This is a genomic window from Pseudomonas sp. E141 (assembly GCF_052659885.1).
Genome location: NZ_CP084024.1, coordinates 4,467,279 through 4,928,651, shown reverse-complemented (window position 1 = coordinate 4,928,651; position 461,373 = coordinate 4,467,279). Strand labels below are relative to the sequence as shown.

385 protein-coding genes, 3 tRNA genes, 1 other RNA gene and 4 pseudogenes (2 of these 393 running past the window's edge) are annotated in these 461,373 nt (G+C 60.6%); 218 read left to right on the top strand and 175 right to left on the bottom strand.

Translation table 11 applies throughout. The features are described 5' to 3' along the window. The 6 genes from GKKCFE_RS22030 to GKKCFE_RS22005 form a co-directional block, all read right to left on the bottom strand. Window positions 1–151, bottom strand: partial view of a hypothetical protein gene (locus tag GKKCFE_RS22030; RefSeq protein WP_339489307.1) — the 5' portion only. The gene continues 137 nt to the left of window position 1, outside the view; the window shows 151 of its 288 coding nt (coding positions 1–151); its start codon is at window positions 149–151; the stop codon falls past the left edge of the window. A gap of 97 nt (window positions 152–248) precedes the next feature. Then, a complete protein-coding gene (locus tag GKKCFE_RS22025; RefSeq protein ID WP_445577080.1) occupies window positions 249–3,116 on the bottom strand; it encodes an FAD-binding and (Fe-S)-binding domain-containing protein in 2,868 nt (955 codons plus the stop codon). Continuing rightward, the gene (locus tag GKKCFE_RS22020) at window positions 3,113–3,784 is read right to left on the bottom strand and encodes a LutC/YkgG family protein (protein ID WP_076383522.1); all 672 of its coding nucleotides are present in this window, start codon (window positions 3,782–3,784) and stop codon (window positions 3,113–3,115) included. The genes GKKCFE_RS22025 and GKKCFE_RS22020 overlap by 4 nt, the downstream gene beginning before the upstream one ends. Further along, window positions 3,781–5,238, bottom strand: a complete 1,458-nt coding sequence (locus tag GKKCFE_RS22015) for a LutB/LldF family L-lactate oxidation iron-sulfur protein (RefSeq protein WP_047229077.1) — start codon at window positions 5,236–5,238, stop codon at window positions 3,781–3,783. The genes GKKCFE_RS22020 and GKKCFE_RS22015 overlap by 4 nt, the downstream gene beginning before the upstream one ends. Beyond that, on the bottom strand, window positions 5,235–6,059 hold the full coding sequence (locus tag GKKCFE_RS22010) for a (Fe-S)-binding protein (RefSeq protein ID WP_188251002.1): 825 nt from the start codon (window positions 6,057–6,059) through the stop codon (window positions 5,235–5,237). The genes GKKCFE_RS22015 and GKKCFE_RS22010 overlap by 4 nt, the downstream gene beginning before the upstream one ends. Before the next feature lie 151 nt (window positions 6,060–6,210). After that, window positions 6,211–7,905, bottom strand: coding sequence for a lactate permease LctP family transporter (locus GKKCFE_RS22005; RefSeq protein ID WP_076383524.1), 1,695 nt, complete (start codon window positions 7,903–7,905; stop codon window positions 6,211–6,213). A gap of 264 nt (window positions 7,906–8,169) precedes the next feature. On the opposite strand from GKKCFE_RS22005, the gene GKKCFE_RS22000 reads away from it, so the two are divergent. Then, entirely contained in the window at window positions 8,170–8,937 is a 768-nt protein-coding gene (locus GKKCFE_RS22000; RefSeq protein ID WP_047229074.1) for an FCD domain-containing protein, read from the top strand. Between the two features lie 154 nt (window positions 8,938–9,091). Here GKKCFE_RS22000 and smpB read toward each other — a convergent pair whose 3' ends face one another. Beyond that, window positions 9,092–9,574, bottom strand: coding sequence for an SsrA-binding protein SmpB (gene smpB, locus GKKCFE_RS21995; RefSeq protein ID WP_047229073.1), 483 nt, complete (start codon window positions 9,572–9,574; stop codon window positions 9,092–9,094). A 118-nt stretch (window positions 9,575–9,692) separates the two neighbouring features. On the opposite strand from smpB, the gene GKKCFE_RS21990 reads away from it, so the two are divergent. The 3 genes from GKKCFE_RS21990 to GKKCFE_RS21980 are packed head-to-tail and all read left to right on the top strand — an operon-like array spanning window position 9,693 to window position 11,846. Next, on the top strand, window positions 9,693–11,096 hold the full coding sequence (locus GKKCFE_RS21990) for a sodium-dependent transporter (protein ID WP_047229088.1): 1,404 nt from the start codon (window positions 9,693–9,695) through the stop codon (window positions 11,094–11,096). Between the two features lie 7 nt (window positions 11,097–11,103). Next, window positions 11,104–11,547 carry a type II toxin-antitoxin system RatA family toxin gene (locus tag GKKCFE_RS21985; RefSeq protein ID WP_047229072.1) on the top strand — a complete coding sequence of 148 codons (444 nt, stop codon included), beginning with the start codon at window positions 11,104–11,106 and terminating at the stop codon, window positions 11,545–11,547. After that, on the top strand, window positions 11,544–11,846 hold the full coding sequence (locus GKKCFE_RS21980; protein ID WP_107321859.1) for an RnfH family protein: 303 nt from the start codon (window positions 11,544–11,546) through the stop codon (window positions 11,844–11,846). Before GKKCFE_RS21985 ends, GKKCFE_RS21980 begins: the two co-directional genes overlap by 4 nt. A gap of 58 nt (window positions 11,847–11,904) precedes the next feature. Here the strand turns inward: GKKCFE_RS21980 and GKKCFE_RS21975 are convergent, their stop codons facing one another. Next, entirely contained in the window at window positions 11,905–12,432 is a 528-nt protein-coding gene (locus GKKCFE_RS21975) for an outer membrane protein assembly factor BamE (RefSeq protein ID WP_047229070.1), read from the bottom strand. A 97-nt stretch (window positions 12,433–12,529) separates the two neighbouring features. On the opposite strand from GKKCFE_RS21975, the gene fur reads away from it, so the two are divergent. Next, a complete protein-coding gene (fur, locus tag GKKCFE_RS21970; protein WP_076383526.1) occupies window positions 12,530–12,940 on the top strand; it encodes a ferric iron uptake transcriptional regulator in 411 nt (136 codons plus the stop codon). 55 nt (window positions 12,941–12,995) lie between these two features. On the opposite strand, the gene recN is transcribed toward fur, so the two are convergent. Next, a complete protein-coding gene (gene recN / locus GKKCFE_RS21965) occupies window positions 12,996–14,669 on the bottom strand; it encodes a DNA repair protein RecN (protein ID WP_047229068.1) in 1,674 nt (557 codons plus the stop codon). Window positions 14,670–14,910: 241 nt separating this feature from the next. Here recN and grpE point away from each other — a divergent pair, with 241 nt between their 5' ends. The 8 genes from grpE (at window position 14,911) to GKKCFE_RS21925 (ending at window position 25,472) form a co-directional block, all read left to right on the top strand. Continuing rightward, window positions 14,911–15,477, top strand: a complete 567-nt coding sequence (gene grpE, locus GKKCFE_RS21960) for a nucleotide exchange factor GrpE (RefSeq protein WP_445577079.1) — start codon at window positions 14,911–14,913, stop codon at window positions 15,475–15,477. 101 nt (window positions 15,478–15,578) lie between these two features. Beyond that, window positions 15,579–17,495, top strand: coding sequence for a molecular chaperone DnaK (gene dnaK, locus GKKCFE_RS21955; RefSeq protein WP_047229066.1), 1,917 nt, complete (start codon window positions 15,579–15,581; stop codon window positions 17,493–17,495). A 366-nt stretch (window positions 17,496–17,861) separates the two neighbouring features. Next, window positions 17,862–18,986, top strand: coding sequence for a molecular chaperone DnaJ (dnaJ, locus tag GKKCFE_RS21950; protein WP_047229065.1), 1,125 nt, complete (start codon window positions 17,862–17,864; stop codon window positions 18,984–18,986). A gap of 9 nt (window positions 18,987–18,995) precedes the next feature. Continuing rightward, window positions 18,996–19,802 carry a 4-hydroxy-tetrahydrodipicolinate reductase gene (gene dapB, locus GKKCFE_RS21945; protein ID WP_107321860.1) on the top strand — a complete coding sequence of 269 codons (807 nt, stop codon included), beginning with the start codon at window positions 18,996–18,998 and terminating at the stop codon, window positions 19,800–19,802. 294 nt (window positions 19,803–20,096) lie between these two features. Further along, entirely contained in the window at window positions 20,097–21,233 is a 1,137-nt protein-coding gene (gene carA, locus GKKCFE_RS21940; RefSeq protein WP_047229063.1) for a glutamine-hydrolyzing carbamoyl-phosphate synthase small subunit, read from the top strand. A gap of 105 nt (window positions 21,234–21,338) precedes the next feature. Beyond that, the gene (carB, locus tag GKKCFE_RS21935) at window positions 21,339–24,560 is read left to right on the top strand and encodes a carbamoyl-phosphate synthase large subunit (protein WP_047229062.1); all 3,222 of its coding nucleotides are present in this window, start codon (window positions 21,339–21,341) and stop codon (window positions 24,558–24,560) included. A 2-nt stretch (window positions 24,561–24,562) separates the two neighbouring features. Then, a complete protein-coding gene (gene greA, locus GKKCFE_RS21930) occupies window positions 24,563–25,039 on the top strand; it encodes a transcription elongation factor GreA (protein WP_027911987.1) in 477 nt (158 codons plus the stop codon). Window positions 25,040–25,067: 28 nt separating this feature from the next. Then, window positions 25,068–25,472: a hypothetical protein gene (locus tag GKKCFE_RS21925; protein WP_047229061.1), complete on the top strand. Its 405-nt coding sequence runs from the start codon at window positions 25,068–25,070 to the stop codon at window positions 25,470–25,472. A gap of 10 nt (window positions 25,473–25,482) precedes the next feature. Here GKKCFE_RS21925 and GKKCFE_RS21920 read toward each other — a convergent pair whose 3' ends face one another. Next, window positions 25,483–25,791 carry a YhbY family RNA-binding protein gene (locus GKKCFE_RS21920; RefSeq protein ID WP_003177852.1) on the bottom strand — a complete coding sequence of 103 codons (309 nt, stop codon included), beginning with the start codon at window positions 25,789–25,791 and terminating at the stop codon, window positions 25,483–25,485. Window positions 25,792–25,898: 107 nt separating this feature from the next. Here GKKCFE_RS21920 and rlmE point away from each other — a divergent pair, with 107 nt between their 5' ends. The 17 genes from rlmE (at window position 25,899) to GKKCFE_RS21835 (ending at window position 41,933) form a co-directional block, all read left to right on the top strand. After that, window positions 25,899–26,549: a 23S rRNA (uridine(2552)-2'-O)-methyltransferase RlmE gene (gene rlmE, locus GKKCFE_RS21915; protein ID WP_047229060.1), complete on the top strand. Its 651-nt coding sequence runs from the start codon at window positions 25,899–25,901 to the stop codon at window positions 26,547–26,549. 192 nt (window positions 26,550–26,741) lie between these two features. Further along, window positions 26,742–28,655 (top strand): ATP-dependent zinc metalloprotease FtsH, encoded by a 1,914-nt coding sequence (gene ftsH / locus GKKCFE_RS21910; protein WP_047229059.1) that lies wholly within the window; start codon window positions 26,742–26,744, stop codon window positions 28,653–28,655. An 8-nt stretch (window positions 28,656–28,663) separates the two neighbouring features. Next, the gene (folP, locus tag GKKCFE_RS21905; RefSeq protein WP_445577078.1) at window positions 28,664–29,515 is read left to right on the top strand and encodes a dihydropteroate synthase; all 852 of its coding nucleotides are present in this window, start codon (window positions 28,664–28,666) and stop codon (window positions 29,513–29,515) included. Between the two features lie 16 nt (window positions 29,516–29,531). Further along, the gene (gene glmM, locus GKKCFE_RS21900) at window positions 29,532–30,869 is read left to right on the top strand and encodes a phosphoglucosamine mutase (protein ID WP_139049106.1); all 1,338 of its coding nucleotides are present in this window, start codon (window positions 29,532–29,534) and stop codon (window positions 30,867–30,869) included. Between the two features lie 66 nt (window positions 30,870–30,935). After that, on the top strand, window positions 30,936–31,691 hold the full coding sequence (gene tpiA, locus GKKCFE_RS21895) for a triose-phosphate isomerase (RefSeq protein WP_107321863.1): 756 nt from the start codon (window positions 30,936–30,938) through the stop codon (window positions 31,689–31,691). Window positions 31,692–31,695: 4 nt separating this feature from the next. Beyond that, window positions 31,696–32,079: a preprotein translocase subunit SecG gene (gene secG / locus GKKCFE_RS21890; protein ID WP_047229055.1), complete on the top strand. Its 384-nt coding sequence runs from the start codon at window positions 31,696–31,698 to the stop codon at window positions 32,077–32,079. A 21-nt stretch (window positions 32,080–32,100) separates the two neighbouring features. Then, window positions 32,101–32,186 (top strand) — tRNA-Leu (locus GKKCFE_RS21885). Window positions 32,187–32,283: 97 nt separating this feature from the next. Further along, a tRNA-Met gene (locus GKKCFE_RS21880) sits at window positions 32,284–32,360 on the top strand. A gap of 140 nt (window positions 32,361–32,500) precedes the next feature. After that, window positions 32,501–32,959: a ribosome maturation factor RimP gene (rimP, locus tag GKKCFE_RS21875; RefSeq protein WP_025211790.1), complete on the top strand. Its 459-nt coding sequence runs from the start codon at window positions 32,501–32,503 to the stop codon at window positions 32,957–32,959. Window positions 32,960–33,018: 59 nt separating this feature from the next. Then, on the top strand, window positions 33,019–34,500 hold the full coding sequence (gene nusA, locus GKKCFE_RS21870; RefSeq protein WP_047229054.1) for a transcription termination factor NusA: 1,482 nt from the start codon (window positions 33,019–33,021) through the stop codon (window positions 34,498–34,500). 27 nt (window positions 34,501–34,527) lie between these two features. Continuing rightward, window positions 34,528–37,050: a translation initiation factor IF-2 gene (gene infB / locus GKKCFE_RS21865; RefSeq protein WP_139049107.1), complete on the top strand. Its 2,523-nt coding sequence runs from the start codon at window positions 34,528–34,530 to the stop codon at window positions 37,048–37,050. A 159-nt stretch (window positions 37,051–37,209) separates the two neighbouring features. After that, a complete protein-coding gene (gene rbfA, locus GKKCFE_RS21860; RefSeq protein ID WP_003177871.1) occupies window positions 37,210–37,611 on the top strand; it encodes a 30S ribosome-binding factor RbfA in 402 nt (133 codons plus the stop codon). A gap of 3 nt (window positions 37,612–37,614) precedes the next feature. Then, window positions 37,615–38,532: a tRNA pseudouridine(55) synthase TruB gene (truB, locus tag GKKCFE_RS21855; RefSeq protein WP_092394915.1), complete on the top strand. Its 918-nt coding sequence runs from the start codon at window positions 37,615–37,617 to the stop codon at window positions 38,530–38,532. Window positions 38,533–38,674: 142 nt separating this feature from the next. Then, the gene (rpsO, locus tag GKKCFE_RS21850) at window positions 38,675–38,944 is read left to right on the top strand and encodes a 30S ribosomal protein S15 (protein ID WP_024684882.1); all 270 of its coding nucleotides are present in this window, start codon (window positions 38,675–38,677) and stop codon (window positions 38,942–38,944) included. Window positions 38,945–39,119: 175 nt separating this feature from the next. Further along, the gene (pnp, locus tag GKKCFE_RS21845) at window positions 39,120–41,225 is read left to right on the top strand and encodes a polyribonucleotide nucleotidyltransferase (protein WP_047229052.1); all 2,106 of its coding nucleotides are present in this window, start codon (window positions 39,120–39,122) and stop codon (window positions 41,223–41,225) included. A gap of 125 nt (window positions 41,226–41,350) precedes the next feature. Beyond that, window positions 41,351–41,426, top strand: a tRNA-Thr gene (locus GKKCFE_RS21840). 201 nt (window positions 41,427–41,627) lie between these two features. Beyond that, window positions 41,628–41,933, top strand: coding sequence for a DUF6388 family protein (locus GKKCFE_RS21835; RefSeq protein WP_047229051.1), 306 nt, complete (start codon window positions 41,628–41,630; stop codon window positions 41,931–41,933). A gap of 38 nt (window positions 41,934–41,971) precedes the next feature. On the opposite strand, the gene nadC is transcribed toward GKKCFE_RS21835, so the two are convergent. After that, window positions 41,972–42,820: a carboxylating nicotinate-nucleotide diphosphorylase gene (gene nadC, locus GKKCFE_RS21830; protein WP_047229050.1), complete on the bottom strand. Its 849-nt coding sequence runs from the start codon at window positions 42,818–42,820 to the stop codon at window positions 41,972–41,974. Window positions 42,821–43,108: 288 nt separating this feature from the next. On the opposite strand from nadC, the gene GKKCFE_RS21825 reads away from it, so the two are divergent. The 5 genes and pseudogenes from GKKCFE_RS21825 to GKKCFE_RS21805 all read left to right on the top strand — a co-directional run. Next, window positions 43,109–45,319: a DUF1631 domain-containing protein gene (locus GKKCFE_RS21825; protein WP_076383531.1), complete on the top strand. Its 2,211-nt coding sequence runs from the start codon at window positions 43,109–43,111 to the stop codon at window positions 45,317–45,319. A gap of 64 nt (window positions 45,320–45,383) precedes the next feature. After that, a complete protein-coding gene (ampD, locus tag GKKCFE_RS21820; RefSeq protein ID WP_188250994.1) occupies window positions 45,384–45,944 on the top strand; it encodes a 1,6-anhydro-N-acetylmuramyl-L-alanine amidase AmpD in 561 nt (186 codons plus the stop codon). Further along, window positions 45,941–46,777, top strand: coding sequence for a regulatory signaling modulator protein AmpE (gene ampE, locus GKKCFE_RS21815; RefSeq protein WP_188250993.1), 837 nt, complete (start codon window positions 45,941–45,943; stop codon window positions 46,775–46,777). Before ampD ends, ampE begins: the two co-directional genes overlap by 4 nt. A gap of 306 nt (window positions 46,778–47,083) precedes the next feature. Next, window positions 47,084–48,175, top strand: a pseudogene (locus GKKCFE_RS21810) (methyl-accepting chemotaxis protein); the annotation flags it as partial. Window positions 48,176–48,544: 369 nt separating this feature from the next. Beyond that, window positions 48,545–49,081 (top strand): annotated as a pseudogene (locus tag GKKCFE_RS21805) (methyl-accepting chemotaxis protein); the annotation flags it as partial. Between the two features lie 58 nt (window positions 49,082–49,139). On the opposite strand, the gene GKKCFE_RS21800 reads toward GKKCFE_RS21805, so the two are convergent. Next, on the bottom strand, window positions 49,140–49,916 hold the full coding sequence (locus GKKCFE_RS21800) for a TatD family hydrolase (protein ID WP_445577077.1): 777 nt from the start codon (window positions 49,914–49,916) through the stop codon (window positions 49,140–49,142). 20 nt (window positions 49,917–49,936) lie between these two features. Next, entirely contained in the window at window positions 49,937–50,932 is a 996-nt protein-coding gene (cra, locus tag GKKCFE_RS21795) for a catabolite repressor/activator (protein WP_047229044.1), read from the bottom strand. Between the two features lie 289 nt (window positions 50,933–51,221). On the opposite strand from cra, the gene ptsP reads away from it, so the two are divergent. The 4 genes from ptsP (at window position 51,222) to GKKCFE_RS21775 (ending at window position 58,526) form a co-directional block, all read left to right on the top strand. After that, window positions 51,222–54,086 (top strand): phosphoenolpyruvate--protein phosphotransferase, encoded by a 2,865-nt coding sequence (ptsP, locus tag GKKCFE_RS21790; RefSeq protein WP_445577076.1) that lies wholly within the window; start codon window positions 51,222–51,224, stop codon window positions 54,084–54,086. Continuing rightward, window positions 54,086–55,027 carry a 1-phosphofructokinase gene (gene pfkB, locus GKKCFE_RS21785; RefSeq protein WP_047229042.1) on the top strand — a complete coding sequence of 314 codons (942 nt, stop codon included), beginning with the start codon at window positions 54,086–54,088 and terminating at the stop codon, window positions 55,025–55,027. Before ptsP ends, pfkB begins: the two co-directional genes overlap by 1 nt. Window positions 55,028–55,041: 14 nt before the next feature. Then, window positions 55,042–56,784, top strand: coding sequence for a PTS fructose-like transporter subunit IIB (locus GKKCFE_RS21780; protein WP_445577075.1), 1,743 nt, complete (start codon window positions 55,042–55,044; stop codon window positions 56,782–56,784). 200 nt (window positions 56,785–56,984) lie between these two features. Beyond that, window positions 56,985–58,526 (top strand): alkaline phosphatase D family protein, encoded by a 1,542-nt coding sequence (locus GKKCFE_RS21775; protein ID WP_445577074.1) that lies wholly within the window; start codon window positions 56,985–56,987, stop codon window positions 58,524–58,526. 139 nt (window positions 58,527–58,665) lie between these two features. Here the strand turns inward: GKKCFE_RS21775 and GKKCFE_RS21770 are convergent, their stop codons facing one another. Further along, on the bottom strand, window positions 58,666–61,191 hold the full coding sequence (locus tag GKKCFE_RS21770) for a PepSY domain-containing protein (protein WP_445577073.1): 2,526 nt from the start codon (window positions 61,189–61,191) through the stop codon (window positions 58,666–58,668). 191 nt (window positions 61,192–61,382) lie between these two features. Then, window positions 61,383–62,546, bottom strand: a complete 1,164-nt coding sequence (locus GKKCFE_RS21765) for a type III PLP-dependent enzyme (RefSeq protein WP_047229038.1) — start codon at window positions 62,544–62,546, stop codon at window positions 61,383–61,385. 629 nt (window positions 62,547–63,175) lie between these two features. On the opposite strand from GKKCFE_RS21765, the gene GKKCFE_RS21760 reads away from it, so the two are divergent. Together GKKCFE_RS21760 and GKKCFE_RS21755 are read left to right on the top strand one after the other, a co-directional pair. Continuing rightward, the gene (locus GKKCFE_RS21760; RefSeq protein WP_445577072.1) at window positions 63,176–64,621 is read left to right on the top strand and encodes a DUF2599 domain-containing protein; all 1,446 of its coding nucleotides are present in this window, start codon (window positions 63,176–63,178) and stop codon (window positions 64,619–64,621) included. 50 nt (window positions 64,622–64,671) lie between these two features. After that, on the top strand, window positions 64,672–66,243 hold the full coding sequence (locus GKKCFE_RS21755) for a hypothetical protein (protein WP_445577071.1): 1,572 nt from the start codon (window positions 64,672–64,674) through the stop codon (window positions 66,241–66,243). Between the two features lie 3 nt (window positions 66,244–66,246). On the opposite strand, the gene GKKCFE_RS21750 is transcribed toward GKKCFE_RS21755, so the two are convergent. From GKKCFE_RS21750 to GKKCFE_RS21735, 4 genes are read right to left on the bottom strand one after another with little or no spacing between them, the layout of a single operon-like run. Next, window positions 66,247–67,404 carry an osmoprotectant ABC transporter ATP-binding protein OsmV gene (locus GKKCFE_RS21750; RefSeq protein ID WP_445577070.1) on the bottom strand — a complete coding sequence of 386 codons (1,158 nt, stop codon included), beginning with the start codon at window positions 67,402–67,404 and terminating at the stop codon, window positions 66,247–66,249. Next, window positions 67,401–68,054 (bottom strand): ABC transporter permease, encoded by a 654-nt coding sequence (locus tag GKKCFE_RS21745; protein ID WP_139049130.1) that lies wholly within the window; start codon window positions 68,052–68,054, stop codon window positions 67,401–67,403. Before GKKCFE_RS21745 ends, GKKCFE_RS21750 begins: the two co-directional genes overlap by 4 nt. A gap of 15 nt (window positions 68,055–68,069) precedes the next feature. Further along, on the bottom strand, window positions 68,070–68,972 hold the full coding sequence (locus GKKCFE_RS21740) for a glycine betaine ABC transporter substrate-binding protein (RefSeq protein ID WP_339489254.1): 903 nt from the start codon (window positions 68,970–68,972) through the stop codon (window positions 68,070–68,072). A gap of 25 nt (window positions 68,973–68,997) precedes the next feature. Then, entirely contained in the window at window positions 68,998–69,756 is a 759-nt protein-coding gene (locus GKKCFE_RS21735) for an ABC transporter permease (RefSeq protein ID WP_445577069.1), read from the bottom strand. A gap of 289 nt (window positions 69,757–70,045) precedes the next feature. Here GKKCFE_RS21735 and GKKCFE_RS21730 point away from each other — a divergent pair, with 289 nt between their 5' ends. Together GKKCFE_RS21730 and GKKCFE_RS21725 are read left to right on the top strand one after the other, a co-directional pair. Beyond that, window positions 70,046–71,629: a peptide chain release factor 3 gene (locus GKKCFE_RS21730; RefSeq protein WP_047229034.1), complete on the top strand. Its 1,584-nt coding sequence runs from the start codon at window positions 70,046–70,048 to the stop codon at window positions 71,627–71,629. Between the two features lie 503 nt (window positions 71,630–72,132). Next, the gene (locus GKKCFE_RS21725; RefSeq protein WP_305466808.1) at window positions 72,133–72,375 is read left to right on the top strand and encodes a hypothetical protein; all 243 of its coding nucleotides are present in this window, start codon (window positions 72,133–72,135) and stop codon (window positions 72,373–72,375) included. A gap of 197 nt (window positions 72,376–72,572) precedes the next feature. Here the strand turns inward: GKKCFE_RS21725 and GKKCFE_RS21720 are convergent, their stop codons facing one another. The 8 genes from GKKCFE_RS21720 to GKKCFE_RS21685 form a co-directional block, all read right to left on the bottom strand. Then, a complete protein-coding gene (locus GKKCFE_RS21720; protein WP_047229032.1) occupies window positions 72,573–73,553 on the bottom strand; it encodes a peptide ABC transporter ATP-binding protein in 981 nt (326 codons plus the stop codon). Next, complete coding sequence (locus tag GKKCFE_RS21715) at window positions 73,553–74,521, bottom strand: ABC transporter ATP-binding protein (RefSeq protein ID WP_139049136.1); 969 nt, start codon at window positions 74,519–74,521, stop codon at window positions 73,553–73,555. The genes GKKCFE_RS21720 and GKKCFE_RS21715 overlap by 1 nt, the downstream gene beginning before the upstream one ends. A gap of 10 nt (window positions 74,522–74,531) precedes the next feature. Next, on the bottom strand, window positions 74,532–75,443 hold the full coding sequence (locus GKKCFE_RS21710; RefSeq protein ID WP_047229030.1) for an ABC transporter permease subunit: 912 nt from the start codon (window positions 75,441–75,443) through the stop codon (window positions 74,532–74,534). A 10-nt stretch (window positions 75,444–75,453) separates the two neighbouring features. Continuing rightward, complete coding sequence (locus GKKCFE_RS21705; RefSeq protein WP_047229029.1) at window positions 75,454–76,464, bottom strand: ABC transporter permease subunit; 1,011 nt, start codon at window positions 76,462–76,464, stop codon at window positions 75,454–75,456. 74 nt (window positions 76,465–76,538) lie between these two features. Continuing rightward, complete coding sequence (locus tag GKKCFE_RS21700) at window positions 76,539–78,134, bottom strand: ABC transporter substrate-binding protein (RefSeq protein ID WP_188250982.1); 1,596 nt, start codon at window positions 78,132–78,134, stop codon at window positions 76,539–76,541. A gap of 75 nt (window positions 78,135–78,209) precedes the next feature. Next, complete coding sequence (locus GKKCFE_RS21695) at window positions 78,210–79,589, bottom strand: OprD family porin (protein WP_339489245.1); 1,380 nt, start codon at window positions 79,587–79,589, stop codon at window positions 78,210–78,212. A gap of 170 nt (window positions 79,590–79,759) precedes the next feature. After that, window positions 79,760–81,361, bottom strand: coding sequence for an ABC transporter substrate-binding protein (locus GKKCFE_RS21690; RefSeq protein WP_445577068.1), 1,602 nt, complete (start codon window positions 81,359–81,361; stop codon window positions 79,760–79,762). A 380-nt stretch (window positions 81,362–81,741) separates the two neighbouring features. Continuing rightward, window positions 81,742–83,367, bottom strand: coding sequence for an ABC transporter substrate-binding protein (locus tag GKKCFE_RS21685; RefSeq protein WP_076383545.1), 1,626 nt, complete (start codon window positions 83,365–83,367; stop codon window positions 81,742–81,744). A 994-nt stretch (window positions 83,368–84,361) separates the two neighbouring features. On the opposite strand from GKKCFE_RS21685, the gene GKKCFE_RS21680 reads away from it, so the two are divergent. Continuing rightward, window positions 84,362–84,745 carry a DUF6124 family protein gene (locus GKKCFE_RS21680; RefSeq protein WP_173406561.1) on the top strand — a complete coding sequence of 128 codons (384 nt, stop codon included), beginning with the start codon at window positions 84,362–84,364 and terminating at the stop codon, window positions 84,743–84,745. A gap of 146 nt (window positions 84,746–84,891) precedes the next feature. Here the strand turns inward: GKKCFE_RS21680 and GKKCFE_RS21675 are convergent, their stop codons facing one another. After that, window positions 84,892–85,608, bottom strand: coding sequence for an SIMPL domain-containing protein (locus GKKCFE_RS21675; protein WP_047229019.1), 717 nt, complete (start codon window positions 85,606–85,608; stop codon window positions 84,892–84,894). Between the two features lie 365 nt (window positions 85,609–85,973). Here GKKCFE_RS21675 and GKKCFE_RS21670 point away from each other — a divergent pair, with 365 nt between their 5' ends. The 4 genes from GKKCFE_RS21670 to GKKCFE_RS21655 all read left to right on the top strand — a co-directional run bounded on the left by GKKCFE_RS21670 (window position 85,974) and on the right by GKKCFE_RS21655 (window position 90,613). Next, entirely contained in the window at window positions 85,974–87,236 is a 1,263-nt protein-coding gene (locus GKKCFE_RS21670) for an ATP-binding protein (RefSeq protein ID WP_047229018.1), read from the top strand. Further along, window positions 87,229–87,789 (top strand): response regulator transcription factor, encoded by a 561-nt coding sequence (locus GKKCFE_RS21665; protein ID WP_047229017.1) that lies wholly within the window; start codon window positions 87,229–87,231, stop codon window positions 87,787–87,789. The genes GKKCFE_RS21670 and GKKCFE_RS21665 overlap by 8 nt, the downstream gene beginning before the upstream one ends. A gap of 93 nt (window positions 87,790–87,882) precedes the next feature. Further along, window positions 87,883–89,610, top strand: a complete 1,728-nt coding sequence (locus GKKCFE_RS21660) for an ABC transporter ATP-binding protein/permease (protein WP_445577067.1) — start codon at window positions 87,883–87,885, stop codon at window positions 89,608–89,610. Between the two features lie 256 nt (window positions 89,611–89,866). Further along, on the top strand, window positions 89,867–90,613 hold the full coding sequence (locus tag GKKCFE_RS21655) for a FadR/GntR family transcriptional regulator (protein ID WP_047229015.1): 747 nt from the start codon (window positions 89,867–89,869) through the stop codon (window positions 90,611–90,613). A gap of 33 nt (window positions 90,614–90,646) precedes the next feature. Here GKKCFE_RS21655 and GKKCFE_RS21650 read toward each other — a convergent pair whose 3' ends face one another. After that, window positions 90,647–90,856: a hypothetical protein gene (locus GKKCFE_RS21650; RefSeq protein WP_107321876.1), complete on the bottom strand. Its 210-nt coding sequence runs from the start codon at window positions 90,854–90,856 to the stop codon at window positions 90,647–90,649. A gap of 305 nt (window positions 90,857–91,161) precedes the next feature. On the opposite strand from GKKCFE_RS21650, the gene kdgD reads away from it, so the two are divergent. From kdgD to GKKCFE_RS21625, 5 genes are all read left to right on the top strand, one after another. Beyond that, on the top strand, window positions 91,162–92,073 hold the full coding sequence (gene kdgD, locus GKKCFE_RS21645; protein WP_107321877.1) for a 5-dehydro-4-deoxyglucarate dehydratase: 912 nt from the start codon (window positions 91,162–91,164) through the stop codon (window positions 92,071–92,073). A 129-nt stretch (window positions 92,074–92,202) separates the two neighbouring features. After that, window positions 92,203–93,648 (top strand): aldehyde dehydrogenase family protein, encoded by a 1,446-nt coding sequence (locus tag GKKCFE_RS21640; RefSeq protein ID WP_047228689.1) that lies wholly within the window; start codon window positions 92,203–92,205, stop codon window positions 93,646–93,648. Between the two features lie 85 nt (window positions 93,649–93,733). Further along, a complete protein-coding gene (locus GKKCFE_RS21635) occupies window positions 93,734–95,098 on the top strand; it encodes an MFS transporter (RefSeq protein WP_047228688.1) in 1,365 nt (454 codons plus the stop codon). Window positions 95,099–95,111: 13 nt separating this feature from the next. Beyond that, the gene (gene garD, locus GKKCFE_RS21630) at window positions 95,112–96,665 is read left to right on the top strand and encodes a galactarate dehydratase (protein ID WP_188250977.1); all 1,554 of its coding nucleotides are present in this window, start codon (window positions 95,112–95,114) and stop codon (window positions 96,663–96,665) included. A 259-nt stretch (window positions 96,666–96,924) separates the two neighbouring features. Continuing rightward, window positions 96,925–97,866 carry an AEC family transporter gene (locus tag GKKCFE_RS21625; RefSeq protein ID WP_047228686.1) on the top strand — a complete coding sequence of 314 codons (942 nt, stop codon included), beginning with the start codon at window positions 96,925–96,927 and terminating at the stop codon, window positions 97,864–97,866. 135 nt (window positions 97,867–98,001) lie between these two features. On the opposite strand, the gene GKKCFE_RS21620 is transcribed toward GKKCFE_RS21625, so the two are convergent. The 6 genes from GKKCFE_RS21620 to gatC form a co-directional block, all read right to left on the bottom strand. Continuing rightward, a complete protein-coding gene (locus tag GKKCFE_RS21620; RefSeq protein WP_076383558.1) occupies window positions 98,002–98,382 on the bottom strand; it encodes a carboxymuconolactone decarboxylase family protein in 381 nt (126 codons plus the stop codon). Continuing rightward, window positions 98,379–99,440 carry a calcium/sodium antiporter gene (locus tag GKKCFE_RS21615; protein WP_047228693.1) on the bottom strand — a complete coding sequence of 354 codons (1,062 nt, stop codon included), beginning with the start codon at window positions 99,438–99,440 and terminating at the stop codon, window positions 98,379–98,381. Before GKKCFE_RS21615 ends, GKKCFE_RS21620 begins: the two co-directional genes overlap by 4 nt. Window positions 99,441–99,489: 49 nt before the next feature. Next, the gene (locus GKKCFE_RS21610; protein WP_076383559.1) at window positions 99,490–99,867 is read right to left on the bottom strand and encodes a septal ring lytic transglycosylase RlpA family protein; all 378 of its coding nucleotides are present in this window, start codon (window positions 99,865–99,867) and stop codon (window positions 99,490–99,492) included. Between the two features lie 182 nt (window positions 99,868–100,049). Further along, on the bottom strand, window positions 100,050–101,495 hold the full coding sequence (gene gatB, locus GKKCFE_RS21605) for an Asp-tRNA(Asn)/Glu-tRNA(Gln) amidotransferase subunit GatB (RefSeq protein WP_047228683.1): 1,446 nt from the start codon (window positions 101,493–101,495) through the stop codon (window positions 100,050–100,052). Window positions 101,496–101,505: 10 nt separating this feature from the next. Beyond that, window positions 101,506–102,957 (bottom strand): Asp-tRNA(Asn)/Glu-tRNA(Gln) amidotransferase subunit GatA, encoded by a 1,452-nt coding sequence (gene gatA, locus GKKCFE_RS21600; protein ID WP_107321878.1) that lies wholly within the window; start codon window positions 102,955–102,957, stop codon window positions 101,506–101,508. 16 nt (window positions 102,958–102,973) lie between these two features. Further along, the gene (gatC, locus tag GKKCFE_RS21595) at window positions 102,974–103,261 is read right to left on the bottom strand and encodes an Asp-tRNA(Asn)/Glu-tRNA(Gln) amidotransferase subunit GatC (RefSeq protein WP_047228681.1); all 288 of its coding nucleotides are present in this window, start codon (window positions 103,259–103,261) and stop codon (window positions 102,974–102,976) included. 294 nt (window positions 103,262–103,555) lie between these two features. On the opposite strand from gatC, the gene mreB reads away from it, so the two are divergent. The 8 genes from mreB (at window position 103,556) to tldD (ending at window position 114,812) form a co-directional block, all read left to right on the top strand. Beyond that, window positions 103,556–104,593: a rod shape-determining protein MreB gene (mreB, locus tag GKKCFE_RS21590; protein ID WP_002555108.1), complete on the top strand. Its 1,038-nt coding sequence runs from the start codon at window positions 103,556–103,558 to the stop codon at window positions 104,591–104,593. Between the two features lie 172 nt (window positions 104,594–104,765). Beyond that, window positions 104,766–105,833, top strand: a complete 1,068-nt coding sequence (mreC, locus tag GKKCFE_RS21585; RefSeq protein WP_445577066.1) for a rod shape-determining protein MreC — start codon at window positions 104,766–104,768, stop codon at window positions 105,831–105,833. Then, complete coding sequence (gene mreD, locus GKKCFE_RS21580) at window positions 105,833–106,321, top strand: rod shape-determining protein MreD (protein ID WP_047228679.1); 489 nt, start codon at window positions 105,833–105,835, stop codon at window positions 106,319–106,321. Before mreC ends, mreD begins: the two co-directional genes overlap by 1 nt. A 43-nt stretch (window positions 106,322–106,364) precedes the next feature. Continuing rightward, window positions 106,365–106,961 (top strand): Maf family protein, encoded by a 597-nt coding sequence (locus GKKCFE_RS21575; protein ID WP_188250976.1) that lies wholly within the window; start codon window positions 106,365–106,367, stop codon window positions 106,959–106,961. A gap of 56 nt (window positions 106,962–107,017) precedes the next feature. Beyond that, entirely contained in the window at window positions 107,018–108,475 is a 1,458-nt protein-coding gene (gene rng / locus GKKCFE_RS21570; protein WP_047228677.1) for a ribonuclease G, read from the top strand. A 61-nt stretch (window positions 108,476–108,536) separates the two neighbouring features. Beyond that, entirely contained in the window at window positions 108,537–112,340 is a 3,804-nt protein-coding gene (locus tag GKKCFE_RS21565; protein WP_445577065.1) for a YhdP family protein, read from the top strand. A gap of 160 nt (window positions 112,341–112,500) precedes the next feature. Next, the gene (locus GKKCFE_RS21560; protein ID WP_417693193.1) at window positions 112,501–113,364 is read left to right on the top strand and encodes a carbon-nitrogen hydrolase family protein; all 864 of its coding nucleotides are present in this window, start codon (window positions 112,501–112,503) and stop codon (window positions 113,362–113,364) included. Window positions 113,365–113,369: 5 nt separating this feature from the next. Further along, a complete protein-coding gene (gene tldD, locus GKKCFE_RS21555) occupies window positions 113,370–114,812 on the top strand; it encodes a metalloprotease TldD (protein ID WP_047228674.1) in 1,443 nt (480 codons plus the stop codon). A gap of 45 nt (window positions 114,813–114,857) precedes the next feature. Here the strand turns inward: tldD and yjgA are convergent, their stop codons facing one another. Continuing rightward, window positions 114,858–115,382 carry a ribosome biogenesis factor YjgA gene (gene yjgA / locus GKKCFE_RS21550; protein WP_003197830.1) on the bottom strand — a complete coding sequence of 175 codons (525 nt, stop codon included), beginning with the start codon at window positions 115,380–115,382 and terminating at the stop codon, window positions 114,858–114,860. A gap of 153 nt (window positions 115,383–115,535) precedes the next feature. On the opposite strand from yjgA, the gene pmbA reads away from it, so the two are divergent. Then, entirely contained in the window at window positions 115,536–116,882 is a 1,347-nt protein-coding gene (gene pmbA, locus GKKCFE_RS21545) for a metalloprotease PmbA (protein WP_445577064.1), read from the top strand. 93 nt (window positions 116,883–116,975) lie between these two features. On the opposite strand, the gene GKKCFE_RS21540 is transcribed toward pmbA, so the two are convergent. From GKKCFE_RS21540 to GKKCFE_RS21495, 10 genes are all read right to left on the bottom strand, one after another. Then, the gene (locus tag GKKCFE_RS21540) at window positions 116,976–117,248 is read right to left on the bottom strand and encodes an HPr family phosphocarrier protein (protein WP_047228672.1); all 273 of its coding nucleotides are present in this window, start codon (window positions 117,246–117,248) and stop codon (window positions 116,976–116,978) included. 15 nt (window positions 117,249–117,263) lie between these two features. After that, window positions 117,264–118,121 (bottom strand): RNase adapter RapZ, encoded by an 858-nt coding sequence (gene rapZ, locus GKKCFE_RS21535; protein ID WP_047228671.1) that lies wholly within the window; start codon window positions 118,119–118,121, stop codon window positions 117,264–117,266. A 2-nt stretch (window positions 118,122–118,123) separates the two neighbouring features. Further along, the gene (gene ptsN / locus GKKCFE_RS21530; protein ID WP_047228670.1) at window positions 118,124–118,588 is read right to left on the bottom strand and encodes a PTS IIA-like nitrogen regulatory protein PtsN; all 465 of its coding nucleotides are present in this window, start codon (window positions 118,586–118,588) and stop codon (window positions 118,124–118,126) included. Window positions 118,589–118,600: 12 nt separating this feature from the next. Beyond that, window positions 118,601–118,909 carry a ribosome hibernation-promoting factor, HPF/YfiA family gene (gene hpf / locus GKKCFE_RS21525; protein ID WP_047228669.1) on the bottom strand — a complete coding sequence of 103 codons (309 nt, stop codon included), beginning with the start codon at window positions 118,907–118,909 and terminating at the stop codon, window positions 118,601–118,603. Between the two features lie 76 nt (window positions 118,910–118,985). Further along, window positions 118,986–120,479, bottom strand: coding sequence for an RNA polymerase factor sigma-54 (locus GKKCFE_RS21520; protein WP_047228668.1), 1,494 nt, complete (start codon window positions 120,477–120,479; stop codon window positions 118,986–118,988). Window positions 120,480–120,642: 163 nt separating this feature from the next. Then, complete coding sequence (gene lptB / locus GKKCFE_RS21515; RefSeq protein WP_047228667.1) at window positions 120,643–121,368, bottom strand: LPS export ABC transporter ATP-binding protein; 726 nt, start codon at window positions 121,366–121,368, stop codon at window positions 120,643–120,645. Further along, window positions 121,368–121,916 (bottom strand): lipopolysaccharide transport periplasmic protein LptA, encoded by a 549-nt coding sequence (gene lptA, locus GKKCFE_RS21510; RefSeq protein ID WP_047228666.1) that lies wholly within the window; start codon window positions 121,914–121,916, stop codon window positions 121,368–121,370. The genes lptB and lptA overlap by 1 nt, the downstream gene beginning before the upstream one ends. Then, complete coding sequence (gene lptC, locus GKKCFE_RS21505; protein ID WP_047228665.1) at window positions 121,903–122,475, bottom strand: LPS export ABC transporter periplasmic protein LptC; 573 nt, start codon at window positions 122,473–122,475, stop codon at window positions 121,903–121,905. Before lptC ends, lptA begins: the two co-directional genes overlap by 14 nt. A 7-nt stretch (window positions 122,476–122,482) precedes the next feature. Beyond that, window positions 122,483–123,007: a KdsC family phosphatase gene (locus tag GKKCFE_RS21500; RefSeq protein ID WP_047228664.1), complete on the bottom strand. Its 525-nt coding sequence runs from the start codon at window positions 123,005–123,007 to the stop codon at window positions 122,483–122,485. After that, a complete protein-coding gene (locus GKKCFE_RS21495; RefSeq protein WP_047228663.1) occupies window positions 123,008–123,982 on the bottom strand; it encodes a KpsF/GutQ family sugar-phosphate isomerase in 975 nt (324 codons plus the stop codon). 275 nt (window positions 123,983–124,257) lie between these two features. Between GKKCFE_RS21495 and GKKCFE_RS21490 the strand changes: the two genes are divergently transcribed. The 10 genes from GKKCFE_RS21490 (at window position 124,258) to hisC (ending at window position 132,233) form a co-directional block, all read left to right on the top strand. Then, complete coding sequence (locus tag GKKCFE_RS21490; RefSeq protein WP_047228662.1) at window positions 124,258–125,067, top strand: ATP-binding cassette domain-containing protein; 810 nt, start codon at window positions 124,258–124,260, stop codon at window positions 125,065–125,067. Then, on the top strand, window positions 125,067–125,864 hold the full coding sequence (gene mlaE / locus GKKCFE_RS21485; protein WP_047228661.1) for a lipid asymmetry maintenance ABC transporter permease subunit MlaE: 798 nt from the start codon (window positions 125,067–125,069) through the stop codon (window positions 125,862–125,864). The genes GKKCFE_RS21490 and mlaE overlap by 1 nt, the downstream gene beginning before the upstream one ends. Further along, window positions 125,864–126,331, top strand: coding sequence for an outer membrane lipid asymmetry maintenance protein MlaD (gene mlaD / locus GKKCFE_RS21480; RefSeq protein ID WP_047228660.1), 468 nt, complete (start codon window positions 125,864–125,866; stop codon window positions 126,329–126,331). The genes mlaE and mlaD overlap by 1 nt, the downstream gene beginning before the upstream one ends. Before the next feature lie 11 nt (window positions 126,332–126,342). Further along, entirely contained in the window at window positions 126,343–126,996 is a 654-nt protein-coding gene (locus GKKCFE_RS21475; protein WP_047228659.1) for an MlaC/ttg2D family ABC transporter substrate-binding protein, read from the top strand. Next, complete coding sequence (locus GKKCFE_RS21470) at window positions 126,993–127,310, top strand: STAS domain-containing protein (protein ID WP_047228658.1); 318 nt, start codon at window positions 126,993–126,995, stop codon at window positions 127,308–127,310. Before GKKCFE_RS21475 ends, GKKCFE_RS21470 begins: the two co-directional genes overlap by 4 nt. A gap of 114 nt (window positions 127,311–127,424) precedes the next feature. After that, on the top strand, window positions 127,425–127,664 hold the full coding sequence (locus tag GKKCFE_RS21465; RefSeq protein ID WP_047228657.1) for a BolA family protein: 240 nt from the start codon (window positions 127,425–127,427) through the stop codon (window positions 127,662–127,664). A 22-nt stretch (window positions 127,665–127,686) separates the two neighbouring features. Then, the gene (murA, locus tag GKKCFE_RS21460; RefSeq protein ID WP_092394064.1) at window positions 127,687–128,952 is read left to right on the top strand and encodes a UDP-N-acetylglucosamine 1-carboxyvinyltransferase; all 1,266 of its coding nucleotides are present in this window, start codon (window positions 127,687–127,689) and stop codon (window positions 128,950–128,952) included. Window positions 128,953–129,081: 129 nt separating this feature from the next. Continuing rightward, complete coding sequence (gene hisG / locus GKKCFE_RS21455) at window positions 129,082–129,717, top strand: ATP phosphoribosyltransferase (RefSeq protein WP_047228656.1); 636 nt, start codon at window positions 129,082–129,084, stop codon at window positions 129,715–129,717. A 123-nt stretch (window positions 129,718–129,840) separates the two neighbouring features. Next, on the top strand, window positions 129,841–131,184 hold the full coding sequence (gene hisD, locus GKKCFE_RS21450) for a histidinol dehydrogenase (protein WP_047228655.1): 1,344 nt from the start codon (window positions 129,841–129,843) through the stop codon (window positions 131,182–131,184). Then, window positions 131,181–132,233, top strand: coding sequence for a histidinol-phosphate transaminase (hisC, locus tag GKKCFE_RS21445; RefSeq protein WP_316912215.1), 1,053 nt, complete (start codon window positions 131,181–131,183; stop codon window positions 132,231–132,233). Before hisD ends, hisC begins: the two co-directional genes overlap by 4 nt. 195 nt (window positions 132,234–132,428) lie before the next feature. On the opposite strand, the gene GKKCFE_RS21440 is transcribed toward hisC, so the two are convergent. The 3 genes from GKKCFE_RS21440 to algW form a co-directional block, all read right to left on the bottom strand. Next, window positions 132,429–133,148, bottom strand: coding sequence for a DUF4198 domain-containing protein (locus GKKCFE_RS21440; RefSeq protein ID WP_047228653.1), 720 nt, complete (start codon window positions 133,146–133,148; stop codon window positions 132,429–132,431). 12 nt (window positions 133,149–133,160) lie between these two features. Beyond that, a complete protein-coding gene (locus tag GKKCFE_RS21435; RefSeq protein WP_188250970.1) occupies window positions 133,161–135,266 on the bottom strand; it encodes a TonB-dependent siderophore receptor in 2,106 nt (701 codons plus the stop codon). 169 nt (window positions 135,267–135,435) lie between these two features. Continuing rightward, window positions 135,436–136,596, bottom strand: a complete 1,161-nt coding sequence (gene algW / locus GKKCFE_RS21430) for a Do family serine endopeptidase AlgW (protein ID WP_047228651.1) — start codon at window positions 136,594–136,596, stop codon at window positions 135,436–135,438. Between the two features lie 104 nt (window positions 136,597–136,700). On the opposite strand from algW, the gene GKKCFE_RS21425 reads away from it, so the two are divergent. The 3 genes from GKKCFE_RS21425 to cysN all read left to right on the top strand — a co-directional run bounded on the left by GKKCFE_RS21425 (window position 136,701) and on the right by cysN (window position 140,538). Then, complete coding sequence (locus GKKCFE_RS21425; RefSeq protein WP_047228650.1) at window positions 136,701–137,459, top strand: Nif3-like dinuclear metal center hexameric protein; 759 nt, start codon at window positions 136,701–136,703, stop codon at window positions 137,457–137,459. A gap of 253 nt (window positions 137,460–137,712) precedes the next feature. Next, the gene (cysD, locus tag GKKCFE_RS21420; protein ID WP_003178041.1) at window positions 137,713–138,630 is read left to right on the top strand and encodes a sulfate adenylyltransferase subunit CysD; all 918 of its coding nucleotides are present in this window, start codon (window positions 137,713–137,715) and stop codon (window positions 138,628–138,630) included. Window positions 138,631–138,639: 9 nt separating this feature from the next. After that, entirely contained in the window at window positions 138,640–140,538 is a 1,899-nt protein-coding gene (cysN, locus tag GKKCFE_RS21415; RefSeq protein WP_139049152.1) for a sulfate adenylyltransferase subunit CysN, read from the top strand. A 179-nt stretch (window positions 140,539–140,717) separates the two neighbouring features. Here the strand turns inward: cysN and GKKCFE_RS21410 are convergent, their stop codons facing one another. Genes GKKCFE_RS21410 through GKKCFE_RS21400 form a run of 3 tightly spaced genes read right to left on the bottom strand, consistent with a single transcriptional unit; the run spans window position 140,718 to window position 144,123 of the window. Then, on the bottom strand, window positions 140,718–141,626 hold the full coding sequence (locus GKKCFE_RS21410; RefSeq protein WP_139049154.1) for an acyltransferase: 909 nt from the start codon (window positions 141,624–141,626) through the stop codon (window positions 140,718–140,720). Next, a complete protein-coding gene (gene pta, locus GKKCFE_RS21405) occupies window positions 141,627–143,726 on the bottom strand; it encodes a phosphate acetyltransferase (RefSeq protein WP_047228647.1) in 2,100 nt (699 codons plus the stop codon). It lies immediately after the preceding gene. Between the two features lie 58 nt (window positions 143,727–143,784). Next, the gene (locus tag GKKCFE_RS21400; RefSeq protein WP_076383569.1) at window positions 143,785–144,123 is read right to left on the bottom strand and encodes a DUF3565 domain-containing protein; all 339 of its coding nucleotides are present in this window, start codon (window positions 144,121–144,123) and stop codon (window positions 143,785–143,787) included. On the opposite strand from GKKCFE_RS21400, the gene GKKCFE_RS21395 reads away from it, so the two are divergent. From GKKCFE_RS21395 to GKKCFE_RS21385, 3 genes are all read left to right on the top strand, one after another. After that, on the top strand, window positions 144,092–144,577 hold the full coding sequence (locus GKKCFE_RS21395) for an FKBP-type peptidyl-prolyl cis-trans isomerase (protein ID WP_047228645.1): 486 nt from the start codon (window positions 144,092–144,094) through the stop codon (window positions 144,575–144,577). The two genes, GKKCFE_RS21400 and GKKCFE_RS21395, sit on opposite strands and share 32 nt — an antisense overlap. 113 nt (window positions 144,578–144,690) lie before the next feature. Further along, window positions 144,691–145,173: a glutathione peroxidase gene (locus tag GKKCFE_RS21390; RefSeq protein WP_047228644.1), complete on the top strand. Its 483-nt coding sequence runs from the start codon at window positions 144,691–144,693 to the stop codon at window positions 145,171–145,173. A 159-nt stretch (window positions 145,174–145,332) separates the two neighbouring features. Then, window positions 145,333–146,436: an NADH:flavin oxidoreductase gene (locus GKKCFE_RS21385; protein ID WP_445577063.1), complete on the top strand. Its 1,104-nt coding sequence runs from the start codon at window positions 145,333–145,335 to the stop codon at window positions 146,434–146,436. A 129-nt stretch (window positions 146,437–146,565) separates the two neighbouring features. Here GKKCFE_RS21385 and GKKCFE_RS21380 read toward each other — a convergent pair whose 3' ends face one another. Together GKKCFE_RS21380 and cysZ are read right to left on the bottom strand one after the other, a co-directional pair. Next, window positions 146,566–147,765, bottom strand: a complete 1,200-nt coding sequence (locus GKKCFE_RS21380) for a glycosyltransferase family 4 protein (RefSeq protein WP_139049156.1) — start codon at window positions 147,763–147,765, stop codon at window positions 146,566–146,568. 39 nt (window positions 147,766–147,804) lie between these two features. After that, complete coding sequence (cysZ, locus tag GKKCFE_RS21375; RefSeq protein WP_339489164.1) at window positions 147,805–148,560, bottom strand: sulfate transporter CysZ; 756 nt, start codon at window positions 148,558–148,560, stop codon at window positions 147,805–147,807. Window positions 148,561–148,860: 300 nt separating this feature from the next. Between cysZ and trxB the strand changes: the two genes are divergently transcribed. Beyond that, on the top strand, window positions 148,861–149,823 hold the full coding sequence (gene trxB / locus GKKCFE_RS21370) for a thioredoxin-disulfide reductase (RefSeq protein ID WP_047228640.1): 963 nt from the start codon (window positions 148,861–148,863) through the stop codon (window positions 149,821–149,823). 187 nt (window positions 149,824–150,010) lie between these two features. Here the strand turns inward: trxB and GKKCFE_RS21365 are convergent, their stop codons facing one another. The 7 genes from GKKCFE_RS21365 to GKKCFE_RS21335 form a co-directional block, all read right to left on the bottom strand. Beyond that, window positions 150,011–151,261 carry a 2-aminoadipate transaminase gene (locus GKKCFE_RS21365; protein WP_445577062.1) on the bottom strand — a complete coding sequence of 417 codons (1,251 nt, stop codon included), beginning with the start codon at window positions 151,259–151,261 and terminating at the stop codon, window positions 150,011–150,013. Between the two features lie 203 nt (window positions 151,262–151,464). After that, the gene (locus tag GKKCFE_RS21360; protein WP_274090002.1) at window positions 151,465–151,803 is read right to left on the bottom strand and encodes a HopJ type III effector protein; all 339 of its coding nucleotides are present in this window, start codon (window positions 151,801–151,803) and stop codon (window positions 151,465–151,467) included. After that, window positions 151,796–152,092 carry a DUF1244 domain-containing protein gene (locus tag GKKCFE_RS21355; RefSeq protein ID WP_188250967.1) on the bottom strand — a complete coding sequence of 99 codons (297 nt, stop codon included), beginning with the start codon at window positions 152,090–152,092 and terminating at the stop codon, window positions 151,796–151,798. Before GKKCFE_RS21355 ends, GKKCFE_RS21360 begins: the two co-directional genes overlap by 8 nt. Before the next feature lie 94 nt (window positions 152,093–152,186). Further along, window positions 152,187–152,558, bottom strand: a complete 372-nt coding sequence (folX, locus tag GKKCFE_RS21350) for a dihydroneopterin triphosphate 2'-epimerase (protein ID WP_188250966.1) — start codon at window positions 152,556–152,558, stop codon at window positions 152,187–152,189. Beyond that, window positions 152,559–153,116, bottom strand: a complete 558-nt coding sequence (folE, locus tag GKKCFE_RS21345; RefSeq protein WP_047228635.1) for a GTP cyclohydrolase I FolE — start codon at window positions 153,114–153,116, stop codon at window positions 152,559–152,561. Window positions 153,117–153,136: 20 nt separating this feature from the next. After that, window positions 153,137–153,847: a dihydromonapterin reductase gene (folM, locus tag GKKCFE_RS21340; RefSeq protein ID WP_188250965.1), complete on the bottom strand. Its 711-nt coding sequence runs from the start codon at window positions 153,845–153,847 to the stop codon at window positions 153,137–153,139. A gap of 134 nt (window positions 153,848–153,981) precedes the next feature. Beyond that, entirely contained in the window at window positions 153,982–154,551 is a 570-nt protein-coding gene (locus tag GKKCFE_RS21335; RefSeq protein ID WP_047228633.1) for an antibiotic biosynthesis monooxygenase, read from the bottom strand. 219 nt (window positions 154,552–154,770) lie between these two features. On the opposite strand from GKKCFE_RS21335, the gene GKKCFE_RS21330 reads away from it, so the two are divergent. Next, window positions 154,771–155,730, top strand: coding sequence for a MerR family transcriptional regulator (locus GKKCFE_RS21330; RefSeq protein ID WP_445577061.1), 960 nt, complete (start codon window positions 154,771–154,773; stop codon window positions 155,728–155,730). A gap of 23 nt (window positions 155,731–155,753) precedes the next feature. On the opposite strand, the gene GKKCFE_RS21325 is transcribed toward GKKCFE_RS21330, so the two are convergent. After that, complete coding sequence (locus GKKCFE_RS21325; RefSeq protein ID WP_047228631.1) at window positions 155,754–156,359, bottom strand: hypothetical protein; 606 nt, start codon at window positions 156,357–156,359, stop codon at window positions 155,754–155,756. Window positions 156,360–156,413: 54 nt separating this feature from the next. Beyond that, window positions 156,414–156,890: a PAS domain-containing protein gene (locus GKKCFE_RS21320; protein ID WP_047228630.1), complete on the bottom strand. Its 477-nt coding sequence runs from the start codon at window positions 156,888–156,890 to the stop codon at window positions 156,414–156,416. A gap of 156 nt (window positions 156,891–157,046) precedes the next feature. Here GKKCFE_RS21320 and GKKCFE_RS21315 point away from each other — a divergent pair, with 156 nt between their 5' ends. The 4 genes from GKKCFE_RS21315 to GKKCFE_RS21300 all read left to right on the top strand — a co-directional run bounded on the left by GKKCFE_RS21315 (window position 157,047) and on the right by GKKCFE_RS21300 (window position 160,521). Then, window positions 157,047–157,502 (top strand): flavodoxin, encoded by a 456-nt coding sequence (locus GKKCFE_RS21315; RefSeq protein ID WP_188250962.1) that lies wholly within the window; start codon window positions 157,047–157,049, stop codon window positions 157,500–157,502. 158 nt (window positions 157,503–157,660) lie between these two features. Beyond that, complete coding sequence (locus GKKCFE_RS21310; protein WP_047228628.1) at window positions 157,661–158,443, top strand: class II aldolase/adducin family protein; 783 nt, start codon at window positions 157,661–157,663, stop codon at window positions 158,441–158,443. Next, window positions 158,443–159,345, top strand: a complete 903-nt coding sequence (locus GKKCFE_RS21305) for an alpha/beta fold hydrolase (RefSeq protein ID WP_445578061.1) — start codon at window positions 158,443–158,445, stop codon at window positions 159,343–159,345. Before GKKCFE_RS21310 ends, GKKCFE_RS21305 begins: the two co-directional genes overlap by 1 nt. Window positions 159,346–159,609: 264 nt before the next feature. Continuing rightward, window positions 159,610–160,521, top strand: coding sequence for an SDR family oxidoreductase (locus GKKCFE_RS21300; protein ID WP_076383577.1), 912 nt, complete (start codon window positions 159,610–159,612; stop codon window positions 160,519–160,521). A 43-nt stretch (window positions 160,522–160,564) separates the two neighbouring features. On the opposite strand, the gene GKKCFE_RS21295 is transcribed toward GKKCFE_RS21300, so the two are convergent. Together GKKCFE_RS21295 and GKKCFE_RS21290 are read right to left on the bottom strand one after the other, a co-directional pair. Beyond that, complete coding sequence (locus tag GKKCFE_RS21295; RefSeq protein ID WP_188250961.1) at window positions 160,565–161,332, bottom strand: N-acetylmuramoyl-L-alanine amidase; 768 nt, start codon at window positions 161,330–161,332, stop codon at window positions 160,565–160,567. Between the two features lie 287 nt (window positions 161,333–161,619). Beyond that, window positions 161,620–162,402: an ATP-grasp domain-containing protein gene (locus tag GKKCFE_RS21290; RefSeq protein WP_445577060.1), complete on the bottom strand. Its 783-nt coding sequence runs from the start codon at window positions 162,400–162,402 to the stop codon at window positions 161,620–161,622. Between the two features lie 760 nt (window positions 162,403–163,162). Here GKKCFE_RS21290 and GKKCFE_RS21285 point away from each other — a divergent pair. The 3 genes from GKKCFE_RS21285 to GKKCFE_RS21275 all read left to right on the top strand — a co-directional run bounded on the left by GKKCFE_RS21285 (window position 163,163) and on the right by GKKCFE_RS21275 (window position 169,066). Continuing rightward, a complete protein-coding gene (locus GKKCFE_RS21285) occupies window positions 163,163–164,956 on the top strand; it encodes a DUF1302 domain-containing protein (protein WP_107321887.1) in 1,794 nt (597 codons plus the stop codon). Window positions 164,957–164,978: 22 nt separating this feature from the next. Further along, on the top strand, window positions 164,979–166,346 hold the full coding sequence (locus GKKCFE_RS21280; protein WP_139049161.1) for a DUF1329 domain-containing protein: 1,368 nt from the start codon (window positions 164,979–164,981) through the stop codon (window positions 166,344–166,346). 167 nt (window positions 166,347–166,513) lie between these two features. Next, window positions 166,514–169,066 (top strand): helix-turn-helix transcriptional regulator, encoded by a 2,553-nt coding sequence (locus GKKCFE_RS21275; protein WP_107321888.1) that lies wholly within the window; start codon window positions 166,514–166,516, stop codon window positions 169,064–169,066. A gap of 66 nt (window positions 169,067–169,132) precedes the next feature. Here GKKCFE_RS21275 and GKKCFE_RS21270 read toward each other — a convergent pair whose 3' ends face one another. Continuing rightward, the gene (locus GKKCFE_RS21270) at window positions 169,133–169,945 is read right to left on the bottom strand and encodes an IclR family transcriptional regulator (RefSeq protein WP_047228622.1); all 813 of its coding nucleotides are present in this window, start codon (window positions 169,943–169,945) and stop codon (window positions 169,133–169,135) included. A gap of 163 nt (window positions 169,946–170,108) precedes the next feature. Between GKKCFE_RS21270 and hmgA the strand changes: the two genes are divergently transcribed. Genes hmgA through maiA form a run of 3 tightly spaced genes read left to right on the top strand, consistent with a single transcriptional unit; the run spans window position 170,109 to window position 173,367 of the window. Next, window positions 170,109–171,413: a homogentisate 1,2-dioxygenase gene (gene hmgA / locus GKKCFE_RS21265; RefSeq protein WP_107321889.1), complete on the top strand. Its 1,305-nt coding sequence runs from the start codon at window positions 170,109–170,111 to the stop codon at window positions 171,411–171,413. 3 nt (window positions 171,414–171,416) lie between these two features. After that, window positions 171,417–172,721, top strand: a complete 1,305-nt coding sequence (gene fahA, locus GKKCFE_RS21260) for a fumarylacetoacetase (protein ID WP_445577059.1) — start codon at window positions 171,417–171,419, stop codon at window positions 172,719–172,721. A gap of 10 nt (window positions 172,722–172,731) precedes the next feature. Next, the gene (gene maiA, locus GKKCFE_RS21255) at window positions 172,732–173,367 is read left to right on the top strand and encodes a maleylacetoacetate isomerase (RefSeq protein WP_047228619.1); all 636 of its coding nucleotides are present in this window, start codon (window positions 172,732–172,734) and stop codon (window positions 173,365–173,367) included. Between the two features lie 154 nt (window positions 173,368–173,521). Here maiA and GKKCFE_RS21250 read toward each other — a convergent pair whose 3' ends face one another. Next, window positions 173,522–174,325 carry a SirB1 family protein gene (locus GKKCFE_RS21250; protein ID WP_076383584.1) on the bottom strand — a complete coding sequence of 268 codons (804 nt, stop codon included), beginning with the start codon at window positions 174,323–174,325 and terminating at the stop codon, window positions 173,522–173,524. A 186-nt stretch (window positions 174,326–174,511) separates the two neighbouring features. Here GKKCFE_RS21250 and GKKCFE_RS21245 point away from each other — a divergent pair, with 186 nt between their 5' ends. Continuing rightward, window positions 174,512–175,531, top strand: a complete 1,020-nt coding sequence (locus GKKCFE_RS21245; RefSeq protein ID WP_047228617.1) for a Glu/Leu/Phe/Val dehydrogenase family protein — start codon at window positions 174,512–174,514, stop codon at window positions 175,529–175,531. A gap of 72 nt (window positions 175,532–175,603) precedes the next feature. On the opposite strand, the gene GKKCFE_RS21240 is transcribed toward GKKCFE_RS21245, so the two are convergent. Next, the gene (locus tag GKKCFE_RS21240; protein ID WP_047228616.1) at window positions 175,604–175,864 is read right to left on the bottom strand and encodes a YebG family protein; all 261 of its coding nucleotides are present in this window, start codon (window positions 175,862–175,864) and stop codon (window positions 175,604–175,606) included. A gap of 305 nt (window positions 175,865–176,169) precedes the next feature. Between GKKCFE_RS21240 and GKKCFE_RS21235 the strand changes: the two genes are divergently transcribed. After that, window positions 176,170–176,670: a phosphate-starvation-inducible protein PsiE gene (locus GKKCFE_RS21235; protein ID WP_076383585.1), complete on the top strand. Its 501-nt coding sequence runs from the start codon at window positions 176,170–176,172 to the stop codon at window positions 176,668–176,670. On the opposite strand, the gene GKKCFE_RS21230 is transcribed toward GKKCFE_RS21235, so the two are convergent. Beyond that, a complete protein-coding gene (locus tag GKKCFE_RS21230; RefSeq protein ID WP_047228614.1) occupies window positions 176,667–176,984 on the bottom strand; it encodes a DUF3509 domain-containing protein in 318 nt (105 codons plus the stop codon). The two genes, GKKCFE_RS21235 and GKKCFE_RS21230, sit on opposite strands and share 4 nt — an antisense overlap. A 499-nt stretch (window positions 176,985–177,483) precedes the next feature. Between GKKCFE_RS21230 and GKKCFE_RS21225 the strand changes: the two genes are divergently transcribed. Continuing rightward, entirely contained in the window at window positions 177,484–177,894 is a 411-nt protein-coding gene (locus tag GKKCFE_RS21225; protein ID WP_047228613.1) for an HPF/RaiA family ribosome-associated protein, read from the top strand. Window positions 177,895–178,099: 205 nt separating this feature from the next. Here the strand turns inward: GKKCFE_RS21225 and GKKCFE_RS21220 are convergent, their stop codons facing one another. Next, complete coding sequence (locus GKKCFE_RS21220; RefSeq protein ID WP_173406571.1) at window positions 178,100–178,975, bottom strand: helix-turn-helix domain-containing protein; 876 nt, start codon at window positions 178,973–178,975, stop codon at window positions 178,100–178,102. A 139-nt stretch (window positions 178,976–179,114) separates the two neighbouring features. On the opposite strand from GKKCFE_RS21220, the gene GKKCFE_RS21215 reads away from it, so the two are divergent. Next, window positions 179,115–180,017, top strand: coding sequence for a DMT family transporter (locus tag GKKCFE_RS21215; protein ID WP_107321893.1), 903 nt, complete (start codon window positions 179,115–179,117; stop codon window positions 180,015–180,017). 42 nt (window positions 180,018–180,059) lie between these two features. Here GKKCFE_RS21215 and GKKCFE_RS21210 read toward each other — a convergent pair whose 3' ends face one another. The 4 genes from GKKCFE_RS21210 to GKKCFE_RS21195 all read right to left on the bottom strand — a co-directional run bounded on the left by GKKCFE_RS21210 (window position 180,060) and on the right by GKKCFE_RS21195 (window position 183,449). Further along, the gene (locus GKKCFE_RS21210; RefSeq protein ID WP_445577058.1) at window positions 180,060–181,031 is read right to left on the bottom strand and encodes a 2-hydroxyacid dehydrogenase; all 972 of its coding nucleotides are present in this window, start codon (window positions 181,029–181,031) and stop codon (window positions 180,060–180,062) included. A gap of 263 nt (window positions 181,032–181,294) precedes the next feature. Next, window positions 181,295–182,044, bottom strand: a complete 750-nt coding sequence (locus tag GKKCFE_RS21205; RefSeq protein WP_445577057.1) for a YkgJ family cysteine cluster protein — start codon at window positions 182,042–182,044, stop codon at window positions 181,295–181,297. Between the two features lie 77 nt (window positions 182,045–182,121). Next, window positions 182,122–182,448, bottom strand: coding sequence for a hypothetical protein (locus tag GKKCFE_RS21200; RefSeq protein ID WP_445577056.1), 327 nt, complete (start codon window positions 182,446–182,448; stop codon window positions 182,122–182,124). Between the two features lie 98 nt (window positions 182,449–182,546). Then, window positions 182,547–183,449 carry a chemotaxis protein CheV gene (locus GKKCFE_RS21195; RefSeq protein ID WP_445577055.1) on the bottom strand — a complete coding sequence of 301 codons (903 nt, stop codon included), beginning with the start codon at window positions 183,447–183,449 and terminating at the stop codon, window positions 182,547–182,549. Window positions 183,450–183,481: 32 nt separating this feature from the next. Between GKKCFE_RS21195 and GKKCFE_RS21190 the strand changes: the two genes are divergently transcribed. Continuing rightward, complete coding sequence (locus GKKCFE_RS21190; RefSeq protein WP_157952118.1) at window positions 183,482–183,658, top strand: hypothetical protein; 177 nt, start codon at window positions 183,482–183,484, stop codon at window positions 183,656–183,658. Here the strand turns inward: GKKCFE_RS21190 and norR are convergent. Beyond that, complete coding sequence (norR, locus tag GKKCFE_RS21185) at window positions 183,651–185,207, bottom strand: nitric oxide reductase transcriptional regulator NorR (RefSeq protein WP_445577054.1); 1,557 nt, start codon at window positions 185,205–185,207, stop codon at window positions 183,651–183,653. The genes GKKCFE_RS21190 and norR overlap by 8 nt on opposite strands. A 151-nt stretch (window positions 185,208–185,358) precedes the next feature. On the opposite strand from norR, the gene hmpA reads away from it, so the two are divergent. The 7 genes from hmpA (at window position 185,359) to cyoE (ending at window position 193,154) form a co-directional block, all read left to right on the top strand. Then, window positions 185,359–186,540: an NO-inducible flavohemoprotein gene (hmpA, locus tag GKKCFE_RS21180; RefSeq protein WP_419418016.1), complete on the top strand. Its 1,182-nt coding sequence runs from the start codon at window positions 185,359–185,361 to the stop codon at window positions 186,538–186,540. Window positions 186,541–187,005: 465 nt separating this feature from the next. Beyond that, entirely contained in the window at window positions 187,006–187,515 is a 510-nt protein-coding gene (locus GKKCFE_RS21175; protein WP_445577053.1) for a disulfide bond formation protein B, read from the top strand. 792 nt (window positions 187,516–188,307) lie between these two features. Beyond that, the gene (gene cyoA / locus GKKCFE_RS21170; protein WP_047228600.1) at window positions 188,308–189,255 is read left to right on the top strand and encodes a ubiquinol oxidase subunit II; all 948 of its coding nucleotides are present in this window, start codon (window positions 188,308–188,310) and stop codon (window positions 189,253–189,255) included. A gap of 3 nt (window positions 189,256–189,258) precedes the next feature. After that, window positions 189,259–191,289 carry a cytochrome o ubiquinol oxidase subunit I gene (gene cyoB / locus GKKCFE_RS21165; protein WP_188250946.1) on the top strand — a complete coding sequence of 677 codons (2,031 nt, stop codon included), beginning with the start codon at window positions 189,259–189,261 and terminating at the stop codon, window positions 191,287–191,289. Between the two features lie 3 nt (window positions 191,290–191,292). Further along, window positions 191,293–191,919, top strand: a complete 627-nt coding sequence (locus tag GKKCFE_RS21160; RefSeq protein WP_047228598.1) for a cytochrome o ubiquinol oxidase subunit III — start codon at window positions 191,293–191,295, stop codon at window positions 191,917–191,919. Further along, entirely contained in the window at window positions 191,920–192,255 is a 336-nt protein-coding gene (gene cyoD, locus GKKCFE_RS21155) for a cytochrome o ubiquinol oxidase subunit IV (RefSeq protein WP_025211927.1), read from the top strand. Window positions 192,256–192,266: 11 nt separating this feature from the next. Continuing rightward, complete coding sequence (gene cyoE / locus GKKCFE_RS21150) at window positions 192,267–193,154, top strand: heme o synthase (protein WP_047228597.1); 888 nt, start codon at window positions 192,267–192,269, stop codon at window positions 193,152–193,154. 342 nt (window positions 193,155–193,496) lie between these two features. Here the strand turns inward: cyoE and GKKCFE_RS21145 are convergent, their stop codons facing one another. The 3 genes from GKKCFE_RS21145 to GKKCFE_RS21135 all read right to left on the bottom strand — a co-directional run bounded on the left by GKKCFE_RS21145 (window position 193,497) and on the right by GKKCFE_RS21135 (window position 196,464). Further along, entirely contained in the window at window positions 193,497–194,201 is a 705-nt protein-coding gene (locus GKKCFE_RS21145) for a hypothetical protein (RefSeq protein ID WP_092456206.1), read from the bottom strand. A gap of 138 nt (window positions 194,202–194,339) precedes the next feature. Continuing rightward, on the bottom strand, window positions 194,340–195,353 hold the full coding sequence (locus GKKCFE_RS21140) for a GGDEF domain-containing protein (RefSeq protein WP_139049172.1): 1,014 nt from the start codon (window positions 195,351–195,353) through the stop codon (window positions 194,340–194,342). A 193-nt stretch (window positions 195,354–195,546) separates the two neighbouring features. Then, a complete protein-coding gene (locus GKKCFE_RS21135) occupies window positions 195,547–196,464 on the bottom strand; it encodes a LysR family transcriptional regulator (RefSeq protein ID WP_445577052.1) in 918 nt (305 codons plus the stop codon). A gap of 98 nt (window positions 196,465–196,562) precedes the next feature. On the opposite strand from GKKCFE_RS21135, the gene GKKCFE_RS21130 reads away from it, so the two are divergent. Both GKKCFE_RS21130 and GKKCFE_RS21125 read left to right on the top strand, forming a co-directional pair. Continuing rightward, a complete protein-coding gene (locus GKKCFE_RS21130; protein WP_445577051.1) occupies window positions 196,563–197,738 on the top strand; it encodes an aspartate aminotransferase family protein in 1,176 nt (391 codons plus the stop codon). Window positions 197,739–197,842: 104 nt separating this feature from the next. Continuing rightward, window positions 197,843–198,577 carry an OmpA family protein gene (locus tag GKKCFE_RS21125; RefSeq protein WP_076383595.1) on the top strand — a complete coding sequence of 245 codons (735 nt, stop codon included), beginning with the start codon at window positions 197,843–197,845 and terminating at the stop codon, window positions 198,575–198,577. A gap of 127 nt (window positions 198,578–198,704) precedes the next feature. Here the strand turns inward: GKKCFE_RS21125 and ehuA are convergent, their stop codons facing one another. The 4 genes from ehuA to ehuB form a co-directional block, all read right to left on the bottom strand. Continuing rightward, window positions 198,705–199,574, bottom strand: a complete 870-nt coding sequence (gene ehuA, locus GKKCFE_RS21120; protein ID WP_445577050.1) for an ectoine/hydroxyectoine ABC transporter ATP-binding protein EhuA — start codon at window positions 199,572–199,574, stop codon at window positions 198,705–198,707. After that, window positions 199,574–200,230, bottom strand: coding sequence for an ectoine/hydroxyectoine ABC transporter permease subunit EhuD (ehuD, locus tag GKKCFE_RS21115; protein WP_047228592.1), 657 nt, complete (start codon window positions 200,228–200,230; stop codon window positions 199,574–199,576). The genes ehuA and ehuD overlap by 1 nt, the downstream gene beginning before the upstream one ends. After that, window positions 200,227–200,886 carry an ectoine/hydroxyectoine ABC transporter permease subunit EhuC gene (gene ehuC, locus GKKCFE_RS21110; RefSeq protein WP_047228591.1) on the bottom strand — a complete coding sequence of 220 codons (660 nt, stop codon included), beginning with the start codon at window positions 200,884–200,886 and terminating at the stop codon, window positions 200,227–200,229. The genes ehuD and ehuC overlap by 4 nt, the downstream gene beginning before the upstream one ends. A gap of 66 nt (window positions 200,887–200,952) precedes the next feature. Then, the gene (ehuB, locus tag GKKCFE_RS21105) at window positions 200,953–201,810 is read right to left on the bottom strand and encodes an ectoine/hydroxyectoine ABC transporter substrate-binding protein EhuB (RefSeq protein WP_047228590.1); all 858 of its coding nucleotides are present in this window, start codon (window positions 201,808–201,810) and stop codon (window positions 200,953–200,955) included. 290 nt (window positions 201,811–202,100) lie between these two features. Between ehuB and ehuR the strand changes: the two genes are divergently transcribed. From ehuR to GKKCFE_RS21065, 8 genes are all read left to right on the top strand, one after another. Beyond that, window positions 202,101–203,495: a MocR-like ectoine utilization transcription factor EhuR gene (ehuR, locus tag GKKCFE_RS21100; protein ID WP_445577049.1), complete on the top strand. Its 1,395-nt coding sequence runs from the start codon at window positions 202,101–202,103 to the stop codon at window positions 203,493–203,495. Window positions 203,496–203,708: 213 nt separating this feature from the next. Next, a complete protein-coding gene (eutB, locus tag GKKCFE_RS21095; RefSeq protein WP_445577048.1) occupies window positions 203,709–204,680 on the top strand; it encodes a hydroxyectoine utilization dehydratase EutB in 972 nt (323 codons plus the stop codon). Between the two features lie 24 nt (window positions 204,681–204,704). After that, on the top strand, window positions 204,705–205,697 hold the full coding sequence (locus GKKCFE_RS21090; protein ID WP_445577047.1) for a cyclodeaminase: 993 nt from the start codon (window positions 204,705–204,707) through the stop codon (window positions 205,695–205,697). A 41-nt stretch (window positions 205,698–205,738) separates the two neighbouring features. Further along, the gene (doeA, locus tag GKKCFE_RS21085) at window positions 205,739–206,929 is read left to right on the top strand and encodes an ectoine hydrolase DoeA (RefSeq protein WP_445577046.1); all 1,191 of its coding nucleotides are present in this window, start codon (window positions 205,739–205,741) and stop codon (window positions 206,927–206,929) included. Between the two features lie 3 nt (window positions 206,930–206,932). Continuing rightward, window positions 206,933–207,934 (top strand): N(2)-acetyl-L-2,4-diaminobutanoate deacetylase DoeB, encoded by a 1,002-nt coding sequence (gene doeB / locus GKKCFE_RS21080; RefSeq protein WP_047228585.1) that lies wholly within the window; start codon window positions 206,933–206,935, stop codon window positions 207,932–207,934. Window positions 207,935–208,129: 195 nt separating this feature from the next. Then, window positions 208,130–208,609: an Lrp/AsnC family transcriptional regulator gene (locus GKKCFE_RS21075; protein ID WP_139049176.1), complete on the top strand. Its 480-nt coding sequence runs from the start codon at window positions 208,130–208,132 to the stop codon at window positions 208,607–208,609. Between the two features lie 129 nt (window positions 208,610–208,738). Then, a complete protein-coding gene (locus tag GKKCFE_RS21070) occupies window positions 208,739–210,226 on the top strand; it encodes an NAD-dependent succinate-semialdehyde dehydrogenase (RefSeq protein ID WP_445577045.1) in 1,488 nt (495 codons plus the stop codon). Next, window positions 210,223–211,608 carry an aspartate aminotransferase family protein gene (locus GKKCFE_RS21065; protein ID WP_107321904.1) on the top strand — a complete coding sequence of 462 codons (1,386 nt, stop codon included), beginning with the start codon at window positions 210,223–210,225 and terminating at the stop codon, window positions 211,606–211,608. The genes GKKCFE_RS21070 and GKKCFE_RS21065 overlap by 4 nt, the downstream gene beginning before the upstream one ends. 241 nt (window positions 211,609–211,849) lie before the next feature. Here the strand turns inward: GKKCFE_RS21065 and GKKCFE_RS21060 are convergent, their stop codons facing one another. Beyond that, window positions 211,850–212,287: a YhcB family protein gene (locus tag GKKCFE_RS21060; RefSeq protein ID WP_047228581.1), complete on the bottom strand. Its 438-nt coding sequence runs from the start codon at window positions 212,285–212,287 to the stop codon at window positions 211,850–211,852. Window positions 212,288–212,435: 148 nt separating this feature from the next. Here GKKCFE_RS21060 and GKKCFE_RS21055 point away from each other — a divergent pair, with 148 nt between their 5' ends. From GKKCFE_RS21055 to zapE, 3 genes are all read left to right on the top strand, one after another. Then, a complete protein-coding gene (locus tag GKKCFE_RS21055; protein ID WP_047228580.1) occupies window positions 212,436–213,065 on the top strand; it encodes an alpha/beta hydrolase in 630 nt (209 codons plus the stop codon). Between the two features lie 24 nt (window positions 213,066–213,089). Next, complete coding sequence (locus tag GKKCFE_RS21050) at window positions 213,090–214,445, top strand: tryptophan--tRNA ligase (protein ID WP_445577044.1); 1,356 nt, start codon at window positions 213,090–213,092, stop codon at window positions 214,443–214,445. Between the two features lie 100 nt (window positions 214,446–214,545). Beyond that, window positions 214,546–215,640 carry a cell division protein ZapE gene (gene zapE, locus GKKCFE_RS21045; RefSeq protein ID WP_047228578.1) on the top strand — a complete coding sequence of 365 codons (1,095 nt, stop codon included), beginning with the start codon at window positions 214,546–214,548 and terminating at the stop codon, window positions 215,638–215,640. A 189-nt stretch (window positions 215,641–215,829) separates the two neighbouring features. Here the strand turns inward: zapE and GKKCFE_RS21040 are convergent, their stop codons facing one another. Further along, window positions 215,830–216,726 carry a GlxA family transcriptional regulator gene (locus GKKCFE_RS21040; protein ID WP_188251021.1) on the bottom strand — a complete coding sequence of 299 codons (897 nt, stop codon included), beginning with the start codon at window positions 216,724–216,726 and terminating at the stop codon, window positions 215,830–215,832. 245 nt (window positions 216,727–216,971) lie between these two features. Here GKKCFE_RS21040 and GKKCFE_RS21035 point away from each other — a divergent pair, with 245 nt between their 5' ends. After that, the gene (locus GKKCFE_RS21035) at window positions 216,972–218,108 is read left to right on the top strand and encodes an acyl-CoA dehydrogenase family protein (protein WP_047228576.1); all 1,137 of its coding nucleotides are present in this window, start codon (window positions 216,972–216,974) and stop codon (window positions 218,106–218,108) included. Window positions 218,109–218,241: 133 nt separating this feature from the next. Here GKKCFE_RS21035 and GKKCFE_RS21030 read toward each other — a convergent pair whose 3' ends face one another. Further along, window positions 218,242–219,282 (bottom strand): NADP(H)-dependent aldo-keto reductase, encoded by a 1,041-nt coding sequence (locus tag GKKCFE_RS21030; RefSeq protein WP_047228575.1) that lies wholly within the window; start codon window positions 219,280–219,282, stop codon window positions 218,242–218,244. A gap of 245 nt (window positions 219,283–219,527) precedes the next feature. On the opposite strand from GKKCFE_RS21030, the gene rplM reads away from it, so the two are divergent. The 7 genes from rplM to GKKCFE_RS20995 all read left to right on the top strand — a co-directional run bounded on the left by rplM (window position 219,528) and on the right by GKKCFE_RS20995 (window position 224,403). After that, window positions 219,528–219,956 carry a 50S ribosomal protein L13 gene (gene rplM / locus GKKCFE_RS21025; RefSeq protein ID WP_003205365.1) on the top strand — a complete coding sequence of 143 codons (429 nt, stop codon included), beginning with the start codon at window positions 219,528–219,530 and terminating at the stop codon, window positions 219,954–219,956. Between the two features lie 14 nt (window positions 219,957–219,970). Continuing rightward, window positions 219,971–220,363 (top strand): 30S ribosomal protein S9, encoded by a 393-nt coding sequence (gene rpsI / locus GKKCFE_RS21020; RefSeq protein WP_003205364.1) that lies wholly within the window; start codon window positions 219,971–219,973, stop codon window positions 220,361–220,363. A gap of 256 nt (window positions 220,364–220,619) precedes the next feature. Beyond that, window positions 220,620–221,213 (top strand): ubiquinol-cytochrome c reductase iron-sulfur subunit, encoded by a 594-nt coding sequence (gene petA / locus GKKCFE_RS21015; RefSeq protein WP_047228574.1) that lies wholly within the window; start codon window positions 220,620–220,622, stop codon window positions 221,211–221,213. Further along, window positions 221,213–222,424 carry a cytochrome b gene (locus GKKCFE_RS21010; protein ID WP_047228573.1) on the top strand — a complete coding sequence of 404 codons (1,212 nt, stop codon included), beginning with the start codon at window positions 221,213–221,215 and terminating at the stop codon, window positions 222,422–222,424. The genes petA and GKKCFE_RS21010 overlap by 1 nt, the downstream gene beginning before the upstream one ends. Next, a complete protein-coding gene (locus GKKCFE_RS21005) occupies window positions 222,424–223,206 on the top strand; it encodes a cytochrome c1 (protein WP_047228572.1) in 783 nt (260 codons plus the stop codon). Before GKKCFE_RS21010 ends, GKKCFE_RS21005 begins: the two co-directional genes overlap by 1 nt. A 149-nt stretch (window positions 223,207–223,355) precedes the next feature. After that, window positions 223,356–223,973: a glutathione S-transferase N-terminal domain-containing protein gene (locus GKKCFE_RS21000; RefSeq protein ID WP_047228571.1), complete on the top strand. Its 618-nt coding sequence runs from the start codon at window positions 223,356–223,358 to the stop codon at window positions 223,971–223,973. Between the two features lie 16 nt (window positions 223,974–223,989). Next, a complete protein-coding gene (locus GKKCFE_RS20995; RefSeq protein WP_047228570.1) occupies window positions 223,990–224,403 on the top strand; it encodes a ClpXP protease specificity-enhancing factor in 414 nt (137 codons plus the stop codon). Between the two features lie 642 nt (window positions 224,404–225,045). Here GKKCFE_RS20995 and GKKCFE_RS20990 read toward each other — a convergent pair. The 5 genes from GKKCFE_RS20990 to GKKCFE_RS20970 all read right to left on the bottom strand — a co-directional run bounded on the left by GKKCFE_RS20990 (window position 225,046) and on the right by GKKCFE_RS20970 (window position 228,894). Beyond that, window positions 225,046–225,210 (bottom strand): hypothetical protein, encoded by a 165-nt coding sequence (locus GKKCFE_RS20990; protein ID WP_445578079.1) that lies wholly within the window; start codon window positions 225,208–225,210, stop codon window positions 225,046–225,048. Between the two features lie 230 nt (window positions 225,211–225,440). Then, window positions 225,441–226,019 carry a BON domain-containing protein gene (locus GKKCFE_RS20985; protein ID WP_047228807.1) on the bottom strand — a complete coding sequence of 193 codons (579 nt, stop codon included), beginning with the start codon at window positions 226,017–226,019 and terminating at the stop codon, window positions 225,441–225,443. Then, window positions 226,016–226,609 carry a phosphoheptose isomerase gene (locus GKKCFE_RS20980; protein ID WP_007928463.1) on the bottom strand — a complete coding sequence of 198 codons (594 nt, stop codon included), beginning with the start codon at window positions 226,607–226,609 and terminating at the stop codon, window positions 226,016–226,018. The genes GKKCFE_RS20985 and GKKCFE_RS20980 overlap by 4 nt, the downstream gene beginning before the upstream one ends. 111 nt (window positions 226,610–226,720) lie before the next feature. Beyond that, window positions 226,721–227,083 (bottom strand): YraN family protein, encoded by a 363-nt coding sequence (locus GKKCFE_RS20975; RefSeq protein WP_047228808.1) that lies wholly within the window; start codon window positions 227,081–227,083, stop codon window positions 226,721–226,723. After that, entirely contained in the window at window positions 227,083–228,894 is a 1,812-nt protein-coding gene (locus GKKCFE_RS20970) for a penicillin-binding protein activator (RefSeq protein WP_107321907.1), read from the bottom strand. Before GKKCFE_RS20970 ends, GKKCFE_RS20975 begins: the two co-directional genes overlap by 1 nt. A gap of 209 nt (window positions 228,895–229,103) precedes the next feature. Here GKKCFE_RS20970 and rsmI point away from each other — a divergent pair, with 209 nt between their 5' ends. From rsmI to lpxC, 18 genes are all read left to right on the top strand, one after another. Further along, window positions 229,104–229,976: a 16S rRNA (cytidine(1402)-2'-O)-methyltransferase gene (gene rsmI, locus GKKCFE_RS20965; protein ID WP_139049184.1), complete on the top strand. Its 873-nt coding sequence runs from the start codon at window positions 229,104–229,106 to the stop codon at window positions 229,974–229,976. Between the two features lie 74 nt (window positions 229,977–230,050). Then, window positions 230,051–230,403: RNase P RNA component class A (gene rnpB, locus GKKCFE_RS20960), an RNA gene on the top strand. 308 nt (window positions 230,404–230,711) lie between these two features. Beyond that, window positions 230,712–231,167 (top strand): division/cell wall cluster transcriptional repressor MraZ, encoded by a 456-nt coding sequence (gene mraZ / locus GKKCFE_RS20955; RefSeq protein ID WP_003205355.1) that lies wholly within the window; start codon window positions 230,712–230,714, stop codon window positions 231,165–231,167. Continuing rightward, window positions 231,164–232,111 carry a 16S rRNA (cytosine(1402)-N(4))-methyltransferase RsmH gene (gene rsmH / locus GKKCFE_RS20950; protein ID WP_047228811.1) on the top strand — a complete coding sequence of 316 codons (948 nt, stop codon included), beginning with the start codon at window positions 231,164–231,166 and terminating at the stop codon, window positions 232,109–232,111. The genes mraZ and rsmH overlap by 4 nt, the downstream gene beginning before the upstream one ends. Next, on the top strand, window positions 232,108–232,401 hold the full coding sequence (gene ftsL / locus GKKCFE_RS20945; protein WP_047228812.1) for a cell division protein FtsL: 294 nt from the start codon (window positions 232,108–232,110) through the stop codon (window positions 232,399–232,401). The genes rsmH and ftsL overlap by 4 nt, the downstream gene beginning before the upstream one ends. Further along, window positions 232,401–234,140 carry a peptidoglycan D,D-transpeptidase FtsI family protein gene (locus GKKCFE_RS20940; protein ID WP_171061320.1) on the top strand — a complete coding sequence of 580 codons (1,740 nt, stop codon included), beginning with the start codon at window positions 232,401–232,403 and terminating at the stop codon, window positions 234,138–234,140. Before ftsL ends, GKKCFE_RS20940 begins: the two co-directional genes overlap by 1 nt. Then, a complete protein-coding gene (locus GKKCFE_RS20935) occupies window positions 234,140–235,603 on the top strand; it encodes a UDP-N-acetylmuramoyl-L-alanyl-D-glutamate--2,6-diaminopimelate ligase (RefSeq protein WP_047228814.1) in 1,464 nt (487 codons plus the stop codon). Before GKKCFE_RS20940 ends, GKKCFE_RS20935 begins: the two co-directional genes overlap by 1 nt. Beyond that, a complete protein-coding gene (locus GKKCFE_RS20930; RefSeq protein ID WP_445577043.1) occupies window positions 235,596–236,963 on the top strand; it encodes a UDP-N-acetylmuramoyl-tripeptide--D-alanyl-D-alanine ligase in 1,368 nt (455 codons plus the stop codon). Before GKKCFE_RS20935 ends, GKKCFE_RS20930 begins: the two co-directional genes overlap by 8 nt. Beyond that, the gene (mraY, locus tag GKKCFE_RS20925) at window positions 236,963–238,045 is read left to right on the top strand and encodes a phospho-N-acetylmuramoyl-pentapeptide-transferase (RefSeq protein WP_047228816.1); all 1,083 of its coding nucleotides are present in this window, start codon (window positions 236,963–236,965) and stop codon (window positions 238,043–238,045) included. The genes GKKCFE_RS20930 and mraY overlap by 1 nt, the downstream gene beginning before the upstream one ends. A gap of 5 nt (window positions 238,046–238,050) precedes the next feature. Further along, window positions 238,051–239,397, top strand: a complete 1,347-nt coding sequence (murD, locus tag GKKCFE_RS20920) for a UDP-N-acetylmuramoyl-L-alanine--D-glutamate ligase (protein WP_445577042.1) — start codon at window positions 238,051–238,053, stop codon at window positions 239,395–239,397. Next, on the top strand, window positions 239,394–240,611 hold the full coding sequence (gene ftsW / locus GKKCFE_RS20915) for a putative lipid II flippase FtsW (RefSeq protein ID WP_047228818.1): 1,218 nt from the start codon (window positions 239,394–239,396) through the stop codon (window positions 240,609–240,611). The genes murD and ftsW overlap by 4 nt, the downstream gene beginning before the upstream one ends. Beyond that, window positions 240,601–241,671 (top strand): undecaprenyldiphospho-muramoylpentapeptide beta-N-acetylglucosaminyltransferase, encoded by a 1,071-nt coding sequence (gene murG, locus GKKCFE_RS20910; protein ID WP_445577041.1) that lies wholly within the window; start codon window positions 240,601–240,603, stop codon window positions 241,669–241,671. Before ftsW ends, murG begins: the two co-directional genes overlap by 11 nt. Beyond that, the gene (gene murC, locus GKKCFE_RS20905; RefSeq protein WP_047228820.1) at window positions 241,664–243,124 is read left to right on the top strand and encodes a UDP-N-acetylmuramate--L-alanine ligase; all 1,461 of its coding nucleotides are present in this window, start codon (window positions 241,664–241,666) and stop codon (window positions 243,122–243,124) included. Before murG ends, murC begins: the two co-directional genes overlap by 8 nt. Then, the gene (locus GKKCFE_RS20900) at window positions 243,121–244,086 is read left to right on the top strand and encodes a D-alanine--D-alanine ligase (RefSeq protein WP_076383613.1); all 966 of its coding nucleotides are present in this window, start codon (window positions 243,121–243,123) and stop codon (window positions 244,084–244,086) included. Before murC ends, GKKCFE_RS20900 begins: the two co-directional genes overlap by 4 nt. A gap of 2 nt (window positions 244,087–244,088) precedes the next feature. Beyond that, window positions 244,089–244,955 carry a cell division protein FtsQ/DivIB gene (locus tag GKKCFE_RS20895; RefSeq protein ID WP_047228822.1) on the top strand — a complete coding sequence of 289 codons (867 nt, stop codon included), beginning with the start codon at window positions 244,089–244,091 and terminating at the stop codon, window positions 244,953–244,955. A gap of 15 nt (window positions 244,956–244,970) precedes the next feature. Then, window positions 244,971–246,230 carry a cell division protein FtsA gene (gene ftsA / locus GKKCFE_RS20890; RefSeq protein WP_076383614.1) on the top strand — a complete coding sequence of 420 codons (1,260 nt, stop codon included), beginning with the start codon at window positions 244,971–244,973 and terminating at the stop codon, window positions 246,228–246,230. A 100-nt stretch (window positions 246,231–246,330) separates the two neighbouring features. Beyond that, complete coding sequence (gene ftsZ / locus GKKCFE_RS20885) at window positions 246,331–247,524, top strand: cell division protein FtsZ (RefSeq protein ID WP_047228824.1); 1,194 nt, start codon at window positions 246,331–246,333, stop codon at window positions 247,522–247,524. Between the two features lie 112 nt (window positions 247,525–247,636). Beyond that, complete coding sequence (lpxC, locus tag GKKCFE_RS20880; protein ID WP_030139673.1) at window positions 247,637–248,548, top strand: UDP-3-O-acyl-N-acetylglucosamine deacetylase; 912 nt, start codon at window positions 247,637–247,639, stop codon at window positions 248,546–248,548. A gap of 744 nt (window positions 248,549–249,292) precedes the next feature. Here the strand turns inward: lpxC and GKKCFE_RS20875 are convergent. The 5 genes from GKKCFE_RS20875 to GKKCFE_RS20855 all read right to left on the bottom strand — a co-directional run bounded on the left by GKKCFE_RS20875 (window position 249,293) and on the right by GKKCFE_RS20855 (window position 257,344). Further along, the gene (locus GKKCFE_RS20875; protein WP_139049260.1) at window positions 249,293–250,789 is read right to left on the bottom strand and encodes a sensor domain-containing diguanylate cyclase; all 1,497 of its coding nucleotides are present in this window, start codon (window positions 250,787–250,789) and stop codon (window positions 249,293–249,295) included. Between the two features lie 245 nt (window positions 250,790–251,034). After that, window positions 251,035–252,363, bottom strand: a complete 1,329-nt coding sequence (locus GKKCFE_RS20870; RefSeq protein WP_047228908.1) for a heavy metal sensor histidine kinase — start codon at window positions 252,361–252,363, stop codon at window positions 251,035–251,037. 35 nt (window positions 252,364–252,398) lie between these two features. Continuing rightward, on the bottom strand, window positions 252,399–253,070 hold the full coding sequence (locus tag GKKCFE_RS20865; protein WP_047228825.1) for a heavy metal response regulator transcription factor: 672 nt from the start codon (window positions 253,068–253,070) through the stop codon (window positions 252,399–252,401). 9 nt (window positions 253,071–253,079) lie between these two features. Next, window positions 253,080–256,190 carry a multidrug efflux RND transporter permease subunit gene (locus tag GKKCFE_RS20860; RefSeq protein ID WP_445577040.1) on the bottom strand — a complete coding sequence of 1,037 codons (3,111 nt, stop codon included), beginning with the start codon at window positions 256,188–256,190 and terminating at the stop codon, window positions 253,080–253,082. Beyond that, window positions 256,187–257,344 carry an efflux RND transporter periplasmic adaptor subunit gene (locus GKKCFE_RS20855; RefSeq protein WP_047228827.1) on the bottom strand — a complete coding sequence of 386 codons (1,158 nt, stop codon included), beginning with the start codon at window positions 257,342–257,344 and terminating at the stop codon, window positions 256,187–256,189. Before GKKCFE_RS20855 ends, GKKCFE_RS20860 begins: the two co-directional genes overlap by 4 nt. Window positions 257,345–257,580: 236 nt before the next feature. Between GKKCFE_RS20855 and GKKCFE_RS20850 the strand changes: the two genes are divergently transcribed. Beyond that, window positions 257,581–257,835 (top strand): hypothetical protein, encoded by a 255-nt coding sequence (locus GKKCFE_RS20850; RefSeq protein ID WP_047228828.1) that lies wholly within the window; start codon window positions 257,581–257,583, stop codon window positions 257,833–257,835. A 27-nt stretch (window positions 257,836–257,862) separates the two neighbouring features. On the opposite strand, the gene GKKCFE_RS20845 is transcribed toward GKKCFE_RS20850, so the two are convergent. Then, on the bottom strand, window positions 257,863–258,831 hold the full coding sequence (locus tag GKKCFE_RS20845; RefSeq protein WP_047228829.1) for a LysR family transcriptional regulator: 969 nt from the start codon (window positions 258,829–258,831) through the stop codon (window positions 257,863–257,865). Window positions 258,832–259,142: 311 nt separating this feature from the next. Between GKKCFE_RS20845 and GKKCFE_RS20840 the strand changes: the two genes are divergently transcribed. The 4 genes from GKKCFE_RS20840 to GKKCFE_RS20825 are packed head-to-tail and all read left to right on the top strand — an operon-like array spanning window position 259,143 to window position 263,891. After that, the gene (locus GKKCFE_RS20840) at window positions 259,143–260,615 is read left to right on the top strand and encodes an efflux transporter outer membrane subunit (RefSeq protein ID WP_047228830.1); all 1,473 of its coding nucleotides are present in this window, start codon (window positions 259,143–259,145) and stop codon (window positions 260,613–260,615) included. Between the two features lie 7 nt (window positions 260,616–260,622). Continuing rightward, window positions 260,623–262,815: an FUSC family protein gene (locus GKKCFE_RS20835; protein ID WP_445578060.1), complete on the top strand. Its 2,193-nt coding sequence runs from the start codon at window positions 260,623–260,625 to the stop codon at window positions 262,813–262,815. Beyond that, complete coding sequence (locus tag GKKCFE_RS20830; protein ID WP_024617598.1) at window positions 262,805–263,005, top strand: DUF1656 domain-containing protein; 201 nt, start codon at window positions 262,805–262,807, stop codon at window positions 263,003–263,005. Before GKKCFE_RS20835 ends, GKKCFE_RS20830 begins: the two co-directional genes overlap by 11 nt. Window positions 263,006–263,015: 10 nt before the next feature. Then, window positions 263,016–263,891 (top strand): HlyD family secretion protein, encoded by an 876-nt coding sequence (locus GKKCFE_RS20825; RefSeq protein ID WP_316912187.1) that lies wholly within the window; start codon window positions 263,016–263,018, stop codon window positions 263,889–263,891. Between the two features lie 117 nt (window positions 263,892–264,008). Here the strand turns inward: GKKCFE_RS20825 and GKKCFE_RS20820 are convergent, their stop codons facing one another. Together GKKCFE_RS20820 and GKKCFE_RS20815 are read right to left on the bottom strand one after the other, a co-directional pair. Continuing rightward, on the bottom strand, window positions 264,009–264,833 hold the full coding sequence (locus GKKCFE_RS20820; RefSeq protein WP_339489057.1) for an SDR family oxidoreductase: 825 nt from the start codon (window positions 264,831–264,833) through the stop codon (window positions 264,009–264,011). A 31-nt stretch (window positions 264,834–264,864) separates the two neighbouring features. Continuing rightward, the gene (locus GKKCFE_RS20815; RefSeq protein ID WP_139049193.1) at window positions 264,865–265,329 is read right to left on the bottom strand and encodes a multidrug transporter; all 465 of its coding nucleotides are present in this window, start codon (window positions 265,327–265,329) and stop codon (window positions 264,865–264,867) included. Window positions 265,330–265,502: 173 nt separating this feature from the next. Between GKKCFE_RS20815 and GKKCFE_RS20810 the strand changes: the two genes are divergently transcribed. After that, on the top strand, window positions 265,503–268,220 hold the full coding sequence (locus GKKCFE_RS20810; protein WP_445577039.1) for an RHS repeat domain-containing protein: 2,718 nt from the start codon (window positions 265,503–265,505) through the stop codon (window positions 268,218–268,220). A 73-nt stretch (window positions 268,221–268,293) separates the two neighbouring features. Here GKKCFE_RS20810 and GKKCFE_RS20805 read toward each other — a convergent pair whose 3' ends face one another. The 12 genes from GKKCFE_RS20805 to GKKCFE_RS20750 all read right to left on the bottom strand — a co-directional run bounded on the left by GKKCFE_RS20805 (window position 268,294) and on the right by GKKCFE_RS20750 (window position 284,809). Then, window positions 268,294–269,745, bottom strand: coding sequence for a mannose-1-phosphate guanylyltransferase/mannose-6-phosphate isomerase (locus GKKCFE_RS20805; protein WP_047228836.1), 1,452 nt, complete (start codon window positions 269,743–269,745; stop codon window positions 268,294–268,296). A gap of 151 nt (window positions 269,746–269,896) precedes the next feature. After that, a complete protein-coding gene (locus GKKCFE_RS20800; RefSeq protein WP_047228837.1) occupies window positions 269,897–270,565 on the bottom strand; it encodes an alginate O-acetyltransferase AlgF in 669 nt (222 codons plus the stop codon). Between the two features lie 14 nt (window positions 270,566–270,579). Continuing rightward, a complete protein-coding gene (locus GKKCFE_RS20795) occupies window positions 270,580–271,755 on the bottom strand; it encodes an alginate O-acetyltransferase (RefSeq protein ID WP_305466749.1) in 1,176 nt (391 codons plus the stop codon). An 11-nt stretch (window positions 271,756–271,766) separates the two neighbouring features. After that, complete coding sequence (locus tag GKKCFE_RS20790) at window positions 271,767–273,332, bottom strand: MBOAT family O-acyltransferase (protein WP_047228839.1); 1,566 nt, start codon at window positions 273,330–273,332, stop codon at window positions 271,767–271,769. Window positions 273,333–273,464: 132 nt separating this feature from the next. Continuing rightward, window positions 273,465–274,589 carry a mannuronate-specific alginate lyase gene (locus GKKCFE_RS20785; protein WP_047228840.1) on the bottom strand — a complete coding sequence of 375 codons (1,125 nt, stop codon included), beginning with the start codon at window positions 274,587–274,589 and terminating at the stop codon, window positions 273,465–273,467. A 23-nt stretch (window positions 274,590–274,612) separates the two neighbouring features. Beyond that, on the bottom strand, window positions 274,613–276,064 hold the full coding sequence (locus tag GKKCFE_RS20780) for an alginate O-acetyltransferase (protein WP_139049195.1): 1,452 nt from the start codon (window positions 276,062–276,064) through the stop codon (window positions 274,613–274,615). A gap of 11 nt (window positions 276,065–276,075) precedes the next feature. Next, a complete protein-coding gene (gene algG, locus GKKCFE_RS20775) occupies window positions 276,076–277,668 on the bottom strand; it encodes a mannuronan 5-epimerase AlgG (RefSeq protein ID WP_047228842.1) in 1,593 nt (530 codons plus the stop codon). Window positions 277,669–277,694: 26 nt separating this feature from the next. Continuing rightward, window positions 277,695–279,179 carry an alginate export family protein gene (locus GKKCFE_RS20770; protein ID WP_047228909.1) on the bottom strand — a complete coding sequence of 495 codons (1,485 nt, stop codon included), beginning with the start codon at window positions 279,177–279,179 and terminating at the stop codon, window positions 277,695–277,697. 5 nt (window positions 279,180–279,184) lie between these two features. Then, complete coding sequence (gene algK, locus GKKCFE_RS20765; protein ID WP_445577038.1) at window positions 279,185–280,696, bottom strand: alginate biosynthesis TPR repeat lipoprotein AlgK; 1,512 nt, start codon at window positions 280,694–280,696, stop codon at window positions 279,185–279,187. A gap of 9 nt (window positions 280,697–280,705) precedes the next feature. Beyond that, window positions 280,706–281,875, bottom strand: a complete 1,170-nt coding sequence (locus tag GKKCFE_RS20760; protein ID WP_047228844.1) for an alginate biosynthesis protein Alg44 — start codon at window positions 281,873–281,875, stop codon at window positions 280,706–280,708. A gap of 35 nt (window positions 281,876–281,910) precedes the next feature. Further along, the gene (gene alg8 / locus GKKCFE_RS20755) at window positions 281,911–283,392 is read right to left on the bottom strand and encodes a mannuronan synthase (RefSeq protein ID WP_370695168.1); all 1,482 of its coding nucleotides are present in this window, start codon (window positions 283,390–283,392) and stop codon (window positions 281,911–281,913) included. 100 nt (window positions 283,393–283,492) lie between these two features. Then, window positions 283,493–284,809 carry a nucleotide sugar dehydrogenase gene (locus tag GKKCFE_RS20750; RefSeq protein WP_139049197.1) on the bottom strand — a complete coding sequence of 439 codons (1,317 nt, stop codon included), beginning with the start codon at window positions 284,807–284,809 and terminating at the stop codon, window positions 283,493–283,495. A 472-nt stretch (window positions 284,810–285,281) separates the two neighbouring features. Between GKKCFE_RS20750 and GKKCFE_RS20745 the strand changes: the two genes are divergently transcribed. Beyond that, window positions 285,282–285,470 (top strand): hypothetical protein, encoded by a 189-nt coding sequence (locus GKKCFE_RS20745; protein WP_139049198.1) that lies wholly within the window; start codon window positions 285,282–285,284, stop codon window positions 285,468–285,470. Window positions 285,471–285,620: 150 nt separating this feature from the next. On the opposite strand, the gene yaaA is transcribed toward GKKCFE_RS20745, so the two are convergent. Further along, window positions 285,621–286,400, bottom strand: a complete 780-nt coding sequence (yaaA, locus tag GKKCFE_RS20740) for a peroxide stress protein YaaA (protein ID WP_047228847.1) — start codon at window positions 286,398–286,400, stop codon at window positions 285,621–285,623. A gap of 177 nt (window positions 286,401–286,577) precedes the next feature. Between yaaA and GKKCFE_RS20735 the strand changes: the two genes are divergently transcribed. The 6 genes from GKKCFE_RS20735 (at window position 286,578) to GKKCFE_RS20710 (ending at window position 291,912) form a co-directional block, all read left to right on the top strand. Then, on the top strand, window positions 286,578–287,702 hold the full coding sequence (locus GKKCFE_RS20735) for a polysaccharide deacetylase family protein (protein ID WP_445578059.1): 1,125 nt from the start codon (window positions 286,578–286,580) through the stop codon (window positions 287,700–287,702). Between the two features lie 335 nt (window positions 287,703–288,037). Next, on the top strand, window positions 288,038–289,432 hold the full coding sequence (locus GKKCFE_RS20730; RefSeq protein WP_047228849.1) for a PhoH family protein: 1,395 nt from the start codon (window positions 288,038–288,040) through the stop codon (window positions 289,430–289,432). A 261-nt stretch (window positions 289,433–289,693) separates the two neighbouring features. Continuing rightward, window positions 289,694–290,167 carry a cyclic pyranopterin monophosphate synthase MoaC gene (gene moaC, locus GKKCFE_RS20725; protein ID WP_076383624.1) on the top strand — a complete coding sequence of 158 codons (474 nt, stop codon included), beginning with the start codon at window positions 289,694–289,696 and terminating at the stop codon, window positions 290,165–290,167. Continuing rightward, window positions 290,164–290,406 (top strand): MoaD/ThiS family protein, encoded by a 243-nt coding sequence (locus GKKCFE_RS20720; RefSeq protein ID WP_047228851.1) that lies wholly within the window; start codon window positions 290,164–290,166, stop codon window positions 290,404–290,406. The genes moaC and GKKCFE_RS20720 overlap by 4 nt, the downstream gene beginning before the upstream one ends. A gap of 3 nt (window positions 290,407–290,409) precedes the next feature. After that, a complete protein-coding gene (moaE, locus tag GKKCFE_RS20715) occupies window positions 290,410–290,862 on the top strand; it encodes a molybdopterin synthase catalytic subunit MoaE (protein ID WP_047228852.1) in 453 nt (150 codons plus the stop codon). Between the two features lie 273 nt (window positions 290,863–291,135). Further along, the gene (locus GKKCFE_RS20710) at window positions 291,136–291,912 is read left to right on the top strand and encodes an ABC transporter substrate-binding protein (protein WP_047228853.1); all 777 of its coding nucleotides are present in this window, start codon (window positions 291,136–291,138) and stop codon (window positions 291,910–291,912) included. A 126-nt stretch (window positions 291,913–292,038) separates the two neighbouring features. Here the strand turns inward: GKKCFE_RS20710 and GKKCFE_RS20705 are convergent, their stop codons facing one another. The 5 genes from GKKCFE_RS20705 to GKKCFE_RS20685 form a co-directional block, all read right to left on the bottom strand. Next, the gene (locus GKKCFE_RS20705; protein WP_076383627.1) at window positions 292,039–292,665 is read right to left on the bottom strand and encodes a helix-turn-helix transcriptional regulator; all 627 of its coding nucleotides are present in this window, start codon (window positions 292,663–292,665) and stop codon (window positions 292,039–292,041) included. Between the two features lie 88 nt (window positions 292,666–292,753). Then, entirely contained in the window at window positions 292,754–293,881 is a 1,128-nt protein-coding gene (locus GKKCFE_RS20700) for an NAD(P)/FAD-dependent oxidoreductase (RefSeq protein WP_107321919.1), read from the bottom strand. A 62-nt stretch (window positions 293,882–293,943) separates the two neighbouring features. Continuing rightward, window positions 293,944–294,891 carry an ornithine cyclodeaminase family protein gene (locus GKKCFE_RS20695; RefSeq protein WP_047228856.1) on the bottom strand — a complete coding sequence of 316 codons (948 nt, stop codon included), beginning with the start codon at window positions 294,889–294,891 and terminating at the stop codon, window positions 293,944–293,946. A 126-nt stretch (window positions 294,892–295,017) separates the two neighbouring features. Beyond that, the gene (gene rhlB, locus GKKCFE_RS20690; protein ID WP_047228857.1) at window positions 295,018–296,481 is read right to left on the bottom strand and encodes an ATP-dependent RNA helicase RhlB; all 1,464 of its coding nucleotides are present in this window, start codon (window positions 296,479–296,481) and stop codon (window positions 295,018–295,020) included. A gap of 99 nt (window positions 296,482–296,580) precedes the next feature. Continuing rightward, window positions 296,581–297,237, bottom strand: a complete 657-nt coding sequence (locus tag GKKCFE_RS20685) for an alpha/beta hydrolase (RefSeq protein WP_047228858.1) — start codon at window positions 297,235–297,237, stop codon at window positions 296,581–296,583. Window positions 297,238–297,710: 473 nt separating this feature from the next. Between GKKCFE_RS20685 and GKKCFE_RS20680 the strand changes: the two genes are divergently transcribed. From GKKCFE_RS20680 to GKKCFE_RS20665, 4 genes are all read left to right on the top strand, one after another. Beyond that, the gene (locus GKKCFE_RS20680) at window positions 297,711–298,742 is read left to right on the top strand and encodes an amino acid ABC transporter substrate-binding protein (RefSeq protein ID WP_047228859.1); all 1,032 of its coding nucleotides are present in this window, start codon (window positions 297,711–297,713) and stop codon (window positions 298,740–298,742) included. 65 nt (window positions 298,743–298,807) lie between these two features. Beyond that, on the top strand, window positions 298,808–299,989 hold the full coding sequence (locus GKKCFE_RS20675) for an amino acid ABC transporter permease (protein ID WP_047228860.1): 1,182 nt from the start codon (window positions 298,808–298,810) through the stop codon (window positions 299,987–299,989). Window positions 299,990–300,001: 12 nt separating this feature from the next. Next, window positions 300,002–301,099 carry an amino acid ABC transporter permease gene (locus tag GKKCFE_RS20670; protein WP_139049204.1) on the top strand — a complete coding sequence of 366 codons (1,098 nt, stop codon included), beginning with the start codon at window positions 300,002–300,004 and terminating at the stop codon, window positions 301,097–301,099. A gap of 11 nt (window positions 301,100–301,110) precedes the next feature. Beyond that, window positions 301,111–301,875 carry an amino acid ABC transporter ATP-binding protein gene (locus GKKCFE_RS20665; protein ID WP_047228862.1) on the top strand — a complete coding sequence of 255 codons (765 nt, stop codon included), beginning with the start codon at window positions 301,111–301,113 and terminating at the stop codon, window positions 301,873–301,875. 58 nt (window positions 301,876–301,933) lie between these two features. Here the strand turns inward: GKKCFE_RS20665 and GKKCFE_RS20660 are convergent, their stop codons facing one another. After that, window positions 301,934–302,422, bottom strand: coding sequence for a type II toxin-antitoxin system MqsA family antitoxin (locus tag GKKCFE_RS20660; protein WP_139049205.1), 489 nt, complete (start codon window positions 302,420–302,422; stop codon window positions 301,934–301,936). Beyond that, the gene (locus GKKCFE_RS20655; protein ID WP_139049206.1) at window positions 302,419–302,730 is read right to left on the bottom strand and encodes a type II toxin-antitoxin system MqsR family toxin; all 312 of its coding nucleotides are present in this window, start codon (window positions 302,728–302,730) and stop codon (window positions 302,419–302,421) included. The genes GKKCFE_RS20660 and GKKCFE_RS20655 overlap by 4 nt, the downstream gene beginning before the upstream one ends. Window positions 302,731–303,049: 319 nt before the next feature. Here GKKCFE_RS20655 and GKKCFE_RS20650 point away from each other — a divergent pair, with 319 nt between their 5' ends. The 4 genes from GKKCFE_RS20650 (at window position 303,050) to GKKCFE_RS20635 (ending at window position 306,311) form a co-directional block, all read left to right on the top strand. Next, on the top strand, window positions 303,050–304,378 hold the full coding sequence (locus GKKCFE_RS20650) for a CynX/NimT family MFS transporter (protein WP_107321922.1): 1,329 nt from the start codon (window positions 303,050–303,052) through the stop codon (window positions 304,376–304,378). Between the two features lie 85 nt (window positions 304,379–304,463). Then, entirely contained in the window at window positions 304,464–304,934 is a 471-nt protein-coding gene (locus GKKCFE_RS20645; protein WP_047228866.1) for a nuclear transport factor 2 family protein, read from the top strand. Window positions 304,935–304,975: 41 nt separating this feature from the next. Continuing rightward, window positions 304,976–305,299, top strand: coding sequence for a GIY-YIG nuclease family protein (locus GKKCFE_RS20640; protein WP_076383632.1), 324 nt, complete (start codon window positions 304,976–304,978; stop codon window positions 305,297–305,299). A 79-nt stretch (window positions 305,300–305,378) separates the two neighbouring features. Beyond that, complete coding sequence (locus tag GKKCFE_RS20635; protein WP_139049207.1) at window positions 305,379–306,311, top strand: glutathione S-transferase family protein; 933 nt, start codon at window positions 305,379–305,381, stop codon at window positions 306,309–306,311. 86 nt (window positions 306,312–306,397) lie between these two features. On the opposite strand, the gene GKKCFE_RS20630 is transcribed toward GKKCFE_RS20635, so the two are convergent. From GKKCFE_RS20630 to yejK, 3 genes are all read right to left on the bottom strand, one after another. After that, on the bottom strand, window positions 306,398–306,673 hold the full coding sequence (locus GKKCFE_RS20630; RefSeq protein WP_445577037.1) for a hypothetical protein: 276 nt from the start codon (window positions 306,671–306,673) through the stop codon (window positions 306,398–306,400). A 309-nt stretch (window positions 306,674–306,982) separates the two neighbouring features. After that, a complete protein-coding gene (locus GKKCFE_RS20625; RefSeq protein WP_139049209.1) occupies window positions 306,983–307,339 on the bottom strand; it encodes a glutaredoxin family protein in 357 nt (118 codons plus the stop codon). Beyond that, window positions 307,339–308,343, bottom strand: coding sequence for a nucleoid-associated protein YejK (gene yejK, locus GKKCFE_RS20620; RefSeq protein ID WP_139049210.1), 1,005 nt, complete (start codon window positions 308,341–308,343; stop codon window positions 307,339–307,341). The genes GKKCFE_RS20625 and yejK overlap by 1 nt, the downstream gene beginning before the upstream one ends. 395 nt (window positions 308,344–308,738) lie before the next feature. Here yejK and GKKCFE_RS20615 point away from each other — a divergent pair, with 395 nt between their 5' ends. Beyond that, entirely contained in the window at window positions 308,739–309,020 is a 282-nt protein-coding gene (locus GKKCFE_RS20615) for an HU family DNA-binding protein (RefSeq protein WP_047228872.1), read from the top strand. Between the two features lie 113 nt (window positions 309,021–309,133). Here the strand turns inward: GKKCFE_RS20615 and rlmF are convergent, their stop codons facing one another. The 5 genes from rlmF to GKKCFE_RS20590 form a co-directional block, all read right to left on the bottom strand. Beyond that, complete coding sequence (gene rlmF / locus GKKCFE_RS20610; protein WP_445577036.1) at window positions 309,134–310,153, bottom strand: 23S rRNA (adenine(1618)-N(6))-methyltransferase RlmF; 1,020 nt, start codon at window positions 310,151–310,153, stop codon at window positions 309,134–309,136. A 264-nt stretch (window positions 310,154–310,417) separates the two neighbouring features. Beyond that, window positions 310,418–313,264 carry a valine--tRNA ligase gene (locus GKKCFE_RS20605; protein WP_139049213.1) on the bottom strand — a complete coding sequence of 949 codons (2,847 nt, stop codon included), beginning with the start codon at window positions 313,262–313,264 and terminating at the stop codon, window positions 310,418–310,420. Window positions 313,265–313,488: 224 nt separating this feature from the next. After that, window positions 313,489–313,854 carry a hypothetical protein gene (locus GKKCFE_RS20600; RefSeq protein ID WP_047228875.1) on the bottom strand — a complete coding sequence of 122 codons (366 nt, stop codon included), beginning with the start codon at window positions 313,852–313,854 and terminating at the stop codon, window positions 313,489–313,491. Window positions 313,855–313,861: 7 nt separating this feature from the next. Continuing rightward, window positions 313,862–314,290, bottom strand: coding sequence for a DNA polymerase III subunit chi (locus GKKCFE_RS20595; protein WP_047228876.1), 429 nt, complete (start codon window positions 314,288–314,290; stop codon window positions 313,862–313,864). A 60-nt stretch (window positions 314,291–314,350) separates the two neighbouring features. Then, the gene (locus tag GKKCFE_RS20590) at window positions 314,351–315,841 is read right to left on the bottom strand and encodes a leucyl aminopeptidase (RefSeq protein WP_047228877.1); all 1,491 of its coding nucleotides are present in this window, start codon (window positions 315,839–315,841) and stop codon (window positions 314,351–314,353) included. Window positions 315,842–316,300: 459 nt separating this feature from the next. On the opposite strand from GKKCFE_RS20590, the gene lptF reads away from it, so the two are divergent. From lptF to pdxJ, 8 genes are all read left to right on the top strand, one after another. Further along, window positions 316,301–317,422, top strand: a complete 1,122-nt coding sequence (gene lptF / locus GKKCFE_RS20585; protein ID WP_047228878.1) for an LPS export ABC transporter permease LptF — start codon at window positions 316,301–316,303, stop codon at window positions 317,420–317,422. Next, window positions 317,415–318,476 carry an LPS export ABC transporter permease LptG gene (gene lptG / locus GKKCFE_RS20580; RefSeq protein ID WP_139049215.1) on the top strand — a complete coding sequence of 354 codons (1,062 nt, stop codon included), beginning with the start codon at window positions 317,415–317,417 and terminating at the stop codon, window positions 318,474–318,476. The genes lptF and lptG overlap by 8 nt, the downstream gene beginning before the upstream one ends. A 139-nt stretch (window positions 318,477–318,615) precedes the next feature. Further along, window positions 318,616–320,415, top strand: coding sequence for a translation elongation factor 4 (lepA, locus tag GKKCFE_RS20575; protein ID WP_047228880.1), 1,800 nt, complete (start codon window positions 318,616–318,618; stop codon window positions 320,413–320,415). Window positions 320,416–320,420: 5 nt separating this feature from the next. After that, window positions 320,421–321,275 (top strand): signal peptidase I, encoded by an 855-nt coding sequence (gene lepB, locus GKKCFE_RS20570; protein ID WP_047228881.1) that lies wholly within the window; start codon window positions 320,421–320,423, stop codon window positions 321,273–321,275. Between the two features lie 184 nt (window positions 321,276–321,459). Further along, window positions 321,460–322,149 (top strand): ribonuclease III, encoded by a 690-nt coding sequence (gene rnc, locus GKKCFE_RS20565; protein ID WP_047228882.1) that lies wholly within the window; start codon window positions 321,460–321,462, stop codon window positions 322,147–322,149. Then, window positions 322,142–323,044: a GTPase Era gene (gene era / locus GKKCFE_RS20560; protein ID WP_139049216.1), complete on the top strand. Its 903-nt coding sequence runs from the start codon at window positions 322,142–322,144 to the stop codon at window positions 323,042–323,044. Before rnc ends, era begins: the two co-directional genes overlap by 8 nt. Window positions 323,045–323,215: 171 nt before the next feature. Then, a complete protein-coding gene (gene recO / locus GKKCFE_RS20555; RefSeq protein ID WP_047228884.1) occupies window positions 323,216–323,905 on the top strand; it encodes a DNA repair protein RecO in 690 nt (229 codons plus the stop codon). 51 nt (window positions 323,906–323,956) lie between these two features. Then, on the top strand, window positions 323,957–324,700 hold the full coding sequence (gene pdxJ, locus GKKCFE_RS20550) for a pyridoxine 5'-phosphate synthase (protein WP_047228885.1): 744 nt from the start codon (window positions 323,957–323,959) through the stop codon (window positions 324,698–324,700). Window positions 324,701–324,831: 131 nt separating this feature from the next. Here pdxJ and mltF read toward each other — a convergent pair whose 3' ends face one another. Then, entirely contained in the window at window positions 324,832–326,292 is a 1,461-nt protein-coding gene (mltF, locus tag GKKCFE_RS20545) for a membrane-bound lytic murein transglycosylase MltF (protein ID WP_047228886.1), read from the bottom strand. Window positions 326,293–326,579: 287 nt separating this feature from the next. On the opposite strand from mltF, the gene purL reads away from it, so the two are divergent. From purL to GKKCFE_RS20530, 3 genes and pseudogenes are all read left to right on the top strand, one after another. Then, on the top strand, window positions 326,580–330,476 hold the full coding sequence (purL, locus tag GKKCFE_RS20540) for a phosphoribosylformylglycinamidine synthase (RefSeq protein WP_160893320.1): 3,897 nt from the start codon (window positions 326,580–326,582) through the stop codon (window positions 330,474–330,476). A gap of 4 nt (window positions 330,477–330,480) precedes the next feature. Continuing rightward, window positions 330,481–330,792, top strand: coding sequence for a Nif3-like dinuclear metal center hexameric protein (locus tag GKKCFE_RS20535; protein ID WP_188250924.1), 312 nt, complete (start codon window positions 330,481–330,483; stop codon window positions 330,790–330,792). Window positions 330,793–331,171: 379 nt separating this feature from the next. Continuing rightward, window positions 331,172–331,357, top strand: a pseudogene (locus GKKCFE_RS20530) (DUF6124 family protein); the annotation flags it as partial. A 220-nt stretch (window positions 331,358–331,577) separates the two neighbouring features. Here the strand turns inward: GKKCFE_RS20530 and GKKCFE_RS20525 are convergent. The 3 genes from GKKCFE_RS20525 to GKKCFE_RS20515 all read right to left on the bottom strand — a co-directional run bounded on the left by GKKCFE_RS20525 (window position 331,578) and on the right by GKKCFE_RS20515 (window position 333,555). Beyond that, complete coding sequence (locus GKKCFE_RS20525) at window positions 331,578–331,847, bottom strand: hypothetical protein (RefSeq protein ID WP_139049221.1); 270 nt, start codon at window positions 331,845–331,847, stop codon at window positions 331,578–331,580. A gap of 608 nt (window positions 331,848–332,455) precedes the next feature. Beyond that, on the bottom strand, window positions 332,456–332,962 hold the full coding sequence (locus GKKCFE_RS20520; RefSeq protein ID WP_047228889.1) for a L,D-transpeptidase family protein: 507 nt from the start codon (window positions 332,960–332,962) through the stop codon (window positions 332,456–332,458). A 41-nt stretch (window positions 332,963–333,003) separates the two neighbouring features. Then, window positions 333,004–333,555, bottom strand: coding sequence for an NUDIX hydrolase (locus GKKCFE_RS20515; RefSeq protein ID WP_047228890.1), 552 nt, complete (start codon window positions 333,553–333,555; stop codon window positions 333,004–333,006). A 146-nt stretch (window positions 333,556–333,701) separates the two neighbouring features. Between GKKCFE_RS20515 and GKKCFE_RS20510 the strand changes: the two genes are divergently transcribed. The 3 genes from GKKCFE_RS20510 to GKKCFE_RS20500 are packed head-to-tail and all read left to right on the top strand — an operon-like array spanning window position 333,702 to window position 335,048. Further along, complete coding sequence (locus GKKCFE_RS20510; protein ID WP_047228891.1) at window positions 333,702–334,301, top strand: CoA pyrophosphatase; 600 nt, start codon at window positions 333,702–333,704, stop codon at window positions 334,299–334,301. 16 nt (window positions 334,302–334,317) lie between these two features. After that, the gene (locus tag GKKCFE_RS20505; protein WP_047228892.1) at window positions 334,318–334,842 is read left to right on the top strand and encodes a gamma carbonic anhydrase family protein; all 525 of its coding nucleotides are present in this window, start codon (window positions 334,318–334,320) and stop codon (window positions 334,840–334,842) included. Beyond that, window positions 334,839–335,048 (top strand): DUF1289 domain-containing protein, encoded by a 210-nt coding sequence (locus GKKCFE_RS20500; protein WP_047228893.1) that lies wholly within the window; start codon window positions 334,839–334,841, stop codon window positions 335,046–335,048. Before GKKCFE_RS20505 ends, GKKCFE_RS20500 begins: the two co-directional genes overlap by 4 nt. A 161-nt stretch (window positions 335,049–335,209) precedes the next feature. Here the strand turns inward: GKKCFE_RS20500 and GKKCFE_RS20495 are convergent, their stop codons facing one another. After that, window positions 335,210–335,857 carry a Pr6Pr family membrane protein gene (locus GKKCFE_RS20495; RefSeq protein WP_047228894.1) on the bottom strand — a complete coding sequence of 216 codons (648 nt, stop codon included), beginning with the start codon at window positions 335,855–335,857 and terminating at the stop codon, window positions 335,210–335,212. 3 nt (window positions 335,858–335,860) lie between these two features. Then, on the bottom strand, window positions 335,861–336,091 hold the full coding sequence (locus tag GKKCFE_RS20490; RefSeq protein ID WP_047228895.1) for a VF530 family protein: 231 nt from the start codon (window positions 336,089–336,091) through the stop codon (window positions 335,861–335,863). A gap of 269 nt (window positions 336,092–336,360) precedes the next feature. On the opposite strand from GKKCFE_RS20490, the gene GKKCFE_RS20485 reads away from it, so the two are divergent. Next, complete coding sequence (locus GKKCFE_RS20485; RefSeq protein ID WP_047228896.1) at window positions 336,361–337,743, top strand: carbohydrate porin; 1,383 nt, start codon at window positions 336,361–336,363, stop codon at window positions 337,741–337,743. Between the two features lie 218 nt (window positions 337,744–337,961). Beyond that, window positions 337,962–340,376: a glucose/quinate/shikimate family membrane-bound PQQ-dependent dehydrogenase gene (locus GKKCFE_RS20480; RefSeq protein ID WP_047228897.1), complete on the top strand. Its 2,415-nt coding sequence runs from the start codon at window positions 337,962–337,964 to the stop codon at window positions 340,374–340,376. Window positions 340,377–340,697: 321 nt separating this feature from the next. Here the strand turns inward: GKKCFE_RS20480 and purT are convergent, their stop codons facing one another. From purT to GKKCFE_RS20460, 4 genes are all read right to left on the bottom strand, one after another. After that, window positions 340,698–341,879, bottom strand: coding sequence for a formate-dependent phosphoribosylglycinamide formyltransferase (purT, locus tag GKKCFE_RS20475; protein WP_047228898.1), 1,182 nt, complete (start codon window positions 341,877–341,879; stop codon window positions 340,698–340,700). A 102-nt stretch (window positions 341,880–341,981) separates the two neighbouring features. Continuing rightward, the gene (locus tag GKKCFE_RS20470) at window positions 341,982–342,449 is read right to left on the bottom strand and encodes a preQ0 transporter (protein WP_047228899.1); all 468 of its coding nucleotides are present in this window, start codon (window positions 342,447–342,449) and stop codon (window positions 341,982–341,984) included. Window positions 342,450–342,648: 199 nt separating this feature from the next. Beyond that, window positions 342,649–343,434, bottom strand: coding sequence for a siderophore-interacting protein (locus tag GKKCFE_RS20465; protein ID WP_107321928.1), 786 nt, complete (start codon window positions 343,432–343,434; stop codon window positions 342,649–342,651). Continuing rightward, on the bottom strand, window positions 343,431–344,018 hold the full coding sequence (locus GKKCFE_RS20460; RefSeq protein WP_160893316.1) for a PadR family transcriptional regulator: 588 nt from the start codon (window positions 344,016–344,018) through the stop codon (window positions 343,431–343,433). The genes GKKCFE_RS20465 and GKKCFE_RS20460 overlap by 4 nt, the downstream gene beginning before the upstream one ends. A 429-nt stretch (window positions 344,019–344,447) precedes the next feature. Between GKKCFE_RS20460 and GKKCFE_RS20455 the strand changes: the two genes are divergently transcribed. From GKKCFE_RS20455 to GKKCFE_RS20430, 6 genes are all read left to right on the top strand, one after another. Further along, window positions 344,448–344,936 carry a CS1 type fimbrial major subunit gene (locus tag GKKCFE_RS20455; RefSeq protein WP_047228902.1) on the top strand — a complete coding sequence of 163 codons (489 nt, stop codon included), beginning with the start codon at window positions 344,448–344,450 and terminating at the stop codon, window positions 344,934–344,936. A 114-nt stretch (window positions 344,937–345,050) separates the two neighbouring features. After that, window positions 345,051–347,573, top strand: coding sequence for a TcfC E-set like domain-containing protein (locus GKKCFE_RS20450; protein WP_445577035.1), 2,523 nt, complete (start codon window positions 345,051–345,053; stop codon window positions 347,571–347,573). 105 nt (window positions 347,574–347,678) lie between these two features. Continuing rightward, window positions 347,679–348,422 (top strand): pilus assembly protein, encoded by a 744-nt coding sequence (locus GKKCFE_RS20445; RefSeq protein ID WP_107321932.1) that lies wholly within the window; start codon window positions 347,679–347,681, stop codon window positions 348,420–348,422. A 45-nt stretch (window positions 348,423–348,467) separates the two neighbouring features. Continuing rightward, on the top strand, window positions 348,468–348,950 hold the full coding sequence (locus GKKCFE_RS20440) for a CS1 type fimbrial major subunit (RefSeq protein WP_445577034.1): 483 nt from the start codon (window positions 348,468–348,470) through the stop codon (window positions 348,948–348,950). 30 nt (window positions 348,951–348,980) lie between these two features. Continuing rightward, complete coding sequence (locus tag GKKCFE_RS20435; protein WP_445577033.1) at window positions 348,981–350,252, top strand: hypothetical protein; 1,272 nt, start codon at window positions 348,981–348,983, stop codon at window positions 350,250–350,252. A 51-nt stretch (window positions 350,253–350,303) separates the two neighbouring features. Continuing rightward, complete coding sequence (locus GKKCFE_RS20430) at window positions 350,304–351,569, top strand: hypothetical protein (RefSeq protein ID WP_223194349.1); 1,266 nt, start codon at window positions 350,304–350,306, stop codon at window positions 351,567–351,569. Window positions 351,570–351,603: 34 nt separating this feature from the next. Here the strand turns inward: GKKCFE_RS20430 and GKKCFE_RS20425 are convergent, their stop codons facing one another. After that, a complete protein-coding gene (locus GKKCFE_RS20425) occupies window positions 351,604–354,711 on the bottom strand; it encodes a transglycosylase domain-containing protein (protein WP_188250917.1) in 3,108 nt (1,035 codons plus the stop codon). Window positions 354,712–355,071: 360 nt separating this feature from the next. On the opposite strand from GKKCFE_RS20425, the gene GKKCFE_RS20420 reads away from it, so the two are divergent. Beyond that, the gene (locus tag GKKCFE_RS20420; protein WP_047230585.1) at window positions 355,072–355,533 is read left to right on the top strand and encodes an REP-associated tyrosine transposase; all 462 of its coding nucleotides are present in this window, start codon (window positions 355,072–355,074) and stop codon (window positions 355,531–355,533) included. 499 nt (window positions 355,534–356,032) lie between these two features. After that, a complete protein-coding gene (locus GKKCFE_RS20415; protein ID WP_047230406.1) occupies window positions 356,033–357,454 on the top strand; it encodes an amino acid permease in 1,422 nt (473 codons plus the stop codon). A gap of 108 nt (window positions 357,455–357,562) precedes the next feature. Here the strand turns inward: GKKCFE_RS20415 and GKKCFE_RS20410 are convergent, their stop codons facing one another. The 6 genes from GKKCFE_RS20410 to GKKCFE_RS20385 form a co-directional block, all read right to left on the bottom strand. Next, on the bottom strand, window positions 357,563–359,182 hold the full coding sequence (locus GKKCFE_RS20410; RefSeq protein WP_160893312.1) for an FMN-binding glutamate synthase family protein: 1,620 nt from the start codon (window positions 359,180–359,182) through the stop codon (window positions 357,563–357,565). 196 nt (window positions 359,183–359,378) lie between these two features. Then, complete coding sequence (locus tag GKKCFE_RS20405) at window positions 359,379–360,785, bottom strand: ATP-binding protein (RefSeq protein ID WP_107321936.1); 1,407 nt, start codon at window positions 360,783–360,785, stop codon at window positions 359,379–359,381. Beyond that, window positions 360,778–362,583, bottom strand: a complete 1,806-nt coding sequence (locus tag GKKCFE_RS20400; protein ID WP_445577032.1) for a DAHL domain-containing protein — start codon at window positions 362,581–362,583, stop codon at window positions 360,778–360,780. The genes GKKCFE_RS20405 and GKKCFE_RS20400 overlap by 8 nt, the downstream gene beginning before the upstream one ends. Next, entirely contained in the window at window positions 362,580–363,539 is a 960-nt protein-coding gene (locus tag GKKCFE_RS20395) for a cytochrome-c peroxidase (protein WP_419417782.1), read from the bottom strand. Before GKKCFE_RS20395 ends, GKKCFE_RS20400 begins: the two co-directional genes overlap by 4 nt. Window positions 363,540–363,584: 45 nt before the next feature. Then, window positions 363,585–365,459 carry a putative bifunctional diguanylate cyclase/phosphodiesterase gene (locus GKKCFE_RS20390; RefSeq protein WP_076383649.1) on the bottom strand — a complete coding sequence of 625 codons (1,875 nt, stop codon included), beginning with the start codon at window positions 365,457–365,459 and terminating at the stop codon, window positions 363,585–363,587. Beyond that, the gene (locus tag GKKCFE_RS20385) at window positions 365,456–367,747 is read right to left on the bottom strand and encodes a GGDEF/EAL domain-containing response regulator (protein WP_188250914.1); all 2,292 of its coding nucleotides are present in this window, start codon (window positions 367,745–367,747) and stop codon (window positions 365,456–365,458) included. The genes GKKCFE_RS20390 and GKKCFE_RS20385 overlap by 4 nt, the downstream gene beginning before the upstream one ends. Before the next feature lie 229 nt (window positions 367,748–367,976). On the opposite strand from GKKCFE_RS20385, the gene GKKCFE_RS20380 reads away from it, so the two are divergent. The 4 genes from GKKCFE_RS20380 (at window position 367,977) to GKKCFE_RS20365 (ending at window position 371,080) form a co-directional block, all read left to right on the top strand. Then, window positions 367,977–369,341, top strand: coding sequence for an HD domain-containing phosphohydrolase (locus GKKCFE_RS20380; RefSeq protein ID WP_047230399.1), 1,365 nt, complete (start codon window positions 367,977–367,979; stop codon window positions 369,339–369,341). Window positions 369,342–369,506: 165 nt separating this feature from the next. Then, window positions 369,507–369,923 (top strand): NUDIX hydrolase, encoded by a 417-nt coding sequence (locus GKKCFE_RS20375; protein WP_047230398.1) that lies wholly within the window; start codon window positions 369,507–369,509, stop codon window positions 369,921–369,923. 24 nt (window positions 369,924–369,947) lie between these two features. Beyond that, window positions 369,948–370,586: a LysE family translocator gene (locus tag GKKCFE_RS20370; protein ID WP_139049242.1), complete on the top strand. Its 639-nt coding sequence runs from the start codon at window positions 369,948–369,950 to the stop codon at window positions 370,584–370,586. Next, window positions 370,583–371,080 carry a GNAT family N-acetyltransferase gene (locus GKKCFE_RS20365; protein WP_139049243.1) on the top strand — a complete coding sequence of 166 codons (498 nt, stop codon included), beginning with the start codon at window positions 370,583–370,585 and terminating at the stop codon, window positions 371,078–371,080. Before GKKCFE_RS20370 ends, GKKCFE_RS20365 begins: the two co-directional genes overlap by 4 nt. 90 nt (window positions 371,081–371,170) lie before the next feature. On the opposite strand, the gene metR is transcribed toward GKKCFE_RS20365, so the two are convergent. Continuing rightward, on the bottom strand, window positions 371,171–372,088 hold the full coding sequence (metR, locus tag GKKCFE_RS20360; protein WP_047230407.1) for a transcriptional regulator MetR: 918 nt from the start codon (window positions 372,086–372,088) through the stop codon (window positions 371,171–371,173). Between the two features lie 107 nt (window positions 372,089–372,195). Here metR and metE point away from each other — a divergent pair, with 107 nt between their 5' ends. Beyond that, window positions 372,196–374,508, top strand: coding sequence for a 5-methyltetrahydropteroyltriglutamate--homocysteine S-methyltransferase (metE, locus tag GKKCFE_RS20355; RefSeq protein ID WP_445577031.1), 2,313 nt, complete (start codon window positions 372,196–372,198; stop codon window positions 374,506–374,508). Between the two features lie 170 nt (window positions 374,509–374,678). After that, window positions 374,679–375,698 (top strand): alpha/beta fold hydrolase, encoded by a 1,020-nt coding sequence (locus GKKCFE_RS20350; RefSeq protein WP_139049245.1) that lies wholly within the window; start codon window positions 374,679–374,681, stop codon window positions 375,696–375,698. Between the two features lie 167 nt (window positions 375,699–375,865). Here the strand turns inward: GKKCFE_RS20350 and GKKCFE_RS20345 are convergent, their stop codons facing one another. Continuing rightward, window positions 375,866–376,747 carry a LysR substrate-binding domain-containing protein gene (locus GKKCFE_RS20345; protein ID WP_139049246.1) on the bottom strand — a complete coding sequence of 294 codons (882 nt, stop codon included), beginning with the start codon at window positions 376,745–376,747 and terminating at the stop codon, window positions 375,866–375,868. A 115-nt stretch (window positions 376,748–376,862) separates the two neighbouring features. On the opposite strand from GKKCFE_RS20345, the gene GKKCFE_RS20340 reads away from it, so the two are divergent. Together GKKCFE_RS20340 and GKKCFE_RS20335 are read left to right on the top strand one after the other, a co-directional pair. Then, the gene (locus GKKCFE_RS20340) at window positions 376,863–378,500 is read left to right on the top strand and encodes a 5-guanidino-2-oxopentanoate decarboxylase (protein WP_139049247.1); all 1,638 of its coding nucleotides are present in this window, start codon (window positions 376,863–376,865) and stop codon (window positions 378,498–378,500) included. Then, on the top strand, window positions 378,497–379,945 hold the full coding sequence (locus tag GKKCFE_RS20335; RefSeq protein WP_076383657.1) for an aldehyde dehydrogenase family protein: 1,449 nt from the start codon (window positions 378,497–378,499) through the stop codon (window positions 379,943–379,945). The genes GKKCFE_RS20340 and GKKCFE_RS20335 overlap by 4 nt, the downstream gene beginning before the upstream one ends. 133 nt (window positions 379,946–380,078) lie before the next feature. Here GKKCFE_RS20335 and GKKCFE_RS20330 read toward each other — a convergent pair whose 3' ends face one another. Continuing rightward, a complete protein-coding gene (locus GKKCFE_RS20330; RefSeq protein WP_047230390.1) occupies window positions 380,079–381,008 on the bottom strand; it encodes an AraC family transcriptional regulator in 930 nt (309 codons plus the stop codon). Window positions 381,009–381,335: 327 nt separating this feature from the next. Here GKKCFE_RS20330 and GKKCFE_RS20325 point away from each other — a divergent pair, with 327 nt between their 5' ends. Both GKKCFE_RS20325 and GKKCFE_RS20320 read left to right on the top strand, forming a co-directional pair. Continuing rightward, the gene (locus GKKCFE_RS20325) at window positions 381,336–381,689 is read left to right on the top strand and encodes a putative quinol monooxygenase (RefSeq protein WP_107321945.1); all 354 of its coding nucleotides are present in this window, start codon (window positions 381,336–381,338) and stop codon (window positions 381,687–381,689) included. A 41-nt stretch (window positions 381,690–381,730) separates the two neighbouring features. After that, window positions 381,731–381,976: a hypothetical protein gene (locus tag GKKCFE_RS20320; RefSeq protein WP_322834198.1), complete on the top strand. Its 246-nt coding sequence runs from the start codon at window positions 381,731–381,733 to the stop codon at window positions 381,974–381,976. 115 nt (window positions 381,977–382,091) lie between these two features. On the opposite strand, the gene GKKCFE_RS20315 is transcribed toward GKKCFE_RS20320, so the two are convergent. The 7 genes from GKKCFE_RS20315 to GKKCFE_RS20285 all read right to left on the bottom strand — a co-directional run bounded on the left by GKKCFE_RS20315 (window position 382,092) and on the right by GKKCFE_RS20285 (window position 390,618). Further along, complete coding sequence (locus tag GKKCFE_RS20315) at window positions 382,092–382,712, bottom strand: flavin reductase family protein (protein WP_107321946.1); 621 nt, start codon at window positions 382,710–382,712, stop codon at window positions 382,092–382,094. Between the two features lie 339 nt (window positions 382,713–383,051). Continuing rightward, window positions 383,052–383,462, bottom strand: a complete 411-nt coding sequence (locus tag GKKCFE_RS20310) for a heme utilization protein (RefSeq protein ID WP_274089958.1) — start codon at window positions 383,460–383,462, stop codon at window positions 383,052–383,054. 302 nt (window positions 383,463–383,764) lie between these two features. After that, complete coding sequence (locus GKKCFE_RS20305; protein ID WP_047227120.1) at window positions 383,765–385,084, bottom strand: MFS transporter; 1,320 nt, start codon at window positions 385,082–385,084, stop codon at window positions 383,765–383,767. A gap of 297 nt (window positions 385,085–385,381) precedes the next feature. Continuing rightward, window positions 385,382–386,527 (bottom strand): CfaE/CblD family pilus tip adhesin, encoded by a 1,146-nt coding sequence (locus GKKCFE_RS20300; protein ID WP_445577030.1) that lies wholly within the window; start codon window positions 386,525–386,527, stop codon window positions 385,382–385,384. Continuing rightward, the gene (locus GKKCFE_RS20295; protein ID WP_047227119.1) at window positions 386,524–389,211 is read right to left on the bottom strand and encodes a TcfC E-set like domain-containing protein; all 2,688 of its coding nucleotides are present in this window, start codon (window positions 389,209–389,211) and stop codon (window positions 386,524–386,526) included. The genes GKKCFE_RS20300 and GKKCFE_RS20295 overlap by 4 nt, the downstream gene beginning before the upstream one ends. Window positions 389,212–389,276: 65 nt before the next feature. Continuing rightward, on the bottom strand, window positions 389,277–389,774 hold the full coding sequence (locus GKKCFE_RS20290; RefSeq protein WP_047227118.1) for a CS1 type fimbrial major subunit: 498 nt from the start codon (window positions 389,772–389,774) through the stop codon (window positions 389,277–389,279). An 88-nt stretch (window positions 389,775–389,862) separates the two neighbouring features. Continuing rightward, window positions 389,863–390,618 carry a fimbrial protein TcfA gene (locus GKKCFE_RS20285; protein ID WP_076383662.1) on the bottom strand — a complete coding sequence of 252 codons (756 nt, stop codon included), beginning with the start codon at window positions 390,616–390,618 and terminating at the stop codon, window positions 389,863–389,865. A gap of 334 nt (window positions 390,619–390,952) precedes the next feature. On the opposite strand from GKKCFE_RS20285, the gene GKKCFE_RS20280 reads away from it, so the two are divergent. After that, entirely contained in the window at window positions 390,953–391,282 is a 330-nt protein-coding gene (locus GKKCFE_RS20280) for a hypothetical protein (protein ID WP_139049252.1), read from the top strand. 118 nt (window positions 391,283–391,400) lie between these two features. Here the strand turns inward: GKKCFE_RS20280 and GKKCFE_RS20275 are convergent, their stop codons facing one another. The 6 genes from GKKCFE_RS20275 to GKKCFE_RS20250 all read right to left on the bottom strand — a co-directional run bounded on the left by GKKCFE_RS20275 (window position 391,401) and on the right by GKKCFE_RS20250 (window position 406,606). Next, window positions 391,401–392,741 (bottom strand): sigma-54-dependent transcriptional regulator, encoded by a 1,341-nt coding sequence (locus tag GKKCFE_RS20275; RefSeq protein WP_316912158.1) that lies wholly within the window; start codon window positions 392,739–392,741, stop codon window positions 391,401–391,403. Beyond that, window positions 392,734–394,500 (bottom strand): sensor histidine kinase, encoded by a 1,767-nt coding sequence (locus tag GKKCFE_RS20270; protein ID WP_188250904.1) that lies wholly within the window; start codon window positions 394,498–394,500, stop codon window positions 392,734–392,736. The genes GKKCFE_RS20275 and GKKCFE_RS20270 overlap by 8 nt, the downstream gene beginning before the upstream one ends. Window positions 394,501–394,577: 77 nt before the next feature. Continuing rightward, entirely contained in the window at window positions 394,578–397,391 is a 2,814-nt protein-coding gene (locus tag GKKCFE_RS20265; protein WP_445577029.1) for an RHS repeat-associated core domain-containing protein, read from the bottom strand. A 65-nt stretch (window positions 397,392–397,456) separates the two neighbouring features. After that, window positions 397,457–400,264, bottom strand: coding sequence for an RHS repeat domain-containing protein (locus tag GKKCFE_RS20260; protein ID WP_445577028.1), 2,808 nt, complete (start codon window positions 400,262–400,264; stop codon window positions 397,457–397,459). A 3-nt stretch (window positions 400,265–400,267) separates the two neighbouring features. Beyond that, window positions 400,268–404,725, bottom strand: a complete 4,458-nt coding sequence (locus GKKCFE_RS20255; protein WP_445577027.1) for a SpvB/TcaC N-terminal domain-containing protein — start codon at window positions 404,723–404,725, stop codon at window positions 400,268–400,270. A gap of 357 nt (window positions 404,726–405,082) precedes the next feature. Then, entirely contained in the window at window positions 405,083–406,606 is a 1,524-nt protein-coding gene (locus GKKCFE_RS20250; RefSeq protein ID WP_047227110.1) for a fumarate hydratase, read from the bottom strand. Window positions 406,607–407,073: 467 nt separating this feature from the next. Between GKKCFE_RS20250 and GKKCFE_RS20245 the strand changes: the two genes are divergently transcribed. The 3 genes from GKKCFE_RS20245 to GKKCFE_RS20235 are packed head-to-tail and all read left to right on the top strand — an operon-like array spanning window position 407,074 to window position 409,886. Beyond that, complete coding sequence (locus GKKCFE_RS20245) at window positions 407,074–408,180, top strand: GGDEF domain-containing protein (protein WP_047227128.1); 1,107 nt, start codon at window positions 407,074–407,076, stop codon at window positions 408,178–408,180. Then, window positions 408,173–409,108: an iron-sulfur-binding ferredoxin reductase gene (locus GKKCFE_RS20240; RefSeq protein ID WP_188250900.1), complete on the top strand. Its 936-nt coding sequence runs from the start codon at window positions 408,173–408,175 to the stop codon at window positions 409,106–409,108. Before GKKCFE_RS20245 ends, GKKCFE_RS20240 begins: the two co-directional genes overlap by 8 nt. A 28-nt stretch (window positions 409,109–409,136) precedes the next feature. Continuing rightward, window positions 409,137–409,886, top strand: a complete 750-nt coding sequence (locus GKKCFE_RS20235; protein WP_445577026.1) for an enoyl-CoA hydratase-related protein — start codon at window positions 409,137–409,139, stop codon at window positions 409,884–409,886. A gap of 885 nt (window positions 409,887–410,771) precedes the next feature. Here GKKCFE_RS20235 and pyk read toward each other — a convergent pair. Then, window positions 410,772–412,223 carry a pyruvate kinase gene (gene pyk / locus GKKCFE_RS20230; RefSeq protein ID WP_047227107.1) on the bottom strand — a complete coding sequence of 484 codons (1,452 nt, stop codon included), beginning with the start codon at window positions 412,221–412,223 and terminating at the stop codon, window positions 410,772–410,774. Window positions 412,224–412,475: 252 nt separating this feature from the next. Between pyk and GKKCFE_RS20225 the strand changes: the two genes are divergently transcribed. From GKKCFE_RS20225 to GKKCFE_RS20210, 4 genes are all read left to right on the top strand, one after another. Continuing rightward, complete coding sequence (locus GKKCFE_RS20225; RefSeq protein WP_047227106.1) at window positions 412,476–412,850, top strand: tetratricopeptide repeat protein; 375 nt, start codon at window positions 412,476–412,478, stop codon at window positions 412,848–412,850. Between the two features lie 294 nt (window positions 412,851–413,144). Beyond that, window positions 413,145–413,504 carry a PilZ domain-containing protein gene (locus tag GKKCFE_RS20220; protein WP_107321958.1) on the top strand — a complete coding sequence of 120 codons (360 nt, stop codon included), beginning with the start codon at window positions 413,145–413,147 and terminating at the stop codon, window positions 413,502–413,504. A 462-nt stretch (window positions 413,505–413,966) separates the two neighbouring features. Then, the gene (locus tag GKKCFE_RS20215; protein WP_188250898.1) at window positions 413,967–414,443 is read left to right on the top strand and encodes a hypothetical protein; all 477 of its coding nucleotides are present in this window, start codon (window positions 413,967–413,969) and stop codon (window positions 414,441–414,443) included. 2,066 nt (window positions 414,444–416,509) lie between these two features. Further along, window positions 416,510–418,216 carry a hypothetical protein gene (locus GKKCFE_RS20210; RefSeq protein ID WP_445577025.1) on the top strand — a complete coding sequence of 569 codons (1,707 nt, stop codon included), beginning with the start codon at window positions 416,510–416,512 and terminating at the stop codon, window positions 418,214–418,216. Between the two features lie 52 nt (window positions 418,217–418,268). Here GKKCFE_RS20210 and GKKCFE_RS20205 read toward each other — a convergent pair whose 3' ends face one another. Together GKKCFE_RS20205 and GKKCFE_RS20200 are read right to left on the bottom strand one after the other, a co-directional pair. Next, entirely contained in the window at window positions 418,269–419,456 is a 1,188-nt protein-coding gene (locus tag GKKCFE_RS20205) for a Fic family protein (protein ID WP_445577024.1), read from the bottom strand. A 305-nt stretch (window positions 419,457–419,761) separates the two neighbouring features. Continuing rightward, a complete protein-coding gene (locus GKKCFE_RS20200) occupies window positions 419,762–420,127 on the bottom strand; it encodes a DUF6124 family protein (RefSeq protein WP_188250897.1) in 366 nt (121 codons plus the stop codon). A gap of 881 nt (window positions 420,128–421,008) precedes the next feature. Between GKKCFE_RS20200 and GKKCFE_RS20195 the strand changes: the two genes are divergently transcribed. The 5 genes from GKKCFE_RS20195 (at window position 421,009) to GKKCFE_RS20175 (ending at window position 436,993) form a co-directional block, all read left to right on the top strand. Continuing rightward, complete coding sequence (locus tag GKKCFE_RS20195; protein ID WP_316912151.1) at window positions 421,009–423,384, top strand: hypothetical protein; 2,376 nt, start codon at window positions 421,009–421,011, stop codon at window positions 423,382–423,384. Between the two features lie 132 nt (window positions 423,385–423,516). Then, complete coding sequence (locus GKKCFE_RS20190; protein ID WP_445577023.1) at window positions 423,517–427,149, top strand: Tc toxin subunit A; 3,633 nt, start codon at window positions 423,517–423,519, stop codon at window positions 427,147–427,149. Next, window positions 427,146–431,231, top strand: coding sequence for a Tc toxin subunit A-related protein (locus tag GKKCFE_RS20185; protein ID WP_445577022.1), 4,086 nt, complete (start codon window positions 427,146–427,148; stop codon window positions 431,229–431,231). Before GKKCFE_RS20190 ends, GKKCFE_RS20185 begins: the two co-directional genes overlap by 4 nt. Further along, window positions 431,224–435,993: a hypothetical protein gene (locus GKKCFE_RS20180; protein ID WP_445577021.1), complete on the top strand. Its 4,770-nt coding sequence runs from the start codon at window positions 431,224–431,226 to the stop codon at window positions 435,991–435,993. Before GKKCFE_RS20185 ends, GKKCFE_RS20180 begins: the two co-directional genes overlap by 8 nt. 109 nt (window positions 435,994–436,102) lie before the next feature. Then, entirely contained in the window at window positions 436,103–436,993 is an 891-nt protein-coding gene (locus tag GKKCFE_RS20175; protein ID WP_316912147.1) for a hypothetical protein, read from the top strand. Window positions 436,994–437,009: 16 nt separating this feature from the next. On the opposite strand, the gene GKKCFE_RS20170 is transcribed toward GKKCFE_RS20175, so the two are convergent. The 6 genes from GKKCFE_RS20170 to GKKCFE_RS20145 all read right to left on the bottom strand — a co-directional run bounded on the left by GKKCFE_RS20170 (window position 437,010) and on the right by GKKCFE_RS20145 (window position 443,941). After that, a complete protein-coding gene (locus GKKCFE_RS20170) occupies window positions 437,010–438,341 on the bottom strand; it encodes a DUF58 domain-containing protein (protein ID WP_439125210.1) in 1,332 nt (443 codons plus the stop codon). Window positions 438,342–438,558: 217 nt separating this feature from the next. Continuing rightward, window positions 438,559–439,563: an AAA family ATPase gene (locus GKKCFE_RS20165; protein WP_445577020.1), complete on the bottom strand. Its 1,005-nt coding sequence runs from the start codon at window positions 439,561–439,563 to the stop codon at window positions 438,559–438,561. Further along, entirely contained in the window at window positions 439,560–440,723 is a 1,164-nt protein-coding gene (locus GKKCFE_RS20160; RefSeq protein ID WP_188252020.1) for a DUF4350 domain-containing protein, read from the bottom strand. The genes GKKCFE_RS20165 and GKKCFE_RS20160 overlap by 4 nt, the downstream gene beginning before the upstream one ends. Continuing rightward, entirely contained in the window at window positions 440,720–442,258 is a 1,539-nt protein-coding gene (locus GKKCFE_RS20155) for a DUF4129 domain-containing protein (protein WP_445577019.1), read from the bottom strand. The genes GKKCFE_RS20160 and GKKCFE_RS20155 overlap by 4 nt, the downstream gene beginning before the upstream one ends. Further along, entirely contained in the window at window positions 442,245–443,219 is a 975-nt protein-coding gene (locus tag GKKCFE_RS20150; RefSeq protein WP_445577018.1) for a stage II sporulation protein M, read from the bottom strand. The genes GKKCFE_RS20155 and GKKCFE_RS20150 overlap by 14 nt, the downstream gene beginning before the upstream one ends. Beyond that, window positions 443,216–443,941, bottom strand: a complete 726-nt coding sequence (locus GKKCFE_RS20145) for an RDD family protein (RefSeq protein ID WP_076383680.1) — start codon at window positions 443,939–443,941, stop codon at window positions 443,216–443,218. The genes GKKCFE_RS20150 and GKKCFE_RS20145 overlap by 4 nt, the downstream gene beginning before the upstream one ends. A gap of 906 nt (window positions 443,942–444,847) precedes the next feature. Here GKKCFE_RS20145 and sbcB point away from each other — a divergent pair. Beyond that, on the top strand, window positions 444,848–446,275 hold the full coding sequence (gene sbcB, locus GKKCFE_RS20140) for an exodeoxyribonuclease I (RefSeq protein WP_445577017.1): 1,428 nt from the start codon (window positions 444,848–444,850) through the stop codon (window positions 446,273–446,275). A 93-nt stretch (window positions 446,276–446,368) separates the two neighbouring features. Here sbcB and mvaT read toward each other — a convergent pair whose 3' ends face one another. Further along, window positions 446,369–446,746 (bottom strand): histone-like nucleoid-structuring protein MvaT, encoded by a 378-nt coding sequence (gene mvaT, locus GKKCFE_RS20135; RefSeq protein WP_047227094.1) that lies wholly within the window; start codon window positions 446,744–446,746, stop codon window positions 446,369–446,371. 301 nt (window positions 446,747–447,047) lie between these two features. On the opposite strand from mvaT, the gene purU reads away from it, so the two are divergent. Together purU and GKKCFE_RS20125 are read left to right on the top strand one after the other, a co-directional pair. After that, window positions 447,048–447,896 carry a formyltetrahydrofolate deformylase gene (gene purU, locus GKKCFE_RS20130; RefSeq protein WP_445577016.1) on the top strand — a complete coding sequence of 283 codons (849 nt, stop codon included), beginning with the start codon at window positions 447,048–447,050 and terminating at the stop codon, window positions 447,894–447,896. A 58-nt stretch (window positions 447,897–447,954) separates the two neighbouring features. Then, window positions 447,955–448,146 carry a hypothetical protein gene (locus GKKCFE_RS20125; RefSeq protein WP_047227092.1) on the top strand — a complete coding sequence of 64 codons (192 nt, stop codon included), beginning with the start codon at window positions 447,955–447,957 and terminating at the stop codon, window positions 448,144–448,146. Window positions 448,147–448,153: 7 nt separating this feature from the next. On the opposite strand, the gene GKKCFE_RS20120 is transcribed toward GKKCFE_RS20125, so the two are convergent. From GKKCFE_RS20120 to GKKCFE_RS20100, 5 genes and pseudogenes are all read right to left on the bottom strand, one after another. Further along, window positions 448,154–449,149: a lysylphosphatidylglycerol synthase transmembrane domain-containing protein gene (locus GKKCFE_RS20120; RefSeq protein ID WP_139049273.1), complete on the bottom strand. Its 996-nt coding sequence runs from the start codon at window positions 449,147–449,149 to the stop codon at window positions 448,154–448,156. Next, entirely contained in the window at window positions 449,146–449,913 is a 768-nt protein-coding gene (locus tag GKKCFE_RS20115) for a DUF2334 domain-containing protein (protein WP_139049387.1), read from the bottom strand. The genes GKKCFE_RS20120 and GKKCFE_RS20115 overlap by 4 nt, the downstream gene beginning before the upstream one ends. Window positions 449,914–449,929: 16 nt before the next feature. After that, the gene (locus tag GKKCFE_RS20110) at window positions 449,930–451,051 is read right to left on the bottom strand and encodes a glycosyltransferase family 4 protein (protein ID WP_047227089.1); all 1,122 of its coding nucleotides are present in this window, start codon (window positions 451,049–451,051) and stop codon (window positions 449,930–449,932) included. A gap of 185 nt (window positions 451,052–451,236) precedes the next feature. Continuing rightward, on the bottom strand, window positions 451,237–452,001 hold the full coding sequence (locus tag GKKCFE_RS20105) for a methyl-accepting chemotaxis protein (RefSeq protein ID WP_370695207.1): 765 nt from the start codon (window positions 451,999–452,001) through the stop codon (window positions 451,237–451,239). A 141-nt stretch (window positions 452,002–452,142) separates the two neighbouring features. Continuing rightward, window positions 452,143–452,982: pseudogene (locus tag GKKCFE_RS20100) on the bottom strand (HAMP domain-containing protein); the annotation flags it as partial. 332 nt (window positions 452,983–453,314) lie between these two features. Here GKKCFE_RS20100 and GKKCFE_RS20095 point away from each other — a divergent pair. After that, complete coding sequence (locus tag GKKCFE_RS20095) at window positions 453,315–454,802, top strand: helicase HerA-like domain-containing protein (RefSeq protein ID WP_445577015.1); 1,488 nt, start codon at window positions 453,315–453,317, stop codon at window positions 454,800–454,802. A gap of 206 nt (window positions 454,803–455,008) precedes the next feature. Here the strand turns inward: GKKCFE_RS20095 and GKKCFE_RS20090 are convergent, their stop codons facing one another. Then, on the bottom strand, window positions 455,009–455,464 hold the full coding sequence (locus GKKCFE_RS20090) for a DUF721 domain-containing protein (protein ID WP_047227086.1): 456 nt from the start codon (window positions 455,462–455,464) through the stop codon (window positions 455,009–455,011). A gap of 316 nt (window positions 455,465–455,780) precedes the next feature. On the opposite strand from GKKCFE_RS20090, the gene secA reads away from it, so the two are divergent. The 4 genes from secA to GKKCFE_RS20070 form a co-directional block, all read left to right on the top strand. Continuing rightward, entirely contained in the window at window positions 455,781–458,516 is a 2,736-nt protein-coding gene (gene secA, locus GKKCFE_RS20085) for a preprotein translocase subunit SecA (RefSeq protein WP_047227085.1), read from the top strand. Window positions 458,517–458,638: 122 nt separating this feature from the next. Then, window positions 458,639–459,856 carry a bifunctional glutamate N-acetyltransferase/amino-acid acetyltransferase ArgJ gene (gene argJ / locus GKKCFE_RS20080; protein ID WP_047227084.1) on the top strand — a complete coding sequence of 406 codons (1,218 nt, stop codon included), beginning with the start codon at window positions 458,639–458,641 and terminating at the stop codon, window positions 459,854–459,856. Between the two features lie 160 nt (window positions 459,857–460,016). Beyond that, a complete protein-coding gene (locus GKKCFE_RS20075; protein ID WP_047227083.1) occupies window positions 460,017–460,649 on the top strand; it encodes a glutathione S-transferase family protein in 633 nt (210 codons plus the stop codon). Next, on the top strand, window positions 460,646–461,373 hold the 5' portion of the coding sequence (locus GKKCFE_RS20070; RefSeq protein WP_445577014.1) for a Nudix family hydrolase. 217 nt of this gene lie beyond the right edge of the window; only the first 728 of its 945 coding nucleotides appear in the window; its start codon is at window positions 460,646–460,648; its stop codon lies off the right edge, out of view. The genes GKKCFE_RS20075 and GKKCFE_RS20070 overlap by 4 nt, the downstream gene beginning before the upstream one ends.

The window sequence follows — 461,373 nt, the reverse complement described above, 5'->3', positions numbered from 1 at the left end:
TCTTCAAGTTATCGCTCATTTGTTGAGCGGTGGTCATATTGTTTTCAATTTTTTGCAGATTGGTATCGCAAAGGGTTGTGTCCGCTGCAAACACCGGAGAGGCCAACAGTGCCGCGGAAATGAACAAGCCAGCAAATGCGGTGTGCTTCATGTGGATCTCCTTGAACGTTTGGTCTCGGTGCTGGCGGATGGACGTGGCCAGGCCCGAGTCAATAAAGGGCCCGACGGCGTCGGGCCTATTCAAGTGACTACAGCGAAACGCAGGAATTCGATTTTTCTTCGGGTGCGATGGGGAGCCCCTCAGCGTCGGCGGATTTGGGCCGGGTGACGCGATCCACCAGATACACCAGGCCGTGGTAGTCGATTTCGCCATGGCGCGTCAGACCGATCTCGCAGGTGCGGCTGGTGGAGACGCCTTCGCTGCAATACTGCACCGCGTCCTTGAGGGTTCGTAGTGAGTGGGCGTTGAGCTCCGGTGTGGTGAAGCCTTTGTCTCCGGCAAAACCACAGCAGTGGATGCCTTCGGGGATCACGACTTGCTTGCTGCATTTGCGCGCCAGGTCGATCAGTGCTTGGCTCTCGCCCAAGTGTTGCGTACTGCACGTGACGTGTACAGCAATCGGTGCATCCTGCGGGGTGAATTCGAGACGGTCCATTAAGTGCGTACGAATGAAACGCACCGGGTCGTACAGGTCCAGTCGAACATTTCCCAGGTCCTGGACCAGGCGCAGCGTGCAAGGGCTGGTGTCGCAGTAGATCGGGTCGATCCCGCCGCGGCTGGCGTGGAGCAGGGCGCCGATCAACTCCTGGCGCTTGTGCTCGGCCTGTTCCGCGTAGCCTTTGGATGCGAAAGGCTGGCCGCAGCACAGGCTGTCCACGTTGTCTGGAAAGACCACCTGATAACCGGCTTTTTCCAGCAGTCGTTGGGTTTTTTCGTACAGCGACATCTGTTCTTTGTCACCCGCCGCCGGCGCCATGGCGCGCGACACACACGCGGCCAAATAGACCACGCGCGGGCGTTCGTCGCAGACGGCCGGGCTGAAGCGGATGGCTTTTTCCGGCTGCGGCATGGCGTTGTCCCACTGGGGAACCTGACCCTTCGACAGCCGGGTCAGGCCGGCTGACAGGCGGGCCAGTCGCGGCGCGCCCAGCAGCATTCGGGCACCGTTGGCGACGTGCAGGGTAAAGCGTGCGCCTTGCAGGGCGATGGCGAAATTGCTTGCCAGCCAATCGGCGGTTTTCGTACGTGTTGCGCTGCGGCTACGGAGTTTTTTCACCAGCTCGCCGGTGTTGATGCCGACCGGGCAACGTTGTGCGCATAAGCCGGTGGCGGCGCAGGTGTCGATGCCGTGGTATTGGTAGGCCGTTTCCAGCGCTGAAGTGTCGATGCCTGCGCGCTTTTTCGCCTGGATGTCCCGCCAGATCACGATGCGCTGGCGCGGGCTCAGGGTCAGGTCTTTGGACGGGCAGACCGGCTCGCAGAAGCCGCACTCGATGCACTTGTCCACTATCTCATCGGCCGCCGGCAGCGGCTTGAGGTGCTTGAGGTGAATTTGTGGATCTTCGCTGAGCACCACGTCCGGGTTGAGGATGCCGTTAGGGTCGAGCAGGCGTTTGAGTTGCCACATCAACTGGTAGGCGTCGCTGCCCCACTCCAGTTCGACGAATGGCGCCATGTTGCGGCCGGTGCCGTGTTCGGCCTTCAACGAACCGCCGAACTCCACCGCCACCAACTGCGCCACGTCATCCATGAATGCTTGATAGCGCGCAACTTCTTCGGCGTTGTTGAAGCCTTGGGTGAAGACGAAATGCAGATTGCCTTCCAGGGCGTGTCCGAAAAGAATCGCCTCGTCGTAGTGATGTTTGTCGAACAGCTCGATCAGGCGGTTCACGCCAAGGGCCAGTTGCTCGACCGGGAAGGTCACGTCTTCGATGATCACCGTGGTCCCGGTTTTGCGTACCGCGCCCACCGCAGGGAAAGTGTCTTTGCGGATGGCCCAGAGTCGCGCGTTTTCTCGCGGGTCTTCGGTGAAGTCGACCTGTTTTTCCACAGGGAAACCGGCCAGCGATGCCATGATCCGGGCCAGTTGCTCTTGCAGCAAAGATGACGAAGCCGCGCGGGATTCAATCAGCAGGGCGCAGGCATTTGTCGACAGATGCTGTACGAAATCCGGCATGCCCGGTTTGTCCTGCACCGAACGCAAGCTGCGCCGGTCCAGCAACTCCACCGCCGATACCGGCTGGCTTTTCAACACCGTGACCGCGTTGCAGCAGGTTTCCACGTCCGGGAAGACGATCAGCGCCGAGGCTTTGTTCGGGTGATCGATGACGGTGTTGTAGGTCACCGCGCTGATGAAGCCGAGCGTACCTTCGGAACCCACCAACAGGTGGCTCAAGATATCCACAGGCTCGTCGTAATCCACCAAGGCATTGAGAGACAGGCCGGTGGTATTTTTCAGACGGTATTTGTGGCGAACTCGAGCCGCCAGTTCGGTGTTGGCGCGGGTCTCGCGGCCAAGGGTTGCCAGACGTTCCAGCAGTTCGCCATGGCTTGTACGAAAAGCCGCCACGCTGGTTTCATCTTCAGTGTCCAGACGGGTGCCATCGGCCAGTACCAGGCGGATGCCAGCGAGGGTGTGATAGGTGTTTTGCGCGGTGCCACAGCACATGCCGCTGGCATTGTTGGCGACGATGCCGCCGATCTTGCAGGCGTTGATCGATGCCGGATCGGGGCCGATCTTGCGGCCGAACGGTGCCAGCCAGGCATTGGCCTGGGCGCCGATCACGCCGGGCTGCAAGCGGATCTGCATGCCTTCTTGGCGAATCTCGCGAGCGTTCCAGTTATCCCCCAGCACGATCAGTACCGAGTCGCTGATGGCTTGCCCGGACAGGCTGGTGCCGGCGGCGCGGAAGGTGACCGGCACCTGGTCGCGTTGGGCCAGTTGCAGCAGTGCTACCACTTCATCTTCGGATTCGACGCGTACCACCAGTTTCGGAATCAGCCGATAGAAACTGGCGTCGGTGCCGAAGGTCAAGGTCGACAGCGGGTCGTCGAAACGGCGCTTTTGCGGGATCAGCTGCTGTACGTCGCGCAGGAAAGGGGCCGGAAGCGTCATTGGTCCTCCAGAATCAGAACCACCAGATCCTTCGGACCATGGGCGCCATAGGCCAGCACCTGTTCGATGTCGGCCGTCTTGGAGGGGCCCGAGACCAGCAGGGCGTTGGTGGGCATGCCTTGGGCCCAGGCGAACTCCTGTTGCACTTCATAGAAGTTGTCGCGGATTTCGCTGGCCTTGAGCAAAGCAAAATGCACCGGCGGAACCAGGCTCATCAGCCGCGGTTCTTCCCGCGTCGGCCAGAGAATCAGGCTGCCGGTTGCCGCGATGGCACCCAGGGTCCCGGTCAGGCTGGCGGGGGTGTCGTTGAACAGTTCGGCTTTCCATTGCTCGACAGGCCGGTCGTAGGCCTTGAGCGTTGGCAGCTCGGGATTGTTCGCCCAGAACTGTGTGATTTTTTGCCCGTGAGGTGTCGTCGGGGCGATGAGCAGGCTGGGCAATTGACGGTCGCGCAGCAACTGCGCCAGCAGCGCCGGCCAACCTTCGCCAGACGTCAGATGGATCTCGGTGTGCACCGCTTCCATCAGTTTGCGCAGTTGAGCGATGCGCTCCTCAGGGGCGTAGCGATAGGTTTTCGTCACCAGGTCGACATCGAAGTTGTCGGCCACTGGTGTGGTGCCGGTCAGACTTTTACGCAGCTTGGCGAGGATATTGTCCTTGGCGCTCATCGACGGTCTCCCTGCTGGTTCAGGTGTTCGCGGGCCAGGTCATGCAATGAGCGGGCGGCGGGTTTGGGGGCGCTGTGGTTCTGCGTCCATGGGCCGACGTTGTCGGGCGTCAGGGCGCGCAGGCGCGTGGCGAGGAAAGCGAACAGCCGATACAGGCGCGGCGAACTGTTGAGTCGGGCCCAGGCGTTCCAGATGAAGCGCTCCTTGGGCGAATACTTGCTGCCCTGGCCACGCATCACCGGGTTCGGACTGTCCGGTGCCTTGACGTTTTCTTCGCGCAGGCGCCGCAACAGCGCCGGAATTGGAATCTTCACCGGGCACACTTCGCCGCAGGCACCGCACAGTGAAGAGGCGCTTGGGTGGTCCGGCACTTTGGCCAGGCCCACCATGTGCGGCGTGATGATTTTTCCGATAGGCCCCGGGTAAACCTCGCCGTAGGCATGACCACCGATTCGGGTGTAGACCGGGCAATGATTCATGCAGGCGCCGCACCGAATGCAGTTCAGGGTCTGGCGCAGTTCGCTGTCGGCAAATGCCTGGCTGCGTCCGTTGTCCAGCAGGACCAGGTGCACTTGCTGCGGGCCGTCCAGTTCGTCGGCTTTGCGTGGGCCGGAGATCATGTTGACGTAGGTGGTGATCGGCTGGCCGAGGGCCGAGCGGGTCAGCAGCGAGAGCAGCGGCACCACGTCCCGCAGGTTCTCCACGACTTTTTCGATGCCGGTCACGGCAATGTGAACCGGTGGCACGGTGGTGGACATCCGCCCGTTGCCTTCGTTTTCCACCAGCAGCAACGTGCCGGTTTCGGCCACGGCGAAGTTGACGCCGGATACGCCGATGTCAGCCTCGAAGAATTTCTGCCGCAAGACCTTGCGACCGATCTGAATGAGTTGGTCAACGTCCTTGGTGTACTCCACGCCAAGTTTGTCGTGGAACAAGGACGCGACCTGACCGGCGTTCTTGTGGATCGCCGGCATAATGATGTGTGAAGGCTTCTCGTGGTCGAGCTGGACGATGTATTCCCCCATGTCGGACTCGAGACATTCAATGTCCCGACCCTCGAGGAAATGGTTCATCTCCATCTCTTCGCTGACCATCGATTTGCCCTTGATCACTTGCCGCGCCTCGTGAGCGCGGATGATCGAGAGGACGATGCCATTGGCTTCGTCCACCGTTTCCGCCCAGTGTACTTTCACACCGTTGCGGGTCAGGTTGGTTTCAAGCTGCTCGAGCAGGTCGGGCAACTTCGATAACGCACGAGCGCGGACGGCATTGCCCAGCACTCGCAGATGTTCTCTTTCGTGGGCATCGCTGAAGGACGCTGCCCGCTTGGTCATCAGTGAATCCATCGCTGTGCGAAAGTTGTTTCGCAGTTGCGTGTCGTCCAGCGCCTTGTGGGCCCGGGCGCGAAAATCTTCCTGCACCTCAACGGTTGGAATCAGCGTCGGTGTGCTCATACGACACCCCCGGTGCGCTGCCAGAGGAAGCTCGCCAGGTGCTGTCCGCGTAACGCTTGCTGCTGTTTCTCCAGGGCGCCATTGATATTCATCAGGCAACCGCAGTCGGCACTGACGACCTGGTGCGCGCCGGACTCCTTCAGCGCGCGGGTCTTGTCGGCCACCATCGCGCCGGAAATATCCGGCATGCGAACGCTGAACGTCCCACCAAACCCACAGCATTCACTTTCATGGCTGTGTTCGACTCGCTCCACGTTGTCCAGCTGCGCCAGCAAGGCGCGGCCATGCAGGTGGGTGTTCATTTCCCGTCGTGCCGAGCAGGAGGTGTGCAGCGCGACCTTCACCGGTTCGCCCCTGTCGTTCAACTGCACTTTGCAGACAAACAGCAGGAACTCGGCCAATTCATAGGTCCTGGCCGCCAGGGCCTGGACCTGTTTGAGCGTATCGGGCTCGTCCTTGAACAGGTCGGCATAATGCTCGCGCAGCATGCCGGCACAGGAGCCCGACGGCACCACCACCGGATAATCTCCGGCAAACAACGCCAATTGCGCCCGCGCTACCGTCCGGGCCTGCTCGGTGTAACCGGAGGTGTACGCCGGTTGCCCGCAACAGGTCTGCCCTTGCGGGTAGTCCACCCGTATCCCTTCGCGCTCCAGAAGATGAATCGCATCCATCCCGGCTTCGGGATAGAACAGGTCCACCACGCAGGTTCCGAACAGGTAAACCCGTTCGGGCTTGTTGCTGGGGTACTGCCGAGGCTCGGGCAATGGCGGGGCGACACGGGTCGCATTCGGCACGGCGTTGTAAAAAAGCTCGCTCATCAGGCGTGTCTCCGGGTGGTCCCGGTTATCCGTCCGCTGAGGCTGCTGAATATAGATAAGGAATCTTTCAACAGCCTTGCAGACCCGGTTATCAATAGCAGACGCCGAATCGTGGTTCGGCGTCGTTCTTTTTCGGTGTTAGCTGTCGTACTTAGTGCACCAGCATGCCGGTGAACCAGTAGGCCTGGGCCAAGGTGATCAAGCCTACGATCGTTGCAAAGAATAGGCTGTGTTTCAGGGTGAAACGGAACAGATCCGATTCCTTGCCCACCAGGCCGGTCGCGGCGCAGGCCACGGCAATGGACTGTGGCGAAATCATCTTGCCGGTCACGCCGCCACTGGTATTGGCTGCAACCAGTAATGTGTCGTTGACGCCGATCTGGTGCGCGGTGGTGGCTTGCAGTGAGCCGAACAGCGCGTTGGACGAGGTGTCGGAACCGGTCAGGAATACTCCCAGCCACCCCAGGAAGGGCGAGAAGAACGGAAACGCCGCGCCCGTGCCGGCCAATACCAGGGCCATGGTGGACGACATGCCCGAGAAGTTGGTGACGAAGGCGAACGCCAACACCATGCCAATGGACAGGATAGGCCAACGCAGCTCGTAGAAGGTTTCTTTTAAAGTGGTAAGACCAGTTCTGAGGTTGATCTTCAGCACCAGCATCGAGATCAATGCGGAAAAGAAAATCGCCGTGCCGGTGGCGGAAATCGGATCAAGTTTGAAGATCGCCGGGATGGCTGTTGGATTGGTCACGATCGGCGCGACCTTGATCACCATCTGATCCAGGTGCGGGATGGCGAAATTGAACACCCAGCCGTACATCGATCCGCCCGGAGCGAACATCGCCTTGAACGGTTTGAGCGTCCAGATCGTCACCAGCACGGTGAGGATCAGGAACGGTGACCAGGCCTTGAGGATTTCTCCCAGGCTGTAAGGGGAAGCCACGGTGCTGCGTGGCTGGCCGAAACCGCCGACGCTGGCGGTAATGGCTGCGCTGGAGGTGGCGCCGGCAATCTGGGCACCTGCGGTGCGTTTTGGCTGCCAGATTTTCAGAAACAGAGTCAGGGAAACCAGGCTGGCCAGGGCAGATGTGATGTCTGGCAGTTCCGGGCCGATGAAGTTGGAGGTGAAGTATTGGGTGATGGCGAAGCTCAAGCCTGCCACCAGCGCCGCCGGCCAGGTTTCCCGAACGCCGCGCAGGCCATCCATCATGAACACCAGCCAGAACGGTACAAACAGCGACAGCAATGGCAATTGACGACCCGTCATGGCGCCGATCTTGAACGCGTCGATCCCGGTGACCTGGCCGGCCACGATAATCGGAATGCCCAGGGCGCCGAAGGCCACGGGGGCGGTGTTGGCGATCAAGCACAGGCCGGCGGCGTACAGGGGATTGAAGCCCAGGCCGACCAGCAGCGCCGCGGTAATCGCTACCGGCGCGCCGAAGCCGGCGGCACCTTCCAGAAATGCCCCGAAGCAAAAGCCGATCAACAGCACCTGAAGGCGCTGGTCATCGGTGATCGACAGCACCGAGCTGCGGATCACTTCGAACTGGCCGCTCTTGACGGTCAGTTTGTACAGAAACACCGCCGCGACGATGATCCAGGCGATAGGCCACAGGCCATAGGCAAAACCATAACCGGCAGCAGCGAACGCCATGTCCGCCGGCATTTGAAACGCGAAGATTGCCACGGCAATCGCCAAGGCCAGGGTGATGCTGCCGGCCACATGCCCCTTGAGGCGAAACACCGCCAGGGCCAGGAAGAAAAATACGATGGGGATGACGGCCGCAAGTGCGGACAAGCCGAGGCTGCCGAGCGGGCTGTAGAGCTGTTGCCAGGTTTGCATAGTGGGTGGGCCCCTAATTGTTGTTGGTCAGGCACTGGTCAGCGATTTTGGATAATTGGTAAGACCAATTTACAAGCGCTGTCGGCTAGGGTAAAAGCCTTGGTTGTCGCATGTCAATTTGCCGCTCTGAAACTTTCGTCGAATGAGTGCGGCCGATGGCATCTGATCTTGTGGGTCGAAGTGGCTTGTGGAGGGTGTCGGCGGGGCGCGGATAGGCGAGAATAGAGAGCCCGGCGAGCCGTCGGGATCGTGGAGAGTCGAGTTATGGGGTTTGATCAGATTCGTCAGCGCCGTTTGTCTGACGATATTGTCGAGCGGCTTGAAGGAATGATCCTTGAAGGCACGCTGAAGTCCGGCGAACGCCTGCCCGCCGAGCGTGCCTTGGCCGAGCAGTTCGGTGTGTCACGCCCTTCGTTGCGCGAAGCGATTCAGAAACTGGCGGCCAAGGGTTTGCTGGTCAGCCGCCAGGGCGGTGGCAACTATGTGGTGGAGTCGCTGGGCTCAACCTTCAGTGATCCCCTGTTGCAGTTGTTGGAAAGCAATCCTGAGGCGCAACGTGATTTGCTGGAGTTTCGCCATACGCTGGAAGCTTCCTGCGCTTACTACGCGGCACAGCGGGCCACGGACGTGGACCGCGAGCGGCTGACGGCGGCGTTCGAGGAGCTTCAGGATTGCTATTCACGCCATGAAAATGTGAGTCGGGCTGAGGAGGGCGCGGCGGATGCGCGGTTTCACCTGGCCATCGCCGAAGCCAGTCACAATGCAGTGTTGCTGCATACGATTCGGGGTCTGTTCGATCTGCTCAGGCGCAACGTCGTCACCAACATTGGCGGCATGTACAAACAGCGCAGCGAAACCCGAGACATGCTGATCAGTCAGCATCGGGAGTTGTACCAGGCCATTATGGGTGGGCACGCCGAGCAGGCGCGGGAAGTCTCCAGCCGGCATATTCTGTATGTGCAGGAGGTGTTGGAAGAGGTGCGTCAGGAAGTGCAGCGGGTGGCGCGGGCAGAGCGGCGCAAGGGGATGTAGTCAGTGGGTTCTATAGTGATTGGACCCCTGTGGGAGCGAGCCTGCTCGCGAAAGCGGTCTGTCTGACACATCAAGGTTGCATGTGCCTCCGTCAGCGCGAGCAGGCTCGCTCCCACATTGGATCTTCAGCGAACGCATAACCCAGGCGAAAGAATCAGTCTTCCTTGCCCTTGTTACGCACCGCGCGTTGCAGCTCGCGACCGGCATCGCGTTCGCGCTCGGTATCACGCTTGTCGTATTCCTTCTTGCCTTTGCCCAGTGCAATTTCGCATTTGATCAAATGCTTGCTCCAGTACAACGACGTGCAGACGCAGGCATAGCCTTTTTGCTGCACGGACGCGAAGAGCTTTTCCAGCTCGCGCTTGTTGAGCAGCAGCTTGCGCGAGCGTGTCGGATCGGCGATCACGTGGGTGCTGGCGGTGGTCAGGGGCGTGATATGGCTGCCCAGCAGCCAGGCCTCGCCGTCCTTGAGCAGCACATAACTGTCGACCAGTTGCGCCTTGCCTGCACGTAAGCTCTTTACTTCCCAGCCGGCCAGGACCATGCCAGCCTCGAAACGTTGTTCGATGAAGTAGTCGTGTCGCGCTTTTTTATTTTGCGCGATGGTCCCTGTGGGGTGTTTCTTCTGTTTAGCCATAGGGGCGGCATTATAGGCAGTTGCGGGCGTGTCGGCTACGGTGAAGCTACGTGCTTGAGCAGGTTGAATGAATCCCGGACAATGCGGCCTCTTTTTCGAACGCTTGGGCGTGATCACGATGTCGACAGACAAGGTTTCTGTCCACGGCAGTTGGGCTAGCCGCTGGGTCTTCATATTCGCCGCAACCGGTTCGGCCGTGGGGCTGGGCAGTATCTGGAAATTTCCCTACATGGTCGGCGTCTATGGTGGCGGTGCCTTTGTATTGATGTTTCTGGCGTGCATCGCGCTCATCGGCGCGCCGGTGATGCTGGCCGAAACCCTCATCGGTCGTCGCGCCCGGCAAAGCCCGGCCAATGCCCTGAAGGTACTGGCAGTGGAGGCCGGGCACTCGGCCAAGTGGTCGTGGGGCGCGTTTGCCGGAATGATCACGGCGCTGCTGATCCTGTCTTTCTACAGTGTGGTCGGCGGCTGGTCGCTGGACTACATCATCGATATGGGGCGTGGGGACTTTCAGGGGGTGACACCCGATCAGGTCGGCGCCTACTTCGGCGATGTGATCTCCGATCCCTGGCGGCTCACACTTTGGCATACGATTTTCATGCTGCTTTCTGCGGTGGTGATTGCCCGCGGGGTGGTTGCGGGGCTTGAGCGCAGCCTGCGAATCATGATGCCGCTGCTGTTCGTGATGATCCTGGTATTGCTGGGCTACAGCATGACCACCGGGCACTTCATGGAGGGCGTTCACTTCATGTTCGATTTCCAGCCGGAGAAAGTCATGGATGGCCTGCTGCCGGCCATGGGGCATGCGTTTTTCTCCCTGAGCGTGGGGGTGGGCTCGATCATGATCTATGGCGCCTACATGCCCAAGAGCGCCTCGCTGACCAAGACCGTTGTAGGTGTCGCGCTGCTGGATACCTTTGTATCGTTGCTGGCCGGGCTGGCGTTGTTTCCGATTGTTTTCGCCGCCGGCCTGAACCCCAGCGAAGGGCCGGGGCTGATGTTCGTCAGCCTGCCATTCGCCTTCGGCAACATGGCATTTGGTCAATTCATGGGGGTGGTATTTTTTCTCCTGGTGGCCATTGCTGCCTGGAGTTCGGCCATTTCCCTGCTGGAACCCATGGTCGCTTATCTGGTGGAGCGAACCCGGCTCAGTCGCGCCTGGGTGACGTTCTGGCTGGCCTTTACCTGTTGGTTCGTTGGCCTGGGGACGGTGTTTTCCTTCAATATATGGAAGCAAGCGAAGTTTTTCGTGAACGAAGGCGGGATGTTCCATCTCTACCAGTGGGGAGCAACCGGAGGGCTGGATTTCTTCGGCGTGATTGATTTCTTCACATCACGGATCATGCTGCCGCTGGGTGGTTTGTGTTTCGTGGTGTTTGCAGGATGGGTCATGGGGCGTGAGGCGGTGCGTGACGAATTGTCGTTGCGCAGCCCTGTACTGTTTACCTTGAGCCTGTTCTTGATGCGCTATGTAGCGCCCATCGGCATTCTTGTAGTGTTTGCCGCCCAGCTGTGGAAGTGACGCTTACATGACGACACATATTCAACGCTCGGCCTTGCTGCCCTATCCGGCGCAGGCGTTGTACGACCTGGTCAACGATGTGGCAAGTTACCCGCAATTTTTGCCTTGGTGCTCGTCCGCCGAAGTGCTCGAAAGCTCTGAAGCCCATATGCGCGCCAGGCTCAATGTCGCCAAGGGCGGATTGAGCCAGCACTTTGTCACGCGCAACACCCTGGTGCCTGGACAGTCCATTGAAATGAACCTGGAAGAGGGGCCTTTCAATCAGCTCCACGGCGTCTGGGTGTTCAAGGCGCTGGGAGAGAAGGCCTGCAAGATCAGCCTGGATCTGTCGTTCGACTATGCAGGTCCGTTGGTGCGAGCCACGCTGGGGCCGTTGTTCAATCAGGCGGCCAATACCCTGGTCGACGCGTTCTGCCAGCGCGCCAAGCAAAACGCCGAGCTAGCCCGGTGATTGAGCTGGAAGTGGTGTATGCCGGCGTCGATCGTCAGGTCTTGCGCGTATTTTCCGTGCCGGAAGGCACGAGTGTTCGGGCGGCGTTAGAGGCGTCCGGCATTGCTGCTGAGTTTCCGCAACTGGATCTGGCCACTTGCCCTGTGGGGATTTTTGGCAAGGTGGTTGCCGATCCGGATCGCCAGGTGGTGCGGGCGGCTGATCGACTTGAAATTTATCGACCGTTATTGGCAGATCCAAAAGAGATTCGGCGGCTGCGTGCCGCCAAGGCCGCCCAGGCGCGACAAGCTGATCAATAGTCAGCTCTGAATTGCAGGCAATAAAAAACCCGGTAAGCCGGGTTTTTTATTGAGCAATTTATTGCGGCGAAGTATCCAGTGGTTCTGGCGTCGGGACCGGTACGGTCTCGACGTTGTCCACGTCCTTCTGGATCTGATCGAGCAACGAGCCTGGCTTGACCGGTTTTTCCGGTTTCGGCTGCTCGGCATTCTGGGTTGGGTCGGTCACCGTAGTGCCGCTGTCCTGGCCCATAATGGCCTCGTCGCGGCTCACGCCGGGCATGAAATCGCCCGACAGGCTGACAAGTTGGTCATTGGCGTTGAAGATAACGCTGATGCGTTCCTGTTGGCGTTCACCACCACCTGGTTGCAGGCTGTACAAATAATCCCAGCGATCGGCATGGAACGTGTCGGTCAGCAGAGGGTTACCCATGATAAACCGTACTTGCCGACGGGTCATTCCCGGGCGTAACTGGTCTATCATGTCCTGCGTGACGACATTGCCCTGCTGGATGTCGATTTTGTAAACCCCGGGGAATGAACAACCGGCGAGTGCGAGCAGTCCCACAAAGGTGAAACTGGTTAGCAAGAGCTTGGTGTTTTGCATCGGTGGGCGACTTCCACTATCTTGGCTGGGACAACGTAAACGCCGATCATACCCGCATTAAGAGAAGCTGCGAAGCAGCATCGCGAGAAAGCTGACCATGGTTGAAAATAGCGAACTACGCAAAGCCGGCCTCAAAGTGACCCTGCCACGGGTCAAAATTCTGCAGATGCTCGATTCCGCCGAGCAACGCCACATGAGTGCCGAGGATGTCTACAAGGCGCTTATGGAAGCTGGCGAGGACGTCGGTCTGGCCACGGTTTACCGTGTCCTGACTCAGTTCGAGGCGGCGGGGCTGGTGGCTCGTCACAATTTCGATGGCGGTCATGCGGTCTTTGAATTGGCCGATGGGGAACATCACGACCACATGGTGGACGTGGAAACCCGTGAGGTCGTCGAATTCACTTGTCCGGCAATCGAAAAGCGCCAAAAGGAAATTGCTGAAGAGCATGGCTTCGAGTTGATCGATCACCATCTCGTCTTGCATGTGCGCAAGAGAAAGCCGGTTTAAAGCTGTTGAAACGCAAAAAGGCGACCCCAGGGTCGCCTTTTTGCGTTTGGGCTGTTCAGATTTTTGCCGCGACGACCATTTTTTTCGCGTGAGCCAGGGACTCCTTGGTGAGGTCGATGCCGCCCAGCATCCGTGCCACTTCTTCCACGCGCTCGTTCTTGTTCAGCTTGGACACGGCGGTGCGAGTGGCGTCCTCGTCACGCACCTTGTGCACAAATAAATGCTGGTGTCCTTGGGCTGCGACCTGGGGCAGGTGAGTCACTGTCAGCACTTGGCCGCGCTCCCCGAGTCGACGCAGCAACTGGCCGACAATTTCCGCCGTAGGGCCGCCAATGCCCACGTCCACTTCGTCGAATACCAGCGTCGGCACACGCGAGGTCTGTGCCGTGATAACCTGGATGGCCAGGCTGATTCGTGACAACTCGCCGCCGGAGGCGACTTTGGCCAGGGCCTTGAGCGGTTGGCCAGGGTTGGCGCTGACCAGCAACTCCACCTGCTCCAGCCCGTTGGGCTGAAGCTCGTCCCCCGCGTTGGGGTGCAGCTCGATGGTGAAGCGCCCGCCGGGCATGCCCAGGCGCTGGATTTCCTGCTCAACGGCACTGGCCAGCCCGGTCGCGGCCTGCTGACGCAGCTCACTGAGCTCCCTGGCTTTTTCCTGATAATGACGAGCATAGGACGCCAGCTCGTCTCCCAGGCGCTCAATGGATTCGTCGTTGGCGTTCAGGGTTTCCAGCTCTTCAAGCAGGCGCTGCTGCAGTTCGGCGACATCGGTTGGCTGGACGCGATGCTTGCGCGCCAGCGTATAGATAGTGTCCAGGCGTTCTTCCAGATATTGCAGGCGCGCCGGGTCGGCGTCGAAATGATCCAGAAACCGGTTCAGTTCCCCGACAGCCTCCTCGACCTGGATCTGTGCGCTCGTGAGCAGATTGGTCGCTTCGCTCAGGGCGCCTACCGAATTGTTGACGCTGGACAGCCGGTTCAGGCTGGCGGTCAGCGCATTGAGCACGTTCCCCGAGTCGCTTTCACTGCATTGCTCGACCACTTGCCGGCAAATGCCCAGCAGGGTTTCGGCATTGGTGAGGTTCTTGTGTTCCTGTTCCAGTTCCGCCAGCTCGTTTTCACCCAGGGCCAGGTTCTCCAGCTCTTCGAGCTGATAACTCAGCAACTGGTGGCGGGCACGTTGTTCGTCGCCGGAGTTGGAGAGGCGATCCAGTTCCTGGCGGGTCTGGCGCCATCGCTGGGCGGCCAGTTGAACCTGGCGGGCCAGATCGGTGGCGCCGGCGTATTCGTCGAGCAGGCGGCGATGGGTCTCGGTCTTGAGCAGGGACTGGTGTTCATGCTGGCTGTGAATGTCGATCAGCAGCTCGCCCAGGGCCTTGAGGTCGCCGAGGGGGCAGGGCGTACCGTTGATGTAACCCCGGGAGCGGCCTTCGGCGGTGATGACCCGGCGCAATATGCACAGGCCGTCGGTATCCAGGTCACGTTCCGCCAGCCAGGCGCTGGCCTCGGGGATGTCGATCAGGTCGAAGGTGGCCAGGATGTCGGCTTTGTCCGCACCGGGGCGTACCACGCCGCTGTCGGCGCGATCACCCAGCGTCAGGCCCAGGGCGTCGAGCATGATCGATTTGCCGGCACCGGTTTCACCGGTGATCACACTCATGCCCCGATCGAGTTCGAGGTCGAGGTGTTCGACGATGGCGTAGTTGTGTACGGACAGGTGCACCAGCATAAAGGCCGCTCCCAGGCTTAGGTCTGGTTATTTATACAGTGTTTTGTTTCGGCCTGACAATGCCTTCGCTTAGCTCGATTTGCTTGGGTGGAAGACTTTCTTAGCGCCGGGAGGAATGAATATGCAGGGGTTTTTTGTAAGGTTAATTCGTCGGACCGCCCTTGAAGCTGGAAAACACGGCCCCATATACCGGGGCAGAAGCGCGAGTTGAGCTCGCGGACGAAGTTGAAAGGAGAAATCTATGGCTGACGAACAGACGCAGGACACGCAAAATCTAGACGCCAATCAGGCTCCCCAGGATTCGGGTGACGACCTGGCGGCACGTGTACAAGTGCTCGAAGAGCAACTGGCCGGTGCGCAGGATCAGGCGCTGCGTGTAGCCGCCGACCTGCAGAATGTCCGCCGTCGCGCCGAGCAAGATGTTGAAAAAGCTCATAAATTCGCCCTGGAGCGGTTCGCAGGCGACCTGTTGCCGATCATCGACAGTCTGGAGCGCGGCCTGGAGCTGTCCAATCCGGACGACGAAAACATTCGTCCGATGCGTGAAGGCATCGAGCTGACCCTGAAGATGTTCCAGGACACGCTCAAGCGCTATCAGCTTGAAGCCATTGATCCGCATGGCGAGCCCTTCAATGCCGAGCACCATCAGGCCATGGCGATGCAGGAAAGTGCGGAAGTCGAGCCCAACAGCGTATTGAAGGTTTTCCAGAAGGGCTACCTGCTCAACGGTCGCTTGCTGCGCCCGGCCATGGTTGTGGTCAGCAAGACGCCGGCGCCGGTTTCGCCTTCTATTGATGAGCAGGCTTGAAATTTAGCGCAGCGGCCCCATTTAGAAGTCAAGCGTTTAAGTGCTACCGCAGTTAGCCACCACTGCTGCGGCAACAAAATCCAAGTTCCGGGAGAGTTAACATGGGCAAGATTATCGGTATCGACCTGGGGACCACCAACTCGTGCGTCTCCGTGCTGGAAAACGGCAAGGCCAAAGTAATTGAAAACGCTGAAGGCGCGCGTACTACGCCGTCGATCATCGCGTACGCCAACGATGGCGAAATTCTGGTTGGCCAGTCGGCCAAGCGTCAGGCAGTGACCAATCCGCATAACACCCTCTACGCGGTGAAGCGTCTGATCGGTCGCAAGTTCGACGAAGAAGTCGTTCAGAAAGACATCAAGATGGTGCCTTACAAAATCGCCAAGGCTGACAATGGCGACGCGTGGGTTGAAGTGAACGGCCAGAAAATGGCGCCGCCACAGATCTCGGCGGAAATCCTGAAGAAAATGAAGAAAACCGCCGAAGACTATCTCGGCGAAGCGGTGACCGAAGCGGTCATCACTGTTCCGGCCTACTTCAACGACAGCCAGCGTCAGGCGACCAAAGACGCCGGCCGCATCGCGGGCCTGGACGTCAAGCGCATCATCAACGAACCAACCGCGGCCGCTCTGGCTTACGGTATGGACAAGGCCAAGGGCGATCACACCGTGATCGTTTATGACCTGGGTGGCGGTACCTTCGACGTCTCCGTGATCGAGATCGCTGAAGTCGATGGTGAGCACCAGTTCGAAGTACTGGCCACCAACGGTGACACCTTCCTCGGTGGTGAGGACTTCGACATTCGTCTGATCGACTACCTCGTCGACGAATTCAAGAAAGAAAGCGGCATGAACCTCAAGGGTGACCCGCTGGCCATGCAGCGTCTGAAAGAAGCTGCCGAAAAAGCCAAGATCGAGCTGTCCTCGAGCCAGTCGACCGACGTGAACCTGCCGTACATCACTGCAGATGCCACGGGGCCGAAGCACCTGAACGTGAAAATCTCCCGCGCCAAGCTCGAAGCGCTGGTGGAAGACCTGGTTCAGCGCACCATCGAACCTTGCCGCATTGCAATGAAGGACGCCGGTATCGACGTTGGCTCGATCAACGACGTGATCCTGGTCGGCGGCCAGACCCGTATGCCGCTGGTTCAGAAACTGGTGACCGATTTCTTCGGTAAAGAAGCGCGTAAAGACGTGAACCCGGACGAAGCCGTTGCCATGGGTGCCGCCATCCAGGGTGCTGTTCTGGCCGGTGACGTGAAAGACGTTCTGCTGCTCGACGTCAGCCCGCTGACCCTGGGTATCGAAACCATGGGTGGCGTGATGACTGCGCTGATCGAGAAAAACACTACGATTCCTACCAAGAAATCCCAAGTGTTCTCGACCGCCGATGACAACCAGAACGCCGTGACCATTCACGTGCTGCAGGGTGAGCGCAAGCAAGCCGCGCAGAACAAGTCCCTGGGCAAGTTCGACCTGGCCGAGATTCCGCCAGCTCCACGTGGCGTGCCACAAATCGAAGTGACCTTCGACATCGACGCCAACGGCATCCTGCACGTTGGTGCGAAAGACAAGGCCACCGGCAAGACCCAGTCGATCGTGATCAAGGCCAACTCCGGTCTGTCCGAGGAAGAAATTCAGCAGATGGTTCGCGATGCTGAAGTCAACGCCGAAGAAGATCGCAAGTTCGAAGAGCTGGCCAGTGCCCGCAACCAGGGTGATGCCTTGGTGCACTCGACTCGCAAGATGGTCGCTGATGCTGGCGATAAAGTGACCGCTGAAGAGAAAACCGCCATCGAGGCAGCTGTGGTTGCCCTTGAAGCGGCTGTCAAAGGTGACGACAAGGCGGCCATCGAGGCGAAGATCGAAGAACTGTCCAAGGTCTCCGCTCCAGTGGCTCAGAAGATGTACGCCGAGCAGGCTCAGCCGGCTGAAGGCGCAGCGCAGCAAGGCGAGTCGGCCGAAAAAGCCGATGATGTCGTTGATGCCGAGTTCGAAGAAGTGAAAGACCACAAGTAATCGCTTGTTGGTCGGCCGGTTGACTGCATTTGTGCGGTGACTGGTAGGATGTCGCCGCGCGGGAGCTTGCTCCCGCGTTGGCGTGTCTGGAGTCAGTGAATTTTTACAGCATGCGACAGCGTTCGGATGCTGGCGGCGTGATCGGGAATGCTCCTGCTTTCCGAGCGAGAGACGCCGCGTTTTGGCCGGTTCCCTGGCTGAAAGATGTGGGTTTGTACGAATCGTCGCTCAGCCACTTTTCGTACAGGGCCCAAGACCAGGATCGTTGAATTGACGTGAGTTGGGTCCGGGCCTGTATTGGGGCTCAACGAGTTTGGCAAGGTTCAGGAGAGGTTTGCCGGACGTCCTATAAGAGTGCAAAGACTAATGGCAAAGCGTGACTATTACGAAGTATTGGGTGTCGAGCGTGGTTCAAGCGACGCGGACCTGAAAAAGGCCTACCGTCGTCTGGCAATGAAGCACCACCCGGACCGTAATCCCGACGACAAAGCGTCGGAAGAGTTGTTCAAGGAAGCCAACGAGGCTTACGAAGTACTGTCCGATTCCAGCAAGCGTGCGGCTTACGACCAGTACGGTCATGCCGGTGTCGACCCGAGCATGGGCGGCGGCGGTGCCGGTTTTGGCGGGCAGAACTTTTCCGATATTTTTGGCGACGTGTTCAGCGACTTCTTCGGTGGTGGTCGCGGTGGTGCTCGTGGTGGCGCCCAGCGTGGCAGCGATTTGCGCTACACGCTGGAGTTGAACCTGGAAGAGGCGGTGCGCGGTACCACCGTCAACATCCGCGTTCCCACGCTGGTCAATTGCAAGCCGTGTGACGGTTCGGGCGCCAAGAAGGGCTCCTCGCCCGTCACCTGTCCGACTTGCGGCGGCATCGGTCAGGTGCGCATGCAACAGGGTTTCTTCTCTGTGCAGCAGACCTGTCCGCGTTGCCATGGCCAGGGCAAGATCATTTCCGATCCGTGCGATTCCTGCCACGGCGAAGGGCGCGTCGAAGAGTACAAGACGCTGTCGGTGAAAGTGCCGGCCGGTGTCGATACCGGTGACCGCATCCGTTTGTCTGGTGAAGGCGAGGCGGGTGCCCAGGGCGGTCCGACTGGCGACCTGTACGTGGTCATCAATGTGCGTGAGCACGCGATCTTCCAGCGCGACGGCAAGCATTTGTTCTGCGAAGTGCCGATCAGTTTCGTCGATGCGGCCTTGGGCGGTGAGCTTGAGATCCCGACCCTCGATGGTCGCGTGAAGCTGAAAATTCCCGAGGGCACGCAAACCGGCAAGCAGTTCCGGATTCGCGGCAAGGGTGTTGCACCGGTGCGTGGCGGCGGTGCGGGTGACCTGATGTGCCGTGTTGCGGTGGAGACTCCGGTCAATCTGAGTCGGCGTCAGCGCGAATTGCTGGAAGAGTTCCGCAGCTCGCTGGCGGACGATAACAGCCATTCCCCGAAAACTACCGGTTGGTTCGAAGGCGTGAAGCGCTTCTTCGGCGATCTGTAAGGAGCTCGCATGCGACGTATAGCTGTGATGGGCGCTGCCGGGCGCATGGGCAAGGCGTTGGTCGAGGCGGTGCAGCAGCGCTCGCCGCTCTCGGGCCTGACAGCCGCTATCGTCCGGCCCGACAGTACGCTGGTCGGTGCTGATGCGGGCGAGCTGGCCTCCCTGGGGCGTATCGGGGTGCCGATGTCCGGTGGCCTGGAAAAGGTCTTGGATGAGTTCGATGTCCTGATCGATTTCACCCTGCCGCAAGTGATGCTGAAAAATCTGGCCATTTGCCGCAAGCATGGCAAGGCCATGGTCATTGGCACGACCGGGCTGGATGCTGCGCAAAAGCAGTTACTGGCCGAGGCTGGCAACGATATTCCGATCGTTTTTGCGGCGAACTTCAGCGTGGGTGTGAATCTGTCGTTGAAGCTGCTGGAGATGACGGCTCGGGTTCTGGGTGACGATGCGGATATCGAAATCATCGAGGCTCACCACCGACACAAGATCGACGCGCCTTCGGGCACGGCCCTGCGCATGGGTGAAGTGATTGCCGATACCTTGGGTCGCGATCTGCAGAAGGTGGCCGTCTACGGACGCGAAGGGCATACCGGTGCCCGTGAGCGCGACACCATCGGTTTCGCCACGGTTCGTGGTGGGGATGTGGTGGGGGATCACACCGTGCTGTTCGCCACAGAGGGCGAGCGTCTGGAGATCACTCACAAGGCGTCAAGCCGCATGACCTTCGCCAAGGGTGCGGTGCGTGCCGCGTTGTGGCTGGATGGCCGCCCGGCTGGTCTGTACGACATGCAGGATGTTCTCGACCTGCGTTGATGTTTCGGTGTGCTGTCTGGCAAACCTTTTGCCAGACGCAGCGCCCGAAAGCGGGGTTCAGGTTATACTGAGCCCCGTTTTACACCGCCTCGCGACGACCTGTCGCATTCCCCTGCCTTTAAGGCTCATTAGCGGTGGACCAAAAAAGCCTTTTTCTGTAAGCTACAGCTTTAGTGTGTCCACTAAAAGCGCGCAGAATAATTCAGTGAACAAGCGGGGTGACGTGTCCATACGTCACTCCGCTTTTTTACAACCTGCGATCGCCCTTTCAGGCTTTATTTACGGGAGGTCTTCTTGACTAAGCCAGCCATACTCGCCCTTGCTGATGGCAGCATTTTTCGCGGCGAAGCCATTGGAGCCGACGGCCAGACCGTTGGTGAGGTGGTGTTTAACACCGCAATGACCGGCTATCAGGAAATTCTTACCGATCCTTCCTACGCCCAGCAAATCGTTACTTTGACTTACCCGCACATCGGCAACACCGGCACCACGCCGCAAGATGCCGAGTCCGATCGTGTCTGGTCCGCCGGCCTGGTCATCCGTGATCTGCCGCTGGTAGCGAGCAACTGGCGTAACACCATGTCCCTGTCCGACTACCTGAAAGCCAACAACGTTGTGGCAATCGCCGGTATCGACACCCGTCGCCTGACCCGCATCCTTCGCGAGAAGGGCGCGCAGAACGGCTGCATCATGGCTGGTGACAACATCACTGAAGAAGCCGCCATCGCCGCTGCCCAGGGCTTCCCTGGCCTTAAAGGCATGGATCTGGCGAAAGTCGTCAGCACCAAGAAGCAGTATGAGTGGCGCTCCACGGTCTGGGACTTGAAGACCGACAGCCACGCGACGATCGAAGCTTCCGAGCTGCCGTACCACGTGGTTGCGTACGACTACGGCGTCAAGCTGAACATCCTGCGCATGCTCGTGGAGCGTGGTTGCCGCGTGACCGTGGTGCCGGCGCAAACCCCAGCGGCAGATGTCCTGGCCCTCAATCCTGACGGCGTGTTCCTGTCCAACGGCCCGGGTGATCCCGAGCCTTGCGACTACGCGATCCAGGCGATCAAGGACGTGCTGGAAACCGAGATCCCGGTGTTCGGCATCTGCCTCGGTCATCAGTTGCTGGCCCTCGCTTCGGGCGCCAAGACCTTGAAAATGGGGCACGGCCACCACGGTGCCAACCACCCGGTCCAGGACCTGGATACTGGCGTGGTAATGATCACCAGCCAGAACCACGGCTTTGCGGTGGATGAGGCGACCCTGCCGGCAAACGTGCGGGCGATCCACAAGTCGCTGTTCGACGGCACGCTGCAAGGCATCGAGCGTACCGACAAGAGCGCATTCAGCTTCCAGGGCCACCCTGAAGCGAGCCCTGGCCCGAACGATGTAGCGCCGCTGTTCGATCGCTTCATCACCGAGATGGCCAAGCGACGCTGACCGCGTGAAGCCTGAGGGCGGCCCCGAAACCGGTGGTCCCCTTGGGCGCTGCAAAGATTGTTCGACGGCCTAGCCGACTGACCTGCGGATTTGAGTGACAAACCCATGCCAAAACGTACAGACATAAAAAGCATCCTGATTCTCGGCGCTGGCCCGATCGTGATCGGCCAGGCCTGCGAATTCGACTACTCCGGCGCCCAGGCCTGCAAAGCCCTGCGCGAAGAGGGCTATCGCGTCATCCTGGTGAACTCCAACCCGGCCACCATCATGACCGACCCGGCCATGGCCGACGCCACCTACATCGAGCCGATCAAGTGGCAGACCGTTGCCAAGATCATCGAGAAGGAGCGCCCGGACGCACTGCTGCCGACCATGGGTGGCCAGACTGCATTGAACTGCGCCCTGGACCTGGAGCGTGAAGGCGTCCTGGAGAAGTTCGGTGTGGAAATGATCGGCGCCAACGCCGACACCATCGACAAGGCCGAAGACCGTTCGCGCTTCGACAAGGCGATGAAATCCATCGGCCTGGACTGCCCACGCTCGGGCATCGCCCACAGCATGGAAGAAGCCAACGCCGTCCTGGAGCGCCTCGGCTTCCCGTGCATCATCCGTCCGTCCTTCACCATGGGCGGCACCGGTGGCGGCATCGCTTACAACCGTGAAGAATTCGAAGAAATCTGTGCCCGTGGTCTGGATCTGTCGCCGACCAAAGAGCTGCTGATCGACGAATCCCTGATCGGCTGGAAAGAATATGAAATGGAAGTTGTCCGCGACAAAAAGGACAACTGCATCATCGTCTGCTCCATCGAAAACTTCGACCCGATGGGCGTGCACACCGGTGACTCCATCACCGTCGCACCCGCCCAGACGCTGACTGACAAGGAATACCAGATCCTGCGGAACGCCTCCCTGGCGGTACTGCGCGAGATCGGCGTGGAAACCGGCGGCTCCAACGTCCAGTTCGGCATCTGCCCGAACACCGGTCGCATGGTGGTCATCGAGATGAACCCGCGGGTATCCCGTTCCTCGGCCCTGGCTTCGAAAGCCACCGGCTTCCCGATCGCCAAGGTCGCGGCCAAACTGGCTGTGGGTTACACCCTGGACGAACTGTCGAACGACATCACCGGTGGCAAGACCCCGGCGTCTTTCGAGCCGTCCATCGACTACGTCGTCACCAAGCTGCCACGTTTCGCCTTCGAGAAATTCGCCAAGGCCGACGCCCGCCTGACCACTCAGATGAAGTCGGTCGGTGAAGTCATGGCCATCGGCCGGACCTTCCAGGAATCCCTGCAGAAGGCTCTTCGCGGTCTGGAAGTAGGTGTTTGCGGCCTTGATCCGAAGCTGGACCTCAGCCACCCGGACGCCATGAGCGAGCTCAAGCGTGAGCTGACCGTGCCGGGCGCCGAGCGGATCTGGTACGTGGCGGACGCCTTCCGTGCCGGCATGACTGTCGAGCAGATCTTCGGCATGAACATGATCGACCCTTGGTTCCTGGTGCAGATCGAAGATCTGATCAAGGAAGAGGAGAAGGTCAAGACCCTGGGCATGTCCAGCATTGACCACGACACGATGTTCCGCCTCAAGCGCAAGGGCTTCTCCGACATGCGCCTGGCAAAACTGCTGGGTGTGACCGAGAAGAGTCTGCGCAGTCATCGCCACAAGCTTGAAGTGTTCCCGGTCTACAAGCGCGTGGACACTTGCGCCGCCGAATTCGCCACCGACACTGCTTACCTGTACTCCACGTACGAAGAAGAGTGTGAAGCCGCGCCGTCGACGCGTGACAAGATCATGATCCTGGGTGGCGGTCCTAACCGGATCGGCCAGGGCATCGAGTTCGACTACTGCTGCGTGCACGCGGCACTGGCCCTGCGCGACGACGGGTACGAGACCATCATGGTCAACTGCAACCCGGAAACCGTGTCCACCGACTACGACACCTCTGATCGCCTGTATTTCGAACCAGTGACCCTGGAAGACGTGCTGGAAATCGTCCGTGTCGAGAAGCCAAAAGGCGTGATCGTCCAGTACGGTGGCCAGACCCCTCTGAAACTGGCGCGTGCCCTTGAAGCGGCCGGTGTGCCGATCATCGGGACCAGTCCGGATGCCATCGACCGTGCCGAAGACCGTGAGCGCTTCCAACAGATGGTTGAGCGTCTGAACCTGCGTCAGCCGCCTAACGCTACCGTGCGCAGCGAAGACGAAGCGATTCGCGCCGCCGCCAAGATCGGTTACCCGCTGGTGGTGCGGCCATCCTATGTACTGGGCGGTCGGGCGATGGAAATCGTTTACCAGGAAGACGAACTCAAGCGCTACCTGCGCGAAGCGGTTCAGGTGTCCAACGACAGCCCGGTGCTGCTGGACCACTTCCTCAACTGCGCCATCGAAATGGACGTGGATGCGGTCTGTGACGGCAAGGACGTGGTGATCGGCGCGATCATGCAGCACATCGAGCAGGCCGGTGTTCACTCCGGTGACTCCGCTTGTTCGCTGCCGCCTTATTCGTTGCCGGCCCACATCCAGGACGAAATGCGCGAGCAGGTCAAGAAAATGGCCCTGGAGCTGGGCGTGGTCGGCCTGATGAACGTGCAACTGGCCCTGCAGGGCGAGGACATCTACGTCATCGAAGTCAACCCGCGCGCGTCCCGTACCGTACCGTTCGTCTCCAAGTGCATCGGTGTGTCCCTGGCGATGATCGCTGCACGGGTCATGGCCGGTAAGACCCTGAAAGAGCTGAACTTCACCAAGGAAATCATTCCGAACTTCTACAGCGTCAAAGAAGCGGTGTTCCCGTTCGCCAAGTTCCCTGGCGTGGACCCGATCCTTGGCCCTGAAATGAAGTCCACCGGCGAAGTCATGGGCGTGGGCGATACCTTCGGCGAAGCTTTTGCCAAGGCCCAGATGGGCGCCAGCGAAGTTCTGCCAACTGGCGGCACGGCGTTCATCAGCGTGCGTGATGACGACAAGCCGCTGGTTGCAGGCGTGGCCCGTGATCTGATCAACTTGGGCTTCGAAGTGGTCGCCACTGCCGGTACCGCCAAGCTGATCGAGGCGGCTGGCTTGAAGGTGCGCCGCGTGAACAAGGTGACCGAGGGGCGTCCGCACGTGGTCGACATGATCAAGAATGACGAAGTCACGCTGATCATCAACACCACCGAAGGTCGCCAGTCGATCGCCGATTCGTATTCCATTCGTCGCAACGCGCTGCAGCACAAGATCTACTGCACCACGACCATTGCTGCGGGCGAAGCTATCTGCGAAGCGCTCAAGTTCGGTCCCGAGAAGACCGTGCGTCGCTTGCAGGATCTACATGCAGGATTGAAGGCATGAGCATAACCAAGTACCCGATGACGGTTCAGGGCGCGAAGGCTCTGGAAGAAGAACACGCTTTCCTGACCAAGGTCGAGCGTCCGCGCTTGAGCCAGGCGATTGGCGAAGCGCGTGAGCTGGGCGATCTCAAGGAAAACGCCGAATACCACGCTGCCCGCGAGGAGCAGGGTATGGTCGAGGCGCGAGTCCGTGATATCGAAGGTCGCATGCAGAATGCAGTGATCATCGATGTCACGACGATCCCGCACACTGGCAAGGTCATTTTCGGCACCACAGTGGAAATCGCCAACGTTGAGACTGATGAAAGCGTCACTTACCAGATCGTTGGTGAGGACGAGGCGGACATCAAGCTTGGCAAGATTTCCGTCGGCTCCCCCATTGCGCGCGCCTTGATTGCCAAGGAAGAGGGCGATGTAGTGGTTGTGAAGACGCCGGGTGGTGTCATCGAGTATGAGATTGTCGAAGTCCGTCACATCTGAGCGAAGGCGTCCGCTGCGAGCCGGCGCCATGATCTGGCAGCTCACCCAGATGTTGTGGGTGGGCGGCGTCTGGTTGTTGCACGTCGGTTTGCTGCCGGTGCTGGGTCGAATCGGCCTGGCACCGCTGCTCATCGATGAAATCGCAGCTATGCTGACGTCGCTTCTGGTGGGTTTTTCCTCGGCATGCGTAGTGTTTCAGGCTTTGGTGCTGGTTCAGGCCGAGGGCCTTGACAGTCTATGGCGCGACATTCGTGGGCAGTTGCTGCTCATGTCGTTGTATGCGTGCGGGATGTTTCTTGCTGTACGTCTCGGCTGGCCGGATGCGAGCCTGTGGCAGGTATTCAGCTACCTGGTGCTGGGTTTTTCCGGGTTGGTGCTGGTGTTGCAACCGGTACCCGGATGGAGCAGCAGGGTGCGCGAAGCACACCCTTGACCCTTTGGCATTACTTGAAGCGGTGAACGTTCGACAGTTGCTTGTTGACGCTGAAATTCTTGCGATAAATCAGTGCCATCTTGCCGATGACCTGCACCAGGTCTGCCTTGCCGGTCTTGCACAGTTCGGCAACGGCAGCCAGGCGGGCTTCGCGATCGAGAATATTGAGCTTGATCTTGATAAGCTCATGATCGCCCAAGGCGCGTTCCAGCTCAGCTAGAACACCTTCAGTCAAACCGTTGTCAGCCACAGTCAAAACCGGTTTCAGATGGTGGCCAATGGATTTGTATTGTTTCTTCTGCTCTTGAGTGAGCGGCATAATCTGACCCCTGCGTCTGATCTTGTAAAAAGCGGCGGCCAGTTTACCCGAGCGAGTCCGGGACCGCCCAGTTAATCACGACCCGTTTTATTTTTTAGAGGTGGCCCGTGGCCCGTTCCAAGACTAGCCAGAACTGGCTCAGAGAGCATTTCAACGATCCGTACGTCAAAATGGCGCAAAAAGACGGCTATCGTTCTCGTGCCAGCTATAAATTGCTCGAAATCCAGGAAAAGGATCGTCTGATCCGTCCTGGCATGACCGTGATCGACCTTGGCGCCGCGCCGGGGGGATGGTCTCAGGTGACCAGTCGTCTGATCGGCGGTCAGGGGCGATTGATTGCTTCCGACATCCTGGAAATGGACAGCATCCCCGACGTGACCTTCATCCAGGGCGATTTCACCGAAGACGCCGTGCTGGCGCAGATTCTCGAGGCTGTCGGAAATACGCAGGTTGACCTTGTGATTTCCGATATGGCCCCCAATATGAGTGGATTGGCGGCTGTCGACATGCCTCGAGCAATGTTCCTCAGCGAGCTGGCCCTGGATCTTGCCGGGCGGGTGTTGCGCCCAGGTGGTGATTTTTTGATCAAGGTCTTCCAGGGTGAAGGTTTTGATGAGTACCACAAGGGGATGCGCAAGCTGTTCGACAAAGTGCAGATGCGCAAGCCATTGTCGTCGCGCGATCGCTCTCGTGAGCAGTATCTGCTGGCGCGGGGCTTCCGGGGAATTGAAGGCGCAGCCAGTGATGAGCGTCTTTGATAAAGGCCGATAGTTTTTTTTGTCTCGCCTTGCAAGAGCCGTGTTACGAAAATTACGCGGTCAGAGTTTCACAAAGGGTTACAGACGGCGCCTGCCAGAGTCGTAGGTAATGTAGTAAGTTAGGCCGGTGAATATCATGCGAAGCGCGCGCCAGTAGCGGAGCTTGCTTCAGAGGGTAGTTAATTGAACGATATGGCAAAGAATCTGATCCTGTGGTTGATCATCGCCGCTGTCCTTGTGACCGTGATGAACAACTTCTCCAGCCCTAACGAGCCGCAAACCCTCAACTATTCCGACTTCATCCAGCAAGTCAAGGATGGCAAGGTCGAGCGCGTTGCCGTCGATGGTTATGTGATTACCGGCAAGCGCACCGATGGTGACAGCTTCAAGACCATTCGTCCGGCGATTCAGGACAACGGCCTCATCGGCGACCTGGTGGACAATCATGTCGTGGTCGAAGGCAAGCAGCCTGAGCAGCAGAGCATCTGGACCCAGCTTCTGGTGGCCAGCTTCCCGATCCTGGTGATCATCGCGGTGTTCATGTTCTTCATGCGCCAGATGCAGGGCGGTGCCGGTGGCAAGGGTGGGCCGATGAGTTTCGGCAAAAGCAAGGCCCGACTGCTCTCCGAAGACCAGGTGAAAACCACCCTGGCCGACGTCGCCGGGTGCGATGAGGCCAAGGAAGAGGTCGGCGAGCTGGTTGAATTCCTGCGTGATCCGGGCAAGTTCCAGCGCCTGGGCGGCCGTATCCCACGCGGCGTGCTGATGGTTGGTCCTCCGGGTACCGGTAAAACCTTGCTGGCCAAGGCGATTGCCGGCGAAGCCAAAGTGCCGTTCTTCACGATCTCCGGTTCCGACTTCGTGGAAATGTTCGTCGGTGTGGGCGCCAGTCGTGTGCGTGACATGTTCGAACAGGCCAAGAAACATGCGCCTTGCATCATCTTCATCGACGAAATCGACGCTGTCGGTCGCCATCGTGGTGCCGGCATGGGTGGTGGTCACGACGAGCGCGAGCAGACCCTCAACCAGTTGCTGGTCGAGATGGACGGTTTCGAAATGAATGACGGCATCATCGTGATTGCCGCCACCAACCGCCCGGACGTGCTCGATCCTGCGCTGTTGCGTCCAGGCCGTTTCGACCGCCAGGTCGTGGTGGGGCTGCCGGACATTCGTGGTCGTGAACAGATCCTCAAGGTTCATATGCGCAAGGTGCCGATGGGTGACGACGTCGCTCCGGCAGTGATCGCTCGTGGTACACCGGGTTTTTCCGGTGCCGACCTTGCGAACCTGGTCAACGAGGCGTCGCTGTTCGCTGCTCGTACCGGCAAGCGTGTCGTTGAGATGAAAGAGTTCGAACTGGCCAAAGACAAGATCATGATGGGCGCGGAGCGCAAATCCATGGTCATGTCCGAGAAAGAAAAGCAGAACACGGCGTACCACGAGGCGGGTCACGCGATCGTTGGTCGTGTGGTGCCCGAACATGACCCGGTCTACAAGGTCTCGATCATTCCGCGCGGTCGTGCCTTGGGTGTGACCATGTTCCTGCCGGAAGAAGATCGTTACAGCCTGTCCAAGCGTGCGCTGATCAGCCAGATCTGTTCGCTCTACGGCGGCCGTATTGCCGAAGAAATGACACTGGGCTTTGACGGTGTAACCACCGGCGCGTCCAACGACATCATGCGTGCCAGCCAGATCGCTCGGAACATGGTCACCAAGTGGGGCCTGTCCGAAAAACTGGGTCCACTGATGTACGCCGAAGAAGAGGGTGAAGTGTTCCTCGGTCGTGGTGGCGGTGGCCAGCACGCAAGCTTCTCTGGCGAGACGGCAAAGCTGATCGACTCTGAAGTGCGCAGCATCATCGACCAGTGCTATGGCACCGCCAAGCAGATCCTCACGGATAACCGTGACAAGCTCGACGCCATGGCTGATGCCCTGATGAAGTATGAAACCATTGATGCCGAGCAGATCGACGACATCATGGCAGGTCGCGAGCCTCGCGAGCCTCGTGACTGGTCGGGCGGCGGCACCGGTACGTCCGGTACGCCTCCGGCGGTACAGGGCGAGCGTCCGGAGACACCGATTGGCGGTCCGGCTGCTGACGTTTAAGGCTTGAAATGACTTCTGTTCAGTCCTCAGCCCGGTTGCCTTGCGGCAACCGGGTTCTTGATTTGTCCCATGTCCATGTCATGGGCATTCTCAATGTCACTCCCGATTCCTTTTCCGATGGCGGTCGATTCAGTCAGCTTGATGCTGCGTTGCGGCATGCCGAGGCTTTGGTCGCCGCCGGCGCGACGCTGATCGATGTCGGCGGTGAGTCGACCCGGCCAGGCGCGCGGGCAGTCTCGCCCACCGAAGAGCTGGAGCGTGTGGCGCCGATTGTCGAGCGCATCCACCGTGAGCTTGATGTCATAATCTCGGTGGATACATCCACGCCTGCGGTCATGCGTGAGTCTGCGCGGCTTGGAGCGGGGTTGATCAACGACGTTCGCGCCTTGCGGCGCGATGGTGCCCTGGATGCCGCAGCGGCTACGGGGTTGCCGGTGTGTCTGATGCATATGCTGGGCGAGCCCGGAACGATGCAGGACGACCCGCACTATCATGATGTGACCAGGGAAGTCGGAGAGTTTTTGGTGGAGCGCCTGGATCAATGTGCCGCCGCAGGTATTCCTGCGCAGCGGATCATTCTTGATCCCGGGTTCGGCTTTGCCAAGACGCTGGCTCACAACCTGAGCCTGTTCAAACATATGGAAGCCTTGCATGCCCTGGGGCGGCCCCTGTTGGTCGGGGTTTCGCGAAAGAGCATGATAGGCAATGCCCTGGGTCGTCCCGTGGGGGAGCGCCTGTACGGCGGTCTTGCGCTGGCGGCCCTGGCTATTACAAAAGGCGCACGCATATTGCGGGTGCATGATGTGGCCGAAACGATGGATGTTGTGCGGATGATCGCAGCAGTGGATTCAGCCGAATAAGAATGACGGAGCACTTATGAGCAAGAAATACTTTGGCACCGACGGTATTCGTGGTCGGGTCGGCGAATACCCCATTACCCCTGATTTCATGCTCAAGCTCGGCTGGGCTGCCGGTATGGCGTTCCGCAAGATGGGCGCCTGCAAAGTGCTGGTTGGCAAGGACACGCGAATTTCCGGCTACATGTTCGAATCGGCGCTCGAGGCCGGCCTGACTTCGGCGGGCGCCGATGTGATGCTGCTCGGTCCGATGCCGACGCCGGCCATTGCCTACCTGACGCGTACGTTCCAGGCCCAGGCAGGCATCGTGATCAGTGCTTCACACAACCCGCATGATGACAACGGCATCAAGTTCTTCTCCGGCCAGGGTACCAAGCTGCCGGATGATATCGAGCTGATGATCGAAGAGCTGCTGGACGCGCCGATGACTGTGGTTGAGTCGAGCAAGATCGGTAAAGTGTCGCGGATCAACGATGCGTCAGGTCGTTATATCGAGTTTTGCAAAGGCAGCGTGCCCACCGGTACGAGCTTTTCGGGTCTGAAAATCGTCGTCGATTGTGCTCATGGTGCGACCTATAAAGTCGCGCCAAGCGTATTTCGCGAATTGGGAGCAGAGGTTGTCGTGCTCTCCGCCCAGCCTAACGGGCTGAACATCAACCACAACTGTGGCTCCACTCATACCGAGGCGCTGCAAGCGGCCGTGCTGGCCGAGCAGGCTGATCTCGGGATTGCCTTTGATGGTGACGGTGACCGGGTTCTGATGGTTGATCACACTGGCACTGTCGTCGATGGTGATGAGCTGCTGTTCATCATTGCTCGCGATCTGCACGGGCGCGGCAAGCTGCAGGGCGGCGTGGTGGGGACGTTGATGAGCAATCTCGGGCTCGAGTTGGCCCTGGCGGACCTGGATATTCCCTTCGTGCGGGCCAATGTCGGTGATCGCTATGTGATCTCGGAGCTGCTGGAGCGCAATTGGGTGATCGGGGGCGAGAACTCCGGGCATATCGTTTGTTTTGACCACACCACCACTGGCGATGCAATTATTGCTGCCTTGCAAGTACTGATGGCACTCAAGGCGCGCAATGAAGGGCTTGCGCAGTCGCGTCAGGCGTTGCGCAAATGCCCGCAGGTGCTGATTAATGTGCGTTTCGGCGGTGGTGCGAACCCTCTTGAGCATGCGACGGTCAAGCAAGCCAGCGAGCGCGTAACGCAGGCTATGGCTGGGCGGGGGCGCGTGCTATTGCGCAAGTCTGGTACCGAGCCGTTGGTGCGGGTCATGGTCGAAGGCGAGGATGAAGCACAGGTCCGCGGTTATGCTGAAGAGCTGGCGAAGCTTGTTAGTGAAGTTTCTGCCTGAATTCGGCTTGCCAGTCATCAATCGGTTGGGTAACATCTGCGCCCACTTTGACCGACGAGGTACAGCATGCGTCGCCCTATGGTAGCTGGTAACTGGAAGATGCACGGTACCCGCGCCAGCGTCGCTGAGCTGATCAAAGGCCTTCGTCATCTGGCCTTGTCAAGCGGTGTTGACGTCGCGGTATTCCCGCCTTGCCTGTATATCAATCAAGTGGTTGATGGTTTGAAAGGCAAGTCGATTGCGGTTGGTGCGCAGAATTCCGCGGTGGAATCCATGCAGGGCGCGTTGACCGGTGAAATTGCGCCGAGTCAGCTGGTGGATGCAGGTTGTTCCCTGGTTTTGGTCGGGCATTCCGAGCGCCGCATGATCATGGGCGAGCAGGACAAGACCTTGATCCGCAAGTTTGCTGCGGCCCAGGCCTGCGGTCTGACTCCGGTGTTGTGCATAGGGGAAACCCTTGTGCAGCGTGAAGCCGGCAAGACCCTTGAAGTTGTCGAGCGTCAGCTGGGCAGCATCATCGAGGAGCTGGGTGTCGGTGCTTTTGCAAAGGCGGTCATTGCTTACGAGCCGGTCTGGGCCATTGGGACCGGACTGACTGCTTCGCCGCAACAGGCGCAGGATGTGCACGCCGCCATCCGCGCGCAGTTGGCGGCAGAGAATTCTGAAGTGGCACGAGGTGTGCGGCTTCTATACGGCGGCAGCGTGAAGGCGGCCAATGCGGTCGAACTGTTCGGCATGCCGGATATCGATGGGGGGCTCATTGGTGGAGCGTCCCTGAATGCAGATGAGTTCGGTGCGATCTGTCGCGCCGCGGGAAACTGAAAAAATGCTGGAAACAGTCGTAGTCGTTTTTCATCTGCTGGGTGCATTGGGTGTAGTTGCCCTGGTATTGCTGCAGCAGGGTAAAGGTGCGGATGCTGGTGCGTCTTTCGGTGCAGGTGCTTCAAATACTGTGTTCGGAAGCCAAGGTTCCTCTACCTTTCTTAGTAAGTTTACTGCTATACTTGCCGCCGGTTTCTTCATAACCAGCTTGGGGTTAGGTTACTTTGCTAAAGAGAAGGCTCAAGAGCTGACTCAAGTAGGTTTGCCAAACCCAGCAGTGTTGGAAGTACCAAAGCAACAACCGGCTTCTGATGATGTACCGGTGCTTCAAGAGCAACAGTCGGCCAATCCGGCGACTGACGTGCCTCCAGCTCAAGAGCAGAAGTAAGAAGGTTTCAAACGCTGTATTGCCGAGGTGGTGGAATTGGTAGACACGCAACCTTGAGGTGGTTGTGCCCATAGGGTGTAGGGGTTCGAGTCCCCTTCTCGGTACCAATTATCAGGAGAGCCCGCGATTGCGGGCTTTCTTGTAGGTGGAAGGGTTACATTGACCCTGTAAGGGATCGGTCGTATACTTCCGCCCCAGCTTTGTCGCGGGATGGAGCAGTCTGGTAGCTCGTCGGGCTCATAACCCGAAGGTCGTCGGTTCAAATCCGGCTCCCGCAACCAGTTTCAGGGGCCCCTTCCAAGGGGCTTTTTGTTAGCTGGACACTTTATAACGCCGCTGTTCAACGGCGTTTCAGGGATGGGCTATTCGCCCATTTTTTTTTATTTGCACAGCATGCACAAACATGCACGAGGGGGTTCAGGTGTCGAGCAAGCTAGAACAGTTGCAGGCCTTGTTGGCCCCGGTGGTCGTGGCCCTTGGCTATGAATGCTGGGGTATTGAGTTTTCGGCTCAAGGTCGCCACTCACTGTTGCGCGTTTATATCGATAAGGAAGGCGGCGTATTGGTGGATGACTGCGCCATCGTCAGCCGTCAGATCAGCGGTGTATTGGATGTCGAAGATCCAATCACTTCCGAATACACCCTTGAAGTTTCCTCGCCTGGCATGGAACGCCCTCTGTTCACCCTTGAACAGTTCGCTTCGTTTGCCGGTGAACAAGTGAAGATCAAGCTGCGCTCGCCCTTCGAAGGTCGACGCAACTTTCAAGGCCTTCTGCGCGGTGTAGAAGAGCAGGATGTCGTGGTGCAGGTAGAAGACCATGAGTTCCTGTTGCCGATCGATATGATCGACAAGGCCAACATTATTCCCAGTTTTGACTGATACGTGCCAGATACTGCGGATCCCGCGGATCCAATGGCTTGCGAAAGGCGAGGCGTACGATGAGCAAAGAAGTACTGCTGGTTGTTGAGTCGGTATCCAATGAAAAGGGCGTACCGGCTAACGTTATTTTTGAAGCGCTGGAGCTGGCTCTGGCCACTGCTACCAAGAAGCGGTTTGAAGACGAAGTTGATTTGCGTGTGGAAATCAATCGCCACACCGGTGCCTATGAGACTTTCCGTCGCTGGACGGTCGTCGAAGAAGCCGACCTGGACGATCCGGCTATCGAAACCTGGCCAAGCAAGGTTGCAGAAACGCATCCTGGCGCCAAGGTAGGTGATGTAGTCGAAGAGAAGATCGAATCCATCGAGTTCGGTCGTATTGCTGCGCAGACCGCCAAGCAGGTCATTGTGCAGAAAGTTCGCGAAGCCGAGCGTGCGCAAGTCGTCGATGCTTATCGCGAGCGCCTGGGTGAAATCATCTCCGGCACCGTGAAGAAAGTCACCCGCGACAACGTGATTGTCGACCTGGGCAACAACGCTGAAGCGTTGCTGGCTCGTGAAGACATCATTTCTCGCGAAACTTTCCGGGTTGGCGTGCGTTTGCGTGCGCTGCTCAAGGAAATCCGCACCGAGAACCGGGGCCCGCAGCTGATCCTGTCGCGTACCGCGCCGGAAATGCTGATCGAGTTGTTCCGCATCGAAGTGCCGGAAATTGCTGAAGGCCTGATCGAAGTAATGGCCGCCTCCCGTGATCCGGGTTCGCGTGCCAAGATCGCGGTCCGCTCCAAGGACAAGCGCATCGACCCGCAAGGTGCCTGCATTGGCATGCGTGGTTCGCGTGTCCAGGCCGTATCCGGCGAGTTGGGCGGCGAGCGTGTGGATATCGTCCTGTGGGACGACAACCCGGCTCAGTTCGTGATCAACGCCATGTCGCCTGCTGAAGTGGCGGCAATTATCGTCGACGAAGATGCCCATGCAATGGACATCGCCGTTGGCGCAGACAATCTCGCTCAGGCCATCGGTCGCGGTGGTCAGAACGTGCGTCTGGCTAGCCAATTGACTGGCTGGACACTGAACGTGATGACCGAATCGGACATCCAGGCTAAGCAGCAAGCTGAAACCGGCGATATCCTGCGCAACTTCATCGAAGAGCTTGAAGTCGATGAAGAGCTGGCGCAGGTGCTGGTGGATGAAGGCTTTACCAGCCTGGAAGAGATTGCCTACGTACCGGTGGAGGAAATGCTCAACATCGACGGCTTTGACGAGGACATCGTCAACGAGCTTCGCGCTCGGGCCAAGGATCGTTTGTTGACCAAAGCCATCGCTACTGAGGAAAAGCTGGCAGACGCCCATCCGGCCGAAGACCTGCTCTCGCTTGAGGGCATGGACAAGGATTTGGCGATGGAACTGGCGGTGCGCGGCGTAATTACCCGCGAAGACCTGGCCGAGCAGTCTATTGACGATCTGCTCGACATCGACGGCATTGACGATGATCGTGCCGGCAAGTTGATCATGGCCGCCCGAGCCCACTGGTTCGAGTAATTAGGCGCGGCCTGAGGAGAGAAGTGCATGACGCAAGTCACGGTGAAACAACTGGCCGATGAGGTCAAAACACCGGTAGAGCGCCTGTTGCAGCAGATGCGTGAGGCAGGTCTGCCGCACACCGCCGCCGAGGAACATGTGACCGACAGTGAGAAGCAGTCCCTGCTGACTCACTTGAAGAGCAGTCACAAGGCGAAAGTGGAAGAACCGCGCAAGATCACTCTGCAGCGTAAAACCACCAGCACCCTGCGTGTTGCCGGTAGCAAAAGCATCAGCGTTGAAGTACGCAAGAAGAAAGTCTTCGTACAGCGCAGCCCGGAAGAAATCGAAGCCGAGCGCAAACGCGAACTGGAAGAACGTCGCGCAGTAGAAAATGCTGCACGTCAGAAGGCTGAAGAAGAAGCCAAGCGTCGCGCCGAAGAAGAAGCGCGTCGCCAGCCTGCTGCTGCGCAATCCGCTCCGGCCGAAGCCGTTGCGGCTCCAGTCCCGGCAGCCGAGCCAGTGCGTGAAAGCGCGCCGGTCCCGACACCCGCTCCAGCACCTGCGGCCGATACCCGCAAGCGCGATGAACAGCGTCGTCCGGACAAACCACGTGCCGACGACAACCGTCGGGGCAGTGGCGATGGCGAGCGCAAAAACGCTCCTCATCGTGCTTCGGTCAAGGAAAAGGCGCCAGCGCCACGCGTTGCGCCACGTACCACCGACGAAGAAAGCGATGGCTTCCGTCGTGGCGGTCGCGGCAAGGCCAAGCTGAAGAAACGCAACGCCCACGGTTTCCAGAGCCCTACCGGCCCTGTCGTGCGTGAAGTGAAGATCGGCGAGACCATCACTGTGGGCGATCTGGCCCAGCAGATGTCGGTCAAGGCTGCTGAAATCATCAAGTTCATGTTCAAGCTGGGTACGCCGGCCACCATCAACCAGGTACTGGATCAGGAAACTGCCCAACTGGTTGCTGAAGAGCTGGGCCACAAAGTGACCCTGGTCAGCGACACGGCCCTGGAAGATTCCCTGGCCGAGTCCCTGAAGTTTGAAGGCGAGGCGGTTTCCCGTGCTCCGGTCGTGACCGTAATGGGCCACGTTGACCACGGTAAAACCTCCCTGCTCGACTATATCCGTCGTGCGAAGGTTGCGGCAGGCGAGGCGGGTGGTATCACCCAGCACATCGGCGCCTACCACGTTGAAACCGACCGCGGCATGGTGACGTTCCTCGACACCCCAGGTCACGCTGCGTTTACCGCAATGCGTGCCCGTGGTGCCAAAGCGACCGACATCGTGATCCTGGTGGTCGCAGCGGACGACGGCGTGATGCCACAAACCATCGAAGCCGTTCAGCATGCCAAGGCAGCTGGCGTCCCTCTGGTGGTTGCGGTGAACAAGATCGACAAGCCGGGCGCCGATCTCGATCGCATCCGTAGCGAACTGTCGGTTCACGGCGTGACTTCCGAAGAGTGGGGTGGCGACACTCCATTCGTACCGGTCTCTGCGAAGATGGGTACCGGCGTTGACGAGCTGCTCGAAGCCGTTCTGTTGCAAGCCGAGGTTCTGGAACTGACCGCTACGCCTTCGGCTCCTGGCCGTGGCGTGGTCGTCGAATCGCGTCTCGACAAGGGCCGTGGCCCGGTTGCGACCGTTCTGGTTCAAGACGGTACCCTGCGCCAGGGCGACATGGTGCTGGTCGGTTCGAACTATGGCCGCGTGCGCGCCATGCTCGACGAGAACGGCAAGCCCATCAAGGAAGCAGGTCCTGCTATCCCGGTCGAGATCCTCGGCCTGGACGGCACTCCGGACGCTGGCGACGAGATGAGCGTTGTGGCTGACGAGAAGAAAGCCCGTGAAGTGGCTCTGTTCCGTCAAGGCAAGTTCCGCGAAGTCAAACTGGCTCGTGCTCACGCCGGCAAGCTGGAAAACATCTTCGAGAACATGGGCCAGGAAGAGAAGAAGACGCTCAACATCGTCCTCAAATCCGACGTCCGTGGATCGCTGGAAGCGTTGAACGGCGCCTTGAATGGCCTGGGTAACGACGAAGTGCAAGTGCGCGTGGTCGGTGGCGGTGTCGGTGGTATCACCGAATCCGACGCCAACCTGGCACTGGCCTCCAACGCTGTACTGTTTGGCTTCAACGTGCGTGCCGATGCCGGCGCTCGCAAGATCGTCGAGCAGGAAGGTCTGGATATGCGTTACTACAACGTGATCTACGACATCATCGAAGACGTCAAGAAAGCCCTGACCGGTATGTTGGGCAGCGATGTTCGCGAGAACATCCTGGGTACCGCTGAAGTGCGTGACGTGTTCCGTTCGCCGAAGTTTGGCGCGATCGCCGGTTGCATGGTGATCGAAGGTGTCGTTCACCGTAACCGTCCAATCCGTGTACTGCGTGAAGACATCGTTATCTTCGAAGGCGAGCTGGAATCCCTGCGCCGCTTCAAGGATGACGCTTCGGAAGTCCGCGCTGGCATGGAATGCGGTATTGGCGTCAAGAGCTACAACGACGTCAAGGTCGGCGACAAGATCGAAGTCTTCGAGAAGGTCCAGGTTGCTCGCAGCCTCTGACTCGCGTACTTCAAGAGCCGCACCGGGCAGTCGCATGAACATGCGCTGCCTCTCAGGCGGACTCTAAACGCAACGCCCGGTCTGGCTTTTGTCAGGCCGGGCGTTTGCCGCTTTCAGACCTCACGGGTTTGACCGTGGGGCAGTAACAGGTAACAAGACATGGCAAAAGAATATAGCCGTACCCAACGAATCGGCGATCAGATGCAGCGCGAGCTGGCCCAACTGATCCGTCGCGAAGTCAAAGACCCGCGCGTCGGCCTGGTCACCATTACCGCAGTGGAAGTCAGCCGTGACGTCGGTCATGCAAAGATTTTCATCACCGTGATGGGGCAGGACAGCGCCGAAGAAATCGCCCAAAGCATCAAGGTGCTCAACTCGGCTGCCGGTTTCCTGCGGATGCAGTTGGCCCGGGAGATGAAGCTGCGCAGCGTTCCACAGTTGCACTTCCACTACGACGAAAGCGTCGTGCGGGGCGCGCATCTGTCGGCCCTGATCGAGCGCGCCGTGGCTGAAGACAGTCAGCACCCGGTTGCGGCTGAACCCGAAGACACCAAGGAGTAATCGGTGGCTCAGGTCAAACGTATCCGCCGTAACGTCAGCGGCATCATCCTGCTCGACAAACCGCTGGGGTTCACCTCCAATGCGGCGTTGCAGAAGGTTCGCTGGCTGCTCAATGCCGAGAAAGCCGGGCACACCGGCAGCCTTGATCCGCTGGCTACCGGCGTGTTGCCACTGTGTTTTGGCGAGGCGACCAAGTTCTCTCAGTATTTGCTCGATTCGGACAAGGGTTACGAAACCCTGGCGCAACTGGGCAAGACCACCACCACGGCGGACGCCGAAGGTGAGGTGTTGCTGGAGCGACCGGTGACCGTTGGTCAGGCTGATGTCGAGGCTGTGTTGCCGGGTTTTCGCGGACAAATCAGCCAGATACCGCCGATGTACTCTGCTCTCAAGCGTGATGGCCAGCCGTTATACAAGCTGGCCCGTGCAGGCGAAGTAGTGGAGCGTGAACCGCGTTCTGTTACTATTGCGCGCTTGGAATTGCTGGCCTTTGACGGTAATACTGCGCGGCTGGCAGTCGATTGCAGCAAAGGCACCTATATCCGCACCCTGGTGGAGGATATTGGTGAAAAGCTCGGCTGTGGTGCGTACGTGGCCGAACTGCGACGGACCCAGGCCGGACCTTTCACGCTGGCCCAGACGGTCACGCTGGAAGAGCTCGAAGCGGTACATGCCGAAGGCGGCAACGAAGCGGTTGACCGTTTCCTGATGCCATCGGACAGCGGCCTGCTGGACTGGCCACTGTTGCAGTTCTCCGAGCACAGCGCGTTCTACTGGCTCAACGGCCAACCGGTACGTGCTCCGGATGCACCGAAGTTCGGCATGGTACGGGTACAGGATCACAATGGCCGCTTCATCGGTATCGGTGAAGTGAGCGAAGACGGGCGCATTGCGCCGCGTCGACTGATTCGGTCGGAATGACCGGAACCAGCCTGTGTAACAGCAGGTTGGCGAGTGTGGCTGTTAACAGGCACGGTCACTACTCATTTATAGATACAGGGATTTGTCCCTGGCCTGTTGGTACGGTTTCCTTGGGAACGGTACCTTACAAGAGGAAAGCCACATGGCACTCAGCGTTGAAGAAAAAGCTCAGATCGTGACCGACTACCAGCAAGCTGTTGGTGATACTGGTTCGCCAGAAGTGCAAGTTGCACTGCTGACCGCCAACATCAACAAACTGCAGGGTCACTTCAAGGCCAACGGTAAAGATCACCACTCCCGTCGTGGTCTGATCCGCATGGTAAACCAGCGTCGTAAGCTGCTGGATTACCTCAAGGGTAAGGACGTAAGTCGTTACAGCACCTTGATCGGTCGCCTGGGTCTGCGTCGCTAATCAGCGATTGCGCTATGAGGTTGGTTGTCTGCCTGTTGCCTGCGTTTTGCGCCGGCAGCCGGCAGGCTCCCAGCCTCAAGTTTTATCTGGACAGTCGTTGGGCCGATTCCCCGCACTGCCCAAGAATTTCGCAAGAAGACAAGTTCCCCAAGAGCCACAAAGAAGGTAGGACACCGTGAACCCGGTAATCAAAAAATTCCAGTTCGGTCAGTCGACCGTTACCCTCGAGACTGGCCGTATCGCCCGTCAGGCCTCCGGCGCAGTGCTGGTCACCGTTGACGACGACGTCAGCGTATTGGTGACCGTTGTCGGTGCCAAGCAAGCCGATCCAGGCAAGGGCTTCTTCCCTCTGTCTGTCCACTACCAGGAAAAGACTTACGCTGCCGGTAAGATCCCTGGCGGTTTCTTCAAGCGCGAAGGCCGTCCTTCCGAGAAGGAAACCCTGACTTCCCGACTGATCGACCGTCCGATCCGTCCGCTGTTCCCAGAAGGCTTCATGAACGAAGTGCAGGTTGTCTGCACCGTCGTTTCCACCAGCAAGAAGACTGATCCGGACATCGCTGCGATGATCGGTACTTCGGCCGCGCTGGCGATCTCCGGCATTCCTTTCGATGGTCCGATCGGCGCTGCCCGCGTTGCGTTCCACGAAAGCACCGGCTACCTGCTGAACCCGACCTACGAGCAACTGAAAGCTTCGAGCCTGGACATGGTCGTGGCCGGTACTTCCGAAGCCGTGCTGATGGTTGAATCCGAAGCCAAAGAGCTGACCGAAGACCAGATGCTGGGCGCTGTACTGTTCGCCCACGACGAGTTCCAGGTGGTGATCAACGCCGTCAAGGAACTGGCCGCCGAAGCCGCCAAGCCAACCTGGACCTGGGCTCCACAAGCCGAAGCCACCGAACTGCTGGGCGCGATCCGTGCCGAGTTCGGCGAAGCGATCTCCCAGGCTTACACCATCACCGTCAAGGCCGATCGTTATGCGCGCCTGGGCGAGCTGAAAGACCAGGTGGTTGCCAAGCTGTCCGGTGAAGAAGGCCAGCCGACTGCCGCTGAAGTCAAAGCCGCTTTCGGTGAAATCGAATACCGCACCGTTCGCGAAAACATCGTCAATGGCAAGCCACGCATTGACGGTCGCGACACTCGCACCGTGCGTCCGCTGAACATTGAAGTCGGCGTTCTGCCAAAGACCCACGGTTCGGCGCTGTTCACCCGTGGCGAAACCCAGGCCCTGGTCGTTGCAACACTGGGCACCGCCCGTGACGCGCAACTGCTGGACACCCTGGAAGGCGAGAAAAAAGACCCGTTCATGCTGCACTACAACTTCCCTCCGTTCTCGGTGGGCGAGTGTGGTCGCATGGGTGGCGCCGGTCGTCGCGAAATCGGTCACGGCCGTCTGGCCCGTCGTTCGGTCCAGGCCATGCTGCCAGCCGCTGACGTGTTCCCGTACACCATTCGCGTGGTATCGGAAATCACCGAGTCCAACGGTTCGAGCTCCATGGCTTCGGTCTGCGGCGCTTCCCTGGCCCTGATGGACGCCGGTGTGCCGATGAAGGCTCCGGTTGCCGGTATCGCCATGGGTCTGGTGAAAGAAGGCGAGAAGTTCGCCGTCCTGACCGACATCCTGGGTGACGAAGACCACCTGGGCGACATGGACTTCAAAGTGGCCGGTACCGCCAAAGGCGTGACCGCACTGCAGATGGACATCAAGATCAAGGGCATCACCGAAGAGATCATGGAAATCGCCCTGGGCCAAGCCCTGGAAGCGCGCCTGAACATCCTCGGCCAGATGAACCAGATCATTGGTCAGTCGCGTACCGAGTTGTCGGAAAACGCTCCGACCATGATCGCGATGAAAATCGACACCGACAAAATCCGTGATGTCATCGGTAAAGGCGGCGCGACCATCCGTGCGATCTGTGAAGAAACCAAGGCTTCGATCGACATCGAAGACGACGGCTCGATCAAGATCTTCGGCGAAACCAAGGAAGCGGCAGAAGCAGCACGTCAGCGCGTCCTGGGCATCACCGCAGAAGCCGAGATCGGCAAGATCTACGTGGGCAAGGTTGAGCGTATCGTCGACTTCGGCGCGTTCGTCAACATCCTGCCGGGCAAGGACGGTCTGGTTCACATCTCCATGCTGAGCGATGCTCGCGTCGAGAAAGTGACCGACATCCTCAAAGAAGGTCAGGAAGTGGAAGTGCTGGTACTGGACGTGGACAACCGCGGTCGTATCAAGCTGTCCATCAAGGACGTAGCGGCAGCCAAGGCGTCGGGCGTTTAATCACCCCCTCGCTTAGCCGCTGAACAAGCAAACGCCCCGACTGGTTCGGGGCGTTTTGCTGTGTGCGGGAAATCACCGTGTCGCAGGTTGCCTGGCCATAAGCTCAGTGCTAGGTTTAGCCCACCGCCCGTGTAGCTCAGCCGGTAGAGCAGCGCACTCGTAACGCGAAGGTCGCAGGTTCGATTCCTGTCTCGGGCACCAGGTTCTTCTCACTTGCGGTTGTTGCACAGGCTTGTGTCTCTGTTAGGATTCCCTTGTCCCAAAAAGCACACACATTTGTTTTCAGATGATCCCCGAATGGTTCTGAAGGCCAGATAAACCGGGCTTCACACGGTTTTTTGCGTCAGAGAGATCCTTGATGATCCAGATCCATCTTCCATTCCCCAGATCAACGAGAACGCCATGACTGCTAAAGCATTGACCCAGGAAGCCAGACACGAAGAAGCACTGAAGAAGTACGTGCTGGATGCGCCCCAGTTGCTCGAAGAGATCAAGGACCTGAGCGCCGACGATCAAAAAGACCAGATCCAGTGGGCGTTCGAGGATGAGGCCGAAGCCCAGGGATTACAGCCTTGGGAGTTGACGCTCAAGTACACCAGCACACCTGAAGAGTTCGAGGAACAGCGCCTTGCCTTGCACAAGGAAGCGGCCGAGGTACTGGGTGTGGAATGGGATGAATACTGCGAGATGAATAATCTGGTGGTCTGATAAAAACGCCAGCCTTTTGAGGCTGGCGTTTTTTGTTGTCAGAGACTGAGCCGCATCGACAGGTCCACCGCTTTCACATCCTTGGTCATTGCCCCGATCGAGATGTAGTCCACCCCGGTCTCGGCAATGGGGCGCAACGTGCTTTCGTTGATCCCGCCGCTGGCCTCCAGCTTCGCCTTGCCGCCGTTCAGGCGTACGGCTTCGCGCATGTCATCCAGGCTCAGTTCGTCGAGCATGATGATGTCGGCATTGGCCGCCAGCGCTTCTTTCAATTCAGTCAGGCTTTCCACTTCGATTTCCACCGGTTTGCCCGGTGCGATCTTGTGGGCGGCGGCAATGGCCTGGGCGATGCCGCCGCAGGCTGCGATGTGGTTTTCCTTGATCAGGAAGGCATCGTAGAGGCCGATGCGGTGGTTATGGCAACCGCCACAGGTGACGGCGTACTTCTGGGCCAAGCGCAGCCCTGGGAGGGTTTTGCGAGTGTCCAGCAGCTTGACCTGGGTGTCGGCCACAAAGTCGGCCAAGTAGCGGGCTCGGGTGGCCACGCCAGAAAGCATCTGCAGAAAGTTCAGCGCGCTGCGTTCGCCGGTCAGCAGCGAGCGGGCCGGGCCTTCGAGGTGGAACAGCGCCTGGTCGGGGCTTGCCCGGTCGCCATCGCGTACTTGCCAATGCACGGCGACGCGCGGATCCAGTTGCCGGAACACGGCATCGACCCAGGCCGTGCCGCTGATGACTGCGGCTTCCCGGGTAATGATGGTGGCTTTGGCCAGGCGTTCGGCGGGGATCAGTTGCGCGGTGATGTCGCCGCTGCCGATGTCTTCGAGCAACGCGCGGCGCACGTTGGCCTCGATTTCGGCGGTCAGATCGGCGAGACGTAGATTCGGCATAACGGGCTCCACAAACAAAGTGGCCCGATTATAGGGCCAGTGGCTTGTCTCACAAACAATGTTCCTTATGGGGGACGGCGCCGGACGTCTGCGCCAGGCATCGAAACCTGCATTTGGTCGCATCCTCGCAACATTTCCCCGATTGTCCGGTCACTTATTGCGGAGTATTTCGACCTGGGTCACAGAGTCTGCTGGCATGACCGGGTTCTTTTACCAGATAATCCGCCTTTCGATTGACGTCATGGCTTTGACGTTTCGAGCGCAAGAGCACCCTTTCAGGAGACCAGGATGCACAACGACGGGAATGTAGTGCCCTTGCACAAGGTTTCTACCGATCAGGCGAACCGTTCGCCGCTCGCCCGCCTGCCTGTGATTCTGCTTCAGGTGCGCGACAAGGCCGCCCAGCAGTTGCGCCTTGGTTTGCAGGGGCTGTTCGACAATGCCGACGACACGCTGTTTGAAATGGCCGATCGGGCGCGCAACGATGTCGATCAGAACCTGTTCTTCGAAGCCATGCGGGACTTGCGCCTCAAGCGCAAAAGCATTGAGCGCGAATTTATCGAGCAGTTTTTCGAAGCCTTTGTCAGCCTCGCCCAATACGATCCGACCCAAGCCACCTTGGCGCCGGCGCAGGCCTCCGGCCCTCAGGTTCAGCGCACGCATGATGACCTGGAGCGTCATCTGGCGGTGGAGGCCATGGTCACCCGTGTGCTCAGTCGCGATAGCGTGGCTCTTGAGCAGCTGACTGCACGGCTCAGCGTCTTGCTCACCAGGCCGCTGGCAAACCAGCAGAACCCTTTGAGCCCGGCGCTGCTGTGTGAAAACTTTCTACAGGCCGGTCGCAACCTGGGGGTGGAGATCAAGGTCAAGCTGATCCTGCTCAAATTGTTCGAGCGCTATGTGCTCAGCGAGTGCGATCAACTGTATACCGAGGCCAACCAGTTGCTGGCCGCTACGGGCATCCTGCCGGATCTCAAGATTTCACCCTCGCGACGAGCGTCGGATCGCGCCGATGAGGCCCCGCGTACCAAGACTGAAAGTGCCGGCCCCAAGGCCGCCGAAGTCGATGACAGCGTGCAGGAAGTATTTGCTGCGTTGCAGAAACTATTGATGCAGGTGCGTGGCAGCGTGGCCCCGACTCTGGAGGCCAGCGCACCGGCTCAACCGATCTCGACCCGTGATTTGCTGCGCCTGCTCTCCCATTTGCAGCAGTACGTGCCGGCGCCTGCCATAGAGGATGAGTTCGACCTGCGCAGCCAACTCGAACAGCTGCTGACCCGGGTCAGCGTCAGAAGCGGCAAGTCGCGGGTGGTCGACGACGCCGATGAAGACGTGATCAACCTGATCTCGATGATGTTTGAATTCATCCTCGACGACCATAACCTGCCGGACTCCTTCAAGGCGTTGATCGGCCGTCTGCAGATTCCGATGCTCAAGGTTGCGGTGCAGGACAAGAGCTTTTTCAGTCGGGGCAATCATCCGGCCCGACGGCTGCTCAATGAAATCGCCGCTGCTGCCACCGGCTGGGGCGATTGCGACGACCATCAGCGCGACAGCCTCTATCTGCGCATCGAACAGGTGGTGCAGCGGTTGTTGAATGACTTTGTCGATGACCCGGCGATCTTCTCTGAATTGCTGGCCGATTTCCTGGCCTTCACCAGCGATGAAAGACGTCGCAGCGAATTGCTCGAACAGCGTATTCGTGACGCCGAAGAAGGTCGGGCCAAGGCCGAACTGGCGCGCCTGCGCGTCGAAGGCGTGCTGAACCAGGTCATGCTGGGCAAAGTGTTGCCGCAAGCGGTGGTGGAGTTCGTGCAGCACGCCTGGAGCCAGGTGTTATTGCTGACCTGCTTCAAGCACGGCAAATATTCAGCCGAGTGGCAGGCCGACGTTTTGACGCTGGAAGAACTGATCTGGAGCGTCCAGCATCACGAAGAACCGGATGCCGGCCTGCGCTTGCTGACGATAGTGCCGCAGCTGCTCAAAGCCTTGCGTGAAGGCCTGAGCCGTTCGGCGTTCGACCCGTTTGCCACCAGCGAGTTTTTCAGCGAGCTGGAAACCCTCCACGTGCTGGCCCTCGAACGCATGGGACAGGCAACGGAACAAACCCAGTCGTTCAATTCGCCGGTCATGGTCCAGGTCTCGGAGAAAATTGTCCTGCGCACCGCTCAAAAGGCCCCGGAAGACAGTGCGGCGGTGCACTTGCCGGCCGATGATGTGGGCCTGCTTCAGGTCGATCAGTTGCGATTGGGAAGCTGGGTTGAGTTCCAGGAGGACGATGACAACAGCCTGCGTTGCAAACTGGCGGCGATCATCGAGGCCACCGGCAAATATGTCTTCGTCAACCGCACGGGCCTCAAAGTGCTGGAGCACAGCCGCACCAGCCTGGCCCTGGAATTTCGCCGAGGGACGGCGCGTCTGTTGGACGACACCTTGCTGTTCGACCGGGCGCTGGAATCGGTGCTGGGCAATCTGCGTCAGCTCAATCGCGGCAAGTGATCGCACAGCCAGGGCCGATCGCGGCATACTGGCGGCATTCACTGACGTCATCGAAGGAACCTGTATGCAGTTGGACCCCGCCAGTGGTTGGTGCGATGGCGTGCGGCATTGCCCATCACCCAACTTCAATGCGCGCCCCGAAGGCGAAATTTCACTGCTGGTGATCCACAACATCAGCCTGCCGCCGGCACAGTTTTCCACGGGCAAGGTGCAGGAGTTTTTCCAGAATCGTCTGGATGTCACGCAACACCCCTATTTTGCCGGTATCGCCGATCTGCGCGTGTCTGCGCATTTTCTGATCGAGCGTGACGGTGCGATTACCCAGTTTGTCTCCTGTCTGGATCGTGCCTGGCACGCGGGCGTTTCGTGTTTCGAAGGGCGGGAGACGTGTAACGATTTTTCCTTGGGCATCGAGCTGGAAGGCACCGACGATCTGCCCTTCACTGACGCGCAATATGCCGCATTGGTCTGCCTGACCCGGCAGTTGCAGGCGGCGTTCAAGGCGATCACGCCGCAGCGCATCTGCGGGCACAGCGACATCGCCCCGGGTCGCAAGACCGATCCGGGACCGGCATTCGACTGGGCGCGCTACCGCGCTGCCTTGATAGAAGGGGAAGGGCAATGAGTTTTCTGGTGCTGCTGCTGGCGATCTGGATCGAGAAATTCTCGGCGTTGCGCCATCGGGTCCAGCGTGACGGCGGTTGGCTGCGCGAACTGAACAAACTCGAGACGAACCCACGCTGGGTCAACCGGCCCTGGCTGGTGTTGGTTGTGTTGATCCTGCTGCCCGTGGCACTGCTGGCGTTGTTACTGTGGGTATTGGAGCCGGTGGCCTACGGTCTGCTGGCACTACCGGTGCATCTGTTGGTGGTGATTTACAGCCTGGGTCGAGGGGATCTGCTCGCTGACCTGGGGCCGTTTCGTGACGCCTGGCGACGGGAAGACCTGCAGGCGGCCGACCATGTGGCCAAGCGCGACCTGAATATCGAGGCCGATAGCGGCGAGCAGTTGCTGGAGCGGGTCCAGGGGCATCTGCTGTGGCAGGCCTATCAGAGTTTTTTCGCGGTGATTTTCTGGTATTTCCTGCTCGGGCCGGTCGCGGCGCTGAGCTATCGCCTGCTGGCGCTGGCCGCCGAGCACAGTCAGAACCCCGGCGTGGCCGAGCGGGCGACGCAGTTGCGCCATGCCTTCGATTGGGTGCCGGTGCGGTTGCTGACCGCGAGCTTCGCCCTGGTGGGCAACTTCGTGGCAGTCAGCCGGGTCATGCTGCATGAGTTGCTGAACTGGAACATCAGCGCAGCAGACCTGATCGGCAAGGTCGGGCTGGTGGCCGGCGAGATTCCCGACCCTGTCGCGGGCCCGGACGGCATCAACAGCCTGGATCGGCTGTGGGAGCTGTTGTTGCGTGCGGCGGTGCTCTGGTATGCCGGGTTTGCACTGTGGACAGTGCTGGCTTAGGCAAACGCACGCTCTGTGGCGAGGGGATTTATCCCCGCTGGGATGCGCAGCAGCCCCATTGATTGCGGGCTTTAAGATAGCTAGGGGCCGCTTCGCGCCCCAGCGGGGATAAATCCCCTCGCCACAAGAACCGTGCCACGGCTCGTCGTTAACCTTAAGTTACAAATCTTCCCGCCGATTTAGGCTATACAGGGACAGCGCCCAAATAGTGGCTATCTGCTGTCTCTGTGCGCCTGCCCATAAAAACAAGAAATACAACCGGGAGACTTCCTTGTGAAGAGTTTGCTCTGGCCCGCCGTCGCGCTGATGAACCGCCTGAGCTTCGGCATGAAGTTCAGCCTGATCAGCGTGTTGTTCCTGCTGCCGATGCTGGTGACCAATTTCTTTTTGGTGCGCGATTCCTATCGCGAATTCCAGGGCACGCAAGTGGAGCTGCAAAGCCTCGATCTGCTGGGCAACAGCCTGACCCTGCGGCGCGACCTGGAAACCCTGAACAATCTGGTGCAGATCAATGCCAGCCTCGGTCAGTCCGGCAAGGCCGGGGACGTGGAAGCGAAGATCGGCACCCTTGAAAAGCAGGTGCTGGCGCGGTTGCAGAGCTTGAAAGCCATGGCCGTCGATCCTGAACAGGTCAGCGCCTTCGATGCCAAGCGCGACGAAATGATTGCCGCTTTCAAGGCCCAGCAGGCCGAGCGCTCCCTGCAAAGCAAAAGCGCACTGATTGGCAAGCTGCTCAACAGCGCGCAGATGTTCAGTCAAATCATCGCCAGCCAGGCTGGCCTGAGCCGCGACAACCAGGGCGACATCCGCCAACTGAGCGAATTGATCATCAGCGTGACCCCCAACGTGACCCAAACCCTCGGTGAAGGCCGTGCGCTGGGCGCTGCGTCCCTGGGCCTGGGCTTTCTCAATTCGGCGTCGAGCACCCGGTTCGACGAGTTGCTGGGGCAAATCGAAAAGCTGCAGGGTGAATATGACCTCAAGCTTCAGGACGCCCTGGGTTCCAGCAAGGCGGCCGAGCAGGCGCTTGCCAGTCAGGCCGAAGGCAGCAAGGCAACCTTGAAGAAAGCCGGTGAACTGATCGAAGAACAGGTGGTGATGGCTGACACGCTGGATGCTCCATGGCTGCCGTTTTACGAGCAGGTCAGCAGTCTGATGGAGCAAACCTACCGACTGAACGACGTAACCCTGGGTTTTCTGGATGTTCAGTTGCAGCATCGCCTGGAGCAGAACCGCAGCCACATGGTGCTGCAAGCCGTTGCGCTGGTCGCCGTATTTCTGCTGATCTTTTACCTGTACGCCGGTTTCTACGCCTCAACCCGCACCACACTCAAACATCTCGGCGAGATGATGGACAAGGTCGCAGCGGGCGACATGACGGTCAACTTCGTGGCGCGCAGCAAGGATGAGTTGGGGGAGTTGGGTGAAGTGTTCAATGGCACGGTGGCGAAGATCCATGACCTGATCGAACAGGTCGGCCGGACCGTTGCCGAGGTCGAGCGCCAGGCCGGGCAGGTGGAGGCGGTGTCGGCCCAGAGCAACCAGGCCGTGTCCGGGCAGCGCAGCCAGATCGAACTGGTCGCCACGGCGATGAACCAGATGTCGGCCACCGCCCAGGAAGTGGCTCGTAGCGCCGCCGCGGCGGTCAGTAGCGCCCACAGCGTGAACGACGAAACCCTCAGCGGGCGCGGGCTGGTGGAGTCGCAACAGAGCAGCATCGTGCGCTTGGCCAGCGAGATCGATCAGTCGGTGCAGGTGATCAATCAACTGGCGACTGACAGCCAGGCCATCAGTCGTGTGCTGGACGTGATCAAGAGCATTGCCGAACAGACCAACCTGCTGGCGCTCAACGCCGCGATCGAAGCCGCACGGGCCGGAGAGCAGGGGCGCGGTTTCGCGGTGGTGGCTGACGAAGTGCGGACCCTGGCCAAGCGCACCCAGCAATCGACCGAAGAAATCGAAGAAATGATCACCCGCTTGCACGGCGGCGTGGGCGCTGCCGTCAAAGCCATGGGCACCAGTCATGAGATGGCCAGTGGCACGGTGGGGCAGTCGGAAAAGGTCCAGCAGGCGCTGGAAAATATCCTCGGCGCCGTCGGTATGATCGTCGACCAGAACCAGCAGATCGCTGCAGCGGTGGAGCAGCAGACGGCCGTGGCCCATGACATCGACCAGAACATCGTCGAGATCAATCGCGCCGGTGAACGCACCGCCGAAGGCGCGCACCAGACCGAGGACGCCAGCCGTGAGTTGTCCGCCCAGGTGGTGCAGCTCAAGCAGTTGATCAATGCGTTTCGGGTGTAGTTAAAGGATGGTGCTCACCACCGATCCAATGTGGGAGCGAGCCTGCTCCCACAGGGAGTCACCAATTGAATAATTGGCGGGCGTTGGCCGTGCTGGCCTCTGCCAGCTGCTCAGGGCTGATTGTCATGATCCCAGCCAGTGCTTCACAAATGGCCGGTAAATGCGCCGGGCTGTTGCGTTGGCCGGGGAACATCGCCGGGGCCATGTCCGGCGAATCGGTTTCCAGCACCACCGCGTCCAGCGGCAGTTTTGCCAGTACCCGATGCATGCGCAGGGCCTGAGGCCAAGTGGCGGCGCCACCAAGGCCGAGCTTGAAGCCGAGCTTGATGTACTCGCGAGCCTCCTCAAAACTGCCGGCGAAGGCGTGGATAATCCCCCCGCGCTTGAGGTCAATGCGCTTGAGGGTGGCGATCACGGCGGCGTGGCTGCGGCGCACGTGGATCAGCGCCGGCAATTCGAATTCCGCCGCCAGTTGCAGTTGCGCCTCGAACAATGCCTGCTGGCGCTCCCGATCCAGGGTTTGGATGAAGTAGTCCAGACCGATTTCCCCCACCGCACACAACTGCCGATGCCCAGCCAGGCGGATCAGCCATTGGCGCAATTGCCCCAGATCATCGGGGCGATGCTGGTCGAGATACACTGGATGCAGGCCCAGCGCGGCGTGCAGGTCCGGGTCGCCTTGCACCAGATCCCACACCCGTTGCCAGTTATCCCGATACACCCCCAGCACCACCATCTGCCGCACGCCCAAGGCGCGGCTTTCGGCCAGCAGCGCCGGGCGATCCGCATCGAAGTCGGGGAAATCCAGATGGGTGTGGGTATCGATCAGTTCCATGCTTCAATCCTGAAGAATACTCAGCCCTGATGAATGCGCTGCTTGAACGTGCGTGGGATGGCCTGCACACCGGGTTGGTAATCATCGTTTTCGATGGCGGCCAGGGCCAGCGCCAGGGCTTTGTCGGCGATCAGTTGGTGCTGCTGGGACATGGCGTTGACCGGCAGCGGCAGGAAGTCCAGCAGTTGCGTATCACCAAAGGTGCCCAACCGTAGTGGGCGCGACTTGAGCGGGAAGTCGTGCAGGGCGTCGAACACCCCTTGCAGCAGCACATAGGAGGTGGTGATCAACGCATCAGGCAGGTGCCCCAGTCGCGCGAGCAATTCGTCCATCAACTGGCGACCGCATTCACGGCTGAACGACTCGCCGTGCTCGATCAGCACCTGGCCTTCGAACCCGGCCAGGGCTTCGTTGAACCCGGCGGTGCGTTCCTGGCTGATGCTCAATTCGGGCCGGGCGCTGATCAGCGCGATCTGGCGGGGATTGGTTTCCAGCAGGCTACGGGTCAGTTGCAGGCTGGCCTGGCGGTCATCGCTGATCACCGAGCAGAAGTGCGCAGGCTCCATCACCCGGTCGATGGCGATGATCGGGATACCCTTGGCCTGTAACTGGCGATAACTGTCGTCCCCGGCAGGCAGGCAACTGGCGACAATCAGCGCATCGCAACGTCGGGCGCGGAACAGTTGCAACAGTTGCCGTTCGCTCTCGGGCGCATCGTCGGAGCTGGCGATCAGCAATTGATAGCCCCGCGCTCGGGCACCCTGTTCCAGCAGTTTGGCGATGCGGGCGTAACTGGGGTTTTCCAGGTCTGGCAGGATGAAACCCAGCGTGCGCGTATGCCGGCTGCGCAACCCGGCAGCCTGGGGGTTGGGCGTGAAGCCATGCTCCTCGACCACGGCGCGTACGCGTTCGACGGTGGCGCTGCTGATGCGTTGCTGTTCGGCCTTGCCATTGATGACATAGCTGGCGGTGGTCACGGACACACCGGCCAACTGGGCGATATCACTGAGTTTCAACCCGGTTTTCCTTGTTTTTTCGAGTTTGCCCCGACAATGAGGGGCATCCTACCCGATTCAGGACGACGGTTACTGTCGCGACGGCGGCGACAAGTTGCACTTCAAGGATGAGAGATTATCGAGTAACGTGCCAATCTTTCTAGATTAAACGTTTCAGCAGGCGTATTTTCAAGGTTAGCAGGATTTTTTGGCCCGTCTGCCGCGATAGCGCCAAAAGCCGTCCTGTAACGCTAAGCTGATTCATTCAAAACAATACCTGGCGCCAACCCGACGCCAAAAAGGAGAAAGCATGCTCGAGCTCACTCTAGAGCAGATATCCATGGCCCAGACGGCTGTGGATAAAGACGCCGCGCTGCAATTGCTCGCTGACAAACTGGTGGCCGATGGCCTTGTAGCCGAGGGTTACCTGGCCGGCTTGCAGGCTCGCGAGGCCCAGGGCTCGACCTTTCTTGGCCAAGGTATTGCCATCCCCCACGGCACCCCGCAAACCCGCGATCTTGTGTACTCCACCGGTGTGCGTCTGTTGCAGTTCCCCGACGGTGTGGACTGGGGTGACGGTCAGATCGTTTACCTGGCGATCGGTATCGCGGCCAAGTCCGACGAACACTTGCGTCTTTTGCAACTGCTGACCCGCGCCCTCGGCGAGACCGACCTGGGCCAGGCCCTGCGCCGCGCAGGTTCGGCCGAAGCGCTGTTGAAGCTGCTGCAAGGCGCGCCACAGGAACTGGCCTTGGATGCGCAGATGATCGGCCTCGGCGTGTCGGCCGACGATTTCGAAGAGCTGGTCTGGCGCGGTGCCCGTCTGCTGCGCCAGGCAGACTGTGTGAGCAACGGCTTTGCTGGAGTGTTGCAGCAGGTCGAGGCGCTGCCATTGGGCGATGGCCTGTGGTGGCTGCACAGCGAACAGACGGTCAAGCGTCCGGGCCTGGCCTTCGTCACGCCGGACAAGCCCATCCGTTACCTCGGTCAGCCCTTGAGCGGTCTGTTCTGTCTCGCCAGCCTCGGCGAGGCTCACCAGGCTTTGCTCGAAAGGCTCTGCGCGTTGTTGATCGAAGGCCGCGGCCATGAACTGGGGCGCGCCACCAGCAGCCGCAAGGTGCTGGAAGTGTTGGGCGGCGAACTGCCCGCCGATTGGCCCAGCGCCCGCATCGGCCTAGCCAATGCCCATGGTTTGCACGCGCGTCCGGCGAAGATCCTCGCGCAACTGGCGAAAAGCTTCGAAGGCGAGATCCGCGTGCGCATCGTCGACGGCCAGGACAGCGCCGTGTCGGTCAAGAGCCTGAGCAAATTGCTGAGCCTGGGCGCTCGTCGCGGCCAGGTCCTGGAGTTCATCGCCGAACCGAGCATCGCCGCTGACGCCTTGCCGGCGCTGCTGGCCGCCATCGAAGAGGGCCTTGGCGAAGAAGTCGAGCCGCTGCCGCCACCGAGTGCGCCACAGCAAACCACCATGGCCGAAGTGGCTGCCGTCGTGCTGGCGCCTGAATCCGGCAGCTTGATCCAGGCCGTTGCCGCCGCTCCGGGCATTGCCATCGGCCCGGCCCACATCCAGGTGTTGCAGGCCTTCGAGTATCCATTGCGCGGCGAATCAGCGGCCATCGAGCGTGAGCGCTTGCAAAACGCCTTGAACCAAGTGCGCCGCGACATCGAAGGTCTGGTCGAACGCGCCAAGGCCAAGGCCATCCGCGAAATCTTTATCACCCATCAGGAGATGCTCGACGACCCGGCGCTGACCGATGAGGTCGACACTCGATTGAAGCTGGGCGAGAGCGCGCAAGCGGCGTGGATGGGCGTGATCGAAGCGGCTGCCAAAGAACAGGAAGCGCTGCAGGACGCACTGCTCGCCGAACGTGCCGCCGACCTGCGGGACGTCGGTCGGCGTGTGCTGGCGCAGTTGTGCGGCGTCGAAACCCCGAGCGAACCCGAGCAACCTTACATTCTGGTGATGGACGAGGTTGGCCCATCCGACGTCGCCCGTCTGGACCCCGCCCGCGTAGCGGGGATTCTCACCGCGCGCGGCGGCGCCACCGCCCACAGTGCCATCGTCGCCCGAGCCCTGGGGATCCCGGCGCTGGTGGGGGCCGGTGCGGCGGTGTTGCTGCTGGCGCCGGGCACTTCACTGTTGTTGGACGGCCAGCGCGGTCGCCTGCACGTGGACCCCGACGCGCCCACGCTGCAACGGGCCACCGAAGAGCGCGACACCCGCGAGCAACGTCTCAAGGTCGCTGCCGAACAACGTCATCAACCGGCGCTGACCCGTGACGGTCATGCCGTGGAAGTGTTCGCCAACATCGGCGAGAGCGCCGGGGTCACCAGTGCGGTGGAGCAGGGCGCCGAAGGCATTGGCCTGTTGCGCACCGAACTGATTTTCATGGCTCATACCCAGGCTCCCGATGAAGCGACTCAGGAAGCCGAATACCGCAAGGTGCTCGATGGCCTGGCCGGGCGACCGCTGGTGGTGCGTACCCTCGATGTGGGCGGCGACAAACCGCTGCCGTACTGGCCGATCGCGAAAGAGGAAAACCCGTTTCTCGGCGTGCGAGGCATTCGCCTGACCTTGCAACGTCCGCAGGTCATGGAGGCGCAATTGCGCGCCTTGTTGCGTTCTGCCGACAACCGTCCGTTGCGGATCATGTTCCCGATGGTGGGCAGCGTCGATGAGTGGCGTCAGGCCCGGGACATGACCGAGCGCCTGCGCCTGGAGATCCCGGTGGCGGACCTGCAACTGGGGATCATGATCGAGGTGCCGTCCGCGGCATTGCTGGCGCCGGTGCTGGCCAAGGAAGTCGACTTCTTCAGTGTCGGCACCAACGACCTGACGCAATACACCCTGGCCATTGACCGCGGTCACCCAACCCTTTCGGCTCAGGCTGACGGCCTGCACCCGGCGGTGCTGCAACTGATCGACATCACCGTGCGTGCCGCCCATGCGCATGGCAAGTGGGTCGGCGTGTGCGGTGAGCTGGCGGCCGACCCTTTGGCGGTGCCGGTGCTGGTGGGCCTGGGCGTAGACGAGCTGAGTGTTTCGGCCCGCAGCATTGCCGAGGTCAAGGCGCGGGTACGCGAATTGAGCCTGGCGCAGGTACAAATCCTCGCCCAAGAGGCCTTGGCCGTGGGCAGCGCCAATGACGTGCGCGCATTAGTGGAGGCGCTGTAATGGCCAAGATCCTTACCCTGACCCTCAACCCGGCGCTCGACCTCACGGTGGAACTGGCGCGCCTGGAACCCGGTCAGGTCAACCGCAGCGATGCCATGCACAGCCACGCCGCCGGCAAGGGCGTGAACGTGGCCCAGGTGCTGGCTGACCTCGGCCACACTGTGACCGTCAGTGGCTTTCTCGGTGAAGACAACGCCCAGGCGTTCGAAACGCTGTTCGCCCAGCGCGGTTTTGTCGACGCCTTTATTCGCGTCCCAGGGGAGACCCGCAGCAACATCAAGCTGGCCGAGCAGGACGGACGCATCACCGACCTCAACGGTCCAGGCCCGGTAGTTGATGACGCCGCGCAGCAAGCGCTGCTTGAGCGACTGGAACACATCGCCCCGGGCCACGATGCCGTGGTAGTGGCGGGCAGCCTGCCCCGGGGCGTCAGCCCGCAATGGTTGCAGGCGCTGATCATTCGCTTGAAGGCACTGGGCTTGAACGTGGCCCTCGACACCAGCGGCGAAGCCTTGCGCGTCGCCCTCGCGGCGGGGCCGTGGCTGATCAAGCCAAACACCGAGGAACTGGCCGATGCGCTGGGTTGCGACGTGGTGAGCGAATTTGCCCAGGCGGAAGCGGCGCAACGATTGCACGCCCAAGGCATTGAGCATGTGGTGATTTCCCACGGTGCCGACGGCGTGAACTGGTTCAGTGTCGGTTCGGCGCTGCATGCCTCGCCGCCCAGCGTCACTGTCGCCAGCACCGTGGGGGCCGGCGATTCGCTGCTGGCCGGCATGCTGCATGGCCTGCTCAGCGCCGATACGCCGCAACAGACCCTGCGCACCGCCACGGCCATCGCCGCCATGGCCGTGACGCAGATCGGTTTTGGCATCCATGACACCGCGTTGCTGGCGTCGCTTGAACAGGGCGTGCGCGTGCGCCCCCTGACCGAACAATAAGAGGGTTCGCAAGAATGAAATTAGCCATTGTGACGGCCTGCCCGAACGGCATGGTCACCAGTGTGTTGTGCGCCCGCCTGCTGGACGCGGCAGCCCAGCGCCAGGGTTGGAGCACCAGCGTGGAAGTCCATGACGCGGCCCATCCGGAGCGCCAGTTATCGGCGGCGACCCTGGAAGCGGCCGAGTGGGTGTTGCTGGTAGCCAGCGGCCCGGTGGATATGTCGCGGTTCGTCGGCAAACGTCTGTTCCGCAGCACCCCGGCCCAGGCCCTGCAGGATGTCGATTCGGTGCTGCGTCGCGGCGCCGAAGAGGCCAAGGTTTTTGTCGAGTCGGATGTGCTGGAAGAGGCACCTGCGGTTTCGGCTGAGCGGGCTCCTCGTCTGGTCGCCATCACTGCTTGCCCAACCGGCGTGGCCCATACCTTCATGGCCGCCGAGGCGTTGCAGCAGGCAGCGAAGAAGCTCGGTTACGACTTGCAAGTGGAAACCCAGGGCTCGGTGGGCGCCCGCAATCCGTTGAGCCCCGAGGCCATCGCCGAGGCCGACGTGGTGCTGCTGGCCACCGACATCGAAGTCGCCACCGAGCGTTTTGCCGGCAAGAAAATTTATCGCTGCGGCACCGGCATTGCCTTGAAGCAGGCCGAAGCCACGCTGAACAAGGCGCTTGCCGAAGGCCGCCAGGAAAGCGCGTCGGGCGGTGCCAGCGCTGCGGCAAAATCGGAGAAGACCGGCGTCTATAAGCACCTGCTGACCGGCGTGTCGTTCATGTTGCCGATGGTGGTGGCCGGTGGTCTGTTGATCGCCTTGTCGTTCGTGTTTGGCATTACCGCATTCAAGGAACCCGGCACGCTGGCGGCGGCGCTGATGCAGATCGGCGGCGACACCGCGTTCAAACTGATGGTGCCGTTGCTGGCCGGCTACATCGCCTATTCCATCGCCGACCGTCCGGGCCTGGCGCCCGGCATGATCGGCGGGATGCTGGCAAGTACCTTGGGCGCGGGGTTCATCGGCGGGATCATCGCCGGTTTCCTGGCCGGTTACGCGGCCAAGGCGATCAACCGCTACGCGCGCCTGCCCCAGAGCCTGGAAGCGCTCAAGCCGATCCTGATCATCCCGCTGCTGGCGAGCCTGTTTACTGGTCTGGTGATGATCTACATCGTCGGCAAACCGGTGGCGGGCATGCTGGATGGCCTGACCCATTTCCTCGACAGCATGGGCACCACCAACGCGATTCTGTTGGGTGTTTTGCTGGGGGCGATGATGTGTGTCGACCTTGGCGGGCCGATCAACAAGGCCGCCTATGCGTTTTCCGTGGGACTGCTGGCGTCGCAAAGTTATGCACCGATGGCGGCTGCCATGGCCGCTGGCATGGTGCCGCCGATTGGCCTGGGCATCGCAACCTTTATCGCCCGTCGCAAGTTTGCCCAGACCGAACGCGAGGCCGGTAAAGCGGCGCTGGTGCTGGGGCTGTGCTTCATCTCCGAAGGGGCGATTCCGTTCGCCGCCAAGGACCCGTTGCGGGTGATCCCGGCCAGCATCGCCGGCGGCGCACTGACCGGTGCGCTGTCGATGTACTTCGGCTGCAAACTGATGGCGCCTCACGGTGGCCTGTTCGTGATGCTGATCCCCAACGCCATCAACCATGCGTTGTTGTATTTGCTGGCGATCGTGGCGGGGAGTCTGCTGACGGCGGTGTCCTATGCGCTGCTCAAGCGGCCGGAAGTGGTGGAGATGGCGTTGGAGCCGGCCAAGGCCTGATCACTTAAGTTTGAACAATGAAAATTCCCTGTGGGAGCGAGCCTGCTCGCGATAGCGGTGTATCAGTCGACAATGGGTTGCCTGATCCTCTGCAATCGCGAGCAGGCTCGCTCCCACAGTGGTTTTGGGGTGTTCACAAGATCCCTGTCACGCCTGATTAACACTGCCATGCTTAAGTTTCCCCATTTGGGGGAAACACCATGAGCGAATTTGACCTGGGCCGTCGCCGTGTGATGCAAGCCGTGGGTGCGGGGTTGTTGTTGCCGGGGCTGGCGCCGGCGGTGATTGCCTCAGTCAAGGATCGCCCGGTGCTCACCGACGGCGTGCAGTCTGGCGATTTGCAGGGCGACCGGGCGATGATCTGGAGCCGCTGCGACCGCCCGGCGCGGATGGTGGTGGAATGGGACACCCGCAGCCAGTTGCCCAACCCGCGGCGTTTTGTCTCGCCACTGGTCGACAGCCGCAGCGATTTTACCGCTCGGGTCGAGCTCACCGGGCTGCCGCCTGACCAGGCAATTTTCTACCGCGTGCATTTTGAAGACGCCCAGACCGGCGTCGCCAGTGAACCCTGGCTCGGTCACCTGCGCAGCGTGCCGCAGTTCAAGCGCAACATCCGGTTTGTCTGGAGCGGCGACACCGTCGGCCAAGGCTTCGGGATCAATCCCGACATCGGCGGCATGCGCATCTACGAAGCCATGCGTTTGCGCCTGCCGGATTTTTTTATCCACAGCGGCGACACCATCTACGCGGACGGTCCGGTGCCGGCGCAGATCGCCACCGAAGGCGGGCGCATCTGGCGCAACCTCACCACTGAAGCCAAGAGCAAGGTCGCCGAGACTCTGGACGAGTATCGTGGCAACTACCGCTACAACCTGATGGACGAGAACGTGCGCCGCTTCAACGCCGAAGTGCCGCAGATCTGGCAATGGGACGATCATGAGGTGGTCAACAACTGGTCGCCGGGCAAGCAACTGGATGAACGCTACCAGACCAAGGATATCCACAGTCTTGTGGGCCGTGCGCGGCAGGCCTGGCTGGAATACGCCCCCATGCGCTTGCAGAAGGCCGACGGCGGCGGGCGGATCTACCGCAAGCTCGCTTACGGGCCGATGCTGGATGTGTTCGTGCTGGACATGCGCAGCTACCGCGAAGCCAACGACGCCAACCTCGGCGGGGCCAAACCCTTTCTCGGTCGCGAGCAGTTGGACTGGCTCAAGGGCGAACTGAAGCAGTCCCGTGCCCAGTGGAAAGTCATTGCTGCCGACATGCCCATCGGCCTGGGTGTGCCCGACGGCGAAGTCAGCCCCGGCGTGTCGCGTTGGGAAGCGGTCGCCAACGGTGATCCGGGGCCGGCCCAGGGCCGTGAACTGGAGATCGCCGAGTTGCTCGGCTACCTACGCAAACATCAGGTGCGCAACTACGTCTGGCTCACCGCTGACGTGCACTATTGCGCCGCCCACCATTACCACCCGGAACAGGCCGCGTTCCAGGATTTCGAACCCTTCTGGGAATTTGTCGCCGGACCGTTGAATGCCGGCAGCTTCGGGCCCAATCCTCTGGACAAGACGTTCGGTCCCGAAGTGGTGTTCCAGAAAGCCCCCCCGGCGCAGAACACGTCGCCGTTTGCCGGATACCAGTTCTTTGGCGAGGTGAACATCGACGGCCAGAGCGGGGAGATGAGCGTGGTGTTGCGGGATCTGGAGGGCGTGGCAGTGTTCGAGAAGAAATTGCAGCCGGTCTGAGTTTCAAGTACGCCACCAATCAATGTGGGAGCGAGCCTGCTCGCGATGCGCTGTGTCAGTCGACAAAAGTGCCGTCTGATACTCCGCCATCGCGAGCAGGCTCGCTCCCACAGAGGGCAGTGTTTTAGCGGGTGGCTTGTCAGTAGACATCCCGCCGGTACCGGCCCTGTTCGATCAAGCGCTCCACTGCCGCGGCGCCGAGCACGTCGTTGAGCACCTGATCCACGCCCGACGCCATGCCCTGCAAGCTGCCGCAGACATAGATCGCCGCACCGTCGGCCAGCCATTGCTTGAGCAGGGCCGAGGATTCGCGCAGGCGGTCCTGGACGTAGATTTTCTGTTCCTGATCCCGAGAAAACGCCAGGTCCAGGCGTTCCAGATCGCCGGATGTCACCCATTCCTGTAACTCATCACGGCAGTGGAAATCATGCTCGCGCTGGCGCTCGCCGAACAGCAGCCAGTTGCGCTGCATGCCCTCGGCCACCCGCGCTTTGAGCAGGCTGCGCAGGCCGGCCAGACCGGTGCCGTTACCCAGCAATATCATGGGCACGCCTTGAGGCGGCAGATGGAAGCCGCTGTTACGGCGTACCCGCAGGCTGATGGCGCTGCCCAGCGGCGCATGTTCGGTGAGCCAACCGGAGCCGATACCCAGGTTGCCGTCGGCGTGACGTTCCTGGCGCACAATCAGCTCCAGCAGGCCATCGGCGGGAATCGAAGCGATGGAATATTCGCGCAGTGCCAGTGGCGCCAGGGCATCCACCAGGGCCTGGGCATGCATGCCCACCAGATGGGCGCGATTTTCCGGCAGTTGGCGGTTGGCCAGGGCCTGATCGAGGCGCTGGGGCAAGCCATCGACCTGCACGCGAGCAACGCCGGCGATGCCCAGGCCCTCCAGGAAATGGTCGATGGCCGACAGGTCATTGCGCGGCAGGATTTCCACCAGGTCACCGGCCAGCCAACTGCTCGGGCCGGGCGCGGTGAGGCCCAACAGATACACGCCTGAGCCGCTGCTCTCGGGGTTGAGCAAGGTACGCTGGTGCAGGGTCCAGTTCTCGAAACTGGGCGCCTGCCACGTGTCCAGCGGAGCCTGGCCGGTCAGTTCGGCCAATTGCTGTTGCCAGTGACGCAAGGCGTAAGGGTCGCCACTGTCGACTTCCACCGGAGCGAACAGGGTCTTGCCGCCGTGCTCCGACAGCCAGGTGTGCAGGCGTCGGGCGAAGCCGCAGAAGTTTTCGTATTGCCGATCGCCCAGGCCCAGCACCGAATACTGCAGGCGCTCCAGGCTCATGGCCCGACCCAACACGTTGCGCTCGAAACCCCGGGCGCTGTCCGGTCCTTCGCCGTCGCCAAAGGTGCTGACGACGAACAAGGCGTGGCTGCAGTTGCTCAGCTCCTGCTCGCTGACACCGGCCAGCGGCTGGACTTTCACCGGCAAACCGGCAGCCTGGAGCTGGCCGGCGGTCTGCCAGGCCAGTTGCTCGGCGAAACCGCTCTGGCTGGCGAACCCGATCAGCCAGGCGGGCGCATCGCTACGGTTGCCACCCAGCTCCTGGCGGGCATTCTTGATTTGGCGCTTCTTGCGGCGACGGTCCAGGTACAGCAACCAGCCGGTGATGAAGAACAGCGGCATGGTCAGCGCGGCGACCGTCACCAGGATCCGCCCGATCAGGCCGAAATAGCTGCCGATATGCAAGGCATAGACGCTGGTCAGCAACTGCGCCTTGAGGCTCTTGTCGCTGTAGCGGCTGTGACCACTGATGACACCGGTGGCGGGGTCGAGGATGAGCTGGTTCAGCGCCCGGTCATGAGGCGAGTTTTTCAGCAGGTAGAACACCGTTGCCGGTTGCCCGGCCACCGGCGGCATGCGCACGTTGTAGGCGATCAGGCCAGGGCCCGCGGCGCTGTAGATGCTGCTCCACATGGCCCGATAATCGGCCACCGGCGGCGGGCCGCTCGGCGCTGGGCCGCGGTTGCGCACCCGTTCTTCTTCGGGGGAATCGGAGAGCAGGTGGGTCACGCCTTTGTTGTACCAATCGTAGGACCAGGTCAGGCCGGTCAGGGCCGCCAGCAAATAGAACGCCAGGCACCAGGTGCCCGCCACCGAGTGCAGGTCCCAGTTGAAGCTGCGGCCTTTTTTCGCCCAGTCGAGGGTCAGCCAGGCACGCCAGCTTTTCCATTGGCGTGGCCAGCGCAGGTACAGCCCGGACAGGCAGAAAAACACCAGGATAAGCGTGCAGGCACCGGTAATCTGTCGACCCACATCCTCCAAGGCCAGGACGCGATGCAGCCTGAGTATCAGAGCGAAGAGATCCTGGCCCACCACATCGCCCATGAATTGTGCGTTGTACGGGTTGAAATAGCGCATGGGTCCGCGCTTTTCCCCAGGCGGGGCGGCGAAAATTGCCCGTGCGGCGTGCCCGCTGTCGGTCTCGACCCAAAGCATGGCGACGGTTTTACCGGAAGCGGCCTCGATCTGTTGCACCAGCTCGGCAGGCGGCAGGACCCCTTCCGGTTGTTTCGGGACCATCAACACCTGGGGATTCAACGCCCGCAGGATTTCGTCCTGAAACGACACCGCGGCACCGGTAATGCCCATAAACGCCAGGACCAGCCCGGCGCTGATGCCGAAAAACCAGTGCAACTGGAACAGGGTTTTCTTAAACACGTCACTCGCCTTTCAGTCATTGCTGTTCATCATGGCGCGCATGTTATCGAGAACCATTCATAAACACACATAAAAGCCACATGATTCAGACAAGCCTGAAGTCAATAGCATTGCACTGATGGGCGCGTTTCGCGCTATTGCAAAAAAGCCCGTGACACAGTCACGGGCTTTCGGGTCCAGCGACCAGCGAATTACACGTAGAACGACTTCAGCGGCGGGAAGCCATTGAATTCCACCGCGCTGTAGCTGGTGGTGTAGGCACCGGTCGACAGCCAGTACAGACGGTCACCGATGGCCAGGTTCAGCGGCAAACCGTACTTGTAGTTTTCGTACATGATGTCGGCGCTGTCGCAAGTAGGGCCGGCGATGACCACTTCTTCCATCTCGCCTTTCTTCTCGGTCCAGATCGGGAACTTGATGGCTTCGTCCATGGTTTCGATCAGGCCGGAGAACTTGCCCACGTCCGTGTACACCCAGCGCTCGACGGCGGTACGGGATTTACGGGCCACCAGCACCACTTCGCTGACCAGGATGCCGGCGTTGGCGATCAGCGAACGGCCCGGCTCCAGGATGATCTCCGGCAGTTCGTCGCCGAAGTCTTCCTTGAGGAAACGGATGATTTCCTCGGCGTAGGTTTCCAGGCTGTTGGTGCGGGTGATGTAGTTGGCTGGGAAGCCACCGCCCATGTTGATCAGCTTCAACACGATGCCGTCTTCTTCTTTCAAGCGCTCGAAGATGACCTTGACCTTGGCAATGGCCGCGTCCCAGACGCTGATGTCACGCTGTTGCGAACCGACGTGGAAGGAAATGCCGTACGGCACCAGGCCCAGGTCGCGGGCCAGGATCAGCAGGTCCATGGCCATGTCGGTCTGGCAGCCGAACTTGCGCGACAGCGGCCAGTCAGCGGTGGTCGAGCCTTCGGTGAGAATGCGTACATAGACTTTCGAGCCCGGCGCGGCCTTGGCGATGTTGCGCAGGTCGGCTTCGGAGTCGGTGGCATACAGGCGCACGCCCTTCTCGTAGAAGTAGCGGATGTCCCGGGATTTCTTGATGGTGTTGCCGTAGCTGATCTGATCCGGGCCTACGCCACGGCTCATGACTTTATCCAGCTCATAGATCGAAGCGATGTCGAAGTTCGAGCCTTTATCCTTCAGCAGGTCGATGATTTCCACTGCCGGGTTGGCCTTGACGGCGTAATAGACCTTGGCGAATTCGAAACCTGCGCGCAGGTCATCGTAGGCCTGGGAGATCATCGCGGTGTCGATCACCACGAACGGGGTTTCCTGCTTGTCGGCGAACGCCTTCATTTTCTGAAAGGTCTCGCGCGCGAAATAATCTTCGACCTGGATCGACATACTTGGGACTCCTACTGGCAAACATCAGGATCAATGGGTGTAAGGGCAAGCAGCCCTCGTGAACGTCCTCCGTATCCCCACTTTGGTTCGCCTACTTCCCAAGGCATGTCGCCGAAAGCAAAAAGGCCACGGGATGCTTGATTCCCTTGGCCTTGCTGTCTCGTCGTCAGTACTTGAGCCGGATGGATCGTTTCCAGCATGGACGTTCGGCGCGAACTTTAGGGCGTGAGGGGCCTGAGATCAACAAAAAATGTCGCGTTTTTGCACTCATTCGTCGTGCGGCCCGCGACAGCTCCTGATGTAACCGACCTGTGTGACAGTCAGATGTTCCTCGGCAATGCGACACAGGCCTCCAGGCTGGCCATTTGCACATGGCAGCTTGGAAGGGCGTTTCATGGCAGATCATTTGTTGACTGATTGGCGGCCGGTTATGAGGAAATCGTTTAAACAGATCTAAAAAACTGTAAGTGTCGACAGTGGGCGCGACGAAGCGATCATCGAATACTCAAGACTCCAGTTGTACTCGCCGCTGAATAAAACCGGTGTTGGGTTTATGCCGGGAACGCAGGTTATTAGGCGGGATTGCATAACTGATTGAGCTGAGCGATGAAAAGCTCTAGGAGAGAGTCATGCGCAAGCGTCGGGTCATACGGATATTAAACATTTCTTTGTTTCTCGGTTTTGTATCGGGCTCCAGCCTGTTGCAGGCAAGCCCTGGCACCGATACGGCCAAATTGATGGAGTACTGGTATCGATTGACCGCACGGGATTGTGGAAGTGGCAGGTTGGCGTCTGATTGCTCTGGCTTGATACTTCGAGGGATCGCCAGTAAACAGAGTTATTTGCCGTGGGATCCCAGTCCGTTATCGCAGAGCCTGGAAGCGGGGGGCACCGGTATAGCGGCCGGAGGTACATCGGTTTCATATTTAAGAAAAGATGTTGAGTACAATGGGCTGGGTATGCTCAGGTTCAATGGCTTTGCCTTGGTGCCCAATGATTTTGTGAATGAAAAGACGCAATTCAAAATCAAAGTATTGTGTGCCTTTCCTATTGATTCCTGGACGAATTATCGAAACAACAGCGGCTGCGGCGATTATCAGGAGAGCGGGAACTCCTTCGGCGTTGTCGAGGACTATTGCCAGAAGCTGGGCATCAGCAATGCCAAGGCGTGGATGGAGCACTATGACCGTCAAACCCGAGACCCTGAAGCCACGAAAGCGCACAAGTTTCAATGCGGCTTTGATACCACGAGAGACTACTTCGGTACCTACAACAAGGCTGATGCATTCAATACGTTTGTCGAAGCACGAAAAATTTTGGCCAATGATCCTGAGGAAAAGGACGATGCGATCCATACCCAGTCGGAGCTGCGAATTGAAACCTGGCCACCTAATAAATACTGGAAAAGGGACTGGGGCAGTCAGGCACGGGTGAAGTTTGATGCGCCTGTCGCCAGTGACAGCGACTCAGCAAAAGCCACGTACCTGGAGCTCCCTATCGCTGCTTTTATTTATGAGAGTGGTATTGATTACATTGACAGAACTACAAAGACTTTTACGTCTCGTGAGTTTGCTCGAGATGATCAGCGCCGATGGGTAGAGCAAGACAATACGTGGAAGCCGATCATAAAAATACAATTTCCGAACTCGATCGCTGAGGACGCGAAATTTGCTTACTATCCCGCCGATCAGCATGTTCAACCCCCGGTGGATAGTCGTTCCTGCGATAACTACATAGAAAAGATCGAGTGGGATAACAATTATGTAGAACCCGTATTGGGAAAAATTTCATCGCTTAAGGTCACGCCCACGGCCTGCGGAAGAAAAGCCGGCGTAGGGAAAACCAATGTCGTGCTGGCCGAGCTGGCGATCAAGGCTGCTGCCCTTGATCCGAATCGCAAGGACTGGAATTTCGATAACATGGGCAGCAGCATGCGCCGTCAGTTGGCCTGCCATCTTGATTCCCCCGATATCGCCGAGAATAAACCTACGTGGAGCCTTGAGCCCGCTCGTCCCTATGTGGCCCACGATGTGATTATTAAATTGCCGGGTGATAACCGGTGTAATCCTCATTGAAAGGGTCAGATCAGCCTGCTGACCCGACCGGGATACTCAAGACGACGAACATGGCAACTCTCACGCTAAAAAAATCAGCAAAGCTGTTGATTCTACTGGGCAGTCTTTGTGTTTTGCCGCTGTCCTTTAGCGAAGCGCTCGTGGCCACGAGCGTGCAATCAGGAGAAGCAACCGCAGCCGCCTTGACCCGCAACTACTACGACACCGCGGTCAACTGTGGCGCTGCCACGGCACCGGCTTTTTTATGCACGGGTGTCGTGGCACGCACAACCAACGCAGGAAACTTCGATCCTTGGGACCATAGCGAATTTTCCAGGACCAGCGGCGCGGTTTCATTTTCCTACCTGAGGGCCGACGCCAAGTTCGGTGGTGCGCCATGGGGCAACAACGAAGCCCGGCATGGCTATATTTTTTATCCCACCCTCCGGGCTCCGCAGGGAAAAATAAGGCCCTCGATCATCTGCTATTTTCCCTACGATGGCGCGACGATCTATCGCAGCAAACCGGGCGCCCGCGGTTGCCGTGACAGCATTACTCAGTTCGTCTATCCCCTGAGTAAACCCTGTAATGAACAGAATATTTTCACTGCCAGGGCCTGGCTGACCCATTTTCGAAGGGTCAGTTACGGAAATCCTGCCAGTTGCGCGTGGATGCTCAACGATGCGTTGAATGAGCAAGCCGTGGCTAACTTCAATGCGGGATTGCAAGTCAGAAAACTTGTTGAGCTTGAGGCAGGGGGCGCCGATTTCAATTTCAAGAATCACAACGAGCTTCGCATCGAAGCCTGGCCAGAAAAAAATCCGGCTGCGCTGCCCATCCAGGCGTTTTTCTGGATCACCGGCTCAAACGATCTGGAAGCCTCCCGAATCGACCAAAAAAAATATCATGAGCGCACCAACGGTCTTTTTATCCCCATCGTTCGCGTCACATTGCCTCCCAGCCCACAAGGTCATTTCAGTTTCCAATATGTGAGTGCGGACCAAGCGATCTCCCCGGTTATCCCGATGCCCGCTTTTGCTGCACCCACCATTCCCAAGGCTTACAGCACAGTCTCTGGCGACCGTCTGAACACTAAGGATATCTATAGAGATGAGTACCTCATCGTGCAATTGCCCACCGAAGCAATTGCCGCCTCCGATATCTTGAGCGTTCGGTGGGGAGGCCGCGTGCCATACAGCAGTCCGCCGGTCGCATACGGCGAGCTTCCCGCGAACAAACAGGTGCTGATTCCCCGCACTGAGGTCGTCGATAGCATCGGGCTCACCGTACCGGTGAGCTACACCATCAAGAAAAGCGGTGCCGGTGAAACCCTGGAGTCTGGGGTGCGGTTTCTGACCATCGATCCCCAGGCGCTGGTGCTTCCTGCACCCAGTTATGCCTCGGGGACAGTCACGGTCAACTCTCCAGCTCCGTCGGGCTCGACCCTGCGCGTACGTGTCGTGGGGGAAACCCTCCTTGATACGGCCCATCAGCTGGTTACGGCCGGTAAGCCCAACTCTTTCGTTCTTGACCCGACCTGGGTCTCGAAACACAAGGGAAAAACGGTACTGATCAATTATTCGGTGTTTACCAAACTCAGCCCGCAGTGGTTGTTTTCCCAAGTGCTCCGGGTCCAGCTATAAACGTCAGGCCAACGCTGTCTCGGCTGGCGAAACAATACTGGTCTTACCCCCACGGGACTTGCCAGAGCTCAGGTACTCGGCAATCGATTCCTGGGTCACCTCCCCGAGGAATACCCGCTCGGCATCCATCACCGGCAGCCACGAACGGTTGAACTCGTACATGCGCGACAACAGGATCCGCAGGTGTTCGTCGTACGCCGCTGTGGCGTTGAATTCGCTCAGGTACTGCGAGCAGGCGCCGGTCTGACGGTGTAAGTCGCGGCGTCGTACAAAGCCCAGGGCCTTGTTCTCGGCGCAGGTCACCACCAGGTAGCGACGGTCATGTTCGTCCATCAACTCCAGCGCCTCGGCCACCGGTGTCTCGGGGCTGACCGATGGCGCATTGTCCGCCGCGTCTTCAGCGCGGACCAGCAACAAGCGCTTGAGCGTGCTGTCCTGGCCGACAAAGTTGCTGACGAACTCGTCGGCAGGATGCGCCAGCAGCGTGTCGGGGTGATCGAACTGGATCAGCTTGCCGGCGCGGAAGATCGCAATCTTGTCGCCCAGCTTGATGGCTTCGTCGATGTCGTGGCTGACTATGATCACGGTCTTGTTCAGCGCCCGTTGCATCTCGAAGAACTCGTTCTGGATCATCTCACGGTTGATCGGGTCCACTGCTCCGAAGGGTTCGTCCATCAGCAGCAGTGGCGCATCGGCCGCCAGTGCGCGGATCACGCCGATCCGTTGCTGCTGGCCACCCGACAGTTCACGGGGGTAGCGATTCAGGTACTGCTTGGGTTCGAGCTTGATCATGCTCATCAATTCGCGGGCGCGGTCGTGGCATTTCTGCTTGTCCCAGCCCAGCAGGCGCGGGACCACAGTGATGTTTTCCTCGATGGTCATGTTCGGGAACAGGCCGATCTGCTGGATCACATAGCCGATGTTGCGGCGCAGGGTCACTTCGTCCAGGCCGGTGGTGTCTTCGCCGTTGATCAGGACCTTGCCCGAAGTGGGCGCGATCAGGCGGTTGATCATCTTCAGCGTGGTGCTTTTGCCACAGCCCGATGGCCCGAGGAACACGCAGATCTCGCCTTCGTTGACGGTCAGGCTCACCGAGTCCACGGCCTTGACGTCCTTGCCGTTGCTTTTGAAGGTTTTGCTGAGGTTTTGAAGTTCGATCATTTGAGGAGTCCTTTTGGAGTCAGCGAACGTTGCAGCCATTGCAGAAGCAGGTCGGCGAAGATGGCCAGGAGACTGACCAGCACGGCGCCGACGATCAGCATCGACATGTCGCTGCGGCTGATGGAAGCGAGGATGAGTACGCCCAGGCCACCGGCACCGATGGTGGCGGCGATGGTCATGACACCGATGTTCATGACCACGGCGGTGCGCACGCCGGCCAGGATCACCGGTACGGCGATGGGCAGCTCGACCATGCGCAGGCGCTGGCCGAAGGTCATGCCGATGCCACGGGCGGCTTCGCGGATGCCCGGTTCCACGCCGGTCAGGGCCAGGTAGGTGTTGCGCATGATCGGTAGCAGGGAATAGAGGAACACCGCGGTGATCGCCGGCATCGGCCCCAGGCCTTGGCCGAACGTGGAATAGACCGGCAGCAGCAGGCCGAACAAGGCGATCGACGGAATGGTCAGCAGTACCGTGGCGCTGGCCTGCAATGGGCCGGCGAGGGCCGGAAAGCGGGTCATGAAAATGCCCAGCGGCACGCCGACCACGATCGCCAGGGTCACGGCGATGCCCACCAGGGTGATGTGCTGCAAGGTCAGGTGCAGCACCAGCGGCCAGTCCAGATGGGAAAAGGCGTCAAGAAAATCCATGGCTTTTCCTCCAGGTCATTGGGTTGAGAGCAGGGAATGCTGGCGCAGGAAATCGGCGGCAACGGCGGAAGGGCTTTCGTGGTTGACGTCTACGCGGGCGTTGAGCTGGCGCATGGTTTCATCGTCAAACAGTTCGGCCAGGGGTTTGAGCTGCGCGGCCAGTTGTGGATTTGCATCCAGAGTCGTCTGGCGCACCACGGGCGCGGCGGTGTAGTCCGGGAAGTACTGCTTGTCGTCTTCCAGCAGTTTGAGTTTGAACGCGCTCAGACGTCCGTCGGTGGTGTACACCAGGCCGGCGAATACCTGGCCGTTGCGCAGGGCGGTGTAGACCAGACCCGCGTCCATTTGCCGGATGTTCTCGCGGGTCAGGTTCATGCCGTACAGCTCGACCATGCCATCCAGCCCGTCGGAACGGTTGGCGAACTCGGTGTCCAGGGCCACCAGGTGATGTTCATCGGCCTCGGCCCGTAACACGGTGTTCAATTGGCTGATGGTGTTGATCTGTGGATATTGCTGCGCGATTTTTTCCGGCAAGGCCAGGGCATAGGTGTTACTGAATTTCGACGGCGTCAGCCAGGTCAGGCCTTTTTTGGCGTCGAGTTCTTTCACCCGGGCGTAGGACTGGGCGCTGTCGAGTTTCTCCGTGACGTGGTTGTAGGACACCAGCGACACACCGGTGTATTCCCAGAGCAGGTCCAGTTGCCCGCTCTCCTGGGCGCTGCGGGCCAGGTTGCTGCCAAGTCCGCCGGTGATTTGCGCGTCGTAGCCTTTGCCGCGTAGGTATTGGGCGGTGATTTCTGCCAGCAGCGTCTGCTCGGTGAACACTCGGGCGCCGAGGCGAATCAGCGGTTTTTCAGCGGCCTGGGCAAAACCTGCGAACAGCAGGACGCAGCCCAGTATCAAGCTCAACTTCTTCATAACGATTCCTTTATTGCAGCCGGGTCTATGCCGCTCGCAGACCGCGTTCCAGCCAGAGGCGGCTGGCCAGTGTCACCAGGCCGTCGAGCAGCAACGCCAGCAGGGCGGTGCATACCGCGCCGAGCAGCAGTTGCGGCTGATTGTTCAAGGCGATGCCGGGGAATATCAGGCTGCCAAGGCTGTTGGCGCCGATCAGGAACGCGAGTGGGGCGGTGCCGACGTTGATCGCCAGTGCCACCCGCACGCCACCGATGATGATCGGCACGGCGTTGGGCAGTTCGACTTTCCACAGCACCTGGCGCGGGGTCATGCCGATGCCGACGGCGGCTTCCTTGAGGGAGCCCTGGACGTTCTTCAGGCCTTCATAGGTGTTGCGCACGATGGGCAGCAACGAGGCGAGGAACAGGGCGAAGATGGCGGGCCCGCTGCCAATACCCAGGAAGCCCAGGGCGATGGCCAGTACGGCCAGGGGCGGCACGGTGTTGCCGATGTTGAAGACTTGCATGAATCGTTCGGCGCGCCCGACCATTGCGGGACGGCTGAGGGCTATGCCGGCGGGGATGCCCACGACCAGGGCCGCCAACATGGACGCCACAACGAGCATCAGGTGAGCTTGCAGGTAAAACAGTAAATCGTCGTGGTAACGCTCAATCGTATCGATACCGATCCAATAGACCAGCAGGGCCAGGAGAGCGACGACGATCGCGCCCCCTGTCAGCCCTTTGCCATAGCGGATAGCCACAGGCGGACTCCTTTGTATTTCAGTCGGCGCGCGCTTTCCCATGCGGCGAACCGTCAAGGTTGCCGGGAAAACGTTCGCGAGAAGCAGCTCGGTTCAGTGCCGGTAAAACGGCCTGTAAATTGAGCCATAAGCGCAGCCTCGTCAGGCTAACTTGCTGATTTTGCAGACCCTGACGAACAGCTGTATCAGGGTGGTGGACGTCTTCACGCGGCGAAAGGTTCCCACGTAAGGGGGCATTTGGCCACCCCGGATGTGCCCAATGGTTCGGTTCCTGGCACAAGTTGAGCTATAATCGCCGCCCTTTTTTGAATCACCTGCCAGGCGATTTCCCATGACCAAACAGGCCGCCGAAGTCGCGAAACGCCGCACTTTCGCCATTATTTCCCACCCCGATGCCGGTAAGACCACCATCACCGAAAAGCTCTTGCTGATGGGCAAGGCGATTGCGGTAGCCGGCACGGTGAAATCTCGCAAGTCCGACCGCCATGCCACCTCCGACTGGATGGAAATGGAAAAACAGCGGGGTATTTCCATTACCACGTCGGTCATGCAGTTCCCGTATCGCGATCACATGATCAACCTGCTCGACACACCGGGCCACGAAGACTTCTCCGAAGACACCTACCGCACCCTCACGGCGGTGGACTCGGCGCTGATGGTCCTCGACGGCGGTAAAGGCGTCGAGCCACGGACCATCGCCCTGATGGATGTCTGCCGTCTGCGGGACACGCCGATCGTCAGCTTCATCAACAAACTCGACCGTGACATCCGCGACCCGATCGAACTGCTCGACGAGATCGAAGCGGTCCTGAAGATCAAGGCCGCGCCGATCACCTGGCCGATCGGCTGCTATCGCGACTTCAAGGGCGTGTACCACCTGGCCGACGATTACATCATCGTCTACACCGCCGGGCATGGTCATGAACGCACCGAAACCAAAATCATCGAGAAGCTCGACTCCGACGAAGCCCGCGCCCACCTGGGCGACGAGTACGACCGTTTTGTCGAGCAGCTGGAGCTGGTGCAAGGCGCCTGCCATGAGTTCGACCAGCAGGAATTCCTCGACGGCCAACTGACCCCGGTGTTCTTCGGTACGGCGTTGGGCAACTTCGGTGTCGACCATGTGCTCGACGCCGTGGTCGATTGGGCGCCGCGCCCGCTGGCCCGCGTCGCCAACGAGCGCACCGTGGAACCGGTGGAAGAGAAGTTCACCGGCTTCGTGTTCAAGATCCAGGCGAACATGGACCCCAAGCACCGCGACCGCATCGCCTTCATGCGCATCTGCTCGGGCAAATACGAAAAAGGCATGAAGATGCGCCACGTGCGCACCGGCAAGGACGTACGCATCGGCGATGCCCTGACGTTCTTCTCCTCGGAACGCGAGCAACTGGAAGAAGCCTTTGCCGGTGACATCATCGGTTTGCATAACCACGGCACCATCCAGATCGGCGACACCTTCACCGAAGGCGAAGCCCTGGGTTTTACCGGCATCCCGCACTTCGCCCCGGAACTGTTCCGCCGCGTGCGCCTGAAAGACCCGCTCAAATCCAAGCAACTGCGCCAGGGCCTGCAGCAACTGGCAGAGGAAGGCGCCACCCAGGTGTTCTTCCCGACCCGCAGCAACGACATCATCCTCGGTGCCGTCGGTGTGCTGCAGTTCGACGTCGTCGCCAGCCGTTTGAAGGAGGAATACAAGGTCGAGTGCTCCTACGAGCCGATCACCGTGTACTCCGCTCGTTGGGTCGAATGTGGCGACAAGAAGAAATTCGAAGAGTTTTCCAACAAGGCCGTGGAAAACCTCGCCTTGGATGGCGGCGGTCACCTGACCTACCTGGCCCCGACCCGGGTCAACCTGGCGCTGATGGAAGAGCGCTGGCCGGATGTGAACTTCCGTGCGACACGTGAGCATCACTAAGCGCTGAGCTTTACACCCAGAACCCCGCACCGAAAGCTGCGGGGTTTTTTATTTCCACTTAACGACTGGGCACCACCAACCCCCAGTGGGAGCGAGCCTGCTCGCGATGGCGCAGTGTCAGTCAATCTCAAAGCTGCTGACCCACCGCCATCGCGAGCAGGCTCGCTCCCACACAGGAACTTCAGCAGGCAAAAAAATGTGTTCGGCACAGATCACTCTGTGGGAGCAAAGCTTGCTCGCGATAGCGGTGGGTCAGCTTGCGGGGGTGTTGAATGTGCTTTCGCCATCGCGGGCAAGCCTTGCTCCCACAAGGTTTGTGGGGTGAACTTATAGTAGGTCCACTTCATAACCGTTCGGGATAAACCTTATTCGAAACCATTCTGTTCCCGCATGGCATTTCTGTCCGTACATAGGCGTCTTATCTGAGGAACCGACGTTCAGGATCAGCGTTTCTTGAACGCCGTCAGGCTTAGGGCTTTAACCAGAGAAAAAAGGAATCGGCTATGAACGCATTTCTACGCGCGATGATTTTGCTGAAGGTTGTGCTGATGCTGTCCCTCGGTTCGTCAGCGGCCTGGGCCGAATGCGATGAGCATGAAAAACAAGCGGTGAACGGACAGGTGGCGCAGGGCGAATGGATGCTTGCCGCCAACGAAGAACAGCAACCTGGCGATCAGGATGATGACGATTCGACGATTGATGATCCTGATGCCGATGATGGTGATGAGGGTGATAGCCAGACGTAGAGTTCAGACAAAGAAAACCCCTGCTGCCCGATCCTATATTTGACCGGGCAGCAGGGGTTTTTCATGTTCGCAGATGCATTACGCGTGGCGAGGGAGCTTGCTCCCGCTGGGGCACGAAGCGGCCCTGTTTTTCAGGACTGCTGCGCAGTCCATCGGGAGCAAGCTCCCTCGCCACAAGTGCTGTATTGCCTTTTGGTTTACGCCGCGCCGTCGAGGAATTGCTCGGCGTAGTGACACGCCACCTGCCGGTTATCCAGCAACCGCAAGGCCGGTTCTTCGGTCTGGCAGCGCTCGGTGGCGTACGGGCAGCGCTTGTGGAAGGCGCAGCCGGACGGTGGGTCGAGCGGGTTGGGCAGTTCGCCGACGATTTTGATCTTCGGCTTGTTCGGGTCCGGGTGGATGGTCGGGGTGGCCGAGAGCAGCGCCTGGGTGTACGGGTGCAGCGGACGGCTGTAGATGGACTCGTTAGGGCCCATTTCCACCGGGCGGCCGAGGTACATCACCATCACATCGTCGGCCACGTGCTGCACCACCGCCAGGTTGTGGGAAATGAACACATAGGCGGTGTTGAATTCCTGCTGCAAATCCATGAACAGGTTCAGCACCTGGGCCTGGATCGACACGTCCAGCGCCGATGTCGGTTCGTCCGCCACCAGCACCTTGGGTTGCAGCATCATGGCGCGGGCCAGGGCGATGCGCTGGCGTTGGCCGCCGGAGAACATGTGCGGGTAGCGCTGGTAATGCTCGGGGCGCAGGCCCACCTGCTTCATCATCGCCTGGACTTTCTCCCGCCGCTCGGTGGCCGACAGGTTGGTGTTGATGAGCAAGGGCTCGGCCAGTTGATCACCGACTTTCTGCCGAGGGTTGAGGGACGCGTACGGGCTCTGGAACACCATCTGCACGTCTTTGCGCAACTGCTTGCGCTCGGCCTTGTTCGCGCCGGCCACTTCCTGGCCGGCGATCTTCAGGGAGCCGGTGGACGGTTCCTCGATGAGCGTCAGGGCCCGGGCGAGGGTGGATTTGCCGCAACCGGATTCACCCACCACGGCGAGCGTCTTGCCGGCCTCCAGTTCGAACGACACACCGTTGAGGGCACGTACGGTGGCATGGCCCTTGAACATGCCACGGGACACTTCGTAATGACGGGTCAGGTCACGGGCGGTAAGTACGACGGCCATCACGCCACCTCCTGGTTCAACGGGTAGAAGCAGCGGACGAGGCTGGCGGCTTTCGGGTCAAGGTTGGGGCGCTGCTGACGGCAGTTGTCCTGCACATACGGGCAGCGCGGCGACAGCAGGCAGCCTTGCGGACGGTCGTAGCGACCGGGGACGATACCCGGCAGCGTCGCCAGGCGCTCGGCGCCCATGCTGTGTTCCGGAATCGCCGCCAGCAGTGCTTCGCTGTACGGGTGGGCCGGGATGTCGAACAGCTCCGGGACCTTGCCCACTTCCACCGCCTGGCCGGCGTACATCACGCATACGCGCTGGGCGGTTTCAGCCACCACGGCCAGGTCATGGGTGATCAGCACCAGACCCATGTTCTGCTCTTTCTGCAGGGCCAGCAGCAGGTCCATGATCTGCGCCTGAATGGTCACGTCGAGGGCGGTGGTCGGTTCGTCGGCGATCAACAGTTTCGGCTCGCCGGCAATGGCCATGGCAATCGCCACTCGCTGGCTCATGCCGCCGGACAGTTGGTGCGGGTAGGCGTTCATGCGGCTGGCGGCGCCCGGGATTTCGACTTTCTCCAGCAGTTCGATGGCGCGCTGGCGGGCGGCCTTGCCGGACATCTTCAGGTGCAGGCGCAGCACTTCTTCGATCTGGAAACCCACTGTGTAGCTGGGGTTGAGCGCGGTCATCGGGTCCTGGAACACCATCGCCAGGTCCTTGCCGACGATCTGCCGACGCTGGCGGTTGCTCAGCTTGAGCATGTTCTTGCCATCGAAGTTCAGCGCGTCGGCGGTGACGATGCCAGGGTGCTCGATCAGCCCCATCAGCGCCATCATGGTCACGGATTTACCCGAGCCTGATTCACCGACGATGGCCAGTACTTCACCCTTTTCCACGCTCAGGTCCAGACCGTCGACCACCGGCACGGCGGTGGCGTCGCCGAAGCGAACGTTGAGATTCTTGATTTCTAGCAGTGACATGGGAATCTCCTCAGGCGGCATTCTTGAGTTTCGGGTCCAGCGCATCGCGCAAACCGTCGCCCATCAGGTTGATTGCCAGCACGCTGAGCAAAATGGTCAAGCCAGGCAGGCTCACCACCCACCAGGCGCGTTCGATGTAGTCTCGGGCCGAGGCCAGCATGGTGCCCCACTCCGGGGTTGGCGGCTGGACGCCCAGGCCGAGGAAGCCCAGGGCGGCGGCGTCGAGGATCGCCGAGGAAAAGCTCAAGGTTGCCTGCACGATCAGCGGCGCCATGCAGTTGGGCAGCACAGTGATGAACATCAGGCGCGGCAGGCCGGCCCCGGCCAGGCGGGCGGCGGTCACGTAGTCACGGTTGAGTTCGCCCATCACCGCGGCGCGGGTCAGGCGCACGTAGGATGGCAGCGACACGATGGCGATGGCGATCACGGTGTTGATCAGGCCAGGGCCGAGGATGGCGACAATCGCCACGGCCAACAGCAGCGAGGGCAGGGCGAGCATGATGTCCATCAAACGCATGATGGTCGGGCCGAGCAGGCGCGGGAAGAACCCGGCGAACAGTCCCAGCAGGATGCCCGGGATCAGCGACATCACTACCGACGACAAGCCGATCAGCAGCGACAGACGCGAACCCTGGATCAGCCGCGACAGCAAATCGCGCCCCAGTTCGTCGGTGCCCAGCAAAAATTGCATCTGACCGCCTTCGAGCCAGACCGGCGGTGTCAGCAAAAAGTCGCGGTACTGTTCGCTCGGGTCATGGGGGGCGACCCACGGGGCGAAGATCGCGCAGAACACGATCAGGGTCATGAACATCAGCCCGGCCACGGCGCCCTTGTTGCGGGAAAACGCCTGCCAGAATTCTTTGTACGGGGACGGGTACAGCAGGCTTTGATCGACTGCTACCGAGGTAGTTGGAGTACTCATGGTTTTGATCTCAGCGCTGGTGACGAATACGTGGGTTGGCAAAGCCGTAGAGCACGTCCACGACGAAGTTGACCAGAATCACCAGGCAGGCGATTAACAGGATGCCGTTCTGCACCACGGGATAGTCCCGGGCGCCGATGGCTTCGATCAGCCACTTGCCGATGCCCGGCCAGGAGAAGATCGTTTCGGTCAGCACCGCACCGGCCAGCAGTGTGCCGACTTGCAGGCCGACCACGGTCAGCACCGGGATCAGCGCGTTGCGCAGGCCATGCACGAATACCACGCGCGAAGGCGACAGACCCTTGGCGCGTGCGGTGCGAATGTAGTCTTCACGCAGCACTTCGAGCATCGAGGAGCGGGTCATGCGGGCGATCACCGCCAGTGGAATAGTGCCCAGCACGATGGCCGGCAGGATCAGGTGGTGCAGGGCGTCGAGGAACGCACCCGGCTCATCGGCCAGCAGCGTGTCGATCAGCATGAAGCCGGTTTTCGGCTCGATGTCGTAGAGCAGGTCGATCCGTCCCGACACCGGCGTCCAGCCCAGGGACACCGAGAAGAACATGATCAGGATCAGGCCCCACCAGAAGATCGGCATCGAATACCCCGCCAGGGAGATGCCCATCACCCCGTGGTCGAACAGGGATCCTCGCTTGAGTGCCGCGATCACCCCGGCCAAAAGGCCCAGGATACCGGCGAACAACAGGGCGGCCATGGACAGCTCCAGGGTCGCGGGAAACAGGGAACTGAACTCGGTCCAGACGCTTTCGCGGGTGCGCAGCGATTCGCCGAGATCGCCCTGGGCCAGTTTGCCGATGTAGTCCAGGTACTGGGCATACAGCGGTTTGTTCAGGCCAAGGCGTTCCATTGCCTGAGCGTGCATTTCGGGATCGACCCGACGTTCGCCCATCATCACTTCCACGGGGTCGCCGGGGATCATGCGAATCAACGCGAAAGTCAGCAAGGTGATGCCGAAGAACGTGGGGATCAATAATCCCAGTCGGCGGGCAATAAAACTAAACATCTTAAGGTGTACCTCATCAGCCGGTTAGGCGTGCCCGACAGCTCCTGGGTAAGAGTTGCCGGGCGTTTTCTTATCTACTTCACCTGGGTGGTGGCGAAGTTATTGGTCGTAAGCGGGCTAATCACATAACCCTCTACGTTCTTGCGCATTGCGGTAAACATTCGGGTGTGGGCCATGCTGATCCACGGCTGGTCCTGGTTGAAAAGCACCTGAGCCTGTTCATAGAGCTTGGTGCGCTCCTCGGGGTTCACTGTGGCGCGGGCCTGGTCGATCAGCGCCTGGAATTGCTCGTTGCACCAGCGCGCGTAGTTTTCGCCGTTCTTGGCCGCTTCGCAACTGAGCATAGGCGTCAGGAAGTTATCCGGGTCGCCGTTATCGCCCGCCCATCCGGCGGAAACCATGTCGTGCTCGCCGTTCTTGGCGCGCTTGAGCATTTCGCCCCACTCCATCACGCGGATGTCGACCTTGATCCCGACTTTGGCCAGGTCGGCCTGCATCATCTGCGCGCCGAGCATCGGGTTGGGGTTGGTCGGGCCGCCGCCGTTACGGGTGAACAGGGTGAACACGGTGCCTTCAGGTACGCCGGCTTCCTTGAGCAGTTGACGGGCTTTGTCCAGGTCCCGGGGCGGATTTTTCAAATCATGATTGAAGCCCAGCAGCGTCGGTGGGTACGGGTTGACCGCCACGGTGGCGTTGCCCTTGCCGAACAGCGCGTTGACGTAGGCTTCCTTGTCGAAGGCCAGGTCGATGGCTTTGCGCACCCGCACATCGCTCATGTATTTGTGGCTGGTATTCAGGGCGGTGTAGGAAACGGTCATCGCGTCCAGTTCCGCCACCTTCAGGTTCGGGTCTTTCTTGATGCTGGGGATGTCATCGGGTTTTGGATACAGCGCGATCTGGCACTCGTTGGTCTTGAGCTTTTGCATGCGCACGTTGTTGTCGGTGGCGATGGCCAGGATCAGCGCATCGGCCGGTGGCTTGCCACGGAAGTAGTCCGGGTTGGCCTTGAAACGAACCTGGGCATCCTTGTTGTAGCGCTGGAAAATGAACGGGCCGGTGCCGATCGGCTTGCTGTTGAGGTCGCCGGTCTTGTTTGCCTTGAGCAACTGGTCGGCGTATTCGGCCGGGTAGATCGAGGAGAAGGCCATGGCGATGTCCGCCAGAAATGGCGCTTCGCGGCGGGTCAGGCTGAACTTGACTGTGTGCTCGTCGACTTTCTCGACGCTCTTGAGCAGCTCTTTGAAGCCCATGCTTTCAAAGTAGGGGAAGCCTACGCTCGACAGCTTGTGCCAGGGATGATTCGGGTCCAGCTGGCGCTGAAAACTCCAGACCACGTCGTCGGCATTCATGTCGCGGGTCGGCTTGAAATAATCGGTGGTGTGGAATTTGACGCCTTTGCGCAGATGAAACGTGTACGTCAGGCCGTCGTCACTGATGTCCCAGGATTCGGCCAGGGCCGGAATCACTTCGGTGGTGCCGGGCTTGAAGTCGGCCAGGCGATTGAAAATGGTTTCTGCCACGGCATCGGCAGTGACTGCAGTCGTGTACTGGACCATGTCGAAGCCTTCCGGGCTGGCTTCTGTACAAACCACCAGGGGTTTGGCCGTGGCGCCTACGGCGACACTCAGCAACGCAGCGGCGATGGCTGCGCGTAGGGGATTCATGTTCATCGGCAATCCTCTGCAATCGGTTCAATGGCAAAAACCGAACGACCGACCTTGTGAGTCGGCCGTTCGGTGGAGGGTTTAGAGAATGTTGAACGGGATGGTAGTGACCAGACGGAATTCGTTGAGGCTGCCGTCGGCCTGGTTTTCGCTGGCGCGGTGCGTGGTGTAGGTCGCGCGTACCGCGGTGGCTTTCAGTGGGCCGCTTTGTACGGCGTAAGACGCACCGATGCCGTATTCGTAGTGATGTTCACCGTCCATGGCTCTCACATCGGTATAGCCGGTGCTGTTGTAATGCGTACCGTCGATGCCCCAGCCGCGAGCCTGATAGATGTTGAATTTCAGGCCTGGCACGCCGTATTCAGCCATGTTCAGGCCATAGGCGATCTGGAAGGATTTCTCGTTCGGGCCGTTGAAGTCCGACAGCAGGGAGTTGGCCAGGTAGATACCGTTGGTTTCGTGCAGGTAGTCGAAGTACTCGTTACCGTCCACTTCCTGGTACGAGAACGTCAGGCTGTGTGCCTGGTGAGTCAGGCCAAACGACAGGGAGTAGGTATTGTTGTCGATATCACCCAGTTTGCTTTTGCCCGAATCCACGGTCCTGTAATAGTTCAGGCCGGTGGTCAGGCTCAGCACCGAGCTGTCGCCCAATACGTGGCTGGCGCCGAAGTAGTATTGGTTCCACAGGTCTTCGGCCTGGGTGCCCCACAGGCTGGTGGTGAGGCTGGCGAACGGCTGGTAGGTGATACCGGCGGTGTTCACATGATCGGCTTCGGCCGAGGAGCTGCCGTATTCGGAGCGGAACTTGGCGAGGCTTTGCTCGGTACGGGGAGAATTGCGGTCGAAGGTCGCGACGTCGAATGCCAGGTTTTCCAGTTCTTCGCTGTGCAAGCTCACGCCCTGGAAGCTCGAAGGCAGGGCACGGTTACCGATGACGTCGACCATCGGGCTGCTGAAGTTTTGACGACCGGCGGTCAGGGTGGTGTTGGAAACCCGCGCCTTGACGTTCGCCAGGCCCAGTTTGCTCCACTGGTCGACGGCGTCGCCGTCGGAGTGCGCCAGGGTACGGTTGGAACCGCCCATGATGTCATCGTGATCACCAAGCAACGCGATAGCGTTATAGGCCGCGACTTCGGTGCTGAAGCCAACGGTGCCTTGGGTGAAGCCGGAGGTGTAGTTCAGGATGGTGCCCTGAACCCAGTTGGTACGGCGCGAATCGCTGTGTGTAACGCCGTCGCGCGTGTAGCTGAAGGCGCCGCCGCGGCGTCGCAATTCGTTCGAATACCAGTTGCGCGTGCTGCCACTGACCGACTGTCCTTCTACGAAACCGGTGGCTTCGGATTGAGCGCTGGTGGTCTTGACGGTCACGGGATTGAACGCCTGGCTTTGCGGTTCTGCGTAAGCCGTGGCGGTGACGCTGCTGATGGCCAAGGCCAGTAACGCGGTGCTGCTCAGTTTCATGGGTAACGCTCCTTTTCTTTCTTTTAATGCCGGTCTTTTTTAGTGATACGGCTATCGGTTTTTACAACTCATCTTGGCTTCGCAAACGTTTGCATTACGCCTGAACGGGGAATTTCGGCAAAACGTCTGCGTGAGGGCCCCAAATGGGGCCCTGCTGTACGGCTAATCAGTTATGGGTTCAGGCTGACGCCCGAGAACACGTTGCGACCGAACGGGCTGACTTTGAACCCTTCGACTTTGGTACTCAGCGGCTGGTTGACCGTCGAGTGAGCGACAGGGGTGATCGGCACTTGCTGCTTGAGCAATTGCTGGGCCTGTTTGTAGAGCACGGTGCGCTGGTCGCGATCGGTGACGACCTTGGCCTGCTTGATCAGCTTGTCGTAGTCCTGATCACACCACATGGAGTAGTTGTTGCCGCCAATGGCATCGCAGCTGTACAGCGTGCCCAGCCAGTTGTCCGGGTCCCCGTTGTCACCGGTCCAGCCGATCAGGCTGACATCGTGCTCGCCGTTCTTGGTGCGCTTGATGTACTCGCCCCATTCGTAGCTGACAATCTTCACTTTCAGACCGATTTTCGCCCAGTCGGCCTGAAGCATTTCGGCCATCAGCTTGGCGTTAGGGTTGTACGGGCGTTGGACCGGCATGGCCCAGAGGGTGATTTCGGTGCCTTCCTTGACCCCGGCAGCCTTGAGCAACTCCTTGGCTTTTTCCGGGTTGTAGGCGGTGTCCTTGATCGTGTCGTCGTAGGACCACTGGGTCGGCGGCATGGCGTTGACCGCCAGTTGCCCCGCGCCCTGGTACACGGCGTTGAGGATGCTCTGCTTGTTCACCGCCATGTCCAGCGCCCGGCGCACTTCGACCTGATCGAACGGTTTGTGACGGGTGTTATAGGCGATGTAGCCGAGGTTGAAACCGGGTTTCTCGATCAGTTGCAGTTTCGGGTCGTTCTTCAAGGCCGGCACATCGGCTGGACGTGGATGCAGGGTGACCTGGCATTCGTTGGCCTTGAGTTTTTGCACCCGTACCGAGGCATCGGTGTTGATGGAGAAGATCAGGTTGTTCAGCTTGACCCGCTCCGGCGCCCAGTACTGTTTGTTGGCGACATAGCGGATGTTGGAGTCTTTCTGGTAGCTCTTGAACTCGAACGGCCCGGTGCCGATCGGCTTCTGGTTGATGTCGCTGGGCTTGCCGGTCTTGAGCAACTGATCGGCGTATTCGGCCGACAGGATCGCGGCGAAACTCATGGCGATGTTCTGGATGAACGCGGCGTCCACGCTGTTGAGCGTCATGACCACGGTCAGCGGCCCGGTGGCCTCGACCTTGGCGATGTTCTTGTTCAGGCTCATGCCGTTGAAGTATGGAAACTCGGTCGGGTAGGCCTTACGGAAGGGGTGCTGCGGGTCAAGCATGCGGTTGAAGGTGAACAGCACGTCGTCGGCGTTGAAATCCCGGGTCGGCGTGAAGTAATCGGTGGTATGAAACTTCACCCCTTCGCGCAGGTGAAAGGTGTATTTCAGGCCGTCTTCGGAAATGTCCCAGCTAGTCGCCAGGCCAGGTACGACGTTGGTCGCGCCCTTTTCAAACTCGGCCAGGCGGTTGTACAGCGGTTCGGCGGCATCGTTGTCAGTGGCGGTGGTGTATTGCGCGGTGTCGAAACCGGCGGGGCTGCCTTCGGAACAGAACACCAGACTGCCGCCGGCGGCCTGGGCCATGGAAGTGGCGGCCAGCAGGCCGGTGCCCAGCAATGCGGATAAAACCAAGGTATGGCGCATGACGCTCCCTCTCTCTATGGGGTGTTTAACAGTGACCGGCGCCCTTGCAGGACCTGTCCGGGCACTGAGTTCAATCCATTGCGAACAGCGATGCCGCAGCGCCAGCAGATCGACCTGGCTCCCGACGGTATGGGCCGCGGGCCAGGCAGTAAATGCGTAACGCCTGAAAGACTTGTGGGAAAAGGCGATACGTCCTAAACCAGCTGCTGTGGTACGCAGTGCTTTTGGATGTAGGCGTTTTCCTGAGTCTTGGCCTAAAGCGACGGTATGCCGTGGGAGCGAGCCCTGCTCGCGATGGCGTTGTTGGTACACCGCCATCGCGCTTAAAAAGGGGCTGCTACGCAGCCCAGCGGGAGCAAGCTCCCTCGCCACAGGTCACTTTATTTGCTGACGCTGACGCCGTAGAAGGAGTTCAAGCCAAACGGGCTGATCTTGAAGTCCTGCACATTGGCGCGCATGGGTTGATACACCGTCGAGTGAGCGATAGGTGTCATCGGCACAGCGTCCTTGAGGACGTGTTGCGCCTGTTTGTACAGTTCGGTGCGCTTGGCCTGGTCGGTGGTGCGCTTGGCTTGCTTGACGAGGTCGTCGAACTTCTTGTCGCACCATTTGGAGAAGTTGTTACCGGCCAGCGAGTCGCAGCCGAACAGCACGTTGAGCCAGTTATCCGGGTCACCGTTGTCACCGCTCCAGCCAATGATCATGGCCTGGTTCTCGCCGCCCTTGGAGCGCTTGATGTACTCGCCCCATTCGTAGCTGACGATGTTGACGTTCAGGCCGATCTTCTTCCAGTCGGACTGCAGCATTTCAGCCATCAGCTTGGCGTTCGGGTTGTACGGACGCTGTACCGGCATCGCCCACAGGGTGATGTTGGTGCCTTCCTTGACGCCGGCTTCCTTGAGCAGCGTCTTGGCTTTCTCAGGGTCGTACTTGGCGTCCTTGATGGTGGTGTCGTAGGACCATTGGGTCGGCGGCATGGCGTTGACCGCCAGTTGACCAGCGCCCTGGTAGACCGAATCGATGATCTGTGGCTTGTTGACCGCCATGTCCAGCGCCTGGCGAACTTTCAGGTCGGCCAGAATGTTCGGTTCGTTGCTGCCCTTGATCTTGTCCATCACGTTGTAAGCGATGTAGCCCAGGTTGAAACCCGCCTGGTCAGGCATCTTCAGTGCCTTGTCTTCCTTCAGCGCCTTGAGGTCGGCTGGGCGTGGGAAGAGGGTGACCTGGCACTCGTTCTTCTTCAGCTTCTGGATGCGTACCGATGGGTCGGTGGTGATGGCGAAGATCAGGTTGTCGATCTTCACGTCTTCAGGCTTCCAGTAGTCCTTGTTCCCGGTGTAGCGGATGTTGGAGTCTTTCTGGTAGCTCTTGAACACGAACGGGCCGGTGCCGACCGGTTTCTGGTTGATGTCGGGGGCCTTGCCTTCCTTGAGCAGCTGGGCAGCGTACTCGGCGGACTGGATCGAGGCGAAGCTCATGGCCATGTTCTGGATGAACGCGGCGTCAACATCCTTGAGGGTGAACTTGACGGTGTGGTCGTCGACTTTATCGATCTTGGTGATGTTGGTGTCCATCCCCATGTCGGTGAAGTACGGGAATTCGGTCGGGTAGGCCTTACGGAACGGGTCATCCTTGCTGATCATGCGATTGAAGGTGAACAGCACGTCGTCGGCGTTGAATTCACGAGTCGGCTTGAAATACGGGGTGGTGTGGAACTTGACGCCTTCACGCAAGTGGAAGGTGTAGGTGAGGCCGTCTTCGGAAATGTCCCATTTGGTCGCCAGGCCAGGAATCACAGCGGTGCCGCCGCGTTCGAACTGGGTCAGGCGGTTGAACATGGTTTCTGCAGAGGCGTCGAAGTCGGTTCCGGTGGTGTACTGACCAGGGTCAAAACCGGCCGGACTCCCTTCGGAGCAGAACACCAGGTTAGTCGCCGCATGGGCGAAAGGTGCGCTGGCTAACAAGCCTGCGCCGACTAAAAACGGAATGACCGCGTGTTTAAGCATGTTGGCCTCATGATTTGTTGTCATTTTTGGATTTGAGGGCGACCTCGTGAGTCGTCCTGCGGATACTTATGCAGGCCCCATACCCAATGCAAGATCCAGAGCGGTTACAGGCCTGAAACAGTGGCACGAACGTACCTTAATGTCGCATCTGTGTAACTTCTGACGCATTTGATCGTTTGCGTGGCCGTTTCTGATACAAGTCGCGCCCGATTCCTGTGCGCCTCGAAGGTATTTGTGCACCGCATTGGGGCAGGTATCACCCCATGAAACCCGCGAGATAGAGGGGTGCAACCCAAGGGTCTTTATGTGTTTATCGACGCGGCCTTTGTGTGTATTGCGCGCTACTGGGTTAGCTCGGGTTGGTGACGTGGCGGCCTGCTAGCCGGCCTGTTTCTTGCGGTTGTACCCCGATCCAATGGTGGGAGCGAGCCTGCTCGCGAGGGCGGTCCGGCAACCGACGCCTACGCTTCGTCGAACACCAGACCCGTGGCGAGGGAGCTTGCTCCCGCTGGGCTGCGTAGCAGCCCAAAACCTGACACCTCGGTTTGTCAGATGAATGGCGTCGCTGTTTTTAGGGCCGCTTCGCGCCCCAGCGGGAGCAAGCTCCCTCGCCACGGGGGTTGCGGCGTCAGGAAGCGAAGCGGCACGAGTCATTCATTTGTGTCGGAAGGATCACCGGCCCCGAACCGAAACATCCCACAGTTTTTTAGGGTTGCCGCTCGGAAGTGGGCTCTCTAACCTTTTTCTTGTCGCTGCGACTCAGCGACCGGGCGTGAGAAACCCGAATAATAGGCATCCAGCCTCTGTACCTGCATAATTGCCGCCAGCTTATCCGCTGCCTGTAGTAGATGCGTTATGGCGGCTGTGTGCGGGCAGGCCTCGGTCTGGCCGAGTACCTATTTCTCGGATTTCTCACCCCTGCACACAGCTGCCACCACTTTGCCGAGTGAGAAACGGCAAGTGATGGTCCTCATCACTAAATAGGTACAAATAAATGGATAAGTCAGTCCCCGACCCACCCTTCAACAAAACCAACCCCCTTTCCGGCTTCGACTCCATCGAAGACCTACTCAAAGACCGAGCCGCCGCCGAGCGGGCACTCAATCATTACCTCAATCCAAAAAAACCAGAGCCAAGCACCGACCCCCGTATCGACAGCCTGTTCTCCGTCACCGCCAAAGCCGACGCCGACACGCTGCTGACCAGCACCTCCGAAACCCTGGCCTCGATAAAAGCCATGGCCGAGGACCTGGCCTTTGAAGTGGAGGGCACGCGGCGAAGTGTGGCGCTGGGGATTCATCAGTTGGTGGAGTTGTGTCAGTTGCTGGTGGACAAGGCGTTGGATCAGCTTGAAGTGCCGGCCAGCCCGGCACCTTGATCCCCTCGCCACGGAAGTTGATCGTTCCCATGCTCCGCGTGGGTGTAGCCCGGGACGCTCTGCGTCCCTTTCCAAAGCCGAACGCGGAGCGTCCGTGGAGGCATTCCCACGCGGAGCGTGGGAACGATCAGCAACGATCAGGCGGGTTACTGCATCAACACCTCAACCACCCCATCCGCCGTCATGTTCACTTTGCTGGTGCCCGCTTCCACTTCAGGCGTCACCGACTCGGCATCCATGGACGCCGCCTTCATCATCATCTGCGGGCGCATGTAGGGCTGTGGGTAGCCGTTGCTGTTGAGGTTCAGGTTGACGATTTTGTAACCCTTGCCACCCAGGGCTTCGGTGGCCAGTTGGGCGCGGGCTTTGAAGGCGTTGACGGCGTCCTTGAGCAGAGCGTCTTCGCTGGTCTGGCGGGTGGCGGTGGAGATGGTGAAGTCCATGCCGCCCATTTTCAGGTCGGTGAGCAACTCGCCGGTGAGTTTGGACAGGGCCGCGAAGTCGGCGCTTTCCAGGCGCAGTTCAGCGCGTTCGCGCCAGCCGGTGATTTTCTGGCCTTTGTTGTCGTAGACCGGGTAACTGTTACGGCTGCCCTGGCGCAGGGTGATGTCCTTGACCTGCTTGGCCTGGCCAATGGCTTTGTTCAGCGTGGTGGTGACGGCCGCGGCGAGTTTGGCCGGGTCGGTGTTTTGTTCCTCGGTATAGAGGGTGACGATCATCAGGTCGCGGGCGACTTCCTGGCTGGCTTCGGCGCGCAGGGAAATCTGGTTGTAGTGAAGCTCATCGGCGGCCAGGGCCGGCAGGCTGGCGACGGTGCCGAGGCTGAGGGCGAGCAGGGCGGCGTGACGACTGAACGTTTGCATGAAAGCTCCTTGGGATGAGGCGCAGGGGTGAGATCCGGGCCTGCGTGAACGGTAAGACTCTAGCTTTTATGGGCGGGTTCGCACAGTTACAACTTCTATACAGATTGCGGGTGAGAGGCTTTTTGTGGCGAGGGGATTTATCCCCGCTGGACTGCGCAGCAGTCCCAGAATTGTCATGATCTAGCTCAGCGTGGTGCCCGACCTTATTTTGGGGGCCGCTTCGCGCCCCAGCGGGGATGAATCCCCTCGCCACAATGGTTAGTGTGTCATTTCGGGCTGTGGCGCTTTGCCGCATAGCTGCCTGTGCGCGCCGTGCCTTGGTTATACTCCGTGCGATCCGCCTGGAGCGCTCATCAGGAGAGCTCATGCTCGCCCCTTTGCAAATGACTTCCGCCTCTCGCCAGAACCTCTGGCGTCTGACGTTTATCCGCATTCTGGTCCTGGCCGCCCAGGCCGGGTCCGTGGGGCTCGCCTATTGGTTCGAGCTGCTGCCGCTGCCGTGGCTGCAATTGGCGATCACCCTGGCCTGCTCTTCGATACTATGCGCGCTGACCGCCATCCGCCTGCGCACCTCGTGGCCGGTGACTGAGCTGGAATACGCCGTACAACTGGCCTGCGACCTGTTTATCCACAGCGCGTTGCTGTACTTCTCCGGCGGCTCCACCAACCCTTTCGTGTCCTATTACCTGGTGCCGCTGACCATCGCCGCGGTGACGTTGCCGTGGCGGTATTCGCTGATCCTGTCCGGCATCGCCCTGGCGCTGTACACCTTGTTGCTGGCGCGCTTCTATCCGCTGGAAACCTTCCCCATTGCCCGGGAAAACCTGCAGATCTACGGCATGTGGCTGAGTTTCGCCCTGGCGGCGGCGGTCATTACGTTTTTTGCCGCGCGCATGGCCGAAGAGTTGCGTCGTCAAGAAGAGCTGCGGGCCATTCGCCGTGAAGAGGGCCTGCGGGACGAGCAATTGCTAGCCGTGGCGACCCAGGCCGCGGGTGCCGCCCATGAGTTGGGCACGCCGTTGGCCACCATGAGTGTGCTGCTCAAGGAGATGCGCCAGGATCACCACGACCCGGCGCTGCAGGAAGACCTCGGTGTATTGCAGGATCAGGTCCAGCTCTGCAAGGAAACCCTGCAGTACCTGGTGCGTGCCGCCGAGGCCAACCGCCGGCTGGCCATCGACATGCAGGACGTCACCGACTGGCTCGACGAGGCCCTGAATCGCTGGCACCTGATGCGCCCGGAGGCCAGCTATCGCTTCCAGCGTCTGGGCCAGGGACCGGTGCCGCGCATGGCGCCGCCGCCGGACCTGACCCAGGCGTTGCTCAACTTGTTGAACAACGCCGCCGACGCCTGCCCCGAAGGCCTGGAAGTGGCGCTGGACTGGAATGCCTACGAGCTGACCATCAGCATCCGCGACCATGGCGCCGGTGTGCCGCTGGCGATTGCCGAGCAAATCGGCAAGCCGTTCTACACCACCAAGGGCAAAGGTTTCGGCCTGGGCCTGTTTTTGAGCAAGGCCAGCGTGACACGCGCCGGCGGCTCGGTGAAACTCTACCCCCATGAGGAGGGCGGCACGCTCACCGAGCTGCGCCTGCCCCATGCCGACCGAGGAGACGAACATGAGTGACGAGATCCAAGTCGACGGCGAAGAACTGCCGCATCTGTTGCTGGTGGACGACGACGCCACCTTCACCCGCGTCATGGCCCGGGCCATGTCCCGTCGGGGCTTTCGCGTGAGCACCGCAGGTTCCGCCGAGGAGGGCTTGAGCATCGCCCAGGCCGACCTGCCGGACTACGCCGCGCTGGACTTGAAAATGGACGGCGACTCGGGCCTGGTGCTGTTGCCCAAGCTGCTGGAGCTGGACCCGGAAATGCGCGTGGTGATCCTCACCGGCTATTCGAGCATCGCCACCGCGGTCGAGGCGATCAAGCGCGGCGCCTGCAATTACCTGTGCAAACCGGCCGACGCCGATGACGTGCTGGCGGCCCTGTTGTCCGAACACGCCGATCTGGACACCCTGGTGCCGGAAAACCCCATGTCGGTGGACCGCCTGCAATGGGAGCACATCCAGCGGGTGCTGACCGAGCACGAAGGCAACATTTCCGCCACTGCCCGCGCCTTGGGCATGCACCGGCGCACCTTGCAGCGCAAATTGCAGAAGCGCCCTGTGCGTCGCTGAACCTGCGCTGAACAGATGTTGTCCACCCTCGCGGCAAATCGGGCCGTTGTTCTATGATCGGCCCGAGTTTTTTTTCTTTACAGAGCCTTAACCATGAATCAGAACGCTGAATATTCCGCGGTCAATGATGCGGTGCGCGGGCAGTTTTTCCGCCGTGTCTGGCAAATGACCACGCCGTACTGGCGCAGTGAGGAGAAGGGCAAGGCCTGGACGCTGTTGATTGCCGTCATCGTGCTGTCGCTGTTCAGCGTGGCGATTTCGGTGTGGATCAACAGTTGGTACAAGGATTTCTATAACGCCTTGCAGGAGAAGGACAGCGTCGCGTTCTGGCGGTTGATCCTGTATTTCTGCGGCATCGCCGCGGTGGCGATCCTGGGCGCGGTGTATCGCTTGTACCTCACGCAGATGCTCACCATTCGCTGGCGGGCCTGGCTCACGGAGAAACACTTCGCCCGTTGGCTCAATGACAAGAATTACTACCGGCTGGAGCAGGGCGGTTACACCGATAACCCGGACCAGCGGATCTCCGAAGACCTCAACAGTTTTACCAGCAACACCCTGGGGCTGGGCCTGGGACTGCTGCGCACCGTGGTCAGCCTGGTGTCGTTCTCGATCATTTTGTGGGGCGTGTCGGGCAGCATCCAGGTGTTTGGCTACACCATCCCCGGCTACATGTTCTGGTGTGCGCTGGTGTATGCGGCGGTGGGCAGTTGGCTGACGCACCTGATCGGCCGTCGCTTGATCAGCCTGAACAACAACCAGCAACGCTTTGAAGCCGACCTGCGTTTTTCCATGGTGCGGGTGCGCGAGAACGCCGAGAGCATTGCCTTGTACAACGGCGAACCCAACGAGAACCGCCGCTTGAGTGGCCGCTTTGGTCTGGTCTGGCATAACTTCTGGGACATCATGCGGGTGTCCAAGCGCCTGACCTTCTTCACCTCCGGCTACGGCCAGATTGCGATCATCTTCCCGTTCATCGTCGCCGCGCCACGCTACTTCGCCGGCAAGATCCAGCTGGGCGAGCTTATGCAGATCAACTCGGCGTTCGGCAATGTGCAGGAGAATTTCAGTTGGTTCATCAGCGCGTACACCGACCTCGCCGCGTGGCGCGCCACGTGTGACCGTCTGCTGAGCTTCCGCCAGGCCATGAGCGACAACGAAGACCGCGTGCCGGCCATCGATGTGCAGAACCAGGGTCATGCATTGAAAGTGCAAAACCTGGGGTTGGACCTGGCCGATGGCCGCCATCTGCTCAGCCATACCGACATGACCGTCGAGCCGGGCGAACGGGTGATGCTCAGCGGGCGTTCGGGCAGCGGTAAATCCACCCTGTTCCGGGCAATGGGGCATTTGTGGCCGGATGGCCACGGCGCGATCCGGTTGCCTGCGGCGCGTTATCTGTTCCTGCCGCAAAAACCCTATCTGCCCATTGGCACCTTGCGCGAAGCGCTGAGTTATCCACAACCGGGCGACACGTACCCGCCAGAGCGTTATGCCCAAGTGCTGGAAACCTGTCGCCTGCCGCATCTGGTGGCGCGACTGGACGAAGCCAGCCATTGGCAGCGCATGCTCTCGCCCGGCGAGCAGCAACGCCTGGCGTTCGCCCGCGCATTGCTCTACGCACCACAATGGTTGTATATGGACGAAGCCACGTCGGCGATGGACGAAGAAGATGAAGCGACGCTGTACCAGGCGCTGATTGACCAGTTGCCGGGGCTGAGCATTGTCAGCGTTGGCCATCGCAGCAGTTTGAAACGGTTCCATCCGCGACATGTGCGTATCGAAAATGGCCAACTGGTGGAGCAAGCTGTAGTCGCCTGATTGTCATTGCCGAACACCGTTGTGGCGAGGGGATTTATCCCCGTTGGGTGCGAAGCGCCCCTTCAAAATCAAAGGTCAACGATATTGATCTGCTGGTAGATCAAGAGGGCTGCTTCGCAGCCCCGCGGGGATAAATCCCCTCGCCACAACGGTGCATGGCGGCAAACTTTGCCAAGACCGCCAGGGAGCACGGTGATCGTACAACCACGTTGCGCTATCATGATGCGCATTCAGCCGCTTGCCGAGACACAGACACATGGAAAGACCGATCGACGTACCACGCCTTCCCCGCAAGCGCCGCAGCCTGGCGCAGGAGCTGGTGACGGTGTTGACCGAGCAGATTCGCGACGGTCTTCTCAAGCGTGGCGATAAATTGCCCACCGAGTCGGCGATCATGGAAGCCCATGGCGTCAGCCGCACCGTGGTGCGCGAGGCGATTTCCCGTTTGCAGGCCGCCGGCCAGGTGGAAACCCGCCACGGCATCGGCACCTTCGTGCTGGACACGCCCAGCCCGAGCGGCTTTCGCATCGACCCGGCGACGGTGGTCACCTTGCGTGACGTGCTGGCGATCCTGGAGTTGCGCATCAGCCTGGAAGTGGAATCGGCAGGCCTTGCAGCCCAGCGCCGCAGCGACGAGCAACTGGCTGCGATGCGCGCTGCCCTGGATGCGCTGAACGAAAGCGCGGCCCACGCCAGCGACGCGGTGGCCTCGGACTTCGCCTTCCACCTTGAAATCGCCCTGTCCACCGGCAACCGCTACTTCACTGACATCATGACCCACCTGGGCACCAGCATCATCCCGCGCACCCGGTTGAATTCGGCGCGCCTGGCTCACGACGACCACCAGCACTACATGGACCGCCTGAGCCGTGAGCACGAGGAAATCTACGAAGCCATCGCCCGCCAGGACTCCGACGCGGCCCGTGCGGCCATGCGCTTGCACCTGACCAACAGCCGCGAACGGCTGCGCCAAGCTCATGAAGAGGCGCAGGCGCAGGGTTAGAGGCGCTTCACTGCTCTTTTGGCTAGGGAGGATTCAAGCCTCATCCGTTTCGTAATCAACGTATTCGACAGAACCATCAAAAAGGACCTTGAATTTTTTTTGGGTAACCACCCATTCAGTTCCCGGTATCGCTTCAAACTCAATACGGTCGCCGATACTGACATGGAAGTCGAAATCGGACGGCAACTCTTGCACGTTGCGTCCCGTTACCTTAGGGAAATGAAATCGATGTTGGGTTTTCATGGCCTATGGACCTGCTCGTGGAGGGAGGAGGCGATTTTCAATCTCCCTCACCCGCGTCCGAAACTGTAATAACTTACAGTCGCGATGAGCGGTCCGCTGCCCTCGCAGGGCAAGATTCCTCAGTTTGCCAGCAAACCTCAAAGGCCCGATCTCAAAGGCTTTTCGCCAAACTCCGCGCACCTGACCCCCGACAAAAGACGAAATGCAGTTGACGTTCGCATTTTAAGTTGTACGATGACTTACAACTTCTCTTGAAGCTGAACCGTTTCCTACAACACAACATTTGCGTCCAGGGTGTTCGAATAATGAATCCACAAGAACTGAAGTCCATCCTCTCGTCTGGCCTGCTGTCTTTCCCGGTCACCGATTTCACTGCTCAAGGCGATTTCAATCGCGACAGCTACGTCAAGCGCCTCGAGTGGCTGGCCCCGTATGGCGCCTCGGCACTTTTCGCGGCCGGTGGCACCGGTGAGTTTTTCTCCCTGGCCGCCAGCGAGTATTCGCAAGTCATCAAGACAGCTGTTGATACCTGCGCCACCAGCGTGCCAATCCTCGCCGGTGTCGGCGGTGCTACCCGCCAGGCCATCGAGTACGCTCAGGAAGCCGAGCGTCTGGGCGCCAAGGGCCTGTTGCTGCTGCCGCACTACTTGACTGAAGCCAGCCAGGACGGCGTAGCCGCCCACGTTGAAGCCGTGTGCAAATCGGTGAAGATCGGCGTGGTGGTTTACAACCGCAACGTCTGCCGCCTGAACGCCACGCACTTGGAGCAACTGGCCGAGCGCTGCCCGAACCTGATCGGCTATAAGGATGGCCTGGGCGATATCGAATTGATGGTGTCGATCCGCCGTCGTCTTGGCGATCGTTTCAGCTACCTGGGCGGCCTGCCGACCGCAGAAGTCTATGCCGCGGCCTACAAGGCCCTGGGCGTGCCGGTCTACTCCTCGGCGGTGTTCAACTTCATTCCGAAAACCGCGATGGATTTCTACCACGCCATTTCCCGTGAAGATCACGCGACCGTCGGCAAGATCATCGACGACTTCTTCCTGCCTTACCTGGACATTCGTAACCGCAAGGCCGGTTATGCCGTGAGCATCGTCAAGGCTGGCGCGAAGATCGTCGGCTACGACGCAGGCCCTGTGCGTACGCCGCTGACCGACCTGCTGCCGGAAGAATACGATGCCCTGGCCGCGCTGATCGACAAGCAAGGCAAGCAGTAACAGATCCGACGAAGCCGCTGAGCAATCAGCGGCTTTTTGCGTAAGGCTTGATCGTTCCCACGCTCCGCGTGGGCACGCAGCCAGGGACGCTCTGCGTTCCTAGACAGCTATTGTAGAAGGAGTAGCTCCGTGGCAGATTCAAAGCGTTTCGATAACTACATCAACGGTCAGTGGGTGGCCGGTGCCGACTATTGCACCAACATCAACCCGTCTGACTTGTCCGATGTCATTGGTGAATACGCCAAGGCTGATGCAGCTCAAGTCAATGCCGCCATCGAAGCCGCCCGCGCCGCGTTCCCGGCCTGGTCGACCTCGGGCATCCAGGCCCGTCACGATGCGCTGGACAAAGTCGGCAGCGAGATCCTCGCCCGTCGCGAAGAACTCGGCCAACTGTTGGCCCGGGAGGAGGGCAAGACCCTGCCCGAAGCCATTGGCGAAGTGACCCGCGCCGGCAACATTTTCAAGTTTTTCGCTGGCGAGTGCCTGCGCCTGTCGGGCGATTACTTGCCGTCGGTGCGCCCGGGCGTCAACGTCGAAGTCACCCGTGAAGCGTTGGGTGTGGTCGGTTTGATCACGCCGTGGAACTTCCCGATCGCGATCCCTGCCTGGAAGATCGCCCCGGCGCTGGCCTACGGCAACTGTGTGGTGATCAAGCCCGCCGAATTGGTGCCAGGTTGTGCCTGGGCCCTGGCGGACATCATTTCCCGCGCCGGTTTCCCGGCCGGTGTGTTCAACCTGGTGATGGGCAGCGGCCGTGTGGTCGGTGAAGTCCTAGTCAACAGCCCGAAGGTCGACGGTATCAGCTTCACCGGTTCCGTGGGCGTGGGGCGGCAGATCGCGGTCAATTGCGTGGCGCGCCAGGCCAAGGTGCAACTGGAGATGGGCGGCAAGAACCCGCAGGTCATCCTCGACGACGCCGATCTCAAACAGGCTGTCGAACTGGCGGTGCAGAGCGCGTTTTACTCCACCGGCCAGCGTTGCACGGCTTCGAGCCGCCTGATCGTGACCGCCGGCATCCACGACAAGTTCGTCGCTGCCATGGCCGAGCGCATGCAGTCGATCAAGGTCGGTCATGCCTTGAAGGCCGGCACCGATATCGGGCCGGTGGTTTCCGAAGCCCAGCTCAACCAGGACTTGAAGTACATCGACATCGGCCAGAGCGAAGGTGCGCGGCTGGTCAGCGGTGGCGGCCTGGTGACGTGCGACACCGAAGGTTATTTCCTGGCACCGACACTGTTTGCCGACAGCGAAGCCTCGATGCGCATCAGCCGCGAAGAAATCTTTGGCCCGGTGGCCAACGTCGTCCGTGTGGCCGATTATGAAGCGGCGCTGGCGATGGCCAACGACACCGAGTTCGGGCTGTCCGCCGGTATCGCCACCACCTCGCTCAAATATGCCAACCACTTCAAGCGTCATTCCCAGGCGGGCATGGTGATGGTCAATCTGCCGACCGCCGGCGTGGATTACCATGTACCGTTCGGCGGCCGCAAAGGTTCGTCCTATGGCTCGCGCGAGCAAGGTCGCTATGCGCAAGAGTTCTACACCGTGGTGAAAACTTCTTACATCGGATCGTAATTGCGTCACCGGCCGGAGCGGGACAACCCGCCCGGCCGTACAACCAGATTTCCCGTATAAAAATAAATAGTGGAAGTAGATTTAAATGCAAGAAACCAAGCCGACTCGCGTCCGCTATTTGATCCTGCTCATGCTGTTTCTGGTGACAACGATCAACTATGCCGACCGCGCAACCATCGCTATCGCCGGCTCCAGCCTGCAGAAAGACCTCGGCATCGATGCCGTTACCCTCGGTTATATCTTCTCCGCCTTCGGCTGGGCCTACGTGGCCGGGCAGATCCCGGGCGGCTGGCTGCTTGACCGGTTCGGGTCGAAAAAAATCTATGCCTTGAGCATTTTTACCTGGTCGCTGTTCACCGTGCTGCAAGGCTATGTCGGTGAGTTCGGCGTCTCCACCGCCGTGGTGGCGCTGTTCATGCTGCGTTTTCTGGTGGGGCTGGCCGAGGCGCCTTCCTTCCCGGGTAACGCCCGCATCGTCGCGGCCTGGTTCCCCACCGCTGAACGCGGCACCGCTTCGGCGATTTTCAACTCGGCCCAGTATTTCGCCACGGTGTTGTTTGCGCCGCTGATGGGCTGGATCGTCTACCGCTTTGGCTGGCAGCACGTGTTCATCGTGATGGGCGTGGTCGGTATCGTGTTCTCGCTGGTCTGGCTGAAGGTTATCCACAGCCCGCGTCAGCACCCGATGATCAACGAGGCCGAGTTCAATCACATCGCCGCCAACGGCGCGATGGTCGACATGGACCAGGACAAGGGCAGGGGTAAGAAGACCGACGGTCCGAAGTGGGATTACATCCGCCAGTTGCTGACCAACCGCATGATGCTCGGCGTGTACCTGGGCCAATACTGCATCAACGGCATCACCTACTTCTTCCTGACCTGGTTCCCGGTGTACCTGGTGCAGGAGCGCGGCATGACCATCCTCAAGGCTGGTTTCATCGCCTCCTTGCCGGCGATCTGCGGCTTCATCGGTGGCGTGCTCGGTGGGGTGATTTCCGACTACCTGCTGCGCAAGGGCCACTCGCTGACCTTCGCTCGCAAGGCGCCGATCATCGCCGGCCTGCTGGTGTCCAGCAGCATCGTGGCGTGCAACTACGTGGACATCGAATGGATGGTGGTGGGCTTCATGGCCTTGGCCTTCTTCGGTAAAGGCGTAGGCGCACTGGGTTGGGCCGTGGTGTCCGACACTTCGCCAAAACAGATCGCCGGTCTGAGCGGCGGCCTGTTCAACACCTTCGGCAACCTGGCTTCGATCACCACGCCGATCGTTATCGGCTACATCATCAGCTCCACCGGTTCGTTCAAATGGGCGCTGGTGTTCGTGGGCTGCAACGCGCTGATGGCGGTGTTCAGTTACCTGGTGATCGTCGGGCCGATCAAGCGTGTCGTGCTCAAAGAGCCCGCGGCCCGGGATGATCAACTTTCCAGCCTGTCTGAAGCGAAATCCTGAAGGAGCGATGTCGATGCAACTGATTGAACATGCCGATTCGCCCCGTTACATCCGCCTGAATGAGCGGGACAACGTGGTCATTGTGGTGAACGACCAGGGCGTGCCAGCCGGGACTGAGTTCCCGGATGGCCTGGTCACCGTGGACTTTGTACCGCAGAGCCACAAGGTAACCCTGGAAGATATTCCCGAGGGCGGCGAGGTGATTCGCTACGGCCAGGTCATTGGCTACGCATTGCAACCGATCCCCCGTGGCAGTTGGGTCAAGGAAGACCAACTGCGCATGCCCACCGCACCGCCGCTGGACAGCCTGCCGCTGTCCACCGACGTGCCGGCGGCCGATGCGCCGTTGCAAGGTTACACCTTCGAAGGCTATCGCAACGCCGACGGTACCGTGGGCACGCGCAACATCCTGGGCATAACCACCACGGTGCAGTGCGTGACCGGGGTGCTGGACCATGCGGTCAAGCGCATCAAGGACGAATTGCTGCCCAAGTACCCGAACGTCGATGACGTGGTGGCGCTGACTCACAGCTACGGCTGCGGTGTGGCGATCACCGCCACCGACGCGTACATCCCGATCCGCACCGTGCGCAATCTGGCACGCAACCCGAACCTGGGTGGCGAAGCGCTGGTGATCAGCCTGGGCTGCGAGAAATTGCAGGCCGGGCAGGTGATGCATGAGAACGACAGCTCGGTGGACCTCAGCGAGCCATGGCTGTATCGCTTGCAGGATTCCAGTCACGGTTTCACCGAAATGATCGAGCAGATCATGGAGCTGGCCGAAACCCGGCTGAAGAAGCTCGATCTGCGCCGCCGCGAAACCGTGCCGGCCTCGGAGCTGATCCTGGGCATGCAGTGCGGTGGCAGCGATGCGTTTTCCGGCATCACCGCCAACCCGGCCCTGGGCTATGCCTCGGACCTGCTGCTGCGGGCCGGGGCGACGGTGATGTTTTCCGAAGTCACCGAAGTGCGCGATGCGATCTACCTGCTGACCTCCCGGGCGCAAACCCGGGAAGTCGCCCAGGAGCTGGTACGCGAGATGGACTGGTACGACCGTTACCTGGCCAAGGGCGAGGCCGATCGCAGTGCCAACACCACGCCGGGCAACAAGAAGGGCGGGCTGTCGAACATCGTCGAAAAATCCCTGGGCTCGATCGTCAAGTCCGGCAGCAGTGCAATCAACGGCGTTCTGGGTCCGGGCGAGCGCTTTAAGCAAAAGGGCCTGATCTTCTGCGCGACACCGGCCAGTGATTTTGTCTGCGGCACCTTGCAACTGGCGGCGGGGATGAACCTGCATGTCTTCACCACCGGCCGTGGCACGCCGTACGGCTTGGCCATGGCGCCGGTCGTAAAGGTCTCGACCCGCACCGAACTGGCCCAGCGCTGGCCGGACCTGATCGACATCGACGCCGGCCGGATCGCCACCGGGCGCGCCTCCATCGAGGAACTGGGCTGGGAACTGTTCCATTACTACCTGGACGTGGCCAGCGGCAAGAAACAGACCTGGGCCGAGCGGCACAAGCTGTACAACGACATCACCTTGTTCAACCCGGCGCCGATTACTTGATGATTTCGTGATCGCTGGAGATCCAGTGTGGGAGCGAGCTTGCTCGCGATGACGGCGGTACATTCAGCATTTATGCAAGCTGACACACCGCTATCGCGAGCAAGCTCGCTCCCACAGGGGTTTGTGGTGAATATGGATTTTGTGTTCACCCAGGAACAAATGTGGGAGCGAGCCTGCTCGCGATAGCGGTCTACCAGACGCCAGTGTCGTTAGTGGCTATCATTAGCCACCTAACGACACCCTTCTCAAGGTCCCCGGCATGCTGGCAATTTTCCTCGAAACCCTGAACATCACCGCGCCGGTGTTTGCCATGTTGTTTCTGGGGACGTTGCTCAAGCGCATCTATTGGATCAACGACAACTTCATCCACATGGCCTCGTCCCTGGTGTTCAACGTCACCATGCCGGCGCTGTTGTTCCTCGGCATCCTGCATGCCGATCTCCACGCGGCATTGCAGCCGGACCTGTTGATCTATTTCTCCATTGCCACCCTGGTGTGCTTTGCCGTGGCCTGGGGCTGGGCGATCTGGCGTTGCCCGCGTGAGGACCGTGGCATCTATACCCAGGGCGCCTTTCGCGGCAATAACGGCGTGATCGGCCTGGCACTGGCGGCGAGCATGTATGGCGACTACGGGATTTCCCTGGGGTCGATACTCGCGGCGCTGGTGATCCTGTTCTACAACACCCTGTCGACCATCGTGCTGGCGGTCTACAGCCCAGTGATCAAGTCCGACCCCTGGAGCATCTGCAAAAGCGTGGTCAGCAACCCGCTGATCATCAGTGTGGTCGTAGCCGCGCCGTTGGCCTATTGGCAGATAGGCCTGCCGAACTGGTTCGAAACCTCGGCCAAATACCTTGCCCAGATGACCTTGCCCCTGGCGTTGATCTGCATCGGCGGCACGCTGTCGCTGGCGGCGCTGCGCAAAAGCGGCAAGATGGCCCTGAGTTCGAGTCTGGTGAAAATGATCGGCCTGCCCCTGCTGGCCACCCTCGGCGCCTGGCTCTGGGGTTTTCGTGGGGCGGAGCTGGGAATTCTGTTCCTGTACTTTGGCAGCCCCACCGCCGCCGCCAGTTACGTCATGGCCCGCGCGGCCGATGGCAACCATGAACTGGCCGCGGCGATCATCGTCATCACCACGCTGATGGCGGCGATTACCACCAACCTGGGGATTTTTGTGTTGCAGTGGGGTGGGTGGATCTAGGTTCTGGGTTGTGGTGTTCTTGAGGGCCAATCGCGAGCAAGCTCGCTCCCACAGGTAATCGCAGGTGTACCGGAATTTTATGTACACCGAAGATCCACTGTGGGAGCGAGCTTGCTCGCGATAGCGATCTCCCAGTCACTCAGATTTCTGATAACTATCGATCACTTCCTGCGCCGCCCTGAATGCATCAATCGCCGCCGGCACCCCCGCATACACCGCGCAATGCAGCAACGCCTCGCGAATCTCTTCCACTGTACAGCCGTTGTTCAAGGCCCCGCGCACGTGGCCTTTCAATTCCTGCGGGCATTTGAGGGCGGTGAGGGCGGCGAGGGTGATCAGGCTGCGGGTTTTGAGCGGCAGGCCTTCGCGGCTCCAAACGCTGCCCCAGGCGTGCTCGTTGACGAAGTCCTGCAGCGGCTGGGTGAATTCGGTGGCGTTGCCCAAGGCACGGTCGACGAACGCGTCGCCCATCACCTGGCGGCGCATGTCCAGGCCGGTCTTTGGAGTGTCGGTCATGGCAAATCCCTCTTGTGGTGTTGACGGCGCCAGGCGCGCAAGGAGCTGAACAGCAAAAACGCGAGCAGGGCCGGCAGCACATAGAACAGCATCAGTCGTTCCAGTTGGCCGGCCAGAGGCATGCCGGTAGTGAACGACACCACATGCAGCCCATAGGCCAGGTACAAGCCCAAAAACAGCAGACCTTCGGCGCGGGTGACGCGGTAGCCGGAATAAAACACCGGCAGGCACAGTACCGCCACGCCGAGCATCACCGGCAGGTCGAAATCCAGAGCATTGGGGGACACCGAAAGCGGCGAGGGCGCGGCGAGGGCTGTCACCCCCAGCACGCCCAGCAGGTTGAACAGGTTGCTGCCGATCACGTTGCCCACGGCAATGTCTCGCTGGCCCCGCAGGGCGGCGATCAGCGAGGTGGCGAGTTCCGGCAGCGAGGTGCTGACGGCGACGATGGTCAGGCCGATGATGCGTTCCGACAGCCCCAGGTCCGTCGCCACTTCCACCGCTGCGCCCAACAGCAAGTGCCCGGCGAAAATCAGCATCGCCAGGCCCACGACCATCATCGACAGGCTTTTGGGCCATGACACTTGCGCCACGTCCACGCCCATCCCATGCGGTCGCCCCGAATGCCGCGACTGGCGCAGCAACAGACCCAGGTACACCGCCAGGGCCATCAACAGCAACGCGCCGTCCAGTTGCGTCAGTTCCTCGTTCCAGGCCAGCACGAACACCAGCAGGCTGGCGCCGATCATCAGCGGGATGTCCAGGCGCACCAGTTGACGTGAGACGCGCAACGGAATGATCAGGGCCGACAACCCGAGGGTGACGAGGATGTTGAAGATGCTGCTGCCGATCACGCTGCCCACGGCGATGTCAGCGTTCTGCGCCAGGGTCGCTTGCAGGCTGACAGCCATTTGCGGGGCGCTGCTGCCAAAGGCGACCACGGTCAGGCCGATGATCAGCGGTCGCACCTGCAAACGTGCCGCCAGGCCCACGGCGGCGCGCACCAGCAGCTCGGCCCCGGCGATCAGCAACAGCAGGCCACCGAACAGTTCGATCAGGCTCAGCAGCGGGATGGCATTGAGTAGGGAAATGTCCGGGCTCCGTCTATCAATCGTCGAGGGCTTGCACACGCACCCGTGCGGTGCCGCTGCGTAGCATGCCCAGTTGCTCGGCGGCAGCGCGGGATACATCGATCAGGCGGCCACGAGTGTAGGGGCCGCGGTCGTTGATGCGGACCACGACACTGTCGTTGTTTTTCAGGTTGGTGACTTTCACCCGTGTGCCGAACGGCAACTGGCGATGGGCGGCGGTCAGGCCATGCTGGTTGAAGCGCTCGCCGCTGGCGGTGCGCTTGCCATGGTGCCTGGCACCGTAATAAGAGGCGACGCCGGTCTGGTCATAGCCGTGTGGATCGACCGTCCCGCTCTGGCTGGCACAACCGGCCAGCAGGGACAGCAGGGCGCAGGCGGCGAGGAGACGCTTCATGTTGGGGTTTCCCACATCAATGTGGTTGTGGAATGCATTGTGGCGAGGGAGCTTGCTCCCGCTGGGGCGCGAAGCGGCCCCCATTTCCGCTGCCGGATTTAGGGGCTGCTGCGCAGCCCAGCGGGAGCAAGCTCCCTCGCCACAGGGGAATGAGCCAGATGCAGGTACTGGCTCCATGGCAATCAGCCCTCGAGCTTGCTTTTAAGCAGTTCGTTGACCTGTTGCGGGTTGGCCTTGCCCTTGGAGGCTTTCATGGCCTGGCCGACGAAGAAACCGAACATCTTGCCGCGCTTGGCTTCGTCTGCCGCACGGTATTGCTCGACTTGCTCGGCGTTGGCCGCGAGCATTTCATCGAGTACGGCGCTGATTGCACCGGTGTCGGTGACTTGCTTCAAGCCGCGCTTCTCGATGATCTCATCGGCGCTGCCTTCACCATTGGCCATGGCTTCGAAGACCATCTTGGCGATCTTGCCGGAAATGGTGTTGTCCTTGATCCGCAACAGCATGCCGCCCAGTTGCTCGGCCGATACCGGCGACTGGTCGATCTCCAGGCCCTGCTTGTTCAGCAGGCTGCCCAACTCGACCATCACCCAGTTGGCCGCCAGCTTGGCGTCGCCGCCGATGCTCACGACTTTTTCGAAGTAATCGGCCTGTTCGCGGCTGGTGGCCAGGACGTTGGCGTCATAGCTCGACAGCCCGAACTGCGCCTGGAAGCGCTCGCGTTTCTGGGGTGGCAGTTCCGGCAAGGTGGCACGCACGTCATTGAGGAACGAGTCCTCGATCACCACCGGCAGCAGGTCCGGGTCGGGGAAGTAACGATAGTCGTTGGCTTCCTCTTTACTGCGCATCGGACGGGTTTCGTCCTTGTTCGGGTCGTACAGGCGAGTCTGCTGGATGACCTTGCCGCCGTCCTCGATCAGTTCGATCTGGCGCTGGATCTCGCTGTTGATCGCTTTCTCGATGAAGCGGAACGAGTTGACGTTCTTGATCTCGCAGCGGGTGCCGAATTCAACCTGGCCCTTGGGCCGGATCGACACGTTGCAGTCGCAGCGCAGCGAGCCTTCGGCCATGTTGCCGTCGCAGATGCCCAGGTAACGCACCAGCGCGTGGATCGCCTTGACGTAGGCCACGGCTTCCTTGGCGCTGCGCATGTCCGGTTCGGAGACGATTTCCAGCAGCGGCGTGCCGGCACGGTTCAGGTCAATGCCAGTGGCGCCGTTGAATTCTTCGTGCAGGCTCTTGCCGGCGTCTTCTTCCAGGTGCGCCCGGGTGATGCCGACGCGCTTGACCGTGCCGTCTTCCAGGGCGATGTCCAGGTGGCCCTTGCCGACAATCGGCAATTCCATCTGGCTGATCTGGTAGCCCTTGGGCAGGTCCGGGTAGAAGTAGTTCTTGCGGGCGAACACGTTGTGCTGGCCGATTTCGGCGTCAATCGCCAGGCCGAACATCACCGCCATGCGCACCGCTTCGGCGTTGAGCACTGGCAGCACGCCGGGCATGCCCAGGTCGACCAGGCTGGCCTGGGTGTTGGGCTCGGAGCCGAACGTGGTGGAGCTACCGGAAAAGATTTTCGACCGGGTGGTGAGCTGGGTATGAATCTCCAGCCCGATCACGACTTCCCATTGCATGTGTTTCTCCTCAGAAGCCGGTTGGGGTGCGGGTGTGCCAGTCAGTGTTCAACTGATACTGGTGAGCCACATTGAGCAGGCGGCCTTCCTGGAAGTACGGTGCGAGCAACTGCACGCCCACCGGCAGGCCATCGACGAAACCGGCCGGCATGGACAGGCCCGGCAGGCCCGCGAGGTTGGCGGTGATGGTGTAGACGTCTTCCAGGTACTCAGCGACCGGGTCGCTGCTCTTGGCGCCGAGTTTCCAGGCCGGGTTCGGCGTGGTTGGGCCAAGGATGATGTCGACCTCGTTGAAGGCGGCCATGAAGTCGTTCTTCACCAGGCGACGGATTTTCTGCGCCTTGAGGTAGTAGGCATCGTAGTAGCCGGCGGACAGCGCGTAGGCACCGACCATGATCCGGCGCTGCACTTCGGCGCCGAAGCCTTCGCCACGGGAGCGCTTGTACAGGTCCATCAGGTTGTCCGGATTTTCGCAGCGATAGCCGAAGCGCACGCCGTCGAAACGCGACAGGTTCGAGGACGCTTCCGCCGGGGCGATCACGTAGTACGCCGGAATCGCGTGCTGCATGTTCGGCAGGCTGATTGGCTTGATCACCGCGCCGAGCTTCTCCAGCTCCTTGATGCTGTTGTGGGTCAGCTCGGCGATGCGCGGGTCCAGGCCGGCGCTGAAATATTCCTTCGGCACGCCGATGCGCAGGCCCTGCAACGAGCCGTTGAGGCTGGCGCTGTAGTCCGGCACCGGTTCATCGATGCTGGTGGAGTCGTTCGGATCGAAGCCAGCCATGCCTTGCAGCAGGATCGCGCAGTCTTCGGCGGTGCGCGCCAGCGGACCGCCCTGGTCGAGGCTGGAGGCGTAGGCGATCATGCCCCAGCGCGATACGCGGCCATAGGTCGGCTTGAGGCCCGTGAGGTTGGTAAACGCCGCCGGCTGGCGAATCGAACCGCCAGTGTCGGTGGCGGTGGCGGCCGGCAGCAGGCGCGCGGCCACGGCGGCGGCGGAACCACCGGACGAGCCACCCGGTACGTGTTCCAGGTTCCACGGGTTTTTCACTGCGCCGTAGTAGCTCGACTCGTTGGCCGAACCCATGGCGAATTCGTCCATGTTGGTCTTGCCGAGGGTTACGGCGCCGGCGGCGGCCAGTTTGGCGACCACGGTGGCATCGTACGGGGCCTTGAAGTTGTCGAGCATCTTCGAGCCGCAACTGGTGCGGATGCCCTGGGTGCAGAACAGATCCTTGTGGGCAATCGGTGCGCCGAGCAGGGCGCCGCTCTCACCGTTGGCGCGACGGGCGTCGGCGGCCTTGGCCTGGCTCAGGGCCAGTTCTTCGGTGAGGCTGATGAAGCTGTTGAGCTGCGGGTCGAGCTGGGCGATGCGCGCCAGCAGGGCCTGGGTCAGCTCTTCGGAAGAAAACTTTTTATCGGCGAGTCCGCGGGCGATCTCGGCCAGGGTCATGTGATGCATGAGAGGCTCTTTCCCTTTAGTCGATGACTTTCGGAACCAGGTACAGGCCGTTTTCGACCGCTGGTGCGATGGACTGGTAGGCCTCGCGGTGATTGGACTCGGTCACGACGTCGGCGCGCAGGCGCTGGCTGGCTTCCAGTGGGTGGGCCAGGGGTTCGATGCCGTCGGTGTTGACCGCCTGCATCTCGTCGACCAGCCCCAGAATGCTGTTCAGGGCAGAAGTAATGTGTGGAAGATCGGCTTCATCGAGGCCCAGACAGGCCAGGTGAGCGATTTTTTCCACGTCGGAGCGTTCAAGCGCCATGGGATTCTCCAGTGGAAAACAAAACGGACGCAATCTGTCCGTGTGTTAGATTGTCGGAACACTACCGCATTTCTACGGTCCAGTGCCCTGTATCACAAATACTGTTCCTTTTTGACGGCCTCTATTGTCGTCAACAAAGGAACGTATCTGTGAAACAGGGCATTGGCCGCGATTTCGGGGTTTGGTGCACAGAAAAGCGGCCAATTTAACATATTGGCGCCTTGCCCAAAATCCCTGTCGTTGTTAGAGTTTGCCGCACTTTTTTACCCACGCGTTGCCTAGGGTCCCTTTCCCATGTTCAAGAAACTGCGTGGCATGTTTTCCAGCGATCTTTCCATTGACCTGGGCACTGCCAACACCCTTATTTACGTGCGCGAGCGCGGTATCGTCCTGAATGAACCCTCGGTAGTGGCCATCCGCACCCATGGTAACCAGAAGAGTGTCGTGGCTGTCGGTACCGAAGCCAAGCGCATGCTGGGCCGTACTCCGGGCAACATTGCAGCCATTCGCCCCATGAAGGACGGCGTGATCGCCGACTTCAGCGTCTGCGAAAAGATGCTGCAGTACTTCATCAACAAAGTTCACGAAAACAGTTTCCTGCAGCCCAGCCCTCGCGTGCTGATCTGCGTGCCCTGCAAGTCCACCCAGGTGGAGCGTCGTGCCATCCGTGAGTCGGCCCTTGGCGCCGGTGCCCGTGAAGTGTTCCTGATCGAAGAACCGATGGCCGCTGCCATCGGTGCCGGCCTGCCGGTCGAAGAGGCCCGTGGTTCGATGGTCGTCGACATCGGTGGTGGTACCACTGAAATCGCCTTGATCTCCCTCAACGGTGTGGTCTACGCCGAGTCCGTACGTGTGGGCGGCGACCGTTTCGACGAAGCGATCATCACCTACGTGCGCCGCAACTACGGCAGCCTGATCGGCGAATCCACCGCCGAGCGCATCAAGCAGGAAATCGGCACGGCCTATCCGGGCGGTGAAGTGCGTGAAGTCGACGTTCGCGGCCGTAACCTGGCTGAAGGCGTTCCACGTGCCTTCACCCTCAACTCCAACGAAGTGCTCGAAGCGCTGCAAGAGTCGCTGGCGACCATCGTGCAGGCGGTCAAGAGTGCTCTGGAGCAGTCGCCGCCGGAACTGGCGTCGGACATCGCCGAGCGCGGCCTGGTGCTGACCGGTGGTGGCGCGCTGCTGCGTGACCTCGACAAGCTGCTGGCCCAGGAAACCGGCTTGCCGGTGATCGTTGCCGAAGACCCGCTGACTTGCGTTGCCCGCGGCGGTGGCCGTGCATTGGAAATGATGGACAAGCACACCATGGATCTGCTCTCCAGCGAATAAGTCCGCCTGGATGGTCTATGTTGTTCGCTCCCCGGGCAGCACTTTGCAGTGCTGCCCGTTGACGTTTATCTTCTGTCATTCGTATCCAGGCCGGTTTGATGCCGTATGAATAAAGAAAACATTTGCCTGGGAGGAGCGGCTTATTAAACCGCTTTTCGCCAAAGGCCCCTCATTGGGTGTGCGCCTGCTGGTGCTGACCGTGCTGTCGGTCGCGCTGATGGTGGTCGATGCCCGTTTCACGCTGCTCAAGCCAGTGCGCAGCCAGATGTCGCTGGTATTGATGGAATCCTACTGGATCACCGATTTGCCGCAGCGCTTGTGGCAGGGTGTGGCCAGCCAGTTTGGCAGCCGGACCGAGCTGGTGGCCGAAAACGAAAAACTCAAGACCGAGAACCTGCTGTTGCAGGGACGCATGCAGAAGCTGGCGGCCCTCACCGAGCAAAACGTGCGGCTGCGCGAGCTGCTCAATTCCTCGGCGCTGGTCAACGAGAAGGTCGAAGTGGCCGAGTTGATCGGCATGGACCCCAACCCCTTTACCCACCGCATCATCATCAACAAGGGTGAGCGCGACGGTGTTGTCCTCGGCCAGCCGGTACTCGATGCTCGCGGCCTGATGGGGCAGGTGGTGGAGTTGATGCCCTACACCTCTCGCGTGCTGTTGCTGACCGATACCACCCACAGCATTCCCGTGCAGGTCAACCGCAACGGCTTGCGGGCGATTGCCAGCGGCACCGGTAATCCGGAGCGCCTGGAGCTGCGGCACGTCGCAGACACCGCCGACATCAAGGAAGGCGACCTGCTGGTCAGTTCCGGTCTCGGTCAGCGATTCCCGGCCGGGTATCCGGTGGCGACGGTCAAGGAGGTCATACACGACTCAGGTCAGCCGTTCGCCATCGTGCGAGCGGTGCCAACGGCTGCGCTGAATCGCAGCCGATACCTGCTGCTGGTATTCAGCGACAACCGCACCCCGGAAGAGCGCGCCAACGACGCCGCCGTGGCCCAGGAGGCCGAGGACCGGCAGAACAGCGACTCGACCGCGACCCCGGTTACCCCGGCTACAGTCCCGGGCACAACACCGGCACCTGCCCCGGCTGCAACGACCCCGGCGCCAACGCCAGCGACTGCTCCGGCTGCTACGCCGGCCACCCAAGCGCCGGCGACTCAACCCGCAAGGCCCGCGGCCAAACCGCCTGTCTCCACGCCGGCCACCGCGCCAGCCACCAGGGGAGCACGAGAATAATGAGCAGTACACATTCCGGTAACGGCTGGATGGTCTGGCTGACGTTCGCCATCGGCCTGTTGCTCAGCGTTTCGCCGCTGCCACAATTCATGGAAATCCTGCGCCCGCTGTGGCTGGCGCTGCTGCTGGCATTCTGGGCGCTAGCGCTGCCGCACAAGGTCGGCATGGTCACCGCCTGGTGTCTGGGGCTGGCCGAAGACGTGCTTTATGGCACGTTGCTGGGGCAGAACGCGTTGATCCTGACGCTGATCACGTTCCTGGTGCTATCGCTGCAACAACGCCTGCGGATGTTCCCCATGTGGCAGCAGTGCCTGGTGATCCTGGTGATTTTCGGCCTGGCGCAGCTGGTGCAACTGTGGCTCAGCGCGCTGACCGGCAATCGCCAGCCGACCCTGGCGCTGGTGTTGCCGGCACTGGTCAGTGCCTTGCTCTGGCCGTGGGTCAGCTTCGGTTTGCGTGGCTTGCGCCTGCGTTTCAAAATCAACTGATTCGGTCAGGCATTGGCCCGCACCTTGAGAGGGAGATGTCTTGATGAAACCGCTTTACCTCGCCTCGGGCTCGCCGCGTCGGCGTGAGTTGCTCACGCAGATCGGTGTGCCATTCACCGCCGTCAGCGCAGACATCGACGAAACTCCCCTGGATGACGAAACCCCTTCGGCCTATGTCGAACGTCTGGCGCGCGGCAAGGCCGAGGCCGGGCGACGTGCTTTGCCCGCAGGCGTGGACGGCTGCGTGCTGGGTGCCGACACCGCCGTGGTGCTGGACGGGCGGATTCTGGGCAAGCCGCTGGATCAGGCCGACTCGATGGCGATGCTCTTGAGCCTGTCCGGTCGTGACCATGAGGTGCTGACCGCCATTGCGGTACTGGACGGGCAACGTTGTGAGTCCTGTGTAGTGCGCAGCCGGGTCAGCTTTCGCTCCATCACTGAGCAACAAGCGCTAGCCTATTGGAACAGCGGTGAGCCCCGGGACAAGGCCGGCGGCTATGGTATTCAGGGCTTGGGGGCGGTATTCGTCGCCGGGCTTGAAGGCAGCTATTCAGCCGTGGTCGGCCTGCCGCTGTGCGAAACCTCGGAGCTGTTGGGCCATTTCGGCATACCCTGTTGGCAAACCCTGAGCGCGCGCTGAGCGCCGTCTGACTTGATGCGGCCATTATCGTGAACACGCCTGAACGAGACCCTGCCATGAGTGAAGAGATCCTGATCAACATCACGCCGATGGAATCGCGCGTGGCGGTGGTTGAAAACGGTGTTCTGCAAGAAGTTCACGTCGAGCGCACGCAAAAACGTGGGATCGTCGGCAATATCTATAAAGGCAAGGTGGTGCGGGTGTTGCCGGGCATGCAGGCGGCGTTCGTCGATATTGGCCTGGATCGCGCGGCATTCATTCATGCCTCGGAAATATCCATGCGTGAAGGCCCGGCCGTGGAGAGCATCAGTGCCCTGGTTCATGAAGGCCAGAGCCTGGTGGTCCAGGTCACCAAGGACCCCATCGGTTCCAAGGGCGCGCGCTTGACCACGCAGCTGTCGATTCCGTCGCGCTACCTGGTGTACATGCCGCGTACCGCTCACGTCGGCATTTCCCTGAAGATCGAAGATGAAGCCGAGCGCGAGCGCCTCAAGCAGGTGGTCAGCGATTGCGTGGAGAAAGAGGGCATCAAGGAAGCTGGAGGTTTCATCCTGCGCACCGCCGCCGAAGGGGCTGGGGCCGATGAAATTCTCATGGACATCCGCTATTTGCGCCGGCTCTGGGACCAGATCGCCGATCAGATCAAGACCATCGCCACCCCCAGCGTGATCTACGAAGACCTCGGTCTGGCATTGCGGACCCTGCGGGACCTGGTCAGCCCCAAGATTGAGAAAATCCGCATCGATTCCCGGGAAACCTTCCAGAAAACCACCCAGTTTGTGGCGGAGCTGATGCCGGAAATCGCTGATCGTCTCGAGCATTACCCCGGCGAGCGGCCGATTTTCGACCTGTACGGCGTCGAAGACGAAATCCAGAAGGCCCTGGAGCGTAAGGTGCCGCTCAAGTCCGGCGGCTACCTGGTGGTGGACCCGGCCGAGGCCATGAGCACCATTGACGTCAACACTGGGGCGTTCGTCGGCCATCGCAACCTCGAAGAAACCATCTTCAAGACCAACCTGGAAGCGGCCACCGCCATCGCTCGTCAGCTGCGCCTGCGCAACCTGGGCGGAATCATCATCATCGACTTCATCGACATGGAGCATGAAGAGCACCAGCGCCAGGTCCTGCGGACCCTGGAGAAACAACTCGAGCGCGACCACGCCAAGACCAACATCATCGGGATCACCGAGCTGGGCCTGGTGCAGATGACCCGCAAGCGCACTCGCGAGAGCCTTGAGCAGGTGCTGTGCGAACCGTGCAGCAGTTGCCAGGGCCGGGGCAAGCTCAAGACCCCGGAAACCGTGTGTTACGAAATCTTCCGGGAAATCCTCCGGGAGGCACGCGCTTACCAGGCCACAGGTTATAGAGTGTTGGCGAACCAGAAAGTGGTGGATCGCCTGCTCGATGAAGAGTCAGGGAACGTTGCGGAACTGGAGGCCTTTATCGGTCGCACGATTCGCTTTCAGGTGGAAACCATGTATTCCCAGGAACAATACGACGTGGTGCTGCTCTGAAGTGGCTTCATGAGCGGCAGCCCCGCGGATTTGAATACTTTTGCCAGGGGAGCCCGCTGACATGGAGCGTCTGACACGCATTTTGGCCGCGCTGACCCGTTGGGGCCTGGGCCTGTGCGCGCTGCTGTTGGTGCTGGTGGCACTGTATGTCAGCCTCGGGCGAGAACTGGCTCCGCTGGTGGCCGAATACCGCGCCGAGGTCCAGACCCGCGCCAGCGAAGCGTTGGGCATCCCCGTGCATATCGGCAGCCTGGACGGTAGCTGGAGTGCCCTGGCCCCCATCCTGCTGGCCCACGACGTGATGGTCGGCGAGGGCGCCAATGCCTTGCATCTGGATCAGGTGCGGGCCGTGCCGGACTTGTGGGGCAGCCTGGTGGCGCGTCAGGTGCGCATTGCTCACCTGGAACTCAGCGGCCTGAAGATCAGCCTCAAGGAAGGCGCCGACGGCAAGTGGGCCCTGGAGGGGCTGCCAGTGCAGGATGATCAGCCCCTGGATCCCCAGCAACTGCTCGAACGCATGCAGATGATCTCGAAGCTGTCGGTGCTCGACAGCCAGGTGACCTTGCAGCCGCTGGAACAACCGCCGTTGACCCTGACCTATGTTGGCCTGAGCCTGCGCACTGGTGTTGCCCGTCAGCGTCTGGATGCCCGACTGACCCTGCCTGACGGCCAACCCGTCGCGATCAACCTGCGCACCCGTATCCGTGCCAGCGACTGGAAGAACGGCCAGGCTGATGTCTACCTGAGTCTGCCGCAAAGCGATTGGTCCAAATGGCTGCCGGAACGCCTGACCCGACAATGGCATTTTTCCCGGATCAAGGCTGGCGCAGAGTTCTGGCTGAGCTGGGGCGCGGGCACCGTGCAAAGCGCGGCCATTCGACTGAACGCGCCGGACATTCAGGGCGCCTATGCCGAGCGCAAGCCGGTGCAGATCCATAACCTGGCGCTCAACGGGTATTTCCAGCGCAGCGACCAGGGATTCAGCGCAACCTTCGATTCCCTGGCAATGAGCCTGGGCGAAACCCGTTGGGAATCGCGCCTGCAGTTGCAACAGACCAACGCCACCGAAAAAACCGAAGAACTCTGGCACGTGCAGGCTGATCGCCTCGACCTCACGCCGCTGACGCCGTTGCTCCATGCCCTGGCGCCGTTGCCCGAAGGCGTTGCCACGGCAATCGACCGGCTCAAGTTCACGGGCGGCCTGCGCAACGTGCTGGTGGACTACCGCCCGCAGAACAGCGGTGATCAGAAAGTCAGCTTCGCCACCAACCTGGACACCGTAGGTTTTGATGCCTATCGCGGTGCCCCGGCGGCGCGCAACGTGTCCGGGAGCCTGAGCGGCGACCTGGGCGGCGGTGAGCTGCGCATGGACAGCAAAGATTTTTCCCTGCACCTGGACCCGATCTTCGCCAAACCTTGGCAATACTTGCAGGCTAACGCCCGGCTTACCTGGAAACTGGACAAGCAGGGTTTCACGCTGATTGCGCCGTACCTGAAGGTACTGGGGGAGGAGGGCCGGATTGCCGGTGACTTCCTGATTCGCCTGCATTTCGACCATAGCCAGGAAGACTACATGGACCTGCGGGTCGGCCTGGTGGATGGCGACGGTCGCTATACCGCCAAGTATCTGCCTGCTGTCCTGAGCCCTGCGCTGGATGAGTGGCTGCGCACGGCAATCGTCAAGGGCGCGGTGGATCAGGGTTTTTTCCAGTATCAAGGTTCGCTGAACCACGGTGCCGAAGACGCGGCTCGCAGCATCAGCCTGTTTTTCAAGGTGCATGATGCCGAGCTGGCCTTCCAGCCGGGTTGGCCTTCGGTGAGCAAGGTCAGCGGTGATGTTTTCGTCGAAGACAGCGGCGTGCGTATCTTTGCCAGCCAGGGGCAGTTGCTGGACACCCAGGTCAGGAATGTTTCGGTGAACATCCCCCATGTGCCCAGCGGCCAGAATTCCCATCTGCTGTTGGACGGCGAGTTCGCCGGAGGCTTGGGTGACGGCTTGAAGATCCTGCAGACGGCGCCGATCGGTACGGCGCAGACGTTCGCCGGCTGGGAAGGCGAGGGCGACCTGCTGGGCAGTGTGAAGCTGGATATTCCTTTGGCGAAAGGCGAGCAACCGAAGATTCTGGTGGACTTCAAGACCGACAAGGCCCGGCTCAAGCTCAGCGAGCCGGTGCTGGAGCTGACGCAGCTCAAGGGCGATTTCCGCTTCGACAGCAACAAAGGACTGAGCGGCAAGAATATCGCGGCCCGAGCGTTCGACCGGCCCGTGACCGCGCAGATTTTTGCCGAAGGCCGTGCCGGTGAACTGACTACGCGGGTGGCCGCCTCCGGACAGGTGGAGGTCAAGAAACTCACTGACTGGCTGAAGGTTACACAACCATTGCCGGTGACTGGCGTGGTGCCGTATCAGTTGCAGGTGATCCTCGACGGTGCCGACAGCCAACTGTCGGTCAGTTCCAGTCTCAAGGGCGTGGCCGTGGATCTGCCCGCGCCCTTCGGGTTGGCGCCCGATGCCGGGCGTGACACGGTGTTTCGCATGACCTTGCAAGGCGCGGAGCGCCGTTACTGGGTGGATTATGGCGACCTGGCCAGCTTCACCTACGCGGCGCCGAACGGACAGGTTGCAGACGGTCGCGGTGAACTCTTGCTCGGTAACGGTGATGCGATTCTGCCGGGAGGCAAGGGCCTGCGCCTGCGCGGGACGCTGTCGCAGCTGGATGTGAGTCCGTGGCAGGAGCTGGTGGGCAAGTATGCGGGGCAGGATCCGGGCGGTAGCGCCAAACAACTGCTTAGCAGCGTCGATCTGAACATCGGCAAGCTCACCGCCATGGGCACGACCCTGGACCGGGCTTCGGTGCAACTGGACCGCAAGCCTGACGCCTGGGCTTTGCGACTTGCCAGCGAGCAGGCCAAGGGCACCGCCAGTCTGCCGGACGCGAAGGCCGCACCGATCGGTATCAAGCTTGACTACATTCGCCTGCCGGCCGCCGACCCGACGGTCCAGACCGACGAAAACGCGCCGGACCCGCTGGCTTCGGTCGATCCTCGCAACATTCCGGCCATGGATATTGTCATTGACCAGTTGTTCCAGGGGCCCGACCTCATTGGTGCCTGGTCGTTGAAGGTGCGTCCGACAGGCAAGGGCATTGCCTTGAACAACCTGGATATGGGCCTCAAGGGCATGGTCTTGAGCGGCAATGGTGGCTGGGAAGGCGTCCCCGGCTCCACCAGCAGTTGGTACAAAGGCCGCATCGGTGGCAAGAATCTGGCCGATGTGCTCAAGGGCTGGGGCTATGCGCCGAGCGTGACCAGCGAGAAATTCCGCCTGGACGTCGATGGTCGCTGGCCTGGCTCGCCAGCGTGGGTCGCCACGAAGCGCTTCTCCGGGAGTCTGGATGCGTCGCTGAGCAAGGGCCAGTTCGTCGAGTTGGAAGGCGGCGCCCAGGCGCTGCGGGTATTTGGCTTGCTGAACTTCAACTCCATCGGCCGCCGATTGCGCCTGGACTTCTCTGACCTGTTTGGCAAAGGCTTGAGCTACGATCGGGTCAAGGGGCTGCTGGTGGCGAGCAACGGTGTCTACGTGACCCGTGAACCCATCACCCTGACGGGACCGTCGAGCAACCTGGAGCTCAATGGCACACTGGACATGGTGGCCGATCGGGTCGACGCCAAGTTGCAGGTGACGCTGCCGGTGACCAACAACCTGCCGATTGCAGCGCTGATTGTCGGCGCGCCAGCGGTGGGTGGGGCGCTGTTTCTGATCGACAAACTGATTGGCGACCGTGTGGCGCGCTTTGCCAGCGTAAGATACGACGTCAAGGGGCCGTGGAAAGAGCCGAAGATTACCTTCGACAAGCCGTTCTGACAGGCAATGACATCCCCTTGTGGGAGCGAGCCTGTGGGAGCAAAGCTTGCTCGCGATTGCGGTGTATCAGCCAGCCTATATGTTGGATGTACCTGCCTCATCGCGAGCAAGCTTTGCTCCCACAGCCGCCTCGGGCGAGGATAAAAAAGAGGGAAGCACCATGCCAGTGGCAGTGATTCAGATGGTCAGTCAAAGCGATGTGCTCGCCAATCTGGCCCGCGCTCGTGTGCTGCTGGAACAGGCTGCCGCTGGCGGCGCAAGGCTGGCGGTGCTGCCTGAAAACTTCGCGGCCATGGGCCGGCGGGATGTGGCGGACATCGGTCGTGCCGAGGCCTTTGGTCAGGGACCGATCCTGCCCTGGTTGAAACAGACCGCCCGTGACCTCAAGTTATGGATTGTGGCCGGCACGTTGCCGTTGCCGCCGATGGACCAACCGGACGCCAGGGTGCATGCCTGTTCGTTGCTGATCGACGATCAGGGCCAGATTGTCGCGCGCTACGACAAGCTGCACCTGTTCGATGTGGACGTGGCAGACAATCGCGGTCGTTATCGCGAGTCTGATGACTATGCTTATGGCTACAACGTGGTAGTGGCCGATACACCTGTAGGACGGGTTGGTCTGACGGTTTGTTATGACTTGCGTTTCCCGGAACTCTATAGCGAGCTGCGCGCCGCCGGGGCTGAATTGATCACCGCGCCTTCGGCGTTTACCGCAGTGACTGGCGCTGCCCATTGGGAGGTGTTGATTCGCGCCCGGGCTATCGAGACCCAGTGTTATGTGCTGGCAGCCGCTCAGGGTGGGCTGCATCCAGGGCCACGGGAAACCTTTGGCCATGCAGCGATAGTCGATCCGTGGGGCCGTGTGCTGGCGCAACAGGATCAAGGCGAGGCCGTTTTGCTGGCCGAGCGCGACAGCAGCGAACAGGCGTCCATCCGGGCGCGTATGCCGGTGGCTAGCCATCGGCGCTTTTTCTCGCAGGGCGCTCGACAGCGGCCTGTCCAAGACGACGAATTCAAGGCGTAGAACATATGAGCGGGTTGTTATCCTCAGTCAGTGAACACCTTTTAGCCCCCGGTGGCGTCACCCTCGAAAGCCTGCAAGGGGTGCTGGGCGACCTGGCCGGCCCGGGCATCGATGCAGCCGACCTGTATTTCCAAGGGATGATCTCCGAGTCCTGGTCGCTGGAAGACGGTATCGTCAAGGAGGGCAGTTTCAACCTTGACCAGGGCGTGGGTGTGCGTGCCCAGTCCGGGGAAAAAACCGGCTTTGCCTACAGTAACGCCATCACCCTTGAAGCACTGGGCGCCGCAGCCCGTGCCGCTCGTTCGATTTCCCGGGCCGGGCAGAACGGCAAGGTACAGGCCTTCAGCAGCCAGGACGTGACGCAGTTGTATGCGCCGGACAACCCGCTGGAAGTCATGAGCCGCGCCGAAAAGGTCGAGCTGCTCAAGCGCATCGACGTCGCCACTCGCGCCCTTGATCCACGCATCCAGCAAGTATCGGTGAGCATGGCCGGGGTCTGGGAGCGAATCCTGGTGGCGTCCACCGACGGCGGTCTGGCGGCGGACGTCCGGCCGCTGGTGCGTTTCAATGTCAGTGTGATCGTCGAGCAGAACGGTCGTCGCGAGCGCGGCGGCCATGGTGGCGGCGGACGCACCGATTACCGTTATTTCCTCAGCGAAGATCGCGCCATGGGTTACGCCCGCGAAGCGCTGCGCCAGGCCCTGGTCAACCTTGAAGCGATCCCGGCGCCGGCCGGCACATTGCCGGTGGTGCTGGGTTCTGGCTGGTCCGGTGTGCTGCTGCACGAAGCGGTGGGGCACGGTCTGGAAGGCGACTTCAACCGTAAAGGCAGTTCGGCCTACAGCGGCCGCATGGGCGAAATGGTCGCTTCGAAACTCTGCACCATCGTCGATGATGGCACCCTGGCCGGACGTCGCGGCTCCCTGAGTGTCGACGATGAAGGCACCCCGACCGAATGCACCACCCTGATCGAGAACGGCGTGCTCAAGGGCTATATGCAAGACAAGCTCAACGCCCGCCTGATGGGCGTGGCCCGTACCGGCAATGGTCGCCGCGAGTCTTACGCGCATCTGCCGATGCCGCGCATGACCAACACCTACATGCTGGGCGGTCAGAGCGATCCGGCGGAAATCATCGCTTCGGTGAAAAAGGGTATTTACTGCGCCAACCTCGGCGGCGGCCAGGTGGATATCACCAGCGGCAAATTCGTGTTTTCCACCAGTGAGGCTTACCTGATCGAAGACGGCAAGATCACTGCGCCGGTCAAGGGCGCGACCCTGATCGGCAACGGGCCGGAGGCGATGAGCAAGGTGTCGATGGTCGGTAACGATCTGGCGCTGGACAGCGGCGTGGGGACGTGCGGCAAGGATGGGCAGTCAGTACCGGTGGGTGTCGGTCAGCCGACCCTGAAGATTGATGCGATTACCGTGGGTGGCACGGGCGCATGACGGGAGCGCTGGGTGGAGTGCGAGGCCTCCACCCACGGTCGTTACTCAGCGCAGGCCGCGTTGAGTTTCGTCCAGCTCACGAATGTATTTGAAGATTTTACGGCTCGAGGCCGGTGGCTTGTTTTGCGCCAACTCGTGCTGGGCCTGACGGATCAGGGAGCGCAGTTGCTGACGGTCAGCCTCCGGGTAGTCGATGACGAATTTTTCCAGTACGCCGTCATCGCCTGCGATCAGGCGATCGCGCCAGCGCTCCAGGTTATGGAAGCGTTCGTTGTACTGCCGGGTAGAGGCATCGAGTTGATCGAGCAGAACCAGGATGGCGTCAGTGTCCTGGTCGCGCATCAGTTTGCCGATGAATTGCAGGTGCCGTTTACGCGCGATATTCGCGGTGTGCTTGGGCGCATCGGCCAGGGCTCGGCGCAAGGCGTCGGTCAGAGGCAGTTTGGCCAGCAAGTCAGGCTTGAGTGTTGTCAGGCGCTCGCCGAGGTCAACCAGAGCATGCAGCTCGCGTTTGACCTGGGATTTGCTTTTTTCACCCTCGTAGAGGGAGTCGTCGTAAGAATCAACCATGGTGGCAGTCCGCAAAGAAACGCCGCCATGATAACCAGTCGGGGGCCGCTTGTCCGGCCCGGTCGCTCGAAGGCCTCAGGTTTGTACGCAAAGTCGCGAAGGCACTATTCGTACAAACCCTGACCGAAAGCAGAATTTGAGTGGAGATACACCATGAGTGCAGTTCAGAGCGTCGGCCCGCAAGCATTGCCGGCACTGCAGGAACAAGTCGAGCAGATCCTTGCCGAAGCCAAGCGACAGGGCGCCAGTGCGTGTGAGGTGGCGGTCTCTCTGGAACAAGGTTTGTCGACATCGGTACGCCAGCGCGAGGTGGAGACCGTCGAATTCAATCGCGACCAGGGGTTTGGCATCACATTGTACGCCGGCCAGCGCAAGGGCTCGGCCAGCACGTCGGCCAGTGGTCCTGACGCCATTCGTGAAACCGTTGCCGCTGCGCTGGCGATCGCCCAGCACACCTCCGAGGACGAAGCTTCGGGCCTGGCCGATGCTGCGCTGATGTGCAAGGAACTGCGAGACTTCGACCTGTTCCACGCCTGGGACATCACCCCGGAACAAGCCATCGAGCAGGCGTTGCGCTGTGAAGCGGCGGCTTTCGACGCCGACCCGCGAATCAAAAACGCCGACGGCACGACCCTCAATACCCATCAGGGCTGCCGTGTATACGGTAACAGCCACGGTTTTATCGGTGGTTATGCGTCGACCCGGCACAGCCTCAGTTGCGTCATGATCGCCGAAGCCAACGGCCAGATGCAGCGCGACTACTGGTATGACGTGAACCGTCAGGGCAATCTTCTGGCAGACCCGGTGAGTATTGGCCGCAAAGCCGCGCAGCGGGCGGCCAGCCGCTTGGGTGCGCGGCCGGTGCCGACCTGTGAAGTGCCGGTGCTGTTTGCCGCCGAACTGGCCGGCGGGTTGTTTGGCAGCTTTTTGTCGGCGGTCTCCGGCGGCAATTTGTATCGCAAATCATCGTTTCTCGAAGGGGCACTCGGCCAGAAACTGTTCCCGGAGTGGATGACCATCGATGAGCGTCCGCACCTGATGCAGGCCATGGGCAGCTCCGCCTTCGACGGCGATGGCCTGGCCACCTACGCCAAGCCATTCGTGGAGAATGGCGAACTGGTTTCCTACATTCTCGGCACCTATTCAGGTCGCAAGCTTGGCATGCCCAGCACCGCCAATGCCGGTGGCGTACATAACCTGTTCGTGACCCATGGCGAAGAGGACCAGGCAGCCTTGCTGCGTCGCATGGGCCGTGGCCTGCTGGTGACGGAACTGATGGGGCATGGCCTGAACATGGTCACCGGGGACTATTCTCGCGGCGCGGCGGGGTTCTGGGTCGAGAACGGCGAGATTCAGTTTGCCGTCCAGGAAGTCACCATCGCCGGTAACATGCGCGATATGTTCAAGCAGATCCTGGCGGTGGGTAACGACCTGGAACTGCGCAGCAACATCCGCACCGGCTCGGTGTTGATCGAGCGAATGACGGTGGCGGGTAGCTGACCTTCAGCGCAGTAAAAAAGGCGCGTCATCCAAGTGGATGACGCGCCTTTTTTGTGTGTTCGCAAACCCCTGTGGCTGCTTCAGAGCTTAAGGCTATTCGCCTTCATCGAAGTAGTTGTTGATCAGCCCCACCAACGCATCCAGCGCCTCCTGCTCCTGTTCACCTTCGGTTCGCAGATGGATTTTGGTGCCTTGGCCGGCTGCCAGCATCATCATGGCCATGATGCTTTTGCCATTGATCATTTTCTCGGGGTCACGGCCCACGAGTATCTCGCAAGGAAACTGACCTGCCACACCGACGAACTTGGCTGACGCGCGGGCATGCAAGCCCAGCTTGTTGATGATTTCAATTTCCAGAGCGGGCATCGCGATGTGAATCCTTTAGCTGAGGTCGCGGTGGCGAACCTGGACGTTCTTCAGGGACTGTTGCAGGAGCTGACCCAATCGTTCGGTCAGGTAGACGGAGCGGTGATGGCCACCGGTACAGCCAATGGCAATCGTGACGTAGGCGCGGTTGCTTGCGGCAAAGCGCGGCAGCCATTTGAGCAGGTAGCTGGAGATGTCCTGGTACATTTCCTCGACATCCGGCTGGGCGGCCAGGTAGTCGATCACCGGCTGGTCGAGCCCCGATTGTTCGCGCAGCTCCGGTTTCCAATAAGGATTGGGCAGGCAGCGCACATCGAACACCAGGTCGGCGTCTACCGGCATTCCGCGCTTGAAACCGAACGACTCCACCAGAAATGCCGTGCCTGGCTCCGGCTGGTTCAGCAGACGCAACTTGATGGTGTCGCGCAGTTGATACAGGTTCAGGTGGGTGGTATTGACCTTCAGGTCCGCCAGGTCGGCGATCGGCCCCAGCAACTGGCTCTCGTCATGAATGGCTTCGGCCAGGGAGCGGCTTGCGTTGCTCAGGGGATGACGCCGACGGGTTTCGGAGAAACGCTTGAGCAGCGTCTCCTCATCGGCATCCAGATACAGCACATCGCACTGGATGTGCCGATTGCGCACTTCCGCGAGCAGCTCCGGGAACCGCGACAGGTGGCTCGGCAGATTACGTGCATCGATGGAGACCGCCACCAGCGGTTGCGCCAGTTCGGTATGGATCAGGGCGCGCTCGGCCAGTTCCGGCAGCAGGCCGGCCGGCAGGTTGTCGATGCAGTAGTAGCCGCTGTCCTCAAGCACGTTAAGCGCCGTGCTTTTACCGGAGCCGGAGCGTCCGCTGACAATGATCATGCGCATGTTTAATGACCGTTCTGCTCGTCCAGGACAACCTGATACAAGGCTTCGTTGCTCGGCGCGCTGCGCAATTTCTCGCGCACTTCCTTGCGGTCCAGCATGCTGGCGATCTGGCGCAGCAGCTCAAGGTGCGCATCGGTCGCCGCTTCCGGTACCAGCAGTACAAACAGCAGGTCGACCGGTGCGCCGTCGATGGCGTCGAAATCTATGGGTGCTTCAAGGTGCAGCAGCGCACTGATCGGCGCTGTACAGGCCTTGAGGCGGCAATGGGGAATGGCGATACCGTTGCCAAAGCCGGTGGAGCCCAGTTTTTCACGGGCAAACAGGGCCTCGAAGACATCCTGCATTTCCAGATCCGGTACCTCTCGGTGGATCAGGTTGGCAATTTGTTCGAGGGCTTTCTTTTTACTGCCACCCGGCACGTTCACCTGGGAACGGCCGGGGGTCAGGATGGATTCTAGTCGGATCATGGATTAGGGGGGTTAACGACCGGTCGCGCCCTGGAGGAGGCTCTGGGTCTTTTCCTTATGCTTTTTGAGTTGGCGATCCAGCTTGTCGGTCAGCAGGTCAATCGCGGCATACATGTCTTCATGCGCAGCATTGGCAACCACTTCTCCGCCGGGGATATGCAACGTGGCTTCGATTTTCTGCAGCAGCTTCTCGACGTTCATCGTGACTTGCACGTTGGTGATCTTGTCGAAATGCCTCTCCAATCGTTCGAGTTTTTCGCCGATGTATTCGCGAAGAGGTTCGGTCACTTCCAGTTGGTGTCCACTGATGTTGACTTGCATACAGCTTCTCCTTCGTTGCCAGTGCATAAAGCGGCAGGCAGAAATGCCTGCCACTGGAACGCTGTGGCGTGGCCTGTTACATCAACCGCTTGCGTTCGCTCGAAGGTGCGATCCCGAGGGATTCACGGTATTTGGCGACGGTACGGCGGGCCACCTGAATGCCTTGTGCCTCCAGTAAACCAGCGATCTTGCTGTCACTCAACGGCTTTTTCTGATTTTCCGCGGCCACCAGTTTTTTGATGATCGCGCGGATGGCTGTGGACGAGCATTCACCGCCTTCGGAGGTGCTGACGTGGCTGGAGAAAAAGTATTTCAGTTCATATATGCCCCGGGGGGTATGCATGAATTTCTGGGTGGTCACCCGCGAAATCGTCGACTCGTGCATGCCCACTGCCTCGGCAATGTCGTGCAGGACCAACGGCTTCATGGCTTCGTCGCCGTACTCCAGGAAGCCGCGCTGATGCTCGACGATCTGGGTGGCTACTTTCATCAGGGTTTCGTTGCGGCTTTGCAGGCTCTTGATGAACCAGCGCGCTTCCTGCAACTGGTTGCGCATGAAGGTGTTGTCGGCGCTGGTGTCCGCGCGCTTTACGAAACCGGCGTACTGGGCGTTCACCCGCAGCTTGGGCACCGATTCCTGGTTCAGTTCCACCAGCCAGCGGTCGTTGTGCTTGCGCACGATCACGTCGGGAACCACGTATTCGGGTTCGGTGGACTCGATCTGTGAACCTGGGCGCGGGTTGAGGCTCTGGACCAGCTCGATCACCTGGCGCAGTTCATCTTCCTTGAGCTTCATGCGACGCATCAACTGGCTGTAGTCGCGACCGCCCAGCAAGTCGATGTAATCGGTGACCAGTCGCTTGGCTTCGGCCAGCCAAGGCGTCTTGGCGGGTAACTGACGCAGTTGCAACAGCAGACACTCGCCCAGGTTGCGAGCACCGATGCCGGCGGGTTCGAACTGCTGGATGCGGTGCAGGACGGCTTCGATTTCGTCCAGCTCAATGTCCAGCTCGGGGTCAAAGGCCTCGAGGATTTCTTCAAGCGTCTCGTCCAGGTAGCCCTGATTGTTGATGCAGTCGATCAGCGTCACGGCAATCAGACGATCGGTATCGGACATCGGCGCCAGGTTCAGTTGCCACAGCAAGTGGCTCTGCAGGCTTTCGCCGGTGGAGGTGCGGGTAGTGAAGTCCCACTCGTCGTCATCGCTGCTGGGCAGGCTGCTGGCGCTGGTCTGGTAGACGTCTTCCCAGGCAGTATCCACGGGCAGATCGTTGGGGATGCGTTCATTCCATTCGCCATCCTCAAGGTTATCCACCGTCGGGGCGGTTTCCTGATAGGACGGTTCCGGGATTTCGGTGTTGGTCTTTTGCTCGACGTTATCGGCCAGCGGATCGGTGTTGTCGAAGTCGTCGCCTTCTTCCTGGCGTTCGAGCATCGGATTGGACTCCAGGGCCTCCTGGATTTCCTGTTGCAGGTCCAGGGTCGACAATTGGAGCAGGCGGATGGCCTGTTGCAGCTGCGGTGTCATCGTCAGCTGCTGGCCCATTCTCAAGACTAGCGATGGTTTCATGGCTGGGGCTTAACACCTTATTCGCCGGCGCACATGCGCCATCCACTACAGGGCGCCGAAGCGCCAAACTTAAGCAAATTATATGCCTGAAACTGAAGTGTTTGCCTAGGGCGTCACGTAATAAAATTAGCGACGCCGAGGTGATTGACCAGACACTTTTCGCTTACAGGCGGAACTCATGGCCCAAATACACTTCCTTGACCAGTTCATTGGCCAGGATGGTCGCGGAGTCGCCTTCGGCAATCAACTGGCCATCATTGACGATATAGGCGGTTTCACAGATATCCAGCGTCTCGCGAACGTTGTGGTCGGTGATCAATACGCCGATGCCCTTGGCCTTGAGATGGTGGATGATCTGCTTGATGTCGCCGACCGAAATCGGATCCACGCCAGCGAATGGTTCGTCCAGCAGGATGAATTTCGGTGCGGTGGCCAGGGCGCGAGCGATTTCCACGCGGCGCCGTTCGCCACCGGACAGGCTCATGCCCAGGTTGTCGCGGATGTGGCTGATGTGGAATTCCTGCAGCAGGCTTTCCAGTTCCTGGCGGCGACCGGCTTTGTCGAGTTCCTTGCGGGTCTCGAGGATCGCCATGATGTTGTCGGCAACCGACAGTTTGCGGAAGATCGACGCTTCTTGCGGCAGATAGCCGATACCGGCCTTCGCCCGGCCATGCATCGGCTGGTGGCTGACGTCCAGGTCGTCGATCAGGACGCGGCCTTGATCGGCCTGAACCAGGCCGACGATCATGTAGAAGCAGGTGGTCTTGCCCGCGCCGTTGGGGCCGAGCAGGCCGACGATCTGGCCGCTGTCGATGGACAGGCTGACATCACGCACGACTTGGCGGCTCTTGTAGCTCTTGGCCAGGTGCTGAGCTTTCAGAGTTGCCATTACTGGGCCTTCTGCTCGTCGGTTTTCTTTTTCGGCTGGATGACCATGTCGATCCGTGGACGCTGCTCGGTGACCTTGCTGCCAGTGGCGCGACCGGCGCTGGCCAGCTTTTTGTTCGTGTCGTAGACGATTTTCTCGCCCTGGGTGGTGTTGCCGTCCTTGTCGATGACCTTGGCGCGATCGATCAGCACCACGCGGTCTTTGGCGGCGTGGTACTGAATGGTTACCCCGTAGCCTTGAACCGGCTTGGTGTCGCCCGCGGTTTGCATCTGCTCGAAGTAGGCCAGGTTGCCCACCGAGGTGACGACGTCGATGTCGCCGGACTGGGTGCGGGTGATGGTCACGGTGTTGCCGGTGACCTTCATCGAACCCTGGGTGATGATCACGTCACCTTTATAGGTGGCTACACCGTTCTTGTCGTCCAGTTGGGCGTCGTCGGCCTGGATGCGGATAGGCTGGTCGCGGTCGGTGGGGAGGGCCCAGGCGCTCGCGCTTCCCAGTGCTGCGCCCAGACTGAGCAAAATAGGGAGGGTTTTAGCGAGCTTCATACTGTCCTCTTACGTTCGATAGCAGGTGTATCCTGCTTTCCTTCAAATACGCTTTCATTCCCGTGCCGGTCGACACACCACCGGCGCCGTCGATTCTAACGGGTTGCTCGGTCTGCGCATATTCTCGCTGCGGGAAGACTGTCATACGACTGCTGGTAATGATGGTCGTACGGTTCTTCTCATCGGTCCGGGCGATGCGTACCGAATCAATCAGTTCCACTTCGGTGCCGTCGGGATTGACCTCGGCGCGTTCGCTCTGCACGTGCCACGGAAACTCGGTGCCCCTGAACATGTTCAGGTCTGGCTTGGTGACCAGTGTGATTTCGCTGGCCTTGACGTGGTCGACTTTGTCGGACGTCATTTCATACTGCACTTTGCCATCGGGCAGGTATTGCAGGGTATGCGTGTTGGTCGCATACCAGTCGATATCATTTTCCTGGACCTTGACCGCAGGGCGGTCGAGGAAGCGTTCCGGGCTGATGTTCCAATACCCGACCGCCGCGAAAATCGCTGCGATGCAGCCGAACACCACGATGGTGCGAATTTTCTTGCTTAGCATAAATGACTCACAGATACGCGGCGTTGGCCGCCTCGAGGCGGCCTTGGGCGCGAAGGATCAGTTCACAGAATTCACGGGCGGCCCCTTCGCCGCCTCGCGCCGTGGTGATGCCGTGGGCGTGCTCGCGCACGAAGCCGGCCGCGTTTGCCACCGCCATGCCCAGGCCGACCCGACGAATCACCGGCAGGTCCGGCAGGTCGTCACCGAGGTAGGCGACCTGTTCATAGCTTAGGTTGAGTTGCCCCAGAAGCTCGTCCAGCACCACCAGTTTATCTTCACGTCCCTGATAAAGGTGGGGGATGCCGAGGTTCTTCGCGCGCCGCTCGACCACCGGGGTCTTGCGGCCACTGATGATGGCGGTCTGCACGCCAGCGGCCATCAGCATCTTGATGCCTTGGCCGTCGAGGGTGTTGAAGGTCTTGAATTCGCTGCCGTCTTCGAGGAAATAAAGGCGGCCGTCGGTCAGGACGCCGTCCACGTCGAACACGGCCAGTTTGATCGCTTTGCCACGTTGCAGCAGGTCTGTGTTCATTTACATGACTCCCGCACGCAGCAAGTCGTGCATGTTCAGGGCGCCCACCGGGCGGTCTTCGTCGTCGACCACCACCAGGGCGCTGATCTTATGGTCTTCCATGATTTTCAAGGCCTCGGCGGCGAGCATCTCGGCGCGGGCCGTTTTGCCGTGGGGGGTCATGACCTGCTCGATGGTCGCACTGTGAATGTCGATCGAGTGGTCCAGGGTGCGACGCAGGTCGCCGTCGGTGAAGATCCCGGCGAGTTTGCCGTCAGTTTCGAGAATGACCGTCATGCCCAGACCCTTGCGGGTCATTTCCATGAGTGCATCCTTGAGCAGCGTGCCGCGTGGCACCTGTGGCAGCTCCTGACCTGCGTGCATCACGTTTTCCACTTTCAACAGCAGGCGACGGCCCAGGGCGCCGCCGGGGTGGGAGAACGCGAAGTCTTCAGCGGTAAACCCCCTGGCTTCCAGCAACGCCACGGCCAGGGCATCACCCATGACCAGGGTGGCGGTGGTAGAAGAGGTCGGCGCCAGGTTCAACGGGCAGGCTTCGTGCTCGACATGAACATTGAGATTGACCTCGGCGGCTTTGGCCAGGGGCGAATCCGGATTGCCAGTGACACTGATCAGTTGGATCCCCAGGCGCTTGATCAGCGGCAGCAGGGTGATGATCTCATTGGTCGAACCAGAGTTGGACAGGGCCAGGATGATGTCTTCCCGGGTGATCATGCCCATGTCACCGTGGCTGGCTTCGGCCGGATGGACAAAAAATGCCGGAGTGCCGGTGCTGGCCAGGGTGGCGGCGATCTTGTTGCCGATGTGTCCGGATTTTCCCATGCCGACCACGACCACCCGACCCTTGCTGGCCAGAATCATCTCGCAGGCACGTACGAAATCAGCGTCGATATGGGGCAGCAAGCCTTGTACGGCTTCGAGCTCGAGGCGGATGGTACGTTGTGCCGATTGAATCAGGTCGCTGGTTTGGTTCATGTCAGAGATCGCATGGCTCGATGAAAAGGCGGCGATTATAGCGGCAATGAACAATTCCCTCACGTTAGTTCGTCATGCTTTGTTCGAGCGATTCACATGGCTTGATACAAAGTCTCTTCTTTTAGCGGTATCCGGACTGAACGGGCGCGGGCTTGGGCCTTGGGCGCTTGGGTGTTGCAGTGATATAGTTCGCCGCCGGTTCGGGTGCCCGGCAGTCCGGCGTTTGTCGGTTGCCCAGGGCATTCGGATGTGAGGCTGCATCGCAAGGAGTTTAGATGAGTGCCGACAACGCCTACGCGGTCGAGCTGAAGGGATTGTCCTTCAAGCGAGGGGCGCGCAGCATTTTCAATGACATCGATATCCGCATTCCCCGTGGCAAGGTCACCGGCATCATGGGGCCTTCCGGGTGCGGCAAGACCACGCTGTTGCGGCTGATGGGTGCACAGTTGCGCCCCAGTGCCGGCGAAGTCTGGGTCAATGGGCAGAATCTTCCAAAGCTGTCGCGCAGCGATCTGTTCGATGCGCGCAAGCACATGGGCGTGCTGTTCCAGAGCGGCGCCCTGTTCACCGATCTCGACGTGTTCGAGAATGTGGCGTTCCCCTTGCGGGTCCATACCGACCTGCCTGAAGAGATGATTCGCGACATCGTCCTGCTCAAATTGCAGGCGGTCGGGCTGCGGGGTGCCCTGGACTTGATGCCGGACGAACTGTCCGGTGGCATGAAGCGCCGCGTCGCCCTGGCCCGGGCGATTGCCCTTGATCCGAAGATCCTCATGTATGACGAACCCTTCGTCGGCCAGGACCCGATCGCCATGGGCGTGCTGGTGCGCCTGATCCGTCTGCTCAACGATGCGCTGGGTATTACCAGTATTGTGGTGTCCCACGACCTGGCCGAAACCGCGAGCATTGCGGACTACATCTACGTGATCGGCGATGGCCAGGTGCTGGGGCAGGGTACGCCCCAGGAATTGAAGGCCTCGGACAGCCCGCGCATTCGTCAATTCATGAAGGGTGATCCGGACGGGCCTGTGGCGTTCCATTTTCCGGCCACGGATTACCGCACCGATCTGCTGGGGAAGCGCTGATGCGCAAGAAATCACTGATAGAAAGAGTTCGCCTGTTTGGTCGTTCCGGCATCGATGTGGTGGCAGTGCTGGGCCGTTCCTCGCTGTTTCTGATGCATGCCCTGCTGGGGCGCAACACGACGGGTGGCGGGTTTGGGCTGCTGGTGAAGCAACTGCACTCGGTGGGCGTGATGTCCCTGGTGATCATCGTGGTCTCCGGGATCTTCATCGGTATGGTCCTGGCGCTGCAGGGGTTCAACATCTTGTCCAGCTACGGTTCGGAGCAGGCGGTTGGACAGATGGTCGCGCTGACATTGTTGCGTGAGCTGGGACCTGTGGTGACCGCGCTGCTGTTTGCCGGGCGTGCCGGTTCGGCGCTGACGGCCGAAATCGGTAACATGAAGTCCACCGAACAATTGTCCAGTCTGGAAATGATCGGTGTCGACCCGCTCAAGTACATCATTGCCCCGCGCCTGTGGGCCGGTTTCATTTCCCTGCCGGTGCTGGCGATCATTTTCAGCGTCGTGGGGATCTGGGGCGGCTCGTGGGTGGCTGTAGACTGGCTGGGGGTCTATGAAGGTTCCTACTGGTCCAACATGCAGAACAGTGTCGATTTTCTCGACGACGTGCTCAACGGCGTTATCAAAAGTGCCGTATTCGCTTTCGTGGTGACCTGGATCGCCGTGTTTCAAGGCTATGACTGTGAGCCCACGTCAGAGGGGATCAGCCGTGCCACAACCAAGACCGTGGTGTACGCCTCGCTGGCGGTCCTGGGCCTTGACTTTATTCTGACCGCCTTGATGTTTGGAGATTTCTGATGCAAAACCGCACCCTGGAAATCGGTGTCGGCCTTTTCTTGCTGGCTGGCATCCTGGCTTTGCTGTTGTTGGCCCTGCGGGTCAGTGGCCTGGCGCCGACCGCAAGCACCGACACTTATAAACTTTATGCTTATTTTGACAATATCGCCGGTTTGACGGTCAGAGCCAAAGTGACCATGGCTGGTGTAACCATCGGCAAGGTCACGGCAATCGATCTGGACCGCGACAGTTTCACTGGCCGGGTGACGCTGCAGCTGGAAAAGCGCGTGGATAACCTGCCGACTGACTCCACTGCATCGATCCTCACTGCTGGGCTGCTGGGCGAGAAATACATCGGCATCAGCGTTGGCGGTGAAGAAGCTTTGCTCAAGGATGGCGGGACCATCCACGATACGCAGTCGTCACTGGTGCTTGAGGACCTGATCGGTAAATTCCTGCTCAATACCGTTAGCAAAGACGCCAAATGAGGAGCTTTTGAATGATCTCTATCTTGCGACGTAGCCTGTTGGTGCTGCTCGCGGCGCTGCCGCTGATGGCCAACGCCGTGGCCGCGCCTTCGGCCCATGAAATCATCCAGGACACTACCACCCGGTTGCTGGCAGACCTGGCCGCCAACAAAGAGAAATACAAGCAGGATCCGGGGGCGTTCTACGACGCGCTGAACGGCATCGTCGGCCCCGTGGTGGATGCCGACGGTATTTCCCGAAGCATCATGACCGTCAAGTACTCGCGCAAGGCGACCCCGGCGCAGATGACGCGCTTCCAGGAAAACTTCAAGCGCAGCCTGATGCAGTTCTACGGCAACGCCTTGCTCGAATACAACAACCAGGGCATCACCGTTTCGCCGGCCAAGGACGAAAGCGGCAACCGCACCAGCGTCGATATGCAGGTCAAGGGCAATAACGGCGCGATCTACCCTGTGTCCTACACGCTCGAGAAAATCAACGGCGAGTGGAAGGTGCGTAACGTGATCATCAATGGCATCAACATCGGCAAGCTGTTCCGCGATCAGTTCGCTGATGCGATGCAGCAAAACGGCAATGATCTGGACAAAACCATCGACGGTTGGGCCGGTGAAGTGGCCAAGGCCAAGGAAGTTGCCCAGGATGCTCAAGAGAAGCAGGCGCAATGAGTGAGTTGGCGAGTGAGTCGGCCGTTCGTTTGGGCGAATCTGGCGAGCTGTTGCTCAGTGGCGTGCTGGACTATCGCACTGGCCCGGTCTTGCGCAAGCAGGGCCAGGCGCTGATCGGCTCTGCCGGCGCCGCAGAGCTGGTCATTGACTGCTCGGCGGTGCAGAAGTCCAGCAGTGTCGGCCTGTCCCTGCTGCTGTGCTTCATGCGTGACGCCAAAGCTGCCGGAAAAACCTGGAGCATCCGTGGGATGCCCGAAGACATGCGCGAAATAGCCCAGGTCAGCGAACTGACCGAGCTGTTGGTGCACTCCTGACCCACATCCCTGAAAAAGCCCCCCGTCAGAGTCCTGCTTCGCGGGGTTCGCAGGCGCGGGGCTTTTTTGTATGATGTGCGACCCGTGCGCACAGGGCGCCGATAGAGGTTGAGCATGCAGGCCGTAGAAGTGAAGAGCTTCCTTGAAGGAAAGCTGCCCGAAACTGTCATTGAAGTTGAGGGCGAAGGCTGCAACTTTCAGCTGAACGTGATCAGCGATGAACTGGCGGCGTTGAGCCCGGTGAAGCGTCAGCAGCAGATCTATGCCCATTTGAACCCGTGGATCGCCGATGGCAGCATCCATGCGGTCACTATGAAATTTTTCAGCCGCGCGGCCTGGGCCGAGCGCACCTGAGCCCAAGGGCGTCGAGATTCTTATGGATAAACTGATTATTACCGGCGGCGTTCGTCTTGATGGCGAAATCCGCATTTCCGGGGCAAAGAACTCCGCCCTGCCGATCCTGGCCGCGACGTTGCTGTGCGATGGCCCGGTGACCGTGGCGAACCTGCCGCACCTGCACGACATCACCACCATGATCGAGCTGTTCGGTCGCATGGGCATTGAACCGGTGATCGACGAAAAGCTCAGCGTCGAGATCGACCCGCGCACCATCAAGACCCTGATCGCCCCGTACGAACTGGTGAAGACCATGCGTGCGTCGATCCTGGTACTGGGACCGATGGTCGCCCGTTTCGGTGAAGCCGAAGTTGCCTTGCCGGGTGGTTGCGCCATCGGCTCGCGTCCGGTGGACCTGCATATCCGCGGCCTGGAAGCCATGGGTGCGGTGATCGACGTCGAGGGTGGCTACATCAAGGCCAAGGCGCCTGAAGGCGGCCTGCGTGGCGCTCACTTCTTCTTCGATACCGTCAGTGTGACCGGTACCGAGAACATCATGATGGCGGCCGCACTGGCCCGCGGCCGCAGCGTTTTGCAAAACGCCGCCCGTGAGCCTGAAGTGGTGGACCTCGCCAACTTCCTGATCGCCATGGGCGCCAAGATCAGCGGCGCCGGCACCGATACCATCACCATCGATGGTGTTGAGCGCCTGCATTCGGCCACTTACAAAGTGATGCCGGACCGGATCGAAACCGGCACCTACCTGGTGGCTGCTGCTGTCACCGGTGGCCGCGTCAAGGTCAAGGACACCGATCCGACCATTCTTGAAGCCGTCCTGGAGAAACTCAAGGAAGCCGGTGCCGAAGTCACCTGCGGCGAAGACTGGATCGAAGTGAACATGCACGGCAAGCGGCCTAAAGCCGTCAACGTGCGGACCGCCCCGTACCCGGCGTTCCCGACCGACATGCAGGCGCAGTTCATCTCCCTCAACGCCATTGCCGAAGGCACCGGTGCGGTGATCGAGACGATCTTCGAAAACCGTTTCATGCACGTCTACGAACTGCACCGCATGGGCGCCAAGATCCAGGTCGAAGGCAACACCGCCATCGTGACCGGTACCGAGAAACTCAAGGGCGCGCCAGTGATGGCCACCGACCTGCGGGCTTCGGCCAGCTTGGTGATTTCGGCTCTGGTTGCCGAAGGCGACACCCTGATCGACCGTATCTACCACATCGACCGTGGTTACGAGTGCATCGAAGAGAAACTGCAGATGCTCGGCGCCAAGATCCGTCGCGTACCGGGCTAGGTCCGGCTGCATGGGCGCAGGGACGCGCCTGTTGATTTCGTTTCAGGTCGAGGGTGGTAACACCCTCGATGTGTGTCCGGCGCCGCTTGCGACCGGGCATGAGTACCTTGATAAGGACTGACGTTTCCCATGTTGACCATTGCACTGTCCAAGGGCCGCATCCTTGATGACACCTTGCCGCTTCTGGCTGAAGCGGGCATCGTGCCGACCGAGAATCCGGACAAGAGCCGCAAGCTGATCATTCCCACGACTCAAGCCGATGTGCGCTTGCTGATCGTGCGCGCCACCGATGTTCCGACTTACGTTGAACATGGTGCCGCCGACCTGGGCGTTGCCGGTAAGGACGTGCTGATGGAGTACGGCGGCCAGGGCCTGTACGAGCCCCTGGACCTGCGGATCGCCCGCTGCAAGCTGATGACCGCCGGCAAAGTCGGTGCGCCAGAGCCCAAGGGCCGTTTGCGGGTGGCGACCAAGTTCGTCAACATTGCCAAGCGTTATTACGCCGAGCAGGGCCGTCAGGTCGATATCATCAAGTTGTACGGTTCGATGGAGCTGGCGCCGCTGATCGGCCTGGCGGACAAGATCATCGATGTGGTCGACACCGGCAACACCCTGCGGGCCAATGGCCTGGAGCCCCAGGATTTCATTGCCGACATCACCTCCCGGCTGATCGTCAACAAGGCTTCGATGAAAATGCAGCACGCCCGTATCCAGGCTCTGATCGATACCCTGCGCAAGGCAGTGGAATCGCGACACCGCGGCTGATTCACCTGCGCGACCTTGAGTCGCGCCCGTCTATCCGTGTCATAGCCAATTTTCTCAGGTGCCCACGCGAATGGACTGGTAGCTTAGGGCGCCTGAGCATTTGCCATTAATGAGGCCCTCGCTATGACCGCTCCCACTTCGATTCGCCGACTCAACGCTGCCGACCCGGATTTCGCACATCATCTGGATCATCTGCTGAGCTGGGAAAGTGTGTCTGACGACTCGGTCAATCAGCGGGTGCTGGACATCATCAAGGCTGTGCGCGAGCGTGGCGATGCAGCTTTGGTGGAATTCACCCAGAAATTCGATGGCCTGCAAGTGGCGTCCATGGCTGATCTGATTCTGCCGCGCGAGCGCCTGGAACTGGCCCTGACCCGGATCACGGTGCCGCAGCGCGAAGCCCTGGAAAAAGCCGCATCGCGGGTGCGCGACTATCACGAGAGGCAGAAACAGGACTCCTGGAGCTACACCGAAGCCGACGGCACGGTGCTGGGCCAAAAGGTCACGCCGCTGGACCGCGCCGGTCTGTACGTGCCGGGTGGCAAGGCGTCGTATCCATCCTCGGTGTTGATGAACGCGATCCCAGCCAAGGTTGCCGGCGTGACCGAAGTGGTCATGGTGGTGCCGACCCCGCGCGGCGAAATCAATGAACTGGTGCTGGCCGCTGCCTGCATCGCCGGGGTGGACCGGGTGTTCACCATTGGTGGCGCCCAGGCCGTGGCTGCGCTGGCCTATGGCACCGAGAGCGTGCCGCGGGTCGACAAGGTGGTGGGGCCTGGCAACATCTATGTCGCCACCGCCAAACGCCACGTGTTTGGCCAGGTCGGCATCGACATGATCGCCGGGCCTTCGGAAATTCTCGTGGTGTGCGACGGCCAGACCGACCCGGACTGGATCGCCATGGACCTGTTTTCCCAGGCCGAGCACGACGAAGACGCCCAGGCGATCCTGGTCAGCCCGGACGCCGAGTTCCTCGACAAAGTGGCTGCCAGCATCGACAAGCTGCTGCCGACCATGGACCGCGCCGAGATCATCAACACCTCGATCAACGGCCGTGGCGCGCTGATCAAGGTCGAGAACATGGAACAGGCCATCGAGGTCGCCAACCGCATCGCGCCGGAGCACCTGGAGTTGTCGGTCGCTGACCCGCAGGCCTGGCTGCCGCAGATCCGCCACGCCGGTGCGATCTTCATGGGCCGCCACACCAGCGAAGCCCTGGGTGACTATTGCGCAGGTCCCAACCACGTCTTGCCGACTTCCGGTACGGCGCGTTTCTCGTCGCCGCTGGGGGTGTATGACTTCCAGAAACGTTCGTCGATCATCTTCTGCTCCGAGCAAGGTGCGTCCGAACTGGGCAAGACCGCTTCGGTGCTGGCCCGTGGCGAGTCGCTGAGCGCCCACGCCCGCAGTGCCGAATACCGCATCCTTGATGAGCGCTCCATTGAAGGGCAGGGGAAACTGAAATGAGTAAATTCTGGAGCCCGTTCGTCAAGAACCTGGTGCCTTACGTGCCGGGCGAACAGCCGAAGCTGACCCGCCTGGTCAAGCTCAACACCAACGAGAACCCCTACGGCCCGTCGCCCAAGGCCCTGGCGGCGATGCAAACCGAGCTGAACGACAACCTGCGCCTGTACCCGGATCCCAACAGCGACCTGCTGAAAAATGCCGTGGCCCGCTATTACGGCGTGCAGAGCAACCAGGTGTTCCTGGGTAACGGTTCGGACGAAGTGCTGGCGCACATTTTCCACGGGCTGCTGCAGCACGATCAGCCGCTGTTGTTCCCGGACATCAGTTACAGCTTTTATCCGGTGTATTGCGGGCTGTACGGCATCCAGTTCGACGCGGTGTCGCTGGACGCGCAGTTCCAGATCGACCCGGCGGACTATGCCAGACCAAACGGCGGGATCATCTTCCCCAATCCGAACGCTCCCACCGGCTGCCTGCTGGCCCTGGAAGCGGTCGAGCAGATCCTCAAGGCCAGCCCGGACTCGGTGGTGGTGGTTGATGAAGCCTATATCGACTTCGGCGGCGAGACCGCCATCAGTCTGGTGGACCGCTATCCGAACCTGCTGGTGACCCAGACGCTGTCCAAGTCCCGCTCATTGGCAGGATTGCGGGTGGGCCTGGCGGTGGGCCATCCGGACCTGATCGAAGCGCTGGAGCGGATCAAGAACAGCTTCAACTCCTACCCGCTGGATCGCCTGGCGAATGTCGGGGGCGCGGCGGCGTTCGACGATCGGGAGTATTTCGAGCAGACCTGCCGGTTGGTCATCGAGCACCGTGAATGGGTGGTGGCGCAGTTGCAGGCCAAGGGCTTTGACGTGTTGCCTTCGGCGGCCAACTTCATCTTCGCCCGTCACCCCCGGCACGATGCGGCAGGGCTGGCGGCGAAATTGCGCGAACAAGGCGTGATCGTGCGGCACTTCAAGCAGGAGCGGATTGCCCAATTCCTGCGGATCAGCATCGGCACGCCGGAGCAGAACCAGGCGCTGATCGAAGCCCTGGGTGAACTCTAAAGTTAAGGAAGGGGGCTGATGGCCTTATCGCGAGCAGGCTCGTTCCCACAGTAGAGTCGTTGCGAATACAAATTTTGTAACCAGCAGAGGCACCCTGTGGGAGCGAGCCTGCTCGCGATGGCGTAGTGTCAGTCAACATCCATCTGGCTGATCCACCGCCATCGCGAGCAGACTCGCTCCCACAGTTGTTGGGCCTTACTCGTGATGCTCTTCACCCAGGAAGGTCAGCGAGGTGAACACCCCACGCGTGGCCACGTCCTTGTTGTCCTTGAGCGCAATTTCCATCTGCGCGGCGATCACATTCAACCCCTCGTTACGCACCAGCACCTTGGCCCGGCCTTCGGCGTCGGTTTCTGCTGATACGGTGTCCGGTGCGCTGCGGTAATCACCCACCAGCTTCACCCCGGCGGCCGGTTTCCCGTCCAGCAGCACCCGTACCGGCAGTGACTGGCCCGGGCCTACGGTCAGCGGGTCGACTTCCGGCAGGATCAGGAACTTGACCTGATCAAGTTTCGGCAACTTCGCTCCCGGCTCGTAGATCGCCAGGCTGTACTTGAAGGTGTGGGTCGATTCAATCGCCCCGGGCACCTTCGTGCGGCCTTCGTTGATCCATTTCTTGTCAGCGGTCTGGGACCACATGCCATTGTCCAGTTCCACGGCCATCACGGCCGGTGGCTTGAGGGGTTGCAAGCGAGCATGGTCGGGCAAGCGTTCGACGGTGACCGGGATCATCTTGCCGCCCAGGTCATAGGCCCACGCACCGCTGATTTTCTGCGCCTTGAAGGCATTGTCCTCGGCGCCGTGGCCGTAGATCACTTCGATGTTGCCGCGCCGTTGTTCGGTCCACAGGCCATGGGCCGAGGCTTGGGTGGCCAGGAACAGGCTAAGAAGGGCGAAGGTCTTGGGGTATTTCATTGATTTTCCTTTTTACAGATCAAGGGTGAGGCTGACGGTAAAGTTGCGTGGCTCGCCGGGGTTGACCCAGTAGTTGCTGTACGAGCGCTCGTAGTATTTTTCGTCGAAGACGTTGTTCAGATTCAGGCCCACGGTGACGTTGTCGCTGGCCTTGTAATGGGCCAGCAGATCCACGGTGTGGTAGGCCGGCAGTTCGAAGTCCTTGCCGGCTTCGCCGGAGCGATCCCCGACGTATGTGAATGCCGCACCCACGTCGGAGCCGCGCAGGTGGCCGTCCTGGAATTCGTAGACCCCCAGCACGCTGCCGCTGCGCTTGGCGACGCCAAGAATCCGGCTGCCGGTGGGAATGATTTCGTCACCCTTGGTCACTTCGGCATCGATGTAGGCGAAGGCGCCGATCACCCGGATGGCGTCAGTTACCTGCCCGGTGACCTGCAGATCGAGTCCCTGGCTGCGGGCCTTGCCCATGGCGCGGTTGGAGTCTGTGGCCGGGTCCCGCGCCAGGACGTTTTCCTTTTCGATATGGAACGCCGCCAGGGTGGTGCTCAGGCGATCATCGAACAGTTCGCTCTTGATCCCCACTTCATAGCCAACGCCTTCCTCCGGATCGAAGGTTTTGCCCCCGGCATCCAGGCCATTGTTGGGCTTGAACGAGGTGGAGGCGTTGGCGAACAGTCCGACCTCGGGCGTCAGTTGGTACAGCAGGCCGGCCCGTTGCGTGAAGGTGTCATGACGCTGGCGGCTGGTGAGCTGCGTGGTGTGGTCGTCAATGCTCTGCTCGAAATGCTCATAACGCACGCCGAGCATGCCCCGCAGTTTGTCGGTGAAGACGATCTGGTCCTGAAGATTCAGCGCACGGCTTTTCACACGCTCGAAAAAATCGGTGCCGGTACGTTGACCATCAGGTTTCGGCTGGCCATAGACCGGTTGATAGATGTCGATGGGGTAAGTGCCACCGTTGATCGTGGTCACGCGTTCGTTCTTGCGATAGTCCTCGTATTCGGTGCCGATCAACAGTTCGTGCTGCCAGGGCCCGAGGTCAAACAGCCCGCGTAATTCAAGCTGGGTAATGCTGTCGTGCCAATTGTTGTCGCGCTCGCGGTAGCGGCGGTTCACCGTACGACCGTCGGCGTTCAGCGGCCGCGCTTCGGAGGCGAAGCCCCAGAGTTCGCCCTGTTTGTAATGGCTGGCCAGGCGCAGTTGCCAGGCGTCGTTGAGCTGATGTTCGAGGGCCGCCTGGAGCATGTTGTTGTGGTTGTCGATGTCGCCGTCGTTGGGCTCGCCCAAAAAGGTCGAGCGGGAAACACCGCTCCAACGGTTGTTCGGCGCCACGATGCCGCGATCGAACGTTGAACTGTGACGCACGATTTCGCTTTCCACCAGCAGGCGCGTGTCGGGGCTCAGTTGCCAGCTGAGGGAGGGGGCGACGAAGACGCGCTTGCTCTGGACGTGATCGCGAAAGCTGTGATTGTCCTCGACCGCCAGGTTGACCCGCGACAGCAGATTGCCCTCAGCGTCCAGTGGTGTGTTGACGTCCAGCGCGGTGCGGTAGCGATCCCAACTGCCGGCGCTGGTTTGCAGGGTGGTGAAGGCTTCGGGCTGGGGCTTCTTGGTGACGATGTTCACCGTACCGCCGGGGTCGCCGCGCCCGTACAGGCTGGCCGCCGGTCCTTTAAGCACCTCGATGCGTTCAATGTTGGCCGCATCCGGCGTACTCGGATAACCGCGGTTGGCGCTGAAGCCGTCCTTGTAGAACTCCGAAGTGGTAAAGCCACGCACGCTGTATTCGTAGAGTGTCAGGCCGCCGAAGTTGTTTTGCTTTGACACGCCGCCGGCATATTCCAGGGCCCGTTCGACGTTGGTGCTGCCCAGATCATTGAGGACGCTGGCGGGGATCACACTGATCGATTGCGGGATGTCCCGCAGGGCGGTGTCGGTTTTGGTGGCGCTGGCGGAGCGAGTGGCGCGATAGCCCGTCACCGGCCCGGTAGGGGATTCGTAGTCGGCAGAGACGTTGATGGCGTCCAGTTCCATCGGCTGGATTTCCTCGGCGATCACCGGGTCACCCAGCAGACCCAAGGCCAGGCTGGCGAGGGAAATCCGTTTTAGAGATGACATGTTATCTTGTTCCAATTTTTAGTATTGAAACAATATAACACTACTAATGAGAATTTATGCTATTCCTGGCCGACTAAAATAACCGAGGCGAACACGGTTTTTGTGGCGAGGGAGCAAGCTCCCTCACCACAAGGGACTCTTGGCCAGCAAGGCCGTTGCTATCGCGCAGTTACTCTTCTTCCTTCACCACCACCGGTGCCGGCGGTGGGCGCAAACCGATTTCTGCGGTGAGCTTGAGCTCCTTGCCGTTGCGCATCACCTGGATGGCGACCTTGTCGGTGGGTTTGATCCGCGCCACCTGGTTCATCGAGCGACGGCCGTCACCGGCGGGTTCGCCGTCGATGCTCAGGATCACGTCGCCCAGTTGCAGGCCGGCCTTCTGGGCCGGGCCATCGCGGAAAATGCCTGCTACCACGATCCCGGGACGCCCGGACAGGCCGAAGGACTCCGCCAGCTCCTGGGACAGCGGCTGCACTTCAATACCCAGCCAGCCGCGAATCACCTGGCCGTGTTCGATGATGGACTTCATCACTTCCATGGCCAGCTTCACCGGAATCGCAAAACCGATGCCCTGGCTGCCGCCGGACTTGGAGAAGATCGCCGTGTTGATCCCGGTCAGATTGCCGTTGGCATCCACCAGCGCGCCGCCGGAGTTCCCGGGGTTGATCGCGGCATCGGTCTGGATGAAGTCTTCGTAATTGTTCAGGCCCAACTGATTGCGCCCAGTGGCGCTGATGATGCCCATGGTCACGGTCTGGCCGACGCCGAAGGGGTTGCCGATGGCCAGGGTGACATCGCCGATGCGGATGCTGTCCGAGCGCCCAATGGTGATGGCCGGCAGGTTCTTCAGGTCGATCTTCAGCACCGCGAGGTCGGTTTCCGGGTCGCTGCCGATCACCCGGGCCAGGGTTTCGCGACCATCCTTGAGCGCCACCACAATCTGGTCGGCGCCGCTGGTGACGTGGTTGTTGGTCAGGATATAACCTTCAGGGCTCATGATCACGCCCGAACCCAGGCTCGACTCCATGCGTTTCTGCTTGGGTGAGTTGTCGCCGAAGAAGCGCCGGAACTGCGGGTCTTCGAACAGGGGATGGCTGGATTTGTTGACGACCTTGGTGGTGTACAGGTTGACCACGGCCGGTGCCGCGATCGTCACGGCATCGGCATAGGACACCGGCCCTTGTTGCAGTGCCTTGGTCTGTGGCGCCTGCTGCAGGTTGACGTCGAGGCTCGGCAGGCCGACCCACTCCGGATAACGCTGGATAATCAGTAGAGCGACAAGCACGCCGGCCAACAGAGGCCAGCCGGAAAAACGCAGCGCCTTGAGCATTAAGCACGTCCTACAAAGGTTGCAGGCGGTGTGAGACCGCCCATAATGTCGCGCATTATACGAGGCCGCGCGCGCCTCTGAACGGGATATTTAGGAGTCTTTTCATGGCCGTAGCCCTGAACACCCTGGTAGAAGAAGCGGATCGTTACCTGGCCGCCGCCAGGATTGCCGATTACTGCCCCAACGGTTTGCAGGTCGAAGGCGCCCCTCAGGTGACGCGCATTGTCAGCGGTGTCACCGCCAGCCAGGCATTGCTCGATGCTGCAGTGGAGGCTGACGCTGATCTGGTGCTGGTGCATCACGGGTATTTCTGGAAAGGCGAAAATCCCTGCGTCACCGGCATGAAGCAACGTCGCCTCAAAACCTTGCTCAAGCACGATATCAGTCTGCTGGCCTACCACTTGCCGCTGGATCTGCATGCCGAGGTAGGCAATAACGTGCAATTGGCTCGCCAGTTGGACATTACCGTCGAAGGGCCGCTGGACCCGGACAACCCCAAGGTCGTCGGCCTGGTGGGCTCCTTGTCCGAACCGATGACGCCCCGGGACTTCGCCCGTAAAGTGCAGGAAGTCATGGGCCGCGAGCCTTTGTTGATCGAAGGCGAGCAGATGATCCGCCGGGTCGGCTGGTGCACGGGCGGAGGCCAGGGCTACATCGATCAGGCCGTGCTGGCCGGGGTTGATCTGTTTCTCAGTGGCGAGGCGTCCGAGCAGACCTTTCACAGCGCCCGGGAAAACGGCATCAGCTTCATCGCCGCCGGGCACCATGCGACCGAGCGCTATGGTGTGCAGGCATTGGGCGATTACCTGGCGCGGCGCTTTGCTTTGGAGCATATCTTCATAGATTGCCCGAATCCCATTTGATCACGTGTAATCCCCTGTGGGAGCGAGCTTGCTCGCGATAGCGGAGGGTCAGTCAACTTCAATGCCGACTGATACACTGCTATCGCGAGCAAGCTCGCTCCCACAAAAGTCTGTTGCAACGCCCGAACCGGCAGGCATATCCATATGCTGTTTCGATCTAGTTGGCGCCCTGATTAGAAGAGGTCGCTGTGCTAGGATTCCCCGCTCGAACACGGCCCGCTGGCCGTTCATAAGAAAGTTTTCGTGAGTAGCCATGGTCGACAAACTGACGCATCTGAAACAGCTGGAGGCGGAAAGCATCCACATCATCCGCGAGGTGGCCGCCGAGTTCGATAACCCGGTGATGCTGTACTCCATCGGTAAAGACTCCGCCGTGATGCTGCACCTGGCACGCAAGGCGTTCTTCCCCGGCAAGCTGCCGTTTCCGGTGATGCATGTCGACACCCGCTGGAAATTCCAGGAAATGTACAAGTTCCGCGACCGCATGGTTGAAGAGCTGGGCCTGGACCTGATCACTCACGTGAACCCGGACGGCGTGGCGCAAGGCATCAACCCGTTTACTCACGGCAGCGCCAAGCACACCGACATCATGAAGACCGAAGGCCTGAAACAGGCTTTGGACAAGTATGGTTTCGACGCCGCTTTTGGTGGTGCCCGCCGCGATGAAGAGAAGTCCCGCGCCAAGGAGCGCGTGTACTCGTTCCGCGACAGCAAGCATCGCTGGGATCCGAAGAACCAGCGCCCGGAGCTGTGGAACGTCTACAACGGCAAGGTCAACAAAGGCGAGTCGATCCGCGTATTCCCGCTGTCGAACTGGACCGAGCTGGACATCTGGCAGTACATCTACCTCGAAGGTATCCCGATCGTGCCGCTGTACTTCGCCGCCGAGCGCGAAGTGATCGAGAAGAACGGCACGCTGATCATGATCGACGACGAGCGCATCCTCGAGCACCTGTCCGATGAAGACAAAGCCCGTATCGTCAAAAAGAAAGTGCGTTTCCGCACCCTTGGCTGCTACCCGTTGACGGGCGCGGTGGAGTCCGAGGCCGAAAGCCTGACGGACATCATTCAGGAAATGCTCCTGACGCGAACTTCCGAGCGCCAGGGCCGGGTCATCGACCACGATGGCGCAGGCTCGATGGAAGATAAGAAACGTCAGGGTTATTTCTAAGGGGTTGTCATGTCGCACCAATCTGATTTGATCAGCGAGGACATCCTCGCTTACCTGGGCCAGCACGAGCGCAAAGAGCTGCTGCGTTTTTTGACCTGCGGTAACGTCGACGACGGCAAGAGCACCCTGATCGGGCGCCTGCTGCACGACTCCAAGATGATCTACGAAGATCACCTGGAAGCTATCACCCGCGATTCGAAAAAAGTCGGCACCACCGGTGACGACATTGACCTGGCGTTGCTGGTCGATGGCTTGCAGGCCGAGCGCGAGCAAGGCATCACCATTGATGTCGCGTACCGCTATTTCTCCACGGCCAAGCGCAAATTCATCATCGCCGACACCCCTGGCCATGAGCAGTACACCCGCAACATGGCCACCGGTGCCTCCACCTGTGACCTGGCGATCATTCTGGTGGATGCCCGCTACGGCGTGCAGACCCAGACCCGTCGCCACAGCTTTATCGCCTCGTTGCTGGGCATCAAGCATATCGTCGTGGCCATCAACAAGATGGACCTCAAGGACTTCGACCAGGGCGTGTTCGAGTCGATCAAGGCCGACTACCTGAAGTTCGCCGAAGGCTTGAAGATGAAGCCCACCAGCATGCACTTCGTGCCGATGTCGGCCCTCAAGGGCGACAACGTGGTGAACAAGTCCGAGCGCTCGCCGTGGTACACCGGCCAGTCGCTGATGGAAATTCTCGAGACCGTGGAAGTGGCGGGTGACCGCAACTTCACCGACCTGCGTTTCCCGGTGCAGTACGTCAACCGTCCGAACCTGAACTTCCGCGGTTTCGCCGGCACCCTGGCCAGCGGCATCGTGCACAAGGGCGACGAAGTGGTGGTGCTGCCTTCGGGCAAGAGCAGCCGCGTGAAATCCATCGTCACTTTCGAAGGCGAGCTGGAACACGCCGGCCCTGGCCAGGCGGTGACGCTGACCATGGAAGATGAGATCGACATCTCCCGTGGCGACCTGCTGGTGCATGCCGACAGCGTGCCGCCGGTCACCGACAGCTTCGAAGCGATGCTGGTGTGGATGGCCGAAGAGCCAATGCTGCCGGGCAAGAAATACGACATCAAGCGCGCCACCAGTTATGTGCCGGGCTCGATTGCCAGCATCGTCAACAAGGTCGACGTGAACACCTTGGAAGAGGGACCGGCCAGCGCGTTGCAGCTCAACGAAATCGGCAAGGTGAAGATCGCCCTGGATGCGCCGATCGCCCTGGACGGTTACGAGAGCAACCGCACCACCGGCGCGTTCATCGTCATCGATCGCCTGACCAATGGCACTGTCGGCGCGGGCATGATCGTCGCCCAGCCGCTGGCTCACGGCACCAGCACGCACCACGGCAAACTGGCCCATGTGTCGGTGGAAGAGCGCGTCCAGCGCTTCGGCCAGCAACCGGCCACGGTGCTGTTCAGCGGCCTGTCGGGCGCTGGCAAAAGCACGCTGGCTTATGCGGTGGAACGCAAGCTGTTCGACATGGGCCGTGCGGTCTTCGTGCTCGATGGCCAGAACCTGCGTCATGACTTGAACAAGGGCTTGCCACAGGACCGTGCCGGACGTACCGAGAACTGGCGTCGTGCGGCCCACGTTGCCCGTCAGTTCAACGAAGCCGGGCTGCTGACCCTCGCCGCGTTCGTCGCGCCGAATGCAGAAGGGCGCGAGCAGGCCAAAGACCTGATCGGCAAGGAACGTCTGCTGACGGTCTATGTCCAGGCCTCGCCAATCGTCTGCGCCCAGCGTGATCCGCAAGGTTTGTACGCTGCTGCCGGCGACAACATCCCCGGTGAGTCCTTCCCGTATGACGTGCCGCTGGACGCCGATCTGGTGATCGACACCCAGTCGCTGTCGTTGGAAGAGAGCGTCAAGCAAGTGCTGGATCTGCTGCGCAAGCGTGGGGCGATCTAAGGGAAGCAGTTACAAGCTTCAAGCGGCAAGTAAAAGCCCGCGGATGAGTGATCATCTGCGGGCTTTTTGTTGTCTGGAGGGACGTCATCGCGAGCAAGCTCGCTCCCACAGTAGATTCGTGGTGTTCACACATACCCTGTGGGAGCGAGCTTGCTCGCGATGAGGCCAGTACAGGCGCCTCAAGACTTGCAGGGATACTCCCGATGCATCTGTTCCAGCAACGCATCTTTATCCTGCCACAACTGATTGATCCAGCCCTGGAACTCCAGGCGATAGGCGCCGTCCTGGTCGTAGTTCCTGCCGATGAACTGCGGCGGAATCTTCAGTTCCTGGAAATGCACCACCACTTCGTCAACTTTTCCGCAGAGCAAATCCCAGTACCCCGGTCGGCCGCCGGGATAGTGGATGGTCACGTTGATGATCGACTCCAGCTGTTCGCCCATGGCATCGAGCACAAACGCAATCCCACCGGCCTTGGGTTTGAGCAGGTAGCGAAACGGTGACTGTTGCTGGGCATGCTTGCCTTCGGTGAAGCGTGTGCCTTCGACGAAGTTGAAGATGCCCACAGGGTTGTTGCGAAATTTCGCGCAGGTCTTGCGGGTGGTTTCCAAATCCTTGCCTTTCTTTTCCGGGTACTTCTCCAGGTAAGCCTTGGAGTAGCGCTTCATGAACGGGAACCCCAGGGCCCACCAGGCCAGGCCGATCACCGGTACCCAGATCAGTTCCTGCTTGAGAAAGAACTTCAATGGGCGAATGCGCCGGTTCAGCACGTACTGCAACACCATGATATCGACCCAACTCTGGTGGTTGCTGGTGATCAGGTACGAGTGCTGGTAGTCCAGGCCTTCCAGGCCACTGAGGTGCCAGCGGGTGCGGCGCAGCAGGTTCATCCAGGCCTTGTTGTTGCTGATCCAGGCTTCATGAATGTGGCCCATCAGCCAGTCGGTGAAACGCTGGGCGGCGGGGAAGGGCAGCAACAGCTTGAAGATTGCCACGATGAACAGCGGGGTGCAGCAGGCGATGGTGTTCAACGCCAACAGCAGCGAGGCAATGACGCCGCGCACAGGAGCAGGCAGGAAATCCAGCATTTAAATATCCATGGGTCGGTTGGCGGCCTGGATCGCGGTCAGGGCGATGGTGTACACGATGTCGTCGACCTGAGCGCCGCGGGGCAAGTCGTTTACGGGTTTGCGCAGGCCTTGCAGCATTGGCCCGAGGCTGACGCAATCGGCGCTGCGTTGCACGGCCTTGTGGGTGGTGTTGCCGGTGTTCAGGTCCGGGAAGATGAAAACCGTCGCCCGGCCGGCCACCTGGCTATTGGGCGCCAGTTGTCGGGCCACGGTTTCGTTGGCGGCGGCGTCGTATTGCAGCGGCCCGTCGATCAGCAAGCCGTGTTGCGCCTCGTGGGCCAGCAGGGTGGCTTCGCGGACTTTCTCCACCTCTTCACCGCTGGCCGACTCGCCGCTGGAATAGCTGAGCATTGCCACCCGTGGCGTGATGCCGAACGCGGCAGCCGAGTCGGCGCTTTGCAGGGCAATCTCCGCCAGCTCCGCGGCGCTGGGATGCGGGTTCATCACGCAGTCGCCATAGACCAGCACTTCTTCGGGGAACAGCATGAAAAACACCGAAGACACCAGCGAACATCCCGGGGCGGTCTTGATCAGTTGCAAGGCCGGGCGGATGGTGTTGGCGGTGGAGTGGATAACACCGGATACCAGCCCGTCGACTTCATCGAGCGCCAGCATCATGGTGCCGATCACCACGGTGTCTTCCAGTTGCTGTTCGGCCATCGGCGCGTTCAGGCTTTTGCTCTTGCGCAGCCGCACCATCGGTTCGACGTAACGCTCACGAATCGAATCCGGGTCGAGAATCTCCAGCCCCGGCGGCAGTTCGATGCCCTGGGCACGAGCCACTGCCTCGACGTCGGCCGGTTTGGCCAGCAGCACGCAGCGAGCGATGCCACGGGCCTGGCAAATGGCAGCGGCCTGGACAGTCAGCGGTTCACTGCCCTCAGGCAGCACAATGCGTTTGTCGGCGGCCTGGGCGCGCTGAATCAGCTGGTAGCGGAACACGGCCGGCGACAAGCGCATTTCCCTTGGCGTACCGCAACGCTGATGCAGCCATTTGGCATCCAGGTGGCTGGCGACAAAATCGGTGATGATCTCCGCACGTTCGCGGTCGTCGATCGGAATTTCCTTGTTCAAGCCATTGAGCAGGTTGGCGGTGTCGTAAGACCCGGTACTGACCGACAGCACCGGAAGTCCCGCCTGCAAGGCGCCTCGACACAGGTCCATGATGCGCGGGTCGGGTAGGGTGTCGCTGGTCAGCAGCAGGCCGGCCAACGGTACGCCGTTGAGGGCTGCCAGGCTCACGGCCAGGATGATGTCGTCGCGATCACCCGGGGTCACCACCAGCACGCCGGGCTTGAGCAGCTCCACGGTGTTGCGCATGGTGCGGGCGCAAATAATGATGTTGCTCATGCGCCGGGTTTCGTAATCGCCGGCATTGAGCACCTGCGCGCCCATCAGGTCGGCCACGTCACGGGTGCGTGGGGCGTTGAGTTCGGGGCGGAACGGGATGCAGCCCAGCAGGCGGAAATCGCCGCTGCGCAACAGCGGCGAGTGCTCCTTGAGCCGCGCGGAGAAGGCCTCCATGCTTTCCTCGGTATGGACTTTGTTCAGGATCACGCCGAGGACTTTCGGGTCTTTGGGCCCGCCGAACAACTGCGCCTGCAGCTCGACGCGACCGGAAAGCTCGGTCAGCACTTCGTTCTCCGGCGCCGACACCAGGATGACCTCGGCGTCCAGGCTCTTGGCCAGGTGCAGGTTGACCCGCGCGGCATAGCTGGCGTTGCGGGTCGGGACCATACCCTCGACGACCAGCACGTCCTTGCCGATGGCAGCCTGCTGGTAGAGGGTGATGATTTCTTCCAGCAACTCATCGAGCTGGCCGTCGCCGAGCATGCGTTCGACGTGCGCCAGGCCCAGCGGCTGCGGCGGTTTGAGGCCGTGGGTGCGGGCCACCAGTTCGGTGGAGCGTTCCGGTCCGGTATCGCCGGGATGGGGCTGGGCGATAGGTTTGAAAAAACCGACTTTCAGCCCGGCCCGTTCGAGTGTGCGCACCAGCCCGAGGCTGATGGAGGTCAGACCCACACCAAAATCGGTGGGCGCGATAAAAAAAGTTTGCATGCGGATTCTCTAAAGGTGCATGGCAAAGGCGAGGCTATAACTGCCGTCTACCGTCAATTCAGGCGCCAAGGTTATCGCTAACCGGGGCCTGTGCGCACCAGCCGCAGTCAAAGGACTGGCCTATTTTTTCAATACGTTGCGCCGGGTCCAGCACCCAGGCCCGGGACTGCCACGGCGGCAGGTGGCGCAGATGCTGGGTGTGGCCACAGGACAGCTCGGCCACCCAGTGCCCGTCCTCATCCTGATGAAAACCGGTGACCGTCGGTCTGTTCGAACAAGCCCGTTTGTCCGGGTTCCGTTCGCTTTCGGGCAAATCCTTGTTTAGACTTGTCCGTTCTTCATTCTTATGCAAAAGGTCTCGCCCCATGCTGATCGCCGCCAATAAGGCTGTCTCCATCGACTATACCCTGACCAACGACGCTGGTGAGGTCATCGACAGCTCTGCCGGCGGCGCTCCGCTGGTCTACCTGCATGGCGCAGGCAACATCATCCAGGGTCTGGAAAAAGCCCTGGAAGGTAAAACTTCCGGTGACGAGCTGAACGTTACCGTTGAGCCGGAAGATGCTTATGGCGAATACTCCGCCGAGCTGGTCAGCACCCTGAGCCGCAGCATGTTCGAGGGCGTGGATGAACTGGAAGTAGGCATGCAGTTCCACGCTTCGGCCCCCGATGGCCAGATGCAGATCGTCACCATCCGCGACCTGGAAGGCGATGACGTCACCGTTGACGGCAACCACCCGTTGGCCGGTCAGCGCTTGAACTTCCAGGTCAAGATCGTCGACATTCGTGATGCCAGCCAGGAAGAAATCGCCCATGGTCACGTCCATGGCGAAGGTGGTCATCACCACTGATTTGTGGGCTACGCTCAAGTGAACTGGAAAGGCGCCTTACGGCGCCTTTTTAGTCGGTTGCTGTTAGCATCGTCCATGGCTGTTCGAAAAGATCCGCAAACCTGGAGTTCGTCATGAGTGCTTTTCACGACCTTAAACTTAAAGCCCTGGATGGTCAGGAACTTGATCTGGCGCCGTTCAAGGGGCAAGTCGTGCTGGTGGTCAATGTCGCCTCCAAATGTGGCCTGACACCTCAGTACGCTGCGTTGGAAAACCTCTATCAGCAATACAAGGCCAAGGGTTTCTGTGTGCTGGGCCTGCCTTGCAACCAGTTCGCCGGACAAGAGCCGGGGACGGAACAGGAAATCCAGGATTTCTGCAGCCTCAATTATGGTGTGACGTTCCCGTTGTCCAGCAAGCTGGAAGTGAACGGGCACGACCGTCATCAGTTGTACCGTCTGCTGGCAGGCGAGGGGGCCGAGTTTCCGGGGGACATCACCTGGAACTTCGAGAAGTTCCTGCTGGGCAAGGACGGTCGGGTGCTGGCGCGTTTCTCACCGCGCACGGCGCCGGATGATCCGGCCGTGATCCAGGCTATCGAAAAAGCCTTGAGCTGAACCTCTGGAGCAACCATCACCCTGCTGTGTGCGGGCACACTCCTCTCGGCTTCCTTTTGATCCACAATCATTCAAATCAATAGTGCTACCCATTGCTTTCCACGGTCCATATTATCGCTGTCATATTCGACCTGCGACCCTGTTTCCGTGGAGTGTCCCATGCCTGTAAAAGCCTTGTTCAAACCCTTCCATCTCGGTGCGCTGGAGCTGCCGACCCGGGTCGTGATGGCGCCGATGACTCGCTCCTTTTCCCCAGGCGGCGTGCCGAACGCCAAGGTCGTGGAATATTACCGCCGTCGCGCGGCGGCCGGCGTCGGTCTGATCATTACCGAAGGCACGACCGTCGGGCACAAGGCCTCCAACGGTTATCCGAACGTACCGCATTTTTACGGCGAGGCCGCGCTGGCCGGCTGGAAACAAGTGGTTGATGCCGTGCATGCCGAAGGCGGCAAGATCGTTCCGCAGCTCTGGCACGTAGGTAACGTGCGGCGCTTGGGGACCGAGCCGGACGCGAGCGTGCCGGGCTATGGTCCTTCGGAAAAACTCAAGGACGGCCAGGTCGTGGTTCACGGCATGACCCAGGCGGATATCGACGAAGTCATCGCAGCGTTCGCCCAGGCGGCGAAAGACGCCCAGAGCATCGGCATGGACGGCGTGGAGATCCACGGCGCCCATGGTTACCTGGTGGACCAATTCTTCTGGGAGGGCAGCAACCAGCGCACCGACGGTTATGGTGGAAGTCTGGCCAACCGATCGCGCTTCGCCATCGAACTGATCCGCGCCGTGCGTGCTGCGGTAGGTGAAGGGTTCCCGATCATCTTCCGTTTCTCCCAATGGAAGCAGCAGGACTACAGCGCGCGTCTGGTGCAAACGCCAGAGGCCTTGGGCGAATTCCTCCAGCCTTTGGCAGAGGCCGGTGTGGATATTTTCCATTGCTCGACACGTCGCTTCTGGGAGCCTGAATTCGAAGGCTCCGAGCTGAATCTGGCGGGCTGGACCCGCAAGCTGACCGGCAAGCCAACCATCACCGTCGGCAGCGTTGGCCTGGATGGCGAGTTCCTGCAGTTTATGGTCAACACCGACAAAGTCGCGCAGCCGGCCAGCCTGGAGAAACTGCTGGAGCGCCTGAACAATGATGAGTTCGACCTGGTGGCGGTGGGGCGTGCGCTGCTGGTAGACCCGGATTGGGCGCAAAAAGTGCGTGAAGGCCGGGAGCAGGAGATCTTGCCGTTCAGCCGTGAGGCGTTGATGACACTGGTTTAAGCGGCGCCTGCCATCGCGAGCAGGCTCGCTCCCACACCGGATTTGGGTTGTTCACCGAACGTGTGATCAACACAACACCCTGTGGGAGCGAGCCTGCTCGCGATGGCGGCCCCAGCATCACTGAAAAAATCAGCGCACCGTCGGCGCAGCCGGCATCACCTGTTCACCGACACAAACCCCGCGCAACTGCGTCTCGAACTGCTCGATCACCGATGGCCAGCCCTGGCGACTGGCATGCTGGCGCGCATTGAGCCGCACACAACGCAAGGTTTCACGCTCTTCCAGCAGCCATCGGGCCGCGTCGCAGAATGCCTCTTCATCCCCCGGCATGGCCAGCACGCCGTTGTGACCGTGACGGATGTGTTGCGCCGCCGCGGCCTGATCATAGGCCACCACACCCAACCCGGACGCCAGCGCCTCCAGCACGACATTGCCGAAGGTTTCGGTCAGGCTCGGAAAGACGAATACATCCCCGGACGCATAGTGGCAGGCCAGCGATTCGCCACGCTGGGCCCCACAAAAGATCGCGTCGGGCAGTTCCTGTTGCAGCGCGGCCCGTTGTGGACCGTCGCCTACTACCACCAGTTTCAGCCGCCGGTCCGGGAAAGCGCTGCACAGTGTGTTGAAACAGCGTTTGAGCAGACCCAGGTTCTTCTCCGACGCCAGACGCCCGACGTGGATCAGCGCAATATCGTCATCGCCCAAGCCCCAGGCCTCACGCAGGGTTGTCGAGCGTTTGATCGGATGGAACAGTTGGCTGTCCACACCGCGGGACAACAGCGCCACACGCTCGAAATGCCGGCGCTCCAGCTCCATGCGCTGGCTGAGGCTCGGCACCAGGGTCAGGCTGGAGCTGTTGTGGAACCAGCGCAGGTAATGGGTGAGGGCCCGACTCAACAACCCGAGGCCATACTGCTGGGTGTATTGCTGGAAATTGGTGTGGAAGCCACTGACCACCGAGATGCCCAGGCGCCGGGCCGCCCGCAATGCCGATAAACCCAGCGGCCCTTCCGTGGCGATATACAGCACGTCCGGGCGATGACGTTTCCAGCGCCGCAGCAGCTTGTGCATCGAAGCCTGGCCCCACTGCAAGCCCGGATACCCCGGTAGCGGCCAGCCTCGGCACAGCAACAACTGCTCGTCGCTGGCCTGGCGTTGGTCGCCAGCCTGACGGGGCCGTATCAATTCCACCTGATGCCCGCGAGCGCGCAAGCCGTCGCACAGGCGGCCCAGGGTATTGGCCACGCCATTGATTTCCGGCGGGAAGGTTTCGGTGATGAGGGTGATATGCAGGTGTGTGCTCATGACCCCAGTGTCGACCGGGGCCATTTCGCCATTGTGACGCTTGAATGATGGATTTGTGACAGGTCAGCCCTGGCGGGCCAACGCGGTCTCGGCGCCTTGCTCGCGCACCCAGAACAAGGTCGCGCCGGCCACTGCCGCCGGCATCATCAGGATGTTGACCACCGGGATCAGCAGCACCAGGTACACGCTGCCGCCAAAACCCAGGCTCTGCCAGCGTTTTTCCCGCAGCCAGGCGAGCATTTCGTTCCAGCCCAGCTTGTGGTTGTCCGCCGGGTAGTCGATGTACTGGATCGCCATCATCCACACCCCGAACAGCAGCCATAACGGCGCGGCGACGATATTGATCACCGGAATGAAGGACAGCACCAGCAGGCCCAGGGCGCGGGGCAGGAAGTAGCCGAGCTTGCGTGCCTCCCGGGCCAAGGTGCGAGGGATCATGGCGATCAACTCGCCCCAACTGAAGACCGGGAAGTCGTCGGTGCCACGGATCACCACTTCGACTTTCTCGGCGAGAAAACCGTTGAACGGCGCGGCGATGACATTGGCGAGCATGGTGAAGGTGAAAAACACCATCAGCACCACAAGCACCACGAACAGCGGCCACAGGACATAGTTGAGAAAGCTCAGCCAATCCGGTAACGACGGCATCAGCGTGTCGACCCAAAGGCTGAACTGATGGCCGGCCAGGTAGATCAATCCGACGAACAGCACCAGATTGATCACCAATGGCAACAGCACAAACAAGCGCAGACCCGGGCTTAAGACCAGTTTGAGTCCTTCTCGCAAATATTGCGGGCCGGACAGGACGGGGGCGGGCATAAGAGGCTCCGAGCGAAGATGAACGCGCCGACCATACCGGCTTTGCCGGGCTCGGGAAAGCACCGACATGGCGTGTAACAACGTTTGCCGAGTTTATTGAACTGACCGATCTGGATAGAGCTCACCTATGAGCTGGATTGTTAAACCGTATTTCCTTAATCTTCGCTCCCTCGATACGCTGCACCCATTCTTTTCAGGACTGTCGAACCCAAGCCTTCCCCAAGTGCGTCAACAGTCCCTTTTATTCGCGCCGCTTACCCGGCGTTCCGGCCCGCAAGGTCCGGTCAACAGGAGCAGGTCATGTCTGAAGTGCGTCATTCGCGAGTGATTATTCTCGGTTCCGGCCCTGCCGGTTACAGCGCTGCGGTGTATGCCGCCCGTGCCAACCTCAAGCCGTTGCTGATTACCGGCATGCAAGCCGGCGGTCAATTGACCACCACCACCGAAGTCGACAACTGGCCGGGCGACGTCCACGGTCTGACCGGCCCGGTGTTGATGGAGCGTATGAAAGAGCACGCCGAGCGCTTCGAGACCGAGATTGTTTTCGACCACATCAATGCCGTGGACTTCGCCGCCAAGCCGTACACCCTGACCGGTGACAGCGCGACCTACACCTGTGATGCCCTGATCATTGCAACCGGTGCCAGCGCTCGTTACCTGGGCCTGCCATCGGAAGAAGCCTTCATGGGCAAAGGCGTTTCCGCCTGTGCCACTTGCGACGGTTTCTTCTACCGCAACAAGCCCGTGGCTGTGGTGGGTGGCGGTAACACCGCCGTCGAGGAAGCCCTGTACCTGGCCAACATCGCCAGCACGGTCACCCTGATCCACCGTCGCGAAACCTTCCGCGCCGAGAAGATCCTGATCGACAAGCTCAATGCCCGTGTGGCTGAAGGCAAGATCATCCTCAAGCTCAACGCCACCCTGGATGAAGTGCTGGGCGACAACATGGGCGTGACCGGTGCCCGGCTGAAGAACAACGACGGCAGCTTTGACGAGATCAAAGTCGACGGTGTGTTCATCGCCATCGGCCACACTCCGAACACCTCGTTGTTCGAAGGCCAGCTGGAACTCAAGGACGGCTACCTGGTGGTCAAGGGCGGCCGCGACGGCAACGCCACCGCCACCAGCGTCGAAGGTATCTTCGCGGCCGGCGACGTGGCAGACCACGTCTACCGTCAGGCGATTACCTCGGCGGGTGCCGGTTGCATGGCAGCCCTGGACACCGAGCGTTACCTGGATGGTCTGCAGAACGCTTCGTTCTGATCCGTCGCGCATGAAAAAACCGGCTTCGGCCGGTTTTTTTATGCCTGGATATCTGCCGGCGAACCCCTGTGGGAGCGAGCTTGCTCGCGATGGCGTCAGGTCAGTCGACATTGATGGTGATTGATACACCGTCATCGCGAGCAAGCTCGCTCCCACAGGTTTTTTGTGTGGTCAGAAACAGCGCATTTCAGGCCAACTTCGCCAGGCAAGCCTCCAGAATATCCAACCCTTCCTCCAACACTGCCGCCTCGGTCGTCAACGGCGCCAGCAGCCGAATGATGTGCCGTGATTTGCCGCTGGGCATCAGCAGCAAACCAGACTCGCGCGCCAGGGCCAGCAATTGTGTCAATTGTGCCGAAGCCGGGCTGCCGTCGGCATGGGCCAGTTCGATGCCGCGCATTGCCCCGACGCCAGTCAGGCGGCCCAGGTAAGGGGACAGCCCGCGACTGCGCCATGACGCGTAGCGGCTGACTATCGCCTCTTCCTGTTGCGTGCCCCAGGCTTGCAGGTTTGCGTCGGTCATTTCCTCCAGGGTCGCCAATGCGGCGGCGCAGGCGATGGGATTGCCTGAGTAAGTGCCGCCCAAGCCACCTTTGGGCAGATTGTCCAGCAGCGCCTTGCGCCCCACCACGGCACCCAGGGGGACGCCGCCGGCAATGCTTTTACCCAGCAGGATCAGGTCCGGCTCGATACCCAGTCGCGAGAACGCAAAGCGCTGGCCGGTGCGACCGAAGCCGGACTGGATTTCATCGATGATCAGCACGATACCTTTCTCGTCGCAGAACTGCCGCAGGGCCTGGGCAAAGGCAATATCCATCGGCAGGAAACCGGCTTCGCCCTGCACCGGTTCGACGATGAAACACGCCAGGTCATTTACGTCGATCTCGACGCTGAACAACCGCTCCATGGCCTTCAACGCTTCTTCGCAGGTGACGCCGTTGTCCTTGCTGGGGTAGGGCAGGTGATAGACCGGTCCGGGTAGTACGCCGACTTTCTGTTTGTAGGGCGCGACCTTGCCGTTGAGATTGAGAGTGGCCAGGGTTCTGCCGTGGAAGCCGCCATCAAAGGCGATGACGGCCGTGCGCCCCGTGGCGCCGCGCACGATCTTCAAGGCGTTTTCCGCGGCTTCGGCGCCGCTGTTGGTGAGCATGCCGCTGACCGGGTAATCCACCGGGATAAATGCTGCCAGACGCTCCATCAATTCGATGTAGGGTGCGTGCGGGGCGGCGTTGAAGGCGTAGTGCGTCAGCCGGGTTGCCTGTTCGCGGATGGCTTCGACGACACGGGGATGGCAGTGGCCAAGGTTCAACACGCCGATGCCGCCCACGAAATCGATGTAGCGTTTGCCGTCGGTGTCCCAGACCTCGGCATTTTTGCCGTGGCTGAGGCTGACAGGGTGCACGGTGGAAATCGATTGGCTGATGGTTTCACTGCTCATGGATGACGGCTCGGAGGAAGGAAAGATTCCCTTTATCTAAGCCGCGAGCAGAGGTGGCCGGCAAACGAAATAAAGTTGCCGGGTCAATCTTAAAAGTCGGGATGTGAGATCAGTGAGTCTGGCGAGAACTGTTTCTGTGGCGAGGGAGCAAGCTCCCTCGCCACAGAAAAGCGGACCTCGGCACAGAGGGGAGGCGCGTTGGGTCAGCGCCGCCGCAACGGCTGAGTCTCGAACTTCACACCCGCCAAGCCATGGGCCATCAGCGCCCGGATATTGCCGTGGTCGCTGCCCTCAGGCGTGGCCAGTACCGACCGGTAATGTTCGCCGAACGCCAGCAGCGCTTCTTCATCGCTCAAGCCTTCGAGCAGCGCCAGGCCCAGGGTCTTGCAGGAACCTTCGTTCTGCCCGGCGGCGTTGTCGACGTCACCGTTTTTAAAAGGCTGAGGCTGGTAGTCGTAGCCGGCGGCGATAAAGGCCAGGGTGTCGGCAAAAATGTGTTCGCCGCTCTTGAGGCTGGCGCGCAGGGTGTTCAGGTCAGGCATCGGGTTTTCCTTTGGCGAACGCCGCTTGCTGTTCGGCGCTGGCTTCTTGCTGGTATTGGGCTTTCCACTCGGCGTAGGGCATGCCGTAAACCACTTCGCGGGCGTCATCGAGGCTGACCTCGATCTGGCGTTCATCGGCAGCTGCCTTGTACCACTTGGACAGGCAGTTGCGGCAGAAGCCGGCGAGGTTCATCAGGTCGATATTCTGCACATCCTTGCGGCTGTCCAGGTGGGCAACCAGCCGACGGAAAGCGGCGGCTTCAAGTTCGAGGCGTTGTTGAGGGGACATAGTATTCACTGCGAATGTAAGGGTGGGGATAGCTTCAAGCTTCAGGCTTCAAGCCGCAAGTAAAAGCCGAGTCGCTTCAACTTGCAGCTTGTAGCTAGCGGCTTGCAGCTAAAGTAATCGACACCGACTCGGCAAATCGCAAGGCGTGGGGTTTGTCGACTTCGACTTCGGCATACAGCACCGATTCGTTGGCCATGACCAGATCGAGCAGTTCCTGGGTCAGGCGTTCGAGCAGGGCGAAACGGTTGCCTTCCACGTGGGCGATGATCGCCTTGGTGATGGTGCGGTAGTTCAGTGCGTGGTCGATGTCGTTGTCGCGCACCGCATCCTGGGCCGCGTAGAGGATGGTCAAGTTGATCAACACATCCTGTTTGTTGAGGATTTCGTCCTCGTTGATGCCAATGAACGTGCGCAAGCGTAAGTCCTTGACCTTGATGCGCGCCATGGCGGGTTGAAGTTGTGGCATTTACTTGCTCCGTCGAATCAATTGCAGGAACTCCTGGCGGGTGGTGCTGGATTCGCGAAAGACGCCGAGCATCACCGAGGTGTTCATGGTCGAGTTCTGTTTTTCGACACCGCGCATCATCATGCACATGTGCTGGGCTTCGATCACCACCGCAACGCCGGCCGCCTGGGTGACCTGCTGCACCGCGTCGGCAATTTGCCGGGTGAGGTTTTCCTGGATTTGCAGGCGGCGGGCGAACATGTCCACCAGCCGGGCGATCTTCGACAGCCCCAGGACCTTGCCCGTAGGAATATAAGCCACATGAGCCTTGCCGATGAAGGGCAGCAGATGATGTTCGCACAGGGAATAGAGTTCGATGTCGGCGACGATCACCATTTCATCGCTGTCGGAGGCGAACAGGGCGCCGTTGACGATCTGTTCGACGCTTTGTTCATAGCCGTGACAAAGGTACTGCATGGCCTTGGCCGCGCGCACCGGAGTATCCAGCAGGCCTTCGCGTTCCGGGTCTTCACCCAGGCCGATGAGGATCTCGCGATAGTTCTGGGGCGATAGCGCCATGGTGCATCCTCGAAGCAAGGCTATTTGACGTGCCGGCCGCCGTTGACGGTCAGGGTCGTGCCGGTGACGTAGGGGTTGTCCAGCAGATAACGCAGGCTCTGATAGATCACTTCGCTGCCGGGCTCGATGCCCAGCGCGGACTTGGCCAGGGCCTTGGCACGGTAGGCCGCGTCGTCTTCGGGATTGAACAGTAGCAGGGCCGGGGCAATTGCGTTGACCTTGATGTGTGGCGCGTATTTCGCCGCGAACGACAGGGTCAGGCTTTCGAGCCCGGCCTTGGTGGCGCAATAGGCGATATGCCGGCTGCTGCCCTTGCGCGTGACGTCATCGCTGATGTGCACGATATCCGCCGGGGTTGAGCGTTGCAGCAGCTCGGCACACTGCAGGTTGATCAGGTAGGGGGCGAGCATGTGCACGGCGAACATGGCGTTGAACGCGCTCGCTTCGTGGCCGGGCGTCTCGGTCAGCCATGCCGAGGCGTTGTGGACAATGGCGCGCAATCGGTCGGTGTGCTGCTTGAGCTGATCAATGAAGGCCGAAATCCCGGTTTCATTGGAAAAGTCAGCGAACAGCACGATCGCCCCCAGATCCCGCAACGCCTGCACGCCCGGGCGCTCGGTGCGGAAAGTGGCGATTACCGGATGACCGTCTTCGAGCAATCGACGGGCGCAGTGCAAACCGACGCGCTGGGCTGCGCCAGTGATCAGGATCGGAGCGGTGGCGCTGGACATAGGAAGGCTCGGTTCACGGCAATCGCAAAACTATAACAGCGACGCAAGGTGGCGACGACTCTGTGGGAGCAAGCCCTCTCCCACAGTGACCCTTGTTGAACGCGAACGCTGCGGCCGACGAGAGCGGCCCGGCATCACTGATTCTGCGTAGCCGGCTTGGCTGGCAGTGCTTTGGGCGCTGCACCGTTCAACCAACCCGCCAGCAGGTGAGTCGACATCGGAATAAACAGATAGACCATCAATGGCGTCAGAATGAGTGTGCTGATCAGCACGCGGCTCATCATTCCCAGCTCACTGAGCAATGGCCCCAGCAGAAAGTTGAACAGCAGCGACACCGGAAAGAACGCGAGCCAGATGGCCACGGCCTGTTTCCAGCGCGGTGGACGTTGATCGCCGGCGCCAAACCAACCGTCGATACCGCGCACCCTGTGTTCCGAAGGGTGGGCAAACAGCTCGCTGCCTCGCGCCAGCCACGCCGTGCGCGAGGCCGAGTGCTCCCAGGCATGCAGGGTCTGCTCGTCGGCAAAGCGGAAAATAATCTGGAATTCATCGCTCTGAGGCGGTGGCGCGAGTACACCGGAACCCAGGTAGCCGGGAAAGTCGGTGGCCAATTGTTCGCCTTCGCGCAACCAGACGATCAGGTCCTGATAGCGCCCATTGGCGACACGACGGGCCACCATCAAGGTGACGGGTGAGGTAGACATTATGTATCTCCGTAAAACAGGTGCGGTACTCCGGGTAGGAGATTCGCGGGAACGCCCCAGGGTGGTGGGGCGCGTCCGTTCGCCAAAAAGCACGCAAGGTTTATTCCTTCTTGAGTGAAAAGCAACAAAATCGCGCATCAGTGGCATTTGTTCTTGTCATCCTATGACTCAGAGGGAGTACACTGGGATCCAATTTGCCAGCCGGAATTGTCTGCCAAAATGAGCGTAATCACAGAGGATAACTTCGTTTTCCAGGCAACCACTGCCTTGAGGCAGGAGGAACTGTTCCCCATCCGCGAAGTAGCGCGACTGACCGGCGTGAATCCCGTGACCTTGCGCGCATGGGAGCGTCGCTACGGTCTGATCCAGCCCACGCGCACTGAAAGCGGGCATCGCTTGTACTCCGTCGGCGATATCGAAAAGGTGCGCAGCATCCTTGCCTGGATTGAGCGCGGGGTGGCTGTGAGCAAAGTGGGAAAGATCCTGACCAAGACCGAATCGGTGCAACCGGTTTCCGCGCTTATTTCCTCGGATCTGGTGAAAGCCGATTATGCCCAGTGGCAACAACAGGTGGCTGGCGCGGTTGGCAACTTTGACGATATAGAGCTGGACCGTATCTACGGGCAGATATTTTCCACCTACGCTGTGCCGATCGTATTTCAGGACATCCTGATGCCGGTCTGGCGACAGCTGCAGCAACGCCAGCAGGAGTTCGGACAAACCAGCGAGTGGGTGTTTTTCGATGGGTTCCTGCGTTCACGCATCATCCAGCGACTCCTGCTCAAACGCGAAGCCCATGCGCGACGGGTGTTGGTCGTGGGCATTGTCGGTCAATGTCGAGAGCTGGAGTTGCTGGTCACGGCGCTGTTCGTCTCCAAGGCGGAAGTCGGCGTCAGGGTGTTGACCATTGGGCTGCCATTCGACGAACTGACCCTGGTGTGCCAGAAGATCCAGCCGTTGGCGTTGGTGCTGGTTTCCAACCATGCACCCCCTGCCGAGTTACCCAAGCGCCTGAACAAGTTGGCGATGGGCCTGGACTGCCCGCTGATGCTGGCCGGTGATGCGTCCGATCTGCTTCAGGACAGCCTCGCCGGGTCGTCGATAGGTTGCCTGGGCAGTGAAGGGACCTTGATGCACCAGCGGTTGCGACAACTATTGGCAGGTACTTTGGATACCTGATAACCGGCAGGTCAAGCCGTGCACTAGATATGCATGGCCGGATGGGTCAGGCGGTGTTGCTGAAGGATGTATTGACGCAGGCGTTCGGTCTCATCCTCGTCATTCTGGCTCAGGTGGTAGGCGTATAAGCCCTGATCGGTTTCCCGTTCCAGTGTGCCGCGCAAGGAAATCCTTTCATAACCTGACGGGCTGAACCACAAGGCAAATTGCTTTGGCGGCTTGGTCCGACTGCGGTTTTGCAACAGGATTCCTTTGCAGGAGACCTCATGGGCCCAGAGCGGCCCGGGCAGGCCTTTGGCATTTTCCAGCGCCACCGGCTCGTCAAGCGTGAGGCGCCATGGCCGAATTTTCGGCCCATCTTCGTAGATGCTGGGCACCCCCAGACGCAGGTGCATTGCGTGGAATTCGTCTTCCACCAGGTGCAACGGAAAAGTCATTTGCTGGTTTTCGAAGTTGGCTTGCAGCGTGACCTGTTCGTTAGCCGCCAGGCGCGTCAGCAAGTCACGAATCTGCGACCCGCCGTTTACCAGCAAGCTCGACGTTACATCCCGCTCGTTGAGTTGCGGGTTGTGCTGCATGGTCCGGATGAAATCCAATTCATCCTGCGTCAGTAGGGCGTCGCGCTGCATGATGTGCTCGAAAAGAGGAATTACACTTTCACTGGTGATTGTAGTGACTGACCGCTAATTCGCCGGTTTGTTTGCGCCGTTCGTCGCTTCGAGTCGGGCAATGGTTGCTCGTGCTTCGGCCAGCTCCTTTTCCAGCTGGGCGACGCGTTGCTGAGCCTTGACCTGAGCGGTCACGTCTTTTTGCACACCCACGAAATAAGTGCGTCCGTCAGCCTCGTTTTTCACCGTCGACAGAGACAACTCATTCCAGAAAGGGCTGCCGTCCTTGCGGTAGTTGCGCAAAATCTCCCGGCAGGCACCGTTCTGCTTGAGGGCCGTGCGAATCTGCTCCAGGGCCGGCTGGTCGCGATCACCTGACTGCAGGAATCGGCAATCCTGATAAAGAATCTCTTCACTGCTGTAGCCGGTCAGCCGTTCGAAAGCCGGGTTTACGTAGATCAGGATATTGTCTTCATCGCCTTCTTTTTCAGCGATGACAATGCCGTCGTTCGAGGCGTTGATGACCAGTTGCATCAGTTGAGCATTAATCATGGGCGACATCCCTTGAACATCCCTGTGTGCGCTGCATTTTAGAAGAACCTACCGCGATGTCTACTGGCCATTAATGGATGTTGAGAGTCAATCGCAGCGTTGCGTCTGAGCCTGCTACTATCGCCGCTCTTTTTATTCAGGTTCAGGATCAGATTGATGAAAGTCGCCATCCTTTCGGGTTCCGTCTACGGGACCGCCGAAGAAGTCGCTCGGCACGCCGCCAAACTGCTCGGTGAAGCGGGTTTTGAAACGCTGCACAACCCGCGCGCAAGCCTTGCGGACATTCAGGCGTTTGGCCCGGCGGCCTTGCTGGCCGTGACTTCCACGACGGGCATGGGAGAGTTGCCGGACAACTTGATGCCCTTATATTCGACGATTCGCGACCAATTGCCAGCCTATTTTCGTGACCTGCCGGGTGCCGTGATAGGCCTGGGCGACGCCAGTTATGGCGATACCTTCTGCGGCGGTGGCGAGCAGATGCGCGAGTTGTTCGCCGAGCTGGGCGTGCGCGAGGTATTGCCCATGTTGCGTCTGGATGCCAGCGAAAGCGTCACCCCGGAAACCGATGCCGAACCTTGGCTGGAGGCGTTGATCGACGCGCTGCGTCGCTAACGTAATGTGAGGTGAACGGCCACCCCCGGATGACTCGCTCGGCCAGTAAGCTGGCTGCCAATGCAACTACCGACCTCGCGGGAGCTGACTAGACTGGTTAGCTTGTTCATGACTGTTTCAGAACAAGCACCTATAACTAGAAAGCAGAGGTCAGAGCCGTGAGCGTAGCGCCCGTCCCATCGACACTCAGCATCAAGGATCAGGTCAGTGCCGCCGAATGGCAAACTCGCGTCGATCTGGCCGCCTGTTACCGGCTAGTCGCCCTGTATGGCTGGGATGACCTGATTTTCACGCATATATCCGCCAAGGTGCCCGGGACCGATGATTTTTTGATCAACCCGTTCGGGTTGATGTTTCATGAGGTCACCGCCTCGAGCCTGGTCAAGGTCGATCAGGCCGGCAACAAGCTGATGGACAGCCCCTACGAGATCAATCCGGCCGGTTATACCATCCACAGCGCGGTGCATGAGGTGCGGCACGATGTGGTGTGTGTGCTGCATACCCACACGGCGGCCGGCGTTGCTGTGTCGGCACAGAAGCAGGGTGTGTTGCCCATCAGCCAGCAATCGTTGTTCGTATTGTCGAGTCTGGCGTATCACGCCTATGAAGGCGTGGCCCTCAATCACGAAGAGAAGGCCCGCCTGCAGGCGGATCTGGGCGCCAATAATTTCCTGATGCTGCACAATCACGGTCTGCTGACCTGCGGCGGCACCATTGCCGACACCTTCCTGATGATGTTCACCTTCCAGCGAGCCTGTGACATCCAGGTCCTGGCGCTCAACGGTGGGGCTGAACTGATCGCCATCGAGCCGCAGATACTGGCCGGCGCCCGGGCGATGATTGCCGGGGTGACCAAAAGCGCCCAAGGCATGGGAGGCGCGCTGGCATGGCCGGCGTTGCTGCGCAAGCTGGATCAACAAGATTCGGGTTATAGATGCTGATGCCTCTGGTCCAGATTCCCCTGCGTATTTGGCGCCAGCGCGGCCAGACTTTGATGTTCCGTGGCCACGCTATCCGGTATTGGGTGGCGGGGCACGGCGAGCCGTTGTTGCTGATCCATGGTTTCCCCACCGCCAGTTGGGACTGGCATTACCTGTGGCAGCCGCTGGCACAGCGTTATCGGGTGATCGCCTGTGACATGCTCGGTTTTGGCGACTCGGCCAAGCCGACGGATCATGTCTACAGCCTGTTGGAGCAGGCTGACCTGCAGCAGGCTTTGCTGGCGCATTTGAATGTGAAGCAAGCCGTGCATGTACTGGCCCATGATTATGGTGACAGCGTGGCCCAGGAACTGATCGCCCGTCACTACGAGGCGCGCATCGAACTCGCCAGTTGTGTCTTTCTCAACGGCGGTCTGTTTCCCGAAACCCATCGTCCGGTGCTGATGCAAAAACTGTTGCTCAGCCCCTTGGGCTGGCTACTGGGCCGAGCTTTTTCCCGAGAAGGCCTGGTCAAGAGTTTTCGCCAGATATTCGGCCCCAGGACTGGCCCGACCGAAAGCGAGCTGGACGATTACTGGAGCCTGGTCGAAACCCATAACGGACCGCGGATCATGCACAAACTCATTGCCTATATTCCCGAACGGCGTGTGCAGCGTGACCGCTGGGTGCAGGCCATGCAGCGCGGCGAGGTGGCGCTGCGGGTGATCGACGGCGCGGTCGATCCGATTTCCGGTGAACACATGGTGGCGCGCTACGAGGCGCTGATCCCCAACCCTGACACCGTACTGCTGCCCGACATCGGCCACTACCCGCACACCGAAGCCCCGGTGCAGGTACTCAAGCATTACCTGGAGTTTCGCGAAAACATGGCCGCACCGGTCAGGCAGGTGGTCTGCTCATAAGTGCTGAAGGTTGGAGCACTATCGCGAGCAGGCTCGCTCCCACAGAGAGGCGACTCTACGCAGGCCTGTGTGGGAGCGAGGCTGCTCGCGATGGCAGCGACTCGGTCCCGCCTCTGGTGAGGGTCACGGAGCCCACAGCAGATCCGGCTCGCATCATCCCCTCACCTTATTGGCCACCATTCACTTGTAACCCTGTTGATTGTGACCAACCGCCCTGTGCCCGACACTCGGGGCATTGTTCTATTGCCTGCTGGAGTTCTGCCCATGAGTGAATCTGTGCGCTTCGAAGATAAAGTCGTGATCGTCACGGGAGCCGGCGGTGGCCTGGGGCGAGCCCATGCCCTGTTGTTCGCCAGGCAGGGGGCCAAAGTGCTGGTCAACGACCTTGGCGGCTCTGCCCAGGGAGAAGGGGCCAACGCCTCGGCGGCGGATCGGGTGGTCGCTGAAATTCGCCAAGCCGGCGGCATTGCCGAAGCGAACCACGACTCCGTCACCGATGGCGACAAGCTTGTTCAAAACGCGCTCGACGTGTTTGGCCGGGTCGATGTAGTGGTCAACAACGCCGGGATCCTGCGGGACAAGACCTTCCACAAAATGGAGGACGCCGACTGGGACCTGGTCTACCGCGTCCATGTCGAGGGCGCCTACAAAGTCACCCGCGCCGCCTGGCCACACCTGCGTGAGCAGAATTACGGGCGGGTGATCTTTACGGCCTCCACGTCCGGCATCTACGGCAACTTCGGTCAATCCAACTACGGCATGGCCAAGCTCGGCCTTTATGGCCTGACGCGCACCCTGGCCATCGAAGGTCGCAAGAACAATATTCTGGTCAATGCCATCGCGCCCACCGGTGGCACCCGCATGACCGAAGGCCTGATCCCGCCGCAGGTGTTCGAACAGCTCAAGCCTGAACTCGTCAGCCCGTTGGTGGTGTACCTGGCCAGCGAGACCTGCCAGGAAACCTCCGGGTTGTTCGAAGTGGGCGGCGGCTGGATGGGCAAGGTGCGTTGGGAGCGCAGCCTGGGTGCCGGCTTCGATCCAAACAAAGGTTTCTCGCCCGAAGACGTCGCGGCCCACTGGCAGCAAATCTGTGATTTCGAGGGTGCGGTACACCCCAATGACAACCTTGAAGCGTTGAAGGAAATGATGGCGAACTTGCAGCGCTACACCGTTTGACCTTGCGGCCTCGACCCGTTGCCGTCACGCGCGGCAACGGTGGTCAGGGGACGTATTTCTTCACCAGCGCCGCCAGATTCGCGGCAGTCTCGATGTCCATCACACCGTCGTATTTCGCTGGACGAAAGTGCAGCTGAAAGGCTCGCACCAAACGCTGAAAACCCGCACTTGTGGCGGCTGCCGACGTGTCATACCCATATTTGCGGAACAAGCCGAGCAGTTGCTCGCGAGTCGGCAGGCCGTTGCATTGGTAGGCGCGGGTGTAAGCTTCCTGCGTGGGTTCATCGAACCATGCGCCGATGCCCTTAAGATACAGCGTATGCCAGGGGAACATCGGGCCGGGATCGCTTTTCCTGCCAGCGGCAATATCCGAGTGTCCCACCACATTGACCGGGCTGATGTCCGGATAGCGCTTGAGGATGTTCAACGCCAGGTATTCGATCGCCTCGACTTGCTGAGGTTGATAAGGCGGGAAAGTGAATTGCCCGTGGTTATCGGTGGCCAGGTTGACGATTTCAACACCGATCGAGGTGTCGTTCAGATTCGTGCGACCACCCCAACTGCTCACCCCCGCGTGCCAGGCACGTTGGTTCTCGTCGACCAGATTGAAAATCTGCGGTTCCTGGAAACCTGCTTTCAAGTAACTCGGGTCGCTGAAGTCCGGGATGAGGTAGTGGGCGCTGACAGAGGAACCGGTCAGTGCGTTGATGGAGGATGAAAAGTTTGCGGCGGTGTAATGAAAGACTAGAAAACGAATTCTATTGTTGAAGCCTTTTACCGAGCGATAGCTGTTGTAGTTGATAAGTGTCATAAAAACTCACTGAGGTTTAAAGTCAAAACATAATGCTGTGACTGACATTCAGCCTAACAGTGAGTTTTTGATGGGGCCGTAGTGGGATTCTTGCTTTGTTGTAGGAATAGGCGTTTGGATGTCCGGGAATTGATCGTTAATGGGAGTAGGGTTTGTTCGCTATTTCTTATGGCGGGCTCTGGCAGTATTGTAGGAATCGAGAAGCTTTAGTTGAGGGTGAGCCTAAATATTAAAAGGTAGCAGTTTAAGTGTGGCGCTGTTTTCGCTGATTAAATGATTCTTCCCGTCTATCTCGCGCAACTCAACATCCAGGCAAAGCGCTCGGCGGACCACTCCTTGCGGTCTGACACTTGGCCATCGCCCAGTTCGATCACCCGCATTACACCGTCTGACCTGAGCGCTATGTCGATCGAGAAAAAAGGACTGTCGATCAGCTGTGCGCATTCGGTCGCTAACTCGGGCACCTCATCGGTGGCGCTATAAGCCTGGCCGTGGAGCACAAAGTAGCGACGCTCGGTTTCTTTGAGGTATTCCTCTCGTCGTCTGACACATATACCGCCTTCAATCTGCCCGCGATACTGACGCATGATCCCAACCAGCGGCGCTATGTCTTCGGGAGTGTCCACCAGGCTGCCTCCACTGGTGTTAAGTGACTTTACGTAGTCCTTGATGAAGTAGCCCGGCCATTGCAACCCTTGGAGGGCCTGATTGAAGTTTGCATCACTGGCCAGTACCACGGTTTCGCTCGTACAGGCAGCCAGCAACGGATACCACTGCGGCAAGTGATGACAATTTTGGTATTGCGTGGCGTTGGTCACCTCAATGGCACCTTTGTCGCGCATGTGCATAACCAACGCAGCATAAGCGTCAGGCGTCAGCATCCACCCCCGGTACAAAATGCAGTCGCCGGGCGTGAGGGATACAGAAGTCTTGAAAGTCCCTGCTTCGAAATCTTCAAAAGAGAACAGCGCGGTCCGTAGTCCGGTGGTCACTACTGCGTCGTACTCTTCCATGTACTGTTCATCGGGGCGCTTTTTATCAAACGGATCGCTAGGGTAGAGAAGATACATATCGCTTTCTCGATTTAATCAGTGTCGCGTTTTTGGTAGTTTTTGATGTGTCGCTTAGACATCATTGCGTTGATGTTATTGATGCTGTAAATCTCACTGTCCAGGTTTATGTATTGTTTGTGGTGTGTTGATTTACTTTTCGATACGTGCATTTCAAATGTCCCTGCCAGTACTCACTGTATGCAGCCGTGCCTGTTCATTTATTCGTCACCATCAAGGCGGCGAAAAAGACTATAAGTTCGATTGCATTGGCTGGGCAGGTGAGAGATTCCGACCATGTTGTAGGAATCGAGAAGTTTCACGCAGGAAATCAACCCACATAAAAAAGGCCGCTGCAAAAAGCAGCGGCCTGAAAATGACGTTGCAAAGGAGCAAAAAACCAACGTCAGTGAACACGGGAGGTGATGGACCGATGCGCCAATCCATCCGAATGACGGTGCGCCGGTCGCGAGGGACGCGATGGCGGCTTGTGCCTGCAGGCCCGTTGCCCTGAAAGCCCGGCCAGCATAGGGATTGGCCATCGTCGGAAACAGCCCGGATCCGGACATGCACCGTTGCAGGGCGCGCAACAGTTAACAGGCCCGATGAATATGCGCGGCGCTGATGACCCATCATCCAGTGCGTCCATGCGCGGCGCAAAGCCCCGTATTCCATGACCTGTAATCCTTTCGGGGTACAGCGCGAATACCTCCTTGGTGCGCTTATCGCCCATGTCGTGCGGCAGTAGGGTGAAGGCTCTGTCACTCACCGGGGAAGACGCATGACAACAATAACAATGCGCGCCATCTTCAAACCGCAGGCGCTGGCCGTCGCGGTGGCCTTGGGTTGCTCTGCCCAGGCGCAGGCCGTTTCATTCAACATTGGCGAGATCGAGGGGCAGTTCGACTCCTCGTTGTCCGTGGGCGCGAGCTGGGGCATGCGCGACGCCGACCGGGACTTGGTCGGCAGCGTCAACGGCGGTACGGGGCAGTCGTCCACCGGTGACGATGGGCGGCTGAACTTCAAGAAGGGCGATACCTTTTCCAAGATATTCAAAGGCCTGCACGATCTCGAACTCAAGTACGGTGATACTGGCGTGTTCGTGCGCGGCAAGTATTGGTATGACTTCGAACTCAAGGACGAAAACCGGCCGTTCAAGGACATCAGCGACAGCAACCGCAAGGAAGGCTCCAAGTCGTCAGGGGCGCAGCTTCTCGATGCGTTTGTCTATCACAATTACTCCATCGCCGACTTGCCGGGTACGGTGCGTGCGGGCAAGCAGGTGGTCAGTTGGGGTGAAAGTACCTTCATCGGCAACTCCATCAACAGCATCAACCCGGTGGACGTCTCCGCGTTTCGCCGTCCGGGTGCCGAGATCAAGGAAGGCCTGATCCCGGTGAACATGCTGTTCGCCTCCCAGGGCTTGACCGACAAGCTCACCATCGAAGGTTTCTACCAACTGGAATGGGACCAGACGGTCGTCGATAACTGCGGCACTTTCTTTGGCAACGACGTGGTGGCCGATGGCTGCACCAGCGGTTACACCGTGGGCAGCCCGGCGATTGCGCCATTCGTACCATTGACTCAGGCCTTTGGCCAAGGCATCCAGGTGAATGACGAAGGCGTTGTCATTGCTCGCAGCGGTGACCGTGACGCACGTGATTCCGGCCAGTGGGGCACGGCGTTGCGCTGGCTCGGTGACGACACCGAGTACGGCCTGTACTTCATGAACTACCACAGCCGCACGCCAACCGTGGGCACCACCACCGCCGGCCTGTCTACATTGTCGGCATTGCCGGGAATGGTCGCGATTGCAGAAGGGCTTGCCCCTGGCAGCGGTTCGGGGCTGGCGCAAAGCGTGATGCTGGGGCGCGGTCAGTATTACCTTGAATACCCCGAGGACATCCGTCTGTACGGTGCCAGCTTCGCCACCACGCTGCCTACCGGCACCGCGTGGACCGGGGAAATCAGCTACCGCCCCAACGCACCTGTGCAGCTCAACACCAACGATCTGACCCTGGCCTTGCTCAACCCGATCGCAGGCGGTGCAGCTTCGCCCATCGCGACCTCGCCCGGGGCCGATAACACCGGTTATCGTCGTAAGGAGTTGACCCAGATCCAGAGCACCCTGACACACTTCTTCGACCAGGTGCTGGGCGCTGATCGCCTGACCGTGGTGGGCGAGGCGGCGGTGGTGCACGTCGGTGGCCTGGAATCCAAGGACAAGCTGCGTTATGGCCGTGACTCGGTTTACGGCCAGTACGGGTTTGGCGGTGACACCGACGGTTTCGTCACCTCGACCTCGTGGGGCTATCGCGCCCGGGCAATTCTTGACTACTCCAACGTCGTTGCCGGTATCAACTTCAAGCCCAACGTCTCCTGGTCCCATGACGTTGCCGGCTACGGCCCCAACGGCTTGTTCAACGAAGGCGCCAAGGCCATCAGCTTGGGTGTCGATGCCGACTACCGCAACACCTATACCGCCAGCCTGAGTTACACCGACTTTTTCGGCGGCGACTACAACGTCCTCGAAGACCGCGACTTCCTCGCGTTGAGCTTTGGCGTGAACTTCTGATCTGGCTGACAAGGAAAAACCAATGCGCAAGATGATTCTGCAATGCGGCGCCCTGGCCCTGAGCCTGCTGGCCGCGAACGTGATGGCGGCAGTTTCGCCGGATGAAGCAAACAAATTGGGCAGCAGCCTTACGCCGCTGGGCGCGGAAAAGGCAGGCAATGCCGATGGCTCGATTCCGGCCTGGACCGGTGGCATCGCCAAAAACGCCGGGGCGGTGGACAGCAAAGGCTTTCTGGCCGATCCCTTTGCCGGGGAAAAACCGCTGTTCACCATCACCGCCGAGACCGTGGACAAGTACAAGGACAAGCTTTCCGAAGGCCAGATAGCGATGTTCAAGCGCTATCCGCAAACCTACAAGATTCCGGTCTATCCGACCCATCGCAGCGTCTCGCTACCGCCCGAGATCTACGAGTCGGCCAAGCGCAGCGCCCTCAACGTCACCACCATCAATGACGGCAACGGCTTGGCCAATTTCACCGGTAACCGTTACTACGCATTCCCGATCCCCAAGAACGGCGTGGAAGTGCTGTGGAACCACGTCACCCGCTATCACGGCGGCAACGTGCGGCGCATCATCACCCAGGCCACCCCACAAACCAACGGCAGCTTTACACCGATCCGCTTCGAAGAAGAGATCGCCGTGCCGTTTCTGATCAAAGACGCCGATCCGGAAAAGGCCAGCAACGTGCTGACCTACTTCAAACAGTCGGTCACCGCGCCCGCGCGTCTGGCCGGTAACGTGCTGCTGGTGCATGAAACGCTTGACCAGGTGAAGGAGCCGCGCCTGGCCTGGATCTACAACGCCGGCCAGCGCCGTGTGCGTCGCGCCCCGCAAGTGGCCTACGACGGCCCGGGCACCGCCGCTGACGGGTTGCGTACCTCCGATAACTTCGACCTGTTCTCCGGCGCGCCGGACCGCTACGACTGGAAGTTGGTGGGGAAGAAGGAAATGTACATCCCCTACAACAGCTACAAACTGGATTCCCCCAGCCTCAAGTATGACGACGTGATCAAGGCCGGCCACATCAATCAGGATCTGACCCGCTATGAACTGCATCGGGTCTGGGAAGTGGTCGGTACGGTCAAGCCAAACGAACGTCACATCTACGCCAAGCGCCACATGTATTTCGATGAAGACAGCTGGCAGGCGGCACTGGTGGATCACTACGACGGTCGCGGTCAACTGTGGCGGGTGGCCGAAGGTCATGCCCAGTTCTACTACGCCAACCAGAACCCGGGCTACACCCTTGAGGCGCTCTACGACATCATCGCCGGCCGCTACATTGCGCTGGGGATGAAGAACGAAGAGAAGCGCAGCTACGAGTACGGTTTCGAAGCCAGGGCTGCGGACTTCACGCCAGCGGCGCTGCGCTCGACGGGGGTTCGTTGAGACCCGGCGGTTTGAAGCTGACTATGGCTGACGTTAGATAATCGTGAGGACCGGCAATCGATTTGCCGGTCTTTTTTTATGGGCGCCAATCAGCGCGCTGAATACTTCTCCAAAGGTGAGCGCCACAGGACTAGGGTGATGAAACAATAATAAACTGGACTTCGCACATGACCGCCATGACCCCGTGTCCGGACCGTCCTGGATTGCTGCCCCGCCTGTCTTCGACCCATGTGCCGCGCAGGTCCTTGAGCGAGCCCTTGCTGGCCTCCGAGGCGCGGGTAAAACTGCTTTGCGCACCGGCGGGCAGTGGCAAGAGTGCGTTGTTCGCTGAGTGTTTCCTGCAAGCCCCCGCCGCTTGCCGGTTGCATTGGTTGCCGCTTGGGGGCGCAATGCTGGACGCGGCGCAAATGTGCGAGCGGCTGGCGCAGACCCTCGGGCTGCCGTTGCTGGATGAAGGGGGGCTGCTGGCTCACCTGGCGGGCTTGCAAGCACCGACCTGGCTGTTCCTGGATGATTACTGTCGGGTACCCAACCCCGAGCTGGATCAGTTTCTCGATCGTCTGTTGAGCATCAGCAGTCCGGCGCTTCACCTTTGGTTGAATGGTCGCCGTCGTCCTCACTGTAACTGGCCGCGCCTGCTACTTGATGACGAACTGCATGAGTTCGATGCCCAGGCGCTGGTCTTCACCCATGACGATGTCCAGCAATTGCTCAAACATTTGCCCGGTCCCCAGGGCGCTCGCACCGCGCGCGAGGTGATACAGCGCAGTGGCGGTTGGTGCGCCGGGGTGCGTATCGCCCTGCTTGAACGTTGTGAATGGGCGCGCAGCCACGCGTCGCCGGGGCGGCCCGGGACCCTGCATGACTACCTTGAATATGAGCTGTTCAGTACGCTGACCCCGGACCTGGCACAGGCCTGGCGAGTGCTGGCGCATCTGCCGCGCTTCAATGCCCGGCTCTGCGAGCATCTGTTTGGTGACACGGTGGGCGCCGAATGCCTGCCCTTGTTGTTGGACCTGGGCTGTTTTATCGAACCGTGGGAGCAGTCTTCGGACTGGTTGCAGATTTTCCCGGCGCTGGCCCGACTGGTGCGTGATGAGCCCTGGCCGCAGGGACGCTCCTGGCATCGCCGGGCTTGCCAGTGGTTTGCCGCCGAGCAGGATTGGCAAATGGCATTCGAGCAGGCCATGCATGCGCAAGAGTTCGAGGCTGCCGTCAGTTTCCTGCAGCATCTGAATTTTGAACATGTACTGCAGCGCAGCAACGTGACGCTGTTGCTGAAGCTGCATGATCAACAAGGTGAAGCGCTGACACTCGGTACACCGCAATCGGTGGGGTTGGTCACGGCTGCGTTGCTGTTCGCCGGACGCTTCGATCAGGCATCGGTGTGCATCGACCAACTGGCCAGGTTCATGCCGCAACCTTCGGCCTGCCTGCAGCGGCAACTGCTGGCCCGGTGGCAGGTTCTGCTGGGCTGGCTGCTGCACCTTTCGGGGGATGGCGAGCAGTCCCGCGAGCACTTGCTCCAGGCCCAGGCGAGCCTCGACCCAGAGGCCTGGGCCTTGCACCTGTTGTGCCAGTTGGGGCTGACACAGCAGGCACTGCTCAAGGGGGAACTGGCCACTGCGCAATGGATCAACCGCCAGGCCCTGTGCCTGGCGCGCGCCCAAGGCTCACTGGTCTTCGAGGGCTTGCTGGAACTGGATCACGCCCAAGTCCTGGAGCAACGCGGAGCTCCTCACCGGGCCGATCATCTGTTGAGCGCAGTTCAGGGGTTGCTCGATAAGCCTGGCCAGGACTTTTCTGCCTTGCTGGGACGTATTGCCTTGCGCCGTGGCCGTCTGGCTTTGCGCATGGGGTTGGCCGAGCAGGCTGCCGAGCAGTTCCAGGCGGGCCTGGAAACGGGCCTGCATTGCCAGGACAAACAAGTGCTTTATGGTTTTCTCGGCAAGGCCACCCTGGCGGCCAATGGCGGCGACTATGGCGAGGCTTTCCTGCAACTGCGCGATGCCGAGCGGATCATGCAACAGCGGCACATCCCCGACACGGTGTACCGTGGCGTGCTGTTGCAAACCAGTTGCCAGTTCTGGCTGCAACAGGGACGCCCGGAACTGGCCCTCGAGGCCCTGACCCGAGTCTTGCGTCATTTTCGCGGGCCGCAGGCCAAGCATGCCCCACCTGCGACCCTGGAGTTGATTCCTCGGCTTGAGTACCTGCTGGTGCTGACCGAGGTTTATCTGCATCGGGCGCAAGACCCTCAAGCGCAACTCAAGGCAATGATCGCCCGGGCACAGCACTGTGAAATGCATGGCCTGGAGACCGAACTGTATCTGGCGCTGGCTGAAGTCGTCTGGCTGTCCGCTGATCGTTCCCAGGCACGATCGCTTGTGCAAGAGGGCCTCAAGCGAGTTGCCTGTTGGCGCGCCCAGCAAGCCTTGTGCGAGTTACGCGCGCGTCAGCCCGATCTGTTGGGCTGGGCGCAATCGGCTGAGCACATCGAGCAGCCGGCGGTGGCAGTCGAAGACACGTTGTTGAGTCATCGAGAATTGGAAGTGCTGGAGCTCATTGCGCAGGGCTATTCAAATCAGCAGATTGCCGAACGTTTGTTCATATCCTTGCACACGGTAAAAACCCATTCGCGGCGGATACACAGCAAGTTAGGCGTTCAGCGGCGCACGCAGGCGGTCGCCAAGGCCAAAGTCATGGGCGTTATGAGATAAAGAATTCCCAAGGGCAAGACGATTAGCTGCCACCGCTACGTATCACCGCTCACATCAATGGTGTGATCAGGATTGGCCCGTTGGCTGATCCGATCCTGCGCCTGCCTCATACCCCATCCGCCAGCTCACGGCCCGGGTCGCCGCCAGCAGTCGTTGTGCCGCCGGGCCGTTTTCGTCGGCATGGAACAGGGAAGTCGGGCCGACAATGGTCATCACCGCCGTCACTTGGCCGACAGCATTGAATACCGGGGCTGACAGGGCATCCACGCCGGGCATCAGCAAGCCATGCACATGGTGCAGGCCGCGACTGCGTATTTGCTGGCACAGGGTGGCATAGGCCTGGTCGTCGGCCAGGGCGTGGGCGGTGGAAGCGCTCACTTCCTGTTCGCGCAAGCCGATCGTTTCGCGCGTCGGCAGGTAGGCGCTGAACACCAGCCCCGTGGACGAGCTGAGCAGCGGCAATACCGACCCCAGTTGCGTCACCACGGTCACTGCCCGTATGGCGGGTTCGATCCGAACGACGGTGGCGCCGTGATTGCCCCACACCGCCAGGAAACAGGTTTCGTTCAAGTCATCGCGCAGTTCGGCCAAGGGCAGGGCGGCCACTTGCAACACGTCCATGCCGTTCAACGCCGCCAGGCCCACGCGCAAGGCTTCGCGCCCGAGGCCGTAGTGGTTGGTGGACGTGTTCTGTTCAGCGAAACCGCTGGCGATCAAGGCCTGCAGGTACCGATGAACCTTGCTCGCCGGCATTTGCACGTGTTCGGCCAGACGCGACAGCGACGTGGAGGGCGACAGTTCGGCCAGGGCCTTGAGGATGTCGGTGCCGACTTCGGCCGAGCGGACTTTCTGTTTACCGTTGCTGAGCGGGGTTTCCATGGAGGCGCTGAGTCCAGAGGCGAATGGGCGTCTTTATAGCTTGACGGTCGCTGTCGAGCAAATTACGTTATGCGTAATTGAATTACGATAAAAATAACCTGTGCGCCTGACGTTTCTTCGTGGAACGACGAGGTCGTACCCAGTCCTGTGTTCAGGAGGCTCCATGACCCTCGATTCCACAGTGTCGGACCTGGCTTATCAGTCAGGCTTTGGCAATGAATTTGCCAGCGAGGCGCTGCCCGGCGCCTTGCCCGTTGGCCAGAACTCCCCGCAAAAAGCCCCTTACGGTCTCTATGCCGAATTATTCTCCGGCACTGCCTTCACCATGGTTCGCAGCGAAGCGCGGCGGACCTGGATGTATCGCATCCGGCCTTCGGCCAATCATCCGGCCTTCGTCAAGCTTGAACATCAGATAGCGGGCGGTCCTCTGGGTGAGGTCACGCCCAATCGCCTGCGCTGGAACCCGTTGGATATTCCTGCCGAGCCAACCGATTTCATCGATGGACTGGTGCGCATGGCGGCCAATGCCGGCTCGGACAAACCGGCCGGTATCAGCGTCTACCACTACCGCGCCAACCGTTCCATGGAACGGGTGTTCTTCAACGCTGACGGGGAATGGCTGATCGTGCCGCAGCTGGGACGGCTGCGGATCGCCACCGAGCTGGGCGTGCTGGAACTGGCGCCGCTGGAAATTGCCGTGATCCCCCGGGGCCTGAAATTTCGCGTCGAGCTGATTGATCCACAAGCCCGCGGCTATATCGCCGAAAACCATGGCGCGCCGTTGCGCCTGCCGGACCTTGGGCCGATCGGCAGCAACGGCCTGGCCAACCCGCGGGATTTCCTGGCGCCGGTCGCTCATTACGAAAACCTCGCCCGACCGACTGCGCTGGTGCAGAAATTCCTCGGTGAGATGTGGGGTTGCGAGCTGGATCATTCGCCCTTCGATGTGGTGGCCTGGCATGGCAACAACGTGCCTTACAAATATGACCTGCGCCGTTTCAACACCATCGGTACGGTCAGCTTCGACCACCCGGACCCGTCGATCTTCACCGTATTGACCTCACCCACCAGCGTCCACGGCCTGGCCAATCTCGATTTCGTGATCTTCCCGCCGCGCTGGATGGTCGCGGAAAACACCTTCCGTCCGCCGTGGTTCCATCGCAACCTGATGAATGAATTCATGGGCCTGATCCAGGGCGCCTACGATGCCAAGGCCGAAGGTTTCCTGCCCGGCGGCGCCTCCTTGCACAGTTGCATGAGTGCCCATGGCCCGGACGGCGAGACCTGCACCAAGGCGATCAACGCCGAGCTGACGCCTGCGAAAATCGACAACACCATGGCCTTCATGTTCGAAACCAGCCAGGTCCTGCGCCCGAGCCGTTTCGCCCTGGACTGCCCACAATTGCAAACTGACTACGACGCCTGCTGGGCCTCGCTGCCGGTCACTTTCGACCCGACCCGGAGATAACCCATGACTCAACTTTCCCCTGCCCGTAGCTGGGTCGCCTCTGCCAATGGCCATGCCGACTTCTCGCTGCAGAACCTGCCGCTGGGCATCTTCAGTATCGATGACGGTGCTCCCCGTAGCGGCGTGGCGATTGGTGAGCAGATTTTCGATTTGCAGGCCGCGTTGCAGGCGGGCTTGTTTGACGGCGCGGCGCGCGAAGCCGTCGAAGCCATGAAGGACGGCCAGTTGAATGCATTCTTCGACCTCGGCCGCAGCGCTCGGGTGGCCCTGCGTGAACGCTTGCTGGAGCTGCTGCGCGAAGACAGCTCGCTGCGGGGCGAGATCGAAGCCCAGGGCGCGAAACTGCTGGTCCGCGCAGCGGACTGCCAGATGCATTTGCCGGCCAGGATCAATGACTACACCGACTTCTACGTTGGTATCGAACACGCGCAAAACGTCGGCAAGTTGTTCCGTCCCGACAATCCGCTGTTGCCCAACTACAAGTACGTGCCCATCGGTTATCACGGGCGTGCCTCGACCATTCGCCCGTCCGGCACCGATGTGCGTCGTCCCAAGGGCCAGACCCTGCCCGCCGGCCAGACCGAGCCGACCTTCGGCCCGTGCGCGCGACTGGACTATGAGCTGGAACTGGGCATCTGGATCGGCAAGGGCAACGCCTTGGGCGAAGCCATCGCCATCGGTGATGCTGCCGAGCACATTGGCGGTTTCTGCCTGCTCAACGACTGGTCGGCCCGGGATATCCAGGCCTGGGAATACCAGCCGCTGGGGCCCTTTCTGTCCAAAAGCTTCCTGACCAGTATCTCGCCATGGGTGGTGACGGCCGAAGCCCTCGAACCCTTCCGCCGCCCGCAACCGGCGCGTCCGGCAGGCGATCCGCAGCCGTTGCCGTACCTGCTGGACAAGCGTGACCAGGCCGGTGGGGCCTTCGACATTGAACTGGAAGTCCTGCTGCTGACCGAAGCCATGCGCGAGCAGAACCTGCCGGCCCATCGCCTGACGTTGAGCAACACCCAGTACATGTACTGGACCGTGGCGCAGATGGTCGCCCACCACAGCGTCAATGGTTGCCAGTTGCAGGCCGGTGACCTGTTCGGTTCGGGCACCTTGTCGGGGCCTGAGAGCGGTCAGTTCGGCAGCCTGCTGGAGATTACCGAGGGCGGTAAAAAGCCAATCGAGCTGGCCTCTGGCGAAGTGCGCAAATTCCTTGAGGACGGTGACGAGATCATCCTGCGTGCCCGTTGCAGTCGCGAAGGTGTTGCGTCCATCGGCTTTGGCGAATGCCGGGGCAAGATCCTGCCGGCGCGGTGAGGGACAGGGCATGGAACTCTACACCTACTACCGCTCCACTTCGTCCTACCGGGTGCGCATTGCCCTGGCGCTCAAGGGCCTGGATTACCAGGCCTTGCCGGTCAACCTGATCGCTGCGCCTGGGGGCGAACATCGTCAGCCGGCCTATCTGGCGATCAACCCTCAGGGCCGGGTTCCGGCGCTGCGTACCGACGAAGGCGCGTTGCTGGTGCAGTCACCCGCCATCATCGAGTACCTGGAGGAGCGTTATCCACAGGTGCCGTTGCTCAGCGCCGACCTGACGGTTCGGGCTCATGAGCGAGGCGTCGCGGCATTGATCGGTTGCGATATTCATCCGCTGCACAACGTCAGCGTACTCAACCAGCTGCGGCAGTGGGGCCACGATGAAACGCAGGTGGCGCAGTGGATCGGGCATTGGATCAGCCAGGGACTGGCGGCGGTGGAACAGTTGATTGGGGATGACGGCTACTGCTTCGGTGCAGCACCCGGGGTCGCGGACGTGTATCTGATCCCGCAGGTGTACGCGGCGGAACGGTTCAATGTCTCCCTGGAGGCGTATCCACGGATCCGTCGCGTTGCGGCGTTGGCGGCTGCGCATCCAGCGTTTCAACAGGCGCATCCGGCAAATCAGCCTGATACACCTTGAGCCCCCCTGTGGGAGCGAACCTGTTCGCGATGGCGGTGGTTGAGCTTACAAACATGTTGTCTGACACGCCGCTATCGCGAGCAGGCTCGCTCCCACAGAAGGAGAGGGGGCGAGCCCTTGAGTTACCACCTCGTCCTCCGCGATCTACACCCGCTCAATGCACAATTGAATTGGGCGGCAGATGCCCCAGCCGTTCCGTCAGCCGGATTCGCTGGATCGGGTCTTCGCTGAGCATCAGCGCGTGCTCCAAGTCGAATCGTTCGGCGTTGGGACAGTCGAGCCGTTGGTACAGGCTGGCGCGGGCCAGGTAATCGGCGGCGCTGGCGTTGCCCAGTTCAAGCACGCGTTCGGCGTCGATCAGTGCAGCAATGTAGTCGTCGTTGGTCAGATGCAATTGGCGAAGATTGCGCGACAGGCGCTGGAGCATCTGCATGGGCTCGGCACTGACCAGGTGCTCGGCTTTGAGGGGCATGTTGGCGCCGTATTGGCGTTGCAGCAGTTCCCGACAGTCGTTGGGGTACAACCGGCGTCCGCCACACGGGTCGAGCAGATGATCGGCACCGGGGACCCGCAACAGGAAGTGACCGGGGAAATTGACACCGACCATCGGAATCTCCAGGCCACGAGCCAGCTCCAGGGCGATCAGGCCGAGGGCCAGGGGCTGTCCACGTTTACGCGTCAGCACCTTGTCGAGCAACGCGGCCCGTGGGCGCAGGGGCGTGAAATCATCCTGGGCGAATCCAAGGTCATTGAGGCGGCGCAGCAAGGGTTGGCCCAGTTCGCTGACGGGCAGCATCGGCAGGTCATGGCTGACACGCTGTTGCAGATCCTTGAAATCGTTCAGCAACGCCGGTACGTCCACTTCGCGATCATGTTCGGCAGCAATCCACAACGCTGCTTCGAACAGCGCCGGTGGGGAGCGGTGCAGGCAATCAAAAAAGGCTTGGCGCGGTGTCATCACAGTCTCCGGGCTATGCCTCGTTTTTAGCTCTGCTGCGGGCTTTCGTCCAGTCTCGTCCGGGGAAGGAATCAGGTTATGCCCAAAAGACTGGCCGTCCGGTCGACTTATTCCGGCGCGCTCCAGCAAATTTTGAGCGCACGCCTATACTGGCGGAACAAACAAAAGTGATTCGGGAGCCTGTCGATGTTTGCTCTCATGCAAAGCTCCCGCCTTGAATCGCTGCACCTGAGCGTAGACCCGGCCACCGGGTTGAAGGCGGTGATTGCCATTCATTGCAGCCGTCCTGGGCCTGCTCTGGGTGGATGTCGTTATCTGTCCTACCCCGACGATGAAAGTGCCGTGGTCGACGCCGTGCGCCTGGCCCAGGGCATGAGCTACAAGGCCGCACTGGCCGGCTTACCGGTGGGCGGCGGCGTGGCCGTGATCATGCGTCCGGCCCATGTCGAAAGCCGCGCTGCGCTGTTTGAGGCATTTGGGCGCTGCATCGAGCAACTGGATGGCCGCTATATCACCGCCATCGACAGTGGCACCTCGGTGGCGGACATGGACTGCATCGCCCAACAGACCCGTCATGTGACCAGCACCACGGCTTCGGGAGACCCAGCGCCTCACGCGGCGATGGGGGTATTCGCCGGCATCCGTGCCACGGCCATGGCCCGCCTGGGCAGCGATAACCTGGAAAGCCTGCGGGTAGCGATCCAGGGCCTGGGCAATGTCGGTTTCGCCCTGGCCGAACAGTTGCACGCCGCAGGCGCCGAACTGTTGGTCAGCGACATTGACCCTGGCAAGGTTCAACTGGCGATGGAGCAACTGGGCGCGCATCCGATCGCCAACGATGCACTGCTCAGTACCCCGTGCGACATCCTCGCCCCCTGTGGCCTGGGCGGGGTGCTCAATAGCCAGAGCGTGGCGCAACTGCGCTGCTCAGCGGTTGCCGGGTCGGCCCATAACCAGTTGAGCAACCTGCAGGTGGCCGATCAGTTGGAACGGCGCGGGATCCTCTATGCGCCGGATTATGTGATCAACTCCGGAGGCCTGATCTATGTCGCCTTGAAGCATCGCGGCGAAGAGCTGTCGACGATCACCGCGCATTTGTCGAAGATCGGCGCCCGGCTTACGGAAGTCTTTGCCCACGCCCAGGCAGAAAAACGCTCACCGGCCAGGGTGGCCGATGAATTGGCAGAGCGTTTGTTGTACCGATAAAAAAGATCGCAGCTTTCGGCAGCTCCTGGGTGGACTCCATGGAGCTGCCGAAGGCTGCGATCTTTTCAAGGCTTATTCAGCAGGGGCATTGAGCAGTTCGGACAAGGCGTCCGGTTGACTCTTGAACGCCTTGGCGAACACATCGCGATTTTTCGCCATGTAGATGCCGGCTTCCTCAACCTGTTTCTCGCTCAGCGAGGGAACGGCTTTTTGCAACACTTCGGCCAGCAATTCGGCGAGTTCCAGCATTTTGTCATGACGGTCAGCTTCGGCTTTATCCATGAACAAGCGCTCCAGATCTCGGCTGCTGCGGTATACCACTTCGACGGCCATTCACCACCTCACATGCCTTCACATTGGTTATCTTTGTGACTACTGTATTTATATACAGCCAAAAGGATAAGCGAATCCCTTCCCTTTGGATAGTGGCTTTTTAATGTAGACGTATTTGCACATTTGTCGCGAGCGCTGGTGTGGGAGCCCGCCTGCTCACGACAGGGCGGCATCAACATCGCAAAAGTGTCGGGTTGCGGCCCATCGCCATCTCACCCTCAGCCGCTGGCCTTTTTTCTGCATGCAGAACAACCGTCACGTCCAACCCGCATCATCCGGTCGAGTCGACCTAAGGAAACTACATCGTGAAAATCAACTGGGCCGAGAACCTGCGCCAGAACGTACATCAGTTGGCCGAATCCCTGGGCAATCTGTTCGTCGAGACGTTCCATTACCTGGCACTGTTTGCCATCGGAGCGGTGACCGCCTGGGCGGCGGTGATGGAGTTTTTGCAGATGCTCGAGCAGGGGCACATCAAGATCGATGACATCCTGCTGCTGTTCATCTATCTGGAATTGGGAGCGATGGTCGGGATCTACTTCAAGACCAACCACATGCCGGTGCGGTTCCTGATCTACGTGGCGATCACGGCGCTGACGCGCTTGTTGATTTCCAACGTCTCCCACCACAGTCCGCCTGACCTGGGCATCATCTACCTGTGCGGCGGCATCTTGCTGCTGGCGTTCGCGATCCTGGTGGTGCGTTACGCTTCGTCGCAGTTCCCTTCGGTGAAAATCGAGCACCCGCACCGCAAGGTTGGCGCGGGTTCCAGCGAGCATGCCGAAGTGGAGAAGGGCGAGATCTAGAAACCGGCGGGGGCGGATGTCGCGCCCTGCGTCTGCGGTGGTGGCAGCTTGACGTTGTCACCGCCGGTCATGGCTTCGAGGATCGCCACAGCGCTGTGGCCCTGCTCGATGGCGATGCCGAACTGAATGCTCTGGACCAGGCGTCGCAGGCGTTCCGGGTCATTGCGTTGCTGGGCGCTGATCATGCGCTTGGCGACGATGCGCCCGGCCTTGGAGAGGGTCAGCATGATGCTGCCGTCCAGGCCCTGGATGCTCAGATTGATTTGATACTGCGGCGCAAAAGCGTCGGTAATGAGCTGAAAAGGGTTGTCCATGATGCGTCACCGCCTGATTGAACGTGCAGTTGTTGACCGGCCGTGATCGGGATTAGTTCGCGATACCGGACCACCGGCCATTCCATGATCGTGCTTCATCCAGAGCCAGGCAGAGGTTGGATCGGAAGATCCCAACCTGCGACCGCTCCAGCAGAGAGGTAGCAAGGGGCATGCCGGAAAAACTGTCGGACAATGATCACGGCGCATAGGCGCTGAAGGCCTTGGCCTGCGGCCCGGGAGGCTGCCCGTTTCTGTGCAGGAATGGGCGAATGGTCGCTGACGGTGCAGGGTGAGCGCAGAATTTTCGTGGGGTAAGCAAGGCGAGGCAACTCCCGACATTAACAGCGCTTTTGTCCGTTGTCCGGCTTTATTTGCGTATGAATATTTATCTTTTCGAAGGGGTTGAATTGTTCTGCCGCCAGCCCGACTCTGTATTCAAGGGGTCGTCGCGCTACCGTCGATTGGCCCCTGGCGAGCTAGCCGAAATAAGGGATGAACTATGCAAATCCAAGTCAACAGCGATAACCATATTCAAAGCAGCATCCGACTGGAGGAGTGGGTACGTACTACCATCGAAAGCACGCTCGAACGTTATGAAGAAGACCTGACACGGGTCGAGGTCCATTTGCGGGACGAGAACGGCGACAAGCCCGGTCCCCATGACTTGCGTTGTCAGCTGGAAGCACGGCCAAAGGGTCTGCAACCGGTCTCGGTGACACACAAGGCCGATACGCTGGAACTGGCCATCGAAGGGGCGGCCACCAAGCTTGAACATGCCCTGGAGCATCTGTTCGGCAAACTGCGCGTCAAACGCGCCACCGCTGAGAAACCGACCGAGTCGGTGGCCTTGGCCGATGCGATGCTGGAAGAAGAATTCCTGGAGAACGAACGGGCTGCACTCAACGGCTGAGCCTAATTCTTTTTACTGACCGACCGAAAACGGGCCTGCCAACGCAGGCCCGTTTTGCTTGCACTCCATATTGGATGCGCCACGGTATCGCGAGCAGGCTCGCACACACTGGACCTTCAGTGGACGTGAATGTTGCGTTCGGCATAGCACTCCTGTGGGAGCGAGCCTGCTCGCGATGGCGATAGTGCGTCTGGCAGCTTGTTCGCTAGCGCAAAAACGCCTGTCGATACTCGCCGGGTGTCGCGCCGAGGGCCTGCCGGAAACGATTCGTAAAATGGCTGGCGCTGGCGAACCCGCAGGCCAACGCGACCTCACCCAGCGGTTTTGACGTGCTGCGCAGCCAGTGCCGCGCGTGGGCCAGACGTCGTGCCAGTACGTATTGATGGGGCGGCAGGCCGAAGCTTTCGCGGAACATCCGGGCAAAGTGGTATTCGGACAGCGCACACAGCGCCGCCAGTTGGCCGAGGCTGATGGCGTCGGCCAGATGGCTGTCGATGTAGTCCACCAGCATTCGCCGCTGGTGAGCGGCCAGCCCGCCCTTGAGGCGAAGCCCCTGGCGCTGGCCGACCTGGCTCAATAGCAGATGGTTGAGCAAGTCATGGGCCAGGCTGGTGGTCAGAAGGCGTTCACCGGGCTCGTCCCAGTTCAGGGCGATCAACTGGCGAAAGCGCTGTGCCTGTTGCGGGTCGTCGAGAAAGGTGGCTTCGCGCAGTTGCACTTGCCGCGGCTCGCGATCCAGTAGCGTGACGCAACCGAGGGCGAATTGCTCAGGGCTGAAGTACAGGTGGGCGAGGCGAATGTCGCCATTGATGACCCAGGCCGATTCGTGCCCGGCCGGCAGGACGCAGAGTTTGCCGGGTGCCCCGGTGGTGTCGGGTCGTTCGCGGCGAAACGTGCCGGTACCACCGGCGATGTAGCACGACAGCGTGTGGTGAGTCGGCGCCTCGTAGTCTTGGGCGTCGTGATGGTTGCTCCACAAAGCGGCCGCCATGCCATCTCCAAGCTCGGCACTGTGCTCAAGGCGAGCATTGGGCGAACTGTTGAGGGCTTGAAAGACTTGCAGGGTTTGCAGTGTGGGCATGATCGGGTCTCTCCAACGCCTTGCATCCTACTCCGTCGATCGGCTCATGCCAGCCTGCAAACCGACAAAACCGCAAGTTTACGCAAGCGCCCGGTGGTGTGCGGCGCAACACTGGCGGTCATTGTCAGGAGTTGCCGTCATGAACCTCTCGTTGTATCTACTTACCGTGCTCATCTGGGGCACCACCTGGATTGCGCTGAAATTGCAGTTGGGCGTGGTCGCCATCCCCGTGTCGATTGTCTATCGCTTCGGCCTGGCGGCGCTGATTCTGTTTGTGATGCTCTTGCTCAGCCGACGTCTGCAAGCCATGAACCGGCGTGGTCATTTGATTTGCGTGGCCCAGGGCCTGTGCCTGTTTTGCATCAACTTCATGTGTTTCCTCACTGCCAGCCAATGGATTCCCAGCGGGTTGGTCGCGGTGGTGTTCTCTACCGCCACGCTCTGGAATGCCCTCAATGCCCGCGTGTTCTTCGGCCAAAGGATCGCCCGCAACGTCTTGCTGGGCGGCGCCTTGGGCTTGCTGGGGCTGGCTCTGCTGTTCTGGCCGGAGCTGGCGGGTCATAGCGCAAGCCCGCAAACGCTGCTCGGGTTGGCCTTGGCGTTGCTGGGAACCTTGTGCTTTTCGGCGGGCAACATGCTCTCGAGTTTGCAGCAGAAGGCCGGTCTCAAACCGTTGACCACCAACGCCTGGGGCATGGCTTATGGTGCGGCGATGCTGGCGGTGTGGTGCCTCTTCAAAGGCATCCCGTTCGATATGGAATGGAACGCGCGCTATGTCGGCTCGCTGTTGTACCTGGTGATCCCAGGTTCAGTGATCGGCTTCACCGCCTACCTGACGCTGGTGGGGCGCATGGGGCCGGAGCGGGCGGCGTATTGCACGGTGCTGTTTCCGGTGGTGGCGTTGAACGTCTCGGCGTTGGTCGAGGGCTACCAATGGACGGCGCCGGCACTGCTCGGGCTGGTGCTGGTGATGTTGGGGAACGTGCTGGTGTTTCGCAAACCCCGGCCCGTGGCGACGCAAGCCGCCCTGGGCGCACGCTGAGCCAGGGTATGGCAGGCCCGGACCCGGCGCCTGCCCGAGGGTTTACTTCCAGACTTGTGGGTTGACCAGGTTCTTCGGTCGCTCGCCCAGCAAAGCGCTGCGCAAGTTTTCCACGGCAAGATCGGCCATGGCTTCACGGGTTTCGTGGGTGGCCGAGCCGATATGGGGCAGGGTTACGGCGTTTTTCAGCTGGAACAGCGGCGATTCGGCCAATGGTTCTTTCTCGTAAACGTCCAGCCCGGCGCCGCGGATGCGGTTGTTCTGCAAGACTTCGATCAGCGCCGGCTCATCCACCACCGGGCCGCGGGAAATATTGACCAGAATGGCACTCGGTTTCATCAGGGCCAGTTCACGCTGGCCAATCAGGTGGCGAGTCTTCTCACTCAATGGCACCACGAGGCAAATAAAGTCCGCTTCGGCGAGCAACTGATCCAGCTCGCGAAATTGTGCGCCCAACTGATCTTCCAGTTCGGTCTTGCGGCTGTTGCCGCTGTAGAGAATCGGCATGTTGAACCCCAGCCGGCCACGCCGGGCAATGGCGGCACCGATGTTGCCCATGCCGACAATCCCCAGGGTCTTGCCGTGCACGTCAGTGCCGAACAGCTGCGGGCCGACCGTCGCCTGCCATTGGCCGGCCTTGGTCCAGGCGTCCAGTTCAGCGACGCGCCGGGCGCTGCTCATCAGCAGGGCGAAGGCCAGGTCAGCGGTGCTTTCGGTGAGCACGTCAGGGGTGTTGGTGAGCATGATTCCACGCTCATTGAAGTAGGCCAGGTCATAGTTGTCGTAACCCACTGACACGCTGGACACCACTTGCAGATTCGCGGCGCTCTGCAGTTGTTCGCGGCCGAGCTTGCGTCCGACACCGATCAGGCCATGCACGTGGGGCAAGGCTTCGTTGAACTGTGCATTGATGTCGCCGTTCGACGGATTGGGCACGATCACGTCGAAATCCTGTTGCAGTCGTTCGACCATCTTGGGTGTGACACGGCTGAAGGCAAGTACGGTTTTTTTCATCGCAGAAGGCTCATCAGGCAAGGAATACCAAGCACGCTAACATTCTGGATGTGGGTTAGGCGAGAGGGGAGCGTCGATTGAGGCGAGTCAGTGGCAGGAATGGAGTACTTATGGGCAGTACCTATGGGGGAGCATCTATGTTGGATGTGGGAGCGAGCCTGCTCGCGATGACGGCGGCACGTCCACCATCACTGCAAACTGATCCACCGCTATCGCGAGCAGGCTCGCTCCCACAAGGGATTTCTATTTCATCCCTGGGGTGTTTACGCCGCCCGCAGCGAAATAAACGCGTAGTTGACCGGTGCCTCAGTGGCAACCCGTGCTCCACTGGCCAGGACCTGGCAGGCCACTTCATCACCGGACAAATGGAACTGCCATTCACTGGCCGCTTGCTCCAGTGGCTGCAAACGGACCTGATCAATGACTGCGGCGAATGCGCTCATGTCCGGCAGGTACGCGGTAAACCCGTCGCCCTTCAGCGCGGTGGTGAGGATGCCCAGTGAAGCGCAGATGCGCTCCTTGATCCGGATTTCCTCGCGATCGGCCTGACGTGAGCGTTCGATCAACTGCGCCAGTTCCTTGTCGACCAGTTCACCGCCGAGTATCAGTTGCGGTCCGGTCTCCCACGACTCTGGCGGGCATTCCTTTACGGCAATGTTGAGCGGGATGTGCGGGTTGATTTCCATCGGATAGATACGGCACACCAAGGGGCGGCGCTCGTAGATGCGGCACAGGTTTTCTTCGTCAAGATTGCGGCAGCGCCCGGCGTTATAGGCGGCGAAGGTGATTGCCACCAAGGCCTCGGTGGTGCCGCTGTGGACCCGCGCCGAACGGCGCTCAGCGTGTTCGCGTTGCGCCGCCGGCAGGCCGAGGCCGTTGGGCAGGAAGGCTTCCACCAGGACAATCACCTGGCCGCCGTCGTCAGCCCACATCCGGGCCTCGTCGAGGGTCAGGGGGACATGGTGATCGGTGCAGCATTTGCCACAGCCTACGCAGGAAAACGTTGTGTTCATTGAGCGCCCGGTCAAAAGCTGGAAGGCGGCGACAGAAAAACGCCGCGATTAACCGATGCGAAGCAAGTTGTGCGCCATCACCGGCTGTTGTCGGCGGGGCGGATGGAGTCCCACTCGGTCACGTAGGCGGTCTTGGATTTCTTGCGGTAAAGGCACAGCTCGGTGCCCGTCGCGCCTTTCATGTGTTTCTGCGGATACTGGCCTTGCAGCAACAGCGCGGTATAACCCACCCGGTCATCGAACTGCGCGGCAGTGCCCACAGGCTCGGCGTTCTTCAAGCCGCTGGCCTTCATGCAACTGGCAAGCACGGCTTTGTCATGGGTGGCCCAGGCTTCTGGGCTGGAGGCGTGGGCCTGGGCGGTGAGGGCCGTGAAGCCCAAAAACATGAGTGCGTGGATTTTCATCAGCAAGATCCTTGTTCTGGGAAGCCAGGACAGGAGTATGCCTGAGGTGCCGGGATGATCATTCCCCTATACGCATGGGAATGATCATCAGGCATGACTCAGTGGCCTTGCTCGGCAACCGCCTTGGCGGCCGTGATCAGGCACTTGGTCAGCTCCGGTGAGGAGAACTTGGTCAGCACGCCATTGGCCCCGGATAGCCGAGCCTTCTCGCTGTTCATGGCGCTGTCCAGCGAGGTGTGCAGCAACACATAGAGGTGGGCGAAGTCCGGCGTTTCCCGCAGGGTCCGGGTAAGGGCGTAGCCGTCCATCTCCGACATTTCGATGTCGGAAACGATCAGGTTGATCTGCTGTGCAGTGCCTTGCAGGTCCAGCAGGCATTCGATGGCTTCCTTGGCGCTGCGAGCGGTGTGGCATTGCAGGCCGAGGTTGCGCAAGGTGTGTACCGATTGTTGCAACGCCACCTGACTGTCATCGACCACCAGGATCCGCGCGTTGCCCAAGACTTCGGCGTCTTCCATGCTCAGCTCGGTGGGCGCCGTTTCAATCTGCGCCGGGGCGATACCGTGGATGACTTTTTCGATGTCCAGCACCTGCACCAGCGTGCCATCCACCGACGTCACGCCAGTGATGAAGGCGCGTACGCCGCCTGAGCCGAAAGGCGGGGGTTTGATGTCGGTGGTCAGGCAATGCACGATCTTGCTCACCGCCTGCACATGCAGACCCTGTTTGGATCGACTGACATCGGTGACGATCACGCAGCCGCCATCCGGATCTTCCAGGGGCCGTTCGCCGATGGCGCGGCTCAGGTCGATCACCGACAACGAGGCCCCGCGCAGGGTGGCGATGCCTTTGACGTGCGGGTGCGACTCCGGCAGTTTGGTCAACGGCGGGCAGGGAATGATTTCGCTGACTTTGAGCAGGTTGATTGCCATCAGCTTGCCGCTGCGCAAGGTAAACAGCAGAAGCGAAAGTGAGTCTGCGCGGGCTTTGTTGGAAGACATAAAAACCTTCTGTGGAAAAAGGTGGGGCGAGCGTGAAGAACGCCAAAACAGCTTTTGATATTGGGTTATCGACCCGATGGGGGCTGGCTTTAGGGCGAAACCCACAGACAATCGATTTCAGCTCAGTGGCCTGGGAATGCATACGCTATGGTCAGGCGATAAATGCCCTCGCCGCATGGGGCGTCGGTGGTACAGAAGGTTTTATTTGAGTCCCAACCGCTTGGCCATCCGCCCCAGGTTCGCCCGATCCAGACCCAGTTCCCGAGCGGCGCTGGCCCAGTTGTGCTGATGCCGTTCCAGGCAGGCGATGATCAGCTTGCGTTGAAAATCGTCCATGGCTTCACGCAAGTCCCCCGTGACCCCCTCCAGGGCAGGTGCGGGGCTGGCGGATGAAGGTGGCGGGTGTTCTTCCGGGCTGCGGGGCAAGTCCAGGTCCTGGGCGCTGAGGCTGAGGATCTTTGGCCGCACCGGACACCGGCCCAAGGCTTTTAAGGCGCTTCGGCCGATCAGGTGCTCCAGTTCACGTACGTTCCCCGGCCAGTCATACGCCAGCAATGCGGCCTGGGCGTCACTGGTCAGGCGCAGGCTGCCCAGGCCCATGCGCGAACGGTTCTGCTCCAGGAAAAAACCGCTGAGCAGCAGCACATCGCGCCCACGATCCCGTAGTGCCGGCACCAGCAACGGGTACACGCTCAGGCGATGATAGAAGTCGGCCCGATATCGCCCGTTGCGCACTTCTTCAGCCAGATCGCGATTGGTGGCCGCAATCAGGCGTACATCGACCCGATGTTCCTTGTCCGAGCCCAGCCGTTGCAACTGGCCGCTCTGCAACACTCGCAGCAGCTTGGCCTGCACGGTCAAGGACAACTCGCCCACTTCATCGAGGAACAACGTGCCGCCATCGGCCAGTTCGAATTTGCCGCGCCGGTCATTCGTGGCCCCTGTAAACGCGCCGCGTACATGGCCGAAGAGTTCGCTTTCCACCAGGGTATCCGGCAGTGCAGCGCAATTGAGGCTGATAAGCGGCTGCTCGGCGCGCTTGGAGGCCGCGTGTATGGCTTGGGCGACCAGCTCCTTGCCAACCCCGGTTTCGCCAGTGATCAGCACCGTCAGGTCGCTGCCCCCCACCAGGTTGATTTCTTCCACTAATCGCTTGTGGGCCTTGCTCTGGCCGACCATGTCGCGAGGTTGCTGGCCGCTGGCCTGGCGGTAGACCTCGGCGCGGCGATGTTCGTCTTCGGCTTTCAAGGCCAGCCGATCAATGCGTTCGGCTGCGCTGACCGTGGCGGCGGCCAGGCTGGCAAAGGCCTGCAAGGCGCTCAGGTCGATCGGCTCGAAGCGTTCGGGGTTTAGCGCATCGAGGGTCAGCAGGCCCCACGGTTGCTCGTCGACGAACAGTGGGCAGCCCATGCAGTCGTGGACCTCCAAGTGCTCAGCCAGACCTTCGACCAATCCGTCGTAGGGGTCGGGCAGCTCACTGTCGGCGGCAAAGCGAGTGGGCTGCGGGCTGGCCAGCAGTGCCTGGAAGCGGGGGTGTTCACTGATCCGGAAGCGTCTGCCCAGGGTATCGGTACTCAAGCCATCCACCGCCAGCGGCACCAGACAGTCTCCGTCCAGGCGTAACAGCGCGGCGGCGTCGCAGGGCAACAGGGCTCGCAGCGCGCCAAGCAGGCGTCGGTAGCGCTCGCCTTCCGGCAACTCGCGGGAGAGGTCGGCCACCAGCGGAAGCAGCGAGGTCAGTAGGGAGGTTGCGGTCATAATGACTCCATATGGTCCTAATGACTATAAGATGCCATATGTCTTTATGACTACTTACTTCGTAAGCAATTGAAAATGTTTAATAAATTTTATGGCATGAAACCTGATAGGCATAGGTATCAGTTTTTCGTAATACGCCAGGAGTCACCTTATGCTCAGCCGAGAAGAACGCGCCATCATCCGCTCCACCGTGCCCTTGCTTGAAAGCGGTGGTGAAGCGCTCATTACTCACTTTTATCGCATGATGCTGTCCGAATACCCGCAAGTGCGCCCGTTGTTCAACCAGGCTCACCAGGCCAGCGGTGATCAGCCCCGCGCCCTGGCCAACGGCGTATTGATGTATGCCCGGCACATTGACCAGCTCGATCAGTTGGGCGACCTAGTGGCCAAAATCGTCAACAAGCACGTCGCCCTGCAAATCCTGCCGGAACATTACCCAATTGTGGGGGCCTGCCTGTTGCGGGCGATCGCCGAGGTGCTGGGTGAAGAGATCGCCACGCCGCAAGTGATTGCCGCGTGGGGCGCTGCCTATAACCAGTTGGCCGATATCCTGATCGGTGCCGAAACCGGCATGTACGAGCAGAAAGCCGCAGCGCCGGGCGGCTGGCGGGGCGAGCGTGAGTTCATCCTGGCAGCCAGGGTGCAGGAGAGCTCGGAAATCACTTCGTTCTACTTCGAGCCGGCGGACAAGGGCGCGATCCTGGTGGCGGAACCAGGCCAGTACATCGGCATGAAACTGGTGTTGGATGGCGAGGAGGTGCGCCGCAATTATTCGCTGTCGGCCCTGGCGGACAACGGTCAGTATCGCATCAGCGTCAAGCGCGAGCCGGGCGGGCGCGTGTCCAACTATCTGCACCATCATTTCCCGATCGGCAGCAGCATCCAGTTGTTTCCCCCGTCAGGAGACTTCTTCCTGACCCAGAGCGACAAACCGCTGGTGCTGATCAGCGGCGGCGTCGGCATCACGCCGACCCTGGCGATGTTGCAGGCGGCGCTGCAAACCGAGCGGCCGGTGCATTTTATCCACTGCGCACGTAACGGCGGCGTGCACGCCTTCCGTGACTGGATCGATGACCTGGCCCAGCGGCATCCACAACTCAAGCGCTTCTATTGCTACGACGAAGATGACGGCTTGAGCCCGGCGGCTGACAAGGTCGGCTTGTTGAGCCAGGAACAACTGGCGCAATGGTTGCCGCAGCAGCGTGACCTGGATGCCTACTTCCTTGGGCCCAAAGGCTTCATGGCCGCCGTCAAGCGCCACCTCAAGGCACTGGGCGTGCCGGACGGGCAAAGCCGCTACGAATTCTTCGGCCCGGCGGCGGCGCTGGAGTAACGGCGGGGCGAGCCGGGGTGATCCGGTTCGTCTGCATCGCGAGCAGGCTCGCTCCCACAAGGGGTTTTGGTGGTGAACACGATGGGTGAACACCGCAGAAAACTGTGGGAGCGGGCTTGCTCGCGAAGGCGGTTTGTCTGAAACAGTGATGCTGGATGTGCTGGCCTCTTCGCGAGCAAGCCCGCTCCCGCAATGGATTTGCGGCGGGCACGATTGGGTGATCAACGCAAAGACAACTGTGGGAGCGAGCCTGCTCGCGATAGCGGCGCCATGCTCAATCCCATCACAACTGACTCCCCCCAAGCAAAATTAATCCGTACTTAACCTCCCTCGTGTTTATTCCTCTCAATGTGGGCGGCAGCCGCTCGTTCTCTGTCATGGTCAGCGTGTAGACTTTGGCCATCCGACAGTGCGCCGGGTTTCTCCAGGCTGCGCGTCGATCCAATGCATACAAAGGGAAACGCAATGAATGAGCAAATGCTGCGCTTAGGCCGTGAACGGCGCTATCTGGTGCTGTTGGGGCTGATCTGTCTGGCGCTGATCGGCGGTGCGCTGTATATGCAGGTGGCGCTCGGTGAGGCGCCGTGCCCGCTGTGCATCCTGCAGCGGTATGCATTGTTGCTGATCGCCATTTTTGCCTTCATTGGTGCGGCCATGCGTACCCGTCGCAGCCTGACGGTTTTCGAAGGCCTGGTGGTGCTCAGTGCCATGGCCGGTGCGGCGGTAGCGGGGCATCACGTGTACACCCAGTTCTTCCCGGCGGTCAGCTGTGGCGTCGACGTGCTGCAACCGATTGTCGATGACCTCCCGCTGGCGAAGATCTTCCCGTTGGGCTTCCAGGTCGACGGCTTTTGCTCCACCCCGTATCCGCCGATCCTGGGCTTGTCCCTGGCACAATGGGCACTGGTGGCGTTCGTCCTCACGGCGATCCTGGTGCCGTTGCTGGTGTCGCGCAATCGCAAACAACTGCCCTAAAGCGCCTCAATCAGACGCCCCGGTTTTCTGTAGGAAGCCGGGGCGTTTTGCGTTTCAGTCTTACTGCGTGCCAGCCTTGATCCGAGACAATAATGAGCCGCGACAGCGTGCGACACGTTGTCACACATTTGCTGTCATCCGGCCACTTGCTGCGCGAATAAGCACCTCGTTCTGCAATGAAAAATCAGCCGTTGCAGGCTCCATCCGGCTAACTGGCTCCCCCCGGAGCAGGCATTTCTAACAATCGGGCCTCTTGCCGCTCAGCCCCCGAATGACGGGGGCTCTACGGGCGTAAAAAGCCTCTTTAATCAGCGCAAGCTGTCTAAATCGGGCGTAGTAGACCTACGTTTTCTGGGGTTCTTGTTGAGAATGAATTTCGATAAGATGCCGGCTTGTTTCGAATTCTGCGAAAGATTGTTGCTCGATTTGATGAAAATTATTTCAGGATAAGACATGGTCTCCGGCGCCTCAGCTCACTACAATCGCCCGCACCGAATTTCCGACCCGGCTCAAGCTTGAGCCCGTGAGGTGGTCGAAGGGCTCAAGGCCCCATGCGACCCCAGGTGTCGGTGCCTTCCAACTACCCGCACCAAATGGAATTGGGCTGTAACAAGGCCTTTGACCTACGAATTCGAATAAGAACTCACTGCTGGCCCGGGATGTGTCGAACAGCGTCTGACGCTGCGACGGTCAGCCCTTATTCAATCCAAGAAAAATGCCAACCCTTGGCAGGGTGAAGTGTTGGCGATCAAAACCCAACTGCATTGCGTAAGCTGCTTTAGAGGTCGTGAGATGAGTAAAAACAGGTACCCCCGATTACTAGGCTTGTTGCCTTTGCTCGGCACGTTGTTGCTGGGAGGCTGCAACATGACCTTGCTCGATCCCAAGGGTCAGGTCGGCCTGGATGAACGTAATCTGATCATCACCGCTACGCTGTTGATGTTGCTGGTCGTCGTGCCGGTTATCGTCATGACCTTCCTGTTCGCCTGGAAATACCGCGCGTCCAACACCAGTGCCACGTACACGCCCAAGTGGTCGCACTCGACCAAAATCGAAGTGGCGGTGTGGACTATTCCGGTACTGATCATCATTGCCCTGGGTTACATCACCTACAAGTCCACCCATGCCCTTGACCCGTATCGTCCGCTGGATTCCGACGTCAAGCCGATCACCATTGAAGTGGTCTCCATGGACTGGAAGTGGCTGTTCATCTATCCGGAACAAGGCATCGCCACGGTCAACAAGATCGTGTTCCCGGCCCACACGCCGATCAATTTCAAAGTCACCTCCGACACCGTGATGAACTCGTTCTTCATCCCGGGCCTGGGCGGCCAGATCTACGCGATGGCGGGCATGCAGACCAAGCTGCACCTGATCGCCAACCAGAACGCCGAACTCGACGGTATCTCCGCCAACTACAGCGGTGCGGGTTTCACCGGCATGAAGTTCAAAGCAATCGCCACGACCCAGGAAGAATTCGACGCCTGGGTCAACGATGTGAAGAAGGCACCTAAACAGCTTGAAAAAGCTGAATACGAAGCCCTTTCCAAACCGAGCCAGAACAACCCAGTCGAGCTCTACTCTTCGGTCACGCCGAACCTGTTCCAGACCATCATCGACAAGTATGAAGGGATGAACCCGGGCAAGCCGATGCACCACGAGAAGAACGAAAAGGAAGTGGCCCACAACATGGAAGGGATGGACATGAGTTCGCATTCAGCTGCCGGGGCAGAGGAGTAAACGATGTTTGGTAAATTAAGTTGGGAAGCGATCCCGTTCCACGAGCCGATTGTCATGGTGACCCTTGCCGTGATCGCGCTCGGTGGTCTGGCGTTGTTCGCGGGGATTACCTACTTCAAGAAGTGGACCTACCTGTGGACCGAGTGGCTGACGTCGGTCGACCACAAGAAAATCGGCGTGATGTACATCATCGTCGCCATGATCATGCTGCTGCGCGGTTTTGCCGACGCCATCATGATGCGTACCCAGTTGGCCATGGCCACCGAGGGTTCGCCTGGCTACCTGCCGCCTGAACACTATGACCAGATCTTCACCGCCCACGGCGTGATCATGATCATCTTCATGGCGATGCCATTCTTCACCGGCCTGATGAACCTTGCAGTGCCGCTGCAGATCGGCGCGCGTGACGTGGCCTATCCGTTCCTGAACTCCTTGAGCTTCTGGCTGCTGGTTTCCGGTGTGGTGCTGATCAACCTGTCCCTGGGCGTTGGCGAGTTTGCCAAGACCGGTTGGGTTGCCTATCCACCGTTGTCGGGCCTGCAATACAGTCCGGGCGTGGGGATGGATTACTACATCTGGGCGCTACAGCTATCGGGACTTGGGACAACGCTAACGGGGGTCAACTTCCTGGCCACCGTGCTGAAGATGCGTACCCCGGGCATGAAGCTGATGGACATGCCGATCTTCACCTGGACCTGCACCTGGGCCAACGTCCTGATCGTCGCTTCGTTCCCGATCCTGACCGCTACCCTGGCTTTGCTGACGCTTGACCGCTACATGGATTTCCACATTTTCACCAATGAACTGGGTGGAAATCCGATGATGTACGTCAACCTGTTCTGGGCCTGGGGTCACCCCGAGGTGTACATCCTGATTCTGCCGGCGTTCGGGATTTTCTCCGAAGTCATCTCGACGTTCTCTGGCAAGAAACTGTTCGGCCACCACTCGATGATCTACGCCAGCGGCGCGATCTCGGTGCTGGGTTTCATGGTCTGGCTGCACCACTTCTTCACCATGGGTTCGGGTGCCAGCGTCAACGCCTTCTTCGGTCTGGCGACGATGCTGATTTCGATCCCGACGGGTGTGAAGCTGTTCAACTGGCTGTTCACCATCTACCAGGGCCGTCTGCGTTTCACCAGCCACGTGCTGTGGACCCTGGGCTTCATGGTGACCTTTGCCATCGGCGGCATGACCGGCGTACTGCTGGCCATCCCGGGTGCGGACTTCGTGCTGCACAACAGCCTGTTCGTGATCGCGCATTTCCATAACGTGATCATCGGCGGCGCTGTATTCGGCTACATCGCCGGCTTCGCCTTCTACTTCCCGAAAGCGTTCGGCTTCAAGCTGCACGAGGGCTGGGGCAAGGCTGCATTCTGGTTCTGGATCTCGGGCTTCTTCGTCGCGTTCATGCCGCTGTATGCACTGGGCTTTATGGGCATGACCCGTCGTCTGAACGCCACCACCAACCCTGAGTGGGTGCCGTACCTGTACGTCGCCATGTTCGGCGCGGTGATGATCGCCGTGGGCATCGCCTGCCAGCTGATCCAGTTGTACGTCAGCGTGCGTGACCGCAAGAAGCCAGAGAACATGTGCGAACACGGTGATCCGTGGAATGCCCATACCCTGGAATGGTCGACCTCGTCGCCTCCACCGTTCTACAACTTTGCCGTGCTGCCAAAAGCCGACGTCATCGACCCGTTCACCGAAGCCAAGGAAAACGGTACCGCGTACCAGACTCCGGCCAAGTACGCGCCGATCCACATGCCCAACAACACCGCGACCGGTGTGGTCATGGGTGCGCTGTTGACCGTGTTCGGTTTCGCGATGATCTGGCACATCTGGTGGCTGGCCATCGCCAGTCTGGTCGGCACCGTGGTGTATTTCACCATTCATGCCGCCCGTGACGATCAGGGCTACATGGTGCCGGTGGATGTCATCGAGCGCATCGAAGCCGAGCAGCACAAACGTCTGGTCGCGGCAGGGAAAGTCCCAGCCACCGCCACCCGTGTTGAAACCTCGTTGGAACAGGCTTAAACCATGTCGAACTTAGTGACCAATGTTGGACACGCCCATGGTCATGACCATGGGCACGATGACCATCACCACGACTCGGGCGAGATGACCGTATTCGGTTTCTGGCTCTACCTGATGACCGACTGCATTCTGTTTGCGTCGATCTTCGCGGTGTACGCGGTGCTGGTTAACAACGTCGCCGGTGGCCCGTCGGGCCACGACATCTTCGAGCTGCCGTATGTGCTGGGCGAAACCGCACTGCTGTTGTTCAGCTCGATCACCTACGGCTTCGCCATGCTGGCGTTGTTCAAGGGCAAGAAAACCCAGGTACTGGGCTGGCTGGCGATGACCTTCCTGCTGGGCGCCGGCTTTATCGCCATGGAGATCAACGAGTTCCACATCCTGATCGCCGAAGGCTACGGCCCTAGCCGCAGCGGCTTCCTGTCCGGGTTCTTCACCCTGGTCGGCACCCACGGTCTGCACGTGACCAGCGGCCTGATCTGGATGGCGATCATGATGTACCAGGTCCACAAAAACGGCCTGACCGCCACCAACAAGACGCGCCTGAGCTGCCTGAGCCTGTTCTGGCACTTCCTGGACGTGGTGTGGATCTGCGTATTCACCGTTGTTTATCTGATGGGGACCCTGTAAATGGCTAACGCACATTCCCACGATGGCCACGACGCCGGCCACGGCAGCGTCAAGTCCTACGCCATCGGTTTCATTCTGTCGGTGATCCTGACGGTTATTCCGTTTGGCCTGGTGATGTACCCGACGCTGCCGAAAAGTCTGACCCTGTGGATCATCCTGATCTTCGCCGTGGTCCAGGTACTGGTGCACCTGGTGTACTTCCTGCACCTGGACCGCTCCGCTGCCCAGCGTAACAACGTGGTCGCGTTTGTCTTTGCCGCGATCGTCATTGTCCTGCTGGTCGGCCTGTCGTTGTGGATCATGTTCAGCATCCACACCAACATGATGGCGCACTGAGGAAAGTCCGGATGTCCTTAAAGCACTTTATCCAAATCACCAAGCCGGGGATCATTTTCGGTAACGTGCTTTCTGTGGCAGGCGGGTTTTTCCTGGCCTCGAAAGGGCATGTCGATCTGGCCATCTTTCTGGCGGCGATGATCGGCACTTCCCTGGTGGTGGCGTCCGGTTGTGTATTCAACAACTGCATCGACCGCGACATCGACATCAAGATGGAGCGCACCAAGAACCGCGCCCTGGTCCAGGGCCTGATCCCGGTGCAACTGGCCCTGGCGTTCGCCACGGTGCTGGGTGTCGCCGGTGTGGCGCTGCTGTACTGGGTGGCCAACCCGTTGGCGGCGCTGTTCGCGGTGATCGGGTTTGTCATCTATGTCGGTTTCTACAGCCTGTACCTCAAGCGCAAGTCGGTCCACGGCACGCTGGTGGGCAGTCTGTCGGGGGCGATGCCGCCCGTGATCGGTTACGTCGCGGTGAGCAACAGCTTCGACATGGCGGCGCTGACGCTACTGGTGATGTTCAGCCTGTGGCAGATGCCGCATTCCTACGCCATTGCGATCTTCCGCTTCAACGATTACCTGGCCGCCTCGATTCCGGTGCTGCCGGTCAAGCGCGGCATCCAGGTGGCCAAGAAGCACATCCTGCTCTACATCCTGGCCTTCCTCGTGGCAACCTTGATGCTGACCTTCAGCGGCTACGCCGGCATGAGCTACCTCGCCGTCGCCGCCGCCATGGGCATGTACTGGTTGTACATGGCCTGGACCGGCTACAAGGCGGTGGATGACACGGTTTGGGCACGCAAGCTGTTCGTGTTCTCGATCTTCACCATCACCGCCCTGAGCGTCATGATGTCCCTGGACTTCAAAGTGCCGAGTGAGTTGTTGCTGACTTACGCGCCTTAAGCTTCAGACACCACACAAAAAGCCCCGCCTTCGAGAGAAGCGCGGGGCTTTTTCATGGGTGTTGCCTGGGCTGATGATGTCCAGTGGGAGCGGGCTTGCTCGCGAAAGCGGTGGGTCAGCTGAGGTGATGTTGACTGACAGGGCGCCTTCGCGAGCAAGCCCGCTCCCACAGGTCTACGGCGAGCACATAATCTGCGAACGCCGCTGATCCATTGTGGGAGCGAGCCTGCTCGCGATGACGCCGGCCCATTCAACATCGATGCAAGCTGAACCACCGCTATCGCGAGCAAGCTCGCTCCCACAGGTTCTGGCGGCGGGCTGACAACCGCCGAACAAGAAGGCTTATTGCTGGGCGATGCTGTAGCCGTCGAACGCTTTCTGCTGTTGCAGGGCGGTGACGATGCTTTTGCGGGTGACCGGTTGTTCGGTGCCGTCGTTGTCCAGGAAGATGTCATTTTCCAGCTCGGCCTGGTCGCCTTCGCCGACGAAACTGAAGCCCAGGAATTCGAAGGCCTCGCGGTCGACGTTCGGCTTGGAGCGTGGGGTGCGCAAGGGCAGGGTGACGCTGATGCCGTCCTTGCTGATGACAAACACTTCGGCCTCTTTCTTGGGCCGCGAAGCCTTGCCTTTGCTGCCGCTCGGATTGCTGATGGCCTGGTGGGTCTGGTTCAGCACTTTCAGGGCCAGGCCATAAACCAGTTCTTGGAAGGTCGGGTCGTCCTTGTAGCTGGACAGGATACGGCTGATGGGGAAGCGGCTGCTCAGGTCTTCCAGTGCCGCGAAATCGGCGGCTTCGGCGTCCTTGAGCTGCTTGAGCTGGCCCATCAGTTCGTAGGCCTTGTCATCGTCGAACGCGTCATGGGCCTGACGGATGGCGTTGCGCAGCTCACGGATCTGATCGCTTTCGCGGTTCGACTGGAACGCATCGAGAACCATCTCACTGATGCTTTTGGCCTGAGGCAGATGCTGTGAAAGATTGATGGAGTTTTCGTATTCCGCTTTGGACGACAGGGTGACTACGGATTCAGCGGTATTGGAATCGGACATTGAAATTTCACTACTTCTGTTAGCTGGATGAGGCGAGAAAGGCGTTGAGCTTTTTTCCGGTCGCCTAATCTATTGGACCCGGGCGGCGTTGTCACGGTTGAACCGGTGGCAGGTCGGCATTTGTTGTTCAGGTACGCATCATTGGCAGATCACATTCTTGCCGGCCACCTTGGAGCGATACAGCGCCTGGTCCGCCCGGTCCAGCAGCATCGTGTGCTGCTCATCCCCATGCCGCTGCACCACGCCAAAACTCATGGTGACCTGGAAATCGCCCACCGGCAGCAGATCGGACAGGCTGCGGCGAATGGTTTCAGCCATCAGGCAGGCGTCGGCCAGGGAGGTATTGGGCAAAATCATGATGAATTCATCACCCCCCCAACGTGCGAGCAAGTCGCCGTCGCGTTCGCAGCGTTTAACGGCTTGCACCACTTGCACCAGCGCTGCGTCGCCGAAAGCATGACCGTAATGATCATTGATGTCCTTGAAGTCATCGACGTCCATGGCGATCAGTGACAACGGCTCGCGAAAACGCTGGGCACGCTCGCAGGCCAGCGGCAGGGCCTGTTCGAGACGATAGCGGTTGGCAACCCGCGTCAGGGCGTCGGTTTCGGCAAGCCTGCGGTTTTCGTCGAGCTGGATCTGCAACTGATGGTTGACCCGGGACAGTTCCAGGGTTCGCTCCTGGATGACGGCTTCCAGCGATTTGTTGCGCCGTTCCAGTTGTTCGAACAGACGCTTCTTGTCGTCAATGCTGCGATGGGCGCCGATCATCCGCGCCACCGTGCCGTCGGGGTTACGGGCGATCACATAGCCACGGTCCTCGATCCACATCCAGGAGCCGTCGCGCGTGCGACAGCGGTATTCGGCCTGGTAGTGATGGGAGCGTTGTTGCAGGTGGTCGTCGAACAAAGCCATCACCTGCGGGTAATCATCGGGATGGATCACGCTTTCCCACGTCAGCACGGTGTTATCGAGTGAGTGAGGCGGATACCCCAGCATCGTGTACCAGCCAGGGTTGCGGTAGACGAAACCGGTGTTGGCGTTCCAGTCCCAGATGCCATCGCTGACCAGCTCAAGGATGGTGTGCAGCACACCTTCGTCCAGACCGGACAGGTCGAGGCGCAGCATATCGATGTTCGAGGCGTCGCCCATCGTCGTTTCCTCAATCAGCCTTGATATCAAAATGCTCGTCCAAGGAAGAAGAGTAGCCGATGGGGCGGAGTGGCACTAGCGGGGTTACGCTCTATTGGCGCGCTGCCGAGGGCCGGGGGGCGGACGGTCTGTGTGGGACTCAAACGTTGGGGGAAAGATCGCAGCCTCGTTGCACGCGTCAGCTCCTACTTTGTCATTCGGGTTGAGTTTGGGGTTTGCCCCATTGCTGCATCGCAAATTCGACAAAGCTGCGCAGTTTGGGCAACCGATAGCGATCCTGCGCATACATCAGGTTCATTGGCCGGTGGGGAAGTTGATAGTCCTGCAGCAGCGCGACCAGATGGCCTTCCTCCAGGTCTTGCGCCACCAGTGCATCGGGCAGCATGACCACGCCCATGCCGGCCAGGGCCGCGCGATGCAGTCCTGACGAACTGTTGATCAGCATCGGCCCGGTCACCGGCACCTTGATTTCACCTTCCGGCCCGTTGATGGGCCAGTGATCCTGGGCGAAGCGCCACTCGTCGCCGGCGGAATAGGCGAAGGACAGGCAGTCGTGCTGCTCAAGGTCAGCGGGTCTTTGCGGCGTGCCTCGGCGCGCCAGGTAGGCCCTGGATGCGCAGATGGTCAGGGTGTAGTCCATCAATGGTCGGGCGATCAGCTTAGGGTCGATGGGGCCGAGACGGATGGCGACGTCGAAACCGTGATCCAGCAGGTCCAGGCGTTGGTTGGTCAGCACCACGTCGAGTTTAAGCTGGGGATGGAGCCGGCTGAATTCGGCCAGCGCCGGGGCAAGTCGCTCGGTGCCAAAGGTCAGTGGCGCGGTGATGCGCAAGGTGCCGGTGGGCTCGCCTTGCGTCTGCTCGGCCAGTCGTTCGGAATCGGCCACCAGCCCGAGTACTTCCAGGCAGCGCTGGTAATAGGAAAAGCCGAATTCCGTTAGGCGCTGGCGCCGCGTCGTACGGTTGATCAGGCGCACGCCAAGACGTTCTTCCAGTGCGCGAAGGTGATTACCCACCATGGTGGTGGACATTTCGCACGCTTGGGCCGCCGCTGTCAGGCTCCCGGTTTCCACCACTTTGACGTAAACCGTCATTGCCTGAAAAAGATCCATTATCAAGCCTGGCTTTAAAATGATTGAAGGAATGTAGCGTTTATCCAGCAAGAGTGGCTAACCATACTGGAAAAAACCACCTGATGGAGCTTGAAGCCATGACCGCCGCCTGCCTGATGACCACCTACCAACCCCTGGCACTGAATTTTACCCATGGGTTGGGTACGCGCCTGTGGGATCAGGACGGTCGCGAGTACCTGGATGCGGTGGCGGGCGTGGCTGTGACCAACGTCGGCCATTCCCACCCTCGACTGGTGGAGGCTATCAGCGAGCAGGCTGGCCTGCTGCTGCACACCTCCAACCTGTACGGCATCGACTGGCAGCAACGGTTGGCGAAAAAACTCACTCAGCTCTCAGCCATGGATCGGGTGTTTTTTAACAACTCTGGTGCCGAGGCCAACGAAACCGCACTGAAACTGGCGCGCCTTTATGGCTGGCACAAAGGTATCGAGCAGCCATTGGTGGTGGTCATGGAGAATGCGTTTCACGGACGCACATTGGGCACCTTGTCCGCCAGTGATGGCCCGGCGGTGCGCTTGGGCTTCAATCGGTTGCCGGGGGATTTCATCAAGGTGCCATTCGGTGATCTGGCGGCGCTGGAAAATATTCAGCAGGTTCATGGCGAGCGCATCGTTGCGGTACTGGTGGAACCGATCCAGGGCGAAAGCGGTGTGCAACTGGCGCCGCCGGGCTATCTCAAGGCCTTGCGTCAACTGTGCACCCGGCGCGCCTGGTTGCTGATGCTCGACGAGATCCAGACCGGTATCGGCCGCACCGGCCAATGGTTTGCCTTCCAGCACGAAGGCATCGTGCCGGACATCATGACCCTGGCCAAGGGCTTGGGCAATGGCGTGCCCATCGGCGCCTGCGTGGCCCGGGGCAAAGCGGCCGAACTGTTTACCCCTGGCAGCCACGGCAGCACCTTCGGCGGTAATCCGCTGGCCTGCCGGGTGGGCTGCACGGTGCTGGACATCATCCAGGAGCAAGGTTTGCTGGACAACGCCAGGCATCAGGGTGAACAGTTGCTCAACCGGCTGACGGCCGAACTGGCGGACAACCCGAACGTGCTGGCGATTCGCGGCCAGGGCTTGATGATCGGCGTCGAACTCAAGCAACCGGTCCGCGACCTGAGCCTTTGCGCCGCACGTGACCACGCTCTGCTGATCAATGTCACTCGCGGCAAGACCATCCGCCTGCTGCCCCCGTTGACCATTGATGGGCGGGAAGTGGAGATGATCGTCAGGGGGGTGAGCCGGTGCCTGGCGCAGGATTAAGGCAAGTGCGACACGGCTGGACGGAATTTTTGCCAATTGCCGTGTTCCAACGCCAGCCAGAGTCGATACTGGCACTTCAGAATTAAAATACCAGGAGCACCTTCATGTTCACCTCGCGTCGCTTGATTGTTGTCGCAACCGCTGTGGCCCTGCTGTCCGGCTGCGCGTCGCCTAATCCTTATGACAACCAGGGGCAGGCCTCCACAGAGTCCTCCGGCATGAGCAAGACTGCCAAGTACGGCGGCCTCGGTGCCCTGGCCGGTGCGTTGGCCGGTGCGGCCATCGGTCACGATAACCGTGGCAAGGGTGCATTGATCGGCGCTGCGGTCGTGGGGGCTTCCGCGGCCGGCTACGGTTACTACGCCGACCAGCAGGAAAAGAAACTGCGTGCCAGCATGGCCAATACCGGCGTTGAAGTGCAGCGCCAGGGCGACCAGATCAAACTGATCATGCCGGGCAACATCACCTTCGCCACCGACTCGGCGAACATCGCGTCCAGTTTCTACCAGCCGCTGAACAACCTGGCCAACTCCCTCAAGGAGTTCAACCAGAACCAGATCGAAATCGTGGGTTATACCGACAGCACCGGCAGCCGCCAGCACAACATGGATCTGTCGCAACGTCGTGCACAGAGCGTGGCGACCTACCTGACGTCCCAAGGTGTCAGTGGCGCCAACCTGACGGCCCGCGGTGCCGGCCCGGACAATCCGGTGGCCAGCAATGCCGACGTCAATGGCCGCGCGCAAAACCGCCGTGTCGAAGTCAACCTCAAGGCCATTCCGGGCCAGCAATACCAGACAGCGCCGCAGCAGGGGCAGACTTACCAGCAGTACCCATAACCGCTGGGCGGTAAATGAAAGGGGGCCCCTGAAAACAGGGGCCCCCTTTTTTGCGGCTAGCGTTTGGACCTTTGTGGCGAGGGAGCAAGCTCCCTCGCCACAACAGTGTTCACTTTAGTAGATAGGTTCAGTTAGCCTCTTTCACCGCACTCAAGAACGCGCACGTGCGCTCCTGCTGCGGGTTTTCGAAGATCTGCGCCGGAGTGCCCTGTTCGTGGATCTGCCCTTTGTAGAAGAAGCACACCCGGTCGGCGAATTCCCGGGCGAAGCCCATCTGGTGGGTCACCATCAGCATGGTCAGGTTGTGCTCGGCTCCCAGTTTGCGGATCACATTCAGCACTTCGCCACACAGTTCCGGATCGAGTGCCGAGGTCACTTCGTCAAACAGCATCACCTTGGGTCGCATCGCCAGCGCCCGGGCAATCGCCACCCGTTGTTGCTGGCCGCCGGACAACTGCGAAGGGTAATGGTCGAGCTTGCTGCCCAGCCCCACCAGCTCCAGTAAATCGGCGGCGCGCTCCCGGGCTTCCTTCGGATTCATGCCCAGCACCTGCACCGGCGCCTCGATCACGTTTTGCAGCGCGGTCATGTGGGGAAACAGATTGAAGCTCTGGAACACCATGCCGATCTTGCCGCGCACACGGCGGATGTGCCGGTCGTTGGCCGGCACCAGCACGCCGTTGCGGTTGGGCATGTGGGTCAGGGAATCATCTTCGATACAGATCTGGCCCTGGTCGATGCCTTCCAGGGTCATCAACACCCGCAACAATGTGGACTTGCCCGAGCCGCTGGGGCCGATGATCGCGACTTTTTCACCGGGCGCGACATCCAGGTTCAGATGGTCGAGCACCGTAAAGCTGCCATAGCTTTTGGTCACGTCCTGGAAACTCACGATCGGCCGGGACGGTGTCTGATCTTGCATGGCCGGGGCCTCCTGCTGCGACGCCAGCGTGCTGCGCCGGGACAAATCGGTGGGCGAGGACAGGGGTAAAGTCATTAGCGTAGCTCCATGCGCGTTTCAAGGCGCCGTACCAGATAGGCCAAGGCGAGGCTCAGGGCGAGGAAGAACAGGCCGACCATGGTGATCGGCTCCAGGTAACGGAAATGCTCGGAGCCGATGTTCTTGGCCTGCTGCATGATTTCCACCACGGTGATCGCCGACAGCACCGGCGTGTCCTTGAGCATCGCCACCAGGTAATTGCCCAGCGGCGGTATGATCGGCCGCAGCGCCTGGGGCAGGATGATGTTGCGGTAAGCGTTGTACGGAGCGATGTTCAGTGCCGTCACCGCTTCCCACTGCGCCCGCGGCACCGCGTCGAGGCCGCTGCGATAGACCTCGGCGATGTAGCAGGCGTAGTGCAGGCCGATACCCAGGATCCCCACTTGCATGGCCGTCAGGCTCAAGCCGTAGTTAGGCAGCACGTAATAGAGGAAATACACCTGGATCAGCAGCGGCGTACTGCGGATGAACTCGATCACGGCGGTGGCCGGCCATGACAGCCAGACTTTCCGGCTGCGCCGACCAATTGCCAGGAACAGCCCCAGGACAATCGCGATCAGAAAGCCGATCAGGGTGATGCCCACCGTATTGAGCGAGGCGCGCAGCAAGTCCGGCAGGATCTGTGCGGCGTAGGACCAGTCGAACAGGGTCATGACAGACCTCCACGCATCCGGCCCCGGCTCAGTCGTCGTTCGACATGGCGCATACCCAGGTTAATGGCCTGGGCGAGGATGAAATACATCACCAGCGCCAGGCTGAAGATCTCCAGGGTCTGGAAGGTTGCCTGATCCAGCTGCCGCGCGCGGAAGCTCAGGTCGGACAACGTGATCAACGACACCAGCGACGTGTTCTTGAGCAATTCGATCAGCAGGTTGGTGCCCGGTGGGATCGCCGCCAGCAGGGCCTGGGGCAGGATGATCCGTTTGAAGCGCTTGAAGCCGCTGAAATTCAGCGCCGTGCACGCTTCGTATTGCCCCTTGGCCACCGAGCTGATGGCGCCGCGCATGACTTCGGCACCATAAGCGCCGATGTGCAGGCCCAGGCCGACAATCGCCACAGCATAGGGGCTCAACTCAACGTTGAACGGCGGCAGTGGTAGCACGAAGAACAACCAGAACAACTGCACCAGCAGCGACGTGCCCCGAAACACTTCGATGTAGGTGATGGAAAACCAGCGCAGCGCTCGCCACGGTGACAGTCGCCCCAAGGCCGCCAGGACCGCGGCGACGATCGCCAGCAGCGAGCCGAGAAAGGTCACCTGAAGCGTGACCCAGGCCCCTTGAATCAATAACGGAAGTAATTCGCCCATGGTTCAACCCGATATCCGATGAAGCAGGGAACAGGCATCACGCACTGCGCGTCATGCCCGTTTCGGCTATGGCTGAGCGCAGAGCTCGGCCGCGGTTTTGCTGGTCACGTTGGACTTGTCGAAACCGAACGGCGCAACGGCCTTGAGGTGTTCTTCAGAGCCTAGCCATTTCTTCAGCTCGGCATTGACCGCATCGCGCAGGTCTTTGTCTTCGGGGCGGAAGGCGAGGGCGCCGTAGCCGATGTGCGACGGGTCGTCCTTGAACTCGGTCATCGCCTCAACCTTGTCACCGCCCTTGCTGGCCAGGCCCTTCATGGTCAGTTGCGTGCCGACGGCAGCGTCCGCGCGACCGGCGCGCACCGCTTGCAACTGCGCGGTGGTGTCGGGGACCTGAAGGATCTGCTCATCCTTGACCCCGGAATCCCGGGCGTACGCCAGGTTCACCGTACCGGCCATGATTGCCAGCTTCACGTCCGGTTGTTTGGCGATGTCTTCATAGCTGTGCAGTTGCTTGGGATTGCCCTTGGCCACGAGCAGGGCATCGGGCAACTGGTATTGCGGATCGGTGAACAATACCTGCTTGCAGCGCGCCGGCGTGATGTACATCCCGGCGGCAATCACATCGAATCGGCCGGCGCGCAGGCCGGGAATCAGCGAGCCCCATTCGGTGAGCACGCCGTTGACCTGCTTGATGCCCATCTTGGCGAAGATGATCTTGGCGATTTCCGGTGATTCACCGGTAACGGTGCCGTCGGTTTCGGTAAAGGCGAACGGCGTTTCGTTGGCGTAGCCGATCCGGATGCTGCTGTTGCTTTTGACGGTATCGAGGGTGGCGGCGTGAACGCTGCCAGCCAGGCCAAGTACGGCACAAGTCATTAAGAGCCGACGCAGGGGCGCGCATGTGGCGGGAAGGAAATTGCTCATCGGTAAAATCTCCTGTTTCTTGTGGATCCGTCGTTTGACGGCTCTGTGGTAGGAGGCAGTGTTACAAGAGCAAAGCGTACAGCGGCTGATCCGGCCTTGGCCTGGAATCGGGAGCGGCGCCGGTACAGGTCGATCCGGCTTTTTTGTCGGGGTGGTGAACCCGCCTGGATGACAACCTTGGACCGAGCATACAAAAGCCCCGGCACCGATTGTATTGCACTAGGACAATTGCTTTGTCGCCGTTGCCGCGGGATGCTGTGCGCACCAGAACACACGCGGGTTGCAGCGTCATGGAAAAGTGGAAATCAGCCTTGGACGCGGCCCGTAGCGGTGAGTCCAAATACAAGATTCTGGTACAGGCTATTGCTGACGATATCGAGCAGGGCGCCCTGGCCAATGACCAACGCCTGCCGCCGCAACGGCAAGTGGCCGACGCCATGGGCATCAGCGTGCAGACCGTTACCAATGCCTACAAGGAGCTGGAGCGCCAGGGGCTGGTGCGCTGTGAAGTGGGGCGCGGCAGCTTCGTTTCGCGACGCATGAGTGATCGGGTCGCGACCTACATCCTCGACAGCCCCGAGCGAGCGCTGGTGGACTTTTCCATCACGCGAATCATGCACACCCGCGAGCACGACCAGTTCTGGCGCGACACCTGCCTTCAATTGAGCACCGAAGAAGATCAGCCGTGGATTCATGCTTTTCGTCCGATCGCAGGTTTTGAATCCCATCGCGAAGCGGCTGCCCAATGGATCGGCCGCCAGAGGTTGAAGGTTGATCGCAACGACATATTGATCACCAACGGCGCAGCCCATGGGATCTTCCTGGCCCTCGCTTCCCTGGCCGGTCCCGATGATGTGGTGCTTTGCGAAGGGGTGACCGACCACGGGGTGATCGGCAATTCCCAGGTGCTGGGCTTCACCCTCAAGGGCCTGGAGATGGATCGCTATGGCATCGACCCCGAGCACTTCGAGGACATGTGCAGCAACGAACGCATCACTGCGCTGGTGTGCACGCCGAACCTGAACAACCCCACCACCAGCCTGATGCCCGACATCCGCCGGCGGGAGATCGCCGAGATTGCCCGGCGCTTTGGTGTGCACATCATCGAAGACGACGTATACGGTCCGCTGCTGGACGAGCGCCGTGCGCCGCCCATCAGCCACTACCTGCCGGAGCTGTCGTTCTATTGCACCAGCATGACCAAGTCGGTGCTCACGGGGCTGCGCATCGGTTATCTGGTGGTGCCCAAGCGCCTGGCGCTGCGCACCGAGAGCATCCTGCGGGTCAACAGCTGGATGGCCACGCCGATGGTCTCGGAGATCGCCGCCCGCTGGATTCGCGATGGCCGCGCCGAGTCGCTGGTGCAGCTGCAACGACGGCTGTTGTCGGGGCGGCAGGCGATGGTGACCGAGTACATGGGCGAGCATCTGCTGGGCCAGCATCCTCACGCCTTGAATGCCTGGATAGGCATCCCACCCCGGTGGGAGGTGGACAGCCTGGTGCGGGCGCTGCGGCACAAACACATCGCCGTGACCTCTCCCGACCCGTTCACCGTGCGCGGCACCCCCAAACCTCGAGCGGTGCGAGTATGCGTAGGCGCCGAATGCAGCGATGAGGAAATGCGCCATGCGCTGATCGGCATGCGCGAGATGTTTGACCAGTATCCGCAGGTGCATGATTTTTAACTGTGGGAGCGAGCCTACTCGCGATAGCGGCGTAACAGCCAACAGAAACTGTGGCTGTACTGTCTCCATCGCGAGCAGGCTCGCTCCCACAGGGGATTTGTAGTGGTCGAGGATTTGGGGCCGGACAATCATTGATTAAATTGCCCTAGTACATTCATCACCACAATCCAGCCCTCTTAGACTGCGCCCAACACATCAGCTCGGGACGCGGTCATGGCAGTGTTGCAGCTACAGGATGTCTACCTCGCTCGCCAGCGCATCGAATCGCTGGTGCGGCGTACGCCCATGGAGCATTCCCCCAGCCTGTCACGGCTGATGGGGGTGGCGGTGTACCTCAAGCTTGAATCCCTGCAAATCACCGGCAGCTTCAAATTGCGTGGTGCGAGCAATGCCGTGGCCCAGCTCAGCCCCGAGCAAAAGGCCCTCGGCGTGGTCACCGCTTCGACCGGCAATCATGGTCGGGCGCTGGCCCATGCCGCTTCGCAACAAGGCGTCAAGGCGATTGTCTGCCTGTCGAACCTGGTGCCGGCTAACAAGGTCCAGGCGATCCGCGACCTCGGTGCGCAGGTGTGCATCGTCGGTCAGTCCCAGGACGATGCCCAGCGCGAAGCCGAACGCATCGCCAGAGAGCAGGGTGCGACCTTTCTGCCGCCCTTCGACCATCCAGCGATCATCGCCGGCCAGGGCACCCTCGGCCTGGAGATCCTCGAACAACAGCCGGATGTGGCCCAGGTGCTGGTGCCGTTGTCCGGTGGCGGCCTGTTCGCCGGTGTGGCGCTGGCGCTCAAAAATGCGAATCCGGCGATTCAGGTGCATGGCATCAGCATGGCCCGAGGTGCCGCCATGGGCGCCAGCCTCGCCGCCGGGCATCCGGTGGAAGTCGAGGAGTTGCCCACCCTGGCGGACTCCCTCGGCGGCGGCATCGGCCTGGACAACCGCTTCACCTTCGACATGACCCGACAACTGAGCGATGACCTGCACCTGCTTTCAGAAGCTTCCATCGCCAATGCCTTGCGCCACGCCTATCACGAGGAACGCCTAGTGCTTGAGGGCGCTGCCGTGGTGGGCATTGCCGCGCTACTCGACGGCCTGATCGAACCGCGCGGCCCCATTGTGCTGGTGGTCAGCGGGCGCAACGTCGACACCGAACAACATGCCCGCGTGATCGCCGGGGCCCAGCAATAACCCTCAGCCGCAACGGAGCCAGCCATGAGTGAAGTCATCCTATTGAGCGAAGCGGATCTGCGCAGTTGCGTGGCCCTCGACTTGCCCAGCATCGACGCCATCGAGCAGGCCTTTGTGCTGCTGGCAACGGCGGCTGTGGCGATGCCGCCGATCCTGCGGCTGGACATCCCCGAACATAACGGTGAGGTGGATGTGAAGACCGCTTACCTGCCGGGTCTGGAGCGGTTTGCGATCAAAGTCAGCCCAGGCTTTTTCGATAATCCGAAACTCGGCCTGCCCAGCCTCAACGGCATGATGATGCTGTTGTCGGCGCGCACCGGTTTGCTCGAGGCGCTGTTACTCGACAACGGCTACCTCACTGCCGTGCGCACGGCAGCGGCCGGGGCGGTGGCGGCGCGCTGCCTGTCCCGTCCGCAGAGCCGCAGTGTCGCGTTGATCGGCGCCGGCGAGCAGGCCGCGTTGCAGCTTCAGGCACTGCGTCTGGTGCGGCCCATCGAAGAGGTACGGGTCTGGGCTCGCGATGCACAAAAGGCCCAGGCCTTCAGTGCCGAACTGGCACGTGAGACGGGGCTTTCGGTGACACCGTGCGCAACGCTCGATGCCGCGCTGGAAGGCGTGGACATCGCCATCACCTGCACCCCCAGTCGTGAGCCGCTGATCGAGTCCCGGCATCTGCATCCCGGCCTGCATATCACGGCAATGGGTTCGGACGCGGAACACAAGAACGAGATTTGTCCGCAAGCCTTGGCGGCGGTGGACTGCTACGTCGCCGATCGTCTGAGTCAGACCCGCGTGCTCGGCGAATTGCATCACGCCCTGGCGGCCGGTGTCGTCGGCGATGAGTCGGCGTTGCTGGAGCTGGGCCAGGTGTTGGCGGGGCAGCGGGCCGGGCGGACCGATGAGGCGCAAGTCACCTTGTGCGACCTCACCGGCACCGGCGCCCAGGACACCGCCATCGCCAACCTGGCTTTCGAGCGGGCACGGGCGGCAGGCAAGGGTTTCCCATTCGGTCGTTGACCGATCTTTTATTCGTGCGTCATTGATCAGAGGGCAGGTGGATGTCAGAGATAGTCGTCAATCTTCCGTTCCAGCGGGAGGAATACGCCCAGCGCCTGGCGAAGGTCCGTGTGGCCATGCAGGTCCAGGGCCTGGAGCTGTTGCTGGTCACCGATCCGTCGAACATGGCCTGGCTCACCGGCTACGACGGTTGGTCGTTCTACGTACACCAGTGCGTGCTGCTGGCGCTGGACGGCGAGCCCGTGTGGTTCGGTCGCGGCCAGGATGCCAACGGTGCCAAACGCACGGTGTTCATGCAGGCCGAGAATATCGTCGGCTACCCGGACATCTACGTGCAGTCGCGCGAACGCCATCCCATGGACTACCTGTCCCGGGAAGTGATCAGCGCTCGTGGCTGGGGCGCGCTGACCATCGGCGTGGAGATGGACAACTACTACTTCAGCGCCGCCGCATACCTGTCGCTGCAAAAACATTTGCCGCAGGCCAAACTGGTGGACGCGGTGGGCCTGGTGAACTGGCAGCGGGCGGTCAAGTCCCCCCAGGAAATCGCCTACATGCGCATCGCCGCGCGCATCGTCGAGAACATGCACGGTCGGATTCTGGAGCGGATCGAGCCGGGTATGCGCAAGAACGAACTGGTGGCCGAGATCTACAGCAGCGGCATCCTTGGGGCCGATGGTCATGGCGGCGATTACCCGGCCATCGTGCCCTTGCTGCCCACTGGTGCCGACGCCAGCGCGCCGCACCTGACCTGGGACGACTCGCCGTTCGAGAAGGGCGCCGGGACTTTTTTCGAGATTGCCGGTTGCTACAAGCGTTACCACTGCCCGCTGTCACGCACCATCTACCTGGGCAAGCCGCCGCAGTATTTTCTCGACGGCGAAAAAGCCGTGGTCGAGGGCATCGCCGCCGGCCTGGACGCGGCCAAGCCGGGCAACACCACGGGCGACATCGCCGTGGCGTTTTTCAAAGTGCTGGAGAAGTTCGGCATCCACAAGGACAGCCGTTGCGGCTACCCGATCGGTATCAGTTACCCACCGGATTGGGGCGAGCGCACCATGAGCCTGCGCCCCGGCGACACCAGCGTGTTGCAGCCGGGCATGACGTTCCACTTCATGCCGGGATTGTGGATGGACGATTGGGGCCTGGAAATCACCGAAAGCATCCTGATCACCGAAACCGGCGTCGAGACGCTGTGCAACGTGCCTCGTCAATTGTTCGTGAAGGATTGAGCCATGACTGACTTGCCTGCCAATCCCATCAGCGCCACGGTCGATTTCACCCGCGAGGGCGTACAGCACGGTTTCCTCAAACTGCCGTATTCGCGAGACGATTCGGCCTGGGGCGCGGTGATGATTCCCATCACCGTGATCCAGCGCGGCAGCGGCCCGACGGCGTTGCTCAGTGGTGGCAACCACGGCGATGAGTACGAAGGCCCGGTAGCCCTGAGCAAGCTGGCACAACGGTTGACCGCGCAAGAGGTGAGCGGAAGGGTGATTATCGTGCCGTTCATGAACACCCCGGCGTTCCATGCCGCACGCCGGACTTCGCCCATCGACAAGGGCAATCTCAACCGCAGTTTTCCCGGCAAGCCGGACGGTACCGTCACCGAGAAAATCGCCGATTACTTCAACCGTACATTGCTGCCTTTGGCCGACATCGTCCTGGACATCCACTCCGGTGGCCGCACTCTGGACTTCCTGCCATTCGCCGCCTGCCACGTGTTGCCGGACAAGCAGCAACAGGCCCGTTGCGAGGCGGGGATGCTGGCGTTCAATGCGCCGTATTGCATGCGCATGCTGGAACTGGACGCCGGGGCGATGTACGACACTGCCGCCGAATCCCAGGGCAAGGTGTTTGTCACCACCGAACTGGGCGGTGGCGGCTCATCGACGGCCCGCAGCGTGGCGATTGCCGAGCGCGGCGTACGCAATCTGCTGATCCACGCCGGCATCCTGCGCGGCGAAATCGAGCTACAGCCATCGATGATGCTCGACATGCCCGATGCCAGTTGCTTCATCGCCAGCGAACACGACGGCCTGCTGGAAATGTGCCGCGACCTGGGAGAACACGTGACCCTGGGCGAGGTGGTGGCGCGTATCTATGACGCCACTCGCAGCGGCGTCGCCCCCATCGAATACCGCGCCGCCCGCAGCGGACTGCTGGCGGCCCGGCACTTTCCGGGGCTGGTGCGATGTGGCGATACCTTGGCAGTGATTGCGGATGTGTTGGCGTGAATCGGGTTGGGCACTGAACTTGTGGCGAGGGGATTTATCCCCGCTGGGTTGCGCAGCGACCCTACAACCTGACACTTCGGTATGGCAGACAGATTGAGTCAGTAGCTTGGGGGCTGCTTCGCAGCCCAGCGGGGATAAATCCCCTCGCCACAATTGATGTATGCCTTGAGTTTTTAATCACCGGGAGCCCGGCCCATGCACAAGCTCGACCGCTATGACCTCAAGATCCTGCAGATCCTCGCGGAGGATGGACGGATCACCAAGTCGAGTCTGGCCGAGGCGATCAACCTTTCGGTGACGCCGGCCTGGGAGCGGGTGCGCAAGCTGGAAATGGCAGGGCTGATCACCGGATATCGGGCGCAGATCGACTGGGGCGCGGTGTTCAAGCGTCAACAGGTGCTAGTGGAAATCACCCTGGCCCGACACACCGCCCAGGACATGCGTCGCTTCGAGCAGCGCATGGCCACCGCCCCGCAAGTTGCGTTCTGTTACGCCACCGGCGGCGGGGTGGATTACCTGGCGATGATCCAGTCTCCGGATATCGATCACTACCAGCGCTTTGTCGATCAACTGCTACTCGAAGACCTCGGCATCGAGCGCTATTTCACCTACATCGTCACCAAAGTCATCAAGACCGGCGGCGCCTTGCCGGCGGAGCTGGCACCGTCAACCTGAGCACCGCAGAAATCACTTTTACAGCCCCTTGTTTCAGAAAAAACCAAGCAATGACCCACGGCAAACACCCGATTATCCAAGTGCTGCTGCCCTAGCATGGTTTCACGCACACGGTCTGGAGTGAACGTCATGACTTATCAACATCCGCTGCTGTTCAAAGCGCTTTGCTACATCAACGGCCAGTGGGTCCACAGCGACAGCGGCCAGAGCATTGCCGTGCACAACCCCGCCACCCGTACGGTGATCGGCCATGTGCCGATGCTCGATCAGCCGCAGATTGTCGCGGCGGTGGACGCGGCCCAGCAAGCATTCCCGGCCTGGCGTGAACAGAGCCTGGATGCCCGGGGCAAGATTCTACGACGCTGGGCGGCGTTGATCGTCGAACACAGTGAAGACCTGGCGCGCATCCTCAGCCTGGAGCAGGGCAAATCCCTGGCCGAATCCCGCGGCGAAATCGCCTATGCCGCAAGCTTCATTCCCTGGTTCGCTGAAGAAGCCCGGCGCTTGTACGGGCAGAACATCCCCAGCCACATTCCCAACGCCCACCTGGGCACCCTCAAGGAGCCAGTGGGCGTCTGCGCGCTGCTCACGCCGTGGAATTTTCCGTCGGCGATGATCACCCGCAAGGCCGCCGCTGCCCTGGCTGCCGGTTGCACCGTGGTCATCAAACCGGCCCACGAAACGCCGTACTCGGCTTTGGCCTTGGCGCAATTGGCCGAGGAGGCGGGTTTTCCTGCCGGGGTCTTCAACGTGGTGTTGGGTGAGCCGCAGATGACCATGGAAACCCTGGTCAAGGATCGCCGTGTCCGCTCAGTGAGTTTCACCGGCTCGACTCGGGTCGGCACACTGGTGCTGCAAGCCGCCGCCCATGATGTGAAGAAAGTCGCCCTGGAGTTGGGCGGCAACGCGCCGTTCATTGTCTGCGCCGATGCTGACCTGGCGCTGGCGGTAAAAGTCGCCGTGGAGGCGAAGTTCCAGACCTCGGGCCAGGATTGCTGCGCGGCGAACCGGATCATGGTCCAGCGCCCGGTTTATCAGGCGTTCCTCAGCCGTTTCGCCGCGGCGGTTCGGGCGTTGCGGGTCGGCCCGGCCATGGTCGATCAGCAGGAGCAGGATGTGGATATTGGCCCGTTGATGCACCAGGCGGCATTCGACGTAACTGCCGACCGGGTCGCCGATGCGCTGGCCCTTGGCGCCCAGCGCCTGGTCGGTGGCGAGGCCCATGCCTTGGGCGGCTTGTTCTACCAGCCAACGGTGCTGGCTGATGTCACGCCGCAGATGCGCATCTACCGCGAAGAAAATTTCGCGCCCATCGCCGGGGTGATGCCATTTGACACTCTGGATGAAGCCATCGAAATGGCCAACGACACCGAGTACGGACTGGCAGCCTATATTTGCTCCAACCGCCTGGACCTCATTTATCCACTGATTCACCGTCTCGACCACGCCATGGTCGCGGTCAACGGCGTCAAGTTCACCGGCCATCCGATTCCCTTCGGTGGCATGAAAGCCTCGGGCCTTGGCCGCGAGGGTGGCAGCGAGGGCTTCGAGCCCTTCGTCGAAACCAAATACTTTTGCCTGCACCATCAAGGCCAGTTCCCAGGAGAATCCGCATGAGCCAGGAATTCAACACGCTGTTCGAACAAGACCGTGCGCATTTCATGCACCCCTCGACCCATGCCCACGACCACGCCAGCGGTGCGCTCAAGGGCCGGATCATCAAGAGCGCAGCGGGCATCCGCATTCGCGACCATGAAGGCCGTGACTTCATCGACGCCTTTGCTGGCCTCTACTGCGTGAACATCGGCTACGGCCGCACCGAAGTGGCCGATGCCATCTACAAGCAGGCCAAGGAACTGGCCTACTACCACACCTACGTCGGCCACTCGAGCGAGGCGATCATCGAACTTTCCAGTCGCATCATGGACTGGGCACCGGAAGGGATGAAAAAGGTCTACTACGGCCTGTCCGGTTCCGATGCCAACGAAACCCAGGTCAAACTGGTGCGTTACTACAACAACGTGCTGGGCCGGCCGCAGAAGAAGAAAATTATCTCTCGCGATCGTGGCTACCATGGTTCGGGCATCATGACCGGCAGCCTGACTGGGCTGGCGACCTTCCACCAGCATTTCGACCTGCCGGTGGAAGGGGTCAAGCACACCGTGTGCCCCCATTGGTATCGCAAGGCCCCGGCGGGCATGGACGAAGGCACGTTCGTACGCTACTGCGCCGATGAGCTGGAAAAAATGATCCTGGCTGAAGGGCCGGACACCGTGGCGGCGTTCATTGGTGAGCCTTTGATGGGCACGGGCGGGATCATTGTTCCGCCGGCCGGTTATTGGGACGCAATCCAGGCGGTGCTGAAAAAGTATGACGTGTTGCTGATTGCCGATGAAGTGGTCTGCGCCTTCGGTCGCCTGGGCTCGAAGATGGGCAGCCAGCGCTACGGCATGAAGCCGGACCTGATCACCACCGCCAAAGGCCTGACCAGCGCGTATGCACCGTTGTCGGCGGTGATCATCGGGGAAAAGGTCTGGAGTGTGATTGAAAAAGCCTCCCAGACCGAAGGCGCCATGGGGCACGGCTGGACCTATTCAGGACATCCGATCTGCGCGGCGGCGGCACTGGCCAACCTCGACATTCTCGAGCGGGAAAACCTCACCGCCAACGCCGAGGATGTCGGCGGCTACCTGAACCGCCGGCTGCGTGAAAGCCTCGAAGGCCATCCGCTGGTGGGTGAAGTGCGCGGTGATGGCATGCTTGCGGCGGTGGAGTTCATGGCTGATCGCGAGCAGCGCAGCGCTTTTGATCCGGCGCTGAAAGTCGGCCCCAGGGTCTCGGCCGCTTGCCTGGAACGCGGCATGATCGCCCGCGCCATGCCCCACGGCGACATCCTGGGCTTCGCCCCGCCGCTGATCCTGACCCGCGAAGAGGCGGACCTGATCGTCGACATCACCAAAGGGGCTATCGATCAGGTGGCGGGTGAAGTGTTGGGGTGAGGGCAGGGTGGCGCAGAACCTGTGACACCAGCTCCCACAGGAGATGGGGGCGGGCACAGACTTTGTGAACACCCCAATCAAAACTGTGGAAGCGAGCCTGCTCGCGAAAGCGGTGTGTCTGAAACGGTGATGCTGGATGTGCCGCCGACATCGCGAGCAGGCTCGCTCCCACAAGGCGTCGGAGTCAAAAAAAGCCCGCCCGATCATGCGATCGGGCGGGCTTTTGGGTGTCGCTTGGAGATTACTTCTTCAAACCGTAATGCTCATCGAGCATGCCGGGTGAATTGGGGGCCTTGGGGGCGTAGTCCCGGGGCGGTTCCTGGACCTCTTTTGGCGGGGTCAGGCGTTCCCGTGGCGTCTGCGCCGCATCAGCGTGCAGGGCGGCCAGCAGGCGTTGGCGAGTCTGCTCGTCGAGGGCCAGGCGATTGGCACCCTCGGACAAATGATCCTGGACGTCCTGGTAGCTCTGAGTGAGTTTTTTCACCAGAGAAGCGGTGCTGTTGAAGTGAGTGACCACTTCATTCTGATAACTGTCGAAACGTTCCTGAATGTCGTCCAGCTGACGTTGCGTGCTGTTAGGCACCGCATTGGGCAGCAGTCGGGCAAGCAGGAATCCAATGGCGACACCGGCAACCAGGGCAAGAGTCGGCAACAGCCAAACTAAGAGCGAGTGTTCCACGAGTCCTTCCTCTATAAACGGCTTTGCTTTACGTTAACGGCTCGGACCTGCGCTGTATACCGCGAAGAACATCGCAATCATGCCAGGCACAGACTTTTAGCTAGACGAGTCGACCCTATTCGGGGTCACGGAGTTCTTTCCCTTGCTTATGCGCGAAACCCCTGTAGTCATTGATGGCCCCGTGGGCCAACTGGAAGCCTTGTACCTGGACAGCGAAGCGCCCCGTGGCCTGGCGCTGATCTGCCACCCCAACCCGGTGCAGGGCGGGACCATGCTCAACAAAGTCGTCTCGACCTTGCAACGCACTGCCCGTGATGCTGGCCTGGTTACGTTGCGTTTCAATTATCGCGGGGTCGGCGCCAGTGCCGGCAGCCATGACATGGGCACCGGCGAAGTCGACGACGCCCAGGCTGCAGCCGATTGGTTGCGGGAAAAATACCCGCAACTGCCGCTCACCCTGTTCGGTTTCTCGTTTGGCGGCTTCGTTGCCGCAAGCCTTGGCGGACGTCTGGAAGCCCAGGGCCAGCCACCCAAGCACCTGTTCATGGTGGCCCCGGCGGTGATGCGCCTGGACGCGCAATCGCCCTTGCCGATGAGCGGCGAGTTGACCGTGATCCAGCCGGAAACCGACGAAGTGGTCGACCCCCAGCTGGTTTACCAATGGTCGGACGCGCTCCAGCGCCCCCATGAGCTGCTGAAAGTGGCAGAATGCGGGCACTTTTTCCATGGCAAGCTGACCGATCTCAAGGATCTGCTCCTGCCGCGCCTCTCGAATTGACAGCAGTCTGACAAGCGATAACCCATGACGACTCGTACCCGCATCCTGACCGGCATCACCACCACCGGCACCCCGCACCTGGGCAACTACGCCGGCGCTATCCGTCCGGCGATCCTCGCCAGCCGCGACACCAACGCCGATTCGTTCTATTTCCTGGCCGACTACCACGCCTTGATCAAATGCGATGACCCGTTGCGCATCCAGCGCTCGCGCCTGGAAATCGCAGCGACCTGGCTTGCCGGTGGCCTGGATGTGGACCGCGTGACCTTCTATCGCCAGTCCGACATTCCCGAAATTCCGGAACTGACCTGGCTGCTGACCTGCGTCGCCGCCAAGGGGTTGCTCAATCGCGCCCACGCCTACAAGGCGTCGGTGGACAAAAACGTCGAGGCCGGCGAAGACCCGGATGCCGGCATCACCATGGGGCTGTACAGCTACCCGGTGCTGATGGCCGCGGACATCCTGATGTTCAACGCCCACAAGGTGCCGGTCGGTCGCGACCAGATCCAGCACGTGGAAATGGCCCGCGACATCGGCCAGCGCTTCAACCATCTGTTCGGCCAGGGCAAGGAGTTTTTCACCATGCCCGAGGCGCTGATCGAGGAGAGCGTCGCCACCCTGCCGGGCCTCGATGGCCGCAAGATGTCCAAGAGCTACGACAACACCATCCCGTTGTTCAGCAGCGCCAAGGACATGAAGGACGCGATCTCGCGGATCGTCACCGACTCCCGCGCACCGGGCGAAGCCAAGGATCCGGACAACTCCCACCTGTTCACCCTGTTCCAGGCCTTCGCCACGCCAGCGCAGTCCGACGAGTTCCGCAGCGAACTGCTGCAGGGCCTGGGTTGGGGCGAAGCCAAGAACCGCCTGTTCCAATTGCTCGACAGTGAACTGGGCGAGTCCCGCGAACGTTATCACCAGTTGATCGAACGCCCGGCGGACCTTGAAGACATCCTGCAACTGGGCGCGAAAAAAGCCCGGGCCGTGGCCACACCGTTCCTCAACGAACTGCGCGAAGCCGTCGGCCTGCGTTCGTTTGTCAGCCAGGTTCAGGTGGCGACCAGCACGAAAAAGAAAGTGGCCAAAGCCGCACGTTTCGTGAGCTTTCGCGAAGACGACGGCAGTTTCCGCTTCCGTCTGCTGGCCGCCGATGGCGAGCAATTGGTGTTGTCGCGCAATTTTGCCGATGGCAAGACCGCGGGCCAGGTCACCAAGCAACTGCAAGCCGGCCAGCCACTGGACGTGCGCAGCGACGAGCTGAGCTTCAGTGTCTGGCTTGACGGCGCCTGTGTGGCCGACAGTCCGGCCTTTGCGGACAGCGTCGCTCGGGATGCTGCCATCGAGGCTTTGCGCGTGGCCCTGACGCCAGTTCAGGACTGAACCGGGGCTATTCCGACCATCGGCTCGAATAAGGGCCGATTGCCATTCCCGCGGGCCGTCGCTACAGTGACGGCCCGTTTTTGTTGCCTTGCTAACGAATATGACGCCCCTAGAACGATATCAAGCTGATCTGAAACGCCCGGAGTTCTTCCACGACGCAGCCCAGGAAACGGCAGTGCGGCATTTGCAGCGCCTGTACGACGATCTGGTCGCCGCGTCGAACAACAAGCCGGGCTTGTTGGGCAAACTGTTCGGCAAGAAGGATCAGGTCCCGGTCAAGGGCCTGTATTTCTGGGGCGGTGTCGGCCGTGGCAAAACCTACCTGGTCGACACCTTCTTCGAGGCGTTGCCGTTCAAGGAGAAGACACGGACGCACTTCCACCGCTTCATGAAGCGTGTGCATGAAGAAATGAAGACGCTGGGCGGCGAGAAGAACCCGCTGACCATCATCGCCAAGCGGTTCTCCGACGAGACCCGGGTGATCTGCTTCGATGAGTTTTTCGTTTCCGACATCACCGACGCCATGATTCTCGGCACCTTGATGGAGGAGCTGTTCAAGAACGGCGTGACTTTGGTCGCCACCTCGAACATCGTGCCGGACGGTCTTTACAAGGACGGCCTGCAACGCGCGCGTTTCCTGCCGGCCATTGCGCTGATCAAGGAACACACCGACATTGTCAACGTCGACAGCGGTGTGGATTATCGCCTGCGTCACCTGGAGCAGGCGGAGCTGTTTCACTTCCCCCTGGACGCCGCAGCTGAAGAAAGCCTGCGCAAGAGCTTCCGGGCCCTGACGCCGGAATGCACCCAGGCGGTCGAAAATGATGTGTTGGTCATCGAGAATCGCCAGATCCGCGCCGTGCGGACCTGCGATGACGTGGCCTGGTTCGACTTTCGTGAACTGTGCGATGGCCCTCGTAGCCAGAACGACTACATCGAGCTGGGCAAGATCTTCCACGCGGTACTGCTCAGCAACGTGGAGCAAATGAGCGTCACCACCGACGACATTGCCCGCCGGTTCATCAACATGGTCGACGAGTTCTACGACCGTAACGTGAAGCTGATCATTTCGGCCGAAGTCGAACTCAAGGATCTCTACACCGGCGGTCGCCTGACCTTTGAGTTCCAGCGAACCTTGAGTCGGTTGCTGGAAATGCAATCACACGAATTCCTGGCGCGGGCGCATAAGCCGTAATCCGGTTCGGATAAAAAAGGCCTGCAATTGCAGGGCTTTTTTGCGCGTGCGAGCTCAACGGCGCACCGCATAACGTTGTGGGAGCGAGCCTGCTCGCGATAGCGGTGTGGCAGCCAGCATTGATGTTGACTGATACACCGCTATCGCGAGCAGGCTCGCTCCCACATTGGACTGTATTCAACCCTTGATTCACGCCGCCTGCTGAAATTGCTGTCGATACTGGTTCGGCGATAACTCGGTATGTTGGCGGAACAGCCGTGCGAAGAAGCTTGCATCGTCGTAGCCGACTTCATAGCTGATGGTCTTGATGCTTTTGCGGCTGCCGGACAACAAGCCCTTGGCGGTTTCTATACGCAGCCGTTGCAGGTAATGCAGCGGTTTGTCCCCCGTGGCGGTCTGGAAGCGGCGCATGAAGTTGCGGATGCTCATACCGTGCTCCCGAGCGACGTCCTCAAAGCGGAACTTGTCGGCGAAGTGTTCTTCGAGCCAGTGCTGGATCTGCAGGATGATCACATCCTGATGCAGTTTCTGGCCCCCGAAACCGATTCTTCCCGGTGAGTAGCTGCGCTGCACTTCATAGAGAATGTCTCGTGCCACGGCCTGGGCCACGTTGGCGCCGCAGAACCGTTCGATGAGGTAGATATAGAGGTCGCAGGCCGAGGTCGTGCCGCCGGCGCAGAACAGGTTGTCGGCGTCGGTCAGGTGCTTGTCCTGGTTCAGGTGGACCTGGGGGAAGCGCTCCTTGAAGGCGTTGAAGAACCGCCAGTACGTGGTGGCTTCCTTGCCATCGAGCAGCCCGGCCTCGGCCAGCCAGAACACCCCGGTCGCCTCGCCGCAGAGCACTGCGCCACGGGCATGCTGTTCCCGCAGCCAGGGCAGGACCTGCGGGTAACGTTGGCAGAGGGTGGCGAAATCATCCCAAAAAGCCGGGAGGATGATCACATCGGTATTTTCCAGGCCGCCGTCCACCGGCATGATCACGTCGCTGAAGCTGTTCACCGGTTTGCCGTCGGGGCTGACCAGCCGCGTTTCGAACGCCGGTGTCAGGCCGTGGCCCAGTTGTTTGCCGTAGCGCAGGCTGGCCAGGTGGAAAAAATCCTTGGCTTGCATGAGGGTGGAAGCGAAAACCCGGTCGATAGCCAGGATGCTAACGCGCCGCAAGGGCGTGGAGATGTGCTTGGACATAGTTGATCTTTATTTTTATAGGGGAAAGTGGTCACCAGACGGCTGGATCGTCTTATTTTTTGTCGGATGTGTCCAGTGTCCTGTCATCCCTCGCAGGCTTAGGCTCTGTTGGATAACCCCCTCGAACAATAATGCAAAGGTGCGCCATGATCCCCAGAACCCTGTTCAGTTCCGAGCACGAACTGTTTCGCGACAGCGTACGAACCTTCCTCGAAAAAGAAGCGGTGCCGTACCACAGCCAGTGGGAAAAACAGGGGCATGTGGATCGTCAGTTGTGGAACAAGGCGGGGGAGGCGGGGATGTTGTGCTCGCATCTGCCAGAGGCTTATGGCGGGCTGGATGCCGATTTTCTCTACAGCACCGTGGTGATTGAAGAAATTGGAAGGCTGGGGCTGACGGGCATCGGCTTCTCGCTGCACTCCGACATCGTGGCGCCCTACATCCTGCACTACGGCAGCGAAGCGCTAAAACACAAGTACCTGCCCAAACTGGTGTCTGGTGAGATGGTCACGGCCATCGCTATGACCGAGCCGGGCGCCGGTTCCGACCTGCAAGGCGTGAAGACCACGGCGGTGCTGGAGGGTGATGAGTACATCATCAACGGCTCGAAGACCTTTATCACCAACGGCTTTCTGGCCGATCTGGTGATTGTGGTTGCCAAGACCGATCCGAAAGCAGGCGCCAAGGGCACCAGTCTGTTCCTGGTGGAGGCGGGTACGCCTGGCTTCGAAAAAGGCAAGCGTCTGGAGAAGGTCGGGATGAAGGCTCAGGACACTTCGGAGCTGTTCTTCCAGGATGTTCGCGTGCCCAAGGAAAACCTGCTGGGGCAGGCCGGGATGGGCTTTGCCTACCTGATGCAGGAACTGCCCCAGGAACGCCTGACGGTGGCTATTGGCGGCCTGGCGTCGGCCGAAGCGGCGCTGCAATGGACGCTGGACTACACCCGCGAGCGCAAGGCTTTTGGTAAATCCATCGCGGACTTCCAGAACACCCGGTTCAAACTGGCGGAAATGGCGACCGAGATCCAAATCGGTCGGGTCTTCGTCGACCGCTGCCTGGAACTGCATCTGCAAGGCAAGCTCGACGTGCCGACGGCGGCGATGGCCAAGTACTGGGGCACCGACCTGCAGTGCAAGGTGCTCGACGAATGCGTGCAGTTGCATGGCGGCTACGGGTTCATGTGGGAATACCCGGTCGCCCGGGCGTGGGCCGACGCGCGGGTGCAGCGCATCTATGCCGGGACCAATGAAATCATGAAGGAAATTATTGCGCGGTCGCTTTGATGTCGTAGTGACTGTTAGACCGCTATCGCGAGCAGGCTCGCTCCCACATTGGATTTATGTCTGACCACAACATTGTGATCGACACAGAGCCCATGTGGGAGCGAGCCTGCTCGCGATGGGGGCTATGAACTGATCAAGGCGCCGGGTTCGGCTGATCCTTGTGAATCGCCTCGATCCCCGCCAGCACTTCATCGGACAGCTTCAGGTCGAAGCTGGCGATGTTGCTGTCCAGTTGTTCCAGCGTGGTGGCGCCAATGATGTTGCTGGTCACGAATGGTTGTCGGGTAACGAAGGCCAGGGCCATCTGTGCCGGGTCCAGGCCGTGTTCCCGCGCCAGGGCCACATAACGACTGCATGCGGCTTCCGATTGTGGATTGAAATAGCGCATGAAGCGGCTGTAGAGCGTCAGGCGGCCCTTGGCTGGCCGTGCGCCGCCTTCATACTTGCCCGACAGGAAACCGAACGCTAATGGCGAGTAAGCCAGCAGGCCACACTGTTCGCGGATGGCGATTTCCGAAAGCCCGATCTCGAAACTGCGGTTGAGCAGGTTGTAGGGGTTCTGGATCGACACTGCCCGCGGCCAGCCACGGGCTTCGGCCAGGGCGAGGAACTTCATGGTGCCCCACGGCGTTTCGTTGGACAGGCCGATGTGGCGGATCTTGCCGGCCCGGACCTGCTCGTCCAGGGCCTCGAGGGTTTCCTCCAACGGGGTGAAATCTTCGTCGGCCTTGTGCTGGTAGCCCAACTGGCCGAAGAAATTGGTGCTGCGTTCCGGCCAGTGCAGTTGGTAGAGATCAATCCAGTCGGTCTGCAGGCGCTTGAGGCTGGCGTCCACCGCTTCGACGATATGGCGGCGGTTGTGCTTGAGGTTTTTGTCGCGGATGTAGTCGATGGTGTTGCCGGGGCCTGCGATCTTGCTCGCCAGGATCCAATCGGCACGGTCGCCGCGGCTCTTGAAATAATTGCCGATGTAGCGCTCGGTGGTGGCGTAGGTCTCGGCCTTCGGCGGTACCGGATACATCTCGGCGGTGTCGATGAAATTGATCCCGGCACCCTTGGCGCGTTCGATCTGGGCGAAGGCCTCGGCCTCGCTGTTCTGCTCACCCCAGGTCATGGTTCCGAGGCACAGGGCGCTCACGTTTAGATCGGTACGGCCTAGCTGGCGATAATCCATCGGGAACTCCTTGGGCAAAACAATCATAAAAGCAGGTTGAATTATTTTTCGCAATCTGCATAATTGCGCACCTCTTTCTGCAGTGGAAGTGATGCGCCGCCGCCGAAGAATCTTGCCGTTGAACGGACGCGCCGACCCGAGCCCCCGAAAGCGTCTGTATCCGGCTGCCTTTGACTTGTCAAAGTACGCACTATTCAGTAAGATCCGCCGTCTAATTTACAGGGCGGCCCCTGAGGCTATAAAGAATGAAAACTTTTACTGCTAAACCGGAAACAGTAAAGCGCGACTGGTTTGTCGTCGACGCTGCTGGTCAGACCCTGGGTCGTCTGGCCACCGAAATCGCGAGCCGTCTGCGTGGCAAGCACAAGCCTGAGTACACCCCTCACGTCGACACCGGTGACTACATCGTCGTCATCAACGCTGAGCAAGTACGTGTTACTGGCGCTAAAACCACTGACAAAATGTACTACTCCCACTCCGGTTTTCCTGGCGGCATCAAGTCGATCAACTTCGAAAAGCTGATCGCCAAAGCCCCTGAGCGCGTGATCGAGACCGCGGTTAAAGGCATGCTGCCTAAAAACCCACTGGGTCGCGACATGTATCGTAAGCTGAAGGTTTATGCGGGCGCTGCTCACCCTCATACTGCTCAGCAGCCCCAAGAACTGAAGTTTTAACGGAATAGTTCATTATGTCGGCGACTCAAAATTACGGCACTGGCCGTCGCAAGACTGCAACCGCACGCGTTTTCCTGCGTCCGGGCACTGGTAACATCTCCATCAACAACCGCTCCCTGGATAACTTCTTCGGCCGCGAAACTGCCCGCATGGTAGTTCGTCAGCCGCTGGAACTGACCGAGACCGTCGAAAAATTCGACATCTACGTCACTGTTATCGGTGGTGGTGTAAGTGGTCAAGCTGGCGCAATCCGCCACGGCATCACTCGCGCACTGATGGATTACGACGAAACTCTGCGCGGTGCACTGCGCAAAGCCGGCTTCGTAACTCGCGATGCTCGTGAAGTTGAACGTAAGAAAGTCGGTCTGCGTAAAGCGCGTAAGCGTCCGCAGTACTCGAAGCGTTAATTTCGCTTTCGCGTTCAAAAGGCGCCCAGTTCCTCACGGAGCTGGGCGTTTTTTTATGCGCGAAAGATTTATGCTGTGACAACTTGCCACATCCGTGAAGCCCCTATACTACAAGGCTTGGCGGTTGGGTCGCTTGGTAATTACCTTGTCAGAACTGGGGCTTTTCATTACCATTCGGCAAAATTTTTATAAGTTCAGATTTTTACTTAGTAGACGCCTGATTTAACAGGCCACAAAGCTGATGGGAGAGGACTGAATGAGCAATGACGGCGTGAATGCAGGCCGGCGTCGCTTCCTGGTAGCAGCCACATCCGTGGTGGGTGCTGCAGGAGCGGTGGGGGCTGCGGTCCCGTTCGTGGGGTCATGGTTTCCCAGTGCCAAGGCGAAAGCCGCAGGTGCACCGGTGAAAGTGGATGTCAGCAAGATCGAGCCAGGCCAGCAGATGATTGCTGAGTGGCGCGGTCAGCCGGTGTTCATCGTCCGCCGTACAGAGGAAATCCTGGGGAATCTGAAAAAGATCGAGGGCCAGTTGTCTGACCCTACCTCCAAGAACTCGACGCAACCGACCTATGTCGATCCGGAGACACGCTCGATCAAGCCGCAAGTCCTGCTGCTGATCGGGATTTGTACGCACCTGGGTTGCTCGCCAACGTTCCGTCCTGAGGTAGCCCCTGCCGACTTGGGCAAGGACTGGGTCGGTGGTTATTTCTGCCCTTGCCACGGCTCCCATTACGACCTGGCGGGTCGCGTCTACAAATCGCAGCCTGCACCTCTGAACCTGCCAGTTCCCCCGCATTCCTATGAGACCGACGACATCATTGTCGTTGGCGTCGATACGGAGACAGCGTGATGAGCAAATTCATGGATTGGGTTGATGCGCGCTTTCCCGCGACCAAAATGTGGGAAGACCATCTCAGCAAGTATTACGCTCCGAAAAACTTCAACTTCTTCTACTTCTTTGGCTCCCTGGCATTGCTCGTTCTGGTCAACCAGATCGTCACCGGTGTCTGGCTGACCATGAGCTACACCCCTTCGGCGGAAGAAGCGTTTGCCTCCGTCGAGTACATCATGCGCGACGTCGAGTACGGCTCGATCCTGCGTCTGCTGCACTCCACCGGCGCTTCGGCGTTCTTCATTGTGGTTTACCTGCATATGTTCCGTGGTCTGCTCTACGGTTCGTACCAGAAGCCACGGGAGCTGGTGTGGGTCTTCGGCATGCTGATCTACCTGGCGCTCATGGCGGAAGCCTTCATGGGCTATCTGCTGCCGTGGGGTCAGATGTCCTACTGGGGCGCCCAGGTGATCATCTCGCTGTTCGGTGCAATCCCGGTCATCGGTGATGACCTGACCCAGTGGATTCGTGGTGACTACCTGATCTCGGGCATTACCCTGAACCGCTTCTTCGCCTTGCATGTGGTGGCCTTGCCGATCGTGATCCTCGGTCTGGTGGTGCTGCACATCCTGGCGCTGCACGAAGTCGGCTCGAACAACCCCGATGGCGTGGACATCAAGAAGTACAAGGACGAAAACGGTGTACCGCTGGACGGCATCGCCTTCCACCCGTACTACACCGTCAAAGATATCGTCGGCGTGGTGGTGTTCCTGTTCATCTTCTGCTCCATCGTGTTCTTCTTCCCTGAGATGGGTGGTTACTTCCTCGAGAAGCCTAACTTCGAGCAGGCGAACGCCTTCAAGACCCCTGAGCACATTGCTCCGGTCTGGTACTTCACACCGTTCTACGCGATTTTGCGGGCGGTTCCGGACAAGCTGCTGGGCGTCATCGCCATGGGTGCAGCGATCGCCGTGCTGTTCGTCCTGCCGTGGCTGGACCGCAGTCCGGTCAAGTCGATGCGCTACAAAGGCTGGCTGAGCAAAATCTGGCTCTGGGTGTTCTGCATCTCGTTCGTGATCCTGGGTGTGCTGGGCGTACTCGCTCCAACGCCGGGCCGGACGCTGCTGTCGCAGGTCTGCACCTTCCTGTACTTCGCCTACTTCATTCTGATGCCGTTCTACACCAGGCTCGAGAAGACCAAACCGGTTCCGGAAAGGGTGACTGGCTGATGAAAAAGCTATTTTCTGTACTGATTCTTGCTGCTATGCCTGTACTGTCCTTTGCGTCCGCATCCGGTGGTCCTGAGCTGGAAAAAGTCGACATTGACGTTTCCGACAAAGCTGCCATGCAGGATGGCGCGCGTACGTTCGCCAACTACTGCATGGGCTGCCACAGCGCCAAGTTCCAGCGTTACGAGCGCGTAGCTGATGACCTGGGCATTCCCCATGAGTTGATGCTCGAGAAGCTGGTGTTCACTGGCGCCAAGCTGGGCGATCACATGAACATCGGCATGCAGCCGGCAGACGCCAAGACCTGGTTCGGGGCTGCACCGCCCGACCTGACCCTGGTGGCACGCGTGCGTGGCACCGACTGGCTCTACGGTTACCTGCGTTCGTTCTATGAAGATCCTGCGCGTCCTTGGGGCGTGAACAACAAGGTCTTCCCGAACGTCGGCATGCCAAACGTTCTGGTCGGCCTGCAGGGTCGCCAGGTGGTAGGCTGCAAACAGGTTCAAATCGTCGAGGACGGCAAGAAGCAATACGATCCGCTGACCGGCACCGCTTTGACTCACGAAGCCTGCGACCAGTTGACCGTGTTGCCGAACACCGGCAGCCTGACTGAAGAGCAGTTCGACGAGAAGGTCAAGAATCTGGTGACCTTCCTGGCCTACTCGGCCAACCCGGTGAAGCTGGAGCATCAGCGCATCGGTACTTATGTGTTGCTGTATTTGGCGTTCTTCTTCGTATTCGCTTACCTGCTCAAGCGCGAATACTGGAAAGACGTGCATTGATAAAGCTGTAAACCGTTGCTGTTAATCGTGCGCGCCCAAGGGCGTCTCTGGATGTAACGAACCTGGTCCGCCGGGTGTTACGGGAGGCGCCCTTTGGGCGCGCTCGTTTTTCCGTTTTTCGATAATTTCAACAAGCGAGGAGGATCGCCATGGGCGTGACCAATCGGTTGGCCTGTTACTCCGACCCCGCCGACCACTACTCCCACCGGGTACGCATCGTACTGGCAGAGAAGGGTGTCAGCGCCGAGATCATTTACGTCGAAGCGGGCCGTCAGCCGCCGAAGCTGATCGAAGTGAACCCTTACGGCAGCCTGCCCACGCTGGTCGATCGTGACCTGGCATTGTGGGAGTCGACAGTGGTGATGGAATACCTGGATGAGCGTTATCCGCATCCGCCTTTACTGCCGGTATATCCTGTTGCGCGGGCCAACAGCCGTTTGCTGATCCATCGCATCCAGCGTGACTGGTGCGGGTTGGTGGACCTGATCCTGGATTCACGAACCAAAGAACCTGCGCGGGTCGTGGCGCGCAAAGAATTGCGTGAAAGCCTGACTGGCGTATCGCCGCTGTTCATCGACAAGCCATTCTTCCTCAGTGAGGAACAAAGCCTGGTGGATTGCTGCCTATTGCCAATACTCTGGCGTTTGCCGATTCTGGGTATTGAACTGCCGCGGCCTGCCAAGCCGTTGCTTGATTATATGGAGCGCCAATTTGCGCGTGAGGCATTCCAGGCGAGTCTGTCTGGTGTCGAACGTGACATGCGCTAAGGCTTAGGGAGCCGCTATGAACTCCAGTCGACCTTATCTGGTCCGCGCGCTCTACGAGTGGATTGTGGACAACGATTGCACCCCGCATATGTTGGTCAACGCCGAGTATCCATCGGTGCAGGTGCCGCAGGGTTTTGCCAACGATGGGCAAATTGTCTTGAACGTATCACCGGCCGCTGTGCGTCACCTGCACATGGACAATGACGCGGTCAGTTTCGAGGGACGCTTCGGGGGGGTGCCACACACCCTGTACGTGCCTATCGCCTCGATCCTGGGGATTTATGCCCGGGAGAATGGTCAGGGTATGGTGTTCGAGCTGGAATCGCCGTTGGATGGCGAAGAAGAGTTCGAGGCTGATGATGACCTGCCGCCACCGGATGACGAGCCGCCGCGTCCTAGCGGGCGGCCTAGTTTGAAAGTGGTGAAATAAGTGGCCGGGGTATGAAAAAAGCCATCCAGCCATAAGCCGGGTGTCGCAACTTGGTTAAGAAAATGCCCGTATCGTGAGATGTGGGCATTTTTTTTGTAGTGTCATGGTTGGTGTGTATATCCATTTCTTCGGTAACGGCTGCTTATGGTTCCGCCCTTACGGCGGGTCACTTTCGAAGAGCGCGAAAGTAACCAAAGCGCTTTGCCCCACCACTCGGCACCTCGCTTAGGCTCGGTGTGCCCTCACTCCGGCATTGCTTCGTGGGCCGCCGCGAAGGGCCATCCATGGCCCAGCGCGGCTATCCCGGCATCCATGCCGGGATGCCCACTGCGCAATGCCTGCGTTCGGCCAGCGTGGTTTAACGGGGCGTCGAGATCAAGATCAAGATCAAGATCAAAAGCAGAGCAAGAGCGGGGTAGATGCCAGTATCTATTTAGCTGAACTACCGCTATCGCGAGCAGGCTCGCTCCCACATTGATTTGTGGGGGCTCACACATCTGCAAGCGACACAAAAACCTGTGGGAGCGAGCCTGCTCGCGATGACGCCGGTACATCCAAGCATCACTGTAAACTGACCCTCCACTTTCGCGAGCAAGCTCGCTCCCACAGGGGAAACCCGTTCGCTCCAGAACAGGCCGGCTGTCAGGCCGCCTCGTTTTTGATTTTGATCTGGGGCGCCCCGTTAACCACGCTGGCCGAACGCAGGTATTGCGTAGTGGGCACCTCGGCATGGATGCCGAGGTAGCCGCGCTGGGCCATGGATGGCCCTTCGCGGCGGCCCACGAAGCAATGCCGGAGTGAGGGCATGCCGAGCCTAGGCGAGGCACCGAGTGGTGGGGCAGGAGCGCTTTGGTTACTTTCGCGCTCTTCGAAAGTGACCCGCCGTAAGGGCGGAACCATAAGCCGCCGTTACCGCAGCAACGGATATACACACCGATCAAACCTCCCCCCCCCCCCAAAAAAAAATGAAGCCAAAAAAAACGGCGCTTTCCGTCTAGGAAGAAGCGCCGTTTTTCTTGAGTACCTGAAGTTCAGTATCAGTCAATGTACTCAAACAACTTGACGATCTTCTGCACCCCGGAAACCCCTTGCACCAGATTGGTCGCCTGCGCAGCCTCCTGCTTGGTCAGCAGCCCCAGCAGATAGACGATGCCATTCTCAGTCACGACCTTGATGCGCGAGCCGGGAATGCTGGCGTCGGTGAGCATCTGCGTCTTGATCTTGGTAGTCAGCCAGGCATCGTTCTGACGCGCCAGCAACGAGGAAGGTGGCAGGACCTGCAGTTCGTTGTGCACGGTCTTGACCCGCTGCACGGCGCTTGCAGCCTGTTCGGCCTTGGCCTTGAGGTCCGCGCGTGGGGTCTGGCCGGCCAGCAGCACGACACCGTTGAAGCTGGTGACGACGATGTGCGAGTTGTTGTCCAGGTCCGGGTCGGCCTTGGCGATGTTCACGCCTGCCTTGGTTTCGATCAACGAATCGTCGATCTTGCTGCCGAAGGTGCGGGTGCCGCGGTCGTCTTCAATCGGCTTTTCCCGGCTGGCGTTAACCACCGATGTGCAGCCGCTGATGCCGAGGCACAGGGTCAGGGCCAGAAGGCCTAGGCGATTAGGGGTCATTCTTCACTCCCGAACAGTTGGCTGTCGATCAAGTCGCAAAGACAATGAATCGCCAGCAGGTGGACTTCCTGAATGCGTGCAGTGACATTGGCCGGTACGCGAATCTCGACGTCCTCAGGCAACAGCAGTGACGCCATGCCGCCGCCATCGCGACCGGTCAATGCTACGACAATCATTTCGCGATCATGTGCGGCCTGGATCGCCTGAATAATATTGGCCGAGTTGCCGCTGGTGGAGATCGCCAGCAACACATCGCCGGGCTGGCCCAGGGCGCGGATCTGTTTGGAGAACACTTCGTTGTAGCTGTAGTCATTGGCGATCGAGGTGATCGTCGAGCTGTCGGTGGTCAATGCAATGGCCGGCAGGCTGGGGCGCTCGCGCTCGAAGCGGTTGAGCAGCTCCGATGAGAAATGCTGGGCGTCGCCGGCAGAACCGCCATTGCCGCACGAAAGCATTTTGCCTTCGTTGAGCAGGGCGTTGACCATCACTTGGCTGGCTTGCTCGATGTGCGGTGCAAGTACGTCCATCGCCTGTTGCTTGGTGTCGATACTGGCCTGAAAAAGCTGGCGAATTCGCGATTGCATGTCCATCTGTGTGACCTTAAGTAGCGCGGCTTATCGGCACAAGCATGTGCGGCGCGCAAAGCAAAGAGCAAAAATTGGGTGAAGGTGTCCGGCTCGGCTCGTCATGGGTGTTGACGTTCAACTGTCGAAGGCATTCTGCAACCAGTTCAACTGATCGGCGTTGCTGTCGATGGCAACCACGTCGAAGCGGCAGGGATGATCGGCCCAGCGAGACTCGATTTGCAGGAAATACTGCGCGGCGAAAACCAGCTTCTGGCGCTTGCGTGCATCGATGCTGTCGAGCGCGCCACCCCATTGAGTATTTTTTCTGTAGCGGACTTCGACGAATACTACTGTATCGCCGTCAAGCATGACCAGATCAAGCTCGCCACGTTTACACAGCCAGTTCTTCGCCAGCAGCCGCAGACCTTGTTGCTGAAGATGCGCGAGAGCCTGGCTCTCGGCATCCCGTCCGCTTTGCTGGCGAGATCGGTCAGGCATCAGCGCTGAGTGTCTGGCAGGCGCTGCACCTGACCGTTGACGAATTCGGCCCACGGCAGTTGACGTTGCACGCGCTGGGACTGCGACACTGCCAGGCTGCCCGACAACCCCTCGATGCGGGTGTCCGGTAATGTCTTTAGCTGACCCAGGCGCGGAGCCAGACGATAAGCATCCGCTCCCATCGCGTACAACCGACCCAGGCTACCGCCGGCCTGGGGCCACTGGGCGGTGACCTGCTTGCGCAGCGGGTCGTTGGCATCGAGCAGCCACGGGGTTTCGCAGAAGCGCACGCCGCTCATGTCGTTGTACTGATTCTGGTCGCCACTGGCGCTGAACACATGCGACGTGGCGTACACAGGTACGTCGCCGGCGTACTGGAAGTTCAGGGTCGGCTTGATCTGCTGGGCCTGTTGCGGGGTCGAGGCCAGGAACAGGAATTCGATGTCCTGGCGGCGGGACGGCTGGGCCGCGACGGCGGTGTCGACTGTGCTTTGCAGGCGCTTGGCGCGACCTTCGCTCTGGCGCAGATGGAACATGTCGGCAATCTGCTGGGCCAGTTGTACGGGTTGATCGATACGTTCGACAGCGATGATGGTGCCGCCATTGGCCTGCCAGTCCTCGCTGAAGGCTTTGAGGACGCGATCGCCCCATTCACCTTTTGGCACCATGACGGCGGCACGATGCAGGCCGTCCGTACGGGCGCGACGCGATACTTCGCGGGCTTCGTCTTCCGCGGCCAAGCCAAACTGGAACAGTTGGGCCGGGCCTTGCTCGCCTTCGCTGTAATTGAGCGCGAGGGTCGTGATCGGCAGTTGCGGGCGGGTGCTGAGCTGCTTGACCAAGGGTTTTTCCAGCGGGCCGACCACCAGTTGCACGCCGTCGGCCTGCGCCTTGCGATAGAAATCATCCAGGGAGGTCAGGCGCGAGCTGTCATAAAACTGAATGCTTGGCGGGTTCTGCCCGGCCTGTTGGGCCTGATAGTGGGCAGCCATGAAACCTTCGCGCAGAGCTCTTGCGACCGAGGACAGCGGGCCATCCTGGGGGAGCAGCAAGGCGATCTTGCTCAGGGGCTGGCTCGCCAGTTCCTTGAGCTTGACCAGCGGCGTCGGCAGCTGGAGCGCGGCCGGGTGCTTGGGGTTCTGCTCGCGCCAGCTGTCGATAGCCGCCTGTTGCTGTTCCAGCGTACCGGCAGTTTTTACAGCCTGGGCCAAACTCAGCCAGCCACCCAGGTCGTCGGTGGTGGTCGGTTGCAGTTGATCGGTGGGCAGCGAGGCGATCAACGACCAGATCGCCTCGTGGTTTTTCGCCGCCGCTTCGTTTTCAAGCAGGGGCGCAATGAAGATCCGTTCCTTGGCGGCTGCCAGGGTCTGGCCATCGGCCTCGAGGGCGCGGGCGTGGACGGTGCCGGTGCGGACCTGCTGTTCCACCGGTAGCTCGCCCAGGTGCTGCAGGCTCGGGTGGCTCAGGGCGCTCAGCGCTGCTTTGGGTTGATTGCGCGTCATTGCCAGTTCGGCCGCCAGGGTGCTGGCGAAAATCTGCTGGCCGGGCTTGAGTTGCTCCATCGGCACCTGTTGCAGGATCTGCGCGGACTGGCCGGCATTGCCCTGGCGGTAGGCCAGGTCTGCTGCACTCAGGCGCAACAGGGCGGCTTTTTCCGGGGTTTTGCTTTGAGTGGCCTGTTCGAGCAACTGCTCGATACTGGCATCCGGGGTCCGTGGAAGTTCGCCAAGGCTGGAGGAGGGCGAGCTGGCGCAGGCCGCCAGAAGGGCAGCGAGGCAGAGGGCGGAGAGCAGCCGCAGGCAAGCGATCATGTAAATGTTCCTGATACGAGATCAAATTAGCGTCGAATTGTACCCAAGCACTGGCCGGGGCGCGATGTTAGTGGCGTGAATCGATCAATTTAGGTATTTCAAATGTTGCGGCGCAGCACGGCAGGTCGCCGGACAGCGAGGCGCTGCGGGCAGTCGTGACGCACACTACGCGCTACAATGGCGGTTTTACCGATCATGAGGTGTGCGCTTTGACTGCTCCAGGTGCTTTGAATTCCGCTGCCGGCTCGCTTTATGTGGTGGCGACGCCCATCGGCAACCTGGACGATATCAGTGCCCGGGCGCTGAAAATCCTGCAGGAGGTGGCCCTCATTGCGGCCGAAGATACGCGCCACTCTCAACGCTTGTTGCAACATTTCGGCATTTCAACGCCGTTGGCGGCCTGTCATGAGCACAACGAGCGGGAAGAAGGCAGTCGTTTTATCACTCGTTTGTTGGCGGGCGATAACGTCGCGCTGATTTCCGACGCGGGTACACCGCTGATTTCCGACCCTGGCTATCATCTGGTGCGCCAAGCTCGGGCGGCCGGTATCAACGTAGTGCCGGTGCCGGGGGCGTGCGCCTTGATCGCAGCCCTTTCGGCGGCGGGCCTGCCGTCGGACCGTTTCATTTTCGAAGGTTTTCTGCCAGCCAAGGCGGTGGGGCGACGGGCGCGCCTGGAGTCTATAAAGGAAGAGCCGCGTACGTTGATCTTTTATGAGGCGCCGCACCGCATCCTTGAATGCCTGCAAGACATGGAGCTGGTGTTTGGTCCGGAGCGCCCGGCGCTGCTCGCCAGGGAGCTGACCAAAACCTTCGAAACCCTCAAGGGGTTGCCGCTGGCGCAGTTGCGCGCCTTCGTCGAAGGCGATAGCAACCAGCAGCGCGGTGAATGCGTCGTGCTGGTGGCGGGCTGGACGGCGCCGGACAATGAAGAGACCGTCAGCAGTGAAGCGATGCGCATCCTGGACCTGCTGCTTGAGGAAATGCCCCTCAAGCGCGCTGCCGCTCTCGCGGCGCAAATTACCGGCGAGCGTAAGAACGTCCTGTATCAGGTCGCGCTGGAAAAACAGAAGGGCCAGTGAAACCGGGGCGCGGGGCTGGCCAAGGGCTTTTAGCGCTTGTTCTTCGGCCGCTCTGCCGTTAACCTTCGCGGCGGAGAGTCGATCGGACAGTCGCTGCCCTCTATGAAAATTAGGGGGGGAGGAAAGTCCGGGCTCCATAGGGCGAAGTGCCAGGTAATGCCTGGGAGGCGTGAGCCTACGGAAAGTGCCACAGAAAATAACCGCCTAAGCGCTTCGGCGCCGGTAAGGGTGAAAAGGTGCGGTAAGAGCGCACCGCACGGCTGGCAACAGTTCGTGGCTAGGTAAACCCCACTTGGAGCAAGACCAAATAGGGTCCCAAGGCGTGGCCCGCGCTGGGACCGGGTAGGTTGCTAAAGATGTCCAGTGATGGCCATCGTAGACGAATGACTGTTCAAGACAGAACCCGGCTTACAGATCGACTCTCCACCTTTTCCCCTCCTGCCAGAATCGCTGGCAGACGCAATTGCTAAGACCAAAAAAATCTTACTCTTAACAAATCACTTTAACTTCTGAGCGCAGCTTCCTGTGTTCGCTGAAGTTGTGGCGAAAAATCCTACGTCAGATTCCCATCGCCCCTCCAGATACGCTCCTAAATCTCCGATCTATAAGGCTTTTCCTTCACTCCGCGCCTTGACGGTGCGGTGGGCGCATTCCTATAGTGTGCGCAAGTGGCGGAAAGTGGCATGAAGTGGGTTTTTTGAGCGTAAAACGCAAAATTTTTGGAGAAACGCTGACGTGTTTCGCGGAGCTAACGCTATCAGTCTCGATGCAAAGGGCCGTCTCGCCATGCCGAGCCGGTACCGTGACGAGCTCGTTTCGCGTAGTTCCGGGCAGTTAATCGTCACGATCGACGCCGTTGACCCATGTTTGTGTGTTTACCCTCTTGATGAATGGGAAATCATCGAAACCAAACTGCGCGCACTGCCTTCGCTGCGTGAAGAAAACCGCCGCCTGCAACGCTTGCTGATCGGTAACGCCGTCGACCTCGAACTCGATGGCAGCGGTCGTTTCCTGGTTCCGCCGCGCCTGCGCGAATACGCCAAGCTGGACAAGCGCGCGATGCTGGTGGGCCAACTGAACAAGTTCCAACTGTGGGACGAAGATGCCTGGAATGCGGTCTCTGCCGCTGACCTTGCTGCTATTCAACAACCGGGCGCCATGCCTGATGAACTGCGTGATTTGATCCTGTGACTATTGATAGCGGCTTTAACCACATCACCGTACTGCTTGACGAAGCCGTCGAGGCTCTCGCCGTACGTCCTGATGGCTGCTATCTGGATGGCACGTTCGGGCGCGGCGGGCATAGCCGGCTGATCCTCAGCAAGCTCGGTCCGGACGGTCGGCTGCTGGGGTTCGACAAGGATCCTCAAGCGATTGCCACCGGGCAAGCGCTAGCGGCCGAAGACGGCCGCTTTGTCGTTGTGCAGCGCAGCTTTGCGGAGCTGGGATCGGAAGTCGCCCAGCGTGGCCTGGCTGGCAAAGTCAGTGGCGTCTTGCTTGACCTGGGCGTGTCTTCGCCGCAGTTGGATGACCCTGAGCGCGGCTTCAGTTTTCTCAATGATGGCCCGCTGGATATGCGCATGGATCCGTCCCGCGGAATCAGCGCCGCCGAATTCGTCAATACCGCTGCGGTGGAAGAAATCGCCCGTGTTTTCAAGGAATACGGCGAAGAACGTTTTTCCGGTCGCATGGCCCGTGCCGTGGTCGAGCGTCGCGATATCAAACCGTTCGAGCGCACCGGCGACCTGGCCGAAGTGCTCAAAGTCGCCAACCCGGCATGGGAGAAGGGCAAGAACCCGGCTACCCGGGCTTTCCAGGGTTTGCGCATCCACGTCAATAATGAACTGGGTGATCTGGAGGCCGGCCTTGAGGCGGCACTTGAAGCACTTGAAGTCGGCGGGCGACTGGTGGTGATCAGCTTCCATTCCCTGGAAGACCGCATCGTCAAACTGTTCATGCGCAAGCTCACCAAGGGTGAGGCCGATAACCTGCCGCGCAACCTGCCGGTGCGTTTCGAAGCCTTCGTGCCGAAAATCAAGATTCATGGCAAGGCGCAGTTCGCCTCCGAGGCTGAACTCAAGGCCAACCCGCGTGCCCGTAGCGCCGTCATGCGTGTTGCGGAGAAGTTGCGGTGAGCAAGCTCTTCGCCAAGCCCCTGCCTGGCGGCAGCTTTTTCATGCTGCTGTTGTTTATCGGCGTGCTCGTGTCGGCCATCGCCGTGTCCTACAGCGCGCACTGGAACCGGCAGTTGCTCAACACCCTCTACAGCGAACTGAGCGTGCGCGACAAGGCCCAGGCCGAGTGGGGCCGGTTGATCCTGGAGCAGAGCACCTGGACCGCCCATAGCCGCATCGAAGTACTGGCGACCGAACAGCTGAAAATGCGCATTCCCGGGGCTGCCGAAGTGCAGATGGTGGCGCCATGATGAAGCTCGAAGGGGCACTCTTTCCGTGGCGCTTCCGCCTGGTCCTGGGCCTGCTCGGGATCATGGTGGCGGCCATCGTCTGGCGGATCATCGATCTGCAAGTGGTCGACCGTGACTTCCTCAAAGAGCAGGGTGATGCCCGTAGCATGCGGCACATCCCGATCCCGGCTCACCGTGGCCTGATCACCGACCGCAATGGCGAACCGTTGGCTGTGAGCACCCCGGTGACTACCCTGTGGGCAAACGCCAAGGAAATGCAGCAGGCCAAGGAAAAGTGGCCGGCCCTTGCCGTCGCCCTTGGCCAGGACCCCAAGGCCCTGGCCGAACGCCTTGAAGCCCAGGCCAGCAAAGAATTCATCTATCTGGTGCGCGGGTTGACGCCCGAGCAAGGCCAGAGGGTGCTCGACCTGAAAGTGCCGGGTGTCTACGGCATCGAAGAATTCCGGCGTTTCTATCCGGCTGGTGAAGTGACCGCCCACATGGTCGGCTTTACAGACATCGACGACCGGGGGCGAGAAGGGGTCGAGTTGGCCTACGACGAATGGCTCGCCGGGGTTCCCGGCAAGCGTCAGGTCATCAAGGATCGGCGTGGCAGGCTGATCAAGGATGTCCAAGTCACCAAAAACGCCAAGGCCGGCAAGCCCTTGGCGTTGTCCATTGATCTGCGCCTGCAATATCTGGCCAACCGTGAGCTGCGCAATGCCATCGTCGAGAACGGTGCCAAGGCCGGCAGCCTGGTGATTCTCGACGTGAAGACCGGCGAGATCCTGGCCATGGTCAACCAGCCCACCTACAACCCGAACAATCGCCGCAACCTGCAACCGGCGATGATGCGCAACCGCGCGATGATCGACGTGTTCGAACCGGGCTCGACCATGAAAGCCGTTTCCATGGCGGCGGCCCTGGAAACCGGGCGCTGGAAGCCGGGTGACACGGTCGAGGTATATCCGGGGACTTTGCAGATCGGCAAGTACACCATTCGGGACGTTTCCAGGACCGAAGGTCCAGTGCTCGATCTGACCGGCATCCTGATCAACTCCAGTAACGTGGGCATGAGCAAGATCGCCTTCGATATCGGTGGGGAAACGATTTACCGTCTTGCCCAGAAAATCGGTCTTGGCCAGGGCACTGGCCTGGGCTTTCCTGGCGAGCGGGTCGGCAATCTGCCGAACTACCGTGAGTGGCGCAAGGCCGAAACGGCCACGTTGTCATACGGCTACGGTGTTTCCGTGACCGCGATCCAGTTGGCCCACGCGTTTTCGGTGCTGGCCAACAACGGCCGCATGACTCCGCTGTCGCTGATCAAAACCGACAAGGCCCCGGAGGCCACTCAGGTCATTCCGGAGGACGTCGCCAAGACGATGCAAGGCATGCTGCAACAGGTGATCGAAGCGCCGCGTGGGGTGTACCGCGCCCAGGTGCCGGCCTATCACGTGGCTGGCAAGTCGGGTACGGCCCGCAAAACCTCCGCGGGCGTCAAGGGCTATGCCGAGAATTCCTACCGTTCGCTGTTCGCCGGTTTCGGCCCGATGAGCGACCCGCGCTACGCCGTCGTGGTGGTCATCGACGAACCGAGCAAGGCCGGCTACTTCGGGGGGCTGGTTTCGGCACCGGTGTTCAGCAAAGTGATGTCCGGCACCCTGCGCCTGATGAATATCACCCCGGATAACCTGCCGCCGACCCAGCAAGCCAATACCGCGCCGGTCGTACCCTTGAAAGCCGAAGGAGGGCGTGGCTGATGTCCCTGAGCTTGAACAAGATTTTTGCCCATGCCGGCCACGATCTGCTGATTCGCGAATTGGCCCTGGACAGCCGCCACGTGCGCGCCGGGGATCTGTTCCTGGCCGTACCGGGTGCCCGGTTCGACGGTCGCGCCCACATCGCCGACGCCTTGAAGCGCGGCGCGGCTGCCGTGGCTTATGAAGTCGACGGCGCGACCGTGCTACCGATCACTGATGTGCCGCTGATTCCGGTCAAGGGCCTGGCGGCCCAGTTGTCGGACATTGCCGGGCGTTTTTACGGCGACCCGAGTCGTCACTTGAACCTGATTGGCGTGACCGGCACCAACGGCAAGACCAGCGTTTCCCAACTGGTGGCCCAGGCCCTGGATCTGCTGGGTCAGCATTGCGGCATCGTCGGGACCTTGGGTAACGGATTCCACGGCGCGCTGGAGAGCGGCCTGCACACCACGCCGAACCCGATCGCCGTGCAAGCAACCCTGGCCGACCTGAAAAAGGCCGGAGCCAAGGCTGTTGCGATGGAAGTCTCTTCCCATGGCCTGGATCAGGGGCGCGTGACGGCTCTGGCGTTCGACGTCGCGGTATTGACCAACCTGTCGCGCGATCACCTGGATTACCACGGCACCATGCAGGCTTACGGCGAAGCAAAAGCCAGGTTGTTTGCCTGGAATGACTTGAAGTGCCGGGTCCTCAACCTTGACGACGCGTTCGGCCGGCAATTGGCCGCCGATAAGCGCGAGTCCCGGTTGATCACCTACAGCCTGGAAGATGCCAGCGCCTACCTTTATGTACGCCAGGCGCAATTCGATGACGAAGGCGTGCGCGCGACCTTGGTTACACCTCAAGGCGAACACCACCTGCGCAGCACCTTGTTGGGGCGTTTCAACCTGAGCAATGTGTTGGCCGCCGTGGGTGCCTTGCTTGGCCTGGACTACGCCCTGGATGAAATCCTCAAGGTCCTGCCCAAACTCGAAGGGCCGGCCGGACGTATGCAACGGCTGGGCGGCGGAACGCAACCGTTGGTGGTGGTCGATTACGCCCATACCCCGGATGCGTTGGAAAAAGTCCTGATGGCCCTGCGGCCACACGCCAAGGGCAAGTTGCTGTGCCTGTTCGGCTGCGGCGGTGATCGTGACCGTGGCAAGCGTGCGCTGATGGCCGAAGTGGTGGAGCGCTTGGCCGACGGCGTAGTGGTCACCGACGACAATCCTCGCACCGAAGACCCGTCGCAGATTTTCGACGACATCCGCGCCGGCTTCTCGGCGGTGGATAACGTCACCTTCGTGGCCGGTCGCGGCCAGGCCATTGCCCAGTTGATTGCCGGTGCGTCGGCGGACGACGTCATCGTCCTGGCCGGTAAAGGCCACGAGGATTATCAGGAAATCAACGGCGAACGCCATGCCTTCTCCGATTTGGTGGAAGCCGATCATGCCCTGACTGCATGGGAGGTGGCCCATGCTTAAGGCTTTGAAACTCAGCGAGCTGACCAATGCCCTGCAGGCGCGACTGATCGCAGCAGACGCCAGTTTCGATGGGGTGAGCATCGACAGCCGGGCGATTGCCCCGGGGCAATTGTTCGTTGCCCTGGCCGGGCCGCGTTTCGACGGCCACGATTACCTGAACGACGTGGCCGCCAAAGGTGCGGTCGCGGCGCTGGTCGAGCGAGAAGTGACCAACAGCACGCTGGCGCAATTGCAGGTAAACGACACTCGCCAGGCCCTGGGCCAGCTCGGTGCATTGAACCGCGCCGCATACCGCAACCCGGTCGCGGCCATCACCGGCTCCAGTGGCAAGACCACGGTCAAGGAAATGCTCGCGAGCATCCTGCGTACCCGCGGTCCGGTGTTGGCGACCCGTGGCAACCTCAATAATGACCTGGGTGTACCTCTGACATTGCTGGAACTGGCACCGCAACACAGTGCCGCGGTCATTGAGCTCGGTGCCTCGCGGCTCGGTGAGATCGCCTACACCGTGGGCATGACCAAACCTCACGTGGCCGTGATCAACAACGCCGGGACCGCCCACGTCGGTGAGTTCGGTGGTCCGGACAAAATCGTTGAGGCCAAGGGCGAGATTCTCGAGGGGCTGGATGCCGATGGCGTCGCCGTGCTGAATCTTGACGACAAGGCCTTCGAAATCTGGAAGACCCGGGCGGCTGGGCGCAAGGTCCTGACATTTGCCTTGAGCAATGTGGCGGCGAATTTTTACGCCAGCGACCTGGACCGCGATGCTCGCGGCTGCCCGGCCTTCAACCTGCACAGCCCCGACGGTGCAGAGCGGGTCCAGTTGAACCTGCTTGGCACCCATAACGTCGCCAACGCCCTGGCCGCTGCGGCTGCGGCCCATGCTTTGGGCGTGTCGTTGCCGGGCATCGTGGCCGGCTTGAACGCGGTGCAACCGGTCAAGGGGCGTTCCGTTGCGCAATTGGCAAGCAACGGCATGCGCGTGATCGACGACACCTACAACGCCAACCCGACGTCCATGTGCGCCGCGGTCGATATCCTCGCCGGTTTCCCCGGCCGTACCGTGCTGGTGCTGGGAGATATCGGCGAGTTGGGCGAATGGGCGCAACAGGGGCATCACGATGTCGGCGCCTACGCGCGTGGCAAGGTCGATGCACTGTATGCCGTCGGCCCGATGATGGCCCATGCGGTGGCCGCGTTTGGCGAACACGCACAGCATTTCAGCACTCAGGCCGAGTTGATTCAGGCCCTGAGCGCCGAGCAGGACCCGAACACCACCTTATTGATCAAGGGCTCACGCAGTGCCGCGATGGAAAACATCGTCGCGGCGCTGTGCGGTTCCCGTATGGAGAAACATTAATGCTGCTGCTGCTAGCGGAGTACCTGCAACAGTTCCACAAAGGCTTCGCGGTCTTCCAGTACCTGACCCTGCGCGGGATCCTGGGTGTGCTGACCGCGTTGTCGTTGTCGCTGTTCCTGGGCCCGTGGATGATCCGCACCTTGCAGAATCTGCAAATCGGTCAGTCGGTCCGCAACGACGGCCCGCAATCGCACCTGTCCAAATCCGGTACTCCAACCATGGGCGGCGCGCTGATCCTGTCGTCCATTGGCATCAGTACCGTGCTCTGGGCCGACCTGGCGAACCGGTATGTGTGGGTGGTATTGCTGGTGACCCTGTTGTTCGGCGCCATCGGCTGGGTCGACGACTACCGCAAGGTCATCGAGAAGAACTCCCGGGGGCTGCCGAGCCGCTGGAAGTATTTCTGGCAGTCGGTATTCGGCCTCGGCGCGGCGATCTTCCTTTATATGACCGCAGCCTCCCCGGTGGAAACCACCCTGATCCTGCCGATGCTCAAGGATTACAGCATCCCGCTGGGGGCAGGCTTCATCGTGCTGACCTACCTGGTGATCGTCGGCTCGAGCAACGCGGTCAACCTGACTGATGGCCTCGATGGCCTGGCGATCATGCCGACCGTGATGGTGGGCGGCGCGCTGGGGATCTTCTGCTACCTCTCGGGTAACGTGAAATTCGCTGAATACCTGCTGATCCCTTATGTGCCGGGGGCGGGCGAGCTGATCGTGTTCTGCGGTGCGCTGATCGGTGCCGGCCTGGGTTTCCTGTGGTTCAACACCTACCCGGCGCAGGTCTTCATGGGCGATGTCGGCGCGCTGGCGCTGGGCGCGGCCCTGGGCACCATCGCCGTCATCGTTCGCCAGGAAATCGTCCTGTTCATCATGGGCGGTGTGTTCGTGATGGAGACGCTGTCAGTCGTCATTCAGGTTGCTTCCTTTAAATTGACCGGCCGCCGGGTATTTCGCATGGCGCCGATCCACCACCACTTTGAACTCAAGGGCTGGCCCGAGCCGCGTGTGATTGTCCGTTTCTGGATCATCACCGTGATTCTGGTCCTGGTCGGCCTTGCCACCCTGAAGCTGAGGTAGAACGAGTGTCCCTGATCGCTTCTGACCACTTCCGCATCGTTGTCGGCCTCGGCAAGAGCGGCATGTCCCTGGTTCGCTTCCTGGCGAACCGGGGCGTGTCGTTTGCCGTGGCCGATACGCGGGAAAATCCACCTGAGCTGGCCACGCTGCGTCGTGACTACCCGCAGGTGGACGTGCGTTGTGGCGAGCTGGATGTCGAGTTCCTGTGCCGCGCCGACGAGCTCTACGTGAGCCCCGGCCTTGCGCTGGCAACCCCGGCCTTGCAGGCCGCCGCCGCCCGTGGCGTGAAGTTGTCCGGTGACATCGAGCTGTTCGCCCGTCACGCCAAGGCGCCGATCATCGCCATCAGCGGCTCCAACGCAAAAAGCACCGTCACCACCCTGGTGGGTGAAATGGCTGCGGCGGCCGGTAAGCGGGTTGCCGTGGGTGGCAACCTGGGAACCCCGGCGCTGGATCTGCTCAGTGATGACGTCGAGCTGTACGTGATGGAGTTGTCGAGCTTCCAGCTTGAAACCACCGACCACTTGGGCGCCGAAGTGGCGACCGTGCTCAACATCAGCGAAGACCACATGGACCGCTATAGCGGCCTGCCGGCTTATCACCTGGCCAAGCACCGGATTTTCCGGGGGGCTCGGCAGGTAGTGTTCAACCGTCAGGACGCCCTGACTCGTCCGTTGCTGGGCGAGGGCATGCCATGCTGGTCCTTCGGCCTCGGTGTGCCGGATTTCAAAGGCTTCGGGTTGCGCGAAGAGAATGGCGAGAAATACCTGGCCTTCGAATTCCAGAACCTGATGCCGGTGCGCGAGTTGAAGATTCGCGGAGCCCACAACCAGGCCAATGCCCTGGCGGCGCTGGCCCTGGGACATGCGGTCGGTCTGCCGTTCGACGCCATGCTGTCGGCCCTGCGCACGTTTGCCGGGCTCGAGCACCGCTGCCAGTGGGTTCGCGATCTTGACGGGGTGGCCTGGTACAACGATTCCAAGGCCACCAACGTGGGTGCCGCGCTGGCTGCCATTGAGGGCCTGGGCGCGGACATCCAAGGCAAGCTCGTGCTGATTGCCGGCGGCGACGGCAAGGGTGCCGACTTCAAGGATCTGCGTGATCCGGTGGCGGCCAACTGCCGGGCCGTGGTGCTGATGGGGCGTGATCGCGAATTGATCGCCCAGGCCCTCGGCGACGGCGTGCCGCTGGTTCGCGTCGCTTCGCTGGACGACGCGGTGCAGCAATGCCGCGCCCTCTCACAGTCGGGCGATGCCGTGCTGTTGTCGCCGGCCTGCGCCAGTTTCGACATGTTCAAGAACTACGAAGAGCGCGGGCAGTTGTTCGCCCGTGCCGTGGAGGGCTTGGCATGAACCTGATGAACATCATCAAGCCATACCCATCCCCGCTGATCACCGGGCGCGGCATCGACCTGGATTTCCCGATGCTCGTCGGTTGCCTGGCGCTGCTGGGCCTGGGACTGGTGATGATCACTTCCGCATCGTCGGAAGTGGCTGCCGTGCAATCGGGCAACACCCTTTATCACATGATTCGTCACCTGATTTACCTGGTGATCGGTTTGGTCGCGTGCATTGTCACCATGATGGTGCCGATCGCCACCTGGCAACGCCTGGGCTGGATGATGTTGCTCGGTGCCTTTGGTCTGTTGGTGATGGTGCTGTTGCCGGGCATCGGTCGCGAGGTCAACGGCTCGATGCGCTGGATCGGCTTCAGCTTCTTCAACGTACAGCCTTCGGAAATCGCCAAGGTCTTCGTGGTGATCTACCTCGCCGGGTATCTGGTGCGTCGTCAGAAAGAAGTGCGCGAGAGCTGGATGGGTTTTTTCAAGCCGTTCATTGTGTTGCTGCCGATGGCCGGCCTGCTGCTGATGGAGCCGGATTTCGGCGCCACGGTGGTGATGATGGGGGCCGCAGCGGCGATGTTGTTCCTCGGCGGTGTCGGGCTGTTTCGCTTCACCCTGATGGTGGCGCTGGCGGTCGGCGCGGTGACGGTGCTGGTGCAAGCGCAACCTTACCGGATGGCGCGTCTGATCACGTTCACCGACCCGTGGGCCGACCAGTTCGGTTCCGGTTATCAATTGACCCAGGCCCTGATCGCCTTCGGTCGCGGCGAATGGCTGGGCGTAGGCCTGGGCAACAGCGTGCAGAAGCAGTTCTATTTGCCCGAAGCCCATACCGACTTCGTGTTCTCGGTATTGGCCGAAGAACTGGGCGTGGTCGGTTCGCTGCTCACCGTCGGGTTGTTCGTATTTGTCTGTGTGCGCGGCATGTACATCGGTTTGTGGGCCGAGCGGGCCAAGCAGTATTTCGCCGCGTACGTGGCGTATGGCTTGTCGTTCCTGTGGATCGGTCAGTTCCTGATCAACATCGGCGTGAACGTCGGCCTGTTGCCAACCAAAGGCCTGACGCTGCCGTTCCTCAGTTACGGCGGCAGTTCCCTGGTGATTTGCTGTGCCTGTCTGGGCTTGTTGTTGCGCATCGAATGGGAGAGTCGAACCCACCTGGGCAGCGAAGAGATGGAATTCCAGGAGAGCGACTTCGCCGAGGAGCCGACTCATGGGCGCTAACGTGCTGATCATGGCCGGCGGAACCGGGGGGCATGTGTTCCCGGCGCTGGCCTGTGCCCGGGAGTTCCAGGCGCGCGGTTACACCGTGCACTGGCTGGGCACGCCACGGGGCATCGAAAACGAGCTGGTGCCCGCCGCCGGCCTGGAACTGCATCGGATCAGCGCCAGCGGCCTGCGGGGCAAAGGCAAGTTGTCGCTGCTCAAGGCGCCGCTGATGCTGCTCAAGTCGATCTGGCAGGCCCGGGCGATCATTCGTCGGTTGCGGCCGGTATGCGTGGTGGGCTTTGGTGGTTATGTGACTGGTCCTGGCGGTGTTGCGGCAAAACTGGCCGGTGTGCCGGTTATCGTTCACGAGCAGAACGCCGTGGCCGGTACCGCCAATCGGTTACTGGTGCCGTTGGCCGCTCGAGTCTGTGAAGCCTTTCCCGACACCTTTACCCTGTCGGGCAGCCGTCGTACCACCGGTAACCCGGTGCGTACCGAGCTGTTCCTCGATACACCGCGCCCGGCCCTGGCCGGACGCAAGGCGCGTTTGCTGATCCTGGGCGGAAGCCTGGGGGCGGAGCCGTTGAACAAATTGCTGCCCGAAGCCTTGTCGCAGGTCGCTCCCGAACTGCGGCCCGAGGTGTTTCACCAGGCCGGCAAAAACCACGATGAAATCACCGCCGAGCGTTATCGCGCCGCAGGCGTCGAGGCGCAAGTGCAGCCTTTCATCAAAGACATGGCCCAAGCCTATGGCTGGGCCGACCTGGTGGTCTGCCGCGCAGGCGCGTTGACCATCAGCGAACTGGCTGCCGCCGGTCTGCCCTCGATGCTGGTGCCTTTGCCCCACGCCATCGACGACCACCAGACCCGCAACGCCGATTATTTGGCCCGTGAAGGCGCTGCCTTCCTGATGCCGCAAAGAACGACTGGTGCCGCGGATCTTGCCGCGCGCCTGACAGAGGTTTTGATGCAACCGCAAACAATCGAAGACATGGCCCGCGCCGCCCGTCGCCTGGCCAAACCCGACGCCACGGCCCAAGTGGTCGATACCTGCCTGGAGGTGGCCCATGGTTGAGAATCGCAAAGCCATGCCGCAACCGGAAATGCGCCGTATCCGCCGTATCCATTTCGTCGGTATCGGCGGCGTGGGCATGTGCGGGATCGCCGAAGTGTTGCTGAACCTGGGCTATGAGGTTTCCGGTTCCGATCTGAAAGCCTCGCCGGTTACCGAGCGCCTGGAGTCCTTTGGCGCGCAGATTTTCATCGGCCACCGTGCCGAGAACGCCGCCAACGCTGATGTGCTGGTGGTCTCCAGCGCCGTGAACACCTCCAACCCGGAAGTTGCGACCGCCCTGGAGCGGCGCATTCCCGTGGTGCCGCGTGCCGAGATGCTGGCCGAACTGATGCGTTATCGCCACGGCATCGCCGTTGCCGGTACCCATGGCAAGACCACCACCACCAGCCTGATCGCCTCGGTGTTCGCTGCCGGTGGTCTGGACCCGACCTTCGTGATCGGCGGTCGCCTGAATGCCGCGGGTACCAATGCCCAGCTGGGCACCAGCCGTTACCTGATCGCCGAAGCCGACGAAAGCGATGCGAGCTTCTTGCACCTGCAGCCGCTGGTGGCCGTGGTCACCAACATCGACGCCGACCACATGGCGACCTACGACGGTGACTTCAACAAACTGAAGAAAACCTTCGTCGAGTTCCTCCACAACCTGCCGTTCTACGGTTTGGCAGTGGTGTGCCTGGACGATCCGGTGGTGCGCGAGATCCTGCCGCTGATTAAGCGCCCGACCGTGACCTACGGTTTTGGCGAAGAAGTCGACGTGCGCGCCATCAACGTGCGCCAGCAGGGCATGCAGACGTTCTTCACGGTGCTGCGCCCTGACCGCGAGCCGCTGGATGTGTCGGTGAACATGCCGGGCAACCACAACGTGCTCAATGCCCTGGCCACCATTTGCATCGCCACCGACGAAGGTGTCAGTGACGAAGCCATTGTCCAGGGCCTGTCCGGGTTCCAGGGCGTGGGACGACGTTTCCAGGTCTACGGCGAACTGCCGGTGGACGGCGGCAACGTGATGCTGGTGGACGATTACGGCCACCACCCGACCGAAGTCGCGGCGGTGATCAAGGCCGTGCGCGGTGGCTGGCCGGAGCGTCGCCTGGTGATGGTCTACCAGCCGCACCGCTACAGCCGTACCCGCGACCTGTACGACGATTTCGTCCAGGTTTTGGCCGACGCCAATGTGCTGCTGCTGATGGAAGTCTATCCGGCCGGCGAAGAGCCGATCCCGGGTGCCGACAGCCGTCAGCTGTGCCACAGCATTCGCCAACGCGGTCAGTTGGACCCGATCTACATCGAGCGCGGCGTGGACCTCGCTCCGCTGGTCAAACCGCTGCTGCGCGCTGGCGACATCCTGCTGTGCCAAGGCGCCGGTGACATCGGTGGCCTGGCCCCGAAACTGTTGAAAAGTCCGTTATTCGCCGGGGCAATCGTGGCATCCAGCGAGGGGAAACTGAAATGACTGCTGCCTACGCCAACCTGGTTTCGACCCTGGACCCGAAAGCCTTCGGCCGCGTCGCCGTGCTGTTCGGCGGCAAGAGCGCCGAGCGCGAAGTGTCCCTCAAGTCTGGCAACGCCGTGCTGCAAGCCCTGCAAAGCGCCGGTGTCGACGCGTTCGGCATCGACGTAGGCGACGACTTTTTGCAGCGCCTGCTGAACGAAAAAATCGACCGCGCGTTCATCATTCTCCATGGCCGCGGCGGCGAAGACGGCAGCATGCAGGGCCTGCTCGAATGCCTGGGTATTCCCTACACCGGCAGCGGCATCCTGGCGTCTGCCTTGGCCATGGACAAACTGCGCACCAAGCAGGTCTGGCACAGTCTCGGCATTCCCACGCCCCGTCACGCCGTGCTGGCATCCGAGGCCGATTGTATTTCGGCGGCCACGGAACTGGGCTTCCCTTTGATCGTCAAACCGGCCCATGAAGGTTCAAGTATCGGCATGGCGAAAGTGACTTCGCTGCCTGAGTTGACCGCGGCATGGAAAGACGCCAGTTCCTACGATTCGCAAGTGTTGGTCGAGCAGTGGATCACCGGTCCCGAGTTCACCATCGCCACCCTGCGTGACCAGGTGTTGCCCCCGATTGCCCTGGGCACGCCGCACACGTTCTACGACTACGACGCCAAGTACGTGGCCAATGACACCCAGTACCGCATTCCATGCGGGCTGGACAGCGCCAAGGAAAAACAACTGATGGACCTCACGGCCAAGGCCTGTGAGGCGCTGGGTATTGCCGGTTGGGGCCGGGCGGATGTGATGCAGGACGCCGACGGGCAGTTCTGGTTCCTGGAAGTCAACACCGCCCCAGGCATGACCGATCACAGCCTGGTACCGATGGCTGCCCGTGCCGCCGGCCTGGATTTCCAGCAACTGGTGCTGTCGATCCTGGCCGCCAGTGTCGGCTCTCAAGAGCCAAGAGGTTAAGCATGCAAGGCGCATCGCTTCGTCATCAGCCATCCGCACCCGGTCGCAAGCCGGTGCCGCGGGGTGCCAGCCGAATGGTGGCCAAAGAGCCGATGTCGGCGCGCCTGCCGAAAGCCAACTTCGGTTTTCTCAAGAGTCTGTTCTGGCCGGTGTTGTTGGTGGCGTTGGGGTTCGGTACGTATGAAGGGGCTCAGCGGTTGCTGCCCTATGCGGATCGGCCGATCGCCCGGATCAATGTGCAGGGCGACCTGAGCTACATCAGTCAGCAAGCAGTGCAGCAGCGGATCGCCCCATTCGTGGCGTCGAGCTTCTTCACCATCGACCTGGCGGGCATGCGCAAGGAACTGGAGCAGATGCCCTGGATCGCCCATGCCGAAGTGCGGCGGGTATGGCCTGACCAGGTATCGATCCGCCTGGAAGAACAACTGCCCGTGGCCCGCTGGGGTGACGAGTCGCTGTTGAACAACCAGGGTCAGGCGTTCACGCCGCGGGAACTGGCCAACTACGAACATTTGCCACAACTGTTCGGTCCTCAGCGGGCCCAGCAGAAAGTAATGCAGCAGTACCAGGTGTTGAGTCAGATGTTGCGGCCGCTGGGCTTCTCCATCGCGCGCCTGGAGTTGCGTGAGCGCGGCAGCTGGTTCCTGACCACTGGCGCGGGCAGCTCGGGGCCGGGCATCGAGCTGCTGCTCGGGCGCGGCAACCAGGTGGAAAAGATGCGCCGCTTCATTGCCATCTATGACAAGACGCTCAAAGACCAGATTACGAACATCGCGCGCATCGATCTGCGCTACGCCAACGGCCTGGCTGTTGGCTGGCGGGAACCTGTAGCGCCCACGACGGCTGAACCCGCCGTCGCGAAGAATTAAGAAGAGGCAGGACCCATGGCAAACGTGCAAAGCGGAAAAATGATCGTCGGTCTGGATATCGGCACTTCCAAGGTGGTTGCGCTGGTAGGCGAGGTCGCGGACGACGGCACGCTGGTCATCGTCGGGATCGGTACCCACCCGTCCCGTGGCTTGAAAAAAGGCGTGGTGGTGAACATCGAGTCCACCGTGCAATCGATCCAGCGCGCCATTGAAGAAGCGCAGCTGATGGCCGGTTGCCGGATCCACTCAGCGTTCGTCGGTGTGGCAGGTAATCACATCCGCAGCCTGAACTCCCACGGCATCGTGGCGATTCGTGACCGTGAAGTCAGCTCCGCTGACCTTGAGCGCGTGCTCGACGCGGCGCAGGCCGTGGCGATCCCGGCCGACCAGCGTGTGCTGCACACCCTGCCGCAGGATTACGTGATCGATAACCAGGAAGGCGTGCGTGAGCCCCTGGGCATGTCCGGCGTGCGCCTGGAAGCCAAGGTCCACGTGGTGACCTGTGCCGTGAACGCCGCGCAGAACATCGAGAAATGCGTGCGCCGTTGCGGCCTGGAAATCGACGACATCATCCTCGAGCAACTGGCCTCGGCCTACTCGGTACTGACTGACGACGAGAAGGAACTGGGCGTGTGCCTGGTGGACATCGGCGGCGGCACCACCGACATCGCGATCTTCACCGAAGGCGCGATCCGCCACACGGCAGTGATCCCGATTGCCGGTGATCAGGTCACCAACGACATCGCCATGGCCTTGCGCACTCCGACCCAGTACGCCGAAGAAATCAAGATCCGCTACGCCTGCGCCCTGGCGAAACTGGCCGGTGCCGGTGAAACCATCAAAGTGCCAAGCGTTGGCGAACGTCCTCCGCGCGAGTTGTCCCGCCAGGCGTTGGCCGAAGTGGTCGAGCCGCGTTACGACGAGCTGTTCACGCTGATCCAGGCTGAGCTGCGTCGCAGTGGCTACGAAGACCTGATCCCGGCCGGCATCGTGCTGACCGGCGGTACGTCGAAGATGGAAGGCGCGGTCGAACTGGCCGAAGAGATTTTCCACATGCCGGTGCGCCTGGGCGTGCCCCATGGCGTCAAGGGCCTGGATGACGTGGTCCGCAACCCGATTTACTCCACCGGCGTGGGCCTGTTGATGTACGGCCTGCAGAAGCAGTCCGACGGGGTTTCGTTCTCGGGCATCGGCAGCCGCGACAGCTACAACAGCGACGAGCCGAAGGCGCCGCTTTTCGAGCGGCTCCAGGCTTGGGTGAAGGGCAATTTTTAGCAACAGGTTTAAAGCTTCAAGCGACGAGCCTCTGGCTTGGCACTGGAAGATGCAACAAACGCAGTAGGCGAAAAAACTAGAGAATGAAAGGAGAGGGAAAATGTTCGAACTCGTAGACAACATCCCCGCTAGCCCGGTTATCAAGGTAATCGGTGTCGGCGGTGGCGGCGGCAACGCTGTCAACCACATGGTCAAGAGCAACATCGAAGGCGTCGAATTCATTTGCGCCAACACTGATGCTCAAGCGCTGAAAAACATCGGCGCGCGAACCATCCTTCAACTGGGTACCGGCGTGACCAAAGGCCTGGGTGCCGGCGCCAATCCCGAGGTTGGCCGTCAGGCTGCCCTGGAAGACCGCGAGCGCATCGCTGAAGTCCTGGCTGGCACCAACATGGTGTTCATCACCACTGGCATGGGCGGCGGTACCGGTACCGGTGCGGCGCCGATCATCGCCGAAGTAGCCAAGGAAATGGGCATCCTCACCGTTGCGGTGGTGACCCGTCCATTCCCGTTCGAAGGCCGCAAGCGCATGCAGATTGCCGATGAGGGCATCCGCGCACTGAGCGAAAGCGTCGACTCGTTGATCACCATTCCCAACGAGAAGCTGCTGACCATCCTGGGTAAGGACGCAAGCCTGCTGTCGGCTTTCGCCAAGGCCGATGACGTACTGGCCGGTGCCGTTCGCGGTATCTCCGACATCATCAAGCGTCCAGGCATGATCAACGTCGACTTCGCCGACGTACGCACCGTGATGTCCGAAATGGGCATGGCGATGATGGGCACTGGCTGCGCCAGCGGTCCGAACCGTGCTCGCGAAGCTACCGAAGCGGCTATCCGCAACCCGTTGCTCGAAGACGTCAACCTGCAGGGCGCCCGTGGCATCCTGGTGAACATCACCGCCGGTCCGGACCTGTCCCTGGGCGAGTACTCCGACGTGGGTAGCATCATCGAAGCGTTCGCTTCCGACCACGCCATGGTCAAGGTCGGCACCGTGATCGATCCTGACATGCGTGACGAGCTGCACGTGACCGTGGTTGCCACTGGCCTGGGCGCGAAAATCGAGAAACCGATGAAGGTGATCGACAACACCGTTCAGACCTCCCTGGCATCGCAGCCGCAGCAACAAGCAGCCGCTCGTCAGGAACAACCCGCGGTGAACTACCGTGACCTGGACCGTCCGACCGTCATGCGCAACCAGGCTCAGGCCGGTGCTGCGACTGCCGCGAAGATGAATCCGCAAGACGATCTGGATTACCTGGACATCCCGGCATTCCTGCGTCGTCAGGCCGATTGATGAAATGTATCAGGGGGATACGGGTGATTGGTGTTCAGCAAAGGTCTGGTCTGCTATTATCGCCAGCCTTTGTTGATACCAGTTCGCAATTTGCGCTGAAGCGGCCCATGCCATGATTAAACAACGCACCCTGAAGAATATTATCCGTGCCACAGGTGTCGGCTTGCACTCCGGCGAGAAGGTCTACCTGACCCTCAAGCCCGCGCCTGTCGATACTGGCATCGTGTTTTGTCGTGCCGACCTCGACCCTGTGGTGCAGATCCCTGCTCGCGCGGAAAACGTTGGTGAAACCACTATGTCGACCACACTGGTCAACGGTGACACCAAAGTGGATACGGTGGAGCACTTGCTCTCGGCCATGGCTGGCCTGGGCATCGATAACGCCTACGTCGAGCTCTCCGCGTCCGAAGTCCCGATCATGGATGGCAGTGCCGGACCCTTCGTATTCCTGATTCAATCGGCTGGCCTGGAAGAGCAGGACGCAGCCAAGAAGTTCATCCGTATCCTGCGGGAAGTGACCGTGGAAGACGGCGACAAACGCGCCACTTTCGTGCCTTTCGAAGGTTTCAAGGTGAGCTTCGAGATCGATTTCGATCACCCGGTTTTCCGTGACCGCACCCAGAGTGCAAGCGTGGACTTTTCCAGCACTTCGTTCGTAAAAGAAGTCAGCCGCGCCCGTACCTTTGGTTTCATGAGTGATATCGAGTACCTGCGCAAGCACAACCTCGCACTCGGCGGCAGTGTTGAAAACGCGATCGTGGTTGATTCCGATGGTGTGTTGAACGAGGACGGCCTTCGTTATGAGGACGAATTCGTCAAGCACAAGATTCTCGATGCAATCGGCGACCTCTACCTGCTGGGCAATAGCCTGATTGGTGAGTTCAAAGGCTTCAAGTCCGGCCACGCGCTGAACAACCAGCTGCTGCGCAAGTTGATTGAGCAGAAAGATGCTTGGGAAGTCGTGACGTTCGAAGACGCCAGCACCGCACCAATCTCTTACATGCGCCCTGTAGCGGCCGTGTAAGCATAAAAACCTCTCTAGTTTTTAAAGGCTGCCTTCGGGTGGCCTTTTTTTATGGCTGCTTTCTGGGACGTTTGTGGCAATAGGGGTAATGCTGTTTTTTGAGTTGAGTTGAGTTGGGGTACATATCCGTTTCTGCGGTAATGGCCACTGGCGGTTCCGCCCTTACGGCGGGTCACTTTCGAAAAGCGCGAAAGTAACCAAAGCGCTCATGCCCCACCACTAGGTGCCTCGCTTAGGCTCGGCATGCCCTCACTCCGGCATTGCTCCGTGGGCCCGCCGCGAAGGACCATCCATGGTCCAGCGCGGCTATCCCGGCATCCATGCCGGGATGCCCACTCCACAATGCCTGCGTTCGGCCAGCGTGGTTAACGGGGCGCCGAGATCAACGTCCACCGCGAGGAGGCCTGACAGCCGGCCTGGTTCTTTCGGTCGTACACCTGTCAGATCTGTGGGAGCAAAGCTTGCTCGCGAAGGCGGCCTGACAGCCGGCCTATTTCTTGTGGTAGTACTCCGATCCAATTGTGGGAGCGAGCCTGCTCGCGAAGAGGCCGGCACATTCAACATCCTCATTGACTGAACCACCGTCATCGTGAGCAGGCTCGCTCCCACAGGATGAACGCGGTCATCAAAAAACAGGTCGGCTGTCAGGCCGCCTCGCGGAGGACGTTGATCTCGGCGCCCCGTTACCGCAGCAATGGATACACACCTACCCAAATCGGTCGAATAGCCACATGGAAGGGGCCATTACATCGCACAAACCACACGATTGCGCCCACTGGCCTTGGCCTGGTATAGCGCCTTGTCAGCCGCGAACATGAGCTGCTCGAGTTCGCCATAAGGTCCTTGGGCCCAGGTGGCAATGCCAATGCTGACGGTCATGGGGGCTGCGCCAGGAATGAAGGGGGGCAACTGTTCCACCGCTTCGCGAATGTTCTGGGCCATGGTAAAGGCTCCGGCGGTGGTGGTTTCCGGCAGTACCACCGCGAACTCCTCACCGCCGTAGCGCGCTGCCAGGTCGGCCGGTCGGCGGACATGCCTACCGATCAGATGCGCCAGGGTGCGCAAGGCCTCATCACCACTTGGGTGGCCGTGGCGATCGTTGAATGCCTTGAAGTGATCGGCATCGATCATCATGACTGACAGCGGTTGGCCCGAACGCTGGGCCCGCAGCCATTCCTGTTGCAGCGTTTCGTCCAGAGTCCGGCGGTTGGCCAGGCCCGTCAGCGAGTCGATGGACGCCAGTTGCGCCAGTTCCCGTTCAGCATGGTGGCGCCGCCTAAGTTCATGACGCAGCAGCCAGGTGAGCCAGAGCAAACCGATGCACAATGCCCCCGTAGCACCGCTGACCAGCAGCGCCGTGCGTTTCCAGGAGGCGAAGACTTCATCGGAGGAGAGCGCTACCACCACGATCAAAGGCAGGTCGCCCACTTGGGAGAAGGTGTACAGGCGCGGCTTCTGGTCCTGACCGGATACGCTGGTGAAGCTGCCGTTGCCTTCGCGCAGGATGCGCATGAAGTTCGGGCGGTTGCTGAAATCCTTGCCAATCAGGTCCTCGGCCAGGGGCGGCTCCTGGGCCAACAGAAAGCCTTCGCTGCTCACCAGATTGACTGTGCCGCCATGACCGATGTTCAGGCTCTTGAACAATTGGTTGAAATAGTTCAAGCGCATCGCGGCTTCCGCCACGCCCAGGAACTCCCCTTGTTCGTCGTTTAGTCTGTAGCTGAAACTGATACGCCAGTCCTGCGCGGCACTTCTGGAGCGAAACGGGCGACTGATCATCATGCCCGGGCTTGGGTTATGGACATGGGACTGGAAGTATTCCCGGTCGGCGTAGTTGCCCTTTCGTGGCTCGATCGAGGCGGAGTCGGCGACTACATTGCCGCGCTTGTCGAGCAGCAGGATGTCGCCTTTATAGGGGGCGGCGGTGGCACGGTCGAAGAGGGCCAAGTGGCGAATCGTCGGCGAAACGTCTTTCAGGTCGTTGCGTTGGGCGGCGGCGACCAAACCTTGTAGCGACAGATCGTAGAGCTCCACGTTGCGCAGCACGTCGGCATCAATCAGTTGCACGATATTGGTCGCCGAACGTGTCGCGGCTTGTTGGGCGGCGGCGTATTCGCGGATCAGCAGGAAGGTCACGATGCTCAGGATGGCAATGACAACCAACGAACTGGCCAGTACGAGTACCCGTTCCGAGCGTATCGAAAACGGGGTATTGCCGGGTGTCGCACTGCTCGCGCTCATGGTTCCGATGTCTGCATTTGTCATGTGGCTGGGATCCGTCCCAAAGGGTTGCATAACCGGCAATGCACCAGATGCTGGCCTTTTGCTGATTGTGCTTGGATCGGTGAGAGCGGGCAATCAGTGTTCGCGCAATAACGCGTGAGCGCTGCCGAAGGCGGAGATCTTTTTACTTTGCTTGATTTGGCTTTCATCCAGCATTCAATCGCCTGGAATTCATCCCAATACGATCTACACAGCGTGGGGTGTCAGGCCGGCAAGCGGATCCCGAAGGTATTCACGCCCCGGTCACTGCGCACGAAGACATCCCCGCCGTGCATCAGCGCAATCGCCTTGACGATGGCCAGCCCCAACCCGTGGTTGGCGCCACTGTTGCTGCGGGAGGCATCTACCCGGTAGAACCGTTCGAACAGGCGTGGCAGGTGTTCATCGGCAATCGGTTCGCCGGGGTTGGTGACGGCGAGGGTGATCTGGTCGCCCAGGGCCTCAATGCGCACATTGATCACTTGCCCCGGGGCGGTGTGTCGCACCGCGTTGCTCAGCAGGTTGATCAGTGCGCGGCGCAGGTGGGCGATCTCGATGTTGGCCTGGGCGTCACCGCTGACCCTGACCTGGACCTGGGCGTCTTCGAGGATGAAGTCCAGGTAGTCGAGGGTGGTCGCCACTTCGCCGGCCAGGGAGGTGCTGGTGAGTTTGGTGGCTTTGTTGCCCTGGTCGGCGCTGGCGAGGAACAGCATGTCGTTGATGATCGAGCGTAGCCGCTCCAGCTCTTCGAGATTCGATTGCAGCACCTCGAAGTAATGTTCGGCCGAGCGCCCACGGGTCAGCGCCACCTGGGTCTGGCCGATCAGGTTGGTCAGGGGCGAGCGCAGTTCATGGGCGACGTCGGCGTTGAACGACTCCAGTCGCGAGTACGCCTGTTCGACCCGGTCGAGGGTGGCGTTGAAGGAACTGACGAATTGACTGAGCTCCGGCGCCAACGGTGACATCTGCAAGCGCCCGGACAAGCGCGGTGGTGTCAGGCGTCTGGCCTCATCGGACAGTTTGATCAGCGGCTTGAGGCCGATACGCGCTACCCAGTAGCCCAGCAAGGAGGCCAGGATCACCCCGACAATCGCCAAGCTCACCAGTGCCACGAGCAAATAGTGTTGGGTCTGGTAGAACGTCTGGGTGTCGATGCCGATCATGAAGCGCAACGGTGGACGCTGGTCCTTGGCCGGGAACTGGCTGACGAGCACTTTCATCGGGTATTGCTGGGCCGCCAGTTTCAGGTCGCGCTTGCCCAGCGAACCTTCGGCGAAGGCACGAATCTGTGGATCGGGGTTGCCATATTCAAAGCGTGGATCGCCACTGACGATCCAGAAGTGAATGCGTTTGTCTTCCTCTCCCAGCAGGCGCAACTTGTTATTGATCTTCACCCAGTGCTCGGGTGTGCCGTAGCGACCGACCGTGGATTCGAGCACGCTGTAGCGCGCATCGAGTTCGGCTTCCGGCAGCAGGCCCAGACCCTTTTCGACTTGCTGGTACAAGGCTCCGCCGATCAACAGGAACACCAATGCCGCCACCAGCGTGAACATGCCGCTCAGGCGCAGGGCAATACTGTCGGGCAAAGTCACTCTCTGCTCTCCAGCACATAACCCATTCCACGAATCGTGTGCAGCAGTTTCTGTTCGAACGGCCCGTCGAGCTTGGCCCGCAAGCGTTTGATGGCCACTTCCACCACATTGGCGTCGCTGTCGAAGTTGATGTCCCAGACCATTTCGGCAATGGCGGTTTTCGACAGTATTTCGCCCTGGCGACGTGCCAGGACGCTGAGCAGCGAGAACTCCTTGGCCGTCAGGTCCAGGCGTTGGCCTGCGCGGGTGGCCTTGCGGCTTATCAGGTCGATCCACAGGTCGGCGATGCTGACCTGCACCGGTTCATGACTGCCGCTGCGGCGGGTCAGGGCTTGCAGGCGGGCCACCAGCTCCAGGAAGGAGAACGGCTTGCCCAGGTAATCATCGGCGCCGTCTCGCAAGCCCTTGATGCGGTCTTCGACCCGTTCACGGGCGGTGAGCATGATCACCGGGGTCTGTTTGCGGGCGCGCAGGGCCCGCAGCACGCCGAAGCCGTCCAGGCCTGGCAGCATGACGTCCAGCACGATCACCGCGTAGTCGCTTTCCAGCGCCAGGTGCAGCCCCTCGACGCCGTCCGGCGCCACATCTACGGTGTAGCCCTGTTCGCTCAGGCCGCGATGCAGATAGTCCGCGGTTTTTTCTTCGTCTTCGATGATCAGAACGCGCATGGCCCCGCCTCAGTCTGTGGTCGCCAGCGTCGTCGGCGCAGGTCCGGGCTGCTGGACGGGCCGATGAAACAGTCGCTCGAGCCATAAGTATATGACCGGTGTAGTGAACAACGTCAGCGCCTGGCTCACCAGCAGGCCGCCGACCACTGCAATGCCCAACGGCTGGCGCAGTTCTGCGCCGGGGCCGGAGCCGAGCATCAGCGGCAGGGCTCCCAGCAGGGCGGCCAGGGTGGTCATGATGATTGGGCGAAACCGGGTCAGGCACGCCTGGAAAATCGCTTCCTGGGGCGTCAAGCCACCCTTGCGCTGGGCGTCGAGGGCGAAGTCGATCATCAGGATGCCGTTTTTCTTGACGATGCCGATCAGCAGCACCAGTCCGATCAGCGCCATGATCGAAAAATCCTGGCCCAGCAACCACAGCATGACCAGCGCGCCGAGGCCGGCCGAGGGCAGGGTGGAGATGATCGTCAACGGGTGTACGAAACTCTCGTAGAGCACGCCGAGGATGATGTACACCGCCAACAGCGCGGCGAGGATCAGCCATGGCTGGCTGGCCAGGGAGCTTTGGAATGCCTGGGCCGCGCCCTGGAAGTTACCGGTAATGGAGGCCGGCATGCCGACCTCGTTCTTGGCCTGGTCGAGCATGCGCACCGCATCCCCCAATGCCACGCCGGGCGCCAGGTTGAACGACAGATTGGCGGCCGGGAACATGCCGTCGTGGGCAATGGACAGCGGGCCGTTGGTCGGCGCATCGAAGCGGGCCAGGGCCGAGAGCGGGACCATCTCACCACTGAGCGGCGAGCGCAGGTAGAAATAGGCCAGGCTCTCGGCCCGGCCGCGTTGCGCTGTGTCGAGCTCCAGGATCACGTTGTACTGGTTGGTCTCGGTCTGGAATTCGTTGATCTGCCGCTGGCCGAAGGCGTCGTACAGGGCCTGGTCGACATCGCTGGCGGTAAGGCCAAAGCGCGCCGCCGCGCTGCGGTCGATGTTGATGTGGGTGATGCTGCCGCCCAGTTGCAGGTCGTTGGAGATGTCCCGGAACGCGGGGTTACCGCGCAGCCTGTCGGTGAGTTTTTGTGTCCAGGTGTTGAGCGTCGGTCCGTCGTTGCTCTTGAGCACGTATTGATACTGGGCGCGGCTCGGACCGGGACTGAGGTTGATGTCCTGCCCGGCCCTCAGGTACAGCACCACGCCGGGGATGCCCAGCAGTTTGGGGCGGATCCGGTCGATGAACGCGCTGGCCGACACGTCACGCTGATCCTGGGGCTTGAGGGCGATCCAGAAGCGACCATTGGCGATGGTCTGGTTGGAACCCGAGACGCCGACAGCGTGAGAAAAGCTCTGCACCGCCGGGTCGGCGGCGACGATCTCGGCCAGGGCCTTGTGTTTGGCCACCATGTCCGGGAATGACACGTCGGCGGCGGCTTCGCTGGTGCCCAGCACCAGGCCGGTGTCTTGTACCGGGAAGAAACCCTTGGGAATGAATACGTAGCCCGCCACTGCCAGCGCCAGGGTCACGCCGAACACGCCGATCATCAGCCTCTGATGGGCCAGGGCCCAGCGCAGTGTCCGTTCATACCCACCCAGCAGGCGTTCGCCGAAACTTCGCTTGCCATGGGCATGAGGCGTCGGTGCGCGCATGAACAGCGCAGCCAGGGTCGGTGCCAGGGTCAGGGACACCACCACCGAAATCAGGATGGTCGAAGTGGCGGTCAGGGCAAACTCCTTGAACAGACGCCCGACCACGCCACCCATGAAGAGCAGGGGAATGAACGCGGCTATCAGCGAAAAACTGATGGAGATCACCGTGAAGCCGATTTCGCCAGCTCCTTTGATCGCCGCTTCGCGCATGCCATCACCCGCCTCCAGGTGCCGGTGAATGTTCTCCACCACTACGATCGCATCGTCCACCACGAACCCGACTGAGATCACGATAGCCACCAGGGTCAGGTTGTTCAGACTGAAGCCCATCACATACATCAGGGCGAAACTGGCGATCAGCGACACGCCCAGGACCGCTGAGACAATCAGAGTCGCCGAGAGCTGGCGCAGGAACAGCGCCATCACCGCCACCACCAGCAGCACCGCGATCAGCAAGGTGATCTCCACCTCATGCAGCGAAGCGCGGATGGTCTGCGTACGGTCGTTCAGTACCTTGACTTGCACGGCCGCGGGCAGCATGGCTTCCAGGGTCGGCAAGGCTGCCTGGATGCGGTCGACGGTGTCGACGATGTTCGCCCCCGGCTGACGGAAAATCACCAGGTTGAGCCCCGGTTGCTCGTCGGACCAGGCCTGAATGTAGGCGTCTTCCGAACCATTGATGACTTTGGCGACGTCCTTGAGATGAACCGGTGCCCCATCCTTGTAGGACACGATCAACTCACCATATTCCTCTGGCTGGAACAGCTGATCGTTGGTGGACAGGGTGGAAACGCTCGACTCGCCGTAAAGCGCCCCCTTGGCCAGGTTGAGGCTGGCCTGCTGGAGCGCCACGCGAATGTCGGCCAGGGTCAGACCGATGGCGGCGAGTCGGTCCGCCGAGGCCTGTACCCGGATCGCCGGACGTTGCTGGCCGGTGATGTAGATTTGTCCCACGCCATCGATCTGGCTGAGTTGCCGGGCGAGCAGGGTTTCGACGTAGTCGCTCAATTCGGTGCCGGGCATCAGGCTGGAACTGATGCTGAGGATCAACACCGGGCTGTCGGCCGGATTGACTTTGCGCCAGGTGGGCAGGTTCGGCATGTCCTGGGGCAGTTTGCCGGAGGCGGTATTGATGGCCGCTTGCACTTCCTGGGCGGCGGTGTCGATGCTTTTGTCCAGGCTGAACTGCAAGGTCAGGTTGGTCGAGCCCAGGGCACTGCTGGAGGTCATCTGGGTAATGCCGGAAATGGCGCTGAATTGCACTTCCAGTGGGGTCGCCACCGACGAAGCCATGGTTTCGGGGCTGGCGCCGGGCAACAGAGCCCTGACCTGGATGGTCGGGAATTCCGCTTCAGGTAACGGCGCGACAGGCAGGCGAGGAAAGGCGATCAATCCCAGCAGTATCAGGGCGAAGGTCATCAGGACCGTGGCAATGGGGTGGTCGATGCACCACGCTGAAATCGAACCGCGGCCCTTCATGGTTTTGGCTCCGGCACATTGGCCTGGGCCACTGGGTCACCGAGCACCTGGATGCGGCTGCCGGGCTTGAGCCGTGACTGACCGTCGCTCACCAGTTGATCGCCCGCGCTCACCCCTTTGATGATGTGCAGGTCACTGTCCTGGTACACCATCACCACCGGTACGCTCTCTACCTGGTCGCCGGTGATTCGGTACACGAAAGGTTGCTCCAGGCCGCGCTGAACCACGGTCGGTGGAACCACCAGGGCGTCCTTGTCGAGTGCGGTCTGGATTTTCAATGTCACCAACTGCCCTGGCCATAGCCGTTGCGCGGCGTTGCTGAATTCAGCCTTGGCCCGCAGGGTGCCGGTGTTGGCGTTGATCTGGTTGTCGATCAGGCTCAGGCGGCCCTCGCCGAGCATTTCACCGGAGGTCCCATCAGCGCCTATGTAGGCCTGGACCAGCGCTTGCTCGGGGGCGGCCATCAACCGTTGCAAGGTGGGCAGCATTTGTTGGGGCAGGGCGAACTCCACTGCGATCGGGTCGATCTGGGTCACGGTGAACAAGCCCTCGGTGTCGCTGGTGCGCAGGAAGTTGCCTTCGTCCACGTTGCGAATGCCGACGCGACCGGTCACCGGGGAGCGGATCCGGGTGTAGGACAACTGCACCTGGGCGGCATCGATGGCCGCCTGATTGCCCTGGGCGGTGGCCTTGAGCTGGTTGACCAGTGCCTGTTGCTGGTCGTAAGTCTGTTTCGATACGCCGTCGTCGACACTGAGCAATTTGTAACGCTTGAGATTGACCTGGGCGACCGCCAGTTGTGCCTGGCTTTCACCGAGTTGGGCCCTGGCCTGGTCAAGGCTGGCGCGGATCGAGCGGTCGTCGATGGTGGCCAGCAGTTCCCCCTTCTTGACCTGTTGCCCTTCCTTGACCAGCAGTTGAGTGAGGATGCCGTCGATCTGCGGGCGGATCACCACGCTGTGCAGTGACAACACCGTGCCGATGCCACTGGCAAAGCGCGGCACATCCTTTTGCACCACGCTGATCACTCTTACCGGCACGGCCACGGGCGCGCCGGGTTTGGCGGTGACAGGCTTCATGACATACCAGAGGGCGACAGCCGCCAGAGCGACCAGGAGCGCGACGAGCAAGACGGTTTTTTTCTGGATGTGCATGGATGTGGGAGGCCGGTTCAGGACAGAGGGATTTTTATCTTTCTTATATAGCGTTGTGAGGTGGTCAGGAAGGTGACGCCTAACTGACGGGCTTGTCAGTTTTGTCCCGACTTGCTGTCAGACGAGTGAAGGGCCGATTGAATCCGCCCTGCGCGCGCTGGTATCGGGCGGGTATACTGCCGACTTTCGCGGCTCGCTCTCCGGGCCCGACTTGCACGCATTACCCGGAGCTTTACATGACTTCCCCAACACCTTCGCCCGCGGACGAACGCCCGAACGGCGAACAGGCCGACCGGCCCGACAGCGATGTTTCCAGCGGCGAGAGCGTCAACGCGATCCCGACCTTCAAGTTTCCGTTCAAGCCCGGTGAGCTGGCCGCGGCCAAAGGGGCCGGGCAGCAGCCTTGGTACAAGAACGGCGCGAAGAACGGTCATACCAAGACCCCTGGCGCCGCGCCTCCCGGCACGCGTCGCTCGATGGGCAAGCGCTGATATCACCCTTGGAGCACGGGCGCGAAATCAGTTCGCGACCCGTGCACCGGCCAGACTGCCACTCAACTCATAGGCCGTCAGTTCGGCCTGGTGCGCCGCGAGGATTTCCGGCAGCGAGCCGCGCAGGTACTCGACCCAGGTCTTGATCTTCGCATCCAGGTACTGGCGCGAAGGATAGATGGCGTAGAGGTTCAGTTCCTGGGAGCGGTAGTTGGGCATGACCCGCACCAGCGTGCCATTGCGCAAGCCCTCGATGGCGGCATACACCGGCAACACGCCCACGCCCATGCCACTGGTGATCGCGGTTTTCATGGCATCGGCGGAGTTCACCAGGAACGGTGAGTTGCTGATGGTGACCATCTCTTGGCCTTCGGGGCCGTCAAATACCCATTTCTCCAGCGGAATGACCGGGCTGACCAGGCGCAGGCAGGCGTGGTTGAGCAGGTCGCCGGGTTTCTGCGGGCAGCCGCTGGCTTTCACGTAGGCAGGTGATGCGCAGACGATGCTGTAGGTGATCCCCAGGCGCTGGGAGACAAAGCCCGAGTCCGGTAATTCGCTGGCCAGTACGATGGAAACGTCGTAACCCTCGTCCAGGATGTCCGGCACACGATTGGCCAGGGTCAGGTCGAAAGTCACGTCGGGATGGGTTTTACGATAGCGGGCGATGGCATCGATCACGAAATGCTGGCCGATGCCGGTCATGGTATGGACCTTCAACTGCCCGGCAGGACGTGCGTGAGCATCGCTGGCCTCGGCTTCAGCCTCCTCGACATACGCCAGGATCTGCTCGCAACGCAGCAGATAGCGTTTGCCGGCCTCGGTCAGGGCGATGCGGCGGGTGGTGCGGTTGAGCAGGCGGGTTTGCAGATGGGCTTCCAGGTTGGAAACCGCACGCGAAACGTTGGCTGTGGTGGTATCCAGTTGCACGGCAGCGGCGGTGAAACTGCCCGCTTCAGCAACACAGCTGAACGCACGCATGTTTTGCAAAGTGTCCATGGGAGGCTCTCTTGGGAGATGGCAAATTGTGACACGAAGTTACAGCGCAGCGGACCCCGACTAATGGATTATCGCAGTAACGGTAACAAAGATTCGCAGAAAGGTCGGCTTATCGCCGTTCGATGGGGTGCCTAGAATTGCGGCCAATCCTGGATCGCTGATTGCTGTGGGAGCGAGCCTGCTTGCGATGGCGGCATCACATTCCCCTCAATGTGTCTGCCTGGACGCTATCGCGAGCAGGCTTGCTCCCACAGTTGCGTCACCGGGCATTCAGCCTCTTCACGCCTCCCCATCTCAGGAATTTTGCGCAAGTGCCGCGTTGCATCAGCAGAGAGCTGAAGACTCTCAGTGTTTGGCTTTTAACGTTCACCATCAGCGGTTGCATCGGCACGGGAGGGATTGCGCCGCAAGGCCAGGCATTGTCGGCCAATCAACTGGCCACCGATGAAGCGATCCGCGAGGCTGCCCGTGATGCTCACTGGCCCACCGGCCAGTGGTGGAATGCCTATGGCGACCGGCAACTGGATCGCTGGATCGACCTGGCCGTGCATGACAGCCCGAGCCTGGCCCTGGCCGCTGCCCGCGTGCGGCAGGCCAAGGCCATGGCCGGTGTCGTCGAGGCTGCCGAGTCGCTACAGATCAATGGTCAAGCGACCCTCAAGCGCCACAACTGGCCCACCGATCAGTTCTATGGCCCTGGCGAGTTGGCCGACACCACCACTTGGGACAATAACGCGGGCCTGGGCTTGAGCTATGCGCTGGACCTGTGGGGCCGCGAGCGCAACGCCAGTGAGCGGGCCGTCGACCTGGCTCATGTCAGCGTGGCCGAGGCGCGGCAGGCGCAGTTGGAGTTGCAGAACAACATCGTGCGCACCTATATCCAGTTCGCGTTGCACTATGCCCAGCGCGATATCGTCGTGGCGACCCTCCATCAGCAGGAGCAGATTCTCGAACTGGCGCAAAAGCGTCTGGACGGCGGCATCGGCACCCATTTCGAAGTCAGCCAGGCCCAGGCGCCATTGCCTGAGACCCATCGGCAACTCGACGCCCTCGACGAAGCCATTGCCTTGAGCCGCAATCAACTGGCGGCGCTGGCGGGCAAAGGGCCAGGAGACGGGGCGCGGCTGCAGCGCCCGACCCTGGCCCTCGGTGCGCCCTTGAAGTTGCCGTCGGCCTTGCCCGCCGAATTGCTCGGCCAGCGTCCGGACGTGGTGGCCGGGCGTTGGCAAGTGGCCGCTCAGGCACGGGGTATCGATGTCGCGCGTGCCGGGTTTTATCCCAATGTCGACCTGGTGGGCAGTATCGGCTACATGGCGACCGGTGGCGGGGCGCTGGAGTTCTTGACCGGCAAGAAGCTCAACTACAGCGTCGGACCGGCCATCACACTGCCGATTTTCGACGGTGGGCGCCTGCGCTCACAGTTGGGGGAGGCGGCGGCCGGTTATGACATCGCCGTGGCCCACTACAACCAGACGCTGGTCGATGCACTCAAGAGCATTTCCGATCAGTTGATCCGCCGTGAGTCCATGGACAAACAACACGTCTTCGCTGCTGAGTCGGTGGCCGCCGCGCAACGCACCTACGACATCGCGATGGTTGCGTTCCAGCGCGGGCTCACTGACTACCTCAACGTGCTCAACGCCCAAAGCCTGTTGTTCAAGCAGCAACAGGTGCAGCAGCAAGTGGAGGCGGCGCGTCTGACGGCCCATGCCGACCTGGTGACGGCGTTGGGCGGTGGCCTGGACGCCGGCAAGGACATCCCTGACTTGAGCCATGTTGAGTAGTTCTATTGTGATGTCTTTATGCGCTCCTGCCCGCTGGCTGTACCGCCTCGAATGGCGCCGTGGTTTCTTCGACTGGGCTCGCAGCGACGGTGTGACATGGGTCTACATTTTCAAAGTGCTGCTCGCCGCCTTCCTGACATTGTGGCTGGCGATGCGTCTGGAGCTGCCGCAACCGCGCACGGCCATGATCACGGTGTTTATCGTCATGCAGCCCCAGAGCGGGCAGGTGTTCGCCAAGAGTTTCTATCGCTTGCTCGGCACGCTGGCCGGCTCGGCGGTGATGGTGGCGCTGATTGCCTTGTTCGCCCAGAACACCGAACTGTTTCTGGGCAGTCTGGCGATCTGGGTCGGCGTCTGTTCAGCGGGCGCGGCGCGTTATCGCAACTTCAGGGCCTATGGTTTTGTGCTGGCCGGCTACACCGCGGCCATGATCGGTCTGCCGGCCCTGGCTCATCCGGAAGGCGCGTTCATGGCGGCGGTCTGGCGTGTGCTGGAAATTTCCCTGGGGATTCTCTGCGCGACCCTGATCAGCGCCGCGATCTTGCCGCAAACCGCCAGCGCCGCCATGCGCAACGCCCTGTACCAACGCTTTGGAGTGTTCGCCCTGTTTGTCACGGATGGCTTGCGTGGGCGCAGCAAACGCGAGGCATTCGAGGCGCGTAACGTCGGTTTCATTGCCGAAGCCGTGGGCCTGGAAAGCCTGCGCAGCGTGACGGTGTTCGAAGACCCGCACATGCGTCGGCGCAACGGTCGGCTCAGCCGCTTGAACAGCGAGTTCATGGGCATCACCACCCGATTCAACGCCTTGCACCAGTTGCTCGAACGTCTACGCAGCCGCGGGGTGGATCATGTGGTGAATGCCATTAAACCGGGTCTGCTAACGTTGGCCGAGTTGCTGGACGGTTTTAGCGCCCGCGCCCTGACCGATAAGGATGCCGCGCGCCTGGCGGCGGAGCTGGCAACCTATAAAGCCGATTTGCCGGCACAGGTCCGCAGGCTGCGTGGGGTGTTCGAAGAAACAGATCCGAGCGAGGCAGAACGGCTGGATTTCCACACCGCCTATGAGCTGCTGTATCGCTTCGTCGATGACTTGCACGGCTACGCCCAGACCCATGCGTCGCTGGCTGATCATCGCCACGAACGCGAGCAATGGGACCAACCTTTCATGCCGCAGACCAACGGTCTGGCGGCTGCGGCGTCGGGGTTTCGGGCAGCGTTCATCCTGCTGGTGCTGGGCAGCTATTGGGTCGCCACGGCCTGGCCGAGCGGTGCGACCATGACGATGATTGCCGCCGCCACGGTGGGCTTGTCGGCCGCCACGCCCAACCCCAAACGCATGGCGTTCCAGATGGCGTGTGGCACGCTGCTCGGGGCCTTGATCGGTTTCGTCGAGATGTTTTTCATCTTCCCGCTGATCGATGGCTTCCCCTTGCTCTGCGTGATGTTGGCGCCGGTGATCATGTTGGGCTCATTCCTCAGCTCGCGACCGCAATACGCCGGGGTCGGGTTGGGGTTGTTGATCTTCTTCTGCACAGGCTCGGTGCCCGACAACCTGACGGTCTACAACCCCTACACCTTCATCAACGATTACCTCGCGATGATCCTTGGCATGCTGGTATGTGCCGCTGCCGGGGCAATCATTCTGCCGCCCAACAGTCGCTGGTTGTGGCGCCGGCTCGAACAAGACCTGCGCGAGCAGGTGGTGTTTGCCATCAGCGGCCGGCTCAAGGGCCTGGCCTCGGGCTTTGAAAGTCGCACCCGGGACTTGCTGCATCAGGCTTATGGGCTGGCGGCGGGGCAACCTGGGGTGCAGCGGGATCTGTTGCGCTGGATGTTTGTGGTCCTGGAAGTCGGCCACGCGATTATCGAATTGCGCAAGGAACAGGCGATCTTGCCCGTGCATCCGGCCTATGCCCCAAGCCAGCCCTGGCGCCAGGCGATCCGCGTGATGGGGCGGGCGTTGGTGCGGCTGTTCCGCCAGCCCGGCCAGAGCAATCTGGAGCGCGCCCTGCTGGCGGTCGACCATGCCATCAGCCGCGTACAGGCCAGTGACGAACCCTTCGCCCCGCATTTCGACACCTCAGCCCTGCGCCGGGTGAAAAGCTACCTGCATTTCATCCGCACCTCGCTGTTGGACCCGCAATCGCCATTGGCGGCCTACGCCAGGCCGCTGCCCCAGGAACCCGAACATGCCTCGTGAAATCGCCTTCCATGGCGTGTACATGCCCACCATGACCCTGATGTTTTTCATCGCCGCCGCCCTGGCCTGGGCCCTGGATCGTTTTCTGTCGGGGTTGGACCTGTACCGCTTTTTCTGGCACCCGGCGCTGCTGCGCCTGAGTCTGTTTACCTGCCTGTTTGGCGCGCTGGCGCTGACGGTCTACCGTTGAGATCAATGCGATGAAAAAGTTTTTCAGCCTGCTTGCGACGCTGTTGGTGCTGGCCCTTGCGCTGTGGATCGGCCGGATGTTGTGGGTGCACTACATGAACACTCCGTGGACCCGTGATGGTCGGGTACGCGCCGACATCATCAACGTCGCCGCCGACGTCAGTGGCGAGGTGGTCGAGGTACCGGTGCGTGATAACCAGTTGGTAAAAAAGGGCGACCTGCTGATGCGCATCGACCCCGAGCATTACCGCATTGCGGTGAAACAGGCTCGCTCTTTGGTGGCCTCGCGCAAGGCAACCTGGGAAATGCGCAAGGTCAACGCTCATCGGCGTGCCGATCTGGACAGCCTGGTGATCTCCCGGGAAAACCGTGACGACGCCAGTAACATTGCCGACTCGGCCCTGGCCGATTACCAGCACGCCCAGGCGCAACTGGAGGCTGCCGAACTGAATCTGGCCCGTACCCAGGTCCGCGCGGCGGTGGACGGTTATGTCACCAACCTCAACGTGCATCGGGGCGACTATGCGCGCATCGGCGAGGCGAAAATGGCCGTGGTGGACATGAATTCGTTCTGGGTCTACGGCTTCTTCGAAGAAACCAAGCTGCCCAAGGTGCGGGTCGGTGATTCGGCGCAGTTGCAGTTGATGAGCGGCGAGGTGCTCAAGGGGCATGTGGAAAGCATCTCGCGGGGCATCTACGACCGTGACAACCCCGCAAGCCGCGAGTTGATCGCCGATGTGAACCCGACCTTCAACTGGGTTCGCCTGGCGCAGCGGGTGCCGGTGCGGATCCATATCGACGAAGTGCCGGACGGTGTGCTGCTGGCGGCGGGGATGACCTGTACGGTGGTGGTCGATCCCAAACCGAGCGCTGACGCCCACGGATAATTGTGGGCGCGAGCCTGCTCGCGATAGCGGTGTTTCAGTAGGCAAGGAGGTTGGTTGCGCCGTCGCTATCGCGAGCAGGCTCGCTCCCACAGGGTTTCATGCGTGTTTACCCTGTGTTTACAGCGACCCACCCAACCCGAACCGCTTCATCAAGCCTTTTTCCAGCAACCCCTTGGGCAGCAAACCGGCCATCAACGGCAACGCCCGGCTGCCATTGCCCAAACGCAGCAAGCGCGGGGGGCTGGGTTGCTGCACGGCCTTGAGCAGTCCTGCGGCAAAATCGCTGGCCGGGGTCGGGTTGTCCTGGGACGCCTTGGCGCGGCTGCGGATGCCGTCGCGCAGAGGCCACCAAGGTGACTGTTCGCTGATCAGTTGCTCGGCTTCATGGCCGGCATTTTTGGCGAAGCTGGAGGCGATGGCGCCGGGCTGGACTTCCATCACGCGGATGCCGAACGGTGCCAGTTCCATGCGCAGCGCATCGCTCAAGGCATGCACCGCCGCCTTCGAGGCGCAATAGGCGCCGGCAAATGGCGTCACCAGCACGCCGGAAACGCTGCCGATGTTCACCACCAAACCCTTGGCCCGGCGCAGCACCGGGAACAGTGCGCGGGTCACTCCGACGACCGCGAACACGTTGGTTTCGAACTGGCGCTGCATGGCCGGCACACCACCGTCCAACAATGGACCCATGGCGCCGTAGCCGGCATTGTTGATCAGCACATCGAGACCGCCGTGTTGTTGGTTGATGCGTTCGCTCAACTGTTCCAAGGCCGGGCCATCATTGACGTCCAGTTGTATGGCGGTAAACCCGGCAGCACTGAGCAGCGCCACGTCCTCATCCTTGCGTGCACTGGCCCATACTTGATAGCCGGCGGCCTTGAAGGCATCGGCGAGGGCGCGGCCGATGCCGCTGGAACATCCGGTAATCAACGCAACGGGCATAGCCATTCCTTATGCAAACAGTGAGAGGGGATCAGTTGGAGAAGCTGCCTTGCAATCGTTCGGCGCGAAACTCCAGGGTTTGTGGGCGGTAGCCGGGACGCAGTGGCGGCAGGGGCAGGCAATCCTGCCAGTCCGCGCCGGGCTGCAACTCGCCTGGGCCTCTGTAACGAGGTGCGGTGTACTGATTGTCGGCCAGGTTGATGGTGTCGCCGGGTGCATACGCCGCGATTCGCCAGCGCAGTTCGATCAGCGGTACATCGTTGCCATTGGTCATGTTCAGCAACAGCGGACGGTCGGCCGGGCAGCGTTCGGGGGCGTAAGTGACGCGCAGATCCAGGCGCGCCAGTTGCCGGGTTTCGCGGTTGTCCTCCCAGAGTACCCACGCGGCCACCAGTCCCAACCCGACGAACGCCGCCAGGGACACCGGCAACGCCTTGGCCGGATAGCGCAGCAGCAGGATGAGCCAGGTGATGACCAGCAAGACGCCGATAAGCATGGTTGAAGCCTCCGTTACCGTCACACCATCCTACCGGAGGGGGCGGGCCGTGGGTATTCATCCGTCTCGGGCCGTCGGTCGCCGCTGTCATATCTGACAGTAGGCAAGGGTTGTCTGCCCTTGTTAGATGCCGTTTACGACGCTGCGGTGCTACGACCAAGAGGTCTGATTAGATGGGCATGGATCAGAGAACCCCGAGGCTGATGGCCTTTGACCCAAGGAATTTACCGGTTCGTTCGGTCGACTATTGGCGCAACATCGAGAACGGGCCCACGCAAGAGCGCGTCACTCGCAGCCTTTTCGATGCCGCCGGTCGTTTGGCAAAACAGTGGGATCCTCGATTGTGGCGCTTGCAACAAGACGATCAGTCGGCGCCGGCCAACCTTACGACGGTTTATTCGCTGTCCGCTGCCGCGCTGCGTACCGATAGCGTCGATGCGGGCAGGCAGATCGATCTGCCTGGGCTCGCCGGCGAGGGTTTGCGGGCGTGGGACGGTCGGGGCACGCATCGCGAGGTGGGCTACGACGACCTGCTCCGTCCCGTGGTGGTGCTCGAACAAGGCGCCGGGCAACTGCGTCGGTGCATGGAGCGGTTGAAGTACGGTTCCCCGGGCCGGGGCGATCGCGACCATAACCAGTACGGGCAGTTGATCCGTCACGATGACCCGGCGGGTAGCGTGCTGCTGGAGTCGTTTTCCCTCACCGCGCAAAACCTTGTCCAGAACCGTCGCTTCATCCTTGATGCCGTCACTCCCGACTGGCCGGAGCCGGAAGCCGAGCGCGAAACACTGCTCGAGCCCGGCGAGGGCGCCCGGTCAACCTGGTGCCTTGGCCCCCAGGGTGACGTGCTGGAGCAAATGGATGCCCTAGGCCATCGACAACGCAAGAGACTGACCCGCGATGGCCGGTTGCATGAAAATCACTTGTTATTAAACGGGCGGGACACATGGCAGCCGCTGGTCAGGGATATCCGTTACAGCGCCGAGGGGCAAATAGAGCAAGAAACGGCCGGTAACGGCGTGCAGACCACACTTAGCTACAGTCCCGATGATGGCCGGCTGATGGAGCGCCACGCCAGGTGCGCTGATCAGGTGCTGCAAGACCTGTTCTACACCTATGACCCCATGGGTAACGTGCTTAGTATCGAGGACAAGGCCCTGCCGGTGCGCTACTTCGCCAATCAGCGTATCAACCCGATCAGTCGTTTTATCTACGACAGTCTCTACCAATTGCTTGAAGCCAGCGGCTGGGAGGCGGGCGCTGCCAATCAGGGACCGGAGTCCGTTGGTCGCGTCGACCCGGCGGCGGTGAGCAACTACCGGCAGACCTATCGCTACGACGAAAGCGGCAACCTGCTGGAGCTGACCCATGTCGGCGCTCAGAATCATGGCCGCCAGTTGCAAGCGGCCCGCTACAGCAATCGTTGTTTGCCGTACCGCAACGGCGTGCCCCCAACGGAAGATGAAATCTGCGCCGCGTTCGATGCGCGGGGCAATTGTCTGGAACAGGACGAGGGGCGTTTCCTGGCTTGGGATCTGCGCAACCAGTTGAGTTCGGTCACCCCCATCGAACGCGCCTCAAGGCTTAACGACGGTGAGATTTATGTTTACGACGGCAGCGGTCTGCGCGTTCGCAAATTGCGCACTCTGCAAGCCGGTGCCCGGACGCTGACCGCCGAGGTGCGTTATTTGCCTGGGCTGGAACTGCGTGCCGACAGCGGCACTGGGGAGTCTCTCCAGGTCATCATCGTCCAGGGTGGGCTCAACAGTGTGCGGGTATTGCATTGGGAAAGCCCATCACCTGCGGGGGCCAATGACCTCTATCGATACAGTTTTACCGACCAATTGGGTTCGACCAGTCTGGAGCTTGCCCAGGACGGGAGAATTATCAGCCGCGAGCACTTCTATCCTTTCGGTGAGACCGCGTACCTGGCCGGGGAAGATGTGATCGAGGTCAGTTACAAGACAGTTCGTTACTCGGGCAAGGAGCGGGATGCAACAGGGTTCTATTACTACGGCTATCGGTACTACATGCCCGGTCTGCAGCGCTGGCTGAATCCGGACCCTGCGGGAGATATCGATGGGCTGAATCTGTACGCGATGGTGAGCAATAACCCGCTGACTTTTCGGGACGCCGACGGGCTCAACAAGACTGGCAAGTACGAAATAGAAGTGGGCGTAAAAAACCGACTGAAGCTCACAGCGGCAGCGCTTACGAGCAGGGTTGGCGTGTTCAAGGAAGCCACAGGAAAGTTCAGCGATGTGAATGACTTCAAAGTGGTGGAGGTCGGTGCATTCAATGACTATCTGGTGGGAGGGGATGAGGTCAAACAGAATCTACAACGCTACAAGCAACGCTATAAAGCCCTCTCCAGCGAAACATCGAGTTCGAAGGTCGTTGGGCAACCTTCAAACTTCGGTCTGGGGGCAAGCATTTCCAGTTACATGTTGCGCAGTGCCAATGATGTATTCGTGGACGAGCCGATCGATCCGGACGCGTTGAACAGGCACCCTGATTTCGTCGTTGAGCGGCGCTTTTTCGCGGTCATGAAAAAATCCGACAAGTTGAAACCACCTGAAGAGCGACAGATTTATGGTCTGGCCGAATTGAACGCGTTTACAACGAAGGGAAAAACCGAAGTGGATGTTGTGCAAGTGGTCGTCCACCCTGAAACCCAGGATGGCGGGACCTTGAAGAAAGAGGCGTTGGCGCAGGCCACCTCAGTGGCGCGACTGCCGATCCTGAAGGGGGTGGGTACATTCTTGACGGTGCATGCAATCAAGGCCATTTCGAAGGGCGCGGACATCAGAAAAATCAGAACGGACGCGGTCAATCCGCGCTCGGCCAGGATTGCCGAAAAGTTTGATGCCAAGCGAGTGGTCAATCAATAAAAAAGCCCCCACCCAACCCACTGCGGATAGGGGACGCAGTGGGCTGGACGGGGGCTTCTTGTTCTGCTGATCGTTATTGGGCGATGGTTTTCACCGACACGCCGCGTTCGACCGGGGTGGAGCGACCGTAGATGTCTTCGAAGCGTTCGATATCGTCTTCGCCCAGGTAGCTGCCGGACTGCACTTCGATGATTTCCAGCGGGATCTTGCCCGGGTTGCGCAGGCGATGAACCGAGGCGATCGGGATGTAGGTCGACTGGTTTTCGCAGAGCAGGAACACGTTCTCGTCGCAGGTCACTTCAGCGGTGCCGCTGACCACGATCCAATGTTCGGCGCGGTGGTGGTGCATCTGCAGCGACAGGCATGCGCCCGGCTTGACCGAGATGTGCTTGACCTGGAAACGACCGCCCATGTCCACCGAGTCATAGGAACCCCATGGACGATAGACCTCGCAGTGGTTCTGGGTTTCGGTGCGGCCCTGGGCGTTGAGGGTGTTGACCATTTGCTTGACGCCTTGGACCTTGTCCTTGTGGGCGATCATCATGGCGTCCTTGGTTTCGACCACCACGATGTTGTCCAGGCCGATCACCGACACCAGCTTGCCATTGCCGTGGATCATGCAGTTGCGGCTGTCCTGGACGACGACGTCGCCCTTGGTGACGTTGCCGTTGGCATCCTTGGCGTTGACTTCCCACAGCGACGACCAGCAGCCGACATCGCTCCAGCCGGCCGACAGTGGCACCACGCAGGCGCGCTGGGTCTTTTCCATCACCGCGTAGTCGATGGAGTTGTCCGGGCAGCAGGCGAAAGTGGCTTCGTCAAAGGTGATGGTATCGGCCGTCTGTTCGCTGCGCTCCAGGGTCAGCAGGCAGGTGTCGTAGATGTCCGGATCGTGTTTTTTCAGCTCTTCGAGGAAACGGCTGGCGCGGAACAGGAACATGCCGCTGTTCCAGAAGTAACCACCGGCTTCGACGAACTCGGTAGCGCGCTTGACGTCGGGTTTTTCGACGAAGTGCGAAACGCGGCTCACCCCTTCAGGCAGCAGGGCGTCGTTGGTCGACTTGATGTAGCCATAACCGGTTTCCGGTTTGGTGGCCGGTACGCCGAACAGAACCATTTCGCCACGCTCGGCGGCCACGGTGGCCAGGGCCAACGCACGCTGCAAGGCTTTCTGGTCTTCCAGCACGTGGTCGGCCGGCAGGACCAGCATCAGCTCGTCGCGGCCTTCATTGACCAGCATCATCGCCGTCAGGGCCACGGCCGGCGCGGTGTTGCGCCCGAACGGTTCCATCAGGATGCGCTGGGCTTCCAGCTTGCGGTTGGTCAACTGCTCGTTGACGATGAACCGGTGGTCTTTGTTGCAGACCACGATCGGGGTGTCCATGCCTTCGAACACCAGGCGCTCGAGGGTCTGCTGGAACAGGGTATGTTCGCCGGTCAGGGCCAGGAACTGTTTAGGGAATTGCTTGCGCGAAAGCGGCCAAAGACGTGAGCCGCTACCACCTGACAAGATCACCGGAATCATGTTTGTTACTCCTACAAATCGAAATGGTTTTTAGAGCTACTGCGTTCTGTCGTTTCACTCTCTTGTTGTTGTTCCTGCGGCAGTGGCAAGCCTTGAGCTTCAAGCTGCAAGCAAAAGCTTGCCGCTTGAAGCTGGAAACTTGCCGCTGCTCTTATCGGGTCGACACCGGGCGTTTTACCCACACTGGCGACAGGCTGCTGCCGGAGCCGGTGACGTACAGCACGGCCGCTTCGCCGCGTTCCAGGGCCACGGGCTTGAGGTCGCCGACTTTCTTGTCGCCGTCGAACAGCGCCAGGCTCACTTTCACCGGGTTGATTTCACGCTCGCCACGGCTCTTGGCCGCTACGGTCTTGACCACTTCGGTCTTGCCGTCGGCGGTCTTGAGGGTCAGCGGCTTGTCGCTAAGGTTCTGCACGCGAACCAGGGATTTCTGCTTGTTCTTGAATGGCGGTTCTTCGATCAACTGAGGCTGGCCGCTGGCGTTGTTGACCAGGGTGTAATAGTGATCGGGAGCCAGTTTTACCGGGACGGTCTGGCTGCCGACCTTGGCACTGTAGTCGCCGCCAGGCATGAAGCTGAAGTCGGTGCTGGCCAGTGGTGCTACGTCGCTCAGGTTGGTGCTGCCGACGGTCGCGCTGACTTCGGCGTTGCTGGCGTTGTAGATCCGCACGAAGCTCGACCCTTTTGGCGCAACCGGGCCATACAGGGCCGAGTCACCTCCGGCAAAGGCAGACAGTGAAAGGGCGCTCATGCTGGCAACCAGGGCAACGGCCTTGAGGGAGCGAGCGGCGAGACGGCGAGGAGTTGTAGTGAAAGTCATGGTGGACCTCTCTTTCAGTTTTGCGCCCGGTCGGGCGTCTCGGATGGGGTGTTGGCGGCTACGTTCTGTTGGCGTGCGCCGGCTTGCTTGAGTTCTGCGACCCACTGCGGGTCGGCGTCACCGATTTCGTTGTTCACAGGCAGATAACGTTCAGGAAACTCCCAGATCAGCACCTGTGGCGGGCTGTTCTTGAAGGCGTCGCTCTTGAGGTAGCTGAGCATTGGCAGAATCGGGCCATGGCCGTCTTCGGCGTAGTTCACGACGTCGCTGTTCAGGGCCTGCTTGAGGGCACCGACGAAGTTCCAGGTGGGGTTGGCGCTGTAGCTGGTGCCGATCAGCGCCACCGGCACTTGGGCATCGGCAAACAGCGCGTCGCCTTCGGCCGGCTGGTCGTCGGCTTCGCGGGTGGTGCGCTTGACCAGCGGCTCCTGGGCTGGCATCAGGTTTTCGAACAGTGGGTCCAGAGGCAGGAACTGACGCAGGTCGCCCTTGTGGATGATTTTTTCCGCTGGCGTTGTCACGAAACGTTGTGGCTCGCCGTTGAGTGGGGTGCGCTCGGCAATCGTCTTCGCCAGCTTCTCGGCGGCGACCTGCGCGCCTTCGGGAGTCCAGTGGGTGTCGGTGCGCAGGAACACTTGTTGGCCGCTTTGCTTGGCCTGTTGCATCGGGCCGAGCAGGTCAGGGGCCAGGATCTTGTCTGCCGCCACACGGGCATGGAAATCCTGGTAGAGGTTGGTGTGAATGCTGGACGGCTTCACTTCACCCAAGTGTTCCGGGTAGAGGCGCGCCTTGGCTGGCACGATCGCCATCACCAGGGTGATGCCCTGTTCCTTGAGCTTCTGGCGCACGCCTTCGACCAGCGCGTAGTTGCCCTGCAGGTTTTGCTCTTCGTTGACGATCGGATTGAACTCTTCGTCGCTGTACAGCCACTGATCGCGACCCAGGACCACGCCTTTGCGGCCCTCGTTGAACAGCTTGTAGTCCAGTGCCGCCCAGATGTTGGTGCCCAGGCGCTTGATCGGGAACTCGTCGTCGTAGTGCGTCTCGACGGCTTTGCTCCAACGACCGTTGAGCACGGTCGCATCAGGGTTGGTGCTGAAGCCGAAGAAGCTGCGCACCGACCACAGGCCCAGGACCGTCAAGGTCAGCAGGAACAGTGCGATGTAGAAGATGCGTAATGAGCGGGTCATGTTCAGATCCCTCAGAACTGGAAGTAAAGGAACGGCGAGAAGCTTTGCGCCGAGAGTTTGAGAATCGAGGCGATGAACAGCACCAGCACCAGCGTGCGCATCACGTAGCGCGGCCAGTCAGCGACCCAGTACGCCGGTTGCACCTGGGCTTCGACGCCCACGGTGTAGCCCGGTTGATGAATGCTCGACGGGTTGTCGCCCGGTACAGCCTTGATCAGTCCCGGTTGTGCAGTGGCCGGGCCATCGGCCTCGGTGTTCACTTCAGGCTTGGTCTTGACCGGTGGACGATTGGTGTAGAGATCGCGCAGGCCAAAGAAGGCGAGGGTGGCGTAGGCCACCGCCAGCGTGGCGATTTGCAGGCCGGTGAGGTTGGCACGGGTCAGTTCCGACAGCGACAAGTCACCGAAGCTGAACATGGCGCCATACATGCGGCCGGCCACGTGCAGGTTCTCGGCACGGAAGATCACCCAGCCCATTACCACCAGCAGGAACGTCAGTGCCCAACGGATCGGATTGATGCTGCGTGGCGTGGTGTTGATCCCCACCGCTTTTTCGATGGCCAGCCACATGCCGTGCCAGGCACCCCAGATCACGTAGGTGATGTTCGCGCCGTGCCACAGACCACCGAGTAGCATGGTCAGGAACAGGTTGCGATAGGTCATCAGCGTGCCTTTGCGATTGCCGCCCAGGGTGATGTAGAGGTAATCGCGCAGCCAGGTCGACAGGCTGATGTGCCAGCGCCGCCAGAACTCGGTAATCGACTGGCTGATGTAGGGCTGCTTGAAGTTCTCCATGAAACGGAAGCCCATCATCAAGCCCAGGCCGATGGCCATGTCGCTGTAGCCGGAGAAGTCGAAGTACAGTTGCGCGGTGTAGGCCAGGGCGCCGAGCCAGGCATCGCCCGTGGTCGGGTTCTCCAGGGCAAAGCAATGATCGGCCACCACCGCCAGGGTGTCGGCGATGAACACCTTCTTGATGAAGCCCTGCATGAAGCGCGTGCAGCCTTCGGAGAACTTGTCCAGGGTGTGGGTGCGGTTGTTGAACTGATCGGCCAGGTCGCGGAAACGCAACACGGGGCCGGCGATCAGGTGCGGGAAGATCGCCACGAACGCTGCGAAGTCGATCAGGTTGTGAGTTGCCGGGGTATCACCGCGATACACGTCGATGATGTAGCTGATGGACTCGAAGATGTAGAACGAGATCCCGATCGGCAACAACACGTGGGTCAGGATGAACGGATTGAGACCGAAGCCGGTAATGATCGCGTTGAGGCTGTCCACACCGAAGTTGGCGTACTTGAAGTAGCCCAGGATGCACAGATCCACACCCACGCCGAGCAACAGCCAGCGCTGGGCCGGTTTGGTGCGCACGCCGGCGGCGCCGACTTTCAGGCCGATCCAGTAGTTCCACAGGGTGACGCCGGCGAACAGCGCCAGGAAGTCCACGCGCCACCAGGCATAGAACACATAGCTGGCCAGCAATAACAGCAGGTTGCGATAGCGTTGCCCGCTCAAGTAGTACAAGCCGAGAAAGATCGGCAAGAACAGGAACAGGAACACATTGGATGAAAATACCATCCCGATCTCTCCATGTTGAATCAACAGTCAAGGGCCAGAGCCCCCCCAAACCCCCCCATGAAAACCGGGAGGTTTTATTACATTTCAGACGCTTTGCTCCCACAGCTCCCCTGCCAGGCAGGGGATACGGCATCAGCTACCTTTTTCGCCTTTTTCCCATGACGGGTCGTACACCTTGGTCAAGTCCCCGCCGAGGCGGAACGTCTTGAACGGTTGCATTTCATGCTTGCGTTCCAGCACATCCTCGGGGCATGTGTAGAGGCTGCAGAACGGTTCCAGCCAGGCGAACTTGGAATCGATTTTCAGATCCTTCATGTCCTGCTCATCGCCGTTCTTGTCTTCGAATATCTCCGGGTCTTTCACCCCGGCCAGCACCTGGTCACCCAGGCGCTTGAGGGCGCCGTTGTTTTCCTGGCGCAGGTCCACGCCGTTGACCTGGGCGAAACTGGCGATCATCGCCAGGGGCGGCAGGGCATAGTTGTGATAGGACAGCGCCCGTTGCTTGCGCTTGAGTTCGTTGGGCAAGAAGCCCTCGGCGTCGACCTGGTTGACGCCGACCTTGTATTCCTTGACGGCCCAATCGAACAGGTCGCGGCGGTTGGTCGCCACGGCGGTGGCCATCACCGACCAGGCGGCCCAGTAGGAGTGGTTGTTGATTTTTTTCAGCGGCAGGTTGTCCCAGTCGCTCACCACCTGATCGGCCATCTTGCTGAACCAGCCTTCGATCAGTTGCGCCTGCTCCTGGTGATTGGCCAGTGGGCGAGACTCGGAGAACTTCAGGCGTACGTAGGCCGAAGCCATGCTTCCCAGGGCCCATTTGCGCATGGACTTGCCGGTGTGGTTGAAGTCCTTGGACATCAGCGCATCGGCCTTGGCCCAGGCGGTCAGCCAGTTCAGGGTGCATTCCAGCTGCTCGGGGCGGCCGTCACGCATGAATTGCATCACTTGTTTGCTGACGCCGCGTTCGATCCGGGTGATGTCGGAAGTGGCATCACGGAAGGCTTTTTCCGATTTCACGTTCAGCGTTGCGCGGGCCTTGTCGGAACCCTCGTACTTGCTGCGAAATTGCAGGGCGCCCGTGTAGGGCGTTGGTACTGCCTCGCAGCGCTCGTCAGAGCTGCCCGTCTTGAATTTTTCAATCGGTGCGAAGTAACCCTGGGGCGGGCGTAGCGGGGCCGCGGCCTGCGTCGCGCCGGCGAATATCGCCAGGGTCAGCAGGGACGGCGCCAGCAGCGTTTTCAACGTTCGGGTGCGCATGGTTCTAGTCATGAGACGAGACCTCATTGTCCGATTTGAGCCGTTTGTTGCCCGGCTTGCGGAGATGCGTTGCGTTTGCAGACTTTCGCTTCGATTTGCTGTGGCTCGGCACCGGCTTCAGGTCCCTGGACTTCTACAGCCAGCAGGTTCTGGGAAGCCCAGTCCTCGTCGGTGCGCAATTGGAAGGCGAAACGTCCGTCGGTTTCGGAAGTGTCCGGTTTTTCGATCTTGATATCCTCGTGGCGCCCATTCATGTACCAGAGGGTGGCTTGTAAGGTTTTCACCGACGTATCGGCGAAGCGGATATCGATCTGGTGGCTGCCGTTACGCAGGTCCATGTTCTTGCTGTTGACCATCAATTCGTTCTTGCCGGGCTTGAGGGCAGTCTTGCTGCTCATCAGCGCGGGCTTGCCTTCGCAACCGTTGTTGTCCAGCAACGCCATCATCTGGCGGTAGATGGTTTCCTGGTCGAGGCGATACAGCGGCGAGAATTCCCAGATGAGGATTTTCGGCGGGCTTTTCTGGAATTCTTCGCTGCCCAGGTACTGGATCATCGCGCCTTCCAGACCGCCGCCGGGAAAGGCGACGTTGAGGATGTCAGCGCCGATGGCTTCTTGAAGGAAGCCGGCGAAGTTGTAGTTCTTGCCGCTGTGACTGGTGCCCACGAGGGTGATTTGCGGATCACTGGAGTCGCCGAACAGGTCGCCGTCGCCGGCCTCGCCTTTAGGCTCGGTGGTGAACTGGTCCATGTACTGGACCGCGTAGCTGGTGCCGCACAGCTGGCCGGCCATGTTGTGCAGGGTGCCGGTCTTGCCCATGCGGCCGGACTTCTTGGTCTCGAACTCACGCTTGGGAATGTCGGCAAAGGCCGGGATCTGCTTGACCTTCTCGGCCACGATCTTCGCCGTGCGCTGGGCGCCGTACGGGGTCCAGTGCTGGTCGCCACGGAAGTAGAAATCGTGGGCCGGCAGGGTGTCGGGCAGGTTTTCGTTGGTCAACGGCGACAGGTCCGGCACCACATAACCCATCTGCGCGAAACGCCCGAGCATGCTCTTGTAGTTGGTCAGGGCCTTGTCGAAGTCGTAACTGGCCTTTTCCTGAGGGTTGAGTTTGTTGCGGTTCACCAAGCCCCGGGTCGGTTGATACACAAGCACCAGCTCAACGCCTTTTTTCTTGAACGCGTCGTGCAACTGCTGCATGCGCTTGTAGCCGGCCGGGGTGGTATTGAATTCGGTACGCAGGTCTTCCTGGGTACGGAACAGCCAATCGCCCTGGGCCTGTACCAGCGTGGTGAAGTTCTGCTGATAGCGCGTGGTGTAGTTCTTCGCGTCATAAGCAGCCGGGCACAGGTTGCAGCACGGTTCGGCAGTGAACACAGGCGCTGTGGTTTCAGCGGCGCGCGCGCCGCTTGTGGCGGCGAGAATGCCGGCAGTCAGGGCGGACAGGCCCAGAAGTTTGATCATCTGTGGGTTCATAAAGGTCATCCTCAGTCCCGCAATTCAGTCTGGCGTTCGACAGGGTCGATCAGCACGGCTTTCTGCTGGCGCACCAGCAGGTCGAGAATTTCATCCTGGCGCTCGCCCAGGATCCCCGAGAAGCTGATGCCGCTGGATTTGGTCGGCGCGAGCATGGACACGCGGTAGAGCTCAACGCTCAACGGTGAGTCGATGGACAATGGGCCGCTGCCGTTGGCAGCCAGTTCACCACCGACCACGATCAGCGAGACCTGGGCGTCGAACGGGTCGAGCTTGATGTCCCGGTCGGTGTCGGACAGGTCCTTGATGTGGCCGTAAAGACCGGTCAGGCCGTTGGCCATGGACACGTTTTCGTAAAGGCGGATGTTCACGCTGTTACGAATCCGGATGCCGTGGCGCCGGTTGCTGATCACTTTGTTGCCCCACAACAGGTTGTCACCACTCTCGTAAAGCGTGATGCCGTCGGTGTGGTTCTTGTAGATCTCGTTGTAGGCGATCAGGTTGTTCACGCTGTTACGGTCGATCACCAGGCCCGAGAGTTTGTTGTCGTAGCTGCGGTTGTTGAAAATGAAGCTGTCGTTGACCTCACGGGAAATAATGATCCCGTGCTTCTTCTTGGTCCCGTAGACGGTGTTGTCGGCGATGATCAGCCGATGGGAACGGTCGTGGGGGTCAATGCCGTAGACGATGTTGTCCTTGTAGGTGTTGCCCTTGACCACAAAGTCGTTGGTTTCGTAGCAATAGAAGCCGTACCACATGTCCGAGAACTCGGAATCGATGATCCAGCCGGTCGGTTCCGGGCGCTTGAGGACCTTGGCCATGTTGGGCGTGTACTGGGAAATACTGACCCCGTACGACTTACTGTTGGCGTAGCCGAAGCTGGCCATTTTGGTATTGACGATGTAAGTCTCGGTGCCGCCCCAGGACAGCAGGAACGGACGGAATTCGTTGGCCGAGCGGAACGTGGCGGGGCCATTGTCCTTTTCGCGCCAGCCAGTGACCTTGGTGTCGCGGATGAACATCTTTCCATCGTTGACCAGGAAGGAGCCGCCCTCTTGGGACAGGCGCAGTTCCTGGGTCTGTTGGTCGATTTCCAGAATGCCTTTTTCACCCACCACAATCGGAATCCTGGCCAGGAAGACACCTGGCGAGGTTTCCCTGAGGTACTGCTTGGGCACTTTCTTGGCCAGGTCCTTGAGGTTCATGTAGCCATCGTCGATGAAGATGGCCTGTGGGATGCCGTGCTGGCGCACCACCCACTCGGCCATCTTGTTGTCGCCGCCGATGAAGTCCTTCAAGGCGTTTTCCTGCATCATCCGGCGCACGCTGACCTTGCCGGGCTTGCTGCGCACGATCTTGGCCGCGGCCGCTTCGGCGGTGAAGCCTGTGAGGTCGGGCAGGGTCGGCGCAGCCAGTTCCAGCGGAGCGGTCGGCGCGCTGCTGACGGTGTAGGTCTTGGCCTGCTGCAGTTCCTTGACCACGTTGCCCGGTTTGACCACCGGTTCAACGTTGGCGAACGCCGACGAGCCGGCCAGCAGCATCGCTGCGGCCAACAGGCTGATCGAACCTTTCATCGCCTGGCTGTTCCTGAGGTAGCGGTTCATATCGGGCACTCCCATGGTCATTCGCATCAGAAGCGCCAGATCACGTCGACAAAGGCGCGATGCATGTATGAATCGACCTCTTTGCCGTAGGCGTCGCCAGGCTTGAACACACCGCCGCGAAAGCGCACCAGCGCCGACGGCTCGTCGATGGACTGGCTCAGCGCTGCCGGCAGCAGGCCTTGCTTGAAGTACTTGGTGACCACAAGGTCGACTTCCTGGCCCAGGTCCTTGTTACCGTCGCGCAGTGGCAGGGACGAGGTGGACAGGATTGCGCCGGTCACATCGTCGGTGTTGTTTTCCACCGCGTTGATGCCGTTACTGCCCACAGGCTTGTTGCCGTCCACGCGCCAGAACTTGTGGTACACCAGGCTTGCGTCGTATTCGTCACGCAACTGCCAGGAACCGAACAGGCTGGCGCTCTGGGTGTTGGCCATTTCGCCACGGAAGGCTTCACCGAAACGGTGGACCCGCGAGCGGGTACCGGTGTAGTTCGAGCGGTTGCTTTGCAGACCGTTCTGTTCGTAGTCCTCGCTGGCGCGGGCATAGGCCGCACCGACTTGCCACTGCGGATCCAGGCGCAGACGGATGCCCAGGTCGGTGGCCCAGCCATCGACGTCGTCACTGCGCTTGAGTTGCGTGGGGCGCGTGCCATCGGCGTTGAGCGGGTTGACGGTGTCGCGATCGCCGGTCATGCCGGTCAGGCTGGCCCAGTAATTGACGGTGTTGGTGTTACGCCAGTTGTAGGCGTCACTGTTGGCTTCCAGGCCCAGCCAGGACAGGTCACCGTTCTGGGTCTTGTCCAGGGAATCGGTGGCTTCGCCCGGGGTCGGGTAATCGAGGCTGCCATTGTCGTGGGTATGGTGGGCACGGATTCCGGCCCACTGGCCTGGCATCCACTGGTAGCCCACGTCACCGTAGACGTGCAGGCGGTCCTTGTCGTCAGGCGACAATTCCTTGAGGTCGGTGCGGTATTCGCTGAAGCGCTCGGCGACACCCAGGTTGGCCCGCAACAAGGTGGTATCGAAGGTCCAGTTCAGGGCTTCGATGTTGGTGTCGCGCCATTGGCCGTCTTCGTTGCGCAGGCGTTGGCGACCGAATTTCAGCTGTTCGCCCGGGTAAGGGGTCAGGCCCCGATAGCCAATCCAGAATTCGCGCATGGCCAGGTAGTTCTTCTTGACTTCGCGATCACCGCTGTCGGTTTGCGCGGTCGCGTCATCGGACTGTTGCAGGGTGTCGGTCTCGATGGTGTCGGTAGACGTCACGGCCTGGGCCATGGCGTAGGCGCTCCAGGCACCGCGCTCACCGTAGATCCAGGGACGCAGGTCCAGACCGATACCGTTGACGTCGCCGCCGCGCTGGGTGCCGAGGTCGCGATCGTCTTCGGACTGGGCGGTGATTTTCACGTCCAGGCCGAAGTTCTGGTCTTCAGTCAGGGCCGCCAGGGTCGGACAGGACCACAGCAGGGCAAACGACAGGCCAATACCGGCCTGCACAAAAGGATTGAGCTTCAAAGGCTTCATAGAGGTTCCTCGCCGTCATCTTCTTTTAGGGCTTGCAGTTCCAGCGTATCGGGGCTCATGGAGCCGCGAATGGCCTGCTCTTGTTGTAGCAGGCGCTGGGCTTGTGCAAGCTGGTTCGGCGGTAATTGGGCTTCGAGGGTCTGGGCAAGCTCGATGGCTTGCGGGGTGTTCTGGGCCTTGGCCAATTGACTGAACACATAGGCATTGACCGGGTCGGGCTTGGTGCCCTTGCCTTGGGAGAACAACTGGGCAATGGCGAAATCGGCGCTGTTCTGGCCGTTACGGGCGGCCTTGAGCAGATGGTCCAGAGCCTTTTGCGAATACACCTGGCCGAGGTAACCACGGCGATAGATCTGGCCCAGGTAGTAATCGGCGGCCACTTCGCGCCCAACGGCTTTCTGGAAATGCGCTTCGGCGACCTTGGCGTCAGCCGGCACCCATTTGCCTTCGTAGTACAGCTTGCCCAGCAACAGATCGGCACGTGGCTGATCGGCGGCGCGGCCGTTTTCCAGGTACTGCATCATCTTGTCGACGTCACCCAACTCGGGGAAGTCGTAGAGAATCTGCGCCAGGCTGACCCAGGCAGCGGGATAGCCAGGGGCGATGCCTTCGAGCAACGACTGTGCGGTTTTTTCGTCGGTCTTGCCCAGGCTCGTATCGGCCAGGACGCGGGCGACGCTGTCCACACGCTGGGCGGAGACGGTGCCACTCTGGTGACCGGCCTGCATTTGTTTGAGCAACTCGGCCTGCTGTTCAGGCTGGCCGCGTTTCTGATAGACCGTGGCCAGTTCGACGTAGCAGATGTCGGTGGTGGCCAATGCCGCCTTGCAGACTTTTTCCACTTCATCCAGATGCTGGTCGTAGGTGCCCTGGGTGCGGTAGAGCAGAATCTGAGCCAGGCCCGCTTCCGGGTAACCGGCACTGCGCCACTGGTTGATCTGCTGCTGCGCGTTCACGTTTGGAAAACTTTGAGGGTATTGCAGGTACAGCATCGCCAGCGGGATCAGGGTGCCGCCCTGACCGTTGGCGAAGGCCTTCTTCAACAGGCCTTCGGCTTCGTGCTTTTCCGCTTCGCTGGAGCCGGGCTTGGCCACCAGCAGGCGGCCCAGACGAGCCTGGGCCCGTGGCGAGATATCGGCCGCGGCGCGGTAAGTCGCCTCGGCCTTTTTCATCTGCTCGGGGTCGCGGCTGTCCACCTGGATGTCGGCCAGGCCGACCTGGGCTTCGCTGTAGCCCAGGTCTGCCAGTTGCTGATAGTTCTGCTGTGCCAGCGTCGTGTCACCGCGCTTGAGGGCTTCGTTGGCCAGGCGCTGGTCGGGCAGGCCGGCGCAGCCGCTGAGGCCGATTGCCAGCGCCAGCGCACACAACGCATACCCTGTGTGGGAGCGAGCCTGCTCGCGATGCAGGCCGCTCGATACACCAGGCACACCGCTTTGATCCCATCGCGAGCAGGCTCGCGCCCACAGGGTATGCGGCGTCTTGTTGTCTTGTGGAGTCGTCACGAGCATGTCCTCCGCTTAAATACCGACAGCCATGGCTTTGTCGATCAGCCAGTTCAGGTTCGGGCCACGGTCGCTGGTAACTTCTACCGGCCGGCCGGCCAGCGAGCTGTCCAGGGGTTCGTCAGGCTGGATCAGTACGCGGATATCGGACGACAGGTCGGCACTTTTCAGGCTGGTGCTGCTGACGATCTTGCCGGTACGGGTGGTGTCTTCGCCGGCAACCTGGAAGCTGACCGGAGTGCCTGGGCGCACGTCGCCGAACTGGCGATAGGAGAAGCGTGCTTCGACGTTGGCTTCGGTGCCCCGTGGGACCAGTTGGAAGATCACGTCACCCTTGCTGGCGTACTGACCGTCGGACACCAGTTGCTGGGACACGATGCAGTCGCACGGCGAGGTCAGGGTGCCGGTCATTTGCTTGCCGAACAGTTCCTCGACCTTGGCCGGTTGCAGCTGGTTGTCGTCCAGATGGCCCTTGAGCACATCGAGCATGCTGGTGCTGAACGTGGCCAGCGGGGCGCCTTTGGCAGCAACGCCGTCAGCCTTGACCAGACTCTGCACGGTGCCGTCGCGCGGCATGGTGATAGCCATGCCCGGTACGTTCACCAGGCCCGCCTGGGCGTGGCTGACGAAGTACATGCCGTACACCGACTTGAAGATGAAGCCGAATGCCGCCAGGCCGACGATAAAAATCGCCAGGCTGAAGGTCACGGCCCGCAGGCGGCCCAGGGCGGTCATGCCACCGTTGTCGTCCTTCTGCTTGCGCGCCTTGGTGAAGTTGTCGCGTTGCAAGGTCGCCAGCACATCGCCGACGCCGACGATGTCGCCGGCCAGGTGCGAGGTGATGATGTGACGCAGCGTCGAGATGTCCCGAGGCTCCAGATTCTGGAACTGGCAACCGGTACGACCGGTCTGGCGGTCGTAGGAGCGAACCTGCAGTTCCACGTCCATGGCCAGGCCAAGGTTGTCGATCACGAATTGCAGGCGGCCTTTGTACGCTTCGCCGACCTTGAGCGGCATCTGGCCGGCGTTGAAGCACAGGCCTCCGGCCGACAGGTCCAGGACCTTGACTTCCATGGGGGTACGGTCGGGACCGAAGAAGCGCAATTTGGCCGGGATTTTCACTCGGGCGTGTTGGCGCTGGGCTTCGGATTCATGCACTACGTTGACATTCACGGCGGTGTTCATAGGGGCGATTTCCTAGTTAATTCAGGCGAGTTCGGTCAGACCATCATCAGCAGCACGGCAACGAAAACGCTGCCGGCGGAGAAGGTCATGGTCCGAGACGACCAAGTGTTGAACCAACGTTGAAAGCTGGCGAGATCACGGGTCAGATGGGTGGGCTGGCGAGTCCAGGACTGTTGGTCGAGGCGGAAGAACACGTAGATCTTCACCAGCGCGCCAACGATCTGGTTGTAATACAGAATCGCCGGGTAGGCCGGACCGATCCGGTGTCCGGAGCACGACAGCAACAGGGTCAAGAGCAACCGGGTGATGCCGATCCACAGCAGGTACACCAGGATGAACGCGGTGCCGTACTTGAAGCTGGCAATCAGCGCCACGGTCAGGCCCAGCAGCGAGGTCCACATCGACACGCGCTGGTCGAACAGCACCACCGAGGTGAACAGGCCCAGACGCTTCATGCCCAGGCCCAGTGCCCGGGAGTTCTGCCGCAGGTTGTTGCCATACCAGCGGAACATCAGCTTGCGACTGGCCTTGATGAAGCTTTTTTCCGGCGGGTGCTCGACGGTGTTGATCGCCGCATCGGGTACGTAGAACGTGTCGTAGCCCAGGCGCATCAGGCTGAACCAGCTCGATTTGTCGTCGCCGGTGAGAAACTTGAAGCGGCCCAGGCGCCAGTGTTGCAGCGAGTCGCTTTCCACGTCGGCGATGAAATCCGGGTTGGTGACCACGGTGGCGCGGAACACCGACATGCGGCCGGTCATGGTCAGCACACGCTTGGACAGGGCCATGGAGCACATGTTGATGTGGCGCTGAGCGAAGCGCAGTTTGTGCCATTCGCTCATGATGTAGCCGCCGCGCACCTCGCAGAACTCGTTGGTGGTCAGGCCGCCGACGTTGCCGAACAGCTGGAACCACGGCACGGTCTTGCGCACCACGCCTTCGCCGAGCACGGTATCGCCATCGATCACGGCGACCACTGCACGGTCGTCCGGCAAGTGGCGGGAGATGGCGCGGAAACCGAAGGCCAGGCCGTCACGCTTGCCGGTGCCAGGAATGCGCACGAAGTCCAGCTTGACGTGCTCTGGCGGGTTCATGCGGGCCCAGAGGCTCTTGACCAGCAGTTCGTCGGACATTTCCACGATGGAGCAGACCACAGTGGTCGGCAGCCCGCAGTCGATGGCTTCGCGGATTACCGAACTGTAGACCTGGGCGGTCGTCAGTGCGTCGATTCGGAAGCTGGTGACCATCAGGTACACGTGGGACGGATCCGCCGCCTTGCCCAGCTTGCGTACCTTGCGGCGCAGATGCGGGTAGACGATGTACAGGAAGATCATGCCGCGCACGAAATGCGTCGCTCCCATGGAGTAACGCCAAATGCCCACGGCGCCGATCAGGAAAATGAAATCCTTGGATTCGGAGTCGAACGTGGACGTGGGCAACGCCATGGCGATGCCCATCAATAAACTCAAGTAAAACAGCCAACCGGCGGCCTGAAGCAGGCCGTGCTTTAGCCTGTGCATAATCTGCATCCGTCTCTATCTCGGGCGGGCCTTGTGGGCGGCCCGATGGGTTAAGGCAGGCGAAAGGCCGGCCGGGCCTGGGCCCGGCCGGCAAACAGACTTACCAGCAGATGCCTTCGGTCCGGCCACTCGGGTTGGTGGCCTTGGACATGAAGCCAACCAGGTCGATGACCTGCTTGCCTTCCGGTACGTTCTCGGTCAGCGCGCGGAACTTCTCGTCGCGGTTGCCCAGGATGATGATGTCGGAGCTGTCGATCACCGAGTCGAAGTCGGCGTTGAGCAAGGACGAGACGTGAGGAATCTTCGACTCGATGTAATCCTTGTTCGCACCGTGGACGCGGGCGTATTCGACGTTGCTGTCGTAGATCTTCAGGTCGAAACCCTTGCCGATCAGCATTTCCGCCAGTTCCACCAATGGACTTTCACGCAGGTCGTCGGTGCCGGCCTTGAAGCTCAGGCCCAGCAGGGCGACTTTGCGCTTGTCGTGGCTGGAAACGATGTCGAAGGCGTTCTGCACCTGGGATTCGTTGCTGCGCATCAGCGAGTTGAGCAGCGGCGCTTCCACGTCCAGGGAACCGGCGCGGTAGGTCAGGGCGCGAACGTCCTTGGGCAGGCACGAGCCGCCGAAGGCGAAGCCTGGGCGCATGTAGTACTGGGACAGGTTCAGGGTCTTGTCTTGGCAGACCACGTCCATCACTTCACGGCCATCGACGCCGACTGCCTTGGCGATGTTGCCGATCTCGTTGGCGAAGGTCACCTTGGTGGCGTGCCAGACGTTGCAGGTGTACTTGATCATCTCGGCGACAGCGATGTCCTTGCGGATGATCGGCGCATCGAGCTCTTCGTACAGCGATTGCAGAACGTCGCCGGAGGCTTTGTCGAACTCGCCGATAACGGTCATCGGTGGCAGGTCGTAGTCCTTGATCGCGGTGCTTTCACGCAGGAACTCAGGGTTGACCGCGACGCCGAAATCGACACCGGCTTTTTTGCCGGAGCAGTCTTCCAGAATCGGGATGACCACATTCGCCACGGTGCCTGGCAGCACGGTGCTGCGAACCACGACGGTGTGGCGGGTGGTCTTGTCGCGCAGAACAAAACCGATCTCGCGGCACACCGCTTCGATGTAGTTGAGTTCCAGATCGCCGTTCTTCTTGCTCGGTGTACCGACGCAAATCATCGACAGGTCAGTATCACGAATCGCTTCGGCGAAGTTGGTGGTTCCGCGCAGACGGCCTGTTTCAATACCTTGTGCCAACAGCTCGCCCAGACCGGGTTCAACAATCGGCGATTTACCGGCGTTGATCATGTCGATTTTGTCTTTGGCGACATCTACGCCAACGACATCATGGCCCCGTGCAGACAGGCAACCGGCACATACTGCACCGACGTAACCCAAACCAAATATGCTAATGCGCATCGCATTTACCTCTGTTTTTCACGCCATTAAATGGCCGGAGTTAATAGTGTTCAGCGGTCATAGTGCACTCGGAAGTGTGGAATGCAGGCGCCACAGTGCCGTGTGCAGGCATACTAAGTTCCGAGTGTCTAAATAAGTGCACTCAAGTTGTGCGCAATGCGGCCTAGTTGTTATGACCTGCCCTGTTATGCAGCCAGTCCTCGTATTCGGGAACGTTCGTGCAAAGGTCCTTCACCTCCGATCCCTGGCAAAAAGCCCACAAAATCAGAAGCTTGTGTGCTCTGGCGAGCACGTTATAGGGGCGCAGCCTTGGCCTTGTAGGGGATAGTAATGGTGCGTTATCTCCTGTCCTTTATAAGATGGATCCAAATAGGCGACCGTTTCGCTAAATTGCCATGACAACTTGGTTACTTGGATCGACGGCCTATGTAAGTCATCTCTTACACGCACGGCGAGAATCGTTACGGGTGGTATGAGCCGTGCAATTTCACATAGTTCCGATCCGCTCATCGCGATTTTCGAAATTTTTCGAAATATTATGAAAGATGGCACTGACCTCATGATGATGGCACTTGCCGTTTTGACCTTTGATAACGGGGAGTTAAGAGGGGTAGATATTTTTGTGCCACTACCGAATAAAAAATTTGGTGCCACTACGTAAAAAACTGACAGGTGTCGAGTGAAACAAAAGTTAGCGAGGGAAGGGGGCGATTTATTGGCGTCATGGAACTGACGAAGTGGGCGGGGAAGTTGGATGACGTGTTCGGGTTTGATCAAGGCCCCTGATCAAGGGGCCATATAAAGATGTGCTTTATTCGGGGGCATGGTCACGCAGGAACACCAGTTTGTCCGCGCTCGATTGTTGAGCATTGAAACGGTAGCCCTGGGCATCGAACTGCTTGAGTGCTGCTGGATCGTTGATGCGTTCCTGAATCACGAAGCGGCTCATCAGGCCGCGGGCCTTCTTGGCGTAGAAGCTGATGATTTTGTACTGGCCGTTCTTCAGGTCCTTGAACTCGGTATCAATGACCCGTGCTTTGAGCGCGCTGCGTTTGACCGCCGAGAAGTATTCATTGGAGGCCAGGTTCAACAGTATGTCGTCGCCCTGGTCAGCCAGCGCTTCGTTCAGCCATTCGCTGATGCGTGTGCCCCAGAAGGCATACAAGTCTTTGCCGCGGGCATTGGCCAGCTTCGTGCCCATCTCCAGGCGATAGGGTTGCATCAGGTCCAGTGGGCGCAGCAAGCCATAAAGACCGGAGAGCATGCGCAGATGCTCCTGGGCATAGTCGAAATCGGCTTCGGCAAAGCTTTGTGCATCGAGGCCGGTGTACACATCACCCTTGAAAGCCAGCAGAGCCTGTTTGGCATTGGCCGGGGTGAACGCCGGCGTCCAGCTGCCGAATCGTGCGGCATTGAGACCGCCGATCTTGTCGGAGACGTGCATCAGCTCGCTGATCTGTGCCGGCGAGAGTTCGCGCAACTGTTCGATCAGTTCCTGGGAATGATCCAGGTACTGCGGCTGGGTAAAACGCTCGGTGGCCGGCGGTGTTTCGTAATCGAGGGTCTTGGCGGGGGAAATCACCATCAGCATGCAATCGTCTCCTTCAAAGGTGCGGCGATTCTAGGGGGTTGTCCGGGTGGACTCCAGCTATTGGGGTGATAGGTGATGGATGGGCAAGCCTTGCTCCCACCGAGTCCTCTGACCACAAGGGTATTGCGTCAGGATCGGCTATGATGCGGCGCGGGTTTCGTTATGGAGACATCCCTTTTGCGCATCGTCCTTCTATTGTCGGCCTGGTTCCTGAGTTTCGCGGCCATTGCCGCACCCAGCGACATCGCCACCCTGGACCGCAGCACCTGGCCGGAACAGCTCACCAGCCCGACGCTGTTCGACGTGGCCTCGCGAGCCGAGATCCTGATGTTCGCCCGGGTCCTGCTGGACACCGATGCCATGGACGAAATCGCCCTCAAGCAGCACCTGGGGCTGCGCACAATCAATATGGCGGCGATCGACACCCTGCGCGCGCGGTTGTGGCAGCGACTGCTGAGCAACTACAACTTCGCTCAGCAAAGCTGCGATCAGGACGCTTCGTTCTGTTTTCTGGTGGAAGACCTGGCGACGTTGCGCGAAGAGGCGGGCAGGCTCACGCTCGATGAAAACTCCTACTACATCAAGTGGGCTGAGCCGAGCCGGATCTTCCACGCTCAATATCTGGACGAGTTGCTGCGCAAGGCCGCGTTGTTTCCGCAGACCAGCAGCGAAATTGCGCGTTTCGGCGATTACGAGCGCAACGGTGATGATATGAATGACCGGCTGTTCCTGCTGACCTTCGACAGCGCGGCCAACATCACGCCCGACAATACCCCGTGGCTGACTGAATACCTGCGCAAGTCGAACATGAACGGCACCTTCTTCGTGCTGGGCAAGGACATCCAGGCGCGGCTTGCAGAGCGCTCGGTCAACCACCTCCAGGCCTTGTATTCGGGGCAATGCGTCGGTGTCCAGGGTTGGGAGTTCCGCTCCCACAGCCATTGGCAGGATTGGCAGGACTCCGTGCGGCGCAGCGTCGATCTGGTCAAGGGCAAGCTGCCGGAAAACTACGTGCCGTTGTTCCGCCCGCCCCAGGGCCAGCGCCGTGGCGATGCCGGCGCATTTTTCCGCAACCAGGGCCTGCAGGTGGCGCTCTGGGATATCGACCCCCAGGACAGCGCCGGCCGGCTCAACCCCGAGCAAAGCGCCCAGCGCACACTGACCCTGATGCTGTTGTGGCGCCGCGGCGTGATCAATTTCAACGTCAAACAGGATGCGCTGAAAACGGCGCTGCCCTGGCTCATTACGCAAACGGCGCAAAGCGGGATCGGCTGGGAAGATTGTCGGGTCGCGTTTCGCTGATTTGGCCAAAGGCCCGGAAACACTGGGGGAGGAGGAGAATTCGGCGCACTTTCATGACGACCGGACTTCCGACTTTAACGGCGCAACGGCGCAACGCCAAGCGTTATTCGTCACTCTGAAAAATAAACTTCAAAAAAGCGTCAAAGTGCTTTTTCCTGTCATGTGTTTTGGAGTATCAAGAAGTCAGACCGCCGAAACCTGCAACACAGGTGGCGTCTTCCAAGACCCAGTTGTGTGCAGTTCACCTCAAGCCTTGCGGGTGAATTCGGTGGCTACTTCGAGGCGCAGCACTGTCACGGTATTGCGTCGAATGGCCCCCACAAAGGTGACCGAGTATGGATGACCACGGACGTAGCCCTTCCTCCAACCAGCCAATCCTCTATGTACTCGATACCAACGTATTGATCCACGATCCAAACGCACTCCTGAACTTCGAAGAACACCATGTTGCCATCCCGATGACCGTGCTCGAGGAGCTGGACAAGCTCAAGAGCGGGCATCACAGCGTCGCCGCCGAATGCCGGCAGGCGATCCGCCTGATCGACAAGACCCTGGGAGACGCGTCGCCCGAGGACGTTGAACTGGGTGTGCCGATCCAGCGTGGCAAAAGTGGTCCCAAAGGCCTGCTCTCGATCCTGATGAGCAAGCGCACCGAACCCAACCTGGTGCTGCCCGAACACCTGAACGACAACATCATCATCAACCAGTTGATCGACCTGCACGCGCGCAACCAGGATCAGGCCGTGGTGCTGGTGACCAAAGACATCAACATGCGCCTCAAGGCCCGCGCCTGCGGGATCGCGGCGGAGGACTACAGCACCGACCAATTGGTCGACGACGTATCACTGCTGCCCAACGGCTATCACACCATGACCGGCTCCTTCTGGGACCGGGTGAGCAAGGTCGAGACCCGTCAGGACCATGGTCGCACCTGGCACCAGGTGCAGTTGATCGACAATCTGCCGGCGGTGCACATCAATGAGTTCATCATCGACGAACAGGGTTTCGTCGGCTGGATCAAGGAAATCCAGGTCGACAAGCTGCTGATTCTCGATCTGCACCAGGAACCCCTGCTGCATCAGGAGGCCTGGGGCCTCAAGCCGCGGGATATCTACCAGAGCCTGGCCTTGTTCGCCTTGCTCGACCCGGATATCCACCTGGTCAACCTGTCCGGCGCCGCCGGTTCGGGCAAGACCATCCTGGCCCTGGCCGCCGCCATCGAACAGACCATGGTCAGCAAGCGCTACCGGCGCATCATCGCCACCCGTAGCGTGCAGGGCCTGGACCAGGAAATCGGCTTTTTGCCCGGCACCGAAGCGGAAAAAATGGAGCCTTGGCTGGGCGCCATCACCGATAACCTTGAAGCCTTGCACATGGATGACGAAAGCACTCATGGCAGCGTCGACTACATCCTCAGCAAGGTGCCGTTGCAGTTCAAATCCCTCAACTACATTCGCGGCCGCAGCTTCCAGCAGAGCCTGATCCTGATCGACGAATGCCAGAACCTCACCCCGCACCAGATGAAAACCATCATCACCCGTGCCGGCGCCGGTTCCAAAGTGGTGTGCCTGGGCAACCTGGCACAGATCGACACCCCTTACCTGTCCGCGACCAGTTCCGGGCTGACCTACCTGACCGAACGCTTCAAAGACTTCCCCAACGGGGTCCACATCACCCTGCAGGGTGTACCGCGCTCGATCCTGGCCGAATACGCCGAATCTCACCTGTAACTGACCATCAGAACCGGGCGACCTCAAGGTCGCCCGGTTTTTTTATGACTGTACGAAAACCCCTGTGGGAGCGAGCAGGCTCGCGATAGCGGTGCATCAGCCACCTATTTTTATCTGATACACCGCCTTCGCGAGCAAGCCCGCTCCCACAGGAGGATTTGCGGTGATTGGGCAATTGCGCTCGCCACAGGTGCGACAATCAGGCCTGCCGGAATCTGACTCACAGGTTTACAATCGATGCTCCCGATCAGGAGTAACCCTGTGCTGACTCATCTCGATTCCCAAGGTCGCGCCAACATGGTCGATGTGACCGACAAGGCCGTGACGTTCCGTGAAGCCACGGCCGAAGCCTTTGTGCGCATGCTGCCCGAAACACTGCAGATGATCGTCAGCGGTGGTCATCCCAAAGGCGATGTGTTCGCCGTTGCGCGCATTGCCGGCATTCAGGCGGCGAAAAAAACCAGTGACCTGATTCCGCTCTGCCATCCGCTGATGCTCACCAGCGTCAAGGTCGAGCTCAATGCCGAAGGCGAGGACCGGGTGCGCATCGTTGCCCGTTGCAAACTGTCGGGGCAGACCGGCGTGGAGATGGAAGCCCTCACCGCCGCCAGTGTTGCTGCGCTGACCATCTACGACATGTGCAAGGCCGTGGATCGGGGCATGACCATTGAAGGCGTGCGGGTGCTGGAGAAACTCGGCGGCAAGAGCGGCCACTTCCAGGCGGATGCACCATGAAAATTACCGTGAAGTTCTTTGCGCGTTATCGCGAAGCGTTGGGCGTTGATTCGCAGAAGGTCGAGGGCGATTTCTCCACGGTGGACGACGTGCGGATACTGTTGGCCGCGCGTGAAGGTTTCGATGTCTTGAAAGAACAAAACCTGATGTGCGCCCGCAACGAAGACCTGTGCCAGCTCGACGAGCCGCTGGTCGATGGTGACGAAGTGGCATTCTTTCCCACCGTGACCGGAGGCTGAGCCATGGCGATTCGGGTGCAAGCCGATCCGTTCGACCCGGGCGCCGAAGTCAACGCGATGCACGCGGCCAATGTCGGCGTGGGGGCGGTGGTGAGTTTTGTCGGCTACGTGCGTGACTTCAATGACGGCCTCGATGTGTCCGGGATGTTCCTGGAGCACTACCCGGGCATGACTGAAAAAGCCTTGGGCAAGATCGCCGCCGAGGCCGAGCAGCGCTGGCCGTTGCTCAAGCTGGAGGTCCTGCATCGCATCGGTGCCCTGGAGCCGGGCGAACCGATTGTCTTCGTGGCGGCCGCCAGTGCCCATCGTCAGGCGGCATTCGACGCCTGCGCCTTTGTAATGGACTACCTCAAGACCCGTGCGCCGTTCTGGAAAAAAGAAAACACCGCCGATGGCCCGCGCTGGGTCGAAGGGCGTGACAGTGATCATGCGGCGGCGGATCGCTGGAAGCGGTAGATAGCCTGTTGCTGATTCATTGCCTGCCAACCGCTATCGCGAGCAGGCTCGCTCCCACAAGGGATCCAGGTTGTACACAGTATTCGTGTTCGACGCAGGCCTCCTGTGGGAGCGAGCCTGCTCGCGATGAGGCCATAAGCCTCCCATCACTTTTCGCGGTTGCCCCAATTGACGATATGTACATTAAAGTCCAGTATGGATTTATAAGTACATAAAATCCGTCGCTTCACCTTTCTCTGCCAAAACCAACAACAAACCCGCGAGAGATCGATCATGAAAAAGCTCCCCCTCATCACCGGCCTGGCCTTGAGCCTGCTGGCCTCCAGCAGTCTGTTCGCCGCCGAGAAGACTTTGCGTATCGGCATCGAAGCGGCGTATCCGCCGTTTGCTTCCAAGACCTCCGAAGGAAAGATCGAGGGATTTGACTATGACATTGGCAATGCGCTGTGCGCGCAGATGAAGGTCAAGTGCCAGTGGATCGAAAGTGAGTTTGACGGGCTGATTCCGTCGCTCAAGGTGAAGAAAATCGACATGGCGCTGTCGTCCATGACCATCACCGAAGAGCGCAAGAAGTCGGTGGATTTTACTCACAAGTACTACTTCACCTCGTCGCGGCTGGTCATGAAGGAGGGCGCGGTGGTCGATGATCAGTACGCCAGTCTCAAAGGCAAGACCGTGGGTGTGCAACGGGCGACCACCACCGACCGCTTCGCTACGGAGGTCTTCGAACCCAAGGGCGTGACAGTCAAGCGCTACAGCAACAACGAAGAAATCTACATGGACCTGGCGTCCGGTCGACTGGACGCGATATTCGCTGACACCATCCCGCTGGAGGATTTTCTGTCGATGCCCCGGGGCAAGGGCTACGCGTTTGTCGGGCCGGAGCTCAAGGACCCGAAATACGTCGGTGAAGGCGCGGGTATCGCGGTGCGCAAGGGCAATACCCAATTGGTGTCGGACTTGAACAAGGCCATCGACGGGATTCGGGCCAGTGGGGAGTATCAGAAGATTCAGGCCAAGTATTTCAAGTCGGATATCTATGGCGACTGATTGATCGTTATCGCGAGCAGGCTCGCTCCCACATTGGATCTCATTGAACACAAATAGCGTGTTCGACACAGACCCCCTGTGGGAGCGAGCCTGCTCGCGATGAGGCCAGGCCAGGCAACAAAAACCTCAGCCCTTCAACTCCTTCAAATGCTTGTAAACCGTCGCTCGTCCCATGTTCAGCACATTCGCCACATAGTTGGACGCGCTCTTGCCCTTGAACGCGCCTTCGGCATGCAGCGCCAGCACCAGTTCGCGTTTATGGTCGCGGGTCAGCAGGTTCAGGCTCAACTGACGCTCGCGCATCCAGGCGTGGAGGAAGGTGTTGATCCGTTCCTGCCAGTCATCGCGAAACAGTGAGTCCGGTTGGGGGATCAACTTGCCCGGCGACAGGAACAGGTCCAGCGCGGCCTTGGCATTCTCGAACAGCGAAATATTCAGATTGATGCACAGCACCGCCAGCGGGCGCCCCCCTGCATCGCGTAGGACGCTGCTGAGGCTGCGGATTTTCTGCCCGTCCCAATTGAGTTTTTCGTATGGGCCGATGTTCCGTTCGCTGATCTCTTCGCTGAGCATGTCCTCCAGGGACGAGTCATCCCCTATCACGCGCTTGGACAGGTTGTTGGCGATGTAGTCGACTTTCTGCGTACGCAGGTCGTGCAGCACCACTTCGGCGTGAGGGTAGAACAGCGTGGCGATGGCGTCGGCGATGGTGCGGAAATTATCCAGTGTCGGATCAGGTTGCGGGGCATTCATGACAGGGCTCCGGGCAGCGTCAGCGCCCCGTGAAGCAGGGGCGCGCAGGAGTGTGCCGCAATCGTGGCGATGCGTCACCTGGGTGGGTTCAAGCCAGGCGTGCCGGCGACAGCTGGGTGGTGCTCAGGCCGAAACGGGTCAAGGTCTCGGGCAATGGCTCACCGCGCACCAGGGCCGCGCTGGCCTGACCCATGGCCGGGGACGTCTGGATGCCGTAGCCGCCCTGGGCCGCGACCCAGAACAACCCCGGTACCTGGGGATCGAAACCGGACAAGAGGTCGCCGTCGGGGACGAAACTGCGCAACCCGGCCCAGGTGCGGGTCGGACGGCGGATGGTCAGGGTGGTGGCTTCTTCGATCTGGTAGATGCCCATGGCAATGTCCAGTTCTTCAGGCTGCACGTCGTGAGGTTCCACCGGATCGGCATTTGCCGGCGAGCCGAGGAACATGCCGGCGTCGGGCTTCATATAGAACGACTCGTCGAGGCTCACCAGCATCGGCCAGTCATGAATGTCCACGCCCTCGGGGCCGGCAAAAATGAATGCCGCCCGCCGCTTGGGTTGCAGGCCCAGCTTGCGCGCGCCGGCCATTTCGGCAATGTGATCGGCCCAGGCGCCGGCCGCGTTGATCAGCACCGGAGCGCTGAAGGTCTGGCCAGCGGTTTCTACCTGCCACATCCCCTGATCGTCGCGGCTCAGGCCCAGCACTTCGGTGTCGGTGTGCACCTGACCGCCGTTACGGCGGATACCGCGCAGGTAGCCTTGGTGCAGCGCATCGGTGTCGATGTCACAGGCGGTGGGGTCGTAGATTGCACCATGCACCTTGTCCCGTCGCAGGATCGGCAGTCGCACACAGGCTTCTTCGGCGCTGAGTAGCTGCATCTGCGGCACCGTGGCCTTGGCGCTGAGGTACTGGTTGTTCAGCTCGGCCGGGTCGCCGGTGAAATCCACGGTCATTTCGCCCCGTGGGGTGAGCAGCGGGTGCTCGCAGAAACCGGCCGGTGGGGCGTCGAAAAAGTCACGGCTGGCCTGGGTCAGCGCCCGCACCTGAGGCGTGCCATAGGCCGCGCTGTACAGCGCCGCCGAGCGCCCTGTGGAGTGGTAGCCCGGATGGGATTCGCGCTCGAGCACAATGACCCGACCGTGGGGGGCCAGCCAGTAACCGGTGGAAGCACCGGCGATGCCACCGCCGATGATGATGAAGTCTGCTGAGGTCATGAATCTCTCCTGTGGAGCGCGGTGCCGGGAGTTAGTAAAACCTTCTGGGGAAATTGGCTGTGTCAGTTGTGCAACTGATAAAGCGCATTCGCCAGCGCAACGTCTTCCAGCCCCAGGCCGATGGAGCGGAAAAACACATGGCGCTCATAGCCGGGACGCGCTACGTGTTCGCTGAGCAGTTCAGGCAAATCCCCAACCAGGCGTGACGCGTCCCAGCCGTGCTGTTCAGCGGCAATCAACATTTCACCGGCCGAACCGGGGGTGGTCTGACGATAGTCACAGAACACGTCCATGTCGTTGAGGCTCTGGGGGGGCACTTCGTGGGCGCGCGGAGCATTGGTGCTGATGGAGGTAATCAGGGCTGGCTTGCTCAGTGTCTGTGGGTCGAGCACTGCCTTGGCGGACGAGGTGCAGAGCATCACCACATCGGCGTCGTGCAGCGCCGCTTCAAGGCTGGCCGCGATTTGCAGGCGCGGATCCAGCTCGGTGAGCGAAGCACGCTCTTGCGCCGATTTATTCTGCAGGCTGGGCGAATAGAGGCTGATGCTTTGCCAATCCCGCAGACCCTTGACGTATTGCACGTGGGCCCTTGCCACTGCGCCGCTGCCGATGACTGCCAAGCGCCGGGCCTGGAATGGGGCAAGGGCATCCACGGCGACGGCAGTGGTGGCTGCGGTGCGGGCGGTCGTCAGTTCGGCGGCATCGCACAGCAGCAGTGGCTGGCCGGTCTGCATCGACATCAGCAAAGTCCAGGCGGTCACCAATGGACCTTGCTCGCGCACGATATACGGTGAGGTCTTGACCCCGTAGACCTGCTCTTCAGCCAGCACGCCCAGGTAGTTGATGAAATCCCCGGCGCCTTGGGGAAACGCCACAAGTTGCTGGGGCGGTTGGACGGCCTGTCCGGCGGCAAGGTCGTGGAACAGCTTGCGTAAAATCTGCGGTACGTCGACTTGGCCGAGCAGCTCTCGGGCCTGGGCTTGGGTCATCACGTAGGGCGTGCTGGACATAGGAACTCCGGGGTGCTTTGTGTAAACTAATTTGTCCATTATGGACTTATAGTTCTGTTGGGCAATATCCCGGACGAAAAAAAAAGCGCAGCGTTGGCGGCTGCGCTTTCTGGTTCCTGACGACGGTTAAGGGCGTTTGCGCTCAACCGGCCGAAGCAGATGAGTCGGTGGGGTTTCGCAATTGATCTTCTTCCCCAGCAACGCTTCGATGGACGGCAACTGATAGGAGTCATCCTCACCGGCGAAGCTGATCGATACGCCAGCGGCGCCTGCACGCCCAGTACGCCCGATCCGGTGCACATAGTCATCCGGCACTTCCGGCAGGGTGAAGTTGATCACGTGGCTGATCCCGTCGATATGAATCCCGCGCCCGGCCACATCGGTGGCCACCAGCACACGGATCTTGCCTTCGCGAAAGCCTTCCAGCGTCTTGATACGCTTGTGTTGCGGCACGTCGCCCGACAACTGGGCGGCGTTGACGCCATCGCGTACCAGGCGCTCCTCGATACGACGTACTTCGTCCTTGCGGTTGGCGAACACCATCACGCGCTCCCAACCGTTGTCGTTGACCAGGTTGTAGAGCAGCTTGTACTTGTCGGCGCCGGCCACAGCGTAGATGTGCTGCTCGACGTTTTCGCTGGCGACGTTCAGCGCCTCGATCTCGACGATGGACGGGTCGGTGGTCCATTGCTTGGCCAGGTTCATCACGTCTTCGGTGAACGTGGCGGAAAACAGCAGGGTCTGGCGTTCGCTTTTCGGTGGGGTCTGGCGAATGATCTGGCGCACTTGCGGGATGAAGCCCATGTCGAGCATGCGGTCGGCTTCGTCCAGCACCATCACTTCGACCATGTCCAGGTGCACATCGCCGCGCTGGTTGAAGTCCAGCAGGCGTCCCGGTGTTGCCACCAGAATGTCGCAGTGACGGGCTTCGAGGTGCTTGAGCTGCTTGTCGAAGTCCATGCCGCCGACGAACGTCATGACGTTCAGTCCGGTGTACTTGGTCAGGTCGGCGGCGTCCTTGGCGATCTGCACCACCAACTCGCGGGTCGGTGCGATGATCAGCGCCCGTGGCTCGCCCATGTAGCGTTCTTTGGGCGGCGGGGTCTGCAGCAACTGGGTAATGATGGAAATCAGGAACGCGGCGGTCTTGCCGGTACCGGTCTGGGCGCGGCCGATGGCATCTTTACCGGCGAGGGTGAATCCCAGCACCTGCGCCTGGATTGGCGTGCAGTAGGGGAAGCCCAGGTCCTGGATGGCATGCATCAGTTCAGGGGCGAGTTTGAAATCATGGAAGCGGGTCTTGCCTTCCTGGGGTTCTACGACGAAATCCTCGAGCTTCCAGGCGACGACCGGCGGTTTTGGGGCGCGCTCGCGGCGTGGCTTGGGGGCTTCGTTGTGTGGCTGTTGCGGCGCGGGAGCGACAGGCGCGGTGGCCGCGTCTTTTTCTGTGTTCGCAACAGGCGTTGTCCGCCGCGGCTTTTTTTGCACCTCGGCACGACTCGGGCTGTGGGCAGGTGCGCTGGGGCCAGGCACGAGCTGCTCGGCCTCGCTTTTACCGAACATCTTCTTGAGTGCTTTGAGCACGGTCATCTCATCGATTGGTTAAGGAATGTACGCCGGCCAGTGTAATGCAAGAAACGGGCGCGGCGTAGTGTGATCGTCAAGGGGTTGACATGTCCTCACGCCCGCTTAGCGCAACCGCTCGCTCAGCCAGGTGCCGATGTCGCGAATCTCTTCGGGTAACACTTCATGGCCCATTGGGTATTCTTGCCATGTCACGGTGACACCATGCTGTTTCAAATACTCTTTCGCGGTCCGCCCCATGGGGTTGAGTACCACTTCGTCGTACTGGCCGTGTAGCGCCAATACCGGAATGCGCTGCTGGCTGGCCGACAATTGCAGTTCTTCGCTGAAAGTCGGTGCATAAGTGGACAGCGCGACTACGCCCCCCAATGGACCCTGCCATTTCACGAACGCGGTGTGATAGACCACCGCGCCGCCTTGGGAAAAACCTGCGAGGAAAATCCGCGAGGCGTCTATTCCAAGGGCTCGCTGGGCTTCGATCAGGTCGATGACCCGCTGCGCCGACACTTCCAGCTGTTGCTCGTCGATGGCCCGCGCGGGGCTCAGGGCGCGGATATCGTACCAACTCGGCATGGCGTAGCCGCCGTTGATGGTCACCGGCTGGGTCGGCGCTTGAGGCAGAACGAAACGTGTCGTGAGCAGGCTTTGCTGCAGCATTTCGGCCACCGGCAGGAAGTCGTAACGATCGGCGCCCAGGCCGTGGAGCCAGATGACGCACGCGTCGGCGGTGCCGCTGGGCTCGAGAATCAAGGGGTCGGTCATGGTCTGCTCCAAATCTGTGCGGGCGCGCTCATTCAGTGCGTTATTACAGTGCGGGCCCGGTGCCTCAGTTAATTAGATGTCGCAATCTTAAAAGTTTTTGTCTTGACGTGTCTCATAAGGGTCAAGCGCAGCGGTGTGGTACGGCGTTTGCTTTGAGGTAGCTTGAGTGATGATTCTTACGCTGCGCGGTAACACTATCAGCTTGACGCGCCGCATGGGATATCAGAAATCCGGTGATGGATGTTCGCCAATAGCCGCTACGGGCTTCGCGAACGTGAAGGGCTACAGCCCGTTCGGCCGATTGGTGAGAGATGAGGCAGGCGCCCTGTTTAGGGGCATTCTCATTACTAGACTCATAGCGAAGGTCCAGACGTCGGTTGACCCTAAAAAAAGCCAACAAGGGTCGGCAATGCCCCATAAGGGTGCGACAGGGCTCGAGCTCCGACACAACAAGAGCAAAACTGGAGGTTTGAATGAAGTTACTGAAATCCACCCTGGCCGTCGTGACTGCAGCAGCAGTGCTCGGCGTCAGCGGGTTCGCTCAGGCGGGTGCAACCCTGGATGCCGTACAGAAGAAAGGCTTTGTGCAATGTGGTGTGAGTGATGGCTTGCCGGGTTTCTCGGTACCCGATGCAAGTGGCAAGATTCTCGGCATTGACGCGGACTTCTGCCGTGCCGTGGCGGCTGCTGTGTTTGGCGATGCGACCAAGGTGAAGTTCAGCCAGTTGAACGCCAAGGAGCGCTTCACCGCGCTGCAGTCCGGCGAAATCGACATCCTTTCGCGCAACACCACCATGACCAGTTCCCGTGACGCGGGCATGGGCCTGAAATTTCCAGGCTTCATCACCTACTACGACGGCATCGGCTTCCTGGTAAACAACAAGCTGGGCGTCAAGAGCGCCAAGGAACTGGACGGTGCAACCATCTGCATCCAGGCCGGTACCACTACCGAGCTGAACGTCTCCGACTACTTCCGTGGCAACGGCCTCAAATACACCCCGATCACCTTCGACACCTCCGATGAAAGCGCCAAGTCGCTGGAATCCGGTCGTTGCGACGTGCTGACCTCCGACAAGTCCCAGCTGTTTGCCCAGCGCAGCAAGCTGGCCGCGCCGAAGGACTACGTGGTTCTGCCGGAAACCATTTCCAAGGAACCACTGGGCCCGGTCGTGCGTAACGGCGATGACGAGTGGCTGGCCGTTGTGCGCTGGACTGGCTACGCCATGCTCAACGCCGAAGAAGCCGGCATCACTTCGAAGAACGTTGAAGCTGAAGCCAAATCCACCAAGAACCCGGACGTCGCCCGTATGCTCGGCGCTGACGGTGAATATGGTAAAGACCTGAAGCTGCCCAAAGACTGGGTTGTCCAGATCGTCAAACAAGTCGGTAACTACGGTGAAGTGTTCGAGCGCAACCTCGGCAAAGGCACCCCGCTGGAAATCGATCGCGGCCTGAACGCGCTGTGGACCAACGGCGGCATTCAATACGCACCACCAGTGCGCTGATGGTTCTATCACCCGGTGGGCCAACCACCGGGTGATGTTCTGTTCCATTCTTTGCGGGGCACTTCATGCAAAATTCAATCGGCGCACCTAAGCAGAGGCTTAGCCTCAGCGATCCACGCGTGCGTGCCTGGGTATTTCAGATCGTCACCATTGTGGCGGTGGTTTCACTGGGCTGGTTTCTGTTCGACAACACGCAAACCAACCTAGAGCACCGGGGCATCACCTCCGGCTTCAGCTTTCTGGAGCGCAGTGCCGGGTTCGGCATCGCTCAAACCCTGATCGACTACACCGAAGCGGACAGCTATGCCCGCGTCTTTGTCATCGGGTTGCTCAACACTCTGCTGGTGACGTTCATCGGCGTGATCCTGGCGACGATTCTCGGTTTCATTGTCGGCGTGGCCCGACTGTCGAAAAACTGGATCATCGCCAAAGTGGCAACGGTGTATGTGGAGGTTTTCCGTAATATCCCGCCACTGCTGCAAATCCTGTTCTGGTACTTCGCGGTATTCCTCACCATGCCGGGGCCCCGCGCCGCCCATAACTTCGGCGACACCTTCTTTGTCAGCAGCCGGGGCCTGAACATGCCGGCCGCGCTGGTGGCGGACGGGTTTTGGCCATTCGTGATCAGCGTCGTGCTGGCCATCGTCGCCATCGTGCTGATGACCCGCTGGGCCAACAAGCGTTTCGAAGCCACGGGTGAGCCGTTCCATAAATTCTGGGTGGGCCTGGCGCTGTTCCTGGTAATCCCGGCGCTGTGCGCCCTGGTCTTCGGAGCCCCTGTGCACTGGGAAATGCCGGAACTCAAGGGCTTCAACTTCGTCGGTGGCTGGGTGCTGATTCCCGAATTGCTGGCATTGACGTTGGCACTGACGGTGTACACCGCGGCGTTCATCGCCGAGATCGTGCGTTCGGGCATCAAGTCGGTCAGCCACGGCCAGACCGAAGCCGCCCATTCCCTGGGCCTGCGTAACGGTCCGACCCTGCGCAAGGTGATCATCCCGCAAGCCCTGCGCGTGATCATCCCGCCGTTGACCAGCCAATACCTGAACCTGGCGAAGAACTCCTCGCTGGCGGCCGGTATCGGTTATCCGGAAATGGTTTCGCTGTTTGCCGGTACGGTGCTGAACCAGACCGGGCAGGCGATCGAAGTTATTGCGATCACCATGAGCGTGTACCTGGCGATCAGTATCAGCATTTCCCTGCTGATGAACTGGTACAACAAGCGCATTGCGCTGATCGAGCGGTGAGGAAAAACGCGCATGACATCCCATACTTTCAAACCTGACATGCCCCCACCGAGCAGTAGCATCGGCGTGGTGGCGTGGATGCGCGCGAACATGTTCTCCAGCTGGCTCAACACCTTGCTGACGTTGTTTGCGTTCTACCTGATTTACCTGGTCGTTCCACCGATCATCAGTTGGGCGATCCTCGACGCCAACTGGGTCGGCACCACACAGGCTGACTGCACCAAGGAGGGCGCCTGCTGGGTGTTCATCCAGCAGCGCTTTGGCCAGTTCATGTACGGCTACTACCCGGCGGATCTGCGCTGGCGCGTGGACCTGACCGTGTGGCTGGCGGTCATTGGTGTGGCTCCGCTGTTCATCTCGCGCTTCCCGCGCAAGGCGGTCTACGGCCTGAGTTTCCTGGTGCTGTATCCGATCATCGCCTGGTGCCTGTTGCACGGTGGTGTGTTCGGTCTGGCCACCGTGTCGACCAGCCAATGGGGCGGCCTGATGCTGACCCTGGTGATCGCCACCGTCGGTATCGCCGGGGCTTTGCCGTTGGGCATCGTGCTGGCTTTGGGGCGGCGTTCGAACATGCCGGCGATTCGTGTGGTCTGCGTGACCTTCATCGAATTCTGGCGCGGCGTGCCGTTGATCACGGTGCTGTTCATGTCCTCGGTGATGCTGCCGCTTTTCCTGCCTGAAGGCATGAACTTCGACAAGCTGCTGCGGGCACTGATCGGCGTGATCCTGTTCCAGTCGGCCTACGTGGCTGAAGTGGTGCGTGGCGGCTTGCAAGCCATTCCCAAAGGTCAGTACGAAGCGGCCGCGGCGATGGGCCTGGGCTACTGGCGCAGCATGGGCCTGGTGATTCTGCCGCAAGCCCTGAAGATGGTGATCCCGGGTATCGTCAACACCTTCATCGCGTTGTTCAAGGACACCAGCCTGGTGATCATCATCGGCCTGTTCGACCTGCTCAACAGCGTGAAACAAGCTGCCGCCGACCCGAAATGGCTGGGCATGGCCACCGAAGGCTATGTGTTCGCCGCCCTGGTGTTCTGGATTTTCTGTTTTGGTATGTCCCGCTATTCCATGCATTTGGAACGCAAGCTGGACACTGGCCACAAGCGTTAGGAGCGTAGTTTATGAGTGAAGCGATCAAACAGCCTGTGAGCCCTGAAGGCATTATTCAGATGCAGGGCGTGAACAAGTGGTACGGCCAGTTCCACGTGTTGAAAGACATCAACCTGAACGTCCAGCAGGGCGAGCGTATCGTGCTGTGCGGCCCGTCGGGTTCCGGCAAGTCCACCACCATCCGTTGCCTCAACCGCCTGGAAGAACACCAGCAGGGTCGCATCGTGGTCGATGGCGTGGAACTTACCAACGACCTCAAGCAGATCGAAGCGATCCGCCGTGAAGTCGGCATGGTGTTCCAGCACTTCAACCTGTTCCCGCACTTGACCATCCTGCAGAACTGCACCCTGGCGCCGATGTGGGTGCGCAAGATGCCCAAGCGCAAGGCCGAGGAAATCGCCATGCATTACCTGGAGCGCGTACGCATTCCAGAGCAGGCGCACAAATACCCGGGCCAGCTCTCCGGCGGCCAGCAGCAGCGTGTGGCCATCGCCCGTGCCCTGTGCATGAAACCGAAAATCATGCTGTTCGATGAACCGACTTCAGCGCTCGACCCGGAAATGGTGAAAGAGGTTCTGGACACCATGATCGGCCTGGCCGAAGACGGCATGACCATGCTCTGCGTGACCCACGAAATGGGCTTTGCCCGCACCGTGGCCAACCGTGTGATCTTCATGGACAAGGGCGAAATCGTCGAACAGGCCGCGCCGAACGACTTCTTCGATAACCCGCAGAACGACCGCACCAAGCTGTTCCTGAGCCAGATTCTGCATTGATCCGGCCTTAGGCATTGAAATAGACCCGGACTTGTCCGGGTTTATTTTTGCCTGGGATTCAGGGTGTCAGAACGGTTGCCTGTTCCGGATGGCGGGTAGTCAACAACTGCTTCAAATCGGTGCCCTCGCTCAGTGCGAGTACTTCCGCCATCAGGTGGGGATGACGATCGAGCAGGCGCATCAGCATGAACAGTGGTTGCGGTGGGGCGACTTCGCCACGCTCGTAACGGGAAAAGGCGTTGTGTCCGCCGCCAGACAGCAGTTTCACCGCGTCTTTTTGCGTGAGGTGCAGTTTGCGGCGGATGCGTTTCATCTCCGCCGCCATCGCCTGGGCACAATCTTCGAGCAACTGATCGCTCGCCTGGGAATAACGTTGCGCACTGTCGGTGTCGTGATCAAATTCGATTTCACCACAGACCCGGCACTCCCATCCGGCCATGTCGTGCACCTGCCGTGCTACCTGCTTGTAGTCGATGGTAAAGCTGCGGCCCTCAAAGTGTTGCATGGCGTCTTGAGTACCGCAGTTGACACATTGCTGCGTTTTCATTGGTCTTTCTCCTTGAAGGAGACTACCGGATGCCCACCGCCAGGGCGGTAGGTCACCTTAATGTAAATCTCCCGATCCTGAAATGTGGTGTGATAAACGTCCTGCCAGATTCGATGATCGGCATAGGTCGTCATCGATTTGTGCAACATCCTGTACTCCAGCGAGGCCATGATTTGCAGCATCCGGGCAGTGCTTAACGACATTCTTCGAGCGCCTTGCTGAGCGCTCATTGTGAATACCTTGTTCCCCAGCCTGAGGACTTCGGCCTTGACGACTGCCAGATCGTAGTGGGGTGTGCTCTTTTCCATAGAACTGTATGCCTTGTCCTTAAAATTACCCTTAAGGGGTAATTTTGACCAATCGAAAATTTCGCTCCTTTTCCCTCGCATTGACCTTAGGCGGTTGCCGTCCTACAAGAAGCTGACTAATCTGTCAGAAAATTCAACCCATGCTGCCTACCCCTGCGCTCAGCGAACGCTATCGTGACTTCCCAAGCGTCATCGGCGCGCAGTGGCGCCAGAGCTTCGTCCTCGTCCTCAACCGGTGTTCGATCTGCACATCGAATCCTCGACGCTGTCGAACAACAGGTTCGGCAATAGGCCAAGGCCCTCCGTCGACAGTTGATCAATGAACCTTGAACCAGAGCTTTCCATGTCCCGCGATACGCTTGACCGCATGACCCCGACGACGCCCAAACGCGCCGCAGAGCTTGAGCATTTGCTGATCGACGCCGAAACCGACGATGAGCAGACCCAGCAGGCCCCTCCATTGCTGCGCAAACCCTGGCTGTTACTGCTCGGGTTGATCCTGGTGGCGCTGAACCTGCGTCCGGCGCTGTCGAGCATGGCCCCATTGCTTAGTGAAGTTTCAAAAAGCCTTGGTTTGTCGGCTGCCCAGGCCGGCTTGCTGACGACGCTGCCAGTGCTTTGCCTGGGCCTGTTCGCACCGCTGGCGCCGGTGCTGGCGCGGCGCTTTGGAGCTGAGCGGGTGGTGTTGGGAATCTTGCTGGCCCTGGCCGGTGGGATCATTTTGCGCAGTTCTTTCGGCCAGATCGGCTTGTTTGCTGGCAGCATCCTGGCCGGTGCGAGCATTGGTGTGATCGGTGTACTGTTGCCGGGCATCGTCAAGCGTGACTTCGCCAAACACGCCGGCGCCATGACCGGCGTCTACACCATGGCGCTGTGCCTGGGGGCGGCGATGGCGGCCGGGGCCACCGTGCCGTTGAGCGAGCATCTGAATCACAGCTGGGCGATGGGCCTGGGTTTCTGGGTGGTGCCGGCGCTGCTGGCCGCCGTGTTCTGGCTGCCGCAAGTGGGCCAGAAACACGGTGCTCATCAGGTGGCATATCGGGTTCGCGGTTTGCTGCGTGACCCGTTGGCCTGGCAGGTGACGTTGTACATGGGGTTGCAGTCGTCCCTGGCCTACATCGTGTTCGGGTGGCTGCCGTCGATCCTCATTGGCCGTGGCCTGACGCCGACCCAGGCCGGGCTGGTGTTGTCCGGCTCGGTCATCGTGCAACTGATCAGTTCCCTGGCGGCGCCCTGGCTGGCGACTCGGGGCAAGGATCAACGCCTGGCCATTGTGATCGTCATGGTCATGACTCTGGGCGGGCTGTTTGGATGCCTCTATGCGCCCATTGAAGGTTTGTGGGGTTGGGCGATCCTGCTGGGGCTTGGGCAGGGAGCAACGTTCAGCCTGGCGCTGACGCTGATCGTGCTGCGCTCGCGGGACGCCCATGTGGCCGCGAATCTTTCCAGCATGGCCCAGGGGTTCGGCTACACCTTGGCGTCCATGGGGCCGTTCGCGGTCGGGGTGGTCCACGACTGGACCGGCGGCTGGAGTGCTCTGGGTTGGATCTTCGGTGTGATTGGCCTGGGCGCGATCATCGCGGGCATCGGGGCCGGCCGGGCGCTATACGTTGGGGTCAGCAGCGAAAGAGTCAGTGATCTTCGCTGATGTTATTTTCATGGCGAATGACGATAGTGTTCCTCGCCAGAGCAGATTATCGTGCAGCTCTACTGAAGATTTTTGGAGCTTGTCCATGAGTGATGCCCACAACGCCTTGATCACCCGCTTCTACCAGGCCTTCCAGCGTCTGGATGCCGACGCCATGAGCGCCTGCTACACCGACGACGTGGTGTTCAGCGACCCGGCGTTCGGTGAACTGCGCGGGCGCGATGCCGGCGACATGTGGCGCATGCTCACCACTCGGGCCAAGGATTTTTCCCTGACCTTCGATAACGTGCGCAGCGATGAGCGTACCGGCGGTGCCCACTGGGTGGCGACTTACCTGTTCAGTCAGACCGGCAACACGGTGGTCAATGACATTCAGGCACGGTTCGTGTTTCGCGACGGCAAGATTTGCGAGCACCATGACAGTTTTGATCTGTGGCGCTGGTCCCGCCAGGCATTGGGCACCAAGGGCCTGCTGCTGGGTTGGACGCCGCTGGTGCGCAATGCCGTCAGAGCCCAGGCCCTCAAGGGGCTACGGGCGTTTCAGGCCAGTCGCTGATAAGATTGCGGCTTGTTTTCTACACGTCTGCTGAACATCCTGTGACGACCGCCAACCCATCCTCCGACCTGCCAGGGCAAGCTGCAGCCGAACCGGGCAAACCCTGGTTCGTCTACCTGGTGCGGGCCGCCAACGGTTCGCTGTACTGCGGCATCAGTGATGACCCGGTTCGGCGTTTCGCCAAGCATCAAAGCGGCAAGGGCGCGCGTTTTTTCCTTTCCAGCCCGGCGGTGGCGTTGGTGTACACCGAAGCCTGTCGCGACAAGGGCGAAGCCCTGCGCCAGGAGCGATTGATCAAGAAACTCAAGAAAAGCGCCAAGGAGTGCCTGGTGGCGAGCGCATCGATGTTCCATCAACCGCGCTGATACGGCTTCATCAGAAGGGTAGGCTGTCGGGCCCTGGCACGCTAAGCTGCGGGACTTCCTCCCCGCAGTGGCGAACCTCATGTCAGAGCTGATTCTTCATCATTACCCGACGTCTCCCTTCGCCGAGAAAGCCCGCTTGTTACTGGGTTTCAAGGGCCTGTCCTGGCGTTCGGTGCATATCCCGCCAATGATGCCCAAGCCCGACCTGACGGCACTGACGGGCGGCTACCGCAAGACCCCGGTATTGCAGATCGGCGCGGATATCTATTGCGACACGGCGCTGATCGCCCGTCGGTTAGAGCAGGAAAAAGCTTCGCCGGCGCTGTTTCCCGAAGGCCGGGAGATGATTGCAGCGTCTTTTGCCGCATGGGCCGATTCGGTGGTGTTTCAACATGCGGTAAGCCTGGTGTTTCAGCCGGAGTCGGTGGCGGTGCGTTTCGCCAAGTTGCCGCCTGAAGTCATCAAGACGTTTATCAGCGATCGGGCCGGGCTGTTCAGTGGCGGTACGACCAAGCATCTGTCTGCCGAACAGGCCAAGCACCAATGGCCCACGATCATGGCGCGTCTTGAGCAACAGTTGCAGCGCGAGGAGGGTGACTTTCTGTTGGGCGATCCATCGATTGCCGACTTCGCCATGGCTCACCCTCTGTGGTTTCTCAAAGGCACTGCGGTGACTTCGCCGCTGGTAGACACCTACCCGGCGATCTCGGCATGGTTGGCGCGAGTGCTGGGTTTTGGCCATGGCGCGTCGAACGCGATGAGTTCCGAAGAGGCTTTGGAAGTGGCTCGCAACGCTGCGCCGGCAGCGCTGCCGGATGAGTCATTCGAGGAACCGAACGGGTTCACGAAAGGGCAGCCGGTGACGATTGCCGCAACCGATTATGGCGTCGACCCGGTGGCCGGAGAGTTGTTGTTTGCCGGTCGTGAAGAGCTGATCCTGCGTCGCGAAGACGCGCTTGGCGGGGTGGTGCATGTGCACTTTCCACGGCTGGGTTTTCAATTATCAACCTGATAAGAAGGTCAGGCGCTCGATTAAAGTCGATCTGTCGCCCGGAGCAGGCAATTCCGGGCTTTTATTCCAGAAGCGATCACCCGATATTACAACTCGCATTGAACCAGGTGTGGCGCATTGGGAGGAATAAGGCCTTGCAGGTCGAAGATCGTTGTGGCGCGGCGGATTGCATCGCTCGTGCTGCTCCCGTTGAATACGATGGTGGTTTGTATCACGGTTTGGTTCGGTGGCAGGAAGAGTTGGCAGGTGTATTGCGCGGCAGAGGCGGAACCGGCGTAGATCGCAATGAAAGACAACACCAGGGCGCGGTGGGTGATTTTTATAACGCGGTTTCGGGCTGGGTAGGGCTGTATCGAGTTCATTTTATATGCTCCGTCTGTTCAGGCGTTCTCGCAAGAGGTTCGGCTCAGCGACGGCTTCGGCTGAGGGGGCATATAAAAAATGAACGCTATTTCAGGCATTGATACTGTAGGAGTTGACAGTCCCGATCAATGGGCGCTTACCGTCTACCCAGGGCTGGCGCTCTGACTGGACCACCGCCATCGCGAGCAAGCTCGCTCCCACACTGGATTTGCAGTGGTAACAGGCTTGGTGTCCGCCACGAATCCCTGTGGGAGCGAGCCTGCTCGCGATGAGGCCATCAGATCCAGCATCATCGCTAGCGGACAAACCTATTTCGCGGACAGTGCCTCGAGGATGTTCTGCGGCTCAAAACCACGAATCAGCGTGCCATTTACATCCAGAATCGGGATCCCGCGCCCGCCCAGCGCCTCATAGGCCTTGCGCGCCTGAGCGTCTTTCTCGATATCGAACTCGCGATAGGGCACGCCTTTTTCATCCAGGAACCGTCGGGTCGCCTTGCAGTAACCGCACCAGTCGGTGGCATACAGCACGACCCGGGCATTGGCCCGGATCTGTTCAGGCAGCATCTGCGAGGGGGTGAGTACCCGCTCGATCTTGCCCCAGTTCTGGTATGCCACAACCACCAGCAAAATCAGCAGAAACTTCTTCAGAACCTTTGCGAGCATCAGTTACGGCGCTTGAGCTGATCGGTCAGCGCCGTGGGCAGGCCCTTGATGATCAGCGTGCCGGCTTCTTCGTCATATTCGATCTTGGAGCCCAGCAGGTGGGCTTCAAAACTGATGGACAAGCCTTCGGCGCGGCCGGTGAAGCGGCGGAACTGGTTGAGGGTGCGTTTATCCGCCGGAATCTCCGGCGACAACCCGTAGTCTTTGTTGCGAATGTGGTCGTAGAAGGCTTTCGGGCGATCTTCGTCGATCAGTTCGGACAGCTCTTCCAGGCCCATCGGCTCGCCGAGCTTGGCCTGGCTGCTGGCGTAATCCACCAGGGTCTTGGTTTTCTCCCGGGCGTCGTCTTCGGGCAGGTCTTCGCTTTCGACGAAATCACTGAAGGCCTTGAGCAGGGTGCGGGTTTCGCCGGGGCCGTCGACGCCTTCCTGGCAGCCGATGAAGTCGCGGAAATATTCCGAGACCTTCTTGCCGTTCTTGCCCTTGATGAACGAGATGTACTGCCTGGACTGTTTGTTGTTCTGCCATTCCGACACATTGATCCGCGCTGCCAGGTGCAGTTGGCCCAGATCAAGGTGACGGGAAGGGGTCACGTCCAGCTCGTCGGTGACCGCCACGCCTTCGCTGTGGTGCAGCAGGGCGATCGCCAGGTAATCGGTCATGCCCTGTTGATAATGGGCAAACAGCACGTGGCCGCCCACCGAGAGGTTGGACTCTTCCATCAGCTTTTGCAGGTGTTCCACCGCTACGCGACTGAATGCGGTGAAGTCCTTGCCGCCGTCGAGATACTCCTTCAGCCAGCCGCTGAACGGGTGCGCCCCGGACTCGGCATGGAAGAAGCCCCAGGCCTTGCCTTGTTTGGCGTTGTAGCTCTCGTTGAGGTCGGCGAGCATGTTCTCGATGGCCGTGGACTCGCTCAACTCGGAGTCACGGGCATGGAGCACGGCGGGCGTGCCGTCGGGTTTTTTGTCGATCAGGTGGACGATGCAATGACGGATCGGCATGGATTTCTCGGCTGATGAAAGAGAGGAGGGCGCGCTCCCCCAAAAAGGCCCAGTGTACCGCAATCACTGGTTTTGGAACCCTGCAAAGCCCCTTTCAGACCCGTCCGACATGCCATATGCATTTTTTTACCGTTTTCGCGCAAGAAAGCTGACCAAATGGGTAGCTAGAGGCGGATATTTCACAGGCGTTGTGCTAGTTTTGCCCGGTCTTACGCGAAGTCACTGCGTTAAGCGTGCATTCAGCATTTGTCAGGTCGAACCAAACCCGGTTTTCGGCATCTATTACCCCGATCCGTCGTGGTGATTACCGAGGGTGTCTGATCCTCTGAGATCGGGCTCGATGGCTGACACTGCACTCTGCAATCCATATGAATTTGATAGGGAAGGAACACTACATGGCTCTTACTAAAGACCAACTGATCGCTGACATCGCTGAAGCTATCGACGCGCCTAAAACCACCGCGCGTAACGCTTTGGACCAACTGGGTCAGATCGTTGCCGATCAGCTGGAAAATGGCGGCGAAATCACCTTGCCAGGCATCGGCAAGCTGAAAGTCACCGAGCGTCCTGCCCGCACCGGCCGCAACCCTTCGACTGGCGCAGCCATCGAAATCGCTGCCAAGAAAGTTGTTAAGTTCGTTCCAGCCAAAGCGCTGACCGACGGCATCAACAAGTAAGATCGCGTTTAAAAGAAAACCGTGCTGCGGAGTGATCCGGGCACGGTTTTTTATTGCCTTGGAAAAAGTGATCTGTGGTCAGGGCATTTGTGGCAGCAAGGCCTTGCTCCCACTCAGCCCTTGCGAACCCAACGCGACTGGCGCCACGCCTGCTGCTGTGCCTCGGTCTGGAAGGTCCAGGCCACAAAGCGGCTCTGCTTCTGCCCCTGGGACATTTCCACCACCTGGCTGTGCAGCGCCCCGGCCTTTTTCAAGGCGGTTTGAATCGCCGGTAGATTCGACGCCTTTGACACCAGCGTGCTGAACCACAGCACCTGGCTGGCCACCTGTGCGCTCTCGCCGATCAGTTGCGTCACAAACCGGGCCTCTCCGCCCTCGCACCACAACTCCGCCGCCTGACCGCCAAAATTCAGCACCGGCAGCTTGCGCTTCGGGTCGGCCTTGCCCAGCGCACGCCATTTGCGCTGGCTGCCCTTGGTGGCTTCCTCCAGGGAGGCGTGGAAGGGTGGGTTGCACATTGTCAGGTCGAACCGCTCGGCCTCTTCCAGCAAACCCAACAGGATCTGCTTGCGGTTGGCTTGCTGGCGCAACTGGATGACTTTGTTCAATCCATTGGACTGGGCAATGGCTTTGGCCGAGGCAACGGCCGTCGGATCGATCTCCGAACCGAGGAAATGCCAGCGGTAATCGCTGTAGCCGATCAGCGGGTACACGCAGTTGGCCCCCGTGCCGATGTCCAGCACCTTCACCGCCGCCCCGCGTGGAATCGTTCCTTCGTTGTGACTGGCCAGTAAATCAGCGAGGAAATGCACGTAGTCCGCACGTCCTGGCACCGGAGGGCACAGGTAGTCGGCCGGAATGTCCCAATGGGCGATGCCGTAGAAGGACTTGAGCAGCGCCCGGTTGAACACCCGTACGGCTTCCGGGCTGGCGAAATCGATGCTTTCCTTGCCATAGGGGTTGATGATCACGAACTTCGCCAATTCGGGCGTGGACTTGATCAATGCCGGGAAGTCGTAATGACCCTGGTGGCGATTGCGTGGGTGCAGGGTGGCCTTCTCCCGCGGCACTTTGGCCTCCGTGGCGGGTTTGGGCTTGGAACGTGCTGGCTTGGGCGTGCGAGGGGCGGTCATGTGCGGGTCGATTCGGGGAGGGTTCAAAAAGTGGCGGGCATTGTCCCACATCCTGCCCCTGCGAACCCAACTGCAACGATCGGCGCGATCTACTGTGGGAGCGAGCCTGCTCGCGATAGCGGTGGGTCAGCTTGCACCAATGTTGAATGTACCGCCGTCATCGCGAGCAGGCTCGCTCCCACAGGGGGCAAGCGTGTTCACTAGAAAGTACCAGGCATAAAAAAGGAGGTCCATCAGGACCTCCTTCTTCATTGCAAATCCCCGTTACAGGCTAGAGATCCGCGCATGTTGCTCGGCCAGCTTGCCCAAGGCCTGTTCAGCCTCGGCCAGTTTGGCGCGTTCCTTCTCGATGACTTCAGCCGGCGCCTTGTCAACGAAACCGGCGTTGGACAGTTTGCCGCCGACACGCTGGACTTCGCCCTTCAAACGCAGGATTTCCTTGTCCAGGCGCGCCAGTTCCGCGGCCTTGTCGATCAGGCCGGCCATCGGCACCAGCACTTCCATCTCGCCGACCAGGGCGGTGGCGGACAGCGGCGCTTCTTCGCCAGCGGCCAGGACGGTCACCGATTCGAGCTTGGCCAGTTTCTTGAGCAGTGCTTCGTTCTCGTGGAGGCGGCGCAGGTCTTCGGCGCTGGCATTGTTCAGGAACAGGTTCAGCGGTTTGCCCGGGCCGATGTTCATTTCGGCGCGGATGTTACGCAGGCCCAGCATGAAGGTCTTGAGCCATTCGATGTCGTCTTCGGCGGCCGGGTCGATGCGGGTTTCGTTGGCCACCGGCCACGGCTGCAGCATGATCGTCTTGCCTTGGGCGCCCGCCAGCGGCGCAACGCGCTGCCAGATTTCCTCGGTGATGAACGGCATGAACGGATGCGCCAGGCGCAGGGCGACTTCCAGCACGCGCACCAGGGTGCGGCGGGTGCCGCGCTGGCGTTCGACCGGGGCGTTTTCGTCCCACAGCACTGGTTTGGACAGTTCCAGGTACCAGTCGCAATACTGGTTCCAGATGAACTCGTACAACGCTTGTGCCGCCAGGTCGAAACGGAACTGATCGAGCTGGCGGGTCACTTCGGCTTCGGTGCGTTGCAGCTGGGAAATAATCCAGCGATCAGCCAGGGTCAGCTCAAAGGCTTCGCCGTTCTGGCCGCAGTCTTCGCCCTTGTCCAGTACGTAGCGCGCGGCGTTCCAGATCTTGTTGCAGAAGTTGCGATAACCCTCGACGCGGCCCATGTCGAACTTGATGTCACGACCGGTAGACGCCAGCGAGCAGAAGGTGAAGCGCAGGGCGTCGGTGCCGTAGCTGGCGATGCCGTCGGCGAATTCTTCGCGGGTGGCCTTCTCGATTTTCTTCGCCAGTTTTGGCTGCATCAGGCCCGAAGTGCGTTTCTGCACCAGGGTTTCCAGATCGATGCCGTCGATGATGTCCAGCGGGTCCAGGACGTTGCCCTTGGACTTGGACATCTTCTGGCCCTGGCCATCGCGCACCAGGCCGTGCACGTAGACGGTCTTGAATGGGACTTGTGGCGTGCCGTCTTCGTTTTTCACCAAGTGCATGGTCAGCATGATCATCCGGGCGACCCAGAAGAAAATGATGTCGAAGCCGGTGACCAGTACGTCGGTGGAGTGGAATTTCTTCAGGAACTCGGTCTGCTGTGGCCAGCCCAGGGTGGAGAAGGTCCACAGGCCCGAGCTGAACCAGGTATCGAGTACGTCGTTGTCCTGTTGCAGAGCTACGTCCGGACCGAGGTTGTGCTTGGCGCGGACTTCGGCTTCATCGCGGCCGACGTAGACTTTGCCTGACTCGTCGTACCAGGCCGGGATGCGGTGGCCCCACCACAGTTGGCGACTGATGCACCAGTCCTGGATGTCACGCATCCACGAGAAGTACATGTTTTCGTATTGCTTGGGCACGAACTGGATGCGGCCATCTTCTACCGCAGCGATCGCAGGCTCGGCCAGCGGTTTGGTGGACACGTACCACTGATCGGTCAGCCACGGCTCGATGATGGTGCCGGAGCGGTCGCCTTTCGGCACTTTCAGGCCGTGATCATCGACGCTGACCAGCAGGCCGGCTGCGTCGAATGCCGCGACGATCTGCTTGCGCGCTTCAAAGCGGTCCAGGCCGGCGTATTCGGCCGGGATCTGGCCGTCGACGCTTTCGTTCAGCGTGCCGTCGAGGTTGAACACCTGGGCCGCCGGCAACACGTTGGCGTTCTTGTCGAAGATGTTCAGCAGCGGCAGGTTGTGGCGCTTGCCGACTTCGTAGTCGTTGAAATCGTGGGCCGGGGTGATTTTCACGCAACCGGTGCCGAATTCGGGGTCGCAGTAATCGTCGCCGATGATCGGAATGCGCCGGCCAACCAGGGGCAGCTCGACGAACTTGCCAATCAGGGCTTGGTAGCGCTCATCGTTCGGGTTCACCGCAACGGCGGAGTCACCCAGCATGGTTTCCGGGCGCGTGGTGGCGACGATCAGGTAATCCTTGCCTTCGGCGGTCTTGGCGCCGTCGGCCAGCGGGTACTTCAGGTTCCACAGGAAGCCTTTCTCGTCGTGGTTCTCCACTTCGAGGTCGGAAATGGCCGTATGCAACTTGGTGTCCCAGTTGACCAGGCGCTTGCCGCGATAGATCAGCCCGTCTTCATGCAGGCGCACGAAGGCTTCTTTCACCGCTTCCGAGAGACCGTCGTCCATGGTGAAACGTTCGCGGCTCCAGTCCACGGACGAGCCCAGGCGACGGATCTGGCGGCTGATGTTGCCACCGGACTCGTCTTTCCATTCCCAGACTTTCTCGAGGAATTTCTCGCGTCCCAGGTCATGGCGGTTCTGGCCCTGGGCTTCGAGGCGACGTTCCACCAGCATCTGCGTGGCGATGCCAGCGTGGTCGGTGCCCGGCTGCCAAAGGGTGTTGCGGCCTTGCATACGGCGGAAACGGATCAGGGCATCCATGATCGCGTTGTTGAAACCGTGGCCCATGTGCAGGCTGCCGGTGACGTTCGGCGGCGGGATCATGATGGTGTAGGAATCGCCCGCGCCTTGCGGAGCGAAATAATTCTCGGACTCCCAGGTGTTGTACCAGGAAGTTTCAATGGCGTGCGGCTGGTAGGTCTTATCCATGCGCGGCGGGACCCTATTGGCATTTATTCAGGAAAAGCCGGGAAGTATAGCGGGCGGGGGAGATGCAAGCCACACGCAGCAAGCGAGAAGCCGGACACGGTTGAACCCTGTGGGAGCGAGCCTGCTCGCGATGAGGCCAGCAGATTCAACATCAATGGGGACTGACAGTCCGTTATCGCGAGCAGGCTCGCTCCCACAGGATGTTCACAATGAGGCAGAGGGCGTTATTCGTACTGACTCAGCAATCGCTCCATCCGCGCATCCAGCCGGCGCTTGATCTCGGTCTCGATGTGCGGAGCGAAGTCGTCGATAACGTCTTGCATGATCAATTGTGCGGCGGCGCGCAGTTCGCTTTCCAGGTGCAACAGCGCATCGGGGCCTTTGGCCTCGGCCTTGGGCGCCGGCTTGGGTTCGGGCTGGCCGTTGATCGGCTCGAACAGCAGTGGAATCTGCTCGTCATGCTCAGGCTCGTGCTCCACCGTATCGGTCAACAGCGGTGGTTGCAGGTTGTCGTCGCCGAGCAGTTGGCGGATCGACTCGAGGTCGTCCAGCAGGTGCGTGGGCTTTTGTGGCGGTTTTGGAGTGTCCATCGTGGGCTCAGAGTCGCTGTAAACGGTGGTCTTGCAGAGGATAGCCCTGTTCGCGGTAGAAACGGAAACTCTCCCGCGCGGCTTGCCGGATGCCCGGGTCTTCCACCACCACTTCCGCCACACGGGCGAAGCGCTGGGCAAAAGGCGGCACTTTCAGGTCAAGGTTGACCAGCAAGTCCTGGTGCTGACCGCAGTCATCTCCCAGCCCGAGCACGATCAATCCTTCGGGTTCGTTTTCGGCCGGGCCATGGGGTACGAAGCTCTCGCCCTTGAAGGCCCACAGGCGTGCATCGAGGTCATCGCGCTGGGCGGCATCGCTGCAATGCAGGTAGATGCGGTGGCCCATGCGCCAGGCCTTTTCGGTGAGCTTGCAGGCGAAATCCAGCCGCGCCGACGGATCGGCGCTGGGCAGGATGTAGAAATCGACTTTGGTCATTGCAGTTCCTGAGCCGCCATTGGCGCCGCCCGAAGGCGACGCCAACGCCGGTCATCGGTGTCAGGCCTTGGCGCGGTCCAGCAGGTATTGGGTCAGCAGGGGAACCGGCCGGCCGGTGGCGCCCTTGTCCTTGCCGCCGCTGGTCCAGGCTGTGCCGGCGATATCCAGGTGCGCCCAGTTCAGGTTCTTGGTGAAGCGCGAGAGGAAGCACGCCGCGGTGATCGTCCCGGCTTTCGGGCCGCCGATGTTGGCGATGTCGGCGAACGGGCTGTCCAGCTGCTCCTGGTATTCGTCGAACAGCGGCAATTGCCAGGCGCGGTCGTCGGCTTGCTGGCCGGCGCTGAGCAGTTGGCCGATCAGCTCGTCGTTGTTGCCCAGCAGGCCCGAGGTGTGGGCGCCGAGGGCGACGACGCAGGCGCCGGTCAGGGTGGCGATGTCGATCACCGCTTGCGGCTTGAAGCGTTCGGAGTAGGTGAGGGCGTCACACAGCACCAGGCGGCCTTCGGCGTCGGTGTTGAGGATTTCCACGGTCTGGCCGCTCATGGTGGTGACGATGTCGCCTGGACGCGAGGCGTTACCGCTGGGCATGTTCTCGGCGCAGGCCAGGATGCACACCAGGTTGATCGGCAGTTGCAGTTCGAGCACGGCGCGCAGGGTGCCGAACACGCTCGCGGCGCCGCCCATGTCGTATTTCATCTCATCCATGCCGGCGCCCGGCTTGAGGCTGATGCCGCCGGTGTCGAAGGTGATGCCCTTGCCGACCAGTGCGTACGGCTTCTCGGACTTCTTGCCACCGTTGTATTGCATGACGATCAGGCGTGGCGGCTGTGCGCTGCCCTGGCCGACGGAATAGAACGAGCCCATGCCCAGGTCTTTGATTTTCTTTTCGTCGAAGACTTCGACTTTCAGGCCCTTGAATTCCTTGCCCAACGCCTTGGCCTGTTCACCCATGAACGTCGGGTGGCAGATGTTCGGTGGCAGATTGCCCAGGTCGCGGGTGAAGGCCATGCCGTTGGCGATCGCGGTGGCGTGGGTCACGGCACGCTGAACTTCAGCCTGGGCAGCCTTGATGGTCAGCAGGGTGATTTTTTTCAGGGCGCGGGGTTCGGCTTTCTGGCTCTTGAACTGGTCGAACTGGTATTCGCCGTCCACCAGGGTTTCAGCCAGCAGGCGGTTTTTGCCGTAGCTGTCGCGACCCTTGACCACCAACTCGTCCAGCGCCAGGACGGCATCAGCGCCACCCAGACCCTTGAGGGTGCCCAACACGCCGGCGATGATTTTACGGAACGGACGGTCGCCCAGTTCGGCGTCCTTGCCCACGCCCACCAGCAGCACGCGCTCGGCCTTGAGGTTGGGCAGGTTGTGCAGCAACAGGCTCTGGCCGACTTTGCCAGCCAGGTCGCCGCGCTTGAGCACAGCGCTGATGGCACCGCCGCTCAGGCTGTCGAGTTGGGTGGCGACGACGCCGAGCTGGCGGTTTTCACCGACGGCAACCACCAGCGTGGCGGTTTTCAACGTTTCTGGGCTGACGCTTTTTACAACCAGTTCCATGTCCGGATCCCTGAATGAATGGTCAAGATGCCAGGCGCCGACACAATGGCGCGCTGAGCGAGCTTCTTCTATATAAGAGAAGCGCCGGTGCTTGCCGGCGACAAAGGCCGCAGTTTGAACCCCGGCGCCAGGGCCTGACAACCCCACCGACAGCGCTAAATTGTGGCTTTAAGCACCGGGTTAAAGCGTGCGAAGTGACAGGCGCCCCCAATCACAGGATAATGCGGCTCTTTTTTCGGCGGCGCGCTGTGGCGGGCCGGCTCGATACGTTTGCTTGTTTGGCCGCCTTAGGGTTTGTATGAAAAGTCGCCGAGCGGCGATCAGGCAAGGCGAAAACAGGCGAGGAAGCGGAGTTGACTGGTTGTCAATGAGCATTCCGAGCCTGTTTTCAACGCAGCATGATCGTCGCGCAGGCACTTTTCGTACAAATCCTAGCCTGACAGCCCTGGAGTGTCTGGTGTGATCGTCTTCCGTTATCTATCCCGCGAAGTCCTGCTGACCCTGAGCGCCGTCAGCGCCGTGCTGCTGGTCATCATCATGAGCGGGCGCTTCATCAAATACCTCGCCCAGGCGGCCTCCGGCGCGCTGGATCCAGGCTCGCTGTTCCTGATCATGGGGTTCCGCCTGCCGGGCTTTTTGCAATTGATCCTGCCGCTGGGGTTGTTCCTGGGCATTCTGCTGGCCTACGGCCGGTTGTACCTGGACAGCGAAATGACCGTGCTGTCGGCCACCGGCATGAGCCAGCAACGTCTGTTTCGCATGACCCTCTTCCCGGCCACTCTGGTGGCGCTGGTTGTGGCCTGGCTGAGTCTTAGCCTGGCGCCCCAGGGAGCCAACCAGTTCCAGATGCTGATCAACCAGCAGGACGCCCTGACCGAGTTCGACACCTTGGTGCCCGGGCGCTTCCAGGCCCTGCGCGACGGGACTCGCGTCACCTATACCGAAGAACTCTCGGAAGACCGGGTCGACCTGGGCGGCGTCTTCATTACGCAAAAGAACGTGTCTTCCGACACCAAGAAGGACCGCGGCATTTCGGTGCTGGTGGCTGAGAAGGGGCGTCAGGAAATCAACCCCGACGGCAACCGCTACCTGATCCTGGAAAACGGCTACCGCTACGACGGCAAGCCGGGGCAGGCCGATTACCGGGCCATCAAGTACGACACCTATGGCGTATTGCTGCCCAAGCCCGAGGTCAGCGACGAAGTCACCGACCGCGATGCCATGCCCACCTCCAGCTTGCTGGGCAACAACGACATTCGGGCGCGCACTGAATTGCAATGGCGCCTTTCGCTGCCGCTGCTGGTATTCATCGTGACCCTCATGGCGGTCCCGCTGGCGCGAGTCAATCCGCGCCAGGGCCGTTTCCTCAAGCTGCTACCGGCGATTCTTCTGTATATGGCTTACCTGACCATCCTGATTTCCGCCCGTAGCGCGCTGGAGAAAGGCAAGATCCCGCCCGCGCTGGGCCTTTGGTGGGTGCATTCGATCTTCCTGGCGATTGGCCTCGGGTTGCTCTACTGGGAACCACTGCGCCTGAAGCTGGCCAGTCGTCGCAGCGCGCTAGAGGTGGCCCGTGGTTAAACTCGATCGGTACATCGGCAGCAGTGTGTTCATGGCGATTCTCGCGGTGCTGGGGATCATTCTTGGCCTGGCGACCCTGTTCGCCTTCATCGATGAAATGGGTGATGTCAGCGACACCTATACCTTGATGGACGTGTTGAGCTACGTATTGCTGACCGCCCCGCGGCGGCTCTACGACATGTTGCCGATGGCGGCGCTGATCGGTTGCCTGATCGGCCTGGGCAGCCTGGCAAGTAACAGCGAGCTGACCATCATGCGCGCCGCCGGTGTTTCCGTTGGTCGGATCGTCTGGGCCGTGATGAAGCCGATGCTGGTGCTGATGCTGGTGGGTTTGCTGGTCGGCGAATACGTTGCCCCGGCCACCGAAAACACCGCTCAGGCCAACCGTTCCCTGGCCCAGGGTGGTGGCGACGCACAAAGCGCCAAGCACGGCCTGTGGCACCGCCAGGGTGACGAGTTCATCCACATCAACTCGGTCCAGCCCAACGGTGTCCTGTATGGCGTGACCCGCTACCGTTTCGACGACCAGCGGCACATGCTGTCGTCGAGCTTCGCCAAGCGCGCCAAGTTTGTTGAAGATCACTGGCAGCTCAATGATGTCACCACCACGTTGTTCCATGACAAGCGCACTGAAGTGGTCGCCGCGCCGCAAGAGCGTTGGGACGTGGCGCTGAGCCCGCAGTTGCTCAGCACTGTGGTGATGGCGCCGGACTCCCTGTCGATTACCGGTTTGTGGGGGTATATCCACTATCTGGCGGATCAGGGCTTGAACAACGGTCGCTACTGGTTGGCTTTTTGGGTCAAGGTGTTGCAGCCGCTGGTCACCGCAGCCTTGGTGCTGATGGCGATTTCCTTCATCTTCGGCCCGCTGCGTTCGGTGACCCTCGGTCAGCGTGTGTTTACCGGCGTACTGGTGGGTTTCACCTTCCGTATTGCTCAGGATTTGCTGGGGCCGTCGAGCCTGGTATTCGGTTTCTCGCCGCTGTTTGCGGTGCTGGTGCCGGCCGGTGTCTGTGCGTTGGCCGGGTTCTGGCTGTTGCGCCGGGCCGGTTGATAAGCGCACCGGTGGCGAGGGGGCTGTGGGGGCAAGGCTGTGTGGGAGCAAAGCTTGCTCCCACTTGCGCGGTGTATCAGGTACAATTCCCGGCTATTTTTCGGCGGGCCATGCCTGCAGCCTTTTTGAGTGTTGATCCGTGAGTGATTTGAGTCATATCCGCAATTTCTCCATCATCGCCCACATTGACCATGGCAAGTCGACGCTGGCTGATCGCTTCATCCAGATGTGCGGCGGCCTGGCCGAGCGTGAAATGGAAGCCCAGGTCCTGGATTCCATGGATCTGGAGCGTGAGCGCGGGATCACCATCAAGGCCCACAGCGTTACGCTCTACTACAAGGCCCGCGACGGCATAACCTATCAGCTGAACTTCATCGATACCCCGGGCCACGTCGACTTCACCTATGAAGTCAGCCGGTCGCTGGCGGCCTGTGAAGGTGCATTGCTGGTGGTCGATGCCGGCCAGGGCGTCGAGGCGCAGTCGGTTGCCAACTGCTACACGGCCATCGAGCAGGGCCTGGAAGTCATGCCGGTGCTGAACAAGATCGACCTGCCCCAGGCCGATCCGGACCGCGTGAAGGAAGAAATCGAGAAAATCATCGGCATCGATGCCACCGACGCGGTCACTTGCAGCGCCAAGACCGGCCTGGGCGTGGACGAAGTGCTCGAGCGCCTGGTGACCACCATTCCCGCGCCGACCGGCAACATCGAAGATCCGCTGCAAGCGTTGATCATCGATTCCTGGTTCGACAACTACCTGGGCGTCGTCTCCCTGGTTCGCGTGCGCCACGGCCGCGTCAAGAAGGGTGACAAGATCCTGGTCAAATCCACCGGCAAGATCCACCTGGTGGACAGCGTCGGTGTCTTCAACCCGAAACACACCGCCACCGTTGATCTGAAGGCCGGTGAAGTGGGTTTCATCATCGCCGGCATCAAGGACATTCACGGTGCACCGGTCGGTGACACCCTGACCTTGAGCTCCACCCCCGACGTCGATGTGCTGCCCGGCTTCAAGCGTATCCAGCCTCAGGTCTACGCCGGCCTGTTCCCAGTCAGCTCCGACGACTTCGAGGATTTCCGCGAAGCCCTGCAAAAGCTGACCCTGAACGACTCGTCCCTGCAATACACCCCGGAAAGCTCCGACGCCCTGGGCTTTGGCTTCCGTTGCGGATTCCTGGGCATGCTGCACATGGAGATCATCCAGGAGCGCCTGGAGCGCGAGTACGACCTGGACCTGATCACCACGGCGCCGACGGTAATTTTCGAGCTGCTGCTCAAGAACGGCGAAACCATCTACGTCGACAACCCGTCCAAGTTGCCGGACCTGTCGGCCATCGAGGATATGCGCGAGCCGATCGTGCGGGCCAACATCCTTGTGCCGCAGGAGCATCTGGGCAACGTCATTACCCTGTGCATCGAAAAGCGTGGCGTGCAGCACGACATGCTGTTCCTCGGTACCCAGGTCCAGGTGACCTACGACCTGCCGATGAACGAAGTGGTGCTGGACTTCTTCGATCGCCTGAAATCCACCAGTCGCGGCTATGCTTCGCTGGACTATCATTTCGATCGTTACCAATCGGCTAATCTGGTGAAGCTGGATGTGCTGATCAACGGTGAGAAAGTCGATGCCCTGGCATTGATCGTGCACCGTGACAACGCGCACTACAAAGGTCGTGCATTGACCGAGAAGATGAAGGAACTGATTCCGCGGCAGATGTTCGATGTGGCAATCCAGGCCGCCATTGGTGGGCAGATTGTGGCGCGTACAACCGTCAAGGCGCTCAGAAAGAACGTATTGGCCAAATGCTATGGCGGCGACGTCAGCCGTAAGCGCAAGCTGTTGGAAAAGCAGAAGGCCGGTAAAAAACGCATGAAGCAGGTTGGTAACGTGGAAATTCCACAGGAAGCCTTCCTTGCGGTGCTCAGGTTGGATAGTTAGGTCCTATGTCGCTAAATTTCCCGCTGTTGCTGGTTATCGCCGTGTTCGTCTGCGGCCTGTTGGCGTTGCTTGATCTGTTGTTCCTGGCGCCGCGGCGCCGGGCTGCCATCGCCTCCTATCAGGGCAGCGTCAGCCAGCCTGATGGGGTGGTGGTCGAAAAGCTCAACAAGGAACCGCTGCTGGTCGAATACGGCAAGTCGTTCTTTCCGGTGTTGTTCATCGTACTGGTGCTGCGCTCGTTCCTGGTGGAACCGTTCCAGATCCCGTCCGGCTCAATGAAGCCGACCCTGGATGTGGGCGACTTCATCCTGGTGAACAAGTTCTCCTACGGGATCCGCCTGCCGGTGATCGACAAGAAGGTCATCGAAATCGGTGACCCGCAACGCGGCGATGTCATGGTGTTCCGTTTTCCGAGCGATCCGAACGTCAACTACATCAAGCGTGTGGTCGGCTTGCCGGGAGACAAGATTCGCTACAGCGCCGACAAGCGCCTGTTCGTCAACGGCGAACTGGTGGCCGAACGGTTGATCGGCTCCGAGCCGGGCACACTGGGCAGCGCCGAGCTCTACCAGGAAAAGCTCGGCGAGGCCGAACACCTTATCCGCAAGGAAATGAGCCGTTACCGCGCCGCACCGGACCATTCGTGGACCGTGCCGGCCGGGCACTATTTCATGATGGGCGACAACCGCGACAACTCCAACGACAGCCGGTACTGGGATGATCCGAACATTCCCAAGGACATGCTGGGCATGGTCCCCGACCGTAATATCGTCGGTAAGGCCTTTGCGGTCTGGATGAGCTGGCCGGAACCCAAACTCAGTCACCTGCCGAATTTCTCGCGGGTTGGCCTGATCAAGTAATCACACACGGCGCTGTTGAACACAGCGCCGAATGCATTTCTGGAGCCTGCACAAGGTTGCCCGAAGGCATGAAGCCAACGATAGTCAGGACGTCATTTTTGAACACAGCGTTAATTGTCCCAAGCCAACGGCGCTTCGCGGCCGTGGTGGTGGAATCCAGCCACGAACTCAGCGTGGGTAAACCGTGAGCGTTTCTCTAAGCCGTCTCGAGCGTCAGCTCGGCTACACTTTCAAGGATCAGGAGCTGATGCTTCTGGCTCTCACTCACCGCAGTTTTGCCGGGCGCAACAACGAACGCCTGGAATTTCTGGGTGATGCCATCCTCAACTTCGTGGCTGGCGAGGCATTGTTCGAACGCTTCCCGCTGGCTCGGGAAGGCCAGTTGTCGCGTTTGCGCGCGCGCCTGGTCAAAGGTGAGACCCTGGCCGTGCTGGCCCGCGGTTTCGACCTGGGTGAGTACCTGCGCCTGGGCTCCGGTGAATTGAAGAGCGGCGGTTTCCGTCGTGAGTCGATTCTGGCCGATGCCCTGGAAGCGCTGATTGGCGCGATCTACCTGGACGCCGGCATGGAAATGGCGCGCGAGCGCGTGCTGGCCTGGCTGACCTCCGAGATCGACAGCCTGACGCTGGTGGATACCAACAAGGACCCGAAAACCCGTTTGCAGGAATTCCTGCAATCGCGCAGTTGCGAGTTGCCGCGTTACGAAGTGGTGGATATCCAGGGCGAGCCGCATTGCCGAACCTTCTTCGTCGAATGCGAAGTGGTCTTATTGAATGAAAAAAGCCGGGGTCAGGGTGTGAGTCGTCGTATTGCCGAACAGGTAGCGGCCGCCGCAGCACTGATTGCCCTGGGCGTGGAGAATGGCAATGACTGATACAACCGTCACCCGCTGCGGCTATGTCGCCATTGTCGGCCGGCCGAACGTGGGCAAGTCCACGCTGCTCAATCACATCCTGGGCCAGAAGCTGGCGATCACTTCGCGCAAGCCCCAGACCACCCGCCACAACATGCTGGGTATCAAGACCGAAGGCGCCGTACAGGCGATCTACGTTGATACCCCCGGCATGCACAAAGGTGGCGAAAAAGCGCTGAACCGCTACATGAACAAGACTGCTTCGGCGGCGCTGAAAGACGTCGATGTGGTGATCTTCGTGGTTGATCGCACCAAGTGGACCGAAGAAGACCAGATGGTTCTCGAACGCGTCCAGTACGTGACAGGTCCCTTGATCGTGGCGCTGAACAAGACCGACCGCATCGAAGACAAGGCCGAATTGATGCCGCACCTGAGCTGGTTGCAGGAGCAATTGCCCAAGGCCCAGATCATGCCCATTTCGGCCCAGCACGGCCACAATCTCGATGCGCTGGAGCGAGTGATCGCCGAGCACCTGCCGGAAAACGATCACTTCTTTCCCGAAGACCAGATCACCGACCGCAGCAGCCGCTTCCTGGCCGCCGAACTGGTGCGCGAGAAAATCATGCGCCAATTGGGCGCAGAGCTGCCGTACCAGATCACCGTGGAAATCGAAGAGTTCAAGCAGCAGGGCAAGACCCTGCACATCCATGCGCTGATCCTCGTCGAACGCGACGGCCAGAAAAAAATCATCATTGGCGACAAGGGCGAGCGTATCAAGCGCATCGGCACCGAAGCGCGCAAGGACATGGAGCTGTTGTTCGACTCCAAGATCATGCTCAACCTGTGGGTCAAGGTGAAGGGTGGTTGGTCCGATGATGAGCGGGCGCTGCGGTCGTTGGGTTACGGCGACCTGTAAAGCTCTTCCTGAGTGCATGAATTTCCATTGTGGGAGCGAGCCTGCTCGCGATAGCGGTCTGTCAGTCAACATTCCTGTTGAATATCAGTCCCTCATCGCGAGCAGGCTCGCTCCCACAGTGGTTTGTGGTTGTCAGTAATACTGCGTTTACTCATTGAGAGCTGCGATCCCATGCCGCCAACCCAACCCACCGCCCAACCCGCCTACGTCCTGCATTCGCGCGCCTACCGCGAAAGCAGCGCCTTGGTGGACTTTCTTACGCCCCAGGGGCGACTGCGGGCGGTGTTGCGGAGCGCGCGTGGCAAGGCCGGAACGCTGGCGCGGCCGTTCGTGCCGCTGGAAGTGGAATTCCGGGGGCGGGGCGAGTTGAAGAACGTCGGGCGCATGGAAAGTAACGGTGTTGCGGCCTGGCTTAACGGCGAGGCGTTGTTCAGCGGCCTTTATCTCAACGAGCTGCTGATCCGCCTGCTGCCCGCCGAAGACCCCCATCCCGCAGTGTTCGATCACTATGCCGCCACACTGTTGGCCCTGGCCGAAGGTCGCCCTCTGGAACCGCTGTTGCGTTCCTTCGAGTGGCGGCTACTGGACGATCTGGGCTACGGTTTTGCCCTGAACACCGATCTGCATGGCGAGCCCATCGCAGCGGACGGTCTGTATCGGCTGCAGGTGGATGCCGGCCTGGAACAGGTCTACCTGCTGCAACCCGGGTTGTTCAATGGCACCGAACTTCTGGCCATGGCCGAGGCCGACTGGAGTGCGCCGGGCGCGCTCTCGGCGGCCAAGCGTCTGATGCGCCAGGCCCTGGCGGTTCATTTGGGCGGTCGGCCGCTGGTCAGTCGCGAGCTGTTTCGCAAGCCTTGATCAACCCGTATGCTGTGGGCCGAATCTCTGTCCATCTCAGGAGCGCTTTTCGTGAGCACCAGCAATCGCATTCTTCTCGGCGTGAACATCGACCATGTCGCCACCCTGCGCCAAGCCCGTGGTACCCGCTACCCGGACCCGGTCAAGGCCGCGCTGGATGCTGAAGAGGCAGGCGCCGACGGCATCACCGTGCACCTGCGTGAAGACCGCCGTCACATCCAGGAGCGCGACGTACTGCTGCTCAAGGACGTGTTGCAAACGCGCATGAATTTCGAAATGGGCGTGACCGAAGAAATGATGGTGTTTGCCGAACGCATCCGCCCCGCGCACATTTGCCTGGTGCCCGAGACGCGTCAGGAGCTGACCACCGAAGGCGGCCTGGACGTAGCGGGGCAGGAAGCACGGATCAGGGCGGCGGTGGAGCGTTTGTCGAAGATCGGCGCAGAGGTGTCGCTGTTCATCGACGCCGACGAGCGGCAGATCGAAGCCTCCAGGCGCGTCGGTGCCCCGGCCATCGAACTGCACACTGGCCGTTATGCCGATGCGCAAACGCCCACCGAGGTGGCTGAAGAGCTGCAGCGGGTAGCCGACGGCGTCGCCTTCGGTCTGGCCCAGGGCCTGATTGTGAATGCTGGCCATGGCTTGCATTACCACAACGTCGAGGCCGTCGCGGCCATCAAGGGCATCAATGAACTGAACATTGGCCATGCGCTGGTGGCCCATGCATTGTTTGTCGGGTTCAAGTCGGCGGTGGCTGAAATGAAAGCGCTGATCCTGGCAGCCGCCAAAGTTTGATGCATACGCAGGGCCCATGTGGGAGCGAGCCTGCTCGCGATAGCGGTCTGACATTCACCATTGATGTCGACTGACACACCGCTATCGCGAGCAGGCTCGCTCCCACAAGGGGGCCTCAGTGTATTGGGGATTCAGAGCGGCGGGGTTTCTGGATTTGGCTTGCTCTTGTCGACGCCCGGCACGTGCAGGTTGCCCTCGGCCACCTGGTCGCCTTCGAGCTGCGGCTGTGTGACCCAGGTCAGGATGTCGTAGTAGCGGCGGATGTTTGCCACGAAATGCACCGGTTCACCGCCCCGGGCGTAGCCGTAGCGGGTTTTGCTGTACCACTTCTTCTGGGAAAGGCGCGGCAGGATCTTCTTCACATCCAGCCACTTGTTCGGATTCAACCCTTCCTTGGCCGCCAGTTTGCGAGCGTCATCCAGGTGACCGCCACCCACGTTGTAGGCGGCGAGGGCGAACCAGGTGCGGTCCGGCTCCTCGATGCTCTCGTCCAGTTGTTCTTTTATGTAGGCCAGGTACTTGGCGCCACCCATGATGCTCTGCTTGGGGTCCAGGCGATTGGACACACCCATGGCCTGGGCGGTGTTCTGGGTCAGCATCATCAGGCCGCGCACACCGGTCTTGGACGTGACTGTCGGCTGCCACAGTGATTCCTGGTAGCCGATGGCCGCCAGCAGGCGCCAGTCGACTTTTTCCGCCTTGGCGTAGTTCTTGAAATGCTTCTCGTACTTGGGCAGACGCTGCTGCAAATGCTGGGCGAAGGTGTAGGCGCCGACATAACCCAGGACATCAACGTGCCCGTAGTAGCGATCCTTCAGGCGTTGCAGGGTGCCATTCTTCTGCACTTTGTCCAGGTAGGCGTTGATTTCGTTGAGCAGGCTGTTGTCTTCGCCAGGGGCCACGGCCCAGCTCTGGTTGCTGGCATCGCCCAGGTCGAAAGCGACCCGCACGTTGGGGAAGTACACCTGGTTCATTGCCACTTCGTTGGAGTCCACCAGCGTCAGGTCGATCTGGCCTTCATCCACCATGCGCAGCAGGTCGACGACTTCTACCGCGTCGGACTCTTCGTATTCGATGCCGGGATATTTCTGTTTCAACTGCGCCAATTGTTCGGCGTGGGTGCTGCCCTTGAGCACCATGATCTTCTTGCCCGCCAGGGCGGCCGGGTCGGTGGGGCGTGACTGGCCGTTGCGGTAGATGATTTGTGGGGTGACTTCGAGGTAGGAGTGGGAAAATCGCACCTGACTCTTGCGTTTTTCGCTGCTGACCAGGCCGGCGGCAGCCAGTACCGGGCCGTTGGGCTTGCCCAGCTGGGTGAAAAGGTCATCGAGGTTGTCGGCGGTCTCGATTTTCAGCTCCACCCCCAAATCGTCGGCGAAACGCTTCACCAGCTCGTATTCGAAGCCGGTTTCACCATTGCGATCCTGGAAGTAGGTGGCGGGGCTGTTTCGGGTAACCACCCGCAGCACGCCATCCTCCTTCACGCGCTCCAGTGTGTTGGGTTTCTCAACACAACCACTGAGCACCAGGAAGAGTCCGGTTGCGATCAGCCACTTGGCGTACCGCGGACGCAAAGCCGTTGGGGAAAACATCTGCGCAGTATACGCAAACGGCCCCGACCGCCATATCTCGACAGCAGAAGGCCAGTCTGCTAGCGGTTGCAAAACGTGTCCGCAACACAGGCGGGCCGGGGGGCGCCGTGTTTTGCCCCGATGAAAAATATCTCGGTACGACCGTGCAAACGGGGGCCGGAAGAGCCATTCCTGCAAAGACCGACATTCGGCCAGCATCGTACGTGCCGTTTCGGGTGCCGTCGCCAGCGGTTTAGGCTAGAATGCACGGCCTCAAAGCACACCCCCTTCCCGAGGCTGTCCCGAAGATGTTGATCCTGCGCGGCGCTCCTGCCCTTTCTGCCTTTCGCCACAGCAAACTCCTTGAGCAACTGAGCCAGAAGGTTCCGGCTGTCAGTGGCTTGTATGCTGAATTCGCTCACTTCGCCGAAGTCACCGGCGGTTTGACCGGCGACGAACAGCAGGTGCTCGCGCGCCTTCTGAAGTACGGTCCCAGTGTTCCTGTCCAGGAGCCGACCGGTCGTCTGTTCCTGGTGCTGCCACGTTTCGGCACCATTTCGCCATGGTCGAGCAAGGCCAGCGACATCGCCCGCAACTGCGGCCTGGCGAAAATCCAGCGCCTGGAGCGCGGCATTGCCTTTTATGTCGCCGGTGAGTTCAGCGAGGCCGAGGCCCAACTGATTGCCGAGGGCCTGCATGACCGCATGACCCAGATCGTCCTGGGCAACCTGGAGCAGGCCGCGGGCCTGTTCAGCCATGCCGAGCCAAAACCGCTGACCGCCATCGATGTGCTGGGCGGCGGCCGTGCCGCACTGGAAAAAGCCAACGCCGAACTGGGCCTGGCCCTGGCCGAAGACGAGATCGATTACCTGGTCAACGCCTTCCAGGGCTTGAAGCGCAACCCCCACGACATCGAACTGATGATGTTCGCCCAGGCCAACTCCGAGCACTGCCGGCACAAGATCTTCAACGCCAGTTGGGACATTGACGGCCAGAGCCAGGAAAAAAGCCTGTTCGGCATGATCAAGAACACCTATCAGATGCACAACGAAGGTGTGCTCTCGGCCTACAAGGACAACGCCGCGGTGATCGTCGGCAACGTCGCCGGGCGTTTCTACCCGAATCCTGAGACCCGCCAGTACGGTGCGGTCCAGGAGCCGGTGCACATCCTGATGAAGGTCGAGACCCACAACCACCCGACCGCCATCGCCCCGTTCCCGGGCGCGTCCACCGGTTCCGGTGGCGAGATCCGCGACGAAGGCGCCACCGGTCGCGGTGCCAAGCCCAAGGCTGGCCTGACCGGCTTCACCGTATCGAACCTGCAGATCCCGGGCTTTGAACAGCCGTGGGAAAAGCCGTACGGCAAGCCCGAGCGCATCGTCAACGCCCTGGACATCATGATCGAAGGTCCTCTTGGGGGCGCGGCGTTCAACAACGAATTCGGCCGTCCGGCCCTGACCGGTTACTTCCGTACCTTCGAGCAATCCATCACCACCCCTCGCGGTGAAGAAGTGCGCGGCTACCACAAGCCGATCATGCTCGCCGGCGGCATGGGCAACATCCGCGCCGAACACGTGCAGAAAGGCGAGATCCTGGTCGGTTCCAAGCTGATCGTCCTCGGTGGCCCGGCCATGCTGATCGGCCTGGGCGGCGGCGCCGCTTCCTCCATGGCGACCGGCACCAGCTCGGCGGACCTGGACTTCGCCTCGGTCCAGCGGGAAAACCCGGAAATGGAACGCCGTTGCCAGGAAGTCATCGACCGTTGCTGGCAGTTGGGTGAACACAACCCCATCAGCTTCATCCACGACGTCGGCGCGGGCGGCCTGTCCAACGCCTTCCCGGAACTGGTCAACGACGGTGGCCGTGGTGGCCGCTTCGAACTGCGCAACATTCCGAACGACGAGCCGGGCATGGCCCCGCACGAAATCTGGAGCAACGAATCCCAGGAACGTTACGTCCTGGCGGTCGGCCCGGCCGACTTCGAGCGTTTCCAGGCCATTTGCGAACGCGAGCGCTGCCCGTTCGCCGTGGTCGGCGAAGCCACTGCCGAGCCGCAACTGACCGTCACCGACAGCCACTTCGGCAACAGCCCGGTGGACATGCCGCTGGAAGTGCTGCTGGGCAAGGCTCCGCGCATGCACCGTTCGGCCGTTCGCGAAGCCGAGCTGGGCGATGATTTCGACCCGTCGACGCTCGACGTTGCCGATTCCATCGAACGCGTCCTGCACCACCCGGCCGTGGCGAGCAAAAGTTTCCTGATCACCATCGGCGACCGCACCATCACCGGTCTTGTGGCCCGTGATCAAATGGTCGGCCCGTGGCAGGTGCCGGTGGCCGACGTTGCCGTGACCGCCACCAGCTTCGACGTCTACACCGGCGAAGCCATGGCCATGGGCGAGCGCACGCCGTTGGCGTTGCTGGACGCTCCGGCGTCGGGCCGCATGGCGATTGGCGAGACCCTGACCAACATCGCGGCCTCGCGCATCGGCAAGATCTCCGACATCAAACTGTCGGCCAACTGGATGTCCGCCGCCGGTCACCCGGGTGAAGACGCCCGCCTGTACGACACCGTCAAGGCTGTCGGCATGGAGCTGTGCCCGGAGCTGGGCATCACCATTCCGGTGGGCAAGGACTCCATGTCCATGGCCACGCGCTGGAACGACGAAGGCGTGGACAAGAGCGTCACCTCGCCGCTGTCGCTGATCGTCACCGGTTTCGCCCCGGTCACCGACATCCGCCAGACCCTGACCCCGCAACTGCGCATGGACAAGGGCACCACCGACCTGATCCTGATCGACCTGGGCCGTGGCCAGAACCGCATGGGCGCCTCGATCCTCGCCCAGGTGCACGGCAAGCTCGGCTCGCAAGCGCCGGACGTCGACGATGCCGAGGACCTGAAGGCGTTCTTCGCCGTCATCCAGGGCCTCAACGCCGATGGTCACCTGCTGGCCTACCACGACCGTTCCGACGGCGGTTTGCTGACCACCGTGGTGGAAATGGCTTTCGCCGGCCATTGCGGCCTGAGCTTGACCCTCGACAGCGTTGCCGAGTCTACGGCTGAAATCCCGGCCATCCTGTTCAACGAGGAACTGGGCGCGGTGATCCAGGTTCGCCAGGACGCCACCCCGGACATCCTTGCCCAGTTCAGCGCAGCTGGCCTGGCCGACTGCGTCTCGGTGATCGGCCAGCCGATCAACAACGCCCACATCAACATCACCTTCAACGGCGACACCGTCTTCGAAGGCCAGCGCCGTCTGTTGCAGCGCCAGTGGGCTGAAACCAGCTACCAGATCCAGCGCCTGCGCGACAACGCCGACTGCGCCGAGCAGGAATTCGACGCGCTGCTGGAAGAAGACAACCCGGGTTTGAGTGCCAAGCTCAGCTACGACGTCAACCACGATGTGGCCGCGCCTTACATCAAGAAAGGCATTCGCCCACAAGTGGCGGTGCTGCGTGAGCAGGGCGTCAACGGTCAGGTGGAAATGGCGGCGGCGTTCGACCGCGCCGGTTTCAACGCGATCGACGTGCACATGAGCGACATCCTGGCTGGCCGTGTCGACCTGAACGACTTCAAGGGCATGGTCGCCTGTGGCGGTTTCTCCTACGGCGACGTGCTGGGTGCCGGTGAAGGCTGGGCCAAGTCGGCACTGTTCAACAGCCGCGCCCGCGACGCGTTCCAGGGCTTCTTCGAACGCACCGACAGCTTCACCCTCGGCGTGTGCAACGGTTGCCAGATGATGTCCAACCTGCACGAGTTGATCCCGGGCAGCGAGTTCTGGCCGCACTTCGTGCGTAATCGTTCCGAGCAGTTCGAAGCGCGCGTGGCGATGGTCCAGGTCCAGGAGTCGAATTCGATCTTCCTGCAGGGCATGGCCGGTTCGCGCATGCCGATCGCCATCGCCCACGGCGAAGGCCATGCGGAATTCGAAAGCGAAGAAGCCCTGCTCGAAGCCGATTTGTCCGGTTGCGTGTCGCTGCGGTTCGTCGACAACCACGGCAAGGTCACCGAAACCTACCCGGCCAACCCGAACGGCTCGCCGCGCGGAATCACCGGCCTGACCAGCCGCGACGGCCGCGTCACGATCATGATGCCACACCCGGAACGTGTGTTCCGCGCGGTGCAGAACTCGTGGCGTTCGGACGACTGGAACGAAGACGCACCATGGATGCGCATGTTCCGCAACGCCCGCGTCTGGGTGAACTAAGACGGTGTACAAGCTCTGCTTCTTCGTCCCGGCCAGCCACCTGGACGTGGTCAAAAGCGCCGTATTCGCCGCCGGTGGCGGACGGATCGGCGCCTATGACCACTGCGCCTGGCAAGTGCTGGGCCTGGGCCAGTTCCGCCCCTTGGACGGCAGCCAGCCGTTCATTGGCGAAGCGGGGCAGGTCGAGCAGGTCGAGGAATGGAAAGTGGAGCTTGTCGTGGCCGATGAGATGATTCGTGCGGCGGTGGCGGCGTTGAAGCAGAGCCATCCCTATGAGACACCGGCTTATGAAGTGTGGCGGTTGGAGGATTTTTGACCTTCCCCCGCTCGAATGAAAAACCCGCTGATTAGATCAGCGGGTTTTTTATTGCCCACGATAAATCCCCTCGCCACAAGGATCCTGGTCTGTCAGACGCACCGAAGTTTCCGACATGTTTTTAAGGTTGTCCCTCGGAAGCGAGGGCTCTAGCCTTTGGGTGTCGCTGCCAATTCAGCGACCGGATTTGACCGTCCGAACTCACAAGACGCACCAGCGCACCAGGACCTATTTCAGGCGTTTTTCTTTCGTCTGAGGTATCGTGTCGCGGCGGCTGTGCGCGGGACGTCTTCGGACGTGCCGGTTTCCTTGTGAATCGGTCGGTCAACCCGCGTACAGCTGCCACTTTTTTGTTTGACCGCGAAATGGTGGTGGCTCCATCGATACCGAAGCCCTGCTAGCCAACCTCAGCGAAACCCTTGCTTCAGCCAATGCCATTCTCAGCGACCTTGCCTTCGATCTGGAAGGCTCGCGGCGGCACATGTTGTTGGGAGTGGCGCAGATAATTGAATTAGGGACGTTGTTGGCGAACAAGGCTTTGGATCGGGTAGAGCTTCGGACCTGATGCAAGTAAGTGCCGGCCTCATCGCGAGCAGGCTCGCTCCCACAAGGGACGGGTGTCGACCACAAGTTGTGAACACCACAAATCCACTGTGGGAGCGAGCCTGCTCGCGATAAATCGAAAGATGAATACAACAATCCCGGCAGAGCACTGAACCTGTAGCGAGCAAGCCTCAAGTGACAGCATCAGCCACCCTGTCGGGTAGATGGCATGGGTTTGAAAACTACTGGTGGATGTTTTCGAGCCGGCAAGCTTCTTTCTCGATGCCAATGCACTCGACCGGTTCACTCACGCCTTTCTCGAAGCGGCGTGCATTCATCAACAGGCCTCCCTTGATACCGCCGATGAATGCGAAGGCACCTTCACGGGAACCAGCGCTACGTACCGACAAATCCACCGCCGTGACATTAGGCCTGACTTCATACACCCAACCGCCGTTTTCTGCTTCCTGGGTTGCCCAGAGCTTGGCTTCGCTATAGTCGCGAAATGCCACAATGACCGATTGGGCCCGGGGAGACTCCGGCCACCTCACCGCTCTCAAATTCGCTGGCAAAGAGTTCCAGGCCCGTAACCCCTTGGCAAGCGCATCCGCGCCCTGGACCGCTCGGATCCGCCGTGACCTGAAGCCAGGCGGTATACCACGGCTCCTCTTTTCCATCTGCCGGTGTTCCGGCGCCCCATGCATCGTGGCTGGGCTGCCACACACACGCGCACGCTACCGCGACAACAGCTGTCGCCCGGGTAAAACCGTTATGAGTTGTCATGATTTGATGTCTCATCTGGAACGGTGAAGCCCTGTCGAATCACATACGTCATGACTGCCTATGTTTCGACGTGACACGTTTCACTATGGATTCTGCGGGGGGCGACCTGCTGGGCAGGGCCTCGACCCACCACATCAGTCCTGAGGGTAGATCAAGGTGGGTGAGGCGGTTGCGTTGCGCTTCCGGGGACTTGTAACAAGAAGTGGGAGGGACATAGTCTCAAGACCTGACAATTCGGTGTGTCAGGCAAATTGAGTTGACTGCTGTGGGGCTGCTGAGCAGCCCAGCGGGAGCAAGCTCCCTCGCCACAAAGGCTTCTTGCAGTAAGGGCGTGGAGTTATGGACGGATCTCGATCATGGTGCCATCCGGCACCAGGTTCCACACCTCGCGCATGTCCACATTGCGCATGGCAATGCAGCCGTCGGTCCAGTCCAGGGTGTGGAACAGCTGCTCAGGGTTTTCTTCGGAATCCGGGGTGCCATGGATCATGATCATGCCCCCCGGTTCCACGCCTTCGCGGCGGGCGCGGGCGGCGTCGCTGATGTTGGGGTAGGAAATGTGCATCGACAGGTAGAAGCGGTCGCTGGTCTTGCGCCAGTCGATCCAGTAGAAACCCTCGGGGGTGCGCTTGTCGCCTTCGATCAGCTTGGGGCCTTTTTTGGCGCCTTTGCCCAATGAAATGCGATAGGTCTTCAGTGGTTTGCCGTCGTTGATCAATTGCAATTGATGGGCGGACTTGAGCACCAGCACTTTTTCGATGGTCTTGCCGTTGTAGGTTCCCACCGCAGAAGCCTGGGACACCGCAGCGAACGACAAGCAGAACAGGACAAGCAACCAGCGCATTGAAACGATATCCCTAGAGGTGTCGCGGCTATTATGGATTTTTAGGTATTGGCAGGCTGGGCCAGCGGCGGGATCGATTCGGATCGCACCGGGTAGTCCTCGGTTCGCCGGTCAGCATAGAAGTATTCTAGGGTACGGCCCACCGTGCGGAAAGCCAGCTCGTCCCAGGGAATGTCCGCTTCGTCGAACAGTTTCACTTCCAGGCTCTCGGGCCCGGCGGCGAAATCTTCGTCCACCAGCTCGGCGCGGAAGAATACATGCACCTGGCTGATATGCGGAACATCAATCAACGTATAAATGCTCAGGTTGCGCACGCGGGCGCAGGCTTCTTCGGCGGTCTCGCGCACGGCGGCCTGCTCGACGGTTTCGCCGTTCTCCATGAAACCTGCCGGCAATGTCCAGTAACCGCGCCGTGGCTCGATGGCACGCCGGCACAGCAGCACTTTGCTGCCCCAGGTCGGCACGCAACCGGCCACGATATTGGGGTTCTGGTAGTGGATGGTGTGGCAGGTATCGCAGACAAAGCGCAAGCGCGAGTCGCCTTCGGGGATACGCTGGGTTACCGGGTTACCGCACTGGCTGCAGAATTTCATGCTTGGGTTCCTGAATGCTGCGCCTATCTTGGCGTCTGCGGGCGGCTGTCGGCAAGTTGTCGTTTCGCGACACGTCGCAGTGCGGGGGTTGGGCGGCTTGCCTGATTGGTGCATGATGCAAGGTAGCGAATAAATCGAGAAGTCTCATGCTGGACGAGCTACTGCATCGAGTAAGCAACCATACCCCACGTGATCTGGAGACTGACCGACGTTTCCCTGAAGCGGCGGTGCTGGTGCCCATTACCCGCAGTGACGAGCCGGAACTGGTCCTGACCCTGCGCGCCAGCGGGCTTTCGACCCATGGCGGCGAAGTGGCATTTCCCGGTGGGCGTCGCGACCCGGAAGACCCGGACCTGATTTTCACCGCCTTGCGCGAAGCCGAAGAAGAAATCGGCCTGCCCCCCGGCCTGGTGGAAGTGATCGGCCCCCTCAGTCCCTTGATCTCGCTGCACGGCATCAAGGTCACGCCCTACGTGGGGGTGATTCCCGATTACGTCGAATACCAGGCCAACGATGCCGAGATCGCCGCGGTGTTCAGCGTACCGCTGGAGTTCTTTCGCAAGGACCCGCGCGAGCACACTCATCGCATCGACTACCAGGGCTGCAGTTGGTATGTGCCCAGCTATCGTTTTGGCGAGTACAAGATCTGGGGCCTGACGGCGATCATGGTGGTCGAGCTGGTCAACCTGATGTTCGACGCCGGCATCGACCTGCACACCCCGCCCAAGACTTTCATCAATACCTGAAGCCCCGAGGAACCTCATGAAATACCGCCTGGGTGATGCCCGTGTCGAAACCCACCCACAGAGCTGGGTCGCCCCCAACGCCACATTGGTGGGCAAGGTCCGCCTCGAAGAAGGCGCCAATGTCTGGTTCAACGCGGTGCTGCGTGGCGATAACGAACTGATCCTGATCGGCAAAAACAGCAACGTGCAGGACGGCACGGTGATGCACACCGACATGGGCTTCCCGCTGACCATCGGCACCGGCGTGACCATCGGCCATAACGCCATGCTTCACGGTTGCACGGTGGGGGACTACAGCCTTATCGGCATCAATGCGGTGATCCTCAACGGCGCGAAGATCGGCAAGAACTGCATCATCGGCGCCAACTCGCTGATCGGCGAAGGCAAGGAGGTTCCTGACGGTTCGCTGGTGATGGGCTCACCCGGCAAGGTTGTGCGGGAATTGACCGAAGCGCAGAAGAAGATGCTCGAGGCCAGCGCGGCGCACTATGTTCACAACGCGCAGCGCTACGCCCGCGACTTGGCCGAGCAAGAGCAATGAACCCGCCAGAACGCCCGGTTCCGTCGCCCTGCGTGAACATCTGCGCCCTGGACGATGACGACATCTGCACCGGCTGCCAGCGCACCGTGGCGGAAATCACCCGTTGGAGCCGGATGGACAACGATGAGCGACGCAGTGTTCTGGCGTTGTGTCATGAAAGGGCCAAGGCCAGTGGATTGGTGTGGATGTTGCCGGTGAGGCGCTGACGCCCACACAAGACTCTGTAGGAGCACGTACCTGTGGGAGCAAAGCTTGCTCGCGATGCAGGCACCCAGGTCGTCAGGTGGACCGCGTGATCGTTCATCGCGGGCAAGCCTTGCTCCCACAGGTTTGGCTTCCACAGATGCTGTTCCCCAAAATCTTTATTTCAGCGACGCCACCGATCCAATCCCACCACCCCCAGCGCAATCGCGACAAACCCCGCCAATATCCCTGCGGCATTGATGAGCACCTGTGGATAACCCAGGTTCGCCACGTCAATGAAAGGGTAGGGGTACGCCGCCAGTAATTCCCCCCGCAGCAGGAGCCACGCGAAGTACACCACCGGGTAAATCATCCACAGCCCGATGTGCTTCATGCGCAAGGTGCCCTTGGGCACGCAGAACCACCAGTAGGTCATGAACAGCAACGGCATGACGTCGTGCAGCAATTCGTCGGCCACGAACTGCCAGCCTTCGGGTTGCCACAGATGTCGCAGCAGCAGGTTGTAGGCCAGGCCGACCAAGGTAATGCTCACGGTAATGCCGCTGCTGACCCCCGGCTGCAAGAACCAGCGCCGGGCCGGCGATTCTCGCTGGATCAGTTCCCAGGTCAGCACCACGGCCACCAGAGTGTTGGTCAGCACGGTGAAGAAACTGAGAAAGTTCACCAGGCCGCCGAGCAAGCTTGCGCCCAGTTCCCAGCGACCGAGCAGGATCAGGTACAACTGGATGCTCAACCCGGCCCAGCCCAACAGGGCCGCCACTGACACGAAGCACTGTCGCAGCGCGGGGCGCCGACGGATCTGAATGTCCACGGCTCAGACCGGTCGTTTGGTGCGCATCAGCTTGATGTACAGCCGCTCGACTTTCTCCCGCGCCCACGGCGTCTTGCGCAAAAAGGTCAGGCTGGACTTGATGCTCGGATCGCTCTTGAAGCAACGAATGTCGATGCGCTCGGCCAGACCCGACCATTCGTAGTGCTGCACCAGGGCGTTGAGGATCTGCTCCAGCGTCACGCCGTGCAGCGGGTTGTTGTTGGATTCGGTCATGGGAGGCCTTCGCGCAAAGAGGTGTAAAGCCGCGCACCTTAGCCGAGGTGCCCGCGTGGTGGAAGTATCACTGAAACGCTGCCTGTTTGTTTCGCGGCTTTGCGCAACGCCTACTGTTACCGAATCCGAAATGATTCATGTCAGTAAAAGGCCTTTCTCTATTTGTAACAGGACATTATCCTTGCGCCGCCTGCTGAAACGCTTCTTCTGCCGTGCCAAAGCCCCCGGCGTTCAGCGAATCCCCTAAAAAGATCAAGAATTCCTTCTTTATGTTCGATGTTCAGACTCTGCAAGACAGCGCTGTCCGGCACTGTATTGCCGCCAGAAACACCCTTCACCTGATGGCCGGTCTCGGCGCCTTGGGCATTGCCATCGGCGCTCAGGCCGCTCCCGCGTTCGACAGCGACTCACCCTGGATGCTGGGTGACTGGAACGGCACGCGAAGCGAACTCGCGAAAAAAGGCTACGACTTCAAGTTCGATTACACCGGTGAAATGGGCAGCAACCTGCACGGCGGCTACGACCATGACCGCACCGCTCGCTACAGCGACCAGTTCGCCTTCGGCACGCACCTGGACCTGCAGAAAATCCTCGGTTGGCACGCCGCCGAGTTTCAACTGACGGTCACCGAGCGCAGCGGCAATAACATCAGCAATGACCGGATCAACGACCCGCGCGTTGGCGGTTTCACTTCCGCCCAGGAAGTCTGGGGCCGTGGCCAGACCTGGCGGTTGACGCAGATGTGGTATCAGCAGGCATTTTTCGATGACCGGCTCGATATCAAGGCCGGTCGTTTCGGTGAGGGCGAGGATTTCAACAGCTTCCCCTGCGACTTCCAGAACCTGGCGTTCTGCGGCTCGCAAGTGGGCAACTGGGTGGGCGGCATCTGGTACAACTGGCCGGTCAGCCAGTGGGCGCTGCGGGTCAAGTATCACCTCACGCCTGAGCTGTATGCGCAGATCGGGGCTTATGAACAAAACCCCTCGAACCTGGAAACCGGTAACGGCTTCAAGCTCAGCGGCAGCGGCACCCAGGGCGCCGTAGTGCCGGTGGAGCTGGTGTGGTCGCCCAAGCTCAATGGCCTGCCGGGCGAATACCGCGCCGGTTATTACTACAGCAGTGCCAATGCCACCGACGCCTACAAGGATCGCAGCGGCCAGCCGGCCGCCCTGAGCGGCGAGGCGTATCGCAGCGCGTCGAGCAAGCATGGCGTGTGGTTGGGGGCGCAACAGCAACTGACCAGTGTCGCCAGTGACCATTCCCGTGGCCTGAGTGTGTTCGCCAACGCCACGATGCACGACAAGAAAACCAACGCTATCGACAACTATGTCCAGGCCGGTCTCGTCTACAAGGGCCTGTTCGACGCCCGCGCCAGGGATGACATCGGTTTTGCCCTGGCTCGGGTTCACGTCAACCCGGCTTACCGCAAGAACGCCGAGGCCACCAACCAGGCCCGCGCCGTCCAGGGTTACGACAACCCGGCCTTTTTGCCACCCCAGGACACCGAGTACAGCGCCGAGTTGTATTACGGCGTACACGTGACGAACTGGCTGACCGTGCGCCCGAACCTGCAGTACATCCGCCATCCGGGCGGCGTGGACAAGGTCGATGACGCGCTGATTGGCGGGATCAAGATTCAGTCGTCGTTCTAGTCAGTGCACAAGACCCTTGTGGGAGCGAGCCTGCTCGCGATAGCGATTTCACATCCAACATTGAAGTCGACTGTCACGCCGCCATCGCGAGCAGGCTCGCTCCCACAGCAACCGCTTCAACCCAATTACCTCTTTCAACTGAACCATGCCCCCTCAAGATCGTCATCTACAGTGACTACTTGCGCGGGACTCCTTAAAACCTCACGGAGAATCACACTATGAGCACTGAGGGTGCTATGAGTCGAAGCCGTCTGCTACCGAGCCTGCTCGGCATTCTGCTTCTATTGATGGGCCTGGCCCTGTTGGCGGGGGGAATCAAGCTGAGCACGCTTGGCGGCTCGCTGTATTACCTGCTGGCCGGTATCGGCCTGGCGCTGACCGGCGTGCTGCTGATCATGGCCCGGCGTGCAGCCCTGGGCCTGTACGCGCTGGTGCTGTTCGCCAGCACCGTGTGGGCGCTGTGGGAAGTGGGCCTGGACTGGTGGCAACTGGTGCCGCGCCTGGCAATGCTGTTTGCCTTGGGCATCGTCATGTTGCTGCCGTGGTTCCGCCGTCCACTGTTGACCCCCGACGCTTCGCCCATGGGCACCCGTGCTTTGGGCGCCGCCGTGGTTATTGCCGGCATCACCGCGCTCGCCAGCCAGTTCACCAATCCGGGTGAAATCGAGGGCCAACTGGACCGCGACAGCGTGCCTGGCATGACCAACACCGCCCCGGCGATGCCGGACGGGGATTGGAACTCCTATGGCCGCAGTGCCCATGGTGACCGTTATTCGCCTCTGGCGCAGATCACCCCCGAGAACGTCAGCAAGCTGGAACCGGCCTGGACCTATCGCACTGGCGACCTGCCAGGGCCGAACGACCCGGGTGAGACCACGGCGGAAAACACACCGCTGAAGGTCAACGGCATGCTCTACGTGTGCACGCCCCACAGCCAGGTGATTGCTTTGGAGCCTGAAACCGGCAAGGAAATCTGGCGGTTCGATCCGAAGCTTTCCACGCAGAAAGCGGAAAACTTCAAGGGCTGGGCCCACATGACCTGCCGCGGCGTGACCTATCACGATGACGCGGTGTACGCCTCGGCCGAGCAGAGCCCGACCGGCGCGGCCAGCACCACGCCGGCGAGCACCGTGTGCCCACGCCGGATCTTCCTGCCGACCGCCGACACGCGCCTGATCGCGCTGAACGCCGACACCGGCAAGATGTGTGAAGACTTCGGTGACAAGGGCCAGGTCGACCTGACCGCCAACATTGGCGGCTTCACGGCCGGCGGTTACTACTCCACGTCGCCACCGGCCGTGACCCAGAACCTGGTGGTGATCGGTGGCCACGTCACCGATAACGTCTCCACCGACGAGCCAAGCGGGGTCATCCGCGCCTATGACGTGCACACCGGCGAGCTGGTGTGGAACTGGGACAGCGGCAACCCGGACGACACTACGCCGATTGCCGAAGGCCAGACCTACACCCGTAACTCGCCGAACATGTGGTCCATGTTCAGCGTCGATGAAAAACTCGGCATGCTCTACCTGCCGATGGGTAACCAGACGCCCGACCAGTTCGGTGGTTTCCGTACACCAGAATCGGAGAAATACGCCGCCGGCCTGACCGCGCTGGATATCGCCACCGGCAAGGTGCGCTGGTACTTCCAGTTCACCCACCACGACCTGTGGGACATGGACGTAGGCGGGCAACCGACGCTGATGGACTTGAAAACCGCCGATGGCGTGAAGCCGGCGGTACTGGCATCGACCAAGCAGGGCAGCATCTACGTGCTGGACCGCAGCAATGGTCAGCCGATCGTGCCGATCAAGGAGATCCCGGTGCCGCAAGGCGCGGTAGAGGGTGACTACACCTCGCCGACCCAGCCGATGTCCGACCTGAACTTCGTGCCGCCGGTCCTCCAGGAACGCGACATGTGGGGCGTGACCCCGTTCGACCAGATGCTGTGCCGGATCGACTTCAAGTCGCTGCGCTACGAAGGCATGTTCACGCCGCCGTCGCTGCAAGGCTCGATCGTCTACCCAGGTAACTTCGGCGTGTTTGACTGGGGCGGTATTTCGGTTGATCCGGTACGCCAGATCGCTTTCGTCAATCCGAGCTACATGGCGTTCAAGTCGAAACTGGTTCCTGCGGCCGAAGTGGCCGGCGGTCCGGGGCGCAAGAGCGAGACCGAAGGCGTGCAGCCGAACAAAGGCGCGCCGTATGGCGTGATCCTCGAAGCGCTGCTTTCGCCAATGGGCCTGCCTTGCCAGGCACCGGCCTGGGGTTATGTGGCGGCCGTCGACCTGACCAACAACAAAACCCTGTGGATGCACAAGAACGGCACCGTGCGTGATAGCTCGCCGGTACCGATCCCGCTGAGCATGGGCGTACCGAGCCTGGGCGGCGCCTTCACCACCGCCAGCGGCCTGGCGTTCCTGAGCGGCACCCTCGACCAGTACCTGCGTGCCTATGACGTGAAAAACGGCAAGCAACTGTGGGAAGGCCGCCTGCCAGCGGGCGCCCAGACCACGCCGATGACCTACACCGGCAAGGACGGCAAGCAGTACGTGCTGGTCGTCGCCGGTGGCCATGGTTCCCTGGGTACCAAGCAGGGTGACTATGTGATCGCCTATAAACTGCCGGATTAAGCGGGAGTGATCGTTCCCACGCTCCTGCGTGGGAATGCATCCTCCGACGCTCTGCGTCACCGTTTCAGAAGCGGAACGCGGAGCGTCCTTGGCGGCGTTCCCACGCTGAGCGTGGGAACGATCTGGGGTAAACCGGCGCTCATGAAAAAGGCGACACCTTTGCGGGTGTCGCCTTTTTCTTTAGCCCAATGTCATCCCAAGTTAGCTGTGGGAGCAAAGCTTGCTCGCGATGCTGGCGCCCTGGTCTTCAGTTGGACCGCGTTATCGTTCATCGCGGGCAAGCCTTGCTCCCACAGATCACCATGAGGCAAGCGATACTGCTTACAACTCGATCTTGACGGCCTGGGAAGCCCGGGTCGCCTTGGCGCGGGCGGCGTCGATGGACTCGTCTCGCGCCAGGGCCACGCCCAGGCGGCGCTGGCCGTTGACTTCCGGTTTACCGAACAGGCGCAGGGCGGTGTCCGGTTCGGCCAGGGCAGCGCCGAGGTTGGCGAAAGCGGTCTGGGTCGACTGGCCTTCCACCAGGATCACCGCCGAGGCCGATGGGCCGAACTGGCGGATCAGCGGGATCGGCAGGCCGAGGATGGCGCGGGCGTGCAGGGCGAACTGCGACAGGTCCTGGGAAATCAGCGTCACCAGGCCGGTGTCGTGTGGGCGCGGCGAGACTTCGCTGAACCACACCTGGTCACCCTTGATGAACAGCTCGACGCCAAACAGGCCGCGACCACCCAAGGCTTCGGTCACGGCTTTAGCCACGCGCTCGGATTCAGCCAGGGCCACCGGGCTCATGGCCTGAGGCTGCCAGGATTCCTGATAGTCGCCTTTTTCCTGGCGGTGACCGACCGGTGCGCAGAAGGTGGTGCCGCCAACATGGCGCACGGTAAGCAGGGTGATTTCATAGTCGAAATCGATGAAGCCCTCGATGATCACCCGGCCCTTGCCGGCACGGCCGCCTTCCTGGGCGTAGTCCCAGGCTTTCTGCACGTCATCGGCACTGCGCAGCAGGCTCTGGCCCTTGCCCGAGGAACTCATCACCGGCTTGACCACGCACGGGAAGCCCAGGGTTTCAACGGCCTTGCGGTAGTCTTCCACGGTGTCGGCGAAGAAATACGGCGAGGTCGGCAGACCCAACTCTTCGGCGGCCAGGCGCCGGATGCCTTCGCGGTTCATGGTCAGTTGCGCGGCACGAGCGGTGGGGATCACGGTGAAGCCTTCAGCTTCCAGTTCCACCAGCGTGGCGGTGGCGATGGCTTCGATTTCCGGCACGATGAAGTGCGGCTTCTCGGCCTCGATCACCGCGCGCAGGGCCGCGCCATCGAGCATGTTGATCACATGGCTGCGATGGGCCACTTGCATGGCCGGCGCGTTGGCGTAGCGATCCACGGCAATCACTTCAACGCCCAGGCGCTGCAGTTCGATTACCACTTCCTTGCCCAGTTCACCGCTGCCACACAACAAAACGCGGGTCGCGGTGGGCGACAATGGAGTTCCGATACGGGTCATCTGAAGGTCCTCAAACAGGAGCGGAGCATCGAGGGTCGCGCGCCGGGCGAGCTTCCCATGGGGAGAAAGCGCGGCATTTTACATGAACCGCAGGTTTTGGCTTCAGCCGGTGACGGCCTGTTTGCGCAAACGCCAGGCCATGATCAGCCACACTGCCGTGACCCCGGCAAATTTCGAGACCAGCGCGGTGATCACCACGGCCGGTGTCAGGGCATCGATCATGCCGAAGAAAATGAAGGTGTCGAGGGGAATGCTCAGGGCCGAACTGATCCACAACCGGTCATGCAGCGGACGCTTGGTGATGGAGAACACCAGCCAGTCAATGCATTCGGATACCGCGAACGCCGTGGCGCTGGCCAGGGCAATGGTCGGGTCGGAGGTGACGTAGGACAACACCAGCGCCACCAGCATCGCCACGATGGCGCCGTGGCCGAATCGAGTTTGCACCATGTCGCGCAGGACAAACACCAGCCCGCCCCAGGCCGACCAGATGATGTCCAGGTGCGGCGCGGCGGAAAACGCGAAGTTGATCAGCACGACGCTGCTGATATAGGCGATCAGGAAAAGCATGGATCGGGGTACCTGGTGGGGTGTAAATCAAGTATTCAAGAGCGACGATAGCCCTGTGGGAGCAAAAAGCTTGCTCGCGATGCAGGCGCCTCGCTTTCTGAAAGACCTCATTGCCTTCATCGCGGGCAAGCCTTGCTCCCACACAGGTTGTGTTCGGTCAGTGGGTGCAGGGTACTTTAGCAGGCCAGCACGCCGCACCTCATTCCTCCTCGCTGTCATCCGCCTTCCAATACCCCACCGCCTTCACAAAATCCTGATCCAACCCTTTATCCTCCAACAACACCTTGCGAATCTGTCGCGACACCTTGCTCTCGGTGGCGACCCAGGCGTACAGCTTGCCGCCGGGCATTTCCAGGTGCTGCACGGTGGTCAGCAGGTTGTTCTGGCGGCCTTCGCGCAGCACCCAGATCACGTGTACTTGCGCGGGGCTGTTAAGGATTTGCTGCTCGGCGCCGTTTTCCACTTCCACCACCACCAGCGCACGCCGGTTGGCCGCCAGGTTTTCCAGGCGACGGGCGATGGCGGGCAGGGCGGTTTCGTCGCCGATCAGCAGGTAGTGGTCGAAGATGTCCGGGACAATCATCGAGCCCCTTGGCCCGGCGATGTTGAGGTATTGCCCGGGCGTCGCTTGGGTCGCCCAGGTCGCGGCAGGCCCATCGCCATGCAGCACAAAGTCGATGTCCAGCTCCAGCGTCTGCAGGTCATAACGGCGCGGGGTGTAGTCGCGCATTTGCGGCATCGGGCCCTGATCCTTGCCAGCGCCGGGGGCGAAATTTTCCAGGGCGGCGTGTTCCTCGGCGTTCTGTGGGAACAGCAGTTTTACGTGATCGTCGCTGCCGAGGCTGGTGAACCCGGCCAGTTCCGGCCCGCCCAGGGTGATGCGGCGCATGCGCGGAGTCAGGTCCTGCACTCGCAACACTTGCAGGCGGCGGCGCTTGATCTCGTGGCTGACACGGTGAATGGTGTTTTGATCGACTTCAGTCATTGGCTGGACTCCGAAACAGGTGGACGGTCGGGACCGTCGATAATGGCTTTGGCGGTGTTGTTGAGCAGGTCGCGAATCCGCAGGGTTTCTTCCGGGCTCCACCGGCCATGGTGTTTGTGCAGCGCATTGCGCAGGTTATACACCGCTTCGTGGATTTCCGGGGGGCGGTCTTGGCCGCGCAGGGAGCGCTTGCTCGCTTCAATGCGCATGCGTACCTCATTCAACGCCGGGGCCTGGTCTTCAAGGAATAGACGTCCGGCGTCGGTCACGCTGTAGCGTTTTTTTCCACCTTCGGCGTTGCCGGCGATCAAAACGCCCATTTCCAGGAAGGTCAGCGTCGGATAAATCACGCCGGGGCTGGGGCTATAGGCGCCGTCGAACATGTTTTCGATCCGGCGGATCAAGTCGTAGCCGTGGCAGGGCTGCTCGCCAATCAGCGCGAGCAACAGCAATTTCAGGTCACCGGAGGCGAAGACCCGGGGGCCCCGGCTACCACGCTCACGGCCTGCGGGTCGACGTTCGAAACCATCGTGTTCATCGTGTTCATCGTGTTTTCGGCTGGGATGGGAAGGGGGGACTGTCATATGCCTGCTCTCCGTTCTGCATAAGATAGAACTGAGATATATCTTTATCCGTAGATATATCTTTGACCCTCGATATATCTTGGAACTAAGATATATCGAAGTCGGGTTCCAATTGTTTGAAAAAGATAAGACCTTACCCGAATCCCTTGCCTGTACGGGCGGCAAAGTAGGCAACTGTCTGCATTTGCAGTTTTAAATCCGGGGTGTGACTTGCAGGTGTGGGTTGTTTCTTACATCCAAACTTCGGTTTTATATAAAACAGTGTATTTTTCGTTATTGCGCATGGCGGTTTGGCTACGTGCTTTTGGGAATAGGCCTGCTTATTTTTAATTAAAGAGAGTGGATCATGCTCCGGCGTTGAGGTCAGGCCAGGCTTTAGTGGGTCTGCAACTTCAAGCCTTCTCTTTATGCTATGAACAGGTGTCAAACATGCTCAAACAAATCGTATCCGGTACTGCTCTGGTCGCCGCTGCCCTGAGTTCCTCGCTGGTCTTCGCTCTGGACGATGCTCGCTCCTCTATTCATATCACCGCGACGATCCCCACCAAGCAGTTCCATGTACTGCCACGCAACCCTGACTTCGGTAAGGATGAAGTCATGCACTACAACCCGGTGACCAACTCCTTGAGCCCTTTGCGTCAGACCTTCGACGTGAAGAACACCGACGGTTCGGTGCATGCCTATATCCTGGGCGGCCAGGCTTCGCTGACCAATGGTACGGACGCCATTCCGCTGCTGACCCGGTTCAACAATGTCACCCTGACCGAGTTTCCTCAGGAAGTGGTGACTGACGCGGCATCCACTCCAGGTACCCAGGCCGACATGCTCATCATGGCCTCGACCGTGCCTCTGGAGAGCCAGGTCGGTCAATACACCGCCGACTTCACCGTGATCTTCGACGCGGTGCCTCGCCCGTAAACCCTTCACTGCCCGATGAGGCTTTTCTCGTCCTGCGGGCATGAACGCAGGTCGGCCGCCCGGCCGGCCTGTACCTGGAACGTCCCGATAGTTTGCTGATATGAGAATCCATTGATGTTTGCGATGACACCCATCGTGGGTGCGCTGGCGCTGTTGTTGTGCGCCAGTGCATTGGCTGCGCCGACCGCCCCGGGTACGACGCCCAGAAGTCTGTTGTCCCAGGCCAAGGGGCTACCGGAGGAGTTTGAAGCCCACTTTTTCGATGTGCCTCTGGCGGTTCGTATGGAACTCGATCAACAGTACCTCGGCGAAGCCATGGTGGTGTTGACACGCGATGATCGTATTACCTTGCTCGAATTCACCGACACCCAGGACAGCCCGATCCCGCCCGTCGAGCGCGGGCAATGGGAGCAACTGCTCAAACAGGGGCGCGCCTTGGGTGCCTGCGAAGCCAAATGCACGGCGGGGCTGCTGGCGGTGCATTACAGCCTTGAACATTCACTGGTGTCGATCCTCACTGAAAAAGTGGAGCGCGGCAGCGTGGAGAAACGTTATTACGATCAGCCACAGGGGGGCAGTCTGGGCTTGATCGTCAATAACCAACTCAATCTCAACGGTGGTCAGGAGCAGGATACGGGCGGGCGTTATGGCCTCAATGCCAGTTCCAGCGTGGGTAACTGGACCCAGTCGTTCGATCTGCAGCTTTCGCGCCTGGGCGGGCCGGACGATAAGCTCTACCACGCCGTTCATGAGTTGCACACCCAGCGCGAGATGCAAGACAGTTTTTTGCGCCTGGGTTATTTCATGCCGGGCTCCGATGGTTTGAACCGTCAGATCCGTTCGTTCGGGGCCAACCCGGATACCGCGCTGGGGGTCATGTACGGCAGTTCCGACAGCCTGGTGATCAATAATCCCAAGCCCAGCGTGTACCCCATTTATGTCACCGCCAGTCGTCAGGCGGCGGTAGAGATCTATCGCAACGGCCTGTTGCTCAATACCCAGGCCGTCAGCGCCGGCTTGCAGAGCCTGGATACCCGGCCATTGCCTGGCGGCATCTATGAAGTGGAAGTGCGGCTGATTGAAGACGGGCAGACCACCGCCACGTCCCAGGAGCTGGTCTACAAGCCCAACAACTGGCGCAGCGCCGATGATCGCTGGCGCTACAACCTGTTTGCCGGCCGTGAAACCAAACTGCTGAGCAACTGGGACGATCAACCCTCGGGCTTCACGACTGCCGGGGTCGGTCTCAATTACTTGCTGCACCCGCGAGTGGTGTTGGGGCTTTCCACGCGCCAGGTGCAGGACAAGCTGCAGTACGGCACCTCGGTGGACTGGACGCTGCCCAACAACACCAGCCTCTTTGCCAACGTTTACCAGACCGAGCAATACGGCACCGGCATGGACCTGCAGGCGCTGTACAGCTACGGTCTGGGCAGTGTGGTGGCCAGCCATAATCGCAGTTGGCTGGACACGCGCAACACTTACGAAACCCTGCCTGACGGCACCCGTATCCGCCAGCGCGACGTGTTCGTCGGCCAGACCAGCAATTCGTCGCTGTCGGTCTCCCATCGACTGAGCAACAAGTCGTCGATCAACGGGCGGCTGTTCTACAGCGAAGGCAATGTCGAGGGCGCCGGTGTGGACCTGGGATGGTCCCAGCGTGGCAAGCTTGGTGGTAGCGATGCCAACTGGCGGTGGTCGGTGTTCGACCGTCCGGGCACCTCCAGTACCGCCGATCGACGAAATCGCGGCGTGGACCTGAGCGTCAGCGTGGCCTTGGGCGGGCCGGGCGAGTATTGGTCGGGCAGTATCGGCACCCGCACCTCCCGTGACGGAACGCGGGACAACAATGGGTCGCTGAGCTATCGCCGGGACCTGCAGGATCACGTGCTGCAAAGCGTGTCCGCCACGGTACTGGCCGATACCTATGGCGTGGGTCTGTCCGGCCTCGCCAGTTTCGACACCGATACGGTGTACGGCGACGGTTTCATCCAGCGCTCTTCCTACAACAACAACCTCACCGGTGGCTTGAACCTCAGCAGCACGGTGGCCGTGGGTGGCCAGAAAGTCGCCTTCACCGGCCTGCCCCAGAGTGGCGGCGCGGGCATGATCGTGGATGTGGAAACCGACCTGGACGACATCGTCCTGCTCGCCGACGACCTGACGGGTGGCACCACCACCTTGCGTCCCGGCCGCAACTTCGTGCCCATCACCGCCTATCAGAACAGCCTGTTGACCTTCGACTTCGACGGCGTGCATCCACCGGCGGCCAACATAGAGCCTTCACGCAGCCGCTATCACTTGAACAAAGGGGGCGTGGACTACCGCAAAGTCAGCGTGATGAGAAGCGTGACCGTGCTCGGTCGTCTGCTGGACGCGCAGGGCCAGCCGCTCAAGGGCCATCACGTGATTAACCACGCCAGCCGTGGAGTCAGCGAGGTGGACGGTTTCTTCTCCATGGAGATGAACGCCAGCTCCCCGACGCTTGAAGTGCGCTATGGCAATGACTTGCTTTGCCAGTTCCGCCTCGACCCGGATAACGCCAACAGCGAGGGCGATGTGTTGATGATCGGTGATTTGCGCTGCACGCCAGACACCCTGGCCGACAGCAACAACCCGATCGAGACGGCGGGTTGAACTTGATCCTGGCGCGCCGGCCAGCGTGGTGCGCCCTTCAACATTGCAAGCAGTGTTCCGTGAAACGGTCGCCATCGGCCGCCTTCCATTCATGAGGTTTTGGTAATGAAACGCTTATTGATTCTGTGTGGTTTGTCGCTGTTTTCGCTGATGGCCCAGGCCGGGCCGCAGATTAATGTTGGGGTGGTCTACGACTATCTCGAAGGCGACAAGAGCACCTACATGAAACGGATCTTCAACGGCGGAACGTCCACCGCATTCGTCAAGGTCGACATCCTCGAGATTCTTTACAGCGACGACGGCAGCTACCTGGAGGTGCCGCTACAGGATCAGGACGGCGTACTCGCCAGAAATGGTCTGATGGCCAGCCCGGCACGCCTGATCGTGCCGGCCAACGGCATGCAAGGCACGCGTCTGCTGTTCATGGGCGACCGCAGCAAGGAGCGATACTTCCGGGTTCGCTTCGTCCCGGTGGTGCCGGAGGCCGAGGACGAGTTCGCCGTCAGCGCCGAGGAGCGCGAGCAATACAAGAAGGAACGGATCGCCGCCGGGGTGAAAGTGCTGGCCGGCTTCGGCACGGTGTTTTTTGTCAGGCCCAAGGAGACCCGTTTCGAGACGGCCATCGATGACAGTGCCGATCGCTACCTGGTGCGCAACAACGGCAACAGCGTGGTGGTGATCGATGAGTTCAAGGATTGCGCTGCGCAAAAAGACAACGATTGCCGGCCGACCACCAAGCACCACGTCATGGCCGGTCGCACCTTTTCGTTCGACAAGGAGCCTGGGCGTGAGTACCGCTTCAGCCTGATCGAAGGTCGCGAGGAAAAAGCCATTGAGATCAAAGGCTGACGGTATGCCGTCACTGAACTGCCGTTGACGCCACAGGTAATCATCATGTTCAAGAAGCTGTTACGTACCCTCCTGTTCACCGCCTTGACGCTGCCGGGTTTGCCCGCGTGGGCAGCGCTGGAGCGGGAAACGTTCGAACTCTTCGTCACCATCCCGACGATCGACTTCCACGTGCTGCCGGTCGACCCGCAACTGGTCGAGCGTGAACAGCCGATGCTGTTCAGCACCCTGACCTCCGGGCTCCTGCCGCTGCGGGCCAATTACGAAGTGAAGAACATCAACGGGGCCATTGGCGCCCGTCTGGGGCAAGAGGCTTACCTGTCCAATGGCCGTGAGCGCATCGACCTGCAGGTGACGTTCAACAACGTCCAACTGACCCTGGATTCGGCCCAGGTGGTCTCGGCCGCCGAGGCCCGGCCCGGTCGGCGTGTGGGGCTGGAAATCATCGCCGTCAAGACCGAGGAGGAGTATGCGCCTGGGGATTATTTCGGCACCGTGCACATGGTGTTCGATGCCATTGCGCCGTAGGGCAATTGCGGTTTATTGGAGTGGATCGAAATGAGTCGTTCAAACATCTTCGGGCGCGGTGTTTCGCTGTGCCGCGTTGCCACGGCTTTTGTCTTGTTGTGTATAGGCATGCCGACGGCCAATGCATTGACCCAGGAGATCAGTGCGCGTTTCCGGCCTGATCCGGCGAAGCCCATGGAGAACAAGTTCACCAATACCACACCGGTGAGTGGGTATTGTTCCCAGCACCCCAGGGAATGTGAAATCACGGGCATGTTCAGTATTCGGATGCCCATTACCTTTGATTCGTCCGCGCCTATTCAGGCCAACCACCCCAGTAATCGGCAAGGCGCCATGTTCAAGGTGCCCGCCAACTGGCGTCCGGCAACCGTCTTCAATTCAAGCACCGGCGAAAGTGAAGAGGTTGAAGTGCGCGTATCCGGTATCGGTTCGCAATATCGCCTCAGCGTGAGTCCTGTCGAGCTGGTGGGAGGGGGTGAGGATCTCAAGACGGCCCATTACAGGCTATGGGGCGGCAGTTGGGTGTATGCGCCTTCGCCGTGCCGCTACAGTGGTGTTGCGACCTACAACACGCTCACGTACGCATTTTTTTGGAAAACGCCGCAAGAAAGCGCCTGCGCCAAACAAGCCAAATACCTGGTGCCCGATATGCGCTACACCTATCTGGATTTTGCCTACGAACTGCGCACCCCCAACCCCTTGAAGATGTCGGCCGGTCATTACACTGGGACGTTGAGCTACAGCGTCGGGCCGGGCCAGGACTTCGACATGGGTGACGTGATGATCCCGAACGATTCGGTGATTGCGCTCAATTTCAATCTCGAAGTCCAACACACGCTCAAGGTCGAAGTACCTCCTGGCGGCAACAAGGTCGTGCTCGAACCCCAAGGCGGCTGGCAGGCCTGGTTGAACCAAGGGCAAAAACCGACCCGGTTGTTCCGTGACCAGACCTTCCATATCTGGGCTTCATCGCGGTTCAAGATGCGTATGCAATGCCAATTCGCCGATACGAGCGATAACACCTGCCTGCTCTGGGCACCCAGCTCCGGCCTTCTGGTGCCGGTGAATGTCAGCGTGACCCTGCCCAACGGCTTGACTGACGCCGCCGGCCAACCGGTCAACCGCCGTCGGCTCTACCTCGACGGCAGCGGCACCGAACTGTTCCAGCCGGGGCACTACATCGACCGCAAGCCGGGCACCCTGCATTTCGAAGTCGGCCGCAATCAGGTTGAGGAAATGCTAGCTGGGGAAGCCAAGAGTTACATAGGCAATGTGACGGTGATCTGGGATTCAGAGGTTTAGGTGATCCCTTGTGGGAGCGGGCTTGCTCGTTGCAGTTTTATTGGAGTGAAAATGAGTCGTTCAAACATCTTCGGGCGCGGTGTTTCGTTGTGCCGCGCAGTCGCGGTTTTTGCCTTGTTGTTGACAGGCGTTCCGACGGCCAATGCGCTGACCCGGGAAATCAGTGCCGTATTCAGGCCAGACCCTGCTAAGCCTCAAGAGAATAAATTTCGCAATACCACTCCGACCACGGGTTACTGCGCGTCATTTCCAAATCAATGCAAGACGATGTTCAGCATTCGCTTGCCTATCACTTTCAGTTCGACCCTTCCTATTGAAGCGAATCATGGGGACGCTCGGCAAGGTGCGATGTTCAAAGTGCCTGCCGGTTGGCGCTCGCTACAAGTAACCCATGCAAGTACGGGTGAAACTGAAGTCGTTGAAATACGTTTGTCCGGCATAGGTTCGGAATACCGACTTCCTGTTAACGCAGCCGACTTGGTCGGTGGAGGTGTTGACGCTTTAAAGGCTCATAACCTGTTATGGGGTTCTAGCTGGGTCAGTGCGCCCTCGCCATGTCGATTCGGCGGTAATGCACCTTATAACGTCAATTGGTACGGTTTTTTCTGGACCACCCCGGTAGAAGGTGTGTGCGCCAAAAGGGCTCGTTACTTGATCCCCAGCATGACTTACCGTTATCTGGATTTTGCCTACGAATTGCGTACCCCCAATCCCTTGACCATGTCGACCGGTCAATACACGGGCTCGCTGACTTATAGCGTTGGTCCGGGGCAGGACTTCGATATGGGCGATGTGATGATCCCGAATGATTCAATAATCGCGTTCAATTTCAAACTGGATGTCGAACACACCCTCAAGGTCGAAGTGCCTCCTGGCGGCAACAAGGTCGTGCTCGAACCTCAGGGCGGTTGGCAGGCCTGGTTGAGCCAGGGGCAAAAACCGACGCGGTTGTTTCGTGACCAGACCTTCCACATCTCAGCCTCGTCGCGTTTCAAGATGGGCCTGCAATGCCAGTTCGCCGGTTCGAGTGATAACACCTGCTTGCTCTGGGCACCCAGCTCCGGCCAGATGGTGCCGGTGAATATCAGTGTGACCCTGCCCAATGGCCTGACCGACGCTGGTGGCCAACCGGTCAACCGCCGTCGGCTCTATCTCGATGGAAGCGGCACCGAGTTGTTCCAGCCGGGGCATTACATCGAGCGTCGGTCGGGAACGATGCACTTTGAAGTCACCCGCAACCAGGTCGAGGAAATGCTGGCCGGCGATGCCAAGAGTTACATAGGCAATGTGACGGTGATCTGGGATTCGGAGGTCTAGCGGTCCACCATCGCTCCTAAGGGGTTGGATTGAGTCAATGGCGCGCCACCAACGGCTGGCACTGGGTATGGCTACCCGGTTGCAAGTACGGCGAGAGGAACGGCGCCATACCCTTGAGCACCTGCACCGGCAAGGCCGAGGTGAACTTGAAATTCTGCGCCGAAGCCCCCGGTACGTAGGCGGTGAGGGTGCCGAAATGGCTGTCGCCGATGTAGAACACAAAGGTCGCGGTGCGGTTGATCGACTTGGAACTGATGACCCGCCCGCCGGCGCCAACGGCTTCGATGCGATTGTCGCCGGTGCCGGTCTTGCCACCCATCGATAACGGCGTGCCATCGGCCAGGGTGAAACTGCCGGCCACCCGTTTCGCGGTGCCGGCATCGACCACCTGGGACAACGCACCGCGCAACGCCCGGGCCACTTCCACCGGCATCACCCGTTTGCCGTTATCCGGATCGCTGATCAGCCGTGTCTCATAAGGGGTATTGACGGCGAAGTCGAGGCTGTCGACGCGCAGCGCCGGTAGCCGGATGCCGTCGTTGAGGATGGTGCCCACCAGCTCCGCCAGCGCGGCGGGGCGGTCGCCGGAGCTGCCGATGGCGGTGGCCAGCGACGGCACCAGATGGTCGAACGGGTAGCCGACTTTCTGCCAGCGTTGGTGGATATCAAGGAAGGCCTCGACTTCCAGCATGGTGCGGATACGACTGTCGCGAGCGCTCTTGTGCCGGCTTTTGAACAGCCAGCTGTAGACCTCTTGGCGTTCGAACCGGCTGGCTTTGACGATCTGGCTGAACTTGGCATCAGGATTGTTCAGCAGATAACCCACCAGCCACAGGTCCAGCGGATGGACTTTGGCGATAAAGCCCTGGTCGGGCAGGTCATAGTTGCCCGGGCCGTAGCTGCTGTAGAGCCGTTCCAGGCGTTCGTCGGTGAGCTTTTCGGCGCTCTTGGCCGACTTGAGGTGCGAACGCACAAAGTGGTTGAAGCTTTCCTGGCTGTCGCCGGGAAAGAAATAGCGGTGCACGGCGGCCAGGCGGATCGCCGTGGGGCGCATGCCGTCGAGGAAGGTTTCGAGACGCTGGCCCGTGTCCTTTTTCTGATACTTCTTCCAGAACTTGAGCAGGAAGGTGGTGCCTTCGCGGTCGGCGAACTGGGCCAGGTACTCCTGGCGGCGCGGATTCTTGTCGTCCTTGAGCAGCTCCGAACTGCTGTCGGGACCCGCGTACGTGGCGTAGCGCACCAAGTCACGCATCAGGCGAATGAATGGCAGGTTGATCGACTCGCGCAGGGCGTCGCGCAAGGTGGGATTACGGCCGTTATCTTCCTTACGGAAATTATTGAAGGTGTGCAGCCCGCCGCCGGTGAAAAACGCCTCGCCGGGGCTGGCTGAATAGGTACGATCCAGCGCCGCCTCCAGCATCGTCGGCAGGTTGCGATCGCTGTGCTGGATCAGGTAGTCGACGGCCCAGCGGGAGAGGCGGTCCTGGTCGGCGATCTCGGCTTTTTTCAATGTTGCCGGGGGTTCGTGGGCATAACGTTCGTGCAGTTCGGCGATGATCTGCAGGTAGGTGGTGAGCACCCGTAACTTGGCGGTGGAGCCCAGTTCCAGTTTGCTGCCTTCGTTGATATCAAAGGGTTGGTCGGTGCTGTCGGTCTGCACGCGCACGCGCGAGCCGTCCGGGGTCAGCTCCAGCAGGGTGAAGCTGTAGCGCACCTGGGCGGTGCTGGTCGGCGTCAGAAGACGTTCGCCCATCAGGCCGATTTCGGCAGCGAACGCCGGGTCTGCCAAGCGCTTGAGGTAATCGGTGGCCTGGGTCTGCAAGTCGTTTTGCAAGGTGCTGGTGGCGGAGAGGTCCAGGCGATCGAGGTCGTAGAACGAGCGGTTGAGCAACGTGGCCAGACGACTGCGGGCGGCGCTGATGCCCTTGTTGATTTCGTTGGGCTGAATGGTGGGTTGCTGCACCCAGTCGCGATAACTGACCTTGCTTGCCAGGGTCGCTTCGGCCAAGGAGGTGTCGATCACGCCGTTCTGGGCCAGCAGCCGGACGTGGCTGTCGGTCAGGCGCGCCAGTTCGTCCCGGCCTTTGGACAGGTAATAGGAGGGGCGGCGCTGGGCGATCATCAACGACAGCATTTCCCGCAGGGCCAGGCCTTTTTCCGCGAGGCTAGCGGGGTCTGTCGCGGTGCTGGACAAGCGTTCGTTGGCACGCTTGAAATCGGCGCCGTACCAGACCCGCAAACCTTCGGCCATGCCGTGGACTTCGCCATGCCCCGGTACGGCGGAGAGCGGCACGCTGTTGAGGTAATCACGGATGATTTTCTGCCGGGCCTCAAGGGTCTGTGGGCCTGCCTGATAGGCCCGCACACTGGCGGAAATCATCTGGCGGATTTTCTCCGCCCCCGACCCGGTAAGGCCGTCGGCGGAGTGGCGATACTTTTCCAGCTGCGTCGCCAGTGTACTGCCCCCGGCGGACTGCCCCGGCAGACTCAGGAGCTTGGCCACTTGCGACCACGCCGCCATGCCGAAGCGCGGCCAGTCCACCGCCGGGTTGGCCTGGGGGTGCTTGGGGTCGAGCAAAAAGCGGTTCTCGATAAACAACAGGCTTTGCACCACCACGGGGGGGATTGCCTCGAAGCTGGCGTACAGTTGCTGCGGGTACTTGAACTGGTACAGCGGCGCGACGCGGCAATCGGTGATCGTCAGGCCGGCCTGGATCTTTTCCGCATAGGGGACAAACAGGCCCTTATCGACGTAGTTCATCAAGGCCGGGGAGAAACGTGCCTGGGCCTGGATCACATAATCGCGCTTGAGCAACCGCGGCAGGAATTCATCCAGCGAGCTGTAACCCAACCGCCGGTCGAACGGACCTGCGCCAGGGTAGACGATGGCGTCGCTGGGCCCCGGTTGCACCGAATAGGTCAGAGACGCGGCGTACCGGCTGATCTCCCGGGCCTGAAACCTGGATGTGCGCATTTCCTTGGCCACCGCCAGGCCGACCACCACCACGATAATCAACAGCAACAACCAGAACGCTCGCCAGCCATGCCCTGCGCGGCGTTTTTTTTGGGGTAAAGGTGCTTCTTCCATACGTTCAGTCGGGCCCACAGGTTTACTCGAATCGGTTTGCCATAACGCGCCCATAGTCGACTGATCCATTCACGCATTGATCGGGACTTGTTTGAAGCTTAGACGGTGACGGCGCGGGCGGCGGGGAAATTGTGGACACCGTATGTATAAGACGGTTGTTGTTCTCTATGGCTGATGGGCTTTTGTGGCGAGGGAGCTTGCTCCCGCTCGGCTGCGCAGCAGACGCAACTGATGCATGGCTGAGCAGTATTCCAAGGTTGAAAAAGCCGGGGGCGGCTGCGCCACCCAGCGGGAGCAAGCTCCCTCGCCACGGGTACTACGTTGCTATCGGAAACGTCGTTCAAACATCAAAGTCTCGGGTCAGACCGGGCGGGGCTACCGTAAGTTGATACCCCAACGACAGGAAGCCAAGGAATGTATCCACCACGCCCAAACTCTCATCAATTGCGTCGCGGACGCTCTTCGGAACGGGGGCGAGGCTACCTCGTCACTACGGTCGTTCACCAACGCATGCCGCTCTTCAAGGACTGGCGATTGGGACGCTTGCTGGTTGCAGAACTGCGCCGGGCTCATGAACGAGGCCAGGTTAATTCGCTGGCCTGGGTTGTCATGCCGGACCATCTGCATTGGCTGGTGCAACTGGAGCAAGCCCAACTCACTCAGGTCATGCAAGCCGTCAAATCTCGCAGCACCCTGGCGATCAATCGAGCAATGAATAGAAAAGGTGCCTTCTGGCAAAGCGGTTTCCACGATCGTGCGATCCGCGACAACCAGGAGCTGCGGCCCTTCGCTCGGTACATCATCGCCAATCCGCTTCGCGCAGGGCTGGTGGATCGCATTGGTGATTACCCGCTCTGGGACGCGAAATGGCTCTAGTCGCTTTGGTTGCTCTTGTGGCGAGGGAGCTTGCTCCCGCTCGGCTGCGCAGCAGACGCAACTGATGCATGGCTGAGCAGTATTCCCAGGTTGAAAAAGCCGGGGGCGGCTGCGCCACCCAGCGGGAGCAAGCTCCCTCGCCACAGGGGCTGTTCAGCCCAAGAACCCTGCGCTAGAGCCATCGGCATGTCCCCGGGCATGACGCTGCACCATCGCTGTGCAATACTCGGCGCCGTTTTACGAATTGACTGTAATCCCAGGCAATACGTCTCCATAGATGGGTATAGGGATGAGGTTTATCCCTGATTTTCCCTGGTTTTACAGTGAAACTCTCTGCCTCTGGCTTTTTATACTGCACGACCCGCTGATCCTGCGGCTTTTGTTCTACAGGACGGTCTGTCCACAAAACAGACCCGGTTTCGGCAAGGTGGCAGGCCTATCGGCTTGCGGCTTTGGAGACTCGGTGGTCAATCCAATAACAAAACGAGGTTGTATCCCTATGCCTGTCGGCAATCATCTGCCCCATGGCGAGACCGCTCAGGGTGGTCCGCTCAAACGTGAACTCGGCGAGCGGCATATCCGCCTGATGGCGCTCGGCGCTTGCATCGGTGTCGGGCTGTTCCTCGGCTCGGCCAAGGCCATCGAAATGGCCGGTCCGGCAATCATGCTGTCCTACATCATTGGTGGCCTGGCGATCCTGGTGATCATGCGTGCGCTCGGCGAGATGGCCGTGCACAACCCGGTGGCCGGCTCGTTCAGTCGTTATGCCCAGGACTACCTCGGGCCGCTGGCGGGCTTCCTGACCGGCTGGAACTACTGGTTCCTGTGGCTGGTTACCTGCGTGGCGGAAATCACCGCGGTGGCGGTGTACATGGGCATCTGGTTCCCCGACGTGCCCCGCTGGATCTGGGCCCTGGCGGCACTGATCAGCATGGGCTCGATCAATCTGATCGCGGTCAAGGCCTTCGGCGAATTCGAGTTCTGGTTCGCCTTGATCAAGATCGTCACCATCATCGCCATGGTCATCGGCGGCGTGGGCATCATCGCTTTCGGGTTCGGCAACGACGGCGTGGCCCTGGGTATTTCCAACCTCTGGACGCACGGCGGTTTCATGCCCAACGGCGTGCAGGGTGTGTTGATGTCCCTGCAAATGGTGATGTTCGCCTACCTGGGTGTGGAAATGATCGGCCTGACCGCCGGTGAGGCGAAGAACCCGCAGAAAACCATCCCTAACGCCATCGGTTCGGTGTTCTGGCGGATCCTGCTGTTCTACGTCGGCGCTCTGTTTGTGATCCTGTCGATCTACCCCTGGAACGAAATCGGCACCCAGGGCAGCCCGTTCGTGATGACCTTCGAGCGCCTGGGTATCAAGACCGCCGCCGGCATCATCAACTTCGTGGTGATCACTGCGGCGCTGTCGTCCTGCAACGGCGGTATCTTCAGCACCGGGCGCATGCTCTACAGCCTGGCGCAGAACGGCCAGGCCCCGGCTGGTTTCGCCACCACCTCGGCCAACGGCGTGCCGCGCCGCGCGTTGCTGCTGTCCATCGCCGCGCTGCTGCTGGGCGTGCTGCTCAACTACCTGGTGCCGGAAAAAGTCTTTGTCTGGGTGACCTCCATCGCCACCTTCGGTGCGATCTGGACCTGGGTGATGATCCTGCTGGCCCAGCTCAAATTCCGTAAAAGCCTGAGCGCTTCGGAACGTGCGGCCCTGAAATACCGCATGTGGTTGTACCCGGTCAGTTCGTATTTGGCGCTGGCGTTCCTGGTGCTGGTGGTGGGCCTGATGGCCTACTTCCCCGACACCCGTGTGGCCCTCTACGTGGGCCCGGCGTTCCTGGTGCTGCTGACGGTGTTGTTTTATACCTTCAAGTTGCAGCCCACGGGTGATGTGCAGGGGTCGATGGATACCGCTTCATAAATTGCCGGCAATAAAACGAAAAGCCCCGGTCGAATGATCGGGGCTTTTTCTCAAGGGGATACCCCTCGTACCGTGGAGGATCCTGTCTCATGCCTGATGGCACTGCCGTCAAGCGGCGGCGACTTCCTGCGGCTCAAAACTGTCCGCCCGCGCCATCTGCCACATCCGCGAATAAAACTCCCCATTGACCTCACCCGTCAGCAATTCCCCCGGTTTCAAGAACACATGCAACTGGGAAAACAGCTTGATTTCAGTGGCGGACATGCGGCGGACCAGATGTTTGGGTTGCAGTTGTGAAGGATGGTCGAGGCCGGCGGCGGCGAGCATTTCGGCTAGGGCCTTGAGGGTGTTGCGGTGGAAGTTGTAGACCCGCTGGGCCTTGTCCGGCACAACCAGGGCGCGCTGGCGCAGGGTGTCCTGGGTGGCGACGCCGGTGGGGCATTTGTTGGTATGACAGCTTTGCGACTGGATGCAGCCGATGGCGAACATGAAGCCCCGCGCGGCGTTGGCCCAGTCGGCACCGATGGCCAGGACGCTGGCGATGTCGAAGGCGCTGACGATCTTGCCGCTGGCGCCGAGCTTGATCTTGTCCCGCAGGTTCAGGCCCACCAAGGTGTTGTGGACAAACAGCAGGCCCTCGCGCAACGGCACGCCAATGTGGTCGGTGAATTCCACTGGCGCTGCACCCGTGCCACCTTCCTTGCCGTCCACCACGATGAAGTCGGGCAGGATGCCGGTTTCCAGCATGGCCTTGGCGATGCCCATGAACTCCCAGGGGTGGCCCAGGCAGAACTTGAAACCCACTGGTTTGCCACCGGACAGTTCGCGCAATTGCTGGACGAACTGCATCAGTTCGATCGGTGTGGAGAAAGCACTGTGGCGTGACGGTGAAACGCAGTCCTCGCCCATGAGGATGCCACGGGTTTCGGCGATTTCCCGGGTGACCTTGTGCTTGGGCAGAATTCCGCCATGGCCGGGCTTGGCGCCCTGGCTCATCTTGATTTCAATCATCCGCACCTGCGGGTTTTGCGCTTGGGCGGCGAAGCGCTCCGGGTCGAAGCGACCTTCACGGGTGCGACAGCCGAAATAGCCGCTGCCCAGTTCCCAGGTCAGGTCGCCGCCGTGTTCGCGGTGATAAGGGCTGATGCTGCCTTCGCCCGTGTCGTGGGCGAAATTGCCGAGCTTGGCGCCCTGGTTCAACGCCCGAATGGCGTTGGCGCTCAGGGAACCGAAGCTCATGGCGGAGATGTTGAACACCGACGCTGAATACGGTTGGGTGCATTGCGGTCCGCCGACCGTCACGCGAAAACCGCTGGGGTCGCTTAACGGAGCCGGGCGCATGGAATGGCCGATGAATTCGAAACCGGTCTGATAAACATCGATCAGGGTGCCGAACGGTTTGTCGGCGCTTTCGTTCTTGGCCCGGGAGTACACCAGGGAACGCTGTGCGCGCGAGAAGGGCAGGGCGTCGCTGTCGGATTCGAGCAGGTACTGACGAATTTCCGGGCGGATGCCTTCGACCAGATAGCGGATATTACCCAGGATCGGGTAGTTGCGACGCACGGCATGGCGGTTCTGCAGCAGGTCGAACAGTCCCAGCAGACTTAACAGACCTGTCACCAGCGTGATCGGCCAGAGCCAGTCGTGTTGCAGAAACGGCAGGCTGGCGAGGGTGAAAACTACGCAGCCGGCAAAGAAGGCGTAACGGCTCAGTAAAGACAGGCTCATGCGGTTTCCTTCGGGTGAGCGATGGGGTGGGGCGGTGCAGGCATTCTGCGCTGGCAGTGAAAGGGCGGGCAACTGTGGCGAGGGGATTTATGCTCGCTGGGGTGGGGGCAACCCCTGCTCGCTAAACAGGCGCCTCGGTTTCTGAAGACCGCATCGCCTCCATCGCGGGCAAGCCTTGCTCCCACACAGCGCGATCTCAGCTCGCCTGTTTCATCTGCCGCACCGGCAACTCCACGCGGAAGGTAGTTCCCACCCCGACCTCGCTGCGCACTGTGATCTCGCCGTTGTGTTTTTTCACGATGCCGTAGGACAGTGAAAGTCCCAGTCCCGTGCCCTGGCCGACAGGTTTGGTGGTGAAGAACGGGTCGAAGATTTTTTGCAGTGTCTCAGGCGGCATGCCCGAGCCATTGTCGGCGACTTCGATCCACACGGTGTCTTCTTCAATGCCGTTGCGCAAGGTGATGGTGCCACGCTCGGGGCCGATGGCCTGGGCGGCGTTGACGATCAGGTTCATGATCACCTGGTTGATCTGCGACGGCAGGCATTCGACTTCCGGCAACGGGCTGTATTGCTTGATCACGTCGGCCTTGTACTTGATTTCATTGGCGACGATGTTCAGCGTCGAATCCAGGCCTTGTTGCAAGTTGGCCATCTGCCATTCCTGGTTGGAGTCGACGCGGGAGAAGTCCTTGAGGTCCTTGACGATCTGCCCGACCCGGCTGATGCCGTCCTTGGACTCTTTGATCAGCAGTGGAATGTCCTCGACGAGGAAGTCCAGCTCCACCTGCTCGCGCAGCTTTCTCAGATTCACTACCAGTTCCGGCGAAGAAATGGCTTGCTCGGCACTGTCATAGGCCTGGAGCATCTCCTGGAGTTTGCCAAAGTAGCCATCCAGGGCCCCCAGATTGGAAGAAATGAAACCGATCGGGTTGTTGATTTCGTGAGCGACCCCGGCGGCCAACTGGCCCAGCGAGGCGAGTTTTTCCGACTGGACCAACTGGCTTTCCAGCATCTTGCGTTCGTCGATTTCCATCTGCAGCAAAGAACTGGCCTGTTTGAACGCCTGGGTCCGCTGCTCCACCAGCTCCTCGAGTTTGCTCATCTGCAATTGCGCGCGGGAAGTCATTTCCCACTTGGTGGTCAGGGTGTTGGCCATTTGCTGGACTTCGATGTTGTCGAAGGGTTTCTTCAGAATCAGCAACCGGTCATGGCCATTGAGGCGGTCCAGCAGTTCGTCCCAGGAATAGTCCGAGTAGGCGGTGCAGACCACCACTTGCAACAGTGGGTCGTGCTTCCAGAGTTCCTCGATGGTTTTGGCGCCATCCCAGCCCTCGGGCATGCGCATGTCGACAAAGGCCAATGCATAAGGGTGCTCCGTTGCCAGCGCTTGCAGCAGTTTGTTCAGACCTTCCTGGCCGCCGTAGGCCGAGTCGAGTTCGAATACGGTGCCGGCCGGTTTCGGTGCGTCGCCGAACAAGGCGTTTTCCATGTCCAGTAGATCGACATTGACCTGATCCTCCGGCGTGAGGATTTTGCGGAAATCGTCATGGATGGCCGGTGTATCGTCGATCAACAGGATGCGGCGGTTGCTCAGATTATTCATGCTCACCTTCTGCGAGTTTCAAGGGCAGTTGCAACACGAACGTTGCTCCTGTGCCTGGTCCCTCACTGTGAGCGGTGAGGTGGCCGTTCATCTCAATGGCCGCGAGCGCGCAACTGTGCAAACCGAACCCGTGACCTTCCTTACGGGTGGTAAAACCATGGGCGAAGATACGCGTCATGTTTTCCGCCGGGATGCCTTCGCCTTCATCCTTGACACTGATCTGCAGGGTGTCGTCATTGATCACCGTAGCCTTGAGGGTCATGTTCCGTGCGTGGTTGGAAACCCCCGCCATGGCGTATTTGGCGTTGCTGATCAGGTTGATCAGAATCAGCAGCAAGCGGTGTTTGTCGCCCAGGATCCGCGGCACGTCGCCGTATTCCTTGAGCACCGTCACGTGGTGTCGGGTCAGGGCGCCGGAGTTCATGCGCAGGGCGTCTTCGAGCAGTTCGCTGACCACCAAAGGCTCCACCAGGCTGTTGGCGCCGGCATAGGATTGCTGGGTGGAGACAATATCCTTGATGTGATCCACGCTCTTGCTCAACTGGGCCAACTCGTCGGTAAGGCCTTGCTGTTCGACCGCGATGGCCTCCACCAACTGGTTCAGATAGCCGGGCAACAGCTTGCCTTTTTCGTCTTCGGTAAGGAAGTGCCCCAGGTCGTGGGGGTGTTCATTGATCAGTTGCATCGCCTTGCCCAGCCCCAGGGCCTTGCTGCTGCGCAGTTTACGGCTGATCAGGTCGGCGGAGATGTTCACACTGTTGAGCACGTTGCCAACGTTGTGCAGCACGTTGGTGGCGATTTCCGCCATGCCGGCCTGACGAGCGGTGTCCATCAGTTCGCTCTGGGTGTCCTTGAGTTGGCGGGTGCGCTCTTCGACCCGTACCTCCAGCTCGTCGTTGGCGGTTTGCAGGGCGTTGTTGGCGCGTTTGGTTTCGGCGAAGCTGCGCATCAACCGGATGGCCAGCCCGATCAGGATCAACACCAGGAACGTGGCGAAAACCAGCAGAAGAATATGGTTGCGCTGATGCGTGGCGGCAGCTTTCTCCTGGTCTTTGTCCAGCAGGCTGGTGATGGTGTCCAACCGGCCGGCCACGGGAACGGCTTCGATTCCCTGCAAGAGGTCATTGACCCTGGGTTGTTCGCGCAAGATCAGCGCGATGTGCCTGCTCAGGATATCGACGGATTTTTGTAGACCTTCCGGCAGGCGCTCCTTGTTGACGTCCAGCCGGTTCAGGCCTAGCAGCACTTCGGCGGCTTGCTCACGGGTGGTCAGATGAGCGAACTCCATGGCGCTGAGCAACAGATCGTAGGTGTCGATGGCAACGTTTTGCAGCTGCAGTTTGTCGGCGTCCGCAAGTTCGCCGAACTGGGCCTGGATGTCATCTTCGGCGGTGGGCAGGAAGGCGAGGGAGTTGCGCAATACCGCATTGTGGGATTTGAATCTTTCCACCAGACGGGTTTTCTCCTTCACCGCCTTGAGGTATTCGTCGCGCTCCTGTTCCCAGCTTGACGGTGCGTGGCGAGCCGGTTCCGATTCGATGGCGTCGAGGCGCTGCCACAGACGCGCCATCTCATTGAGGGGCGAGACCAGGGGGTCATAGTTTTGGCTCAAAGCCATCCGGGATTTAAGGACTTCGTTGTCCCAGATGGCGTCCTGCTGTTTGAGCAGGCGGATCAGGTCCCGAGATTCAATGTACGAGGCGGCCTGCTGTGCACTCGACTGGATGTACATAAACAGCAGGACTGACGCCAGCAAGAGGCCGACGAATGCCAGACCGAGGCGACGCAGGGCGGTCATAGCGGCTTGCCCTCCCATTCGCCGGTGAGGGTCTTGAGGAATTCGACGATCAGTTCCGTGTCGTTCTTCAAGGGTTCACGGCCCAACTGGTACTTGAACATCACTTCCACCGCGTTCTCCAGGGTAGGCGCTGACCCTGCGTGAAAGTACGGGGCGGTGATGGCGACGTTACGCAGACTCGGCACCTTGAAAACCTGGCGGTCAGCCTCGTCGCCAGTGACATTGAAGCGGCCGTCGTCGGCGCGGGTAGGGTTGCCCCGGTCCTGGATGTAGTCGCCCATCACGCCGAATTTCTGGAACATGTTGCCGCCGATGTTCACGCCCTGGTGGCAGGCGATGCAGCCGTATTCCTTGAAGCGCTGGTAACCGAACTTTTCCCGGGGCGTGAGGATGTCAGTGTTGCCCAGCAGGTACTGGTCGAAACGTGAATTTGGGGTCAGCAGGGTGCGTTCATAGTCGGCCAGGGCACTCTGGATGTTGGCCTGGGTCACGCCGTCGGGGTAGGCATCGTCAAAACCCCGAGCGTAGTCCGGGTCCTGGCCGATGCGCTTGAGCACCGTTTCCCAGGTACTGCCCATTTCCGCCGGGCTGGTCACGACGATGTGCACCTGTTCTTCCAGAGTGTCGACGCGGCCGTCCCAGAACTGATGGAAGTTCAGGCTGGCGTTGAACACCGTGGGTGTATTGAACTCCACTGGTTTACCGTCGAAGCCCAGGGAAAACTGTTTGTCGTCGGCGCCACCCTTGTCCAGGCGATGGCAACTGGCACAGGACAGGGTGTTGTTGACCGACAGCCGCGGGTCGTTGAAAAGCCGCAGGCCCAACTGGACGCGCTTGGGGTCCAGGGTCGGAATGGGGGGCAGCGGTTTGAGCGGTTCATCCAACGGCTCGGCGTGAACGGTCACGCTCAATCCCACCAGCAGGCCGAGGGCCAGAATCAGTCCATGTGACGCCATGGGATGCTTTCCTTGAAACTTTTGGTTGATGGAACTCAGGTGTGTTCACGCAAACGGGTTGTGGCGTTGTTCCCACTCGCTCATCCACAGGGCAAAGGCCTGTGGCTCCACGGCCTTGCTGAAGTAGTACCCCTGGGCTTCCTCGCACTGGTGAGCCTTGAGGAACTCCAGTTGCTCAAGGGTTTCCACGCCTTCGGCAATGATGTGCAGGTTCAGGCTCTTGCCCAGGCTGATGATGGTGCTCACCAGCTTTGCGTCATTACTGTCGATGCTCAGGTCGCCGACGAACGACTGATCGATCTTCAACACATCCACCGGAAATTTCTGCAGGTAGCTCAGGCTCGAGTAGCCGGTGCCGAAATCGTCGATGGCCAGCCGTATTCCCAGGCGTTTGACGGCCTTGAGGATGGCGACGGTGGTGTCGACGTTCTGCATCAGCACGCTTTCGGTGATCTCCAGTTCTAACTGTGTCGGGTCGAGACCGGTTTCCTTGAGGGTCCGGGCGATGCCTTCGACGAAACCGCGCTGGCGAAAATCGATGGTGGAGACGTTCACCGACAGGTAGAGCGGGCGCATGCCATCGGCTTGCCAGCGACAGGCCTGCTGGCAGGCTTCCTGGAGCACCCATTGGCTCAGCGGGACGATCAGGCCGCTGTCTTCGGCCACGGGGATGAAGTCCGATGGATAGATCAAGCCGATGTCAGGCCGGTTCCAGCGCACCAGCGCTTCGGCGCCGACCACTTTGCCACTCCTCAAATCGATCTTGGGCTGGTAGTGCAGCACGAACTCCTTGCGTTGCAAGGCCAGGCGCAGGCCCGATTCGATGGTTTGCTGCTGTCGCGCCCGACGGTTCATGTCTTCAGTGAAAAAACGGTAGTCGTTGGGGCCGGTTTCCTTGACGTTGCGCATCGCCGTTTCGGCTTTTTTGATCAACGCCACGGCATCGAAACCGTCGGCCGGATACATGCTGATGCCCAGGCTTGCGGTAACGGTCAGGTCGTGTCCGTCGATGGGGTGGGGCGTGCTGATGGCCGTCAGCAGTTTGTCGGCCACGCCTTTGGTCTGTTGCGAGTCGGTGATGTCTCCCAGTATCACCACGAACTCATCGGAGCCGTAGCGAAACACCGAGTCGGATTCACGCACCACCGTTGCCAGCGCCCGGGCCACCCGCTTGAGCATTTCGTCGCCCACCGGGTGCCCCAGTGCGTTATTGATACGCTTGAAACGGTCCATGCCGATGAACATCACCGCCAGTTGCCGGTCGTGGCGACGGCACTGGGCCATGGCCTGGGTCAGGCGATCACCGAGCAACATGCTGTTGGGTAGCTCGGTGAGTACGTCGTATTGCAGCAAGTGGGAGACTTTCAGCAACTCCTGGACCCGTTCCTCGATGGTGCGCTCCAGACTGCGCATTTTTCTCGCCGCATCCTGGGCCAGTTGCCATTTCCAGGTCATGGCACTGGCCATCTGGCGGATTTCCAGGGTGTCGAAGGGTTTCTTCAGGATCAGCAACTGATCGTCGAACTCGATGCGTTCGGACATGGTTTCCCAGGAATAATCCGAAAACGCCGTGCACAGCGCGATTTGCAGCCGTGGGTCGGCCTCCCACAAACGCTCGATGGTTTGCAGGCCGTCCCAGCCCGGCGGCATGCGCATGTCGGCGAACACCAGCGCATAGGGCTGGCCTTCGGCCTGGGCGCGCTTGACCAGTTCCAACGCCTCTTCGCCCTGATAGGCCGAGTCGATCTGAAATTGCAGGCGGCTGACCTGGGGCGTGCCAAACAGCAGGCTTTCAGTGTCGTCCAGCGAGTCGTCGCTACCGGCGCCCGGGCTGAGGATCTTGCGGAAGTCCTGGTGGATCGCCGGGGTGTCGTCCACCACCAGGATTCGCCTGTTCGCCGGCACCGACATGGGGTTCATGGGTTGCTCTCCGATAACTGGCTTGCAGGCCGGGTCCAATGGTCCGTCACGGGAACGATGGTGCCGGCCTTGAGCAGTTCGCTGGCTTGCCCACTGTCTACGGCAGTGCTGAAGTAATGCCCCTGGGCCTGCATCGACCCGCCGCTGGACATCAGCGTGGTGCGTTGCTCCTGGGTTTCGACGCCCTCGGCAATGATCCCGATGCCCACATCCCGGGCGAAATTGATGATCGCTCGCAGCGTCATTGCGTTCTCGGGGTCGGCGTTGGCGCTGTCGAGAAACCGTTGGGCGAGCTTGAGATGGTTGACCCGGTAGGTCTTGAGGTAATCGAACGAGGAGTACTCGGTGCCGAAATCATCGATGGCAATTTGTACGCCCAGTTCGCACAGACGTGGCAGCACGTCGTTGTGGGTCCACTTGGTTTGCGCCAGGGTGGCCTCGGTGACATCAAAGCGCAGGTCCCAAGGGGCCAGTTCCCAGCGGGCGGTGGTACGCAGCACGTCATAGATCAGCTCGGGACCGGTCTTGAGTTGCGTCAGGGACAGGTCGATGGCGATCACCGGGGGCGCCATGCCCTGGTCACGCCACTGGCGCATCTGTTGACAGGCCTGGTCCAGCACCCAATGCCCCAGGCCAACGATGATCCCGGTCTTCTCGGCGGCCGGCATGAACGACGCCGGCTCCAGCCAGCCGCGCTCAGGGTGGTTCCAGCGCACTTGCACGCCCATGCCCAGGATTTTGCCGGTGCCCAGGTCGACCTCCGGCAGGTAGTGCAAATGCAGCTCGTTGTTTTCGATGGCCTGGCGCAGGTCATTGGCCAGGGCGACGCGGTCGGTGACTTCTTGATTAATCTCCTCGCTATGGAAATGGTACTGGTTGCGGCCCTTTTCCTTGGACCGGTACAAGGCCATGTCGGACTGTGCCATCAGGCTGTCGGCGCTTTGGCTCTGGGAGGAATACAGGCTGATGCCGATGCTCACGGAGATCCGCACTTCGTTGCCGTCCAGGGAATAGGGCGCCACCAGGGCATCCCGGATCTTGGCGGCCAGGGCGGCGCAATGGGTCGCTTCGTGGACATCCAGTTGCAGGATGGCGAACTCGTCGCCACCCAGGCGCGCTACCACGTCGTTTTCCCGGGTACAGCCCTTGATGCGTGCGGCGACCTCCTGCAGCAGCAGGTCGCCGATCGGGTGACCCAGGGTGTCGTTGATCCGCTTGAAATGGTCCAGGTCCAGGTAAAACATCGCAAACGGCGCCGCCCCCCGGCGAGCCGCGGCAAAGGCTTGATGCAGGCGCTCGATCATGGTGGCGCGGTTGGCCAGCCCGGTCAGGCCGTCGGTGCGGGCCAGCAGGGCGATTTTCTCCTCGGCCAGCTTGCGTTCGGTGATGTCAAGAATGATGCCTTCCACTTCCAGCAGCAGGCCCTGTTCGTTGCGCACCGGAATGTAGCGGTTTTCCACCCAGCGGAACGTGCCGTCGCCCGTGCGCATGCGGAACTCGATGGACGCCCCCGCCGTGTCGCGGTTCAAGACGCGGACCATGGCGTCGTCGATCTTGCTTTGGTCGTCGGGATGGATCAGGGTTTGCGCCCAGTCCGGCGAGTTGACCAGTTGCGCCGCCGCGTGGCCGAACTTGGTGATGTTGTGGGAAATGTACATCAGCGCGAACGGCGGCTCGCCACGCAGGCGATACAGGATGGTCGGGCTGTTCTGCACGATGATATTGGCGTCGGCCAGCTCCCGCGTGCGCTCCTGCACCGCGCGTTCGAGCATGTCCATTTTCAGCGCCGCGTCTTCGGTCATCTGCCATTTGACGGTCAGGGTACTGGCCATCTGGCGGATCTCGATGGCATCGAAGGGTTTTTTCAGGATGAGCAGGCGGTCGCCCAGTTCGAGGCGCTCGGCGATGTCTTCCCAGGAATAATCCGAATAGGCGGTGCACAGCGCCACTTGCAGCTTGGGGTCGACGCGCCATAGCCGTTCGATGGTTTCAAGGCCGTCCCAGCCAGGGGGCATACGCATGTCGATGAACGCCATGGCGTAGGGTTTGCCCTCGGCCAAGGCAGATTCGACCTTGTTCAGGGCTTCCATGCCCTGGAAGGCCGAATCGAGCACGAAACTCTGGCTGGCAACCGCCACAGGCGCGCCGAACAGGGCTGCTTCAGCGCTGCTCAGGCTGTCCTCGGGGGTAGCATGGGGGCTGAGGATCTTACGAAAATCCTCGTGGATCGTCGGAGTGTCATCGACGATCAGGATCCGCCGGTTGGCCCTTTCCGTCGGCAGGCTCATGGCCGTGCACCGTCGCGATGCTGACTGTTGAACCGTGGATACATCTGATATCCCTTCCGTTGGCATGAGTATTCTGGCCTGTACTTGGCCCTTCATGGTCTACAGCATAGCTGTCTCATTGAGATGCGCTCGGCCGGTCAAGGCAAAATCGTGTCTAAATTCACGCAATCTACTAGCCTCTAATTCGGGGGTAGCGTAGAACAGGTGTCGTTAACAGGAGGGGGGTCCAATGGAAGATCAATCGCAGGATGTACCGGTCAGGAAGCCGACGGTACTGTTGGTCGATGATGAAGAGTCGATTCTCAATAGCCTGCGTCGGTTATTGCGCAGCCAGCCGTACGAAATCCTGCTGGCTGACAGTGGCGCCAAAGCCCTGGAAATCCTCAAGGAGCGGCCGGTCGACCTGGTCATGACCGATGCCCGCATGCCCAACATGGACGGCGCCACTTTGTTGGCGCAGATTCGCAAGCTTTATCCATCGACCTTGCGCATCCTGCTCACCGGTTATGCCGATGTGGACATGATGACCAAGGCCATCAACGAGGGGCAGTTGTATCGCTACCTCAGCAAACCCTGGAACGACGAGGAACTGGTGCAGGCCCTGCGTCAGGCCCTGGCGCACCAGCACTCCGAAAGCGAGCGCCAGCGCCTCGAAGCGCTGAACCGTGAACAGAACGAACAGCTGCGGATACTCAACACCACCCTGGAAAAACGCGTGGCGTCGCGCACCGCCGAGCTGCAGCAGACCGCCGACATGCTCGACCTGGCCTATGACGAGCTCAAGCGCAGCTATGTGACCGGCACCGAAGTGTTTTCGCTGATCGCCAACCTGCGCCTGCCCAAGGCCAAGCAGACCAACCGGCAGATCATCGAGCTGATCCGGGTCTACAGCAGGCTGCACTTTCTGGACGAGTCCACCGACCGCGACCTGACCATGGCCGCGGCGCTCTACAACATCGGCAAATTGAGCTGGACCGACAACATGATGGTCACGCCCGCCGACATGCTGCACCACACCGAGCTTGATCTCTACCGGGCCTATCCGAAGCAGAGCGAGTCGCTGCTGATGACCCTGGACCCGATGAAAGACGCCGCGCGCATCATCCTCCATCACCAGGAACGTTGGGACGGCAGCGGTTTTCCCGACCATCTGCGAGGCGAGGCCATTCCGTTCGGTTCGCGACTGTTGAAACTGGCGGTGGACTTCATCGAACTGCAGCGCGGGTTGATCCTGGAGCGGCAGATGAACAGCGACGAGGCGCTGGTCTACATCCGCAAATACGCCGGCAAACTGTACGACCCGGGCATGGTGGAGGACTTCATCAAGGCGTGTGGTGAATACCTGGACGACGTGACCTTGTCGGATCCGACGGTGCAGGTCATGACAACCCGCGACCTGACGGCCGGCATGATCCTGGCGCGCAACCTCAACGCCGACAACGGCATGCTGTTGCTCAACGCCGGCAAGGTGCTGAGCGCGCCTCTGGTGGAAAAGCTCATTGCTTTCGAAGCGATGGAAGGGGCGCGCTACAGCGTGTTCGTCAAAATCCCCGAAGAGGCAGACCCTTCGGTGCCGAAGCCGATGTTGGGGTGATGCAGATCTGACTGAGAGTACAGTCATCCTGTGGGAGCGAGCTTGGCTCCCACAAAAACTGCTCCCACAGTGGTTTTGTGTGGCGTCTGAAGGTGGCGCCGGGCTTTGCTCCCATCGCTGCGCTCTGTACCCTTGCGAGCATTTTTCTGCCCAGGGCATTTCATCATGACCACTCCCATCATCCGCATCGCCGCCGCTCTGTTGATCGGACCGGACGGCCGGACCTTACTGGTGCGCAAGCGCGGCACCCAGGCCTTCATGCAGCCGGGCGGCAAGATCGAGGCCCATGAGCAACCGGTCCAGGCCCTGGCCCGTGAGCTGGACGAAGAGCTTGGGCTGACGATTGATCCGGCACAGGCCCGTTACCTGGGGGCGTTCAGTGCCCCGGCCGCCAACGAGCCGGGTTTTGTCGTGCAGGCTGACGTTTTTTTACTGAGCATCGATGCGCCGGTTTCTCCCGCCGCCGAGATTGAAGAAGTGCGCTGGATCGACCCGGCCAGTGACAGCGATCTGCTGCTGGCGCCGTTGACAGGCGAGGTGATCCTGCCGTTTTATCGAGCCAGCCTTCTCGAGACGTGCTGACCCCAGACTCAAGGACTGACGCCCATGATTCCATTGCCGGACCTGCTGATTTTCGCCGCCGCCGCGTTGCTGATGGTGCTCACGCCCGGCCCGAACATGATCTACCTGATTTCCCGTTCGATCTGCCAGGGCCGCAAGGCCGGCGTCACCTCCCTGCTGGGGGTGGTGGCTGGCTTCTTCGTGCACATGTTTGCCGCGGCGGCGGGGCTGACGGCGGTGTTCCTGGCGGTGCCCATGGCCTATGAGGTGTTGAAATGGGCCGGCGCGCTGTACCTGTTGTGGCTGGCCTGGCAGGCAGTCAAGCCCGGCGCACGTTCGCCGTTCCAGGCCCAGCAACTGCCGGTGGACTCGACGCGCAAGCTGATCACCATGGGGTTCCTCACCAGTGCCCTGAATCCAAAGATTGCAGTGTTTTACCTGTCGGTGTTCCCGCAGTTCATCAGCCCGGAACACGGCTCGTTGTTCACCCAGAGCATCATCCTCGGGCTGACCCAGATCAGCGTCAGTTTCAGCGTCAACCTGCTGATTGCCCTGTTCGCCGCCGGCATTGCCTCCTGGTTCGTCCATAACCCCACCTGGTTGGCGGCGCAGCGCTACTTCATGGGGTTTGTGCTCGGCGCGCTGGCGTTGCGCCTGATGCTTGAACAACGGCGTTCGGCGTGAGCATTCGACGGCTTGCAGCGGGTGATGCCCAGGCGTATCGCGACCTGATGCTCCAGGCCTACGCGCTTCATCCCCAAGCTTTCACCTCCAGCGTCAGCGAGCGAGCGGCGATGCCCATGAGGTGGTGGGAATCACGTCTGAACAGTCGGCTGGATGTGTTGTTGGGGGCGTTTGTCGAGCATGAACTGGTGGGCATTGTCGGGCTGTCCCTGGAGCCGCGGGAAAAAGCCCGGCACAAGGCCACGTTGTTCGGCATGTACGTCGCTGACTCTCATCGCCACGCTGGCCTCGGCTACCAACTGGTGCAGGCGGCACTCGAAGAAGCCCGACGCCATTCGTTTTTACGGCTGGTGCAACTGACCGTCACCGCCGGCAACGATCCTGCCGTCAGGCTCTACCAGCGCTGCGGTTTCGTGCTGTACGGCCTGGAGCCGATGGCGATACGGGTGGACGAGGACTACCTCGACAAGATCCATATGTGGCTAGAGCTCTGAGTCGCTCAGAGATGAGTTCTCGAGTTTTTGATGAATGAGGGTTGTCGAGTTTTTGTGGCGAGGGAGCAAGCTCCCTCGCCACAAAAGCACTCAGCGCACGGCACTGACGCCGTCGAGGGTCGAAAACGAAGTGTCCTTGGCCGTCAGCAGAAAGTCGCGCATGTAGGGCGCATCGAGCATGTCGGTGCGCACGGCGGCATACAGCGTGGCGAACAAACCTTTCTCTCCCAGTCGCTTGGCCTTCACGTAGCCCCGCGAGCTGTATTCATGCAGTGCCCAATGGGGCATGCCGCAGACGCCACGACCGCTGGCCACCAGTTGCATCATCATCACCGTCAGTTCAGACGTGCGCACCTGGGCCGGTTCGATGTCGGCCGGTTCCAGGAAACGGGTGAAGATGTCCAGGCGATCGCGCTCCACCGGATAGGTGATCAGGGTTTCGCTGACCAGGTCTTCGGGCACGATGTAGGGTTTGTTCGCCAGTCGGTGCTGGTTGGCCACGGCGAGCATCGCTTCGTAGGTGAACAGCGGCACGTAGGTGATGCCCGCCAGTTCCAGCGGGTCGGAGGTCACCACCAGGTCCAGGTCGCCCCGGGCCAGGGCCGGCAGTGGGGCGAAGGCGAAGCCCGAGGCCAGGTCCAGCTCGACTTCCGGCCAGGCGTCGCGGAACTGGTCGATGGTGGGCATCAGCCACTGAAAGCAACTGTGGCACTCGATGGCCATGTGCAAGCGCCCGGCGGTGCCTCCGGCCAACCGACCGATGTCCCGCTCGGCGCTGCGCAGCAACGGCAGGGTGGCGTCGGCCAGTTGCAGCAGGCGCAGGCCGGCACTGGTGAAACGCACCGGTTTGGTCTTGCGCACGAATAGTTGCATGCCCAGGCGTTCTTCCAGTTCCTTGAACTGGTGGGAAAGGGCGGACTGGGTCAGGTGCAGGCGTTCGGCGGCTTCGACCAGGCTATCGGCTTCGCGCAGGGCATGCAGGGTCTTGAGGTGGCGGATTTCAAGCACCGTGGGCTCCATGAGTAAAACTCGTGATCAACACGAAAAGGTTGAGTTTGTCTCATGTGGGGCTGGCTGTCGACAATGGCGCCATCTTTTACAGGAGGACACACACCATGGCCCTGGCCCACACCTTAGGTTTTCCCCGCATCGGCGCCGACCGCGAACTGAAAAAAGCCCTCGAAGCCTACTGGAAGGGCGACCTGGCACCGGCCGCGCTGCAAGCGGTGGGCCGTGAATTGCGGGCCCGACACTGGCAACTGCAGAAAGAGGCCGGCATCGACCTGCTGCCGGTCGGTGATTTCGCCTGGTACGACCAGGTGCTCAGCCACACTTTGACCCTGGGTGCCGTCCCGTCGCGATTCCACAACACCCTCGATGCTCAGGCCAAGCCGACCCTCGACACCCTGTTCGCCATGGCCCGAGGCGCCACCGCTGCCTGCTGCGGAGCTGATCACGGGCAAGCCCAATACGCTCAGGAACTGACCAAGTGGTTCGACACCAACTACCACTATCTGGTCCCGGAGTTTTCCGCCGACCAGCGCTTCGCCCTGAGTTGGGAGCAACTGTTCGAAGAAGTGGACGAGGCCCATGCCCTGGGACATCAGGTCAAACCGGTGATCATCGGCCCTTTGACGTATCTGTGGCTGGGCAAGGCCAAGGGCGAGGACTTCGACAAGCTCGACCTGCTCGAGCGTCTGTTGCCGGTCTACGGTGAAATCCTCAATCGCCTCAAGGCCCAGGGTGTTGAGTGGGTGCAGATCGACGAACCGATCCTCACCCTCGACCTGCCCCTGGCCTGGAAAAGCGCGTTCGAGCGGGCCTATCACATCCTTCAGTATTCGCCGCTGAAAAAGCTGGTGGCGACCTATTTCAGTGGCTTGGAAGACAACCTCGGCCTGGCGGTGAGCCTGCCGGTGGACGGTTTGCACATCGACGCGGTACGGGCGCCGGAACAACTGGGTCAGGTGCTCGATCGCCTGCCGACCTACAAAATCCTGTCGGTGGGGTTGGTCAATGGCCGCAACGTCTGGCGCTGTGAACTGGAACAGGCGCTGGCGCAATTGCAGCCGGCCCAGGAGCGTTTTGGCGACAACCTCTGGGTCAGCACCTCTTGCTCACTGTTGCACAGCCCCGTGGACCTGGAGCGTGAAGACCGACTGGACCCTGAACTCAAGAGCTGGCTGGCCTTTGCCGTGCAGAAATGCGGTGAAGTGGCGGTACTGCGCGATGCGCTCAACGACCCCCAGGCACCCGGTGTGCAACACGCCTTGGCCGACAGCCGTGACGTGCATGCTCGTCGTGCCGGCTCGACACGCATTCACAAAGCCGAGGTTCAGGCCCGCCTCGCCGCGATACGACCACAGGACAGCCAGCGGCGCTCGCCGTTTGCCCAGCGCATGGAGCAGCAGCGCGCCCGGCTGAAACTGCCGGCCTTTCCCACCACCACCATTGGTTCCTTCCCGCAGACTCCGGCGATTCGCCTGGCGCGCCAGGCCTACAAGCAAGGCAAGCTGTCGGCCAACGATTATCAGGACGCCATGCACACTGAGATCCGCCATGCCGTGCAGATCCAGGAACGCCTGGGCCTGGATGTGCTGGTACATGGCGAAGCCGAACGCAACGACATGGTGGAATATTTCGCCGAACAACTGGACGGCTATGCCTTCACCCGTTTCGGCTGGGTCCAGAGCTACGGTTCGCGTTGTGTGAAGCCGGCAATCATCTACGGCGACATCAGCCGCCCGAAAGCGATGACCGTCGACTGGATCCGCTACGCCCAGAGCCTGACCGACAAGGTGATGAAGGGCATGCTCACCGGCCCCGTGACCATGCTGATGTGGTCGTTCCCTCGCGAGGACGTCTCGCGTCAGGTTCAGGCGCAACAACTGGCCCTGGCCCTGCGTGACGAAGTGCAGGACCTGGAAAAGGCCGGGATCAAAATCGTGCAGATCGACGAAGCTGCATTCCGCGAAGGCCTGCCCCTGCGACGCGGGCAATGGCAGGCGTACCTGGACTGGGCCGTGGAGGCCTTCCGCTTGAGCGCATCGGGTGTAAGCGACGAAACCCAGATCCACACCCACATGTGCTACAGCGAATTCAATGATGTGATCAAGGCCATCGCCGACATGGACGCCGATGTCATCACTATTGAAACCTCGCGTTCGGACATGGAGTTGCTGGAGGCTTTCGAAGCGTTTGAGTATCCCAACGATATCGGCCCGGGCGTCTACGACATCCACTCGCCACGGGTGCCGGACACGGCCGAGATGGTGGCATTGATGAGCAAGGCGGTGAAGCGGATTGTGGCGGACCGGCTGTGGGTCAACCCCGATTGCGGCCTGAAGACCAGGGCGTGGCCGGAGGCAGAAGCGGCGCTGGTGAACATGGTGGCGGCGGCGCGGCAGTTGCGCAGTCAGTTGGCCTGAAGCCCGAATACTCTTACAGGTCAGGGGGAGTGCTCTGCTTTGCTTCATTTGACCGGGTGGAGCGACCATTTGGCAATCTTCATCAAACTGTCACGCAACTGTGGCAGCGCGCTTGAACAAACTTCATCAGACTCGCGCTCTACTGGGGTTCTGCGTTTTGGTGTTTCTTCATGCGTGTATTTATCTTTCTGGCCGCGTTGTTGTTCGGCCTGCCGTCGATTGCGGCTTCTCGATGTGATGTCAACGTTGCGACCCAACGGGTCGATCTGGATCAGGTCAGTCTGGCGTACCAGAGCATCGGCCGTGCCTCCGACCCGGCGTTGTTGCTGGTGATGGGCTTGGGCGGGCAGTTGATACATTGGCCGGACGAGGTGGTGGCGGCCCTGTGCGAGCAGGGCTTTCGGGTGATTCGCTACGACAACCGCGACGTGGGCTTGTCCGCCTGGCGTCAGGCGCCCGGCAGCGCCAACCTGGCCTTTGAAGCCTTGCGCTACAAGCTGGGCCTGCCCGTGGCCGCTCCCTACACCTTGACCGACATGGCCGACGACGGCTTGGGGTTGATGGACGCGTTGCAGGTGCAAAGCTTTCACGTACTGGGGGTGAGCATGGGCGGGATGATCGCCCAGCACATGGCGGCCATGGCGCCGCAGCGGGTGGAGAGCCTGACCCTGATCATGACCAGCTCGGGTGCCGAAGGCCTGCCGGCACCCAGCGAAACCCTGGTGCAGCTGTTGTCCCGGCGCAGTGCGCCGAATCGTGAAGTGGCCCTGGAACAACAGGCCGATCTGCTGGCCGCCCTGGGCAGTCCGATGGTGGTGGATGATCGTCAAGCACTGTTGCATCAGGCCGCCCAGGCCTATGACCGGGCCTTCAACCCCGAAGGCGTGCAACGCCAGATCATGGCGATCATGGCCGAGCCGAGCCGGGTGGCGCTGCTCAATCAACTGCGCGTGCCGACCCTGGTGGTTCACGGCACCGCCGACCCGTTGTTGCCGGTGATGCACGGCGTGCACCTGGCGGCGCACATCCGCGGCAGCCGTCTGAAGCTGATACCGGGCCTGGCCCACCGGTTTCAAGAAGCGTTCAAGGAACCGTTGCTGGGGGCGGTGTTGCCCTACTTGCAGCAGCATCGCGAAGACACCTCGCATTGGGCGCAGATCGAGCCGGTGCAGGTGCCTAACGTGCTCTGATAAACGGTCTTCCTAGTTTTTTGTGGCGAGGGAGCTTGCTCCCGCTGGGCTGCGAAGCAGCCCCCTAGGGTTCAGCCTGAGAGACCCAGGTGGTTGGATAGATTATGGGATTGCTTCGCAATCCAGCGGGAGCAAGCTCCCTCGCCACAGGGGTTGGCACAAGGCTCCTACCGTGTCTGCGCCTGCTCCACCAACCACTCCATCAGCGCCTGCAACTGCTCCGACGCTCCGGGCTTGCGCGGATACACCAGGTGATAGGCCAACCCGGTCCTGACCTTCAGTTCGAAGGGCATCACCAGTCGCCCGGCGTTCAGGTCGTCGCCGATCAGCGACCAGTCGCCAATCGCCACGCCCGTGCTTTGGGAGGCCATGGACATCGCCAGGTCCAGGGTTTCGAAATGCTGGCCTTTGCTGACGTTGCTCAGTTGCACCTGCGCAGCCTCCAGCCAAGCGTTCCAGTCGCGCTCGTCACTGGTGGGATGAAGCAGCAGATGGTGTTGCAGGTCGGCGGGTGAGCGCAGCGGCACCGGACCTTCAAGCAGTGGACGCGAACACACCGGTGTCAGTTGTTCGTCGAACAAGTGCAGGCTCGTCAATGAAGGCGCGGGCGGCGGCCCATAGACCACCGCGGCGTCGAAGGTTTCGCGCTGGAAATCCACGCCGTGGCGGACGGTGGTGGTCAACTCCACCGGTATGTCCGGTCGTACCTTTTGCCATTGCAGCAAACGCGGCATCAGCCAGCGCAGCACGCAGGTCGGCGCCTTGAGTCGCACGCTCTGGCGTTTCTCGCCGATCTGCTCCACCGCTTCCGCGATCAGGCCGAACACCTGTTGCACCCGTGGCAACCACGCCTGTCCCTGCGGCGTCAGGCTCAGGCCCCGTGCCTGACGCAGGAACAGCGCGTAACCCAAATGCTCCTCCAGCCCGGCGATCTGCCGGCTCACCGCGCCCTGGGTGATGTGCAACTGTTCCGCCGCCCGGGTGAAGTTGCAGCACTGGGCGGTGATCAGAAACGTGTGCAGCGCCGGGAGCGGAGGAAGTCGTTTCATTTGGAATCGAGCCATGATGTAGGGACATGGCTAGTATGACTTTTTATCCATTGTTGCGGCTATGGCCAGGCCGTTCCAATAACGCCATTCCCCGAAAACAAGAAGGTCAGTGGCAATGGCGACGTGCGGCGAAGTATTGGTCAAGTTACTCGAAGGTTATGGCGTGGAGCAGGTGTTCGGGATTCCCGGCGTGCACACCGTCGAGTTGTATCGTGGGCTGGCCCGTTCCAGCATCCGCCATGTGACGCCGCGTCACGAACAGGGCGCCGGCTTCATGGCCGATGGCTACGCCCGCGTCAGCGGCAAGCCCGGTGTGTGCTTCATCATCACCGGCCCCGGCATGACCAACATCACCACCGCCATGGGCCAGGCCTACGCCGATTCGATCCCGATGCTGGTGATCTCCAGCGTGCAGTCCCGCAGCCAGTTGGGCGGCGGGCGCGGCAAACTCCATGAACTGCCGAACCAGAGCGCGTTGGTGAGTGGCGTGGCGGCGTTTTCCCGCACGCTGATGTCCGCCGCCGAGTTGCCGGGAGTGCTGGCCCGGGCTTTCGCCTTGTTCCAGGCCGGTCGCCCGCGGCCGGTGCACATTGAAATTCCGTTGGACGTTCTGGTCGAAGACGCCGATGCCTTGCTCGCCACAAGGCCAGTGAACATCAGCCGTGCCGGGGCCGCGCCGAGTGCCGTGGCGCAGATGTCGGCGATGCTGGCGAAGGCCCGCCGGCCGCTGATCCTGGCCGGTGGCGGCGCCATTGATGCCGCCCGCGAACTGACCGAACTGGCTGAATGCCTCGGCGCCCCCGTGGCATTGACCATCAACGCCAAAGGCTTGTTGCCGTCGCGTCATCCTCTGCTGATCGGTTCCACGCAAAGCCTGGTGGCCACCCGCGCACTGGTGGCCGAGGCCGACGTGGTGCTGGCCATCGGCACGGAGTTGGCCGAGACCGACTACGACATCACCTTCGCCGGCGGCTTCGAAATCCCCGGTGCATTGCTGCGCATCGACATCGACCCGGACCAGACCGTGCGCAACTACCCGCCGCACCTGGCGCTGGTGGCCGATGCCCGCAGCGCTAGCCAGGCCTTGCTCGATGGGTTGAAGCAACAATCCCTGACCCAGCGCAACAGCGATTGGGGCCAGGTGCGTGCCGCGCGGTTACGGGCGGATCTGGACCGGGACTGGGACGTCGCGACCCGCGCGCAGACCTTGTTCATCGACACGGTTTTGCAGGCCTTGCCCGACGCGGTATTCGTCGGTGACTCCACACAACCGGTGTACACCGGCAACCTGACCTTCAACCCGGAACATCCACGTCGCTGGTTCAATGCTTCCACCGGCTACGGCACCCTCGGCTATGCCTTGCCGGCGGCCATCGGCGCCTGGCTCGGCGGCATCGATTCGGGTAAGGGGCGCCCGCCCGTGGTGTGCCTGATCGGTGATGGCGGCTTGCAGTTCACCCTGCCGGAGCTGGCCAGCGCCGTGGAAGCAGGCGTGCCAGTGATCGTGCTGCTGTGGAATAACCAGGGTTACGAAGAGATCAAGAAATACATGGTCAACCGCGCCATTGAACCGGTGGGCGTGGACATCTACACCCCGGATTTCATTGGCGTGGCCAAGGCCCTGGGCTGCTTTGCACAGGCGGTCGACGGCGTGGCGCCATTGCGCGCCGCATTGCTGGAGGCCCACGACCGCCAGGGTCCGACCCTGATCGAAATCGATCAGGCGCGCTGGATGGTGGGGGTGGCCCAATGAATTTCCCCACCACCCAGGACGGCCTGTACATCAACGGCCAATGGTCATCGGGCGATCAGCATTTGCGGGTGATCAACCCGGTCACCGAGGCGCTGCTGACCACGGTCAATGGCGGCGATGAGCGCGCCGTCGATCAGGCCTTGAACGCGGCGACCCAGGCTTTGGCGCAATGGTCGAACACCACCGGCGCCGAGCGCGGGGCGCTTCTGCGCCGTATCGCCGCCGGCGTGCGGGCTGCTCGTGAGCGCTTGATGCATCTGCAATCGAGCAATAACGGCAAACCCCTGTTCGAAGCGGCCATCGATGTCGACGACGTGGTCGCCACCTTCGAGTATTACGCCGAACTGGCCGAAGGGCTGGACGCCCGGCAGGACAGCCCACTGGCATTGCCCAGCGATGACTTCAGGGCACGCCTGCGCCGCGAACCCTGCGGTGTGGTGGGCTTGATCGTGCCGTGGAATTTCCCGATGGTCACCACCGCCTGGAAGCTCGCCCCGGCCTTGGCTGCCGGCTGTTGTGTGGTGCTCAAACCTTCGGAGGTGACACCGCTGCCGGAGTTGGAGCTGGCGTCGATCATCGCCGAGTGCGGCTTACCCCACGGCGTGTTCAACCTGATCTGCGGCACGGGGCTGGCCGTGGGCGCGCCGCTGGCGACAGATCCGCGCGTGGCGAAGATTTCCTTTACCGGCAGCAATGCGGTGGGGGTGCAGGTGATGCAACGGGCGGCGGAAACGGTGAAGGGCGTCAGCCTGGAGCTGGGTGGCAAGTCGTCGCTGCTGGTGCTGGCCGACGCTGATCTGGAGCTGGCGGTGGAGCTGGCCTGTGGTGGCGGTTTCTTCAACGCCGGACAAATGTGCTCGGCCACCAGTCGCGTGCTGGTCGCCGATGAGCTGGCCGACGAGTTCCTGCAACGGCTCAAGACTCGCGCCGAAGCGATTCGCGTGGCTGACCCGTTTGACCCTGACGTGGAGATGGGCGCGCTGGTCAACCAGGCGCAATACCAACGCGTGCTTGGGCATATCGACCGGGGCTTGAGCGCCGGGGCGACGCTGGTGTGCGGCGGACAACGCCCCGCGCATTTGCCGCGCGGCTATTTTCTACAGCCGACAGTCTTCACCGACGTGCCGGTGGACAGCGAGCTGTGGTGCGAAGAAATCTTCGGGCCGGTGCTGTGTGTGCGCCGTTTCACCTCCCTGGAGCAAGCGATTGCCCTGGCCAATGACAGCCGTTTCGGCCTGGTGGCCAGTGTCGTCAGTCGCGATACCGAAGTTGCCGAACAGGTGGCCAATGCACTGCAGGCGGGACTGGTGTGGATCAACGCCCCCCAAGTGATCTTTCCCCAGGCGGCGTGGGGCGGTTACAAGCAGAGCAGCATGGGCCGCGAGTTGGGGCCTTGGGGGCTGGCGGCGTTTCAGGAGATCAAACATGTGGTGCGGGCGGTTTGAATGCTAGATGTTCGTTGTCTGCTCTGGCCCTTTCGCGAGCAAGCTCGCTCCCACAGGGTCCTGCATACACAGGTCAAAATGTGGGAGCGAGCTTGCTCGCGATGAGGCCGGCACAGCCAACCCAAAAATCAGCTCAGACAGTCATCCGCAACCGCGCCAGATCCCGCAGCGGCGGCGCGCCGAACAGGCGGCTGTACTCGCGGCTGAACTGCGAAGGGCTTTCATACCCCACCCGATACCCCGCCGCCGAAGCTTCCAGCCCTTCGGCCAGCATCAGTCGCCGGGCTTCCTGAAGGCGCAGTTGTTTCTGGTATTGCAGCGGGCTCATGGCCGTCATGGCCTTGAAGCGGTGATGCAGGGTCGAGACGCTGAGGTTCACTTCCCGGGCCAGGTCATCGATGCGCAACGGTTGCTCGAAATGGCCATTGAGCCATTTGATCGCCTGGCTGATGCGATGGCTCTGACTGTTGGTAATGGCGATTTCGTACAGCCGATAGCCCTGAGGGCTGCGCAGCAGGCGGTACAGAATCTCCCGGCGCACCAGGGGCGCAAGCATGGCGATGTCTTTCGGGCTGTCCAGCAAGCGCGTCAGGCGCAACACGGCGTCGAGCATCGGCGTGTCCAAGCGTTCTACATACAGGCCGCGACCGGTGGGGCGCGTCGGTACGCCGAGGGGGCCTGCGTCGGCAATCAGCGCGGTGATTTCCGCCGGATCGATGTCCAGGCGCAGGGCCAGGATCGGCTGATCGGGCGAGACGCTGGCGATGCAACCACTCAGGGGCATCGAGACCGAGACCACCAGGTAATGGAGCGGATCGTAGTTGAACAACTCATCCGCCAGGCGCACCTGCTTGCTGCCCTGGGCCATGATGCACAGCGCCGGTCGCGCCAGCACCGGTGCGAATTGATGGGCTTGACTGTGGCGCGACAGATTCAGCGAGTCGATGGCCGTGGCGTAGTTGCCGTCTTCACTGGTATTGCGGGCGATGATCGACGCCAGTTCGGCGCGCTGTTGTTCCAGATACGTGTCCAGCGGGACGTGGGCGTGGTCAAGCGGCGACATGCCGGAATCCTCGGGAAAGGGGGAGCGATGAGCAGAGCTTATGTTTGTGCAAGTTGCAGTGGTAGCCACATCCTGTCGAAAGCTTGCCTGATCCTGCACGGTGCATCGATTCACCAAGGCTTAATGTGACAAAAACTTGCTTGAAACCTTTTGTTTCAACTTTCCTGGATCCTCGCGAATGGAGGACCGATTGGGTCCCGCTTTCGCGCAGGATCGTGCAATGGGTCGGCAGGAATCGACTAACGAGCCTGGTGTCGTGACGCTTAACCTTTGATCCTGTCGCAGCCTGTCCCGGGCTGCACAACGGATTACCTGGGAGGGTTGAACATGTCTACACAGATCCCCGTCAGTCATATGGCCTTTGTGCGGGCCCGTTCCGGTTGCTCCAAGCCATTGGGTGCACGCCTGAGTACGCTGATCGCGCCTTCGCGCCAGGCTCCCGGATGCCTGCATTTTGCCTTACAGCAATCGCAATGCGACGCCGATCTGTGGCTGGTGTCCGGGCTCTGGGTCAATCAACAGGCGATGGATGCTTATTTCAACTCACCGGCCATGGCGATCTTCGCCGAGCTGGTACAGGACCTGGTGGTGAGCAGCCTGGATTTCCACACCTTCCGGGAAGTGTCCGCCGCCCAGGCGACCGAAGGGTGCCTGGCGAAGGTACACAAACTGGCGGGTTGAAGGTTTAATGAGCGTCATTTTCCATCGCCAGGATGCGCAATATGGCACGTAAAGCCTTTGAAACCTTCGAAGCTGTTTCCGCGGTCGTTTCCAAAGAGGGCGGCGGCTACTACGCGGCGATTGCCACCAAAGCCATTGGTGGTTCCGGTGCACCGCGTTTTAACAAGGTGCTTGAAGATCAGACGTTCAAGACGGCCACTGATGCCGACTCGGCGGCGGCCATTGAGTTGACCCATCTCAAGGGTGTGGGCGATGAGGGCGAGCTGATCTGGAACCCGCGAGATTAACGTTATGGGAGCAAGGCTTACCCGCGATGCAGTCACCTCGGTTCAAAAGACAGGCCGCGTTGTCTTCATCGCGGGCAAGCCTTGCTCCCACAGATAAACGCTGTGTCGTGCACTGCTATTGAGGACGGTGCATCTTGAACAGCGCCTCGGGACCCAGCTGGAAATAATCCGCCGGCCCGCCGCCGCGCAAAATCGGCTCGGCGGCGGCGGTGTCGTATACCCCATCCTTCAACAACCATTTGGCGATATGCACGGCGACCACCTCGCCGAGAATCAGCCAACTGGGCACCAATGCCTTGTCCGCGCGCTGCAACTGGATGATCTGGGTGACCTTGCATTCGAAGGACACCGGGCTTTGCGCCACGCGTGGCACCTGGATCACCCGTGATGGCGCTGGCGTCAAACCGGCCAGTTCGAATTCATTGACCTTTGGCGCGACCATGGCGCAGCTCTGGTTCATCTGCTCGGCCAACGGGCGTGTCGCCAGGTTCCAGGCGAATTCGCCGGTCTGTTCGATGTTGTTCAGGCTGTCTTTGCGCCCGACGCTGCAGAAGCCGATGATCGGCGGAATGTAGTTGAAGGCGTTGAAAAAACTGTAGGGCGCCAGGTTCAGGTGCCCTTCGGCGTCCTGGGAGGAAATCCAGCCGATGGGGCGTGGGCCGACGATGGCATTGAACGGGTCGTGGGGCAGGCCGTGACCCTGGGCGGGTTCGTAGTAGTGGATGTCGTCGGGCATGAGGCGAGGGTCCTGGGGATGGATTTTGAGTATGTTGTGGATAGTGCAGGGGGCGACTGTTTTTGTCAGCACCTGGCAAGCCTGCTCACTCATTTGCTCTTCAGGGTTCACGGAACTTTCGTCTGCCACACAATCCTGTGGGAGCGAGCCTGCTCGCGATGACGGTGTAGCAGGGGACGTAGGGGTTGAATGTGCTGACCTCTTCGCGAGCAGGCTCGCTCCCACAATTTGTTCTTCAGTGAGACCACTTTTGTGTTGGGCTTGAGGCTGACCGTTTTCCTGTACCCCAAAAACAACTAAGCCCGGCCGAAGCCGGGCTGTGAGAGAGCCTCGTTGGGATTAGCTGAGAGAGGCGGTGTTGGTGCGGTCAAAGCCGTCTTCAGCGATAGCGTTCGAGCCAGTGCGGTCAAAGCCGTCTTCAGCGATAGCGTTCGAGCCAGTGCGGTCAAAGCCGTCTTCAGCGATAGCGTTCGAGCCAGTGCGGTCGAAGCCGTCTTCGGCGATAGCGTTCGAGCCGGTGCGGTCAAAGCCGTCTTCAGCGATAGCGTTGGAGCCGGTGCGGTCAAAGCCGTCTTCGGCGATAGCGTTGGAGCCGGTGCGGTCGAAGCCGTCGGCGGCAACGGTGGCAGCGCCGGTGCGGTCGTAACCGTCAGCGGCAATGGCCGACTGAGTGCGGTCGAAGCCATCGGCGGCGAAGGTGTTGGCGGCCAGTACGGACAGGGTCAGGGCGAGGATCAGTTTGGTTTTCATGGTCGTTCTCCGAAGTGGTTGGCGTTGATCGCCTTGGGTGTGGAATTCATATTACGCTTGTTAAATCGATTAAAAAGCGCAAAAAAACGCTCAAACAAATCGTATTTATCGATTGGTTGCTCGTTGTTACTGATCGGCGATAAATGTCATCACCGGCGTACCCGAACAGCGTTTTGGTGAGGATGAGGATGTAGGGCGGGCATTAACCAGAGATTAATGTCGGATAAATCTTCGGACACGAGGCACAAAAAAAGGGGCGAACCCATTCAGGTTCGCCCCTTTCGTTTTTGTGTGTGCGCAGGTCAGTCGGTCAAGATCCGCGAATGCTTGCGGGTGTCTTTCATGGTGATGTAGACCAACAGCGACACGGCGATGCACGCCGTCACGTACCAGTAGTAGCCGGTTTCCATGCCGATGCTCTTGAACCACAGGGCGATGTATTCAGCGGTGCCGCCGAAGATCGATACGGTCAAGGCGTACGGCAAACCGACGCCCAGGGCGCGGATCTCTGTGGGGAACAGCTCGGCTTTGACCACGGCGTTGATCGAGGTGTAGCCGCTGACGATGATCAGCGCCGCCATGATCAGGAAGAACGCGCCCCACCAGGTCTGGATGGTGTGCAGGGTGGTCAGGATCGGTACGGTGAACAGCGTCCCCAGGATGCCGAAGGCGATCAGGATCGGCCGCCGACCGACCTTGTCCGACAAACCGCCGATCAAAGGTTGCAGGCACATGAACAGGAACAGGGTGGCGGCGGAAATGGTGGTGGAGTCGGAAATGCTCATGCCGACCGTGTTCACCAGGTATTTCTGCATGTAGGTGGTGTAGGTGTAGAACGCCAGGGTGCCGCCCATGGTCAGGCCGACCACAGTCATCAACTCTTTTGGATGGCGCATCAAGGTGCGCATGGCGCTTTCCTTGGCTTTTTCCTTTTTGGTGAACGACTCGGTTTCTTCCATGCCGCGACGCAGGTACAACGCCACTATCGCGCACAACGCGCCGATGGCGAATGGAATGCGCCAGCCCCAGGCATACAGCTCTTCGGTGGTGAGGAACCGCTGCAACACGATCAGCACGCCGAGGGCGATGAGTTGGCCGGAGATCAGGGTCACGTACTGGAAGCTGGAGAAGAAGCCGCGACGTTCCTTGGTGGCCATCTCGCTCAGATAGGTTGCCGAGGTGCCGTATTCACCGCCCACCGACAGGCCCTGAAGCAAGCGGGCCACTACCAGCAGGATGGGGGCACCGACGCCGATGGTTTCATAGCCGGGGCTCAGGGCGATGATCAGCGAGCCGAAGCACATCAGGTATACCGAGGCCATCAGCGCCGCCTTGCGCCCGGCGCGATCTGCGTACAGGCCCATCAGCCAGCCACCGATCGGGCGCATCAGGAAGCCCACGGCGAAGATCGCGGCGGTTTTCATCAGTTGCGCGGTGGAGGACCCGGCCGGGAAGAATACTTTGGCGAAGTACAGCGAGAAAGCGGCGTAGACGTACCAGTCATACCACTCGACCATGTTGCCGACCGAACCGCTGAAAATCGATTTGATCCGGCTGGCAGTGGTTCTTTCACGGGCGGGCGCGGCGGCCGACCCGAGGGGAAGGGCGTTGGAGTTATCCATTGAAGGATCCTTCGTTTAATTGTTTTTGTGGAGCGCGTGGGAACGCAGCCTGCCAGGGCTATAGCAGGAGCTGTGCCAGGTGGGAGAAGGCCGGTCTAGAGGGGTTTTGAATGCTGGGTGAGCGGATAGGCGCTCATTTTGGCGGTGGAATGAGCGGGAATCCGCTCATTCTGAAGGTCATCATGCTTGGCTGCTGGCCTCATCGCGAGCAGGCTCGTTCCCACAGGGCTCTGTGTATGCAGGTCCAATGTGGGAGCGAGCCTGCTCGCGATGGCGCCAGTACCGACACCCAAAGGCTCAGGGCGACGACGTTGAAGGCGTGAACTCCAGGTTCAACTCTCCCCGATATTGCCCGGTATTCTTGTCGATCTGCCGGAACTGCGGTGTCTCCAGGGTGATCGGCCAGGGTGTGCACACGACCGGGAAGGGGACGTTGGGCAAGCGCACGGCGCGGATATCGGCATTGTTGATACCGGTAAAGGTCACCGGTTGACCTGAGACATGCTGCGTCTCGCCCAGGTTGGCGGTGCGGGTGCGAACCCGGTATTCGATACGGTTGCGTTCGTCCGTCTCCCCAGAGGTGTGCTTCACGAAGAAGCGCCCGGCCATGCCGGGTACGGGGTTTTTGTCGGTGACGCGCATTTCGAAACGCTGGCTGTTGGAGTTGTAGCCGTCGTAGAGGCAGGCATCGACGACAGCCTGGCCGGAGACGATACCGCCGGGGCCATTGATCAACGGGCGGGTGCGCAGGTTCAGGTCCACCTGCGGGGTGCTGATGCCGTGGGCGGGCAGGTAGATCTGCACGTTATTGTGATCGGTCACGTCCAGCTTGAAATCGACGGTGTAGATATGGGCGTCTCCGATTGGCTGCGAGTAGAACCTCCTGAGCTTCATGACCAATTGCGCCGTCCAGATGCCACCGGCAGGCAATTTGGCGAGTTCTGACCGAGGAATCCAGAGGGTGGAGGCCGTGCCCGTCGCATCCACTCCCTCGCAATTGCCATGTGATGTCGAGGTCAGCATCCAGGTGCTGGAACCCCACACCCCGCAGGGGCTGTGGATCGGGAGTCTGCGTGTAATGTTGCCTTTGACGGTCAGAACCACGGACAGTCGGCTGCGTTTCTCCGTGAAACGCAGCTTTATCTCGGTGGTGCCATATCTGCCTCCGGTGGTGGTCAGGCACTGGCCTGTTGCTGGATCGGTGTTGGACAGACAGACAAAATGCATTGTCTTATAGCCTGCGCCTGCCACGGGCTGTTCGTGCCAGCCATGGGTCATCCGCGTCCAGATGTAATGATCGGCGGGCGGAGTCGAGCGGTCGAATTGCAGCATCTCGGATTGATAGTGGTTGCCGGGATGGATGTCCCCGAGCGCCGGTAGCGCAGCGAACGCGCCAATCAATGCGCCAAGGCGACGGGCCCAACGGTGAAAGATCAGATTCATGGCTGGTTTCTCTTGTCTGACGATAACGCGGCGCTGCGGCGCGCGGTCCAGCGTTCCAGTCGGTCGGGGTCGCGCAGGTCTCTGGGCAGAGCGTCCAGGGTGGTGCTCTGGCAGGTCAGCGTGCCGACCTGGCGCAAGCTGCTGCGAGCGGTGGCCGACTGCACGGCGCAGGCATGCACACCGTTCAGGTCCAGGGCGAACAACGGTTGCGGGGGTTTGTTGAGATCGACGACGAAGCTGCCGTCCTCGGCGGTTTCCATCATCGCTGCGTTGAGGATGGCCGCCTGTGCCAGCGGTTGTCCCCGGGCGTCCACCAGGCGTCCGATGTAGGTGTAGCTGAGGCTGGACTCGATGCGCTGTACCGCCAGCTTGCCGGGTGGCAGGAACCAGTCGCGGCTGCCGTTGCCGACATTCACCGAGCTCAGGTTCTGGCGCGAGGCATCGGCATCGCTGATGCGAGTCTGGGAGACCTCGAAGCCATTGATCGGAATCAGCCGTTTCTCGCCGAAGCCGATGCTGGTCTGGGCGCCGTAGCCGCCACTGACCTTGGCCGCGGCGCCGGTGGCGTTTTCCATTGGCGCAGCGACGATGCCGACGGCGGCACCAGGGCCTGTGCCGCCCTGGCCGGGGCCCCAGAAGAAACCTTCGCGCCCCAGTGCCAGGGAGGAAGAGTGGTTGCCGCTGAGCCCGGGGCGTGAATCATGCCGGTCACCGCCGCGCTGTGACATCGCCAGGCTCGTTTCGCCCCAGCTACGTTCGAGTCGCCCGGCCAGTTCGGCGTCCCAGCGTCCCAGGTCGTCGTAACCCAGCCCGGTATTCATCTCGTTGCGACCTTGCTCGCTGTCCCAGACACGGGTATGGGCCAGGCTGGTCCGGACGCTGTCGCTGGCGGCCTGCTCGCGGCGCGCGTCCAGGCCGACACTGGTTTGCCGGAAGCCACCGGATGTCGAGCGCTCGTTATGGGACAGACTGAGGCTCAGGTACAGGCCGTGGTCGGTCGGCCGATTGCCGCTCTGATTGCGAAACGCGCCCACGCGGTGGGTGAGGTGGAACTGGCCCAGGCGATGCCCGCGGGAGAACCCCACCTGCAGGGTGCGGGCCCAGGTGGCGGTGGTCAGTTCGTCGGTCAGGTCCGGCTCGCCGGGCAACGTGTTCCAGTAGTAGGACGGATTCACCTGGGCATAACGGTTGTAGCTATAGCCGGCGGTGAGGGCGCCGCCGGCCAACGGCAGCGATGCGCTGGCCGTCAGCGATTCGTTGCAGCCACTCTGCTGGTAGGTGCGGCGGTTGTGCTCGCAGGACGGGCTGCGCAGCGAGTAGCGATAGAGGTTCCAGGACAGGCCATGGTTGAACGTGAACTGCTGGCTGTTGCCGCTCGCCCCGTCGTTGCCCTCCAGGAGGGCGGCCGACAGCGACCAACTGCTGGCGCCCAGCGTGCCGGCCCAGTCCAGGCGGCTTTCGTTGTAGAACGCGGTGTCCAGCCAGGTGATCGCGCTGGTGAGCGCCAGGTTATCGAGCAGCGGTACCCGCAGGCCGGTCTGGGCCACGGCGGCGGGATCTTGTTCGTACAGGGAATGCTCGGCCGTGCGCCCACCCTGTAAAAACCATTGCACGGTGTCATCCCCCAGGCCGTTGCCGTCGGTGCGGCTGAAGGGCACGGTTTCGGTACGGGTTACCTGGCCGTTTTCGATCACCCGCAGGGTCACCGGATAACTGCCGTTGGGGAAGGTCCGGGTGTCGACGTTCTGCACACCGGCATCCAGATAAGAAGTGGAGAGCAATTCTTCGCCGCGAAAGGCATCGACGCGGGCGCGTTGGGTCAGGATCAGGGAGATGGGCGTGCCCTGTCCGACGACGTCGCGATTGAGGTAGGCCAGGGTGGTGCCGACACGGGCACCGTCGATCCGGCCCAGGGGCAGCAGGCTGAAGTTGAAGTTGCCGCCTTCGGCGCTGGACAGGTTGCTCATGTCCATGCGTCCCGCCTGTGCGTAGTGTTCACGGTCGAAGTCTCGCCGGTAGTAGGCGTTGTTGAATTCCAGGTTGCTGTCACTGCCGCGCTTGTTCTGGTTGGCCTGATAGGTCCAGGTGAACCCCAGATGACTGTTTTCTCCCAGGCCGAGTGCGCCGAGGCCGCTGGCACCCAGGGCGCGGTAACTGTCGGACTGGGCGATATTGATGTTTTGCCGGTGGACGAGGGCATTCTCTGCCTCGCTCGGTGTATGCAGCCGCAGGGCCGAGGCCTCGTTGGTCGGCAGCCAGTCCTTGCGCAGCAGGACCTGGAGACGGGCGCCGGCCTCGTCGAGAATCACGGCCACTGCCTCGGTTTCGAGATAGCCGCAACTTGCCTCGCTGGCCAGGCCGTAGGAGCAGGCCAGCTGGCTATTGCTGGGCAAGGGCTGTGACAGTAATGGCAGCAGTTCCTGAGGCGAGGCCAGTACGCCGGCTTCCACCAGCAGGGCCGCGATGCGCTCAGGCTGCTTGAATTCGATCCGGCCGGGCTGGACCAGCACCGGGTGCACGCCGAGATTGCGGTTGAACAGTTGTAGTTCGAGCTGTTCCACCTGCCCTTCGACCAAGGCTTCGAAGCCGGCCGGCACCTGAGTCAAGGCGTCGGTCGCGGCCCAGGCGCCTTCGGCCAGCGCCCATGAAAGGGAGATGGAGATAGCTGTGAAGTGGCGTTTCATACGTGGCCTTGATGCAGGAAAGGGGGTACGACGACGCCGTACCCCCTTGGGAGGAACGGTTGTGTTTACGGTTGCTGAGTCAGCACCAGGCTGACGATGCCTTCATAGCGGCCAGCGTTTGCGATAGCGCCAACGGTGGTTTGCTTGATCTCCAGCATCTGCTCGATCGAGCCGCTGGTCGGGTCGCCACCGGGGAACAGGTCGGCCGCCGACAAGGCGACGCCGGTGGTGCTCAACGTTCTGCCACCAAAGGTGACGGACAGGGGAACCGCGGTGGAAGCCGGGTTGGTCATGTTGGCCAGGACGGGGCTGGTGATCAGCCTGATGGTCATGTCCTTATCGGTGTCATTGCTGAAGACCCGCGTGCCCAGACGGGTGGGTTGCAGACCCGCACCCGGCAGGTAGCTCATCTCCATGGAGGGCGGCAGGGCACTGCCATCGGATTGGAGCAACTCCAGCGTCGGATCGACATCGGCATAGACCAGGATGCTTTTCTCAACCGCCAGGGCGGGCATCGAGACCAGTGCGGCCAGTGCCAACGGGGCGAATTTGAGCAGTTTCATGGGGTGTTTCCTCTTTTCTATGGGTGAACAGGAGCCCAGCCATGTGCAGGCACATGGCTCAGATTGAAAAATGTGAGGGGGGAGTGGGTTACGGCAGCACGGCCAAAGTGCGTGGCCGTTTGTCGTCGCTGGTCACAAAGCGCATGAGCAGGTTGCCGCTTGTGCCGGATGCCTGGACAGGGAGCGTGCTGCCCGGATACAAGCTGCGATTGACATCGTTCCAGAGGCAGTCTTTTTCGCCCTTGACGTCGGTGCAGCGTCCGACCTGCAATACACCGATGCGCACGTTGCCGTCATTGCGTAGCGCGTCACCGCTTTGTTGCAAGCCGACGCTCATTTGACGGTCATCGGGCAGCAGCCGCACCAGCGCGCCCCAGATCAGGTTTACGCCGATTCTGGGTTGCGTGCCTTGCGGGTCGTCGTCTTCTGCCGCCAGATCCTGTGGAGCGGCCACTGGCTCGAAATAAACCCGGTAGACGGTTTCCTCGCTGGGCATCGCCTGCGCGATAATCCGTACCGTGCGGCTGGCGCCGGGAGCGAGTACCGTGCGTTGTGGCGACACGACGATACCCTTCGTATCGGCCGCAGACACTGGGCTTTCGTGTTCATCCGGCGTGCCCGGGCGCTGGATCTGGACCACACTGACCTTGATGTACTGCACCTTGTCCGACTTGGAATGCAGCTGGATCTGTCCAATGCCATCCTGCTCGGCGCCGATCGTGCTGGTCATCGGATAAACCACCAGATTGGCGGTCGCCGGCGACGATAAGCCGAACGCCAGCATCAAAAGCGCCAGCTTGCCCAAGGCAGCCCAACGGTGGGTAAACGTTTGATTCAAATCCATGTCAGACCTCAAGTAAAAAAGCTAAAAACTCAACGTTATTCAATGCGTCTGCTGAAGCGCTCTTGCCTTCGATGAAGGTCGGTGACGAGAGGGAAGAGTCTCACGACTAGAGGCGAGCTATATTTACGACACTTCCTTTTGTGCTACAGATGCTTCTCTGTTCCATGTAGGAAATTTCCAGAGTAGATTCCAGCCCTGACGCTCCGACACGCTTGCTCCCGTGATTTGAGGTGACTTCCCGGGTGTACAGCGTCGGTACGGGCCATGGTGGTGACTCCTGTGAGGCGAAGATGATTGCTGTTTGTCCGAATTATTTTGGTGGGATAGTTACACCATGTCAATAGATTTGGTGGGATATATCCACGTTCGTCTGCGCGAGGAGATTGACCGTTGTGGGTTGTCATTGGCCGCGGCATCCCGTGCCGCTGGTGAATCCAGTCCGCAGCGTTTGAAAGAAGTGGTATCGGGGCGGCAGAAATGTCCGGCCGATCTGGTGGCCAAACTGGTGGTTATCGGCGTGGACGCTCAGTACGTCCTGGTCGGTGAGCGCGCCCAAATCGCCAAACCGCCATTGACGCCTGATGAGGAAATGCTATTGGAGGCCTACCGGGCACTGGACGTGGGCGACCGGAAACGAATGCTCGCCGGCTTGATTTCGGGCTAGCGGGCAGCCTCATCGCGAGCAGGCTCGCTCCCACATTTCGACCTGTGTACACATCACTTCTGTGGGAGCGAGCCTGCTCGCGATGAGGCCAGTACAGCCGCCACAAAAAACGCCAACCCTACAAAAACATCTCCCGACTCAACCCATGCCGCTGCATCTTTTCATTAAAGGTGCGACGCGGCAGCTGCAATTCCTCGAGCACGGCTTTCACATCGCCCTTGTGCCGCGTCAAGGCGGCGCGCAGGCATTGAGCTTCGAAGGCTTCCTGCTGGGCGGCGAGGGATTGGCCTGGCTCCGTGTCGAGGACGCGGGGTTGATCCAGTCCCAGCAGGTGACGCTCGGCGACGTTGGCCAGTTCACGCACATTGCCCGGCCAGTCGTGGCCGAGCAAATGGCTCAACTGCGCACCGCTCAAGGGCACGGCGGGGCGACCCAGGCGTTCGGCGGCGTTGTGGGTGAAATGATCGAACAACAAAGGAATGTCCTCGCGCCGTTCACGCAACGGCGGCAGGCGCAGCTCGGCGATGTTCAGACGATAGGCCAGGTCTTCGCGAAAGCGTCCGGCGCGGGCTTCGTCGAGCAGGTCGGGCTTGGTGGCGGCGATGATGCGCAGGTCCACATGGATGCTCTGGTTCGAGCCCAGGCGTTCGAGCTTCTGTTCCTGTAGCACCCGCAGCAACTTGACCTGTTGAGCCAGGGGCATGCTCTCGATTTCATCGAGAAACAGCGTGCCGCCGTCGGCGTATTCGAGCTTGCCGATGCGCTTGCCCTGGGCGCCAGTGAAGGCGCCGCTTTCATGGCCGAACAGTTCAGCCTCGAACAGCGGTTCGGGGATGGCCGCACAGTTCAATGCCACGAAGGGTTTGTCTGCCCTGGGACCGAAGTCGTGCAGGCAACGGGCGACCAGCTCCTTGCCGCTGCCGGTTTCGCCGCGGATCAACACGTTGACCGGCAGTGTCGCCAGGTCCAGCACCTGGCGACGCAGGTTTTGCAGCGCCCGTGAAACCCCAAGCAGTGTCCCATCGAGCTTGTCCTTGACGTCGGCCTGCTCGTGCAGACGACGGTTCTCCAATACCAGCGTGCGCTTGTCCAACGCCCGGCGCAGGCTGCCGAGCAGGGTTTCGGGCGTGAAGGGTTTCTCCAGGAAATCGTAGGCGCCGTCGCGCATGGCTTCCACGGCCATCGGCACGTCGCCGTGGCCGGTCAACAGGATCACCGGCAGGTCCGGGTCGCGTCGGCGCACTTCGGCCAGCAGCTCCAGGCCGCTGAGCCCGGGCATGCGCACATCGCTGACAATCACCCCCGGGAAATGTCCTGGCAGTTGCGCCAGGCATTCTTCGGCGCGACTGAACAACTGCACTTCAAAACCCGACAGGCTCAACCATTGCTCCACGGCGCTGCGGATGCTGGCCTCGTCGTCGACGACGATGACCTTTTTCAATGTGCAAGGGTTAAGCATGCAACTGCGCCTCCTGATCGATCGGCAAGGTCACGCAGAACTGTGCGCCGTTTTCATGGTTGTCCGCCGTCAGTCGGCCACCCGATTCATGAATGATTGCAAAGGAAACCGCCAGGCCCAAGCCCAGGCCATCGCCTACCGCCTTGGTGGTGAAGAACGGATCGAACACCTGGCTCAGGTGTTCCTCAGCGATCCCGGTGCCGCTGTCACTGACCGTCAGGCGCCACAATTGCTCATCGGCTTCCAGGCGCACTTCCAGGCGTTTGAGCGGCTGGCCGGCCATGGCATCGAGCGCGTTGCGCAGCAGGTTGATCAGCACCTGTTCCAGACGGATTGCATCGCCACGCACCCACGCCGGGCGGGTCAGGTGCAGCACCGTACTGACCTGTTCGTCCCGCAGGCGTGTGTCCAGCAGTTGCAGTGCCTGGTCCACCACCACCGCCAGGTCGAGGCGTTCGCGCAGGCCGCTGGGGCTTTTGCGGGCGAAGGTTTTCAGGTGGCCGGTGAGGGCAGCCATGCGGGTCAGCATGTCGTCCAGGGGTTTGATGGCTTTGTAGGCATCATCGACCCGGCCATGGTCCAGCAACAGGCGCAGGGTTGCCAGTTGCATGCGCTGGGCCGTCAACGGTTGGTTGATCTCATGGGCCAGGGCCGCCGACATTTGTCCCAGGGCCGCGAGTTTGGCCGATTGCACCAGGCCGTCCTGGGCGGTGCGCAAATCCCGGGTACGTTCTTCCACCAGCCGTTCGAGTTCTTCACGACTGCGCTGGCGCAGCTTTGCGAGGCGCCAGCGCTGGTTGAGAAACAGCAGCAGAAACACCAGGGCCAGCCATAACCCGGCGGCGGCGAGCCCTGCGTTGCGACGGTCTTCGAAGGCGATCTGCGGGCGGCGCAGCAAGTGCAGCGTCCAGCCTTCGGTGGTCAATGGCAGGGACTCCCACAGGTAATCCACGGCACCGTCGGGGGCCTCGACCCGGGCCAGATGACTGTTGTCGTCAAAGCGTCGCAGCGGCTTGACGGCCAAGGGTTGCAGCGGTTGCTTGTCGTATTGGCGAGTGGCCTTGAGCTCGGCGTGGTCGCTGTCGGTCAACGGCTGCAAGTGGCGATAACGCCAGCCCTCTCGGTTGGCGATGAAAATGATGCCCCGGGCATCGCTGACCAGCAGGGTGTCGCTGCCCTGCCGCCATTCGCGTTCCAGCTCGGGAAACTCCAGCTTCACGACCATCGCCCCCAGGAACTCACCGTTGTCGTCGGTCACTGCGCTGGACAGGAAGTAGCCCGGAATGCCACTGGTCACACCCACCGCATAAAACCGTCCGGTGCCCTGGGTGCGGGTCTGGAGGAAATACGGCCGAAAGCCATAATTGTGTCCGACATAACTGCTGGGCAGACGCCAGTTGCTGGCCGCGACGGCCAGGCCGGTGTGGTCGAGCAATTCCAGTGTGGAAGACTTTGCGGCACCGTTGATCTGTTCCAGTTTGCGATTCAGCGCGTCCTGTTGCGCGGTGCTGACCGGCCCCTTGAGGGCCGAGCGCAACTCGGGGTCCAGCGCCAGCACGGCGGGCAGGGCGCGGTAGCGTTCGATCAGGGTATGCAGGGAGTTGGCGTACAACGCCAGTTGCTGGTTCGCACGGCTGGCATCCTCTTCCAGTGCCTGGCGTTCGGCGTGCCGCACGGCGAGGGTGGCGGCAATGATGGCGCCGCTGAGGATCAGCAGGGTGTACAACGACAGACGCAAGGGACGAGGCATTGCCGGCATGTGACTGTTTCAAGGACTGGGCAGGGACAGGCACGATAGCATGCCGTCTGCCCGCGGTGATGCGCCTCGCTCCGGCGTTATCGGAGCATGCTTTGTGTCTTCCTCAAGCGGCCGATGGTTGCTTCCATCTCCCTTCTCAGGCTTTGAGGCGTGTCGCCACTGGACTGGCCGATTACTTTGCTGAGCGGTCGGTAGGTATTGACTGCGTCAAGTTCCGCCTCGGCAAACAGCGTCTCGATGTGGGCCATTTGTGCGTTCAATATTTCCACCATGCCGTTGATGTGCGCATCTGCCCGAGCGATTTTCTCCTCGGTCAGTTCATGGCTTGCGGCGCCAATTTCATGAATGATCTCAATGGTTCCCAAAACAATGCTGGTCACGGCTCCTATTTCGCTGGAGGCCACGGTTCCTGTCGCTTTCAGCGCGATCTTGGTGCCAGTGCTGGTCACTTCCTTTCCCGCTTTCAGGACGTTTTTCTGGGTGGGCGCGCTGACGGCGTGGGCCAGATCCCGGGCTTTTGCCTTGGCATAGTGAAAGAGGTCAAGATTCTTGTATTCGCCTTTCTTGACGATTTTTTCCGGGTCCAGTTTCCGGCTCTTGAAGTTGACCGCTGCGCTCAGGCTCAATCGTTCCAGCGCATAATCCAGGCCAACGCTTACCGCTTTGCTGGTGACGAACCCCAGCGCGGCGCCCATGACGATGCCGGGTGGTCCCGCCACGCTGCCCAGCGCCGCGGCGCCGAAGCCTACCGCGAGTCCCGTTCCGTAGCTGACAACCTGTGCACCGACGTGACTACCCACACGTACCGCAGAGGCCTGGGCGTGCGCTGTTGCCGAGCGATGGCTGGCCAGTTGAGTTTGCGCTTCGCTGGCTCTGCGTGAAGTCAGCTTCATGATGTCCGTGAACTTTTTGATCTCCCTGTCCAGCCGGTTATAGTTTTTCCAGCGTTGCCAATAGGCTGCGCTCTGCGCTTTTCTAGCGTCTCTCTGCGCCGGGGTCTCTAGTATCAGCCCTTGGTAGTCGGTCAACGTCATCGGGTTATTGCCGACAAATCCATACAGATTCAACCCATCCACATCCCCCGCCGGGTCCGCGCTGACCCAGCGCTGCAACCACGGAGCGTAGTAACGCGCGCCGTAGTAATACAGCCCGCTGCTGTCCATTTCCTTGCCTGAATAACGAAGGGTCTTGTAGTCGACTTCAATTCTGGAACGAGCGGCGTGCCAGGCGGTGCCGCCAAAGGGGTAGTAGTGCTCGAGGCTGATCAAGGCGCCGTGACGGTCCAGCTCCAAGGTGCTGGAACCCAAATGATCGTCGAGGGTGTAGCGTAATTGGTCGGCTTCGATGTCGCTTGGCTGGCCGGCTTCCCAATGCAGGCAACGAACACTGCCATGGGCCAATGCACAGGTGACCACGTGCAGTTGTTCGCCGTGGCTGCTGGTGCGGATTTCGAGGCCGGGCAAGTAGCGCGTTTCGTGGCGAGTGCTGGCGGTGGTGTGGATCTTGCTGACCCGTTCGCCCTGGCTGTAGAGGCAGGTTTCGTCATCGTCCAGCAACCCGTTTTCGCGTTTGAGCAACGTGACTTTACTGAGCTGGTCGCGGGCGTCCCACACCAGCGACTGCGCGCCGCGTTGCAGGTACAGCTGGTTGCCATGGGCATCGAACAGCTCATCGAAAGCCGGCTCCGGATCGCCTTCGGTCCACTGCACGCCTCGGTTGCTGTGAGGGTCGATGCGCAGTGTCCGGGTGTGGTTGTTGCCGTCGCGAACATGGCGCAGTCGGGTCAGGTTTTGGCTGGTGTCGTAGTCATACAGCTGGGTGTAGTTGAAACGGTGGCCGGGGTCGATGGGGACGATCGGCTCGGGCAAGCCGGGATGCAGATGAGGTGCCTCGCCCTCGAAACCGCTGGCGCTGATCAAACGGTAGAGCGAGTCGTAGGTGAAGTCCCGGTGACCGTCTACGCGCTGGTTGGCAAAGTACAGGCGGGCGACGGTATGGTCTTCGATACGCAGCACATTACCCATGGGGTCATGGAAGTACGTCAGGTTCTGGAGCAGGGCTTGTCCGGATTTTCCGGTCTTGAGGCTGCTCAGTTGATCGTTGGCCGGGTCATAGGTCCAGCGGCTGGTCACGCCGTTGGCCGTATCCTGGCGCTCGATCTGGCCCGCGGCGTTGTAGCGGGCGTCCAGCAGAATGGGTTGTGGCGTGTCCTGGTCCCTGAGTTGCAGGTCCACCTGTTTGAGTTGCCCGCCGATATCCAGCCGCAAGTAATGTCGGTGGCCAGCGGCGTCGGTCCGGCTCACGGGCGTGCCAAGGGCGTCGAGGGTCTGCTCGCAGATGTGGGGGATGGCATCGGCAAAACGGCGGACCTGGCGTAGCGGTTCGCCCGTCAACCCGTAACTGTCCAGCTGCACGGTGCCGGAGGGATCGCTCTGCTCAATCAACTGCCCGCGCAGGTTGTAATCGGCATCGGCCGTGGCATCGGCGTAGGTGAAGGCGTCGACCTCGGCCCGGCCGTTTTCCTCCAGGGCTATCGGGCGCAACTGATGGTCATAAGTCACGCGCCAATGATGGGCGCGTTGATCCCAGCGCTGGCGGGATTCACCCGCCAGTCCCGGTAATGTCAGGCGCCATCCGGCATCGACGCTGTCGGTATGCAGCGGCTGACCGGTGAGGCTATGCAGCGTTGTCAGGTTGGGTTTGGGCGCGTGACCGAAGAGGCGAGGGTCCCACTGCTCGACGAGATGGCCGATGCTCTTGTGGTGCTGGCGCGATATCAGCGCGACGGCGGGGGTCGAGGCCTGGTTGCGCAAGTAAGTGGTTTGCCGCACAGGCAAGCCACGGCCATCCACGGCAACGACGTCTGGAGTGCGCAAATGCACGGTACTCATGGGGCTCTGGCCTCCAGAGGGGTGTCAGTCTGAACCTTGATGCACGAGGAGCCGCGCTGCCTGGATCACGTGGTCATCCATTTCGGGCGGCCCTTGCCATGGCCGACAGGATGCGCATGCCAACTCGCCCACAAATTGTCCGTCGTGCCCATTTCCTTGTAAGCGGTGATTCCCTGCTGCGCGGCCTTGATGTTGGCCAGGGTGGCTTGGGTTCTTTTGCGCAAGGCGGCGCGACTGATCGGTGCCAGGGCTTCCTTGGACGTCATGAAGTTAACGTTGGGCAGCAGGTCTGCGGGGGAGATGACATCGGAGCCTAACGCATCGAAAGCATTTTCGGCCCAGGCAGCGCGTTGCTCCACAGCCGTTTTCCAGTCGGAGAGCAGCGTTTCGATTTTGCCGATCTTGACGGGGTCGAGGCGGTTTTTGATGTCTTCGCCCTCGATGGCCCGGGCGAACATATTGAGTGTGCCGCCGATGATCGGGATCCACGACCCCATCACCCGGTTCATCACGAAGCTGGGGTTGAGGACTGAGTTGAGCGCCGGGTGGATCACCTCATCTTTCATCTGCCGCCAGTTCTTGATGTCTTTAACCGCACCCTCGATACCGAGTCTGCGATCGATCGCCTCAACGGATATTTTTGAGGTCTGCGGTATGAGCGCGCCCACCAACCCTGCGCTATGCACGAACGGATCGGCGATCTCGCCGGCCACATCGCCGCCGACGTTGCCACCGATCAGTCCTCCCGTGGTGGTGTAGGGCGTTGTGAAAGGGGCATCAGGCAGCACCAGATCGACCACCTCGCCACCCAGCACGCCTGTCTCATAGCCGAAGACGCCTTTGACCAGCTCTCCCCCCAGATTCCCCATCAGGCTTCTGAACACGCCTTTTTGCTGGATGATGTTGTGAAGTTGCCCGAGCAGTCGGCTGGACTCTCCACTGAGTTCGGAGAGAAAGCCTGAATAAAGCACGATCACGCTCTCGGCTTTTGCCTGCCCGTCGGTATCCACATAACGTAGCGGATTGTTGCCCACGAACGCATACCTGTTCAGCCCGTCCACATCCCCTGCCGGGTCGGCACTGACCCAACGCTGCAGCCACGGCGCGTAGTAACGTGCGCCGTAGTAATACAGCCCGCTGACGTCCATTTCCTTGCCCGAATAGCGCACGGTCTTGTAACTGACCTCTACGCCGGGACGGGCTATCAGCCACGCCGTGGCGCCGAACGGGTAATAGCCTTCGTGACTGATCAGTTGCGCATGCTGATCGAGCTCCATCATGTTTGAGCCTGAGTGGTCCTCCAGGCTGTAGCGCAACTGATCGGTGTCGATATCTGCCGGCTTGCCCGTTACCCAATGCAAACAGCGGACGTTGATCAAGCCCGCGTCGAGGATGATGATGTGCAGTTCTTCGCCATTGTCCCGGGTGCGGATCTCCAGGCCCGGGAGATAGCGCACGTCCTGAAAATGGTCGCGCTTGGCGGTATGGGTTTCGTGACGTTTGTAGACCCGGGTCCCTTGGCTATAGCGGTAATGTTCTTGGTCATTGGCGGCGTTTTCGCGGTCGATCAGGGTGACCGCTGCCAGTTGGTCCCGAGCGTTCCATTGCAGGTTCTGCCCTGGCTGCAATGCCAGGAGATTGCCATGGCGATCGAACAGTGTGTCGAATGACGGGGCAGGATCTCCAGGCTGGTATCGCACCCCTCGATTGCTGCCCGGGTCGATGAACATCTGCCGGGTGTAGCCGGCACCCTCACGCACATGGGTGAGCTTGGTCAGATTGCCGCCCTCATCGTACTCATAGGTTTGCAGGTAGTTGAGCCGGTTGTTGGGGTCGGTTGGCTGGGGCAGGCCAGGTATATCCGAGGGCGGGCCATCGTCGTAGCCGCTGGCACTGGTCAACCGATAGAGCGAGTCGTAGCTGAAGGCACGATGGCCGTCGACTCGTTGGTTGGCGAAATGGGTAGGCGTATAGGTATGGTCCAGAATGCGGGTGATGTTGCCCATCGGGTCGTGGACATATTCGAAGTCCACCAGTGCGGTGGCCGGGTTTTTTTGTGAACGTTGTCTGAGCAGGCGAGCGCTGGCCGGGTCATAGCTCCAGTGGCTGATGACGCTGTTGCCTGCGTGCTGTTCGATGATTTGCCCGGCGGCATTGTATTGGGCATCGTGCAACACCGTCTGCCAGTCGGTTTGCCCCTTGAGTCGCAACTGCACCTGCTTGAGCTGCCCGGCCAGATCGTAGCGCGACTGTTGCTGGTGTTCACCGGCATCGGTCTGCTCAAGGACAGCCCCCGAAGGCCCGAAGAGACGACGGCTGGTAAACGCCTTGCTGTCGTGAAAAATACGCGTCTCACAGAGCGGCAGGCCGACCAGGCTATAACTGTCCAGAAGCAACGTACCCGAGGGGTCGACCTGCTCGAGCAACCGACCGCGAAGGTTGTGATCGGCATCGGCCGTGGCATCGGCGTAGATGAAGGTATCGACTGCGACCTGACTGTTTTCCTCCAGGGCCACCGGACGCAGTTGGGGGTCGTAGGCAATACGCCAATGACTGCCGCGTTCATCCCAGCGTTGCAAGGTTTCACCCGCCAGGCCCGGTAATACCAGGCGCCATCCGCCATCGACGCTGCGGGTACGCAGCGGCTGACCGGTGAGGTTGTAGTCGTTGCGCAGGTTGGCCGTGTCCGTACCGTAGAAACGTGGGTCCCATCGGGCGATAAGGCGCCCGGCGACGTCATACGCCTGGGCCGTGACCAGCGTTTGGGTGTCGTCGTTCGGCGATCGGCGCCAGTAGTCCACTCGCCTGACCGAGCCTGCTCGTGCGTCAAGTACCGACAGGACCGGTGTACGGCCATGAGTTAGCCTGCTCACTCGTCAGCTTCCCGGGTCCGTGTCGTTGTAGTCGTGGTCGCACAAGTACCAGGGATGATGCACATGCCAGGCTTCATGGCCCTTGGCATTGATGACCTTGACCAGGCGTCCTGGTGGATCGTAGAACTGCTGGTCGTGGTAGCCGTGCAGACGCAGCGAGGCGTCGTTGATGTAGCGCCAGGCGTCGGCGAAATACGGCCGATAGACCCGCGTGACCAGACCCTTGTTGTTGTACTCGACCCGTTCGCTGACGCGCCAGCGCGAGTCGGCCAAGTGCTGCAACGGTTGCCCGCCCTGTAGCTCCAGCGAGCCGTCCTCGGCCACGGCATAGGCCTCCCCGGGTTCGATCCGCTGCTTGGTTTGCAAGGTGCGGCCGAATCCGTCGATGGCGCTGAGGGTGATGCGGACCTGTTGCAATGGATCGTCCGGGTAGCGATCGGCGCTCAGCACGACGCTGTGCACCGGCTCCCGGGCCGTGGCCTGGATCAGCGTCCACAACTGTTCTTCGGCGGCGCTGCGTTCGGCCAGCCGCGCCAGGTGAATGCGTGCCCTGGCGCGGACATGGCCGCTGGGCATCAAGTAGCGGGCGCTGATCCACTCGTTGCGCTGCGCAAGAGAGACTTGGGCGAGGTCAAGCGCGCCCATCCAGCTGAACTCGTCGGTGCGCACGGCACTGGCGATTCTGCCCAGGGTGGCTTCGGGGTGTTCGATGGCATAAGCCGGTGTCAGGTCGTCGGGCAGCTCGTAGGTGTCGATGGCATCGAAGCCTGCCGGCAGGCCATTTTCGCTGCCTAAAAACGTAATGCCCAAAGGCACACCGTCGGGGCCATACAGCGCTTGCTGCACGTTGTCGTTGGCGTCGATGATGCTCTGCGGCAACAGCGAGTGATAGTCGTATTCGATCTGGGTCGTACAGCCGTCCGGCAGGGTAATGGCGGTGGTCATCAGGTGATAGGCATCGTACGTCAGGGTTGTAACACCATGGCTCTGGGTTTCTTGCAGGGCGTGGATCTGGAAGAAGCCATCAAGCGAGTGGTAGGTGGCAAAACCGCTCTTTTTCGACCAGAGGTTTTCGGCGGTGTCTTCGTCCGGATCTTCAGGCAGAAACAGCAGCATGGGCTCAAAGCCGATTTCTTCCAGTTGCCCGCGGATGTCGAACGGCGGTGGCACGGCGTCGTAGGCGTCCAGCGCCTGCTTGTCGAACTCGGCCGTCTCCAGCGGGCCGAGCAACGCCTGGAAGGCAATATCGCCTTGGTCGTCACGCAGGTAGTTCTGTTCCTCAAGCGCAACCAATTGCCGTGCGGCTTGCCATTGCGGGGAGTCGTGATGTGCGAGGAAGGTTTCATAGCTGATCTGGCGAGGGTTGAGGCCTTGCGGCAGTTCGCCCTTGGGGCGTTGCAAAGCGTTGGCTCGACTGCGCCAGGGCAGGCCCAGGCGCTGGCGCCACCCGGTTTCGTCGAACAGGTGCAGGTGCTCGGCCCGGCTCTCGGCAAGGTGGAACACCTGCTGCTGCTCATCATGGGCGTCGAGCCACCAGGTGTTCTCGTCTTCATCGTCGAAGGGGGGCGGATCGAGCGGCGTAAGGCGTCGGGCGTAATGGACGATGAAGCCGTGAACAAGCTGGCCGTAGAGATTCCATTTCAGATTGATGCCGTGCTGGCTTTGCGGGTCATTGGTAAAGCCGTCGTATTGATGGCTGAGCGCCTCCAGTTCCAGTACCAGCAGGCTTTTGTGATGGGGATGGTGCTGGCGCAGCAGATAGCGTTGTTGCGTCACGGTGTAAGGCCGGGCCGTATCGCCCGATTCGGCGGGATGGGTTTCTGTGCGCAACACCTGGCCGCCCAAGGCATAAGCCATTTCCCGGGCGGTCTCGGGGTCGGGCACGATAATCTCGTCGGCCTCGTCGCCTTCATGAAAACAGCTCAACAGCGCCGGGCCAAGCGGCACGGCGTCATCGTCGCCGTCGAAACAGTCCTTCAGAGGCTGGTTGACGGTTCGGCCGGTGTGGAACCAGGTCTTGACCAGTACCGGCGCGGTAAAGCCGCTTTGCACTTCAGCGTCGGGCAACTCGCTGTCCACCTGGTACAACCGAGCGAAGCCCCGGAACTCACGGTGATAACCGTCGTAGTCGCCCTCGAAATAGGTGAAGCGCTGGGTCAGGCAATTGCCGGTGATTTCATCCAGCTGTTGCTGACGTGCCAACAACGGCAGGGCCATGGGCAGATAACAGGCCAATTGCTCGCCCTGCGCTCGGCGCTGTTGTTTTTCATCCAGCCAGTATTGCGCACTGCTGCGATAGGTCAGGGTGGTGCTGCAGCCCATGTTGTTGTGGGTGGCGTTGAGCAGATAGGGCCGCGCCGTGACGAAGTCGTAACGCCAATGCTTGGGCTTCATATCGGGGGACATGTGAGGCACGCTCAGAATCAGGCTGGCGCAACCCAGCCCCTGCAGATCGGCCAGGCTGACCTGGCACAGATTGTCGTACCGCACGCCCTCCGGCCATGGCACCTTGACGGGTGTTTGCTCAAGGCCGTTGCCGCCGTGGTTGAGGTAAATATCGAAACAGTCGCTGGTAAGGTAGATCAGCGCGGGCGCTCCAGCTCCGTCCAGATCGGCGATCCGCACCCGGTCAGCGTCGAATTGGCCGTAGCTGAAGGGCAGGGCGCTCATGACAAAACCTTCGCCGAAACGCCCGTGACCCAGGTTCGGCCAGCACTTGATTTCATCGAAGCGAATCCGGCACAGCTCGGTGCTGTCGCTGCCCAGCAAATTGCCGAACAACACCAGCTCGCTGCGCGAGTCGCTGAACAATGGCAGGGGGCTGTCCGGTTCATGGGGCACATTCACCCCTGGGGCGAACCCCTGCTCGCGGAGATTGGGGTACAACCGAACGCTTTTGGGGCCGACCATGGCCAGTGAGCGTAAACCGTCGCCGGTCAAATCGCCCAGTTGCGCGGCGGGGTGCAGGAACTCCGTCGGAAAACGATCAAACGGGGTGAAGGTCGACCAGCTACGGTCCGGGTTGAGGGTATGGAAGCCGCTCATGCCGGGTTGGGCAATGACCCAATTGAGGCGGCCGCTGCCGGTCAGGTCAGTCAGCACCCGCATCACGGCCGGGTTTTGGCTGGCGACCGGGATACTGTCCAGGCGAGACCACGGGCCATAACCGATGGCATCGTCATCGGGCCCGGCGCGCTCAGGCTCGCGGTAGTACCAGGCATCGGTGTAACGGCACAGAAACCCCGGCAGACCTTCGCCATACAGGTCCACGCATTGGTAATGCCGGTTGCCTTCGAGGGCGGGCATTGTCTCCAGGTCGAAGAATTTTTCGGGTGTCAGGTTGAGGTCGAAATCGGTGTACTGCAATTCGACCGGAGGGCTGTAATCGACACCGCCTTCAGTGTCCCAATCCTGATAGTGGGCGGCCGTCAGCAGGTTGTAACCCAGCGCAGTGGCGGTGTATTCCAGCACCAGCCGCCGGACCAGGGCAGGTTCAGTATCGGCCACGGCGGGGAAGTGGTGGAACATCAACACCTGATGACACAAGCGCCGCGTGCCGACCTCAAAACCGTATCGATAGGTGTGAAACGGGTCGCTGCGTAGCAGCCACGGCGCCTCTTCGGGGGCTTGCCAGGAAGGTTGTTGCGCAAGATCGAGGGTGCGTTGCCCGTAGTCGAACAGCAGGTGAAAGTGCCAGTTGTGCTGGGCCGGGTCGGGCTCTTCGAAGCAGTACAGGGTGTCACTGGCGCTGGCGTTGCCATAGCACACCCGCCGCAGGTAGCGCTGGGCGCGATAGTCGTGGGGGCCGTCCAGCGCGCCGGGGTCGGCTTGGTACTCATAATAAATGTGCTCGCCTGCCGGGCTGACTTCTTCGAGCAACAACCATTCGGCGATGCGTGGTGGTTTTGAGGGATCGGGCTCGGGTTCGGCTTCAGGTTCGGCAATGCGCGACGCTTCGGTTTTACCGTAGCAATACACATGGCCGTTGCTGCCCTGGACACGCCAGAAGGGTGCCTGGCCGTCGGTGGGTGTCCACAGCTCATAAATATCGAAGCTGCTTTCAGTCCTGGGGTAATAACGCACCACCGAGCACGTTGCACTGCCGGGGCCCGCCAGGGGGCGAATGAGCGGTTCGGCGTTGAATTCGGGCCAGCGGTCAACCCCATCGGCGTCGACCATGACATCCTCATCAGCGTAGTGCGGCACACCTCTGCTGGTTTTGCGCGTGATGCTGGCGATGGAAAGCTGCATGCCGATGCCGAAGATGCCGTTGCCGCCCTGGCTGCTGTAATTCAAGGTCAGCGCCGGCGTCAGGTGACGGGCGGCGGACAGGGGTAACGGCAGCTCAAAAGAACTTGCCCCTCGCGTACCGACAGGGCCGAGGCTGTTACCGAGGGTGGCGATAGAAGCACTGCCGGCGATGGTCGGGGTCACGATCTGGAGGGGCGCTTGTTCTGCCATCGGGATCATCTCTGTTAGCCGACGCCAGGGCGAATACCCGGCATGACTTCAGGATGCCAAGAGATGGTCATTGGGTAACCTGTCAGATCTGACAGGTCGACGGGCCTGCCGATGAACGGCTCTACTCACGCCCGGCGGGGAGCATTGTGTGGGAGGCTTGGCTGAACATAGGTCGGGGTCCACTGAAGATCCAGTGTGGGAGCAAAGCTTGCTCGCGATGACTGAGGCACATCCAACATGGATGCAAGCTGACCCACCGCTATCGCGAGCAGGCTCGCTCCCACAGGTTTTCTGCTGATAAAAAAAGGCCGGTGAGTTTGTCGCCCACCGGCCTTTTTTACGGCGTCAACGTGCGTGTTACTGTACTTCTACCGCCAGGCTGTCGCTGATTTTCTTCTGCCAGATCGCCGGGCCGGTGATGTGTACCGACTCGCCTTTGCTATCGACCGCAACGGTCACGGGCATGTCCTTGACCTCGAACTCGTAGATCGCTTCCATCCCCAGTTCGGCGAACGCCAGAACCTTGGACTTTTTGATCGCCTGAGCCACCAGGTAAGCGGCGCCGCCGACGGCCATCAGGTAGACCGCCTTGTTGTCCCTGATCGCTTCGATAGCGGTCGGGCCGCGTTCGGACTTGCCGATCATACCCAGCAGGCCGGTCTGCTCGAGGATCTGGCGGGTGAACTTGTCCATCCGCGTGGCGGTGGTCGGGCCGGCTGGGCCTACCACTTCGTCGCCTACCGGGTCGACCGGGCCGACGTAGTAGATGAAGCGGCCCTTGAGGTCCACCGGCAAGGTTTCACCCTTGTTCAGCATCTCGACCATGCGCTTGTGCGCCGCGTCGCGACCGGTGAGCATCTTGCCGTTGAGCAGGACGGTTTCGCCCGGCTTCCAGCTCTGCACGTCTTCAGGCGTCAAGGTGTCGAGGTTCACGCGGCGCGCCGACGGACCGGCTTCCCAGACGATTTCCGGGTAAGCGTCCAACGGTGGTGCCTCCAGCGACGCCGGGCCGGTGCCGTCCAGCACGAAGTGGGCGTGGCGGGTGGCGGCGCAGTTGGGGATCATGCACACCGGCAAGGACGCGGCGTGGGTCGGGTAGTCCATGATCTTCACGTCGAGCACGGTGGTCAGGCCACCCAGGCCCTGGGCGCCGATGCCCAGTTGGTTGACCTTCTCGAACAGCTCCAGGCGCATCTCTTCGATGCGGTTCTGCGGGCCACGGGCCTTGAGTTCGTGAATGTCGATGGACTCCATCAACACTTCCTTGGCCATGACGGCGGCTTTTTCCGCAGTGCCGCCGATGCCGATACCCAGCATGCCCGGTGGGCACCAGCCGGCGCCCATGGTCGGTACGGTTTTCAGTACCCAGTCCACGATGGAGTCGGATGGGTTGAGCATGGCCATCTTGGACTTGTTCTCGGAACCGCCGCCCTTGGCCGCCACGTCCACTTCCACGGTGTTACCCGGAACGATGGAGTAGTGGATCACCGCAGGGGTGTTGTCCTTGGTGTTTTTACGCGCACCAGCCGGGTCGGCGAGGATCGACGCGCGCAGGACGTTTTCCGGCAGGTTGTAGGCGCGACGCACGCCCTCGTTGATCATGTCGTCCAGGCTCATGGTCGCGCCATCCCAACGCACGTCCATGCCCACGCGCACGAACACGGTCACGATGCCGGTGTCCTGGCAGATCGGCCGATGGCCGGTGGCGCACATGCGCGAGTTGATCAGGATCTGCGCCATGGAGTCACGGGCCGCTGGCGATTCTTCGCGCAGGTAGGCTTCGTGCATCGCCTGGATGAAATCCACGGGGTGGTAGTAGGAAATGAACTGCAGGGCGTCGGCAACGCTCTGAATCAGGTCATCTTGCTTGATCACGGTCATGAGTCGCGCTCCTCTCTAAAGACGGGAACATTCAATAAGGTGCCGTCCGTTTGGGTGCATCGGTCGACGGACGGCACCTCTTAAGGCACGCCGGGCATGCTGGCGCGACACTAAAAAGGCGCGGCAGTATATCGCAGGCGAGCACCCTGTGGGAGCGAGCTGCCTTTGTGGCGAGGGGATTTATCCCCGCTGGGCTGCGCAGCAGCCCTGAAAGTCAGTCACGTCGGTGTGTCAGGTTGTTTGCCTTCAGTCATTTTGGGGCTGCTTCACAGCCCAACGGGGATAAATCCCCTCACCACAAGGGGACCAGCCAGCCTCGAACAACTGCGTCAATTTAGGCCATTGCTTTGACGCCATTTTTCTGCTCCAGAATTGAATGGTCATTTGCACTGCACGCCACTAAAGTGGCGTCTGGCCTGTAGCGTAGGACGCCTCCTGTCAGTTCCTTTCCCATGGTGAGTCAACGATTGACCCATAACGCCATTCAACGTCTTTTGCTGAAACGCTTCGCCTTGGCGGCCGCGACTTACGCGCTGGCACTGGTGTTGTTGTGGTTGGCATATTTCAGTGGTCATTACCTCGATTCGTTGCGCGATGTCATCATCGGCAGCGTGTTGGTGGTGTTGTGCCAGGCAGGGCTGTTCGCGCTGTTTATCACCGACCGCAATCTGCGGTTCGCCGACCCCAGTCTTACTGAAATACAGGTACTGATCGGCCTGGGCTGGCAGACCTGGATGATGGCGCATCTGGACCAGGCTCGGGGCGTGTTCCTGGTGTTCTATGTGCTGATCCTGCTGTTCGGGCTGTTCCACTTGTCCCGTCGGGCTTTCGTGCGCTGCGCGATGCTGGTGTTTTTCAGTTTCACCGCCATTACCCTCTGGGACGGTTACTTCTTCAGGCTTCCTGACCCCACGCTGGCCGCGTTACAGGTGTGCGTGCTATTTATCGTGCTGGTGTGGCTGGTGCTCTATGCCAGTTACGTACAGAACTCGCGCCAACGCATGCGTCAGCGGCGGTTTGCCTTGCAGGCACATCAGGACACCCTGCGCGGCATGATGCGTCAGCTCGAAGACCTGGTGGCCACGGATGAACTGACCGGCTTATTCAACCGCCGGCACTTCCTGCGCCTGGCGTCCCGTGAGCTCAACACACTCCGGCCCAATGTTGCCCATGGCCTGGCCCTGATCGACCTCGACCATTTCAAACGCATCAATGACCTGCACGGCCACGCCGCCGGTGATCAGGTGCTTCAGGCGTTCGCCAGCATCGCCACGGCCTGCCTGCGCGAAGGTGATGTGCTGGCCCGTTACGGTGGCGAAGAGTTCGTCATGCTGCTGCCGGCCTGCGACCCCTCGCGGCTGACGGCCTGTTGCGAGCGGCTGCGCCTGGCATTTACTGAAGTCGAGTTGATCGGCTTGCAGATCGGCTCCCTCAGCCTGTCGGTGGGCATGACGATGCTGGAGACCGGCGACGATCTGGACAACGCATTGCAGCGTGCCGACCAGGCCTTGTACCGTGCCAAGCGAGACGGCCGCAATCAGTGCGCCGCTGCCTGGGAGAATGTCGATGCCTGAAGTAAAAGTCGCCGACCGGCAGTGGACGGTGGCGGCGGGCAGCAATCTGTTGGACACGTTGAATCAGGGCGGCGTGGCCGTGCCCTACAGTTGTCGCGCCGGCAGCTGCCATGCGTGTCTGGTGCAGTGCGTGAACGGTGACGTGCGCGACAGTCGGCCCGACGCCTTGAGCCCCGCGCAGCGCGAGCAAGGCTGGCGGCTGGCGTGTCAGTGCCAGGTGATCGAGGATGTGCAGATCCACACCTTTGACCCGCAACGCGACGGCCGTGCCGCCCAGGTGACCGCAGCGGATTGGCTGAGCCCCGACGTGCTGCGCTTGCGCATTATTCCTGAGCGGGCGCTGCGTTATCGGGCGGGCCAGCACCTGGTGTTGTGGGCCGGCGATGTCGCCCGGCCGTATTCCCTGGCGAGCCTGCCCGAAGAAGACCGCTTCCTGGAGTTTCACCTCGATTGCCGCGAGCCCGGCCAGTTCATCAATGCGGCGCGACAGATGAAAGCGGGGGACCCGATTTTTCTCGGTGAATTGCGCGGCGGCGCCCTGCATTACGATCCCGAGTGGCACGATAAGCCGCTGTGGCTACTGGCGGCCGGCACTGGCCTGGCACCGTTGTTCGGTCTTTTGCGCTCAGCCCTGCATCAGCATCACCAAGGCACGATTCGTCTTATTCACGTAGCCCATGATGCCGCCGGGCACTATCTGGCCAAACCCCTGGCAGCGCTGGCGGCCAAGCATCAACACCTCACCGTGGAGCTGCTGACCACGGCCGAGGCGCCGTCTGCGTTGGCGCAACTGCGGCTTGTTTCCCGGCAAACCCAGGCCTTACTCTGCGGCCATCCCGACCGGGTCGAGGCCTTTGCCAAGCGCCTCTACCTGGCTGGCCTGCCGCGTAATCAACTGCTGGCCGATGTCTTCCTGACCCGTGGTTGAGCGCTGATCTTCAGACGCGAGACCGACCATGACCGACACCCTGCTACTTGAGCGCGAACGCGGTCTGTTGACCCTGCGCCTCAATCGCCCGGAAAAGAAAAACGCCCTGACTCGGGCCATGTACAGCCAATTGGCCCAAGCCCTGGCGATGGCTGACGCCGACCCGCAGATCAGTGCGGTGCTGATCTGCGGGTCCCATGACTGCTTCACCGCCGGCAACGATATTGTCGACTTTCTCGAACAGCCGCCGGCCGATCTCGACAACCCGGTATTCGAGTTCATGCTCAGCCTGCTCGATTGCCGCAAACCGGTGATCGCCGCCGTGGCCGGGCCGGCGGTGGGCATCGGCACCACGTTGCTGTTGCATTGCGACCTGGTCTACGTCAGCCGGGACGCGCGGCTGCGAACGCCGTTCGTCAACCTGGGGGTGTGCCCGGAATTCGGCTCCAGCCTGATCCTGCCGAGGTTGCTCGGCAAGGCCAGGGCTGCGCAGTTGCTGCTGTTGGGCGAGGGCTTGAGCGGCGAACAGGCGGCAGCCTGGGGCATCGCCACCGAGGCGCTGGACAGTGGCGAGGCGGCGTTGGCCAAGGCGCGGGACGTGGCACTGCGCTTCGAATCGCTGCCGGCGGAGGCGGTGCGCATCAGCAAACAACTGATGAAGGCGCCGGATCGGGAACAACTGCGCGCCGTGATCGAAGAGGAGGGCAGGCTGTTCACCCAGCGACTGCGCTCGCCGGAGGCGGTGGCGGCGCTGTCGGGGTTTATCAACAGGCATTAGTTTTGTAGCGCATGGGCTGGCGCTATCGCGAGCAGGCTCGCTCCCACATGGAGTTTTGTGTTGGACGCATGATTCATTCACACCACCGCTCCCCTGTGGGAGCGAGCTTGCTCGCGAAGGCGTCGGCACATTCAACGTTGGTGCAAGCTGACCCACCGCTATCGCGAGCAGGCTCGCTCCCACATTGGGTTTGTGTTGAACACATTATTCATGAGCACCACAGATCCCCTGTGGGAGCGAGCCTGCTCGCGAAGGCGTCGGCACATTCAACGTTGGTGCAAGCTGACCCACCGCTATCGCGAGCAGGCTCGCTCCCACATTGGGTTTGTGTTGAACACATTAGCCATGAACACCACAGATCCCCTGTGGGAGCGAGCTTGCTCGCGAAGGCGTCGGCACATTCAACGTTGGTGCAAGCTGACCCACCGCTATCGCGAGCAGGCTCGCTCCCACATTGGGTTTGTGTTGAACACATTAGCCATGAACACCACAGATCCCCTGTGGGAGCGAGCCTGCTCGCGAAGGCGTCGGCACATTCAACGTTGGTGCAAGCTGACCCACCGCTATCGCGAGCAGGCTCGCTCCCACATTGGGTTTGTGTTGAACACATTAGCCATGAACACCACAGATCCCCTGTGGGAGTGAGCTTGCTCGCGAAGGCGTCGGCCCATTCAACATGAGTGCAAGCTGACCCACCGCTTTCGCGAGCAAGCTCGCTCCCACATTGGGTTTGTGTTGAACACATTAGCCATGAACACCACCGATCCCCTGTGGGAGCGAGCCTGCTCGCGATAGCGTCAGCCCAGGCAACACCTTTTCAGATGGCAAAAACCAAAAAGCCCCACCATTCACATGGCGGGGCTTTTGTTTTCAGCAACCGGTCATTCAGACCATCGGGTCGCCAACGTGCAGGATTTTCATCCCGTTGGTGCCGCCGATGGTATGGTAGCTGTCGCCCTTGGTCAGGATGACCCAGTCGCCGGTTTGCACCACGCCGCGCTTGACCAGTTCATCCACCGCCGCCTGGCTGACTTCGCCCGGTTGCAGGGCGGCCGGGTCGAATGGCACGGTGTAGACGCCACGGAACATGGCCGCGCGAGCCTGGGTTTCACGGTGCGGGGAGAACGCGTAGATCGGCACCGAGGAGCGGATGCGCGACATGATCAGCGGCGTGTAGCCACTTTCGGTCAGGGCGATGATCGCCTTCACGCCCGGGAAGTGGTTGGCGGTGTACATCGTCGCCAGGGCGATACTCTCGTCGCAGCGCTCGAAGGTCTTGCCGATCCGGTGGCTGGAGGTCTTGCTGGTGGGGTGCTTTTCAGCGCCGATGCAGATGCGTGCCATGGCCTGCACCGCTTCAAGCGGGTAGAGGCCGGCGGCGCTTTCGGCCGAGAGCATCACGGCGTCGGTGTAGTCGAGCACGGCGTTGGCTACGTCGGACACTTCGGCGCGGGTCGGCATCGGGTTCTGGATCATCGACTCCATCATCTGGGTCGCGACGATCACCGCTTTGTTGTGACGGCGTGCATGCAGAATGATCTTCTTCTGGATGCCCACCAGCTCCGCGTCACCGATTTCCACGCCCAGGTCGCCACGGGCCACCATCACGGCATCGGAAGCCTTGATCAGGCCGTCGAGGGTTTCGTCGTCGGCCACGGCTTCGGCGCGTTCGATCTTGGCCACCAGCCAGGCGGTGCCGCCGGCTTCGTCGCGCAGTTGACGGGCGTATTCCATGTCAGCAGCGTCGCGGGGGAAGGACACGGCCAGGTAGTCGACTTCCATTTCCGCGGCCAGCTTGATGTCGGCCTTGTCTTTTTCGGTCAGGGCCGGCGCCGTCAGGCCACCGCCACGACGGTTGATGCCTTTGTGGTCCGACAGCGGGCCGCCGATGGTCACGGTGCAGTTCAGTTCGGTGGCCGTGGCGGTGTCGACCCGCATCACCACGCGACCGTCGTCGAGCAGCAGCTCGTCGCCCACGCCGCAATCCTTGACCAGGTCCGGGTAGTCGATACCGACCACCTGCTGGTTGCCTTCGGTCAGCGGATGGCTGGTGGAGAAGGTGAAAGTGTCACCAATCTTCAACTCGATGCGCTTGTTGGCGAATTTGGCGATACGGATCTTCGGGCCTTGCAGGTCACCCAGCAGGGCGACAAAACGGCCATGCTTGGCAGCAAGGTCACGCACCAGCTTGGCACGAGCCTTGTGCTCGTCGGGGGTGCCGTGGGAGAAATTCAGACGGGCAACGTCCAGGCCAGCCAGAATCAGCTGTTCGAGAACTTCCGGCGAGTTACTGGCCGGGCCAAGGGTAGCGACGATTTTGGTGCGACGGACGGACATGCAAGACTCCTCAGGTTCAAGCGCCAGCGAAGGCTACTATGCTCTTTGGGTGTAGTCATTGTTCATATGCACTACTTTTTCGTTTCTTTTCGAAATGAACATTCCTGAAAATTTTTGCGCCTCTACGGCTTCACATTCCTCTTGTGGCGAGGGGATAAATCCCCTCGCCACAAGAGCACTGCCAAGCTGCGTTTTCGGGTTGAAGATTTCCCCACCCAGGTCGATACAGAGCTCAAGACAGGAGAACCTCCCATGCGATTCGTGCTTTTTGTTGCCCTGGCCCTGAGCATCACGGGCTGCACCCGTTGGTCGATGAACCACCACATGAACCTGGCCTACAAGGCTTACGAGCGGGGCAATTGCGAGCAGGTGATGCTCGAGTTGTCCAAGGTCGACCGCGCCAGCCGTGCCCGGCGCTACATGCAGCCGGAAGTCTCGATGATGCGCGGCCAATGCCTGGAACGACAGAAGCTGTTTGTCGATGCGGCGCAAACCTACCAGTTCATCATGACCCAATACCCTAACAGCGAATACGCCTTCCGCGCCCGGGCCCGGCTGGAAACCTTGCAGAGCCTGGGCCATTACCCGCTCCGCAGCGCCCCGGTGATCCGCCCCACCGCGCTCTGATACCGTCCGTCAATATCATGGCCAGGGGCAATGCCTGGCCACCCCCACCTTGTACGATTGCACAGGATGAAACTGTCGTCCTGGGGCTGGCTGTCGCCAAACCTTGAGCTATATTTTGTACAAGAAGTGATTAGAGCCAGGTCTCTAATTCAAGAGGCACCTGTGACCGGCAGAAGTAGAGCCAAGGCGCTTGCAAGCGTCTGGCACCGGGATCGGGGAGAGCGGGCCTGTTCGTGCCCGTTCCGAAGTATCGATAGCCCCTGGTAGAGGGGCGTTCAAAAAGCGATACAGGACATGTACAAAAAGAGGCGAATCGAGCGGCATCAGTTGCCGTATTTCCTGCGCGTGTTCAACGGTATGAACGACAAGCCCATCGGCTTTCTGGGCAACGTCTCTGAAGATGGCCTGATGTTGATCAGCCATTTGCCGCTGATGGTCGGCGCGGACTTTAATCTGCACCTCAAGATCCCTAGCGATGACGGACCGCAGTTGGACATTGAATTGAAGGCCAGTTGCCTGTGGTGTCACGAGGATGTGACGCCGCAGCATTTCGACGCCGGTTTCAGCCTCAAGTGGGCGCCGCCGGAGTACGGGCAATTGGTGAGTGCGTTGCAGCAGTATTTCAGTTTTCATCCGTTACCGGAGTCGGCTTGAAACCGCCTCTGCAGGAATCGGCCTGACTTTTGCGGGGTTGCCTCAATCCAACTTGTGGGAGCGGGCTTGTTCACGAAAACGGTGGATCAGCTTGCATCAATGCTGAATGTGCCGACTGACCCAGTGTGGGAGCGAGCCTGCTCGCGATGGCGACCTCAAGTACGCCATCGCGAGCAGGCTCGCTCCCACAGGTTCTCCATCGCATCTACGACATTTTCAGTCGGCTTAACCTTCAGCGCTGAACCTTCGTCTCGTTATCCAGCAACGTCTCCAGCAACAACACCCCCATCTCGCCCATCTGCCTCAAAGAGCCGCGGGTGACCGTTTGTCCGGACTGTCAGGTATTACAGCTATTCAATAAGCGAGGAGCCTTGTTCACTGTTCCTCAACCTTTCGGGTGATATGGGCGTTGTCAGTAAAATTGGAAGGTTTATTGTCATTACTTGATTAGAGGAATGGGTCATGAGTAAGGGAGATGATAAGTCGGAAAGCGATCCTGGTTCCTCTCAAAGAGGGGGGATTTCTCCAGATGGCGCTATTGAAGCTTATAAAGAAGCTAAGTTGGCGGGGCGAACAGAAATGAAAACGCTCACGGTGATGTATGATAATTATAAGGCAGAGTTGACGGTGGAGTATTGGTGGGTTTTTGAATGCGGCGCCTTTAGTGCTCAGGCAAGGCAGTACAGGGTGACTCCCAATGGGAGTAAAAGTGGCATTATTAGGTTCCTTATGCTCGGGAAGGGGCCAGAGGAAGTATGGGATGAGAAACTGACCAGCACCGCATGGCAAGACGGGGCCTGGCATGATGTTGAGGGCGGGGGAGCGGTAGGGGTTTACCCCACGAAGAAAGGAAAGCTTGGCTTTAAATATACATTTGGCGGGGTGAATGCTCCGAATCCTTCAGCATATACTGAGGTTGAAGTGGTATGTCCAGATTGATGCCAGGCGGTTTATTACAATCGATATGATGAGGCAGGTTTAGTTGTCTTGTCTTTCATCCCATTCGTGATTCTCAACCAATATAGGATTGAGGTTGACCTGCACTTGAAAGTCCCTTCGATGAGGGCCGGAACACAACATCCAATTAAAAGGCAAGCTGCCTGAGGTGTCACGAAGACGTAACGCCGCAGCATTTCGACGCCAGCTTCAGCGTGCATGGGGCGCCGCCGGAGTACGCGCAACTGAACAGGCGTGTTGCTGCAATGAAAGGAAACCCGACTGGATGACGTTTGTGCACATCACTTCATCACCGGGCGACTAAAGCCGGTCGCGGGTTGTCAGCGACGCGAATCAAGTTGCGGGGCAAGGCCGAGGCGCACAAACCGGCGGATTCTGGCGGATCTGTAGTCCGTTGCGCGAGGAGGCGTAGTCAGTTGGGTGCTTCCCTACATCGAGGCGGCCATTGGTCGGGACTGTCAGGTATGACAGGTGTTTAAGCTGAGGAGCTGGCTTCTACTGCCCTGAATCTCTTGTCAAGACCAGCCAATTGAAAGGTTAACCTGGAGCTAATCATGATCGACGATGACACCGACGATATTGATGGGCGCGACGCGGCAGAAATATCAGAAGGAAATAACAGAGTTAATGCCGATAAAACTTATGATGTGCGTAAGGTGTCGGACGTTGTTTCTGCAGATGGTTTGGCTACAGAGCACACAGTGTTTATATATCCAATTGGTAGTGGGGTTGCTATCGCGAAGTTTAAGTTTGAGTACGAGTGGAGTTCCGATGGCGCATCATTTACCGTTGTGGGAAAACAGTATTTATCAAGGCCTAGTGGTTTGGCTAACTGTTATTTTAGTTTGAGGGTTGAGAGTAACGGTAACTGGATTCCAGCAAGTGAAGAAAATGCGCGTCAGGATGATGCGTGGCATAGCTTTCCGTTTGTGCACACCGTAAGGAGTAATGCTAGCGAGGAGCTGATTAGTGTACGGGTTTTGTATTGGCAGGGTAATAATCGGATGGATATGAACAATTACTTTATAGCCTCTTACAGTCGTCAGAGCCCTTCGATAACGAGCCCTGTCCGTAACGATGACGTGCTACCCAATCTGGAGGTTTCAGGTACAGCTACTTCTGAAGCCTGGGTTGCGGTTTATGAAGGCCACACAGCTCGGCAATTGTCGGACTGGGTGGAATCCGGTTCTGCATGGCGAACAAGTTTGCGTGAACCGCTGACCCCAGGACTAAAAGTACTGACAGCCAGACAGCAACACCGTGGCGTGCTATCAGGCTGGGCCGACAATATATCTGTGACGGTACTGCCCAAGCCCTCCATCTCATCCCCTATTTCCGGCTCGAACATAGAGCATCGCAGGCCGGAAATTTCTGGCTCTGGGGTACCGACCGCAGAGGTGCAACTTCACGTCAGCCATTCGGCGGATGAAATACCCCATCCAGTGTGTATCGTTGACTCGCAACGGCACTGGAGGACAACGCCACATAACAATTTGCCGTTGGGGGCATTTGAGTTTACTGCCAGACAGACATCGGCTGGTAAGCATTCTGACTGGGCAGACAATGTTTCTGTTGTGATTGAATTACCCGTACCTGTCATCACCGGCCCCGTAGCCCATTCGGTGCAAGACAGGACCTTTACCGTGACCGGCAACAATGGGCGTTCAGGGGCCATCGTTCAGGTATTCAGAGATCTGACCGACGATACTAAATTGGGGGAGACCAGCACGTTGACGGGGGCTAATTGGAGCTGTTCCGTTACAGCGCCCGTAGGGAATATATCGCTGGCAGCACTCCAACTAGTAGGCGGGACGCCATCGAATCGAGGCGCACCCCGAGCCTTCAGAATCCGCCCTCCGGCATTGACCGCCGTCACCGTCACCACGCCGACGGACACCTCGGTGAAGTTCGAAGGCAGCGGCTACACCGGTTCAACCGTCCAGATCACGGTCGTCAGCGGGCCCGATGCCCCTGCGCCGGGCCCTGTGCCGGTGAACGGAGGCAGCTGGAACACAACCGCAACAAATTGGCCATTTGGTTCTTACAGCGTGAGGGCTGTCCAGCGGTTTCCCGACGGTGACAATGGCTGGATTGACTCGCAGCCGTACACGTTCCCGGTCAACCTGAGACTTCCAGACCCGACCGATATCACCTACACACCGGTCTACCAGCCCGTGTTCTCGGGTAAAGGTTTCAACGGTGCGACGGTGATGCTGTTCAATCCCGGTGGTGGGTCGAAGGTGGCCCCGGATGCTGGCGTGTCGTCCGGTCAGTGGCAGAGCATGGCATCACAGGTATGGGGGCCGACGTTCAAGCGGGAAGTCCATATCAAGCAATACCTGAATGGAGTACCGTCGCCGACCTGGCAGGAAATCGAGGTCACCATCCCACCGCTGGCCCCGGTCATGAACGTGCCCGTGGAAAATGGCCTCTCGCCCGACCTCAATGGCACCTGCTGGCCGGGTGCTGTGCTGACCCTCACATTCAGTGACAGCACCACCGAACATCCCGTCGAAAATAACAACGGCACCTGGAGTTTCCGGCGCACCGAGCCGTTTGCACCCGAGGTCACCCACACCGCGACGCTGATCCAGACCGCCGCCCAGCAAACCTCACCTGAAGCATCCAGAACCTTCACGGTCGCGCTGCCCGTGCACAAGCCCTTGATCACTGACCCCAGCCCCGGTGCTGAGGTCGGTCGCGTGCTGACCGTCCGTGGGCGTGATGGTATGGCGGAGGCGTCGATGCAAGTGCGTGACGCGCAATTTCAAACGGAGCTGGGCGACCCCAAGGTGCTGACCGCCGACGGCGAATGGTCCGTCGAGTTGCCCGTGCTGGAGTTTCGTTCCTACACCATCGACGCGCAACAGACCCTGCGTGGGGAGCCGTCCGAGCGCAGTGAAACCCTGAGGTTCGAGGTGGTGGTGTTGCCACCGGAGTTTGACGTGCCGCAGCCGGGCGGCAACCTGCCGCGCAGCATGACGTTGTCTGGCAGGGGCATGCAGGGCGGGCGGGTTGATATCTGGCTCCAGGGCGCAAGTGAGCCGTTGATCGAAGATGTTTTTGTGGGCGCCGACGGCTGGAGCGCTGACGTGACCCTGCCGGTAGGCGAAACCACGATTGTGGCCCGGCAACGCTTCGAAGGTCGGCCCTCCAGGGACACTGCGCCGCTGACCTTCAACGTCGTGCCTGCTGCCCCGTTCATTGAAACCCCGGCCACCGACGAGCCCATCGGCCGGCGCGTGGTGGTGTCGGGTTTCGGTGTGCCGGGCGATACCGTGACGGTAAAACTGGGAGACGCCACGCATGCGGTGCTGGGCAGTAGCCCGGTGCTGGAGGATCGCACCTGGTCGGTGACGGTGGAGTTCGATCAACCCGGCGGCCTCTACGGTCTGATGGCCGTGGCGTCGAGCGAGGGTTTTGATTCCGCCGATTCGCCGGCGCGGTCGGTGGTACTGGGCACCTATCAGCCTTCCATCGACGTGCCCGTGGTCGGAGGTTGGGTCGACAACCCGGTTCGCTTCGAAGGCGAGGGAAGACCGGGTGTTGGGCGAGTGGTGAGCTGGTTCAATCCGGATCAGGTGTGGGCGGCGGGCCTCCCCGTTGCTTCCAGTGGTTGGCAGGGCGGGGCGTCGCAATCGCTGGCCGCTGGCGGCCACTGGTGCCGGTTCAGGCAGACCATCACCGACACGGCGGACGGCGCGACGGCCTCCGATTGGGTTGAGAGCGGGCGCTTTGAGGTTCGGCCTCATTAGTTGCCAGGCGGTCTCGTTATCCAGCAGCAACACATTGAGTCACCGCCACAACTCAACCCATTTGGAAATGCAGGTTCGCAAAGATCAATCCGGCGAAGCGTGCAGGCAGACCCACTTCTACCGTGCGGGATTTGGGGGTACTGCTGACCACTATCCCCGCTTCGATCAAGCGGCCCAGTTCTTCCGTTGCAAGCCGATCCTTCAAACCCGTGAACACCTTGAACTCTGCACGCGGCATCGCACCTTGGGTGAGAAGAGCCAACACCGCAGCTGCACTGGTGGGTCTGATGCCGGCCCGGCGAAGGTCGGGATCGGTTGAAAACACATGAACAACCTGCTCGCGCAGCCTGACTGGGTTTAGCGACGTCGTCATGTATTCAATCTGGTCGTGGCAGACATCGAGCATGAACTCGATGAAGTTGAAGTAGTGACGCTGTGAGAGTTGTCCGCGCCCGTCATAGTCACCCTCGCGAGGGCGATCAGCCAAGGCCAGGAAGCGATAGTACTCATCTTGCCGGCGAGCCAGGCCACGAGACAGTGACCAGAGGAAAGGTTTTAGCCCAAGGTGAACAAGTTGCAGATGGGTGAGCATCCGAATCACTCGACCATTACCATCAAGGAAGGGGTGGACAAGCGCCACTCGGTGATGGGCTGCCAGGGCAGCGATCAATTGGCGCCGCGGATCCTTTATTCGTCCGTAATGCTGTTGCAGATGCTCAAGCATGGGCAATACAGCTGCGGCAGCTGGAGCGACATGTGCGCCAACCTGGACTTGCTCATTCTCTTCTGCCCGCAATCTGCCTGCTTCCATCATGCGACCATCGCCTAAGGTCAGTTCCTCGGTTGAAGCGTCCTTGAACAGCCGACGATGGATGGTCGCGATCAACTTGGGATCGAACATAGCGCAGAAGCTATCTGTTGGGCGCATTCGAAGCACCCGCTCCATCACCTCCTGCTGCGTCATGTGTTGCACGGCAAGCTCTTTGAGCTCCTTTCTTTCTCGTTTCGGTATTGTGCGCGCAGCCTGCAGGTCAGCGATCTCAGTTCGATGCCCTTCGATCAGATTCGAGTAGTAGGTATTGGTGATGCGCAACAGGCCCGCCAATTGCTTCGATGTCTCATCGGCGAGCCGTCCGGCAAGAAATTCTGCCTTACGCGGCAACTGATCGGCGGCCTGAATGATCGAGTCGGGCAGGTTTTCTGGCAGTACTGGGTCAAGGTAGGTTTTCGAGATAATCATTTTTTTGCTTCCAGAGAACACAAACGGCTATTTGTTTGGTGATTTCTGCGGAAATTTCTGCGGAAAATAAAACGGCTGATAACGCCCGTATTTGCTTGGTTTAGTGATGTCGTACGATAGATGATTTCCGGTGCTTTTGCGGATTTTTATGCGGAAAACCCAAAATTGTTTAACCAGCACGTTCCCCAATCGGGACGCTTGGAGCTGCCGAGTGCAACGAGGCTGCGATCTTTTTCCAGACGATTGAGTCCTGAACGAAAGATCGTCCGAACGCGGCCCGAGCCTTCGGCAGCTCCAGAGCTGCCTTAGCGCTGAACCTTCGCCTCGTTATCCAGCAACTTCTCCAGCAACAACACGCCCATCTCGCCCATCTGGTGAATCGCCAGGGCCAGGTTGCGTGGGGCGCCTTCCAGGTCTTCCGATAAATCCAGAATCAGCGTGCTTACCGAGCAGAAGGTTTCGTAGGTGTGGGCGAGCATGCCTTCGGGGTCGGCGTCGGGGGCGACGATGAAGTAGTCGAGTTGTCGTTCGGGTTTGTCCGGTTTGTCCGCGTTGGGCTTGAGGTAGTGGTCCAGGGCTTTTTGCGCGGCTTTGTCGAGCTTTTTGGTGTCGAGGGTTTTGTGAGCGGGTTGTGAATCGGTTTTCGGGGGATTGGGTGTTGGCTTGATCATATTCACTTCTCTTTGATAGCGCTGCCACCCGGTTCGCGACTAAACGATGGGTGGCGGCTGGACGCAGGTTAGTCGACCGGTGAGAAGTGAAACCGGCGCGCCCGAGAGCGCCCTGCGAACAGCCACCATCAAGTGCGGGGATAGGGGAGCCCGACTGGATGACGCTTGTGCACATCACTTCATTACCGGGCGACTAAACCCGATCGCTGGTTGTCAGCGACACGAATCAAATTACGGGGCAAGGCCAAGGCGCACAAGCCGGCGGATTCTGGCGGATCTGTAGTCCGTTGCGCAAGGCGCTGTAGTCACCCGAATTTTCCTGCACCGGGGCCCCCGCCACTCGTCGGCACTGTCAGAACTAACAGGTGTTTAGATTCGCGAGATGGATATTCAATGAGCCCACGACCGAACTAGTCATATCGCCAGCCTGTTAACCAGAAACTACGGAGTGCGTCATGGACACTGACGACGATACTGAAAACGACGAGTCTGGCGAAAACACACAGGACATGGAGACTCATGATCCTGCGTTTCAAATCTTGTCTCCGTCGGGTTATATCCCAGAATCAACATTTCTTGTTTCAGGTGTCGGCGCCAGACCCGGCATTGGCGTAATGATTCTGGATGCCAGCACGGCCGAGAGCCTGGGCGCGGGTTACGATGTCAATAGTGACGGTAGCTGGACGGTGCACGCCGCCATGCGAAACGAGTCGGACTTAAGGTACGTCGCCGCCCAAACTGCACATGGAATAACGCGGCCAAAGACCGTTGTCAGGCGTCCAACCACCCTAACCAAGCCCCAATCGGCCGGTTTTTTGAATCCCGCTCAGGTTGTTTTCGGAGGGGTTTGCTTTCCGGGTGAAACTCCGATTGATCCCGGCATGGGCATCAGAGTACTCGACGGCACAACTGAATTGGCTTCGATGACTGCCGTAGGGCCAGAGACAACATGGGAAGTCAGGCCATCGGTGCCATTGTCCAGTAAAACTTATACGGTGCGGGCCGAATACAAAGTGCAGAGCAGCCCGGTTCTCAGTTACACCAATTACTTATCTTTCGAAGTGATGGGGCCACCGGTCATCACCGCGTCCACCGCCATTCAAGAGATGGGTTTCACTGTATACGGAACACACGGGAGGCCGGGCGCCAGCGTCGAAGTAAGGCTCGATGTCATCGGTGATCCGGTCGGTCCTCCAGGCAGGGTAGAGGCGAACGGTTCCTGGAATGTCGACGTGCAAGTGCGGCCAGGGACGATTTCGTTGGTGGCGGAACAAACCTATCAAACCGTCCCGTCGGGACTGAGTACTGCCCAGGCGTTTAAAGTGCGCCCCCCCAAGTTGACCGACGTCACCGTCACCACGCCGACAGACACCTCGGTGAAGTTCGAAGGCAGCGGCTACACCGGTTCAACCGTCCAGATCACGGTTGTCAGTGGGCCTGATGCCCCAGCGCCGGGCCCTGTACCGGTGAATGGAGGCAGTTGGAACACAACCGCAACAAATTGGCCATTTGGTTCTTACAGCGTGAAGGCTGTCCAGCGGTTTCCCGACGGTGACAATGGCTGGATTGACTCGCAGCCGTACACGTTCCCGGTCAACCTGAGACTTCCAGACCCGACCGATATCACCTACACACCGGTTTACCGGCCCGTGTTCTCGGGTAAAGGTTTCAACGGTGCGACGGTGAAGATTCTGAATCCCGACGACTCACCAGCAGCCCCCGAAAGAACGGTGTCCGGCGGTGTGTGGTCGAGCCCCGCCTCAGCGGAGTGGGGGCCGACGTTCAAGCGCAAGGTTAAAATCAGACAATTCAAGGATGGTCAGGAATCGCCGACCTGGCAGGAAATCGAGGTCACCATCCCACCGCTGGCACCGGTCATGAACGTGCCCGTGGAAAATGGTCTCTCGCCCAACCTCAGTGGCACCTGCTGGCCGGAGGCGGTGCTGACACTCACATTCAGTGACAGCGCCACCGAACACCCCGTCGAGAACAACAACGGCACCTGGAGTTTCCGGCGCACCGAGCCGTTTGCCCCCGAGGTCACCCACACCGCGACCCTGATCCAGACCGCCGCCCAGCAACCCTCACCGCCTGCGCAAAGGACCTTCACGGTTGCCACACCCATGCGCAAACCGGTGATCACCTACCCCACCCCCAGCGCCGAGGTCGGTCGCGTACTGACCGTCCGTGGGCGTGACGGCATGGCCGAGGCGTCGATGCAAGTGCGTGACGCGCAATTTCAAACGGAGCTGGGCGACCCCAAAGTGCTGACCGCCGACGGCGAATGGTCCGTCGAGTTGCCCGTGCTGGAGTTTCGTCCCTACACCATCGACGCGCAACAGACCCTGCGTGGGGAGCCGTCCGAGCGCAGTGAAACCCTGAGGTTCGAGGTGGTGGTGTTGCCACCGGAGTTTGACGTGCCGCAGCCGGGCGGCAACCTGCCGCGCAGCATGACGTTGTCTGGCAGGGGCATGCAGGGCGGGCGGGTTGATATCTGGCTCCAGGGCGCAAGTGAGCCGTTGATCGAAGATGTTTTTGTGGGCGCCGACGGCTGGAGCGCTGACGTGACCCTGCCGGTAGGCGAAACCACGATTGTGGCCCGGCAACGCTTCGAAGGTCGGCCCTCCAGGGACACTGCGCCGCTGACCTTCAACGTCGTGCCTGCTGCCCCGTTCATTGAAACCCCGACCACCGACGAGCCCATCGGCCGGCGCGTGGTGGTGTCGGGTTTCGGTGTACCGGGCGATACCGTGACGGTAAAACTGGGAGACGCCACGCATGCGGTGCTGGGCAGTAGCCCGGTGCTGGAGGATCGCACCTGGTCGGTGACGGTGGAGTTCGATCAACCCGGCGGCCTCTACGGTCTGATGGCCGTGGCGTCGAGCGAGGGTTTTGATTCCGCCGATTCGCCGGCGCGGTCGGTGGTGCTGGGCACCTATCAGCCTTCCATCGACGTGCCCGTGGTCGGAGGTTGGGTCGACAACCCGGTTCGCTTCGAAGGCGAGGGAAGACCGGGTGTTGGGCAAGTGGTGAGCTGGTTCAATCCGGATCAAGTCTGGGCTTCGGATCTCAACGTCGAAGCGGGTGGTTGGCAGGGCGGGGCGTCGCAATCGCTGTCCGCTGGCGGCAACTGGTGCCGGTTCAGGCAGACCATCACCGACACGGCGGATGGCGCGACGACTTCCGATTGGGTTGAGAGCGAGCGCTTCGAAGTCCGGCCGCCCAGCAGCCCGACCCAAGCATCGAACTCCCGATAAACGGTCATGAAACCTGTCGGTTCTGACAGTAGACGGCTTGGGCTCGCAAGCGCCAAATCACGTTAAGCAAACGCTCGGCCTGACGGCTTCGTCGGGCCGCTCCGGGCCGTTATCGAATTCGAGGACTCGTCCATGGCTGACTCCCGCCCCGCTTTACAGCTGCTGAATCAGGTGTTCAGTGACCAACAACTCACCCACTACGCAACGCTGCACACGTACCTCGAAGAGGGCGGTTCGATCTTTACGCTGGTGGAAAAGGGCGTGCAGGGATTGGTGAGGGACTTTGGCGTGAGCGCCGATGACGCTCGTCAGCTGTTACGGCGCCTCAACAGCATGGCCATTTACCTGCGGCGTCAGTTCATCGAGCACACCCTGTACGGTTCGGCAAAAGAGCAGCGGCGGGCAAGCAGTGGTTTACTGTCGATGGTTCAAGGCCCCAGTTTCGAGCTCTTGTTCAATCCTCAGTTCGACAGCTTGTGCCCACCCCAGGCCCTGGAGTCCTTCGCATCACCCGTGGCGTATTTGATTGAGTTGATGCGGTGGATCGAGCAACGCATCGAAGCGGTTTCAAGCGACACAAGCAAGTTGCCCTTGCATGACCGGCGCAAAGACCTGAAGCCGCTGAGCATCGATTTCAACGCAGTGCATCAATCGGTGTCGTCGGTGGACATCATCGTCCCGGTGCTGGAAAAGTTTATCGGTCTGCTTCCAGAGGACCTGGAACAGGCCATGATCGAGGCGCGTTATCCCAACGGGCTGCCGTACTTCCAGCATTGGGTCACGGTGGACACCGTTGCCCGCCACCATGGCCTGTCGGTGGGCAGTTTTGCCCAAAGCGTGAGCCCGTCCTTTCCGTATTTTTTCCAGACCCAGGCCTGGTACAGCGATGTGGGCCCGGCCCTGGCCCATGCGTCGCGGCTGGGGCCTTATCAGCGGCGGTTGCTGACGGAGCCGCCCGTAGAGTTTGAGGGAGAAGGGGAGGGAGGCGAATACGAACACATGATTTTTTATATGCAGAACTTCGGCGCCGACGCGCTGACTTGGCAGGACCTCAACGAGGTGCCGTTCTTCGGCGAACGGACCAAGCTCGACACCCAGGGGCTCGAGGCTTTGCTGTCGGTACGGGGCTTTGCGCCAGTGCGTTCGGCCAATGTGACGTACTCGTCGCAGGTGCCTGAAGAACCGGAAAGCGGGCGCTCCGGTTCGGTTTACCTCAACGCCAATGCCCACCCCGCTCTCCATATTACCGGTCGCGGAGAGGGCAATTCGTTTCTTCATAAACTCTCCGTGAGTCCAGGCGACGCGGCGGGACTTGCGCATTACGACCGAATGAATCGCAAGTTGCGCCTGGATCAATGGCTGGCACTGCCCAGCGAACAGGTGGATGCGCTGCTGGTGGCGGCCATCAAGGCTGAAGTGCGCGGTGGTGCGCCGGCCGATGATTGGTGGATCACCGAACAGGTCGTGCATGCCCTCGGGCTGTTTCAGTCCTTGCGCGAGCGCTGTGAATGCCCGGTGAACGACTTTGCCGTGTTTATCGATGAGTTGTCGATTTACGGTCGCGGTGAAGCACTGTCCCAATTCGATCAGCTCTTCAATGGCCAGGGCGATTACCGTGACCCCTTGAAGCTCGACGGCGGAACGTTTCCGATCGTGCCGGCACCTGAGGTGCCCGACCTGACCGTCAGCCAATTGTGCAGCGCGTTGGGCATCGACCTGCAGACCTACAACTACCTGGCCCTGGCGATTGCCAATGCCCATGGCATCGACGGCGACAATCTGCCGCGTAACCTGGCGATCGTGTCCAGTTTCTACCGCATGGTGAAGCTGCCCCGGCTGTTGGGCATTACCCCGGTCGAAGGCGTGTTGTTGCTGACGGTGTTGGGTGGGGAGCTTTGGCTCAACGGTTTGGCGGGTGTGCCCCGGATCAACTCCACCACAAGCGATAGCCCGGATGTGCTGAACCTCATCCAGGCCATGCAATTGTGTGTGGACTGGTGTGCCGATCACGACCTGCCGGTGCTTTGGATGGTGCAGCAGGTCTCGCCGCCTTCTGCGCTGGACGCTTCCCGGGACGCTGAGGGTCGGCTTTTTGAGCAGTTGCTCAATCTGTTGCCCGGCGCAATGCTCACCCACTCGGCGATCCTGATGGGCGGTGTGCCGGCGATGGCGGGCGCCAGTTGGCTGGAGCTGCTGGGGATGCAAACGACATTGGTCGAGTCCGATGGGCTGGTGATGTCGCGCACGGGAACCGAGGCTCAATACCTGGACTTTGCGCGAAGAGAGCTTGATTACGCCGTGACCATCGGCCTTGGTGAACAATATGAACTGGAGCGCCCCGCCATCGTCGAGAGGCTCCTCGCCGTGGTGTTGGAGGCCAGGGACGCCCAGGTCTCGGTGGTCAAGGAATGCCTGGCGGTTTACACGGGTATCGGTTCCGAGCAAGCGCTCGAGGTGCTGGCGTGGGCCAATTCAACGGTGAGCCGGTTGCTGCGTCTGGTGCTCGAACGTGACCTTTCGCATCTTGAAGGCTCGGTGAAGCGACGCAACGCCTTGGCTGACCCATTGCTTGCGCTGCTGGCCGATGTGCGCCGTCGCAGTGCGGTGGTGGCGAAACTTGAGCTGAGCGCAGAGGTGTTGCGCGACTATCTGGATTACGGCCATAAAGCCTGGCTGGACCAGGACGACAAGCACGCGTTCACGGTGCGCACGCTTTATTACCTGACCACCCTCAACCGTGCGTTCGAGCTGAGCGACCAGCCGGCGCAGACGCTGCTCGACTACCTGCGCGAGGTCAATGCGCTGCCTTCTCCGATAGGGGGGCATGCACTGCGTCTGGCCGAACAAGCGGCGTCCATCCGGCTGGCCGGGTTTTTTGACTGGAGCGTGCAGGAGGTGCGCGAGTGCGTCAGCCGCTTCCAATCTGCGCAAAAAATCCTGAAAAACCTGCCCCAGCTCGATCTGTTGATGCGGGTCCGGGTGCTGGCGGCGCGCACCGGCATGGATGCCTTGACGATTTTCCTGATGGGCGGGCTGCCAGAAGAGATCAACAAACCCGCCTACAAGGCCGCCGCCGAACATGCCTTGCTGAGCCTGTCCGAATCCGATAGGCCGTTGGTGACCTTTACCGGGGATCTGAAGCAGCTCGTTACTGTGACGTGCAATCCGGACAAGTCCACGGTGGTGGCTGGGACTGATGAAACAATCACCTTCACCGTCACCCTTATGGACAGCGACGGGAACCCGTTGAGCGGCGTCAACGTTTACTGGAGCGCTGAACTGGGGACCGTTGAAACCAAGGCTACGGAACCCGACGGCGTGGTTGAGGCCGTGTACAAACCGGGCAAGGTGACGGGGTGGGACACGCCGCAATTCTGGCTCGATCTGTTTGAGCGCGAGTATGCCCCGACCGTCGAGGTCACTATCGATGCTAAACACATAGTCATCCCACTACGGTCCATGTCACCGGTACCTCTGGAAGCGGTACCTGCCGGTCAGGAAGTCGAACTCTACGCCACCATCAAGGACGTCCATAGAAACATTGCGAAAAACCATCTGACGCGCTGGTTAAGCAGTGACTTGGACGACGGGGGAGGCACGGTGGTTTATCGACCGGATCAGAGCTACACCAACCAGGAGGGCGTGGCCCGAACATTTGTTTCCAGCCCTACTGGCGGCAAGTTCCAGATCAGCGTTGCCCCTGAAGGTAACGTGTTAGCTAATTTCCCGCCCATCATCTTTGAAAGCGAGGAGCAAGTACCATGACTCTGAACACGTTGAGTGACTTGCTCGAAAAACGCCGGACCGCCCTGATCGAATACAGCCTCGGGCACGTTGAAAAAAGTGGTCAGAATCCTCCGTACAACTTCCTGCGGACCCCGGCGGACCTGTTCGAACTGCTGCGCCTGGATCCCCTGGACAGTTACCCGGTGCAAAGCTCCTGGGTCGCCGAAGCGACCAGTTGCGCCCAGCAGTTCATCCACGCCGCCTACCGCAAACTGGAACCCGGCTATGCCGACACCGAGTTCGACAAGCGGGACCTGGCCACCTGGGAGCTCTACAACAACTACCCGGATTGGTCGGCGCTGCAAATGATCGCGCTGTACCCGGAAAACTTCATCAACCCCTTCGTGCGGCAGCGCAAGACCAGCCTGTTCAAGACCCTTGAAAACAACCTCAATCAGGCACACTTGAACAGTGATTCGGTGCAGATTGCCTTGCAGGAGTACCTGCAAACCTTCGAGCAAACCTGCAACCTGGACGTGCTCAGCAGCTACATGGACAGCGTCTCGCCGGCCCGGGCCGACTACTACTTTGTCGGTCGCCAGCGTGTGCCGCCTTACCAATACTTCTGGCGCAAGGCCGAGGTCGAGCTCTCTCCCACTTGCCCGGCCATCAACCCGGCGGCCTGGAGTGAATGGCTGCCGGTGGACACGCCCACGGGCGTGACGATACTGGATATCCGCCCGGTGTTCTGGAGCGGAAGGCTCTGCCTGGTGTGGGCCGAATGGCAGTACAAGGTCGAAAGCGTGGACGAGGACGACGTAAGCCTGCCGCACCGGCTGGACATCAAAGTGGCGTTCATGGCCCAGAATGGCCGATGGTCGGCACCGCTGAGCCTGCACAGCAGCGTGCATGACGACGACCTGTCCCAAGGCGCCCGGTTGATTGCGACGGTGTGGGCCGACCCCTACAACCCCAAGGGCAAGCTGGGCGTTTTTTTGACCAGCGCTGAGGACTCCCTCAAGGTGTTTGCGGTGCGTGACGTGTTGTTCCGCCCCGTGCCCTGGGACGATGGCGGCTGGCTGGAACACGCGGCACTCAAGCGTTTTGTCACGGCTGAGACGGTGCAACATCCGCTGATGAATCAGCCGACCATGGTCACCTCCGTGGAGAGGACGGGCAGTTTGACACCGTACCTGAGCCTGCAGGCGGTGGTGTTTCGCGACGCCAGCACCGACATGGACAAGCTGTTTGTGCAGGGCTATTGCAGGCCAACGGGTTTGACCGGAGACGCCACCTTTGACCTGACGTTGCAAAATCCAGCCGGCGACCCTCCACCCATTTCGGGAAGTTTTCCCTTGGCCGGTGGCTGGAGTACCGAATGGCAGGAGTTTCAGCGTGAGAGTGGCTCATGGCCGGAGCCAACAACGTTTTCGTTCGGGCATACCGCAACCACGGGTGGATATGGCCGAAATAAATTCGAACTGACCATCATCAACGTCACGAAGTTTGCCCCTGTCTCACTGCTCAAGAACAGCCTCGATGCAGCGCAGTTTCTCTCCCTCAACCAACCCGAGCTAACCCTTAAGTACGCCCGCCTGAATTCGCTGTTCGGCCCCGAGCTGGTGCAGCGCTCGAATATCTCCGTCGAGGCGGTGCTGGATTGGGACACGCAGTTTCTGCCGGAGCCGCCCCCGGAAAGCCAAACGATCAGCGAGCCGAACGGAGCCTTCGACGGCGCTAACGGTCTGTTTTTCTGGGAGCTGTTTTTCCACCTGCCGCATCTGGTGGCCACACGTTTGCGCACCGAGGACCGCTTCCTGGAAGCGCAGAAATGGTTGCATTACCTGTTCGACCCGCAAGCGCCGGCCGACCCGGCCAACGACCCTCAGTACCCGAATCCCAAACCGAAGTATTGGCGCTGCCGCCCTTTGAATAGCAACGGCAACCTGGGCTGTGAAACCCAGGCGCCCACCGACCCTGACGCCATCGGCTATTCGGCGCCCCGGCACTTTCAGATTCTGGTGTTCTCGGAGTACGTCAAGAACTTGCTGGCCTGGGGCGACTGGTATTACCGCCAGCTCACCCGTGACAGCCTGGTGGCGGCCAAGCTGTGTTACGTGCAGGCCGAATTTCTGATGGGCAAGGCACCGGCGGTGCGCACGGTCAACCGCTGGGAAACCGATACGGTGGACAGCTTGATGAACAAAAGCAGGTCGCGGCCGGCGCTTGAGCAGTTCGAGCAAAGCCTGGTGTTCAGCCTCGCGGATTTCCCCGTGGCCGCCGAAGCGCCGCCGCTGCTGGGGCTGTTGGCCAACGAGCCTTTCAAGGCTCCGATCAATGAGCAGTTGCTCGCGCTGTACGACTTGCCCGGCCAGCGCCTGCATAACCTGCGCAACAACCTCACCCTGGACGGCAAGCCACTGGACACACCGCTATTCAGCCCACCCACCGATCCCAACGCGTTGTTGCGCGACCTGGCGGCCGGTGGTGTCGGTGCGCCAAGGCCCATGGGCGGTCGGTTGGTGGTGGGGGCTTTCCGCTGGCGCACGACGTTCGAGGTGGCATTGCGCGCCGTGCAGGCGCTCCAGGATCACGGCGCCCAGGTGCTGCGTCTGCTTGAACAACGGGACCAGGCCGAGCAGCAGGAACTGCAACAGAACCATCTGGTGGAACTGGGCAGCTACGCCCAGACGGTGCAGGAACAGAACATCACTCAGCTCCAGGCGAGCAGGACTGCGCTGCAGCAAAGCCGGGCGGTGGCAGAGGAACGGGCAACCGCTTATGAGCATCTCTACAACGAAAACGTTTCGAAGGTCGAATACGAGGTCATGGAGAGCTTGCAGCTTTCCAAAATCCTGGCATTGACCTCGGCAAGCATCAAACCCGCGGGCGCCGTGATTGCCTCGATGCCCAATATTTTTGGTTTGGCCGCCGGTGGGCATCGTCTCGAGAAAATAGCCGACGCGGTTTGTTTCGGTCTGGATGTTGCTTCGTCGGTGTTGCAAATGGACGCGGACAAACAGGCCACCACCGAAAGTTATCGGCGTCGCCGTGAAGAATGGCTACTGCAACGTAATCAGGCGCAGGCGGAGGTGCGTGCGCTCGATGCGCAAATCACCGCTCAGACCCACGCGGTGAGCGCCGCTCAAACCACGCTGGATCAAACCCTGCTGGCCAACAACCAGGCCTTGACGGTGTACAACTTCATCAAAAAGCGCGCGTCCAATGCCGAGCTGTATGGCTGGCTGCTGGGTCAGTTCAAGGCGTTGCATTACCAGGCCTACGATGCCGTCGTCAGTCTGTGCCTCAGCGCCCAGGCCTCGCTGAGTGCCGAAACCGGTGACTATGATTCGCAGATCCCCTTGCCCCAGGTCTGGCTGGACAACCGCCACGGTCTGACGGCAGGCGAACACCTGCGCGGGCATTTGATGCGCATGGAGCGTGAGTACCTGCAACGCTTTGAACGGCGGTTGGAACTGGTCAAAACCATTTCCTTGCGCCAGTTGTTCGATGATGCGAGCGACCCGCAGGCCCCCAACAGCAGTTGGGCGAGCGCCCTGGATCAGTTGCGCACCAAGGGAACGCTGGAGTTCAAACTCTCTCAATTGCTGTTCGACCGCGACCACCCGGGGCATTACTGCCGGCAAATCAGCTCGGTCGAGGTCGACCTGCCTGTGCTGATCGGGCCCTATGAACATGTACGTGCCACCTTGCTGCAGATCAGCAGCATGACGGCTACCAAGGCATCCCTTCCAGCGGTGAAGTACTTGCATGATCCCGTGGGTAACGTGGCGCCTTCCGATGTGCAGATCAACCTGCGCAGCGGTCAGCAGATCGCCTTGTCGATGGGGCTTGGCGACCACGGCATGGTGGCGATGAAACCCGATGACAACATGCTCAACCCCTTCGAAAACACCGGGGTGGTTTCACGCTGGCTGTTGAGTTTTCCAAGGGCGGTCCAGGAGCCGCAGAAGAGCACGCTGCTGTCGTTGACGGACATCATCGTGCGCATCCGTTACATGGCCAGGGCCGGCGAGCCACCGTTCGTGCGAGCCGTCGAAGATCAGATCAGCCTGACTCCCCCCTACTCAACCGCCGAAGGAGCAGCTCGCCATGAATAAGCCGATTGTCCTGGCCAATGAAAATCTGGTGCTCAATGGCGACTTTGAAAACTGGATCGAGCACTGGACACGGGGACCGATTCCGGGCGACCTGGGCACTGGGAAGGAATGGTATGAGGGGGAGGAGGAGTTCGTTAGTTTTCTAATCATCGGCGATGAGGCTTCGGTCAGTCAGGCGCTGACGGCGCCCAAGGATCCAGGCGCTCCAGCGCGCTACGTCCTCACCTTCTTATGCGAGACGAGGCACACCGAACCGGGCAGGCTGGTCATTAGCAGCGATAAACATCCGCAGGAGCAGGAAATCCTGTTGCCGCGAGGAGCAGCCCGGGATGTGGAGGAGGATCAGGCACGGCTGAGGGACGGTCAGCCGCTGGATTACAGACCTATTGCCTACAACGTACCCTTGGACCTGCCGTTCAACGCTCAAGACACCCTCACGCTGAATATTCAAAGCCCGCGAAACGCCCCCGAAGACGACATCGGGGCCATCCGCATTACGCGCATCAACCTCCAGGTGTACCTTGAGCCAGTGCTGATGCAAGCGTTCAAGCTTGACGAGCAGACACTGCCGGCAACCGGGCCTTTGTACGTGTGCCTGGGGGCCTCGGGTGACTTGGCTCATCAGCTTGAATTCAGGCCCGATCCGGACAATGCATGGGCCGGCACCCAAGCCGCGTTGACCAGCGATGACAACCCCCAGGGCGCGGTGCTCGCGACCCCGGCCTGGGGTGTGGATCACCCGTTGGATTCGGCCTGGGCCCTGGACTGCCCGGCGATCGGTGAAGACGGTCCCTATCTGTTTTCGATGGACCTGGTTAACCAGTACGCCGCCGATGCTTATCCGGTGCAGGTGTCCCTGGGGCATCATCGGCTGGCCTTTCGTGGCGTGCTCGAGGCGGCGTATTACCCGGTGCTTGAATACGACCAAAGTGTGCGCTTAGGGGTGCAGGTCACTTCCTATTACACCGGGCAACCCTTGAGCGACCGCACCGTGAACTGGACCTCCACGACCGGGCAGGTCACCGGCGTTGCCGTCAGCCGAACTGACGGCTGGGCCTACTTCGATTTTCAACCGACGCAGGCCGGTGATGTCGAGATCCAGGCGTCGGTCGAGAGCCTGTACTACGCCTCTGGCACGTTGACTCAAACCCTGACAGTGCGGGTGCTGGCCACGGATCCGTGGAAGGATGTGCTGACGGTGGTCGAGGGGGTTGAGTCGCGTTGGGAGGAAAAAACCGGTTACCCCAACCGCGGCTCGGAGTATCCCCTCGACGTGAAACTGCCCGCCGCCAGCCCCTTGCAGGGGACGCAGCTGTCGTTGCATTGGAGTGGTGATTCCCACGAGCAACTGGGGGTGGCCGTCAGCCCGGCCCTTGAAGCTCCGGTGCCGGTCACCGGCGCCGAACTGGCCTGGACCTTGACCAACGAAGATCGGTCTGACGGTCGGTTCGACCTGCAACTGACCTGTTCGAAACTGTTGCTGCCTTCACCGAAAAAAAACATGTCGCTGGCGCGCAATCTGGTTCGGGTGGGTGAAGTCCGAGAGGCCAACAAGTTTCCCGTGGTGGACGAAAACGAAAGCGTGCTGTTGCGGGTGCAGGTGGTGCACTTCGTGGCCAGCGGCGACGGCGATCCGGTCATCAATGCCCAGGTCGAATGGAAAACCGGGGGCGAGACGCTATCCACCGTTACCACCGGCATCGGCGGTTGGGCCAGTGTGTTGTACACGCCGCAGAGTGCGGGGGACAAAGTGGTCATCGCCAGCATCAAGGGCCATGGCGAGGCCGTGGCGGTGGAGCGCCCGTTTGAGGTGAAGGCGATTGCCACCAGCCCCTGGAAAAACGAGGTCAGTATTCTGCTCGATGGCGAGGTGGTCGAGCGCAATGCGCTCGGTGTGCTCTGCTGGCGCGGGCAGACGCACACACTCAAAGTGCTGCCCAATTCCGGCAGTTCGTGGATCGGTAAGAACATCAGTCTGCATTGGCGCGGGACGGCGCCGGATATCGGGCTGGTGCCCAGTGATCTTGGAACGCCCAAGCAGTTGGTGGCAGCCGGTGCGCAATGGACGCTCGCCTCACAGGTCAATAGCAGCACCAGCAGCCTGTTTGAGCTGGAGTTGCGCCTGGAGAGCGTTTCAGTCGTCCGCGAGCTGACGGGGCGATTGATGTCCGAGAATCTGACGGAAGAAGTCAGCCTGAGACTCGACCAGATAACCGCCGCACTGGACGCCCAGGCGCTTTATCCGTGTCTGGGCGCGCTTCATCGTTTTAGCGTTTTACCCAATGCGCTGAGCCCGCTGGTGGGGTTGGAATCAACGTTGGCGTGGTCGGGGACACCCGCCGAGGAACTGGGGGCAACGGTGCGCCCTGCGTTGAATCTTGCGCAACCGATCAACGACGGCGGCGCGATCTGGACGCTGGACTTTACCGCCAGTGAACAACCGGGCGAGTTTGCCCTGGCGTGGGCAGTGCCTGCGCTGGACTTCGTCGCCACGGCCAAGCCGATGACGCTGGCGCATAACAAAGTCAGGATCCAGGGCTGGCGCGAATCGCCGGTCGACCCAGTGGTCGGGCAGGATCCTGCGTGGCTGTGGGTCCAGGTGGTTTCCCACTTCACCGGGCGTGCCGTGGAGCAGGTGCCGGTGACCTGGACAGCGGGCAGTTCAAGCGCGCAACCCACCGACGCCGATGGTTGGTCGGGTTTTGCCGTGGCGCCGGCCGCCGCCGGCACCCAGGCGGTGAAGGCCTCGGTCAGCAGTCGTTACGACGGCTACGAAGAGGAGCGCAACTTTGAGGTCATGGCGCTGGCAAGCGATCCGTGGGCGGGGCTGACGGTCCGGTTTGATGGCGCGCCCGCGCGACCCTGGGGTGAAAAAACCTACTTTCCGCGCCGCAAGGGCGAACATGTTTTTGAGCTGATGGCCTCCGAGAACAGCCCTTTGTTCGAGCGTGAGCTGACGCTTGGCATGACCGGAACCGGGCCCACCGAACTGGGCATCAGCTTTTTACCTGACCCCTTGGGAATGCCTCGCGAGTTTCCCAGCGAGGGCTTGCGTTTCACGCTCAAGGCCGGCGATCTGAGGGACGGCAGCTTTGCCTTGCGCCTGGCGTCCCAGCGTCTGGCCAGCCTGTCCCCGGCGAACGCGATGTCGTTGGGCGAGGGCGAGCAAGTGCTGGAGATTCGCTGGGACAGCGGGGTTCAGCAAATACTGGAGTGGGAGCAGGAACTGGTCGAACAGGTCACCGTGATCTCCTCCATCAGTGGCAGGCCGATTGCCGGGGTGATCGTGACCTGGCGCGGTGATGACCTGGGGGAAGTGACCACCGTGACCGATTATTACGGGGTGGCGCGCGTGCGTTATGTGCCCACCACGCCCGGCGCGGCACAGTTGACTGCGACGGTGGGGGAAGGGCCGTACGCGGCATCGGTGGCGCTGTCGTACTTCTTGCACGAGCCCCGGGAAATCCAGTCGCTCACCAGCGACCAAGCCAATGGTCATATCGGCGAGCTGGTTTCAGCGCTCGTGACCGTGGTGTCGGCCATGACCGGCGAGCCCTTGGAAGACGTCGAGGTGCGGTGGGAGTATCCCCACATCACTATTGCGCCGACCCGGACAAATGCCGACGGGCAAGCCCCGGTGCAGTTCAGGTTGCCTGGCGTGCGGAAGGGGGGGCTATACGCCATTGTCACGGGGGGCTATGCGGGATGGGAGGTGGCAGGTCTGACCTTTGAGCTGCTGCCCAATGACATGACCTGGCTTCAGGAATTCAACCCCTACATCAATGGCCAACCCGTAAGGTGGCCTGACGTGGAACTGAATCTGGTCCCCGGAGAGGTTTGCACGCTGACGCTGGATTATGAGTACAGCTGGTTGATCGGCGATCCGGATGCGCAAGTCCTTCTGGAATATAAGCCGGGCGAAGAAGCACAGGGTTTGGTATTCGATCCGCCGTTGGGACAGCTGGTGGCGATGGAGGCGGGGAGTACTGCGTTGAGTTGGTCTATTTCCACCCAGGAGACCCAGATTGACCCGTTTGTATTGCAATTCGATATGCCGCTGATGAGCGGGATGCCGAAGTCTCCGCCCTTGCCGGGAGGGTCTGTCAGACCTGATTACGAAGTGGTGGATCTGAGTGTTCCTCAGGTCGGTATTCTTTTTAACGAATCCATGAAGGCGCAGGTGTTGGTGCGTCACCGAATCGACAAAACTCCTCAGGCCGGCGTAGACGTGACGTGGGATTTCACGGGGCACCCAACCGTTGTTACCCAGACTGACGCTACCGGTGTGGCCTATTGCGATATTCAGGGCGAACACCACACCGAAACCGGCATTGCCAGGCTGACGGCTTCTGTTTGGAGTCAACCGGGTGATGCTGGAAGCACGTTTGTCGATGTGTGGTTGTTTGATGTAAGCAATGCGCTGCTTCGTGGAACTGAAGTGAGGATCGATGGCTTGCCTTATGTGTGGGCGATAACGTATCCCTACAGGTTTGTCAAAAGCGAAGCGACCATCAGCGTGAAGTTTCGCGAGGAGGATGTAGGGCGTGATTGTGCGATCGCCTGTACGCACCCTGGCGTGGTGTTCACGCCACCGGCCAATGAGTTGCGACCTGTTCCTGTTACATCCCAGCTTGAATGGAACATCAAGGTCGAGCTGCCGCTGAATACCCGATTTGCTTTCTCCGTGTATTGCCTGGGTGTCACTGGCTCTGCCGGCGGTCATTTTCTCTTCGTACCCGGTTCAGTTGAAGGGCAGCGCTAGCGTGGGCTGGGAGGTAGCACCTATGAAAGTTGTATCAGTACCCAATGACATGACCTGGCTTCAGGAATTCAACCCCTACATCAATGGCCAACCCGTAAGGTGGCCTGACGTGGAACTGAATCTGGTCCCCGGAGAGGTTTGCACGCTGACGCTGGATTATGAGTACAGCTGGTTGATCGGCGATCCGGATGCGCAAGTCCTTCTGGAATATAAGCCGGGCGAAGAAGCACAGGGTTTGGTATTCGATCCGCCGTTGGGACAGCTGGTGGCGATGGAGGCGGGGAGTACTGCGTTGAGTTGGTCTATCTCCACCCAGGAGACCCAGATTGACCCGTTTGTACTGCAATTCGATATGCCGCTGATGAGCGGGATGCCGAAGTCTCCGCCCTTGCCGGGGCAAATAAGTCAGCCGGAGTTTGAGAACACGTTTGACGAAATTCCAGTGACTTTTGGAGGCAGTGCCTATCCCTGCCATGGCGCAAGGCACACCTTTACCGTGCGACCGCACTCCTCCAGCCAGTTTCTGAATAAAAATGTAAAACTGGTATGGAGCGGGGAGCCCGCCGCAGATCTCGGTGTGGTGATCACCCCCCCATTGCACACTCCCCAGTTGCTGGGCCCGGAGGGCGTGACGTGGCAGTTGAATTTCTTGAATACGACCCAGGATGCGGACTTCTCCTTGCACATGGAAGCCGTGGAGTCGGGGGAGACGACTGAGGTATTGGCCATGTCATTGGGCAATAACCTGGTAAAGGTTGAACGTTGGACGACGAGACTGAATACGGACAGCTCAACGACGAGTCCGCCACCTGATCGTATAAAGAGCATTCGTGCCCGTTCTCGGTATTCGAATAAAGTCGCCGCCGGGCTTGAGGTACTCGTCAACGGAGGGCCTTACGGCATTCGCACCGATGAACGCGGTGAGGCTTCAATAGGCGAATTTGGAGACGATAATTTTCATTTGTCGATCCGTAACCGTTACGACGGAAGTACGGTCTGACAACGCTTCTGAGGTTCTACAAATTCCCCGCCTTCTTCCACCCCAGATACAACGTCACCAGCTCGGCCCCCAACTCCCCGGGCCGGGCTTGCAGCACCGCCACCCCATGGGCACTCAAGCGCTCATGCAATTCGGCCCGGGCGTTCAAATAATCCACTGTCCCGCAATAGGTCAGGGCTTCGGGCAACGTTTGCACCGGCGTCTGGCGTAAGCGGTCGAGGGCCTCTTCCCGCAGGCTCGCCACCAACACCCGATGCTGCTGGCCGAGCCGTTTGACGGCGGTGAGCAGTTCTTCGTCGTCCTCATCCCGAAGATTGGTCACCAGCACCACCAGGGCTCGGCGCTTTTGCCGGGTCAGCAGTTGGGTGACGGCGGCCTGGTAGTCGGCCGGGCGTTGGCTGCTGTCCAGGTCGTACACGGTGTTGAGCAACACGTTGAGTTGGCCGGTGCCTTTGACCGGTGCGAGGTAGCGTGGCTGTTCGCTGGCGAAGGTGCTCAGGCCCACGGCGTCACCCTGGCGCAGCGCGGTGTAGCTGAGCAGCAGGCAGGCGTTGAGGGCGTGGTCGAAGTGCGCCAGCTCGCCGTCCTGGCTGCGCATGCGCCGGCCGCAATCGAGCATGAAGATGATCTGCTGGTCGCGCTCGTCTTCGTACTCCCGGGCAATCGGTGTGCGATGGCGGGCAGTGGCCTTCCAGTCGATCTGGCGCAGGCTGTCGCCTTCGCGAAATTCGCGCAGTTGATGAAACTCCTGCCCCTGGCCGCGCCGTTGGCGCTGGCGGATACCCAATTGGCTGAGCCAGTTGTCCACCGCCAGCAGTTGACCGTCGTAGAGTCTGGCGAAATCCGGGTAGACGCGGGTGTGGTCGAGGGCGTCCAGCAGACGTTTGCCGGCCCACAGGCCCAATGGGCTGGGCAGGCTGATTTCGCAGTGTTCAAAGCTGAAGTGACCGCGCTTGAGCGGGCGCAGGCGGTAGCCAACCTGGCTGTGTTGACCGGGTTGCAGCTCGACCGACAAGGGGAGGCTTTCGAAGTCCAGGCCGTCGGGGACGTGATCGAAGACCTGAACATTCAGCGGCTGCGCAAAGTCATGGCTGATCTGTAGCCGCACTTCGCTCCAGCGACCCAGTGCCAGGCTGCCGGGCATCTGCCGTTGCACCCGGGGCGAGGGCAAGTGCTTGAGGCGTACGGCATCAAGTATTGCTAGGGCCAGAAGGGCCAGCAGCAACCCCCAGTGGATCGACAGCAACATCGATGGAACCGCAACGCCCAGCGCCCGCAACGCGCCCAGCACGATGCCGAGGGCCAGCAGAATGGCGAGCCAGGTCAGCAGTAGGCGCGCGGGTTTCATGGGGGCGTTCCCTTGGAGAAGGTATTTGCTTTGGTAAAAGAGTTTGCCGCCAAGAGGTTTCCTGTGGCGAGGGAGCTTGCTCCCGCTGGACGCGTAGCGTCCCCTTGCGGTGTGCCAGGCAAAACCAGGGGGCTGCTTCGCAGCCCAGCGGGAGCAAGCTCCCTCGCCACAGAAAGCGGTCTTGCCTCAAGAAGTGCTCTTGGCACAGGCCGCCTCCTCACAACCGCGGCGCCGGCACTTGATCGAGCAGTTGCCCCAGCACCTGATCCACCGAAAGCCCTTCGATGTCCAGCTCCGGTGCCAGCCGCACCCGGTGGCGCAGGACGGCCAGGGCGCAGCCCTTGATGTCATCCGGCACCACGAATTCGCCGCCGCGCAACAATGCCCGGGCCCGGGCGCAGCGCACCAGGGCAATCGAGGCACGCGGCCCGGCGCCCAAGGTCAGGCCCGGCCAACTGCGGGTGGTGCGGGCCAGGCGCACGGCGTAGTCGAGCACCTGATCGTCCATCGGCAGGTCACTGGCGATGCGTTGCAGCGCTTGCACGTCCTTGGCCTGCAACACCGTGCGCAACGGTTGTACATCGAGCATGTCGGCCCGGGTCGAACGGCTGACCTGACGGACCATGTTCAATTCCTGGTCGGCGTCGGGATAGTCCATGCGCACTTTGAGCATGAAACGGTCGAGCTCGGCTTCCGGCAGCGGGTAGGTGCCTTCCTGTTCGATCGGGTTCTGGGTGGCGAGCACCATGAACGGTTGGGCGATGGGCAAGGCGCGACCTTCGAGGGTGACCTGGCGTTCCTGCATGGCTTCGAGCAGCGCCGCCTGGGTCTTGGCCGGGGCGCGGTTGATTTCGTCGGCCAGCAGCAGGTTGGTAAACACCGGCCCCTTGCGCAGCTTGAGCTGCTCGGTTTGCAGGTCGTACACCGCGTGCCCGGTGACGTCGCTGGGCATCAGGTCGGGGGTGAACTGGATGCGCGCGAATTCGCCGCCGAAACAGCGGGCCAGGGCGCGCACCAGCAGCGTCTTGCCCAATCCTGGAACCCCTTCGAGCAAGACGTGCCCGCCAGCGATCAGGGCCGTGAGCACATCGTCGATCACCGCGGCCTGGCCGACCACCGCCTTGTGCAGCTCGGTGCGAATAGCCTGGGCCAGTTGACTGGCGCGCTGGCGCTGTTGGGCGGCGTGGGTCTGGCCGCCGGCAGGTTCGTTCTCTTCAGTCATAAGGCATTCCTGAGGGTTTGCAGATGGGCGACCTGACGGCAGAACTCAGCGCTGGACATGCGCTGTTGCGGTCGGGGGCTTAAGGCCTGGCTGATGGCCCGCGTGGGTTGGCGGGTCAGACGGGCGAGCACTTGCCATTGTTCGGCCACGGCCAGTTGTTCGAAACCGGGATGCAGATGGCGTGCCCGGCGCAGCACGTCCTGTTGCAAGCTGTGCAGCAGATGCTGACGGCCATTGTGTCGTAGATGAAAACCGGCGCTGGCCTGCACATGCTCCTCCAACTGGCGCCGCGCCTTGGGAGCCGGTTGTTGCAGCGGGCCCTGACGCACCGCCGAACGCCAGAGCCAGAGGGCGATCAAGGCCAGCAGCGCCACCAAGGCCTGGGGGAAATAACGCAGCAACAGGGCCAGCAAGTTGTCGTGGTCGATGTCATACAGCAGCGTCACATGGGTGTCGGCGCTCAAATACCAGAGCAGCCAGGCGTTGTCGTATTGGTCGATGTGGTCGTTCTTCCACAGCTCGGCGTCGGTGAGCACGGTGATCGAGCCCAGGCCGTGGTTGAGCTGCATCATGTGGGTCGCCAACGCGCTGTTGGCCCAGGCCTGGGCGAGGTTTTGCGGGTCTTCGAGGTGGAAATCGGTGTCGAAGCCGACATACGCGGGTGCTTCTTCGTCCTCCAGGTACAGCTTGGTCAGCTTGGGGTAGCGATCCTTGATGAGTTCGGGCTCCGGCGCCTTGAGGTCCTTGCTCAGGAATTGACGCAGGCGCACACGGTCCAGCAATAAGTCGCCGCTGCTGGCGGTACTGTTATCCCACAAGGCCTCAGCGACAAACAGCAATCGTCCACCGGCCTGGGCCCAGTTCATCAACTGATCGACTTCCCGTGGGGTCATGTGGGTGCGTTCACCCAACAACAGCAGGCTGCGCTGATCAGGCTCAAGGTTGGGCAGGACGTCCAGATTATTGGCGTGCTCGACGTTTATGCCCTGCCGGCGCAGGAAATGTTCGGCGGCCAGGTAGGGATTGGCCTGGGCCTCGGGGGAGGGGCCGTGATCGATGGTTTCCTGATAGGGCACTGCCTTCAGGAACAGGTAAATGCCCAACACGCACAACAGCGCGGCCACCCCGGCGCCGACCAACAACCCTGCGCGGCGATTCATCGAGACGTCTCCGACCCGAACAACCCGCGCCAGTCATCGCACAGTTGCTGTTGCAGGTGGGGTGGCGGCGGGCGATGGCCGTATGCAATGTTTTGCCAGTGCTGAGTCAGGTGTTGGCTGAACGTCAGCAGGCGTTCATGCTCAAGCTGTTCGATGCGTTGCAGCACCTGGCCTTCGGTGTCGGCCGGTTTCAAGGGAAGCGCAAAGTCATGATGCAACCGGCTGAGCAAGGCCCGATACAGCAGCCCCAGGGCCTGGCGAGGGTCAGCGGCCCATAGTTGTTCCACGCTGGTGGCCACGTCGTCGGGCAGGCTTTCTTCGCGAATATCCAGACCGAACATCTGCGCCGGCACCGGTCGTGCCACGGGTGGGCGTTTTGTCGGTCGCAGATTCACCAAGGCCCTGAGCCTTTCCCGGTAGCGCCAGGCCAGCCAGGCAATCGCCGCCACCAGGCAGGCCCACAGTACGATCTGGATCAGCGCGGCGGCGATGTCGAAGCGTTGGCCGCTGATCCATTTGAACCATGCCTTGAGCCAGCCCGGCGCTTCGTCGGTCTCGGCGGATTCGGCGGTTTCTTCACCCAGTCGATAGCGGGTGACCGTTTCCGGGTTCTTGAACGGCGGAGCCTGGAGGATCGCCTTGATGCTGTCCTTGGAGGCTTCGCTGGTAAGAGGTTGGTTGAGCAGCCGCGGGCTGTCGGGGCCGGTGTTGTCTTCGGCGGCCCAGGCCGGCGGTGCCAGCGGCACCAGCAGCAGTGCCAGCAGCATCAGCGCGGGGGCGGTGCTGCTCAGGCGTTGGCGCAGGCGTCGGAACACCAGTTCAATGTCCCAGGCTTCGAGTATCGTGCGCCGGTTCAGGTAGAGGCTGAAACCGCAGGCGACATACACCGGCTCCCAGATGATCAGCAGCAGGGGATACAACAAGTTGATCAGGTGTTCGAGCCACAACCAGTCGTGCTCGGCGACGGCGATCAGCGTCTGCCAGTTCCATTGCAGCTCTACCTGCTGCGGCACGAGCAGGTAGAACAGGGCCATGAGGCCGAACCACAAGGCGATCTCCAGGTGGACACCGATCACGGTCAGCCATTGCGCTGCGCCACGGTTGCGTTGCAGCAGCACCCGCAAGCGCTGTTCACGCGCCTCGCCGTCGAGTCCTTCGAGTTGCACCACGGGCATCAGGAAGCTGCGACTCAGGCTCAGCCGTCGCCAGGTCAGGCTTGCCAGCAACTGGGGCTTGAGCAGCGCGGGCCACTGACGCAAGGCCTGTTTCAGCGTCGGTGTTTCGCCGAACAGCGCCTTGGACAAAATGTACAGGGGCAAACGGTCAAAGGCCGGTTTCAACCACCAGAACAGGAACATCGCCAGAGAGGGCGAATCCCACAGCAGCAGGGACAACAGCGCAAACACCGGCAGCGTGATGACGGCCCAGCTGGTCATCAGCAAACGTCGATGCTGCTGGCTCATCAGCACGCCCAGGTCCATGGCTTCCCAGGTGGTGCGCGGGCGGATGACCACGGTGGCATCACTCAGACGCATGGCGGACCCGTCCGGCAAACACCAGATAACTGATCACCAAAAGCCACAACAAGGCGCCGACCGTGTATTTGGTCGCGGCTGTCACGGCGCTGGAGGACCAGTACGCTTCGATGAACGCGGCAATCAGCAGCAACAGCATCACGCCGCCGACCATCAGCACACTTTTGCCGGCGGCGATCCGCAAGGCCTCGCCTCGGGTGAGGCGCCCCGGCGCGATCAACGCCCAGCCCAGTTGCAGGCCGGCGGCGCCGGCCAACGTGATGGCGGTGAGTTCGAAGGCGCCGTGGCCGATGACGAACGACCAGAACGTCCCACCCGAGCCGATCAGGGTCAGATGCCCGGCCACCGCACCAATGGTCAGGCCGTTGAAAAACAGGAAGAACGCGCTACCCAGGCCAAACATCAAGCCACTGGCGAATGTCTGAAAGGCGATGCCGATGTTGTGCATGATGTAGTAGCCGAACATGACCCAGTCTTGGCTGGCGGCCCGCTCGATCGAACGCCCCAGGTGCCCGCTGGCCGGGTCGTACATGCCACGTATCTGGCTGACTTCCTCGACGCTCAACAGGCTGTAGACCAGCTCGGGAAACAGATAGACCAGCAGCCCGATGCCGATCAGGCTACCCATGAACATCGCTCCGGCGGCCAGTACGAAACGCCATTGTTCCCGCACGAGTCGGGGGAAACCGGCCAGGATGAAAGTCGAAAGACTGGTCGATGGCCGGCTGCGATCCCGATAGAGTTGCTGGTGACCGCGCAGCGCCAACTGCTGCAGCGTGTCGACCAACAGGCTGCTGTAACCCCGTGCCTGGGCCAGCGCCAGATGCTGACAAAGCCTGCGGTAGGCAGGAGGAAAGTCACTGCTTTGGGGCACGTTACGGCTGCGCTCCAGTTGATCGAGTTGTCGGGACAGTCGGTCCCATTCGCCTTGGTGGCGGCTTTCGAACAGACTTTGTTTCATGTCGGCCCCAGCAGGCCACGGGCGATGCCATTGAGTTCGGCCACGGCTCTGGGGGCCTGGACGTTCAGTGGCGCGGCCAGGATGCTCGCCAGTTCGTTGACCCGCGCTTGGGACAGTTCAGCCTGGCGTTCAGCGAAACCCAGCACGGCGCGTTGCTCGTTCAGGCTCAGGGTAAAGGGCGGTCGTATCGACTGCGCCAGGGGCAGCGCGGGACGTTTGACCGGTTGCTCGCGATACACCACCAGGGTGCCGGCGGCCAGGTCTCCCAGGCGTTTGAAGGCAGGATGTTGCAGGCAACTGATTGCCCCGAAGGTGTAGCCGAAGGGCAGCATGTCGACAAAACGCAGCAGGTTGCGGATCAGTGAAGCGGACCAGCCGATAGGCCTGCCGTCGTCCTGCACCACTCGCAACCCCATGATCTGCTTGCCGGGGGAGCGCCCCTGGTTCAGCACCTCGAACAGCACCATGTACCACCAACTGACAACGAACAGCAGGATGGAGCCCAGGCCAATGCCCAGCTCACCAAAAAACGCCAGGATGATGAACACCAGCCCCAGGACCAGCCCGCGTATGCCCAGGTCGATGGCAAAGGCCAGCGCACGAGGCATCAACCCCGCCGGGCGCAGCGGCAGGTCGATGCCTTCGGGCGTTTCAACCTGATACCGCGTATCGAGTGGCGGGGGCAGCGTCGCGTTCCTTTGCAGTGCTGGTCTCTCGAGCATGGTCAACCTGAGTGATGGGCCGGTTCGAACGTTCAGTCTCGGTCCCGATGCTAGCAGTCTTCGTGCGGGCAAACGACATAACTATGTATGTCATTTCATGGCTTGCCACAGGATTCAGGGCCCGAACACAAAAGCAGAACCCCTGTGGGAGCGAGCTTGCTCGCGATGACCACGGCACATTCAGCATTGCCGTTTCAGGCAGACCGCTATCGCGAGCAGGCTCGCTCCCACAGTTTTGATTGACGGTGTTCACGCATTTTGCACCCGCCACACATCCCTTGTGGGAGCGAGCTTGCTCGCGATGACCACGGCACATTCAGCATTGCCGTTTCAGGCAGACCGCTATCGCGAGCAGGCTCGCTCCCACAGTTTTGATTGACGGTGTTCACGCATTTTGCACCCGCCACACATCCCTTGTGGGAGCGAGCCTGCTCGCGATGACCGCGGCACATTCAGCATTGCCGTTTCAGGCAGACCGCTATCGAGAGCAGGCTCGTTCCCACAGTTCTGATTGACGGTGTTCACGCATTTTGCACCCGCCACACATCCCCTGTGGGAGCGAGCTTGCTCGCGATGACAGCGGCACATTCAGCATTGCCGTTTCAGGCAGACCGCTATCGCGAGCAGGCTCGCTCCCACAGTTCTGATTGACGGTGTTCACGCATTTTGCACCCGCCACACATCCCCTGTGGGAGCGAGCTTGCTCGCGATGACGGCGGCACATTCAGCATTGCCGTTTCAGGCAGACCGCTATTGCGAGCAGGCTCGCTCCCACAGTTTTGATTGGGGTGTTCACTGATCCGGTGTCCGCCTCAGATCCCCTATGGATTTCAAATGTCAGGCAACGCTGGCCGCAGGTGGGCTCGAAGGCCTAGACTTCGCCAGTCTTCAACCCAGGAACGCCCCGTGACTTCTATCTTCTGGTACGACTACGAAACCACCGGCATCAACCCGCGTTGTGACCGGCCCTTGCAAGTGGCGGGGATCCGTACCGATTTCGAACTCAATGAAATCGACGAGCCGGTGAACCTGTATTGCCAGCCCAGCGAGGACATCCTGCCGCATCCGGCGGCTTGTGCGATCACCGGCATTACCCCGCAATGCCTGGCCGACAAAGGCTTGACTGAAGCCGACTTCATGACCCGTATCCACGGGCAACTGGCCGCGCCCGGCACCTGTGGCGCCGGTTACAACACCCTGCGCTTCGACGACGAAATGACCCGCTATAGCCTCTATCGGAATTTTTTCGACCCGTACGCGCGCGAGTGGCAGGGCGGCAATAGCCGCTGGGACCTGATCGACCTGGTGCGCGCCGCCTATGCGCTGCGCCCCGAAGGCATTGTCTGGCCGCAAGAGGAGGGCCGCGTGACCCTCAAGCTGGAGCGCCTGACCGCCGCCAATGGTATTGACCACGGCCAGGCTCACGATGCGTTGTCGGACGTGCGCGCGACGATCGCCTTGGCCCGTCTGATCCGCCAGAAACAACCCAGGCTTTACGAGTGGCTGTTCCAACTGCGCAGCAAACAGAAAGTCATGGATCAGGTCCGCCTGTTGCAGCCTATGGTGCATGTTTCCGGGCGTTTCTCGGCCGCGCGCAACTACATCGGGGTAGTTTTACCATTGGCCTGGCACCCGAAAAATCGCAATGCCCTGATTGTCTGTGACTTGCACCTGGACCCGCTGGGTTTGCTGGACCACGATGCTGAAACCCTGAGGCAACGTTTGTATACCCGCCGTGAAGAACTGCTCGAAGGCGAGTTGCCGGTGCCTCTCAAACTCATTCATATCAACAAGTGCCCGGTGGTCGCGCCGCTCTCGGTGCTGCGTGCCGAGGACCAGCAGCGGCTGCAACTGGACATGGACGTTTATCAGGAGCGTGCGCTGCGGCTAACTGACGCACAGCAAGTTTGGCAGGATAAACTTCAGGCCATTTATGGTCGCGAGGATTTCACGGCCAGTGAGGATCCCGAGCAGCAGTTATACGCAGGCTTCATCGGCGACCGCGATCGTCGATTGTGCGAGCAAGTCCGCATGGCTGACCCTGCTCAATTAGCTTCAGAACACTGGCCTTTTGATGATGAGCGTTTACCGGAGTTATTGTTCAGATATCGCGCGCGCAACTTCCCTGAGACCTTGACCGGCGAAGAGCAGGAGCGTTGGAGACTTTTCTGTCAGCAGCGTTTGTCCTCCCCGGAATGGGGGGCGCCTAATACCTTGCAAAGTTTTGATGAGGCGATGGAGGAATGGATGGCCGTTTCCACGCCATTGCAGCGCGAGGTACTCGTAGAGTGGCAGGGCTACAGCCAGCAATTGCGTAAACGTTTAAGCCTTTGAGTGGCGATGAAGTGGGTAAATCGCAGGCATAAAAAAACGCCAGCAATCGCTGGCGTTATTCTGTTCGCATAAAGCGGCGCGAACCGGTGAGGCTTAGCCCAGCAGGGTTGCCCAACCTTCAACCACGTCACCGCCCCACTTGGCTTTCCACTCTTTCAGAGTCTTGTGGTTGCCACCTTTGGTTTCGATGACTTCGCCGTTGTGCGGGTTTTTGTATTGCTTAACTTTGCGAGCGCGTTTGGTGCCGGTAGTTTTTACGGCGCCACGGGTTGCCTTGCTCGATTTGGCTTCTGGATCCAGCATGGCAATGATGTCACGCAGCGATTTCTGGTATTCGCCCATCAGCGTGCGCAGTTTGCCTTCGAATTCCAGTTCTTTCTGCAGCTTGTCGTCTTTGGACAGAGCTTTCAGGCGTTCTTGCAGTTCTTTGATTGCTTCTTCGGTGCTGCGGTATTCATTGATCAAGGACATGAGGACTACCTTATGTAGGACGCGGGTGACAAGGAGACAGTGAGGCAATAGTAATCAGACAGTTTCATCAAGTAAACATTTAACCGATGTTTTATTTAATTAATTAGTGCAGCCTCGCAAACGGCGTTGCAGTTAAATACTGAAACACAGTCTTCACATCTGCTCACAAATATAGCGTGTTGCCAAAGGTCCGGCCCATTGCTGCCCGGGCAGACAAATGTGCGCGGCGTGTCATCGATACTGCAGTTTTGCCGCGCAATGGCTAGAATGGCCGCCTTTGTGAAGTTCTGGAGTTCCCCTAATGCGCACTTTTCGGCTGGTGATCGCTTGCCCGGACCGCGTCGGCATCGTTGCTAAGGTCAGTAATTTTCTGGCGTCCCATAATGGTTGGATCACTGAAGCGAGCCATCACTCGGACACTCACAGTGGCTGGTTTTTCATGCGTCACGAAATTCGTGCCGACTCGCTTCCCTTCGGCATCGAAGCCTTTCGTGAGGCGTTCGCACCGATTGCCGAAGAGTTTTCGATGGACTGGCGAATCACCGATACCGAGCAGAAAAAACGCGTGGTGCTGATGGCCAGTAAAGAATCTCACTGCCTGGCTGATTTGCTGCACCGCTGGCACAGCGATGAGCTCGATTGCGACATCGCCTGTGTCATTTCCAACCATGACGCCTTGCGCAGCATGGTGGAGTGGCACGGTATCCCTTATTACCACGTTCCGGTCGACCCACAGGACAAGCAGCCGGCGTTTGCCGAAGTTTCGCGGCTGGTCAAAGAGCACGACGCCGAGGTGGTGGTGCTGGCCCGCTACATGCAAATCCTGCCGCCTTCCTTGTGCAGCGAATACGCGCACAAGGTCATCAATATCCACCACAGCTTCCTGCCGTCGTTTGTCGGTGCCAAGCCGTATCACCAGGCCTCGATGCGGGGTGTGAAGCTGATTGGCGCCACCTGCCACTACGTGACCGAAGAGCTGGACGCAGGGCCGATCATCGAGCAGGACGTTGTGCGCGTCAGCCACAGTGACAGCATCGAAGACATGGTGCGTTTCGGCCGTGACGTGGAAAAAATGGTACTGGCGCGCGGCTTGCGTTATCACCTGGAAGACCGAGTGCTGGTGCACGGCAACAAGACCGTGGTGTTCTGACTACACTGCAAAGGGCCTGGGCGAGTGATCACCAGGCCCTTTTTTCATGAGGTTCGCCATGACCGACCCATTGGACAAAGCCACCTCCCGAGCCCCGGCGACCCTGGGTGAGGGGTGCCTGAGCCGTTACGATCCTGAAGCGTTGAGCCCGGAGGATGGCACGGAGTTTCCCGACGCTGCGCAACTGTGGAAACAAATGCACCCCGAGGACGAACCAGCGCCTGCAAAGCCTGAAAGCGGTGAAGTCTAAATAGGAGTCACGCCTGTCGCAGCTTGATCAGTTTCTTGATCAATGGTCGCCCGACCATCAAAAAGAACACGGGTCCACCGGCGACCAGATAAAAGTAATAGGTCACCGCCCGCCAGATCAGAATCGCCGCTGCCGCTGTGGATTTGCCCACCATGGGCGCCAGCAGCGCCGCCGAGGTCAACTCTGCCGCCCCGGCGCCACCGGGCAGCAGGCTGAACTGCCCTGCGCTCAAGGAGAGCATCTGGATCAGAAAGCTCCAGGCCCACTGCAAATCCGCCCCCAGTCCTCTCAACGCCAGATACAACACGCTGTAGCGCAGGGCCCAGTGAAGGCAGGTCAGGCCGAAGACCTGGAACAGGGTCTGACGGGGCAATTTCAGGGTGTCGGTAAATGCCGCCAGAAAGTGCAGGATCTTGCGTCCCCAGCGTTGGCGAGTGGCGGTCTTTACCCGCAGATGTCGCAATAACCGAGCGCCCAGCAGAATCAGTTTGCGGTGGTAGCGGGCCACCAGCACGCAGCCGAACAGTCCGCCAAACAACGAGAAGGCACTCAATGCCAGCATCCATTCGATGCTCTGGCTCAGGTTCTGGAACAAGGCATAAAACAGGATGCCGACCAAGGCGCAGAGGAAAAACAGCAGATCGCTCAACTGATCCATGGCAAACACCGCGCTGCCATGGGCCGGACGCACGCCGTTGCGCGCCAGCAACGCCATCAGCGTCAGCGGCCCGCCACTGCCGCCGGGCGTGGCACACATGGCGAACTCGGTAGACATGACGACGCCAATGCTTTTCAGCCGGCCGACGCGCCCGCGGTGTTCACCCAGCAGCAAACGCAGGCGCACGGAGTTCAAGCCCCAGCACAGGACAATCATGCCAAGCATGGTCAACAGCAGTGATAAGGGAAAGCGCTGCACCCGCGACCACATCTCCCCGCCACCCATCAACCACGGCACCAGTAGCGCCAAGAGCAAGGCGGCGCCCAGCCATATCAGCCGTTTCATGCCGCGTCGCTGACCCGCAGGCCCTGGGTCGCCAGCCATTGGACCTTGGTCATCGGCACGCGGCCGTCGTTGAGCAGGCGTTCGAGGGTGCGCAACCAATAATCCCGGGAGAACCCATGGCGCATGTCGACGGGATGCAGGCCAAGGCGAATGACTGGCGCCTGGCGCCAGCGCTGTTCACGTTGATCATTGATGACTTTGGAAAGGCCACGGCGCCAGGCGCTGCGGGCGCTCCATACCAGTCCCGGAGCGTCGATCGGGGTGAAGTCCGGCAAGCGATAGAGATGCTGGGGATCGCTGGTGTAACTCAGTGGCAACTGGCGCAGTGCCTGGCGCGTGCCTTCGCTCATGAGCCAGGCCGGAGCGACGAAACCCTCCAGTGGCCACTGATAGCGCTGGAAGGTTTCGACACCCGCGCGCAGGCGGGCGAGGGCCGCCTCCTCGGACAGGCTGTAAAACTCGCCTTCGTGGGTATACACCCGGCGCATGAACCAGTCCTTGGGATGAGTCGCCGGCGGACCGTCGTCGCAATGGTAGTAGCCGTGCAGCACCAATTCGTCGCCGCGCTCGACCCGGTTGTCGAGCAGGCGCCGAAAACCGGGGTGATCCTCCAGCGCGTTGGCGTGGTGAAAGTCCGGCACCACCAGCCAGGTCATTGGCACCTGGCCGAGGGCGTCGACAGCTTCGACGAAGGGCTGGTAGTCGGGCCAGGTTTGCGGCGCCACGTCATGCAGCACCAACAGTAGGCTGGGCGATTGATTCATCGACACGGACTTCACCTCAACCATTGGCCAACAGGGGCAGTTGTTCACCCAGGACGCTGTGGTAGTGGCCCAACAGGCTGTTGACCACCGAGTCCCAGGCGTAGTGACGCTCAACGTGCTGGCGCGCCAGCACACCGCGTCGCTGACAGCCTTCGGCAAATAGCTGCCGCACGGCGTTGGCCATGGCCTGTGGATTGTCGGGCGTGCATAGCAGGCCGCAGTCTTCGTGGACGATTTCGGTGAAGGCCCCGGCCGCCACCGCCACCACGGGGATACCGCTGGCCATGGCTTCGAGGATCACCAGGCCGAAGGTTTCCTGGTCACCGGCATGCACCAGGGCATCGGCGCTGGCCATGAGCCGGGCAACTTGCGGCGCCGGACAGAACTCATCGACCACCGTAACGTTGTCCGGCACCACGGCGGGCATGGACGAACCCACCAGCAGCAGGTGGTAACGTTCGCCCAGGCGTTTCATGCACTTGAGCAGCACCGGCAGGTTTTTTTCCCTGGAACCGCGACCGGCGAAAATCAGCAGGCGCGTGTCTTCGGCAATTCCCAGTTCGGCACGCAGTTCCGGGTCGCGGGCGGCGGGGTTGAAGGTTTGCAGATCCACGCCCAAAGGCTGCACGTAGACGTTCTTGACCCCCAGCCCGATCAACTTGTCGGCCATGACCTGGCTCGGCGCCAGGACCCGGTCGAAATTGCCGTACAACTTGCTGACATAGGCTTCGATGTTGGGCGTGAACCAGTTGCCCATGCGGTTGCTGACCAGCAGCGGCAGGTCGGAGTGATAGAAACCGATCACCGGCACATCGAGCTGGCGCCGGGCATCCAGGGCAGCCCATGCGGTGAGGTAGGGATCGCCGACTTCAATCAGGTCCGGTTGTAAATCACGCAGGACATTGCGCCAGGGCGCCAGGCGAAGCGGGAAGCGGTAGCCCTTGCCGAAAGGCAGGGCGGGGGCCGGAACCTTATAGATCCCGTCGTGCTCGCTCAGATGCGCGCCAGGGATCAACAGACTGTGACGAATTCCGGGCCGATCACTCAGGCGCCGGTGCTTGGCATCCAGATAAGTGCGCACGCCGCCGCTGGCGGGGGCGTAGAACATGGTTATGTCCGCTATGTGCACGATGAACATCCCTCCGGTCTGTATTCTCCTTTGTTGACCTTTAGTAAGAATAGATGTTCGGTTGGGGTTGTGGGCGGTGGAATGTCTGTCAGCAGTGTGTCGTTTGAGAGGGGCCTATCGCGAGCAGGCTCGCTCCCACCATGGATCTGTGTTGTGCACAAAACCCCGTGGAAGCGAGCCTGCTGGCGATGACGTCAGATGCGGAAACTGCCCACCAGTTGCTTCAACCGCGCCGCTTGCTGCTCAAGGTCTGAGCAGGCGCGCAATGTCGATTGCAGGTTCTCCACGCCTTCCTGGTTCAGCGTGTTGATCTCGGTGATGTCCACGTTGATGGATTCCACCACGGCCGTCTGCTCCTCGGTGGCGGTGGCCACTGACTGGTTCATGCCATCGATTTCACCGATGCGCTGGGTCACGCTGTTCAGGCGCTCGCCGGCCAGGTTGGCGATTTCCACGCTTTCCTGGCTGTGGCGCTGGCTGTCGTTCATGGTCGTGACCGAATCCCGGGCGCCGACCTGCAACTCCTCGATCATGGTCTGCACCTGTTGCGCCGATTCCTGGGTGCGGTGGGCCAGGTTGCGCACTTCATCGGCCACCACGGCAAACCCGCGCCCGGCCTCCCCGGCCCGGGCTGCCTCAATTGCAGCATTGAGGGCCAGCAGGTTGGTTTGCTGGGAAATGCTGGTGATCACCTCCAGGATCTGGCCAATGTTCACGGTTTTGCTGTTCAGCGATTCAACGTTGCTGCTTGAGGCACTCAGCAAGTCGGACAAGCGATTCATCGCGGCAATGCTGCGATCCACCACTTGTTGACCATCCTCGGCCAGGCCACGGGCGTCGCTGGCCTGATGGGAAGCTTGCGCTGCATTGCGGGCGATTTCCTGAGCAGCGGCGCCTAATTGATTGATGGCCGCGGCCACGCTGTTGGTGCGACTGGCCTGCTCGTCGGAATTGACCATCGAGGAGTTCGACGCGCTCACCACCCGCAAGGCGACTTCGTTGACGTGTTCGGTGGCGGAGGACACTTCGCGGATCGAATTATGGATACGCTCCACGAAACGGTTGAACGCCGTGCCCAGAATGCCGAATTCGTCCTGATTCTGGATCGTCAGACGTTTGGTCAGGTCGCCGTCGCCATCGGCAATGTCTTCCATCGCCCGGGTCATCACATGCAGCGGTTGGATCAGCAAGCGGATCAACATGCTCAGCAGTGCAATGATGAACGCCACGGCAATGACCGTCGCCACGACGGCCGAGGTGCGGAAATCGCTGAGCATCGAGTAGGCCTTGTCTTTGTCCACCGACACGCCGACGTACCAGTTCACCGAGGGCAGGCCCTTGATCGGCGTGAAGGTCACGATGCGCGTTTGGCCATCGACTTCGACTTCGCTGATCTGGTCGCTGATCTTCGGGGTGTTCGTCGGGTAGGCTTCGGCCAGGGTTTTCATGACCAGGGCTTTATCCGGGTGTACCAGGATCTTGCCGTCGGCGCTGATCAGGTAGGCATACCCCATGCCGTCGAAATTCACGGTCTTGAGGTTGTCCACAATGGTCTGCAGGCTCAGGTCGCCGCCCACGACACCGACATTTTGCGTGGCGTTTTTCGAGGCGCTGGCGATGGAAATGATCAGCCCGCCGCTGGCAGCGTCGATGTAGGGTTCGGTCAGGGTCGAGGTGCTGCTGCTTTGTGCGCCTTTGTACCAAGGACGTACGCGCGGATCGAAACCGTCAGGCATCTTCGCATCGGGGCGAATGATGAAACTGCCCTGGGCATCGCCAAGGTAGGACGCCATGAAGGTCGAGGTCAGCGCTTTTTGTTCCAGCAGGTGGGTGACGCTGCTCGGGTCGGGGGTGACGGCGATGTTCTGGGCCAGGTTCTCGATAAGCAGGATGCGGCCGGTCAGCCAGGTCTGAATGTTATTTGCCGTGACAGCACCCATTTCATGCAGGTAGCTGTCCAGATCGTCACGGATGGCATTGCGTTGCAGGTAATCGTTGTAGGTCGTGAAGGAAGCGAAGGCTGCAATCACGATGAGCGCGGCGGCTATTAGAATTTTATGGCTAAAGCGCAGGTTTTTATTCATGGCACGGGAGTCCGCTAAGGTCTTGATACGCTAAGCGTGCTTATATATAAGCGCGCAAAAATGGCTTCATAGTGAAAAAAAGCTGATATTTCCTCCTCTCCTTAGGGAATTATCCGACCTTGTTTCAGTAGGGTCTGTCGCTTTAGATATCGGCCATGCAAGGCCATAGATTAACCACAGGTGACGAAATGCCTGACTCATCGCAACTTGTTATTGGCGCCGACCTTGCCGGCCAACCCATCGCCCAGGCCCTGCGTCTGGCTAACCGTCATGGTCTGGTGGCAGGTGCCACCGGCACCGGCAAGACCGTCACCTTGCAACGCCTGGCCGAGACGTTCAGCGATGCCGGCGTTGCGGTATTCGCCGCAGACATCAAGGGCGACCTGTGCGGCCTCGGCGCCGCCGGCAATCCCCAGGGCAAAGTCGCCGAGCGTATCGCCGGCATGTCCTGGCTCGGCCACAAACCCCAGGCTTATCCGGTGACGTTGTGGGACATTCATGGCAAGTCCGGTCATCCGCTGCGCACCACCCTGAGTGAAATGGGCCCGCTGTTGCTCGGCAGCCTGTTGGAACTCACCGACAGTCAGCAATCGGCGCTGTACGCGGCCTTCAAGGTTGCCGACCGCGAAGGCCTGTTGCTGCTGGATCTCAAGGACTTGAAGGCACTGCTCAATCATCTCAGGGACAACCCTGAGCTGCTGGGGGACGACGCCGCTTTGATGACCACCGGTTCCAGCCAGGCTTTGCTGCGGCGCTTGGCCACATTGGAGCAACAAGGCGCGGATGCGCTGTTCGGTGAGCCGGCCTTGCAGCTTGAAGACATCCTGCAACCGGCCAGCGACGGCCGCGGCCCTATCCATTTGCTGGACGCCAGCCGTCTGGTGCATGAAGCACCAAAAGTCTACGCAACGTTCCTGCTCTGGCTGCTGGCCGAGTTGTTCGAGCAATTGCCCGAGCGCGGCGACGCGGACAAACCGCTGCTGGCGCTGTTCTTCGATGAGGCCCATCTGCTCTTTGCCGATACCCCCAAGGCGTTGCAAGAGCGGTTGGAGCAAGTGGTGCGGCTGATTCGCTCCAAGGGCGTGGGGGTGTACTTCGTGACCCAGTCGCCAGGAGACTTGCCGGACGACGTGCTGGCGCAGTTGGGCCTGCGCATCCAGCACGGCTTGCGGGCCTTCACCACCAAGGAGCAGAAATCCCTGCGGGCGGTGGCGGACGGTTTCCGGCCCAACCCGCAATTCGATGCGCTGACGGTGCTGACCGAGCTGGGTATTGGCGAAGCCTTGGTGGGCACTTTGCAGGAAAAGGGCACGCCGCAAATGGTCCAGCGTGTGCTCGTGGCGCCGCCACAGTCGCGGATCGGGCCGTTGACCGAAGTTGAACGCGCCGGGCTGATCGCCCGTTCACCTTTGCAAGGGCGTTATGACAAACCCATTGATCGCGAGTCGGCCTATGAAGTGCTGATGGGGCGCAAGGGCTTGGAGCCGCAAGCCGAAGAGGCACAGGGCAAGGCGACTGCTGAAGAACCGAGCTTCACCGACAAGGCCGGGGAATTTCTCGGTACGGCGGCCGGCCAGGCATTGAAATCGGCGATGCGCCAGGCCGCCAATCAGTTGGGACGGCAACTGGTGCGTGGGTTGATGGGGTCGTTGCTGGGGAGCAAAAAGCGCCGGTAACCGGCTCGGCACAGTTCAACATTGTGGGAGCGAGCCTGCTCGCGATGGCGATTCAACAGGCGCCAAATGTACCGACTGATCTGCCGCTATCGCGAGCAGGCTCGCCCCCACAATTGATCTGTGTCGTACACAAAATCTGTGTCCACTGAAGATCCCCTGTGGGAGCGAGCCTGCTCGCGATAGCGATTCAACTGGCGACCTGGATGTCAGTCCTTGGGCCGCGCATGCGCCGCCAACCGCTCCAGCGCCGCCCGCAGGTTGGGGTCGGTGATGCCATCCGCCGTGGCCTGGATGGTGGCGGCTGCGTCGGTGGACAAGTCCAGCGTGTGCCCCTTGACGGCGACTTGCACCGTGGGCGGTTGTACCTTGAACAGAATCCGCGTCAGGCCGGCAAATTCCTCGAACGCCTGCAATTGCCTCAGCAGGCGTTTTTGCTGATAGCGCAAGCGCGTGGCCCAGTGACCGTCCGTGACGATCAGCAGCAGGCTGCCTTCGCGCCAGGAGGCCACGTGGCAGTGCTCGCGAGCGGCGGGCTGTAATTGGCTGTCCAGCAGGCGCTGCAAGTGACCCAGTCGTTTGGCGTGGCCGAAGATGGCTTTCAGCGGTTTGGCTTCGCGCAGCAGAACGGCGGGAACCTTGGCTGGAAGAGGGCGAAAGGCCATGAACGAATACCGCAAGTGACAGAGGCGCCATGGTAGCAGAAAGCGCCGAGTGCGCCGAGTGCGCCGCGACCGCTCGCCGCGGGCGCCCTTGTCCGTGCAATCAATGAATAACTTCTCTCGTTTGTGGGTTGAAGTTCGCGCAAAAGCCCTTATTTTAGGGAGGCCCCGTCACAGCGCTGTGCCAGCATCGTGGAATAACGCCACTTTCCTCACCATCGTTTCCGGGTAGAATGCTCGTTCGCATGCGGCCATGAGGGCTGCACGGGCGACTCACGGGGCCGCCCTCCATCCCTTTAGTGTGGAAGATCCTGCCGATATGTTTGCGCCTTTGTTAAAGAAACTTTTTGGAAGCAAGAACGAGCGTGAAGTCAAACGCATGCTCAAGACGGTACAGATCGTCAATGCCTTCGAAGAGCAAATGGTGGCCCTTTCGGACGATCAGTTACGCGCCAAGACTGCCGAATTCAAGGACCGCATCGCCAAGGGGGAAACCCTTGACCAGCTCCTGCCCGAAGCCTTCGCGGTTGCCCGTGAAGCCGGCAAGCGGGTGATGGGCATGCGTCACTTCGACGTTCAGTTGATCGGCGGCATGACCTTGCACGAAGGCAAGATCGCTGAAATGCGTACCGGTGAGGGCAAGACCCTGGTGGCGACACTGGCGGTATACCTCAATGCACTGTCCGGCAAGGGCGTGCACGTGGTGACGGTCAACGACTACCTGGCCCGTCGTGATGCCAACTGGATGCGTCCGCTGTATGAATTCCTCGGCCTGACGGTCGGCGTGGTCACGCCGTTCCAGCCGCCGGAAGAAAAACGCACCGCCTACGCTTGCGATATCACCTACGGCACCAACAACGAATTCGGTTTCGATTACCTGCGCGACAACATGGCGTTCAGCATGGATGAAAAATTCCAGCGTGAACTCAACTTTGCCGTGATCGACGAAGTCGACTCCATTCTCATCGACGAAGCCCGTACCCCGCTGATCATTTCCGGTCAGGCCGAGGACAGCTCCAAGCTGTACATCGAGATCAACAAGTTGATCCCGCAGCTGGAACTTCACGTCGAAGAAGTCGAGGGTGAAGTGACCAAGGCAGGCCATTACACGGTCGACGAGAAGACCCGTCAGGTCGAGCTCAATGAAGCCGGTCACCAGTTCATCGAGGAAATGCTCACCCGCGTCGGCCTGCTGGCCGAGGGCGAGAGCCTGTACTCGGCCCATAACCTGGGCCTGCTGACCCACGTCTATGCCGGCCTGCGTGCGCACAAGCTGTTCCATCGCAACGTCGAGTACATCGTCCAGGACGGCCAGGTCGTGCTGGTGGATGAGCATACCGGCCGGACCATGCCGGGCCGTCGTCTGTCCGAAGGCCTGCACCAGGCCATCGAAGCCAAGGAAGGTTTGAACATCCAGGCCGAAAGCCAGACCCTGGCCTCGACCACTTTCCAGAACTACTTCCGTCTGTACAACAAGCTGTCCGGCATGACCGGTACCGCCGACACCGAAGCGTTCGAATTCCATCAGATCTACGGCCTGCAAGTGATGGTGATCCCGCCTAACAAGCCGCTGGCCCGTAAAGACTACAACGACCTGGTGTTCCTCACCGCCGATGAGAAATACGCGGCGATCATCGCCGACATCAAGGAATGCATGGCCCAGGGCCGTCCTATCCTGGTGGGTACCGCCACGATCGAAACCTCCGAGCACATGTCCGCATTGCTCACCAAGGAAGGTATCGAGCACAAGGTCCTCAACGCCAAGTTCCACGAAAAAGAAGCCGAGATCATCGCCCAGGCCGGTCGCCCGGGTGCCCTGACCATTGCCACCAACATGGCCGGCCGTGGTACCGACATCCTGTTGGGCGGCAACTGGGAAGTGGAAGTGGCCTCCCTGGAAAACCCGACGCCCGAGCAGATCGCGCAGATCAAGGCCGACTGGCAGAAGCGTCATCAACAGGTGCTCGAGTCCGGCGGTTTGCAGGTGATCGCTTCCGAGCGTCACGAATCGCGTCGTATCGACAACCAGCTGCGTGGCCGTGCCGGTCGCCAGGGCGATGCCGGTTCCAGCCGCTTCTATCTGTCGTTGGAAGACAGCCTGATGCGTATCTTTGCCTCTGATCGGGTGAAGAACTTCATGAAGGCCCTGGGCATGCAGCCGGGCGAAGCGATCGAACACCGGATGGTCACCAACGCCATCGAGAAAGCCCAGCGCAAGGTCGAGGGCCGCAACTTCGATATCCGCAAGCAATTGCTGGAGTTCGACGACGTCAACAACGAACAGCGTAAAGTGATTTATCACATGCGTAACAGTTTGTTGGCCGCCGACAACATTGGCGAAACCATCGCAGATTTCCGCCAGGACGTGCTCAACGCAACCGTCAGCGCCCACATTCCGCCGCAGTCGCTGCCTGAGCAGTGGGATGTCGCCGGTCTGGAAGCTGCCTTGCAGAGCGACTTCGGCGTGGCGTTGCCGATTCAGCAATGGCTGGACGAAGACGATCACCTGTACGAAGAAACCCTTCGTGAGAAGCTGCTGGCTGAACTGATCGCCGCGTACAACGAGAAAGAAGACCAGGCCGGCGAAGAAGCGCTGCGCTCCTTCGAGAAGCAGATCGTACTGCGGGTGCTGGACGACTTGTGGAAAGACCACCTGTCGACCATGGATCACTTGCGCCATGGTATCCACCTGCGTGGTTATGCCCAGAAGAACCCCAAGCAGGAGTACAAGCGCGAGTCGTTCACGCTGTTCTCCGAGTTGCTGGATTCGATCAAGCGCGACTCGATCCGCGTGTTGTCCCACGTTCAGGTTCGCCGCGAAGACCCGGCCGAAGAAGAAGCCCGTTTGCGTCAGGAAGCCGAAGCCTTGGCCGCGCGCATGCAGTTCGAGCACGCCCCGGCCCCAGGCCTGGAAGTTGCCCAGGAGGAGGGCGCCGAGGTGGATGTTGCCTTGGCGACCGCGCCGGTACGTAACGAGCAGAAGCTGGGCCGCAACGAGCTGTGCTATTGCGGTTCGGGCAAGAAATACAAGCATTGTCACGGGCAGATTCAGTAACACCCGTTTCAAGCGCTGAACGACCCGCGCCGCGACCGGCTTTCAGCCGTCGCGGCGTTTTGCCATTTTGATTCGCCGTCTCGATTAAGGCGGTGTCGATTTATCTATTTAGGAGCGCATTCATGGCTGTTGGTCTTGGTCCGTTGCCAACGTTGCACCCGGTTGCCGGTTTTGAACTCGGTATCGCCTCGGCGGGCATCAAGCGCCCAGGGCGCAAGGATGTCGTGGTCATGCGTTGCGCCGAAGGCTCGACGGTTGCCGGCGTGTTCACCCTCAACGCCTTTTGCGCCGCGCCGGTCATCCTGGCCAAGCAACGCGTGCAGGGGCCGGTGCGTTACCTGCTGACCAACACCGGTAACGCCAACGCCGGCACCGGCGCGCCAGGCCTGGCCGCCGCCGAACGCACCTGCGCCAAGCTGGCCGAACTGACCGGCGTCGACGCCAGCCAGGTGCTGCCGTACTCCACCGGGGTGATCGGCGAACCGCTGCCGGTCGAGAAGATCGAAGGCGCGTTGCAGGCCGCTCTGGATGACCTGTCGGAAAACAACTGGGCCGCTGCCGCCACCGGCATCATGACCACCGACACGCTGCCCAAAGGGGCCAGTCGTCAATTCCAGCACGATGGCGTGACCGTCACCGTCACCGGCATCAGCAAAGGCGCCGGCATGATCCGCCCGAACATGGCGACCATGCTTGGCTACATCGCCACTGACGCCAAAGTCTCCCGGCAGGTGCTGCAAGACCTGATGCTCGACGGCGCCAACAAGTCGTTCAACCGCATCACCATCGACGGCGACACCTCCACCAACGACTGCTGCATGCTGATCGCCACCGGCAAGGCCGACCTGCCGGAAATTACCGAAGCCAGCGGTGCGCTGTTTGCCGCCCTGAAGCAGGCGGTATTCGAAGTCTGCATGGAAGTGGCCCAGGCCATCGTCCGTGACGGCGAAGGCGCGACCAAGTTCGTGACCGTGCAAGTCAACGGTGGCGGCAACCATCAGGAATGCCTGGATGTTGGCTACACCGTGGCGCACTCGCCGCTGATCAAGACCGCGCTGTTCGCCTCCGACCCGAACTGGGGCCGGATCCTCGCCGCCGTCGGCCGTGCCGGTGTGCCGGACCTGGACGTGAGCAAGATCGACGTGTTCCTCGGTGAAGTCTGCATCGCCAGCCAGGGCGCACGCGCCGCCACCTACACCGAAGCCCAGGGCGCGGCGGTGATGCAGCAGGAAGAAATCACCATTCGTATCGAGCTGGGACGTGGTGATTGCAGCGAAACGATCTGGACGACTGATTTGTCCCACGAGTATGTGAAGATTAACGCGGAATATCGGACTTAACAGTTCGGGACCGAGTTGCTGCCATCGCGAGCAGGCTCGCTCCCACAGGGATTGGTTGGGTGACCTGGACCTGTTCACACCACCGATCCACTGTGGGAAACGAGCCTGCTCGCGATGGCGCCAATACAGCCTCCACAACACCCCAAGAAAGGATTCCGACTTGAGCCTGCACCTGATCATCGGCGACAAACACCTTTCCTCCTGGTCCTTGCGCGGTGCGCTGGCCCTGGCGTTGACCGGCGCAAAGTACACCGAAGAGCTGGTCAGGCTCGACCAACCGGACACCCGTGAGAAACTGCTCAAGTATTCAGCCACCGCCAAAGTCCCGTTGCTCAAGACCGAATTCGGTGTGATCGCCGACTCCCTGGCGATTGCCGAATACCTGGCTGAACAGTTTCCCGATGCGGGCCTCTGGCCCAGGGACGTCGCCGCCCGGGCTCAGGCACGTTCGGCCTGTGCACAAATGCACAGCGGTTTTTTTGCTATCCGCAGCCACATGCCGTTTGACCTGCTGCGCGATGCGCCGCTAGTGCCCATGCCGGCGGAAGTTCAAGCGGAAATCCAGCGGATGCTGGCACTGTGGGCCGAATGCCGTGCGGCGGCTACTGAAGCCGGGCCCTACCTGTTTGGCCGCTTGAGCCTGGCCGATGTGTTCTTCGCGCCGGTGGCCGTGCGCTTGCGCACCTATCAGGTGGCGTTGCCCGAGGTCGATGCGGCCTATGTCGAAACTATCTATCAATGGCCGGCGTTCAAGGCGTGGCAACAGGCCGGCCTGGAGGAAACAGCGCGGTGAAACGAGTCCATGTAGCGGCGGCGGTCATTCGTGACGCTGCCGGCAAAATCCTGATCGCCCGACGGGCCGACACCCAGCACCAGGGTGGCCTTTGGGAGTTTCCCGGTGGCAAGGTCGAGGCGGATGAGTCCGTCGAAACCGCCCTGGCCCGCGAACTTCATGAGGAGCTGGGCATTGTCGTCGACAACGCCCGGCCGTTGATCAAGGTGCGTCACGATTACCCGGATAAACAGGTGTTGCTGGATGTCTGGGAAGTCTCGGCGTTCACCGGCGAGCCCCACGGTGCCGAAGGGCAGCCGTTGGCCTGGGTCACGGCCCGGGAGCTTTTGAACCATGAGTTCCCGGCGGCCAACCAGCCGATCATCGCGGCGGCTCGTTTGCCCGGCGAATATTTGATCACCCCTGAAGGCCTCGAAACGCCGCAGTTGCTGCGCGGCATGCAAAAGGCTATCGCCGGCGGGATCAAACTGGTCCAGCTGCGCGCGCCCAACGGCTACGATCCGAAGTACCGCGATCTGGCGGTGGATGCGGCAGGTTTGTGCGCCGGCAAGGCCCAGTTGATGCTCAAGGGGCCTTTTGAATGGCTGGGGGATTTCCCGTCCGCCGGCTGGCACATTACCGCCGCGCAATTGCGCAAGCATGCTGCGGCCGGTCGTCCTTTCGGCAAAGACCGTTGGTTGGCGGCGTCCTGCCACAACGCCGAGGAGCTGTCCCTGGCGCAGCA

Bases quoted from the DNA above. Each gene is read 5' to 3' on its own strand.
- GKKCFE_RS22025 (WP_445577080.1), bottom strand. From the start codon at position 3,116: ATGACGCTTCCGGCCCCTTTCCTGCGCGACGTACAGCAGCTGATCCCG.
- GKKCFE_RS22020 (WP_076383522.1), bottom strand. From the start codon at position 3,784: ATGAGCGCCAAGGACAATATCCTCGCCAAGCTGCGTAAAAGTCTGACC.
- GKKCFE_RS22015 (WP_047229077.1), bottom strand. From the start codon at position 5,238: ATGAGCACACCGACGCTGATTCCAACCGTTGAGGTGCAGGAAGATTTT.
- GKKCFE_RS22010 (WP_188251002.1), bottom strand. From the start codon at position 6,059: ATGAGCGAGCTTTTTTACAACGCCGTGCCGAATGCGACCCGTGTCGCC.
- GKKCFE_RS22005 (WP_076383524.1), bottom strand. From the start codon at position 7,905: ATGCAAACCTGGCAACAGCTCTACAGCCCGCTCGGCAGCCTCGGCTTG.
- GKKCFE_RS22000 (WP_047229074.1), top strand. From the start codon at position 8,170: ATGGGGTTTGATCAGATTCGTCAGCGCCGTTTGTCTGACGATATTGTC.
- smpB (WP_047229073.1), bottom strand. From the start codon at position 9,574: ATGGCTAAACAGAAGAAACACCCCACAGGGACCATCGCGCAAAATAAA.
- GKKCFE_RS21990 (WP_047229088.1), top strand. From the start codon at position 9,693: ATGTCGACAGACAAGGTTTCTGTCCACGGCAGTTGGGCTAGCCGCTGG.
- GKKCFE_RS21985 (WP_047229072.1), top strand. From the start codon at position 11,104: ATGACGACACATATTCAACGCTCGGCCTTGCTGCCCTATCCGGCGCAG.
- GKKCFE_RS21975 (WP_047229070.1), bottom strand. From the start codon at position 12,432: ATGCAAAACACCAAGCTCTTGCTAACCAGTTTCACCTTTGTGGGACTG.
- fur (WP_076383526.1), top strand. From the start codon at position 12,530: ATGGTTGAAAATAGCGAACTACGCAAAGCCGGCCTCAAAGTGACCCTG.
- recN (WP_047229068.1), bottom strand. From the start codon at position 14,669: ATGCTGGTGCACCTGTCCGTACACAACTACGCCATCGTCGAACACCTC.
- grpE (WP_445577079.1), top strand. From the start codon at position 14,911: ATGGCTGACGAACAGACGCAGGACACGCAAAATCTAGACGCCAATCAG.
- dnaK (WP_047229066.1), top strand. From the start codon at position 15,579: ATGGGCAAGATTATCGGTATCGACCTGGGGACCACCAACTCGTGCGTC.
- dnaJ (WP_047229065.1), top strand. From the start codon at position 17,862: ATGGCAAAGCGTGACTATTACGAAGTATTGGGTGTCGAGCGTGGTTCA.
- dapB (WP_107321860.1), top strand. From the start codon at position 18,996: ATGCGACGTATAGCTGTGATGGGCGCTGCCGGGCGCATGGGCAAGGCG.
- carB (WP_047229062.1), top strand. From the start codon at position 21,339: ATGCCAAAACGTACAGACATAAAAAGCATCCTGATTCTCGGCGCTGGC.
- GKKCFE_RS21925 (WP_047229061.1), top strand. From the start codon at position 25,068: ATGATCTGGCAGCTCACCCAGATGTTGTGGGTGGGCGGCGTCTGGTTG.
- GKKCFE_RS21920 (WP_003177852.1), bottom strand. From the start codon at position 25,791: ATGCCGCTCACTCAAGAGCAGAAGAAACAATACAAATCCATTGGCCAC.
- ftsH (WP_047229059.1), top strand. From the start codon at position 26,742: ATGGCAAAGAATCTGATCCTGTGGTTGATCATCGCCGCTGTCCTTGTG.
- folP (WP_445577078.1), top strand. From the start codon at position 28,664: ATGACTTCTGTTCAGTCCTCAGCCCGGTTGCCTTGCGGCAACCGGGTT.
- glmM (WP_139049106.1), top strand. From the start codon at position 29,532: ATGAGCAAGAAATACTTTGGCACCGACGGTATTCGTGGTCGGGTCGGC.
- tpiA (WP_107321863.1), top strand. From the start codon at position 30,936: ATGCGTCGCCCTATGGTAGCTGGTAACTGGAAGATGCACGGTACCCGC.
- secG (WP_047229055.1), top strand. From the start codon at position 31,696: ATGCTGGAAACAGTCGTAGTCGTTTTTCATCTGCTGGGTGCATTGGGT.
- nusA (WP_047229054.1), top strand. From the start codon at position 33,019: ATGAGCAAAGAAGTACTGCTGGTTGTTGAGTCGGTATCCAATGAAAAG.
- infB (WP_139049107.1), top strand. From the start codon at position 34,528: ATGACGCAAGTCACGGTGAAACAACTGGCCGATGAGGTCAAAACACCG.
- rbfA (WP_003177871.1), top strand. From the start codon at position 37,210: ATGGCAAAAGAATATAGCCGTACCCAACGAATCGGCGATCAGATGCAG.
- rpsO (WP_024684882.1), top strand. From the start codon at position 38,675: ATGGCACTCAGCGTTGAAGAAAAAGCTCAGATCGTGACCGACTACCAG.
- GKKCFE_RS21835 (WP_047229051.1), top strand. From the start codon at position 41,628: ATGACTGCTAAAGCATTGACCCAGGAAGCCAGACACGAAGAAGCACTG.
- nadC (WP_047229050.1), bottom strand. From the start codon at position 42,820: ATGCCGAATCTACGTCTCGCCGATCTGACCGCCGAAATCGAGGCCAAC.
- GKKCFE_RS21825 (WP_076383531.1), top strand. From the start codon at position 43,109: ATGCACAACGACGGGAATGTAGTGCCCTTGCACAAGGTTTCTACCGAT.
- ampD (WP_188250994.1), top strand. From the start codon at position 45,384: ATGCAGTTGGACCCCGCCAGTGGTTGGTGCGATGGCGTGCGGCATTGC.
- ampE (WP_188250993.1), top strand. From the start codon at position 45,941: ATGAGTTTTCTGGTGCTGCTGCTGGCGATCTGGATCGAGAAATTCTCG.
- GKKCFE_RS21800 (WP_445577077.1), bottom strand. From the start codon at position 49,916: ATGGAACTGATCGATACCCACACCCATCTGGATTTCCCCGACTTCGAT.
- ptsP (WP_445577076.1), top strand. From the start codon at position 51,222: ATGCTCGAGCTCACTCTAGAGCAGATATCCATGGCCCAGACGGCTGTG.
- pfkB (WP_047229042.1), top strand. From the start codon at position 54,086: ATGGCCAAGATCCTTACCCTGACCCTCAACCCGGCGCTCGACCTCACG.
- GKKCFE_RS21780 (WP_445577075.1), top strand. From the start codon at position 55,042: ATGAAATTAGCCATTGTGACGGCCTGCCCGAACGGCATGGTCACCAGT.
- GKKCFE_RS21775 (WP_445577074.1), top strand. From the start codon at position 56,985: ATGAGCGAATTTGACCTGGGCCGTCGCCGTGTGATGCAAGCCGTGGGT.
- GKKCFE_RS21765 (WP_047229038.1), bottom strand. From the start codon at position 62,546: ATGTCGATCCAGGTCGAAGATTATTTCGCGCGCGAGACCTTTCAGAAA.
- GKKCFE_RS21760 (WP_445577072.1), top strand. From the start codon at position 63,176: ATGCGCAAGCGTCGGGTCATACGGATATTAAACATTTCTTTGTTTCTC.
- GKKCFE_RS21755 (WP_445577071.1), top strand. From the start codon at position 64,672: ATGGCAACTCTCACGCTAAAAAAATCAGCAAAGCTGTTGATTCTACTG.
- GKKCFE_RS21750 (WP_445577070.1), bottom strand. From the start codon at position 67,404: ATGATCGAACTTCAAAACCTCAGCAAAACCTTCAAAAGCAACGGCAAG.
- GKKCFE_RS21745 (WP_139049130.1), bottom strand. From the start codon at position 68,054: ATGGATTTTCTTGACGCCTTTTCCCATCTGGACTGGCCGCTGGTGCTG.
- GKKCFE_RS21740 (WP_339489254.1), bottom strand. From the start codon at position 68,972: ATGAAGAAGTTGAGCTTGATACTGGGCTGCGTCCTGCTGTTCGCAGGT.
- GKKCFE_RS21735 (WP_445577069.1), bottom strand. From the start codon at position 69,756: ATGGGAAAGCGCGCGCCGACTGAAATACAAAGGAGTCCGCCTGTGGCT.
- GKKCFE_RS21730 (WP_047229034.1), top strand. From the start codon at position 70,046: ATGACCAAACAGGCCGCCGAAGTCGCGAAACGCCGCACTTTCGCCATT.
- GKKCFE_RS21725 (WP_305466808.1), top strand. From the start codon at position 72,133: ATGAACGCATTTCTACGCGCGATGATTTTGCTGAAGGTTGTGCTGATG.
- GKKCFE_RS21720 (WP_047229032.1), bottom strand. From the start codon at position 73,553: ATGGCCGTCGTACTTACCGCCCGTGACCTGACCCGTCATTACGAAGTG.
- GKKCFE_RS21715 (WP_139049136.1), bottom strand. From the start codon at position 74,521: ATGTCACTGCTAGAAATCAAGAATCTCAACGTTCGCTTCGGCGACGCC.
- GKKCFE_RS21710 (WP_047229030.1), bottom strand. From the start codon at position 75,443: ATGAGTACTCCAACTACCTCGGTAGCAGTCGATCAAAGCCTGCTGTAC.
- GKKCFE_RS21705 (WP_047229029.1), bottom strand. From the start codon at position 76,464: ATGTTTAGTTTTATTGCCCGCCGACTGGGATTATTGATCCCCACGTTC.
- GKKCFE_RS21700 (WP_188250982.1), bottom strand. From the start codon at position 78,134: ATGAACATGAATCCCCTACGCGCAGCCATCGCCGCTGCGTTGCTGAGT.
- GKKCFE_RS21695 (WP_339489245.1), bottom strand. From the start codon at position 79,589: ATGAAACTGAGCAGCACCGCGTTACTGGCCTTGGCCATCAGCAGCGTC.
- GKKCFE_RS21690 (WP_445577068.1), bottom strand. From the start codon at position 81,361: ATGCGCCATACCTTGGTTTTATCCGCATTGCTGGGCACCGGCCTGCTG.
- GKKCFE_RS21685 (WP_076383545.1), bottom strand. From the start codon at position 83,367: ATGCTTAAACACGCGGTCATTCCGTTTTTAGTCGGCGCAGGCTTGTTA.
- GKKCFE_RS21680 (WP_173406561.1), top strand. From the start codon at position 84,362: ATGGATAAGTCAGTCCCCGACCCACCCTTCAACAAAACCAACCCCCTT.
- GKKCFE_RS21675 (WP_047229019.1), bottom strand. From the start codon at position 85,608: ATGCAAACGTTCAGTCGTCACGCCGCCCTGCTCGCCCTCAGCCTCGGC.
- GKKCFE_RS21670 (WP_047229018.1), top strand. From the start codon at position 85,974: ATGCTCGCCCCTTTGCAAATGACTTCCGCCTCTCGCCAGAACCTCTGG.
- GKKCFE_RS21665 (WP_047229017.1), top strand. From the start codon at position 87,229: ATGAGTGACGAGATCCAAGTCGACGGCGAAGAACTGCCGCATCTGTTG.
- GKKCFE_RS21660 (WP_445577067.1), top strand. From the start codon at position 87,883: ATGAATCAGAACGCTGAATATTCCGCGGTCAATGATGCGGTGCGCGGG.
- GKKCFE_RS21655 (WP_047229015.1), top strand. From the start codon at position 89,867: ATGGAAAGACCGATCGACGTACCACGCCTTCCCCGCAAGCGCCGCAGC.
- GKKCFE_RS21650 (WP_107321876.1), bottom strand. From the start codon at position 90,856: ATGAAAACCCAACATCGATTTCATTTCCCTAAGGTAACGGGACGCAAC.
- kdgD (WP_107321877.1), top strand. From the start codon at position 91,162: ATGAATCCACAAGAACTGAAGTCCATCCTCTCGTCTGGCCTGCTGTCT.
- GKKCFE_RS21635 (WP_047228688.1), top strand. From the start codon at position 93,734: ATGCAAGAAACCAAGCCGACTCGCGTCCGCTATTTGATCCTGCTCATG.
- garD (WP_188250977.1), top strand. From the start codon at position 95,112: ATGCAACTGATTGAACATGCCGATTCGCCCCGTTACATCCGCCTGAAT.
- GKKCFE_RS21625 (WP_047228686.1), top strand. From the start codon at position 96,925: ATGCTGGCAATTTTCCTCGAAACCCTGAACATCACCGCGCCGGTGTTT.
- GKKCFE_RS21620 (WP_076383558.1), bottom strand. From the start codon at position 98,382: ATGACCGACACTCCAAAGACCGGCCTGGACATGCGCCGCCAGGTGATG.
- GKKCFE_RS21610 (WP_076383559.1), bottom strand. From the start codon at position 99,867: ATGAAGCGTCTCCTCGCCGCCTGCGCCCTGCTGTCCCTGCTGGCCGGT.
- gatB (WP_047228683.1), bottom strand. From the start codon at position 101,495: ATGCAATGGGAAGTCGTGATCGGGCTGGAGATTCATACCCAGCTCACC.
- gatA (WP_107321878.1), bottom strand. From the start codon at position 102,957: ATGCATCACATGACCCTGGCCGAGATCGCCCGCGGACTCGCCGATAAA.
- gatC (WP_047228681.1), bottom strand. From the start codon at position 103,261: ATGGCGCTTGAACGCTCCGACGTGGAAAAAATCGCTCACCTGGCCTGT.
- mreB (WP_002555108.1), top strand. From the start codon at position 103,556: ATGTTCAAGAAACTGCGTGGCATGTTTTCCAGCGATCTTTCCATTGAC.
- mreD (WP_047228679.1), top strand. From the start codon at position 105,833: ATGAGCAGTACACATTCCGGTAACGGCTGGATGGTCTGGCTGACGTTC.
- GKKCFE_RS21575 (WP_188250976.1), top strand. From the start codon at position 106,365: ATGAAACCGCTTTACCTCGCCTCGGGCTCGCCGCGTCGGCGTGAGTTG.
- rng (WP_047228677.1), top strand. From the start codon at position 107,018: ATGAGTGAAGAGATCCTGATCAACATCACGCCGATGGAATCGCGCGTG.
- GKKCFE_RS21565 (WP_445577065.1), top strand. From the start codon at position 108,537: ATGGAGCGTCTGACACGCATTTTGGCCGCGCTGACCCGTTGGGGCCTG.
- GKKCFE_RS21560 (WP_417693193.1), top strand. From the start codon at position 112,501: ATGCCAGTGGCAGTGATTCAGATGGTCAGTCAAAGCGATGTGCTCGCC.
- tldD (WP_047228674.1), top strand. From the start codon at position 113,370: ATGAGCGGGTTGTTATCCTCAGTCAGTGAACACCTTTTAGCCCCCGGT.
- yjgA (WP_003197830.1), bottom strand. From the start codon at position 115,382: ATGGTTGATTCTTACGACGACTCCCTCTACGAGGGTGAAAAAAGCAAA.
- pmbA (WP_445577064.1), top strand. From the start codon at position 115,536: ATGAGTGCAGTTCAGAGCGTCGGCCCGCAAGCATTGCCGGCACTGCAG.
- GKKCFE_RS21540 (WP_047228672.1), bottom strand. From the start codon at position 117,248: ATGCCCGCTCTGGAAATTGAAATCATCAACAAGCTGGGCTTGCATGCC.
- rapZ (WP_047228671.1), bottom strand. From the start codon at position 118,121: ATGCGCATGATCATTGTCAGCGGACGCTCCGGCTCCGGTAAAAGCACG.
- ptsN (WP_047228670.1), bottom strand. From the start codon at position 118,588: ATGATCCGACTAGAATCCATCCTGACCCCCGGCCGTTCCCAGGTGAAC.
- hpf (WP_047228669.1), bottom strand. From the start codon at position 118,909: ATGCAAGTCAACATCAGTGGACACCAACTGGAAGTGACCGAACCTCTT.
- GKKCFE_RS21520 (WP_047228668.1), bottom strand. From the start codon at position 120,479: ATGAAACCATCGCTAGTCTTGAGAATGGGCCAGCAGCTGACGATGACA.
- lptB (WP_047228667.1), bottom strand. From the start codon at position 121,368: ATGGCAACTCTGAAAGCTCAGCACCTGGCCAAGAGCTACAAGAGCCGC.
- lptA (WP_047228666.1), bottom strand. From the start codon at position 121,916: ATGAAGCTCGCTAAAACCCTCCCTATTTTGCTCAGTCTGGGCGCAGCA.
- lptC (WP_047228665.1), bottom strand. From the start codon at position 122,475: ATGCTAAGCAAGAAAATTCGCACCATCGTGGTGTTCGGCTGCATCGCA.
- GKKCFE_RS21500 (WP_047228664.1), bottom strand. From the start codon at position 123,007: ATGAACACAGACCTGCTGCAACGTGGCAAAGCGATCAAACTGGCCGTG.
- GKKCFE_RS21495 (WP_047228663.1), bottom strand. From the start codon at position 123,982: ATGAACCAAACCAGCGACCTGATTCAATCGGCACAACGTACCATCCGC.
- GKKCFE_RS21490 (WP_047228662.1), top strand. From the start codon at position 124,258: ATGAGTGCCGACAACGCCTACGCGGTCGAGCTGAAGGGATTGTCCTTC.
- mlaE (WP_047228661.1), top strand. From the start codon at position 125,067: ATGCGCAAGAAATCACTGATAGAAAGAGTTCGCCTGTTTGGTCGTTCC.
- mlaD (WP_047228660.1), top strand. From the start codon at position 125,864: ATGCAAAACCGCACCCTGGAAATCGGTGTCGGCCTTTTCTTGCTGGCT.
- GKKCFE_RS21475 (WP_047228659.1), top strand. From the start codon at position 126,343: ATGATCTCTATCTTGCGACGTAGCCTGTTGGTGCTGCTCGCGGCGCTG.
- GKKCFE_RS21470 (WP_047228658.1), top strand. From the start codon at position 126,993: ATGAGTGAGTTGGCGAGTGAGTCGGCCGTTCGTTTGGGCGAATCTGGC.
- GKKCFE_RS21465 (WP_047228657.1), top strand. From the start codon at position 127,425: ATGCAGGCCGTAGAAGTGAAGAGCTTCCTTGAAGGAAAGCTGCCCGAA.
- murA (WP_092394064.1), top strand. From the start codon at position 127,687: ATGGATAAACTGATTATTACCGGCGGCGTTCGTCTTGATGGCGAAATC.
- hisG (WP_047228656.1), top strand. From the start codon at position 129,082: ATGTTGACCATTGCACTGTCCAAGGGCCGCATCCTTGATGACACCTTG.
- hisD (WP_047228655.1), top strand. From the start codon at position 129,841: ATGACCGCTCCCACTTCGATTCGCCGACTCAACGCTGCCGACCCGGAT.
- hisC (WP_316912215.1), top strand. From the start codon at position 131,181: ATGAGTAAATTCTGGAGCCCGTTCGTCAAGAACCTGGTGCCTTACGTG.
- GKKCFE_RS21440 (WP_047228653.1), bottom strand. From the start codon at position 133,148: ATGAAATACCCCAAGACCTTCGCCCTTCTTAGCCTGTTCCTGGCCACC.
- GKKCFE_RS21435 (WP_188250970.1), bottom strand. From the start codon at position 135,266: ATGTCATCTCTAAAACGGATTTCCCTCGCCAGCCTGGCCTTGGGTCTG.
- algW (WP_047228651.1), bottom strand. From the start codon at position 136,596: ATGCTCAAGGCGCTGCGTTTTTCCGGCTGGCCTCTGTTGGCCGGCGTG.
- GKKCFE_RS21425 (WP_047228650.1), top strand. From the start codon at position 136,701: ATGGCCGTAGCCCTGAACACCCTGGTAGAAGAAGCGGATCGTTACCTG.
- cysD (WP_003178041.1), top strand. From the start codon at position 137,713: ATGGTCGACAAACTGACGCATCTGAAACAGCTGGAGGCGGAAAGCATC.
- cysN (WP_139049152.1), top strand. From the start codon at position 138,640: ATGTCGCACCAATCTGATTTGATCAGCGAGGACATCCTCGCTTACCTG.
- GKKCFE_RS21410 (WP_139049154.1), bottom strand. From the start codon at position 141,626: ATGCTGGATTTCCTGCCTGCTCCTGTGCGCGGCGTCATTGCCTCGCTG.
- pta (WP_047228647.1), bottom strand. From the start codon at position 143,726: ATGCAAACTTTTTTTATCGCGCCCACCGATTTTGGTGTGGGTCTGACC.
- GKKCFE_RS21395 (WP_047228645.1), top strand. From the start codon at position 144,092: ATGCTGATCGCCGCCAATAAGGCTGTCTCCATCGACTATACCCTGACC.
- GKKCFE_RS21400 (WP_076383569.1), bottom strand. From the start codon at position 144,123: ATGGAGACAGCCTTATTGGCGGCGATCAGCATGGGGCGAGACCTTTTG.
- GKKCFE_RS21390 (WP_047228644.1), top strand. From the start codon at position 144,691: ATGAGTGCTTTTCACGACCTTAAACTTAAAGCCCTGGATGGTCAGGAA.
- GKKCFE_RS21385 (WP_445577063.1), top strand. From the start codon at position 145,333: ATGCCTGTAAAAGCCTTGTTCAAACCCTTCCATCTCGGTGCGCTGGAG.
- GKKCFE_RS21380 (WP_139049156.1), bottom strand. From the start codon at position 147,765: ATGGCCCCGGTCGACACTGGGGTCATGAGCACACACCTGCATATCACC.
- cysZ (WP_339489164.1), bottom strand. From the start codon at position 148,560: ATGCCCGCCCCCGTCCTGTCCGGCCCGCAATATTTGCGAGAAGGACTC.
- trxB (WP_047228640.1), top strand. From the start codon at position 148,861: ATGTCTGAAGTGCGTCATTCGCGAGTGATTATTCTCGGTTCCGGCCCT.
- GKKCFE_RS21365 (WP_445577062.1), bottom strand. From the start codon at position 151,261: ATGAGCAGTGAAACCATCAGCCAATCGATTTCCACCGTGCACCCTGTC.
- GKKCFE_RS21360 (WP_274090002.1), bottom strand. From the start codon at position 151,803: ATGCCTGACCTGAACACCCTGCGCGCCAGCCTCAAGAGCGGCGAACAC.
- GKKCFE_RS21355 (WP_188250967.1), bottom strand. From the start codon at position 152,092: ATGTCCCCTCAACAACGCCTCGAACTTGAAGCCGCCGCTTTCCGTCGG.
- folX (WP_188250966.1), bottom strand. From the start codon at position 152,558: ATGCCACAACTTCAACCCGCCATGGCGCGCATCAAGGTCAAGGACTTA.
- folE (WP_047228635.1), bottom strand. From the start codon at position 153,116: ATGGCGCTATCGCCCCAGAACTATCGCGAGATCCTCATCGGCCTGGGT.
- folM (WP_188250965.1), bottom strand. From the start codon at position 153,847: ATGTCCAGCGCCACCGCTCCGATCCTGATCACTGGCGCAGCCCAGCGC.
- GKKCFE_RS21335 (WP_047228633.1), bottom strand. From the start codon at position 154,551: ATGTCTACCTCACCCGTCACCTTGATGGTGGCCCGTCGTGTCGCCAAT.
- GKKCFE_RS21330 (WP_445577061.1), top strand. From the start codon at position 154,771: ATGAGCGTAATCACAGAGGATAACTTCGTTTTCCAGGCAACCACTGCC.
- GKKCFE_RS21325 (WP_047228631.1), bottom strand. From the start codon at position 156,359: ATGCAGCGCGACGCCCTACTGACGCAGGATGAATTGGATTTCATCCGG.
- GKKCFE_RS21320 (WP_047228630.1), bottom strand. From the start codon at position 156,890: ATGATTAATGCTCAACTGATGCAACTGGTCATCAACGCCTCGAACGAC.
- GKKCFE_RS21315 (WP_188250962.1), top strand. From the start codon at position 157,047: ATGAAAGTCGCCATCCTTTCGGGTTCCGTCTACGGGACCGCCGAAGAA.
- GKKCFE_RS21305 (WP_445578061.1), top strand. From the start codon at position 158,443: ATGCCTCTGGTCCAGATTCCCCTGCGTATTTGGCGCCAGCGCGGCCAG.
- GKKCFE_RS21300 (WP_076383577.1), top strand. From the start codon at position 159,610: ATGAGTGAATCTGTGCGCTTCGAAGATAAAGTCGTGATCGTCACGGGA.
- GKKCFE_RS21295 (WP_188250961.1), bottom strand. From the start codon at position 161,332: ATGACACTTATCAACTACAACAGCTATCGCTCGGTAAAAGGCTTCAAC.
- GKKCFE_RS21290 (WP_445577060.1), bottom strand. From the start codon at position 162,402: ATGTATCTTCTCTACCCTAGCGATCCGTTTGATAAAAAGCGCCCCGAT.
- GKKCFE_RS21285 (WP_107321887.1), top strand. From the start codon at position 163,163: ATGACAACAATAACAATGCGCGCCATCTTCAAACCGCAGGCGCTGGCC.
- GKKCFE_RS21280 (WP_139049161.1), top strand. From the start codon at position 164,979: ATGCGCAAGATGATTCTGCAATGCGGCGCCCTGGCCCTGAGCCTGCTG.
- GKKCFE_RS21275 (WP_107321888.1), top strand. From the start codon at position 166,514: ATGACCGCCATGACCCCGTGTCCGGACCGTCCTGGATTGCTGCCCCGC.
- GKKCFE_RS21270 (WP_047228622.1), bottom strand. From the start codon at position 169,945: ATGGAAACCCCGCTCAGCAACGGTAAACAGAAAGTCCGCTCGGCCGAA.
- hmgA (WP_107321889.1), top strand. From the start codon at position 170,109: ATGACCCTCGATTCCACAGTGTCGGACCTGGCTTATCAGTCAGGCTTT.
- fahA (WP_445577059.1), top strand. From the start codon at position 171,417: ATGACTCAACTTTCCCCTGCCCGTAGCTGGGTCGCCTCTGCCAATGGC.
- maiA (WP_047228619.1), top strand. From the start codon at position 172,732: ATGGAACTCTACACCTACTACCGCTCCACTTCGTCCTACCGGGTGCGC.
- GKKCFE_RS21250 (WP_076383584.1), bottom strand. From the start codon at position 174,325: ATGACACCGCGCCAAGCCTTTTTTGATTGCCTGCACCGCTCCCCACCG.
- GKKCFE_RS21245 (WP_047228617.1), top strand. From the start codon at position 174,512: ATGTTTGCTCTCATGCAAAGCTCCCGCCTTGAATCGCTGCACCTGAGC.
- GKKCFE_RS21240 (WP_047228616.1), bottom strand. From the start codon at position 175,864: ATGGCCGTCGAAGTGGTATACCGCAGCAGCCGAGATCTGGAGCGCTTG.
- GKKCFE_RS21230 (WP_047228614.1), bottom strand. From the start codon at position 176,984: ATGGACAACCCTTTTCAGCTCATTACCGACGCTTTTGCGCCGCAGTAT.
- GKKCFE_RS21225 (WP_047228613.1), top strand. From the start codon at position 177,484: ATGCAAATCCAAGTCAACAGCGATAACCATATTCAAAGCAGCATCCGA.
- GKKCFE_RS21220 (WP_173406571.1), bottom strand. From the start codon at position 178,975: ATGCCCACACTGCAAACCCTGCAAGTCTTTCAAGCCCTCAACAGTTCG.
- GKKCFE_RS21215 (WP_107321893.1), top strand. From the start codon at position 179,115: ATGAACCTCTCGTTGTATCTACTTACCGTGCTCATCTGGGGCACCACC.
- GKKCFE_RS21210 (WP_445577058.1), bottom strand. From the start codon at position 181,031: ATGAAAAAAACCGTACTTGCCTTCAGCCGTGTCACACCCAAGATGGTC.
- GKKCFE_RS21205 (WP_445577057.1), bottom strand. From the start codon at position 182,044: ATGAACACAACGTTTTCCTGCGTAGGCTGTGGCAAATGCTGCACCGAT.
- GKKCFE_RS21200 (WP_445577056.1), bottom strand. From the start codon at position 182,448: ATGAAAATCCACGCACTCATGTTTTTGGGCTTCACGGCCCTCACCGCC.
- GKKCFE_RS21195 (WP_445577055.1), bottom strand. From the start codon at position 183,449: ATGTCTTCCAACAAAGCCCGCGCAGACTCACTTTCGCTTCTGCTGTTT.
- norR (WP_445577054.1), bottom strand. From the start codon at position 185,207: ATGACCGCAACCTCCCTACTGACCTCGCTGCTTCCGCTGGTGGCCGAC.
- hmpA (WP_419418016.1), top strand. From the start codon at position 185,359: ATGCTCAGCCGAGAAGAACGCGCCATCATCCGCTCCACCGTGCCCTTG.
- GKKCFE_RS21175 (WP_445577053.1), top strand. From the start codon at position 187,006: ATGAATGAGCAAATGCTGCGCTTAGGCCGTGAACGGCGCTATCTGGTG.
- cyoA (WP_047228600.1), top strand. From the start codon at position 188,308: ATGAGTAAAAACAGGTACCCCCGATTACTAGGCTTGTTGCCTTTGCTC.
- cyoB (WP_188250946.1), top strand. From the start codon at position 189,259: ATGTTTGGTAAATTAAGTTGGGAAGCGATCCCGTTCCACGAGCCGATT.
- GKKCFE_RS21160 (WP_047228598.1), top strand. From the start codon at position 191,293: ATGTCGAACTTAGTGACCAATGTTGGACACGCCCATGGTCATGACCAT.
- cyoD (WP_025211927.1), top strand. From the start codon at position 191,920: ATGGCTAACGCACATTCCCACGATGGCCACGACGCCGGCCACGGCAGC.
- cyoE (WP_047228597.1), top strand. From the start codon at position 192,267: ATGTCCTTAAAGCACTTTATCCAAATCACCAAGCCGGGGATCATTTTC.
- GKKCFE_RS21145 (WP_092456206.1), bottom strand. From the start codon at position 194,201: ATGTCCGATTCCAATACCGCTGAATCCGTAGTCACCCTGTCGTCCAAA.
- GKKCFE_RS21140 (WP_139049172.1), bottom strand. From the start codon at position 195,353: ATGGGCGACGCCTCGAACATCGATATGCTGCGCCTCGACCTGTCCGGT.
- GKKCFE_RS21135 (WP_445577052.1), bottom strand. From the start codon at position 196,464: ATGGATCTTTTTCAGGCAATGACGGTTTACGTCAAAGTGGTGGAAACC.
- GKKCFE_RS21130 (WP_445577051.1), top strand. From the start codon at position 196,563: ATGACCGCCGCCTGCCTGATGACCACCTACCAACCCCTGGCACTGAAT.
- GKKCFE_RS21125 (WP_076383595.1), top strand. From the start codon at position 197,843: ATGTTCACCTCGCGTCGCTTGATTGTTGTCGCAACCGCTGTGGCCCTG.
- ehuA (WP_445577050.1), bottom strand. From the start codon at position 199,574: ATGACTTTACCCCTGTCCTCGCCCACCGATTTGTCCCGGCGCAGCACG.
- ehuD (WP_047228592.1), bottom strand. From the start codon at position 200,230: ATGACCCTGTTCGACTGGTCCTACGCCGCACAGATCCTGCCGGACTTG.
- ehuC (WP_047228591.1), bottom strand. From the start codon at position 200,886: ATGGGCGAATTACTTCCGTTATTGATTCAAGGGGCCTGGGTCACGCTT.
- ehuB (WP_047228590.1), bottom strand. From the start codon at position 201,810: ATGAGCAATTTCCTTCCCGCCACATGCGCGCCCCTGCGTCGGCTCTTA.
- ehuR (WP_445577049.1), top strand. From the start codon at position 202,101: ATGGAAAAGTGGAAATCAGCCTTGGACGCGGCCCGTAGCGGTGAGTCC.
- eutB (WP_445577048.1), top strand. From the start codon at position 203,709: ATGGCAGTGTTGCAGCTACAGGATGTCTACCTCGCTCGCCAGCGCATC.
- GKKCFE_RS21090 (WP_445577047.1), top strand. From the start codon at position 204,705: ATGAGTGAAGTCATCCTATTGAGCGAAGCGGATCTGCGCAGTTGCGTG.
- doeA (WP_445577046.1), top strand. From the start codon at position 205,739: ATGTCAGAGATAGTCGTCAATCTTCCGTTCCAGCGGGAGGAATACGCC.
- doeB (WP_047228585.1), top strand. From the start codon at position 206,933: ATGACTGACTTGCCTGCCAATCCCATCAGCGCCACGGTCGATTTCACC.
- GKKCFE_RS21075 (WP_139049176.1), top strand. From the start codon at position 208,130: ATGCACAAGCTCGACCGCTATGACCTCAAGATCCTGCAGATCCTCGCG.
- GKKCFE_RS21070 (WP_445577045.1), top strand. From the start codon at position 208,739: ATGACTTATCAACATCCGCTGCTGTTCAAAGCGCTTTGCTACATCAAC.
- GKKCFE_RS21065 (WP_107321904.1), top strand. From the start codon at position 210,223: ATGAGCCAGGAATTCAACACGCTGTTCGAACAAGACCGTGCGCATTTC.
- GKKCFE_RS21055 (WP_047228580.1), top strand. From the start codon at position 212,436: ATGCGCGAAACCCCTGTAGTCATTGATGGCCCCGTGGGCCAACTGGAA.
- GKKCFE_RS21050 (WP_445577044.1), top strand. From the start codon at position 213,090: ATGACGACTCGTACCCGCATCCTGACCGGCATCACCACCACCGGCACC.
- zapE (WP_047228578.1), top strand. From the start codon at position 214,546: ATGACGCCCCTAGAACGATATCAAGCTGATCTGAAACGCCCGGAGTTC.
- GKKCFE_RS21035 (WP_047228576.1), top strand. From the start codon at position 216,972: ATGATCCCCAGAACCCTGTTCAGTTCCGAGCACGAACTGTTTCGCGAC.
- GKKCFE_RS21030 (WP_047228575.1), bottom strand. From the start codon at position 219,282: ATGGATTATCGCCAGCTAGGCCGTACCGATCTAAACGTGAGCGCCCTG.
- rplM (WP_003205365.1), top strand. From the start codon at position 219,528: ATGAAAACTTTTACTGCTAAACCGGAAACAGTAAAGCGCGACTGGTTT.
- rpsI (WP_003205364.1), top strand. From the start codon at position 219,971: ATGTCGGCGACTCAAAATTACGGCACTGGCCGTCGCAAGACTGCAACC.
- petA (WP_047228574.1), top strand. From the start codon at position 220,620: ATGAGCAATGACGGCGTGAATGCAGGCCGGCGTCGCTTCCTGGTAGCA.
- GKKCFE_RS21010 (WP_047228573.1), top strand. From the start codon at position 221,213: ATGAGCAAATTCATGGATTGGGTTGATGCGCGCTTTCCCGCGACCAAA.
- GKKCFE_RS21005 (WP_047228572.1), top strand. From the start codon at position 222,424: ATGAAAAAGCTATTTTCTGTACTGATTCTTGCTGCTATGCCTGTACTG.
- GKKCFE_RS21000 (WP_047228571.1), top strand. From the start codon at position 223,356: ATGGGCGTGACCAATCGGTTGGCCTGTTACTCCGACCCCGCCGACCAC.
- GKKCFE_RS20995 (WP_047228570.1), top strand. From the start codon at position 223,990: ATGAACTCCAGTCGACCTTATCTGGTCCGCGCGCTCTACGAGTGGATT.
- GKKCFE_RS20990 (WP_445578079.1), bottom strand. From the start codon at position 225,210: ATGCCCTCACTCCGGCATTGCTTCGTGGGCCGCCGCGAAGGGCCATCC.
- GKKCFE_RS20985 (WP_047228807.1), bottom strand. From the start codon at position 226,019: ATGACCCCTAATCGCCTAGGCCTTCTGGCCCTGACCCTGTGCCTCGGC.
- GKKCFE_RS20980 (WP_007928463.1), bottom strand. From the start codon at position 226,609: ATGGACATGCAATCGCGAATTCGCCAGCTTTTTCAGGCCAGTATCGAC.
- GKKCFE_RS20975 (WP_047228808.1), bottom strand. From the start codon at position 227,083: ATGCCTGACCGATCTCGCCAGCAAAGCGGACGGGATGCCGAGAGCCAG.
- GKKCFE_RS20970 (WP_107321907.1), bottom strand. From the start codon at position 228,894: ATGATCGCTTGCCTGCGGCTGCTCTCCGCCCTCTGCCTCGCTGCCCTT.
- GKKCFE_RS20940 (WP_171061320.1), top strand. From the start codon at position 232,401: ATGAAGCTCGAAGGGGCACTCTTTCCGTGGCGCTTCCGCCTGGTCCTG.
- GKKCFE_RS20935 (WP_047228814.1), top strand. From the start codon at position 234,140: ATGTCCCTGAGCTTGAACAAGATTTTTGCCCATGCCGGCCACGATCTG.
- GKKCFE_RS20930 (WP_445577043.1), top strand. From the start codon at position 235,596: ATGCTTAAGGCTTTGAAACTCAGCGAGCTGACCAATGCCCTGCAGGCG.
- mraY (WP_047228816.1), top strand. From the start codon at position 236,963: ATGCTGCTGCTGCTAGCGGAGTACCTGCAACAGTTCCACAAAGGCTTC.
- ftsW (WP_047228818.1), top strand. From the start codon at position 239,394: ATGAACCTGATGAACATCATCAAGCCATACCCATCCCCGCTGATCACC.
- murG (WP_445577041.1), top strand. From the start codon at position 240,601: ATGGGCGCTAACGTGCTGATCATGGCCGGCGGAACCGGGGGGCATGTG.
- murC (WP_047228820.1), top strand. From the start codon at position 241,664: ATGGTTGAGAATCGCAAAGCCATGCCGCAACCGGAAATGCGCCGTATC.
- GKKCFE_RS20900 (WP_076383613.1), top strand. From the start codon at position 243,121: ATGACTGCTGCCTACGCCAACCTGGTTTCGACCCTGGACCCGAAAGCC.
- GKKCFE_RS20895 (WP_047228822.1), top strand. From the start codon at position 244,089: ATGCAAGGCGCATCGCTTCGTCATCAGCCATCCGCACCCGGTCGCAAG.
- ftsA (WP_076383614.1), top strand. From the start codon at position 244,971: ATGGCAAACGTGCAAAGCGGAAAAATGATCGTCGGTCTGGATATCGGC.
- ftsZ (WP_047228824.1), top strand. From the start codon at position 246,331: ATGTTCGAACTCGTAGACAACATCCCCGCTAGCCCGGTTATCAAGGTA.
- lpxC (WP_030139673.1), top strand. From the start codon at position 247,637: ATGATTAAACAACGCACCCTGAAGAATATTATCCGTGCCACAGGTGTC.
- GKKCFE_RS20875 (WP_139049260.1), bottom strand. From the start codon at position 250,789: ATGAGCGCGAGCAGTGCGACACCCGGCAATACCCCGTTTTCGATACGC.
- GKKCFE_RS20870 (WP_047228908.1), bottom strand. From the start codon at position 252,363: ATGTTCACGCTGGTGGCGGCATTGGTGTTCCTGTTGATCGGCGGAGCC.
- GKKCFE_RS20865 (WP_047228825.1), bottom strand. From the start codon at position 253,070: ATGCGCGTTCTGATCATCGAAGACGAAGAAAAAACCGCGGACTATCTG.
- GKKCFE_RS20860 (WP_445577040.1), bottom strand. From the start codon at position 256,190: ATGAAGGGCCGCGGTTCGATTTCAGCGTGGTGCATCGACCACCCCATT.
- GKKCFE_RS20855 (WP_047228827.1), bottom strand. From the start codon at position 257,344: ATGCACATCCAGAAAAAAACCGTCTTGCTCGTCGCGCTCCTGGTCGCT.
- GKKCFE_RS20850 (WP_047228828.1), top strand. From the start codon at position 257,581: ATGACTTCCCCAACACCTTCGCCCGCGGACGAACGCCCGAACGGCGAA.
- GKKCFE_RS20845 (WP_047228829.1), bottom strand. From the start codon at position 258,831: ATGGACACTTTGCAAAACATGCGTGCGTTCAGCTGTGTTGCTGAAGCG.
- GKKCFE_RS20830 (WP_024617598.1), top strand. From the start codon at position 262,805: ATGCCTCGTGAAATCGCCTTCCATGGCGTGTACATGCCCACCATGACC.
- GKKCFE_RS20825 (WP_316912187.1), top strand. From the start codon at position 263,016: ATGAAAAAGTTTTTCAGCCTGCTTGCGACGCTGTTGGTGCTGGCCCTT.
- GKKCFE_RS20820 (WP_339489057.1), bottom strand. From the start codon at position 264,833: ATGCCCGTTGCGTTGATTACCGGATGTTCCAGCGGCATCGGCCGCGCC.
- GKKCFE_RS20815 (WP_139049193.1), bottom strand. From the start codon at position 265,329: ATGCTTATCGGCGTCTTGCTGGTCATCACCTGGCTCATCCTGCTGCTG.
- GKKCFE_RS20810 (WP_445577039.1), top strand. From the start codon at position 265,503: ATGGGCATGGATCAGAGAACCCCGAGGCTGATGGCCTTTGACCCAAGG.
- GKKCFE_RS20805 (WP_047228836.1), bottom strand. From the start codon at position 269,745: ATGATTCCGGTGATCTTGTCAGGTGGTAGCGGCTCACGTCTTTGGCCG.
- GKKCFE_RS20800 (WP_047228837.1), bottom strand. From the start codon at position 270,565: ATGACTTTCACTACAACTCCTCGCCGTCTCGCCGCTCGCTCCCTCAAG.
- GKKCFE_RS20795 (WP_305466749.1), bottom strand. From the start codon at position 271,755: ATGACCCGCTCATTACGCATCTTCTACATCGCACTGTTCCTGCTGACC.
- GKKCFE_RS20790 (WP_047228839.1), bottom strand. From the start codon at position 273,332: ATGGTATTTTCATCCAATGTGTTCCTGTTCCTGTTCTTGCCGATCTTT.
- GKKCFE_RS20785 (WP_047228840.1), bottom strand. From the start codon at position 274,589: ATGCGCACCCGAACGTTGAAAACGCTGCTGGCGCCGTCCCTGCTGACC.
- GKKCFE_RS20780 (WP_139049195.1), bottom strand. From the start codon at position 276,064: ATGAACCCACAGATGATCAAACTTCTGGGCCTGTCCGCCCTGACTGCC.
- algG (WP_047228842.1), bottom strand. From the start codon at position 277,668: ATGAACCGCTACCTCAGGAACAGCCAGGCGATGAAAGGTTCGATCAGC.
- algK (WP_445577038.1), bottom strand. From the start codon at position 280,696: ATGCTCGTGACGACTCCACAAGACAACAAGACGCCGCATACCCTGTGG.
- GKKCFE_RS20760 (WP_047228844.1), bottom strand. From the start codon at position 281,875: ATGAACACCGCCGTGAATGTCAACGTAGTGCATGAATCCGAAGCCCAG.
- alg8 (WP_370695168.1), bottom strand. From the start codon at position 283,392: ATGCACAGGCTAAAGCACGGCCTGCTTCAGGCCGCCGGTTGGCTGTTT.
- GKKCFE_RS20750 (WP_139049197.1), bottom strand. From the start codon at position 284,809: ATGCGCATTAGCATATTTGGTTTGGGTTACGTCGGTGCAGTATGTGCC.
- GKKCFE_RS20745 (WP_139049198.1), top strand. From the start codon at position 285,282: ATGAGCCGTGCAATTTCACATAGTTCCGATCCGCTCATCGCGATTTTC.
- yaaA (WP_047228847.1), bottom strand. From the start codon at position 286,400: ATGCTGATGGTGATTTCCCCCGCCAAGACCCTCGATTACGAAACACCG.
- GKKCFE_RS20730 (WP_047228849.1), top strand. From the start codon at position 288,038: ATGGATGACCACGGACGTAGCCCTTCCTCCAACCAGCCAATCCTCTAT.
- GKKCFE_RS20720 (WP_047228851.1), top strand. From the start codon at position 290,164: ATGAAAATTACCGTGAAGTTCTTTGCGCGTTATCGCGAAGCGTTGGGC.
- moaE (WP_047228852.1), top strand. From the start codon at position 290,410: ATGGCGATTCGGGTGCAAGCCGATCCGTTCGACCCGGGCGCCGAAGTC.
- GKKCFE_RS20710 (WP_047228853.1), top strand. From the start codon at position 291,136: ATGAAAAAGCTCCCCCTCATCACCGGCCTGGCCTTGAGCCTGCTGGCC.
- GKKCFE_RS20705 (WP_076383627.1), bottom strand. From the start codon at position 292,665: ATGAATGCCCCGCAACCTGATCCGACACTGGATAATTTCCGCACCATC.
- GKKCFE_RS20700 (WP_107321919.1), bottom strand. From the start codon at position 293,881: ATGACCTCAGCAGACTTCATCATCATCGGCGGTGGCATCGCCGGTGCT.
- GKKCFE_RS20695 (WP_047228856.1), bottom strand. From the start codon at position 294,891: ATGTCCAGCACGCCCTACGTGATGACCCAAGCCCAGGCCCGAGAGCTG.
- rhlB (WP_047228857.1), bottom strand. From the start codon at position 296,481: ATGACCGTGCTCAAAGCACTCAAGAAGATGTTCGGTAAAAGCGAGGCC.
- GKKCFE_RS20685 (WP_047228858.1), bottom strand. From the start codon at position 297,237: ATGACCGACCCCTTGATTCTCGAGCCCAGCGGCACCGCCGACGCGTGC.
- GKKCFE_RS20680 (WP_047228859.1), top strand. From the start codon at position 297,711: ATGAAGTTACTGAAATCCACCCTGGCCGTCGTGACTGCAGCAGCAGTG.
- GKKCFE_RS20675 (WP_047228860.1), top strand. From the start codon at position 298,808: ATGCAAAATTCAATCGGCGCACCTAAGCAGAGGCTTAGCCTCAGCGAT.
- GKKCFE_RS20670 (WP_139049204.1), top strand. From the start codon at position 300,002: ATGACATCCCATACTTTCAAACCTGACATGCCCCCACCGAGCAGTAGC.
- GKKCFE_RS20665 (WP_047228862.1), top strand. From the start codon at position 301,111: ATGAGTGAAGCGATCAAACAGCCTGTGAGCCCTGAAGGCATTATTCAG.
- GKKCFE_RS20660 (WP_139049205.1), bottom strand. From the start codon at position 302,422: ATGAAAACGCAGCAATGTGTCAACTGCGGTACTCAAGACGCCATGCAA.
- GKKCFE_RS20655 (WP_139049206.1), bottom strand. From the start codon at position 302,730: ATGGAAAAGAGCACACCCCACTACGATCTGGCAGTCGTCAAGGCCGAA.
- GKKCFE_RS20650 (WP_107321922.1), top strand. From the start codon at position 303,050: ATGAACCTTGAACCAGAGCTTTCCATGTCCCGCGATACGCTTGACCGC.
- GKKCFE_RS20645 (WP_047228866.1), top strand. From the start codon at position 304,464: ATGAGTGATGCCCACAACGCCTTGATCACCCGCTTCTACCAGGCCTTC.
- GKKCFE_RS20635 (WP_139049207.1), top strand. From the start codon at position 305,379: ATGTCAGAGCTGATTCTTCATCATTACCCGACGTCTCCCTTCGCCGAG.
- GKKCFE_RS20630 (WP_445577037.1), bottom strand. From the start codon at position 306,673: ATGAACTCGATACAGCCCTACCCAGCCCGAAACCGCGTTATAAAAATC.
- GKKCFE_RS20625 (WP_139049209.1), bottom strand. From the start codon at position 307,339: ATGCTCGCAAAGGTTCTGAAGAAGTTTCTGCTGATTTTGCTGGTGGTT.
- yejK (WP_139049210.1), bottom strand. From the start codon at position 308,343: ATGCCGATCCGTCATTGCATCGTCCACCTGATCGACAAAAAACCCGAC.
- GKKCFE_RS20615 (WP_047228872.1), top strand. From the start codon at position 308,739: ATGGCTCTTACTAAAGACCAACTGATCGCTGACATCGCTGAAGCTATC.
- rlmF (WP_445577036.1), bottom strand. From the start codon at position 310,153: ATGACCGCCCCTCGCACGCCCAAGCCAGCACGTTCCAAGCCCAAACCC.
- GKKCFE_RS20605 (WP_139049213.1), bottom strand. From the start codon at position 313,264: ATGGATAAGACCTACCAGCCGCACGCCATTGAAACTTCCTGGTACAAC.
- GKKCFE_RS20600 (WP_047228875.1), bottom strand. From the start codon at position 313,854: ATGGACACTCCAAAACCGCCACAAAAGCCCACGCACCTGCTGGACGAC.
- GKKCFE_RS20595 (WP_047228876.1), bottom strand. From the start codon at position 314,290: ATGACCAAAGTCGATTTCTACATCCTGCCCAGCGCCGATCCGTCGGCG.
- GKKCFE_RS20590 (WP_047228877.1), bottom strand. From the start codon at position 315,841: ATGGAACTGGTTGTAAAAAGCGTCAGCCCAGAAACGTTGAAAACCGCC.
- lepB (WP_047228881.1), top strand. From the start codon at position 320,421: ATGTCGCTAAATTTCCCGCTGTTGCTGGTTATCGCCGTGTTCGTCTGC.
- era (WP_139049216.1), top strand. From the start codon at position 322,142: ATGACTGATACAACCGTCACCCGCTGCGGCTATGTCGCCATTGTCGGC.
- recO (WP_047228884.1), top strand. From the start codon at position 323,216: ATGCCGCCAACCCAACCCACCGCCCAACCCGCCTACGTCCTGCATTCG.
- mltF (WP_047228886.1), bottom strand. From the start codon at position 326,292: ATGTTTTCCCCAACGGCTTTGCGTCCGCGGTACGCCAAGTGGCTGATC.
- purL (WP_160893320.1), top strand. From the start codon at position 326,580: ATGTTGATCCTGCGCGGCGCTCCTGCCCTTTCTGCCTTTCGCCACAGC.
- GKKCFE_RS20520 (WP_047228889.1), bottom strand. From the start codon at position 332,962: ATGCGCTGGTTGCTTGTCCTGTTCTGCTTGTCGTTCGCTGCGGTGTCC.
- GKKCFE_RS20515 (WP_047228890.1), bottom strand. From the start codon at position 333,555: ATGAAATTCTGCAGCCAGTGCGGTAACCCGGTAACCCAGCGTATCCCC.
- GKKCFE_RS20510 (WP_047228891.1), top strand. From the start codon at position 333,702: ATGCTGGACGAGCTACTGCATCGAGTAAGCAACCATACCCCACGTGAT.
- GKKCFE_RS20505 (WP_047228892.1), top strand. From the start codon at position 334,318: ATGAAATACCGCCTGGGTGATGCCCGTGTCGAAACCCACCCACAGAGC.
- GKKCFE_RS20500 (WP_047228893.1), top strand. From the start codon at position 334,839: ATGAACCCGCCAGAACGCCCGGTTCCGTCGCCCTGCGTGAACATCTGC.
- GKKCFE_RS20490 (WP_047228895.1), bottom strand. From the start codon at position 336,091: ATGACCGAATCCAACAACAACCCGCTGCACGGCGTGACGCTGGAGCAG.
- GKKCFE_RS20485 (WP_047228896.1), top strand. From the start codon at position 336,361: ATGTTCGATGTTCAGACTCTGCAAGACAGCGCTGTCCGGCACTGTATT.
- GKKCFE_RS20480 (WP_047228897.1), top strand. From the start codon at position 337,962: ATGAGCACTGAGGGTGCTATGAGTCGAAGCCGTCTGCTACCGAGCCTG.
- purT (WP_047228898.1), bottom strand. From the start codon at position 341,879: ATGACCCGTATCGGAACTCCATTGTCGCCCACCGCGACCCGCGTTTTG.
- GKKCFE_RS20470 (WP_047228899.1), bottom strand. From the start codon at position 342,449: ATGCTTTTCCTGATCGCCTATATCAGCAGCGTCGTGCTGATCAACTTC.
- GKKCFE_RS20465 (WP_107321928.1), bottom strand. From the start codon at position 343,434: ATGACTGAAGTCGATCAAAACACCATTCACCGTGTCAGCCACGAGATC.
- GKKCFE_RS20460 (WP_160893316.1), bottom strand. From the start codon at position 344,018: ATGACAGTCCCCCCTTCCCATCCCAGCCGAAAACACGATGAACACGAT.
- GKKCFE_RS20455 (WP_047228902.1), top strand. From the start codon at position 344,448: ATGCTCAAACAAATCGTATCCGGTACTGCTCTGGTCGCCGCTGCCCTG.
- GKKCFE_RS20450 (WP_445577035.1), top strand. From the start codon at position 345,051: ATGTTTGCGATGACACCCATCGTGGGTGCGCTGGCGCTGTTGTTGTGC.
- GKKCFE_RS20445 (WP_107321932.1), top strand. From the start codon at position 347,679: ATGAAACGCTTATTGATTCTGTGTGGTTTGTCGCTGTTTTCGCTGATG.
- GKKCFE_RS20440 (WP_445577034.1), top strand. From the start codon at position 348,468: ATGTTCAAGAAGCTGTTACGTACCCTCCTGTTCACCGCCTTGACGCTG.
- GKKCFE_RS20435 (WP_445577033.1), top strand. From the start codon at position 348,981: ATGAGTCGTTCAAACATCTTCGGGCGCGGTGTTTCGCTGTGCCGCGTT.
- GKKCFE_RS20430 (WP_223194349.1), top strand. From the start codon at position 350,304: ATGAGTCGTTCAAACATCTTCGGGCGCGGTGTTTCGTTGTGCCGCGCA.
- GKKCFE_RS20425 (WP_188250917.1), bottom strand. From the start codon at position 354,711: ATGGGCGCGTTATGGCAAACCGATTCGAGTAAACCTGTGGGCCCGACT.
- GKKCFE_RS20420 (WP_047230585.1), top strand. From the start codon at position 355,072: ATGTATCCACCACGCCCAAACTCTCATCAATTGCGTCGCGGACGCTCT.
- GKKCFE_RS20415 (WP_047230406.1), top strand. From the start codon at position 356,033: ATGCCTGTCGGCAATCATCTGCCCCATGGCGAGACCGCTCAGGGTGGT.
- GKKCFE_RS20410 (WP_160893312.1), bottom strand. From the start codon at position 359,182: ATGAGCCTGTCTTTACTGAGCCGTTACGCCTTCTTTGCCGGCTGCGTA.
- GKKCFE_RS20405 (WP_107321936.1), bottom strand. From the start codon at position 360,785: ATGAATAATCTGAGCAACCGCCGCATCCTGTTGATCGACGATACACCG.
- GKKCFE_RS20400 (WP_445577032.1), bottom strand. From the start codon at position 362,583: ATGACCGCCCTGCGTCGCCTCGGTCTGGCATTCGTCGGCCTCTTGCTG.
- GKKCFE_RS20395 (WP_419417782.1), bottom strand. From the start codon at position 363,539: ATGGCGTCACATGGACTGATTCTGGCCCTCGGCCTGCTGGTGGGATTG.
- GKKCFE_RS20390 (WP_076383649.1), bottom strand. From the start codon at position 365,459: ATGAACCCCATGTCGGTGCCGGCGAACAGGCGAATCCTGGTGGTGGAC.
- GKKCFE_RS20385 (WP_188250914.1), bottom strand. From the start codon at position 367,747: ATGAGCCTGCCGACGGAAAGGGCCAACCGGCGGATCCTGATCGTCGAT.
- GKKCFE_RS20380 (WP_047230399.1), top strand. From the start codon at position 367,977: ATGGAAGATCAATCGCAGGATGTACCGGTCAGGAAGCCGACGGTACTG.
- GKKCFE_RS20375 (WP_047230398.1), top strand. From the start codon at position 369,507: ATGACCACTCCCATCATCCGCATCGCCGCCGCTCTGTTGATCGGACCG.
- GKKCFE_RS20370 (WP_139049242.1), top strand. From the start codon at position 369,948: ATGATTCCATTGCCGGACCTGCTGATTTTCGCCGCCGCCGCGTTGCTG.
- metE (WP_445577031.1), top strand. From the start codon at position 372,196: ATGGCCCTGGCCCACACCTTAGGTTTTCCCCGCATCGGCGCCGACCGC.
- GKKCFE_RS20350 (WP_139049245.1), top strand. From the start codon at position 374,679: ATGCGTGTATTTATCTTTCTGGCCGCGTTGTTGTTCGGCCTGCCGTCG.
- GKKCFE_RS20345 (WP_139049246.1), bottom strand. From the start codon at position 376,747: ATGAAACGACTTCCTCCGCTCCCGGCGCTGCACACGTTTCTGATCACC.
- GKKCFE_RS20340 (WP_139049247.1), top strand. From the start codon at position 376,863: ATGGCGACGTGCGGCGAAGTATTGGTCAAGTTACTCGAAGGTTATGGC.
- GKKCFE_RS20335 (WP_076383657.1), top strand. From the start codon at position 378,497: ATGAATTTCCCCACCACCCAGGACGGCCTGTACATCAACGGCCAATGG.
- GKKCFE_RS20330 (WP_047230390.1), bottom strand. From the start codon at position 381,008: ATGTCGCCGCTTGACCACGCCCACGTCCCGCTGGACACGTATCTGGAA.
- GKKCFE_RS20325 (WP_107321945.1), top strand. From the start codon at position 381,336: ATGTCTACACAGATCCCCGTCAGTCATATGGCCTTTGTGCGGGCCCGT.
- GKKCFE_RS20320 (WP_322834198.1), top strand. From the start codon at position 381,731: ATGGCACGTAAAGCCTTTGAAACCTTCGAAGCTGTTTCCGCGGTCGTT.
- GKKCFE_RS20315 (WP_107321946.1), bottom strand. From the start codon at position 382,712: ATGCCCGACGACATCCACTACTACGAACCCGCCCAGGGTCACGGCCTG.
- GKKCFE_RS20310 (WP_274089958.1), bottom strand. From the start codon at position 383,462: ATGAAAACCAAACTGATCCTCGCCCTGACCCTGTCCGTACTGGCCGCC.
- GKKCFE_RS20305 (WP_047227120.1), bottom strand. From the start codon at position 385,084: ATGGATAACTCCAACGCCCTTCCCCTCGGGTCGGCCGCCGCGCCCGCC.
- GKKCFE_RS20300 (WP_445577030.1), bottom strand. From the start codon at position 386,527: ATGAATCTGATCTTTCACCGTTGGGCCCGTCGCCTTGGCGCATTGATT.
- GKKCFE_RS20295 (WP_047227119.1), bottom strand. From the start codon at position 389,211: ATGAAACGCCACTTCACAGCTATCTCCATCTCCCTTTCATGGGCGCTG.
- GKKCFE_RS20290 (WP_047227118.1), bottom strand. From the start codon at position 389,774: ATGAAACTGCTCAAATTCGCCCCGTTGGCACTGGCCGCACTGGTCTCG.
- GKKCFE_RS20285 (WP_076383662.1), bottom strand. From the start codon at position 390,618: ATGGATTTGAATCAAACGTTTACCCACCGTTGGGCTGCCTTGGGCAAG.
- GKKCFE_RS20280 (WP_139049252.1), top strand. From the start codon at position 390,953: ATGTCAATAGATTTGGTGGGATATATCCACGTTCGTCTGCGCGAGGAG.
- GKKCFE_RS20275 (WP_316912158.1), bottom strand. From the start codon at position 392,741: ATGCTTAACCCTTGCACATTGAAAAAGGTCATCGTCGTCGACGACGAG.
- GKKCFE_RS20270 (WP_188250904.1), bottom strand. From the start codon at position 394,500: ATGCCGGCAATGCCTCGTCCCTTGCGTCTGTCGTTGTACACCCTGCTG.
- GKKCFE_RS20265 (WP_445577029.1), bottom strand. From the start codon at position 397,391: ATGAGTACCGTGCATTTGCGCACTCCAGACGTCGTTGCCGTGGATGGC.
- GKKCFE_RS20255 (WP_445577027.1), bottom strand. From the start codon at position 404,725: ATGGCAGAACAAGCGCCCCTCCAGATCGTGACCCCGACCATCGCCGGC.
- GKKCFE_RS20250 (WP_047227110.1), bottom strand. From the start codon at position 406,606: ATGACCGTGATCAAGCAAGATGACCTGATTCAGAGCGTTGCCGACGCC.
- GKKCFE_RS20240 (WP_188250900.1), top strand. From the start codon at position 408,173: ATGCCTGAAGTAAAAGTCGCCGACCGGCAGTGGACGGTGGCGGCGGGC.
- GKKCFE_RS20235 (WP_445577026.1), top strand. From the start codon at position 409,137: ATGACCGACACCCTGCTACTTGAGCGCGAACGCGGTCTGTTGACCCTG.
- pyk (WP_047227107.1), bottom strand. From the start codon at position 412,223: ATGTCCGTCCGTCGCACCAAAATCGTCGCTACCCTTGGCCCGGCCAGT.
- GKKCFE_RS20225 (WP_047227106.1), top strand. From the start codon at position 412,476: ATGCGATTCGTGCTTTTTGTTGCCCTGGCCCTGAGCATCACGGGCTGC.
- GKKCFE_RS20220 (WP_107321958.1), top strand. From the start codon at position 413,145: ATGTACAAAAAGAGGCGAATCGAGCGGCATCAGTTGCCGTATTTCCTG.
- GKKCFE_RS20215 (WP_188250898.1), top strand. From the start codon at position 413,967: ATGAGTAAGGGAGATGATAAGTCGGAAAGCGATCCTGGTTCCTCTCAA.
- GKKCFE_RS20205 (WP_445577024.1), bottom strand. From the start codon at position 419,456: ATGATTATCTCGAAAACCTACCTTGACCCAGTACTGCCAGAAAACCTG.
- GKKCFE_RS20200 (WP_188250897.1), bottom strand. From the start codon at position 420,127: ATGATCAAGCCAACACCCAATCCCCCGAAAACCGATTCACAACCCGCT.
- GKKCFE_RS20195 (WP_316912151.1), top strand. From the start codon at position 421,009: ATGGGCATCAGAGTACTCGACGGCACAACTGAATTGGCTTCGATGACT.
- GKKCFE_RS20190 (WP_445577023.1), top strand. From the start codon at position 423,517: ATGGCTGACTCCCGCCCCGCTTTACAGCTGCTGAATCAGGTGTTCAGT.
- GKKCFE_RS20185 (WP_445577022.1), top strand. From the start codon at position 427,146: ATGACTCTGAACACGTTGAGTGACTTGCTCGAAAAACGCCGGACCGCC.
- GKKCFE_RS20180 (WP_445577021.1), top strand. From the start codon at position 431,224: ATGAATAAGCCGATTGTCCTGGCCAATGAAAATCTGGTGCTCAATGGC.
- GKKCFE_RS20170 (WP_439125210.1), bottom strand. From the start codon at position 438,341: ATGAAACCCGCGCGCCTACTGCTGACCTGGCTCGCCATTCTGCTGGCC.
- GKKCFE_RS20165 (WP_445577020.1), bottom strand. From the start codon at position 439,563: ATGACTGAAGAGAACGAACCTGCCGGCGGCCAGACCCACGCCGCCCAA.
- GKKCFE_RS20160 (WP_188252020.1), bottom strand. From the start codon at position 440,723: ATGAATCGCCGCGCAGGGTTGTTGGTCGGCGCCGGGGTGGCCGCGCTG.
- GKKCFE_RS20155 (WP_445577019.1), bottom strand. From the start codon at position 442,258: ATGCGTCTGAGTGATGCCACCGTGGTCATCCGCCCGCGCACCACCTGG.
- GKKCFE_RS20150 (WP_445577018.1), bottom strand. From the start codon at position 443,219: ATGAAACAAAGTCTGTTCGAAAGCCGCCACCAAGGCGAATGGGACCGA.
- GKKCFE_RS20145 (WP_076383680.1), bottom strand. From the start codon at position 443,941: ATGCTCGAGAGACCAGCACTGCAAAGGAACGCGACGCTGCCCCCGCCA.
- mvaT (WP_047227094.1), bottom strand. From the start codon at position 446,746: ATGTCCTTGATCAATGAATACCGCAGCACCGAAGAAGCAATCAAAGAA.
- purU (WP_445577016.1), top strand. From the start codon at position 447,048: ATGCGCACTTTTCGGCTGGTGATCGCTTGCCCGGACCGCGTCGGCATC.
- GKKCFE_RS20125 (WP_047227092.1), top strand. From the start codon at position 447,955: ATGACCGACCCATTGGACAAAGCCACCTCCCGAGCCCCGGCGACCCTG.
- GKKCFE_RS20120 (WP_139049273.1), bottom strand. From the start codon at position 449,149: ATGAAACGGCTGATATGGCTGGGCGCCGCCTTGCTCTTGGCGCTACTG.
- GKKCFE_RS20115 (WP_139049387.1), bottom strand. From the start codon at position 449,913: ATGAATCAATCGCCCAGCCTACTGTTGGTGCTGCATGACGTGGCGCCG.
- GKKCFE_RS20110 (WP_047227089.1), bottom strand. From the start codon at position 451,051: ATGTTCATCGTGCACATAGCGGACATAACCATGTTCTACGCCCCCGCC.
- GKKCFE_RS20105 (WP_370695207.1), bottom strand. From the start codon at position 452,001: ATGGTCAATTCCGACGAGCAGGCCAGTCGCACCAACAGCGTGGCCGCG.
- GKKCFE_RS20095 (WP_445577015.1), top strand. From the start codon at position 453,315: ATGCCTGACTCATCGCAACTTGTTATTGGCGCCGACCTTGCCGGCCAA.
- GKKCFE_RS20090 (WP_047227086.1), bottom strand. From the start codon at position 455,464: ATGGCCTTTCGCCCTCTTCCAGCCAAGGTTCCCGCCGTTCTGCTGCGC.
- secA (WP_047227085.1), top strand. From the start codon at position 455,781: ATGTTTGCGCCTTTGTTAAAGAAACTTTTTGGAAGCAAGAACGAGCGT.
- argJ (WP_047227084.1), top strand. From the start codon at position 458,639: ATGGCTGTTGGTCTTGGTCCGTTGCCAACGTTGCACCCGGTTGCCGGT.